The 461373-nt window shown below is 72.3% G+C and carries 384 protein-coding genes and 16 pseudogenes (1 of these 400 only partly in view); 229 read left to right on the top strand and 171 right to left on the bottom strand.

Annotation, left to right across the window (positions count from 1 at the left end; translation table 11 throughout):
• The first annotated feature begins 732 nt into the window (after nucleotides 1-732).
• The 24 genes from AC5K6T_RS15270 to AC5K6T_RS15385 all read left to right on the top strand — a co-directional run bounded on the left by AC5K6T_RS15270 (nucleotide 733) and on the right by AC5K6T_RS15385 (nucleotide 16964).
• On the top strand, nucleotides 733-1104 hold the full coding sequence (locus AC5K6T_RS15270) for a hypothetical protein (protein WP_493209388.1): 372 nt from the start codon (nucleotides 733-735) through the stop codon (nucleotides 1102-1104).
• Nucleotides 1105-1197: 93 nt separating this feature from the next.
• Nucleotides 1198-1578: a hypothetical protein gene (locus AC5K6T_RS15275; protein WP_493209390.1), complete on the top strand. Its 381-nt coding sequence runs from the start codon at nucleotides 1198-1200 to the stop codon at nucleotides 1576-1578.
• A 90-nt stretch (nucleotides 1579-1668) separates the two neighbouring features.
• A complete protein-coding gene (locus tag AC5K6T_RS15280) occupies nucleotides 1669-1929 on the top strand; it encodes a hypothetical protein (RefSeq protein ID WP_493209391.1) in 261 nt (86 codons plus the stop codon).
• A gap of 150 nt (nucleotides 1930-2079) precedes the next feature.
• Nucleotides 2080-3258 carry a DUF932 domain-containing protein gene (locus tag AC5K6T_RS15285; protein WP_493209393.1) on the top strand — a complete coding sequence of 393 codons (1179 nt, stop codon included), beginning with the start codon at nucleotides 2080-2082 and terminating at the stop codon, nucleotides 3256-3258.
• A 531-nt stretch (nucleotides 3259-3789) separates the two neighbouring features.
• Complete coding sequence (locus tag AC5K6T_RS15290) at nucleotides 3790-4476, top strand: hypothetical protein (RefSeq protein WP_493209395.1); 687 nt, start codon at nucleotides 3790-3792, stop codon at nucleotides 4474-4476.
• 174 nt (nucleotides 4477-4650) lie between these two features.
• Nucleotides 4651-5517: a hypothetical protein gene (locus AC5K6T_RS15295; protein WP_493209396.1), complete on the top strand. Its 867-nt coding sequence runs from the start codon at nucleotides 4651-4653 to the stop codon at nucleotides 5515-5517.
• A gap of 14 nt (nucleotides 5518-5531) precedes the next feature.
• Nucleotides 5532-5864, top strand: a complete 333-nt coding sequence (locus tag AC5K6T_RS15300) for a hypothetical protein (protein ID WP_493209398.1) — start codon at nucleotides 5532-5534, stop codon at nucleotides 5862-5864.
• Between the two features lie 134 nt (nucleotides 5865-5998).
• A complete protein-coding gene (locus tag AC5K6T_RS15305; protein WP_459754537.1) occupies nucleotides 5999-6241 on the top strand; it encodes a hypothetical protein in 243 nt (80 codons plus the stop codon).
• Nucleotides 6242-6292: 51 nt separating this feature from the next.
• A complete protein-coding gene (locus AC5K6T_RS15310; RefSeq protein ID WP_493209400.1) occupies nucleotides 6293-6586 on the top strand; it encodes a hypothetical protein in 294 nt (97 codons plus the stop codon).
• 208 nt (nucleotides 6587-6794) lie between these two features.
• A complete protein-coding gene (locus tag AC5K6T_RS15315; RefSeq protein WP_493209401.1) occupies nucleotides 6795-7406 on the top strand; it encodes a hypothetical protein in 612 nt (203 codons plus the stop codon).
• Between the two features lie 295 nt (nucleotides 7407-7701).
• Nucleotides 7702-8565, top strand: coding sequence for a DUF8829 domain-containing protein (locus AC5K6T_RS15320; RefSeq protein WP_493210784.1), 864 nt, complete (start codon nucleotides 7702-7704; stop codon nucleotides 8563-8565).
• 249 nt (nucleotides 8566-8814) lie between these two features.
• Nucleotides 8815-9159, top strand: coding sequence for a hypothetical protein (locus AC5K6T_RS15325; RefSeq protein WP_493209403.1), 345 nt, complete (start codon nucleotides 8815-8817; stop codon nucleotides 9157-9159).
• Between the two features lie 63 nt (nucleotides 9160-9222).
• Nucleotides 9223-9462, top strand: coding sequence for a hypothetical protein (locus AC5K6T_RS15330; RefSeq protein WP_493209404.1), 240 nt, complete (start codon nucleotides 9223-9225; stop codon nucleotides 9460-9462).
• A 138-nt stretch (nucleotides 9463-9600) separates the two neighbouring features.
• A complete protein-coding gene (locus tag AC5K6T_RS15335; protein ID WP_493209406.1) occupies nucleotides 9601-10218 on the top strand; it encodes a hypothetical protein in 618 nt (205 codons plus the stop codon).
• A gap of 171 nt (nucleotides 10219-10389) precedes the next feature.
• Entirely contained in the window at nucleotides 10390-10830 is a 441-nt protein-coding gene (locus AC5K6T_RS15340; protein WP_493209407.1) for a hypothetical protein, read from the top strand.
• Between the two features lie 50 nt (nucleotides 10831-10880).
• Nucleotides 10881-11375 carry a hypothetical protein gene (locus AC5K6T_RS15345; RefSeq protein ID WP_493209409.1) on the top strand — a complete coding sequence of 165 codons (495 nt, stop codon included), beginning with the start codon at nucleotides 10881-10883 and terminating at the stop codon, nucleotides 11373-11375.
• Between the two features lie 214 nt (nucleotides 11376-11589).
• A complete protein-coding gene (locus AC5K6T_RS15350; RefSeq protein ID WP_493209411.1) occupies nucleotides 11590-13092 on the top strand; it encodes a ParB/RepB/Spo0J family partition protein in 1503 nt (500 codons plus the stop codon).
• A 95-nt stretch (nucleotides 13093-13187) separates the two neighbouring features.
• Complete coding sequence (locus AC5K6T_RS15355; protein ID WP_493209413.1) at nucleotides 13188-13565, top strand: hypothetical protein; 378 nt, start codon at nucleotides 13188-13190, stop codon at nucleotides 13563-13565.
• Between the two features lie 131 nt (nucleotides 13566-13696).
• Nucleotides 13697-14071, top strand: a complete 375-nt coding sequence (locus AC5K6T_RS15360; protein ID WP_493209414.1) for a hypothetical protein — start codon at nucleotides 13697-13699, stop codon at nucleotides 14069-14071.
• A 106-nt stretch (nucleotides 14072-14177) separates the two neighbouring features.
• Nucleotides 14178-14597: a hypothetical protein gene (locus tag AC5K6T_RS15365; protein WP_493209416.1), complete on the top strand. Its 420-nt coding sequence runs from the start codon at nucleotides 14178-14180 to the stop codon at nucleotides 14595-14597.
• Between the two features lie 59 nt (nucleotides 14598-14656).
• On the top strand, nucleotides 14657-15271 hold the full coding sequence (locus AC5K6T_RS15370) for a cell envelope biogenesis protein OmpA (RefSeq protein WP_493209417.1): 615 nt from the start codon (nucleotides 14657-14659) through the stop codon (nucleotides 15269-15271).
• Between the two features lie 41 nt (nucleotides 15272-15312).
• A complete protein-coding gene (locus tag AC5K6T_RS15375) occupies nucleotides 15313-16110 on the top strand; it encodes a hypothetical protein (RefSeq protein WP_493209419.1) in 798 nt (265 codons plus the stop codon).
• A 42-nt stretch (nucleotides 16111-16152) separates the two neighbouring features.
• Nucleotides 16153-16677 (top strand): single-stranded DNA-binding protein, encoded by a 525-nt coding sequence (locus AC5K6T_RS15380; RefSeq protein ID WP_493209421.1) that lies wholly within the window; start codon nucleotides 16153-16155, stop codon nucleotides 16675-16677.
• A gap of 86 nt (nucleotides 16678-16763) precedes the next feature.
• Nucleotides 16764-16964: a hypothetical protein gene (locus AC5K6T_RS15385; protein WP_493209422.1), complete on the top strand. Its 201-nt coding sequence runs from the start codon at nucleotides 16764-16766 to the stop codon at nucleotides 16962-16964.
• 77 nt (nucleotides 16965-17041) lie between these two features.
• Here AC5K6T_RS15385 and AC5K6T_RS15390 read toward each other — a convergent pair whose 3' ends face one another.
• Nucleotides 17042-18286, bottom strand: a complete 1245-nt coding sequence (locus AC5K6T_RS15390; protein WP_493208129.1) for an IS110 family RNA-guided transposase — start codon at nucleotides 18284-18286, stop codon at nucleotides 17042-17044.
• A 110-nt stretch (nucleotides 18287-18396) separates the two neighbouring features.
• Here AC5K6T_RS15390 and AC5K6T_RS15395 point away from each other — a divergent pair, with 110 nt between their 5' ends.
• The 7 genes from AC5K6T_RS15395 to AC5K6T_RS15425 all read left to right on the top strand — a co-directional run bounded on the left by AC5K6T_RS15395 (nucleotide 18397) and on the right by AC5K6T_RS15425 (nucleotide 23274).
• Nucleotides 18397-19239 carry a DNA-processing protein DprA gene (locus AC5K6T_RS15395; RefSeq protein ID WP_493209424.1) on the top strand — a complete coding sequence of 281 codons (843 nt, stop codon included), beginning with the start codon at nucleotides 18397-18399 and terminating at the stop codon, nucleotides 19237-19239.
• Nucleotides 19240-19273: 34 nt separating this feature from the next.
• Complete coding sequence (locus AC5K6T_RS15400) at nucleotides 19274-19645, top strand: hypothetical protein (RefSeq protein ID WP_391601339.1); 372 nt, start codon at nucleotides 19274-19276, stop codon at nucleotides 19643-19645.
• A 9-nt stretch (nucleotides 19646-19654) separates the two neighbouring features.
• Nucleotides 19655-20875, top strand: coding sequence for a hypothetical protein (locus AC5K6T_RS15405; RefSeq protein WP_493209426.1), 1221 nt, complete (start codon nucleotides 19655-19657; stop codon nucleotides 20873-20875).
• Nucleotides 20876-21027: 152 nt separating this feature from the next.
• Nucleotides 21028-21591: an aldo-keto reductase family protein gene (locus tag AC5K6T_RS15410; RefSeq protein ID WP_493209427.1), complete on the top strand. Its 564-nt coding sequence runs from the start codon at nucleotides 21028-21030 to the stop codon at nucleotides 21589-21591.
• Nucleotides 21588-22109: a DUF6248 family natural product biosynthesis protein gene (locus AC5K6T_RS15415; protein WP_493209429.1), complete on the top strand. Its 522-nt coding sequence runs from the start codon at nucleotides 21588-21590 to the stop codon at nucleotides 22107-22109. Before AC5K6T_RS15410 ends, AC5K6T_RS15415 begins: the two co-directional genes overlap by 4 nt.
• Nucleotides 22106-23038, top strand: a complete 933-nt coding sequence (locus AC5K6T_RS15420) for a Mom family adenine methylcarbamoylation protein (protein ID WP_493209430.1) — start codon at nucleotides 22106-22108, stop codon at nucleotides 23036-23038. Before AC5K6T_RS15415 ends, AC5K6T_RS15420 begins: the two co-directional genes overlap by 4 nt.
• On the top strand, nucleotides 22963-23274 hold the full coding sequence (locus AC5K6T_RS15425) for a transposase family protein (RefSeq protein ID WP_493209432.1): 312 nt from the start codon (nucleotides 22963-22965) through the stop codon (nucleotides 23272-23274). Before AC5K6T_RS15420 ends, AC5K6T_RS15425 begins: the two co-directional genes overlap by 76 nt.
• Here the strand turns inward: AC5K6T_RS15425 and AC5K6T_RS15430 are convergent.
• The gene (locus AC5K6T_RS15430) at nucleotides 23213-25660 is read right to left on the bottom strand and encodes a hypothetical protein (protein WP_493209434.1); all 2448 of its coding nucleotides are present in this window, start codon (nucleotides 25658-25660) and stop codon (nucleotides 23213-23215) included. The genes AC5K6T_RS15425 and AC5K6T_RS15430 overlap by 62 nt on opposite strands.
• A 350-nt stretch (nucleotides 25661-26010) precedes the next feature.
• Nucleotides 26011-26250: a hypothetical protein gene (locus tag AC5K6T_RS15435; RefSeq protein WP_493209436.1), complete on the bottom strand. Its 240-nt coding sequence runs from the start codon at nucleotides 26248-26250 to the stop codon at nucleotides 26011-26013.
• 401 nt (nucleotides 26251-26651) lie between these two features.
• Here AC5K6T_RS15435 and AC5K6T_RS15440 point away from each other — a divergent pair, with 401 nt between their 5' ends.
• From AC5K6T_RS15440 to AC5K6T_RS15475, 8 genes are all read left to right on the top strand, one after another.
• On the top strand, nucleotides 26652-26936 hold the full coding sequence (locus tag AC5K6T_RS15440; RefSeq protein ID WP_493209438.1) for a hypothetical protein: 285 nt from the start codon (nucleotides 26652-26654) through the stop codon (nucleotides 26934-26936).
• Nucleotides 26937-26973: 37 nt separating this feature from the next.
• On the top strand, nucleotides 26974-27540 hold the full coding sequence (locus AC5K6T_RS15445; protein WP_493209440.1) for a hypothetical protein: 567 nt from the start codon (nucleotides 26974-26976) through the stop codon (nucleotides 27538-27540).
• Nucleotides 27537-28727 (top strand): radical SAM protein, encoded by a 1191-nt coding sequence (locus AC5K6T_RS15450; RefSeq protein ID WP_493209442.1) that lies wholly within the window; start codon nucleotides 27537-27539, stop codon nucleotides 28725-28727. The genes AC5K6T_RS15445 and AC5K6T_RS15450 overlap by 4 nt, the downstream gene beginning before the upstream one ends.
• 20 nt (nucleotides 28728-28747) lie before the next feature.
• Nucleotides 28748-29941: an aKG-HExxH-type peptide beta-hydroxylase gene (locus AC5K6T_RS15455; RefSeq protein ID WP_493209444.1), complete on the top strand. Its 1194-nt coding sequence runs from the start codon at nucleotides 28748-28750 to the stop codon at nucleotides 29939-29941.
• Complete coding sequence (locus AC5K6T_RS15460) at nucleotides 29941-31875, top strand: RiPP maturation radical SAM C-methyltransferase (RefSeq protein WP_493209446.1); 1935 nt, start codon at nucleotides 29941-29943, stop codon at nucleotides 31873-31875. The genes AC5K6T_RS15455 and AC5K6T_RS15460 overlap by 1 nt, the downstream gene beginning before the upstream one ends.
• Before the next feature lie 3 nt (nucleotides 31876-31878).
• Nucleotides 31879-32826, top strand: coding sequence for an aldo/keto reductase (locus AC5K6T_RS15465; protein ID WP_493209448.1), 948 nt, complete (start codon nucleotides 31879-31881; stop codon nucleotides 32824-32826).
• Nucleotides 32823-33662, top strand: a complete 840-nt coding sequence (locus tag AC5K6T_RS15470) for a methyltransferase domain-containing protein (RefSeq protein WP_493209449.1) — start codon at nucleotides 32823-32825, stop codon at nucleotides 33660-33662. Before AC5K6T_RS15465 ends, AC5K6T_RS15470 begins: the two co-directional genes overlap by 4 nt.
• Before the next feature lie 181 nt (nucleotides 33663-33843).
• Nucleotides 33844-34068 carry a hypothetical protein gene (locus tag AC5K6T_RS15475; protein WP_493209451.1) on the top strand — a complete coding sequence of 75 codons (225 nt, stop codon included), beginning with the start codon at nucleotides 33844-33846 and terminating at the stop codon, nucleotides 34066-34068.
• Between the two features lie 184 nt (nucleotides 34069-34252).
• On the opposite strand, the gene AC5K6T_RS15480 is transcribed toward AC5K6T_RS15475, so the two are convergent.
• The 3 genes from AC5K6T_RS15480 to AC5K6T_RS15490 form a co-directional block, all read right to left on the bottom strand.
• Nucleotides 34253-36793: a hypothetical protein gene (locus tag AC5K6T_RS15480; RefSeq protein ID WP_493209453.1), complete on the bottom strand. Its 2541-nt coding sequence runs from the start codon at nucleotides 36791-36793 to the stop codon at nucleotides 34253-34255.
• A gap of 372 nt (nucleotides 36794-37165) precedes the next feature.
• Nucleotides 37166-37693: a hypothetical protein gene (locus AC5K6T_RS15485; protein WP_493209455.1), complete on the bottom strand. Its 528-nt coding sequence runs from the start codon at nucleotides 37691-37693 to the stop codon at nucleotides 37166-37168.
• Nucleotides 37690-38226: a hypothetical protein gene (locus tag AC5K6T_RS15490; RefSeq protein ID WP_493209457.1), complete on the bottom strand. Its 537-nt coding sequence runs from the start codon at nucleotides 38224-38226 to the stop codon at nucleotides 37690-37692. Before AC5K6T_RS15490 ends, AC5K6T_RS15485 begins: the two co-directional genes overlap by 4 nt.
• 318 nt (nucleotides 38227-38544) lie before the next feature.
• Between AC5K6T_RS15490 and AC5K6T_RS15495 the strand changes: the two genes are divergently transcribed.
• Nucleotides 38545-39954: a deoxyguanosinetriphosphate triphosphohydrolase family protein gene (locus AC5K6T_RS15495; RefSeq protein WP_493210786.1), complete on the top strand. Its 1410-nt coding sequence runs from the start codon at nucleotides 38545-38547 to the stop codon at nucleotides 39952-39954.
• A gap of 25 nt (nucleotides 39955-39979) precedes the next feature.
• Here AC5K6T_RS15495 and AC5K6T_RS15500 read toward each other — a convergent pair whose 3' ends face one another.
• The 8 genes from AC5K6T_RS15500 to AC5K6T_RS15535 all read right to left on the bottom strand — a co-directional run bounded on the left by AC5K6T_RS15500 (nucleotide 39980) and on the right by AC5K6T_RS15535 (nucleotide 50193).
• Nucleotides 39980-41380 (bottom strand): site-specific integrase, encoded by a 1401-nt coding sequence (locus tag AC5K6T_RS15500; RefSeq protein ID WP_493209459.1) that lies wholly within the window; start codon nucleotides 41378-41380, stop codon nucleotides 39980-39982.
• A gap of 81 nt (nucleotides 41381-41461) precedes the next feature.
• Nucleotides 41462-42693, bottom strand: a protein-coding gene (locus AC5K6T_RS15505) for an IS3 family transposase (RefSeq protein ID WP_493209460.1) whose coding sequence is annotated in 2 segments (ribosomal slippage) — nucleotides 41462-42367 and nucleotides 42370-42693 — 1230 coding nt in all. Because the reading frame shifts where the segments join, the coding sequence is not laid out codon by codon here.
• Between the two features lie 12 nt (nucleotides 42694-42705).
• Nucleotides 42706-43731, bottom strand: coding sequence for a hypothetical protein (locus AC5K6T_RS15510; protein WP_493209461.1), 1026 nt, complete (start codon nucleotides 43729-43731; stop codon nucleotides 42706-42708).
• Nucleotides 43728-44075 carry a helix-turn-helix domain-containing protein gene (locus tag AC5K6T_RS15515; protein WP_493209463.1) on the bottom strand — a complete coding sequence of 116 codons (348 nt, stop codon included), beginning with the start codon at nucleotides 44073-44075 and terminating at the stop codon, nucleotides 43728-43730. Before AC5K6T_RS15515 ends, AC5K6T_RS15510 begins: the two co-directional genes overlap by 4 nt.
• A gap of 14 nt (nucleotides 44076-44089) precedes the next feature.
• Nucleotides 44090-45193, bottom strand: a complete 1104-nt coding sequence (locus tag AC5K6T_RS15520; protein ID WP_493209465.1) for a tyrosine-type recombinase/integrase — start codon at nucleotides 45191-45193, stop codon at nucleotides 44090-44092.
• Nucleotides 45194-45227: 34 nt separating this feature from the next.
• Complete coding sequence (locus AC5K6T_RS15525) at nucleotides 45228-46988, bottom strand: hypothetical protein (protein ID WP_493209467.1); 1761 nt, start codon at nucleotides 46986-46988, stop codon at nucleotides 45228-45230.
• Nucleotides 46985-48784: a hypothetical protein gene (locus AC5K6T_RS15530; protein ID WP_493209469.1), complete on the bottom strand. Its 1800-nt coding sequence runs from the start codon at nucleotides 48782-48784 to the stop codon at nucleotides 46985-46987. Before AC5K6T_RS15530 ends, AC5K6T_RS15525 begins: the two co-directional genes overlap by 4 nt.
• Nucleotides 48781-50193: a site-specific integrase gene (locus AC5K6T_RS15535; RefSeq protein WP_493209471.1), complete on the bottom strand. Its 1413-nt coding sequence runs from the start codon at nucleotides 50191-50193 to the stop codon at nucleotides 48781-48783. Before AC5K6T_RS15535 ends, AC5K6T_RS15530 begins: the two co-directional genes overlap by 4 nt.
• A gap of 244 nt (nucleotides 50194-50437) precedes the next feature.
• Here AC5K6T_RS15535 and AC5K6T_RS15540 point away from each other — a divergent pair, with 244 nt between their 5' ends.
• The 4 genes from AC5K6T_RS15540 to AC5K6T_RS15555 all read left to right on the top strand — a co-directional run bounded on the left by AC5K6T_RS15540 (nucleotide 50438) and on the right by AC5K6T_RS15555 (nucleotide 54029).
• Nucleotides 50438-51469 (top strand): adenine nucleotide alpha hydrolase family protein, encoded by a 1032-nt coding sequence (locus AC5K6T_RS15540; protein ID WP_493209473.1) that lies wholly within the window; start codon nucleotides 50438-50440, stop codon nucleotides 51467-51469.
• Nucleotides 51470-51496: 27 nt separating this feature from the next.
• Nucleotides 51497-51859, top strand: coding sequence for a hypothetical protein (locus tag AC5K6T_RS15545; protein WP_493209475.1), 363 nt, complete (start codon nucleotides 51497-51499; stop codon nucleotides 51857-51859).
• 125 nt (nucleotides 51860-51984) lie between these two features.
• Nucleotides 51985-52689 carry a hypothetical protein gene (locus AC5K6T_RS15550; protein WP_493209476.1) on the top strand — a complete coding sequence of 235 codons (705 nt, stop codon included), beginning with the start codon at nucleotides 51985-51987 and terminating at the stop codon, nucleotides 52687-52689.
• Between the two features lie 425 nt (nucleotides 52690-53114).
• A complete protein-coding gene (locus tag AC5K6T_RS15555) occupies nucleotides 53115-54029 on the top strand; it encodes a replication-relaxation family protein (protein WP_493209478.1) in 915 nt (304 codons plus the stop codon).
• A 20-nt stretch (nucleotides 54030-54049) separates the two neighbouring features.
• On the opposite strand, the gene AC5K6T_RS15560 is transcribed toward AC5K6T_RS15555, so the two are convergent.
• Complete coding sequence (locus AC5K6T_RS15560; protein WP_493209480.1) at nucleotides 54050-54823, bottom strand: GNAT family N-acetyltransferase; 774 nt, start codon at nucleotides 54821-54823, stop codon at nucleotides 54050-54052.
• 105 nt (nucleotides 54824-54928) lie between these two features.
• On the opposite strand from AC5K6T_RS15560, the gene AC5K6T_RS15565 reads away from it, so the two are divergent.
• Nucleotides 54929-56056 carry a hypothetical protein gene (locus tag AC5K6T_RS15565; RefSeq protein ID WP_493209482.1) on the top strand — a complete coding sequence of 376 codons (1128 nt, stop codon included), beginning with the start codon at nucleotides 54929-54931 and terminating at the stop codon, nucleotides 56054-56056.
• Between the two features lie 73 nt (nucleotides 56057-56129).
• Here the strand turns inward: AC5K6T_RS15565 and AC5K6T_RS15570 are convergent.
• The 3 genes from AC5K6T_RS15570 to AC5K6T_RS15580 form a co-directional block, all read right to left on the bottom strand.
• Nucleotides 56130-57361, bottom strand: a protein-coding gene (locus AC5K6T_RS15570) for an IS3 family transposase (RefSeq protein ID WP_493209460.1) whose coding sequence is annotated in 2 segments (ribosomal slippage) — nucleotides 56130-57035 and nucleotides 57038-57361 — 1230 coding nt in all. Because the reading frame shifts where the segments join, the coding sequence is not laid out codon by codon here.
• 138 nt (nucleotides 57362-57499) lie between these two features.
• Complete coding sequence (locus AC5K6T_RS15575; protein ID WP_493209483.1) at nucleotides 57500-59038, bottom strand: hypothetical protein; 1539 nt, start codon at nucleotides 59036-59038, stop codon at nucleotides 57500-57502.
• Nucleotides 59039-59063: 25 nt separating this feature from the next.
• A complete protein-coding gene (locus AC5K6T_RS15580; protein ID WP_493209485.1) occupies nucleotides 59064-60473 on the bottom strand; it encodes a hypothetical protein in 1410 nt (469 codons plus the stop codon).
• Nucleotides 60474-61178: 705 nt separating this feature from the next.
• Here AC5K6T_RS15580 and AC5K6T_RS15585 point away from each other — a divergent pair.
• From AC5K6T_RS15585 to AC5K6T_RS15695, 23 genes are all read left to right on the top strand, one after another.
• Nucleotides 61179-62111, top strand: a complete 933-nt coding sequence (locus AC5K6T_RS15585) for a conjugal transfer protein (protein WP_493209486.1) — start codon at nucleotides 61179-61181, stop codon at nucleotides 62109-62111.
• Nucleotides 62108-62449: a hypothetical protein gene (locus AC5K6T_RS15590; protein ID WP_493209487.1), complete on the top strand. Its 342-nt coding sequence runs from the start codon at nucleotides 62108-62110 to the stop codon at nucleotides 62447-62449. The genes AC5K6T_RS15585 and AC5K6T_RS15590 overlap by 4 nt, the downstream gene beginning before the upstream one ends.
• Nucleotides 62446-63027, top strand: a complete 582-nt coding sequence (locus AC5K6T_RS15595) for a hypothetical protein (RefSeq protein WP_493209489.1) — start codon at nucleotides 62446-62448, stop codon at nucleotides 63025-63027. Before AC5K6T_RS15590 ends, AC5K6T_RS15595 begins: the two co-directional genes overlap by 4 nt.
• Nucleotides 63024-65711 (top strand): ATP-binding protein, encoded by a 2688-nt coding sequence (locus tag AC5K6T_RS15600; RefSeq protein ID WP_493209491.1) that lies wholly within the window; start codon nucleotides 63024-63026, stop codon nucleotides 65709-65711. The genes AC5K6T_RS15595 and AC5K6T_RS15600 overlap by 4 nt, the downstream gene beginning before the upstream one ends.
• Entirely contained in the window at nucleotides 65708-66064 is a 357-nt protein-coding gene (locus tag AC5K6T_RS15605) for a hypothetical protein (RefSeq protein WP_493209492.1), read from the top strand. The genes AC5K6T_RS15600 and AC5K6T_RS15605 overlap by 4 nt, the downstream gene beginning before the upstream one ends.
• Nucleotide 66065: 1 nt before the next feature.
• Nucleotides 66066-68798 (top strand): hypothetical protein, encoded by a 2733-nt coding sequence (locus AC5K6T_RS15610; RefSeq protein ID WP_493209494.1) that lies wholly within the window; start codon nucleotides 66066-66068, stop codon nucleotides 68796-68798.
• 35 nt (nucleotides 68799-68833) lie between these two features.
• Entirely contained in the window at nucleotides 68834-69946 is a 1113-nt protein-coding gene (locus AC5K6T_RS15615) for a C40 family peptidase (protein WP_493209496.1), read from the top strand.
• Entirely contained in the window at nucleotides 69943-70587 is a 645-nt protein-coding gene (locus AC5K6T_RS15620; protein ID WP_493209498.1) for a hypothetical protein, read from the top strand. Before AC5K6T_RS15615 ends, AC5K6T_RS15620 begins: the two co-directional genes overlap by 4 nt.
• Nucleotides 70563-73190: an ATP/GTP-binding protein gene (locus AC5K6T_RS15625; RefSeq protein ID WP_493209500.1), complete on the top strand. Its 2628-nt coding sequence runs from the start codon at nucleotides 70563-70565 to the stop codon at nucleotides 73188-73190. Before AC5K6T_RS15620 ends, AC5K6T_RS15625 begins: the two co-directional genes overlap by 25 nt.
• Nucleotides 73191-73693: 503 nt before the next feature.
• A complete protein-coding gene (locus tag AC5K6T_RS15630; RefSeq protein WP_493209502.1) occupies nucleotides 73694-74269 on the top strand; it encodes a hypothetical protein in 576 nt (191 codons plus the stop codon).
• 8 nt (nucleotides 74270-74277) lie between these two features.
• Nucleotides 74278-74958, top strand: a complete 681-nt coding sequence (locus AC5K6T_RS15635; protein ID WP_493209503.1) for an OmpA family protein — start codon at nucleotides 74278-74280, stop codon at nucleotides 74956-74958.
• Nucleotides 74959-75204: 246 nt separating this feature from the next.
• Entirely contained in the window at nucleotides 75205-75804 is a 600-nt protein-coding gene (locus AC5K6T_RS15640; RefSeq protein ID WP_493209505.1) for a hypothetical protein, read from the top strand.
• Nucleotides 75750-76646, top strand: a complete 897-nt coding sequence (locus AC5K6T_RS15645) for an ATP/GTP-binding protein (protein WP_493209507.1) — start codon at nucleotides 75750-75752, stop codon at nucleotides 76644-76646. Before AC5K6T_RS15640 ends, AC5K6T_RS15645 begins: the two co-directional genes overlap by 55 nt.
• Before the next feature lie 87 nt (nucleotides 76647-76733).
• Complete coding sequence (locus AC5K6T_RS15650; RefSeq protein WP_493210787.1) at nucleotides 76734-77366, top strand: SAF domain-containing protein; 633 nt, start codon at nucleotides 76734-76736, stop codon at nucleotides 77364-77366.
• Entirely contained in the window at nucleotides 77366-78193 is an 828-nt protein-coding gene (locus AC5K6T_RS15655) for a CpaE/TadZ family protein (protein WP_493209509.1), read from the top strand. Before AC5K6T_RS15650 ends, AC5K6T_RS15655 begins: the two co-directional genes overlap by 1 nt.
• Entirely contained in the window at nucleotides 78183-79670 is a 1488-nt protein-coding gene (locus AC5K6T_RS15660; protein WP_493209511.1) for a TadA family conjugal transfer-associated ATPase, read from the top strand. The genes AC5K6T_RS15655 and AC5K6T_RS15660 overlap by 11 nt, the downstream gene beginning before the upstream one ends.
• Nucleotides 79667-80617, top strand: a complete 951-nt coding sequence (locus AC5K6T_RS15665; protein WP_493209513.1) for a type II secretion system F family protein — start codon at nucleotides 79667-79669, stop codon at nucleotides 80615-80617. The genes AC5K6T_RS15660 and AC5K6T_RS15665 overlap by 4 nt, the downstream gene beginning before the upstream one ends.
• Nucleotides 80614-81498 carry a type II secretion system F family protein gene (locus AC5K6T_RS15670; RefSeq protein WP_493209514.1) on the top strand — a complete coding sequence of 295 codons (885 nt, stop codon included), beginning with the start codon at nucleotides 80614-80616 and terminating at the stop codon, nucleotides 81496-81498. Before AC5K6T_RS15665 ends, AC5K6T_RS15670 begins: the two co-directional genes overlap by 4 nt.
• Before the next feature lie 41 nt (nucleotides 81499-81539).
• Nucleotides 81540-81860, top strand: coding sequence for a hypothetical protein (locus AC5K6T_RS15675; RefSeq protein ID WP_493210890.1), 321 nt, complete (start codon nucleotides 81540-81542; stop codon nucleotides 81858-81860).
• The gene (locus tag AC5K6T_RS15680; protein WP_493209516.1) at nucleotides 81857-82276 is read left to right on the top strand and encodes a TadE/TadG family type IV pilus assembly protein; all 420 of its coding nucleotides are present in this window, start codon (nucleotides 81857-81859) and stop codon (nucleotides 82274-82276) included. Before AC5K6T_RS15675 ends, AC5K6T_RS15680 begins: the two co-directional genes overlap by 4 nt.
• 14 nt (nucleotides 82277-82290) lie before the next feature.
• Entirely contained in the window at nucleotides 82291-82734 is a 444-nt protein-coding gene (locus AC5K6T_RS15685) for a TadE/TadG family type IV pilus assembly protein (protein ID WP_493209518.1), read from the top strand.
• Nucleotides 82734-83180, top strand: coding sequence for a TadE/TadG family type IV pilus assembly protein (locus AC5K6T_RS15690; protein WP_493209520.1), 447 nt, complete (start codon nucleotides 82734-82736; stop codon nucleotides 83178-83180). Before AC5K6T_RS15685 ends, AC5K6T_RS15690 begins: the two co-directional genes overlap by 1 nt.
• Nucleotides 83180-86128 carry a LysM peptidoglycan-binding domain-containing protein gene (locus AC5K6T_RS15695; protein WP_493209522.1) on the top strand — a complete coding sequence of 983 codons (2949 nt, stop codon included), beginning with the start codon at nucleotides 83180-83182 and terminating at the stop codon, nucleotides 86126-86128. The genes AC5K6T_RS15690 and AC5K6T_RS15695 overlap by 1 nt, the downstream gene beginning before the upstream one ends.
• Nucleotides 86129-86175: 47 nt before the next feature.
• On the opposite strand, the gene AC5K6T_RS15700 is transcribed toward AC5K6T_RS15695, so the two are convergent.
• Nucleotides 86176-87762, bottom strand: a complete 1587-nt coding sequence (locus AC5K6T_RS15700; RefSeq protein ID WP_493204868.1) for an IS1182 family transposase — start codon at nucleotides 87760-87762, stop codon at nucleotides 86176-86178.
• Nucleotides 87763-87855: 93 nt separating this feature from the next.
• Between AC5K6T_RS15700 and AC5K6T_RS15705 the strand changes: the two genes are divergently transcribed.
• Nucleotides 87856-88371, top strand: coding sequence for a bacterial transcriptional activator domain-containing protein (locus AC5K6T_RS15705; RefSeq protein ID WP_493209524.1), 516 nt, complete (start codon nucleotides 87856-87858; stop codon nucleotides 88369-88371).
• Between the two features lie 30 nt (nucleotides 88372-88401).
• Here AC5K6T_RS15705 and AC5K6T_RS15710 read toward each other — a convergent pair whose 3' ends face one another.
• Nucleotides 88402-88533: a hypothetical protein gene (locus AC5K6T_RS15710; RefSeq protein WP_493209525.1), complete on the bottom strand. Its 132-nt coding sequence runs from the start codon at nucleotides 88531-88533 to the stop codon at nucleotides 88402-88404.
• Between the two features lie 352 nt (nucleotides 88534-88885).
• Here AC5K6T_RS15710 and AC5K6T_RS15715 point away from each other — a divergent pair.
• A protein-coding gene (locus tag AC5K6T_RS15715; protein WP_493209527.1) for an IS5 family transposase occupies nucleotides 88886-89760 on the top strand; the annotation gives its coding sequence in 2 pieces (ribosomal slippage) (nucleotides 88886-89230 and nucleotides 89233-89760; 873 coding nt in all).
• 21 nt (nucleotides 89761-89781) lie between these two features.
• Here AC5K6T_RS15715 and AC5K6T_RS15720 read toward each other — a convergent pair.
• Nucleotides 89782-90735 carry an IS481 family transposase gene (locus tag AC5K6T_RS15720; RefSeq protein WP_386980216.1) on the bottom strand — a complete coding sequence of 318 codons (954 nt, stop codon included), beginning with the start codon at nucleotides 90733-90735 and terminating at the stop codon, nucleotides 89782-89784.
• 188 nt (nucleotides 90736-90923) lie between these two features.
• Between AC5K6T_RS15720 and AC5K6T_RS15725 the strand changes: the two genes are divergently transcribed.
• From AC5K6T_RS15725 to AC5K6T_RS15745, 5 genes and pseudogenes are all read left to right on the top strand, one after another.
• Nucleotides 90924-92510 (top strand): IS1182 family transposase, encoded by a 1587-nt coding sequence (locus AC5K6T_RS15725; protein ID WP_493204868.1) that lies wholly within the window; start codon nucleotides 90924-90926, stop codon nucleotides 92508-92510.
• A 323-nt stretch (nucleotides 92511-92833) separates the two neighbouring features.
• Complete coding sequence (locus tag AC5K6T_RS15730; RefSeq protein WP_493209529.1) at nucleotides 92834-93175, top strand: DciA family protein; 342 nt, start codon at nucleotides 92834-92836, stop codon at nucleotides 93173-93175.
• Nucleotides 93176-93250: 75 nt separating this feature from the next.
• Entirely contained in the window at nucleotides 93251-93982 is a 732-nt protein-coding gene (locus AC5K6T_RS15735) for a prepilin peptidase (protein ID WP_493209531.1), read from the top strand.
• A gap of 794 nt (nucleotides 93983-94776) precedes the next feature.
• A pseudogene (locus AC5K6T_RS15740) lies at nucleotides 94777-95823 on the top strand (ISKra4 family transposase); the annotation flags it as partial.
• Between the two features lie 112 nt (nucleotides 95824-95935).
• Nucleotides 95936-96067, top strand: a pseudogene (locus tag AC5K6T_RS15745) (CbrC family protein); the annotation flags it as partial.
• Between the two features lie 393 nt (nucleotides 96068-96460).
• On the opposite strand, the gene AC5K6T_RS15750 reads toward AC5K6T_RS15745, so the two are convergent.
• From AC5K6T_RS15750 to AC5K6T_RS15800, 11 genes are all read right to left on the bottom strand, one after another.
• Nucleotides 96461-96994, bottom strand: coding sequence for a hypothetical protein (locus AC5K6T_RS15750; protein ID WP_493209533.1), 534 nt, complete (start codon nucleotides 96992-96994; stop codon nucleotides 96461-96463).
• The gene (locus AC5K6T_RS15755; RefSeq protein ID WP_493209535.1) at nucleotides 96940-97179 is read right to left on the bottom strand and encodes a hypothetical protein; all 240 of its coding nucleotides are present in this window, start codon (nucleotides 97177-97179) and stop codon (nucleotides 96940-96942) included. Before AC5K6T_RS15755 ends, AC5K6T_RS15750 begins: the two co-directional genes overlap by 55 nt.
• 155 nt (nucleotides 97180-97334) lie before the next feature.
• A complete protein-coding gene (locus tag AC5K6T_RS15760) occupies nucleotides 97335-98483 on the bottom strand; it encodes a hypothetical protein (RefSeq protein ID WP_493209537.1) in 1149 nt (382 codons plus the stop codon).
• Nucleotides 98480-99316 carry a thiopeptide-type bacteriocin biosynthesis protein gene (locus AC5K6T_RS15765; protein ID WP_493209539.1) on the bottom strand — a complete coding sequence of 279 codons (837 nt, stop codon included), beginning with the start codon at nucleotides 99314-99316 and terminating at the stop codon, nucleotides 98480-98482. Before AC5K6T_RS15765 ends, AC5K6T_RS15760 begins: the two co-directional genes overlap by 4 nt.
• Nucleotides 99317-99338: 22 nt before the next feature.
• Nucleotides 99339-100574, bottom strand: a complete 1236-nt coding sequence (locus tag AC5K6T_RS15770; RefSeq protein WP_493209540.1) for a lanthionine synthetase C family protein — start codon at nucleotides 100572-100574, stop codon at nucleotides 99339-99341.
• Nucleotides 100571-103642: a lantibiotic dehydratase gene (locus tag AC5K6T_RS15775; protein ID WP_493209541.1), complete on the bottom strand. Its 3072-nt coding sequence runs from the start codon at nucleotides 103640-103642 to the stop codon at nucleotides 100571-100573. Before AC5K6T_RS15775 ends, AC5K6T_RS15770 begins: the two co-directional genes overlap by 4 nt.
• Nucleotides 103643-103716: 74 nt before the next feature.
• Nucleotides 103717-103908 (bottom strand): FxLD family lanthipeptide, encoded by a 192-nt coding sequence (locus tag AC5K6T_RS15780; protein ID WP_493209542.1) that lies wholly within the window; start codon nucleotides 103906-103908, stop codon nucleotides 103717-103719.
• 70 nt (nucleotides 103909-103978) lie between these two features.
• On the bottom strand, nucleotides 103979-105184 hold the full coding sequence (gene fxlM / locus AC5K6T_RS15785) for a methyltransferase, FxLD system (RefSeq protein ID WP_493209543.1): 1206 nt from the start codon (nucleotides 105182-105184) through the stop codon (nucleotides 103979-103981).
• A gap of 181 nt (nucleotides 105185-105365) precedes the next feature.
• Entirely contained in the window at nucleotides 105366-105626 is a 261-nt protein-coding gene (locus tag AC5K6T_RS15790; protein WP_493209544.1) for a hypothetical protein, read from the bottom strand.
• Entirely contained in the window at nucleotides 105623-105880 is a 258-nt protein-coding gene (locus AC5K6T_RS15795; protein ID WP_493209545.1) for a hypothetical protein, read from the bottom strand. The genes AC5K6T_RS15790 and AC5K6T_RS15795 overlap by 4 nt, the downstream gene beginning before the upstream one ends.
• Nucleotides 105877-106080, bottom strand: coding sequence for a hypothetical protein (locus AC5K6T_RS15800; RefSeq protein ID WP_376736393.1), 204 nt, complete (start codon nucleotides 106078-106080; stop codon nucleotides 105877-105879). The genes AC5K6T_RS15795 and AC5K6T_RS15800 overlap by 4 nt, the downstream gene beginning before the upstream one ends.
• A gap of 290 nt (nucleotides 106081-106370) precedes the next feature.
• Here AC5K6T_RS15800 and AC5K6T_RS15805 point away from each other — a divergent pair, with 290 nt between their 5' ends.
• Nucleotides 106371-107243, top strand: a complete 873-nt coding sequence (locus AC5K6T_RS15805; RefSeq protein WP_493209547.1) for a helix-turn-helix domain-containing protein — start codon at nucleotides 106371-106373, stop codon at nucleotides 107241-107243.
• Nucleotides 107240-107482 (top strand): DUF397 domain-containing protein, encoded by a 243-nt coding sequence (locus AC5K6T_RS15810; RefSeq protein ID WP_493209549.1) that lies wholly within the window; start codon nucleotides 107240-107242, stop codon nucleotides 107480-107482. Before AC5K6T_RS15805 ends, AC5K6T_RS15810 begins: the two co-directional genes overlap by 4 nt.
• 176 nt (nucleotides 107483-107658) lie before the next feature.
• Here AC5K6T_RS15810 and AC5K6T_RS15815 read toward each other — a convergent pair.
• Together AC5K6T_RS15815 and AC5K6T_RS15820 are read right to left on the bottom strand one after the other, a co-directional pair.
• Nucleotides 107659-108150 (bottom strand): annotated as a pseudogene (locus AC5K6T_RS15815) (transposase); the annotation flags it as partial.
• 174 nt (nucleotides 108151-108324) lie between these two features.
• Nucleotides 108325-111063 carry a TIM-barrel domain-containing protein gene (locus AC5K6T_RS15820; protein ID WP_493210789.1) on the bottom strand — a complete coding sequence of 913 codons (2739 nt, stop codon included), beginning with the start codon at nucleotides 111061-111063 and terminating at the stop codon, nucleotides 108325-108327.
• A gap of 420 nt (nucleotides 111064-111483) precedes the next feature.
• Between AC5K6T_RS15820 and AC5K6T_RS15825 the strand changes: the two genes are divergently transcribed.
• From AC5K6T_RS15825 to AC5K6T_RS15835, 3 genes are all read left to right on the top strand, one after another.
• Nucleotides 111484-112737 carry an extracellular solute-binding protein gene (locus tag AC5K6T_RS15825; RefSeq protein WP_493209551.1) on the top strand — a complete coding sequence of 418 codons (1254 nt, stop codon included), beginning with the start codon at nucleotides 111484-111486 and terminating at the stop codon, nucleotides 112735-112737.
• Between the two features lie 222 nt (nucleotides 112738-112959).
• On the top strand, nucleotides 112960-113775 hold the full coding sequence (locus AC5K6T_RS15830) for a carbohydrate ABC transporter permease (protein ID WP_493209553.1): 816 nt from the start codon (nucleotides 112960-112962) through the stop codon (nucleotides 113773-113775).
• Complete coding sequence (locus AC5K6T_RS15835) at nucleotides 113772-114617, top strand: carbohydrate ABC transporter permease (RefSeq protein WP_493209555.1); 846 nt, start codon at nucleotides 113772-113774, stop codon at nucleotides 114615-114617. The genes AC5K6T_RS15830 and AC5K6T_RS15835 overlap by 4 nt, the downstream gene beginning before the upstream one ends.
• A 155-nt stretch (nucleotides 114618-114772) precedes the next feature.
• Here the strand turns inward: AC5K6T_RS15835 and AC5K6T_RS15840 are convergent, their stop codons facing one another.
• Nucleotides 114773-115558 carry a DeoR/GlpR family DNA-binding transcription regulator gene (locus AC5K6T_RS15840; protein WP_493209557.1) on the bottom strand — a complete coding sequence of 262 codons (786 nt, stop codon included), beginning with the start codon at nucleotides 115556-115558 and terminating at the stop codon, nucleotides 114773-114775.
• A 170-nt stretch (nucleotides 115559-115728) separates the two neighbouring features.
• Here AC5K6T_RS15840 and AC5K6T_RS15845 point away from each other — a divergent pair, with 170 nt between their 5' ends.
• Genes AC5K6T_RS15845 through AC5K6T_RS15860 form a run of 4 tightly spaced genes read left to right on the top strand, consistent with a single transcriptional unit; the run spans nucleotide 115729 to nucleotide 119377 of the window.
• Nucleotides 115729-116622, top strand: a complete 894-nt coding sequence (locus AC5K6T_RS15845) for an SIS domain-containing protein (protein ID WP_493209559.1) — start codon at nucleotides 115729-115731, stop codon at nucleotides 116620-116622.
• Nucleotides 116619-117614, top strand: coding sequence for an ROK family protein (locus tag AC5K6T_RS15850; protein WP_493209561.1), 996 nt, complete (start codon nucleotides 116619-116621; stop codon nucleotides 117612-117614). Before AC5K6T_RS15845 ends, AC5K6T_RS15850 begins: the two co-directional genes overlap by 4 nt.
• Complete coding sequence (locus AC5K6T_RS15855; protein ID WP_493209563.1) at nucleotides 117611-118528, top strand: 1-phosphofructokinase family hexose kinase; 918 nt, start codon at nucleotides 117611-117613, stop codon at nucleotides 118526-118528. The genes AC5K6T_RS15850 and AC5K6T_RS15855 overlap by 4 nt, the downstream gene beginning before the upstream one ends.
• Nucleotides 118529-118537: 9 nt before the next feature.
• Nucleotides 118538-119377 carry a class II fructose-bisphosphate aldolase gene (locus AC5K6T_RS15860; RefSeq protein ID WP_493209564.1) on the top strand — a complete coding sequence of 280 codons (840 nt, stop codon included), beginning with the start codon at nucleotides 118538-118540 and terminating at the stop codon, nucleotides 119375-119377.
• A 781-nt stretch (nucleotides 119378-120158) separates the two neighbouring features.
• Here AC5K6T_RS15860 and AC5K6T_RS15865 read toward each other — a convergent pair.
• Nucleotides 120159-120668, bottom strand: a pseudogene (locus AC5K6T_RS15865) (transposase); the annotation flags it as partial.
• 134 nt (nucleotides 120669-120802) lie between these two features.
• Here AC5K6T_RS15865 and istA point away from each other — a divergent pair.
• Both istA and istB read left to right on the top strand, forming a co-directional pair.
• On the top strand, nucleotides 120803-122341 hold the full coding sequence (istA, locus tag AC5K6T_RS15870) for an IS21 family transposase (RefSeq protein ID WP_493209566.1): 1539 nt from the start codon (nucleotides 120803-120805) through the stop codon (nucleotides 122339-122341).
• Nucleotides 122341-123132: an IS21-like element helper ATPase IstB gene (istB, locus tag AC5K6T_RS15875; RefSeq protein WP_493209568.1), complete on the top strand. Its 792-nt coding sequence runs from the start codon at nucleotides 122341-122343 to the stop codon at nucleotides 123130-123132. The genes istA and istB overlap by 1 nt, the downstream gene beginning before the upstream one ends.
• 167 nt (nucleotides 123133-123299) lie before the next feature.
• Here the strand turns inward: istB and AC5K6T_RS15880 are convergent, their stop codons facing one another.
• On the bottom strand, nucleotides 123300-123677 hold the full coding sequence (locus AC5K6T_RS15880) for a hypothetical protein (RefSeq protein WP_493209570.1): 378 nt from the start codon (nucleotides 123675-123677) through the stop codon (nucleotides 123300-123302).
• Here AC5K6T_RS15880 and AC5K6T_RS15885 point away from each other — a divergent pair.
• Entirely contained in the window at nucleotides 123670-123840 is a 171-nt protein-coding gene (locus AC5K6T_RS15885) for a hypothetical protein (RefSeq protein WP_493209572.1), read from the top strand. The two genes, AC5K6T_RS15880 and AC5K6T_RS15885, sit on opposite strands and share 8 nt — an antisense overlap.
• A gap of 174 nt (nucleotides 123841-124014) precedes the next feature.
• Here the strand turns inward: AC5K6T_RS15885 and AC5K6T_RS15890 are convergent, their stop codons facing one another.
• The 3 genes from AC5K6T_RS15890 to AC5K6T_RS15900 form a co-directional block, all read right to left on the bottom strand.
• On the bottom strand, nucleotides 124015-124221 hold the full coding sequence (locus AC5K6T_RS15890; RefSeq protein WP_493209573.1) for a hypothetical protein: 207 nt from the start codon (nucleotides 124219-124221) through the stop codon (nucleotides 124015-124017).
• 140 nt (nucleotides 124222-124361) lie between these two features.
• Nucleotides 124362-124709, bottom strand: a complete 348-nt coding sequence (locus AC5K6T_RS15895) for a hypothetical protein (RefSeq protein WP_493209575.1) — start codon at nucleotides 124707-124709, stop codon at nucleotides 124362-124364.
• A complete protein-coding gene (locus AC5K6T_RS15900) occupies nucleotides 124697-124987 on the bottom strand; it encodes a transposase (protein WP_493209577.1) in 291 nt (96 codons plus the stop codon). Before AC5K6T_RS15900 ends, AC5K6T_RS15895 begins: the two co-directional genes overlap by 13 nt.
• A 137-nt stretch (nucleotides 124988-125124) precedes the next feature.
• Between AC5K6T_RS15900 and AC5K6T_RS15905 the strand changes: the two genes are divergently transcribed.
• Nucleotides 125125-127986 (top strand): ATP-binding protein, encoded by a 2862-nt coding sequence (locus tag AC5K6T_RS15905; protein ID WP_493210792.1) that lies wholly within the window; start codon nucleotides 125125-125127, stop codon nucleotides 127984-127986.
• Between the two features lie 50 nt (nucleotides 127987-128036).
• Here AC5K6T_RS15905 and AC5K6T_RS15910 read toward each other — a convergent pair.
• Nucleotides 128037-128417: pseudogene (locus AC5K6T_RS15910) on the bottom strand (transposase); the annotation flags it as partial.
• 70 nt (nucleotides 128418-128487) lie between these two features.
• On the opposite strand from AC5K6T_RS15910, the gene AC5K6T_RS15915 reads away from it, so the two are divergent.
• Nucleotides 128488-129725 (top strand): IS3 family transposase gene (locus tag AC5K6T_RS15915; RefSeq protein WP_493209579.1). Its coding sequence is split into 2 segments (ribosomal slippage): nucleotides 128488-128817 and nucleotides 128820-129725, totalling 1236 coding nucleotides; the frame shifts between segments, so codons are not numbered across the junction.
• Nucleotides 129726-129895: 170 nt separating this feature from the next.
• Here AC5K6T_RS15915 and AC5K6T_RS15920 read toward each other — a convergent pair.
• The 6 genes and pseudogenes from AC5K6T_RS15920 to AC5K6T_RS15945 form a co-directional block, all read right to left on the bottom strand.
• Entirely contained in the window at nucleotides 129896-131968 is a 2073-nt protein-coding gene (locus tag AC5K6T_RS15920) for an ISAzo13 family transposase (RefSeq protein WP_493209581.1), read from the bottom strand.
• Nucleotides 131892-132863: pseudogene (locus AC5K6T_RS15925) on the bottom strand (IS256 family transposase); the annotation flags it as partial. The gene AC5K6T_RS15920 and the pseudogene AC5K6T_RS15925, both read right to left, overlap by 77 nt.
• Before the next feature lie 486 nt (nucleotides 132864-133349).
• Complete coding sequence (locus tag AC5K6T_RS15930) at nucleotides 133350-135575, bottom strand: discoidin domain-containing protein (protein WP_493209583.1); 2226 nt, start codon at nucleotides 135573-135575, stop codon at nucleotides 133350-133352.
• 159 nt (nucleotides 135576-135734) lie between these two features.
• A complete protein-coding gene (locus AC5K6T_RS15935) occupies nucleotides 135735-136652 on the bottom strand; it encodes a carbohydrate ABC transporter permease (RefSeq protein WP_493209585.1) in 918 nt (305 codons plus the stop codon).
• Between the two features lie 28 nt (nucleotides 136653-136680).
• The gene (locus tag AC5K6T_RS15940) at nucleotides 136681-137565 is read right to left on the bottom strand and encodes a carbohydrate ABC transporter permease (RefSeq protein ID WP_493209587.1); all 885 of its coding nucleotides are present in this window, start codon (nucleotides 137563-137565) and stop codon (nucleotides 136681-136683) included.
• A 62-nt stretch (nucleotides 137566-137627) separates the two neighbouring features.
• Nucleotides 137628-138920, bottom strand: coding sequence for an ABC transporter substrate-binding protein (locus AC5K6T_RS15945; protein ID WP_493209589.1), 1293 nt, complete (start codon nucleotides 138918-138920; stop codon nucleotides 137628-137630).
• Between the two features lie 289 nt (nucleotides 138921-139209).
• Here AC5K6T_RS15945 and AC5K6T_RS15950 point away from each other — a divergent pair, with 289 nt between their 5' ends.
• Together AC5K6T_RS15950 and AC5K6T_RS15955 are read left to right on the top strand one after the other, a co-directional pair.
• Nucleotides 139210-140454 carry an ROK family transcriptional regulator gene (locus AC5K6T_RS15950; protein WP_493209591.1) on the top strand — a complete coding sequence of 415 codons (1245 nt, stop codon included), beginning with the start codon at nucleotides 139210-139212 and terminating at the stop codon, nucleotides 140452-140454.
• A 42-nt stretch (nucleotides 140455-140496) separates the two neighbouring features.
• Nucleotides 140497-142473, top strand: coding sequence for a DUF5107 domain-containing protein (locus AC5K6T_RS15955; RefSeq protein ID WP_493209593.1), 1977 nt, complete (start codon nucleotides 140497-140499; stop codon nucleotides 142471-142473).
• A gap of 364 nt (nucleotides 142474-142837) precedes the next feature.
• On the opposite strand, the gene AC5K6T_RS15960 is transcribed toward AC5K6T_RS15955, so the two are convergent.
• Nucleotides 142838-143200: a hypothetical protein gene (locus AC5K6T_RS15960; protein ID WP_493210892.1), complete on the bottom strand. Its 363-nt coding sequence runs from the start codon at nucleotides 143198-143200 to the stop codon at nucleotides 142838-142840.
• Between the two features lie 312 nt (nucleotides 143201-143512).
• Nucleotides 143513-144729 (bottom strand): annotated as a pseudogene (locus AC5K6T_RS15965) (IS256 family transposase).
• 134 nt (nucleotides 144730-144863) lie between these two features.
• On the opposite strand from AC5K6T_RS15965, the gene AC5K6T_RS15970 reads away from it, so the two are divergent.
• Nucleotides 144864-145628: an IS1380 family transposase gene (locus AC5K6T_RS15970; RefSeq protein ID WP_493209595.1), complete on the top strand. Its 765-nt coding sequence runs from the start codon at nucleotides 144864-144866 to the stop codon at nucleotides 145626-145628.
• 96 nt (nucleotides 145629-145724) lie between these two features.
• On the opposite strand, the pseudogene AC5K6T_RS15975 reads toward AC5K6T_RS15970, so the two are convergent.
• Nucleotides 145725-146624, bottom strand: a pseudogene (locus AC5K6T_RS15975) (IS1634 family transposase); the annotation flags it as partial.
• Between AC5K6T_RS15975 and AC5K6T_RS15980 the strand changes: the two are divergent.
• From AC5K6T_RS15980 to AC5K6T_RS15990, 3 genes and pseudogenes are all read left to right on the top strand, one after another.
• Nucleotides 146609-146965 carry a transposase gene (locus tag AC5K6T_RS15980; RefSeq protein ID WP_493209597.1) on the top strand — a complete coding sequence of 119 codons (357 nt, stop codon included), beginning with the start codon at nucleotides 146609-146611 and terminating at the stop codon, nucleotides 146963-146965. The pseudogene AC5K6T_RS15975 and the gene AC5K6T_RS15980 sit on opposite strands and share 16 nt — an antisense overlap.
• Before the next feature lie 189 nt (nucleotides 146966-147154).
• Complete coding sequence (locus tag AC5K6T_RS15985) at nucleotides 147155-149464, top strand: RICIN domain-containing protein (protein WP_493209599.1); 2310 nt, start codon at nucleotides 147155-147157, stop codon at nucleotides 149462-149464.
• Between the two features lie 237 nt (nucleotides 149465-149701).
• Nucleotides 149702-149908, top strand: a pseudogene (locus AC5K6T_RS15990) (helix-turn-helix domain-containing protein); the annotation flags it as partial.
• Nucleotides 149909-150297: 389 nt separating this feature from the next.
• Here the strand turns inward: AC5K6T_RS15990 and AC5K6T_RS15995 are convergent.
• A complete protein-coding gene (locus tag AC5K6T_RS15995) occupies nucleotides 150298-151107 on the bottom strand; it encodes a transposase family protein (RefSeq protein WP_493209601.1) in 810 nt (269 codons plus the stop codon).
• Nucleotides 151108-151299: 192 nt separating this feature from the next.
• On the opposite strand from AC5K6T_RS15995, the gene AC5K6T_RS16000 reads away from it, so the two are divergent.
• Nucleotides 151300-152292 carry an ISAs1 family transposase gene (locus AC5K6T_RS16000; RefSeq protein WP_493209603.1) on the top strand — a complete coding sequence of 331 codons (993 nt, stop codon included), beginning with the start codon at nucleotides 151300-151302 and terminating at the stop codon, nucleotides 152290-152292.
• Here the strand turns inward: AC5K6T_RS16000 and AC5K6T_RS16005 are convergent, their stop codons facing one another.
• Nucleotides 152293-152571, bottom strand: a complete 279-nt coding sequence (locus AC5K6T_RS16005; RefSeq protein ID WP_493209605.1) for a hypothetical protein — start codon at nucleotides 152569-152571, stop codon at nucleotides 152293-152295.
• Nucleotides 152572-152644: 73 nt separating this feature from the next.
• Between AC5K6T_RS16005 and AC5K6T_RS16010 the strand changes: the two genes are divergently transcribed.
• Nucleotides 152645-154231, top strand: a complete 1587-nt coding sequence (locus tag AC5K6T_RS16010) for an IS1182 family transposase (protein ID WP_493204868.1) — start codon at nucleotides 152645-152647, stop codon at nucleotides 154229-154231.
• A gap of 58 nt (nucleotides 154232-154289) precedes the next feature.
• Here the strand turns inward: AC5K6T_RS16010 and AC5K6T_RS16015 are convergent, their stop codons facing one another.
• Nucleotides 154290-154685 (bottom strand): hypothetical protein, encoded by a 396-nt coding sequence (locus tag AC5K6T_RS16015; RefSeq protein ID WP_493209607.1) that lies wholly within the window; start codon nucleotides 154683-154685, stop codon nucleotides 154290-154292.
• A 698-nt stretch (nucleotides 154686-155383) separates the two neighbouring features.
• Here AC5K6T_RS16015 and AC5K6T_RS16020 point away from each other — a divergent pair.
• Nucleotides 155384-155650, top strand: a pseudogene (locus tag AC5K6T_RS16020) (IS701 family transposase); the annotation flags it as partial.
• A gap of 55 nt (nucleotides 155651-155705) precedes the next feature.
• Here the strand turns inward: AC5K6T_RS16020 and AC5K6T_RS16025 are convergent.
• A complete protein-coding gene (locus AC5K6T_RS16025) occupies nucleotides 155706-156233 on the bottom strand; it encodes an ATP-binding protein (RefSeq protein WP_493209609.1) in 528 nt (175 codons plus the stop codon).
• A 245-nt stretch (nucleotides 156234-156478) separates the two neighbouring features.
• On the opposite strand from AC5K6T_RS16025, the gene AC5K6T_RS16030 reads away from it, so the two are divergent.
• On the top strand, nucleotides 156479-157246 hold the full coding sequence (locus AC5K6T_RS16030; protein ID WP_493209611.1) for a response regulator transcription factor: 768 nt from the start codon (nucleotides 156479-156481) through the stop codon (nucleotides 157244-157246).
• Nucleotides 157247-157254: 8 nt separating this feature from the next.
• Nucleotides 157255-158688 (top strand): sensor histidine kinase, encoded by a 1434-nt coding sequence (locus tag AC5K6T_RS16035; protein ID WP_493209613.1) that lies wholly within the window; start codon nucleotides 157255-157257, stop codon nucleotides 158686-158688.
• A 12-nt stretch (nucleotides 158689-158700) separates the two neighbouring features.
• Here the strand turns inward: AC5K6T_RS16035 and AC5K6T_RS16040 are convergent, their stop codons facing one another.
• Nucleotides 158701-159660, bottom strand: a complete 960-nt coding sequence (locus AC5K6T_RS16040; RefSeq protein WP_493209615.1) for a TAXI family TRAP transporter solute-binding subunit — start codon at nucleotides 159658-159660, stop codon at nucleotides 158701-158703.
• A 279-nt stretch (nucleotides 159661-159939) separates the two neighbouring features.
• Here AC5K6T_RS16040 and AC5K6T_RS16045 point away from each other — a divergent pair.
• Nucleotides 159940-160110: pseudogene (locus AC5K6T_RS16045) on the top strand (DUF6058 family natural product biosynthesis protein); the annotation flags it as partial.
• Between the two features lie 97 nt (nucleotides 160111-160207).
• Here AC5K6T_RS16045 and AC5K6T_RS16050 read toward each other — a convergent pair.
• From AC5K6T_RS16050 to AC5K6T_RS16075, 6 genes are all read right to left on the bottom strand, one after another.
• Nucleotides 160208-162202 (bottom strand): TRAP transporter permease, encoded by a 1995-nt coding sequence (locus AC5K6T_RS16050; RefSeq protein ID WP_493209617.1) that lies wholly within the window; start codon nucleotides 162200-162202, stop codon nucleotides 160208-160210.
• A 206-nt stretch (nucleotides 162203-162408) separates the two neighbouring features.
• Nucleotides 162409-163434: a TAXI family TRAP transporter solute-binding subunit gene (locus AC5K6T_RS16055; protein ID WP_493209619.1), complete on the bottom strand. Its 1026-nt coding sequence runs from the start codon at nucleotides 163432-163434 to the stop codon at nucleotides 162409-162411.
• A gap of 951 nt (nucleotides 163435-164385) precedes the next feature.
• On the bottom strand, nucleotides 164386-164766 hold the full coding sequence (locus AC5K6T_RS16060) for a hypothetical protein (RefSeq protein WP_493209621.1): 381 nt from the start codon (nucleotides 164764-164766) through the stop codon (nucleotides 164386-164388).
• Between the two features lie 14 nt (nucleotides 164767-164780).
• Nucleotides 164781-167315: an alpha/beta hydrolase family protein gene (locus AC5K6T_RS16065; RefSeq protein ID WP_493209623.1), complete on the bottom strand. Its 2535-nt coding sequence runs from the start codon at nucleotides 167313-167315 to the stop codon at nucleotides 164781-164783.
• A gap of 353 nt (nucleotides 167316-167668) precedes the next feature.
• The gene (locus tag AC5K6T_RS16070) at nucleotides 167669-169474 is read right to left on the bottom strand and encodes a S8 family serine peptidase (RefSeq protein WP_493209625.1); all 1806 of its coding nucleotides are present in this window, start codon (nucleotides 169472-169474) and stop codon (nucleotides 167669-167671) included.
• A gap of 493 nt (nucleotides 169475-169967) precedes the next feature.
• Nucleotides 169968-172361 carry a galactose oxidase family protein gene (locus AC5K6T_RS16075; RefSeq protein ID WP_493209627.1) on the bottom strand — a complete coding sequence of 798 codons (2394 nt, stop codon included), beginning with the start codon at nucleotides 172359-172361 and terminating at the stop codon, nucleotides 169968-169970.
• Nucleotides 172362-173124: 763 nt separating this feature from the next.
• Here AC5K6T_RS16075 and AC5K6T_RS16080 point away from each other — a divergent pair.
• The 3 genes from AC5K6T_RS16080 to AC5K6T_RS16090 all read left to right on the top strand — a co-directional run bounded on the left by AC5K6T_RS16080 (nucleotide 173125) and on the right by AC5K6T_RS16090 (nucleotide 176993).
• Nucleotides 173125-175140: a PA14 domain-containing protein gene (locus AC5K6T_RS16080; protein WP_493209629.1), complete on the top strand. Its 2016-nt coding sequence runs from the start codon at nucleotides 173125-173127 to the stop codon at nucleotides 175138-175140.
• Between the two features lie 585 nt (nucleotides 175141-175725).
• The gene (locus tag AC5K6T_RS16085) at nucleotides 175726-176433 is read left to right on the top strand and encodes a hypothetical protein (RefSeq protein WP_493209631.1); all 708 of its coding nucleotides are present in this window, start codon (nucleotides 175726-175728) and stop codon (nucleotides 176431-176433) included.
• Between the two features lie 104 nt (nucleotides 176434-176537).
• The gene (locus tag AC5K6T_RS16090; RefSeq protein WP_493209633.1) at nucleotides 176538-176993 is read left to right on the top strand and encodes a hypothetical protein; all 456 of its coding nucleotides are present in this window, start codon (nucleotides 176538-176540) and stop codon (nucleotides 176991-176993) included.
• 425 nt (nucleotides 176994-177418) lie between these two features.
• On the opposite strand, the gene AC5K6T_RS16095 is transcribed toward AC5K6T_RS16090, so the two are convergent.
• Complete coding sequence (locus AC5K6T_RS16095) at nucleotides 177419-178462, bottom strand: zinc-dependent alcohol dehydrogenase family protein (RefSeq protein WP_493209635.1); 1044 nt, start codon at nucleotides 178460-178462, stop codon at nucleotides 177419-177421.
• 108 nt (nucleotides 178463-178570) lie between these two features.
• Here AC5K6T_RS16095 and AC5K6T_RS16100 point away from each other — a divergent pair, with 108 nt between their 5' ends.
• The 6 genes from AC5K6T_RS16100 to AC5K6T_RS16125 all read left to right on the top strand — a co-directional run bounded on the left by AC5K6T_RS16100 (nucleotide 178571) and on the right by AC5K6T_RS16125 (nucleotide 184596).
• Nucleotides 178571-179542 (top strand): LysR family transcriptional regulator, encoded by a 972-nt coding sequence (locus AC5K6T_RS16100; RefSeq protein ID WP_493209637.1) that lies wholly within the window; start codon nucleotides 178571-178573, stop codon nucleotides 179540-179542.
• Between the two features lie 449 nt (nucleotides 179543-179991).
• A complete protein-coding gene (locus tag AC5K6T_RS16105; RefSeq protein WP_493209639.1) occupies nucleotides 179992-180645 on the top strand; it encodes a helix-turn-helix transcriptional regulator in 654 nt (217 codons plus the stop codon).
• Nucleotides 180642-181775, top strand: a complete 1134-nt coding sequence (locus AC5K6T_RS16110) for an aminotransferase class I/II-fold pyridoxal phosphate-dependent enzyme (protein ID WP_493209641.1) — start codon at nucleotides 180642-180644, stop codon at nucleotides 181773-181775. The genes AC5K6T_RS16105 and AC5K6T_RS16110 overlap by 4 nt, the downstream gene beginning before the upstream one ends.
• Nucleotides 181754-182713 (top strand): ornithine cyclodeaminase family protein, encoded by a 960-nt coding sequence (locus AC5K6T_RS16115; RefSeq protein WP_493209643.1) that lies wholly within the window; start codon nucleotides 181754-181756, stop codon nucleotides 182711-182713. Before AC5K6T_RS16110 ends, AC5K6T_RS16115 begins: the two co-directional genes overlap by 22 nt.
• A 363-nt stretch (nucleotides 182714-183076) precedes the next feature.
• Entirely contained in the window at nucleotides 183077-183820 is a 744-nt protein-coding gene (locus AC5K6T_RS16120) for a VWA domain-containing protein (protein ID WP_493209645.1), read from the top strand.
• A gap of 128 nt (nucleotides 183821-183948) precedes the next feature.
• A complete protein-coding gene (locus tag AC5K6T_RS16125) occupies nucleotides 183949-184596 on the top strand; it encodes a putative DNA-mimic protein (protein WP_493209647.1) in 648 nt (215 codons plus the stop codon).
• A gap of 407 nt (nucleotides 184597-185003) precedes the next feature.
• Here the strand turns inward: AC5K6T_RS16125 and AC5K6T_RS16130 are convergent, their stop codons facing one another.
• Both AC5K6T_RS16130 and AC5K6T_RS16135 read right to left on the bottom strand, forming a co-directional pair.
• Nucleotides 185004-185258 (bottom strand): hypothetical protein, encoded by a 255-nt coding sequence (locus tag AC5K6T_RS16130; protein ID WP_493209649.1) that lies wholly within the window; start codon nucleotides 185256-185258, stop codon nucleotides 185004-185006.
• Between the two features lie 66 nt (nucleotides 185259-185324).
• Nucleotides 185325-186200 carry a LysR family transcriptional regulator gene (locus AC5K6T_RS16135; protein ID WP_493209651.1) on the bottom strand — a complete coding sequence of 292 codons (876 nt, stop codon included), beginning with the start codon at nucleotides 186198-186200 and terminating at the stop codon, nucleotides 185325-185327.
• Between the two features lie 122 nt (nucleotides 186201-186322).
• Here AC5K6T_RS16135 and AC5K6T_RS16140 point away from each other — a divergent pair, with 122 nt between their 5' ends.
• The gene (locus AC5K6T_RS16140; protein WP_493209653.1) at nucleotides 186323-187321 is read left to right on the top strand and encodes an NADP-dependent oxidoreductase; all 999 of its coding nucleotides are present in this window, start codon (nucleotides 186323-186325) and stop codon (nucleotides 187319-187321) included.
• A gap of 279 nt (nucleotides 187322-187600) precedes the next feature.
• The gene (locus AC5K6T_RS16145) at nucleotides 187601-187969 is read left to right on the top strand and encodes a VOC family protein (RefSeq protein ID WP_493209655.1); all 369 of its coding nucleotides are present in this window, start codon (nucleotides 187601-187603) and stop codon (nucleotides 187967-187969) included.
• 145 nt (nucleotides 187970-188114) lie between these two features.
• Here AC5K6T_RS16145 and AC5K6T_RS16150 read toward each other — a convergent pair whose 3' ends face one another.
• Together AC5K6T_RS16150 and AC5K6T_RS16155 are read right to left on the bottom strand one after the other, a co-directional pair.
• Nucleotides 188115-189434 carry a cytochrome P450 gene (locus AC5K6T_RS16150; RefSeq protein WP_493209657.1) on the bottom strand — a complete coding sequence of 440 codons (1320 nt, stop codon included), beginning with the start codon at nucleotides 189432-189434 and terminating at the stop codon, nucleotides 188115-188117.
• A 657-nt stretch (nucleotides 189435-190091) separates the two neighbouring features.
• A complete protein-coding gene (locus AC5K6T_RS16155; RefSeq protein WP_493209659.1) occupies nucleotides 190092-191606 on the bottom strand; it encodes an MFS transporter in 1515 nt (504 codons plus the stop codon).
• Between the two features lie 212 nt (nucleotides 191607-191818).
• On the opposite strand from AC5K6T_RS16155, the gene AC5K6T_RS16160 reads away from it, so the two are divergent.
• The 4 genes from AC5K6T_RS16160 to AC5K6T_RS16175 all read left to right on the top strand — a co-directional run bounded on the left by AC5K6T_RS16160 (nucleotide 191819) and on the right by AC5K6T_RS16175 (nucleotide 195543).
• Nucleotides 191819-192244, top strand: coding sequence for a MarR family winged helix-turn-helix transcriptional regulator (locus AC5K6T_RS16160; protein WP_493209661.1), 426 nt, complete (start codon nucleotides 191819-191821; stop codon nucleotides 192242-192244).
• A gap of 29 nt (nucleotides 192245-192273) precedes the next feature.
• Nucleotides 192274-193113 (top strand): alpha/beta fold hydrolase, encoded by an 840-nt coding sequence (locus AC5K6T_RS16165; protein WP_493210794.1) that lies wholly within the window; start codon nucleotides 192274-192276, stop codon nucleotides 193111-193113.
• Nucleotides 193114-193225: 112 nt separating this feature from the next.
• Nucleotides 193226-194578, top strand: a complete 1353-nt coding sequence (locus tag AC5K6T_RS16170; protein ID WP_493209663.1) for an endonuclease domain-containing protein — start codon at nucleotides 193226-193228, stop codon at nucleotides 194576-194578.
• A 149-nt stretch (nucleotides 194579-194727) separates the two neighbouring features.
• Entirely contained in the window at nucleotides 194728-195543 is an 816-nt protein-coding gene (locus AC5K6T_RS16175) for a LamG domain-containing protein (RefSeq protein ID WP_493209665.1), read from the top strand.
• Between the two features lie 275 nt (nucleotides 195544-195818).
• On the opposite strand, the gene AC5K6T_RS16180 is transcribed toward AC5K6T_RS16175, so the two are convergent.
• The 3 genes from AC5K6T_RS16180 to AC5K6T_RS16190 all read right to left on the bottom strand — a co-directional run bounded on the left by AC5K6T_RS16180 (nucleotide 195819) and on the right by AC5K6T_RS16190 (nucleotide 199579).
• Nucleotides 195819-197654, bottom strand: coding sequence for a choline/carnitine O-acyltransferase (locus AC5K6T_RS16180; protein ID WP_493209667.1), 1836 nt, complete (start codon nucleotides 197652-197654; stop codon nucleotides 195819-195821).
• 137 nt (nucleotides 197655-197791) lie between these two features.
• Nucleotides 197792-198607 (bottom strand): class I SAM-dependent methyltransferase, encoded by an 816-nt coding sequence (locus AC5K6T_RS16185; protein ID WP_493209669.1) that lies wholly within the window; start codon nucleotides 198605-198607, stop codon nucleotides 197792-197794.
• A gap of 102 nt (nucleotides 198608-198709) precedes the next feature.
• Entirely contained in the window at nucleotides 198710-199579 is an 870-nt protein-coding gene (locus AC5K6T_RS16190) for a HalD/BesD family halogenase (protein ID WP_493209671.1), read from the bottom strand.
• A 540-nt stretch (nucleotides 199580-200119) separates the two neighbouring features.
• On the opposite strand from AC5K6T_RS16190, the gene AC5K6T_RS16195 reads away from it, so the two are divergent.
• Both AC5K6T_RS16195 and AC5K6T_RS16200 read left to right on the top strand, forming a co-directional pair.
• Nucleotides 200120-200320 carry a DUF1737 domain-containing protein gene (locus tag AC5K6T_RS16195; protein WP_493209673.1) on the top strand — a complete coding sequence of 67 codons (201 nt, stop codon included), beginning with the start codon at nucleotides 200120-200122 and terminating at the stop codon, nucleotides 200318-200320.
• 512 nt (nucleotides 200321-200832) lie between these two features.
• Nucleotides 200833-201339, top strand: a complete 507-nt coding sequence (locus AC5K6T_RS16200; protein WP_493210796.1) for a mycothiol transferase — start codon at nucleotides 200833-200835, stop codon at nucleotides 201337-201339.
• Nucleotides 201340-201686: 347 nt separating this feature from the next.
• Here AC5K6T_RS16200 and AC5K6T_RS16205 read toward each other — a convergent pair whose 3' ends face one another.
• On the bottom strand, nucleotides 201687-203204 hold the full coding sequence (locus AC5K6T_RS16205) for a helix-turn-helix domain-containing protein (RefSeq protein WP_493209675.1): 1518 nt from the start codon (nucleotides 203202-203204) through the stop codon (nucleotides 201687-201689).
• A 295-nt stretch (nucleotides 203205-203499) separates the two neighbouring features.
• Between AC5K6T_RS16205 and AC5K6T_RS16210 the strand changes: the two genes are divergently transcribed.
• A complete protein-coding gene (locus AC5K6T_RS16210) occupies nucleotides 203500-204141 on the top strand; it encodes a hypothetical protein (protein WP_493209677.1) in 642 nt (213 codons plus the stop codon).
• Nucleotides 204142-204431: 290 nt separating this feature from the next.
• On the opposite strand, the gene AC5K6T_RS16215 is transcribed toward AC5K6T_RS16210, so the two are convergent.
• The gene (locus AC5K6T_RS16215; RefSeq protein ID WP_493209679.1) at nucleotides 204432-205169 is read right to left on the bottom strand and encodes an alpha/beta fold hydrolase; all 738 of its coding nucleotides are present in this window, start codon (nucleotides 205167-205169) and stop codon (nucleotides 204432-204434) included.
• Between the two features lie 360 nt (nucleotides 205170-205529).
• On the opposite strand from AC5K6T_RS16215, the gene AC5K6T_RS16220 reads away from it, so the two are divergent.
• A complete protein-coding gene (locus tag AC5K6T_RS16220) occupies nucleotides 205530-206447 on the top strand; it encodes a Gfo/Idh/MocA family protein (protein WP_493210798.1) in 918 nt (305 codons plus the stop codon).
• A 93-nt stretch (nucleotides 206448-206540) separates the two neighbouring features.
• Nucleotides 206541-207434 carry an alpha/beta fold hydrolase gene (locus AC5K6T_RS16225; RefSeq protein ID WP_493209682.1) on the top strand — a complete coding sequence of 298 codons (894 nt, stop codon included), beginning with the start codon at nucleotides 206541-206543 and terminating at the stop codon, nucleotides 207432-207434.
• A gap of 232 nt (nucleotides 207435-207666) precedes the next feature.
• On the opposite strand, the gene AC5K6T_RS16230 is transcribed toward AC5K6T_RS16225, so the two are convergent.
• Complete coding sequence (locus AC5K6T_RS16230) at nucleotides 207667-208716, bottom strand: M4 family metallopeptidase (RefSeq protein WP_493209684.1); 1050 nt, start codon at nucleotides 208714-208716, stop codon at nucleotides 207667-207669.
• A 232-nt stretch (nucleotides 208717-208948) separates the two neighbouring features.
• Nucleotides 208949-209644 carry a YoaK family protein gene (locus AC5K6T_RS16235; protein ID WP_493209686.1) on the bottom strand — a complete coding sequence of 232 codons (696 nt, stop codon included), beginning with the start codon at nucleotides 209642-209644 and terminating at the stop codon, nucleotides 208949-208951.
• 272 nt (nucleotides 209645-209916) lie between these two features.
• On the opposite strand from AC5K6T_RS16235, the gene AC5K6T_RS16240 reads away from it, so the two are divergent.
• The 7 genes from AC5K6T_RS16240 (at nucleotide 209917) to AC5K6T_RS16270 (ending at nucleotide 215597) form a co-directional block, all read left to right on the top strand.
• Nucleotides 209917-210360 carry an RrF2 family transcriptional regulator gene (locus AC5K6T_RS16240; RefSeq protein WP_493209688.1) on the top strand — a complete coding sequence of 148 codons (444 nt, stop codon included), beginning with the start codon at nucleotides 209917-209919 and terminating at the stop codon, nucleotides 210358-210360.
• 82 nt (nucleotides 210361-210442) lie between these two features.
• Entirely contained in the window at nucleotides 210443-211648 is a 1206-nt protein-coding gene (locus AC5K6T_RS16245) for a globin domain-containing protein (RefSeq protein WP_493209690.1), read from the top strand.
• A gap of 418 nt (nucleotides 211649-212066) precedes the next feature.
• Nucleotides 212067-212459, top strand: a complete 393-nt coding sequence (locus AC5K6T_RS16250) for a carboxymuconolactone decarboxylase family protein (RefSeq protein WP_493209692.1) — start codon at nucleotides 212067-212069, stop codon at nucleotides 212457-212459.
• 2 nt (nucleotides 212460-212461) lie between these two features.
• The gene (locus AC5K6T_RS16255; RefSeq protein WP_493209694.1) at nucleotides 212462-212671 is read left to right on the top strand and encodes a hypothetical protein; all 210 of its coding nucleotides are present in this window, start codon (nucleotides 212462-212464) and stop codon (nucleotides 212669-212671) included.
• A 233-nt stretch (nucleotides 212672-212904) separates the two neighbouring features.
• Nucleotides 212905-213213, top strand: coding sequence for a hypothetical protein (locus AC5K6T_RS16260; protein WP_493209696.1), 309 nt, complete (start codon nucleotides 212905-212907; stop codon nucleotides 213211-213213).
• Nucleotides 213214-213526: 313 nt separating this feature from the next.
• Nucleotides 213527-214612 carry an NAD-dependent epimerase/dehydratase family protein gene (locus tag AC5K6T_RS16265; protein ID WP_493209698.1) on the top strand — a complete coding sequence of 362 codons (1086 nt, stop codon included), beginning with the start codon at nucleotides 213527-213529 and terminating at the stop codon, nucleotides 214610-214612.
• Nucleotides 214613-214616: 4 nt separating this feature from the next.
• Nucleotides 214617-215597 (top strand): AraC family transcriptional regulator, encoded by a 981-nt coding sequence (locus AC5K6T_RS16270; RefSeq protein WP_493209700.1) that lies wholly within the window; start codon nucleotides 214617-214619, stop codon nucleotides 215595-215597.
• Nucleotides 215598-215863: 266 nt separating this feature from the next.
• Here AC5K6T_RS16270 and AC5K6T_RS16275 read toward each other — a convergent pair whose 3' ends face one another.
• Nucleotides 215864-216526 (bottom strand): VHL beta domain-containing protein, encoded by a 663-nt coding sequence (locus AC5K6T_RS16275; protein ID WP_493209701.1) that lies wholly within the window; start codon nucleotides 216524-216526, stop codon nucleotides 215864-215866.
• 482 nt (nucleotides 216527-217008) lie between these two features.
• Nucleotides 217009-218436: an AfsR/SARP family transcriptional regulator gene (locus AC5K6T_RS16280; RefSeq protein ID WP_493209703.1), complete on the bottom strand. Its 1428-nt coding sequence runs from the start codon at nucleotides 218434-218436 to the stop codon at nucleotides 217009-217011.
• Between the two features lie 161 nt (nucleotides 218437-218597).
• Here AC5K6T_RS16280 and AC5K6T_RS16285 point away from each other — a divergent pair, with 161 nt between their 5' ends.
• The 4 genes from AC5K6T_RS16285 (at nucleotide 218598) to AC5K6T_RS16300 (ending at nucleotide 222476) form a co-directional block, all read left to right on the top strand.
• Nucleotides 218598-218795 (top strand): hypothetical protein, encoded by a 198-nt coding sequence (locus tag AC5K6T_RS16285; RefSeq protein ID WP_493209705.1) that lies wholly within the window; start codon nucleotides 218598-218600, stop codon nucleotides 218793-218795.
• A gap of 68 nt (nucleotides 218796-218863) precedes the next feature.
• Entirely contained in the window at nucleotides 218864-219712 is an 849-nt protein-coding gene (locus tag AC5K6T_RS16290) for a hypothetical protein (protein ID WP_493209707.1), read from the top strand.
• Between the two features lie 47 nt (nucleotides 219713-219759).
• Nucleotides 219760-220848: a cyclophane-forming radical SAM/SPASM peptide maturase GrrM/OscB gene (gene grrM / locus AC5K6T_RS16295; RefSeq protein WP_493209709.1), complete on the top strand. Its 1089-nt coding sequence runs from the start codon at nucleotides 219760-219762 to the stop codon at nucleotides 220846-220848.
• Entirely contained in the window at nucleotides 220845-222476 is a 1632-nt protein-coding gene (locus tag AC5K6T_RS16300; RefSeq protein ID WP_493209711.1) for a hypothetical protein, read from the top strand. The genes grrM and AC5K6T_RS16300 overlap by 4 nt, the downstream gene beginning before the upstream one ends.
• A 144-nt stretch (nucleotides 222477-222620) precedes the next feature.
• Here AC5K6T_RS16300 and AC5K6T_RS16305 read toward each other — a convergent pair whose 3' ends face one another.
• Nucleotides 222621-224168 carry a sigma-70 family RNA polymerase sigma factor gene (locus AC5K6T_RS16305; RefSeq protein ID WP_493209712.1) on the bottom strand — a complete coding sequence of 516 codons (1548 nt, stop codon included), beginning with the start codon at nucleotides 224166-224168 and terminating at the stop codon, nucleotides 222621-222623.
• A gap of 1049 nt (nucleotides 224169-225217) precedes the next feature.
• On the opposite strand from AC5K6T_RS16305, the gene AC5K6T_RS16310 reads away from it, so the two are divergent.
• On the top strand, nucleotides 225218-225583 hold the full coding sequence (locus tag AC5K6T_RS16310) for a CAP domain-containing protein (RefSeq protein WP_493209713.1): 366 nt from the start codon (nucleotides 225218-225220) through the stop codon (nucleotides 225581-225583).
• Between the two features lie 554 nt (nucleotides 225584-226137).
• Complete coding sequence (locus tag AC5K6T_RS16315; protein ID WP_493209715.1) at nucleotides 226138-226620, top strand: DUF397 domain-containing protein; 483 nt, start codon at nucleotides 226138-226140, stop codon at nucleotides 226618-226620.
• A 16-nt stretch (nucleotides 226621-226636) separates the two neighbouring features.
• Here the strand turns inward: AC5K6T_RS16315 and AC5K6T_RS16320 are convergent, their stop codons facing one another.
• Both AC5K6T_RS16320 and AC5K6T_RS16325 read right to left on the bottom strand, forming a co-directional pair.
• On the bottom strand, nucleotides 226637-227134 hold the full coding sequence (locus tag AC5K6T_RS16320) for a hypothetical protein (protein WP_493209717.1): 498 nt from the start codon (nucleotides 227132-227134) through the stop codon (nucleotides 226637-226639).
• A gap of 34 nt (nucleotides 227135-227168) precedes the next feature.
• Nucleotides 227169-228026: a helix-turn-helix domain-containing protein gene (locus tag AC5K6T_RS16325; protein ID WP_493209719.1), complete on the bottom strand. Its 858-nt coding sequence runs from the start codon at nucleotides 228024-228026 to the stop codon at nucleotides 227169-227171.
• Between the two features lie 417 nt (nucleotides 228027-228443).
• Here AC5K6T_RS16325 and AC5K6T_RS16330 point away from each other — a divergent pair, with 417 nt between their 5' ends.
• Nucleotides 228444-229088 carry a TetR/AcrR family transcriptional regulator gene (locus AC5K6T_RS16330; RefSeq protein WP_493209721.1) on the top strand — a complete coding sequence of 215 codons (645 nt, stop codon included), beginning with the start codon at nucleotides 228444-228446 and terminating at the stop codon, nucleotides 229086-229088.
• Entirely contained in the window at nucleotides 229085-230290 is a 1206-nt protein-coding gene (locus AC5K6T_RS16335) for an FAD-dependent oxidoreductase (protein ID WP_493209723.1), read from the top strand. Before AC5K6T_RS16330 ends, AC5K6T_RS16335 begins: the two co-directional genes overlap by 4 nt.
• Nucleotides 230291-230359: 69 nt before the next feature.
• Here AC5K6T_RS16335 and AC5K6T_RS16340 read toward each other — a convergent pair whose 3' ends face one another.
• The gene (locus tag AC5K6T_RS16340) at nucleotides 230360-230821 is read right to left on the bottom strand and encodes a nuclear transport factor 2 family protein (RefSeq protein WP_493209724.1); all 462 of its coding nucleotides are present in this window, start codon (nucleotides 230819-230821) and stop codon (nucleotides 230360-230362) included.
• Nucleotides 230822-230907: 86 nt separating this feature from the next.
• Here AC5K6T_RS16340 and AC5K6T_RS16345 point away from each other — a divergent pair, with 86 nt between their 5' ends.
• Nucleotides 230908-231474: a TetR/AcrR family transcriptional regulator gene (locus AC5K6T_RS16345; protein WP_493209726.1), complete on the top strand. Its 567-nt coding sequence runs from the start codon at nucleotides 230908-230910 to the stop codon at nucleotides 231472-231474.
• A gap of 147 nt (nucleotides 231475-231621) precedes the next feature.
• Here AC5K6T_RS16345 and AC5K6T_RS16350 read toward each other — a convergent pair whose 3' ends face one another.
• From AC5K6T_RS16350 to AC5K6T_RS16365, 4 genes are all read right to left on the bottom strand, one after another.
• Complete coding sequence (locus AC5K6T_RS16350) at nucleotides 231622-232287, bottom strand: esterase/lipase family protein (RefSeq protein WP_493209728.1); 666 nt, start codon at nucleotides 232285-232287, stop codon at nucleotides 231622-231624.
• Between the two features lie 363 nt (nucleotides 232288-232650).
• Nucleotides 232651-233793, bottom strand: coding sequence for a sensor histidine kinase (locus AC5K6T_RS16355; protein ID WP_493209729.1), 1143 nt, complete (start codon nucleotides 233791-233793; stop codon nucleotides 232651-232653).
• Between the two features lie 140 nt (nucleotides 233794-233933).
• The gene (locus tag AC5K6T_RS16360; RefSeq protein WP_493209731.1) at nucleotides 233934-234587 is read right to left on the bottom strand and encodes a response regulator; all 654 of its coding nucleotides are present in this window, start codon (nucleotides 234585-234587) and stop codon (nucleotides 233934-233936) included.
• Between the two features lie 227 nt (nucleotides 234588-234814).
• The gene (locus AC5K6T_RS16365; protein ID WP_493209733.1) at nucleotides 234815-236320 is read right to left on the bottom strand and encodes an MFS transporter; all 1506 of its coding nucleotides are present in this window, start codon (nucleotides 236318-236320) and stop codon (nucleotides 234815-234817) included.
• A gap of 665 nt (nucleotides 236321-236985) precedes the next feature.
• Here AC5K6T_RS16365 and AC5K6T_RS16370 point away from each other — a divergent pair.
• Nucleotides 236986-237729: a hypothetical protein gene (locus AC5K6T_RS16370; RefSeq protein WP_493209734.1), complete on the top strand. Its 744-nt coding sequence runs from the start codon at nucleotides 236986-236988 to the stop codon at nucleotides 237727-237729.
• On the opposite strand, the gene AC5K6T_RS16375 is transcribed toward AC5K6T_RS16370, so the two are convergent.
• The gene (locus AC5K6T_RS16375; RefSeq protein ID WP_493209736.1) at nucleotides 237708-238052 is read right to left on the bottom strand and encodes a MerR family transcriptional regulator; all 345 of its coding nucleotides are present in this window, start codon (nucleotides 238050-238052) and stop codon (nucleotides 237708-237710) included. The two genes, AC5K6T_RS16370 and AC5K6T_RS16375, sit on opposite strands and share 22 nt — an antisense overlap.
• A gap of 1000 nt (nucleotides 238053-239052) precedes the next feature.
• Entirely contained in the window at nucleotides 239053-239541 is a 489-nt protein-coding gene (locus AC5K6T_RS16380) for a GNAT family N-acetyltransferase (protein ID WP_493209737.1), read from the bottom strand.
• A gap of 922 nt (nucleotides 239542-240463) precedes the next feature.
• Here AC5K6T_RS16380 and AC5K6T_RS16385 point away from each other — a divergent pair.
• The 4 genes and pseudogenes from AC5K6T_RS16385 to AC5K6T_RS16400 all read left to right on the top strand — a co-directional run.
• Nucleotides 240464-240826: a hypothetical protein gene (locus AC5K6T_RS16385; protein ID WP_493209739.1), complete on the top strand. Its 363-nt coding sequence runs from the start codon at nucleotides 240464-240466 to the stop codon at nucleotides 240824-240826.
• A 159-nt stretch (nucleotides 240827-240985) separates the two neighbouring features.
• A complete protein-coding gene (locus AC5K6T_RS16390) occupies nucleotides 240986-241420 on the top strand; it encodes a DUF5994 family protein (protein WP_493209741.1) in 435 nt (144 codons plus the stop codon).
• Between the two features lie 595 nt (nucleotides 241421-242015).
• On the top strand, nucleotides 242016-242222 hold the full coding sequence (locus tag AC5K6T_RS16395) for a cold-shock protein (protein ID WP_067116135.1): 207 nt from the start codon (nucleotides 242016-242018) through the stop codon (nucleotides 242220-242222).
• A 242-nt stretch (nucleotides 242223-242464) separates the two neighbouring features.
• A pseudogene (locus tag AC5K6T_RS16400) lies at nucleotides 242465-243107 on the top strand (DEAD/DEAH box helicase); the annotation flags it as partial.
• Between the two features lie 271 nt (nucleotides 243108-243378).
• On the opposite strand, the gene AC5K6T_RS16405 reads toward AC5K6T_RS16400, so the two are convergent.
• Nucleotides 243379-243852 carry an SRPBCC family protein gene (locus AC5K6T_RS16405; RefSeq protein ID WP_493209743.1) on the bottom strand — a complete coding sequence of 158 codons (474 nt, stop codon included), beginning with the start codon at nucleotides 243850-243852 and terminating at the stop codon, nucleotides 243379-243381.
• Nucleotides 243849-244160 carry an ArsR/SmtB family transcription factor gene (locus tag AC5K6T_RS16410; protein ID WP_493209745.1) on the bottom strand — a complete coding sequence of 104 codons (312 nt, stop codon included), beginning with the start codon at nucleotides 244158-244160 and terminating at the stop codon, nucleotides 243849-243851. Before AC5K6T_RS16410 ends, AC5K6T_RS16405 begins: the two co-directional genes overlap by 4 nt.
• 103 nt (nucleotides 244161-244263) lie before the next feature.
• On the opposite strand from AC5K6T_RS16410, the gene AC5K6T_RS16415 reads away from it, so the two are divergent.
• Complete coding sequence (locus AC5K6T_RS16415) at nucleotides 244264-244692, top strand: SRPBCC family protein (RefSeq protein WP_493209747.1); 429 nt, start codon at nucleotides 244264-244266, stop codon at nucleotides 244690-244692.
• Between the two features lie 157 nt (nucleotides 244693-244849).
• On the opposite strand, the gene AC5K6T_RS16420 is transcribed toward AC5K6T_RS16415, so the two are convergent.
• The gene (locus AC5K6T_RS16420; RefSeq protein ID WP_493209749.1) at nucleotides 244850-245251 is read right to left on the bottom strand and encodes a hypothetical protein; all 402 of its coding nucleotides are present in this window, start codon (nucleotides 245249-245251) and stop codon (nucleotides 244850-244852) included.
• Nucleotides 245248-246393 (bottom strand): molybdopterin-dependent oxidoreductase, encoded by a 1146-nt coding sequence (locus tag AC5K6T_RS16425; RefSeq protein WP_493209751.1) that lies wholly within the window; start codon nucleotides 246391-246393, stop codon nucleotides 245248-245250. The genes AC5K6T_RS16420 and AC5K6T_RS16425 overlap by 4 nt, the downstream gene beginning before the upstream one ends.
• Before the next feature lie 209 nt (nucleotides 246394-246602).
• Between AC5K6T_RS16425 and AC5K6T_RS16430 the strand changes: the two genes are divergently transcribed.
• Nucleotides 246603-247439 (top strand): undecaprenyl-diphosphate phosphatase, encoded by an 837-nt coding sequence (locus tag AC5K6T_RS16430; RefSeq protein WP_493209753.1) that lies wholly within the window; start codon nucleotides 246603-246605, stop codon nucleotides 247437-247439.
• A gap of 698 nt (nucleotides 247440-248137) precedes the next feature.
• Nucleotides 248138-249211 carry a hypothetical protein gene (locus AC5K6T_RS16435; RefSeq protein ID WP_493209755.1) on the top strand — a complete coding sequence of 358 codons (1074 nt, stop codon included), beginning with the start codon at nucleotides 248138-248140 and terminating at the stop codon, nucleotides 249209-249211.
• A gap of 287 nt (nucleotides 249212-249498) precedes the next feature.
• On the opposite strand, the gene AC5K6T_RS16440 is transcribed toward AC5K6T_RS16435, so the two are convergent.
• Nucleotides 249499-251667 carry an MMPL family transporter gene (locus tag AC5K6T_RS16440; protein WP_493209757.1) on the bottom strand — a complete coding sequence of 723 codons (2169 nt, stop codon included), beginning with the start codon at nucleotides 251665-251667 and terminating at the stop codon, nucleotides 249499-249501.
• A gap of 449 nt (nucleotides 251668-252116) precedes the next feature.
• Here AC5K6T_RS16440 and AC5K6T_RS16445 point away from each other — a divergent pair, with 449 nt between their 5' ends.
• Nucleotides 252117-253250, top strand: coding sequence for a sensor histidine kinase (locus tag AC5K6T_RS16445; protein WP_493209759.1), 1134 nt, complete (start codon nucleotides 252117-252119; stop codon nucleotides 253248-253250).
• Entirely contained in the window at nucleotides 253247-253924 is a 678-nt protein-coding gene (locus tag AC5K6T_RS16450) for a response regulator transcription factor (RefSeq protein WP_493209761.1), read from the top strand. The genes AC5K6T_RS16445 and AC5K6T_RS16450 overlap by 4 nt, the downstream gene beginning before the upstream one ends.
• A gap of 231 nt (nucleotides 253925-254155) precedes the next feature.
• On the opposite strand, the gene AC5K6T_RS16455 is transcribed toward AC5K6T_RS16450, so the two are convergent.
• A complete protein-coding gene (locus AC5K6T_RS16455; RefSeq protein ID WP_493209763.1) occupies nucleotides 254156-254647 on the bottom strand; it encodes a Gmad2 immunoglobulin-like domain-containing protein in 492 nt (163 codons plus the stop codon).
• Nucleotides 254648-255052: 405 nt separating this feature from the next.
• Entirely contained in the window at nucleotides 255053-255784 is a 732-nt protein-coding gene (locus AC5K6T_RS16460; RefSeq protein ID WP_493209765.1) for an SDR family oxidoreductase, read from the bottom strand.
• Nucleotides 255785-255890: 106 nt separating this feature from the next.
• Here AC5K6T_RS16460 and AC5K6T_RS16465 point away from each other — a divergent pair, with 106 nt between their 5' ends.
• The 11 genes and pseudogenes from AC5K6T_RS16465 (at nucleotide 255891) to AC5K6T_RS16515 (ending at nucleotide 266873) form a co-directional block, all read left to right on the top strand.
• Nucleotides 255891-256367 (top strand): RrF2 family transcriptional regulator, encoded by a 477-nt coding sequence (locus AC5K6T_RS16465; protein ID WP_493209766.1) that lies wholly within the window; start codon nucleotides 255891-255893, stop codon nucleotides 256365-256367.
• A 480-nt stretch (nucleotides 256368-256847) separates the two neighbouring features.
• Entirely contained in the window at nucleotides 256848-258977 is a 2130-nt protein-coding gene (locus tag AC5K6T_RS16470) for a PP2C family protein-serine/threonine phosphatase (RefSeq protein ID WP_493209767.1), read from the top strand.
• A 103-nt stretch (nucleotides 258978-259080) separates the two neighbouring features.
• Complete coding sequence (locus AC5K6T_RS16475) at nucleotides 259081-259941, top strand: SDR family NAD(P)-dependent oxidoreductase (protein ID WP_493209769.1); 861 nt, start codon at nucleotides 259081-259083, stop codon at nucleotides 259939-259941.
• 12 nt (nucleotides 259942-259953) lie between these two features.
• A pseudogene (locus tag AC5K6T_RS16480) lies at nucleotides 259954-260852 on the top strand (DMT family transporter); the annotation flags it as partial.
• 337 nt (nucleotides 260853-261189) lie between these two features.
• A complete protein-coding gene (locus AC5K6T_RS16485) occupies nucleotides 261190-262143 on the top strand; it encodes an ABC transporter ATP-binding protein (protein WP_493209771.1) in 954 nt (317 codons plus the stop codon).
• Nucleotides 262140-262880 (top strand): ABC transporter permease, encoded by a 741-nt coding sequence (locus tag AC5K6T_RS16490; RefSeq protein ID WP_493209773.1) that lies wholly within the window; start codon nucleotides 262140-262142, stop codon nucleotides 262878-262880. The genes AC5K6T_RS16485 and AC5K6T_RS16490 overlap by 4 nt, the downstream gene beginning before the upstream one ends.
• 3 nt (nucleotides 262881-262883) lie before the next feature.
• Nucleotides 262884-264107: a sensor histidine kinase gene (locus AC5K6T_RS16495; RefSeq protein ID WP_493209775.1), complete on the top strand. Its 1224-nt coding sequence runs from the start codon at nucleotides 262884-262886 to the stop codon at nucleotides 264105-264107.
• Nucleotides 264104-264721, top strand: coding sequence for a response regulator transcription factor (locus AC5K6T_RS16500; RefSeq protein ID WP_493209777.1), 618 nt, complete (start codon nucleotides 264104-264106; stop codon nucleotides 264719-264721). The genes AC5K6T_RS16495 and AC5K6T_RS16500 overlap by 4 nt, the downstream gene beginning before the upstream one ends.
• A gap of 107 nt (nucleotides 264722-264828) precedes the next feature.
• Nucleotides 264829-265191, top strand: coding sequence for a DUF1304 domain-containing protein (locus AC5K6T_RS16505; RefSeq protein WP_493209778.1), 363 nt, complete (start codon nucleotides 264829-264831; stop codon nucleotides 265189-265191).
• Nucleotides 265188-265760, top strand: a complete 573-nt coding sequence (locus tag AC5K6T_RS16510) for a TetR/AcrR family transcriptional regulator (RefSeq protein ID WP_493209780.1) — start codon at nucleotides 265188-265190, stop codon at nucleotides 265758-265760. The genes AC5K6T_RS16505 and AC5K6T_RS16510 overlap by 4 nt, the downstream gene beginning before the upstream one ends.
• 261 nt (nucleotides 265761-266021) lie before the next feature.
• On the top strand, nucleotides 266022-266873 hold the full coding sequence (locus AC5K6T_RS16515) for an endo alpha-1,4 polygalactosaminidase (RefSeq protein WP_493209782.1): 852 nt from the start codon (nucleotides 266022-266024) through the stop codon (nucleotides 266871-266873).
• Between the two features lie 505 nt (nucleotides 266874-267378).
• Here AC5K6T_RS16515 and AC5K6T_RS16520 read toward each other — a convergent pair.
• The 6 genes from AC5K6T_RS16520 to AC5K6T_RS16545 form a co-directional block, all read right to left on the bottom strand.
• Nucleotides 267379-267975, bottom strand: a complete 597-nt coding sequence (locus AC5K6T_RS16520) for a copper resistance CopC family protein (protein ID WP_493209784.1) — start codon at nucleotides 267973-267975, stop codon at nucleotides 267379-267381.
• Nucleotides 267954-268658 carry a superoxide dismutase family protein gene (locus AC5K6T_RS16525; protein ID WP_493209786.1) on the bottom strand — a complete coding sequence of 235 codons (705 nt, stop codon included), beginning with the start codon at nucleotides 268656-268658 and terminating at the stop codon, nucleotides 267954-267956. Before AC5K6T_RS16525 ends, AC5K6T_RS16520 begins: the two co-directional genes overlap by 22 nt.
• A gap of 205 nt (nucleotides 268659-268863) precedes the next feature.
• Nucleotides 268864-269664, bottom strand: a complete 801-nt coding sequence (locus tag AC5K6T_RS16530; RefSeq protein WP_493209787.1) for a hypothetical protein — start codon at nucleotides 269662-269664, stop codon at nucleotides 268864-268866.
• Nucleotides 269665-269742: 78 nt separating this feature from the next.
• Nucleotides 269743-270162, bottom strand: coding sequence for an ACT domain-containing protein (locus AC5K6T_RS16535; RefSeq protein ID WP_493209788.1), 420 nt, complete (start codon nucleotides 270160-270162; stop codon nucleotides 269743-269745).
• A 222-nt stretch (nucleotides 270163-270384) separates the two neighbouring features.
• Nucleotides 270385-274050, bottom strand: coding sequence for a sodium/proline symporter PutP (putP, locus tag AC5K6T_RS16540; protein WP_493209790.1), 3666 nt, complete (start codon nucleotides 274048-274050; stop codon nucleotides 270385-270387).
• A gap of 424 nt (nucleotides 274051-274474) precedes the next feature.
• Nucleotides 274475-276721 carry a proprotein convertase P-domain-containing protein gene (locus AC5K6T_RS16545; protein ID WP_493209792.1) on the bottom strand — a complete coding sequence of 749 codons (2247 nt, stop codon included), beginning with the start codon at nucleotides 276719-276721 and terminating at the stop codon, nucleotides 274475-274477.
• A gap of 948 nt (nucleotides 276722-277669) precedes the next feature.
• On the opposite strand from AC5K6T_RS16545, the gene AC5K6T_RS16550 reads away from it, so the two are divergent.
• Nucleotides 277670-278092, top strand: coding sequence for a hypothetical protein (locus AC5K6T_RS16550; RefSeq protein WP_493209793.1), 423 nt, complete (start codon nucleotides 277670-277672; stop codon nucleotides 278090-278092).
• A gap of 489 nt (nucleotides 278093-278581) precedes the next feature.
• On the opposite strand, the gene AC5K6T_RS16555 is transcribed toward AC5K6T_RS16550, so the two are convergent.
• The gene (locus AC5K6T_RS16555) at nucleotides 278582-280771 is read right to left on the bottom strand and encodes a M4 family metallopeptidase (protein WP_493209795.1); all 2190 of its coding nucleotides are present in this window, start codon (nucleotides 280769-280771) and stop codon (nucleotides 278582-278584) included.
• 135 nt (nucleotides 280772-280906) lie between these two features.
• On the opposite strand from AC5K6T_RS16555, the gene AC5K6T_RS16560 reads away from it, so the two are divergent.
• Complete coding sequence (locus AC5K6T_RS16560) at nucleotides 280907-281878, top strand: LysR family transcriptional regulator (protein WP_493209797.1); 972 nt, start codon at nucleotides 280907-280909, stop codon at nucleotides 281876-281878.
• Between the two features lie 539 nt (nucleotides 281879-282417).
• A complete protein-coding gene (htpG, locus tag AC5K6T_RS16565) occupies nucleotides 282418-284331 on the top strand; it encodes a molecular chaperone HtpG (protein WP_493209799.1) in 1914 nt (637 codons plus the stop codon).
• A 280-nt stretch (nucleotides 284332-284611) separates the two neighbouring features.
• Here the strand turns inward: htpG and AC5K6T_RS16570 are convergent, their stop codons facing one another.
• The 3 genes from AC5K6T_RS16570 to AC5K6T_RS16580 all read right to left on the bottom strand — a co-directional run bounded on the left by AC5K6T_RS16570 (nucleotide 284612) and on the right by AC5K6T_RS16580 (nucleotide 287079).
• On the bottom strand, nucleotides 284612-285373 hold the full coding sequence (locus AC5K6T_RS16570; protein ID WP_493210800.1) for a class I SAM-dependent methyltransferase: 762 nt from the start codon (nucleotides 285371-285373) through the stop codon (nucleotides 284612-284614).
• A 507-nt stretch (nucleotides 285374-285880) separates the two neighbouring features.
• Entirely contained in the window at nucleotides 285881-286573 is a 693-nt protein-coding gene (locus AC5K6T_RS16575; protein ID WP_493209801.1) for a hypothetical protein, read from the bottom strand.
• Complete coding sequence (locus AC5K6T_RS16580) at nucleotides 286570-287079, bottom strand: MerR family transcriptional regulator (RefSeq protein WP_493209803.1); 510 nt, start codon at nucleotides 287077-287079, stop codon at nucleotides 286570-286572. Before AC5K6T_RS16580 ends, AC5K6T_RS16575 begins: the two co-directional genes overlap by 4 nt.
• Nucleotides 287080-287429: 350 nt before the next feature.
• On the opposite strand from AC5K6T_RS16580, the gene AC5K6T_RS16585 reads away from it, so the two are divergent.
• Entirely contained in the window at nucleotides 287430-288182 is a 753-nt protein-coding gene (locus AC5K6T_RS16585) for an alpha/beta hydrolase (RefSeq protein WP_493209804.1), read from the top strand.
• 256 nt (nucleotides 288183-288438) lie between these two features.
• Here AC5K6T_RS16585 and AC5K6T_RS16590 read toward each other — a convergent pair whose 3' ends face one another.
• Complete coding sequence (locus AC5K6T_RS16590) at nucleotides 288439-288888, bottom strand: SRPBCC family protein (RefSeq protein WP_493210802.1); 450 nt, start codon at nucleotides 288886-288888, stop codon at nucleotides 288439-288441.
• A 655-nt stretch (nucleotides 288889-289543) separates the two neighbouring features.
• Here AC5K6T_RS16590 and AC5K6T_RS16595 point away from each other — a divergent pair.
• Together AC5K6T_RS16595 and AC5K6T_RS16600 are read left to right on the top strand one after the other, a co-directional pair.
• On the top strand, nucleotides 289544-290230 hold the full coding sequence (locus tag AC5K6T_RS16595) for a hypothetical protein (protein WP_493209806.1): 687 nt from the start codon (nucleotides 289544-289546) through the stop codon (nucleotides 290228-290230).
• Nucleotides 290231-290344: 114 nt separating this feature from the next.
• Nucleotides 290345-291055: a class F sortase gene (locus AC5K6T_RS16600; RefSeq protein WP_493209808.1), complete on the top strand. Its 711-nt coding sequence runs from the start codon at nucleotides 290345-290347 to the stop codon at nucleotides 291053-291055.
• Between the two features lie 231 nt (nucleotides 291056-291286).
• Here the strand turns inward: AC5K6T_RS16600 and AC5K6T_RS16605 are convergent, their stop codons facing one another.
• Nucleotides 291287-294658, bottom strand: coding sequence for a phosphocholine-specific phospholipase C (locus tag AC5K6T_RS16605; RefSeq protein WP_493210803.1), 3372 nt, complete (start codon nucleotides 294656-294658; stop codon nucleotides 291287-291289).
• Here AC5K6T_RS16605 and AC5K6T_RS16610 point away from each other — a divergent pair.
• The 9 genes from AC5K6T_RS16610 (at nucleotide 294576) to AC5K6T_RS16650 (ending at nucleotide 301988) form a co-directional block, all read left to right on the top strand.
• Complete coding sequence (locus AC5K6T_RS16610; RefSeq protein WP_493209810.1) at nucleotides 294576-295823, top strand: cytochrome P450 family protein; 1248 nt, start codon at nucleotides 294576-294578, stop codon at nucleotides 295821-295823. The genes AC5K6T_RS16605 and AC5K6T_RS16610 overlap by 83 nt on opposite strands.
• A 446-nt stretch (nucleotides 295824-296269) precedes the next feature.
• Nucleotides 296270-296920, top strand: coding sequence for a DUF4360 domain-containing protein (locus AC5K6T_RS16615; RefSeq protein ID WP_493209811.1), 651 nt, complete (start codon nucleotides 296270-296272; stop codon nucleotides 296918-296920).
• Nucleotides 296921-297367: 447 nt separating this feature from the next.
• Nucleotides 297368-297940, top strand: a complete 573-nt coding sequence (locus AC5K6T_RS16620) for a dihydrofolate reductase family protein (protein ID WP_493209813.1) — start codon at nucleotides 297368-297370, stop codon at nucleotides 297938-297940.
• 51 nt (nucleotides 297941-297991) lie between these two features.
• On the top strand, nucleotides 297992-298204 hold the full coding sequence (locus AC5K6T_RS16625) for a DUF4287 domain-containing protein (RefSeq protein ID WP_493209815.1): 213 nt from the start codon (nucleotides 297992-297994) through the stop codon (nucleotides 298202-298204).
• 165 nt (nucleotides 298205-298369) lie between these two features.
• Nucleotides 298370-300139 (top strand): serine/threonine-protein kinase, encoded by a 1770-nt coding sequence (locus AC5K6T_RS16630; RefSeq protein ID WP_493209816.1) that lies wholly within the window; start codon nucleotides 298370-298372, stop codon nucleotides 300137-300139.
• Between the two features lie 379 nt (nucleotides 300140-300518).
• Nucleotides 300519-300971 carry a hypothetical protein gene (locus AC5K6T_RS16635; RefSeq protein WP_493209818.1) on the top strand — a complete coding sequence of 151 codons (453 nt, stop codon included), beginning with the start codon at nucleotides 300519-300521 and terminating at the stop codon, nucleotides 300969-300971.
• 104 nt (nucleotides 300972-301075) lie between these two features.
• Nucleotides 301076-301264 carry a hypothetical protein gene (locus AC5K6T_RS16640; RefSeq protein ID WP_493209820.1) on the top strand — a complete coding sequence of 63 codons (189 nt, stop codon included), beginning with the start codon at nucleotides 301076-301078 and terminating at the stop codon, nucleotides 301262-301264.
• A 134-nt stretch (nucleotides 301265-301398) separates the two neighbouring features.
• Nucleotides 301399-301773: a phage terminase small subunit gene (locus tag AC5K6T_RS16645; protein WP_493209822.1), complete on the top strand. Its 375-nt coding sequence runs from the start codon at nucleotides 301399-301401 to the stop codon at nucleotides 301771-301773.
• Nucleotides 301770-301988 (top strand): hypothetical protein, encoded by a 219-nt coding sequence (locus tag AC5K6T_RS16650; protein ID WP_493209823.1) that lies wholly within the window; start codon nucleotides 301770-301772, stop codon nucleotides 301986-301988. The genes AC5K6T_RS16645 and AC5K6T_RS16650 overlap by 4 nt, the downstream gene beginning before the upstream one ends.
• 299 nt (nucleotides 301989-302287) lie before the next feature.
• Here the strand turns inward: AC5K6T_RS16650 and AC5K6T_RS16655 are convergent, their stop codons facing one another.
• From AC5K6T_RS16655 to AC5K6T_RS16670, 4 genes are all read right to left on the bottom strand, one after another.
• Nucleotides 302288-302569, bottom strand: coding sequence for a DUF6907 domain-containing protein (locus tag AC5K6T_RS16655; RefSeq protein ID WP_493210805.1), 282 nt, complete (start codon nucleotides 302567-302569; stop codon nucleotides 302288-302290).
• A 333-nt stretch (nucleotides 302570-302902) separates the two neighbouring features.
• On the bottom strand, nucleotides 302903-303262 hold the full coding sequence (locus AC5K6T_RS16660) for a DUF6415 family natural product biosynthesis protein (RefSeq protein ID WP_493209825.1): 360 nt from the start codon (nucleotides 303260-303262) through the stop codon (nucleotides 302903-302905).
• Nucleotides 303259-303438, bottom strand: a complete 180-nt coding sequence (locus AC5K6T_RS16665) for a hypothetical protein (RefSeq protein ID WP_493210806.1) — start codon at nucleotides 303436-303438, stop codon at nucleotides 303259-303261. The genes AC5K6T_RS16660 and AC5K6T_RS16665 overlap by 4 nt, the downstream gene beginning before the upstream one ends.
• Before the next feature lie 62 nt (nucleotides 303439-303500).
• A complete protein-coding gene (locus tag AC5K6T_RS16670; protein ID WP_493209826.1) occupies nucleotides 303501-303872 on the bottom strand; it encodes a hypothetical protein in 372 nt (123 codons plus the stop codon).
• A 150-nt stretch (nucleotides 303873-304022) separates the two neighbouring features.
• Between AC5K6T_RS16670 and AC5K6T_RS16675 the strand changes: the two genes are divergently transcribed.
• Nucleotides 304023-304778: an XRE family transcriptional regulator gene (locus tag AC5K6T_RS16675; protein ID WP_493209828.1), complete on the top strand. Its 756-nt coding sequence runs from the start codon at nucleotides 304023-304025 to the stop codon at nucleotides 304776-304778.
• Between the two features lie 182 nt (nucleotides 304779-304960).
• Here AC5K6T_RS16675 and AC5K6T_RS16680 read toward each other — a convergent pair whose 3' ends face one another.
• Both AC5K6T_RS16680 and AC5K6T_RS16685 read right to left on the bottom strand, forming a co-directional pair.
• A complete protein-coding gene (locus tag AC5K6T_RS16680; protein ID WP_493209830.1) occupies nucleotides 304961-305098 on the bottom strand; it encodes a hypothetical protein in 138 nt (45 codons plus the stop codon).
• A 103-nt stretch (nucleotides 305099-305201) separates the two neighbouring features.
• On the bottom strand, nucleotides 305202-306392 hold the full coding sequence (locus AC5K6T_RS16685; protein ID WP_493209832.1) for an MAB_1171c family putative transporter: 1191 nt from the start codon (nucleotides 306390-306392) through the stop codon (nucleotides 305202-305204).
• Between the two features lie 588 nt (nucleotides 306393-306980).
• Here AC5K6T_RS16685 and AC5K6T_RS16690 point away from each other — a divergent pair.
• Entirely contained in the window at nucleotides 306981-308036 is a 1056-nt protein-coding gene (locus AC5K6T_RS16690; RefSeq protein WP_493209833.1) for a hypothetical protein, read from the top strand.
• Nucleotides 308037-308248: 212 nt separating this feature from the next.
• On the opposite strand, the gene AC5K6T_RS16695 is transcribed toward AC5K6T_RS16690, so the two are convergent.
• The 7 genes and pseudogenes from AC5K6T_RS16695 to AC5K6T_RS16725 form a co-directional block, all read right to left on the bottom strand.
• Nucleotides 308249-308929, bottom strand: a complete 681-nt coding sequence (locus AC5K6T_RS16695; RefSeq protein WP_493209835.1) for a hypothetical protein — start codon at nucleotides 308927-308929, stop codon at nucleotides 308249-308251.
• 195 nt (nucleotides 308930-309124) lie between these two features.
• Nucleotides 309125-310027: an LLM class flavin-dependent oxidoreductase gene (locus AC5K6T_RS16700; RefSeq protein ID WP_493209836.1), complete on the bottom strand. Its 903-nt coding sequence runs from the start codon at nucleotides 310025-310027 to the stop codon at nucleotides 309125-309127.
• 297 nt (nucleotides 310028-310324) lie between these two features.
• The gene (locus AC5K6T_RS16705) at nucleotides 310325-310567 is read right to left on the bottom strand and encodes an integrase core domain-containing protein (protein ID WP_493210808.1); all 243 of its coding nucleotides are present in this window, start codon (nucleotides 310565-310567) and stop codon (nucleotides 310325-310327) included.
• Between the two features lie 15 nt (nucleotides 310568-310582).
• Nucleotides 310583-311224: pseudogene (locus AC5K6T_RS16710) on the bottom strand (IS3 family transposase); the annotation flags it as partial.
• A 104-nt stretch (nucleotides 311225-311328) separates the two neighbouring features.
• Nucleotides 311329-311508 (bottom strand): transposase, encoded by a 180-nt coding sequence (locus AC5K6T_RS16715; RefSeq protein WP_493209837.1) that lies wholly within the window; start codon nucleotides 311506-311508, stop codon nucleotides 311329-311331.
• 80 nt (nucleotides 311509-311588) lie between these two features.
• Nucleotides 311589-311813: pseudogene (locus tag AC5K6T_RS16720) on the bottom strand (helix-turn-helix domain-containing protein); the annotation flags it as partial.
• Between the two features lie 5 nt (nucleotides 311814-311818).
• Nucleotides 311819-312427, bottom strand: a complete 609-nt coding sequence (locus AC5K6T_RS16725) for a TetR/AcrR family transcriptional regulator (protein ID WP_493209838.1) — start codon at nucleotides 312425-312427, stop codon at nucleotides 311819-311821.
• 99 nt (nucleotides 312428-312526) lie between these two features.
• On the opposite strand from AC5K6T_RS16725, the gene AC5K6T_RS16730 reads away from it, so the two are divergent.
• From AC5K6T_RS16730 to AC5K6T_RS16745, 4 genes are all read left to right on the top strand, one after another.
• Entirely contained in the window at nucleotides 312527-314164 is a 1638-nt protein-coding gene (locus tag AC5K6T_RS16730) for an FAD-dependent monooxygenase (RefSeq protein WP_493209839.1), read from the top strand.
• A gap of 5 nt (nucleotides 314165-314169) precedes the next feature.
• The gene (locus AC5K6T_RS16735) at nucleotides 314170-314853 is read left to right on the top strand and encodes an MBL fold metallo-hydrolase (protein ID WP_493209840.1); all 684 of its coding nucleotides are present in this window, start codon (nucleotides 314170-314172) and stop codon (nucleotides 314851-314853) included.
• Nucleotides 314854-315119: 266 nt separating this feature from the next.
• On the top strand, nucleotides 315120-315467 hold the full coding sequence (locus tag AC5K6T_RS16740; RefSeq protein WP_493209841.1) for a darcynin family protein: 348 nt from the start codon (nucleotides 315120-315122) through the stop codon (nucleotides 315465-315467).
• Nucleotides 315460-316047, top strand: coding sequence for a TetR/AcrR family transcriptional regulator (locus AC5K6T_RS16745; RefSeq protein WP_493209842.1), 588 nt, complete (start codon nucleotides 315460-315462; stop codon nucleotides 316045-316047). Before AC5K6T_RS16740 ends, AC5K6T_RS16745 begins: the two co-directional genes overlap by 8 nt.
• A 32-nt stretch (nucleotides 316048-316079) precedes the next feature.
• Here AC5K6T_RS16745 and AC5K6T_RS16750 read toward each other — a convergent pair whose 3' ends face one another.
• Nucleotides 316080-316445, bottom strand: coding sequence for an EamA family transporter (locus AC5K6T_RS16750; RefSeq protein WP_493209844.1), 366 nt, complete (start codon nucleotides 316443-316445; stop codon nucleotides 316080-316082).
• A gap of 735 nt (nucleotides 316446-317180) precedes the next feature.
• Entirely contained in the window at nucleotides 317181-317396 is a 216-nt protein-coding gene (locus AC5K6T_RS16755) for a heavy-metal-associated domain-containing protein (RefSeq protein ID WP_493209845.1), read from the bottom strand.
• 353 nt (nucleotides 317397-317749) lie between these two features.
• On the opposite strand from AC5K6T_RS16755, the gene AC5K6T_RS16760 reads away from it, so the two are divergent.
• The 3 genes from AC5K6T_RS16760 (at nucleotide 317750) to AC5K6T_RS16770 (ending at nucleotide 323493) form a co-directional block, all read left to right on the top strand.
• Nucleotides 317750-317938 (top strand): ANTAR domain-containing protein, encoded by a 189-nt coding sequence (locus AC5K6T_RS16760; protein ID WP_493209847.1) that lies wholly within the window; start codon nucleotides 317750-317752, stop codon nucleotides 317936-317938.
• A gap of 711 nt (nucleotides 317939-318649) precedes the next feature.
• Complete coding sequence (locus tag AC5K6T_RS16765) at nucleotides 318650-320536, top strand: HSP90 family protein (RefSeq protein WP_493209849.1); 1887 nt, start codon at nucleotides 318650-318652, stop codon at nucleotides 320534-320536.
• Between the two features lie 2 nt (nucleotides 320537-320538).
• Nucleotides 320539-323493, top strand: a complete 2955-nt coding sequence (locus AC5K6T_RS16770; RefSeq protein WP_493209850.1) for a hypothetical protein — start codon at nucleotides 320539-320541, stop codon at nucleotides 323491-323493.
• Between the two features lie 290 nt (nucleotides 323494-323783).
• Here AC5K6T_RS16770 and AC5K6T_RS16775 read toward each other — a convergent pair whose 3' ends face one another.
• Nucleotides 323784-324263: an SRPBCC family protein gene (locus tag AC5K6T_RS16775; protein WP_493209851.1), complete on the bottom strand. Its 480-nt coding sequence runs from the start codon at nucleotides 324261-324263 to the stop codon at nucleotides 323784-323786.
• Nucleotides 324264-324737: 474 nt separating this feature from the next.
• Here AC5K6T_RS16775 and AC5K6T_RS16780 point away from each other — a divergent pair, with 474 nt between their 5' ends.
• Both AC5K6T_RS16780 and AC5K6T_RS16785 read left to right on the top strand, forming a co-directional pair.
• Nucleotides 324738-325019 (top strand): hypothetical protein, encoded by a 282-nt coding sequence (locus tag AC5K6T_RS16780; RefSeq protein ID WP_493209852.1) that lies wholly within the window; start codon nucleotides 324738-324740, stop codon nucleotides 325017-325019.
• A complete protein-coding gene (locus tag AC5K6T_RS16785; RefSeq protein WP_493209853.1) occupies nucleotides 325007-325393 on the top strand; it encodes a hypothetical protein in 387 nt (128 codons plus the stop codon). The genes AC5K6T_RS16780 and AC5K6T_RS16785 overlap by 13 nt, the downstream gene beginning before the upstream one ends.
• A 261-nt stretch (nucleotides 325394-325654) precedes the next feature.
• Here AC5K6T_RS16785 and AC5K6T_RS16790 read toward each other — a convergent pair whose 3' ends face one another.
• Both AC5K6T_RS16790 and AC5K6T_RS16795 read right to left on the bottom strand, forming a co-directional pair.
• On the bottom strand, nucleotides 325655-326242 hold the full coding sequence (locus tag AC5K6T_RS16790) for a maltokinase N-terminal cap-like domain-containing protein (RefSeq protein ID WP_493209854.1): 588 nt from the start codon (nucleotides 326240-326242) through the stop codon (nucleotides 325655-325657).
• A 101-nt stretch (nucleotides 326243-326343) separates the two neighbouring features.
• A complete protein-coding gene (locus tag AC5K6T_RS16795) occupies nucleotides 326344-327186 on the bottom strand; it encodes an alpha/beta fold hydrolase (RefSeq protein ID WP_493209855.1) in 843 nt (280 codons plus the stop codon).
• A gap of 112 nt (nucleotides 327187-327298) precedes the next feature.
• On the opposite strand from AC5K6T_RS16795, the gene AC5K6T_RS16800 reads away from it, so the two are divergent.
• Entirely contained in the window at nucleotides 327299-327748 is a 450-nt protein-coding gene (locus AC5K6T_RS16800) for a MarR family winged helix-turn-helix transcriptional regulator (protein WP_493210810.1), read from the top strand.
• Nucleotides 327749-327906: 158 nt separating this feature from the next.
• On the opposite strand, the gene AC5K6T_RS16805 is transcribed toward AC5K6T_RS16800, so the two are convergent.
• The 3 genes from AC5K6T_RS16805 to AC5K6T_RS16815 form a co-directional block, all read right to left on the bottom strand.
• Nucleotides 327907-328623, bottom strand: a complete 717-nt coding sequence (locus AC5K6T_RS16805; protein WP_493209857.1) for an LmeA family phospholipid-binding protein — start codon at nucleotides 328621-328623, stop codon at nucleotides 327907-327909.
• On the bottom strand, nucleotides 328620-330935 hold the full coding sequence (locus AC5K6T_RS16810) for an MMPL family transporter (protein WP_493209858.1): 2316 nt from the start codon (nucleotides 330933-330935) through the stop codon (nucleotides 328620-328622). The genes AC5K6T_RS16805 and AC5K6T_RS16810 overlap by 4 nt, the downstream gene beginning before the upstream one ends.
• A 289-nt stretch (nucleotides 330936-331224) precedes the next feature.
• Nucleotides 331225-331791 (bottom strand): hypothetical protein, encoded by a 567-nt coding sequence (locus AC5K6T_RS16815; protein WP_493209860.1) that lies wholly within the window; start codon nucleotides 331789-331791, stop codon nucleotides 331225-331227.
• A 188-nt stretch (nucleotides 331792-331979) separates the two neighbouring features.
• Between AC5K6T_RS16815 and AC5K6T_RS16820 the strand changes: the two genes are divergently transcribed.
• From AC5K6T_RS16820 to AC5K6T_RS16830, 3 genes are all read left to right on the top strand, one after another.
• Complete coding sequence (locus AC5K6T_RS16820; RefSeq protein WP_493209861.1) at nucleotides 331980-332681, top strand: response regulator transcription factor; 702 nt, start codon at nucleotides 331980-331982, stop codon at nucleotides 332679-332681.
• Nucleotides 332678-334096: a sensor histidine kinase gene (locus AC5K6T_RS16825; RefSeq protein WP_493209862.1), complete on the top strand. Its 1419-nt coding sequence runs from the start codon at nucleotides 332678-332680 to the stop codon at nucleotides 334094-334096. Before AC5K6T_RS16820 ends, AC5K6T_RS16825 begins: the two co-directional genes overlap by 4 nt.
• A gap of 237 nt (nucleotides 334097-334333) precedes the next feature.
• Complete coding sequence (locus tag AC5K6T_RS16830) at nucleotides 334334-335239, top strand: poly-gamma-glutamate hydrolase family protein (RefSeq protein ID WP_493209863.1); 906 nt, start codon at nucleotides 334334-334336, stop codon at nucleotides 335237-335239.
• A gap of 170 nt (nucleotides 335240-335409) precedes the next feature.
• Here the strand turns inward: AC5K6T_RS16830 and AC5K6T_RS16835 are convergent, their stop codons facing one another.
• Nucleotides 335410-336999 carry an IS1182 family transposase gene (locus AC5K6T_RS16835; RefSeq protein WP_493204997.1) on the bottom strand — a complete coding sequence of 530 codons (1590 nt, stop codon included), beginning with the start codon at nucleotides 336997-336999 and terminating at the stop codon, nucleotides 335410-335412.
• A gap of 1555 nt (nucleotides 337000-338554) precedes the next feature.
• A pseudogene (locus AC5K6T_RS16840) lies at nucleotides 338555-339250 on the bottom strand (DUF2637 domain-containing protein); the annotation flags it as partial.
• A 221-nt stretch (nucleotides 339251-339471) separates the two neighbouring features.
• Here AC5K6T_RS16840 and AC5K6T_RS16845 point away from each other — a divergent pair.
• Both AC5K6T_RS16845 and AC5K6T_RS16850 read left to right on the top strand, forming a co-directional pair.
• Nucleotides 339472-340323, top strand: a complete 852-nt coding sequence (locus tag AC5K6T_RS16845; protein WP_493209865.1) for a hypothetical protein — start codon at nucleotides 339472-339474, stop codon at nucleotides 340321-340323.
• Between the two features lie 281 nt (nucleotides 340324-340604).
• The gene (locus AC5K6T_RS16850) at nucleotides 340605-341600 is read left to right on the top strand and encodes an Acg family FMN-binding oxidoreductase (protein WP_493209867.1); all 996 of its coding nucleotides are present in this window, start codon (nucleotides 340605-340607) and stop codon (nucleotides 341598-341600) included.
• A gap of 507 nt (nucleotides 341601-342107) precedes the next feature.
• On the opposite strand, the gene AC5K6T_RS16855 is transcribed toward AC5K6T_RS16850, so the two are convergent.
• The 4 genes from AC5K6T_RS16855 to AC5K6T_RS16870 all read right to left on the bottom strand — a co-directional run bounded on the left by AC5K6T_RS16855 (nucleotide 342108) and on the right by AC5K6T_RS16870 (nucleotide 345349).
• Nucleotides 342108-342611 carry a flavodoxin domain-containing protein gene (locus tag AC5K6T_RS16855; RefSeq protein ID WP_493209868.1) on the bottom strand — a complete coding sequence of 168 codons (504 nt, stop codon included), beginning with the start codon at nucleotides 342609-342611 and terminating at the stop codon, nucleotides 342108-342110.
• Nucleotides 342611-343084 (bottom strand): Hsp20/alpha crystallin family protein, encoded by a 474-nt coding sequence (locus AC5K6T_RS16860; RefSeq protein ID WP_493209870.1) that lies wholly within the window; start codon nucleotides 343082-343084, stop codon nucleotides 342611-342613. Before AC5K6T_RS16860 ends, AC5K6T_RS16855 begins: the two co-directional genes overlap by 1 nt.
• Nucleotides 343085-343369: 285 nt before the next feature.
• A complete protein-coding gene (locus tag AC5K6T_RS16865; protein ID WP_493209872.1) occupies nucleotides 343370-344272 on the bottom strand; it encodes a universal stress protein in 903 nt (300 codons plus the stop codon).
• A 141-nt stretch (nucleotides 344273-344413) separates the two neighbouring features.
• Entirely contained in the window at nucleotides 344414-345349 is a 936-nt protein-coding gene (locus AC5K6T_RS16870) for a universal stress protein (RefSeq protein WP_493209873.1), read from the bottom strand.
• 287 nt (nucleotides 345350-345636) lie between these two features.
• Here AC5K6T_RS16870 and AC5K6T_RS16875 point away from each other — a divergent pair, with 287 nt between their 5' ends.
• Nucleotides 345637-346311: a CBS domain-containing protein gene (locus tag AC5K6T_RS16875; RefSeq protein ID WP_493209874.1), complete on the top strand. Its 675-nt coding sequence runs from the start codon at nucleotides 345637-345639 to the stop codon at nucleotides 346309-346311.
• A 605-nt stretch (nucleotides 346312-346916) separates the two neighbouring features.
• Here AC5K6T_RS16875 and AC5K6T_RS16880 read toward each other — a convergent pair.
• Nucleotides 346917-347795: a universal stress protein gene (locus tag AC5K6T_RS16880; RefSeq protein WP_493209875.1), complete on the bottom strand. Its 879-nt coding sequence runs from the start codon at nucleotides 347793-347795 to the stop codon at nucleotides 346917-346919.
• A gap of 205 nt (nucleotides 347796-348000) precedes the next feature.
• Here AC5K6T_RS16880 and AC5K6T_RS16885 point away from each other — a divergent pair, with 205 nt between their 5' ends.
• Complete coding sequence (locus tag AC5K6T_RS16885; protein ID WP_493209877.1) at nucleotides 348001-350691, top strand: bifunctional acetate--CoA ligase family protein/GNAT family N-acetyltransferase; 2691 nt, start codon at nucleotides 348001-348003, stop codon at nucleotides 350689-350691.
• 397 nt (nucleotides 350692-351088) lie between these two features.
• On the top strand, nucleotides 351089-351769 hold the full coding sequence (locus AC5K6T_RS16890) for a CBS domain-containing protein (protein ID WP_493209879.1): 681 nt from the start codon (nucleotides 351089-351091) through the stop codon (nucleotides 351767-351769).
• Nucleotides 351770-352145: 376 nt separating this feature from the next.
• Here the strand turns inward: AC5K6T_RS16890 and AC5K6T_RS16895 are convergent, their stop codons facing one another.
• A complete protein-coding gene (locus AC5K6T_RS16895) occupies nucleotides 352146-353093 on the bottom strand; it encodes a LysR family transcriptional regulator (protein WP_493209881.1) in 948 nt (315 codons plus the stop codon).
• Nucleotides 353094-353274: 181 nt separating this feature from the next.
• Here AC5K6T_RS16895 and snpA point away from each other — a divergent pair, with 181 nt between their 5' ends.
• Nucleotides 353275-353964, top strand: coding sequence for a snapalysin (gene snpA, locus AC5K6T_RS16900; protein WP_493209882.1), 690 nt, complete (start codon nucleotides 353275-353277; stop codon nucleotides 353962-353964).
• Between the two features lie 238 nt (nucleotides 353965-354202).
• Here snpA and AC5K6T_RS16905 read toward each other — a convergent pair whose 3' ends face one another.
• A complete protein-coding gene (locus tag AC5K6T_RS16905) occupies nucleotides 354203-355486 on the bottom strand; it encodes an MFS transporter (protein WP_493209884.1) in 1284 nt (427 codons plus the stop codon).
• Nucleotides 355487-356189: 703 nt separating this feature from the next.
• On the opposite strand from AC5K6T_RS16905, the gene AC5K6T_RS16910 reads away from it, so the two are divergent.
• The 5 genes from AC5K6T_RS16910 (at nucleotide 356190) to AC5K6T_RS16930 (ending at nucleotide 364210) form a co-directional block, all read left to right on the top strand.
• Nucleotides 356190-358148: an outer membrane protein assembly factor BamB family protein gene (locus AC5K6T_RS16910; RefSeq protein WP_493209886.1), complete on the top strand. Its 1959-nt coding sequence runs from the start codon at nucleotides 356190-356192 to the stop codon at nucleotides 358146-358148.
• A 103-nt stretch (nucleotides 358149-358251) separates the two neighbouring features.
• Nucleotides 358252-360705 carry an outer membrane protein assembly factor BamB family protein gene (locus AC5K6T_RS16915; protein WP_493209887.1) on the top strand — a complete coding sequence of 818 codons (2454 nt, stop codon included), beginning with the start codon at nucleotides 358252-358254 and terminating at the stop codon, nucleotides 360703-360705.
• A 51-nt stretch (nucleotides 360706-360756) separates the two neighbouring features.
• Nucleotides 360757-361575: a VWA domain-containing protein gene (locus AC5K6T_RS16920; RefSeq protein ID WP_493209888.1), complete on the top strand. Its 819-nt coding sequence runs from the start codon at nucleotides 360757-360759 to the stop codon at nucleotides 361573-361575.
• Nucleotides 361572-362429, top strand: a complete 858-nt coding sequence (locus AC5K6T_RS16925; protein ID WP_493209890.1) for a hypothetical protein — start codon at nucleotides 361572-361574, stop codon at nucleotides 362427-362429. The genes AC5K6T_RS16920 and AC5K6T_RS16925 overlap by 4 nt, the downstream gene beginning before the upstream one ends.
• Nucleotides 362429-364210 carry a protein kinase domain-containing protein gene (locus AC5K6T_RS16930; RefSeq protein WP_493210812.1) on the top strand — a complete coding sequence of 594 codons (1782 nt, stop codon included), beginning with the start codon at nucleotides 362429-362431 and terminating at the stop codon, nucleotides 364208-364210. The genes AC5K6T_RS16925 and AC5K6T_RS16930 overlap by 1 nt, the downstream gene beginning before the upstream one ends.
• 85 nt (nucleotides 364211-364295) lie before the next feature.
• Here the strand turns inward: AC5K6T_RS16930 and AC5K6T_RS16935 are convergent, their stop codons facing one another.
• The 6 genes from AC5K6T_RS16935 to AC5K6T_RS16960 form a co-directional block, all read right to left on the bottom strand.
• On the bottom strand, nucleotides 364296-368708 hold the full coding sequence (locus AC5K6T_RS16935; RefSeq protein WP_493209892.1) for a hypothetical protein: 4413 nt from the start codon (nucleotides 368706-368708) through the stop codon (nucleotides 364296-364298).
• A complete protein-coding gene (locus AC5K6T_RS16940; protein ID WP_493209893.1) occupies nucleotides 368701-369813 on the bottom strand; it encodes an effector-associated domain EAD1-containing protein in 1113 nt (370 codons plus the stop codon). Before AC5K6T_RS16940 ends, AC5K6T_RS16935 begins: the two co-directional genes overlap by 8 nt.
• Before the next feature lie 4 nt (nucleotides 369814-369817).
• A complete protein-coding gene (locus AC5K6T_RS16945) occupies nucleotides 369818-370858 on the bottom strand; it encodes a trypsin-like peptidase domain-containing protein (RefSeq protein WP_493209895.1) in 1041 nt (346 codons plus the stop codon).
• A 171-nt stretch (nucleotides 370859-371029) separates the two neighbouring features.
• The gene (locus AC5K6T_RS16950; protein WP_493209897.1) at nucleotides 371030-372409 is read right to left on the bottom strand and encodes an alpha/beta hydrolase; all 1380 of its coding nucleotides are present in this window, start codon (nucleotides 372407-372409) and stop codon (nucleotides 371030-371032) included.
• A 225-nt stretch (nucleotides 372410-372634) separates the two neighbouring features.
• Nucleotides 372635-375460: a M4 family metallopeptidase gene (locus AC5K6T_RS16955; RefSeq protein ID WP_493209899.1), complete on the bottom strand. Its 2826-nt coding sequence runs from the start codon at nucleotides 375458-375460 to the stop codon at nucleotides 372635-372637.
• 420 nt (nucleotides 375461-375880) lie between these two features.
• Nucleotides 375881-377197: a M28 family metallopeptidase gene (locus AC5K6T_RS16960; RefSeq protein WP_493209901.1), complete on the bottom strand. Its 1317-nt coding sequence runs from the start codon at nucleotides 377195-377197 to the stop codon at nucleotides 375881-375883.
• Nucleotides 377198-377578: 381 nt separating this feature from the next.
• Here AC5K6T_RS16960 and AC5K6T_RS16965 point away from each other — a divergent pair, with 381 nt between their 5' ends.
• From AC5K6T_RS16965 to AC5K6T_RS16985, 5 genes are all read left to right on the top strand, one after another.
• Entirely contained in the window at nucleotides 377579-378580 is a 1002-nt protein-coding gene (locus AC5K6T_RS16965) for a DUF389 domain-containing protein (RefSeq protein WP_493209903.1), read from the top strand.
• Between the two features lie 312 nt (nucleotides 378581-378892).
• A complete protein-coding gene (locus AC5K6T_RS16970; RefSeq protein ID WP_493209905.1) occupies nucleotides 378893-379039 on the top strand; it encodes a hypothetical protein in 147 nt (48 codons plus the stop codon).
• The gene (locus AC5K6T_RS16975) at nucleotides 379036-379605 is read left to right on the top strand and encodes a PRC-barrel domain-containing protein (protein WP_493209906.1); all 570 of its coding nucleotides are present in this window, start codon (nucleotides 379036-379038) and stop codon (nucleotides 379603-379605) included. Before AC5K6T_RS16970 ends, AC5K6T_RS16975 begins: the two co-directional genes overlap by 4 nt.
• 3 nt (nucleotides 379606-379608) lie before the next feature.
• On the top strand, nucleotides 379609-380049 hold the full coding sequence (locus AC5K6T_RS16980; RefSeq protein ID WP_493209908.1) for a PRC-barrel domain-containing protein: 441 nt from the start codon (nucleotides 379609-379611) through the stop codon (nucleotides 380047-380049).
• Between the two features lie 301 nt (nucleotides 380050-380350).
• Nucleotides 380351-382324 carry an ATP-binding protein gene (locus tag AC5K6T_RS16985; RefSeq protein WP_493209909.1) on the top strand — a complete coding sequence of 658 codons (1974 nt, stop codon included), beginning with the start codon at nucleotides 380351-380353 and terminating at the stop codon, nucleotides 382322-382324.
• Between the two features lie 244 nt (nucleotides 382325-382568).
• Here the strand turns inward: AC5K6T_RS16985 and AC5K6T_RS16990 are convergent, their stop codons facing one another.
• Nucleotides 382569-382943: an STAS domain-containing protein gene (locus AC5K6T_RS16990; protein ID WP_493209910.1), complete on the bottom strand. Its 375-nt coding sequence runs from the start codon at nucleotides 382941-382943 to the stop codon at nucleotides 382569-382571.
• A 251-nt stretch (nucleotides 382944-383194) separates the two neighbouring features.
• Complete coding sequence (locus tag AC5K6T_RS16995) at nucleotides 383195-384070, bottom strand: SigB/SigF/SigG family RNA polymerase sigma factor (protein ID WP_493209912.1); 876 nt, start codon at nucleotides 384068-384070, stop codon at nucleotides 383195-383197.
• Nucleotides 384071-384516: 446 nt separating this feature from the next.
• Here AC5K6T_RS16995 and AC5K6T_RS17000 point away from each other — a divergent pair, with 446 nt between their 5' ends.
• Both AC5K6T_RS17000 and AC5K6T_RS17005 read left to right on the top strand, forming a co-directional pair.
• Nucleotides 384517-385458: a SigB/SigF/SigG family RNA polymerase sigma factor gene (locus tag AC5K6T_RS17000; RefSeq protein WP_493209914.1), complete on the top strand. Its 942-nt coding sequence runs from the start codon at nucleotides 384517-384519 to the stop codon at nucleotides 385456-385458.
• 339 nt (nucleotides 385459-385797) lie between these two features.
• Nucleotides 385798-386187 (top strand): ATP-binding protein, encoded by a 390-nt coding sequence (locus tag AC5K6T_RS17005; RefSeq protein ID WP_493209916.1) that lies wholly within the window; start codon nucleotides 385798-385800, stop codon nucleotides 386185-386187.
• A gap of 293 nt (nucleotides 386188-386480) precedes the next feature.
• Here the strand turns inward: AC5K6T_RS17005 and AC5K6T_RS17010 are convergent, their stop codons facing one another.
• From AC5K6T_RS17010 to AC5K6T_RS17025, 4 genes are all read right to left on the bottom strand, one after another.
• Nucleotides 386481-387428: a hypothetical protein gene (locus AC5K6T_RS17010; RefSeq protein ID WP_493209918.1), complete on the bottom strand. Its 948-nt coding sequence runs from the start codon at nucleotides 387426-387428 to the stop codon at nucleotides 386481-386483.
• 6 nt (nucleotides 387429-387434) lie between these two features.
• A complete protein-coding gene (locus AC5K6T_RS17015; protein ID WP_493209920.1) occupies nucleotides 387435-387839 on the bottom strand; it encodes a hypothetical protein in 405 nt (134 codons plus the stop codon).
• Nucleotides 387840-388285: 446 nt separating this feature from the next.
• Complete coding sequence (locus tag AC5K6T_RS17020; RefSeq protein ID WP_493209922.1) at nucleotides 388286-389116, bottom strand: hypothetical protein; 831 nt, start codon at nucleotides 389114-389116, stop codon at nucleotides 388286-388288.
• A gap of 221 nt (nucleotides 389117-389337) precedes the next feature.
• A complete protein-coding gene (locus AC5K6T_RS17025; protein ID WP_493209924.1) occupies nucleotides 389338-389550 on the bottom strand; it encodes a hypothetical protein in 213 nt (70 codons plus the stop codon).
• Nucleotides 389551-390436: 886 nt separating this feature from the next.
• Here AC5K6T_RS17025 and AC5K6T_RS17030 point away from each other — a divergent pair.
• From AC5K6T_RS17030 to AC5K6T_RS17060, 7 genes are all read left to right on the top strand, one after another.
• Nucleotides 390437-392107, top strand: coding sequence for an ATP-binding protein (locus tag AC5K6T_RS17030; protein WP_493209926.1), 1671 nt, complete (start codon nucleotides 390437-390439; stop codon nucleotides 392105-392107).
• Nucleotides 392104-392511 carry a roadblock/LC7 domain-containing protein gene (locus AC5K6T_RS17035; RefSeq protein WP_493209928.1) on the top strand — a complete coding sequence of 136 codons (408 nt, stop codon included), beginning with the start codon at nucleotides 392104-392106 and terminating at the stop codon, nucleotides 392509-392511. Before AC5K6T_RS17030 ends, AC5K6T_RS17035 begins: the two co-directional genes overlap by 4 nt.
• Nucleotides 392508-392855, top strand: coding sequence for a DUF742 domain-containing protein (locus tag AC5K6T_RS17040; protein ID WP_493209929.1), 348 nt, complete (start codon nucleotides 392508-392510; stop codon nucleotides 392853-392855). The genes AC5K6T_RS17035 and AC5K6T_RS17040 overlap by 4 nt, the downstream gene beginning before the upstream one ends.
• Nucleotides 392836-393462 (top strand): GTP-binding protein, encoded by a 627-nt coding sequence (locus AC5K6T_RS17045; RefSeq protein WP_493209931.1) that lies wholly within the window; start codon nucleotides 392836-392838, stop codon nucleotides 393460-393462. Before AC5K6T_RS17040 ends, AC5K6T_RS17045 begins: the two co-directional genes overlap by 20 nt.
• Complete coding sequence (locus tag AC5K6T_RS17050; RefSeq protein ID WP_493209933.1) at nucleotides 393459-394682, top strand: cytochrome P450; 1224 nt, start codon at nucleotides 393459-393461, stop codon at nucleotides 394680-394682. The genes AC5K6T_RS17045 and AC5K6T_RS17050 overlap by 4 nt, the downstream gene beginning before the upstream one ends.
• Nucleotides 394679-395905 (top strand): cytochrome P450 family protein, encoded by a 1227-nt coding sequence (locus AC5K6T_RS17055; protein ID WP_493209934.1) that lies wholly within the window; start codon nucleotides 394679-394681, stop codon nucleotides 395903-395905. Before AC5K6T_RS17050 ends, AC5K6T_RS17055 begins: the two co-directional genes overlap by 4 nt.
• Nucleotides 395906-396286: 381 nt before the next feature.
• On the top strand, nucleotides 396287-396937 hold the full coding sequence (locus AC5K6T_RS17060) for a LamG domain-containing protein (RefSeq protein ID WP_493209936.1): 651 nt from the start codon (nucleotides 396287-396289) through the stop codon (nucleotides 396935-396937).
• A gap of 12 nt (nucleotides 396938-396949) precedes the next feature.
• On the opposite strand, the gene AC5K6T_RS17065 is transcribed toward AC5K6T_RS17060, so the two are convergent.
• Nucleotides 396950-397702, bottom strand: a complete 753-nt coding sequence (locus AC5K6T_RS17065) for a TetR/AcrR family transcriptional regulator (RefSeq protein ID WP_493209938.1) — start codon at nucleotides 397700-397702, stop codon at nucleotides 396950-396952.
• Between the two features lie 132 nt (nucleotides 397703-397834).
• On the opposite strand from AC5K6T_RS17065, the gene AC5K6T_RS17070 reads away from it, so the two are divergent.
• The gene (locus tag AC5K6T_RS17070; protein ID WP_493209940.1) at nucleotides 397835-399067 is read left to right on the top strand and encodes a saccharopine dehydrogenase family protein; all 1233 of its coding nucleotides are present in this window, start codon (nucleotides 397835-397837) and stop codon (nucleotides 399065-399067) included.
• 410 nt (nucleotides 399068-399477) lie between these two features.
• Complete coding sequence (locus AC5K6T_RS17075) at nucleotides 399478-400668, top strand: GDSL-type esterase/lipase family protein (RefSeq protein ID WP_493209942.1); 1191 nt, start codon at nucleotides 399478-399480, stop codon at nucleotides 400666-400668.
• 81 nt (nucleotides 400669-400749) lie between these two features.
• Here the strand turns inward: AC5K6T_RS17075 and AC5K6T_RS17080 are convergent, their stop codons facing one another.
• Nucleotides 400750-401817, bottom strand: coding sequence for an alpha/beta hydrolase family protein (locus AC5K6T_RS17080; protein WP_493209944.1), 1068 nt, complete (start codon nucleotides 401815-401817; stop codon nucleotides 400750-400752).
• A 92-nt stretch (nucleotides 401818-401909) separates the two neighbouring features.
• On the opposite strand from AC5K6T_RS17080, the gene AC5K6T_RS17085 reads away from it, so the two are divergent.
• From AC5K6T_RS17085 to AC5K6T_RS17100, 4 genes are all read left to right on the top strand, one after another.
• The gene (locus AC5K6T_RS17085) at nucleotides 401910-402743 is read left to right on the top strand and encodes a GNAT family N-acetyltransferase (RefSeq protein ID WP_493209946.1); all 834 of its coding nucleotides are present in this window, start codon (nucleotides 401910-401912) and stop codon (nucleotides 402741-402743) included.
• The gene (locus tag AC5K6T_RS17090; protein WP_493209947.1) at nucleotides 402740-403666 is read left to right on the top strand and encodes a PaaX family transcriptional regulator C-terminal domain-containing protein; all 927 of its coding nucleotides are present in this window, start codon (nucleotides 402740-402742) and stop codon (nucleotides 403664-403666) included. The genes AC5K6T_RS17085 and AC5K6T_RS17090 overlap by 4 nt, the downstream gene beginning before the upstream one ends.
• Nucleotides 403667-403864: 198 nt before the next feature.
• Nucleotides 403865-406204, top strand: a complete 2340-nt coding sequence (locus AC5K6T_RS17095; RefSeq protein ID WP_493209949.1) for a SpoIIE family protein phosphatase — start codon at nucleotides 403865-403867, stop codon at nucleotides 406202-406204.
• 215 nt (nucleotides 406205-406419) lie between these two features.
• Nucleotides 406420-407898 carry a glutamate-cysteine ligase family protein gene (locus AC5K6T_RS17100; protein ID WP_493209951.1) on the top strand — a complete coding sequence of 493 codons (1479 nt, stop codon included), beginning with the start codon at nucleotides 406420-406422 and terminating at the stop codon, nucleotides 407896-407898.
• Between the two features lie 22 nt (nucleotides 407899-407920).
• On the opposite strand, the gene AC5K6T_RS17105 is transcribed toward AC5K6T_RS17100, so the two are convergent.
• From AC5K6T_RS17105 to AC5K6T_RS17125, 5 genes are all read right to left on the bottom strand, one after another.
• The gene (locus tag AC5K6T_RS17105) at nucleotides 407921-408361 is read right to left on the bottom strand and encodes an OsmC family protein (protein WP_493209953.1); all 441 of its coding nucleotides are present in this window, start codon (nucleotides 408359-408361) and stop codon (nucleotides 407921-407923) included.
• Between the two features lie 157 nt (nucleotides 408362-408518).
• Nucleotides 408519-409454, bottom strand: a complete 936-nt coding sequence (locus AC5K6T_RS17110; RefSeq protein ID WP_493209955.1) for a DUF6924 domain-containing protein — start codon at nucleotides 409452-409454, stop codon at nucleotides 408519-408521.
• Between the two features lie 452 nt (nucleotides 409455-409906).
• The gene (locus AC5K6T_RS17115) at nucleotides 409907-412078 is read right to left on the bottom strand and encodes a SpoIIE family protein phosphatase (protein ID WP_493209957.1); all 2172 of its coding nucleotides are present in this window, start codon (nucleotides 412076-412078) and stop codon (nucleotides 409907-409909) included.
• Nucleotides 412079-412346: 268 nt separating this feature from the next.
• Complete coding sequence (locus tag AC5K6T_RS17120; protein WP_493209959.1) at nucleotides 412347-413921, bottom strand: glycerol-3-phosphate dehydrogenase/oxidase; 1575 nt, start codon at nucleotides 413919-413921, stop codon at nucleotides 412347-412349.
• Complete coding sequence (locus AC5K6T_RS17125) at nucleotides 413918-414517, bottom strand: TetR/AcrR family transcriptional regulator (RefSeq protein ID WP_493209961.1); 600 nt, start codon at nucleotides 414515-414517, stop codon at nucleotides 413918-413920. The genes AC5K6T_RS17120 and AC5K6T_RS17125 overlap by 4 nt, the downstream gene beginning before the upstream one ends.
• 265 nt (nucleotides 414518-414782) lie before the next feature.
• Here AC5K6T_RS17125 and AC5K6T_RS17130 point away from each other — a divergent pair, with 265 nt between their 5' ends.
• From AC5K6T_RS17130 to AC5K6T_RS17145, 4 genes are all read left to right on the top strand, one after another.
• Nucleotides 414783-416378 (top strand): FAD-binding oxidoreductase, encoded by a 1596-nt coding sequence (locus tag AC5K6T_RS17130; protein WP_493209963.1) that lies wholly within the window; start codon nucleotides 414783-414785, stop codon nucleotides 416376-416378.
• Between the two features lie 113 nt (nucleotides 416379-416491).
• Complete coding sequence (locus AC5K6T_RS17135; RefSeq protein ID WP_493209964.1) at nucleotides 416492-417373, top strand: diacylglycerol/lipid kinase family protein; 882 nt, start codon at nucleotides 416492-416494, stop codon at nucleotides 417371-417373.
• Nucleotides 417374-417898: 525 nt separating this feature from the next.
• Nucleotides 417899-418507, top strand: coding sequence for a toxin (locus tag AC5K6T_RS17140; RefSeq protein ID WP_493209966.1), 609 nt, complete (start codon nucleotides 417899-417901; stop codon nucleotides 418505-418507).
• Between the two features lie 141 nt (nucleotides 418508-418648).
• On the top strand, nucleotides 418649-419923 hold the full coding sequence (locus AC5K6T_RS17145) for a T6SS phospholipase effector Tle1-like catalytic domain-containing protein (protein ID WP_493209968.1): 1275 nt from the start codon (nucleotides 418649-418651) through the stop codon (nucleotides 419921-419923).
• A gap of 117 nt (nucleotides 419924-420040) precedes the next feature.
• Here AC5K6T_RS17145 and AC5K6T_RS17150 read toward each other — a convergent pair whose 3' ends face one another.
• Both AC5K6T_RS17150 and AC5K6T_RS17155 read right to left on the bottom strand, forming a co-directional pair.
• Nucleotides 420041-420433, bottom strand: a complete 393-nt coding sequence (locus tag AC5K6T_RS17150) for a nuclear transport factor 2 family protein (protein WP_493210814.1) — start codon at nucleotides 420431-420433, stop codon at nucleotides 420041-420043.
• Nucleotides 420434-420814: 381 nt separating this feature from the next.
• Nucleotides 420815-423094, bottom strand: coding sequence for a glycosyl hydrolase family 18 protein (locus tag AC5K6T_RS17155; RefSeq protein WP_493209969.1), 2280 nt, complete (start codon nucleotides 423092-423094; stop codon nucleotides 420815-420817).
• A 321-nt stretch (nucleotides 423095-423415) separates the two neighbouring features.
• Between AC5K6T_RS17155 and AC5K6T_RS17160 the strand changes: the two genes are divergently transcribed.
• Complete coding sequence (locus AC5K6T_RS17160) at nucleotides 423416-424261, top strand: AfsR/SARP family transcriptional regulator (protein WP_493209971.1); 846 nt, start codon at nucleotides 423416-423418, stop codon at nucleotides 424259-424261.
• 37 nt (nucleotides 424262-424298) lie between these two features.
• Here AC5K6T_RS17160 and AC5K6T_RS17165 read toward each other — a convergent pair whose 3' ends face one another.
• The 9 genes from AC5K6T_RS17165 to AC5K6T_RS17205 form a co-directional block, all read right to left on the bottom strand.
• The gene (locus AC5K6T_RS17165; RefSeq protein ID WP_493210816.1) at nucleotides 424299-424937 is read right to left on the bottom strand and encodes a 4'-phosphopantetheinyl transferase family protein; all 639 of its coding nucleotides are present in this window, start codon (nucleotides 424935-424937) and stop codon (nucleotides 424299-424301) included.
• A gap of 128 nt (nucleotides 424938-425065) precedes the next feature.
• On the bottom strand, nucleotides 425066-426424 hold the full coding sequence (locus AC5K6T_RS17170; RefSeq protein ID WP_493209973.1) for a 3-deoxy-7-phosphoheptulonate synthase: 1359 nt from the start codon (nucleotides 426422-426424) through the stop codon (nucleotides 425066-425068).
• Nucleotides 426421-428307, bottom strand: coding sequence for an anthranilate synthase family protein (locus AC5K6T_RS17175; protein WP_493209975.1), 1887 nt, complete (start codon nucleotides 428305-428307; stop codon nucleotides 426421-426423). The genes AC5K6T_RS17170 and AC5K6T_RS17175 overlap by 4 nt, the downstream gene beginning before the upstream one ends.
• Nucleotides 428307-428972, bottom strand: a complete 666-nt coding sequence (locus AC5K6T_RS17180) for an isochorismatase family protein (protein ID WP_493209977.1) — start codon at nucleotides 428970-428972, stop codon at nucleotides 428307-428309. Before AC5K6T_RS17180 ends, AC5K6T_RS17175 begins: the two co-directional genes overlap by 1 nt.
• A gap of 316 nt (nucleotides 428973-429288) precedes the next feature.
• The gene (locus tag AC5K6T_RS17185; RefSeq protein ID WP_493209978.1) at nucleotides 429289-430047 is read right to left on the bottom strand and encodes a 2,3-dihydro-2,3-dihydroxybenzoate dehydrogenase; all 759 of its coding nucleotides are present in this window, start codon (nucleotides 430045-430047) and stop codon (nucleotides 429289-429291) included.
• The gene (locus tag AC5K6T_RS17190; protein ID WP_493209980.1) at nucleotides 430044-431528 is read right to left on the bottom strand and encodes an amidohydrolase family protein; all 1485 of its coding nucleotides are present in this window, start codon (nucleotides 431526-431528) and stop codon (nucleotides 430044-430046) included. The genes AC5K6T_RS17185 and AC5K6T_RS17190 overlap by 4 nt, the downstream gene beginning before the upstream one ends.
• The gene (locus tag AC5K6T_RS17195) at nucleotides 431525-431812 is read right to left on the bottom strand and encodes a phosphopantetheine-binding protein (protein ID WP_493209982.1); all 288 of its coding nucleotides are present in this window, start codon (nucleotides 431810-431812) and stop codon (nucleotides 431525-431527) included. Before AC5K6T_RS17195 ends, AC5K6T_RS17190 begins: the two co-directional genes overlap by 4 nt.
• Before the next feature lie 10 nt (nucleotides 431813-431822).
• Nucleotides 431823-433445, bottom strand: coding sequence for a (2,3-dihydroxybenzoyl)adenylate synthase (locus AC5K6T_RS17200; RefSeq protein ID WP_493209984.1), 1623 nt, complete (start codon nucleotides 433443-433445; stop codon nucleotides 431823-431825).
• Between the two features lie 9 nt (nucleotides 433446-433454).
• The gene (locus tag AC5K6T_RS17205) at nucleotides 433455-434492 is read right to left on the bottom strand and encodes a ketoacyl-ACP synthase III family protein (protein ID WP_493209986.1); all 1038 of its coding nucleotides are present in this window, start codon (nucleotides 434490-434492) and stop codon (nucleotides 433455-433457) included.
• A gap of 381 nt (nucleotides 434493-434873) precedes the next feature.
• Between AC5K6T_RS17205 and AC5K6T_RS17210 the strand changes: the two genes are divergently transcribed.
• Both AC5K6T_RS17210 and AC5K6T_RS17215 read left to right on the top strand, forming a co-directional pair.
• Nucleotides 434874-436184 (top strand): phenylacetate--CoA ligase family protein, encoded by a 1311-nt coding sequence (locus AC5K6T_RS17210; protein ID WP_493209988.1) that lies wholly within the window; start codon nucleotides 434874-434876, stop codon nucleotides 436182-436184.
• Between the two features lie 76 nt (nucleotides 436185-436260).
• Nucleotides 436261-441516, top strand: coding sequence for a type I polyketide synthase (locus AC5K6T_RS17215; RefSeq protein ID WP_493209990.1), 5256 nt, complete (start codon nucleotides 436261-436263; stop codon nucleotides 441514-441516).
• 287 nt (nucleotides 441517-441803) lie between these two features.
• Here the strand turns inward: AC5K6T_RS17215 and AC5K6T_RS17220 are convergent, their stop codons facing one another.
• On the bottom strand, nucleotides 441804-442541 hold the full coding sequence (locus tag AC5K6T_RS17220) for a TetR/AcrR family transcriptional regulator (RefSeq protein ID WP_493209992.1): 738 nt from the start codon (nucleotides 442539-442541) through the stop codon (nucleotides 441804-441806).
• Between the two features lie 345 nt (nucleotides 442542-442886).
• Here AC5K6T_RS17220 and AC5K6T_RS17225 point away from each other — a divergent pair, with 345 nt between their 5' ends.
• The 3 genes from AC5K6T_RS17225 to AC5K6T_RS17235 all read left to right on the top strand — a co-directional run bounded on the left by AC5K6T_RS17225 (nucleotide 442887) and on the right by AC5K6T_RS17235 (nucleotide 446484).
• Nucleotides 442887-444428: an MFS transporter gene (locus AC5K6T_RS17225; RefSeq protein ID WP_493209994.1), complete on the top strand. Its 1542-nt coding sequence runs from the start codon at nucleotides 442887-442889 to the stop codon at nucleotides 444426-444428.
• 288 nt (nucleotides 444429-444716) lie between these two features.
• A complete protein-coding gene (locus AC5K6T_RS17230) occupies nucleotides 444717-445397 on the top strand; it encodes a MerR family transcriptional regulator (RefSeq protein WP_493209996.1) in 681 nt (226 codons plus the stop codon).
• A gap of 190 nt (nucleotides 445398-445587) precedes the next feature.
• Nucleotides 445588-446484, top strand: a complete 897-nt coding sequence (locus AC5K6T_RS17235) for an AfsR/SARP family transcriptional regulator (protein ID WP_493209998.1) — start codon at nucleotides 445588-445590, stop codon at nucleotides 446482-446484.
• Between the two features lie 116 nt (nucleotides 446485-446600).
• Here the strand turns inward: AC5K6T_RS17235 and AC5K6T_RS17240 are convergent, their stop codons facing one another.
• From AC5K6T_RS17240 to AC5K6T_RS17265, 6 genes are all read right to left on the bottom strand, one after another.
• Nucleotides 446601-447905 (bottom strand): NAD(P)/FAD-dependent oxidoreductase, encoded by a 1305-nt coding sequence (locus AC5K6T_RS17240; RefSeq protein WP_493210000.1) that lies wholly within the window; start codon nucleotides 447903-447905, stop codon nucleotides 446601-446603.
• A gap of 311 nt (nucleotides 447906-448216) precedes the next feature.
• A complete protein-coding gene (locus tag AC5K6T_RS17245) occupies nucleotides 448217-450019 on the bottom strand; it encodes an acyl-CoA dehydrogenase family protein (protein WP_493210002.1) in 1803 nt (600 codons plus the stop codon).
• A gap of 10 nt (nucleotides 450020-450029) precedes the next feature.
• Entirely contained in the window at nucleotides 450030-451724 is a 1695-nt protein-coding gene (locus AC5K6T_RS17250) for an acyl-CoA dehydrogenase family protein (RefSeq protein ID WP_493210004.1), read from the bottom strand.
• Nucleotides 451721-453346, bottom strand: coding sequence for a PfaD family polyunsaturated fatty acid/polyketide biosynthesis protein (locus AC5K6T_RS17255; RefSeq protein WP_493210006.1), 1626 nt, complete (start codon nucleotides 453344-453346; stop codon nucleotides 451721-451723). Before AC5K6T_RS17255 ends, AC5K6T_RS17250 begins: the two co-directional genes overlap by 4 nt.
• 51 nt (nucleotides 453347-453397) lie before the next feature.
• Entirely contained in the window at nucleotides 453398-461011 is a 7614-nt protein-coding gene (locus AC5K6T_RS17260; RefSeq protein ID WP_493210008.1) for a beta-ketoacyl synthase N-terminal-like domain-containing protein, read from the bottom strand.
• Between the two features lie 98 nt (nucleotides 461012-461109).
• Nucleotides 461110-461373 carry the 3' end of an SDR family NAD(P)-dependent oxidoreductase gene (locus AC5K6T_RS17265; protein ID WP_493210009.1) on the bottom strand. Its footprint extends 6684 nt past the window's final position, so 264 of the gene's 6948 nt are visible here — the last part of the coding sequence; its start codon lies off the right edge, out of view — the gene reads right to left on this strand; the stop codon is at nucleotides 461110-461112.

A 461373-nucleotide genomic window follows, 5' to 3' on the forward strand; every position in this document is an offset into this window, starting at 1 on the left:
CGCGATTCGGCTACTGGATTCCGCTCCGCGGACTCCAAAAAGCGCGGCAACCGGGCGGTCGGTTGACGTTCAGTCACCAAAAGATGATGTCTCGTCAGATTTAGACGGGTCGGCAGGATTTCGATGGGAAAAACTGATAACTATTCAGCATTCGACTTGATTGCTGGTCGGAATTCCTGAACCATCCGGGCTGACATTCTGAAACCGACCGTTCCTCAATTGCCCTATTCCCTTTCCCAATAGAGCCGAGAATACCCCCGGGACAACGTTCCCAACAACCCATGCCCACAACCCACGCCGAGCACGGACGGCCCCGCCAGCACCTCCCCCGCGCCCCACATGTCCGGGCTCCCCGGACCCTCCCCCAGCCCAGCGCGGCGGCGGAGCCGACGCGCAGCCAACCCACAGGCCGCCCCTGATCCCCGAAGCAGCCGCCCAACGACCAGCCCGCCCCCACCTCACTCATCCTTCAACCGGCGCGGGAAAAGTGGCAGCAGAGGGGATGTCAGCAACCCGACCACGCGCCCGCAGGGCCGTTGACCTGGGATGGCGTAGAAGCCGGCCGCCAGGCCCCCGCAACCTCCAGCGCAACACCTGACGCAACATTAGGCGCAACCCTGTACGCAACACGGGGCGCAACAGGTCTTCCCCTCACAGCTCACATCCACTATTATTTGAAGTCCTGGGGGAGGCGACCCCCGGGAACCGCAGAAGTCCAACGAAGGGGAAGACGTGGAGATCCAGATCTCTGACGGAATCGTCCGCCGGGTGCGCGGCGGTAGGGACGCACCCATGACCGGTCTCGCAATTCAGGCCCGCACTATCGCGAACTTCCTGCCCCTGATCTGCCAGCGGGCAGGCGCGAACATCGTGCACAACTCCGACGCGAACTACACCGGCATTCGTTTCGACACCAAGGTTGGCCCTGTCGTGCTGGAAATGCCGACGGGTGACCGTCCCTACCGGCTGGTTCACCAGCTTCCCGAGCCGGACGAGATCGGGCGCACCGAAGTGGAGATGCGGCGTTTCCCGCAGATCTACAAGCCGCAGGGAATCGCGCACATCACGGCTGAATTCCTCCAGTCTCGCGGATTCCTGAAGTAATCCGCAGACAACTCCCCGGGGGAAGCAGTCGAAGGATTCCGCCGTTTCCCCCGGGGGTCCACACATCGTGATCGGAAAAAGGGGAGACTGATCATGAAGCTCGTATCGTGTGTGACCGGCGAGGAAATCAGGACGGGTCGCACCCTGCGCACGCAGACGGGTGCAGTCGCCGGGCAGGCGTGGAAATTCGAGCGGATAGCCGAGCGCGCCGACGGGATCCACCACGTGCATGTGTCGCGTCCCGGAGGGAAGTTGGGCCGGATTCACCGGGAATTCCACCCGAGCGTGTTCGGGTGCGAGATCACGGTAGAGATCACGTGGCGTAGGAGTGTCGGCCACGCGGCATACCGGACGTGGTCCAAGGTCGATGACTACCTGTTGGCCGGACTGTTCGCCCTTGTGCCGTTGGCATTCTTCGAGCACTATCACTGGTCGGAATTCATCGTCTCCATTCTCGGGATGGACGGCCGGTAGGCGAAAAGGCGGAGTGACCAAACAAGTACGTCGCTCCCGAATCAAGGGGGTCCGGGGCGCAGCAGCCCCGGGCCCCCGGCTGGAGGGATCATGGAAGAGACGCAGACTGTGAGCCGGACCGGTGAGCCGGTGACGCAGGCGGAGGAGGAGCAGGCCGGTTACACGCTGCGGGAGTTGGCGCGCGGTGTGAGCGACCCTGACGCCCTGGGGGTGTCTCAGGAGCAGTTGGACTCGGTCGTGCCGTTCTTCGTGTTGGGTTGGGCGATGGGGGTGCGCACGGGTCACACCGCCCCAGCTGTGGCGGGTGTCCCGGTCGACCGAGAGACCGTCACGCGCGCGTTCGCCGCCTGACGCCGTTGCCGGTGTTCCGCGCCATGGGGTAAACGTGCTGGTCAGGGGTGGGTTCACTCACCCATGAAACACACTATTATTGAACTTGTTCGGGGGGCGGTGGCCCCGCCCCCCGAACCGCAGAAGCCAACACGAAGGGGAGAAAACCGCATGACTCAGCAGTTCGCCGAGCGCGCCACGAACGTGGCCCCCACCGGTGCCCGCAACGCCGAACTCTCCGACCTGGTCCGCATCTTGGAGGACCAGAACCGGCGCAAGCTGGACGTGATCGCCCCCGCGTCCGCGCTGCGGTTCCGTGAGGGAAACGTGCACGTCGAGGGTGTGGAGTCCCTGATCACCGAGGACGGTGTCACGGACGTGGACGGCATCTACCGGCCCACCGCCGTGGCCGACGAGGGGATCGCAGACAAGCTCCGTATCCCGCTCGCCTACCTGCGCCGCATGCGCGCCGAGAACGTCCCGCTGCTGGACGAGAACGTGAACGCGTGGCTGCGCGAGGAGCCGCAGCGCCGTTTCATGCTCCGCGCGTTCCGGGGCGACAGTGGCCCCGGCATGCCGCCCGCCGAGGGCGTGGCCCGCGCGCTGCTCAGCGACTCCTACAAGCTGATGGACAACTTCGACATGCTGCTCGCCGCCCTGGACGGGGTGAAGCAGTCCGGCCACCCCACCCGCGTCACGGGGTGCGACCTGACGGACCGGCGCATGTACGTGCGCGTCGAGTCCGAGGAAGTAGCCGTGCAGGCCCGCGAGTTGCTGCGCGGCTACCGCTCCCCGTTCGACGGCCGCAGCGGCGACGAACTGCCGTTGATCTCTGCCGGTTTCGTCATCACCAACAGCGAAGTCGGTTCCGGGGCGTACACCATCACCCCGCGCGCGGTCATCCAGGTCTGCCGCAACGGTCTGACCCAGACCAAGGACGTCATGCGCGCCGTGCACCTCGGAGGCAAGCAGGACGAGGGCGTTGTGTCCTGGTCCGGCCAGACCCAGCGCAAGACGCTGGAGCTGATCACGTCCAAGACCGCCGACGCCGTGCGCACGTTCCTGTCACGGGAGTACGTCGAGGCCAAGGTGCACGAGATGGAAGCCGCCGCCGGGAAGACCCTGGACGAGCCGACCAAGACCATCGAGCACGTCACCAAGACGCTCAGCATCGGCACCGAGGCCAAGGACATGATCCTCTCGCACTTCGTGCGGGGCGGTCAGATGACGGCCGGGGGCGTGATGCAGGCCATCACGTCGACCGCGCAAACCCTCACCGACGCCGACCAGGCCGCCGCTCTGGAGGCACTCGCCGTGCCCGCCCTGACGGCCGCAGCCTCGCACGGCTGACAGACCCCCGTGCGGGCCGGGAACCTCCCCGAGCCCGGCCCGCACGGGCACCCACGCCAACCGGCCAGCAACAGAATCGGGTGCTGAATGTTCGACTACTCACCACCAGACAGCGATCCCAGACCCGACTATTCCGGCCGACCAGGCGACGACGACTGTGAATGCCCCTCATGCACGGGCGCAGTCTGGTCAAACAGGGAGCGCGAGAGAGGCAACCCCGCGCCGAGCGGGTCAGCAGGTGGAGAAGGCATGCGCACTCACCACGGTCTGACCCCCTGACCACCGGGCGGGCATCCCGACCCCCTCACGGGTGCCCGCCCGGCCCCACCGGCCCACAGCGGCAGCACCGCCCGAGCCCGGAGCGCTCACCCCCACATCAGGAGCGCGGAGCGCTCCCCGCCAGCCCCTGCCGCGTAGCGGCAGCGCGTCGCGTCTGCGGAGCAGCCCGCGCGCCAAAGACGACCCCTGCCGCGCCACAGGACGCGCACGCCGGCCCCGGTACTCACCGCCCCGTCCGCAAGGAGTAGCCGCATGCCCCCACGACAAGAGCTCACCCGCCCCGACGACGCCGCCACGGCGGCCGCCATGGGCCGCGCCATGAACGCGCTCACCGCCCTACTCGTCGCACTCGGCGAGGGCAGCCACCAGTTCAACATCGTGGCCGAGCGCACCAACGACACGATCGTCACCGCCGACCTGACTCTGTCCGTCGGGGCGTCGCCGCTGCGGGTGAAGCACACCGAGGAGGGCTACCTCCGGTTCTTCGCGCTGCTGACGTTCGCCCTGGAGTACAGCACCATCCGGCGCGCCGTCCTGGTGGCCACGACCGCTGACGAGCCGTTCCCGCGCGCCTGCGGCTGGACCCGTACGGGATGGACGGCTGCACCCCATGGACCGCCGCGAACTCCAGGAGGCGGTCATGCCCCACCCCGACGCCGTCGCGCCGCTGCACCTGGTCTACGACGCCCCGGAGCTGCCCGAGATCCCCGACACCGACGAGGAGAGCCCCCGGTGGCTGACGCCCCCGCCGTTACCGCCAACGGCTACTGCACCAATACCGCCCCGGTCCCGGGCACCATCCGCACCGTCAACGCCAAGAACACCGGACCGAAGTTCTTCCACCTGCACGGCCGCCGCTACGGCGAATGCCCGTGCGGAAAGGAAGTGTCCCTGACCGAGCGGGACAACCTGCGCCGCCACAAGCCGCCGCAGGAGTAACCCACAGACGCCGTCCGCCGCCCCCGTCCCCCCGGCGGCGGACGGCCCGCCCCGGCCAGAGCGCCACTGGCCGAAGACCTGCCGCCCCGCCGCCCGCGCCCTCCCCTTCGGCGAGCGCGGGGCGGCAGGCCCCCGCTCACCGAATCGAACCGAACCGCCGAGGAGCCGCAGCCCATGACCAGCGAGAGCCTGACCGTCGACACGCCCGCCGGCACCGTGCGCGCCACCGCCGGCCCCCGCCAGGACGACGCCGTCGTCTTAGAGCTGGGCGGGGCGATGCGCGGCAGCGTGCACGTCACCGGCACCCACCACCCCCACCACTGGGACCAGTTCACCGCCGTACGCGCCTGCCTCGGCCCCGTCAACGCCTACCAGACCACCGCCCCCGACGACGCCCTACCGCGGCTCACCCGCAGCCGCACCCGCTACCACGGCAGCCTGACCCTCTACCCCGACGACTACGCCGACCGCCCCCAGGTCAGCGTGTATCCGATGACGTCCGCCGACGGACACGAGCCGCCCGAGAAAACGGCAGCGACACTCACCGCCGTCCTGCGCGCCTGCGCCGCCCATGTCGCACAGCGCGACGACCTGCCCGTGATCCTGGACGTCTCCCGGCAGCGGGACACTGCCGCCCTGCTGCGCTTCCTCACCTGGTCGGCCGCCCACCACCAGGCCGAAGCCGCCCGCTTGGAGCGGGAGGCACGCGCAGCCCACCCCGCGCGGCGCGCCGCCGTGGCCGCCTGGTGGACCGTCGCCCGCTGGTTCCTCGCTTCTCCGCACCCGGTCCTGCTGCTGATGCTGGCCGACCTCCCCTACTCGGTACTCCCCAACTCGCTGGCCCGCACCGTCGCCGTGAAGCAGTGGTGGGCCCCGTACTGCCTCACCGCGGCCGCCCGAGAGCACGAGCACGCCCGCCGCGCCCAGGCCGAAGCCGACTCCCTGCGCGCCCAGCAGCGCTCACGGCGCCCGGCCCGGCACCCGCAACCGTCCGCGCACGCTGCCCCGCACGCGGCGCGCCTGGAACTGGAGATGTCGTGATGATGCGCTGGTTGATGACCCTTGGAGAGCGCACCCGCCCCGAGACGCCCACTTACGCCGAGTGCCCGGGCCCGAACGAGGCCCGCGCAGTCGCCCTGGTCGACGACTGCGGCCAGCTCTTCCCCGTCCTGCTGGCGTGGCGGCGGGCCCTCGGCCGCGAAGTGACCGGCTGGGCCGAGCAGGTCGAGGCGGACGACGTCGAGAACCTCCCCCAGGACGTGACCGACGGCTGGGGGCCCGGTCTGCGGCTGGACACGATGCCGGGCGGGTACGTGAAGGTCTCGGACTACCGCGACCACCAGCCGCCCGACGCGGTCACCGCCGGTCCCCGCATGCTCATGCGCTGATCTCGGCCTCAAAAGCCGCAGGTCAGGGGCGGGTTCACGCCATCCTAGATCACACTATTATAGATGTTGCGGGAGGGGGTTTTCTCCCCCACACCGCCCCCTCCCGCACCCAAGCACCAACCGAAAGGGCCGCGATGCCCGAGGAGTTCACGTTCCCCCGCAACACCGGTTCGTACGGCTACCAGGTCCTCGACCGCCAGGACCCGAGCACCAGTTACGGCGTCGTCTGGCACGACCCGGAAGTGTGCCAGTGGGTCGCCGAGTATCCGGGCAACCGCCCGGGCAGCGGCGGCGGGATCCCCGGATTCGCCAGCCGGAAATGGGCCGCGCGCTTCCTGTACCGCTACCGCAAGCCCCAGCCGTCCGGCCGCACCTGACCCGCCGCCCGCCCGCCTCCCACCGCCGCCAGTCACAGAAGGGACCGCGCATTGGCCACCTTCGGTCACATCACCCGCGAGCGCTGCGCCCAGCTGGGCCACGCCCTCACGGCCGCCGGCCTTTCCTGGAGGGACAACGGCCGCCAGGACAAGCCCGAGTTCCTGACCTACACCGCCACCGACGCGCACGGCCGCGAGTGGAGCATCAGCCCGGCCACCAGCAACCAGATCACCCCGTCCCGGCCCGCGAGTATCTGGCAGGCCCAGTGCACCGAGCCGATGCACCGGTCTCCGGTCCTGTCCGCCCGGGCGGTCGTCGACCACATCCGGGCGTTCCCCGCGTGACCGGCCCGCTGCGGCCGTGGCGCCCCGAAGACTTCGACGACTGGTGCGAGACGTGCGGCGCAGCACCGGGCCAGTTCTGTAAGCCGACGTGCGACACCGGCTACACCGCCGAGGACTTCCGCCGAGACGCCGAGCCCCGCGACCAGGACGCGCCCGCGCCGCCCGAGCCGGGCACCCACCACCCTCCCGAAGGAGTGAAGACGCCGCCATGCCGCAGGAGTTGAGCACCCAGGAGCAATTCGACGTATTCGCCGACGATGTGGCGCGGGAGCTGGGCACGCACTGCCGGACCGCCCCGCTGCCCGAGTACTCCCGCGGTCTGGCACGGCTCATCGTCGACGGCGACGGCCGCGCCGTACGCCTGTGCCAACCCGACGACGAGCAGCCCAGCAGGCTCAAGGTCTACGCGGCCCTCCCGGACGAGACCCAGGTGCAGACCCCGTCGATCGGGGTCACAGCGATCAGCGCCCGCCATGTGGCACGCGAGATCACCCGGCGGCTCTACCCGCTGCACACCGAGGCCGCCGAACTGGCCACCCAGATCGCCGCCCGACAGCAGGCGGAGGCCAGCGCCCGCGCCGCAGTCGCCGAAGCCGTGGCCGGCGCGCTCCCCGGCGCCCGCATCGAGGAGCAGTACCGGCGTACACGGATCATCTGGCAGCACGACGCCCGCCCGCCCGGCCGGCAGGGCCCCGTCCAAGTGGACAGCGTGTGCGTAATCGTCGGAGCCTCCGGGGAGTCGGTGACCGTCGAAGCATCCAGCCGCCCCGCCCGAGTGATCTCCATGCTGGCTGCGTTCGCCCAACCCACGCGGGAGTGAACAACCAGGTCAGGGGTGGGTTCCTAACTTCCATAAACACACTATTATTGAACATGCAAGGCGGGGTCCACCACCCCCGCAGGGACCGCCGCCCGCCAGCCGCACGCCCCCGACGACCGGCCAGCGCGAGCGGGCCGCTCCTGCCATCCGTCCCCGCAGAGGCGGTCCGCTAACTCACCCACGAGAAAGGCCGCACGTGACCTACACATCCCCGCCCTCCGAGTGCCGCCAGAACGAGCCCGACGCCGAACGATCACGCACGGGAGGAGATGCGGCACGTACCGACCGCCAGACGATGCGCCGCGTTCTGCGCCGCGAAATCTCGGGCACCATCGGGCTGCTCACCGACGAGCACGACTTCCGCGCCATGCGGCACTACCGCAGCTTCGCCTTCGACGACTACGCGACCTACCTGCCAGGGGTTGAGGACCTTCTCAAGGCCCGTGCCCCGCAGGGCATGCACACCATGCTCGCCCTCTTCGATCCCGAGGAGTACGCCGACTTCTGCGCCCACACCGGCCTCGACCCCGACAACCCGTCCAGCCGCACCCGCTTTACCGCCGAGGCTGCCACGACGGGCCCCACCATCCCGTACGACGGCGAGCCCCTGGCCGAGCTCGTCCCGGCCCTGATCGACGAAGCCGTCCGCAAGGCCACCTGGGAGTACGCCTCCACACTCCTGGCCCGCCTCGGCGCCTGCGCCGCCTGCGGAAAGGACGTCGGCCAAGAGGCCTTCGCCCGCGCCCGAGACTTCCTCGTCCGCATCCTCGACACGGCCGACCCTGGCCACCGCCACCTGGTGTGCAGCGTCTCGGCAACGCCGGAGACGCTGGTCTCCGTCCACGCGGACACGGACCCCGACGGTGCGACCCACCTCGACGACACCGAGGCCCTCGAATTCACCACGGTCCTCGCGCTCGGTCTCGCGGCCCTGCCCGGTGCACTCATCATGAGGACCCGCAGCCCAGGCGCCCCGGACCGCGTCTACGGCTGGCGGCTGCGAGCGGGAGACCTCGAACCCCTCACGGCCGGAGAAGTCTTCGACGCCTACTGCACCGACATCGACTCCGGCGACCCCATCTCCCCGGAATCGGACGTCGACTACTGCGCGCCGCCCGACCTCAGCCCGGACGGCCCGACGCCGGGACACCATCACTGAACGAGCCGGGCCGCCGCCGGCACCCGCCCGCCAGGGCGACGACCCCAGTTCTCAGGCGTACACCAGGGCGGCGCCCACATCCCTGGCGGCGCACACGCCGAGGCTCTGCCCTCGCGCACTCTCCTCGTTTGCGCAGGTCAGGGGTGGGTTCACATCCTCACACCTCACACTATTATTAGTAGTGAGGTTAAGGGGTCGTCACCTCCCCCCCGTGGCGGCCCCTTCCCCCTTCCAATCCCAGGAGTTGCCATGCTTCGAACGCTGCGCCGCGCCCTGCGATCGGCACGCCTCCGGATTCCGGCCCGCCGGTTCAGCGCCGGGATCGCGGCGCTGCCGCCCACCGCACGCGAAGCGCTCGGCACCGACGTCACCGCCGAGGAAGCCATCGCCTACAACCGCAGCCGCGTCGCCACCGCAACCGCCGTCGCCCTCTACCGCAGCGGATACACACTGCCCATACGCGATCTCGACCTGGACGACGCCGTGCACGCCCTGGACTTCCCCTACTCAGTTCCGAGCCAGGAGACCCGCGCCGCCATCCGTGCCGCGCTCGCCGTCCTGGACGCCGACTACACCGTCACCGTCACTCACTGACCAGCCGTCAGCCCTGACCTGCGGGCCGCCCCGTCCGGGTGGCCCGCGCCGGAAGGAGACCCGGTGTTCCTGGTCGTACCCGACCCCGCCCACGGACTGGTCGCCGCCCCCAGGTCCTCTGACGACCTCACGCCCGGCACCGAGGAGACCCTCACAGCCCAGGGATTCACCTGGAACAGCGAGATCGAGGCGTACACCCGCCCGACGGACAACAGCCCTGCGGCCGTGGAACTCACCGCCGGCGCCCTGCGCGAACTGGGCCACTACGTCTTCTCCTCCTACACGCCGCTGCCCACCGCCTGACCGGCACCCCCTCCCCGGCCGAGCAACTGCCCAGACCCCGCAGGCCCCTTGCACGGATGGAGTTCCGTCATACCCCGACGCCGCCCCAAGCCGCCCGTCCGGTACGCCGTCACCGGGCACGAAGGTGCCCACCAGGTCGTGGACCAGCTCCACGGGTACACGCTCAGCAGCCACACAACCCGCTCGGCCGCGGAGGACGCAGCGCGCGAACTGGCCTCCAACCCCACGGCCGCCATCGCGGCCGTGGAGGCACTCGACGCCGCCCAGAGCGGCCCGGCGGCCACCGAGCGACGCATCCTGCGCCGGTACGGGTACGCCTGGAGCCTGCGCCAGGACGAGATGCTCTCCCTCATGCGGGAGTTCAGCCACCGCCGCCTGGAGACGCTCGTCTCCAACGGCCACCTGTCCACGGTGTTCACTACGGCCGGCCAGCCGTACTACACCACGCCCGAGCGCTTCGATGAGCTGTCACCGCGCTGGGTGCGCGACGGGGACGAGTCCTTCCCGGCCGCCGAGCCCGCCCGTCTCGAGCGCCCCCGCCCAGCCCTTGAGCTGCTGCCGCAGCGCAAGCGCTGGGAACTGTGCGAGCTGCACGGGATCGCCCTTGGGCGCTGCCTGCTGTGCGGGCCGCGCGAGGACTTCGAGTGCCGGTGGGGCGAGTGCACCGCCAACCGCGTAACGGCGTACGGCGAGCGGTGCGTGCGGCTCGGCCCCCGGCGCAGCTTCCCGCTGCCGCCGCACCGGGACCGCGAATAGCGACAAAGCAGCAGGTCAGGGGCGGGTTCACACCTGCCGCAAACACACTATTATTGATGTTGTTGGAGCCTCGATGGCGCGCACGGCCGCCCCAGCCGCACGCGAGGAAGGACACCGCCGACGAAGCCCCTCGATCTGGCCCAACTGCTGGCCGCGCCGACCGATCCTCCGGTGCACGACGCGCTTCGCCGTCTTGCACCCAGATCCCTGGACGCGCTGATCATCGAAGCCCTCTCCGCTACCGAGGAGGCGTGGCGGCAGGTCGCCGTCGACCGAGTCCTGGAGTTCGTAGCGGAGCAGCCCGGCGACGGCCGCCCGGTGGTCGCCGCGTACTTCACGACGACGGAGCGCCGGACCGCGGACGGCATGCACGTCGGATGGAGCCCGTTCATCGCGGCGCTCGCGAGCACCGAGGACGTTCCGGATCTCAGGCACACCCGCACCACGGCGGTGGCCGTGCCGGTGGGCGAGGCGGCGCTGGCCGAGGAGGTGTTCGCCGACCCGGAGTTGACCGATGCACTCAACCGGCTCGCGGCACTGGACCCGCCCGGGCACGAGGACGTCCTGCGCATCCACCTGCCAACCCGCCAGGTCACCCGCGAGAAACCCTGACTGTCGATCCGTGCGGGCGCTGCGGCGCCCGCGCGAAGGAGGTCCGCGCCATGCCGGTTCCGATCCTCTGCCACATCTGCCACGGGGGCCGCTACGAGCCCCGGGATCCGGGGTCCTACGCCTGCCGGTCCTGCGGCAACCGCGCCGCCGAGTCGACGTTCCCCGTACAGAGCGACGAACGGCTCGTTGTGCTCGCGGGCGTGCTCCAGGTCCTCCCCGTGCCGGACAGCCACCAGGTGATCACACCCGCCCGTCGCTGCCACGCCCCGCACCTGGGCGCGAGCCTGGTCCTCGCCCTGCGGCTCAACCGGACCCACCCGGTGTACCGGCGTGCTAAGGACGTCCAGGCCGCCGAAGACTTGCTGGCCGCCCTGGACGCCGACGAGCAGGGTTCTTGGGTGCCGTCCCCCGCGCAACTGGGCGTCCTCACCCGGGCTATGGACGTCCGCGATGCACTGCTGCCCTCGGCATCCCGGCAGCACCCGGACTTGGACGCCGAGATCCGGGCCGCCCACCTCCACAGCCAGCGCCCGTCCACTGCCTGAACCCGGCCGCCGGCCACCCCCGTACAACCCACACCACCCGAGCACCGAACGGACGCCGCTCGCAAGGCAGTTCGGAGGCGCAGGTAGCACACCGGACCGGCATTTCCGCTGGTCAGAGGGTATCTAGCCCTCACCAAGAATCACACTATTATTTTTAATGCAAGGAAGTTGGTTCCCGCCAATTCACCGATGAGGCAAGGAGAAGGAGAGCCGCATGGCCACCGCCGTCTCGACTCCGACCGACAAGAGCGACGAACACGAGGAGGCCGCGCCGCAGGTCGTCAAGCTCGACCCGGCACTGCTGGTGCGCGACGAGTGCAACGCGCGCGAGCACGACACCGAGCCGGACGAGAAGCTCATCGCGTCCGTCAAGGAACTCGGCGTCGAGGAGCCCATCAGTGTCCGGCCCCGGCCTGACGGGACCTACGGCGTCTTCAAGGGCTGGCGGCGCGCCCAGGCGGCGCAGGCCGCGAACGCCGCCGCCGAGCAGGACGGCCGCCCCGTACGCCTAGTCATGGCATACGTGCGGGAGGACCTGGTCGGTCGCGACGGCTGGACTCGGTTTCTGTCCCTGGTCGAGAACGACCACCGCGAGGGTATGAGCGAGCGCGACACCCTTCGGGCCCAGGAACTCGCCCTGATCGACATGACCGACGTCGACCGGCGCACGGCCGCCAAGGCCCTCGGTGTGGGCCGCAACGCAGCCAAGCAGGCGAAGGCGGCGCAGAAGCTCAACGACGCCACGCTGCGCCGTACAGCGGCGGCAGGCATGGACCTGGAGCAGACCGCCCAGCTCGCCGAGGTCGCGGGCGTGCGGGGCGCGGAGGACCGGCTCATGCGGGCGCTCTCGCGCGACCACGCCGAGGGCAAGGGCGGGCGCGGCCACTGGGATCAGGAGATGGCCCTGCTGCGCGCCGAGCAGGCCGACGCCGAGACCCGTGCCAGGGCCGAGGAGGAGCTGAGGGCGGCGAACATCCCCCTGCTGGGCAGGGTGCCGTCTTACGAGAAGGACTCGTCCCGGCCCCTGACCGAGCTCACCAGCGGGCTGGGCAACCCGCTCACCGAGGACAACCACAAGAACTGCCCCGGCCACAGCGCTCGCCTCGACGACGAGCACCGGCCCGTGTGGCACTGCGCCGACCCGGCCGCGTACGGCCACAAGGTCCGGGCCCAGCCGAAGAAGCCCAAGACCGAGGAGGACGAGCACAAGGCCGAGGAGCGGGCCCGGATCGTGGCGTGCAACCGGGCCTGGAAGGCCGCCGCCGGACCGAGGCAGGAGTTCGTCAAGCGGCTGGTGCGCGGCAAGACCCTGCCCGACGAGGCCCGGCTGTTCGCCCAGCAGATCCTGATGGACCTGCCCCGCTTCTACGGCAAGTGGGCCGACAAGCAGCGCACCCAGACCGTGGCGCTGCTGCTCGGAGCCCAGGACCCCGAGAACGACTCGGCCTCCGAGACCGCCGCCAGCTTCCCCAAGAACCGTCTGGCCAACGTGCTGTTCGCCCAGGTCGCCGCCGCGTTCGAGGACGCCATCCGCGAGCCCAAGCAGTTCGACACCGCCCGGATGACGCACGTCTACCTCTGGGAGTCCCCCGACCGGCTCCAGGCCGCCTACCTGCTGCTCCTGGAATCCCTCGGACAGGCCGACGACGGCAGCTACCAGCTGTCCGAGGTCGAGCAGCAGGCCGTCGCCAGCCACCGGCCCAAGGCTGCGGCCTGACCCACGCGGATCCGGCGGCTGCCGACATCCGGTGCCCGCCCCGGAACGCCAGACCGACCCCTCGGCCCCATCACGAACCAGGAAAGAGGCGCCCCATGCCCACCCTTGCCAAAATCCGCACCTTCGTCAGCGGACTGTCCGACGTCGGAGCCGTGGTCGCTCTCCAGGAGGCGGCGGCCACGCGTCTGATCGAACTGGACGCCGCCAAGCGCCCGGTCATCCTCCCGGGCCGCATCGGCCGGATCAACACCACGATCACTCCTGCCTGCCTGCGCCGCCTGACCGGCACCGTCGGACAACCCAACAAGACCCGCAGCCGTTTCGACTTCCTGCTGGACGAGGACTCCACCGACCAGCTGCGCCGCGACCCGCACAACACCCGCTTCACCGTCCCCGACGGCGAGAAGCGCTATCGCATCCCGAAGGTCCCGGCCTCCTGCATCGAACTCACCGACATCCCGGCCGACTCCTAGACCGCCCGGACTGGGGCTGAGCCCGCATACCCGCCCCACCGCGCCGCCTCGAATGGCTCCTCCACCCCACGGCCGGGCACACCCCGTGCCCGGCCGGTTGTCCACCCCTCCACGCAGAGAGGCGAACCAGCATGCCCATCACCATCGACGACGTCCGGGACTTCATCCGGCAGTTGCCCGACGCGGCAGCCGTCGCCCAGGTACAGGAGGCCGCCGCACAGCGGCTCCGCGCCATCGACAAGGCCGCGTTCGCTCACATCCAGTCCGGGCGCCGGGCACGCATCACCCCCGCCCTGCGCTCGAAGCTGCTGCGCGGCCTGACGGGCACCGTGCAGGAACGCAACCGCACCGGCAGTCGTGCGGGCTTCCTGCTCGACGAGGAGTCGACCCGGCAGCTGCGCGCCCACCCCCGCAACAGCCACTACCGCATCCCGGAGAACGTCCGGCACTTCCGGATCCCCAGCAACGGTGTCCCGATCTCCTGCCTGGAGCTGGTCGAGGACTGACCCGCGTGCCTGCGTCGCACCGCCGCGTGCGGCGCAGGCGGATCCGGACCCGCGCGAGGCGGGACAGCCCGTCCGGCTGTCCCGCGAAAGTGACGTGCCACCCACCATGTCCGCCTCCGCACAGGCCTTTGAGGAGAGACCCCACCAGCCGGTGCTGGTCATCAGCGACCGCCTCGACGACGACCCGATCGGACTGCTGCCGTGCCCGGTCCCTGTGAAGCACTTGCCCTCACCTCTGTTCACCTCCGAGGAGTACCAGAGCGCTCCGCTCGTGCTCCTGGACGACCGCAGCTACACGAACTTCACGCTCCGACACATGCCCCACCGGCCGGGCCTGATTGTGGCGGCCGCCGACCCGGACGACGGGACGGCGTATCCCCGGGCCGCGGCCATCGGCGCCGAAGCCGTCCTGCGGGCCGGGCAGGACCTGGCCTGGCTGCACCTGCGCCTGCACGCCGCCACCGACTGCCGCTACGCCCACTGGGAAGCGCTCCTGACCGGCCCGCCCCCTCCGGAGGACAGCTGATGCCCGGCCGTCGTCACTCCCAGCCGACCCACATTCCCGCGATCCGAAGGACGTCACCAATGCACCCGATTCCTCAACGCTGTGCGCGCCGGCCGCTGGCGGGCGGGCTGGTGGTGCCGTGGGTGTCTCTGATCCACGGCGGCCACGCGGCATTCGGCAGTCTCGACGCCGAGCGGGCCCGTACCGCGTTCCTGCACCGCCTGTGCCAGATCTGCGGCCAGCACCTGGACGAGCGGTGCTTCCTGATCGTGCGCCCGGCCGACGTGCCCCAGGGCTGCTCCCCGGAACCGGCGCTGCACCCGGAGTGCCTGCCGTACGCCGCCGCGCACTGTCCCATGCTCAACGGCACGGCCACGCACTACCGGCAGCGTCCCGTCCTGGCCAGCCATCCGGCCGGGAGGCCCTGCACCGATCCGTCCTGCCTGTGCCCGGCCCTCTCGCCCGACGAGGGCCACGCCGCCCGCAGCGGCAGCCCGGCCGACCGGTACGAGGCATGGATGATCCACACCCGGAACTACCGTCTGGTCTTCCCGCCGGACCGGCCCGATGTTCCCTTCGGCATCAGCCTCGACGTGCCTGTCCTGCGCAGGCGCGTCCTGCGCACCGCCCAGCTCACGGCCGAGCAGGAACGCCTGATGGGGCTGGTGCGCAGCCTCGTGGACGGCCACCCGTGACCCCCACTCGCCGCACCATCCCTTCGTTGAAGGAGGTTTCCGTGATCACGCCTGACCCGGCCACGCCCGAGGGTGTAGCAGTCATCGACCTGTACGAGCAGATGAACGCGCTTCAGGAGCGCACCGACGAGTGGCCCGGTGCCGACACCGTCGACATCCTCGGCAAGTGGCTCGCCCGCTTCGACTTCACCGGCCCGGTGCCCCGCACACGGCTCGTCGCGGGCAGCGTCTGGGTGCTGCGTCGCCAGGACCGTCACGCGGACGAGGTGACGCTGTGGAACGACGAGGACTCCGCGCTGGCCGCCCTGGCCGGGCACGTCCGCAAGCGCTGGGACAACCTGCTCGGGGACGACGGCATCCCGGAGCACCCGCCCCTGAACGACCGTGAGGCCGTCGACATGTACTACGGGGCGGACCAAGAACGTGGAGAGGAGCACTACTCGCTGTACGCCGAGGACATCGGCCGGCTGGTGCGGATCCTGCCTGCTCCGGGCGGCTTCCGCTTCCCGGACGAGGAGGTCTGCGCCAAGGTCAACAGTGCAGCCGTCTTCCATCCGATGGTCGGCCCCGACGACGAAGGCCTGCCCTGCATCGAGATCGCCGGAGTCCTGGTCTTCGCCTACCTGGACGCCGACATGCAGGCCGTGCGGGTATCGGTTCACCAAGACACCACCGACGAGTTGCTCGTCCAGCCCGGGCAGACGGTGCCTTTGCAGGTGGAGATCGGGGACTCCACGGTGTTCAGCGGAGGCGCCACACTGGCGCCAGCGGCATCCGGAGGGTGGCGGCAGTGGCTGCGACGGCTGAGCCGCTGGATGCAGAGGACGAGGGGGGATTGACTCAACCAGAATACACTATTATTTGAGATAGGAGGTGTTCGCATGGCCCCGTCGATCACGCACGTGTCCGGCACCGTCACCAACGACGTCGAATGCCGCTTCACCGAATCCGGCATCGCCGTCTGCCGCTTCCGCCTCACCGAGACCCCGAGCCAGTGGGACGCCGCCACACAGAAGTGGCGGGACGGGACCCCGATCCCCTACGTGTGCACCGCCTGGCGGGACCTCGCCCGCAACGCCGCCGAATCCCTCACCAGCGGAGTCACCGTCCTGGTCAAGGGCCGCATCACCGAGATCAAGGACAACTCCATCTACCTGAGCGTCGACGACATCGGCATCAGCCTGCGCCAGCGCATCGCCTACACCGAAGCCAGCCTGCCCAGCCCGGCCGCCGCCGCTCCCGTCACCCCTCCCCCGACGCCTCAGCCCGCCGCTCCGAGCGCGCACTGTCCCCCCACCAGGCAGCCCGGCAATCCTCCGGCCTGGTGGGAAAAGCAGAGGTCCTCCGGCTGGTCCAGCACCGCCGCCTCCGGCGCCGACGGCTCTCCCCTGCACGTCGGCCGCTGACGCTCTGCCCCTTCTTCCCCTTCACCGCCCACCCCGGCGCGGTACCGGTTCGCCTGCCGGTGCCGCGCCATGCCCGAGAGGCCGCCATGCCCGAGCCCGCCCTGCCCGAACGTGCCGCCCGCGCCGCGCTGGCCGCCCACTTCGCCCCGGACCAGGTCGCCGCCGACCTCGCCAACTACTCCCCTGCCGAGGTCTGGCAGCGGCGCGTGCGCCGCGACAACAGCGGGCACCTGGCCCAGTACAAGCCGCGCGAAGAACTCGACAACGCAACTCTGACGCGTAAATAGGTGGAGGTCAGGGTGGCGTGAGGCAGATCTGAGTGCCCGGTGGCCGTGGTGGTCGCCGGGTGTCCGGGCCCTGGGCGTCAGGCTGCGTCCTCGATCGGGTTGAGGGTGACGGTGTAGCCGAGCTGGTTGAGCGCGGTGATCGCGCGGCGGGTGGCGCGTTCGGGGTCACGTTGGGCGAAGTAGGTGCCGCCGAGCTCGCGGTAGGGGACGTTGTCGGTGAGCATGTGCCAGATCGCGGTAATGATCGAGTGCTCGACGGCGACCAGGGCCTTCATCGGGCCGCGGCGGGCGGTCAGCCGCTTGTAGCGGGCCTGGAGGTAGGTGTCCTTGGTCCTCACCGCGCCGAAGGCGGCCAGGCCGAGGGCTCCTTTGAGGTACGGGTTGCCGGGGCGGACCTTGGTGTTCTTGGTGCGGCCGGCGGACTCGTGGTGGCCGGGGCAGACCCCGGCCCAGGACGCGAGGTGCCTGGCGGAGGTGAACCGGGCCATGTCGCCGCCGGTCTCCGCGATGATCACTTCGGCGACGGCCTGGTTGATGCCGGGGATGGTGTCGAGCAGGTCGAGGGCGGGACGAAAGGGGGCCATCGCCTCCTCGATCCGCTCATCGAGCTGTCCGATGGCGTCGGTGAGCTGGTCGTAGTGGTCCAGGTGCAGCCGGGTGAGGAAGGCGTGGTGGTCGCGGAAGCGGCCGGTCAGGGCCTCGGTGAGTTCGGGGATCTTGTTGCGGAGCTTGCGTTTGGCCAGGTCTGCCAGCGTCTGCGGGTCGCGTTCCCCGCCGATGAGGGCCTCCAGCATGGCCCGGCCGGAGACGCCCATGATGTCGGAGGCGACCGCGGCGAGTTTGATGCCGGTGTCCTCCAGCAGCTTCTCCAGCCGCTGGACGATCTGCCCGCGTTCGCGGGTCATCTGGGTGCGGGCCCGGGTCAGGTCCCGCAGTTCGCGCACCGGTGCGGGTGGCACGAACGAGGGGCGGACCAGGCCGTGTGCGCCGAGCTGAGCCAGCCAGGCGGCGTCGGAAACGTCCGTCTTGCGGCCGGGCAGGTTCTTGACCTGCCGGGCGTTGACCAGGATCACGTTCAGGTCCTCGGCCAGCAGGTAGTAGAACGGCTTCCAGTAGTCCGAGGTCGCTTCGATCACGACGAGGGTGACCTCGGCAGCGACCAGATGATCCCGCAGGGCGAGCACGGCGTTCGTGGTCGAGCCCCAGGTCGTGGTCTCGTTGGTGAAAGAGCCTCGCCGTTTCGTACTCGGGCTGCGGACACACGCCTTGGCGTCCTTCTTGCTGATGTCCACACCGGCGCAGCGTTCGTGCAGCACGTCCACGGCCCCGCTCCCTCCCTCACCGAACGGCCAAGCGGTACGCCGTTCCGGGAGGGCCAGGGTGGAACAGGAATTCTGACGCCCGTGCTTCGCAGCAACACTCCACGGTTCCCGTGGACGGCCCTCAGCGCCACGCTGACCTGCGAGCTCACCGGCATCACAGAGCAATCGGCTTCGGCCGGAACGAACCCCACCAGCGTCCCGGACCGGCATCAACCCCCGTCAGGGCAGACAGGAAGCACCTCGGCGCACGCCACGACATTTACCACGCCCCCGGCGCGCACCGAAGGTGCGCTGGATCGCTGACCTGCCCGTTCGTCATCCCTTCGGACGAGGTCTGGCCCATCGCCCTGGAGGACCTCGGGCCCCACTGCCCGCTGGGCATGTGGGTCCGCGGCAGCGACCAGATGCCCCAGCTGACCGCCCGCTCCGTCGCCGTGACCGGCAACCGGAGCGCCACCGAGCAGGCCATCGCCCACACGCACACCTTCGCCGCGGCGGTCGCCGAGGCCGGCCACACGGTCACCGCCACACTCGCCTACGGCGTCGACTCCGCCGCCCACCGGGCAGCCGCTCAGGCGGGCCGGTCGACGCTGGCCGTCCTGCCGCGTGGCCTCGACCGCGCCCACCCCCACGACCACGCCCAGCTGCTGAGTTCCATCCCCGCCGGCGGCGGCGCAGTGGTCAGCCCCTACCGGCCCGGCACCGCAGTCAGCGGCGCGACGCTCCACGCCAGCGCCCGCCTGCTGGCCGCACTCGCCCGCGCGGTGATCCTCATCGAGGCCCTCGACCACGCCGAGGCGACCCGCACCGCCGAGTCCGCCCTCGCCCTCAAACGGCCCCTGCTCGCCGCGCCCCCTGACGGCGACGTCCACTCCAGCGGCAGCGCCCGCCTGCTCGCCGAGCAGCGCGCCGTCCTGGTCGCGGACCCCGCAGCCGCGCTCGCCCTGCTCTGAGACCCCAACCGCCCTCCCGTGAGAGGACCGTGCCGTGCCTGAGCACGTCGACTTCTTCGAGGCCGTCGTCACCGCCTACCCCGACGACGCCGACCACGCCCCACTGCTCGCCGACCCCGTTCACGCGCGCGTGGCCCGCGCTGGCGACGTCGTCGAGGGCGACCTGATCCTGGCCGCTGTCTCCCTGCGCGGCGCCGACTACTTCAACGACCAGTACACCGCCCACCCCGAGCCCTACGACCCGGCCTGCCAGTGCGGCGTGTGCTGCCACCTCACCCACGAACCCGGCCCCGTCGTCGTGCTGTCCAACGGCCATCCCTGGCCGACCTGCGACCCGTGGCTCGCCGACGCCCTGGTCCTCATCATCCCCGCCCAGCCCCTGCCCGACCGGATCGCGAAGGAGTGACGCACCGCCATGCCTAGCACTGCGTTCACACCGTCGCTGCCCGGCCTCGCTACCGACGACGAGCTGGACACCGTCATCAACTGGGGGCTCGGCGCGGACTCCACCGCCTACCTCGCGCGCATGCTCACCGACCCCGCCGCGCACGGCATCGACCTGGCGCGCACCGCTGTCCTCTACATGGCCACCGGCAGCGAGTGGCCCGAAACCCGGCTGCTGTGCGAGGAGTTCATGCTTCCGCTGCTGCGCTCCCGCGGCGTGCGGTTCGTGCAGCTGGCGCGGGCCGGGCACCTGAAGGCCGACGGGATCACGATCCTGGACGACTCCCGCCATCCCGAGCGGCTGTTCGCCCGGGGCCTGTGGACGCTGTGGGACGAGCTGGAGTCCGTGGGGACCGTCCCGCAGCAGGCCGGCGTCCGCAAGTGCAGCCTGCGTGCAAAAGGCGAGGTCGGCGACCGGTGGATCACTCAGGTCTTCGGCGGCCGCCCGTTCAGGCAGATCATGGGCTTCAACGCCGACGAGGAAGGCCGCCGCTTCGGCGACCAGGCCGCCTCGAAGGTCCCCGGACGCACGGGCGTGTTCCCGCTCATCGACTGGGGCTGGGACCGGCAGCAGTGCGAGGCCTACCTCCTGGACCGGTTCGGCGTGCACTGGCCGAAGTCGTACTGCACCTTCTGCTGCTTCCCCACCTCCATGGGCGCGCTGCCCGCCCACCTGGAACGCATGCGCTCCCATCCGGACATCGCCGGTGAGGTGCTGCGCCTGGAGTACACGGCGATGAGCCTCAACCCCAACGCGAAGCTCTACGGCCGCAAGACCCTCCTGGAGATGTTTGACCCCTCGCGGCCGCGGGACCGGGCGTGCCTGGAGGCATTCGAGCGGGAGCTCGACACGCCGTGGGCGCTGTACCACGTGCGCCGGTTGTTCCTGCTGTCCGACTCCGGAAAGCGGCGGCCGGTGATGCGCTCCACCGAGCGCGTCGACCTCGGCCGCCCCCAGCAGCTCGCCCGGCGACTGATCTCCGTCTCCGAGCGACACCACGTCGACGTCGAGCACGACCCCATCTACGGGCGCGCCCGCTCCTGGGTGCGCCGCCGCGCGAAGGCGTGGCCGATGGCGGAGGAACTCTTCGCCACCGCCCCCGCCCGCGTGATCAACAAGCAGGACGAGGCCTTCGAGGAGGAGTGGGACGCCCTGCTCTCCGGTGCCGCCGCCCAACTCCCGCTCGCCTGAACCGCCCCGACCACCGCCCTCCGGAAGGACCATCATGCGCGCACCCATGTCCTTATCCCCTGCCCGCGCCTCGCTCCCGTGCCGTGCTGTACCTGGCCACGCCGTCCGGAGCTGACGTACGAGCCGCCATGCAGGCCGGCCTCCTGGGCTGCATGACGACCCCGGCGCAGGGCAACGTGATCCCGCCCGGTGCCCTGTACGCCTGTGACAACGGCAAGTTCGGCAAGGGCTGGCCCGGCGCCGAGGGCTGGTTCGCCTGGCTGAAGGCGACCGTCGACCGCTACGGCCGAGACCGCTGCCTGTGGGCCGTCGCCCCCGACGTCCCCATGGACGCCGCGGCGACCTTGGCCGAGTCGCTGCCGTGGCTGGAGCGGATCCGCGCACTGGGTGTTCCGGTCGCTTTCGCTGCCCAGGACGGCAGCGAGCGCGGCCTCATCCCCTGGGACTTGATCGACGTGCTGTTCCTCGCGGGCTCCACCCAGTGGAAGACCTCACCGGCCGCGCACCGCCTGGCCCTGAGGGCGCAGGAGCGAGGCATGGCCGTCCACATGGGCCGCGTCAACTCCCGCCGGCGGCTGCGTATCGCGCAGGCCTTCGGGTCCACCAGCTGCGACGGCACCTATCTCGCCTTCGGGCCCGACACCAACCTTCCCCGCCTTCTCGCCTGGATGAACGAACTCCACGCCACCCCCACTCTGTTCGGAGACGAGACATGACGACCTGGCTGCGCCTCATCGGCGCATCGATCATGGGCATCCTCGCCCCCGTCCCCTCCAGCGTGACCTCCCCGATGACCGAGGCGGAGGGCGCCTGGGTCCGCGCGAACGCCTGGACCAGGGGACTGCGCAAGATCGAGGACGCCTACCCCCATGGCTTCCACCGCTGGTGCTCCTGCGAGCGGGGCATCTGCCACCCCTGCGGCTCCGGTCGCCACGCCCAGTGCGTCAGCGCCAGCGGCCCCCGCCTCGACGACTACGCCGGCACCATCACCGACCGCGGCGGCTTCGTCGTCGCCGTGATCCACCACGGGCCCGGCCAGCAGCCCTGCCGGTGGTTATGCCCCTGCCCCCACCCTGCCGACGGCACGGACCCCGTGGACACTCCGGCCGCCCCGGAGAAGAGGCCGGTGCGGCAGCGACGCGGTTCCTCCGTCTCCGACGATCAGCTCACCTTGCTTCCCGGCCTGGATGCGGACCTGTCCGAGAAGACCGCAGCAGACGGGGAGGGACAGTGAACCTCCCGGTTCAAGAGACGCTGCCGTTCGAGGACTTGGCCGAGGCACAGTCAGCGTCGCCCTGGTGCCAGCGGTGGCGGGCGGGAAAGCACTCCTGGCGCCACGTCCGGGATGGCGGCTTCGATGCCCGGAACTACCGCGTGGACGTCATCCCCGAGGAAGAGCCGGCCAAGACGTTTGTGCTCGCGCACCACTACTCCCGGTCGTGGCCGCCGGTGAAGGTGCAGTTCGGCCTGTACGACGTCTCCGGCAGCAGGCGTCGGCTGTGCGGCGCTGCCGTGTTCGGGGTTCCGGTCAGCACAGCTGTCCTTACCAAGCCCCTGCCGGGGCTGGAGCCTTACAAGGAGTCGCTGGTGTGCTCGCGCTTCGTCCTGCTCGATGAGTGCCCCGGTAACTCGGAGTCGTGGTTCCTCGCCCGCTGTTTCGATGCCCTGCTCGCGGACGGGGTACGCGGCGTTGTCTCGTTCGCCGACCCCGTCCCGCGCCGCACCGCCTCCGGCCGACTGGTGATGCCCGGGCACGTGGGAACGATCTACGCGGCGACGAACGCTGTGTACGCCGGCCGGGCAACCGCCCGGACGGTGAAGCTTCTGCCGGACGGCACCGTCTTCCACGACCGGGCAGCGCAGAAGATCCGCCGCGCCGAGCAGGGCCACGAATACGCCGCTGCTCAACTCCTTGCGCTCGGAGCTCCGCGACCGCGGCCCGGCTGCGACCCGGCTCTGTGGCTGCGTGAGGCCCTGGCCGCGGTTGGCGCCCGCAACGTCCGGCACCGCGGTGTGCACCGCTTCTGCGGACGGTTTGCGCGTGTTGCCGCTTGGGCGACGACGGTACCAGGGCGACGGGCTCCCGGATGCAGTTCGTGGCCGCTCCGAATGGAACACCCCTGCGGTTCTCGCGGGCGTTGCCCGGCCGCACGCACGACCTGACCGCAGCCCGCGCACACGGTGTGATCCAAGCCTGTCTGTCCCGTCAGCTTCTCGTCCTGGCCGACCGCGCCTACCAATGTGCCGGCGCTACTGAGAAGCGCCGTGAAAAGAGAAGAATGGAATGCCTGGAAGACTATCGGTGTCGTAGTCCTGACTCTCTGCGCAGGCGGCTGCCTACTTGCCGCCCGCGAGCTGCTGCTCCAGCTTGCGGACCCGTTTCACCACGCCGGTCTTGACCCGGCGGCTCTCCAGGGTTCGGGCGAGATCGCTCACCAGCTGCGTGGCGGGTTCACCCTTGCCGTGCTGGTCGAGCGACCGGGCGATGTGCTCGACATTGCGGGTCAGACGGATGTGGCCGAACGTCTCGGCGGCGGCGTTCAGGTCTCCGTACGCCTGCTCGGCGTGCTGCCAACCCGCCTCGGGGTCGGCCGACGTCAGCTCCAGGCGCGGTCCCCTGCCGTCACCGCCCTGCATGACTTTGCCGGGCACGGTCTCCGTGAGCGCCAGGCAGGCGGCGGCGTGCTTGGCGACGGCCTCGTCGGGAATTCGGTCCACGACCTCGCGCAGCACATCGTTGGCTCCGTGCAGCACCCGGCTTCCGCCCAGCGCCAGCACGCGTCCCACGGTGTCCGTGCAGATGTCGTCCGCCAGCCGCTCCTGCTCACGGCTGGCCGGGCGTTCCACCCGGAGCATGAGCGGCGCGGCCATGACCTGTCCGGCCGTGGCGCTGGCGACGGAGGACGCTGCGCCGCCGGCGGCGGTGCGCAGCGCGGCGTACACGCGGTACGTGCCGGGTTCGGCGATCTGCCAGCCGCCGAGTCCGGAGCTGAGCACGATCTGCCCGTAGAGTGCCTCGCCGGGCTGCAGCACGATGGGTTCGGGGCGCATGCAGTACTTCAGGTACGGCCGGTGCATCCGTGCCTCGGTCTCCCCCTCACGCTGGATGACGATGCCGAGGTCGTCGCCCCTCAGCTTGTTGCGGTCGACCATCACCGGGTCGGTGGAGGTGTTGGCCAGCTTCAGCTCCCCGATGACCGGTTCGAGCATGCCGTAGCGGTACGTGCCCTCGTGGTCGGGATTGCGGCTGACGCGGAGCGAGAGCGTCAGAGGACTGGGGGCGGAGTACTGGCGGACCTGCTCGAAGGCGTGGTGGTCAAACCAGGGGATGTTGCCCATCTGCACGAACCGCTCGGGTGCATGCCGCAGGAAACGCAGTTCGCTCTCCGAGAAGAAGTACCGGAAGTCGCGGAAGAAGGCCTGCTCCCCACCGTTGACCAGCAACGGGTAGTTCATGAAGCTCCGGGACTCCGGCTCGTCGACCAGCGGGATCCACGGCGTCTCCTCCGACTTGGCCCAGGCGTGTGCGAGATTGAAGCAGTGCCCGATCTCGTGCACGGCCGTCCAGAAGCGCATCCGGCGGGCGAACGCCTCCGGCGCGGGGTCGTTCGGCGGGCGTCTGGAGATGAACGAGTCGGAGAAGATCGCGCAGCCCTGCCGCTGGGCGGTGCCGATGCTGTCGAACATAATGCCGCCGAGGCCGTAGGAAGAGAAATCTTCGCCTGGCTCGTGCAGGCCCGCGAACAACGTCCACACCTGCCACTGGGCGACGCCCTGCCCACCAGGCCCCGGCCTCCACTCGGACCAGTGCTGCTGCATCGCGTCGTGCATCTCGATGTCGGACCACTTGTCGTCGACGGAGGCCGAGCGCGGGATCACGTTGCCGCCACCAGTGCGAGTGACCTTGATCCCCTGCCGGGTGAAGGCATCCTCCACCGTGAGGGTGATGTTCGGGAGGTCGGCGGGCCTCACTGGGTGGTCGTGCAGCGCGTACGCGTCCGTCTGCTCGGCCCCCTCGACGCGGTCGAACTCGATCCCGACCTCGCGGAACGCCGACCGCGCAAAGGTGTAGCCGAGGACCAGGTCGGCCGCGCCCGGGCGGCGGAAGGTCACCCGCGCGGCGAGCTGCTGCAGCGGCGGGCTGCCGGTGAGCTGCACGCGGATCGAGGTGGCGGGGCGCAGGGAGCCGTTGCCGTCGCGGTAGCTGATCGGGCCGGTGTACGAGCCGTCCGGCTCCTTGGTCACCTTGGCGAACCAGGTGAACCCGCCGGTGACGAGCCGCCAGATACGCCCCGAGACAGTCATCGTGGGGGCCGACCCGTCTACGTCCACGCGGAGTTCCTCGAACAGGCCGAGGGCGGCGCCCGGCGGGATCGTCTCCGCCGGCGGCTGAACGGTCTGGGGCTGCTCAACCGCGATCGCGTTCTCTTCGGGAAGGGCCCCCGTCGGCATCGCTGCACCGGTCGGACCCACCTCCGTCGCGACCATGCCGGGCATCGTCGGTACGTTCGGCAGGACCTGCGCTCCGTCGTAGTCGGGGGCGGGGAGGACGGGCAGGTCGGTGCGGACGTAGACGCCGCTGCGCTGTACCAGGAGGGCTGCGGCCAGCGCTCCTGGCTGAGCGCCGGCCGCTGTGTCCCAGCGGTCCTGGACGCCTTCGGTGTACACGCGCGAGCCGTACCCGGCTCGTTCCCGGCCGTCACCGGCACGGCGGGATATCTCGTCAACGACGGCGCGGACGAGCTCGTCGAGCCCACTCTGCAGGCGGTGCTTCTCTGTGGTCATGCCGGCCTCTCCTCAGCCCGGGCTCCGTCGCCCCGGCGTGGTGGTGCAGCGGAAGGGGTGGGTGCCCGGCCGCTTCGGACGCCTGGCGCGCGGTCTGCGGGCGTCTGGCCTGCCGAGATGCCTGCCGCATCAGGGCAGGGCGCTGCAACGGTCGGGATGCCTGAGCGCGATGCGGAGGGATGCCGAACCGGCCCGGAGCCTGCGCCCCGTCCGGTCGCGCCTCCGAGCGCACACCCCCCTGTCGTTGGAAGGCCGGACCCTTCAAATGGAAATCCGACCACTCAGGGGGCGCAATTCGAACGCGTCCGATCGAGTCGTCCGTGGAGCGCCTCGCCCAGCAGACGTGCCAGTCACACGTAGCCGGGGAGGTCTCCGCTCGCGCGGACGGTGAGGCCGTCGTCGGCGTGGAGGTCGACCAGCACCGCCTTGGTGGCGGTGGTGTCGATCTCCACGCTCTCGCGTGGCCCTCCCTGGATCGAGACCTCCGCCGTGACCCCGCCGTCCCGGCCCGGAACCTCGAGGGAGCGGGCCAGGCCGATCTGCCGTCGGGTGGGCACCGAGGGGTCGTCCAGGACGACGGTTCCGTCCACAGTCACCACGCGACGTGCTCGCCCTGGAACTCCTCCTGCAGTGCGATCCGAAGCACGCTCATGGCATCCGCCTCACTTCGTCGCCCCTACAGGCTTCTGACGCCCCGACGATACGGCGGGCGGGAGCTGCAATCCGAAAGAGCGGTGATCAACTCTGGCCACGTTACGCCAACCAGGCAACGCCCGAACCAGTGAATCTGAACCGTCGCCCAACCGCCCTGACCAGCTACTACTTAGCTTCTCCCGCACAGCAGGGGAGCCTCAGTTCCGTCAAATGCCGCCCGACCTTTATGCCCAATATATAAAGTTTGCCACTGTTAGTTCCAATCTAAGGTGCATTGACTAGGTTCTAGCTAGCCTGATCGTCGCAGCTTAGGGGCTCGCCACAACAACGAGGAGGCATGATGTCGGACGTACCTGAAGATCGCACCAGCCGGATCAGCAGCCGCGAGGACAAACTGGAGATTCGTGCGGAGAGGCTGGGTGAATGGACCAACGCCGAGCAGCTGTACCCATCGGCGGCGAAGGCTCAGCAGATCCAAAGTGCCCTCAAGAAGACGCTCATCGAGCAGCTCGAGGCCGAAGCGGCGAGACTCGGTGACAGGAGCAGTGCTGCGATCCACGGCAAGACCGGGATCAGCACTCTGGAGGACCAGATCAGAGTCAACCCGCCAACGTCGGACTGACGGGGCGTGTGTCGACTGTCGAAGGATTTCTCTGCGGATGGCTGCTTCGTCAACCAACACGATAATTGGGGTAGAGCGCTTCCTCGCAGCTTGGGCGGTGCCGTCCAAGCATTCGTTGCGCCTCCCGCTCCGCGAGGGCGCGGCTGGCCAGCGTAACCTGTCGGGCGGTGCGAGGGATGCCGCGGTTGTCTTCCCTCGCGGTCATCCGCAGTTCGTCGACGCGCTGGAGGACGGAGTCCGCGCGCTCGTCGTGCTGCTCATCAATGAACTGGACTGCGTCACGTTCTCGAGCTGCGAGGGTCATGCCGCAGAGGACGGCCAAACTCTGCTGTGGGGCCGCAGCGTCGACATTCTGCCGCGCGACGCCGCTGAGGGTGCGCGACTGCGCGCGGCACTTCGGGGCTGCATCGATGCTGTCCCGCAGGTGCTGGAAGCGCCGGTGCGCTTGCAGCTCGTCGAGAACGAGGTTGAGACCGAGCTCGGCACGCTGCCGGCGATGACGCTCGACTTCACGCCGGAGACGACCGACGCTGCCACCTACTTCGCTGGAGTCGCGCCTCTGTACGCAGCCCTGCTGGCCGAGGTCAAGGTCGTGAACCCATGATCCAGGTGATCGTCAAAGTCGCGTCACGCTGCAACCTCAACTGCTCGTACTGCTATGTGTATAATAAGGGTGACACGTCTTGGCGGCAGCGCCCACCTCAGATGTCGGACGCAATCTTTACGGCGACCCTCGACCGCGCCCACGAGTACGCTGAGGCGATTGGCGACCGCGCGGTCAGTCTGGTCTTCCACGGCGGCGAGCCGACGCTCGTCGGCCCCGACCGCTTCCGCGCCTGGTGCGTCGAGGCACGCGAGCGGCTTGGCGGTGCAGGCCTCAAGGTTGGCCTGACGCTGCAGACCAACGGTACGTTGATCGACGATCGCTGGATTGAGGCCTGCCGGTCCGGCCGGGTCGGTGTCGGCGTGAGCCTAGACGGGCCGCGGGAGATCAACGATCGTGCGCGTGTCGACCACAGTGGCCGGGGCTCTCATACGCGGGTCGAGCGCGCGCTGCGCCTGCTCAGCGCTGGCGGCGTCGAGCATGGCCTGCTTTGCGTGATCCCGCTCGGCACTGATCCGCTGAGTGTCCATCAGCATTTCCTGGAGCTTGGCGCGCCAGCAGTGACCTACCTCTGGCCCGACATCACCCACGATCAAATCGCGCCTATCCTTGCCAAGTTCGGTCCTACACCGTGCGCCGACTTCATGATCCCGATCTTCGATGTCTGGCACAACGACCTGGCGACGGTCGACGTCCGCGACCTGCGGAATATCAGCAGTGTCCTCCTCGGCGGTCGCAGCCGGATCGAGACCATCGGAAATGTCGCGCCGCACTACTTCTTCGTCGAGACTGACGGCGCGATTGAGGGGCTGGATGCGCTCCGCGTCTGCGAGGACGGTCTCAGCGCCACGCATCTCAACGTCCTCACAGCCGGCTTCGCTGACGTCCGGGCCACTGGCGGGCTCCACGCGCGCTCGATCTTGGACGGTCATCCTCTTCCGACGGGGTGCCACGGGTGTCGAGAGGCATCGACCTGCGCCGGGGGCTACCTGCCCCACCGGTTCTCAGTGCAACGACGTTTCGACAACCCGAGCGCCTGGTGCGCTGACCTGTTGAAGCTGCTAGGACACGTGCGCATGCGGCTGGCGGTCAGCCCGGAGGAGACGCTCGCCTACCGCCGCCACTACGACCTCCTGCGGCGGCGCTCGATCGCTACGGTCACTGCGCCCCAACCCGCCACCCACTGATAAGGAAGCAAGGACGCCTCATGCTCGATGTCCTCCCCGTGGAGACACTTGCGACCCCTGACGCCGACGACGGCGCGTTCTTCGAGCAGGTCGTGACGCTGTTTGCGGCGCAGGCGATGACGCTGCCCGCCGCAGCCGCAGCGATGGAGGCCGTGCAGGCGGGCGGCCAGGATCCTGCGCTCCTTGCCCTCGTCCGTGCGCACGCTTCCGCGCCGGATTTCGCGACGGCCTGGGATCCGGCGTTCGGCGCGTTTCACGCGAGAATCGCTGCCGGCGCGGTCACGCCGGAACGGCTGGCCGCCGTCGCCCTCCGGCTGCACGAGCGCGGCACGACTGGCGCTTGGTCGGCGACGGTCAGCGAGAAGGCCGCGCTGCGCTTCGACCGATGGCCGATCCCGCCGGGCCGCGCACTCGCAGTGCGCGCGATGGATGAACGCGTCGAAATCGTGGTCGACGGTCTCCGCGCGCATTTCGCGCGTACGGCCGGGGGGCAATGGGTTCGCGAAGAGGGAGACGCGGTCGCGTGGCCGCCGCTTATCGAGGCCCGCCTCGATCGCCTACCAGGCTCCGCTTATCGCGCCATCGTCCTGCGTCGCCACCAACTCTGGGGCCCTGAGGTCGCTGACATCGCCCACGACGTCGACGACTTCGAGTACGACCGTGCCGGCGAGCGCGTCACACGTGCCCTTGAGCTCCTTGCGAACCATGCGCCGCAATACGCCCACTCGGTCACCCATGTGCTGCGCTTCGTTGCGCCGTGGCGGGTCCGCTCTGACTACCGCCCGACCGGCAGCAGCAGCACAAACGTTGCGCCGGGCCTGGTTGGCGTTGGCAACCACGATCACGCGACGTCGCTCGCCGAGAGCCTCGTCCACGAGGCGTCACACCACTACTACTACGTTGCCACCCGGCTCGGGCCCGTTACCGACGGAAGTGACATCGGGCTCTACCCCAACCCGTTCTTCGGCCGCGACCGCCCGCTCGACCGTATCCTGCTTGCCTACCATGCGTTCGTCCACGTCTTCGCGTTCACCCGCGCCGCACTGGACAGCGGCTGCGACGACCTGACGTACCTCGAATGGCGCCTGCCGCACCTCACGCGAGGGCTACGCGTGCTGGAAAAAAGCCTGGCAAGCAGCCCCGCGCTGACGCCGCTCGGGCAGTCACTCTTCTCGGCACTCGAGCGCCTAAGCCGAGCGACGGCGGAGGCGTGATGGCGACCCTGGCCACCGCGCCCGAAACGCCCTACGTCCCGGGCATCGCGCCGCAGTCCGACTTCCGCACGGCGCTCGTGACGATGCCATTCGGCAGCGCGAAGGCGCCGTCGATCCAGCTCGGCCTGCTGTCGGCGATCTGCGAGAAAGCTGGCTTCTCCGTCGACACACGCTATCCGAACCTTGAACTCGCGGCCGAACTCGGCGTTAGCCTCTACGAGCGCCTCTGCGAACACCGCGGCCACATGACCGGTGACTGGCTCTTCGCGCCTGCGGCGTTTGGAGCCGAGACCGCCGGCCCCACAGCGCGCTTCTTCGAGCGCTTCCCATCCGAGCGCGCCTGGGCTGAGGACCTCAGCGAAGATGCGGGCTTTCTCCCCGAACTACGGTCCCGGATTCTGCCAGCTTACGTCGATCGGATCGCTGCCGCGGACGACTGGGGAAAGTACGCAGTCGTCGGCTTCTCAAGCACATTCCAGCAGAACGTGGCGTCCCTCGCACTCGCACGGCGGATCAAGACTCGTTGGCCGCGAACACTGATCGTATTCGGCGGCGCCAACGTGGACGGCGAAATGGGCGCCGAACTGCTGCGCGCGTTTGAGTGGGTCGACATCGTCGTCTCCGGCGAAGGTGACGCGGCCCTGCCAGCGCTGTTGGCGGCGATCGAGGCCGGCGTGGACCCGGCGGGAATTGCGGGGATCCTCAAACGTGGGCCCGGTGGCGCGGTGAGCGGAGCGCAGGCCCCGCCGACCAGCGCGCTCGATGACCTCCCGACACCCGACTACCATGCGTATTTTCGGCAGGCCCGGGAACTGGGCCTCTACGACGAACTTGCACCGCGTGTCCGCATCCCGATCGAGAGCTCGCGCGGATGTTGGTGGGGCGCCAAGCACCACTGCACGTTCTGTGGTCTCAACGGGCTCGGCATGGGCTACCGTGCCAAGAAGCCCGAGCGGGTTCTGCGCGAGCTCGGCGATCTCTCTGCCGCGCACGGCACTACGGGCTTCGACGGCGTCGACAACATCCTGAGCCTCGGCTACATCGACACGCTCTTCACTAAGATTGCCGACTCCAAGCTCGACTTCCGGTTCTTTTACGAGGTCAAGGCAAACATGGGGCGCGACAAGATTCGCAAGCTCGCACACGGCGGTGTCGAGACCGTGCAGCCCGGGATCGAGAGTATGAGCACGCACGTGCTCCAGCTGATGCGCAAGGGCAGCACGATGCTGCAGAACGTCCTCTGCTTGAAGTGGTGCTCGTACTACGGAATCGGGGTCGCGTGGAACCTGCTGCATGGGTTCCCTGGTGAACTAGAGGAAGACTACGTCGCCCAGTTGAAGGTTCTTCGGGCTATCAGACACTTGCAGCCACCGAATGGCTTCGACCGGATCTGGCTGGAGCGCTTCTCGCCGTACTACACGGAGGCGGAGGCGTTCGGCGTGCGCAGCGTGCGGCCCAGCGCGAGCTACGCCGAGGTTTACCCTGACCATGTGGCGTTGGATCGGCTTGCGTACTTCTTCGACTACGAAATGCCGGATGCGCTGGGCGAGGCGGCCCGGGGCACCACACACGCACAGGTCCTAGACGAGACCGCGCGCTGGGTCGCGCACTGGCAGGAGCTATGGGCGCAGCCGGTGAGGCCGTCGCTCACATTTCGGCGGATCCCGCGCGGCGTACTGGTCGACCGCGACGACGGCACTGGTTCATGCCGCACGGTAGCCCTGAGCGGTGCGCCGGCCGAGATGCTGCTCTGCTGCAGCGACCGCCCCCAGGCCGTGCGGGCCGTCACGGCACACCTGCTCGCAACGACCGGCGAGGCATTCCCGCCGGACGACGTCCGCGAGACGCTGGAGTCATTCTGCGACGCCGGGCTGATGGTGGGCGAGGCCGATCGCTTCCTGTCGCTACCACTCCCAGAGAACCGGCACTGGTAGGCAATGGATTACCGCAGGCTGGGGCAAACAGACCTCGTAGTCTCCGCGCTCGCCTTCGGCGCCTTCGGCATCGGCGGCGGCGTGCCGGGAGACAGCTACGGGCCGACCGACGACGCCGACTCCGCGCGGGCGATCCTGGCAGCGCTGGATCAGGGCTGCTCCTTCTTCGACACCGCCGACTACTACGGCATGGGTCACAGCGAGGCCCTGATCGGCCGCACGCTGGCGGCGACATCGGGGGGCCAGGATGCGCTGATCGCGACCAAGGGCGGTTCGCGACTAGACCGACCTGTGGCGGACTTCTCTCGCGCATACCTGCTCGGCGCGGTGGAAGAAAGCCTGCGGCGGTTGCGACGCGACCACATCGACTTGTACTTGTTGCACAACCCTTCGTTGGAGGTAATCCAGGCAGGCGAAGTGTTCGAAACACTGGAGGAGTTGCGGACGAGTGGGAAGATCCGCCATGGCGGTGTGTCGGTTCACACCACCCAGGAAGGACTGGCCGCGCTCGCGCAGCCGGGGTGCGCAGCCGTCCAAATGGTGTTCAGCCTCGTCTCAGGGTTGTGGCCCGACCTGGCCGCCGACGGGCTGATCGACGAGATCGCCACGTCGGGCGTTGGCCTGATCGCCCGCGAGCCGCTAGCCAACGGCTTCCTCGCGAGACCCCATCGAGAGGACGAAACCTACGGCCCAGGCGACATCCGCAGCTCCTTCTCGACCGGGCAGCGGCGGCTGCGGATCCGGCTGGCGGCGTCGCTACGGCCGCCGGAGCCCGCCGCCCCTGGCGGACCGACGTCCGCACAGCTCGCACTGCGCTACGTCCTAGACGAGCCGCGCGTCTCCACGGCGATTGTAGGACTCAAGACGGCCGCGCAAGTCAGAGAATGCTTCGGCGCATTGGAGCTCGGCTCGTACTGGGAGCATCGCGGCGCGATCAGGAGCGACAGATGACGAGCGCGACGTATACGGCCGGCGGCTGGCCGTTCTGGGCACCGCTCGGCGATGAAGAGATCGCCGACGCGCTCGCGCTCGCTGGCCTGCGGCCCGGCGAGCGCTTTCTCGACCTCGGCTGCGGCGATGGCCGCGTAATGGCGGCAGCGCTCGATGCAGGCGCTCACGTGTCGGGCTACGAGATCGACGGCGCCTTGGCCACGCGGGCGCGCGATCGGCTCGCAAGCGCCGGTGGTCGGGCCCGCGTGATCGAGCGGAGCTTCTTCGACGCGCCGCTGGATGCCGATGTCGTCTTCGCATACCTCTCGCCAGCGATGCTCCAGCGTCTGCGCCCGCAGCTCGAGCTCCTGCCCGCGGCCTGCCGTATCGTCACGGCTTGGTTCGACGTACCAGGCTGGGCACCGCCCACAGCCCGTCGGCGTAACGTCCGGTGCTACGCGGCGACGTCGGTCGCCTCCGCACCTGCCCCGGCTCCCTTTTCCGCTGGCTGGTCATCGCCCGGACTGCTCTGCGTACTTCCGACCACGGCCAAGATCCTCGTTACCACGAGCCTCGCTCACCCCCGCGGCCCGGTCGCTATCACAGTCGATGACGCTCTCACCGATCTCGTTGCGATCACAACTGGTGCCGACACCGTCGCCGGTAACCTTAAGACGATTGCTCTCGATCTCGTACTCGCACCCCGCCCCGTTGGTACGGTAGTAAAGGGCGCACTCCACGCTCCCGCTGCAGGCACCTGCGAACTCTTCTGCTTCGCCTCAACCACGTCCCCGCCCGGCTCCTGGCCCATCGATGCAGCACGCTGCGCCCAGCTGGGGGCACAGTTCCGCGGTTGATACTGGCGTTGGGGTGAGGCCAAGGAGACCGTGCCCGTTCCTGTCGAAGCACCCCTATCTATCGCCGGGCGTGGAGCGGCGCTGCACGCTGCTCCGGTGTTCCTTCCCGGGCCAGATGGAACTCGGACGTGGAACACATCCCTCTGGAGCACCCGCGTGCCGGTTCCTGTCTTCCGAGGATTTGGATTGCACGAACTCGCGCACTTCCGAGCGCACGGCGCAGAAGATCCGTCGCCAAGAGCAGGGCCACCAGTACGCCGAAGCCCAGCTCATCGCGCTCGGAGCGCCGGTGCCGCGGGCCGGGTGCAACCCGGCCGTCTGGCTTCGGGAGGCGCTGGTCGCGGTCGGCGCCCGCAACGTACGGCACCGCGGCGCGCACCGCTTCTGCGGACGGTTCCCGCGTTGATGGCGCTTGGCCGACGAAGCCAGCAGAGCGAGGAGCTCGTCGCCGATGAATGCCGTCCAAGACGTTCTGCCGCTCGCCGACTTGGCCGAGGTCCCGACCGCCTCCCTGGTGCGCACAAGGCGTGGCCGAGTGGCCTGGTATGCGGTGGCTGAGCGAGGCGATGACAGCGGTACCAGCCTCACTGTCACCACGGTTCTGCGATCCGACCACCCGGCTCGATCCCGAACCTGCTCAGTCGTTCACCCTCTTCGAAGCGCCCCCCACGCTTGAGCAGGTCTGCAGCCGCGATCAAAGACCTCCTGTCGGCGGCCTCAGCTCCTCGCATATATGTAGTGAGAGCCGCGTCAATACGGCCCACCTCAACGAGCTCAGAGGCCGCTACGCGGAAAGCATCGGCAAACCCAGAATCCGCCAAGCCGCAGGCCCAACCGACGAGCCGATCGGCGCGTTCCGCCCAGTGTTGCCATTCGTGCTGGTTAGTTACTAGCTCTTGTGCATGCTGATTGCCCCCCTCAGCTAGGCCATGCAACCAGGTCAAGGCTTCCTCGGCGCGGCGTTCCGCAGCCATACGCCTTGCTGCTATCCGAAGGCAGCCGAAGTTTCCAGCTTCTGCCGCGCGTTGGTAGAAATTTGTCGATTCATAGGTGCGGCCTGCACAGTTCAAAGCTTCTGCGGTCTCTAGGAGGTCTTGGCCATCCTCACGCGCATGCCTCACAGTTCGGCCAATCTGGATGATTCTCTCATTTGCTATCTGGAGGGCATCAGAGTCGCCCGTTTTAACCGCCTGGTCGTAAAGCATGTAGGCTTCCTGTACTTGGCCACCCCACTTCATGTCATCCGCTTCTTGGCGCAGGCGCTGACTCTCGTCTGAAGTACTCACCCGTTGGTAGAAAGCGAGGGCCTCCGCGACGCCCTCTCCACTTTCCTCGGCTTTCCCTCTGTAGAACTTAATCAGCTTCTCGTCGACTTGAGGTGCCTGTCTGAGCCTGTCCGCCGCCTCTGCGGCGTCGACGTTGCCGACCTTGGCCAATTCTTCCAGCCAGGTTATTGCTTCCTCCGTCTGTCCTGCCCCTACGAGCCGGTGTTCCGCCATCGACATCGCGTAAATAGACTGATTTCTATCGCTGGACCTCTCGGCTACTCGCTTATAGAAGGCCACAGCTTCCTCAATCCGGCCGACCCTGTCCAGCAAATCCGCAGTAATCAGCATTGCTTCCGGATTGCCGGCCGCTGCTGCCCGGGCTGCTAGTTGGTAGGCATACCGATACAGGCCGCGCCTCTCAGCCTCGTGCGCGAGTTGTGGTGTATCGCGGACCGGGGCATGGACTGTGAGCGCATCCCAAAGTTCAACCGGAACGCGAGCCGTGAGGCGGGCCGCCCGACCGTGTTCCTCTAGGTAGTCGGCGAGGCGGTAGTGCGGTTGCGTCGGAGTGGGGTGGCGAGGTCGGGGGCGGATACGGGTGATGGGTCCGCGGATTCCGTGGCAGGGCGAGGATGTATAGGTGAGGGCCTCATCCAGCCACTCCTCACCTAGGTTGTCCCACTCGGTGTCGGTGAGATAGCCGGACGCTGCTTGAGTAAGCAGCACTCGGGAGAGGGCGAGGCTGTGGCCGAGGCGGCGTGCATCCATGGCGGCATCGATCAGTGCCTTTGCCGCAGTGGGGGCGTTCTGATAGCGCTCCAGGAGGGCTGGGGCGCCGGCGAGGTACTGGGTGATACGGCCACCCTCTCCACGGGCGAGGGCTTCAGCCAGTCTCGGGTCGGTGAGGGCCTTGACCCGTAGCTCGTCGAGGGCTGTGCCTGTAAACGACTCGGCGACAGGAATGTCGGTACCGCTGAGCAGGGCGCGGGCCTGCGCATGGGGGTCGTTTTGGCCCGGGGTGGGAGGCGTGGTGAGAGTGGCCCAATATTCAGGCCACACGGCGCCGAGGACGAGGACAGGTCCACGGTCTGGATTGCGCAACAACTCGCGAAGACCAGCGGCGGCGCGGGCTCCGATCTTGGACCCTGGGGTGAGGAGATAGTGCTGTGTTTCGTTGAGCCATACGACAGTGCAGGGTCTGATGGAGCCAAGCGCATCGACAACGGCGTCGGGGCGGTCCGGTTCGAGGGGGTGCCACAGTCGCCACTGGTCCGGCAATGTCTGGACGGCTTCCCAGCAAGCACGGGTCTTGCCTGTTGAGGATCCGCCGACGAGAACAGCGAGTCTGCTGTGACCGGCTACCGCCTGTTCGACAACCCCGCGCAGCTGGACATCGTGTTCGCGCTCAACGTAAGCGGGGAGCGTCGGGAGATTCATTTCCGTAACGGATTGTAGTGGCGCGATTGCTTGGTGTACCTCCAGTGCGAACGGATCGGTCACCTCGGAGATCTTCCGTCCCAACGGCTCTTGCGTTGGCGCCGAACCTCTCTTCGTAGAAGGCCGCCCACCGCGATCAGGGTGTGTCTCCTTCCAAGCTCGCTTACGCAGGTCCAGCCACCACTGCAGCGGCGGAATACTGTGTCCCTTCTGCTCCGCCTTGGCACGCAGGTACTCCAGCAGGAAGCGAACAGGGGGTCCCTCGTTGGGTGTGCTCGTACCAGTGAGCCAATCGCCGATTGACGAGTTAGTCAGCTTCACCGGTGGTTTCTGCTGTTCACCCTGGCGGATGAGCAACGCGTACGTCGGTTCCCCTGCCTGTTGGTAGAGCGTTTTCAGATGTACAGCAAATGCGGTGGCGATCATCTGCCCTCCGCCCTGTTCTCTCCGGACCGGAGCCGAACCGGACCGCTTGCAAACATGCGCTGACCAGCACGTATTCCTTATTCCAGCATGCGGGAGACCACCGGAAACCGCACGGAGCGGTGTCTTCGGGACCACGACGCCCGGCGAGGAGGCGTGACGGTTCCGTAGGAGGCACTGAGATGACACACAAGAACCACTGGCCCGGCAGTGAACGCATGGCGATGGCACGCGCTGCTCTGGGTGGCATCCTGTCTGGCGTCGCTCGCGCTGTCGTGGCCTGGTTGCTGGACCAGCTCATCCAGTAAAGGGTTCGACCAACGGCGAGCGGCGGCGCCGGCCGGCGCCGCCGCTCGCCGTTGGTGGACACGAAATTTAGGGGCGCGGCTGACGCCGACCGGCGAGATCTGGAACGCCCGCGCGTGCAGCCAGCTGTTGTTCCAGAGCCGCGTTGGTCTCCTTGAGCCGGTGGTTCTCGATCTCCAGCACCTGGACGATCCGGGCCAGGAGCTGGGCCTGAGAGCGCAGCTCGTCGCGTTCGGCGCGGACGCGCACCAGATCCTCCTGCTGCTTGCGGCCTCGGGCTTGCGCGGCCTCGGAGACCGGCTCGGGGCTGCTACCGCGGGCCTTGATCAGGGCGTAGAACAGGTCTTTGAGGCCGGTGTGCTTGTGGGTGAGCTTGTTGCGCCGCAGCCCGGCCTCGACGGCGAGGGACACGATGGTCAGTTTGCCGTCGGAGTGCAGCGGGGCGCCGATCAGCAGGCGGACCATGGCGTCGGTGATGGCCTTCACCTCCGCGACGTCCTCGGAGCCGCAGTCGGCGTGCGCCTGGGCGAGGGCCTGGCCGACGAGCTGGGCCAGGGCCGCGCCGGCGCGCGAGCCGGGCTCGTTAGGGGCGCTCATCGTGGTTCCTCGGGGTCGTCTGCGCCTGGCTGTTGGGCGTGGTGGCGGTGGATGATGTCGGTGAGGTGGGCTCGTCGCTGCTGTTCGCGGGCCGCGATGGGGTAGGGGTCGAAGCTGGCTTCTGCGGCGGCGTCGATCCGCGCGACCTCGGCCCGCAGCATGGTGATCTGGCTGTCGGTGCGGCTGATGTTCGCGCACGCCGGATGGCAGCGGGAGTGGTCCGGTGTGCTCCGGCCGCCGTCGCGTGCCCGGTCGCGGTCCGGGGTGCACAGGGCGGTGAACGCGTCGTGGTTGCAGGTCAGGAAGGCTTTGGGGTCCTCGTAGACCTGTAGGCGGGGGTTGGCGACCAACGCGCGCAGCTCGCGCTTGCCGAGGTAGGTCCCGGCGTAGCGGTCGGAGAACTCGGCGGCCGCGGCGCGGTACCGGTCGGCGGCCGGGCCACTGACCATCTCGCCGGCGGCGATGCGCTCGCCGGCCTCGGTGAGAGTCTCGGCCAGGGCCAGGCCCTTCTCCTGGTCCAGGACGTCGAGCATGTCGGCCTTGGAGCGGCCTAATGGTGGAGTCGGGTATTGGAACTGCCTGAATGCCTCCCCCGATCTCGAGTTCAAGGCGCACGGCAGTGCGGGAGGGCCGCCGCATACAGGTGAGCCCCAGCCAGGCCGGGCGGTGTGATCGTCTGGACCGACGGTTGCCCCCTCGTCGAACATCAATCGCCCGACCGGCGGCTCCACCGGCCGTGCACGCGCTGTACGGAGTCACATAGCCACCAGCGTCACTCGACGCGCATCGTCAACACAGCGAGCGTAGCGTGGCAGAGAGGTATATTTCGATCAAACGACACGGTGATCGGCATGACGCCTTCCTTTCACGAAACACGTTTGACTGAGGCGCGAAGTGGCAGGACAGGGGGGCCTGACCCGGCGAATCGAACGCCATTTGAACGCGATCGCGATCGAATAATGTATTCGGCACCTTTTCGACGGTTGGCGGGCGTGACGCAAGTTGCCGCCGTGCGGGAGAAGCATCTCCTGCATAATCGGTTGACTCACAGCTTGAAAGTGGGACAAATAGGTCGCCGGATGGCACAGAAGCTCGTCAAGCGGAATAAAGGTGCTTGGGATGCCGGCCTTGGCCAGGAGAACGTCGAAGATTTCCCTGACATAGTTGAGTGTGCGGGACTAGCGCACGACATCGGGCACCCACCTTTCGGGCACACGGCCGAAAAGGCTCTCGGCGAGAAGATGCGAGAGTTCGAGGGCTTCGAGGGTAACGCCCAATCTTTTCGGGTAGTCGCAAAGCTGGCGGTTCTCGATGGAGTTGAGTGGGGAGGACTCGACCTCACGCGAGCAACTTTGAACGCAATCCTCAAGTACCCAAGAGATCTCGACCAAGCAAAACATGAAATCAGGATTGACGGGAGACCTGTAGCCTGGACGGACCGCAGATTTGGAGCGAAGTGGGGTTTTTATTGGAGCGAGAGGGAGCATTTTAATCATGCCCGTGAGCTCCCAGGCGGCACCTATCAAGCCGAAGTCGATAGACAGAAGAGGAGTGCGGCAGCCAGCCTCATGGACTGGGCGGATGACGTATCGTACGCAGTTCACGATCTCTACGATTACTTCAGCAGTGGCTTGACCCCCCTTCATGAGCTTCGCGGCAGCCCAGATAACGCCGAGTTCTTTCAATATATAGAGAACGGCGTCGGGGCCAGGTACTCAGAATTCAATATGGATGAGTTTAAGCGCGCCTATTCTGACCTTCTGCCATATATGCCCACGCGCAAGTGGACAGGGTCATATCGAGACCGGCACGATCTAGATCACATGATGCACGTGGTGATCACGGACTTCAATAATGCCGTGCATCCGCTCGGAACGTCGGAGATTGAAGTAGACGTCGGATCGCAGTACCGAGCCGAGGTACTAAAGCAGTTGACCCACTTCTATGTCATCGACCGCCCCGGCCTGCGCTTGATACAAGAGGGTCAAAAGGAAGTGATTCGGCAGCTCTTCGACGCCTTGATGTTGATTCTCGCAGGCGGCGACTCTGCTGTACCACCTTTGCTTCGGGATATCTATGGCAACATGAAGACCCACGAAGCACGCGAGGGCTATCACAGGAGAAACGACGAGGAGCGTCAGGCTCGGGCGGTATGTGATTACATATTCCTCTTGACCGAGGATCAAGCACTCAATTTGCTTGAATGCCTAAAGGGTGTCGCCGTTTCTCAGGGCTCAATATTCGGCGCTTGGTTTGGGTAGTGAATGCCGTCCGACAAGTCTGGTTTCAAGGCATGCCTCGCTGGCTGACCTCGGCGGCATAGGCGGCCCAGTCGCCACCTGATGCTTGCTGCCACTGGACGGCGACTTTGATGTGGATCCCGAGCACCCGGGCGAGGATCGCGGCCGGGACTTCGGTGGCGAGAGTGAACAGCGCGGTGGAGCGATCCTGTTTCGGTCGGATCCCGATCTTATGGAGACGGATGCCAATCTGGCTGTCGGTGAGAGGGCGCCCTGGATGCCCTCCCGGGAACAGCCAGGGAACGTCCTGCGGAGTGCCGATCTTGGCCTTGCCGCCGCGGGTTGCGACGAGTTCGCGGACCAAGCTGGCCAACGGCGCGGGCAGGACGACCGGGGAAGTGCCGAACGTGATGGAGACGGTGTCGCCGTCGAAGTGGACGTCGTCGACGGTAAGTTGGCTGATGGTGGCGATCTTCTGTGCGTAGAGGATCAGTAGAAGTCCCGCGACGCGGTCCGGGGTCGGCAGCGAGTCGTCGTTGAGGAGGCGTCGAGCGTCGGCCCAGCGTTTCTCGCTGTCGATGGTGCTGAGCGGACCGGTCCAACGGACGGTGCCGTAGGTCAGACCGTGGGCATGGCGGTGCTGTACCGACCAGCGGACGAAATGGCCTGTCTCGTCGCGGTAGCTGACCGTGGAGTCGGCCATCCAGCGTTCCAGGTCCGTCTGGGTGCAAGTCCCCAGCGTGAGCTCTTCACCGGTGAGCCAGTCGAGGAAGTTGTTCGCCGCAGTGACGTGGCAGCGCACGTTCAGGTCCTGGAGCCGGTTGGCGTGCTCTTCGCCGAGGCGGCGGCGGAATCGGCGCAGGTGGTGCCAGACCGCGTAGCCGTGCAGGATCCGGCGCTCGGCGAGGTCGCTGCGGGCCTGGACCGTCGCAGTGATCCATTTCTCCAGGGCGATGAGGCGCTCGTCGCGGGGCGGCAGGGCGCCGGTCGCGACCAGGACACTGCGCAGGTGGGCTAGCACCTTGCCCGGGGGCAGTTCGTCGAGGACCTCGTGTGTGACGGGCCGCTCGTCGCGTCCTATGCGTTCCAGGAGGTCACGGGCCTGGGAGCGGGAGACCCAGGCGAAGGCGACGTCCGGGCGCTGGGAACTCGTCAACGCCTCGTGGAACGGTGCGAGTTCGGGCCGGATGGCCCCGGCGGCGTCACCGAGGAGGTCGCGTACTCGCTGATCGAGGACGCATCGCTGGCAGGGACGGGTGCTGAGCTGCCAGGTAACCGTGCAGACCGGGCAGCGTCCCCAGAAGTCCGGATCGGGGTTGGTGCACTTCGCGCACAGCGGCGCCTCCCAGGTGCCGCTGCGGGCCTGGGCGACGGTGCCGCAGCTGCTGCAGGCCACCCATCGCTGCTGGCAGCGGTCGCACCAGGGATGGCCGGTGGCCCGGGACATGTCGCAGAGCGCCGTCCGCCCACAGATGCCGCACTCCGCGGTGGGGCCTTGACCCCGAAGGGTGGACACCTGTTCGTGTCGTTATGCGGCAAGCGTCAGGGTAGCTGACTGCTGTTCGTAGGCGATCGGTGCCTGCTGTCCGTTCGCCGAGTGCCGTCGCCGGGTGTTGTAGCGGGTGGTCCAGCGGAAGACCGCCAGGCGGCAGGCGCGGGCGCCGTCGAAGCGGCGGGCACCGCGCAGCGTCTCGCGTTTGAGGGTCGCGTTGAACGATTCGGCGAGTGCGTTGTCTGCGCTGGTGCCGACCGCGCCCATGGACTGCTTCACCTCCAACTCGGCACATACGGCCGCGAATTGGCGGGAGGTGTACTGGGCTCCGTGATCGCTGTGGAAGACGGCGCCGGCCAGGCTGCCCCGCGTCCGGGCGGCGGCCCGGAGCGCGTCGGTGACCAGCGAGGTGCGCATGTGGTCGGCGACCGACCAGCCCACCAGCCGCCGTGAGAAGCAGTCGATCACGGTCGCCAGATACAGGAACTCGCCGTCGCCCACCGGCAGGTACGTGATGTCGCCGACGTACTTCGTGTTGGGTGCGCTCGCGGTGAAGTCGCGCCCCAGCAGGTCGGGCATCGCTGCGGCGGACGGTTCGGGCACGGTGGTGACCTGGCGCTTGCGCAGCCGCAGCCCGGCGATGCCGTACTTGCGCATGACCCGTCCGACGCGCTTGTGGTTCACGCGCTCGCCGTCCTCGCGCAGATCGGCGGTGATACGGGGCCGGCCGTAGGTGCCGTCCCATTCGGCGTGCACGGCCCTGATCCGCTCGGCGAGAGCGACGTCGGCCTGTTCACGCGCGGCGCGGGCCGCGCGGCCGGCCCGCCACTTGTAGAAGCTGGAGCGGGCGATCTCCAGCACCTGACACAACCGCTTCACGCCCCAGGCGCGGTGATGGTCCTCGACGAACTGGCAGCGGCTGGTCACCAGGTCATCTCTTGTGCGAAAAACTTCGTCGCCTTGCGGAGAATGTCCCGTTCGGTGGCGAGTTTCTGCATCTCCTTGCGGGCTGCCGCCAGCTCCCGGCGCAGGGCCTCGTTCTCGGCCTGAAGCTCCTCGGCCGTCGGCGGGGAATCCACCGTACTCTTCTCCGTGCTCGTCGTGCTGCCCCCGCCGCGGCGGGCCCGTTCGGCCCGCACCCAGTTACGCAGCGTCTCGCGGCTGATCCCCAGATCTTTGCCGATGCCCTCGAAGGTGTGGCTCGGGTCCGACAGGTACAGCGCGACAGCGTCCGCCTTGAACTCGGGCGAGTAGACCTTCATCACCATAAGAGATGCCTCCTACCCGGCCCCTGGCGGGGCCGGGCTCAGAGGTGTCCACCACTCGGGGACAGGTCCCGTGATCCTAGGCCGGCAGTTCTGGCAACGCGGGCCATCAGGCAGCCGGTTCGCGACGGGCTTGCGGCGGCCGCAGCCGACGCACTCCTCCAGGTTCGCGGGCTGCCTGATCATGCAGTTCGGACACAGCGGTTGGCCCTCGGCATCGCGGGTAGCGGGCTCACGCACGGCGCCGCAGCCGAAGCAGGGGACGGCCGCATGGTGGGCGAAGCAGGCTCGGCAGATCCTCTTGCCCTCCAGCAGTTTGGACAGCGCCTTCACTCCGTGGCAGTTCGGGCAGGCAGGCCGGACCACCTTGGTCGCCCCGGCCTCGACGAGCTCATTGATGAACCGCAGGGCAGCAGGAGTGGGGGCTTCGTAACCAACCCCGGTCAGCAGATCGGGGCGGGCGACGACGGCCCAGGCCAGGCGCCGCTGCCCGGCGGGCCGGATGGTGGCTCGTCCGAGTGCGGCCAGGACCGCGTCGCTGTTGAGGGCTGGATCGAAGTTCGTGATGAGCTCGGTGAGTTCCCGGAGCGGATCGCCGTCGGTGTCAGGGCAGTTCGCGCAGCGGGGCTCGCCGTTGCGGTCCCGGCTGGTGACGCGTCGTTCTTCGTGGCAGCCCGCGCAGACGGCCGGCTTGTCGAAGCAGGGTGAGCATCCCCACCGCCCTCCGGTGCTGCTGCCGACGTACCGGCATGCGCGTCCGCACTCGCCGCAGAGGGGCAGTGCGACGTTCTGGGCCCCGGCGTCGCAGAGAGCCATGAGCAGTTTGGCGACGCAGTAGGGCGCCGGTGGTCGTCCGGTCCTCAGCAACGATGGGTCGTCGTGCAGAGCCTGGGCGAGACTGCGGCGGCCTGCTCGTGTGCGTACGACCGTGAGGACGATGTCGCGGATGCGCTCAGCGGGCAGATGCTTTTCGACGTTGCAGACCAGACGCACGACCAGGCCGACCGGATCCGCAAGGACCTCGTCGGCGAGACCGGTCACCGGTCGACACCGGTGATCCGGGCCCGCCGGGGCCGCAAGTCGCCGACTCCCTCGGAGACCGAAGTCCCACCTGTGGCGGCCTTCTTCGGCTTCGTTGCGGAGCCGGCCACGGCGATGGGCTCGATGAGGTCGTCCATGGTGCAGTCGAGGATGTCGAGCAGGGCCATGAGGATCTTCAGGCTGAGGCGTTCGGGCCTCTCGACGACGAGCCGGTAGACCTGGCTCGACGACAGTGTGATGCCGCGTTCCTTCAGCGGCGGGATGAGGTCGGTGGTGGAGAACATCCCGCGATCCGCCATGACCTTGCGCAGGTGCCAGTGGTAGTCGAGCTTGGCGGCCATCATCGGGTCCTTCCTCGTCAGACGCCGGCGAACGCCGGGGCCAGGGCCTTGCTCAGGGCAGTGTTCATGAAGTCGTCGCTGACGTGCGTGTAGATGGCCGTGGAGCTGTCGCACTCGTGACCGACCTGCTGCTGGATGAAGCGCCGGTCCACCCCGTCCTCGGTCAGATGCGTGACGTAAGAATGACGAATTGAGTGCGGAACTAGTTCTTTGGGGAGCTTTAGGGCGTCTCGGTATGCCTCGAACCGATCGTTGATCGAGCTCGGCTGCAGGCGTCCCCCGCGTTCGGTGATCCACAGAGCGGGGTGATCGGGGAAGCCGAAGCGCGGCCGGACGTTCTCGACGTAGTCCTCGACCGCCTCGACGGACCAGTCCATCACCGACAGCACGTTCCTGCGTCGTGGCGGCTGGCCCTTTTTTGCTTTGCCGTACCGGACGTTGAGCGTGCCGTACCGGCCGAACTGGCGAGCCTTCGGGTTCCGTCCAAAGTCGACCACGTCGAGCTTCGACGTCTCGGTCCGGCGAAGGCCCCAGCCGTAGATGACCTTGAAGAGGGTGGCGTCGCGGTAGGCGGCGAGGGCGCCCTTTCGCTTGGACTTCACGGCACGTGCGACCTGGTCATCGGCGTAGTCGAGGAACCGCTGCAGTTCTTCGCGGGTGAACGGCCTCGCTTCCGGATTGCCTTCGTAGCCCTGCAGGTGGGGCAGGGTGTTCCACTCGTGCGCGATCGCCACCGGGTGAACGCCGAAGGCTTCTTCACAGGCAGGTCCCCAGCCGTAGCGGCCGTCGATCAGGAACTCGGTGAACAGCCGGATGTCACCCTGGTAGCTGCGGATCGTGGACGGCGCGAGATGTTTCTCGCCCGTCAGCGAGGCGGACCACTCGTCCATGTGGGCCGGCGTCCACTGCCACGGGTAGTCGTTCGCGAACTCGAGGAACCGGCGGACCAGCCGTTCCCTTGGGTCGATCGTCTCGTCCTTCAAGCCGCGCGACTTCTGCTGAGCCCTCCAGCCCCGCAGCATCGCGTCGAACATCGCGTCCTCCGGACGCAGCTGAACCACCCCGGACACGAGCTCCAAACGAGCCGCCCCGGCCAGGGCCACCTTGTGCTGATGCACCACTCCAGACCCTCCCTTCTGGAGGGCAGATCATGCATCAAACGGGATCGTCTCGGCAACATGCCTGCTCAGGACGCCAGTTCGTAGTAACGTCGGAGGCCATGAAGCCGTCGCCGTGAGCTGGCGACCTGCAACTTCTCGCCCATCTGATGCAATTCCCGAGGGTTGACGTACGACTCCGACATGGCGGTGGCTGCGTGGCCATACTGCACCGCGAGTGCGATCCGCCCGCCGGGCTGCCGGTAGATGAACCAGGCGATGGTGCGGCGGAAACGGCGCAGCGCGACGGCGCCGTCGGGTCATCCGGGATCAGCTCGTGAGGGCGGCCGTGGTCGGCGGCGAGCTGGTTGGCCCAGGTGGTGAAGGCGCGGATGCGCTCCACCGCGGCGTCCGAGGACAGGCCGGTGCGGTCCATGATCGTGCGCTTCGCGCCGCGGAAGAGGGTGCGGGTGAACAACTGCTCGCCCCCTTCGAGCTGTTCGGCGACGGCGATGGCCCGAGCGACGGGCTCCAGCACGATCCACGGATCCGCGCGCACCTCCCCTTCGGGGATCGCGTTGCCGTCCTCGTCCAGGACGCCCTTGAAGTGCTGGCCGCGCACCTCGTAGCGCACGGTCCCGTCGTCTCGTTCGGTACGGGTGCAGCAGCCGCGGCGCAGGGCCAGGACCTCTTCGGGGCGCATCCCGGAAAGGTACGAGCAGCAGATCAGCACGGCGGTGGACAGGTGCAGCACCAGGGTGTCAACGTCGTCGAAGCCGAGCGTCGGCGTCCAGGGGGCGTGGCCGATCCGGCCGGAGACCGGCACGTCGAGCACCGGGCCGGGGCCGAAGTCCTCCGCAGTGAGCTCGTCGCGCAAGGACTGGCGGGCGGCGGCGATCTGGCCGGTGCTGACGCCGAGGGTGGCGGCCAGGAAGGTGTTGGCCATCGGTGGCAGCGGGCCCTCGTACTTGGCGGACACGGCGGTGGCGCCCGGGGCGCGGCTGGCGGGCAGCCTCTGCCCGGCCGCGAGCAGGCCGCGCAGATACGCCCGGGCTCGCTCGATGCCGCCGGGGACAGCCCGGGTGGGAAGAGAGTCGAGCAGTCGGCGGTGCTCGCGGGCGGCGGCCAGGATGTCCTCGGAGAGGTCCAGGACGGTTCGCAGTGCCCACACCAGCAGCGGGGCCATGACGGCCGGGTGCACAATCGGGATGTTGTTCTCGCCGTCCGGGGCATCGTCGTTGGTGCCGAGGAAGTCGGTCATGACCGCGGCCGGGTCCTCCCAGGGCGGCATGACCAGCCGGTCGCGCTCGGGCAGGTAGGGGGCGTACGCCCACAGCCGCGAAATGACCCACAGGGTCTTGGCGTCGGTGCGCCAGCGGCGGCCGCTGGGGCGCAGCTGCTCGGCGTACTCCTGAAGGTCGTCGGCCGTGACCTGGGCGAGCTCCGTGATGTCGCGGTCGGTGAGCCAGGAGGCGAAGCGGATCCAGACCAGGAAGTAGTGGCGCAGGCTGGCCGGTTGGGTCACCGACCGCGAAGCCCGCTGCTGGAGCAGGACGGCCGGTGTCGGCATGTTCAGCTCGGCGAAGGCCGCGCGCATCAGCGCCGACCGAAGTGCGGCGGGGCACCGGCTCCAGTCGATGACCAGGGAGCGATGCGGCTCCTTGCGGCTCATCAGCGCCAGCCGCCAGGCCAGGTCGCCGAAGCGCGGCAGCTGCGCCGGGTCGAAGCCGGGCCGCAGGCGGGCGAAGGGCAGGACGAACGCATCGGGCGCCGGGTCGATCACTCTCGGGTCGGCCGAGTCGGCGGACGGGGTGGTCACGGGTCAAGCCTCCGTTCCAGCATCGCGTGGATCAGCTCGCGATCGGACTCGACGATGGCGGCGACGAGGCGGGGTCTGCTGTCGGTGCTGGTGTAGGTGGTCAGGAAGTCGCCGATCCGGGCGTGGTGGGTAGCCCAGTCCGCGGCCCACACCGCGGGGGACACCGCTGAGCGCAGCGACTCCAGCGCCTGGTGGAGGTAGGCGATGCGGGGCAGGTCGCGGCCGGTGGCCACCGCGTTGCGGCAGGCGAAGCACAGCAAGAACGACACCGCGCACGGCGTCCCGGCCGCGCTGTGGTCGGAGTTGAGGAAGTCCGCGCACGAGGCGACTGGGGTGCGCAGTCGGCCGGCCACGATCCTGCGGGCCACCTCGATGTCGACTTCGGCCTCCTTGGCCACGAGTTCGGCAGCTTCCTCGGTGTCGCCGTCGGCCTGGTCGACCAGCCGCATGGCCACCGTCTGCCGGGCGGAGGCGAGGGCCTGCGCGAGCCCGAGTTCGACCGCGCCGCGCGAGGCTTCGCGGACCTCTTCGTCCAGGAGCTGGTAGTCCCGCTCGTGGGTGCTCTGGGTGTTGTTGCGCGCCCGGCCGTGGTGTGCCTGGGCGCTGTGCCGCAGCGCCTGGGCGTGGATGCGCTGCGGGAGGGCCACGCTGTCGGCGCGGGCTTGCTGCTGCCAGCGCCGGATCGCCCCGTCCAGAGCGTTGCCGGTGGCGTAGTCGCGCAGGTTCTCGCCGCCGCCCAAACCGCGATGGCCGACCAGCAGCTTGGCCGTGGGGCGGCCGAGCAGATCCAGGGTCGCCCTCGCCTGCGCAGTCAGCTCCAGGACGTGGCGCAGGGCACGGCCGCTGGAGCCCTCGCCGATGTCGACGAGGGTGTTGCTGGCATGCCGGCGCCGGCCGCGCCTGGCCTTGTCCGTATCGACCTGGTGCACCGCCGGGTCATCGCGGTCTGCGTTCGGCCACCAGGACGGCACGTCCATCTTCTTGAGGACCGAGAGGTTCCACGCCTCGTGCACGATCAGCAGCACGGCCGCCGCCCCGATCTCGTCCGGCGTCGGGAACAGCCGGGCAAGCGAGGCGGCGTTGCCCTCGAAGCCGAGTGCGCGCTCCGCGTATGCCGTCACGGAGTGGTCGTTGCTGCTGCAGTAGCGCGGCAGGTCGCCGGTGCGAGCCAGCACGTCCAGCACCTCGCCGACCGCCCAGTCGCCGTCCCCCAGCTCGATCGCCCCTGCGCGCCAGCGCTCCAGCACCGCGGTGTTCGCCGCGATCCGCAGCCGGGCGGCACGCACCGTCGCGGCGGCCGCGGTCCGGATCGTCTTCAGCTCCTCGCGGGTGTGGGCCTCCTTGCGGCGCCGGCCACGGCGGGCTGGCGGGCGCCGCCTCGGCGTCTCCATGAACACCCGCGTCGCCTCCGGCACCCCGGGCGCCCGACGGACGACGGCGGCCAGGACCCGGCGGACGTGGATGTCGCCGGTCCACTTCTTCCACCACTCCACCGTGATCTGCCCGGTCGCGGTGACGGGCGGCTCGGCCGCCGCGGCCTCCTTGAAGAACAGCCGCAGCGTCCGGGCGTTGGTCCGGTAGGTGTCCTCGCTGCCCCATCCCCGCCCCTGCGCCGCCAGCGCGGCCACCAGGACCCGGCGGAAGTCCACCGGCCCAGGGCTGTCCCGGAAGTCCCACACGCCCAGCGGCTTCCCGGCGCCGCTGACCGGGCGCAGCACCAGCCCGTTCGCATCCAGCACCGGCGCCTTGCGGAAGCCGCTCGGCGGCAGCGCCGCCCGACGGCCCCGGCCGCTCACGCCGCGTCCAGGATCAGACCGGTGCGCTCCGCCAGCTCTGCGATCTTCTCCGCGTTGACCGGGTTGTCGTCGTCGTTGAGCAGCGACTCCAACTGCAGACCGCGCACCGGCTCCAGGTACACGTCCCGGGTCACCTGCTCGCTGCGGTGCCCGAGCATGTCCTTGACCATCAGCCAGACCTGCCCGTACACCTCCTCGTAGTGCAGGCGCTGAGCCGGCGTCAGCCCGAGCCGGCGGTCCAGCGCGTTGTGCAGCGAGATCAGCATCCGCAGGGCCATGGAGTGCCGAAGCATCTTCGGGGTCGCGAAGACCTCGAGGCCCGCGGCGGCGCAGCGATCGCTCGCCCGCTCGAAGACCTTCGTCCAGCTCGCGTACTCCATCGGCAGACCGCTCTCCGTCAACCACAGCATCGCCGGCTCCAGGCCGTCCTCGCCGTCGACGAACAGCCGCATCCGCTCGGCGGCCGTCAGCCGCCCCAGCGCGCGCTCGCCCGACCCGCCGTCCCGGCTCGTCCACCGCAGCCGCCCCGCCCGGGTGACCTCGCGGACGATCCGCAGGCCCGGCAGCCGGTCGTAGACGCCACGCGCCCGGGCGCGGGCCACCGCCAGCGCGCGCGTGCTCATCCGGTAGCCCTCGACGCGCTGGAGCGCTGGGTGGCCAACGTAGAAGGTGTAGCCGGCCCGTTTGGCCACGGCCTGGCCGACCTTGCCCGCGTAGTAGTTCCGCTGCCCCAGCACCGGGAGTTCGCAGGTCAGCAGGGTGCCGCCCTCACGGCGCCGCAGACCGCTGGAGTACAGCAGGTCGGCGAACGCCGTGTCCCGGCCGGAGCACCGGCCGCGCCACGCCTCGTCCTCCAGACCGCTCGGCAGCATCCCGCCGAGCCCGACGTTGCGCCACAACCGAAAGGCCCGGGGCGACAGCCACTTCACGTCCGAGGTCTTCACATCCGACGGCGCCGGCAGCGTCACCGGGTTCGCCGGCACGAAGCCATGCCCGGCCGCGATGTCGTACAGCAGCTTCAGCGCGGCCAGTTCCTTCGCCCAGGTCCCGCCGCCGACCGGCGTGGGGTTCTCCGCTCCCCGCCGGCGCCACGCCTCCCAGTCCTCGACGTCCTCCACCGACGCCCCGTCCCAGTTCAGCCCGCGCTGCCACAGGAAGGTGAAGAACAACCGGTAGATCGGCGCGTAGGTGAACTGTGTGCCTTGCGCCTTCGCGGAGAAAGCGGAGCGCCGGAAGCACTCGCTCAGCCGTGGGTCGACACGACCCTCCGGCGAGACGAGGATCGGCTGCTGCTCGCGCAGCCCGAGCGCGCGCTCGCGTGCCTCCAGGTCTCCCCACCCTGCCACCGGCCAGTCAGCAGCGGGCGCTCCGCCATCACCGACCCAGAACAGCCGCCACTCGTAAGCCACTTCGCTCCCTCAGCCGCAACACGACGTGAGGCAACACAGCGTATGTCCACAGAACACAGGTACGTGTTCCGGCTTGGCCGGACCCGCCGTGAGCGGGAGGAGATCGAGCTCGGTCTCCCCGTGCTGCGGCCCTACCCGAAACGTCCCGACGCCGAGCCTGCAGCGGCGTGAGGTGCTCAGGCACCGCCGTCCGCGATCGGCCGCCAGTCCTGGCGCCCCCCGTTCTCGTCTCCTTGGAGCTGCCATGCCTTCGCGTACCGTCCACCGCCCGCCTCGCGTGCCCGACTTGACCTCCTACGACCTGCTCGCTCCCCAGCTGTCCGGCGGCAAGGACAGCGCGGTCATGATGTGCGTGTTCATGGAAGCCGCCCGGGCCGCCGGCGTGGACGACCGGGTGATCTCCTACCACTCCAGCCTCGGAGTGCTGGAGTGGCCGCCGGTGGTCTTTGGCGGCATCCGTTATCCCGGGGTGTCCGAGCTCGCCGCGCTGCAGAGCGCTGCCTTCGGGGTGCCGGCCGACCGGCACCTGGAGGTCACCCGCACGATGCCGGGCCCGGACGGCACCCGGATGCCGCGCAGCCTCCTGACCGAGATCGCGGCCTACGGCCGCTTCCCGCGCATGGGCAGCCCGTACTGCCGCAAGAGCGCCAAGGACAGCGTGGTCTCCAGCGCCTGGACACCGATCGTCAACCGTTTGAAGCGCGAGCTCGGCCGCCCGGTGCGGATCCTGAAGGTCATGGGTCTGCGCAGCGACGAGGGGCCCGACCGCAAGAAGCGGGCGGCGTTCCGTACGGTGCAGGCCAACAGTGCGCGCGTCGTCGACGAGTGGCTGCCCGTCAAGGACTGGTCGACCGACGCGGTCAAGGAGTGGCACACCGACGCGCCGGTGCCGTACTGCTGGACGTACGATTCGGCGCCCGGTGCGGGCGACTGGGGCGGAACCTCCCGCTGCTCGTGCTCGCTGCGCGTCTTCGCCTCCCGCCACGACGTGCTGCTCTCCATCGGCCGGCGGCCGCGGCTGGCCGACCTGTACGCCGAGGTCGAACAGGTCCGAGGCGACAGCTTCCGCGCTGACTGGCGCATCACCGATCTGATCCGGCACGCCGCGGCCTGCGGAGCGCCCGACCCCGGCGTGGTCTGCTCCGACGACGGCCCGGAGTTCACCGCCCTCGAGGAGCAGGTCCGAGCGGCCTTGGAGGAGGAGCCCCGCAAGAAGCCCGACCTGGCCCGGCGGACACGACGATCTCCGTGCGATGGCTGTGCCGCTCCGCTCTGAAGATTTCCCACACGTCTCTGATCTTTCTTGAAGGGCATACTGCTGATGATGACGACGACCACCCAGCGCCTCCTCGACCTTGCCGCGGCCGCACCGGCCAGCCACGACGAGGACCTGGTGCTGCTCCTGCGCGAAGCGAGTGAGCTGTACCAGCAGGGTTTTGCAGACCTGCGCGACACGGTGGCGGCCCGCTTCGCCGGGCTGTCCGGCGGGGATCTGGTGACGGCCGCGACCGCGGCCGGCATGCCGTGCGATGCGTCCCAGGATCGCGACGAGTTGGTCCTGCTGCTCGCCCTGGCCGAGTGGGAGATGACTCCGGCGGCCCTGGCCTACTCGGAGATGGCCCAGGACGCGGCTCACCGCGGTGTGTGCCTGATCCCGGAGGAATGACTTCTTCCTCGCGCCGGCCGGGAAAACCTGGGCAGCGTACTAGACCCCCGCCCCAAATTCCTGCCATTATGTGAGTTGTGAGCCGGGCAGGCCGGCTCACCTCCGACAGGACGGACGGTTCTGCCATGACCTCGCGCCGTGAGCCTCGCCTGGCCGACGCTGCCGAGATCGCGGCTGAAAAGGGCCTGACGCCCGCGCGGATCAGCGGCCTCTACAACGACCGCGCCGAGAACGGCTTCCCCGAAATCGCCGACATGCGCGGCCGCGCCCGCCTGTGGGACCACGCGAAGGTCACCGAGTGGTTCGCGAACCGCCCGCCGGCACGCCTGCGCGAGCATACACCGCCCGCCCGTGACCCGCAGGACCTGCTGAACGCCGCCGAGGCCTCGAGGTTCCTGGGCTACAAGAACCCCAACCAGGTCACCACCTTCGTCCGCGACCACCCCGGGTACTTCCCCGACCCGGACGTCGTCGAAGAGCTGGGCACCGCCGAAAACCCCTACCGCCGACAGCTGTGGCGCGTGCAGACCCTGCTGGACTGGATGGCCACCCGGCCGGGCCGCGGCAAGCACGCCGGCGCGAAGCGCACTGCCCCCGCACTGCCCGACGTCCCTGTCGACGGCGACCCCGACGAGCTCCTCGGCGCGACTCAGGCCGCGGCACTGCTGGGGTTCAAAAGCGTCAACTCCTTCTCCAGCAGCCTGTCCCAGGGCAATCTGCCCCTGCTGGAAACCCCCGACGCTCTCACGGAGAAGGGCGGGCGCCGACGGTGGACGCGTCGGCGCATCCTCGAGCAGGCCGCCCAACCCCGGGGCAGAAACCGGCGGTGAGCGCCCTTTCGCCCACCGCCCCATAGACGCGGCATCCGGTTACGGGTCGTTGGTCCCTTGCGGGCCGGGTGTCGCACGATGGCCGGCATTGCGTGGCTCGCCACCACGCCCCGCAGCAGCCCTCGGCTGCTGCGGACCGGCCATCGCCGAACTTCTCATGGGGGCCGCCCTCTTCCTGGTTCACCCCCAGCCCCTTGCCGTAAAGCTGGCGAACTCCCCGGCAGGAGCAAGCTGCTCTGGCGCGCGGGCCCGCCCCGTGGTCGGGGCCATGGACGTCAGGAAAGACGCAGAGCGCGAGGCTGTTTCGACTTCGTGACCATGGTCGGGGCTTCCTGGTCGGGGGTCTGGTCGGGGCCTGCGGGTTTCCTCAGCAGCAACCGAAGGTCTCCGCCGGAGACCGCCACGGCCGCGGAAGGAAACGTCTCATGAGCAGCGCCGCACGGAGCACTCCGGCGACGAAACCGGCCCCCAGCCCCGCTGAGCCCTTGGCCCACCAAGTGCTGGCGGGGCTCGCCCAGCACCGCATCGCCAGCACCAGCCAGTTGCGCCGGATGCTGCGCCCGGACGGCACGCGACAGCTGATGTCCCGTGTTCTGAACAGGCTGCGCTCCGACGGCTTCGTCGACTGCACGGTGCTGCCGGACGCGAACCGGACCCGTACCAACGCCTGGTACCTCACGCAGGAAGGCGCCCGGCTGACCCGGGACCTGCCCGTCCTGCGGGGGCGGCCGCCCTACCCCATCACCTCGACCACAGCAGCGTCGCTGAAAACCCCGCACACGCTCGCCGTCGTTCGCGCTCACCTTGCTTTCGCCGCAGACGCCCGCCGGCTCGGGCACGAGCACGGCCCCTGGGACTGGACCCCTGAGGTGTCCCACTCCATCGGCGAGGGCGAGCGGATCGTGGCCGACGCGGTGATGTACTACACGGTCGTCGAGAGCGAACACCGGCGAAAGCTGCGTGCGTTCGTGGAAGTCGATCGCAGCACCATGAGCAGTGAGCGGCTGGCCGTGAAGCTGATCGAATACGCCCGCCTGTTCCAGTACGAGGCCCAGCCCGTCGGCCGGCGGAGGCAGGCCACCGCAGGTCCCGCCTGGCTGCGCTGGTATCCGGTTTTTCCCCGGGTGCTCTTCGTGCTCACCGGTGCCTCCCGGGCCAGGATGGAGAATCGGATGAGCGATCTGCAGGCAATGGTCGCTCAGCACCCGCTCGTGGCGGGTCTCGCTCGGGAGGTCCGGCTGGGAGCCGCCGTGCTGGAAGACCTGGAGCAGCACGGTCCCTCCCAGGACGTGTGGATGCCTCTGGTCGGCGGTAATCCTCGCCCGTGGACGGACCTGTGAGGTGAACGGCCGGCGGCCGCTCAGCGGGGAGGCCGCCAGCGGGTGAACACGCATTGGTCGGGGCCGGCGTGGATGCCGAAGGGCAGGTCGATCCGGTCGAGAAGGAATCCCTCGCCGGGGGCGTGCACGGTGTATCCGCAGCCCTTATAGAAGGCGCCCAGGTCCCGCTCGGTCTCGAAGGACCCGTACAGCAGGAAGTAGTCGAGCTGGTCGTAAACCTGCCAGGCCCGCTTCAGCAGGAAGCTGGCGAGGCCCTGGCCGCGGGCCTGCTCGGCTACCGCCAGGCCGTGTACTTTGGCGATGGCCACGCTCAGGGTCACAGCCTGCACGTTGCTGTACCCGTGCTCCAGAGCCCGCTCGATGATGGTTCCGGGGGCGGTGACGGACAGAGCGCCGATCGGCCGGTCCTGCTCGTCGACCGCCACGAGAGTCAGGCTGACACTGGCCATCGAGTCGGCCATCGAGTGCCCGATGGTCCGGCGCGCGAAGTCCTCGAAGAACGTCTTGGTGGTGCCGTCCAGACCGTCCAGGAGGGCGGCACCTGCCGTGCCCTGCTCGATGGAGGACCGCAGAGCCGGAATGAGCCGGGCTCCAGCCGTGTCGAGCAGCGCGTCGACGGTGTCCGTGTCCGCTGCCGTGGCGAGCCGTACGCGGGTGCCGGCGGGGCCGGGCCAGCCCTTCCGTAGCCGGTCGGCGGACAGCCGTACTGGTCTGCTGCTGCCCTTCTTCGCGGTGCGCTTGGCCATGGACAGCCCCCTGGGGTCGGCATGAACTGGGACGACGCTGAGCGCCATGAGGGATGCTGTCCACCGCGAAGGCCGTTCAAGGACCGTTTCCCGGCCGAATGCTCATGCTCTGTGGGCCAGTTGGAGCCTGCCTGGGTGGGTGATGATGACGCGGTGAGTCTGGATCTGAGCAACTACGAGCTCCGCTGGCCGACGTCGCTGTTCGTGTCCGAAGGCGAGCGCGTCCTTCGGTCGTCGAACACCTCGTGGGAGGAGCAGGCGGTATGGCTGCTGACGGAGGCCCTGGTCGGCACCACAGCGGCGGCCGACTTCGAGGACCTGCCCGAGCGCCCCGCACCCTCGGACGATCCGTGGGCCAGCACCACCCCCGGCTGGGGGCAGCGGGGCGGGATGGGCAAGCGGGAGTGGCTGAAGGAGCTCGTCAGCCGCGCAGCCGAACTGCGGTATGCGGCCGAGCCGCGACCGTACTGGCCACAGCGGCAGGGCCGCGGCCTGTCGCACGACGGCAGCACAGCACGCGACACCCGCCGTGACTTCACCCGGATCATTAGCGACTTCGCCGACAACGGCTACCTGGCGGAGTTCTTCGGCGAGGAATGCGTCGACGACCCCACCGAGCTGCCGGACGCCTCACGAGTGATCGAGCGGCGACTGGGCATCCCGGACCTGTGGCCTCTGACCCCGGAAACATGGGACGAGGACACCTTCTTCGGTCTGATCGAGGTCTTCCACGACCTAGTCAGCCGGCCCCGCACCCGCCGTTTCCACTCCTGGAACAACTGCGGGTGGCACCACTCGGAGTTCCACAACGGGCCCGCCCGCATCCTGTACCGGGGCAAGGTCAACGAGCTATTGCGCGAGGCCGGCATCGAGTACGAGCTGGCTGCCGAAGGCGAGGACCTCGGGCGCCTGGTCGCCGTAACCGACGACGCCCGCAGCGCGCTGGTACACCAGGCGCTCAACGACAGCGCCCCGGACATCACGACCCGGGTCCGCCACGCGATCGCCCTGTTCCGCGGCCGGGACACGACGGTGGAGAGCAAGCGGTCGGCGATCGTCACCCTCGCGGGCATCCTCGAGGAACGCCGCGCCCTGCTCAAGGACAAGCTCGGCAAGGACGAGGGGGCACTGTTCGAGATCGCCAACCGATACGACCTGCGCCACCGCAAGGCAGACCAGCGCGGCGACTACGACGAAGCGTTCCTGGACTGGATCTTCTGGTGGTACCTCGGAACGGTGGAGCTCACCAACCGGCTCATTGCGTCCCGGATCGCTGACTGACCCTCGCGCACCAGTACCCGAACCCATGGTCGAAGGGGCCTTGACCCCGAAGGGTGGACACCTGTTCGTGTCGTTATGCGGCAAGCGTCAGGGTAGCTGACTGCTGTTCGTAGGCGATCGGTGCCTGCTGTCCGTTCGCCGAGTGCCTTCGCCGGGTGTTGTAGCGGGTGGTCCAGCGGAAGACCGCCAGGCGGCAGGCGCGGGCGCCGTCGAAGCGGCGGGCACCGCGCAGCGTCTCGCGTTTGAGGGTCGCGTTGAACGATTCGGCGAGTGCGTTGTCTGCGCTGGTGCCGACCGCGCCCATGGACTGCTTCACCTCCAACTCGGCACATACGGCCGCGAATTGGCGGGAGGTGTACTGGGCTCCGTGATCGCTGTGGAAGACGGCGCCGGCCAGGCTGCCCCGCGTCCGGGCGGCGGCCCGGAGCGCGTCGGTGACCAGCGAGGTGCGCATGTGGTCGGCGACCGACCAGCCCACCAGCCGCCGTGAGAAGCAGTCGATCACGGTCGCCAGATACAGGAACTCGCCGTCGCCCACCGGCAGGTACGTGATGTCGCCGACGTACTTCGTGTTGGGTGCGCTCGCGGTGAAGTCGCGCCCCAGCAGGTCGGGCATCGCTGCGGCGGACGGTTCGGGCACGGTGGTGACCTGGCGCTTGCGCAGCCGCAGCCCGGCGATGCCGTACTTGCGCATGACCCGTCCGACGCGCTTGTGGTTCACGCGCTCGCCGTCCTCGCGCAGATCGGCGGTGATACGGGGCCGGCCGTAGGTGCCGTCCCATTCGGCGTGCACGGCCCTGATCCGCTCGGCGAGAGCGACGTCGGCCTGTTCACGCGCGGCGCGGGCCGCGCGGCCGGCCCGCCACTTGTAGAAGCTGGAGCGGGCGATCTCCAGCACCTGACACAACCGCTTCACGCCCCAGGCGCGGTGATGGTCCTCGACGAACTGGCAGCGGCTGGTCACCAGGTCATCTCTTGTGCGAAAAACTTCGTCGCCTTGCGGAGAATGTCCCGTTCGGTGGCGAGTTTCTGCATCTCCTTGCGGGCTGCCGCCAGCTCCCGGCGCAGGGCCTCGTTCTCGGCCTGAAGCTCCTCGGCCGTCGGCGGGGAATCCACCGTACTCTTCTCCGTGCTCGTCGTGCTGCCCCCGCCGCGGCGGGCCCGTTCGGCCCGCACCCAGTTACGCAGCGTCTCGCGGCTGATCCCCAGATCTTTGCCGATGCCCTCGAAGGTGTGGCTCGGGTCCGACAGGTACAGCGCGACAGCGTCCGCCTTGAACTCGGGCGAGTAGACCTTCATCACCATAAGAGATGCCTCCTACCCGGCCCCTGGCGGGGCCGGGCTCAGAGGTGTCCACCACTCGGGGACAGGTCCCAAGCCCTTCAGGACCGGGTCAAGCTCGGCGGCGGCGCCGCACAGCGAGCACAGTCGCCGACGCGAGCGTTAAGTGTGGATCCGCCTGCCGTCCCAGGACGCCGGTCCTGGGACGGCAGGCGTTCGTCTGAACCGTCGTGGTCGCTTGATCAGCGTTCTGCTCCCACGTTGCTGGCAGACGCTCTGGCACAGCGGCGGCAGGAGTCCGTCGCCCGGCCAGAAGGGTTGCTCGGCCGCCAGGCCGGTGAGGAACATGCCGACCTCGGTCAGGACCTTGGTGCGGTCGTCCGGTCCGTAAACGGTGAACTCCCCTGCTGCAGCGTCGAAGGCGCGCACCTGGCTCTCGGGGCCGGTGCAGATCAGGGCCCGGGCGACTTCGGGGAGCCCGAGGCTGAGGGCATCGCACATCTGTGTCTGCACCAGGTTCACCAGGTCGACGGTGACGCTCTCCCAGTCGCCGACCGTCGGCCAGTCGGCGCCGCCGTTCAGTTCGTGGGTAAGGGTGGCCAGCGGGATGATCTCGCCCGGCCGCCGTCCTTGGGTGAGGAGGGCGTGGATCCGAGTGCCGTCGGGCTGGAGTAGCTGCGGATGGAGCAGGGTGTCGGCGGCAACGAGGGTGGTGTTGATCTCCTGGGTACCGGGGCCGGGGTAGTAGGGCTCGTGTGCGAAGAGCAGGTAGACCGCTGAGGTGCGGGCAGCGGTGTTGGGTCCGGGCATGACGAGTGCTCCCTCCGGTGAGGTGCCGGGCGTGTGCTGAGGTGCTGGCAATGTCGTCGACCGGGCGCCAGGCGGCCGCCCCGGTTTGCGGGCCTGGTCCGCGTGGTCCGGCCGGGCCTGGGCGGGTGCGTGCTTGAGGATTTGGGCGACCTGGTCGGCGAGCTGGAGCATCAGCCGTTCGCAGGTGATGAGTGCGCATGATGCCGAGCGTGTGTCTTGCGTCTGCAGCATGTCGGCGGCGTCCCACAGCAGGTGCTGGCCGATCTCGGCCGACCGGCGCAGTTCGTAGCGGTCGCTGCCGGCGGCGGCCTGGATGAGGCAGGTGTGCAGGGCGGCGAGGCGCTGGACGTAGCGGCAGGCGCTGGCACCTTCGACGCTGCGGACGTGTTCGCGGGCCCGGGCGTCCAGCGTGGCCGGCAGGTGTTCGGCGAGCAGCGGAGCGAGCAAGATCGCTGGCAGGGCGACGTCGGCGGGGATGCCATCGGCCATGGCGAACAGGCCGGCGACCAGGCTGAAGAACGCGACCGCGACGGTGCCGAAGCGCAGCGAGGCGCGGATGCCGGGGGCCAGGCCGATGCGCCGGGCGGGGCGCCTGGTCAGCCAGCGCAGGGCCATGCGCTGCTTGGGTGTGGCCGATGGGGTGAGGACTCCGATCTGGTGGGGGAGTTCAGGCCGTGAACCGTCGCCTGGGACCGTCCAGGCGAGCCAGCCCCACCGGGTGCGCTCGTAGACGAGCACGGGTTCGCACTCGGCTGTGCAGGTGTGGTCGCGGACGTGGCCGGTTCGCAGGGCGCGTGCGTGTTCCGCCTCCCACCGGCCCGGGGCAGCCGCGAAGGGGTGCAGGTGCTGCGCGAACCCGGGTGGCGATGGTGGCGGGCGGGTGTCGGTCACGGGCTGCTTCCTTCCGGTTGGTCGGTCAGGCGGAGGCGCACGTTGTGCAGCGGCCGTCGCCGTCGGGGTGGGCTCGCTTGCGAGTCGGGCCGGGGCAGGTGCGGCACAGTGGCCAGCCGAGGCAGGTGGGGCAGAGGTCTTCGCCGGGGGCGGTGGCGGGCACGCCGCAGCCGGCGCACTCGACGAGGGCCCGGTAGGTGAGGGCTTGGGTCACGGAGCGGGCGGCGGCCGCTGTCGATGACCTGGTTGCCTCCACGAACGGTTCGTCCAGCGGGGCCGCGGCGGGGCGGGCGGCGCTGGTGGGCGGCGGGTAGGCCTGGGCGGCGCGGAGCCGGGCGGCGATGATCGCGCCGATGGAGGTGCGCACCGGGTTCGGCAGCGGCCGGTCGGTGATGACGTGGCGCAGCTGCTCGGGACTCCAGCCGGCCTCCAGCATCACGGTCGCCACGCGGCCTTGATCAGTCAGTGCCGGCCCGGTCAGCAGCAGTTCGGGACGGCTCGCCCCGATGTCCAGCAGCAGCCGGATCCCCGCGTGCATCTCGTCCGCCGGAGGCGGTGGCTTCGGCGACGTTGTCGCGTGCGAGGGGGCCGTCCGTGCGTTCGTGCGCGCCGCGTCGCCGCGATCGCACGGACGGAGGGGGTTGGTCTTCTGCTTGTTGGTCTTCTTAACGATGGTGTTCTTAGTGCCGGGATCAGCCAACACTGGCTCAGCCAATCCTGGATAACCCGACTCTGGTTGTGAGCTGGGGTTTTGCAGGGCGGGCAGGTCGGTGATGAAGTACAGGGCCTGCCCGAGCGTGCCGTCGGGGTTGCGGTCCCGGTCGCGCAGCAGGAATCCGTGGTGCTCCAGTTCCTCCAGGCCGGTGGTCACCGCGTCGACGCGTTCGCGGCCGTGTCGCGCCAGGTTGGCGACGGTGATCTGCCAGCCGTCCCGGTGGGTGCTGATGTAGCCGAACAGTCCCTTCGCCTTGAAGGAGATCCGGCTGTCCCTAAACAGCGCGTTGGCGATCTGCGTGAACTGGTCTCCAGCCATCACCCCGCGGCGGATGCCCGCGCCGAAGTCGGTGTCGCTGCTGGCTTCCCGGAAGGTGGATGCTGGGTCGATCGGGGGAACGTCCGGAGCGGCGGGACGGTCGGTGATGCTGTAGACGATCTCTCCGAGGGTGCCGTTGGGGCGGCGCACGCGATCGCGGACCAGGTAACCGAACTTCTCCAGCTCGTTCAGTCCTGCCCGCACCGCGTCTCGCCCGTCGGGGCCCAGGGCGACGAGGGCGGCGATGGTCACCAGCCATCCGTTGCGGTGGGTGCTGATGTAGCCGAAGAGGCCCTTCGCTCGGTACGAGATGCGGCTGTCGCGGAACAACCCGTTGGCGATCTGCGTGAACTGATCGGCCGCCATCACGCCGCGGCGGACCCCGGATCCGAAGCCGCTCATCGCGCCGTCCGGTATGCAGGCCGCGTGCGGTGGCCACGGCAGCGCACCGTGCCCGCCGGGGTGGGGCGGCCGGTGGGCGCGAAGGCGGAGGCGTACGTGCGTTCCATGCCGTCAGCTCATCCGCCGGCCCCGACCAGGCTGACGGCCATGAGCCCCGACCATCGGTCACGATCCGGCAACGCAGCCTTCTAGCTGCCGTGGTCGGGGTCGTGGTCGGGCCGACCACGCCGTGCCAGCACGGTGCGCAGTCGTTGCGCAGCCCCGATTGCGCAGCCTTCGTGGGCGTTGCGCAATCGGCCTGCGCAACCGATCGAGGGTCGTGCGCAGTCGGGTTGTGTGCCGCGGGTGCGCAGTACGGCCCGCGGATCCCGATGTCCTGTTGCGCAGGGTCGGGTGTGCCGATGCGCAGGCTGCCCCCGCGGGTCTGGTGGTGTCCTTCTGCGCGCTCGCGTACGGCGCCGGCCGGGGTGCGGCAGACGGGTGCCAGCGCATCCGTCGGCGGGGTGCCGGCGGATGACGCGGTGAGCGCCCACAGACCCAGGTCGGCTCCATGGTCGGGTCTGTGGTCGGGCCGACCATGACCCCGACCACGGGCTTCGTGTCCCCATCGTGACCGTGGTCGGGGTCTCGTGGTTGGTGGTCGGGTCGGGGTCGGCGGGTTTTCTCAAGGTCAGCAATCACACGTTCTGACCTGGGAGTTTGACCATGTCTCCTGGCAAGCAGGCCTCACAGAGCGAGGCTGCTGCTCCGATGGCGGGTGGCGCCCGGCTGGAGGCGATGCGGCGCCGCGTCCGGCTCTCGCGCTTGGCCGTCTGGACGGTCATCGCGGCCGGCCCCGTCGCCCTGGCCGTCGCCGTCGCCTCCACCCCGACCACGGTCGAGGCGGCTACTCCGGCCAAGCCCACCGCCGTGCGCACCGCGGCGGCCGCCGTCAACCCGGCCGGCTATGCGCAGTTGTTCGTCAGCGCGTGGCTGCGCAGCAGCGCCGATGACGCGACGACTGCGCAGGCGCGGCTTGCGCAGTCGATGGCGCCGGACGTCGAGCTGCCCAACCCGGCAGCGGGTGCGCAGTCGTCGCCTGCGTCCGTGACCGCGGTGCGCAGTGCGCAGCGCGCGGAAGGCGCGTGGTCGGTGACGGTGGCTGCGCAGTACGCCAACGGAACGGTGCGCTACTACACGGTGCCGGTGGCCGCCGAGGCCTCGGGCGCCTCGTTCACGGTGACCGGCGCGCCCGGCGTGGTGGCCGGCCCGGGCCGGGCCGAGGTGCCGAGGTCGCCGTACGGCGTGAGTGTCCCGGAGAGTGAGCTGTCCTCAGCCGTAGGGGAGTTCCTCGCCGCCTACCTGACCGGTGCCGGCGAGGTCGACCGCTACCTCGCGCCCGGTGTGCAGATGTCGGCCGTCTCCCCCGCTCCGTACACGGCGGTGTCCGTCGAGCAGGTGTCCGCGGTCGAGGAAGACGCGGCCGCCGAGAAGGTGCCGGCCGACGGCACGGCGGTGCGGGTCCTCGTCCGGGTGGAAGGCCGGGACGCCGGTGGTCGGTGGCCGCTGGCGTACGAGCTCACGCTCAAGGCCCGCTCCGGCCGGTGGGAAGTCGCCGCGCTTCAGTCCGGGACCGCTCAGGGCGGGGGTGTCCGGTGAACACGATGCACAGCCTGGTGCTCGCCGGGCAGCTCAACGACCTCGGCGACTCGTGGATCAACATGTTCAAGGAGTGGGCGACCAAGGGTCTGCAGGCCGGTCTCGTCTGCCTCGTCGTCGTCATCATGATCCAGAAGTTCAGTCTCAAGGCGGGGATCGGCGCCCTGCTGCTGATGATCATCGCGCTTGGGCTGTACAACTCCCGCGAGAGTCTCGCGAACATGTTCGAGGACGAGGTGAAGAACCCGGCCAAGGGCGCACCCGTCGTCCCCGGCGTCGTTCGGTCCGAACTCCCGTCCTCTCGTGACCACTCGCGGGGCGTCGGGGGCTGGCTGTGACCGCGGCAGCGGCGCGGGTGGGCCGCTTCTACACCGCCGCCCGACGCCACCCATGGGTGCTGGGCAAGGTCGCCGACTGGAAGATCCCGCTCGGCCCCTACACGCCCGCGCAGATCGCGGTCGCCGTCGGCGGCGGTTTCCTCCTGATCAAGACCATCAGCTGGTGGTCGTGGATGGGCCCGGTCCCCATCGTCGCGTGGCTGCTGGCGATCTGGGCGGTACGTCGGCCGAAGATCCGGGGCCGTGCGCCGATGCAGGCCGCGTTGGGCTGGGTGCTGCTCGGCTGGCAGCCGAAGGGCGGGCGGATCGGTGGGCGGGCGGCCCGTGACCGCGCTGCCCGCCCGCTGCTCGGCGGCTTCACGATCGAGGGCGCGCCCGCGCTGGACCCGGCGGTGAAGGCCAGACCATCCTCTGCGACTCGGCAGAGTGCTGCCTCTCAGGCGGCGCTTGCGCGGCCGACCGCCGGTCGCTCGTCCGCGCGCCGCCCCACGGAGCCGGTTGCTCCTGTCATGCCCGCGGGGCCGGTCTCTGGTGTGCAGCAGCTGCTCACGCTCGCCCAGCAGGGGGGTGCGCGGTGAGGGTTCCAATCCGTCACATCGCCGGGCACCTCGTGTGGTCGACGCACGGCAGCGTGTGGGCCGTCTACCGCCTGCACCCTGGCCCGGACGCGCAGGGCCAGCGTGAGGAGACCGTCCAGGGCACGTACGTGCCCGCCGCCGTCCGCGACGAACAGCTCGCCAAAATCACGCACTTGGTGCGGTCGCTGTCCGGGGCACCGCGGCTGTTCGGGCTGTGCGCGCAGGTCGATCCGGGTGAGATCGCCCTCAAGATGATCGAGGGCATTGAGCCGGCCGAGCCGGCACCCGGTGCGGGCCGGCACCCGTGGGTGGAGAACGTCGAGGCCACCCTGGAGCTGCTGGACGACCAGGAGATGCACCGCCGCACCCTGTGGCTGGCCGTGCCCCTGCAGACCGAGACCGGCGGCCTGCAGGTCTCCACGCAACTCGGCGCGGCGTGGGCCGAGATCGCGCCGATGCTGGGCACGCGCCCGGCACCGGTGGCCCGGCGTGAGGTGACCGCCTACCGCGAGCAGGCCTCCCGGGTGGAGGCCGCGCTCGCCGGCGGCATCGCCTTCCGCCCCGCCCGTCCGGCGGAGATCGTGTGGATGATCCAGCACGCGCTCCACCGCGGTCTTGCCGAGCCCCTGCTTGCCGAGGCCGAGACCAGCGAGTTGTACGGCGGGCAGATCCGGGACGGCGTGCTGCGCTCCCCCGGCTACGCCGACCTGGGCCAGGTCCGCCTGCAGGAGGGAGGCATCGACCCCGAGCTCGACGACGTCGACGAGCTGAAGACCGCGGGCCGGATCACCCGGTCGGGCCGCAAGGCCTGGTGGCGGGTGAACACCGGCTCGCCGCTGGGGCGGCGCTGGCTGCAGGTCGAGTCCGACACCGGGGTGGGTTATCAGGCGCAGTTGGCGCTGGCCGAGTGCCCGCCCGCGGTCAGCCAGGACGCCGCGGACCTGTTCGCCCAGCTGGAGCTGCTCGACTTTCCCGTCGACTACACGGTCGACCTCACGCTGGTGCCCGCGGAGAAGGCCCGCGATCAGGTGCGGCGCAAGAAGAACGAACTGATCGACCAGGCCGACCAGTACGACGCCCGCCCGACCGGCATGCCGGCCTCGCTGACCGAGGCCGCCCGCGACTTGGGCGAGCTGGATGCCCGCCTGTCGCGCACGTCGGTCGAGGTTGAGGTGCAGTCGGTGACCGTGCTGACGGTGTGGGGGCCGACGGCGGCCGTCTGCGACGCCCGGGCCCGCGCCCTGGCCGCACTGCTCGGCGGAGCCGACTACCGCGCCGTGCGCCCGGCCGGCCTGCAGGAAGCCCTGTTCACCCTCGGCTTGCCCGGCACCGTACGGCCCGGCATGGTGCGGGAGTTCACCCAGCACCAGATCAGTGAGGACTGGGCGCTTTCCGGGGCCTTCACCACCGCTCAGGTCGGCGACCCCAACGGGATGTTCCTCGGCATCGACCTGGACTCCGGTACCACCCGCCCCGTCATGATCAACGTGGCGGACGCGCCCAAGGTCGACGCGTCCGCGTCGATGGGGATCGTCGGGGATCTCGGCGCGGGCAAGAGCGTGCTGCAGAAGCTGATCGCAGAGGCGGTGTGGGCGCGCGGCGGCTGCGCAATCTGCATCGACCGCACTCCGGTCCGTGAGTGGGCCACCTTCGCCCGCACCGCGGCCAAGGGCCGGGCCCAGATCATCGACGCCGCCCAGGCCGAGGTCTCCATCGACCCGCTGCGCATGTTCAACGGGCCCGAAGGACGGCACTACGCCCTGTCCTACCTCACCCTGCAGCTCGGCATCGGACCGATGAGCACCAACGGCGAGGTCCTCCACCACGCCGTCGAGCAGGCAGCCGCCGGCCCGGAGCCGTCCATGCACCGCGTCCTTGAGGTCCTCGAGGAGATGGCCACGCACGAGGTGGGCAAGCGGAAGGACTCGGCCTCCACCCTCGCCGGACTCATCCGCGTCGTCGCCAGCAACTCCCTGGCCCGGATGGTCTTCGACCCGACGCTGCCGCCGGTACGGCTGGACGCCTCCAGCACCACCGACATGATCGTGATCACCACGACCGGGCTGAAACTGCCTCCCAAGGCAGCGTTCGACAAGCCGGAGGTCCTGCACCAGCAGCCGCTGGAGGCGCTGATCGGCCGCGCGGTGCTCTACCTGATCGCCGCGATCGCCCGCCAGACGGCGTTCGAGGACCCCGAGCGGTTCACCCAGGTGGTCCTGGACGAGTTGTACTGGCTGACCTCCTCCGCCGAGGGCACCGCCCTGGTCCACGAGATCCTCCACGACGGCCGCAAGCACGGCGCCGGGCTCCTGGCGGGCTCGCACGACGCCGAGGAACTCGGCCCGGACCGGGGCCTCATGGCCTACCGCGCGCTCGCCCGCACCACCGACCGCGAACGCGCCCGCCGCGGCCTGGAGTTCGTCGGGCTCGATCCCAACGACGACGCACTGGTGCGGCTGGTGACCACCGGCCTTTCCCCGGTCGGCCAGAAGGGGCGAGAGGGCGAGTTCCTGCTGACCTGCCCGCGTCAGAACACCGGCCGCATCAAGGTCTCCATCCCCCGCATCCCGCGTATCACCACCTCCATCACCACCACGCCCGGACGCCGCACGAGCGCTGCCCCGCCTTCCGTAACCGGTGCTGGTGAGGCCGTGGATGCCCGTCCGAAGGAGTACGTCCGATGACCACGTCTTCCTGGAACCGCGCCCGGCGCTTCGCCGCGGCCGCGAGCGTCCTCATCGTTCTCGCCGTCGTCGCGGGCGCGGTCATCCTCGCCCTTGGGGTGGGCGTGCCAGACGGTTGGTGGCCGAACACCGGACAGGCCTTCGCCACCAGCACCCGCATCGCGCACCACGATCCCTGCGCCTTGATCGTCGGCCCGGCCAAGGCCTACTGCGAACGGGGCGCCACCACCACCGCGTCCGCTGAGAGGCGGGACGTGGCTGGTGCAGCGTGGAGACTGGGCACCGCCGGTGCCGGTATAGCTGCCCTGGCGGTGTGGCGGCTGCGGTCCGTCGCTGGGCAAAGGCGGCACTGACGTGCTCCGTCCAGACCGCGCGACCCTGCGTTCCGCCGGCTTCGTCGTGCTGCTCACCGGCGTGTTCCTCATGGTGAACAGCCAGGTCGTGTACGCGGCCAGCGGCAACAGCGAGACCGGAGACCTGCTCGCCCCGCTGAACATCACCTCCTCCGAGGGTGTGCCGATCGACGGGTACGACCTGAACGCTTCCGGCGGGTCCATCGTCGCCTTCAAGACGCAGGCCCTGGCCTTCGCCCTGTCCGGCCTGTTCACCCTGATCCGGCTGCTGGTCGGCTTGGCCGGGTGGGCGATCGAGGTGGCCTTCCGCTTTCCGCTGCTGAAGATCCTCGCCCGCCCGGCGCAAAAGGTCGCCGACACGTACGACACCGTGGTGGTCGACACCCTGGGGTTGAAGGGTCTGCTGCTGGCGTGGGCGTTTGTCTTCGCCGGGTTCATGATCGTGCGCGGGCGGGTCGGCCGCGGTCTGGGCGAAATCTTCCTCACCCTGCTCATCGGGGCGATCGCCGCATCGGCCCTCATCCGCCCCGACACCCTGCTCGGCACGGACGGTCCTTTGGGGCAGTCCCAGCAGGTGGCCGCCGAGGTCGCCCAGGACAGCGTCAACTCCTACGACTGGGGCGGCAAGCTGGCCAGCTACGACCCGTGCGCCGGCATGGCCGGCAACGCCGAGGTCAAGTGCGAGCAGCGGGAGGGCGAAGGGCCGGTCTCCTCAACCGAGGTGGCCCGCCCCATCCAGGACTCGATCACGAACGCCTTGATCGTGAAGCCGTACATGCTCCTTCAGTACGGGCGCATCCTCGATCCGGCCAAAGACTCCGACCGCAAGGCCTACGCCGTCCACCTGAAGTGGATCACCGGCGGGTACATGCCGCGCTCAGGCCCCTCGGACAAGGCGAAGGACGCCTGCAGCAAGATCATCGGACCGGCCAAGAAGTACTGCGAGCGCGATGTCGACGGCGGCACGCCGAGCGGCAGCACCGATCTTCCAGAGTTCACGCCCGGTGGCGAGCTCCTCGACGCATCCAACGCGATCGTCACCGACGAGGACCAGGCGTTTGCCGCGTTCCTCTCGGACATGAAGAAGGCTGGCCCGGTCGGCAAGTCGTGCGCCGCCTACGCCGAGAAGCCCACCTGGTGGCGCCTCGGCGGCGCCTTCCTGCTGCTGATCGCCGCCCTGTTCATCTGCGGCATGCTGCTGTCCAGCGCGATCGTGCTGCTCGGAACCCAGGGCATCTGCGCGGCCGCCGCGGCCGCCGGCGGCGTCACCTTCATCGCCGCCATGCTGCCGGGACCGCCGCGGCAGAGCGTGTGGAAGTGGCTGTCCCTGTGGGGCATCGCGGTCCTGGCCGTGGTCGGCATCTGCGCGTTCATCCCGTTCTTCGGCATCGCCGTCGACGCAACCATCACCAAAGGCCCCCAGTTGATGGTGGAGCGGATCCTGCTCATCGACGTCCTCGCCATCGCCGGCGCCGCCGGGCACCGCCGCCTGCTGACCGGCATCACCTCCTTCGGCCGACGCATGGCGATGCGCATGCGCTACGCCAAGGTCGGCGGCACCCACATGCCGGGCGACACGTCCGAGCTCGGCGCCGCGCTCGCCATGAACTCCCCTGCGGCGATGGGCGGATACGGCGGGGGCTTGCGCGCTTTCACCGGCGGGGGCGGCGGCAGGTTCGGGATGCTCGGCACCCGGCAGCGGCTGATGGGCGCGCTCACCTCGTTCTTCGACGGCGCTGGCATGCCGGTGGACACCGGGGGGATCCTCGCCGATGCCACCGCCGAAGCCGGGCGCGGCCTGGCCCCGCTGACCGCGGCCGCCGCCGTGGGCGGGCTGGGCACACGGCTCGGCGCCAAGGGCGCGCACTGGCTGCTGATCGGCCGCCGTCCGGACAAGGATCAGCTGGCCAAGTGGCGCAAACCCACCGCCGACGGCGACCCTGGCGCGGGCGCGGGTGGGCCGTCGAGCGGTGGGGACGGTGGTTCAGGCGGCGGCGCAGGTCCGCGTCGGCCCTCAGGCCCGCCCGACCGGTACCGCAACGAGCTGGGGCAGGTCGTCGACCGCAACACCGGCCAGGTGCTGCACGACCAGAACAGCGACCGCACGCTGCTGTCGACGCGGGCCCATAACCGGCTGGTCCGTTTCCGCGGGTACCGCATCCTCAACCGGGGCGGCCGGGCCGCGTACGGGGCGACGGTCGGTCTGCCGGCCAATGTGCGCCGGGCCCGGTCGGGTGGCTCGCGTTACTCCCAGGACGCCCGCCAGCAGGTGCGGGTGTGGGGCAACACCGTCCGCGAGGACGGCAGGGCCTGGGCAGATACGGGGCGTCAGGTGGCCCGTGTCCTGCGGGAGAACAGCGACAGCGGCGGACCTGGTCCGTTCGCCAGCCGCCGCCTGCCGACCACAGCCACTCCGGTGCCGTCCCCCCGCCCGGCGAGGCCTGGGCGTCCTGCACCTTCAGGCCGTACGGCCCCTGCCCCCGCGCGGCCCGCACCGTCGGCGGGCGGCCCTGCGGCACCTCCGTCTCCGCTCCCGCGCCGGGACGGGCCTGCTCCGCGGCCTCGGCCCGATCACGGTGGGCCCGTTCTTCCCGGGGGCGGGAGCGCCCGCATCCGGACCCGTGACGAAGCCCGGGCCCGGATGCAGGAGCTGATGCGGCGGACCGCGCCCGAGGCCGAACGCCTGCGCCAGGAGCGGGCCCAGCGGCGGAACGAGGACGGTGACGACGAGTGAAGCCGCCGGGACGCCGCGTCCGGCGGTGGGGATGCATGGTGGCGCTGCTGATGTTCGCCGCCGTGTGCTGTGCCGCGCCGGTGGGGAACGCGATCAGCGCGTACGTCGCGCTGAGGACGGGTGCACAGGACGACGGCGGGATCGCCGAAGGGGGCAGCGCCGCCGACATCCCTCCCCGGATGCTGACCGCCTACAAGAACGCCGTCCAGCAGGTCGGGAAGTACTCGCCGAAGTGCCAGGGCATGCGCTGGCCGATCCTCGCCGGGACCGCCAAGGTCGAGTCCAATCACGCCACCGGACGGAACATCGCCGACAACGGCGACATCCGCCCGAAGATCTACGGGGTGCTACTCAACGGCTCCGGCCAGGGTGGCAACACCACCGTCTTCTCCGACACGGACGGCGGCAAGTGGGACGGCACCGCGAACGGGGAGCGCGCCGTCGGCCCCTTTCAGTTCCTGCCCTCCACCTGGGAGGGAATCGGCAAGGACGCCAACGGCGACAAGATCGCCGACCCGCACAACGCTGACGACGCCGCCCTCGGCGCCGCGATCTACCTGTGCGGAGGTGGCCGTGACCTGACGAAGCGGTCGCAGTTGAAAGCCGCGATCCTGCAGTACAACCACTCGAGCGAGTACGTCGCCAACGTTCTGGGGTGGATCGATCAGTACACGGCGGCCGCCAAGGACCCGGACCTGAAGAACGTCACAGGGAAGGTCCGCACCGTCATCGAGGCCGCTCTGTCCCAGCGGGGTGTCCCGTACTCGTGGGGCGGCGGCAACGCGAGCGGCAAGTCCTACGGGTTCTGCTGCTCGCCCAGTGGCAAGAGCGGCGCGAGCACCAAGGGCTTCGACTGCTCAGGGCTGACCACCTACGCGTACGCCAAGGTCGGCATCCGCCTGCCGCGCACCGCGGCCGCCCAGGCCGGTGTCGGCCAGCGGATCCCGGCCAGCCTCGGCACGGGAGCGCTCAAGCCCGGTGACCTCGTCTTCTACGCCACCGCTCCCGGACGCGATTCCACGATCTACCACGTCGGGATCTACCTGGGCAGCGGACAGATGGTCAACGCCCCGCGCCCGGGCACCGTGGTGCGCCTGGACGCCGTCAACGCGATGTCCGGCTATGCGGGGGGTGCACGGCCGCTGTGACCACCACCTCGCGCTCACCGCGCCTTCTGCTGCTGAGTACCGTCCTGCTCGCCGTCGCAGGGGTCACTCTGCTGGGTGTGCCGCACGGTAAGGAGCCGTCGGCTCCGGGGACGGCTTCGGCCGCGCATGCGCCCACGGATGCGTCATCAGCGGTTGCTCCGCCTCCCGCCGGCAAACCGATCCCCGGCGCGGCTGCCTCCCCGACGCCCGCCCCGTCGACGCCGTCGGCCCTGGCGTCCGCTCTGCCTCCGCACGGCGAGGGAGCGGCGGGCGACCGGGCCATCCAGCGGAACCTGGAGGCAGCCTGGCCCGCTGACCTTCCCGCCGACGACGAGCGGGAGTTGCTCACCGCCGGTCGCGCGCTGCTGCGTGCGGACGCCACCGGAGTGGGCCGCGCGAAGTGGCCTTCCGTCTTCGGCGACTCGGGCCAGGCGGTGGTCCCGGCGTTCGCCACCGCTCGCTTCCGCATCCAGGCCGCGATCGCCCGCCGCGACGGCAGCCCGAACAGGGCGGTGGTCCATCTGGTGTGGGCCGGCATGGACCGCGGCGGCACCTTCACCGACCTGCGCATCACCGACTGGTTCTTCACCCGCACTATCAAGAAGGGAGCAGCGACGTGGACTCCGCAGCCCCATACCTGAGAGACCGGGCCGATGACACGGCCGCTGGTCAGGTACTCGGCCTGGTCTCCGGCCTGGTCGACGCCGCCGACTGGCTCTACGACCACTGGTACCTGCTGGCCCTGGTCATTGCCTTGGCCTGGGGGGTCGGCGAGATCGTGGTGCGTCGGCTGGCGGCGCGCGCCTCGGCCGAGCGGATGGCCCTGGAGCTGGTGTCCAGCCGGCACTTCGCCCCCAGCCTGGAGGAGATCTTCCGCCGCGGCGTCCAGCTCGCCCGCGCTTCCACGGCCATGCCCTGGTGGGCGCCCCGCCGGGCGAAGGCCGTGCAGATCCGGCTGCGCGCCGACGGCTCCAGCCCGCTGCGCTACCGCATCGAGGGCCCGGCCGGCGGTCAGAGGCTTTTGTCCATCACCCCGTTCGGACCGGACGTCACGGTCAACCGGGCCCGGCCGATCGCCGATGAGCCGCGGACGCACACCGTGCGCGCGGAGTTCATCCTGCGCGGCAAGCCCACTGCCCCGCTGCGCGAAGTACCCCTCACCCCGGACCCGCTGCAGCCGCTCATCGACGCCGTAGCCGACCTACGCGCCGAGCTCGGTGACCTCGCCGAGATCCGGCTCGACATCCAGCGCGCCCCCAAATGGGCACTGCGGGCGCGCCGGATTCAGTTGATGGGCGCCGCCCGCCGCGCTGAGCGCCGGGAGGCCCAGCGGGCCGCCCGCTGGCTGCGGCAGGATGCTGGCGGCATCGAGGACTCCCTCACCTGGCAGCTGCAGCAGTTGCTCAGCGACAAGCCCGCTGCGGGCGCCGGACGGCGGCTGGTCATGCCGCCGGTGCCCCGCCGGGTCGAGCCGGCCGAGGCGCTGGGTAAGCTCGCCGACGACGACCACCTCGTTCGGGTGCAGCTGCTGGTGATGTGCGCCTCGAACACCGAGGGCCGAGCCCAGGCCCGGCTCGCCCAAGTCCAGGCCGCGCTTGACGTGTTCGGTGGCCGCTCGAGGTGGGCCATGCGCGGATGGCGGCTGGGACCGTGGCGGATCGGCGCCGACCACTGGCCCACCAAGCGGGGTTTCGAGCGCCGGTGGAACCTGGGTCACTGCCAGCCGCCCCGCGCCAACTGGGTGAGGTTGGAAGAGCTGACGGGCCTGCTCAAGCCGCCGACCATGCACTGCCGCCTGCCGGTGCTCGCCGGGGACCTGCCGACGTTCAAGTTCGGCGATCCGGAGCTGCTGCTGCAGGGCATCTACCGGGGCCCGGACGGCCGCGAGCGGCTGGTGGCCACCTACGCCGAGGAGACCCTGTTCGAGGTCGGGGTGGGCAAGGCCGGCGGCGGCAAGACCGAGCGGGCTTTGGCGCAGGCGATCGGCTGGGCGCATGCCGGGGGCGGGTTGCTGTTCGTCGACCCTCACCGTGACTCCTGGCCCCGGGCCACCACGTTCCTCGCGCATGAAGCCCTGATGCGGCGGGTCGCGCTCGTCGACCTCAACGGCCTGGGCGCCAACCCGCGGTTGAGTTCGTGGAATCCGCTTGGCATGCACCACGGGCAGGCGGCGCACGAGGTCGTCGAGGCGATCACCGACGCCTACGCCTCCGCACTGGCCTGGGACGATGCGACCGCACCCCGGGCGATCACCATCCTCACCGCCGCGCTGGCCGTCCTGGTCGCCGTCAACGAAGCCGCCTGTCAGGCTGGCCGCCCCGAGGACCAGGCCACGATCTTCCACGTGCGGGCCCTGCTGACGGATGCCGCGTTCCGCAAGGCAGCACTCGCTACGGTCGCCGATCGTCTGGACGAGGAGACCCGGTCCTGGTGGCAGGTGGTCTTCCCGACCTTGCCGCCGGACGCGTTCGCCGTGGTCCTCAACCCGATCGCCCGGCTGGCCGCCAACCCCATCACGCGTGCCTTCCTCGGCCAGCCGGTCGGCGTCTACAACATCCGTGCCGCGATGGACTCGCGGATGGTCGTGTGGGTGTGCCCGGGCGGCAACGGGCCCACAGACCGGCTGGTGACCGCGCTACTGGCGCGTGATCTGCTGCGGGCCGTGCGCTCCCGGCGTGACACCCCGGAAGCCAGGCGTGTGCCGTTCCGCCCGTACTTCGACGAGCTGATCACGCTGACTGGCGCGGCGCCGGAGACCATCGCTGCCATGTTCGAGGACTTCCGGAAGTACAGGTGCCAAGTTCACGGCATGACCCAGCTGCTGGCACGCCTGCCTTCGCCGGTACGGCTGTCCCTGGTGCAGAACGCGTCCACGCTGGCCACCACCGCCGGGTCGAAGTCCGCGATCGCACCGATCACCGCCGAGTGGGGCGATGACCCGAGCCCGGACCGAGTGGCCACCATGGAGCGGTTCGAGCACTACGTGTCCATGAACGTGCACGGTCGCCGGGTGGGGCCGGTGCGGCTGCGTGGGCCCCATCTCGACGCGGTCTTCGCCGCTCAGGCCCGCCCGCGGCAGGTTCCCGCGCTGGAGCAGGCCGCCCTCGCGAACGCCGGAGCGCTCCCCCTGGATCGGCTCATCGACCGCGCCGCCGAGCAGATCGGCCGCGTCGGCGCCTTCCTCGCGGAGCACTCCCCCGCCACCGCCACCCCAGTACCTCTGACGAAGGAGGAGTACGAGTGATCGTCGCCCAGCCGCGCGACCGCAGCTCCCGCCCCTCGGAGGGTGCGGACAAATGTCGCAGCCTTGCAACTGCGCTGGAAACCCCTTGAGATTCGCTCACGCGAACATCTACTTTACCTCTGCACAAGGGGGACTCACCGTGCCCCCCCCTTGCTGTGCACGGACGTTAGGGGACGTCACATGTCTCAGGCTCTTGGTGAAGTTCGCAGGATGGAACCGGTCGTCGGGGGAGAGTGGCCCATCCGGACGCAGGCCGTCACGTATGTCGGGAGCGCCTGCGTGGTCCAGGGGAGCAGCGACTTCGACGTTGCCGACCTGGGCATGGTGCGCAGCCGCTTCCCCGACCGGCACGTCACCCTCGACGGCGACGTGATCACGGTGTGACCGCCGGCCCGGCAGCAGGAATGAGAGGCGCCCAGCCCTCTCCCGTCCGGTGCCCGTCACTGGGCCCGGTCCCGGCCGCACGCTTGTCGGCTCGGGATCCCTCACCGAAAGGAGACTTCATGACCAGTCGGGGCATCACAGCGGTGGGCAGACGCCTCACAGTACTGACGATCGCCGTCGGCCTGACGCTGGGCGTCGCCGCATGCTCCGCCGGCGGCCGGGAACAGGGCCGTCCGTCGGCGGCCGCATCGCAAGGAGGCAGAGGCTCCGAGCCGCGTGAGCAGTTGCAGGAGGACCAGCCGCTCTCCGAACTCCAGGGCCAGGGCGGCCTTTCCCTCAGGATCACGTCGGCCGAGCGGGACCCGTCCGGGTACGTCACCGTCCGCGGGGATCTGAAGAACGACGGGCCCACCGTGGCCGTGGTTCCTGCCGAGTTACGCGGCAGCGAGTTGAAGGTGCTCAGCACAGGTCCGTCGCTGGGCGGAGCGACTCTCGTCGACTTCGCGCAAAAGAAGCGCTACTACGTGCTGCGCGACACGGAGGGCCGCCCCCTCACCACGACCGGCCTTTCCACGCTGAAGGGCGGCGAGAGCGCGCACGTCTTCATGCAGTTCCCCTCGCCCGAGTCGAGCACCGTCGGATTCCAACTGCCGCTGTTCGACACCGCAAACATCAAGATCCAGCGAGTGCGGTGAGCGTGCGTATGACCATCATCCGATCACGGATCGCCGCCCCGCTCTTCGCTCTCGTCGTCGCGGCAAGCGTTCTGGCAGGCGGGTCGGTCTGGGATGCGGCCGCTGTTCCCGCTCCTCGCTCGGCCGCATCAGGCGCGCATGCGCTGCTCGCTGTCGACCCGGGCAGCCCCGGCCTGGCACTGCGCGCCGGCGCGACGCTCGCCCCTCCCAAGGTGCTCGGTCTGGGTTCGGAACCTGTCGGCATTGGCCAGGTGGTCGAGGACCAGGAAGGAGCTGAACGCCGCGAGGACACAGGGACACAGGTGACCGTCGATCTGCAGGCGAAGGTGCTCTTCGCCAAGGACAGTGCGCGGCTGAGTAATTCAGCGCGCTCCCGCATCGCTTCCGTAGCCCGGGAGATCGAGCCGCAGCCGCGAACGGAGGTCCGGGTGTACGGGTTCACCGACGATCTCGGATCCTCCGCCCACGGTGACTCCCTCTCCCGGCAGCGTGCCGTTGCCGTCCAGGGCGTGCTGGCTGAGGAGTTGAGCGGTGCGGCGGTCACCTTCGACACGCGCGGGTTCGGCGAGAGGCATCCGATTGCCTCCAACATCACCGAGGCCGGCCGCGAGAAGAACCGCCGTGTCGAGATCTCGTTCTCGCGCACAGCGGACCCACAAAGTTCGTTCGGCCCGGCGGACGCGTCCTGACGGTGTGCGGGCACGACGAGTGAAGACACAGAACCACAAATCGACATCCGGTTCCGGAAGTAACCGGAAACGTCCCGAGTTGTACGAGTGAACTCAAATATCAAGCTGGGAAGTTGACTGGCATATGCGTAACCTTGCGATCACGCAAACGCATTACCGCAGCTGGACTAGGCCGCGGTTCTGGGCCGCCGCATGTCGGAGGCCAGGGGCGGCGGTCTACCGCACCGCGTCGTACGGGGAGACAACGTGACAGTTACACAACGACGCTCATCGGGGCTGAATGGCGCCACGGTTCGCACCCGGAAGCACGCAACCGCGCTGATCCTCGCCGGCAGTCTGCTGGCACTGGCCGGATGTAGCGACAGCGACTCGGACACGTCGTCCAAGCCGAGCCCCACCCCGACGGCTGTCTCGGCGTCCCCCAGTTCCACCGCCGACGCCGAGGACGCCGCTGTCATCGCGGCGTACACCAGCTCCTGGGACGCGCAGACCGCGGCCTATGCCAAGGCCTCCTCCGCGGGCACCGACCTGAAGAAGAACACCACCTTCAAAGCCCTGGCCGACATCGAGAAAGACCTCTCGGCCATGCGGAAGGCAGGCCAGGTGACCACCGGCAAGCCGGTGATCCATCCCAAGGTCGTCAAGGTGACCGACGCCAAGATCCCCACGGCCACGGTCGCGGACTGCGTCGACACCACGAACTGGACGCTGATCGACAAGGCCTCGAAGAAGAAGGTCCCGCTGCCCACGACGCGGCTCACCAAATACGTCAGCACCGCAACGCTTGAAAAGTGGGGGAAGACGTGGATGGTCACGAAGTTGACCGCTCAAGATCAGTCCTGCTGACCCGACGACTCGCCGCACTCACTGGCGCCCTCGTCCTGGCCTCGGCAGGTGTCGCACACGCCGACGATGATCCCGTCGATGCTGGCAAGTGTCAGGTCATCAAGTTCTGTGTCGGCGTCGGCGTCGGTGACGAGACGGACGGAAGCGGCGGCCAGGCGGGCGGCTCCACAGGCGGCAGCAGCGACAGCGACAGCAAACTGAAGTGCGGCTACACCAAGATTGAGCCGAAGCCACCGGCCGAACACCCGGCCTGGAAGGGCAAGGACCCAGCGAAGTACGACATGTATTTCATGTCCTGCTCGGATGGAGGGCTGAACAACCCGGACGGATTCATCGTCGTGCCGGAGGGGCAGCCTCCCGTGCCGCAGGTGGACCCGCAGGAGTTGGCTCAGCGCGCGGTGGACTCCATGACGCTGCTCGGCCCTGACATCGCCAGTCCCCGCGCGGCCGGGAAGTACACCGTGGGTGTTCCGATGTGGATGTGGGTCAACCAGAGCGCCACGACCTACGGACCGAACACCGCGTCGGCTTCGGCGGGCGGGATCACCGTCACCGCGACCGCGAAGGTGTCGAAGATCGTGTGGACGATGGGCGATGGCACCTCGGTGACGTGCAACGGCCCCGGCACGCCCTACACCTCGTCCCAGGGCATGGCCCAGTCTCCGGACTGCGGGCATGTGTACTCCAAGACCTCGGCCGGTGCCCAGAACGGCAAGTTTCCGGTGACTGCGACCTCGACGTGGACGATCAACTGGCAGGGCGGCGGACAGGCCGGCCAGCTCACCGAGGTTCGGCAGACCGACGTGCAGGTGGCAGTCGGCGAAGTACAAGTCGTCAGGTAAAGCCGCCGGAAGGACTGAACGGTGAGCAAGACCCAAGTAGAGACAGCCCCGAACGGAGTTCCCCAGCAGGGACGCGTAGCTGGACCGGTGAGGCCGCCCCGGGTTTCGGCTCGCAGGCGACGACCAGGTGTCATCGCTCTCTCGCTGGCGCTGATCGCCGCCGGGGGCGCAGGAGTTGCCGTCCTGCTGCTGCAAGTCGGCAACCGCACAGAAGTAGTGACCGTGGTCCGCGACGTCCAGGTCGGTCAGGTTCTCACCGAGGACGACCTCGGCAAGGCGTCCATTGCCCTGGACCCGGCCGTCAAGGCGGTGCGCGCCGACGACCTGAAGTCGGTGGTGGGCAAGCGGGCCGCCGTTGAGCTCATGCCCGGCTCCCTACTTGCCCCCTCGCAGGTGACGAAGGACTCGCTGGTGAAGGCCGGCGAGCAGCTGGTGCCGATCGGCTTGGAGCCCAAGCAGATCCCGGCCACCGCTCTCGTACCGGGCCAGAAGGTTGAGCTGGTGCACGTCCCGGCTCAGGGAACGACGGATACCGGCAAGACGTCCGACGCCGCGCCGCAGACTATCGACGGCCGGGTCGTGAAGGCGTCCAGCGCCGCCCCGGGTACGGGAATCGTGGTCGTCGACGTGGCCACCTCTGCCACCGACGGCCCGACGGCCGCGGCATGGGAGGCGGCCGGCACCCTGCGCCTGGTCCTCGCTGCCCCGGACGGTAACTGATGGCCGTGATCGCGCTCGCAGGCTGCAGCGGAGCGCCCGGCGTGACCACGAGCGCTCTCGCCCTGCTGCTGTCCTGGCCGCTGGAGGCGGGGCGGCGGATGATCCTGGCCGAGTGCGACCCGGACGGCGGGGCCGTGCTGCACGGCCTGCTGCAGGGAACGCTCGGCGACCGGTACGGGCTGCGCAACCTCTCGGTCGCCGCCCGCAAAGGCGAGTTCAGCGACGCCTTCTGGCGGCAGCTGATCGACCTGAGCAGCGAGGACGGCAAGCAGGAATCCCCGCGCGACCGGCTGCTATTGCCCGGCATCACCGACCCCTCACAGTCAGCGAGCCTCGGCCAGGTCTGGAAGATCCTCGCACAGATGTTCCGCGGCATCGAAGCCGAGAGCGGCCACGACGTGCTCATCGACCTCGGCCGCCGCGGGGCGTACGGACCCTCCGGGGTCCTGGCCGAGCAGGCCGACGCCACGTTCGTGGTGGTCCGCAACACCCTGCGCTGCCTGCAGGCAGCAGAGGGCCGGGTACGCGCACTCGAAGAGCGCGTCGGCGACGTCAGCGTGCTCATGATCAACGAAGGCCCGTACCCCGCTGGCGAGGTGCAGCGCGTACTGCAGGTACCGGTGATCGCCACCCTGCCGTATGCGCCGAAGGACGCCCGTGTGCTGTCCGACGGGGTCGAGCAGCCGCGCCACTTCACCAGGTCGCCGCTGATGAAGGCCGCCCGAACGGGCAGCACGCTGCTGGTGCAGCGGGCTGCCATGCGCCGGGCCCGCCTCGATCCCCGCGGCCTGCACGCGGCAGGCGGGGAGGTGACCAATGCGCGCTAAGCCCCTGCACCCCGACCCTACGGTGGCGCCGCTGCCCCAGCAGTGGGTGCACGAGAGCAACGGTGCGCCAGCACCGGCCGGTGCTGCCTCGAGTACCCAGGTGCTCGGTACGGCGGCTCCCCAAGTCACCGTCGACTACCGGGTGGCCCGGGACATTGCGTCCCAGGTCGCCAAGCAGCGCGAGGAACTACTCAAGACCAAGCCCGACATGGACCGGGCCAGCGAAGAACAGCGCTGCCTGAACTGGATCGCCGAAGCCGTCGCCCTGTGGTCGGATGCCCAGGCGATGACGCCGCAGGAAGACGAGGCGCTGCGCCGCGCCGTATACGACCTGCTCTTTCGAGCCGGCCGGCTCCAGCCGTACCTGGACGATGACCGGGTCGAGGACATCATCATCCAGGGCCCGCACGAGGTGTGGCTCGACTATGGAGACGGCGAGCGCCGCCGGGTTGGCCCAATCGCGGACTCCGAAGAGGAATTGCTGGAGCTGCTGAGGGAGTTGGCCCGGGGATCCGGGCGCAGCGAGCGGACCATCTCCACCGCGAACCCCACCCTCGCCCTGTCCCTGCAGGACGGCTCCCGCCTGCAGGCCATCACCGGGCTAGGGCCGATGACGTATGCGGTCATCCGCCGACACCGGGTCTCCCACGCCGACCTCGACGACCTGGTCCGGCTGGGCACCATCGACCCGATCCTGCGCGAGTTCCTCGGCGCCACCGTGCGCGCCGAGAAGAACATCATGATCGCGGGCAAGCAGAAGGCCGGGAAGACCACACTGATGCGGGCGATGCTCAAGGAGTTCGACCCGGAATGCCGGTTCGCGACCATCCAGACCGAGGATGAGCTGTTCGCCCACGCCAACGGCTACCACAAACAGGTCGTGTCCCTGGTGGGCCGCGAGTCCAACGGGGAGAAGGACGTCACTGGGCGCGGCGCCGGTGAGGTTACGCTCCTGGATCTGATGCATCCCGCGCTGCGGATGTCGTTGGAGCGGATCGTGGTCGGCGAGGTCCGCGGCCCCGAAGTCGTCGCCATGATGCAGGCGTTGACCAACGGCTCCGGCGGCAACCTGTGCACCATTCACGCGCGGCGGCCGGACATCATCTTCGATCGGATTGCCGAGCTGTACGCGCTCGCCCAGGAGAACCTCTCCGAGCAGCTCGCCTACCGGCAGACCGCCAACGGCCTGGACTTCATCGTGTACGTCGACATGACGGACGAGACGCAGATCGGCGGCCGCCGTCACCGCTACGTCTCCCACGTCCTGGAACTGACCGGGATCGGCGAGAACGGCCGACCCGCCACCAATGAAGTCTTCGCCCCCGGCCGCGAGTGGGGAGAGCTGCGGGCGGTGCCGAAGATGGACCCGGGCTGCATCGACGACCTGCGCCGCGTCGGCTTCGACTCCTCGCTGCTGCAACAGCCCTACGGGGCCTGGCCGGCGCCGCTGCCGCTGAAGGTGGGGGTGAGCCGATGACCCTGTTGTTTGGGCTGCTGAGCGGCATGGCCGTCGTCGGCGGGCTGATCGGTGTCGTGGCCGGTGTCGTGGGCACCACGGCGCCGCGGCGAGCCCCGCTGCTTCAGCGCTGGCGGGTCCTGCGCGGCGGGAAGAACCAGAGCGAGGACGCCCGGATGCGGCGGCGGACCCTGATGGTCGCGGCCGTCGTGGTCTTCGTAGCCGTGTGGCTGATATCCGGGAACTTCGTCGGTGGTGCACTGCTGGGCGCGGCCGTCATCGGCGTGCCCTGGCTGATCACCCCGGCGCAGATGGCGCAGGAGCGCATCGGCCAGCTGGAGGCACTCAGCGAGTGGACGCAACGGCTGGCCGGCCTGCTCCGGCTGGGCATGGGCCTGGAACAGGCGATGATCACCAGCCGTCAAGGGGCGCCGGACGAACTCGCCCCGCAGATCATCAACCTCTCCGACAGGCTGCGCCTGGGCTGGCGGCCGGAAGGAGCGCTGCGCGCGTTCGCCGACGAACTGGACGATGTCACCTCGGACAAGGTGACCGCCGCGCTCATCCTGTCAGTCAACGACCGCGGCCCGGGCCTAGCTCAGGCCTTGGAGGACCTGTCGGGCACCGTCCGCGAGGAGGTTGCCCGCAAGCGTGCCATCGAGGCCGACCGGGCCAAGCCGCGCACCACCGTGCGGTGGATGACCATCATCACCGTCGGCGTCGTGGTGGCCGGGTTCTTCGTGCCCAGCTATACGAAGCCGTACTCCACGCTGCTAGGGCAGCTCGTACTCGCCTTTCTGACGGCCGGATTCGTTGGAGTGCTTGCCCTGATGCGGCAGTTGGGCTCCTTCCGCCGCATCCCTCGCTTCCTGGTCACCGACCCGACAAGCACCGTCCGGCTGCCCGCGCCCGCGCCGGAGCCGGAAAAGCCGGTCGCCACCCGCGAGCCGGAAGGAGCCGCGTCGTGAACCTGATCCCCGTCGTTGTGACCGGCGGCACGGTCGGCGCCGGCGTCGCACTGCTGATCCGGGAACTGCTGCAGCCGCAACCCGCGCTGGGGCCGGCCCTGAAGCGCAGCGCCCCTGCCACGTTGACGATGCCCGAGCCGGAGCTGGATCGCGAGGAGATATGGGGCCGGTGGCTGCTGGCCCGCCTCGAGCGGCTTCCCGGCGTGAAGGTGCCCACCACAAACCTGGCCCTCCTCGGGCAGGGGCCGGGCCAGTTCATGCTCAAAAAGGTCGCTCTGGCCGCGCTGGGCCTGCTCTGCCCGGTAATCGCAACGATTCCGTGGATCATCGCGGGCGTCGGCCTGCCGTTCTACGCGCCCGCCGGTGTCGGACTCCTCGTCGCAGTCCTGCTGTTCATCACCCCGGACCTCGCGGTGCGGGACCAGGCCAAGCGGGCTCGGGAGGAGTTCGCGCACGCCCTGTCCGCCTACCTCGACCTGGTCGCGCTCAAGCGTGCCGCCGACGCTGGCCCCGCCGAGGCCTTGGAGAAGGCCGCCGAGGTCGGCGAGGGCTGGCCCTTCCTGTATCTGCAGGGCGCACTGCGCCGGGCACGGCTGGAGAAGATCCCGCCCTATCAAGCGCTCACGGAACTCGCCCACGAGTACGACCTGCCCGTCCTGGACGACGTCGCCGACATCATGCGCGGCAGCGCCACGGACGGCGCTGCCGTGTACAAAGCGCTGCGGGCCCGCACCGCGGCGCTGAACGCGGAACTGCTGGCTGATCAGGCCGCCAAGGCGAACGCGGCCAGCGAGAAGATGACCGCGCCGGGAGCACTCTTGGCCGTCTTGGTGATGCTGCTGATGGCTTTCCCCGCGGTAATCCGCATGCTGACCGTCTGAAACCACTCCGACTCGTTCAACGCTTAAGAGAGGTAAGGAACATGAAGCACACCGCAGCCCGCACCCGCCGTGCTGTGCTCCGCGCGACCACGCACCCGCACACCGGCCCGTACACCACGTCCCGGGGACCAGGGCGTGGCGGCCGTGGAGCGCGTGCCTGGGCGCGCGCCAACGGCGCGGTCCTCCGTCTGACCGCACGCGTGCAGGAAGGCCTTCAGGAGGCCGCCCGCCGACCGGACCGCGGCGACATCTCCACCACGACCGTCATCATCTGGGTGGCCGCCGTAACCGGTGCCGTCCTGATCGCCGGGACTATCGCCGTCGTAATCGCCAAGTACAACGGCAAGCTCAACGGGCTGTGATCGAGCGGCTGAAGGACTGGTGGCAGGGGCGAAGATGGCGCGACGACCGCGGTGACACCAGCATCCAGATGGCGATCATCTTCCCGTTCGTGCTGCTCGCCACGGTCGCTGTCATCCAGGCATCCATGTGGTACTACGCGCGGCAGCTCGCCCTGACCGCCGCCCGCGAAGGCGCCACCGCCGCCCGTGCCTACCAGTCAAGTCCGGCCGACGGCGCGGCCCAGGCGCGAGACGTGCTGGGGCGCACTGCGGGTGACAGCCTGAGCGGCTACAGCGTTTCCGCCAGCAGCGACGGGCAGCGTGTGCGGGTCCAGGTATCCGGCACGGCCCTGTCGATGATCCCGGGTCTGTCGGGCCTGCGGGTCAAGCAGTCGGCGTCCGGCCCGGTGGAGCGCTGGACTGTTCCCGGGGAGTGAATCACGTGCGAGACATGGCCCGCCTGGCTCACAGGCTTCGCAGCGATGAGGGCAGTGCCGCGATCGAGGCGGCCATCATCCTCCCGTCGCTGATCATGTTCCTGTGCCTGGCGATCGCCGGCGGCCGGATCGTCACCTCCGGCGCGAAGATCGACTCTGCGGCTGAGGACGCGGCCCGGGAGGCATCCATTCACCGCACGGCGGCGGCCGCCCAAGGGGCCGCACAGTCAGCAGCCGCGGAGTCCCTCAACGACCAGGGCATCGAGTGCGCGTCGACATCCGTCCGCGTCAACACCGGCGGCCTGAGTGTGCCGGTAGGGCAGGTCGGCACGGTCACCGTGACCGTGACCTGCACGGTCAGTCTGTCGGATCTGCTGCTGCCGGGCGTGCCGGGAGTCAGGACGCTCACGTCGACGGCTACCTCGGTAGTGGACCAGTACAGACAGCGAGGTGACTGATGATCTTGCACCGGAGACGGCAGGCCCACGGTGACGACAAGGGCGGCGTCACCGTGTTCGTCGCCGTGTGCATGTTCGCGCTGATCGGCATCATCGGCGTCGCCGTGGACGGCGGCAGCAAGATGCGCGCCACCGAGCGCGCCGACTACATCGCCGGCGAGGCCGCCCGGGCCGGCGGGCAGGCCATCGACCCCGCCGACGCCATCAGCGGCACCGCGATCACCGTCGATCCCCAAGCTGCGGCCGCCGCAGCGCAGGCCTACCTGAGCTCCGCCGACGCCACCGGCACGGTCAGCGTGTCCGGCGACGGCAAGACCCTCAACGTCACTGTCACCGGCTCCTACGACACGAGGTTCCTGTCGGTGGTCGGGATCGGCTCTCTGTCGGTGACCGGCCATGGCAAAGCCACCCTCCTGCATGGCGTCACCGCTCCCAAAGGAAACTGATGCGCACCACCACCCGCTCCCCCGCCGCGGCAGTGGGCCGCACCCTGGCCCGGGTCTTCAAGGCCGTGATGAGCCTGCTCGTCCTGGCGGCCGCGATCGCCGGACTGCCGCTGCTGCTGGCTTGGGCCACCCCGATCATCTGGACTGCCACCCACGACGACCTCACCCGCCTGCTGGACCGGCAGGACACCGGCAGCGTGTTTCTGCTGGTGCTCGTCGCGGTGGGCTGGATCGGGTGGGCGCAGTTCAGCTTCTGCGCGGTTCGCGAGCTGATCGCACAACTGAGGGGCCGCACCTGGCACGCCCCGCGAGGGATGGGTGCCTCGCAGCGCGCCGCGGGCCTCCTGATCGGCAGCATCCTGGTGCTGCTGCCCACGAGCTCGGCTCTTGCCTCCGATGCCCAGGCCGCGACGGCCCCCACGGCGGGACTTCTGCCGGGTCAGGCGGTCCATGCTCCGCAGGAGGCCGCCCAAGCCGACCAGGCCTCACCCTCATCCTCCGCGAGCACGCCGTCGTCGCGTACGTACACGGTGCGCGAGACGCGGCCGGCGGAGAGCTTGTGGGGCATCGCCGAACACGAGCTGGGGGACGGTGAACGGTGGCGGGAGATCGCCGATCTGAACGAGGGACGGACCATGGCCGACGGCACGGTCTTCCGCGCGAACAGCCTGCTTCAGCCCGGCTGGCAGCTTCAGATGCCCGAGACTGCTACGCCTGCGGGAGGCGTCCGTACCCGGCTGGGTGACAGCGCTCCGCCGACTGACGAGAAGGGCGGGCACGTCGTCACGGTCCACTCCGGCGACTACCTGTCGAAGATCGCAGAGAAGGAGCTCGGCGACGGCGACGACTGGCCGCAGCTGTTCGAGGCCAGTCGGGGCAAGCAGCAGCCGCACGGACTGCCCGAGATCACCGACCCCGACGTCATCTACGCGGGGCAGCAGGTCACCGTGCCCGGTACCCAGTCCGATCAGCCGCCCCAAGGCCACGGTGAGCAGTCCGGCAGCCGAGAGACGACTCCCCCGGCCACCCACAACCCCGACGACACGCAGAAGCCGGGCGGCAACACGGGGGATGCGCCAGCGCCCGCACCCAGCCAGACCCAGGCGCCTGCGCCGCAGTCGTCGGCGCCCAGCGCGCCGTCCGGTCGTCCGGCCGAGCAGCCCGGGCAGGATCAGTCCCCACCGTCCGAGGCGGCGTCCGCGACGCCCGAGCCCAGCGCCAGCGCCTCGGCTTCTGCTGCCACGCCGTCGGCGTCGGCCGAGCCGTCCCGCTCCGCTGCCTCCCACCCCGCGTCCGAGGCCCCGGCGACGGCTCCGGCCAGCAGCCCGCTGAACCTGCGTATCGTGCTCGGCGCCGGCGCACTGCTCGCCGCTGCAATCACCGGGGCGCTCGCCCTGCGCCGGACGCTGCAGCGCCGACGCCGCAAGCCGGGCGAGAGGATCGCCATCGCAGCTGAGACCTCCCCGGCAGAGGCGCAGTTGGCGGCGGCCGCCGAGCCCGGCGGTGCTGCCCGCCTGGACGTGGCCCTGCGGACCCTGGCCCACCACGTCGCCCAGCAGCAGCAGGAGGCCGACGCAGTCCTGCCGCCGCTGCGGGCCGCCCGGATCGGGACCCGCGCGGTTCAGGTGCTGCCCGAGGACGTCGCACAGGAACCCGTGGCACCCTTCACTGCCGTGCGGGGCGGCTGGTGGGTCCTGCCCCCTGAGGCCGCCCTCCTGGACGCGGAGGCCGCCCGCGACGTGCCGGCACCGTATCCGGGGCTGGTCACGATCGGCAGCACCAAGGCGGGCGACCTGCTGCTGCTCAACCTCGCGCAGCTGCCCGCGCTGCTGCTGGACGGCAACCCGGTCCACATCACCGAGGTGTGCACCTCGATCGCCCTGGAGCTCGGGATGAGTCCGTGGGCGGCCGACGTCGAGGTCGTCACCGTGGGGTTCGGTGAGGACCTGCCGCAGCTGCTGCCCACCGCGCGGATCGCCCACATGCGTCAGGCCACGCACGCGCTGCGTGATCTGAGCGAACGCCTGCTGGAAGCACACCAGATGCCCGAGACGCAGCATCAGCCGTATCTGCTGCTGTGCCCGTCCTCCTTGGACGAGGACACGGCCTGGCAGCTCGCCGACGTGATCTCTCGGGCGGGGGCGGTACCCGTCACGCTTATCGCCCCTGCGAGTACGGCAGCTGCTCGTTTCCCCGAGGCAGAGTTCCTCAACGCCTCCCTCAGCGACCCGCAGACCCTCGACTACGCCGGCACCGACATCACGGTGCAGCGCCTAGAGCACGCCGCCTACCTTCAGATCACCACCGCGTTGAAGGTGTCCGGGCAGCCGTCCCACCCGGCCGAGGGGCCCTGGCAAGACGTCCCTGACGAGCCCGACAGCGCGCAGCAGCCCGAGCACGCGCCGCCGACGGAGTCCGCGCCCGCAACCACTGCGGCCTCGATCCCGTCACCGGCGGCGGCAACGGACATGAGCAGCGAGGTCTTCCCGGCCCTGCTCGCCGCCAGCACCGATCGGTCCGGGCTCCCGCTCCTCTCCCCCACCGCATCGTCGACCCAGCTCGACGACGAAACCGGACCGGGCGCCGAAGCAGCGGTGTCTCCAGCCCCGGCGTCCCCGGCCGCTGCGGACTCCACCGACGCGGCAAACGCGGCGGAGGCTGACGCCCCAAGGGCCGCCCTCGAGGAGCCCGCGGTGCCGGAGGGAGAAGAGTGCGAGGCGCAGGACCTGCACGCCCCGGAGATCCGAGTGCTGGGGCCGGTCGAGGTGACGGGCGTGCACAGCACCGGTCACGGCCCCAGGATGGCGCAGCTGGCCGCTTTGTTGTACTTCCGGCCCGGCCGGAGCGCGGACGTGCTGTGTGCCGACATGGAGCCCGTCAGCCCGTGGTCGACGAGCACCCTCAACGCGCGGATGCAGGGCCTGCGCAGCTCCCTAGAAGGCTGCTGAAAATCTTGTTGGGGGCTGTCCGGCCTGAGGCCGGATGGCCCCTTTCCCTATGCGGTGGCGGGGGTGAGGTGCCAGGTAGTGCTGGTCCGGGTGAGTCCGAGGTTGATCAGTCGGCGGAGGTTGAGGGCGGCGGCGCGGTGGTGGAGCCAGATGTTGTTGGCGATCACGCCGCGGTGGGGGACTCTGCGGTTGCCTTTGCCGACGAGCCAGGCGATGGCGCGTTCGACGGGGGGCCGCCATCGGCGGTATTCGTCCTGCCAGGCGGGGTCGGTGGCGGCCTGGTGGCGGGCGGCGGCCAGCAGTTCGTGCTGGGGGTGGACGTTCACGGTGCGTCCGGTCTTGGAGGTGGTGCAGCGTTCCCGCAGGGGGCAGTCGGCGCAGAGGCGTTTGAACTGGGCGGTGCGGGCGCCGTCTGCTTTGACCTGCCCGAGGTTGGCGGTGTGTCCGGCCGGGCAGGTCGCGGTGCCGGCGGCCAGGTCGAGGCGGAAGTCGTCGATGGTGAAGCCGCCGGGGACGGCCGTCCGGATCGGCGGCGGTTTGATCACCAGGGTGTGGCCCTGGCCTTGAAGGCGCTCGCGCAGTTCGCCGGTGCCGTAGGCGGAATCGCCGAGCACGGTTAACTCCGTGCCCTCTTCTTCGTCGGCCAGCAGGTCGGCGGCGATGGCGGCCTCGTGGTTGCCGGGCCCGTAGCCGCCGGTCAGGGCGACGGCGGTGAACAGTGCGGTCTCCGGCTCGAAGGAGACATGTCCTTTGAAGCCGTCCTGGTGGCGGGTGCGGTTCTTGTGGATGTGCCGGGCGTCGGGGTCGACGGTGGACACCGTCCGGTCGGGTGCTGTGCGCTTGGCGATGCGCCAGCGGCCGTCGCGGCCGTCGGAGTCCTTGGCGGGTTCCACGTCCTGTCCGGCGACCAGGGCCAGCAGGCCGACGGCGTCCGCCGCCTTCTCGCCCAGGTTCTGCTCGGGCAGGTGTCCGAGCAGGTTGAGGGCGTCGGTGACCAGCGCGTCGACCAGCGCGGCGCGGGCCGTCTCGTCGTCCCAGGCGATCCTCGGTTTGCCCGGGTTGGTGTAGTCGTGGGCCGTGCACCACCGGCCGGCCGTCTCCTGGCCGCCGGGAACCTCTCGGATCACCCGCCGGATCGCGGAAATGATCTGGGTGACGGTGTCCTGGGTGGCCACCGCGTCATCGAGGACGGTGGAGTCCAGCGCCCGCCGCTGCTTGCCCTTGAGCACCCCGGTCGCGGCCACGACCTCCTTGACCTTGGTGAAGATCCGCGTCGGATCGGCCGAGTTGCGCAGGCGGCGCCGGAAGTACGTCAACAACGACGGATCGAACGCGGTGTCGTGCAGGCCGAGCCCGCAAGCGGCCTTCCACCGCAGGTCACACCGCAATTCCTGAACGACCTCGAAGTCCGACAGCCCGTGCAGGCTCTGCAGCACCACGGTCGCGGCCAGGACCTGTGGCGGCAGACTCGGACGGCCGTTGGACGAGGGATACATGTCCGCGAACATCTCCGCCGGGAACAGCACCTCGCGGTGCTCGGCCAGGAACGCGAACACACTCCCCGCCGGGATCAGCTCCCGGCACGTCTCCCACACATCCGGCCCGACCGGCTCCCCGGCCCATTCCCCCTGCATGCCTACAAGACTGGCCCCGACTCCACGGAGCCGGGGCCAGAACACCAGATTTTCAGCAGCCTTCTAGGCAGCGACTCGTCCGGCAACCTCTACGTGCCGCGCCGCAAGGCAGGCGAGGATCCGTACCGGCTCGCTCCCAGTGTGCGCTGCGACTGGATCCGTTTCCTCCAGCTCGTCGAACGCGCGCTGCCGCTTGGCCCGTCCGGCCTGACCGACTTGGAGAAGGCACTGGCTCTGGTGCGGGGCAAGCCGTTCGGCGGCCGGCCGCTGCCCTGGGCTGAGCCCTACGCTCAGGAAATGATCACGCGGATCATCGACGTCGCGCACACCGTGGTCACCTACCGCATCCCCGCAGGCCCCCACCACGACCTCAGCGCCGCCCGCCAGGCCGTCGCGACCGGCCTCGACGTCGACCCTACGGCGGAGCTCCTCTATAGGGATTGGATGCGTCTTGAGGCTGCTCGCGGGAACCGCTCCGGACTGCACACCGCGATCACCCGCGTGCAACAGGTCAACCGGAATTTGGACTGCGCGTTGGAGACGGAGACTTCTCAACTCATCAACGAGCTCCTCAACGGCTCGGGCACGGCGGTACGCAAGGCCTTGTAGCCGCGGGTGCGCAAGGGCCGCGCGGTGCGGCTACTGGCTGGGGGCAACGTCCCGGGCCGCGTAGGCGAGCAGTTCGCTCAGGGCCGCCTCGTCGGACGCGGGCGGCCGGCTGCGCCACTCCCCCAGTGATTCCCGTACGGTCTGCGCAACCGCCCACGCCACGCAGCTCCGGTTGATCAGCGCCCGCATTCGTCGCTGCGGTGAATCAGGCGGCTGGAACCGACGCCGTACGCACCATCTGGGTCCCGCCCGTCGGCGCGCCCGAGCCCCGTACGACGCAGGCCGCCCCCGCCCTCGCCGCCACGCCTCCGGGCGCGCCGGAGGTTCCGGTGAAGATCCGGGAGGTGGCTTCCGAAGGATTCCGCCAGGCGCTGCCGCACATCAAGCGGCCCGGCCCGAGCAACGCGTCGACACGGCAATCGCGCAGGCAGTTGAAAGGCAGAACCGCGCGCTGCGCGAGCTCAGCGCTAGGGTGCGTTTCAGAAGTGGATCTTGATGTGTCAAGATCCACTTCATGGGGAGGCACGATCTGACGAATGTGCAGTGGGCGAAGCTGGCGCCGCTGCTGCCGGTGGGGAAGAAGCCTGGACGGCCGCCGGTGCACACCAGGCGGCAGTTGATAGACGGCATACGCTGGCGTACCCGCGCTGGTGCTCCCTGGCGGGACGTGCCCGAGCGGTACGGCCCGTGGCAGACGGTGTACGGCTTGTTCCGGCGCTGGCAGCGGGACGGCACGTGGCACCGCATCTTCGAGCAGTTGCAGGTCCGGACAGACGCCGAGGGACTGATCACCTGGGACGTCTCGGTGGACTCGACCATCGCCCGCGCCCACCAGCATGCGGCTGGTCCCCGCAAACAGGGGATCTGCAGATCGAGCCGCCCGGTGGCGTGTTCACCGAGCCCGACGACCATGGGCTCGGACGTTCCCGGGGCGGGCTGACCACCAAGCTCCATCTGACGGTCGAGCAGGCCCAGAAGCCGATGTCACTGGTGATCACGGCCGGGCAGCGCGGTGACTCCCCGCAGTTCCAGGTGGTCCTGGGCCGTATCCGGGTGCCCAGGCTCGGCCCGGGCCGCCTGCGTACCCGGCCGGACAAGGTTCGTGCCGACAAGGCGTACGGCTCCCGCGCGAACCGTGCTTACCTGCGCAAGCGCGTTGTCCGCTGCACGATCCCGGAGAAGCGCGACCAGATCGCCAACCGCAAGAAGCGCGGTTCCCGCGGCGGCCGGCCGCCGAAGTTCGACGCCGCGGATTACAAGGAGCGCCACGCGGTTGAGTGCGGGATCAATCGCCTCAAGCGTCACCGTGCGGTGGCAACGAGGTACGACAAGCTCGCCGTTCGCTACGAAGCGACTGTGCTGGTCGCGGCCATCAACGAGTGGCTGTGACCAGCACTTTCGAAACGCACCCTAGGTGTATTGCCCTGTGAGGTTGGGGACGCGGCTGGCGGGTGGTTTGCCCTTCAGCGCGGTGTGTCCGCGGTGGTGATTGTAGGTGTGCAGCCACTGGGGGAAGGCGTCGCGTCGTTCCTGTTCTGAGCGGTAGGGGCGGGCGTAGGCCCATTCGTCGAGCAGGGTGCGGTTGAGGCGTTCGACCTTGCCGTTGGTCTGGGGCCGGTAGGGCCGGGTTCGTTTGTGGGTGATCCCGGCCGCTGCCAGCGTGTCGCGCCAGGCGTGGGACTTGTAGCAGGAGCCGTTGTCGGTCAGGACGCGCTCGACGGTGATCCCGACGCCGGTGAAGTAGGCGTGGGCCCGGGTCCAGAAGGCGGTGGCGGTTTCTTTCTTCTCGTCGGTGAGGATCTCGCTGTAGGCGAGGCGGGAGTGGTCGTCGACGGCGGTGTGGATGTAGCTGTAGCCGGCGTTCCGGCGGTTCTTGCGGCCGGCCTGGCGGCCCAGGGTCTTGTGGCCGCCGCCGTCGGGGATGTTGCCGAGCTTCTTGATGTCCACGTGCACCAGTTCGCCGGGACGTTCGCGTTCGTAGCGGCGTATGTTCCGGCCGGTGGCCCGGTCCAGGTGCGTGAGGCGGGCCAGGCCGTAGCGGGTCAGGACCCGGTGGACGGTGGAGGGCACCAGGTCCAGCAGGTGCGCGATGCGGGCCGGTCCCCACCGGCGCAGGAGCCGGATCTTGATGATCCGGCGTTCGGTGCGGGTCGGCGTCCGCCGGGGGCTGTGGTGCGGGCGGGAGGAGTGGTCGGCCATTCCGGCCTCGCCCAGGGCCCGGTAGCGGGCGGCCCACCGCTGGGCGGTGGTGGGCGAGACCTGGAACCGCTCGGCGGCCCGCCGCAGCGGCCAGCCGTCCTCGACCACACAGCGGGCCAGGCGCAGGCGTCCGGTCTCGGTCAGGGGTGCATTACGGTGGGGCACGAGGGCCTTTCTGGTCGGTGTAGACGTCGCAATCCACACCGAACCCGGAAGGCCCTCACCCGTTCAAGCAGTCCCAGCCGAGACCTCCATCACCCGTCCACAACCTCCCGGGGCGATACACCTAGAAGGCTGCTGAAAATCTGGTGTTCTGGCCCCGGCTCGGTGGAGTCGGGGCCAGTCTTGTAGGCATGCAGGGGGAATGGGCCGGGGAGCCGGTCGGGCCGGATGTGTGGGAGACGTGCCGGGAGCTGATCCCGGCGGGGAGTGTGTTCGCGTTCCTGGCCGAGCACCGCGAGGTGCTGTTCCCGGCGGAGATGTTCGCGGACATGTATCCCTCGTCCAACGGCCGTCCGAGTCTGCCGCCACAGGTCCTGGCCGCGACCGTGGTGCTGCAGAGCCTGCACGGGCTGTCGGACTTCGAGGTCGTTCAGGAATTGCGGTGTGACCTGCGGTGGAAGGCCGCTTGCGGGCTCGGCCTGCACGACACCGCGTTCGATCCGTCGTTGTTGACGTACTTCCGGCGCCGCCTGCGCAACTCGGCCGATCCGACGCGGATCTTCACCAAGGTCAAGGAGGTCGTGGCCGCGACCGGGGTGCTCAAGGGCAAGCAGCGGCGGGCGCTGGACTCCACCGTCCTCGATGACGCGGTGGCCACCCAGGACACCGTCACCCAGATCATTTCCGCGATCCGGCGGGTGATCCGAGAGGTTCCCGGCGGCCAGGAGACGGCCGGCCGGTGGTGCACGGCCCACGACTACACCAACCCGGGCAAACCGAGGATCGCCTGGGACGACGAGACGGCCCGCGCCGCGCTGGTCGACGCGCTGGTCACCGACGCCCTCAACCTGCTCGGACACCTGCCCGAGCAGAACCTGGGCGAGAAGGCGGCGGACGCCGTCGGCCTGCTGGCCCTGGTCGCCGGACAGGACGTGGAACCCGCCAAGGACTCCGACGGCCGCGACGGCCGCTGGCGCATCGCCAAGCGCACAGCACCCGACCGGACGGTGTCCACCGTCGACCCCGACGCCCGGCACATCCACAAGAACCGCACCCGCCACCAGGACGGCTTCAAAGGACATGTCTCCTTCGAGCCGGAGACCGCACTGTTCACCGCCGTCGCCCTGACCGGCGGCTACGGGCCCGGCAACCACGAGGCCGCCATCGCCGCCGACCTGCTGGCCGACGAAGAAGAGGGCACGGAGTTAACCGTGCTCGGCGATTCCGCCTACGGCACCGGCGAACTGCGCGAGCGCCTTCAAGGCCAGGGCCACACCCTGGTGATCAAACCGCCGCCGATCCGGACGGCCGTCCCCGGCGGCTTCACCATCGACGACTTCCGCCTCGACCTGGCCGCCGGCACCGCGACCTGCCCGGCCGGACACACCGCCAACCTCGGGCAGGTCAAAGCAGACGGCGCCCGCACCGCCCAGTTCAAACGCCTCTGCGCCGACTGCCCCCTGCGGGAACGCTGCACCACCTCCAAGACCGGACGCACCGTGAACGTCCACCCCCAGCACGAACTGCTGGCCGCCGCCCGCCACCAGGCCGCCACCGACCCCGCCTGGCAGGACGAATACCGCCGATGGCGGCCCCCCGTCGAACGCGCCATCGCCTGGCTCGTCGGCAAAGGCAACCGCAGAGTCCCCCACCGCGGCGTGATCGCCAACAACATCTGGCTCCACCACCGCGCCGCCGCCCTCAACCTCCGCCGACTGATCAACCTCGGACTCACCCGGACCAGCACTACCTGGCACCTCACCCCCGCCACCGCATAGGGAAAGGGGCCATCCGGCCTCAGGCCGGACAGCCCCCAACAAGATTTTCAGCAGCCTTCTAGGGCGTTCCCGGAGACGGCTGCCGCGGACGACCAGCCGGCCCCCATCGAGGCCGCCCGCGTCCAGCACCACCGCGAGGCCGAAGCCGCCTATGCCCTGGCGCTGCGCGGGGCACGAAGGGATCGAGCCGAGCGGGAACGCGCTGCAGCAGAGACACCGAAGAGCACGGCGGTCCGGCGTACGGCGTGAACGAGTCCCGACTCCATAGGGTTTCTGCGGCTCCGCATATCGGCAGCCACCGTGATCGACGGGAGGTCAGGCGGATGGACTTGGAACGCCCGGACGGGTTCGACCGGACCGCTGCATGGTGGAACCCCGTCGTGGGAGACGACGTGGCCCGTCATGTGCAGCCCGTCGGCACCTCCTCCGACGGCCGACTGTACGTGATGTGCTCCAACCTGCCCTGGGCCACCAACATGCGACTGCTCGCACCGACTATCGCCGGACGCCTGAACGCGGTGCACCCCGGACGCGTCCTGGCCCAGGAGCTCGACAGGGCTCGCGTCCTCGAAGGCAGCGCTCTCTTCCTCAGCACGCCCGGTGTCCGCGAGGAGTTCGCCAGCCGGTGCGGCCCGCATCCCCGCGCGGCCGCGTCCGCGGCGTAGGGCGGGCAACAACGCAGTGGATGCCTTGGTGGTGCCGTCCTGACCCGGCACTGGCGAGTCCCTAAGCTCCGTCCGGTGGAGAGGTTACTGATCATCACAGCTGCCGCCTTGTGGGGCTACGGGGCGGGCGTACTCATATCCCGCCCGGCGTACCGGTTCTCCGTGCCGCCCGAGGAGCCCTGGCGATCGGCGTGCCCGGCGGGCCATCCCCTCACCGGAATCGGCAACGGCTGGCTGGGGCGTGCTCGCTGCGCCGCCGGGCATGCCTACGGGCCGAGCACGTTCTCCGTCGCGTCCGTCACGGCCGTGATCTGCGCGCTGCTGGCGGCCGTCACCGGGGGCCGTCCCGAGCTGGCGGTTTGGTTGCTGCTCGCCCCGGCCGGCGTGCTGCTCGCCACCGTCGACTTCGCGGCGCACCGGCTGCCGGACGTGCTCACCCTGCCGCTCGCTGCGGCCGCGCTCGCCCTATTGGGCGTCGCGGCGGTGCTGCCTGGCGCCGACGGCAACTGGACGTCCGCGCTGCTCGGCTCCCTCGTCTTGGGAACCTGCTACTTCATGCTCTACCTCCTCAGCAAGGGTTTCGGGTTCGGTGACGTGAAACTCGCCGTCGTCCTGGGCGTTGTCCTGGGCTGGTACGGCTGGGCGATCGTCTTGGTAGGGACAGTCGCTGGGTACCTGTTCGGTGCGCTGTACGGGATCGGTCTGATGCTTGCGGGCCGGGCCGACCGTACGAGCAGGATCCCGTTCGGCCCGTTCCTGCTCGCCGGGACGCTGGCCGGTGTGCTCCTGGGCTCCCACGCCTCCTGATCCCCGCACTCCTGGAGCCAAGGGGCCGCTGGATCGGGTGCTTTGTGCACGGCCCCCCGGCGCCGTAGCCGGGCCATGCCCAACAACGGCGCCACGCGGATGCGGCGCCAGACGCGTTGACAGGGGGCGGCAGGGTGCGCAGGCGTTCGCGGAGATCGGCCACGTACTCGGCAGGGCGGGCGGCGAGCAGGCCCTCCAGTCGCTGCAGCGGGATGCGGGCGGTGGCGCGTAGGCGGCTCGGCGGTACCCGGTCGAGTATGTCCAGGGCGCGCTGAGCGGCGTCGGACGGCTGGTCGGAGGCCTCGGCGCGGGCGAGGACGAGGGTGGCGGCGGCCCATCTGAGGGTGCCCGTAGTGCAGACGGCCGCGGAGGCCTCGGCGCGGGCACGGGCCTGGTCGGTGCGGCCCAACATGAGATGGGCCTCGGCCTGGTGCAGGGCGAGTTGGGTGCGGTTCCTTTGAAGGGATGTGCTGAGCTGGGAGAACGCTGATCGGGGCTGTGTTCGGGGCTTCTCGTCTCTACCTTGGTGGTGGAGAAGGGGAGCGGATGGGCTCGCTGTTCGAGGAGTTGGAAGCCCGCGAGACGGCCGCTCGGGTTCGGGTGGAGGAGCTGGAAGCCGAGGTCGCTGAGCTGTCCGGGAGGCTGGAGGTGGCCCGGGAGGGGCTGGACCGTCTGCGCATCGCGCGGGAGTGGGTCGCCGAGGTGCTCGCGGAGATGGATCCGCAGGTGTCCGTAGCGGCGGTCGGCGCCGGACAGCCGCCTGCGGGTGAGCGGGCGGCATCGGCGTATGCGGGGGCCGAGCGGCCGGTCGTCGGGGTGCTGACCGTGCCGAAGACCTGGTGGTCGCGGCCGCGGTCGACGCCGGCGCCTTCTACCGGAGCAGGATCCCGTTTCCGTGCAGCCGCGCGACGCCGCTGGTGGTCCAGGTGGACGGCAAGGGCGTGGTCATGCGGCCCGAGGCCCTGCGGGAGGCCACCCGCCGGGCCGCCGCGATGGCCTGCGGCCGCAGGCCATCGCGGCCGGATCGCGCCGGGCGAGAAGCCGAACCGGAAACGGATGGCGACCGTGGCCTGTGTCTTCGGCACCCGCCCGGCCCCCAGGCGCCCCCACGACGTGATCCACCCACCCGGCGGCCGGAGCGGCGAACGCCTCGCCCGCCAGGGGCCGAGGGCGGAGAACAAGTGGTGCACTGCCTCCCTGGTCCGTCCGCCCGAGCAGGTCATCGCCGACGCATTCGACCAGGCCCAGGCCCGCGACCCGAAGCATCTGCGGCCGTGGGTGGTCCTGGTCGACGGCGCCCGTCACCAGCTTGACCTGATCACGTCCGAGGCCGGCCGACGCGGCGTCACGCTGCACGTGCTGCTGGACTTCGTGCACGTCGCCGAGTCCGCCTGGGCCGCCGCCCACGCCTTCCACAAGCCCGGCACCAACCGGGCCGAAGCCTGGGCGGCCGGCCGCCTGACAGCGGTCCTCGCAGGACACGCCGCCCGCACCGCCGACCAGATGACCGCCCAAGCTGACCGGGAACACCTGTCGGCCACCCGGCGCGAGGCCGTCGACGCCTGCCACCGCTGCCTGACCGGCCACCTCGATCAGCTCCGTTACGACAACGGGTGGCCGATCGCCACCGGCGCGGTCCAAGGCGCTGGCCGGCATCTGATCGCTGACCGCCTCGGGATCACCGGCGCCCGCCGGAACCTTCAGGGAGCCAAAGCCGTCCTACGGTTCCGTACCCTCGTCGCCAACGGCGACCTCGACTCCTGCTGGCGCTTCCACACGCTCGCGAGCACGAGCGCCTCTACCCCGCCCCCGGCCAGCAGGACGTCAACCTCACCGCTTGATCACGAGTGGGCTTGCGGACAGACTGCAACCCATGAGGTTCACAGGCATGCCCGTCGGCACACATACCATCGGCGCCGAGGCGGACCTCTCCATGCCCCGGCAGGCTCACCAGTGATTACCGGCCTGCCCCGCTTCCGCTACCACCCCGACCCCGTCGCAAGCGGGTCCTTCCGTGAGAGCGCCGAGACCTGCGCCTGCTGCAATCGCAGCACGGGATGGATCTACACCGCCACCTTCTACACGGCCCAGGAAGTCAGCGGAGGTTCTGCCCCTGGTGCATCGCCAACGGCAGTGCCGCTGAATGATTCGAAGGTGAATTCAACGACGCATACGGGCTCGACGGCGTCAGCGAGGAGGCCCTGGCGCAGGTCACCCGCCGCACCCCCGGCTTCCACGCCTGGCAGGATCCGCACTGGCTTGTCCACTGCAACGACGCGGCCCTTCATCGGCGAGGCCGGATACACCGAGCCGGCAGCCCACCCCGAAGCACTCGACCAGCTTCGACTCGACCTCCGAATGGGCGGCTCGCACGACGCGTCCCAGCTCGAGAGCTTCCTGACCAACCTCGGCCAGGGGGCAAGCGCCATGCTCTTCCGCTGCACGGTCTGCGGCACCCCCCTCGCCTACGCCGACACTTCATAACCACGGCCCAGCCCGGCACGCCCCTATCCCTTCAAAGGAACCACACCCATATTCAAAGAGCGCCATCAGCCAGGGGTAGCAGGCGGCCCCGCGGGCCCCGGCCCCGAGCCAGGCGATGACCTTGCCTGCCAGCATCGCGCCGACGCCGAGCCCACGCCACGGGCGGTTCAGCTGTGCGGAGTTGAGCAGGAGCATGCCGGAGCCGAACGGCTCGGCGTACTCGTCCAGGTCGTCGCGAAAGTGTCCGGTGGATGGGGCGAGGATCGACTCGGCGATCACGCCGACGTCACCGTCGTGGCCGTCGAGGACGCCGAACAGGTCACGGGTGGCATTGGGATCGGCGCGGTAGAACTCGAAGCCGCCGACGTGCTCGACGCTCGTATCGCCCTCCAGGGCATAGAGGTCGGCGGTCACATGCCAGATCTCCGGCTCGTCCTCGCCGGTGTCCCACCAGCTCGGCTCGCGGGTGCAGGTCAGGCGGATCGCGCTGACGGGGCCGGGCAGTGCCCGCGGCTCGGGCGCCGCCACGCGCGGGCCACCGCGGCGTGAAGAGCCCCACGTCCTGCGTCGGTGACCTCGACGAGATCGCCGTGGCTGCCGTCCGCGGGCACCACCACGCGCACCAGTTCCCGCTTCCACAACTGCGCCGAGACGCCGTACCAGGCGATCTGCCGCTCGGTCCACGCCTCGTGACCGGGGTGGTTCTCGTCCATGCCGGGCTCGGCGGGGGTCCAGGGCGGGGAAGCAGTCGGACATCGCCACCGGCTTGGGCGAGTCGGCGATCATCTGAAGCAGGTCACGTCCATCGGTACCCAAAGCCATGCGCTCCACGCTACGGCAGCTCGCGGACAGTTCCCGCGCGATGCCTTCAGCCTCCGTGGTTTCCGGTAGGAGGTGTGGTCGGTGAGGTGACCGCGTCGCGTGCGAGGCTGTGGCGCAGCCAGTCCTCCCCCGCCTGCACTGCGCGCATCAGGTCGCTGTGCAGGGGTTCCGGTAGAGTCCCGGCGCCGAGTCCTGCGGTGCGGACCAGACGGGCCAGGGCCTGGCGCTGGGCGGTCGTCATCGCACGTCGAAGCTGCGGGTGGGTGAGCACGTCCCGAGCCACGTAGCCGTCGGCGTGGGCCAGGGCCAGAACGTCCGCCTGGAGCAGGGGGATCCGCTCGTCTGCGTGGGCTGCGGCCAGGGTCAGCGCGGTGATCCCGGCCCGGGTCCGGAAGACGGTCGTGCCGAGGGCGGGCTGCTGCTGCAGGGCGAGCACGGTGGTGAGCATGGCGTCGATGTGCGTCGCCGGTACGGCACCGGCCTCTCGGCACGCGACGCTCAGCAGGTGCTGGACGGCTTCCTCCCAGGGCTCGGCAGGCCGGCTGTTCTCGATCAGTGCCCTCGCCTCGCCGTGCTGCCGGTCTTGGGCGAGGGCGAGGATGGTGATCTGGCGGCCGTCGAGGAGCCGGGCGCCGACGCCGCGGTGGGCGGCTGCGGCGTCGGCGGCTTCCCGCCAGCGGCCGGCCTGGGCGAGGGCGCGAGTGCCGTCGGCGAGGAGCGCCGCCCACACCAGGGTGCCGACGATCTCGTGGCCATCGGCGGAGCTGGTGAGCGTGTGCAGGTTCACGGCGCGTGAGGCGATCTCGGTGGAGGTGCGGGCGCGGGCGGCGTGGAAGAGGGCGTCGAGCATGGCGTGGGCGCTGGTGCCATCGCCTTCGCGGATGAGTTGCCGGGCCAAGTTGAGGAGCGGCTGGAGGGCGAGTTTCACCGCCCAGGTGGGCAGCGGCCGCGCCTGGTCGAACACCGCGTACTGGGACCAGCACAGGGTGCGGGCGAGGTCGGGGAGGGCGCAGTCGGAGGCGATGAGGGCGGCCTTGTTGCAGATCTCGGCCGCACGGACGGCCTGCTGGTGAATGTCGCCGATGGCGAGCTGCGCGGCCAGGTCCGTCAGCTGGCCGATCCGAGCGTTCAGTGGGAGGGCGGGCGGGCGGGGCCGCACAATGAGCGGGAACCAGGCCAGGAGCCGGTCGTTCATGCCGGGGCTCCTTGCGCGCTTGGGTCCTCACTGGTCGGGTCGGGGCCGAAGACGACGGCTTTGGCGCCTGCGGCGAGGGTGGCCTGGGTCGCGTGCGGAAGCCCGAACCGGTTGAAGGCGAAGATGACGTGGTGCGCCAGGACCGCGCGCGGCCCGCGGCGCAGCCGGCCGTCGGCGGCGAGGGCAGCCAGTTCGCGGCCCGCGGTGGTGAAGGCATGCGGCCAGCCGACAGGGACGGTAAGCGGGGCACCGTCGCGGGTGAGCTGGACGATGTCCGCGGTCATCAGATGGCGCAGACCGCCTTGCAGGGTCTTCAGGCGGGCGTCGGGCTGTGGCCGGGGAGGGTCGCGGTGGTCGGCCACGCGTGCCCAGACATCGCCCTGCTCGTACCAGTCGAGCCCGGCGGCGCGGAGCAGCGCGGTGCACAGCAGGATCGACAGCTCGCGGCGGCGCGGCCGGCCTGGGTGGCGGGTGAGGTGGTCGATCAGGTGGCGGCTGTCGAGGTGGAAGAGCCGGTGGGCGCAGGTCATGGCCTCTGGTCCGCCGAAGGCGTGGGTTTCCGGCTCGTAGATCACCGGGGTGACGGCGGTGATGGCCCGGGCGTGCTGGAGGGGGCCGAGGGCGTCAAGGAGGTGGCTCTCGGCCGCGGGCCGGTCGCCGGGTGGCTGGTAGCGGATACGCCAGTGGGGGGCTTTGCGGAGGAAGGACCACGGGCCGATGAGGCGGGCGGTCTCGGCGGTGGCAAGGAGCGGGACGAGGTGGGTGAGGGCGGTGTGCTCGGCGCTGTCCCAGTCGGGGAAGGCGATGTTGATCTGCCGCCAGGAGGTGTCCATGTCCGTTCGGCTCCGCTTTCGTCTATGCCAGGAGGAGGAAGGTGTCCCAGCCCGATTCCGGGGGCATGTTGGTGCCGAGGGTGTGCAGGGCGAGCGCGCTGCCGGCGATGCCGTCCAGCAGTTCCGGGTCGCGCTGCGTGAGGTGGGTGATCTGGTCGGTGAGCCGGCCGGTCAGGCGGGGCAGTTCGACCGAGAGGGCACCGGTGGTGGCGTCGGTGGCCATGCGCCAGGCGGCCTGGAGCAGCCCTGCGGTTCCGTGGCAGAGCCCGGTCTCGGGGAGCATGTTCAGCTGGGCCGGGTCCTGGAGGGTGGTGAGCATGGCGTGCTCGGCGGTCTGCTGGCGGGCGCGGTCGCCGAGGGCCATGCCGGCGAGTTGCTGGGCGCGGGCGGTGCCGGCGATGCCGTAGCACCACGAGGGCCTCGGCCGCAGCGCCGGATCGACCTGGTGGCGCCGGGCCTGGTCGAGGGTGATGAAGCCGGGCCACCAGGGTCCGGTGGTGTCGTGCTGGAGCCACCGGTCCGTCCAGGCGCAGATCCGTTCCACCGCCTCGCGGGTGCCGGGGACGGCCGGGCCGTCAAGAAGGGTCAGGGAGAGCAGGGCGAGGACGGAGCCGATGCCGTGGGCCATGCCGAAGTTCCCGTGGCCCCCGGGGTAGTCGGGGCTGACGTCGCCGTCGGGTGCCACACCGGTCCACCACGCCGGGAGCCCGTGCTCCTGGGGGCGGGGTTCGGTCAGGCGTACCAGGTAGGCGAGGACGTCGGCGGTGATCGGGTGGTCTGGGTGACGTGTGAGGTGGTAGGCGCCCAGCCCGGCCAGGCCGCGGATCACGTCGAACTCCTTCATCGCCGGGGCCTGCCCGCTCTCGATGCGGGCGTGGGCCTGGGCCAGGCGTCGGCGGGTGACGGTGATCGTGGCGTCGTCCAGCTTCCTCAGAGCGCGCTGGTACCGGTTGGAGTCTCCTGCGGCGGCGTTCATGGCGAACGCCAGGGCCGGGGCTCCCATGTAGAGGCTGGCGTTCGCGGCGGCGGTCAGGTCACCGGCGGCGGCCGAGGCCAGCCAGGTGTGCACGGTGTCCCAGTCGCCGCGGCCGCAGTGGGCGCGTTCGATGTGGAGCAGGGCGATGCCCGCGGCGCCGCCGGCCAGGGACTGCGGCCACGCCCGTCCTCCCGGCGGTGCCGCGTCCCAGGCGGTGCGCGGGTCGGACAGCTCCGCGGCCAGCGTGTCGGCCAGGGCCAGCGCCTGCGGTATCGGCTTCACGATGCTCTCCTGGTTGCGCGGGCGGTCCAGCTGAGGGCCGCGGCGCGGGCCAGGTGCACGCAGCGGCGTTCGGCTTCCATGTCGAGGCCGGCCATGCGGGTGTGGTGCAGGTGCAGCAGCTCCGGCAGCACGACGGCCGCCGTGCCCCCTCCCGTGTTCGCGAGAGCGCGGCGGTAGGCGGCCAGCGCGTCGCGCCGCCTCGTCCACCGGGCGATGACCTCCTCGCCCCCGGGCTGGCGGGCCAGGGCGGTGCGGTCGTGGGGGTTGGCCAGGGTGATCGCCTGGTCGTACAGGCCGCGGTCGGGTGCGGTGCCGGTGGTCTGGGCGCAGTCGATGAGCCACCGCATGGCCTCGCCCGCCTCGCCGATCAGACCGATGGCCACATCGAGCATGCTGGCTGCGGTCAGGGCCCGCTGGTCGGGCCCGTCCTTGGCCGCGCAGGCGGCCCGTTGCGCGGCGGCGGTCATCGAGTCCGCCGCGAAGTACGCCTCGGCGGCCTCCCACGCCTCTTTGCCTCCGAAGCGGGCGGTCTCGGGGAAGTCGGTGTCCCACTGCACCCGGGCCAGGAGCCCGGCTTCGCGGAGCCGCCCCGTCCAGGCGCCGATCGCGGCGGCGGCGTCGGCGGCCTGGCCGTCGGGGACGGTCAGGCGCAGCCGCAGGTGATCGTCGGGGTCGCGGTAGGGCAGGAACCACCACCGCGCCTCGTCGCCCAGCCGGTGGAGCAGGCGGGGCAGATGGCGGGTGAGGAGGCTGGTGTGGCGGTCGGGGTGTGCGTAGAGCTTGATGAGGAACCGCCCGTCGCAGCCGGGCAGGCGGCCCGGCTCGCGCTCCGCCACCGGGTTGGTGTGCAGCCAGTGCGGCGCCGTTGCGGGGCTGTTGGTGGTGGTGAGGGGGATGACGGCTTCGTGGGGGCGGCCGTTGATCCAGCCTGCGTCGGCGGCACTCTCGGCACGCAGGACCGCCGTGCCGTCGCGCCGCATCTGCGTATGCAGCAGGGCCCGGTGGGAGGGTTCGGCCAGGTCCAGGCGGAGGCGCTGGTCGCCGTCGCCCAGGTAGACGGTGCTCGGCACCGCGGCCAGCTCGCGCCATGCGGACAGGGACCGCTCCCACTGCCGCCAGTCGGCTGCGGGGTCGGCGAGGTCGGCGCCGGTGAGCTGCCAGCGGGCCGGGGACAGGATCGTGCGCCCGTAGCGCAGCGCGGGCAGGAACGGCAGCCGGGCGGCTGCTCCCCAGTCGAAGGTGGTGCACGGGATGCTGAGCGCGTTGGGGGCCTCGGTGAGGAACCGCACCAGCGGATGGGTGCGGCGGGTCGGCTCCACCGCGTTCATGGTCACGAACTCCAGTGGCTGGCGCCGCGAGGTGGATATCAGGTGCAGGCGGTGGGCGTCCGCGGTGACCGCGACGTCCTCCACGGGCACCAGATCCATGCCGCCGTCGTCGTGGCACTCGCCGAGACAGACGGCGGCGGGCATCACCTGCACAGTGCGGGCCACGTTCCCGGTGCCCGCATACAGCGGCGGCGCACAGACCTGGACCCTCAGCACGTTCTCGGTCGCGGTGGACGCCGCCGCGTATGCCGCGGCCATCCGCTCCCGGTCTGAGGTGTCGAGCAGGCTCAGGAATCTGCCGGTCGTCGTCCCGGCGGACCGCGACACCCCCACGACCGCCAGCGTGAAATCCCCTGCGTCCAGGGCCCGTACGCTGCGGGCCCCGATGCGTACGGTCAGTTCCGTCGTCGGCTGGATGCGTATCTCCGGGCCGGTATTCTCGGCGAGGTCGGTGACCATGGCGTCGTCCAGCACGATCACGTGGTGGCGACGCAGGGCCGCGTTCTGCGCGAGCGTCAGGAGCTTGATGTCCCGCTCGCTCAAGGCGGCGGGGGCCGGGGCGGGTGGGCCGCCGAGGAAGCCAGCCGGGTAGCCCAGGCCCGTGTCGCTGTCCACCGCCTCAAGGAGCGGCACCACGGCGCGCGGGCCGTAGCGTTCCAGGAAGCGGCCGTGCCAGGCCACCCAGCCGTGGGAGAGCGCGGGGCGGCCCGATAGCCGGACGAGCGCGGTGGCCGCCCGCGCGGCCTCGGCCGTGACCGCGGCGGGGATCGTGACGTCGGCGTCGAGGCACAGGTCAACCGACAGCACTGGCCCGGCCACCGGGCTGAGGTCGTGCATCACCGCGGTGATGTCGGCGCGTTCGGCCTGGGCGGTCGACGGGTCGGTGGTGGTGTTGTGCCGTGCCAGTTCGCGGGTGATCTCGCGCAGTTTCCCCGCCGGCTCGGCCGCCGCGGCGGTGCCCTCGGAGGCGAGGACGGTCAGCACATGGGCGAGCGGGTCCGCCGTCGTCATCGGCGGGCGGAGGTTCGTGACCAGAAGACGCTGGTCGATCAGGCCCGCCAGGAGCCGGCTGACGGTGGGTGCGGGAACGTGGGGGAAGTCGGCGGCCAGTTGGGCAGCGAGATCCGCGGTGCGGATGGGGTCGCGGGCTGCGTCCAGCGCGGCCTTGACGGGTGTGGTGAGGCGGACCTGCACCCGCTCGGGGGCACCACCTCCGCTGCCCGCGGGGCGGTGTTCCAGCACCACATGCCCGTCCCGCTCCACCGCGAGCGGATGAGCCTGGACCGTTAAGAGGGGCTGGAGTACCCGGTTGGTTTCCAGGCGTTCGATCACCGTCGCCAGCCAGGTGGCATCCGGCCGGGCGACGGCCCTGTGGCCGGTGCCGATGCGGGCTGCCGACGCGCCGTCGATGCGGGCCGGCGCTACACCGGCGAAGAGGCCGAAGGGAGTGGCCCGGCTTGAGGCGCGCAATACATAGCGCATGAGGGCGACCACCGCTTTGCGGACGGCCGGCTCGGGCAGCTGCCGCCCCTGACAGCATTGCTGGACGCGGTGTGCCAGCACCGGGCTGGCCTGCCCCAGCGCGGCGGCGAAGCCGGGGACCTCCAAGGTCTCCTCCAGCCACGTCCGCCACGACGCCGGGCCGTCGCCGTCGCCGGTCAGGTCGGGCCAGCACCGGATGCGGCGATCCGGTGGCCAGGCCGCCGCACGCAGCATGGCCGCATCAATGGGCTCGTACACCAGCCACCCCCTATCGCCGCGTGGTGTCCGGCCGCGAGCGGCCGGACACCACAGATCTTCAGAAGCCGGACGGCCTACGGGCAGGTCGTCGAGCAGGCGGACTGGCAGGTCTGGCCGCAGCCGTCATCGGTCATCTGGATGAGCCGGTCGGCCTCGGGGCCGGACTCGACGATGGAGACATCCAGGTCCCAGCCGTCGACGTTCTCCTCCAGGCCCCCTGCTGCCGCGGGGGCCGTAGGCGCTGCTTCCTCGGACTGCACGGACACAACAACCTCCATGAGAGTCGGGTGGTGCACACAGCCCCATCCCCGGGCGGTCTGCCAGGGGGTGGGGAGCCTATGACCAGGAGACTTCGACGGCCCCGAGCCGCTTCGCCACGACCTTCGCGGACGGCTCAGCCGCTCCCTCGGGCATCGGCACGTAGCGGATGCGGGCGGCACCGCGGCGCCGGTGATCGGCCGCCCACCGACGCAGCAGTTCCGCGTACCGGGCGGCGACCGTCTCAGCGTCGGGCCCGTGGGCGAACACCCCGCTCTCGAAGCCGCCGGTCTCCTCGTTGGGCCGCTTGGTCCGGTACGCGAAGCTGCCGCCGGCCACCAGAGCCGGGACACCGCGCGTCACCGACGGCGCGAGTACGCCCTGGTCGACCAGGTCCTTGCTGCCGTGCAGCATCACCATCTCAGGTGTGCTGGTCGCCAGGAACAGCTCCAGCTCATCGGGCATGTCGAAGGCGGCACCGGACCAGACCTCCAGCCGCGGCGCGTGCACAGCGTCGGCCAGGGCCTTCGTGTCGAACTCCTGGCGCTGGTCGTCGAGCTGAAGAGCAACCCCGTCCGTGACCGGCAGGAGCCGCTCGGTGTAGGCGCCGCTGCCCTGCATCGGCACGAAGCCGCACAGCCGGTAGCTGTCGCTGACGAGGTCCTTGCCGTCGTGGTCGAACGCGAACGACCGGGTGATCCCCCGCATGCGCAGGGGGACGACGATCCTGCCCCGCTCGGCCATCTGTTCCCGCCATGCCGACGGGATGTCCCATGCTCCTGCGGTGACGATGATCCGGTCGAACGGCGCGTGCTCGGGCACGCCGCCCTCGGCGTCGGCCAGCACCACCTGGACCTGGCCGTAGCCGGCCGCGTCCAGGCAGGCGCGGGCGCGCTTGACGATCTCCGCGTCGATGTCGGCGGTGACCACCGTGCCCGCCTCTCCGACGAGCTCGGCGATCAGGGCGGCGTTGTAGCCGCCGGAGCCCACTTCGAGCACGCGCATCCCCGGCTCGATCTCGGCCTGCTCCAGCATCACCGCCTGGATGTGCGTGGCCGACAGCGAGCTCAGCGCGTGGCCCTGCTTGTCGCGCTTGATCACCAGTGCTTTGTCGGCGGCATACGCCGCCTCCAGGGGCTCTCCCGTCGCGAACAGGTGCCGGGGGACCGTCGCGACAGCCTTAGCGACCGCCTCGGACTGGAACACGCCCATCTCGTGCAGCTCGCTCACCATGGCCGCGCGGAGCGAGGCCGCCGTGTCATCGGTTTCTCGGACCGTAGTCATGACATCACCCTAGACATCTGTGATCGCGTTACGGGGACGGTTGGAAGAGCCACATCCCGACTCGTATAGGGCAGCAGATCCACGGAAGTTGACGGTGCTGTCGGGCGGGTCTGGTGGTGCCGTCCCGTCCCGCCCGGGCCACTGCTCTCCGGGCGGGACGGGACGGTAGTGCAGCCCGCGTCTAGCACGCGGGCTTCGCCGCCCTCGGGGGTGAGGCGGCATGAGCCGGTCCGCTGTCCTTCTTCGCGGTGACCGGACCGGCGTCCGGGGTCTCCTGGGCGGACGGGGCGACGAGGGCGACGGCCGCACTCGCTGAGTGCGGGCTCTGGCCGGCGACGATGACGCCCAGACCGAGCAGGTTCGCCGTGAGCAGGACGATCCCGGCGAACACGCCGTCCCCGTCCGGCTTCGGCCACTTGGGCAGGCGGTGGCGGGCGCTCACTCCTCCACCGCCGCTGCGTCAGCCGGCGTGAGCAGCTCGGTCTCGCTGATGAGGGACTGGCGCTCGGTGCCGTTCTCCAGCCGCGTCCACACCAGGGCGCGGTCCGCGTCCACCCCGGCGTAGCCGCTGCCGAGCTGGACCACAGTGCCCTCGAACTCCTCCGGCTCCTCCCGGCCCCGCCGCTCGGGCGGCACGTAGGAGGTGCCGCGTACGCGGTCGCCGATCCGGAAGGGTGCCGTCTCCTGCCCGCTCACGCCGCGTCGCCTCCCTGCGCGGCCGGGGCGCCGACGCGCTCCAGGTCCAGGTAGATCTCGAAGTCCTCGGCGCTCCACCCGGCCGGCAGGCCGTGGGCCGCGCGGAAGGCGGCGGCCTCAGCGGCTATCGGGGCCGTGGGCTTCCTGCCCGCCGGGCACGGGCGCGTCGCCGGTTCGATGGAGCTGGAGCGCAAGGACATGCCGCCTCCGAGGGGGTCAGCCGCAGCGGGATGGGGTGGCCTGTCCCGTCAAAGGCGCGGGGCAGGCAGGACTCCTTCGTGCCCGCCGGTTGTCCAACTTCCCGAATCCGAGGGCCCATTCACCGTGGCCGCAGGCATAGTGGGTCCGCAAGTGAAACCGCACCGAAAACGTCACTGCGGGGAAAGTGGCACATGCCAGGGCAAGCGCATCGCTGTTTCGGCGGGCGCGTGCCGTGTCACACTCCGCACATCGCAACGGCAGCGGACACATACGCCGGGGAGGCAAGCGGGTGCCAGCACGAGCCAGACCAACAGCACGGCGCATCGAACTTGGCTACGAACTCAGAGAGCTCCGCAAGCGGGCCGACCTCACCCTGGAAGAGGCCGTCCACGGACTGCCCCTGTCGGACACCAAGCTCTACCGCGTCGAGACCGGGCTGCAGGACCTGCGCAACGCAGGCGACCTGCGCAAACTCCTCGGCCGCTACGGCGTGAGTGAGGAAGAGGACATCGAGCGGCTGCTGGCGATCCAGCGCGCGGCCTCCAGCCGCGAGTGGTGGACCCAGTTCAAAGGCTCGATGCCCTCGGGCATGCCCCGCTTCATCGGCATCGAGTCCGCCGCCGTCGAAATACAGGCCTTCCACCCCGTCGTGGTCCTCGGGCTACTGCAGACCGAGCGCTACGCGCGGGCCCTGTACGAGATCGCCAAACAGGTCGAGGACACCACCAACGAGTTCATCGACCACGGCGTCACCCTGCGGATGAGGCGCAAGGACTACCTCACCCGCGACGAAGAACCCGGCAGGCTGTGGGCGATCCTGTACGAGCCGGCCCTGCGCTACCTCGTCGGCGGCCCCGACGTGATGCGCGAGCAGTACGACGAGATCACCAGGCTGGCCGCGCTCGACAACGTGACCGTCCAGGTCCTCCCCCACACCGTGCGCGGGTACGTCGGCGTGAACGACTTCAGCATCCTTCACCTCGGCGACACGCTGCCGACCACGGTCCAGGTGGACAACGCGTGGGGCGCCTCGTCGGTCTCCGACACCCCGCGCGAAGTCGCGAAGTTCTCACGGAAGTTCAACGCCCTGGTGGCGTCGTCCCTCCCACCCGAGGACACCCCGAAGTTCCTGCACCAACTATCGCGAGAGATCACGGAATGACCACACACACCCGCACGCTCACAGCACCCGACCTGGACGGTGTGGCCACCTGGTTCAAGTCCTCCTACAGCAGCGGATCCGGCAACAACTGCGTGGAGGTCACCGACCTGACCCACACCGCTCACCGCGCGGTCGCCGTCCGCGACTCGAAGAACCCCAGCGGCCCCGTCCTGCTGATCGAGCCCGAGCGCTTCGCCGCCCTCATCGACGGCGTACGCCACGGCCGCTTCACCGCCTGAACAGTCCGCCCTTGTCCGAGCGGGCCGGTCCGAGCGAGTCGAGTGCGGCCTGCTCGGCCCTGGCACCACACCTACCCCTGCCGCATCTCCAGCAACCCCCGCGGGCTTCTGGCCAGCGCCGACTGTCAGACCCCAGCCTCAAGATGGGACCTGTCCCCGAGTGGTGGACACCTCTGAGCCCGGCCCCGGTCGGGCAGGACCGCGAGGCGTTTGCTGGTCTCGGCATCCGTGGTGATCGTGGTGTAGCGGTGGCGGCGGCGCAAAGCGAAATCGTCCACGCCGATCACCCGCGGGACCGCCTGCCGCGGCAGCGGCAAGCGTCGCAGATGACGCAGCATGGTGCTGCGCGAGACGGGCATGGCCAGCAGACAGGCGGGGCGGGCGGCCGCCCGGCCGCATAACTCCCGTGCCACCTGCGATATCTGCCGGGCGAACCGCACCGTGCGGCGCTGATGACGCTCCAGCAGTCCGGGAATCAGCGCTCGGAATGACCGGCGGTGGTAGCCGTGCACCTTCGCCGTCGGTATCCCGCAGACCGGACACGGCACTGCCATATCCCGCGTGCGAGCCGCGACCACGACCGCGTCACCGCCGTCCGTCACATCCTCGAGGACCAGCGCGGACAGCCCGGAAAGCACTGTCCCCATAAGGTAGTTGAAATCCATCACGAGATCACGATCAAGGGCGGCTACCCGACGTCACCACCGACTACGGGCAAGAGCCGTTCGTTTGACAGAACCGCTGCTGGAGCCGTCGATTGAGTGCGCCTCCGGCCGTGGGGTGCTCGGCCGGAGGCGCAGGTCAGGGACTTGTTGGGAGTGAGCTCCACGAGTCCCGTCAGGTCAGCCGGTGGAGGGCGGTGTCGCCGTTCCCGTCGCTGATATCTCGGCCGCGCTGGTCCACGAGCCCCGGTTGCCTGCCTCTGTCAGGGCCTTCAGCCGCAGGTATCGGCCGGTCTTCGCAGTGAAGCCGACCGTCTTCTCCGTCGCTGTGTCGCCGAAGGTGCCCGTGGCGACCGGGCTGCCCCAGTCGGCGGTCGTATCCGACACGTACACCTCGTACGCTCCGATACGGCCGTTCACGCCGCCGTCCTGGCGGGGCAGGTAGGACAGGCTGTCGACGTCGTACCGCGCCCCGAGGTCGATCTGGATCTCGTGGGGCAGCGCGTCGCTTCCGCCGGACCACTTGGTGTGCCACAGCGTGGCCGGGTTGCCGTCGATGGCGTTGTCGTCGGCGCCGTTCTCACCTGTGGTCTCCTCGCTGTCGGAGTACACCACGCTCCAGTTCGCCTTGGAGATCGGTGAGCTGGCGCTGGACACCTCGGTGGCCGGGAGCAGCTTCAGCCCGGACGCGGTGACGGCGAACGCGCCGGACTTGCCACCCGCCTTGATCCGCAGGGTGCCGGAGCGGTCGGCCGGGTCGAAGAACCAGCCGGTGGCGGCGGAGTCGTACGCGGACTTCGACGTGAGCCTGGTCAGCGCGGCACCGTCCACCGTCACAGCGGTGGGGGCGTCGGCCGCGTGGACCGTGAACTCGTAGCCTCGTGAGGCGGGCTTGCCCTCGTACGAGCCGGTGCTCGCGCCCACGTCGATACGGACGTCCCCGGTGCCGGACTGCGGCGCGGACACGTCCACCTTCTGCTTCGCGTACGCGCCGTTCTTGTAGGCCCGTGTGATGCCGTCGTCCTCGTACAGGGTGAAGGAGGACGAGCCGCGCGGGTACACGTCGTAGGTGAGGGTGTCGACCGGCTTCTCGCCCTTGTAGTTCATCTGCGGCCACATCGGCACGATGCCGCCGCCCTTGACGAACAGCGGGAGCGTGTCGAGCGGTGCGGAGTAGCCGTCCAGCCAGCCCGGGCCCTGGTACGTCTTGCCGGTCCAGTAGTCCGTCCACGTTCCGGCCGGCAGGTAGATGCCGTTCCGTGTGGACGTGTCGGACACGACGGGCGCGACCAGGAACGAGTCACCGGACATGAACTGGCCACTCGTCTGGTTGCCGCGTGCGACCGGGTCGTCCGGGTACTCCAGGACCATGGCCCGGACCATCGGCGTACCGGTCTCGGTGGCGACCCGGCTCATCGAGTACTGGTAGGGCATCAGCCGCATCTTCAGCTTGAGGTACTGGCGGTTGATGGAGAGGTACGGGTCGTTGAACCGCCAGGGCTGCTTGTCGTGGTAGCCGGTGGACGGGTTGGTGGCGCCCCAGCCGGACATGGTCATGAAGGCCGGGGTGAACGCCTTCCACTGGAGGTCGCGGACGTAGGTCTTGGGGCTGCCGTTGTAGATGCCGTCGACGTCGCCGGCGGCGTAGTTGAACCCGGACAGGCCGGCGCCCGTGATCGCCGGGACGTGCCAGCGCATGTCGTTCCAGGTGCCGTGCGTGTCGCCGGTCCAGACGACGGCGTTGCGCTGGGTGCCGGCCCAGCCGTTGACCGTCCAGACGAAGCGGCGGGCGTCGGAGTTGTTCTCGATGCCGTCCACAGCCTGCTGGACGGCGTTGAAGGCGTACTTGTAGCCGGGGCCGACCCAGGCCACGTCGGTCTTGACGCCGCGGCTGCCGTCGACGCCGACCTCCCGGTTGATGTTCGCCAGGCCGGTCGAGGTCCACAGGCCGGTCTGGAAACCCTTGGCCTTCAGTCCGTCGACGGTCGCCTTCAGGTCGGTGTAGCCGCAGCCGTAGCCGTCGTTGGGCAGGAACCAGCCCGACGGCATGTCGGCGGTGCGGGCGTCGTCCGCGTACCCGAGGACGTCCTTGGTGGTCTGGTGGCGGGCACGGTTCCGGTCACCCTGGTAGCTGACGCTGGAGGCGTTCCAGCAGTCGGCATTGCCGAGCTCGAAGCCCCACATGGGCGCCAGGAACGGCTTGCCGCTGACGTCGGTGTAGGCGTCCAGCACGCCCTTGAGGGAGTCGCCGACGAAGTACCAGGCGTCGAAACGGCTCTCGTTGTGCGTGAACGTGCCGGGCGCGCCGAAGGAGTAGGTGCCGGGGGCCCAGGTGTTGCGCATCACGCCGTAGCCGTTGGTGGACATGTAGAAGGGCGCAGGACTGGCGTTGGTGTTTTCCTGCCACTCGCCTTCGGCGGCGACCGGCACGGTCTTGCCCCGCAGCGCCCACTCCCCGAGGCGCAGGCCGGTACCGTAGAACTGCTCGTCGGGGCCCTGGGTGAGGTACTGGCTGGTCTGGGTGCCGGTCCAGGACATGGGCTGGGACTCGGCCCAGACGAGTGTGGAGTTGTCGGCACGGTAGACGGAGAACCGCAGTGGCGACTTGTTCACCCGGATGTTCAGCGCAGGGGTCGTGATCCGGTAGTGCGAGCCGGCGTCGGTGACGCTCGTCGTCACGGCGCCGAAGTCGGTGTCGATCGCGAGGGTGCTGCCCGCCGGGTCGCTGGTGAAGCCGCCGTTGGGCGACAGCCAGATCCGGAAGATGTCCTCTCGGGCGATCACCACCCGGGCCTTCGCCGCCGTCGATGTGCTGATCGTGAAGGTGTTCCCCGACTTGGTGACCCCGGTGGCGTTCCCCGGGCCCGCGGCGGCTGCCGGGGAGGCGGGGCCGGCGACGGAGAAGAGAGCCGCCACCATGGCGGCCACCAGGCCCAGGATGGCCGAGCGTCCGCGTTCGGGCCGGCTCCTTCTTGCTGAGCCGCCCCCTATCCAGGGAAGTCGGGGTCTGTCTGGACTTCGTCGCATCACAGCCGCCTTTCCGGCTATGCGGGCGTCGCGCCGCGTCTGGGCGACGCCCGCTGCCACTACATGCCGATGTGTTCACGACATAACAACAGCCCCTCCTGGTGGCGTCAAGTGATCGGTACTCCCCACCTATAATCAATATTGCGCAACCGTGCGCATGGGGCTGGTGGACAGACCGCCAGGTTACGACTCCATAACTCAGCAGGACCGACAGGTGACAATCGCCCCTACCTCTGTCCAAGGTTGAGCGAAACGCGCAGACCTGATCACCTTCGCGCGTCATTGCTCGCGTACCAAAAGGAGGTAGCTACCATGAAGCGACGTTCCCTCGCCCTGTCCGCCGCCGGAGTCATCGGCGCGCTCGTCCTCTCGGCCTGCGGGGGCGGCGGATCCGGTGCCTCCGGCGCGGACGGGATCACCACGATCAAGTTCGTCGCGGCGGACTACGGCTCCAACGGCGACAACCCCAGCCAGGCGTACTGGCAGGACGTGATCACGGCGTTCGAGACGAAGAACCCCAAGATCAAGGTCAACCTTCAGGTCATCAACTGGAACGACCTGGACACCCAGGTCAAGACGATGGTCCAGAACGGTGACCAGCCGGACATCCTCCAGACTGGCGGCTACGCCGACTTCGCCAAGAACGGCCTGCTCTACGCTGCCTCGGAGGTGTTGTCGGTCACCACGGAGGCGGACTTCATCCCCGCCATGGCCGACGCGGGACGACAGGGCGGCACCCAGTACGGCATACCGTTCGTCTCCAGCGCCCGGATGTTCCTGATCAACAACGAGCTGTTCCGCAAGGCCGGTCTCGACCCGACGAAGCCGCCGAAGACCTGGGGCGAGGTCACCACTGCCGCGACCGCCCTCAAGAAGGCGGGCGTCGACGTGCCGCTCGGTGTCCCCCTCGGCAAGGAGGAGGCCCAGGCCGAGGCGTTCATCTGGATGCTGGGCAACAACGGCGGCTACCAGGACTCCGGCGGCTACGCCATCAACTCCGAGGCCAACGTGGAGACGTTCACCCAGCTCAAGAGCTGGGTGAAGGCGGGCCTCACTGAGAAGAGCCCCGCCGTCGTCAACCGCACCGACCTCACCAAGGCCTTCGCCTCCGGCAAGGTCGGCATGCTCAACGGCTTCCCCGGCCAGCTCTCCGAGCTCAAGGGCATGGACGTCACCTGGACCTCCATGCCCGGCAAGGACGCGCAGAGCCCCAGCACCCTAGGCGTCGCCGACTGGGTGATGGCCTTCAAGAAGGGCAGCCACAAGAAGGAAGTCAAGGCGTTCCTGGACTTCGCCTACCAGAAGGAGCACACGGTCCGGTTCGCCAAGACGTATAAGCTGCTTCCGGTCACCCAGTCCGCGCTCGAGGAACTCCAGAACGATCCCGCGCAGCAGGACCTCAAGCCGTTTCTCGACATCCTGCCGACAGCCACCTTCTACCCGCTCAGCGACCCGACCTGGCCGGGCGTCTCCGCTCAGATCAAGACCCAGATCGGCAGCGCCGTCACCGAGCCGCAGAAGAGCCTTGACGCACTCCAGCGGGCAGCACTGCAGGCAGGACAGTAGCCAGAGCGGCCGGTGGCCGTACGCCTGAAACGAGAGTTTACCGTGTCCACCAGCAGCACCACCCCAACCCCTAGCGCCGCCCGGCACGCCCTCCAGGCGAGCCGGGCGGGCGAGGGAACTGTCCGGTCGGCCCGTCCCAACCGGCCGACCGGGTCCCGCCCCCGTCCCCTTATCCGGCGTCTCGGCGCCCTGCCATGGATCGGCCCGGCCGTCGTCCTCATTGTGGCCGTCGTAGTCTGGCCGATCGTCGAGATGGTCCGCACCTCGCTGCGGCGCATCGACACCTCCGGCGCCGACCAGGGGCCTGCCGGACTCGACAAGTACCGCAAGCTGTTCGCGGACCCGCGCCTGCCCGAGGTCCTGACCTGGACGGCCGTCTGGACGGTCGTCGTGGTCGCGCTCACCATGCTGGTCTCGCTCGCCCTGGCACAGCTCTTCAACCAGCGATTTCCCGGCCGCCGGATCACTCGCTGGGCGCTGATCGCCCCCTGGGCGGCCTCCGTCCTGATGACCGCGATCGGCTTCCGCTGGATGCTCGACCAGGTCGCCGGGGTCCTCAACCGGCTGCTCCTCGACTTGGGCGTCGTCGACTCGGCCCAGGCGTGGACCGGTGACGCCGCCCACGCCAAGCCCTGGCTGGTGTTCGTCGCCGTCTTCGTGTCGCTCCCCTTCACCACGTACACCCTCCTCGCAGGGCTCCAGACGATGCCCGCCGAGGTGTACGAGGCGGCCCGCGTCGACGGGGCGTCACGCGTGCAGACGTACGTCAGGGTCACCCTGCCCCTGCTGCGGCCGGCGTTCCTGGTGGCCCTGGTGATCAACCTGATCAACGTCTTCAACTCGTTCCCCATCATCTGGGGCATGACCCAGGGCGGGCCGAACGCGGACACCGCCACGACCACCGTGTTCACGTACATGCTGCGCAGCTACGACGTGGCCGAGTCGGCGGCCATGTCGGTGGTCAACTTCGCCGCCGTCATCGCCATGGTGCTGGTCTTCCTGAAGGTCAGCGGATGGAAGGAGGAGGCGAACCGATGACTACCGCCACGACCCGGATACGGCCCAGGCCGCGCATCAGAACCGTCCTGCTCACCGTCACGGCGTGGGCGCTGGCCGCGCTCTTCCTCCTGCCGTACGTCGAGATGGTGATCACCGCTGGGCGCCCAGCCGACGAACTGCGAGACAACGGCTATCTGCCGTCCCGTTTCGACTGGTCCGCCTTCACCGAGGTGTGGACCGACACCACGCTCGGCCAGAACCTGTCCAACACCCTGCTGATCGCGGGCGGGTCAACACTCCTGGTGCTGCTGGTCGCGCTGCCCGCCGCGTACTACACGGCCCGGGTACGCTTCCGGGGCCGGGGCGCCTTCCTGCTGCTCGTGCTCGTCACCCAGATGTTCCAGCCGACGGCCCTGCAGGTGGGCCTGTACCGAGAGTTCCACGCGCTCGGGCTGCTCGACACGGTCACCGTGCTGATGGTCGCCAACGCGGCGTTCAACCTCGCCTTCGCGGTCTGGATCATCAGCGCGTACATCGGCTCGATCCCGGTCGAGCTGGAGGAGGCGGCGATGATGGACGGCGCGAGCCGCTCCGGGGCGCTGCTGCGCGTGACGCTGCCGCTGGCGATGCCGGGCATCGTCACCGCTGTGATCTTCACCTTCATCGCGGCGTGGAACGAGTTCATCATGGGCCTGACGCTGACCACGTCGCCGGAGCGGCAGCCTCTGACGGTGGGCATCAACAACATGATCGGCGCGTACAGCGTGCAGTGGAACTATGTGTTCGCGGCATCGGTGATCGCTATCGTGCCGGTGGTGATCCTGTTCGCGGCTATCGAGCGGCGTGTGGTGTCAGGGCTGACGGCGGGTTCCGTGAAGTGACGCCCTGCAGGCCTTCGACGCCCCTGGGCGGCTGTAGGCCGTGTCCGGCGGATCAGGCCGGGCCGCCGCGGGGTCCGGCCTGCACGCACCAGAATCTGCTCACCAGTGGGCGGAAGCATGCGGCTCGGACGCCGGGATAGGCCGCCGGACACTCCCTAGACGCAGCGGACGTCGACGCCCTGGCCTGAGAGCTGTTCGACCAGGTCGTCGGGAGCATCGTGGTCGGTCACCAGGACGTGGATCTTCGGGACCGTGCAAACCCGGGCGAAGGCCCGCTGCCCGAGCTTGGTGGAGTCCGCTACCACGATGACCCGGCCTGCGCGCTCGGCCATGGCGCGGTTCGCGCTGGCCTCGCCCTCGTCGTGGGCGGCGGCGCCGAAGCGAGCGTCGACGGCATTGACGCCGAGGATGGCGAAGTCGAGCGAGAGCTCCTGAAGAACGGCGGTGGCGATCGGGCCGGTCAGCTCATACGAGTGGGGGCGCGCGACCCCGCCCGTCACCACGGTCTTCACATGCGGTCGCACGGCCAGCTCGTTGGCGATGTTCACGGCGTTGGTGACGATTGTCAGGGCCGTGCTCCCAACGTGCTCCGCGAGATCGGCGCGGGTAGCGAGCTCACGCGCCACCTCCGAGGTGGTCGTCCCGCCGTTGAGCCCGACGACCGCGCCGGGCGGGACGAGCGCCGCGGCGGCGCGGGCGATGCGCTGCTTCTCGTCGGCCTTGCGGGCCGTCTTGTATCGGAGGGGCAGGTCGTACGAGACGCCGCTGAGCACCGCGCCGCCGCGGGTGCGGGTGAGCAGCTGCTGGCGGGCCAGCTCCTCCAGGTCCCGGCGAACCGTCGCGGGGGAGACTCCGAGCAGTTCGGCGGCCTCGCCCACCTCGATGCGACCCCGCTCGCCCAGTGCGTCGAGCAGCCGCGTCCACCGCTCGTGGGTACTCATCACCGTTCTCCTCGCCTCGTGACCTTCGGGAGCCGAGCGTAACCCGCCCGGGTTCCGCCATGACCATTCACGCGCAGCATTGCTCAAAGATGAGCGTATACCTTATAAATATGTCAACTTCATGCATACGAGCTGGATGTACGCCAGCCGTGAACCGCCTGGGAGGCACTGTGAGCCATGTCGACACGGAAATCACCAGCCAGCCCGCGTGCTGGCGCCGGGCGCTGGACGCGCACGGGTCGCGGCTCCAGGCGTTGCCCCGGGACGGAGAGCGGGTGGCCGTCATCGGCTGCGGCACCTCGCTGTACATCGCCCAGGCATACGCGGCGCTGCGCGAGTCCGCCGGGCGCGGCGAGACCGACGCCTTCGCGGCCTCAGAGTTCCCGGCGGCCCGCCGGTACGACCGGGTGCTCGCCATCAGCCGGTCCGGCACCACGACGGAGGTGCTCACCGCGCTGAAGCGTGCCGCAGGCACACCGACCGTGGCCGTCACCGGCGACCTCGGCACACCCGTCAAGGACGCCGCCGACACGGTCGTGGACCTGTCGTTCGCGGACGAGCGCTCGGTCGTGCAGACCAGGTTCGCCACCACCGCGCTCGTCCTGCTGCGCGCCGGCCTCGGCCTCGTACCGCCGGATCTGCTGTGTCAGGCCGAGTACACCTTGGGCACCCGGCTCCCCGAGGAGTTCCTTGCCGCCCGGCAGTTCACGTTTCTCGGCAGCGGCTGGACCGTCGGCGTGGCCCACGAGGCGGCCCTCAAGCTGCGCGAGGCGGCCGGTGCGTGGACCGAGTCGTACCCCGCCATGGAGTACCGGCACGGCCCGATCAGCGTCACCGGGCCCGGAAGCATCGTCTGGTTCTTCGGGGACCCCCCCGCCGGGCTGCTCGAGCAGGTCCGCGCGACCGGCGCGTACGCCACGGTCTCCCCGGGCGACCCGCTCGCCGACCTGATCCGCGCCCAGCGCCTCGCCATCGCTCTCGCCGGGCGCCGCGGCCTGGACCCCGACCAGCCCCGCCACCTCACCCGCTCCATCGTCCTGGCCGACCACCTGGTCGAGTCATGACAGCCGGCGCCGTTGGCACGGTCGGTGCTGCTGAGACGGCAAGTGCCGTCGGCACGGTCATCGCCCTCGACGTCGGAGGCACCTACATCAAGGGCGGCACCCTCTCCGACGGCGGCACCGGCGGCATCCTCGACCACACCGAGCACTGGTACACCCGCGTCGAACGCGGCCCGGATGCCGTCCTGGAGACGGTGCTCGCCTGCGCTGCCGAACTGGCTGAGCGCTGCCCCACAGCCGCGGCGGCCGGAATCGCCGTCCCCGGCATCGTCGACGAGGCGTCGGGACTCTCCGTACACGCCGCCAACCTCGGCTGGCGCGGCGTCCCCATCCAGGACTGGCTGGCCGAACACCTCGGCCTGCCCATCGCCTTCGGCCACGACGTCCGTGCCGGTGGCCTCGCGGAGGCCCGGGTGGGCGCGGGACAGGGCTGCGCCGACTTCCTCTTCGTCCCGGTCGGCACCGGGATCGCCGCCGCCGTGTTCAGCAGCGGCCGGGCCCTGACCGGAGCCTACGGACACGCCGGCGAACTCGGCCACGTGGTCGTACAGCCCGGGGGAGACCCCTGCGCGTGCGGGCGCCGAGGCTGCCTGGAGACCGTCGCGTCGGCCGCCGCCATCACCCGCCGCTACTCCCGCGCCACCGGCTGGCACGGCGTCACTGCCCGGGACGTCCAGCGGCGTGCCGAGGCGGGCGACCCGGCGGCCACGGCCGTCTGGACCGAGGCGGTCGACGCGCTGGCGGACGGCCTGGCCGTCGCCGTCACGCTGCACGACCCCGAGCGGGTCGTCATCGGCGGCGGCCTCGCCCAGGCAAGCGAGTCCTGTCTCGCGCCCCTGCGGGAGGCCCTCGCGGAACGCCTCACGTTCCAGGCCGTGCCCGAGGTCGTCGCGGCCCGGCTGGGCGACCGGGCGGGCTGCGTGGGCGCGGCGCTCCTGGCCCGGGACCTCCTCGGCGCGAGGCAGCCGGAGCGTACGGCGGTGGACGCCCCGTGATCCTCACCGTCACCCTGAACGCCGCCCTCGACATCACTCACCACGTCGACCGGCTCCGCCCCTACACCGCGCACCGCGTCCGCGAGGCGACCGCCCGGGCAGGCGGCAAGGGCGTCAACGTCTCACGGGTTCTGCACACGCTCGGGCACCCCACCCTCGTCACGGGTCTGGCCGGGGGGCGCACCGGCGAGACCCTGCGCCGGGAGCTGGCCAGGGCGGGGGTGCCCGAGCGGCTGTCCCCGATCAGCGGCGACAGCCGTCGCACGGTGGCCGTGGCCGACGCTCACATCGGCGACACGACCACCTTGCTCGAACCGGGCCCGGCCGTCCTGCCCGCTGAGTGGCAGCGGTTCCTGGACACGTACGAAGAACTCCTCCGCCAGTCCACTGTGGCGGTCCTCTCCGGCAGCCTGCCGCCCGGCCTGCCCGACGACGCGTACGGGACCCTGGTCCGCGTCGCCCACGCCCACCATGTCCCCGCCGTCCTCGACACCAGCGGCCCCGCCCTCCACGCGGCGCTCCCGGCAGGACCGGACCTGGTCAAGCCGAACGCCGACGAACTGGCCGAGACCACCGGCCGGTCCGACCCCTACTCGGGGGCGCGCGCTCTGCGCACCGCGGGGGCGGACGCGGTCGTCGCCTCCCTGGGTCCGGACGGCTTGCTCGCCGTCACCCCGCAGGGCACCTGGCGGGCCCGGCCCAGCGAGCGGCTGCGCGGCAACCCGACCGGCGCCGGAGACGCCGCGGTCGCCGCACTGTCCCTCGGCCTGGCCTGCGCGGATCCCTGGCCTCGACGGCTCGCCGAGGCGGTGGCCCTGTCGGCCGCCGCCGTCGCCTCACCGCTGGCCGGATCCTTCGACCCCGCTGTACACCACCGCCTCCGCACCAGGGTGGACGTCCACCCCCTCTCCTAAGGAAGAACCATGCCCCTTGTCGGAACCGGCGAGATCATCACCCACGCCGCACGCGCGGGACACGGCGTGGGCGCCTTCAACGTCATCCAGCTCGAACACGCCGAAGCCGTAGTGGCCGGGGCGGAAGCCGCAGGTGCCCCGGTGATCCTCCAGATCAGTGAGAACGCCACCCGCTACCACGGTGGCCTGGCGGCCGTGGGCGCGGCCACCCTGGCCGTCGCCCGCGCCGCCCGGGTTCCGGTGGGGGTCCACCTGGACCACGCCACGTCGTCGGACCTGATCCACGAGGCGGTGGCCCTGGGCTTCACCTCGGTGATGTACGACGCCTCGACCCTCCCGTATGAGAAGAACGTCCGTACCACTGCCGAGATCACCGCCCGCTGCCACGGCGTGGGCATCTGGGTGGAGGCCGAACTCGGCGAGGTCGGCGGCAAGGACGACGTCCACGCCCCTGGCTCCCGCACCGATCCGGACGAGGCCGCCGCGTTCGTCGCCGCGACCGGGGTGGACGCCCTGGCCGTGGCCGTCGGCACCTCCCACGCCATGCTGACCCGCACGGCATCGCTCGACCTCCCCCTGATCGCCACCCTGCGCCTCACCGTCCCCGTGCCGCTGGTCCTGCACGGCTCCTCGGGCGTGCCCGACCACGACCTGGCGGCGGCGGTCGACCAAGGCATGACCAAGGTCAACATCGCCACCCATCTGAACCAGGTCTTCACTGCGGCCGCCCGCGCGGCCCTCGACGCGGACCGGGCCCTCGCGGACACCCGCCGCTATCTGGGCCCCGCCCGCGACGCGATGACCCACGAGGTCACCCGCCTGCTAGCCATACTCAAAGCTCGGACATGAAGGCGTGCCCAGGCCCCAGGCCCCTTGCCGCTGCCCCGTCGGCCCCCGAGTTGTGGCCTTCGCGGTCCAGCGATCGAGCCGTTGGCCTCCCCGGCATGACTGATGCCCCCTGTCGAACGGATGACCTGGGGGTGGTGTCACCGGGCCTGGGGGTGCCGTCGGAGACGCTGATGAGAGGTCCGACCACCGCCTGGCCGGGCGAAATGCCCGGCCGTTCGTGGGTGTCAGCGAGGGCGTCCAGCTCGCTCCGGCGAGCGGTGATCCACTGCCGCTCCTGCATTCCGCAGCCCCCGCGATCTCGTAGCGTGCCGACCTGCTGACGGATCGTAGGCCGGGGTCGGTCGCGTACGCAGCCGAACCGGGCATCCCACCGGAACCGGAACCGCCCGATGATCTACACCATGGTCATCGGCCCCCGACCAGCGCGTGTACCCGAGCCGTCACTCACACCAGATCCGTGACCTGCTAATTCACGATGCACACTGCTCAGTGCAGGTGGGGCAGGTCAGTGGCACGGACCTGGGCGATCCACTCGGTGAGCTTGGCGTCGTTGCCCTCGGCCGGGGGGGAGGAGTTGGGCGAACTCTCCCGTGAGGCGGGCGAGTTCGCCCAGTTCTGGGCAGGAGGAGGTGGGTTCCCGCAGGAAGGCCGCGTCCTTGTCGGGGAGGTTCTCGGGGCGGGACAGGAGGAGGCGGGTAAAGCGCTGCGGGGTGGTGACCGGCCGTTCGCCCTCGATGCGGCCCGGCGTGACGTACTTGTAGAGGAGGTTGAGACTGCCGGTGCAGCCCTGCTCCCGGATCTCGCGGGTGTAACGGTGGCGGCGCACGACGAGGAACGCGTGCCCGGCCTCGTCCCGGCCTGCGGGGGCGTCGTCGGCCAGGATGTCGATCAGGGTCCAGTCGTAGTGGCGGTCGCCCTTGGTGCCGTTGCCCGTGCGGCGTCGCATCCAGGCCCTGGCCGGCACCTTCGCCGCCAGTTCAGTGGCGCTGAAGCGGCCCGCGGCAGTGCTCGCTCGGTGGTCGGCCCTGACCGCCAGGGCGTAGTCGAAGCCCAGTGTGCGGGCGGTGTGGCGCAGTTTCAGGCTGCCGTAGACCTCGTCGCCGGTGAACCAGCGGGCGGGAAGGCCGAGCCTGCGGGCGCGGTGCAGCATGGCGGCGGCCAGCTGGGGCTTGGTGGCGAAGGTGACCTCGTCGGGCACGTGCCGCAGCAGCCTGCGTTCCTCGTCTTCGGCCCAGGCGGCGGGCAGGTAGAGCTCGCGGTCGATCAGGGCGTGACCGCGCGGCGAGGCGTAGGTGTGACGGCGGTCGTGGCAAGCTCCCCGTAGGCGGTCATATACCGCGCATTTTGTGGCCAAGGGTTTCCCCGCGTACGGCCAGATATCTCCTCGCTCGCCCCGAGTAGTCCCGCTCGGCGACGCTTGAGCGGGTGAAGAACAGCAGGGAGATCATGGAGATCCTTGAGGCGTATGACCTCACAGGCAGTTGCCGCGCGGCGGCCGAGCTGGCCGGGTGCGACCACCACACGGTGGCCCGTTATGTGAAGATGCGGGCGGCTGGACAGCATCCTGACCAGCGGCGTCACCGGGCGAGGGCGATCGACGACTATCTGCCGAAGATCGAGGAACTGGTGGTCCGCTCGCAGGGCAGGATCCGCGCGGACGTGGTCCACAAGAGGATCGCCGCGATGGGCTTCACCGGCGGGGAACGCACCACCCGCCGCACGGTCGCCGAGGCAAAAGCCCAGTTCAGAGCGGGTCGGCGCCGTGTCTACCGGCCATGGGTGACCGACCCGGGGCTCTGGTTGCAGTACGACTTCGGTGACGGCCCTGTCATCGGCGGCCGCAAAACCACGCTGTGGTGCGCGTGGCTGGCCTGGTCCCGCTTCCGCGTCATCATACCGATCTGGGACAAGACACTGCCCACGATCACCGCGTGTCTGGACGCGATGTTCCGCCGGATCGGCGGGGTCCCGGCCTACGTCCTGACCGACAACGAGAAGACCGTCACCGTCAACCACGTCGCCGGGATCGCCGTCCGGAACCCGGAGATCGTCGAGGTCGCCCGGCACTACGGCACGACCATCCGTACTTGTCTGCCGGCGGACCCGGAGACCAAGGGCGGTTCGGAGTCGACAGTGAAGATCGCGAAGGCCGATCTCGTCCCGAAGGACGTGAACCTGCGCGAGCAGTACCAGACGTTCGGCGAGCTGGAGGCCGCCTGCCGGGCGTTCAGTGAAGAGGTCAACTCCCGTATTCACAAAGCGACCCGGCGAAAGCCCGTCGAGCGGCTCGCGGAGGAGCGCGAGCGTTTGCACCCGCTGCCGCACCGGCCGTTCACCGCCTCGTTCGGCACCACCCGGCGGGTCACCTGGGAGTCCACGATCTCCGTCGAGGCGGTCCGCTACTCGGTCCCGCACGAGCTGATCGACACCCGGGTCTGGGCCCGTTTCCACGGCGACGAGCTGATCGTCACGGCCGTCGACGAGTACGGCTCGGCCCGCGAGGTCGCCCGGCACCACCGGGGCCAGCCTGGTTCTCCGGTCCTGGACGATGCCCACTATCCGCCGCGTGAGGACAAGGAGGCCGACCGCACTCCGAAGGCCACCAGTGCGGAGGAGGCCGCGTTCCTCCAGCTCGGTCCCGGCGCCGCGTCCTGGCTGGTGGAGGCCGGTGCGGCCGGGGTCCGCCGGATCAAGGCGAAGATGGCCGAGGCCGTCGCGCTCTCCAAGCTCTACTCGGTCGCGGAGGTCGACCGCGCGCTCGGCACCGCCGCGGTCACCGCCCGCTTCGCGGACAAGGACCTGCTGTCGATCCTCGACTACCAGGCCGTCCACGAGCACACCGAGCCCATCCGCCGCAGCGAGGACCACCCCCTTCAGCCGGGCACCTCCGCCTGGTCCACCTTCGGCACCCCCGCCGCGACCGCTTCGTACCTTCCCGAGTACGACGAAAGCGAGCAGCTCTGATGGCCGCCCCTCTCCGCACCGTTCCCGGCACCAACGGCGACCCCCTCGCCGAGGCCATCGAACTGACCCGCAGGCTCAAACTCCCGCACATCCGGCGGTCGTTGACCGACATCATCCCCACGGCCAAGGCCCAACGCTGGGACCCCGCCGAGGTCGTCCGCGTCCTGCTGGCCGAGGAAGCCGCCGGACGCGACCGCGCCAACCTACACACCCGCCGCAAGCGGGCCGGCTTCCCCACCGGCAAGACCTTCGGTGACTGGGACGAGGGCAAGTCCTCCATACCCAGGGCCACCCAGGACGCCCTCAAGACCCTCGAATGGGTCGGCCGACGCGAGAATCTTCGTATCTGCGGGCCCTCGGGCACGGGCAAAAGCCACTTCACCGAGGCCCTCGGACAGACCGCGGTCGAGGCCGGCCTGGCCGTCGCCTGGTTCACCATCGAGGACCTCGGAGCCCTCGTCCGCAGCCACCGGGCGGACGACTCCATCGTCCGGGCCCTCGCGAAGATCATCCGATCGGACCTGATCATCGTCGACGACATCGGGCTCCTGCCCGTCTCCCCGGACGCGGCCGAGGGCTTCTACCGCCTGGTCGACGCCGCCTACGAACGGCGCTCGATCGCGGTCAGCAGCAACCTCCACCCGTCCGGATTCGACGAGATCATGCCCAAGACCCTGGCCACCGCCACCGTCGACCGGCTCCTCCACCACGCCCACGTCACCGTCACTCAGGGTGACTCGTTCAGGCTCACCGAGGCCACCACCGGCAAGGGAGTGAAGCCCTTCAGCTGACCCACACCACCGATGGCGGGGAGATTATCTGGCCGCCACCGGGGACACCCCATCGGCCGCCAGCGGGGCAGAACACTGGCCGCCCGCGGGGAGCACTACGAGGCCGTTGACAAGGTGAGATGGACGGCGACCTGACCGTCTGGCCGACCCAGACGTCTCAAGCGGGGTCAGACCGAGCCAGCATCGACCCCACCCGCTTGTCGAGAGAGGCGCGGAGACGGCATCTCCACCACCTCGCAATGGGCGTCCTGAATATGGAGCACCATGGCGCGGGCCTCAATGTCGTCGAGAGCGAACACGAATGGTCCGGGTATCAGCACCACGTCGATGAGGCCCTGACCGACGTACTCGTTCAGGCGGTCGAGCTCGGGTAGCGGCTGGCGGGAGGTCCTGCCGTTGTCGAAGAAAACGGTCGGCTGGGGCAGCCCCAGATCCCGGGCGTACCGCAGCAGGGCGCTTCGGTGGGTCTCCATCGCCCATCTGTCGTAGGGGTAGCAGCGCAGGTAGACCGCTGTGCGAAACTTCTCTCCGGCATTCATGACCATCACCCATCACCTGGATATTCCCGAATTTGCAACAGAAGCCACGTCAGGGCATTCCGCATCTTTCATGCCCTTCCAGTTAAAAGCAGACGACGAGTCGAGCGCAGGGAGAAATGGCCCGCTTTCTGTTGCAACTCGTACCGATGATGACGGTTTCAATGCGTAGTGAGTGCCCAAACGATAGGTAGTGAGTAACGGCTGCGCTACAGTAAGGGCTGTCCCGTAACTGCTGGTCATGGGTTAGACAGTCTTGGCGTGCCTGGTGTGATCACGGCGCCGGAGCCCTCCTGGATAGCCCCGTTCACCGGGCTGTCAATACCCTCGAACCGTGGAGTCTTTCCTATGCGACCAGCCCCACGGTGAGGCCGGCTTGGTACTCGTTCTTGTAGTCGATCGGGCTCTTGAACCCGCACACGCTGTGTAGTCGGCGGGTGTTGTAGAAGTCGGTGACCAGGTGGCGGCCTTGATCCGGACCTCGGGTGCGGATGCGGAAGGCGTACCGATGGACGTACTCGACCTTCAGGACGCTGTTGAACGCCTCGCTCACGGTGTTCTCAAAACACGAGCCGACCCGGCCTATGGACCGCGTCACGTCCAGTCAGCGGCAGGCCCGGGCGGACTTCCGGGACGTGTCCTCGCTCCCGCGGTCGCTGTGGAAGATCACGCCGCGGGTGACCGCTGCCATGTTCAGCGCGGCCACGACCAGTCCGCGTCGTGGTGGGCGCCCATCGCGTAGCCGAGCAGGCGCCGGGAGAACAGGTCAATGACCGTGGCGAGGTAGCTTGCCCTCCTCGGTGACGATCTCCGCCATGTCGCCCGCCCACCGGACTCGCTGAAGATCTCCTTGGTCTCGTCGGCGAGCCGCTGTCGCCGCTGTTCACGCCCGGTCGGCGGGCGGTCGCGCCACCTGCAGCAGCGCGACTCGCTCACGCCCAGAGCGCGGCACGAGACGGTGTGCGGGATGCCGTGCCAGGTCCTGTTGTCGCTGATCGCCCCGACCACCGCGGCCGGGTCCGCCGCAGCTACTTCACCCACAGGACCATGCAACGTTTGAGGACATCGCGATCCATCCCCAGCTCCTTGTTCTCCTTCTTCAGCGCCGCGTTCTCCGCCGTCGGCCGGGCGATCAGCGCGTCCTTGTCCTCCGGCATGGCCTTCCCGGCCCGCTTTGCCCGCGAGACCCAGCTCGCCAGAGCCGTCTCGTTGATTCCCAGGTCCTGCGCGACCTCGGGGACCGGCTTCCCGGTCTCCGTCACGATCCGTACCGCCCTCTCACGAAGCTGCGCCGTGAACTTCCGACGCTTCTCCGCCATGACAACCAACGTCACCCGCTGTCACGGACTCCACGCTACGAGGGGAACCTCAACGTGCGCCGTGGACCCCTTCGCACCGCAACGTCGGGAGACGACCCCCCGCCTATCATGAAAGCCAGAGCATCCGCGGGCTGGTGATGACAGTGTCAGGTCGTCGAGGTACAGGATTCGGATTCGTGGGGCGTGGAAGCGAGCTCCACACGCTGCTGGACACGGTGCGCACAGGGCCTGCGGTGGTCTTCATCGAAGGTGAACCAGGCATCGGCAAGTCGCGTCTGGTCGGCGAGGCAGCCCTCCGCTTGCAGAGGGACAAAGTCTTGGTACTGCGTGGCTCGTGCCTTCCTCTCCGTGAGCCCTTGCCTTTCGAACCGGTCATCGAGGCGCTTCGCGACGGGGCCACCCGTATTTCTCCTGATATGCAGCTGAGCCCGGCAGCGACGATACTCGTCCGGTACCTCCCCGAACTCGTCGAGCGGTTGCCGGGCCCGGTGACCGACGAAACGGTCGGCCCCGTGGTTGGTGGTGTGCAGCATCGGATGATGCGCGCGGTGCATGAGGTGGTGACCGCGATCGGCCCGCTGGTGCTGGTGGTCGAGGACGTCCACTGGGCGGACGAGGCGACCCGTGAACTCCTGCTGCTGCTGGCGAGCAATCCGCCTCAGGAAATGCGCCTGGTGATCACCTACCGCGGACAGGACCTGTCCGCGGGTACCGGGGTGCTGGGGCCACCTTACCGACGCCCGGTAGGCGTGTGGGGTGCGGACATCACACTCAGGCCCCTGAGCGAGTCACAGGTGCGCGAACTGGCCGTGTCGGCGCTCGGCCGGAGCGCGGGATCTACTCTGGGGCAGCAGCTGTTCGACCGCAGCGGCGGTCTGCCACTGGCCGTCGAGGAGGACCTGCTTGCCCTGTGTGACCACCTCGAGCGCCCGAACGCCGACGCGATGACAGCTCTTGAGGACGTTGGCGTACCACGGTCGGTGCAGGAGTCGGTCAATGGACGGGTCAGGGGATTGGATACGGAGGCGATGGCGGTCGTGCGTGCAGCGGCGGTGCTGGCAGTCCCCGCCAGCGAGGAGCTGCTCGCCGCGCTGGCCCGGCTGGATGAGGACGAGACTGAAGCAGGACTCACCGCAGCGCTGGAGGCTTCACTTCTCGAGGAGACCTCGACGGGACAGTACGGCTTTCGCCACATGCTGGCTCGCCAGGCCGTCTACGAAGGAATTCTGGGGCCGGCGCGCCGTCGACTGCACCGACGCGCAGCGGAACTGCTGACAGCGCGGGAACCGCCGGCACTGGTACAGATCGCTTACCACACCCGACAGCAGGGCGATGTACGGGCGTGGATACCACAGGCGCAGGCAGCCGCCGAGCACGCCGCCGAGATTGGAGACGACGGCATCACCACGGAGCTACTGCAGCAACTCCTGGCAGAACCCGCGCTTCCGCCAGACCTGCGCAGCCACTTCGCCTTGGTCCTCGCCCGCATCGCCGCAGGCAGAATCGACTCCTCAGCGGCTGTGAGCGCTCTGCGCCGGATCGTGACCGACCCGGGTCTGCCCACCGCAACTCGCGGTGAGGTCCGCCTCGGTCTGGCAAGCGCGCTGGCAAGCCACACAATGGGTCCTGAGGTTGAACGTGAGATGGAGCGGGCGGTTGATGAGCTGGCCGACCGGCCGGAGCTCGCCGCTGTCGCCATGGCGCGTCGCGGCATGGGTACCAGTGCCACCCCAATCGCTCAGGAGGCCGCGTGGATGGACCGCGCTCTGAACGCCGTTGCCCGCACCAGTGATCTGGTGGTACAGGCGACAGTGCTCGCCAGCCGGATCACCCTTGCGGAGACTCTCGGTGATCCTTCGGCCCGGGAACTCCTCATCCAGCTATCTCAGATGGACGGCGACCGGGCAGTGCAGCAGCAGATTGCCCGAGGACTGCATAATGCGGCCGACCAGGCCTTTTGGCACGGCGACGACATGCGGGCCCGTAGCCTGCTGGATGAGGCAGAAGCTGTAGCGTGCCGGACGCACTCCCAACAGTTGGAACATTCGTGCCGGGTCATCCGGATGAAATTGGACTTCGCCAGCGGCAACTGGAGTGGCTTGGACCAGCGCCTGGATACCTTCGCCCTGCGGGCAAAGTCGGACGAAAGTTACTTCAGTGTGGAATCGTTGCTGGTCCGTGCTCTGCTGGAGATTGCCCGCGGGCAGTGGGGCCAGGCCCGCGAACGCCTCGACGCTCTCGCAGAGTTCACAAACCAAGCCTATCCTCCGTGGGAAATGGTGCGGGCTGCTGCAATTGGCAGGCTAGACCTCGCAGAAGGCCGTACCAAAAGCGCATGGAATGCGCTGCAACCCGCCCTGAGCCTCCTGCGTCACAAGGGCGTATGGGGATGGACGACGGACCTTATCCCCACAGCGGTACAGGCCGCTCTCGCATGCGATATCCCCGACGAGGCCCACCGGCTCATCGAGCAGGTAACCCGCGGGATAGAAGGCGTCGAGGCACCGGGAGTCGCGGTGGAACTCCAGTGGGCCCGCGGCCTCCTCCTTGCCTCGGCGGACCCACATACCGCACTCGAATACCTGGAACAGGCACGGACAAGGCTCCAGGCCCTCGGCCGCGTCCACCGCGCCGCCCTCATCACCGAACATGTCGGCAGCACGATGTCTACCGACGATCCCCACAACCCCGGCCGGGCGGCCCGCTACTTCCACGTAGCCACCGACACGTACCGAAGACTCGGCGCAACCGCCGACGAAGCACGCTGCTCACAGATCCTCCGCGAGATCGGCCAGCAGCGCCCCGTCCCTCGAGGACGCCACAGCTACGGTGACGAACTCTCACCCCGTGAACAACAGGTCGCCAGCCTCCTCGCCGCCGGGGCCACCAACCAGAGCATCGCCCGCGCACTTTCCCTGTCCGTACGCACCGTCGAGCACCACGTTGCGAAGACCCTTAAGAAGCTTCACGCCACCAGAAGCAGCATCCGCGCATCCTGAGCTGCCCCGAGGGGTCTGTCAAATGAACGGTGTAGCCAGGGTGGTTGGGGTTACTGACGGGCTGCGGAGAGTCGGCCGTCGAAGGTGATGTCGAAGGCGTTCAGGGCGGTCTTCCAGCGCATGGTCCAGCGGGCCTGGCCCTTGCCGGTGGGGTCCAGCGACATGATGGCCATGTAGACGCACTTCAAGGCCGCGGTCTCGTTCGGGAAGTGGCCGCGGGCCTTGACCGCCCGCCGGATCCTGGCGTTCACGGACTCGATCGCATTGGTGGTGCAGACGATGCGGCGGATCTCGGTGTCGAAGCGGAGGAACGGCGTGAACTCCTCCCAGGCGTTCTCCCAGAGCCGCACGATCGCCGGGTACTTCTTGCCCCAGGCATCGGCGAACTCTGCGAACCGCTCGAGCGCGGCCTCTTCGGTCGCCGCGGTGTAGGGACCTGTCCCCGAGTGGTGGACACCTCTGAGCCCGGCCCCGGCAGGGGCCGGGTAGGAGGCATCTTTTATGGTGATGAAGGTCTACTCGCCCGAGTTCAAGGCGGACGCCGTCGCGCTGTACCTGTCGGACCCGGGCCACACCTTCGAGGGCATCGGCAAGGACCTGGGGATCAGCCGGGAGACGCTGCGTAACTGGGTACGGACCGAACGGGCCCGCCACGGCGGGGGCAGTACGACGAGCACGAGCACGGAGAAGAACACGGTGGATTCCCCGCCGACGGCCGAAGAGCTTCAGGCCGAGAACGAGGCCCTGCGCCGTGAGCTGGCGACGGTGCGCAAGGAGAACCAGAAACTGGCCACCGAGCGTGACATCCTGCGCAAGGCCACGAAGTTTTTCGCACAAGAGATGACCTGGTGACCAGCCGCTTCCAGTTCGTCGAGGACCACCACCACGCCTGGGGCGTGAAGCGGTTGTGTCAGGTGCTGGAGGTCGCCCGCTCCAGCTTCTACAAATGGCGGGCCGGACGCGCAGCCCGTGCCGCCCGCGAGCGGGCCGATGCTGCTCTCGCCGAGCGGATCAGGGCCGTGCACACCGAGTGGGACGGCACCTACGGCCGCCCCCGTATCACCGCCGAACTGCGCGACGAAGGCGAGCTGGTGAACCACAAGCGCGTCGGACGGGTCATGCGCAAGTACGGCATCGCCGGCCTGCGACTGCGCAGACGCCAGGTCACCACCGTGCCCGAACCGTCCGCCACCCCGGTGCCGGACCTGTTCCGGCGCGACTTCACCGCGAGCGCCCCGAACCTGAAGTACGTCGGGGACATCACCTACCTGCCGGTGGGCGACGGCGAGTTCCTGTATCTGGCGACAGTGATCGACTGCTTCTCGCGCCGCCTGGTGGGCTGGGCGATCGCCGACCACATGCGCACCTCACTGGTCGCCGACGCACTCCGGGCAGCCGCCCGGGTCCGCGGCAGCCTGGCCGGATCCGTCTTCCATAGCGATCACGGAGCCCAGTACACCTCCCGCCAATTCGCCGATGCCTGCGCCGAGTTGGGGGTACGGCAGTCCATGGGCGCGGTTGGCACGAGCGCGGACAACGCACTCGCCGAGAGCTTCAACGCCGCCCTCAAACGCGAGACGCTCCGCGGCGCCCGCCGCTTCGACGGGACGCACGCCTGCCGCCTGACGGTCTTCCGCTGGGCCACCCGATACAACACCCGCCGACGGCACTCCGCGAACGGCCAGCAGGCACCGATCGCCTACGAACAGCAGTCAGCTACCCTGACACTCGCCGCATAACAACACGAACAGGTGTCCACTCCTCGGGGACAAGGCCCGTAGACGGGCTTGAGGAGCTTGGCGATCTTGTCCCAGTCCTGGCGGGCGGCATAGCGGAAGGAGTTCCGCAGCAGGTGAAGCCGTCAAGAAACAACACGGTGGTTCTCGCTGGCTGCATGAGGCGGTTGGGGTCATTCCGGGGCGGCTGATCCGAGGAGTTCCTCGGCGGTGGTGAAGCGTCGTCCGGCGGTGGGGACTGTGACCTGGTGGGCGTCGAGGATCGGCTCGACGTCGCGGATCGCGTTCCAGAGTGTGCTGCCCCTGACGGTGAACAGTTCGGCGAGGACGTTGAGGCTGCAGATGCGGCGCCGGTAGAGGATCGTGGCGAGGATCCGGTCGCCGTCGGTGATCTTCTGGCGGAAGACACCGGCCCGGGTGCCCAGCTGTCGTGTGCCACCGCGCTGGCGGTGGCGGCGCTGTTCGATCGCTGCGGCGTAGGGGACGATCAGCTCTTCGAGCAGGGTGTGCAGGGCCTGGTGACTCATGCCGGTCAGGGTCGGGTCCGTCAGTGCCTGACGGGCGGGGGTGGCGGGGGCGTGCTCGGTGGGGCCGGTGCCGGTCACCCAGGTGCGGAGGTCCTCGGCGCGGGTGAAGTAGCGGACGACGGCCGGCGTGATGGTGATCTTGTGTTCGTCCAGCAGTCTCCGGGTTGCCTTGATGGCCTGGCCGATGGTGACCGGGTTGATTCCGAGCAGGTCGCACAGCACCTTCTGCGGACAGACCTGCCGCAGGTAGAGAACCGTGAGCAGGACTTCGTCCGCGTCCGACAGCAGTGATCGGCTGCGTCCGGTGGTGGCGACGCGTCGGCCGCCGCGCAGTACGTAGCGGTGCTGCTCGGCCCGCGCTTGCTGGTCCGGGGCCAGCCGGTCACGCAGGGCGTCGAGTTGATCGGCGGGCATGCCGGTCAGGCGGGGGTCGGCGAGCATGCGCAAAGTCTGCGTGCGGGCCGCGGCGCGTTCGTCGCCGCGCGGTGCGGGGGCGGTGCTGCCGGTCGGGGCGATGCTGTAGTTCCACTGGCCGTGGTCGCTGTGTGCGGTGATCGGCAGGGCCTGGAACTGGTCCTTGCTGACCGCGATGCCGGTGGGGTAGGAGCCCTGGTCCAGGGCGGCCTCGACCCGCAGCCCGGTCCGGGTCGTGGTCGCGGTGATCGTATTGAGGACGACCTCGTGGCTGGTCAGCGGCCTGCCGCGCCAGTTCATGGTGATGTGCGAGAACAACCGGTGCTCGATCTTGTTCCACTTCGATGTGCCTGGCGGGAAGTGGCAGACCGTGATGGTCAGGCCGGCCTCGGCGGCGAACGCGGCCAGCTGGGCCTTCCACAACCGGTAGCGGTAGCTGTTGGAGCCGCCGGCGTCAGCGGTGATCAGCAGCCGGGACGCCTCGGGATAGTCGTACTGTCCGCGCGCCTGCCACCAGCGGCGGATCGAGGCGGCCGCGAACGCGGCCGTGTTGTGGTCGGTGCCGACGTTCACCCAGCCGGTGTTCGCGGTCATGTCGTAGATCCCGTACGGGATCACGGACTCCACGTGCGGGCCGGCGAAGAAGCTGTGGTCCTCGACCTCGACGGGCTTTCCGGCAGGCCGCCACTCCTGCCCGGCCATCGGCAGCTGCCCGATCTGTTCCTTCTTCTTCGCGTCCACGCTGATCACCGGCTCGCCAGCGGCCTGGTGCTCTTTGACCTGCTCGTTGATATAGCGGAACTGCGCATCCCGGTCCGGATGCTGATCGCCCTCCAGCGTCTTCGCGGTGCCCTGCAGGCTGAAGCCCTGCTGCTTCAGCAGCCGGCCGACCGTGGGCGCGCTGACCCGATGCCCCTGCCGGGACAACTCGGCGGCCAGGTTCCGCAGCGACTTCGTCGTCCAGCGCAACGGCGACATCGGATCACCGCGCTCGTCCGGCTCGACCAACGCCATCAGCGCGGGACGCAGTAGCGGGTCCACGACCTCGGCCGGCATCCGTCCCCCTCCGGGCTGCCGGACCTGCCCCTCGGGTAGTGGCTCCTCTCCGGCTTCGAGTTCGAACACGCCCCTGCGGACGGTCGTCTCGCTGACCTGGGCCGTCTGCGCGACCAGCCGTACCCCTCCATGACCGAGCAGTCGGGCCTCTGTCGCCAGCGCCAGCCGTCGCTGACGTTCGTTCAGATGCGGAAGCAGGACCTCGAACCGGCGGGCCAATTGCCCGCGAATCTCGTCGGATATTCGCATACCACACCAACGATCCCGGACACATGAAGCAACGCGTTGTTTCTTGACGGCTTCGGTGGACCACACAGGTCTGGACCGTGGTGCGGGGCCAGACGGTCTCGACGGCGTCGGGCAGGCCCTTGAGACCGTCGCAGACGAGCATGAGGACGTCGTTGACGCCGCGGTTCTTGATCTCGGTGAGGATGTGCATCCAGTGCTTGGCGCCCTCGCCTCCGTCGCCGGCCCACAGGCCGAGGATGTCGCGGCGGCCCTCGACGGTCACGGCCAGGGCCACGTAGATGGGCCGGTTCGCCACCGCGCCGTCGCGGATCTTCACGTGGATCGCGTCGATGAAGATCACCGGATAGACGGCGTCGAGGGGACGGTTCTGCCATTCGGCCATGCCGTCCATGACCTTGTCGGTGATGGTGGAGATCGTCTGGCGGGAGACTTCGGCGCCATAGACCTCGGCCAGGTGGGCCTGGACCTCACCGGTCGTCAGGCCCTTCGCGGACAGTGAGATGACCATCTCGTCGACGCCGGACAGACGCTTCTGCCGCTTCTTGACGATCTTCGGCTCGAACGAGCCTTCACGGTCGCGGGGCACGGCTGTCTCCACCGGGCCGACGTCCGTGAGCACGGTCTTGGCCCGGGTCCCGTTGCGGCTGTTGCCGCCGTTCTTCCCGGCCGGATCGTGCTTGTCATAGCCGAGATGGTCGGTGATCTCGCCTTCGAGGGCGGATTCCAGAAGCCGCTTCGTCAGCTGCTGCAGCAGCCCGCCCTCACCCGTCAGCTGCAGGCCCTCGGCCTGGGCGCGGCCCACCAGCTCGTCGATGAGCTGGTCGTCCACCGCCTTCGCCGACTGCGGCTCAGCCGCCTCGACGGACTCGGCCTCGGTCACGTTCTCACTGGTCATCGATGCATCTTCCTTGATCAGGAGTTACACCGAACGTTTTACAGTCCCGCCCCGAGATTCGTGGAGTTCGCGATCGTGATCAAGCGATCTGCGGGGCTTCCTCCAGGCTCGCCCAGTACGCCTGCTCGTCCTCGTCAGGTGGGACGTAGCCCAGGGCGGAGTAGAGTCGTTCACCGTTGTACCGCGCAACCCACTGGAGAACGGCCCGCTCGACCTCGTCGAAGTCCCGTCACGGGCCCTGCTGCTCGATCAGTTCGGCCTTGAACGTCCCGTTCAGGGCCTCGGCCATCGCGCTATCGTACGAGTCTGCGACCGAGCCGACCGATACCGAGGCTCCGACTTCTGTCAGTCGCTCTGTACGCAAGGAGAGATTTGAGGTGGCAGGATGCGGTTGCCGTCGATTGAGTGCGCCTCCGGCCGTGGGGTGCTCGGCCGGAGGCGCAGGTCAGGGACTTGTTGGGAGTGAGCTCCACGAGTCCCGTCGGGTCAGCCGGTGGAGGGCGGTGTCGCCGTTCCCGTCGCTGATATCTCGGCCGCGCTGGTCCACGAGCCCCGGTTGCCTGCCTCTGTCAGGGCCTTCAGCCGCAGGTATCGGCCGGTCTTCGCAGTGAAGCCGACCGTCTTCTCCGTCGCTGTGTCGCCGAAGGTGCCCGTGGCGACCGGGCTGCCCCAGTCGGCGGTCGTATCCGACACGTACACCTCGTACGCTCCGATACGGCCGTTCACGCCGCCGTCCTGGCGGGGCAGGTAGGACAGGCTGTCGACGTCGTACCGCGCCCCGAGGTCGATCTGGATCTCGTGGGGCAGCGCGTCGCTTCCGCCGGACCACTTGGTGTGCCACAGCGTGGCCGGGTTGCCGTCGATGGCGTTGTCGTCGGCGCCGTTCTCACCTGTGGTCTCCTCGCTGTCGGAGTACACCACGCTCCAGTTCGCCTTGGAGATCGGTGAGCTGGCGCTGGTGCTGGCGCTGATGAAGGTCACCGTCTGGGCGGCGGTCGGACGGGTGTCACCGGTCGCACCGGAGTTGTTCCAGTTGCGCTGCGGCGAGGTGACCGCGTTGGAGGTAAGGCTGATCGACAGGCCGCTGTAGCGGTTGACCAGTCGGTAGGAACCGGAGGGGGTGTTGGTGCCGCTGTTCATGACGCGCTGGATGTGCCACTGCTTGCCGACCGACGGGCTGGAGCCGGCGGTGCCGAGGGTCAGTGCGGCGTTCCAGGCGCGGCCCGCGTCCGTGGTGTCGTTGACGCCGAGGGCCTGGCCGGAGGCGGCGTTGGTGATGGTGAAGAAGCCGTTGCCGGTAGGGGTGAACCTCCAGTGCTGCGAGGCGGATGTGGAGGAGGCCGTGGTGACGACTACCCCGGTGCCGGACTGGAGCAGGTAGCTTCCGTTGTCGGCCTTGATCTGGTAGGTGGTGGTGCTGTTGATGGGCGCCGCGGGCAGGTCGCTGGCGGCGGCGTTGATGGTGACGTTGGAGTACATCGCATAGGACGAGGAGGTGCAGTTGAAGCTGCAGTAGATCCGGAAGTCGCGACCCAGGAGCATGGAACTGGTCTTGCTGACGGAGTCAACGAAGAACCGGTACCAGGAGGCTCCGGTGGGCGCGCTGACGGTACCGATCTCGGTCCACTTCTGGGTGGTGAGGTCCTTGGTTCCGTACACGTGCAGGGGGCCGGCTGCGTTGACTTCGTTACCGGGCGTGCCGATGTACAGGTCGAGGTACGCGTTGTAGGCGATGTTCATGTACGGCAGCGGCGTAGCGGTGGGCAGTCGGCCGGCGGCACGTTGCTGGGAGACGGTGCCGGTGTTGGCGGGGTTGTAGACGTCGTTGATGTAGCCCGCGCTGGTGCCGTCGGAGGGAATGAGGGAGGCTTCCCGGCCACCGAGACCCGGCTCCGACCACGAACCGGCGTACCACTTCTGCCAGGAAGAAGGCGCCATCTTACCGGAGATCGGGGCGCGGGCGACGTGGCCGAAGTCGGCGCGGCCGCCACCGGACTTGTTGAGGACCTGCGTCATGTAGTAGACGTAGAAGTAGCCCGACGCGTAGTCCACGAAGAGACGTGGGTCGCCGTCACCGAAGTAGTAGGTCTGGTTCGGGAAGGATGCGGTGTCGCCGCGCTGGGTGCTGAACGGCGAGGTGATGACCTGGGCCTGGATGGTCCACGTGTTTCCCTGGTCGCTGGAGGTGGCGTAGTCGATCGAGTCGTAGTGCATGCCGTCGCCAAAGGGCTGCGGCGTGAACTCGTTGTGGACCAGGCCATACCAAGCGCCGGAGTCCGGGTCAACCCATACGCCCATGAGGTCGCAGTAGTTGCGCTGCGAGTAGCTCGTACGGTTGGGCGCGTAGGTGGACTTCAGTCCGGTAGGGCTGTTGTTGCAGCGGGTGGTGGTGTTGGCGTTGTCGGCGGCGTTGGTGATGCCCGCGGTGCTGTATGAGTCGAAGTTGCTGCCGGTGTAAAAGCTCCACTTGCGGCTGTCGTTGGGGCCGTAGAGCGCGTGCGCCTGTTGGAAGTAGAACTTGCCGTCCTTGTCGATGAACGGGCTCGCGGGCGAGTCGTCGGGGTTCGACCAGGAGCCGCCGGCGCTCGTCGTGATGGTGTATGACCCTGCCGCAGTTGCGGCGGGAGCGACGCTCGCTTCCGTCACGAAGAGTGCGAGCGGCAGCAGCATCGCGAGAGCAGCTCGCGTGCGAAGTGCCTTGATCGGTCTCACAGCGATCCTTTCTTTTCGGTGACTCCGTGCGAGAAGGGGAATGCACACCGCAGGTGCGGTCGGGGATGCGCTTCTCGCAGGGGATGTGGCTGGGAAGGTGTCCCAGCCTCTCGAGGGCCGACCCTCGATGTCTTGGGGCAGCGGCCGGAGCCGCCCGGATCACTTGCTGACGCCAGCCGTCATGCCTGCGATCAGCCGCTGGCCCAGCACGACGAACAGAACGAGCACCGGAACCATGATGATCACGACTCCGGCGAACATGCCGCCCCAGTCGGTGCCCGAGAACTGCTGCTGGTTGATGAAGGACAGCAGGGCGACGGGGAGGGTGCGGTTGGCGGTGTCGGTCAGCAGGACTAGGGCGAAGAGGGTCTCGTTCCAGGCTCCGAGGACCTGGAGGATGAGAGCGGTGATGATCCCGTTGCGGGCCATGGGCAGGACGACCTGGAAGAAGGTGCGCAGCGGGCCGGCTCCGTCCATGCACGCGGCTTCCTCCACCTCAAGGGGAAGGGTGCGGAAGTAGCCGGTCAGCAGGAAGACGGTGAACGGCATGGCGAGGCCGACGTAGACGAAGAGCAGGCCTTGCATGCTGTCCAGGAGCTGCAGGTGAGTGGCGGCCTGCGCTTTGGCGAGCGTCACGTACACCGGGATGATGATGAGCTGGGCGGGGACGCCGAGACCGAGGGCGAACAGCAGGGTCAGGGGGCCGCCGACCTTGCGCTTGGTGCGGGAGAGGGCATGAGCGGCCGGTGCTGCGATGGCGACGGAGATGATCGCGGAGCCGACGGCGGCGAGAACCGAGTTGAGCACGGCGGCACCGAATCCGCCGGTCTTCCAGGCCTCGGAGTAGTTCCCCCACCGGGGGTGGGTGGGCAGGCCGACGGGGTTGACAAAGATTTCTCTGGTGCCGCGCAGAGAGGTGATCACCATCCACAGCAGCAGCAGGATGTTGCCCGCACACAGGGCGCGGATGGCTGCGACGCCGAGACTGGCGGGGCGTAGCCGCCTCAGGAGGTGATGCGCCAGGCGGGAGGCCGTCTGTTGCTGTCCGGTTACGGAGGCCCGGGTTGTCGCGGTCATGGTGGGTCCTTTTGCGGCCGGCGTTGTTTCAGGCGAGCTCGACGGCGTCGCGGCGCATCATCCGGTGCAGGACGACGGCGGCGACGGTGACGAGAACGAGGCTGACCAGGGCGGCTGCGGAGGCTACACCGAAGTCGCGGGTGGTCTTGGCGGAGAAGGCGCTCTCGTACACGTAAAGGGCGGTGGTGTAGGTGTCGTTGGGAGGTGCCCCGCTGACGCTGCCGCCGAAGACGAGGACCAGCTCGAACACCTTGATGGTGGAGATGGTCCACAGGATCGCGCAAACGGTGATGACGTCCCAGGACAGGGGGATGGTGACGTTCCAGAAGCTCCGCCAGGGTCCGGCGCCGTCCAGTTCGGCGGCCTCGTAGTAGGTGGGGGGAATCTGGTCGACGCCCGACATCAGCACGGTGGTGTAGAAGCCGGTACCGGCCCACACCGTGACCGCGATGATCATCTTCATCAGGTTCTGCTCCCCCAGCCATTTCGGCGGGTGGCTGATGCCGACGACGTCGAGCAGGGCATTGACGATGCCGTCGGGGCGGAAGAGTAGTCCGGTCATGACTCCGAAGACGAGCGGGTTGACCAGAACAGGGAAGAACAGCACATTCTTGACGAACTTGCGGTCGGTCATCTCGCGCAGGACTGCGGTGATGGCGAAGCTGATCACGAAGACCAGCCCGCCTCCGACCAGGAGGATCAGGGCGGTGTTCTTCAGAGAGGTCAGGAAGATCGGGTCGTGGAAGAGGTTGGTGTAGTTCTTGAAGCCGCGTGGCTCGATGGTGCTGATGCCGTCCCAGCGTTGGAAGCTGAGCCACGCGCTGAAGATGATGGGGGCGATGAAGAACAGGGTGAACATCAGCAGAGCGGGGGTGAGGAACGGCCAGAAGGTGCGCCGTTGGGTGCGTTCCATCGGGCTGCCCGTCGGACGGCGGTTACGCCGCCCGACGGATCGAACTGCAGAGGACATGGGGATCAGCCCTTGGCCTTCCAGTAGTCCGCGCTGGCCTTGGCGCCCTGGGTGGCGAAGTCCTTTGCACTGATCTTGCCGAGCCAGAGCTTGCTGAACGTGGTGGAAAGGACCTTGTTCTGCCAGTCGGTGTCCGCGTTCTCACCCGGCAGTCGCAGGCTGGTGTCGTTCAGCTGTGCGGCGACGTCCTGCAGTTCCGCCGGCGGGGCGACGTCCGTGCGAGGGGTGACGTTCTTGGCGATGGTGGAGATGCCACTGAGCTGGTCCTTGTTGAGGAAGAACGCGATGAACTTCTCGGCCGCCTTGGCGTTCTCGGAGCCCTTGGGGATCGAGAAGCCGATGGGCAGGATGTCGGTGGCGTTCCTGGTCGCATCCCCTGTGGTGGGGAAGGTGATGGACTTGAACTCGTAGCCTGCGGGCTTGAGCTTTTGCACCTCGCTGGGCAGCCAGCTTCCCATGAGGAAGAAGACCGACTTGCCGTTGACCCAGCGCCCCTGCTGCTCGGGGTACTTCGTGGCGTCGTACCCCTTGATCAGGTAGCCGTTTCTGACCAGGTCTTCGGCCTGCTGGGCGGCCTTGAGGACGACGGGATCCTTGAAGGCGGCACCTGTCTTGTCCGACGAGAGTGCCTCCAGGGAGCCGCCGTTCCGGTTGAGCAGGTAGTCGAACCAGTACTGGGTGGCCCATCCCTGGTCGGCGTCGGTGCCGATGCAGGCCTTGCCCTTGGCCTTGGCGGCCTTGCAGATGGCGAGGAACTCGTCCCACGTCTTCGGCGGGGCGGTGACCAGCGGGTCCTTGCCGTTGTAGAAGAGGGAGATCGTGATCGCCTCGTACGGCACCATCCACGGGGTACCGTCCTTGCCCCGGGGAAGCACGTCGAGGTACTTCTGCGGGATGACGTCGCTGATTTTCTTGCCGCCGCCGGCACCCATGGACATCACCGGCGAGAGGTCCTCGGCCTTGCCGTTCGCCGCGAGGACCGGCAGCAGCCTGTCGTAGCTCTGGTCGACCAGGTCGGGGGCCTTCCCGGACAGCATCGCGGGACCGAGCTTGTCGAGGACTTCGCGGCCCTGCCACTGCACGTCGACCTTGATGCCGGTCTTCTTGGTGAAGGCAGCGATGGACTTCTTCAACGCCTGCGCCTGAGGTTCGGTCTGGGTCCACATCGACCAGTAGGTGAGGTGCTTGGAGCCCGCGTCACCGTCGGGCCCGTCGGAAGTCGTCGAACAGCCGGTAGCTGCCAGAGCGGTGATCAGAGCCAGGGCAGCGCTCGCTCTGAGCGGCTTCGCGTATGGCATGGGGGCATCCTTCGAGGTGGTGCGGCCTGAGGGTCAAGAGTGCGTCGACGAAGAGGCGAGGCGCCCGCGAGGCGCGGGGATGAAGGGCCTATGTGGAGTCTGAGGTCCTTGCCGGTTCGGTTTAGTTCGTCTAAAGTTCGAACTAAGTAGCACGTGCCTCAGTGTCGAAGCACGACGCTGATAAGTCAAGGGCTGCGAAAGATGGCGTCAGCGCTTCTTGTGGCCCCGCACCACTCCATGATCTCGGGGCCGCAATCCGCGGCCGCTAAGGAAGCACGGGAAGGAAACTATGCCGCCCACCAGGCCCGCCAAACCGACTGTCAGCATCGATGCAAGCCGGGTGGCTGTCGTCAGGCGGTCCAACCTGGGCGCGATCCTCAAACTCCTCAGGGATCACGGCCCCCGCTCCCGCAGCCAGCTCGCCACGGAAACGGGTCTGCCCAAAGCGACCATCTCTACGCTCGTCGCCGAACTACTCGAGCGCAACCTGGTTAAGAAGGGCGAACTGACCCGCAACCAAGGACTGGGACGCCCCGGCCTGGCCCTCGCCCTGGACGGCCGCGGCGTGTGCGGGCTGGGTATCGAGATCGGCACCACCTGCGTGCGAGGGCTGGCCCTGGATCCACTGGGATCGGTGGTCTTCGAGGCCCAGCAGCCCCTCGACGCCGCGCGTCTCGGAATAGAGGAAGTCTTCGACATCACCGGAGACCTCGCCCAGCAAGCACTAGCCGAAATCAGCTCCCGCGGTATCCAGCCGCTCCGGCTGTGTCTGGTCACTCCAGGCACCGTGGATCCAGACAGAGGCGATGTGGTCTTCGCCGCCAACGTCGCCTGGCACAGCGTCCCCGCCCTCGCCATGCTGCGTCAGCGCATCGGCAGGCAGAGCGTCGACCTGCGCATCGAAAACGATGCCCACGCCGCCTCGCTGGCAGAACTCACCGCCAGCGCAGCAGGGACGGCGAATCTTCTGCTGCTGACCGGCGAGAGCGGTGTCGCCGCCGGCGTTCTCATCGACGGCAAACTCACCCGCCTCAACGGTGAAGTCGGCCACGCCCCGCTCGGACCCGTCGACAGGGTCTGCGCATGTGGGCGCCTGGGCTGCTGGGAGACCGTGGTGGGGGTCAACGCTCTCCTCAGCCGGGTCGCCGACGCTGACGACCCTGTCCGCGATCACACGGTGAGCTTGGAGGAGCGCCTGGCAGAGGTGCGCAGGCGCGCCGTCGCCGGTGACGCCCGAACCCTGGACGGGGTTCGCTACGTCAGTGACCATCTGTGCCACGGACTGAGTGTCCTGACGGACATCGTCGGCCCTCACGTGATCGTCCTGGGCGGCTACTTCGCGTTCCTCAGCGACTACTTCGTCCCTGCTGCCCAGACTGCCCTGGATGCCCGGGTGATGACGCCGACCATGGCATCGACCCGTGTTGTGGGCTCCAGCCTCGGTTTCGCCGCCGCGGCGCGAGGTGCGGCCGAGATCGCCCTGGAAGCACTGTTCGATGACCCCACCCTGGTGACGTCACCCAGTGGTGCCTGACGGATCCGCACACCAGCCCGCCTCCACGTTCAAGGACGCCGTATGAGTGAACTGCGCATCACCGATGTCACGATGCCCACCGCCTCCCTCGGCCCGGTCAATCCGCTTCCTCCGCTGTTCTCTTCCCTGGACACCCACAATGTGGCCGATCCCGGGGGCGCGGACCCGGAGATGCGCCGCAACATCGCCTACGGCCGGGTGCGCCACGTGCTGCCCTACCTGATGCAGGACGGCTACTCCCGTGAACTGACCCCGCAACCCCACCGGGCAGCGGTTCTGGAGAACAAATATTTGCGCGCCACGTTCTTGCTGAACGTCGGCGGACGCCTGTGGTCTCTCGTACACAAGCCGACCGGCCAGGATCTGGTGTACGCCAACACCGCCTTCCAGCCTGCGAACCTGGCACTGCGGGATGCGTGGGTGGCCGGGGGCGTGGAGTGGAACTTCGGAACGATCGGCCACAGCACCACGACCAGTTCTCCCGTGCATGCCGTGGAGGCCCGCCGTCCAGACGGCACGGTGGTACTGCGCATGTACGAGTTCGAGCGGATCCGGCGGGCTGTGTTCCAGATCGACGCCTGGCTTCCGCAGGACTCTGAGGTCCTGTTCATCCACGTGAAGATCGTCAATCCGAACAGTGAGGACATACCGGTCTACTGGTGGTCCAACATCGCCGTACCTCAGCGCCTCGACACGAGGGTTCTGGCTCCCGCGGACGCAGCCTGGCAGTTCACCTACGACCGGTCGATCCGCGGGGTGCCGATCCCCCAGCATGACGGTGTCGACCGCACGTACCCCAGCCGCGCAGATGCTGCGGCCGACTACTTCTTCGATCTCAACCTGAACCGGCGGCCCTGGATCGCCGCACTCAACGGCGACGGTGCCGGTCTGGCGCAGGCATCGACGCGGCAGCTGCGAGGGCGCAAGCTCTTCGTGTGGGGACAGCACCGCGGCGGCAGACGCTGGCAGGAGTGGCTTTCCCCGTCCGGGGCGTCCTATCTCGAGATCCAGGCCGGTCTGGCCCGGACCCAGTTGGAGCACCTGCCTCTGCCGGCAGGCACCACTTGGTCCTGGCTGGAGGCCTACGGACGGGTCACCGCGGATCCGGTGGCCGTTCACGGCGACGACTGGGACGCCGCCAGGACTGCAGCCGAGTCCGCCGTCGACCAGCTGGTGAGCGCCGACCGCATGGCGGCCGAGGCGAAACATGCCCGTGACTGGGCTGATGCGGCTCCGACAGTCGTGCTGCACATCGGAACCGGCTGGGGTGCCTTGGAACGGCATCTGCGGTCCCACACCGGCGGCTCCCCCCTCGAGCTGCCGGCCACTCCGTTCCTCGACAGTTCCCTGGGCGCCGAACAGGAGTCGTGGCTCGCGCTGCTGTACCAGGGACGGCTACCTGCCTCGGACACGGCACCCGAGTCGTACCAGACGGACCCCGCCTGGGTGCCCTTGCTGAAGGAATCTGGCGGCTACCTGGCCGACCTGCACCTGGGAGTGCTCAACGCCGCCAACGGCAACCTGGACGAAGCCTCAGTGGCCTGGACACAATCCGTTCTGATGCGGCCCACCCCGTGGGCCTGGCGCAACATAGGGATGCTCGCCGCGCACGACGCAGAGTGGCAACTCGCGGCCACCTGCTATCGGCACGCCTACACCCTGTCCCCACGGACACTGCCCCTGCTGCACGAACTCGTCGAAGTACTGCTGAAAGCGGGCCAAGCCCGTGCCGCGCTGGGATACATCGACGCGTGGTGCGCGGAGAACGAGAGTGACGGCCGTCTGCGGCTGCTGGAGGCCCGAGCCGCGTTGGAGGACGGTCTCCTCGACCGGTGCCGCGCCCTGCTCGAGGACGGCATCGAGGTGCCGAACCTACGTGAAGACGACACCTCTCTCAGCGACCTGTGGAATCACTGTCAGCGCGCCCTGGCGACGTCCGGCCAAGCCGACGGCGAGGCTCTGCCCGTGCCCGAGCACTATGACTTCGTGATGAAGCCCGAGAGCGGGTCTGTCCAGTGAACGGCTCTGTCTCGCATTCGGCGGTGACAGTGCGTCATCGTTGATGTGCCTGGTCCGAGCTCAGAGGAGAGCAGTCGCAGACGCGTCGTCGAGCGGACCGTGCACGGTGTCGACGGTTCGCGTCACCCATGTTGGCCTGGGGGTGTTACTGCCAGCCACGGCAGCTACTTACCGCTACCACCGAGAGCGAGACAGGGCCAAACGTGGGTGCATCCACAACGCTGTGCGTACCGCAGAGATCATGAAGCGTCACGACCCCGCGATGTCTACGAGTTCAACCTGAGCCTGGATCCACCGCGCGATAAGCGGTCTGTGGACGGAGAAAAAGGAAGAGGTGCCTGATGACCTGGGATGATGGGAGTTCCTACGCCCTCATCAGTCCCACGAAGCAAGGCACCTCGTAAGTGAAAGTCTCCCACAGCCCGGCGACGCTGTTCGCCGCCTTCGACGACCCCGACCTGATCGCGCACGCCGGGCTCATCCCGACGATCCGGCTGGCCGAGCGGTGCGGTCTGCCCCGGTTGGTGGCCGAGAAGGTGAAGCTGACCGGCGCGAAGAACGGTGCCGGTACGGCAGCCGACGCAAAGGCCCTGTCGATCGTCGGCGGCATGATCGCGGGGGCGGACAGCATCGACGACCTGGACGTGCTGCGCCACGGCGGCCTGCCGCGCCTGTTCGGCGGGGTTCGCGCGCCGTCCACGCTCGGGTCGTTCCTGCGCGCGTTCACCTGGGGTCACGTACGCCAACTGGAGTCCGCGACACGGGCGTTCACCTGCAATCTCGCGGCACACACCGGCTTGGTCCCCACGACGGACGAGGTGGTGTTCGTGGACATCGACTCCAAGGTCAAGCAGGTCTACGGGCCGACCAGGCAGGGTGCCTCTTCCGGCTACACCAAACAGCGCGGCCTGCACTTCCAGATCGTCACCGTCAAGACAGGCACCTGCGCGCCGGTGATCGTGGCAACGAGGCTGCGCAAGGGCTCGGCAGGCTCCGGCAAGGAGCAATTGTCAAGAGTTGTGGTTCGGGTGACGCGTGATCAGGCAGCGGCGATCTCTGCGCGCTCGACCAGGACGCCGTTTTCGAACGTGGCGCCCGCGCAGACCAGGGCGACGAGGTCGGCTGCGGTGACCGCGCGCCAGCGGGCCTGGGCGGACTCGACCAGCTCGAACACCATCGCGAGGGCCGCGGCCGGGCTGCCCTGCCCGCGGGTGACCTTGGTGCGGAGCTTGACGGTGGAGAAGGTCAACTGGATCGGGTTGGTGGTCCGCAGGTGGATCCAGTGCTCGGCCGGGAAGTCGTAGAACGCCAGCAGTTCCTCCCGGTCGTCGGTGATCTTCACGACGGCCTTGGGGAACTTGGCGCCGTAGGTGCGCGCGAACGCCTCGATCACCTTCTCGGCGTGCGTTCGGTCCTCGGCGTTGTAGATCTCCTGCATCGCCTTCGTCGCGCCCGGCTGTGCGACTTCGGCAGGTGCTGGTGAACATCCGGGCCTTGTCGACCCAGCACCTCTGGTGGCGGGCGGCCGGGAACACCTCGGCCAGCGCTTCCACCAGACCCATCGCGCCGTCGCCGACGACCAGTTCGGGATCACGCATGCCCAGCGGCGGCAGTAGCACCAGCAGTTCGGCCCACGACTCGGTGGACTCGCGCAGCCCCTCGGCCAGCGCGATCAGTTCCTCGGTGATCAGGCGCACGCCCATCAGCACCAGGAACAGCAGGAGTGCGCCTGCCGGCGACCTTGAGGTACACCCATCACCCACACGTACACGTCGTGGGACTGAGCGAGGTCGCGCTGCTGGAAGGCGGCGTGGTCGTCGCTCCACTGCTTCGTAGCCGGGTCACGGTCGCCGGCGACAGCCCAGGCCGACTGCCGAGGAACTGCTCCAGCGCGGCGAATTCCCCAAGGAACAGTCCATGCAGGTCGAGCAGCGGCAGCACCTCGCTGACCTTGGGCGACTTGCGGCACCACGGCGGCAGGATCTTCGAGGAACCGTCCGCTCGCCGGTGGCCGCATCCACCCGCTTGTCGTTCACGCGCGGGCCGGTGACCTCGACGGGACCGGCCACGGTGGTGACAGTGCGGGCCGGTGGCGGCCGTTGCGCACCACCAGGCGACGCCCCGCCTGGTGCGTCTCGGCGACCAAGCTCGGCTATGTACTGGTTGAGCTACGGCTTCCCGCGCGGCGAGCATCCGCCGGGCGCCCTCACGGACGATCTCGTCGATCAGGGAGCCGAGCTGGTCGACCATCGGCATTGACTACGCTCGGCGCGGGGCTTGCCTTCCCGACCCGCGCTGCGAACGCGGGCCTACTCGGTGACCATCAAAGGATCATTCGGGAAGGTACGCCCTCCGCGTTCCTCCCGGGGTCGATCCACAGGTCTTGAGCATTGCTCTCCGGCAAGGGCGCCGCGTCACTGCTGCGTGAGGCGCTGGCCACCGTGCGGGCGATGGGCATCACCGCGCAGGTCATCGTCCGCGCCGACTCCGCGTACTTCTCCCACAAGGCCGTCGACGTCTGCCGCAAGGCCGGCGCACGGTTCTCACTCGCGGTCGCGGTCAGGAAGAAGATCCGCCAGGCCATCGCCGCCATTCCCGAGGACGCCTGGACACCGATCCAGTACGCCGCCGCCGTCTGGGACGCCGAAGAAGAACGCTGGATCTCCGACGCCGAGATCGCCGAGGTCCCCTTCACCGCGTTCACCAGCAAGAAGAAGGCGTTCCACACCACCGCCCGGCTGATCGTGCGCCGCGTGAAGCGCCTGAACCCGAAGAGCGTGCCCGAGGGGCAGGCCGAGTTGTTCGGCGTCTGGCGCCACCACGTCATCTTCACCGGCAGCCCGTTCGTCCTGGCCCAGGCCGAACCCATGCACCGTGAACATGCCCAGGTCGAGCAGGTCTTCGCCGACCTGGAAGACTCCGCGCTCGCCCACCTGCCGTCGGGGAAGTTCACCGCGAACGCCGCCTGGCTCACTCTCGCGGCCACCGCCTACAACCTCACCCGGGCCGCCGGCTACCTCGCCTCCGTCTTCCACGCCCGGGCACGGACCGGCACCATCCGCCGTCACTTGGTCCACGTCCCCGCCCGGATCGCCACCGGAGCCCGCCGCCTCACCCTCCACCTGCCCCAACTCTGGCCCGGGTTCCGCAGTTGATGTAGTGGGATAGTCCGTGAATTCGGGGGTTGACGTGCGGAAACGCGCCCTCGGCTGGTGTGACGGCGTGTATCTAGGGCTGGTGGTTCGTACTGGTCAGCGGCTCGCGGGGGTGAGCTGGTAGATCCGTGGCGGTGGGTCGAGCTTGAGGGCGTGGAGCAGGTCGCGTTGTGGTTTGGTGATCTCGGTGCGCTGCTGGAAGGTGCCGGCGGGGCCGGTGAAGGTGCCGAGCTTGATGCGGTCGAGTTCGTGGCGCAGGTTCGGCCAGGTCTGCCCGGTGTGGGTTTCGGCGATGCGGGCCAGGAGCAGGGCGAGCCAGCAGAGCAGAACGTGAGCGCGGATGCGTTCTTCCTTGCGGTGGAACACCGGCCGCAGGTCGATGACCTGCTTCATGTCCCGCCAGCCGCGTTCGACTTCGAGGAGCTGCTTGTAGCCGAGCGCGATGTCCTCGGTGGTCATCTTGGGGTCGGAGGTGCGCAGCAGGTACTTGCCGTCCAGGTTCTCCTCGGCCTTGATCTTCGCGGCGTCGATGCGCAGCAGCCCGCCGGGCGTGACGCGCAGGTAGCGGTTGAGTCCGGGCTTGGTGGAGATCACCCCGCGCAACTCGGCCCGCCTGGTCGGCGTGAGCTTGTCGGTGTTGTCGATCAGCTCGGTGAGGTGGGCGACGAGGCGGTCTCTGACCTTCGCGTCGCGGTCGGCGGCCTCGGGGTTGAAGCAGATGACGAACCGTTCGTCCTCACGGATGCGGACCTCCTTGACCCTCAGGTTGGCGCGGACGTCCTGGTAGCGGCCCTGGCGGGCCGGCGCCTCGGTGGCCTCGGCCGACCCGGAGCGCAGCTTCTCGCCGATGATGTAGTGATGGTCGCCCGTGCGCAGGTGGTGGCGGTTGCGTTCGGAGGCGAAGCCGCGGTCGGCGACCCACACGATCCTGGAGAGGATCCAGTTACGCATGTCGTCCTTGACCTGCCGGATCAGCGCCGATGTGCCGCTTCCTGGACCGGCTTGCCGGCCACTTCGACCACAAGGTCCACCTCGTGGTCGACGGGCACTCCGCCCACCGCTCCAAGAGGGTCCGCGACTGCCTCGCCGCCCACCCCTACGACGTCGAACTGCACTTCCTGCCGCCGTACTCGCCAGAGCTGAACCCTGACGAGCTGGTCAACGCCGACCTCAAGCACAGCCTGCCCCGGCAGCACCGAGCCCGTGACCAGGCCGAACTCGCCGCCGAAACCCGCCGCTTCTTCCGCAGACGCCAGCGCCAGCCACACATCGTCCGCGGCTACTTCGGCGGCCCACACGTCCGCTACGTCCTGGACGAGAACCCCATGAGTTTCTGATCAATAGTAACAGGCTGAGCACTGATGCAGGTAATTCTACGCTGTGCCGCCGGTCCTGCAGGTCTCACACTGTTTGCCAGTGTCTGTGAGCAACTCAAGCTGCCGGCATGCCGACTTGGGCCGGTTCCGTTGTAGCGAGAGCTGACTCACATACGCAGCCCGCAACGAGAAGAGAACGGATCACCACCCATGGTTTTCAGAGGAAAGATCGGCCGCGCGGTGGCGGCGCTTGCGGTTGGGAGCGTCATCGCGATCGTGCCGCCTGCCCTGCCGGAAGGCACTACGGCCTCGGCGGCCCCCTGCCCGAAGTCTGGCTGCGGATGGTCGGCGACACAATGGCAAAATTGGCGACAGAATAACCCGAAGGCGGCGAAATTCTTCGACGTGCTGGACTGGATGGTTACCATCGCCAGTTTCAGCCCGGCGGGTCCGGTTCCGGCGAGGACTTTCGGTAGGGCGTTCGGCCATGTGGGCACCGCGCGACCGATCAATGGGATGGAGCTGCCGGTTCGATGGCTTCCTGAGCTGGAGACCGTCGCGGAACGGGCGCTCGGGGAGGTCAATGAAGCCTTCGACATTCTGGACGAAGCCGCCGCCGGTCCAGGCCTGACCGGGGAGCAGGTTCAGCCCGAGCTGGATATAGCGCGAGCAGACGCAGAGGCCCTGGCCCAGGACCTGCTATCGGTGTACGACGGCACCGCGACGGCCGACATGATCGAAGCCGACCTCGCCAGGAAGATCCAGTCGGCGGCCGCCGATTTGCTTCGGGAAGCCGTGGCCATCAGCGATGCCTCCGCAGAGGGGGCGGTGCCCACGTACGACCAGATCGGATCATTCGACGGCGACTCCTCGGCCATGAGCGCGGACAACAAGGACCTCTGGAACGCGAACTGGCGCGAGGAGGTGGTCACCGAGGTCAAATCGGAGAGCGGGCAGCTCGGCAAGAAGAACAAGGCCATTGCGAGGCTCCTCGAACCCAACGGGAGGATCGGCAAGGTCCCCGGGGCCGCTGACACCTACACGAAGCTGGTCGGTGACTTCGCGGACTCGCTGGCAGACCCCACCAAGCCCGCCGCCGATGCCACGGTGAAGTTCGACAATCTCCAGAAGGAGTTCGCGGAGCCAAATAAGCAGGGCGTGGAGATGACGTACCTGCCCAAGGGCAACCTCGACAATGTGCGGGAGGCGATCGCGGCCAAGCGGATGTTCGAGGCGGGGATCACCGATTTCAAGCCGGGTGAGCCGGTCAGCGGACTGACGCCGGACTACGTGGCCACGGACGGGACCTTCCTCGGAGACGCCGTCCGCATGTCCGGGCAGAGGACTGCGGATGCCTTCAAGAGCGGTATCAGGGCAAAGATCGGCGAGAAGGTGGCGGTCTACGCCGAGAGGACCGGCAAACCAGTCCGGGTGGTGATCGACGCATCCGGCAACCCAGCCCTTGCCGGCAGCAGCCTCACTGACTTCCAAAGCCTCGTCTCCGCCGGCGTGCAATCGGCACCCTCGACCACCACGGCCAAACTCAAGGACGTCGTGGTCCTCGGGCCCGGCGGCATGCTCGCGCAGACCGATCCCACGGGAAGAATACTGACCTCCGCGCAGGCTGTACGGGCGAAGCGTTCACACGACCACATGAACCCGTCGCTCCCGACGGCATGGCTCATCGACCAGCACAGCGGCAAGTGCCTGGGAGCCAGCAGCGCCCAGCCATTCGCGCCCTGGACACTGCAGCCGTGCGACCGGACGTCGGCGAAGCAGATGATCACGCTCACCACGAGAGGGCAGCTGAGAGTCTTCCGCGGAGACGACGCACTGTGCGCGGCGCCGAACGGTACCCACCTGAGCGCGCCCGTGTGGAGCCGCTCCTGCACCCTGCCGCCGTCGCAGGCGGGGCTGACATGGAGAGTCGACACGGCCGGGCACATCACGAACACCCAGACCGGTCTGGTGCTGGACGTGTACGAAAACCGCACCGACGACGGCGCCCCGGTGACCGTCTACAAGTCCTCGAACAAGAGCCGGGATTCGAATCAGAACTTCGACTTCATCACCCGGACCACCGACCAGCCAATGCCGCTGGTGAACCCGAGCACCGGAAAATGCCTGACGGCCCCAGACACCGGCGGCTGGGACGAACGGATCGTCATGAAGACCTGCGACGGGTCCGCCGGACAGCGGTTCACATACAATTCAGAAAACAGGCATATCGAGGTCAACGGCGGCCGTGGCCTGCAGTGCCTGAATGCTAGCTGGACTGCCGCCACTATTTTCAGCCGGGCTTCGGCTCATGTAACGCTTCGAGACTGCAGCCGCTACGCTGATAAGTGGAACTTCAATGCCGACGGCACCATGAGTAGCTGGTACATTCTCCAATCTCGGACCGTGTGCATGGACATCACCGGCGATAGCCGTCGGGAGGGAGCGGAAGTCGGGTTGTACGACTGCCACGCCAACTATCACAACCAGCGTTTCACCCAGTTCAGTCTCACTTCCCTGTGAATTCGCCGAGGGGAGGTGCCCAGGACCCCGGCAGGGCGGTTGCAAAGTCGCGGTGATGTCGTGAGTGTGCAGGTCACGGCGGTGTGACGATGCTGGGAGCGCGCGCGACCGGACGCAACGAAGCTCCGTTGTGGAGGTGACCTTGCCAAGTCGCCTGCGCCCAACGGAGCTTCGATGTGCCGCCTGAGGTTGAAAGGGTGGGGTGACAGCGGGCGTTGGCGGTGCTACATCCTCGTTATGAGGTACGCGGACGGCGGCGGTCTGACCGCTGCAGGGCGGGCGAAGCGTGAAGCTGTGCGCTTCGAGGCCGCGGAGATGTTCGAGCAGGGGGTGCGGCCGCCGGAGGTGGCCCGCCGGATAGGGGTGTCGCGGAAGTCGGCGTACGCCTGGCACGCCGCCTGGCGCCAGGGCGGCAGAGCGGCTCTGGTGTCCAAGGGGGCCGGTGAACCGCCCCGGGTTCGGTAGAGATCTCAGATTGTGGTGATGACCTGGGGTTTCTTGAGTTCGGTGTAGTAGTTGGCTTCGTATTCGACGGGCGGGATGTGCCCTATCTCACCGTGGAGTCGGTAAGGTCAGCCCGGGGCGCGGTACTGGCCTTTCGACCAGCCCGTTTCCCCGGACCGCCTTCCGAACCCGCCGTGCGCCTCGTCAACGCAACGGGCTCTCCACAAGCCACATTTCGGGCCGTGTCCGGGTCCTCATACTGTCGCCAGCGGCCAGGGTGAGGGAATTCTTGATCCCCGGTAGCGGTACCGCGTAGTGCGTACCTTTGCCGGGTCAAATAGCTCCCGCTCCTGCCCTCTGGGCCACCATTGAGGTTTTCTCAGCGGTGATCACTTCCAGATTCCGTTGAGGACGAGGGCGGCGCGGGCGATGTCGCCGATCCGGCTGGGGCTGAGCGTGACACGTTGCAAGGTGCGCCATCGCTGCTTGAGCTCGGCGGCGGTCCGCTCGCCCAGGGCCCGGACATGCCGCAGCCACATGTTGAGCATGCGGGTATCGGTGTGAAGCGCCTGTTCGGACTTGCCTCTTGGGCGGCGGACCGGGATGCGAATGCCGATGCCCGCGCCGATGTAGCCCTTGTCCGCCAGGGTCGGCAGGCCCTCGGCCGCCGCCTTGTACAGGGCGGGCAGGGCGTGAATACGGGCGGCGGCGATGTCCGGGGTGGAGCCCGGCTCGACGTCGGAGGCCCACAGCGGGGTGCCGTCCGGGGCCGACAGGAACTGGATGTTGCCGCCGAACGCCTTGTGCTTCTGGCTGAACCACAGGTCATTCCCGTTGTCCCGGACGCCGGCGAGGCGGTCCGATTCGATCAGCGTGCCGTCCAGGACCCCGTGCGTCATGCCCTCGCGCCGGCAGCGGGCGAGGACTTCGTGCAGGTCGGGGGCCTGGTAGGCGAGGACGTTGATGCCCTCGTGCAGGTAGCGGTAGCCGGTGGCCTGCGAGACCCCTGCATCGCGGGCCAGGCAGTGCACGCAGCCGCGCTCACGGAACCAGCGCAGCACCAGCACCGCCTGCCGGAACGGTCCGAGCGCACGCGAGCCCTTCGGCGTGCCGATCTGCCGCCGGTGGGCGGCCAGCAGCCGGGCGAGGAACTCGACGACGTGGCGCGGGACGTCGAGCGTGGCAACATAGGTGACCAACGTGAAGCCTCTGGTTCAACGGACGATCTTGTGAGCAGGGCTTGGGCGAGTTCCGGGGTCGGGCGGTTGGTCGGGCGTGACCGGTTGGGGTGCATAGCGGAGCAGGCACGGGCTTCGTGATCATTGGGGTGTCGAAGCTCAACGATCATGAGGTGGCCCGTGCCTGCCGCTGCATCTTCTCTCATCCCGCCGGTGCTGGTGAAGCTGGGTCCGCTGGATGCCAGTCAAGTCGCTGACCTGCGTCCCTTTCTGGAGCGGGTGTCCGACCCGCGGGCGAGGCGGGGCCGCTGGTACCCGCTGACCGCGATCCTCCTCGTCTGTGCCTGCGCGGCCGTCTCCGGAATGAGGAGTGTGGATGAGATCGCCGAGTGGGCGGCACGGGCCTCGGACACCGTGCTGACGGCCGTCGGAGTCCGCCGGCACCCGCTCAGATGGCGCCGTGCCCCCTCGCGGACCACGATCGGCCGCGTGCTCGCGGCCGTCGACGGTGACGCCTTGGACCAAGCGGTCGGCGCCTACCTCACCGCCCGGAACACCGCGGGAACAGTCTCGGGGAAACGACAGGTGATCGCCGTCGACGGCAAGTCACTGCGAGGATCAGCCCGCCTGTCCGCCGGCCGCAGACACCTGCTCTCCGCCGTCACTCACCACCGGGCCCTGACCCTCGCCCAGGCCCAGGTCGGAACCAAGACGAACGAGACCGCGCACTTCCGGCCCCTGCTCGAACCGCTGGACCTGACCGGCACCGTCGTCACCTTCGACGCCCTGCACTCGGTCAAGGCGAACGTCACCTGGCTGGTCGAGACGAAGAACGCCCACTACATTGCCATGATCAAGCGGAATCAGCCGACCGCCCACCGGCAGCTCACCGCCCTGCCCCGGCCGGACATCGCCGTCCAGCACACCGCTTCCTCTGCCGGACACGGCCGCCGGGAGTCCCGCTCGATCAAGACCTGCGGCATCGCCGACGAACTCGGCGGGATCGCCTTCCCCCACGGCCGCCTCGCCCTCCGCGTCCACCGACGCCGCAAACAGACCGGCGAGCGCGAGAGCCGCGAGACCATCTACGCCGTCACCAGCCTCGACGCCCACCAGACCACCCCGGCCGAACTCGCCGCCGCCGTCCGCGGCCACTGGGCCGTCGAGACCCTGCACCACGTGAGAGACGTGACTCAGGGAACTTGATCAAGCCCTGGTGAAGTAGCCGGCGTCCGGTTTCAGGACCAGGGTCTGCGACCCGTCCTGCGCGGTGTCGACCTTTGTGGCGACCCTGGCCTGATGCTTCGACTCGCCGGACTTACGGTCCGTGGAGGAGTCCCACATCATCGGCGCGGGCGCCTCGGCGACCAGCTTCCCGGCCATGTCCTTCAGCAGCAGGTGGCCGGAGTCGGCCACCGACAGCAGAAGCCCCTTCAGCCGCATGGATATGCGGTACTCCAGCGGGCCCTCGGGCGCCTTGTCCATCGCCCCCAAGAAGGCTGCTGAAAATCTGGTGTTCTGGCCCCGGCTCGGTGGAGTCGGGGCCAGTCTTGTAGGCATGCAGGGGGAATGGGCCGGGGAGCCGGTCGGGCCGGATGTGTGGGAGACGTGCCGGGAGCTGATCCCGGCGGGGAGTGTGTTCGCGTTCCTGGCCGAGCACCGCGAGGTGCTGTTCCCGGCGGAGATGTTCGCGGACATGTATCCCTCGTCCAACGGCCGTCCGAGTCTGCCGCCACAGGTCCTGGCCGCGACCGTGGTGCTGCAGAGCCTGCACGGGCTGTCGGACTTCGAGGTCGTTCAGGAATTGCGGTGTGACCTGCGGTGGAAGGCCGCTTGCGGGCTCGGCCTGCACGACACCGCGTTCGATCCGTCGTTGTTGACGTACTTCCGGCGCCGCCTGCGCAACTCGGCCGATCCGACGCGGATCTTCACCAAGGTCAAGGAGGTCGTGGCCGCGACCGGGGTGCTCAAGGGCAAGCAGCGGCGGGCGCTGGACTCCACCGTCCTCGATGACGCGGTGGCCACCCAGGACACCGTCACCCAGATCATTTCCGCGATCCGGCGGGTGATCCGAGAGGTTCCCGGCGGCCAGGAGACGGCCGGCCGGTGGTGCACGGCCCACGACTACACCAACCCGGGCAAACCGAGGATCGCCTGGGACGACGAGACGGCCCGCGCCGCGCTGGTCGACGCGCTGGTCACCGACGCCCTCAACCTGCTCGGACACCTGCCCGAGCAGAACCTGGGCGAGAAGGCGGCGGACGCCGTCGGCCTGCTGGCCCTGGTCGCCGGACAGGACGTGGAACCCGCCAAGGACTCCGACGGCCGCGACGGCCGCTGGCGCATCGCCAAGCGCACAGCACCCGACCGGACGGTGTCCACCGTCGACCCCGACGCCCGGCACATCCACAAGAACCGCACCCGCCACCAGGACGGCTTCAAAGGACATGTCTCCTTCGAGCCGGAGACCGCACTGTTCACCGCCGTCGCCCTGACCGGCGGCTACGGGCCCGGCAACCACGAGGCCGCCATCGCCGCCGACCTGCTGGCCGACGAAGAAGAGGGCACGGAGTTAACCGTGCTCGGCGATTCCGCCTACGGCACCGGCGAACTGCGCGAGCGCCTTCAAGGCCAGGGCCACACCCTGGTGATCAAACCGCCGCCGATCCGGACGGCCGTCCCCGGCGGCTTCACCATCGACGACTTCCGCCTCGACCTGGCCGCCGGCACCGCGACCTGCCCGGCCGGACACACCGCCAACCTCGGGCAGGTCAAAGCAGACGGCGCCCGCACCGCCCAGTTCAAACGCCTCTGCGCCGACTGCCCCCTGCGGGAACGCTGCACCACCTCCAAGACCGGACGCACCGTGAACGTCCACCCCCAGCACGAACTGCTGGCCGCCGCCCGCCACCAGGCCGCCACCGACCCCGCCTGGCAGGACGAATACCGCCGATGGCGGCCCCCCGTCGAACGCGCCATCGCCTGGCTCGTCGGCAAAGGCAACCGCAGAGTCCCCCACCGCGGCGTGATCGCCAACAACATCTGGCTCCACCACCGCGCCGCCGCCCTCAACCTCCGCCGACTGATCAACCTCGGACTCACCCGGACCAGCACTACCTGGCACCTCACCCCCGCCACCGCATAGGGAAAGGGGCCATCCGGCCTCAGGCCGGACAGCCCCCAACAAGATTTTCAGCAGCCTTCTAGATGACTGACGCGAGCGCCGTGTCCCCACCGTCGGAGACCGAGATGTCCGCGACCGCCACCTCAGGCTCCAGGGCGCTGCCCTCGTCGGCGAGCGTGGTGTCGATGTTGCGCCAGACCCCGTCGGCCTTCTGCCGGATCGGCGCCGCGTACGTCGACGTCTGTACCTGCCCGTTCGGCAGCGCGTATGTCGTCGCACTGGCCGAACGCTCCGACAGCACCTCGATCTTGCGGCCCTGCAACCGGGCCATCAGCAACGCCGCTGCCGTCGAATCAGCCGACAACGCAGCCAGCTTGGCAGACCTGTCGGCAACCGGCGCCTGCGTGGTGACGCGGTCCGCGGCGGCGAAGACCTGCGACACCAGTGCCGTCTCGGCCGCCAGCACGACAGCCACAGCCAGCGCGGTACGTCTCGGCGACCTGCGCGCGGCTCTCGCCCTTCCCCGTTGTCTCAGTCTCAACACGACTCCTGTGATCACGCCATGACACCTGATGTGCCATGGCGTGATCGTCAAGGGAGGAATTCGTGAAGATCACTCACGGCCCGCTCGCTCCGGCCGGAGCCCGGGGAAGCTTTACGCCGCCTTGTTCATCGACCTCTTGACGTGCGTGTGCACGGGTCACCTGGCCATCGGGGCGGCGGCAGTGTCTGGACGGTGGCCGCTTCTGGGCGGACGGACGTATGAGGGTGTCTTCTGGCAAAGGGTCAGTGGCTGTCGGCGTCGGGCCCTTCATCGAGCCGTCGAGCGCGTCGATATGGAAACGTGACCTCGAAGCCGGTGCTGCGTGAAGGGTGAAGAGGTCCTTGAGGCAGGGCGATCAAAGGAGTTGGTCGATCGCGCGTCGGCGCAGGTCAGTTGAGTCCGAGGAGGGCCGGCGGTCGCCTGTAGGGGCGGAGGGCTGTGGTTCGGAGTCCGACGGCGTTGTTCCCGGGTTCGGCATGATCCGCCGGGGCCGGCGGGTGTCGGTGAACACCGTCGCGAGGCTGACGGCGGAACTCGGGCCGGCCGCACGGAACGTCCGCCGACGCCGGTCACCGACCAGGCCGGACAAGCGGCCCGCGGCCCCGGACCTGGTACCCCTCGCCGCGGTACTCTTCGCGCGGCCGGAGCCGCGGGAGGTGTTCGCGGATCTGGTCGAGGGCCTGTTGCCGGACCTGGGCCGCGAGAACGGCTGGACCATGGCCGAGCGGGCCGGGCATGCCGCCCCGCACCGGATCCAGAAGTTCCTCGGTGAGGCGTACCGGAACGCGGGTGCGCTGCTGGTCGAGGTGCAGGACTACGGCGCTGGTCAGCTGGGTGACGCGCAGGCCACGCCGGTGCTGGACGACGCCCAGGTCGTCGAGAAGGGGACGCGGTCGGGCGTCGACGGGCGTTCCGTGCTTCGCCGAGGGCTGTGCTACCCGGTCGTGGAGATCACCGGGCTGAACTTTCGAGGTCACGGGGCGACGCGGGCGCCACCTCGAACCACGTGACCTTGCCGGTGGCGGTTCCGGCGCTGCCCCAGCTTGCCGCCAGTGCTGCGATGAGAGTCAGGCCCCGGCCGCATTCGGCGTGCGGCTGGAGCCCGCGCCGGGTGGGCAGCCGGTCGGCGGTGTCGGTGACCTCCACCCTCAGTCGGGCCCCTGTCCAACGCACCGACACCGAGCACGGTCCGGTGGTGTGGAGCACCGCGTTGGCGATGGCTTCGCCCGTCAGCAGTTCAAGATCGTGCAGTGTCTCGTCCGTGAGCGGGAGTTCCCAGGTGCGAATGGTCGAGAGGAGCAGCCGGCGGGCTATGGGTACGGCGGCCGGGTCTCTTGCGGGGACGCTGAGGGCGTGGAAGAGCGGCTGTGCGTGGTTGTCGGTCGTATGCGTGTGCCGCGCCTGCGAGTCTGTGTCGTCGGCCTCGGGTTCGTGGGCTGTTCGCCGTCGCGGCTCGGACGGCACCGTGGTCATGCTCATCTCTTGCCATCTCCCGGGGCTGGGGGCTTCGCTCTACCCTGACCGTGACAGTCGTCATGCGCCGGCAACAGGGGATGCCTGTGCTCTTAACATAGGTTTAGGGTCGAGTGGCAGAGATCACTTCTACGCTCGACTCGACGGCTCGGACCCCTGCCCTGGGGCATCACGCCCTGGGTATTCACGCCCTGGGTATGTACGCCCTGGCGGGACTTGAGGATCCGGCGTGCGAGGCACCGGGAGGCTCTGTGCGCATACTGCTTGTCGAGGACGACAACCGGGTCGCCGAGGCTCTGACCGGCTCACTGCGGCGCAACGGGTACGAGGTGTGGCGCGCGGCCAGCGCCGCCGAGGCGCTGGCCGCGCCCGCCGTCGACCTGGTCCTGCTGGACCTGGGCCTGCCGGACCGGGACGGCATCGAGGTGTGCCGGGAGCTGCGTGGCCGCGGCTCGGTCCCCGTCATCGCGGTGACCGCCAGAGGGGGCGAGCCCGACCGGGTGCGGGGGCTGCGCAGCGGAGCCGACGACTACGTGGTCAAGCCGTTCAGCGCCGCCGAGCTGCTGGCCCGTATCGAGGCGGTGCTCCGGCGCAGCATGCCCCGGCGGGCCGGGGAGGACCGGCTCGTCACCATCGACGGCCTCGAGATCGACCTGCCGCGGCGCACGGTCGCCCTGGACGGGCAGCCGGTGCCGCTGACCCGCAAGGAGTTCGACCTGCTGGCCGTACTGGTGCGCGCCGACGGCGCCGCCGTGCCCCGGGACCGCATCATCGTCGAGGTGTGGCACACGACGTACGACGGCATGTCGCGCACCCTCGACGTGCACATGGCCAACCTGCGGTCCAAGCTGGGGCGGGCGGGAAGCGTGGTGCGGACGGTGCGAGGCGTCGGCTACCGGCTCACCACCGCCGACGAAGCATCCCCGGAGGCTGCGTCGGACACCACGCCGGAGGTTGCGCCGTCCTCACCCCCGGGCCGCCCGCCCTCCGCCTCGCCGCCCGCGGCGGCCGAGGCCTGAGACAGCCGATGCGCCGCCGACTTCTCGTCATCGTCTTCGCCCTGGTCACGGGGCTCATCCTGGCGCTCAGCGTCCCTCTCGTCCGGGCCACCGCGGAGCACACGGTCCAGACGTCGTTCATCGGACGCGTCCAGGACGGCACCTGGTTCGCCGACATGGCCGCCACCACCCTCGAATCGGGACGGACCGACCGCCTTGAGGCGGCCGCCGACCGGTATACCGCCCTGTACGACTCCCGGGTCGTCGTCGTCGACGCGGACCGGGAGATCGTCGTCGCACCGCGCCCTCTCGACCTGGAGGAGCCGCGGGTCCAGGCTGCGCTGCTGCGTGCCCTGGCCGACCGGCCCGCCCGGCAGCCCGGCCTGATGTGGCCGTGGGACGAACGCCCCTTCGTGCTGGCTGAGCCGGTCAAGCGCGACGGCCATGTGCTGGGCGCCGTGCTCATCGTCTCGCCCACGGACCAGGCCCGCTCGCAGGTGGCCGACCACCTGACCCTCGTCACGCTGGGCGGCCTCGCCGCACTGGCCGCCGTGGTGATCGCGGTGGCCACGCCGGTGGTGCGGTGGGTGCTCCGCCCGGTTCACGAGCTGGACCGGGCCACGCACGAGGTGGCCCTCGGGCGGCTGAAGACCAAGGTCTCGGAGCGGACCGGCGCTCCGGAGCTGCGGCGGCTCGCCAACAGCTTCAACGTGATGGCGGACAGCATGCACGCCTCGCAGGAACAACAGCGCGCGTTCGTGGCACAGGCCTCCCACCAGCTGCGCAATCCGCTGACCGCGCTCCGGCTGCGCGTGGAGAACCTCGAGGACTACGTGAACGACCCACGTGGCCTGCACGAACTGCACATCGCCGCCGAGGAGGCCGACCGGTTCGGTGAGATCCTCGACGGGCTGCTGCGGATGGCCAGGGCGGAGGCGTCCGAGGCGGAGCGCGTTCCCGTGGACGTCACGGCCGTGGTCGCCCACCGGGTCGACGCCTGGCGCACGGCCTACGAGGCGGAGGGCGTACCCCTCACCACGCAGGTTCCGCAGGGGATGAGCGCGCTGTCGCTGCCCGACAGTCTCGACCACGCCCTGGACACCCTGCTCGACAACGCCCTCAAGTTCGGCAACGGCACCCCTGTGAGCGTCTCGGTCACCCGCGCCCCGGGCGGGGACAGCGACAACGACGAAGGCACAGGACAGGGCGGCGCGGTGGTGGACGTGACGGTGCGCGACGGGGGCACCGGACTGACCGCTGAGGAACTGGCCCGGGCAGGCGGGCGGTTCTGGCGCAGCACCCGTCACCAGAACGTCCGGGGCACGGGTCTGGGACTCGCCCTCACGCGCCTGATGGTCGAGGCGGGCGGCGGCGAACTGCGCCTCGCCGCAGCCGAGCCGCACGGCCTCGCGGCGACCGTACGGCTGCCCGCCGCTCCCCCGCCCCCGGGCACGACGGCCTGACCACGGTATGTGTCAGTGCTGGGACTCCCGGTACCACCGCTCCGCGCCCGGGTGCAGCTCCAGCGGGTAGGTGGCGATCGCCGTACGGCGATCGAGTCGACGGGCCTCTGGATGGTGGCGGATGAGGTCCTGCTGTCCCTCGAACAGCACCCGGGTCAGCCAGTACGCTTCCGCATCCGGCATGTCCGGCCGCACCACCAGGAAGTTCGGTACGCTCACCGTGCTCACGGCGCTCTGCTCGCCGTAGACGACGGCCGGCACAGTGGTCTCCGTGTACAGGTCACCGTAGGACCGGGTCAGGGGGCCGACCACGTCGCCGAGATCCACCAGGCGGATCGGTGTGGTCCGGCGCAGCTCCGTGATCGCCGCCGTGGGCAGGCCTCCGCTCCAGAAGAACGCATCGATCCGTCCCTCGGCCAGCGCGGACGCCGAAGCACGCACGTCGAGCCGCTCTCCCACGACGTCGCCGTCCGGAGAGAACCCGGCCACGTCCAGGATCCGCTCGGCGATGACCGCGGTGCCCGACCCCTCGGACCCCAGGGAGACCCGCCGCCCGCGCAGATCCGCCACGCTGCGCACCGGGCTGTCGGCGGGGACCACGAGCTGCACGTAGTTCTCGTAGAGCGCGGCCAGCGCCACCACCGGTACCGGCCCGGCGAACGGTGCGCGCCCGGCGACGGCGTCCGCGGCGGAGTCGGCGAGCGTGAAGGCCACCCGCGCCTCCCCCGCGCCCACCCGGCGCAGATTGTCGACGCTGCCCCCCGTGTACTGGACCGGGGCGGTCGCCTCGGGCAGGCTCCGCTCGATGAGCTCGGCGTATCCGCCTCCGTACACCGCGTAGACGCCACCGCGATTGCCGGTGGCCACGCTGATCTCCCCGGTCGGCCGAGGCGGCGCGTCGCTTCCGGAACATCCGGTGAGCAGCATCGCCATCAGAGCGACGGCGGCAGCGAGCGGACGAGCCACCGGCATGGAGGCCTCCCTGGACACGACGAACCCGGCTGACCGCGGGGCCGCCCCCACGGCCCACGCGATTCAGCCTAATCCCCGGGTGGCGGGGGGCCTGCCGTCGACTGCGTGCGGATGGCACCGGTGTGGCGGTCGTCGGGGTCTCGGATTCCGCGAGAGTGCCCTCGCGACGCCGTGACGCGAACGACTGTTCGATGCGTGGCCACCGGCCGGCCGGTAGCGTGCCGGGTCCCGTGCGGGAGATGCCCGCGCCGGTGTGCAAGCACGTGCCAGCACCACCTGGCGACCGCGAGCGAGCCGCGTGCCGGCTCACCGCCCTGGTGCGGGCTGCACGCTCTGGTCGACGAACTCGGCACGCTGGAGACGACGTTCACGGACTACGACCGTCTTCGGTTCGGTGGACCCACGTCCCGGGACTCCTGCACCGACGCCATGCGCGCCCGCTTCCCGCGCGGTGACCCGGATCCGACGGACCCTGTCGGCAGTGTGCGGGCGCCGGGCACGTGCAGACAGCGGGCAGGAGCCCTGCGCACGCGCCTCGCATCGCCGGTCAGGCCACCGAGGCGGCCTGGGCCTCGGGGTCAGACGGTTCGGGCGGCCGGGGGCCCTTCAACTGGGTCGCCACCACTGCCAGCGTCAGTGCCGCCCCGATGACGTCGGCCACCAGGTAGGGGCTGAGCAGCAGGCCGGTGGCCGCGACCGCCGCCAGCCGTTCGAGGGGGGTGGTCCTGCGCAGCCAGAAGCCCTCGATGGCCACGGCGAAGGCCAGCAGGCCGATGAGGCCGGTCACCACCGCGAGTACGACCTCGGGGACCGGTCCGTTGAGCAGGAGTGGTGAGTAGGCCATCAGCAGCGGGATCAGGTAGAGCCCCTTGGAGAACTTCCACGCCGCCACACTGGTCCGCATCGGGGAGGAGCCGGCGATTCCCGCTGCCGCGAAGCCGGAGAGTGCCACCGGTGGTGTCACGTTGGAGTCCTGGCTGTACCAGTAGACGATCATGTGGGCGACGATCAGCGGCACGCCCAGGTCGAGCAGCGCGGGACCGGCGAGCACGATCAGCACGATGTATGCGGCGGTGACGGGCAGCCCCATCCCGAGGACCAGCGAGGCGATCGCGATCAGCAGCAGGGTCGGCAGCAGGTAGCCGCCGCCCCAGCTCAGCATCATGCTGGAGAACTTCAGCCCCAGACCGGTCAGCCCCACCACCCCGACCACGACGCCCGCGGCCGCGGTGGCCACCGAGACGGAGAGCGTGTTGCGGGCGGCCAGGGTGAAGATCTCCCCGAACTCCTTCAGGCTCAGCCGGCTGCCGGCGCGGAGCATGGCCACCGCGGCCAGCGCGGCGGTGGCGTACAGACCGGCGAGCAGCGGCGTGACGTGCACCATGAGCAGGGTGACCAGCAGGACGAAGGGAGGCAGGAAGTGGAAGCCGCCGGCCATCACCTCGCGCAGCCGGGGGAGGTCTTCGGCGGGCAGCCCCCTGATCCCGTGCCGCCGGGCCAGGATGTCGACGAACAGGAAGATGACCGCGAAGTACATCAGCGCGGGGATGATCGCCACCTTGACGATCTCGACGTAGGGCACGCCGATCAGCTCGGCCATGACGAAGGCACCGGCGCCCATGATCGGGGGGAGCAGCTGTCCTCCCGTGGAGGCGGCCGCCTCCACTCCGCCGGCCTCGTGCGGCCGGTAGCCGACCTTCTTCATCATCGGGATGGTGAAGGCGCCCGTGGTGACCGTGTTGGCGATCGCGCTGCCGGACACCGAGCCCATGAGGGCACTCGCCACGACCGCTCCCTTGGCGGGGCCGCCGCGGTACTTTCCGGTGAGTACGTAGGCGATGTTGATGAAGAAGCTGCCGCCGCCGGTCTTCTCCAGCACCGCCCCGAAGAAGATGAACATGAACACGAAGGACGCGGCGACGCCCAGGGCAAGGCCGTATATGCCCTCCTGGAACAGATAGCTGTGGGAGACGATGCGCTGGACGGTGTACCCGCGATGGGACAGCAGACCGGGCAGCAGCGGCCCGACCCAGGCGTACACCAGGAAACAGGTCACCAGTGCGGCCATGAAGGTGCCGATCGCACGTCGGCACGCTTCCAGCAGCAGCACAACCGCCACGGCGCCCATGACCAGGTCGGTGGTGGAGGGTAGTCCGGTGCGGGCGACGATCCCGTCGTAGTCCAGAACGGGATACAGGCTCACGGTCACCGAGGCGAGCACGAGGAGAGCGTCGACGACGGCCATCGGCAGCCGTCGCGCCCACCGGCCCTTGCCCGCCGGCCGGGTGACGAAGACCAGCACCAGCACGAACATCAGGTGCAGAACGCGTTGCAGGTAGGAGTTGAGGCTCAGACTGACGGCGGTGTAGATCTGGAAGCAGCCGAGCGCGAGCGTGAGGGCGAGCACGCCGTGGCCGACGGCGGTCGCGGCCCGGCCGTTGCCCCATCGGGCTGCGGCGAGCCGGTGCCACAGCGGCCGGTCGTCGGCCGCTTCGGAGGCAGGCGCACTGTCGGGGGTGCCCGGGGCGATGGTCTGTCTCATAGCGCTTCGGGGCGCCCAGGGCTGACATGTCAGGGGGCGCCCTGCCCCTTTCTGGATCGCTGGGACGAGAGGGATGCCGGGGCCGGTACCGGGCAGGGGGTGGTCCGGCCGGCCCCGGCTTCAGGGGGACGGCAGAGGCACGCCGGGCCGAAGCCGGGGCTGCTGCGGGGGCCGACAACGACGCTGTCCCCGCAGGGATCTGACCGTCAGGGGCGGAGCCTGTCGGGGATCTGCACGCCCTTCTCCTCCGCGTAGCGGATGACACCGGGGTGCAGCGGGACCGGACTCTTGGCCAGGTTCTCCAGGACGAGGTACTCGGCGCCGGCCTCATAGACCTTGTTGAGACTGGCCACGTTCTCGTAGAGCGTGCGGGCCAGCTGGTAGCCGCGCTCCTCGGACATGTCGGTGGGGACCGCGACGACGTTCCACAGGGCGAGGGTCGGCACGTCCTCCTTGACCGTGCTGTAGGTGCCGCCCTTGATCGTGTGCTTGTTGTAGAAGGGGTACTTCTCGGTGACCGCAGCCGCCTCGTCCTCGCACATCGGGATCAGGTGCAGTGCGTCGGTGGCTTCGAGCTCGCGCAGCGATCCGTGGCCCTCCCCGACCACCCAGGACCCGGCGTCGATCTGCCCTTCCCGCAGGGCACGCGCGGTTTCGGCGTAGGCGTAGCGCTGACGTTCGATGTCCTTGTCGGGTGACATGTCCAGTGCCTCGAAGACCAGGTTGGTGGCCAGTTCGTTGCCGCTGCCGGGCGCGCCCACGGAGAAGCGTTTGCCCTTGATGTCGCGGAAGCAGTCGAGGCCGAGGTCGTCGTGGCGTGACTGGAGGGACACGGCGTGGTACACGTTCGGATAGAGCACCATCAGGGTCCGGGTCTTGACCGGTTTGCCGGAGAACTCACCCTGGCCGTGGTGGGCCTGATGGACCACGTCGCTCTGGGCGATGGCCATGTCGCTCTCGCCTCCGGCGATCAGCCGGAGATTCTGCACCGACCCCCCAGTGGTCTCGGCGCTGGCTTCGACTCCCTCGGCTTTGCGGTTGATCACCTCCGCCATCGCCCCGCCCATCGGGTAGTAGATGCCGGCGGTCGTGCCGGTGGCGATGGATATCCTCGCCGCGTCGCCGCCGTCGCTCCTGCCGGACTCGGCGGGCTGGCTGCAGGCGGCGGTCAGCAGCGTGATGCTCAGGCCCAAGGCGAGGCCGAAGCCGTATCTGCGGCGCTGTCGTCCCATGAAGCGCTCCTCGGTGTGGTGGGTTGTCCGTGACTCGGCTCACGAGCGAACGGTGGCTGGGACGGTACTGGTGCCAGGCTGGCCGACGAGCGTTCCGCGGTTCTTATTGAGCAACCCTTAAGGTTCGCACTCGCGACCGGTCCGCAGGCCGCTCCACGGCGTGCCGCGGCGCCTCCACGCCCGCGCGGGCAGAGCGGCCCCCGGCGGCCGGCCCTTCGCGGTCAGCCGATCGTTCGAGAGCTGCCCCGCCATCGGCTCCGCCGATTCGCGTCTGCCGTCCGGCATCAGCCCGCGCTGGTAGGTACGGCGACCTGGGCGACGAACCGCGCGGTGCAGTCGTCGAGCACATCCGCGCCCGGTCCGGCGGACACCGCAAGGCCCTCACTCACGTTCGGCAGGATGCCCAGTGGGGGGCGGAAGGTGCATACGGGCCGACGTCGACGCGGCCTGTCCGCCGAGAACCGGGCCACTGGCCGTGCCGTCGTCGGCGATCGTGAGCCGTACGAGTGCGGATGCGTGCACCCATCCGCCGACCGTGGCCCCACCACCGGGCCGGGTCCGCGCGAGCCGGTCAGCCGGCACGGTGCGCACGCCGCACGTGGCGATCGGGACTGCCGCACAGCCGGGTGTCGCGGGCCCGGCGTGACGGGTCGCCCGCGAGAGCCAGCTGTGCAGCGTCCCGGGACGGATGCCCACTCCAGCGACCGTCGCCGAGTCGTGGCAGAGGGTGGTGCCGTCATCGCGCATCGCCGTCCGCGCCTCTGCTGAGCCGAAACTCTTCGGGTTTCTTCACGCGACGCTGCGACCTGTGCCGATGCCGCAACGGGCCCCGCAGAGCAAGAGTTTCGGATCAATACTGATCACCGACTGCCTCTCTGGCCAGTCGACAAACGCTGCTCCCGTGGGGCATCCCGCATTGAGCCTCGCGTACGGCAAGGCCCCTGGGCCGGCTCAGCCAGGCCTTTCGAAGCGGAACCGGGTCGAGCGCACGGTCTCGGGCCGGCCACCCCAGCAGAGGTCGATGGGGGCTCCCGGTTCCAGGCGTTCGGGGTCGAAAGCGAGGAAGCGGTAGTGGGTGGAGTCCACCTCGGCGACCTCGGTCACGAGCGTGGTGCCGACCTGCAGGGCCGGGCCGAGTGCACGCGCCGGGATGGGAGCGCTGGTCTCCACCAGGAACTCCACCACGTCCCCGCCCTCGGGCAGCGCCGAGCGGAAGTTGCTCAACTGAGGCGGCTCGTAGCGGATGGACCGGGTGTCGATCGACAGCACATCTGGGAGTTCATGGCGTTCTCGCGGGGCTGGGGGTTCGAGCTCGCCAGGGTCGTTCGTCATCTGATGATGCTCCTTCAGAGCGGCTTGACCAGCTGGAGGTCGTCGAAGGCCAGGGGACGGAGTCCTCGGCGGTCGTACTCGATGAGGACCGCCTGGATCCGATCGAGCCGGATGTCCGGATGCGCGGCCCGGAAGCACTCAGGGCGGAACCGCAGGGTCTTGAGCATGGTCTTGATCACGTCGGGGCGGTCGAACGGGCGGGGCACACCGCCCACGGAGTCGGAATCGACCCATGCCGTGAGGCCTTCGACGTCCTCCAGCCCCAGCCGGAACCCCGCGGCGTCCGGCGGCAGTTGCCTCCCGGCGACTTCAGCAGCGCGCAGCCAGAGTTCGGCACTGCTGAAGTCCAAGGAGCGTACGGACGAGCGGAAGATCCCGCCGGTCTCCTTCGGTTCCATGACCATGCCGACACTCAGCCCGAAGAAGGACTGGTTGAAGGCAGTGGGCACTTGGTCGAACGGATACTCGTCGGCGACCATGCCTGCGGACTGCGCGGTCGGCAGCCCGAGTGAGTTGGTGCCGATGCCGTTGCGGTCCTCGTGGTCATCGATGGTGGGGGAACCCTCGTATGCGAAGGACTGGTGGACGAGGGAGGTGAGGACACCGGTCGGCCGTTGCTGCCCGTCGAGGAAGACGTGTGTGCCGTGGCCGAGCAGCCGGGAGCGGAAGAAGGCCGTCCCGTAGACGTCCAGGACGCGCTCGTGCTCGCCCCGGGAGACCACGGCCGTCACCCCGTCGTCGAGGAGCCATTGGCGGTTGAAGAAGTTGTGGTTGGTGCTGTGCACGTACTGTTGGGACTTGTACGGGCTCGGCTTGGCCCTGTCGTAGAACTGCGCCCCGTTGTTGTGGATCACATCGCCGTCCGAGGCGGGAAGGATCGTCATGAAGGCGTGGTTGTCCGGCTCGATGGTGGGCATGCCGGCCCAGTAGCGGAAGTTGGTCGGCGCCAGCGCGAGCACAGCCTGGACGGTGACCCCGATCGCGGGGAGAACAGTCGGGAGGGTGACCACCGCATCCCCGCCGCGAGAGTGGCCCATCAGACCCAGGCGGGCGAAGTCGATCCGCTCGAAGAAGCGGGACCCCGTATCCGCGTCGAGGGTCTGGAAGTGGCGGATGGAGTCGATGATCAGGTCCACCCGGGCCTCGATGTTGCCGACCCCGGACGATCCGCCGTTGAGCGCGTTGCAGTCGACCGAGACGGCGATGATCCCCATCCGGGCGAGGCTGTCCTGGAAGTAGTCGTAGCCGAGGTAGCTGGGATCCGCCGGGTCGTGGTTGCCATGGGCGAGCACCACGATCGGCACGCGTCCCGTCCCGGCCAGACGTGCGTTGAACGGCTGTCCCGGACCGTCGTCGTCCGCCGGGTACCGGACGCTTCCGTGGACGGGCCCGTCGGAGTACTCGTCGGAACCGACCGGGAACAGGTCCAGCGCCGACGGATCATGGGTGAACGGCGGATCCACGCAGGCTACCGTCACCTGGAGCCCGAGGTGGGCGGGGCAGGCCGGCGGCAGCGACTGGGTGACCACGATGGTGTCCCCGACCGCGACCGGCCGGCTGAGCTGGACACGGGGAGCGCTGCCGAGTCCGACCTGGACACCATTGCGGTAGACCTTGATCTGGGCGCCTGGGACGGAGTTCGTGACGGAGACGCTCAGGTCCCCGCCCTGGAGCGGGCCGACGCCGGGGGCCGGCAGCGCTGAGCACGGCTGGATCGTGACGTCCCCGGGCGGACTCGGTGGTCCGGTGTCACAGAGTCGCTGAGTCGCAGTGACCGTCTCTCCGGCCGTGAACGGTGTGCTGAACGGGACGAGCAGGGCGCCGCCCCAGCATCGGTAGGTGCCGGCCGGCGCACCGTTGCGGGTGAGCGAGACCCGGGCGCCATTGGCGATGCCGTTGATACGTAGTTGCTCGCTGCCCTCGTAGCCCGGGTCGATCGCCGGGGTCGGCAGAGGGGTCGGGCCGGGCTGGACGAGATGATCGACCGAGGGCGGACTCTTGTCGCCGCAGAGGTCGAAATGCGCGCGGACGTGCCGGCCCGGACCGTACGGCGGATCAATGTTCACGCCCTGCTGAGGCGCGGCGCAGCCGTCGACGCGCCCGGCCTCGGTCCCGTCCGCGGTGATCCAGACACTTCCGCCCCCGAGCAGATTGGCCACACCGGTACGAACCCCGCACTCCAGCGGCGGAGCGGGGTTGATCTGCGGCCGAGGAGGCCCGGCTGGGAAGTCCTTCGTATGGTCGAGGACGGTCGACGGCCGGCTCCAGTCGCTCTCCAGGCCGCCCAGGCGCTGTCGGGCACGCGCGGTCTGCCCCGCCACCAACGGTGCAGGAAGCGGGAGCGTCGCCCCGACCGGCTCGGGGAAGCCCACCTGCTGGGTGACCACGACCGTCCCCTCGACCTCGATGTCGATCTCCGCATGAGGGAGGAAGCCGAACACCGTCGTGGCGATGGCGCACTGGTACAGGTCGACCAGGCGCGGTGGCGAGAGCAGCTCGCGGTCGTCCTCCAGCTTCAGCTCTCTGATGTCCACCACCTGTTGCCCCATGGCACTCCCCACCACTTCTCACGTTGGGTAATCAATGGTTACCTTACGTGACAGGTTCGTGGGTGGCCGGTAGCGGAGCGCCGCGGCCGCCGGACCGCAGCGCTCCCCTCAACACCTGGCGAGTCCGTGCCTGCTCCTGCGTCTCCCACGGGGCCTGCGCGCGGACCGCGATGCCACGCGGTTCCACCCGGGTCGGCCGCGGCAGATGTACGACCGGCTGCATACGCGGGCACGAGTACGTGAAACGGGCGAAGGCCATCGGGGCGCAGTCGCACTGCTCCCCGATGGCCCTCCGCACTACTGCGACGGCTCGACGACGTGCTGCGGCGCTGGGTGCCGCGCCGTGCGTGCCTTCAGAAGGTGAGGTTCCAGGAGTCGATCCGGCCGGTGTCGGCACGGGCGTTGTCGTTGACCCGGAGCTTCCAGGTGCCGTCGGCGACCTCGGAGGAGGCGTTGACGGTGTAGACCTGGCTGATGTTGTCGGCGCTGCCGCCCGAGCGGTTGTGGAGCGTGTAGACGGTGCCGTCCGGGGCGATCAGGTCGACCTTCAGGTCTCCGATGTAGGTGTGCACGATGTTCACACCGACCTTGAGGTTGGCCGGGGCGTTGCCGGTCACGCCACTGACGGTGATCGGGCTCTCCACGGTCGTGTTGTCAGCGATGGCGAAGTCTGCGGTGTTCTCGAAGTACTTGCCGGGCGGAGGGGTGCCGCCGACGGCCTTGAGGGCGTCGACCTGTCCCTCGCCGAAGAAGCCGTTCCTGGCCGTGGTGCCCTTGCAGCGGCTGTCCGACGGGCAGGCGACGTCGTTGGCCTGGGTGGCCAGCTTGTCGCGCAGCTGCGCCGGGGTGATGCCGGGGTTGGTGCTGGCTAGCAGCGCCGCCACGCCGGCGACGTGGGGGGAGGCCATCGAGGTGCCGCTCTTGGAGCCGTACTTGCCGCCCGGCAGGGTGCTGTAGATGCCGGTGCCGTCGCCGCCCGGGGCCGTGACGTCGATGACGTTCAGGCCGTAGTTGGAGTAGGAGGCCTTCGCGGTGGTGCCCATGGCCGAGACTGTGACGACGCCCGGGAGCTCGGTCGGGATGTCCAGGCAGGCGTTGGTGATGGTGCGGGTGACCGGTGTCGAGTCGTTCGGGCTCTCGGTGTCGGTGGTCTTGTCGGCCAGGTCGATGTTGGCGTTGCCGGCCGCGGCGACCTGGAGCGAGCCCTTGCTCTCCGCGTACTCCTGGGCGCGCCTGACGCCCTCGATGATCGCGGCCTGGTCGGCGTTGTCCGGGCAGTTGAACTGCCACGGGTCGGTGTAGTAACTGTTGTTGGTGACCTTGAAGCCGTGGTCGCCGGCCCACATGAATCCGCAGACGGTGTTCTCGGCGAAGAACAGCGAGCTGCCGGGCTCGGCGATACGCACCGAGGAGATCCTGACACCCGGGGCTACGCCGATGACGCCCTTTCCGTTCTTGGCGGCCGCGACCGTACCGGCCACGTGCGTGCCGTGGGTGCCGACGTCGCGCCAGGCGCCCGTACGGGTGTCCGGCTTGCCGTACGCGCAGGAGACGGAGTCCGCGGCGTCGAAGTTCGGCGCGAGGTCCTGGTGCTGGTCGTCCACACCGGTGTCCAGGATGCCGACCTTGACGGAGGCGGAGCCCGTGGTGACGGCCCAGGCCTGGTCGGCCTTGATCTGGGTCATGTCGGCGCGGACCGGCTCGCCCGAAGGGGTGTTGGACTGCGCGGGGTTGGCGGGCAGCGCCGGGTTGTAGGCGTCCGCCGGCACGTCGGAGGTGCGGGTGGCGCCGACCTGCTGGACCCCGCTCACGCCGCGCATGGTGGTGGCGAAGGAGGCGGACGCGGAGTGGGCGGTGATGACACCGATCGCGTCGTAGTACTGGAAGACCGTTCCGCCGTTGGCGGTGACCGCGTTGCGGACCGCCGCGGTGTCACCGGGTGCGGTGATCACGAAGTAGGCGCGGGTGCCGGCAACCCAGGTCCCGCTCGGGGAAGCGGGGGCCGCGGCCCGGGACATCGCCGCGGGGGCGGCGGGGCCGGAGGGGGAGACCGGGGCGGTGTCGGCGAGCGCGGCGGGGGCGCCGAGGGCGAGCGCCGCGCCGAGCGCGGCGGCCAGCGTGAGGGAACGCCGAGGCCGGCTGGATCTGTGGGGTATCAATGCGTCCTCCGAAGACCCGGTGGTCAGGCCGGGTCGTGCGAAACGATTACTGGACGCAAGATGTCATGTACGCGGTCGGTTGCGGAAGGGTCTTTTGCAGCAATGGAGTTCGTCGACCGGTGGCCGAATACCGACCATGGGTGCGGGTGCGGACCATGCGGCGGGCCTGCCGGGCAGGGGCCGTAGAGCGGTGCGCCGTCCCGCCTCCGGGGTACCGGCGACACCCCGGCCACCGGACCCGGTCGACCGCGACTCACCCCTTCCCGCCCCGGCCGAGGCTGATCCTTCGGGGTGGACACCCTGACAGTCGCGTACGGCGTTCCGCGCTGTACCCATCGAGGCCCGGGCATGGTCCGAGCACCACGTGCCCAGGCAGCGCGTGGTCGGTGCGGTGAACAGGGCTGTCCGGGACGGCTGCGACGCGTTCCGTCCCTGAAGCGGCGTCCGGCCCCGGCCTGCCTGCCCGCCGGGGCCGGACGCCGTGGTCGTGCCGTCAGGAGACGGTGATGAACCGGGCGATGCTCGGCACCCCCTGGTCGTCCAGGGCGAAGAGCAGGTAGGTGCCTGGCAGGACCACGCCCTTGTCGGCCGGGATGGAGACCCGGTACGTGCCGGTCCCAGCGGGTGTGGATTCCAGGGGGACCCGCCGCTGGTCGTTGTCCGTGGAGTGGGTCGCGGCGCCGGCGCGCATCAGGACGAAGGAGGCCACCGGCCCCTCGGCGCTGACGGTGAGCGAGGTGCCGGCGGCGGCGCGGGGCGGCACGCCGCCGGTGATGACGGGACGCGGCTTGGGCGAGCCGTCTGCGTCGAGCAGGTACGGCGGTGTGAACACGGCGCCGTCGGCGTGGTTGGTGGCGCAGTCGCCGCACAGCCCGCCGCCGCCGGAGAAGATCCGTCCGTCGGGGAGCAGGTTCGCCACGCTGTGGTAGTTGCGCGGGACGGCCATGGTGGCGAGCGGGGTGAACCTCCCGGTCGCCGGGTCCCACAGTTCGGGGGTCAGCACGGACGTGGCGTCGCTGAACGGCACGGGGTAGGTCTGCCCGCCGAACACGGCGACCGTGCCGTCGGGCAGGACGACGCTGTTGCCGAAGGCGCGGGCGTGGCCCATGTCGCCGGTGCGCGCGGCCAGGACCCGGTCGCCGTCGATGCTGACGGTGTACGCGCGCCGGGTGGCGGGCGTCTTCTCGTACGCGGGCGAGCCGCCCAGGGTGAGCAGCTTGCCGATGTCGTACGCGACGGCGTTGCCGGTCATGGCGTCCTGGCTGTCGGCGCGGGTGCCGGCGGAGGTGATGGTCCCGTTCCCGCCGGTCGTGATCCAGTTCATCTGCCGGCTCGGGCCCAGCTGGAGTACCTTGCCGCCCGAGACGGCGTGCAGCCACATGTGGTTGTCGGCGCGGTAGGCGCCGGCCGGGTCGGCCGTCATCGCCGGGGTGGCGGGGACGCCGGGGAGCCTGCGCCAGGTGCGGGTGTCCGGGGACCAGACCTCGCCGGCCTTGTCTCCCGTGGATCCGCTCCAGGACCCGCCGAGGACGAAGGCCTCGCCGGTGGAGAGCAGGGTCATGGCCTGGTAGCCGCGGGCGATGTTCATGCTGGTGGTCGCGGACCAGGCATCGGCGGCCGGGTCGTAGATGCTCGCCTTCTCCGCGTTGCTGCCGCCGGTGACCAGGACCCGGCCGTCGGCGAGCATCGCTATCCCCGGGCAGAACATGTCGTGGCCGGTGTTGTCGACGCGGCGCTGGGTGACCTTGCCCGTCTTCAGGTCCAGGATCGCGGTCTGGGTGTATCCGTTGCTGCCGCCGAAGCGGTCGACCGCGTACGCCGACCAGGCCAGGAGCTTGTCGCCGGGCAGGACGGCGGTGGCCACCGGCACCAGGGGGAAGCCGGTGATCCGGCCCCAGGAGCCGTGGACGGCCGGGTCGGCCGGCCCGCTCAGGCGTATCTCGGCGGCGGAGGCCCACGGCCCGCGGTTGCCGGCCTCGCCGGTCACGTTCAGGCGTACGTAGCGGGCGTTCTCGGTGCGGGTGAAGGTGGCGGTCTTGACGGTGTCGTCGTCGCGCCAGGTGCCCGCGGAGACCGGCGCACCGAAGGTGGCGCCGTCGGTGCTGGTGGTGACGGTGTACGCGCCTGCACGCCCGTTGGGGCCGTTGTTGCGGGGCTGGTAGACCAGGGCGGAGACGGGTGTCGTGCGGTGCATGTCGATGGTGATGCTGTGCGGTGGCGGGGCCGGGGTCCCGGACCACTTGCTGTGCCAGATGGTGTCGGCGCTGCCGTCGAGGACGTTGGCCGCGCGGCCGTCCTCCGCGGTGGTCTCCTCGTCGCTCGCCGTGGCCGTCCATCCGGTCCGGGGCAGATCGACGGTGGCGGCCGGGGTTCCGGGGTCGCCGAGCAGGTCGAGCTCCGCGGCGGAGGTCCACGGGCCGCGGTTGCCGGCCTCGGTGACCGCGGTGAGCCGGACGAACCGGGCGCCCTGCGGGGCGAATCCGAGAGTCTTGGCGCCCGCGTCGTCCGCGAGGGTGCCGGTGGCGACCGGACTGCCCCAGTTCCTGCCGTCGATGCTCAGGCTGATGCGGTACTCGCCGACACGCCCGTTGGCCCCGTCGGTGCGGGGCCGGTAGACGAGCGCCGAGACCACCGCCGTGCGGTGCATGTCGACGGTGATGGTGTGCGGCAGCGCAGTGGGGGTGCCCGTCCACCTGCTGTGCCAGATGGTCGCCGTGCTGCCGTCGAGGACGTTGGCCGCGCGGCCGTCCTCCCCGGTGGTCTCCTCGTCGCTCGCCGTGGCCGTCCATCCGGTCCGGTCGAGGACGGGGGCCGTCGGCTCCATGGCGTTCGCCGGAGCCACGCCGTGGTGCGGCGACAGCTTCGCCGTCTGCCGATCGAACGGCACGGGCGCCGGCCGGGACGTCGTGCCATGACCGCCCGGCCCCGTGTCCGCCATACCGAGCCAGGGAGTGACCCCGACGAGCAGCGAGCCGAGGGCGAAGGCGATGAGCAGGTGGGAACGGCGTAATGCTCGGACAAGGGCGCGGACGCGTCTGGGCTGCAATCGGACCTCCTGGGACGAGCCGTGAACCGCTGCGGGCCCCTAGAACCTAAGTCAGCGCGCACCAACTCGACTGTCGAACAAAAGAGTTGGCTCGAACCTGAGCCGCTGCACGCGGAGTCCTCTCCTGCCGCGGCCCTGACCCCCGCATGACGCGCCACCTCCGAGTGGTGTCACCCACACCGGCACGTGCACTGTCCCCGCTGGGCCACGGAGGCCTGGGGCACATCACCTCGACGCGTCTGCGGCACGGAAGACCCCGTGATCGCAGGGAAGTCGCCATGCCTGCCGTCGCTCACGCGACCCTGACCGCTGACGGCCACTCGTCGTCACCGCCCCCCTACGGGCCGGCCGGAGCCGTTCGGCTGACGGACTCGGCCCTCACGAACACCGGGGCGGTCCTCCGGGGCATCGCGGAGACGGCAAGAGCGGTGCACCGGGCGGGCCTTGGGAATCCTGTGACAGCACGGAACGCGGAGGTTCTGCGGAATCCCCGTACAACCAACGGGCCTCTCCGGGAGTCGTGATCACGAAGGGTTCACGGGATCCACGGATCCCTTGACACACGGACCCCGGTCATCGCCGTACCGCTCCGAGAGGGGAATCCATGTACCGGCCCAGACGTGCCACAGCAGCTGCCGCCGTAGTACTCGCCACCGCCGGTGGTCTGCTGACGGTCGGAGCCGCGCCCGCCTCCGCCGCCGACTGCACCGCTCCGGCGTTCGAGCAGCAGTTCTTCGACAACACCACCTTCTCCGGCCCCCCGCAGAAGACCGCATGCGACGACGTGATCGCCGAGAACTGGGGCGCGGGGGCTCCAGCGTCCGGCCTGCCGTCGAACCGGTTCGGGGTCCGCTGGTCGGTGACCCGCGACTTCGGCTCCGGCGGCCCCTTCACGCTGACCGCCTCCGGCCGGGACGGCATACGTGTCTACCTCGACGGCGTGCTCGAGATCGACCTGTGGCGGAACACCTGGAAGACGGTCTCCCGGACCGTCGACGTCACCATCCCCTCCGGGCGGCACAGTCTCCGCGTCGACTACGTCAACTGGTCCGGCCTCGCGGCTGTCCGGTTCGACTACACCCCGCGCACCTCACCGGCAGCCGACCAGGTCGCGCCGCTCGCCCCCGCTGGTGTCACCGCGTCCTACGACGAGACCGCCGGCCGTGCCTCGCTGACCTGGGCGCGGAACGAGGAGATGGACCTCGCCGGATACCGCGTCTACCGGCGGGCCGCGGAGGGAGGTGGCTTCCTTCCGGTGAGCGGCGCGAGCCTGCTGACGGAAACGGCCTTCACCCAGGACCTGCCGGCCACGGGAGCCGCGTACGCCTACCAGGTGCGGGCCGTCGACCTGGCCGGCAACGAGTCGGTGGGCGGCGCCGAGCCGACCGTCACCACCGCCGACCGCACCGCCCCGGTCCTCCAGGCGCCGACCGCGACCCACGACAACTGGCTGGGCGTCTCGCTGGCCTGGACCGCCGACGAGGAGGGTCTGACGTACGACATCCACCGGGCGTCCTCCCCCGACGGCGAGTTCACCGCGCTGGGCACGGTCCACACCCCCGGCTACCGGGACGAGACGGCGCCCTACGGCGAGACCTCCTACTACCGCGTCACCGCGACCGACGCGGCCGGGAACCGGACCACCTCCCCGGTGGTGGAGTTCACCCGGCCGCTCGCGGTGCCGGCCATGGAGGGCACCCGGATCGCGGACGACGGCAGCGGCATCGACGTCTCCTGGACCTCCCCCGCGACCGGCCCCACCGCGTTCCGGGTCTACCGCTGGGAGCGCTTCGACGAGAACGCCGTCCCCGAGCCCGTCACCTGCGAGACGTACCGCACCGGCGACCCGGCAGACGCCCGGCCGCAGTACGCGTGCACCGACACCACCGCCGTGACCGGCGTGACCTACTGGTACAGGGTCCACACCGTCGACGCCCGGGGCCGGGAGTCCGAGCCGTCGCAGCCGAGCAGCATCACCCTCACCGACCGCGTCGCACCGCCCGCCGTCACCGGCCTCGGCTACACGAACACCGAGTACGGCACGGTCCTGCACTGGGACGAGAGCCCCGCCGCCGACCTCGCCCGCTACGCGGTCTACCGCGCCTCCGCCGACGACCCCTTCACCCTGGAACGGATCGCGGAGGTCGCTCCCGGCACCACCTCCTACGCCGACGTCCAGCCGGCCGACGACGAGTCCTGGGTCTACTACGTCGACGCGGTGGACACCTCCGGCAACTCCGTCTACGCGACAGGCTCTCCGTCGGACGTCGCCCACGTCGAGACCAACGAGTACTACCTCGCCCCCGAGTACAACCTCCCGTTCACCTACGACTGGGCCCTGTCCGCCTCCGTGGACGAGCCCGCGCGAGCAAGGTTGTCGTGGACCTGTACCACCGGCGACTGCCCGGCCACCGGCTTCCACGTCTACCGCTGGGACCGCGCCACGGCGGAATGGGTGCGGCTGACCCAGCAACCGCTGTCCGACGGCACCAGGACCTACACCGACCCCGCCACCCCACGAGGCACGACCAGCCACTACACGATCACCGCGGTCGCCGCGGACGGCACGGAGATCGCCGCCCGCCACGTCTCCGTCGCGACCGCTCCGAGCGAAGCCTGACACCAGGGACACCCACCACCGCCGGCCGTGTTGGGCATGACGGCGCCCTCCGTCGTGCCCGCCACGGCCGGCGGCCCACACACCCCGGCTCCACCACCGCCCGGCGGCCCATGAACACCAGCACGGCATCTCCCGGTCCGGATCCTGACGGAGCACACCCAATCGATGCCGACAGCTCCCGGCGGACCGCTCGTCCCCGCTTGTCCAGACGTCGCCGGCCGGGCTGTGGTCCGTCGTGACGGGCCGGAGCTGATCAGGCCTGGGCCGAAGCGGTGATACGGCGTGGGGATGTCCGGGCTTTGTTTGTAAGGCAGCAGCTCACCGACACCGAACAACGTCACCGGGCAAGACCTCTCCCAGCAGCGGACGACGGGACTGCACGGAGGGAGCCGGGTCATGCGGCAGACGGCGCGGGGCGGAGTATGGGCGGTGGGTGCGGCGGCCGCCATGTCGCTGCTCCTGGGGTGTGGGCCACCCGCCGGCGAGGCTGCGGCCCCCCGGCCGGCGACGGGCTCTCGGGGCGTTCGAGCGGCGGGGCCGCAACAGGTCCTCGATGTCGCCGAGCAGCTGCTGGAACGGGACTGCATGCAGCGGCGCGGCTTCAGCTTCTGGGTGGTCCCACCAGCTGCGCCCACGGCGCGTCGCCTCTTCCCCTACGTGGTCGACGACGTCGGCTGGGCCAGGGCCCACGGTTACGGCGCAGACCGGTACGCGGCGCTCCGGCGGGCGGACGAAGCCAACCCCAACAAGCGCTACCTGCTGTCGCTCCGGCCGGGCCGGGCCGCCGCCCTGGTCGCCGCGCTGAACGGGCCGAGCCCCAGCGGACTCGTCGTCGACCTGCCCAACGGCGCCCGGGTCAGCCACAGCGACCAGGGCTGCACGGCGGAGGCCGAACGCCGCCTCTACGGCGACCTGCCGGCCTGGTTCCGCGCGACCCGGACCACCGCGTTCCTGGCCGGCGAGCGCATGGCGGCGGTCCAGCAGGATCCGCGCTACCGGACAGCCCGGGACGACTGGGCGCAGTGCATGGAAGCCGCCGGGTTTCCGTACGCAGATCCCCGGGACAGCCGCGCCGCCGCCCTCGAACAGGGCGTCAGCCGCCAGCGGGAGATCCGGCTGGCGGTGGCAGAGGCCACCTGCGCGGTGTCCACAGGACTGTCCCGGGTCGCCACGGACCTCGACCACTCTCACGACGCCCGGCTCCGGCAGCGCTACCCGGGCGTCTACGACGACCTCGACCGGCTGAAGGCGGCGGCGTTGCCCCGGGCCCGCGCCCTGGTGGCTCGCGGCTGATCGCAGCCCACCCCTCATGCCTCCGCGGCGGCCCCCGCCGCGGGACGGCCGACCAGGCCGCCGAAACACGGACGGCGCCAGCCGTCCCGGACAGGGAGAACACCATGTCAGTCAAGCAGTTCATCGCCATCGGAGCCGTCTCCGGTCTGGCTCTCGTCCTCCTCCCCGCGACCGCGTCAGGCGCGTCCGCCCCACCTGCGCATGACTCCGCTCCCCGCAGCGCGGCTGCGCCCGACGGCCTGCTGCACGCCTGGACCGACCCCTTCGGCGGCGGCACCCCCTGCTTCTGGTCGGGGAACGCCGACAACTGGGGCCCGTGCCGGAACGCGGCTTCCGACATCTGGAACAACGGTTACGCCGTCAGGCTCGACTCCGTCGACCTCTACTGGGGCCTCGGCGCCACCGGAGCGCACGCCTGCATCAGCCGGGGCGACTCCTGGAACAACCTGACGACGGGCCGGTGGAAGTTCACCTACGGAGCAGGCCTCGGCGGCTTCGGCCAGTCGGTCAACGACAACATCTCCTCGCACCGCTGGGCCGACCACTGCAGTCAGGGCTGACCAGCTCTCCGTCCGGCGGGTCCGGCGGTGCGCCCCGGACCCGCCGGACGGCGACGCGCTCGCACTCCTGCGTACACCGCCTGCTGCGGCTGTTGCTTCCCACCCGGCCACTGCCTGCTCTGGAACCGCGGGTCCCGGTCTGCGGATGTCCGACATCAAGGGGAGGTCTTCGAACGGACGGAAGCACCCCGCCGGCGGCCGCGACCGCCGGCGGGGTGCCCTGGTCCATCTCGCCCGGCCCACCGACCCGGCGCACCCCGCGACCGCCGGCTTCGTCCGCATGGCCCGCCACCAGCCGACCCGTTCGCAGGAACTGCGAGTCCGTTTCCGGCGTCGGCCGCGGACGGGCCGACCGGGCCGGAACGCCACGTGGCGGCCGGTGGGCCGGACACGCGTGACACGCGTGACACGCATCGGCATCGGCATCAGAAGGTGATGCGGACCTTCAGCGCCTCACGGTCGTGCATGGCGCGGTAGCCGTCCGGGACCCCGTCGAGGCCGACGGTGCGGTCGAAGACCAGGCCCGGGTCGATCGCACCGGAGAGCACGTCCGGCAGCAGCTCGGGGATGTACGCGCGGGCCGGGGCGACGCCGCCGGCCAGCGTCACGTTGCGGTTGAACAACTGGGCGATGTCCACGCCGGCGGAGCCGCCGTGGGGCACGCCGACGTAGCCGACCGCACCGCCGTCCCGGGCGACGGAGATCGCGGTGCGCAGGGATTCCTCGGTGCCGACGGCCTCCAGGACGGCGTGCGCGCCCTGGCCGCCGGTGAGCTCCTCGACCGCCTCGACCGCGGCCTCGCCGCGCTCGGCGACGACGTCGGTGGCGCCGAAGCGGCGGGCGATCGCGGTGCGCTGCTCGTGCCGCCCCAGCGCGATGATCCGGCCGGCGCCGAGCCGATGGGCCGCGAGCACTCCGCACAGCCCGACCGCGCCGTCACCGACCACGGCGACCGTGGCGCCGGGGCGGACCCGGGCGGCGACGGCGGCGTGGTGGCCGGTGCTCATCACGTCGGAGAGGGCGAGCAGGCCGGGCAGCAGCTTCTCCTCGCCGGCCGCCTCCTTCGGCAGCTTGACCAGCGTACCGTCGGCGAACGGCACACGGACGGCCTCGCCCTGGCCGCCGTCGGAGCCGACCTCGCCCCAGAAGCCGCCCTCGGGGCAGGAGGGGTGCAGGCCCTCGCGGCAGTAGTCGCAGGTGCCGTCGGACCAGACGAACGGGGCCACCACGAAGTCGCCGCGAGTGAAACCGGTCACCTCGGAGCCGACCTCCTCGACGATGCCCAGGAACTCGTGGCCGATCCGCTGCCCGGCCACCCGGGAGGCCACACCGCGGTAGGCCCACAGGTCGCTGCCGCAGATACAGGCGTTGACCACCCGCACCACGGCGTCGGCCGGCCGCCGGACCACCGGGTCGGGCACCTCCTCGATCCGGATGTCGTCGGGGCCGTGGATCACGGTAGCGCGCACGGAACTCTCCTGGCACTGCTCGGGTACTGGGCTGGCGCAGTCAGAGTGGCCGTACACATGTTCCCGTGTCCAGCTACATTCTCTACAGCACCTGTTTAAGATGAACTGATGCTCGATGTCCGGCGGCTCACCCTCCTCCGCGACCTGGCCGCCCACGGCACCGTGACCGCGGTGGCCGGGCTCCACGGCGTCACCCCCTCTGCCGTCTCGCAGCAGCTGAGACTGCTGGAGGACGAGACCGGAACCCGTCTGCTGGAACGCACCGGCCGCTCGGTCCACCTCACCTCCGCCGGGCAGCAACTGGCCGACGACACCGAGCACGTGCTCACCGCGCTCGAACAAGCCCAGGACCGGCTCCACGCCGGCCTCGGCGAGCCGGCCGGCCCCCTCCATGTCGCATGCTTCCCCAGCGCGCTGGCGCCGGTGGCCGCCCCCCTCGGCGAAGCCCTGGAAAGCGCCCACGGGAACCTGCGGCTGCACCTCACCGAGGCCGAACCGGAAGCCGCCGTGAGGCTGCTGCTGCAGCGTCGCGCCGGCCTCGCGCTGCTCTACCGCTACACCAACCTCGCCACACCCCCGTACCCCGGAGTCGAGACGCGCACCCTGTGGACCGATCCGCTCGTCGCCATCCTGCGGAACGACCATCCGGCAGCCCGCCCCGGGCACGTCCCGCTCGACCTCCGGGAGCTCGCAGACACCCGGTGGATCACCGCCCCGCCGCAAACAGCCTGCGGGGACGCGGTCCTCCAAGCCTGCCGGTCGGCCGGCTTCACACCGCAGGTCCGCCACACCTGCACCGACTTCTCCGCCATGATCGCCCTCGCCGCGAGCGGCGGCCACACGGTCCTCATCCCACAGCTGGCCGCAGCCCACCTCCCGCCGGTGCTGGCGGCACGACCGGTGACGGACGGCACCCTCGCCCGCACGATCGAGACCGCCGTCCGGCACGGCACAGCGCACGAACCCGCGATCGCCGCCGGCCTCACCGCACTCCGTGCTCTCAGCAACAGCACGGCGGGCACAACAGAAGGCGCGGCCCCCCAGGAGAGTGTCGGGAAGCGACCGCCCGCCGGCACGTGACCGCCTGCGTGAACGTCCGCCGCCGTGCGGCCCCGTCTGCGGGCCGCAGCGCAACACCCCTGGGCCCGGGCCGTGCACGCCGATCACGCCACCGCACCACTCACCGGGCCGGCACACCGCCTCTCGCGCAGGGCGGTGCCGGACCCGGTGACGGTGTGCCCCGCCGGCTCACCCGTCCGGACGGCGACACACCGGCCGCCGCGATCGGTGCGTCCGTGTCCGCACGGACGGCCCCCACCCGTGAACCGGGCGCACCCCGGCCGATCACGGTGGACGGTGACAACCGCCGGTGGCTCACGTATGCGGACCAGATCGCTTCCCTCAGGCTTCACGCACGGTCCCGGCGGCCCCGTCGACCCGCCTTCTGATTCTGATCTCGCTCATGCAGGGCATCGTCCACGCGCACGAGGGCTGGACGTTTCGTCCAAGATGGATTTACAGTCCGAGGCGTGGAGGCTGCCGATGAGAGCACAGATCACCGGGTCCGGATGTGGGCGCCCGTGGGCCGGGCCGTCGCGCTGCTGCTCGGCCCGTATGCCGAGGTGGTGCTGCACGACCCGGACACCGACCGGATCCTGGCGATCTGGAACCCCATGGGCTCCCGAGGCCCGGGGGATCCTTCGCTGCTGGGCGAGCTGGACGGGCTGGACCCGTCGGCGCGAGACGTGTTCGGCCCGTACGAGAAGCTGCTCGCGGACGGCCGACGGCTGTCCTCGGTCAGCGCGGTGCTGCGCGAGCCGGACGGGAAGGCCGCCGCCGTGCTGTGCGTGAACCTCGACCGCACGCCGCTGGAACAGGCCGCTGCCGTGCTGTCCACGTTCGGCGCCCCGACGGCGCCCCGGCCGGAGCCGCTGTTCGAGCAGGACTGGAACGAGCGCGTCCAGCACATCGTCGCCGCGTACGTGCACGAGCGCGGCCGTCCCGTCGAGCGGCTGACCCGCACCGACCGCCTGGCCGTCCTCGCCCGGCTGGACGAGGCCAAGGTCTTCGCCGTGCGCCGCGCCACCCCCGTCGTCGCCGCCGCCCTGCGCGTCTCCCGATCCACCCTCTACGGCCTGCTGTCCGAACTCAGAGCTCCCAGCACGAAGGACCACGCGCCATGACCCGACTGCCCGACTTCCGCCTGGAAACCTACTTCTCCCGGTGGGAGTTCACCGCACGCCACCATCTGACCGCCTCCGATGTGCAGACCGTGACACTCGGCGAGCTGCTCGCCCTGGCCGATGACCAGGACCGCGCCGCGTTCGAGAATCTGTCGCTCGGCTACACCGAGAGCTACGGCGACCCGGCCCTGCGCGAGACGGTCGCCGGGATGTACGAACGGGCGGACGCGGCCGACGTGATCTGCTTCGCCGGCGCCGAGGAGGCCCTCTACCTGGCGATGAACGTCCTGCTGGGCGCGGGCGACCACGCGGTGGTGGTGACCCCGAACTACCAGGCGGCCGAGACCGTGCCGCTCGCGCTGTGCGAGGTCACCGGCGTCGCCCTGGACCCCGACCGGGACTGGGACCTGGATCTCGATGCGGTGAAGGCGGCCATCCGGCCGAACACCCGGGTCGTCTCGGTGAACTTCCCGAACAACCCCACCGGCAAGGTCATCGGCACGGCCGACTTCACCGCGCTCGCGCGGCTGTGCGACGAGCGCGGCATCCGCCTGTTCAGCGACGAGGTGTACCGCGGCCTGGAACGGGACCCGGCCCGCACCCTGCCGCAGGCCGCCGACCTGTCCGAGCGCGCCCTGTCGCTGAACGTCACCTCCAAGTCGCTCGGCCTGCCGGGCCTCAGGATCGGCTGGATCACCTGCCGCGACCGGGAGCTGCTGTCCCGGCTGGAGCGGGCCAAGCACTACACCACGATCTGCAACTCCGCCCCCAGCGAGGTCCTGGCCCGCATCGCGCTGAAGGCCCGCGCCACGATCCTGGACCGCAACCGGGCACTCATCGCCCGCAACCTGCCGCTCTTCGGCGCCTTCTTCGCCGAATTCGCCGACCTCTTCGAGTGGCGGGTCCCGGACGGCGGCTGCGTCGCCTACCCCCGCTACCTCGGCCCGGACGGAGTGGAGGAGTTCTGCACCCGGCTGGTCGAGGAGGCCGGCGTCCTGCTGCTGCCCGCCAGCATCTTCCGCTCCGAGCTCACCCACACCCCCGCCGACCGCTTCCGCATCGGCGTGGGCCGTGCCGACCCCGAGGAGGGCCTGGCCGCCTTCGCCCGGTGGCTGCGAGCGAACCGATGACCCCGCGCGTCTTCGACACCGCCGCGATCAAGCGCGCCACCACACCGGAGCTCGCCCTCACCGCCGTCCGTGACGCGCTGATCGCCCACGCCCACGGCCGAACCACCGTGCCGCCACCGCTGCACCTGCAGTTCCCCGACGCCGACGGCGACTGCCACGTCAAGGCCGGCCGGGTCACCGACGCACCCGACTTCACCGTCAAGATCGCCACCGGCTTCTACCGCAACCCCGCCGCTGGTCTGCCCACCAACCACGGCCTGGTCTGCGTCGTCAGCGCCCGCACCGGCCGGATCCGCGCGATCCTCGACGACCAGGGGCTGCTCACCGCCTGGCGCACCGCCGCCGCCGGCGCCCTGGCGACCCACGCCATGGCCCGACCCGACGCCGCCACCCTGGCCGTGTTCGGCACCGGAGAGCAGGCCCGCCTCCAGGCCGAATGGCTGGCCCGGCTCCGCCCGATCGACACGGTACTCGTCCACGGCCGCAGCCGGGACAGGACCAGGTCACTGTGCGAGGCCTTCGTCGCTCTCGGGCTTCACGCCCAGCCCGCCTCGGCCGACGAGGCGGCCGCAGCCGACATGGTCGTCACCACCACACCGGCCACCACTCCGGTCCTGCAGGCCGGTCACATCAGCGCGGGCGCGCACGTCACCGGCATCGGCACGGACATGCCCCACAAGAACGAGCTGCCGCCGGCACTCTTCGCCCACGCAGCGCTGATCGCCACCGACGACCACCAGCAGTGCCTGGACCACGGCGACTTCGGCCACGCCGTACGCGCCGGGGCCACCCCCCGCACCGCCGACACACCCGTCGGCCTCCTGCTCGAAAAGCCTGTCGATCGCCCGGACAGCGCGATCACAGTCGCCGACCTCACCGGAGTCGGCGCACTCGACGCGGCACTCGCCTCGGCCGTGCTGCGCGAGCTGGCCCCGTAGGCGCACGCGACCGCTGGTCCGGCGAGGCTCGGCGCCCTGCCCGGCTGGTCTGCGGTCTGCGACCGGCCGGCCACGAGGTCACCGGCTGGGCACCGCCCTGCCGCATCGCCGGCATGCGCGGCAGCGGTTCCCTGCCGACCGGCCTCAGCGGCACGGAGCCGGAGGCCGGCGGACAGAGGGCGTCTTTCGCGCCGACCAGGACGCCCATGGCCGCGAGCAGCCGCACGGCGGTGCCGGTGCGGCGGGAGACCGGTGGCGAAGTCTGCGAGCAGTCCCCTGCCCGTCGGCTTCTCCCCCGCGGGCGGAGGATGCGAAGCGGGCAAATCCTGCATGGAGCGCGCTTCTTGAGAGCATCCTGTGGAGGTGACCGAGACGTACCGCAGTGAGCGCAGTTCCGCCATCAGCCTGTCCAAGGTTCAGGAGCGGGCCCCGGACCTGGTCAGTCTCTACAAGACGGCAGGGACCAGCCTCCGCAATCACGGGCTGGAAGGAGTACGGGCAGCCGTCTATCTCGTACTGGACCGCTCACGCTCCATGCGGCCCTACTACGCCGACGGCACCCTGCAGCACCTCGCGGACCAGGTGCTGACGCTGTCGGCCCACCTCGACGACGACGGGACCGTCCCGGTGGTCTTCTTCTCCACCGACGTCGACGGCTCCGCCGACCTCCAGCTCGGCAGACACCGGGGCCGCATCGACGAGCTCCACCGGAACCTGGGTCACATGGGACGCACGAACTACCACTGGGCGATGGACGAAGTCGTCGACCACTACCTCGACTCCGCGAGTGACGCCCCGGCCCTGGTGATCTTCCAGACCGACGGAGGCCCCACCAGCAGGCCCGCCGCGGAACGCTACCTGTGCAAGGCGGCTCGCCTGCCGCTGTTCTGGCAGTTCATCGGGTTCGGCGACCCCGCCGACAACGAGTTCGCGTTCCTGCGCAGACTCGACACCCTCGCCGTCCCAGACCGCCGCGTCGTCGACAACGCCGGTTTCTTCCACGCCGGACGCACACCTCTCACCACCAGCGACGACCTCCTGTTCGACCGGCTGCTGCAGGAATTCCCGACCTGGCTCACCGACGCCCGCAGCGCAGGCATCGTGTAGCCACTGGTGTCTTCTCCATGACGACCACCAGCGTGGAGCGGGCCCGGCGCTCGCCGTCCCAGGGCACTCCGACGCACCCCCGAGCGGTGCGTCCGCCGCTGTCGGATGTCGCACCTACGCTGTGGCCCATGGGACTCTCGATATCAGTGGGACTTCTCCACCACCAGGCTCGCAATGATGCCGCGGGGCTCGACCGTCACCGCCATGCCTTCGCCCGCCTCTCCCACGCGCTCACGGCGGAGGGAATCAGCTGGCACGAGCCGGAGACCACCGCTCCGCCTCGGGCCCATACCTTCTCCGGTGGCTTCCCCTACGGGTACCTGACCCGGTTGCGTCGCATCCTGGTGCTCATGAAACTCGGAGGACCCGTCGCGCCAGCTCCGGCGGCCGGCAGCCGCCAGTACGAACTCGACCGCGAGAAGATCCGAGACGAGATGTCGATGCTCGCCTCTCATCTGGTCTGCCACTCCGACACTGCCGGCTACTACGTGCCGGTCGACTTCGACGATCCCCTGTTCCTCCCCGACGACTCGAAGGTCGAGGGGGCCGGGATGGTCGGCTCCAGTCGGCGACTGCTGGCCGAGCTTTCCAGCATCGCGCCGTCGATCGGTATCAGCCCCGACGACGAGCTTGTCCTCTCCGGTACGGAGAGTGCGGGACGGGCCGTGCTTGGTGCAGCTGACGGACCGTTCGAGGTGGAGCGTCTCGCCTGGTACCAGCTCCACCGGGCATGCCTGGCGAGCATCGCCGGCGGCCACGCCGTCGTGTTCCACTGATCCACCTCCCCGTCCCTTGTCCGTAGCCGCCGGTCAGGCAACTCCTCCCGCTGGGCGGGCACTTGGTAGCCGAGTCGGTCGAGATGGCGCCTCAGGCGTCGGGGCTGTCCGGCCCGGCCGGTGCGTTCGACGAGGTACTGGCCGCCGAGGTCGGCGTACTCGGCTCGTGGGTGAACCTGTGCCGGATGCGAGACCAGGATGGAGTGGCCCAGCGCGACCAGGGCGCGCGTTTCTGGCCGCGGCGGGCGACGACGCGTAGGCGGCGGGCTGCACGGCAGGTGTCCTTCGCGGGGAGACCATCTGGCCGCTTGTGGGGCGGTCACGCTTCCACCGGCGGAGACGCCCTCAAGGCCGCCAGCGGGGTGAACTACGAGGCCGTTGACGGAAGTACCGTCCTCCGAACGCGGCTACTGCCAGAACACGCTGGCCCGCACCTTGATGTCGGACTTCCACTGGATGGAGCCCACAATCTCCAGGATGCCGTCGTTGTGCGGAACGACGTTGGCGACGCCCATCGTCGCCCGCCCCCGGAACGGGACGTTGCGCCCGTCGACTTCGCAGAGCGACACGAACGCCCGGCTGTACGACTTGAGATGGGGGCCGCAGACGAGCCGCCTGGCGAAGAGGCCGTGAGCAGGGAAGAAGAACGTCGTGTAATCCACGATCCGCTGCTGGGGGTTGCGCGCTGCCTGGTGCGGTTCAGTCCCGGGCGGGCCGGCTGGTCCCGGTCAGGCTGCCGGGGTGGTCAGGACGGCCTGGGCTGCCGGCCGGAGACTCCTGATCAGCGGATTCGGGTCGCCCTTGCGGCTGACCAGGACCACCTGGCTGGGGGGTGCGCCCTCGATCGGGACGGTGACCAGACCGGGGCGCAGTGAGCTGCGCCGATCGCCGGCCGGCAGCACGGCGATCGCCCGGCCGCTCGCGACGAGTTCGAGCTTGTCCTGGTAGCTCTCGACGGGCGGCACGCCGGCCCCGAGGATCCGGTAGGAGGTCCAGTCCGCGGTCTCGAACGCGCACGGCGCCGTCTCCTCGCCGGCCAGTTCTTCCGCGGTCACCGATGCCCGGTCGGCCAGGGGATGGCCGCGCGGGACCACGAGCATCCGGGGCTCCTCGTACAGCGGGGTGACGAGCACGTCGTCGGCGGAGAGGGGCAGCGGGGCCCGGGTGATCAGGGCGTCGACGCGCTTGTCGGACAGCGCCCCGACGTCGCGGCAGCTCAGGTGCCGGGTGGTGATCTCGGCGTCCGGGTGACGGCTGCGCAGTTCCCGTACGGCGTCAGTGATCACCAGGTCTTCGACGTAGCCGACGGCGATGCGTGCGGTCCCGGCTTGTTCACGCACGGCCAGCTCGGCCCGGCGGGCGGCCTGCAGCAGGGCCTGCGCCCGGGGGAGGAACCTCCGGCCGGCCGGGGTCAGCCGGGCGCCCCGGGGGGTGCGGTCCAGCAGCCGTGCGCCGAGATGCTTCTCGAGGCGTTGGATCTGGCGGCTCAGCGCCGGCTGGGCCACGCGCAGGTCGGCGGCGGCCCGGCCGAAGTGCTGATGCGCCGCCACCACGGTGAAGTAGCGCACCAGCCGCAGTTCCAGGTCCTGTCCGGCATCGTTCACTCCCCCAGCGTACGCGTCATGCCGTTTCGGAATGACCGGGTTGCCGAACCGGTCTTGGACGGACGTGCCGTCCTGGGCCTTGACTGAAGGAGCAATGTTTCCCCGGGAAAGTGACAGGTGCGATGAAGGCGATTCAGTTCCACGAGGCGGGCGGGCCGGAGGTATTGCGGTATGACGAGGTGCCGGTTCCCGAGGTCGGCCCGGGCGAGGTGCTCGTCCGGGTGCACGCGGCCGGCGTCAATCCGCCGGACTGGTACCTGCGCGAGGGGATGAAGGTGATGCCGGCCGAGATGAGGCCGGTGCTGGACTTCCCTCTGATTCCCGGAACGGACATGTCGGGCGTGGTCGAGGCGGTCGCTCCGGACGTGCGGGGCTTCGCCGTCGGTGACGAGGTCTTCGGCATGCTGCGGTTCCCCGGATTCGACGGCCGGACGTACGCCGAGTACGTGGCCGCGCCGGCTTCGGACCTGGCTCACAAGCCGGCCGGCATCGACCACGTGCAGGCGGCCGGGGCGCCGATGGCCGTGCTGACGGCCTGGCAGTACCTGGTTGATCTCGGCCACGACGTGCCGTCTCCCTTCACCGGCCGGGTGCACCAGCCGGTGCCGATCACGCCCGGGATGACCGTGCTGGTCAACGGGGCCGCCGGTGGAGTGGGCCACTTCGCGGTGCAGTTGGCGAAGTGGAAGGGGGCACGCGTCATCGCGGTGGCCTCGGGCCGGCACGAGCAGTTCCTGCGCAAGCTCGGCGCCGACGAGTTCATCGACTACACCAGGACGCGGGCCGCGGACGTGGTCAGCGGTGCCGACCTGGTGATCGACACCGTCGGCGGCCCGGACAGCTCACGCTTCCTGACCGTGCTCAAGCGCGGCGGCACCATGCTTCCGGTGTTCTTCGCCGAGTACGACCCGGAAGAGACGGCGAGTCTGGGCATCACGGTCTCCAACATCCAGGTGCGTTCCAACGGCCCCCAGCTCGCCGGGATCGGGCACCTGCTCGGCCAGGGCATGCTCCAGGTCGGGGTGGACAGCATCTACCCGCTGCCCGAGGCCCGCAGCGCCCACACACGAGCCGCGCAGGGCCACATCCAGGGCAAGATCGTGCTGACGGTGACCTCGTGATCACGGCCCGACGGTGGACGGCGGATCGCCGCACGCGCCCTGACACCGGACACCGCGTTCCAGGACCGGGCCAGGCAGTGAGTCCTTCCAACCTGTTTCCGAGTCGGGGAAATCGGGCTGACTTGTCCGAAGGGGTGGTCCGGCCCCGTTTCCGGCTGCCTGCACCTGGTCGCGGACGGCGGTCCGGAGTGTGGATCGTCTGACAGGGCGGTCCTGCCGATGAGTCCGCCGTCCTCGAACGGTCTGCCCAGTGACAGGACCGTTCTCGACAGGAGTGCCATGTCCACCATCCAGCCGGTGATCCTCACTGCCGACCAGGACCTTCTGCTCGGCTTCTACACGAAACTGTTCGGCGCGGAGGAGATCTTCCGGGTACCGGCCGAAGGCCCGGCCTTCTACCTCGGCCTGCGCATCGGCGACACCGACCTCGGGCTGGTGGCCAGGACGGACCCGGGGACCGCGGCAGCACCGCGGATCCTGCTCAGCATCGGTGTCGACGACGTCGACGAGACACTCGGCCGAGTGGAGGCGCTGGGCGGCTCGGTCCGCAGCGGCCCCCACGACATGCCGTGGGGACAGCGCGTCGCCCACGTCCAGGACCCCGACGGCAACCCGGTGAACCTCACCCAGCCGATCCCGGCCCGGTGAGCCTTTGCCGGGCCGCGGGCCGCGGGCCGCGGCGCAGGATCCAGGTGGAGGCCGCCTGGCGGGCAGCCGGGCGTCGAGTACGCCCGGCCGGGGCGATGGCCGGCAAGCCGGGTGCGCGCAGGGCCCGAGGCTCTCCGGTGGCACGTCAGGAAACCCGAGAATCCCTCACGAGCACTCGCAGCGGTGCACGGAAGGACAACAGGCCCAGCATCGGCGACCGCGTCTGTTCGTGTGCCGGCTGCGCGAACGGCAGGGCGCGGGCGGCTGACCGGACCGCGACAGCCGCCTCCGTTCGGGCCAGTGACGCGCCCGGACAGCGGTGGCGGCCTGCACCGAAGGCGAGATGGTGACGGGTGTTCTGCCGGTGCGGGCACATCCGCTCCGGTTCCGGGAAGACGTCCGGATCTGATCCGCTGCCCATGAGCATCAGGAGCAGCTGGGCGCCGGCCGGCAGGCTCACGCCTGCCAGTTCCACCGGCCGTGCCGTGACCCGGCGCCAGGTGGTCACCGGAGGCTCGCGGCGCAGCACCTCCTCCACCCATGCCTCGGCCAGGTCCTCCTCGTGTGCGAGGCGCGGCCACAGCCCGGGTTCGGAGAGGGAACGCCGGAGCACGGTGGCGATGAGCTGCCCGGTGGTGGACTGGCCCGCGATGAGGACGAAGAAGCAGACAGCGCCCGCTGTCCCGGGATCCAGTGGCTCCCCGCCGGGCAGGCGGTGCCGGGTGAGTGCTCCGATGAACGAGCCGGGGGCTGCCCGGCCGGTGCGCACGGTCGTGTTCAGCCACTGGTAGAACGCGCCGACCAGTTCGGCCAGGTGCAACTGCCTGTGCAGTGGAGGCCTGCCCCAGAACAGTTCCAGTGAGGCGTCGCTCCAGCCGGTCAGCGTTGCCGCGTCGACGTCCCCGATCTCCAGCAGTTCCATCAGAACCCGGCAGGGAAGGGCCTGGGCGAAGGACGTGAACAGGTCGCATGCGCCGTCGGTGTCGATCTGCGCCCGGACCGCGCCGAGCAGTTCGTCGGCCGTGCGCTCGATCACGGGGACGGCTGCCGTCACCCGCGAGGCGTTGAAGAAGCGGCTGACCACGCGACGCAGCCCGGCGTGGCTGGCGCTGCCGTTGTTGGCGAGGGCGGGTGGGAGCTGGAAGCCGGCCCGGGCCAGAACCCGCAGTACGGGTACGGGCAGCGCGGTGACCGCGTTCTGGGCGTTGTCCGGGCGGAAGTCGGCCGTGTCGAGCAGTACCCGGCGTATGTCCGGGTGGCGGCTGACCAGCCACAGCCCCGTGCGGGAGTCGTAGTGCACGGGCGCTTGCCCACGCAGCTGGTCCAGCCAGGGGTACGGGTCACCGATGAAGTCGTCCGCGAACAGGTCCAGCCGGCCGAGGAGGTCCCGGGCCAGGGGCGGTACGGGTGCGGCGGCCGGGGCGGGCGGGACGAGGGTGGGCTCTTTCGGCGGCTGAGTGCTCACGGCGGAAGTTAACACGTGGCGTCCTGGCCGGGTTGGGCATGTGCCCGGCGTCACGGAGACGTGCAGGGGTACAGCGAGTGCGGGTGCCGTGGTGTCCGTGGCACCGCCGGGCCGGGCGGCTCTCGGCAGAGCACCTGGGCCGCGGGGCCGTCCGTCCCGAGAGCCACCACCGCCCGGTCGGCGGCCGGCAGCAGTAGGCCCCGGTGAAGGCGGCCGCGGAGACCCGCTCGTGCGGCGTGGCCGCGCCCGGCAGCCCGGCGAGCCGCGCCTGCAGCGGTGTGCGCTGCCCGGGGCGCCCGCGTGCGAGGTGCACAGGCCCGCTCGACGTGACGGCGTACGCGGGCGTCCCGGACGTCCCGGACGCCAACGTACGGTGCGGCGGCGTACCCGTCGTACCGCAGTCGGACCGTGGACCAGGCGCCGGCCGCGCTCGCGGTCGACGCTGTGCAGGACCTCCTGCTCGAAGGCGTCGCCGTACGCGGCGGTGGCCACCGGCACGCCGTCGTGGAGCGCTGCGTGCCCGGGTGCGCCCGGCCGGCCGGCGGCGCCCTCGCTCACAAGCCGAGCAGGACACCGGCGGTCAGCTGCGACGCGGGCGTGGCCACCCGGAGCCGGGTCCGGGCACCGCGGGCACCGCGACGGCGGCATCAGCGGGCGTCAGCCCTCGGACAGCGCGCGCTCGGCGTTCGCTTCCGGCATGCTCCGGGTGTCCGTGCCGGAGGCGAGGAGGGTGTTCTCCGCCTTCGTGCGACGTGTCGCCAGTCCGACCAGGGCGACGACCACCACCAGGAGGAACGCTCCGCCGGCGAGCGCGAAGCTCAGCGTGAACTGGGACTCCTCGGGCAGCGGGGGCACGCCGGCCGGCAGGTGCTGGATGGTCTTCGAGGCGAGCAGGGAGGTGACGACCGCGCTGGCGACGGCGCTGCCGACGGACCGGGAGATGGAGTTGATGCCGTTGGCGATGCCGGTCTGGTGATGCGGGACGCCGGCCACGATGAGGGCGGGCATCGCCGCGTAGCCGAAGCTGATGGCGACCCCGACGACCATGCCCGCGATGATGACACCAGGGGTGCTGTCGTGCTTCATGGTCAGCCAGGCGAAGCCGACGACGCCGAAGGCGGCGCCCGTGACGAGCGTGAGCCGTGCCCCGATCCGGCTCACCAGCATCCCGCCGAACTGGGCTGCGACGAGCGAGACGAGCGTGGTGGGCAGCAGGTACACGACGGAGGCGCGCAGCACGGACGCCCCGAAGCCGTATCCGGTGAGTTCATCCGGCATCTGCACCAGGTACGACACCCCGACGAACTGGGCGAACATCGCGAAGCCGACCAGGAGTCCGGCGAGGTTGGTGAAGAGCACCGTCCGGTGGACGAACATCCTCAGGTCCACCATGGGCTCGCGGACCCGGCTCTCGATGACGACCCACAGCACCGCGGTCAGGACGGAGCCCGCGAACAGCCCGAGCGTGCGGCCGGAGGTCCAGCCCCATGCGTGCCCCTGCGAGATGGGCAGCAGAAGGAGGACCAGCATCGCGGCGAGGGAGGCGGCGCCGGGCCAGTCGGTGCGCCCGCCGGTCTTGTGCCGCGAGGCGGGCACGACGAGCACGACCGCCACCAGGGCGAGGACCGCGAGTCCGAAGGCCAGCCAGAAGACGCGGTGGTAGTCGGGGTGCGCGCCCTGCGTCAGCAGGCCCGCTCCGACCAGCGCCAGGCCGCTGCCGAACGCCAGCGTGCCGCTGACCAGGGCCATCGCGGTGTGCAGCCGGGCCGGCGGGATCTCCTCGCGGAGCACCGACAGCGCGAGCGGGAAGATCGCGGTGGCGGCACCCTGCATCACGCGCGCCACGATCAGCCAGAGCAGCGAGTCGGTTGTCGCGGCCAGCACGGACCCCGCGGCCATCAGTACCAGAACACCCACCAGCGTGGGCTTCTTGCCGTGCTGGTCGCCGAAGCGGCCGAGCAGCGGGGTGAACACGGCGGCGGACAGGAGGGTGGAGGTGGCGACCCAGCTGACCCCGGAGGAGGAGGTGCCCAGATCGCGCTGGATGATGCCGAGGATGGGCACCACGAGTGTCTGCATCATCGAAACGATCATGGCCGCGAGGCCCAGGACCAGGACGATCCCGAATCCGCCGGAGCGCCGCGCGGGCGCCGGAGAGTGTGCGGAGGTCATAGAGGTGTTTCCCCAGTGGTAGGGCGGTGCCGGCATACGGAGCGCCGCATACTTGAAAGCCTCTGTACTTGAACACATCAAGCAATGGCGCAGGGCGACACTAGACATAGATGGTTGAGCCCGTCAAGCTTTACCCGGGTCCGCCATCGGGCGACACATGGCAGCGGACATCAATCGTTGAAGCAGTCAAGCTTTCGCGGTACTCTCGCCCTGTGCAGGCCAACCCCACCCCCCCGACCAAGCGGCAGCTCCTGGAACTGCTCGCCCGCTCGCTCAGCGCGCACTACGCCGACTTCTCCACCGCCGCCGCCGGTGCGGGCCTGACGTCCATGCAGGCCAAGACCCTCACGGTGCTGCGCCGCGCGCCCACCTCGATGCGCTCCCTGGCGGACACCCTGACGTGCGACGCCTCCAATGTGACCGGCATCATCGACCGGCTGGAGAAGCGCGAACTGGTGCGCCGCGAGGTCAGCCCCACCGACCGCAGGGTGAAGAACATCGTCCTCACCGAAGCCGGCGAGAACGCGATCGACCTGATCCGCGAACGGATGGAACAGGTGCAGGCCGGCCTGGACAGACTGTCCGACGAGGAGCGGACCGAGCTCTTCCGACTGCTGACGGCCGTCTTCCCACCATGACGGCGAGGAGGAGCCGTCCCGTGCCCACGATGACCGAGGCCCGAGTGGTGGTCGGCCCCCACACCTTCGACACCCTGGCCGCCGGTCCCCCCGACGGCGCACTCGTGCTGCTGCTGCACGGCTTCCCCGAGTTCGCGGACTGCTGGGCCGAGGAGATCCGCGCTCTCGCCGAAGCCGGCTTCCGGGCCGTCGCCGTGGACCAGCGCGGCTACTCCCCCGGCGCCCGCCCCGAGGCCGTCGAGGACTACGCCGTCGGCCATCTGATCGGGGACGTACTCGGCGTCGCCGACGCTCTCCGCGCCGAGCGGTTCCATCTGGTCGGGCACGACTGGGGCGGCATGGTCGCGTGGGCGCTGGCCTCCGCCCACCCGGACCGGCTGCACACGCTCTCCGTACTCTCCACTCCGCACCCCCACGCCCTCTACCGCGCCCTGAACAGCGGCGGCGACCAGCAGGAACGCTCCGGATATGTCCAGCACTTCCGCCTCCCGGGCCACGTCGCCGAGCAGAGCCTGCTCGCGCACGACGCCGCCGGGCTCCGGGCGGTGTACCGGGGCGCGCTGTCCGGCCGGCAGATCGAGTCCAACGTCCGCAGACTCGCCGAGGGTGCGCTCACCGGCGGGCTCAACTGGTACCGGGCACTCGGCGAGGACCTGCAGGTACTCGCCGGCGAGATCACCGTGCCCACCCTCCACCTGTGGGGCACCGCGGACCGGGCGTCCGGCCGCGAGGCAGCCGAGCTCACCGCGGAGTACGTCAAGGCGCCCTACCGCTTCGTCGCTCTGGAGGGTGCCCCGCACTGGCTGCCGGAGGCCGGCGCGGACCAGGTCAACCCGCTCCTTCTCGCGCACCTCGCGGACACTCGCTGACCCCGTCCCACCCCTCCGACGGGCCGGCCAGGGCCGTCAGCGGAGCGCATTTCTCCGGTCCGGCCGGCACAACGCCGAGAGCTCCGGGTCCCCCGGTCGATAGCCTGTCGGTATGTCGGAGCGCGCCATCCCAGGCCCTACGGACGGGCTGATCGGCCTGAGCACCGCGGATGCCCTGTGGGCCCGTCTGACGGCCCGCAGCGCCCTACCGACGGTTCCCGCGGCGTTCACCCTCGCACCCGCCCGTGCACCCGCGGGCTACGTTCTGCTCGGCTGCCGGGTGGTGGCGACGGTGGAGTCGGGCGACGGCCGGTGGAGCGTTCCGCAGCCGGAGGTCCGGCGAGCGGCAGCGGAACTGAACGCGGTGGAGATGGACCCCCGGGACCTGGTCCGCATCGGACCGTTCGGCGGCGCACCGGGGCAGGAGCCCGGTGCGGACGCGCCTCTTCGATGGCGCCATCGCATCAGGTGCGCGTTGCGCGAGCGGGACTCCCCCGAGCGGGATCACCGAGACGGTCACCGCCGGCCGAGCCATCTGGCCGGGATCGACTGGCAGCGGATCCTCGTGGCGCAGACCCGTGACCCCTCGGTGCGGACATGGTGGCTGCCGCGCGCCGTGGTCAGACTGCTGGACGCGGCCGAACACGCGGAAGCACGGTGGCTCAGGGCGGCGCGGCCCCGGCGGGAAGGCGCAGACCCCGGTGAGCCCCCCGCCCGCCACGGCCCGTCCCCCGCGCCCGACGGCCGGAGGACGACGGCTCCCTCCCGCCCGGCCGCACCCCTGCGCCCGTACAACGGGGAACTGCGGGGCCGCCTGTACTCGGCACTCAGCGGGAAGCCCGGCATGTCGCGCAAGGTGGCCGGGTGGACGTGCGCCGTCTGCCGCACCGCGCCCGCCTCCGTGCTCGACCACTGCCACGAGCACGGCTACGTCCGCGCCCCCGTCTGCCAGTCCTGCAACACGCAGGAACGGCCGGATCACCTCTACCGCAACGACGTCCGGGTGGCCCACCACTACACGCGGCTCTTCCACACCCACACCGCCGACTGGCTGCGGCACTGGCACCGCTGCCCGGGCTGCCGCGCCCGCACCACGCTCCCCCTGCCCCACCTCGCCGCCTGGACCGCCCACATAGCCTGCCGGTCCCTTCGCCCGACCCACCGCGAACCCCGAGGCTCCCGGGCGCGCAGGCCCTGCGGTGTCCTGCGCGTGTCCTGGACCGGCAGTCACGCCACCCCGCGCTCCTGCCTGCTCACCGTCAGCGTCGACTCCTGCCCCACCGGCGAACACCGTGTCCTGGCCCGGGTCCCCTACCGCGAGGCCGTGGAACGGTTCGGCACCTGGCTGGCCGAGACCGCGCCTGCGGTGGCCGCCGCGGCCGGCCCCGACCGCCTGGACGGCCTGCCCACCGAGTCCCGACCCGTCATCGCGGACACCACCGGTGAAGGCCTGGCACTGTTCTGAGTCTCGCCTCGCGGCCTGGTCATCCCGGCCGGGGGGGGGGGGACGGTCGAGGGGCGCGGGATCGGGGAGACGCCGCGGAGGGCTGCCCACCGCCCGGGACGACGCCGGCGTCGCGCTGCAGGAGGCCGTCATCAGGCAGGATGGGTGCCATGATGGCTCATGTCGCCCGTCTTCCCGAACCTCCGGCCCGCAAGCCCGATTTCGAGGACGACTTCACCGCCCCTCGGCTCAGGGAGGATCGCTGGGTCGACCACTATCTGCCGCACTGGACGACACCCGAGCGGTCCCGTGCACGCTACGACCTCGACGGCGCCGCGCTGCGGCTGCGCATCGACGCCGACCAACCGGACTGGCGCACGGAAGACGCCCCGCTTCGCGTGTCCAACCTGCAGACCGGGCTCTTCTCCGGCCCGGCGGGCTCCCGGCTAGGCACACACCGGCACCGTCCGGACGGGCTCGTCGTCCGGACGGAGACACCGCAACGTCTGCTCTGGGCGCCCGCCGCCGGCCGGGTGGAGGTGACGGTGAGCGCGAGCGTGGACGAGGGGTGCATGCTCGCGGCGTGGCTTGTGGGGACGGAGCATCTGTCCGAGAAGGACAGCGGCGAGATCTGCATCTTCGAGATCGACTCCGACGCCGTCGGTGAAGGGACGAGTCACGCCCGATGCGGGGTGAAAGCGCATACGGACGACCGGTTGACGACGGACATGTCGGAAGTCGCCCTTCCCCTCGACACGTCGCGGCCGCACACCTGGACGGCCGTGTGGGGACCGGCGGGCACCGTCATCGGCTGTGACGGCGTCGTCGTGAAGCGGATGTCCCAGTCCCCCGGCTACCCGCTCTTCTTGATGATCGACCTCTTCGAGACCGGCCCTCGCTCGGAGACCGAGACCTCCTACCCGAAGACCGCTCATCTCCACCGCGTGCGCGGGTGGGACGCCGCGGGGACCACCGGATCCCCCTGAGGAGCGGCGAGGGTGCCGGGCTCCGGCACGGCCCGGCCGAGGACGGCGCATCCCCCGCCGTCCCACCGCTCCGGGCCGGCGTCACGCGCGGTGACGGCCCCGCGTTCACAGAACGTGGCGGCGGCCGTCCCCCGCACCCCTCCCGCGCGCCATGACGTGACGGCGGGGCCGGAGTCCCGGCCCCGCGCCGCACCGTGCGCCCCGCGCCTTCCGGGCCGGGCTCCGGGGCTCCGGGGCTCCGGGGCTCCGGGGCTCCGGGGCGTACGGTCGACCGGTCACGCTGCCGTGTCCTCCGGTGTCCCGGTGGACAGCAGGTCCTGGAGTTCACCCACCGCTTCCCGGAGCCTCTCCGCGAACAGCGACATCTCTGCGGCCACCGGGCGCGGGGTGCTCAGATAGAGGTTGAAGCGGTCGGGAAGCAGCACGTAGGCGACACCGATGCACTTGCTGCTGGTCGAGCCGAAGCCGAAGAACTGGATGTTGGTGGAGGGTGCGGAGCTGGTGCTCAGATGGTCGTCGCGCATCTTCACCCAGCCCGGGGTCTCGTACAGGGCGGGCGGCTCGTCCACGCCGAGTTCCGCACCGCGCCGCTGCTGGATCAGCAGCAGCTCCCACAGGTGCTGTTCGGGGGCCTGCCCCGCCTGGCACTGCCTGGCGCGCTCGACGTGCTGTGCGGCGGCGGCCCGGAACGCCGCCCTGCGGGTCGGCGCGTCGGCCGCGGGGTCCTCCATGGCGGCGACGAACCGCAGCACTTCGGGAGTGACGACGCGCATGGCCTCGGTGCGTCCGCGCCGGTACTGCCGTGTGGCGATCGACTCGTACGTGGCGCCCACCTGTCCTTTGGCCCGCCGGTGGGCGAGTTGATAGGCCATCTGCACGAACGCGTCCGGGGAGATGCGCAGTTGCTTGGCCCGGTCCCCGCCGAAGTCCTCGAACGACAGGACGGAGGTGGCGGTGTCGGCGGCGTAGGCCGCGAAGGCCTCCGCGGCGGCGCCGGCATCGGCACGCAGGGCGTCGTCGAGGACCGGTTCCACCCGTTCGACCGCCGGCACGCCCTGGGACAGGGCACCGGACTGACGTGACTGCTCCTCCGCCGGTGCGCCCAGCAGCGCGTCGACGAAGCTCAGGACAGTGGTCCCGTCCAGACCGCAGTGTTCCACGTTGATGCCGGCCGTGCCGTCCTCGAAGACGATCAGGGAGACGGCCTTGTCGAACCACCGGTTGCCGCTGTCGCCGTGGAGCAGCTGGTCACACGCGTCCTGGGTGGTTCCGGGCGCGAAGTCCTCCAGGCAGAGGCAGAACAGCGCCGTCTCGATGTCGTCGAGCGCCGCCGCGTTCCCGGGATGACAGGCGAGCAGGTCGTCCCGGCTGGCGGCCCACTCGGCCCGGGCCTTGGTGGTGAGGTGCCCGGCACAGGTGTCGGTCCGGGCCCGGACGGCACCGGCCTTCATCACCGCGTGCAGCCCGTTCGCCAGGTCGTCCAGGGTGTGCGGGCGGCCGTCCGGGCCCATCACGTCCATCCGGAACATGTTGCCGCGGAAGAACACCACGATGTGGCGGGCCGGCGACGGCCCCGGCCAGGTCTCGGAGTAGGGCGCTCGGACGGTGTCCTGCACGCGTCCCGGAATCCTCGTCGTGGAGAAGAGGAACTTGTTCTGCTCCATCGACAGCGGCTGCCCCCGCTGGACGACCGGCGCGATCCTCTCCTCGTCCAGTCGCAGCTTGTAGTTGACGGCGGAGGCGATGAGCCCGGCCGCCCGCTCCACCTGCGGCAGGCCGGAGTCCTTGAAGAGGAAGAAGAAGTTCGCGTTGAGCGCGATACGGTCCCGGCGCCCCAGGTACCGGGAGGGCCAGAAGGTGTCGAGCCAGCTGTGCACCCCCTCGCCGGCGTCGTACTGCTCCAGCGCCGCGTGGAGTGCGCGACCGGGACCGTCGGGTCGCAGGAACGCGGTCACCTCGGCCTCGGTCGCCTCCCGTTCCTCCGCCGTCAGCAAGGGCGCGCACCAGGCGATGAACCGCTCGCAGGTCTCCTCCAGCCCCGGCAGCGGCACCCGTGGCAGACGGTCCTCGTTGCCGAAGGTGGTGGTGGCTGGTTCCTGACTGCCATGCATGTGAAGCCTCTATCCGAGCCGTTGTGTGGGGTTGGGGGGTGGTGGGGTTGGTGGGTTGGGGGACGTACGCAGGGTGCGGCGGCGCACGGCGGGACGGGTGGATGCCTGGTCGGGCGGCCCGTCGCCGTGCCCCGCAGCTACGCGGCTTCGCGCGGCCTGGAGATGTGCAGCTGCGCATAGAGCCAGCCTTCGGACTCCAGGCCCCGCGGATCGACTCCGGCGGACGACAGCGTGCCGAGGACGAGGGACTGCTCCTCGGGGGAGGCGAACCGCCGTTGCGGGAACACTCCTTCGACGCGGACGGTTTCGTACCCCGCGGCGGCCAGGCTCTCCTCGACCCGGTCGAACGGGAACATCCGCAGGACGAAGTGCGCCATCCAGGGCCTGCGCCCGCCCTGCGCGTCGACGATGCGTGAGATCGTCTTCTCGGTGACGTATCCGAGGCAGCCCGTCGAGATGACCAGATCCGTCCCGGCGACCTGCTCACGCTGCCGGTCCGTGAGATCGCCGTCTTCGAGGTCGGCTTGCACCGCGTCATCGAGGAACCCGGCTGAGAGCGCGTAGGAGAGCGCCTCCCGTGAGGTGTCGAGGCCGGTGAACCGGGTGTTCCGCAGGCGCGACCGGGAACGGACCAGTTCCCGGTCCCGAGTGAGCAGTGCGCCGCGGCTCTGCGTGCCGACGTCGCCGTCGCAGTAGCGCTCGTACAGCTCGTCCATGGACATGTCGCATCGCAGCAGGGCCGCGTTGATGCCGTAGGAGCACCCGACGTCCAGGATCCGGGGCGTCCTGACGTGCTGCGACTCGCGGTATTCGTCGATCACTTTCACGAAGTAGGGTTTGGCGAGTTGGGGGATGCCGTAGTGGAGTCGGCGCAGCGTTGCGAAGTAGGCCCGCGGGTCGGGCTGGGTGTAGATGTGATCGAGCAGGACCTTACCGCTCGTGTCGAACTGCACGGGACGTACTCCTCTGTCGGTTGCAGAGCGGGTGACTGCGTGCGGGCGCGTCAGCTCCGGCCGTTCGGCGGCCAGGACCCCCAGGGGCCTGTTGTGAACGTGCTAGTCCAGCAGTCCGTCGACCCGGACGGCGCGTCCCTCGGCGGCCCGGTGCTCGGGGAGTACACGGCCGAAGAGCTGCCGGGTCCGCGCCACGCTGCCGACGACTCCGGCCCGTTCGCTGTATGCGAAGATCGCCGAGTGACGCGCGGTCTCGCCCCGGACGGCTGTGACACGGTGGAGCGAGTAGCGGCCCTTGAAGAGCTGGAGGTCGCCGGGCCTGAGGGCAAGGCGGCGCACCAGGTGCTCGCCGTCACCGAGCAGCACGTCCCGGACGTCGTCGAAGTTCTCCGCCCGCGCGGACCTGATCCCGGGACAGTACTCGAAGACCCCGCCGGCCTGCGGCTCCTGCGTGAGCATGCTGACGGTGAACTCGTTGGTGTCGAAGTGCCAGGGATGCTCCATTCCCGGGGTGACAACATTGAGGCACAGACCGGACAACGGGTCCGCAAGCTCATGAAGACGCGGCAGCTCGAAACAGTCGGCGACGAAACTCTGGAACAATTCGCTGGTGTAGAGCTGATGGATGATGAAGTCACGCGGAATCCGGTCCCGGGCGACGAATGCGTTGCCGCGTTGTATGGGGATCCTGCCCGGGTGGTCCTGTGGAAGCGAGGGGTCCACGGCTATGTTGTAGGCGTTGACCGTCTCGACCTCATAGTGCGCACGGGGGGCGGCTTCCGCGCCTTCCCGCCTCAGTGCCTCGACCTGGGAGGGGCGGACGAACCGCGGCAGCACGCTGCAGCCCAGGGTCGCCAGTTCGCGCCGGACACGGGACACCACCGCGTCCCGGGCGCGGCTGTCCGGCTCCAGCAGGGGGTAGCGATCCGTGTCGACAACCTGCTCGACAGACCGCGCCATCGGTGTACCCATGAGGATCCTTTCCGCACACAAGCTCGGCACCGGTGCGCCGGGACATCCCTGTCAGTTCGGTTGCTCCTGTCGCCGCCCGCCCACCAAGGGCGAGCGGCGTGATCAGCACATGGCGAGCGTCGCCGCCGCTCGTGTGCGGACCGGCCACAGCCTTCCCCCTCCTCACCTCGCGAACCCCAGAGGGGGTTTAACACATGGTCTTGCCTCAATTCATCGCTGCTACGCCGTCTGTGACCGGTGACACTGACGACATGTCATGGAGCCCACAAAGCCGTGCGCCTGACGGGAACTCATGAGGAAGTCCCTGCGGAATTGCGGCACACCGCCCGAGTGTCCCCTCCGGTTGCGCCGGGCGCAGCCGCTGCGCGGGGCGTCGCGGGAACCGGTGGGCGGCATGGCCTCCGTCGGCGGGGTCCGAGCACGCCCCGACGTCTCGGCCGCGTGACGAGCGAGCTGAGGACCTGGTCCTGGGGAGCGGCCGGCCGGTGGCATGGGCGACCCGTCGGCTCGGCGAGCGGACAGGTCTGAGATCCTTCGTCCATGAGCACACCACCTCACGGGTTGCCGGTCTACCGAGTGCTGACCGGGCCGGACGACGCCTCGTTCTGCCGGCGGGTGAGCGAAGCGCTGGATCTCGGCTACGAGCTGCACGGTGGCCCCGCCGTCACCTTCAACGGTGAGAGCGTCGTCGTCGCCCAGGCGCTGGTGTGGCCGGCACGGGCATCTGGTCCGGGTGCGTAGCACCACACACGATCAGCCGTTGCGCAGGAGGGTCCCGACCGGGCTCGGCCGGGATCGTCCGACGAGTGCCTGAGCGCGTCGGGCCCGGTCGCGTCCTGCCCCGTCCGGGTCAGGACCGGCATCGTACGGCCGAAGTCCCGCCCAGAACCTGGTAGGTGACCCCGACGGCCTGGGACGACCGACGGCTTCGAGCCGGGACATCGCTCAGCGCGCCGGCGCACACGCTCCGCTGCGGGTGGCCCTTGCCGCGTACGGCGTCCCGTACCGGCCGTCGGCACGCCCGCGGTGACTGCACGTCGGCTGCGGAGCCAGGCCCGCCGACAACCTTCGGGGTCCCCCGTTTCCTGGTCTGCGGATCACATGGGACGTGGTCGATCAGCCGTCGGCAGACGCGCATGCGATATTCGGTGGCGGACCGGGTCGCTGCGCACCACGATGCGATCGTGGATTCAGATGAGCGCAACAGCGATGCGGTGGTGACTCGGTGGACCCCTTCCACCATCTACCCCGACATGTGGGCCGACCCGGATGACGACCCGCGCAAGACCGGAGTCGCGTCGGTCGACGAACGCGGCGCGCTGCTGGAGAGTCTGCGCTGCTTCCGTCTCACCATCGAGATGAAGTGTGCGGGCCTGGATGCCGAGCAGATGGCCCGGCGCTCCGTACCACCGTCCACGATGTCCATGCTCGGGCTGGTGCGGCACATGGCCGAGGGCGAACGGCACGTCCGCCGGATGGCCGGCGAGGACTCGCCCAGGATCTACCGGACCGCCGAGGATCGTGACGGCGACTGGAACGGCGCGGTCGCCGACCCGGCGGTGGTGGAGGATGCCTGGCGGCAGTGGCGGGCCGAGAGCGAGGTGACCGACCGTTTCATCGCCGGCTTCGCCGGCCTTGGCGCGCTGACCGGGGAGGCGGCGCTGCGCGAGATCCTGGTGGGGCAGATCGCCGAGTACGCGCGGCACTGCGGCCACGCCGACCTCCTGCGCGAGCGGATCGACGGCCGAGTAGGCCAGTGATCACACCGGAATGACAACGGCCGCTCGGGCCCGCGCTCGGCGCCAGGAACATCCCGTAGTAGGCCGCTTTTCGGCCCGGTACGAGCTGCTCCGCGAGGCCGGGGGCCCGGTTGAAGGGTCCGTGCCCGGCCGGACAGTGGTCCCGGCCCGGCGCGGGGATCTCCACGTCGACACCGGGCAGGAGCGCGAGGAGGGTGCGGAGGACACGGCGCAGACGGGTGTCGGTCCGGGTGCTGCGCCGCGCCTCGGGCGGGATGCCGGCGCCTCGGGAGGCGGAATCCGCCCGCAGAGGAGCGGCGTCCGGTGCGTACTCCGGGCGAAGCGTCCCGGTCCCGGGACCGGCCGGGTCAGAAGGACGTCCAGCCGTCACGCTCGATCGCGTAGTAGTACTCCTTCTCCGCGCCCGTCCCGCTCGTGCGGAAGGGGCGGCCGCCGTCGTCGATGCGCAGCGTCCCGCTCCGGTCGCCGCTCGTCCACTCCGCCTCCAGGTACCAGTCGCAGTCGCACCGGACGGCGGTCGCCTCGACGCGGAGCACCAGGGGATCGTCCCGCGTGACCCGGAACGGCAGATGGGGGGCGGGCAGGGTGCGCGGCTCGCCGGTGTCGTCGTCCACGGTGCCGCCGCTCTCCGGACGGGCCAGAGGCCGGGGGACGTCCAGGTCCACGGCGTAGCGGGCGGGGGTCACCTTCCCTCCGCAGCCCGGGCTCATCGCGTACACCCGCCAGTCCAGGGCCGGGCGCCGGTCCACCACGCGGACGGAGAGCCGCTGCACCACGGCTGACCCGTTCGCGGGGGCGCTGACCGTCGCCTGCACGGTGGTGCGACCGCCGTCCACGGCGCCGAGGGAGTCCGCCCACGCGGCCGCGTCCTGCTGCACGGGCGGTGACGGGACGATGCCCGGCTCGCGGTCCACCAGATAGCGGTGGTCGCAGCCGCTGTTCCAGATGTCGGCGTCCGCGCTCATGGCGGGTCCGGCGGGTCCGGCGGGACCGGTGGCGGCGAGCGGCGGCGAGGTGACCGGGCCGGGCCGGTCCACGGACCAGCCGTCCGTGTCCGACGCGACGTTCGCCGCGATGACCGCCCCGACCGTCAACGCGGCCGCCGTGCCCGCGGTCAGGATCCGGCGCCGACGGCCCTGACGGGGAGCGCGGGTGGACGCCCCCGAGGCCGACCGCCCGTCTCCCGCGGGGCCGGGCCGCGGGGCGGCGGGGCGCCTGGTGACGAGCGCCGCGCCGCGCGGGGCCTCCGGTCCCCCCGGCCCTGCGGCGGACGGCCCGGGCGGGACGTCGCGGCCGTTCGCCCCGGCGCGCGGGGCGGCCTTCGGTCCGGTCGGCCGGGCGGTCTCCCGCCCGGTGTCCCGGTCCTGCGGCCCGGCTTCCCGGCCGTTCTGCGGCGCGGCTTCCGGGAGACGGGGCCCGGCGGCCGCAGCTCGTGGGCCCGGCGCTTCGGCGCGTGGCCCGGCGGCCGGGGCACGCGGTGCGGACGACGCGGACTCCGCAGCGCCGTCGGCGGATCCAGGCGCGGTCCCGTCGGCGGATCCAGGCGCGGTCCCGTCGGCGGATCCAGGCGCGGTCCCGTCCGCGGCCGGCGGACGCGGTGCCGCGGCCCTGGCACGGGCCTCGTCCGCCAGCACCCACCGGCGGTGCAGCTCGATCAGCTCTTCTCGGGACGCCCCCGCCAGCCGGGCCAGCCGCTCCACCACCGCGTAGTCGGAGGGGACCGTCTCCCCCAGGCAGTAGCGGTGCAGCGTCGACCGGCCGATGTGCAGCCGCCCGGCGAGCACGCCGTAGCTGTGGCCCGTACGGTCCTTCAGGTCCCGCAGACTCTCCGCGAACCGTCCGGCCTCGTCCGGCTGTCCCGTCATGCCCCAGGTCTCCGTTCCGCCGTCCCGCATCCCGCCGTCCCGTCCCGGATCCCGTCCCGGGCGGTCGGCGTTTTCCCAGGCCAGCGTACGCGTATGCGTCCCGCCGTCCCATCCCGAGCCCGGTGGCTTGCCGTGGGGCGCGGAGATCTTGAAGTCTGGTGACACCTGCTCACCGGGCCACCGAGGCGGTGCTCGTCGGACACCCGACGAGCCGCCGTGGCACCTCGAGCAGATCCCGCTCCTGCGACAACCGTGAAACCAACCGCGAAACCAACCGTGAAACGGGGACACCTCGATGACGAACCGGAAGAAGAACCTTCGAAAGGGCGCCGTGCTCGCCGCCACCGCCGCGGCAGCCGCCCTGCTCACGCCCCTCGCCGGCACCGCCACGGCCCAGGCCGAGGCCAGGGCGGCGTCCGGCGCGCCCGGCTTCCTGTCGGCCTCCGACATGCCCGACGGCTGGGGCACCGAGTGGCAGGCCGGCGCCGTCACCAAGGGCAGGCCGGAGACGCCGATGGTCTGCACCGACGCCGTCCTGCCGGCCAGGGGGAACATCTGGCACCGCCTGTACTGGACCGACCTCGACACGGGCGGCGAGCAGGTCTCGGTCACGCTGCGCACCGAGGCCGCGGCCCGCAAGCTCGTCGCCGCCGCGGAGAAGGCCGCCGCGAACTGCGCCGCGGACGACCTGCGCGACACCCCGGGCGGTTCCGCCGCCTGGGACGACTACGGCAAGGTCTCGGTCGAGGAGGGCGCGCACGTGTACGGCGTCCACACCGAGCAGCCGTGGGGCGCCAACGACGCGCACCTGGTCGGCATCGGCCGCGACGGACGGACCGTCACCTTCGTCGAGTGGGGTCAGATGGGAACTCTGAAGGATCTGCCGGTGGAGGACTTCAAGAAGACGATGATCAAGGCGGTCGACGGGCTCCGCTGAGCCGGAGCGACCGACTGCCGGGTGATGACGGCTTCCGGCGGAAAGACCCGCACCGGCTCCTTCCGGCTTCCGGCTTCCGGCTTCCGGCTTCCGGCTTCCGGCTTCCGGCTTCCGGCTTCCGGCGGAGGGTCGTGCCGTCGCGCCCCGGGCGCCTCGTCAGGAGTTTTCGGGCGAGGCGCCCGCACCCGTACCCCGCTCCGCCCGGAAGGGGACCGGTCGGCACCGTATTCACCCGCGGCGGTCTCCGGTGATGCCACCGCCCTCGCGAGGCCTCCGCCGGGGCGAACTCCTCAGACGGCGTTCTCCCGCAGGAAGGCCTCCAGCCGTTCGGCGAAGCCCGGTGCCGCGGCGACGAAGTGGCCGGCCCCGGCATGCACACTGCGCTCGCCGGCCAGCAGGTCCGCGAGCGCATCGCAGATCCGCTCCAGTGCGGCCGCGTGCCCCCCGGAGGCGACCAGCACCGGAACACCGGCGTCACGGATCGCGTCGAGCCGCGGGCGGGCCTCGCTCGTCCGCCGGGCTCCATGCGCCCGGCGGACCCCGGCGACGACGCCGTCGGGGAGCGGGCCGTCGCCGACCGGCGCGCCGCAGAGCCGGAGGAACTCACGCAGTTCGAGCGGGTCCGTGTCCATCCCGTGGGTGAGGACCGCGTCCCCGATACGTTCGAGGCGTGCCACAGCGGGGTCGTTGGGGACGAGGTGGTTCAGCGGCGGTTCGACGAGGGTCAGCGAGCGCACGCTGCCCGGCGTGGCAGCGGCCGCGATCAGCGTCCCGAGGACACCGTAGGAATGGGCGACGACGTGCGGCCGGCCGGCCAGCAGCGGTGCCAGGTCCAGGGCGTCGACCTCGAAGTCCTGACGCCGTCGCGGCGGCGGGCTCGGAGAGTAGCCGCGGCGATGGACGTACCCCAGTGTCCACCGGCCGGCCAGCGGAGCCAGAGCGCCCCACGTCGTACGCGGGCCGGCTCCCCCGTGCACCAGCAGGACCTCCGGCCCGCAGCCGTCTCGCACCACCACGATCTCTCCCACGGCACGAGCTTAGGGGCGCACGGCCGGGCCCGTGCCTTCGCGGCGGCATCGGCCTACGGCTCCTCGCCGAACCAACTGCCGCGGGCCGGAAGGGGTCAGCGGCGGCACGCGGTGTGGGTGGCGCCGACGGCGGTGAGTGCCGGTCCGACCGCGCGCACCCGGCAGCCCGGACCCCGGTCCCGTGCCCCGCCACGGCCCTGCGCACCGGGCGGCCTGTCACCACAGGCCCCGGGCCGGGACCGGGGCCGGGACCGGGACCGGGCCGGGGCCTTGTACCATTCCGGGCAAGTGGTCTAGACCGACCTGGTGTGGAAGGGGCGCGAGCCGATCATGAAGGACAAGGCTTTCGAGGAGCGCGGGCTGCCGGTCGCGGTGATCGGGCTGGGAAGCATCGCGAACAAGGCGTACCTGCCCGTCCTGACCGCCCTGCCCGGAGTGGACCTGCACCTGATGTCACGCAGTCCGGCGACGGTGGACCGCGTCGCGGACGCCTACCGGGTGGCGCGGCGCTTCACCGATCTGGAAGCGCTGCTCGATGCCGGGATACGCGCCGCGTTCGTGCACACACCCACCGAGCAGCACTATCCGGTCGTGTCCCGGCTCCTCGAAGCCGGAGTCGACGTCCTGGTCGACAAACCGCTCTCGTACGACCTCCGGGAAAGCACCCGTCTGGTCCGGTTGGCCCGCGAGCGGGGCCGCTCCCTCATGGTCGGCTTCAACCGGCGCCACGCGCCCGCCTACCGGGCAGCGCTTGACCATCCCCGCGAGCTGGTGGTCATCCAGAAGGACCGCCGCAACGGCCCGGGCGACGTGCGCACCATCGTGCTGGACGACTTCATCCACCTGATCGACACCCTGCGCATGCTCGCCCCCGCCGACGTCGCCTTCGACGCGCACGGCCGCGTGGAGGCGGGGCTGCTCCACCACGTGGTGGTGCGGGCGACCGCGCCGGGCTTCACCGGCCTGGCCGTCATGAACCGCGTCAGCGGCTCGGCGGGCGAGGTGCTGCAGACCGCCGGGGCCGGCCGGCGCCGGGACGTGGCCGACCTCACCGAGGTGACCGTCCACGACGGCGCTCCGCTCCTGCAGCGCCCGGACGCCTGGGAACCGGTCGGCCGACGGCGTGGCTTCGAGGCCATGTGCACCACGTTCCTGGACGCCGTCCGCACCGGCAAAACCCTCGACGCCACCGACGCTCTGGTCAGCCACGAATGGTGTGAACGGATCATCGACAGGCTGGGGCCGGGGCGCAACGAGCCCCGGGCGGTCACGCCGTAGGGCGGCGGTCACGGCCGTCGCGCATCCGCTCTTGCGAGTGAACGGACCGCAAGGCGCCTCCCCCGCCTGCCCCGTCACCGGTATGCAGAGGGCATGTCTTGCATCGCCGGTACCGAAACGGCAGAACACGAACTGACCTGGCACGGCTTCCGGTTCATCGCGCGCACCGCCACCCGAGGCGCTGCGGCCACCGAACCCCTGATCATCCTCGGCGGCTCCTCGCAGGACCGGTTCTCCTGGCTGCGCTACGAGCAGCTGCTCCTGTCGCACACCGCCTTGCTGACTCTGGAACTGCCCGGCTACGGGGATGCCGATCCCCTGCCGGTCGAGCACGGGATGGACTTCCTCGCCGACGCCGTCCGCCACGCCGCCGACTCCCTGTCGCCCGGACGCGTCAACCTCTTCGGCGCCTGCTTCGGGGCCGCCATCGCCCTGCGCTTCGCGCAGCGGCATCCGGAACGCACCGCACGCCTGATGCTCGGAGGCACCGCGGTGGAGATCTCGGCCGAGTACACCGCGGCGGCCACGCGATGGCGCCGCATGGCTGAGGAGGGGCTCCTCGAAGCTCTGGCCCAGGACATGGTCGAGCAGTTCATGGCTCCGCCCGGCCGCGGATTCGTGCGGCGACGTGCCGCGGTCGCCCGCCTGATGCGCCAGAGGTTCGCCGGCCTCACCGAGCGCGAACTGGCCATGGACCTCGTCCACCACGAGCGTCTGCTGTCGCACCCGTGGAGCCTGGCCCACCTCCCCGTCACCGCTCCGGTGCTGGTGTTCACCGGGGAGCACGACACCATCACGCCGCCCGGGGCAGGCCGCCGCGTCGCCCAGGGTCTCGGGGCCCGGTTCACCACCATCAAGGAGTCCGACCACCTGGTACAGGTCGAGCGTGACGGCGACCTGGCGGATCTGATGGCGAACTTCTTCACCGACCAGCCGCTCGACGGACTCCCCTACCTCAACCCCGTCGAACACTTCGCGCCCCGGTGATGCGGCATGCCGCATCCGTGCCGCGGAGAGCGCCCCGGCCGATGACCGGCCGGACGGCGGCCACGCCCGGTCCGCAACCGGGAGTCCACGGCCCTGTGCCGGGGCGCTCTCCCGCACAGGGCCGCAATCGGGCGGAGCGGACGGCGTGCGACGAAGGTCGCGCCCCCCGGTCGGTGACCGCCGTCCGGCGGCGGCCCGGAGGCGGCGGGCCGACCGCCACCAGGCCCCTGTGTCAGACGAGGCCGGGGAGCTCCCGGGCCTGGAACGCGGCGCGGACCGCGTCCGCGGCGCTCCTGCCGTACATCGTCTCCGCCGTCGCGACCGTCGTGTTCGCGGCGGCCGCGAAGCTGGTGTCGGGGGCGAAGCCGAACTGCGCGTCGACGATGATCCGGTCGGCGATGCGCGGACCGAGGGCGGTACGGATGTCGTACAGCGCGCGGGACCAGATCTCACCGTCCGCGTGGACCTCGCCGACCCGGTCCGCGTACGTCTTGCCGGAGTCGATCCGGCGCAGACAGTGCGGGGCGTCGCTGTAGGTGACGGAGTCCCAGTCGGCGACGCAGGCGACGTCGGCCTTCAGCGGCCAGCCGTACCGTGCGGCGGCGTGCTCGCCGACGGCGACGGCCAGGTAGTCGCCGAACGCCTCGCCGATGGAACCGGCCTCCGGAGAGCTGCCGAAGCCGGGCACCTGGGCCTGGTGCACGGCATGGCCGTACTCGTGCACGACGACCTCGGCGTCCTCGGCATCGTCCACGCCGCCCTTGCCGAAGCGGATCTCTCCCTTCTTGTCGGTGAAGAAGGAGTTGTCGGCGCCCCACTGGTTGATGCGGACCGGCTGCACCCTGTCGTTCGCTCCGGGCAGTTCGTCGCCGAAGCCGAGGCCTTGCAGGTACTCCTGCGCCTCGTTGATCCAGAAGTACGCCATGACCTGCTCGAACTGGTCGTCGTGCCGGTCGTACGAGGCGGCGTCGGCGAGCCGCGCGGAGGCACCGGTGCTGGAGCGGACCGAGGCCCACCGGCCGGAGAGCCCGCCGCTGCCGTCCAGATTGCGCAGCACGACGGTCGCGTAGGCGGTGGCGGGGACCGCGGCCGCGGCGTCCTTGTCGTCGGTGAGGGTCTGGTCGCCCGAGGACTGGACGGGGTTGACCATGAACACCCGGGCCTGCGGGCCGGGTACGACGGGGGCGGCCCCCGTGGCGGAGGCCGAGCCGGCCGTGGCGATCAGAGCCATGGTGGCGGCGGTGGCCCCGGCGAGCAGACCGCGGGATGTGCGGCGAGCCATGTGCATCCTCCCCTAGCGGATGGTGTGGTGGCGGAGAAGTGGTGCGGGCGCGATCTTCGCGCACCGCCCCGGCCTTTGACCAGGTTCATGGCAAGCAACAGATTCGGGGCCGTCGGCCTGGCGCTCGGCGCGGGTGTCCTCACACGACGGGGCAGCCTGCCCGCTCGGGGGGCGCGTTCGCGGACCCCGGCCGCTCCGTCGGATGCCCGCGCCGCCCGGGGATCCCGTTCCGTCAGGTTCCCTTACCGCGCGGGGATCCGGTTCTGCCGGGGACGATCACGAGGAGCGATGCCCAGGACACGGCGAAGAGCCCCGCCGCCACGAGCGACGACCGCGTTCCCATGGCGGCGGTGACCAGCGCGCCGGTCGCGGCACCCACACCGAAGAACAGGATGACCGACGCGTACAGGACCGCGAGACGCAGGTCGGACCGGCTCCGGGTGCGGCGTGCGGTCAGCACCGCGCCGGTGACTCTGGTCAGGTTCCCGGTCATGGCGACCGTGAGGAAGGCGGCCGGCCTGACCGCCTGGAAGAAGACGACCTGCAGCGCGACGACGAATCCGACGGACGTGGTGACGGCGACCTGCGGGATGTCCCCGGGCGTGAGCCCGATCACGGTCAGCACCGCGGTCTCGAGGGCGAGGGCGTACAACAGCGGCCAGGGGGCGATCCGGCGGCCCGCCGCCGCGGAGGCACGGAGCAACTCCGCTGCGACGACGCCTGCGACGAACGCCATCATGGGCCACAGATGCGCCAGGGATCCGTGGGCTCCGGGCTGCGCCACGTCGACACCGAACAGGACCAGATTCCCCGTCTGCGCTCCCGCGAAGACACCACCGTGCGCCATGTACAGATAGGCGTCCACATAGCCGTTGGCCACGATGATCAGGGAGCTGAGCGTGACAGGGACCGTGACGTCTTGACTCATCCGGGCTTTCCAGGGCGGCGGCTGGACAACGAGAGCCGATCGTTCACGCCCGTTTGATGCGAAAAGACCAGCACACGGACGATATAGGGCGCGAGGCCGGTGCGCGAAGGGGCCTCGCGGATCGACGGACGGCTGGTTCCGAGGCCTTCCCCCCCTCCTCCCGTCCAGGGCCGTTCGGTCCCCTGTCGCCGACCGGGGCTGTGAGGTTCTCCACCTCCGTTCCCTCCCGTTCAAATGAGAATCCCAGATGCGTATTTGGTAGCGTCACAGACATGCGGCTGACGAAGTTCACCGACCTGGCGCTGCGCGCCGTGATGCGGCTGGCGGTCTGCGAGGAGGGCGAGTCCCCCACCACCCGGGACGTGGCCGAGGCGGTCGACGTGCCCTACGCCCACATGGCGAAGGCGGTCAGCCGACTGCGGCAACTGCAAGTGGTCGAGGCGCGCCGCGGACGGGGCGGAGGGCTGGAGCTCACCCCGTTCGGGCGGCGGGCCTCGATCGGCTGGCTGGTACGGGAGTTGGAGGGTGAGGGGGATGTCGTGGCGTGCGAGGGCGATCCGCCCTGCCCGCTGCGCGGCGCCTGCCGGCTGCGCGGGGCCCTGCGCGCGGCCCAGCAGGCGTTCTACGCCACCCTTGACCCGCTGACGGTCGACGACCTCACGGGTCCGCCGACCGGCCCGGTCCTCGTCGGCCTGACGGGACGCCGCCGGGACTGAGCGTTCCGTTCCAGTACGCCGCACCGCGCGGGGCCGACTCGCTCAAAAATACGCAGATCACATACCAATTAAGGGAGTCCTCATGCTGTCCGAACAGTCCGCACCGGTCGTCCGCGCGACCCTCCCCCTCGTCGGCTCGGCCATCGGAGAGATCACCGGCCGCTTCTACTCGCGGCTCTTCACCGCTCACCCCGAACTGCTGCGCGACCTGTTCAACCGCGGCAACCAGGCCAACGGTGAGCAGCGGCAGGCCCTGGCGGGGTCCATCGCGGCGTTCGCGACCGCGCTGCTGGAGCACCCGGACACCCGGCCGGACGCGATGCTGTCCCGCATCGCGCACAAGCACGCCGCCCTCGGCGTCACCTCCGAGCAGTACAAGACCGTGCACGAGCACCTCTTCGCGGCGATCGTCGAGGTGCTCGGCGACGCCGTCACCCCCGAGGTGGCCGCCGCGTGGGACGAGGTCTACTGGCTGATGGCGAACGCCCTGATCGCCATCGAGGCGCGCCTGTACCGGGACGCGGGCGTACCCGAAGGCGCGACCTGGCGGCCGATGGTGGTCGCGGAGCGGCACGAGGAGACACCCGACACCGTCTCGCTGGTCCTGCGCCGCCCCGACGGCACCCCCGCCGGCGGCTTCCGGCCCGGCCAGTACGTGAGCGTACGGGTCGGCCTCCCGGACGGCGCACAGCAGATCCGCCAGTACAGTCTCTCCGCCGCTCCCGGTGCCGCGCACTGGCGCATCACCGTCAAGCGCGTGCGCGGTGGCGCCGGCCCGGACGGCGAGGTCTCGGCCTGGCTGCACGCTCATGCCCGGCCCGGCCAGGAGCTCAGCGTCTCGGCGCCTTTCGGCGACCTCGTCCTGCCGGCGGGCGACACCCCGCTGCTGCTGGCCTCCGCAGGGATCGGCACGACGCCCATGCTCTCCATGCTCGACCACCTGGCCGCCACCGGCTCCACCCGCCCGGTCACCGTTCTGCACGCCGACCGCACACCCGCCGACCACGCCCACCGCGCCCAGCAGCACGCGCTCGTCGGCGCACTGCCGGATGCCTCACTGCACCTGTTCTACGAAGACAGGGGCACGGGCGAACTGCCCGCCGGGGCCCGGCTCGGACAGGCCGGCCTGGACGACGTGCCGCTCCCGGACGGCGTGGTCGCCTACCTCTGCGGGCCGCTGCCCTTCATGCGCGCCGTACGCGGCGACCTGCTGCGCCGGGGCGTACCCGCCGCCGACATCCACTACGAGGTCTTCGGGCCCGACCTGTGGCTGGGCGAAGCGGCCTGAGACCGGGCCCCGGGGCGCGAGCAGACGCTGCACCCGCGCCCCCGGAGAAGGACCGACGCGACTCCCCGCTGCCGCCGGACCGCACGAACAAGGCCCGGCGGCCCTGAGAAGCCCCATGCGCTCCCGCCGTACCCCGGCCGGCGGCGCGCGACCCGGGCGGGGCGCTGCCGGCCCCGATGCCACCGGGGCCGGCCGGGCCGCGGAGCCGGCCGTACCCCGGCCGGGGCGCCGTGACCGCGACCGCCCGCTGCGGGGACGGGGCCCGGCCCACCGGGCCGGCCGGGGACAGGCTCCGTGGCGGACCGGCCGTCCAGGGGGCCACCGGCTCGGCGGCACGGGGCAGGAGTCGCAGCGGCCCGCGACGGGTTCTAGCGTAGAAGCGGGGGCCTGATGGGCGAGGCCGAGAGGAGTGATCGCCATGGCGGGGCGCACGCGAAGCGAAGTCGAGGCGGAGATCAAGGAAACCCTGGGGCTCGTACCCCACTTCTTCTCCCGCATCCCCGATGATCTGCTGGATCTCGAGTGGGAAGTCTTCAAGAAGCTCGAGCTCGGCGAGACGCTGATCCCGAACAAGTACAAGGAACTGATCGGGATCGCTCTGCACTCCGAGACGAAGTGCCGGTACTGCACGCTCTTCCACACCGAGGCCGCGAAACTCTTCGGGGCCACCGACGAGGAGATCCAGGAGGCCGTCCACTACGCGAAGAACAGCCTCGGCTGGAGCGCGTACCTCAACGGCATCCGCGAGGACTACGACGACTTCGAGAAGGAACTCGGACAGATCAAGGACTACCTCGCGTCGAAGGGCTGACCGTGCACCTGGAGTGGGCGCGGCCCGGCGTCCTGCGCGTGACGGCTCACACCTTCGAGTTCGCAGCGCTGGTGGCCGCTGCCCGCCTCGTGGCCGAGTCCCCTTCCCACGACATCCCGGAGGAGTCCCTGGAGCAGCTCAGACATGTCCTTGGCGACTACGACGCCCAGACACGCCACCTGCACGGCACGTCGGCCGCAGACGGGGCCTGACGCCACGGACGGGCCCGGGAGGGAATCCCGCACGCGTCCCCGCGCGGTGGGGTCCTTCGCGGCCTCGCGGCAGGCACGGGCCGGGTACGACGAGGAGCCCCTCCGGCGGCCGCTGGTCAGGAACGACCACTCCGGTCGGTCCCGGCTGGTGCAGGTGCGCGATGCGGCTGCCGTCCCCGTCCGCCTGGTGTCGAAGGGTCGCAACAGGACGACACGGTCCGTTTCCACCGGAGGTGACCGTCATGTATGTCGTCGCCCAGCACAAGATCGTGAACCCGGAGACCGCCCTCGCGCGGGGCCAGGACCTGATCAACGGTGTCGGAGCACCCGACGGCACCCGGGTTCTGCAGTTCTACCCGCACACCGGAGGGTCCGCCGTGACGTGCCTGTGGGAGTCCGGGTCCGTCGAGGACGTCCAGCGCTTCGTCGACACGACCCTCGGTGACTCCAGCGTCAACACCTGCTACGAGGTCGACGCCGAGCACGCCTTCGCCGACCGCCCTCTGGGCCTGAGCCCGTCCCCGGCCCCCGTGGCCCACTGAGCAACTCCCCCCCGGGCTCCTGCCTGCGACCTGCGAGTTCACCGGACGCGGCGGACGCGGCGGCGCGGATCACGCCGCACGGTGTCGCCGTCGTCGGGAACGGCGTGCTCACCGGGACGCAGCGGGAGGCACGCGTCGACGACGAGGCCGACAGGTCGCGCGGCGCGCCGGGGTACCGCCCCGGGCGTGTGCCCGGGCGCAGGCGTCGACGACCCGCCGTCCTGCCGGTCGGGGAGCGCGGCGGTCCGTCGCGCCTCGCCCGGTTGGCGTGATCCGACAAGAGATACCGGGCGGGGCGCCGTAGGGTCGCGGCATGCATGAAGAACCGGACCTCACCGGCATCCCCGTGGACACCTCCGCTCCCGTCCTGGTCACCGGCGCGACGGGCTACGTCGCCGGGTGGCTGGTCAAGGGGCTCCTGGACGCGGGGGTGACCGTGCACGCCGCGGTGCGCGACCCCGGTGACAGCGCGAAGATCCAGCACCTCGTCGACTTCGCGGAGAAGTCCCCGGGCGGCATCCGCTTCTTCGCCGCCGACCTGCTCTCCGCGGGCTCGTACGCGGAGGCGATGGCCGGGTGCGGCATCGTGTTCCACACCGCGTCGCCGTTCACGACCCAGGTGAAGGACCCCCGGCGGGAGCTGATCGACCCCGCGGTCCAGGGCACCCGCACCGTCCTGGAGACCGCGAACGCCACCCCCTCCGTACGACGGGTCGTCCTCACCTCCTCCTGCGCCGCGATCTACACCGACGCCACCGACTGCGCCGCGGCTCCCGGGGGGCGGCTGACCGAGGACGTGTGGAACACCACCGCCTCGGTGGACTACCAGCCCTACAGCTACTCCAAGCTGCTGGCCGAGCGCGCCGCCTGGGACATCGCCGGAGCACAGGACCGTTGGCGCCTGGTCGTGGTCAACCCGTCCCTGGTCGTCGGGCCCGCGGTCAACGCCCGGCCCACCTCCGAGAGCTTCTCGATCGTCCGGCAGCTGGGCGACGGCACCATGCGCCGGGGCGCCCCCCGGGCCGGGCTCGGGGTGGTCGACGTCCGCGACCTGGCCCGCGCGCACATCGCCGCCGCGTACCTGCCCGACGCCCAGGGCCGCCACATCGTCTCCGGCCACGACACCGACCTGGTCGAAATGGCGCACTCGCTCCTCCCCCGCTTCGGGGACCGCTTCCCCCTGCCCCGCCGCGCCCTGCCCAAGCCGCTGGTGTGGCTGGTGGCGCCCAGTGCCGGCCTGTCGCGCACCTTCGTCCGCCGCAACGTCGGCGTCGCATGGCACGCGGACAACGGCAAGAGCCGCCGTGCACTCGGCATGCACTACCGGCCGCTGCGGGAGTCGATGGAGGACATGTTCGAGCAGCTCGTCGAGCGCGGCATGGTCGTCGCCCGCGCCTAGCCCCGTGTCCGCCTACTCTCTCGCACCCGAGTGGGGGCGTGTCCTGCGCAGGCTCGGTCTGGACCCGGCCCTCGTGCTGCGGCGCGCGGGCCTGCCCACCGAGCTGCTGGACCGTCCGCGGGCCCGGATGGACGCCGAGGGCTTCTTCGCGCTGTGGGAGGCGGCGGGCGCTCTGTATCCCGGACCCGATCTGGCCGTCGCCGCCGCCTCCGCGGTGTCGGCCGAACAGTTCGACACACCGCTCTTCGCCGGACTGTCCAGCCGCGACCTGGCGGAGGCCGCCGCACGCATCGCCGTCTACAAGCGGCTGATCTACCCCGTGACCCTGGACGTGCGCACCGGCGCGGGACTGAGGATAGCGGTGCGTCCACGCGATCCGTTCCCGCCGCCCGCCGTGCTGGAGCGGTTCGAGCTGCTCTTCTGGGTGTCGTTCGCCCGGCTGGCGACCGGCGCCCGGGTGGGCCCCGTACGCATCACGGTGCCCGACCCGCCCGCCGACCAGAGAGCGGTGGCCGAGTTCCTGGACGGTGTCGTCTTCACCCGCGGCCGACGCGCCGAAGTCGTGTTCTCCCCGTACGACATGCGCAGGCCGTTCGCGGCCGGGGTGCACGCCGGGATGTGGGAGGCCGTCGAACCGGAGCTGCGCAGGCGCCTGTCGGACCTGGAGCGGTCGGCGACCTGGGCGCAACGCACGCACGCCGCACTCCTCACCGGTCTGCCCGCCGGACGGCGCACCCTCGCCGACGTGGCGGTCGAGCTGGCCACCAGCCCGCGCACCCTGCAGCGCCGCCTCGAAGCGGAGGACACGTCGTTCCAGGAGGTCCTGGCGCGGACCAGGGAACGGATGGCGCGCGCCTACCTGCGGCGCCCCGACCTGTCCTCCACCGAGATCGCGTTCCTGATCGGGTACGGGGAACTGACCTCCTTCCACCGCGCCCTGCGCCAGTGGACGGGCGAGACTCCGCGCGCCCTACGCTCGGCGTGAGCGGCCGCGGCCCGCGGAGCTTCACGGTCACCGGTGATCGGCTTCCGGGGTGGTGCGGCTGTGCCCGGCGGACAGCCCCTGCCGCCCCCGGCGGCGTGCAGTGCCCGCTCCGCGCCGCGGATGATCTCCACCGGCCGGAGGCTGTCCGGTTCGTCGGGTACGAGGCCCGCGACTCCGCCCCGCCAGGAGCAGCGTCTTCGGCCAGAACTCCGGCGATCCGCTCCGGGAGGAGGGAGCGGATCGCCGGGCCCGACGCCGCGCTTCCGTCAGCCGAGCACGGCCCGGGCCGGCGAGGCCGACGGCAGGAAGGCCTCCCGGACCTCACCCGAATCCGTCGCGCAGACCCAGGGGTGCGTGACGAACGTCTGCTGGACGTAGGACGCGCCCGGTTCGAGTGTCGCGTAGAAGACCCACTCCCTCTCGTAGTCGATCCAGTACACGTGCAGGCGGACGTCCGAGCCGTTGACGAACTCGACGAAGGTGCTGTCCGCGTCGTCCACCGAGCGCAGGCTCTTCACCCGGGAGGGCGGCACAGCCGTCAACTCGGGCCACCCAGCGCTCTCCTGGACCTCGCCCGGCTGGGTGGCCGGTGCGGTGGTGCGCGCGGCCGTCTCACCGGTGCTCCTGCTCGGGGCGGGAGAGGAGCGGGTGCTGGACGCCTGCCGCCCGGAGGGCACGTTTGAGACCAGCTGCGCGTCTCCCGGAGGCGGCGCGACCCGCGAGGCGGTGGGCGACGGCTGTCGCGGCGGCCCGGCCGGGTCGTCCTCCTCGAAGTCGAACGTGGGAGTGACGGGCGGGGGAACGGGCTGCCCCGTGCCGTGCGGGGCCGCGACAGGACCGCCGTCACCCCTCGACGAGAGGCCGATCACCAGCAGCATCACACTCACCGCGAACACCACGAACGCCAGGGAGGAAGCGACAGCGCGCACCGCACTCGGCAGGGTGGCCCAGCGACCCGGCAACGGCCCTCCGGGTTGCGGCGCCGAAACACCGGAACCGCAGCCGCGGCAGAAGTGACGGTGACAGTCCTCCGGACCGCCGTCCCCCGGCGACCCGAGCCCTCCGCACCGCACGCATGTCATGTACCCCATCGCTCCAGCCCTCGCGAAACCTGCAAGATCAGCCAACATGAGGCACACCGCTCACCCCGGTCAAGAGTTCCGGTGGGCACGGTTACGTCGACGGGTGAAGCCGTATGTGATCTGCCGCCAGTTACGCACGAACAGAAACTCCCCGCGCTTGCCGGACGCGCCGCTTCCGGGTGGGGTACACGCGTTTTCCCCGTGTTCTCGGCCGTTTCGGACCGGCCGATTCTCCGTTGGTGGAGTTGACGTCGTCGTGCACCCTGCGCCGCAACGGACGATGACCGGCCGGGTCCGCGGCGCACCAGCTCACCTGCCTCAGGCCCCGGTCAGCGCTTCGGCGGTGCCGGCGCGGTCGGTGCCGCCTTCGCCCGCCGCAGCCGCTGCCGCGTCCCGGGACGCGCAGACGCCTCCCCCCGACCGGCAAGGGGATCGCCGAGGACACGACCGTCCCGCTGCTCGCTGAGAAATCTCGCGACGACCGTCGGCCCGATCCCGGCGACGGCTTCGGGCTTCACCACGAGCCGCAGTTCGGGGCAGACCGTGCCGATGCGGGACCGGGCCAGGAACGAGCGCACGACGGACACCAGCGACTCCCGCGGCCCCAGTCCCTCGACGCGCGCAAGCCCCGCACCGACGAGCCCGATGGCCACGGGACGGCGTCGCCCGTGCCGGGCGGTGTGCTCCCAGAGGCGTTCCAGACCATGTGCCAGCTCAGGCGCGGAGGACCGGGCGGACAGGTCGTTCCCCATGCGGCTGTAGGCGACGCCGAGGACCTGGCGGTCGCCCGCCCACAGGGTGACAACGGTACCGAGGGGATAGCGGGTGAGTTTGCCGAGCCGCTTGCTCGACCTCGCCTCCACGGCCACCGGCCGGACATGCCGCAGCTCCCGCCGCAACTGGCCGTCGAGCCGTCGGCGGTCCCCGGCGAAGACGGTGTGCAGCAACTGGCCCTGGAGGCTGTCGCGGTGGATCACCCGGTCGTCGGTGACGGTATCGAAGGTGTCGGTGAACCCGATCACCAGATCGGCGTCGGACTGGTCGAGAAGGTCACCGGAGACCAGCACCACCGAAGTCCGCAGGCCGGGGTAATCGTGCCGGGCCAGCACCGCACCCGCCGCGCGCACCCGGCCGCGCAGCTCCTGCACCGTCCGGTCCAGCGCACGGTCCCCGGGGTGCCACTCGGCCAGCCGCTCCGCCACCGCGAGGGCCGCCGCGCTGTCCCCGACCGCGACATGGGCGCGTACGAGTTCGCGCTGCGCCGCCTCGTGCAGGGTGCGCAGGCGCGCGATCGGTCCGGCGGCGAACGCGTAGTCCTCCGCGTCCTGGAGGGGCCGGCCGCGCCACATCTCCAGGGCGTGCGACAGGTCGGCCACGGCCGTGGCGGGTGGCAGTCGCCAGGCCTCGCGCACCAACTCCTGGAACCGCCACAGGTCCAGCTGGTCGGCCCGCAGGGCCAGCCGGTAGGACGTCACCCTCCCCGGTTCGGTGACGATCGTCCCGCTGCCGTCAGCGCTGCCGTGGCAGAAGAGCCGTCGCAGCTCCAGGACCCGCTTCTGTACGGCCACCCGGTCCCCGCGTCGCAGCGGAGGCCTCGCCCCCCAGACGTCCCACGCCACCTGGTCCACCGGAACCGGCTGCCCCCCGGCCACGGCGAGCCGGGCCAGGACCGCCGCGGCCAGAGGAGTCGGGGTGACGACGTCGCCGCCGCGGCGCACCCGCGCCCTGCCGAACAGCGTCAGTCGCAGATCGTCCACGTCGCCTCCGCGGTCGCCCGTCAAACCTCTGCGCCGCGCCAGTCTAACGATGCGCCGGGAGACGGCGGTAGCGCATCGGAAGCAGTCCGGTGCTTTCGGCGGAAGCAGCCCGGCTCGTTGACTCGGAGACCGAACCGGCAAGCCGAGAAGGAGAGTTGAAGATGTCCACGACCGAACGCAGCACCGAGCTGGCCGCCCGGATGGCGGCCCTCGCCGACACGGCGGAGGTCCCCCTGTCGGTGTCTGTGGCCACCGGCGAGGTCAGGAGCGTGACGGACCGCGTCGAGAGCCTGCGGGCCACCCACCCGGCCGCCGGCCGCGGCTCCTGCAACCCCGGGTACTCCTCCTGGGGCGACTGACCTCCCACCGCCCGTGCCCCGGGGCCGTGACCGTGACGGCCCCGGGGCCTCTCAGAGCCGGAGCATTCATGCTGACCACCGGTATCACCCTCTCCGTCCGCTGCAACGCCTTCCACCCGTCGGACGTCATGATCAGTTCGGGTACGCGCCGGCTGTCCCGGGTCCCCGGGGCCGCGGCGGACCCGACGGCCGTCGTCCCACGGGACGACTGGCGCCGCCTCGACCCGTCCGAGCTGGAGCTGCTCGTGCCCGCGCCGGCCACTCCGCTGAACCGGATGCTGACCGTGCTCGCTCTGGACGCCGAATCGCTGGAGACCTGCCGTGACGAACTGCTGCCGGTGCTCGCGGCCGCCGGCGCCAAGGACGCCGGCGAGCGAGCGGCGCGCCGCGGTGCGGTCCTCGGCCGCGTCCGCGAACGGGTCCTGGACGCGGTCGGACACCACGTCGGTGCACGCAGTGCCCGCCAGGGGGCCAGCGACAGCGTGGTCCACCGCGCCGGTCTGGTCTCGACCGCGTACAACTACGAGCGGCGCACCTTCATGGGGCTGCACCTGGACAACCACGAGGACTTCCCGCTCACCGAGCGGCACCGCTCCCTGCTTCTCACGGTGACCAACCTGGGCTTCACCGACCGCTACGTCCATTTCGTCAACCTCCGCGCGACGGAGCTGATGCGGATGCTCGCCGCGGCCGGCCGTACGGTTCCGGACACCGGCCACGCCCTCAAGAACGCCTTCTTCACGGCGTTCCCCGCCCACCCGGTGCTGCGGGTGCGGCTCAGGCCCGGCCAGGCCTACCTCGTCAACACCCAGGACGTGCTGCACGACGGCGCCACCAACTCCGTGGGACTGCCGGACGTGTCGTTCCTGACGGCGAACCGGCTGGTCCCCGCAGCGCTGGTGGGGGAGGCTCCGTGACCTCCCCGCGGCAGCCGGCCTCATCCGGCCCGGGCCCGATCCGGCAGGTGGTGCTGCAGTCCACCGGCTTCTGCAACATCGACTGCGCGTACTGCTACCTGCCCGACCGGCTCACGAGAACCGTGATGCCGCTGGAGACGGTGCGCGCCACGGCCCGCGCGCTCGCCGACAGCGGACTGCTCGCACCCAGGGTGGAGGTCCGCTGGCACGCGGGCGAGCCGCTCACGGTACCCAGGTCGTTCTACGCGGAGGCCCACACACTGCTGCGGGAAGCGCTGCGGGGCCGCACCCGGCTGTCGTTCTCGCTCCAGACCAACGCCACCCTGCTCGACGGCGCATGGGCGGACTTCCTGCGGCGCGAGGAGGTGCGCGTGGGGGTCAGCCTCGACGGCCCCGCGCCGGTACACGACGCGCACCGGCGCACCCGCGGCGGAACGGGCACCCTGACCCGCGCCCTCAGGGGTGTGTCCCATCTGGCGGCGGTGGGGCTTCGCTACGACGTCATCTCCGTCATCACTCCGGCCACGCTCGCCCGTCCCGGCGACTACCTGGACTTCATGGCGGAACTTGCGCCCCGCTCACTGGGACTCAATCCCGAGGAGACCGAAGGGGGCCATGAATCCGCCCTGCACCGCGTCGACGGCTTCGCGCGGGAGTACCGCGGCTTCCTGCACCGCGTCGCCCGGTGGTCGGAGCACACGGGGATCGAGGTGCGCGAACTCACGGCCATGCGACGGCACATCCTGCACCACGCCCTGCCCGTGCGGAACACGCAGAACGAGCCGCTGTCCATCGTCACCGTGGGAGCCGACGGCCGCGTGTCGTCGTTCTCCCCGGAGCTGTTCGGCTGGAGGAGCGCACGGTACGGGGACTTCGTCGCGGGCCGGGTGACCGACCCGGGGTTCCGCTTCGACCGCTGGCCGGAGACCTTCCGGCTGCTGGCGTCGGACGTCGAGCGGGGCCGGGCCGCCTGTGAACGCAGTTGTGGCTACTACGCGGTGTGCGGCGGGGGCGCTCCGGCGAACAAGTGGGCCGAGCAGGCGGACATGGCCGCCACCCGCACGGCGTTCTGCCGGCTCGGCGTGATGGCCGTCGCCGACGTCGTGCTGGACGGCCTCGAAGCGGCGGGCCGGTGAGCGCCCCGCCGTCCCGGGCGCGCGTCACCGTCCGCGGCGACTGCCCGCCGGCCACCGAGGCCGCCGTCCGCCACGCGTTCACGGACGGACCGGCCGACGCCTCCTGCGCCGCCGCCCTCCTGGGCCTCGTCGACCTGCCGGGGCACTTCACCGCCACCGCCGTGTTCCCCGACCGGGACGTGATCGTGACCTCCCGGTCGGGGGCCGTGGCCCACTACTACGACACCGCGACGAGCCGGGTCCACGGGGCGAGCGTCACGGACGTGCTCGGCCGCGCGGGCCGCGCGCTGCGCTGGAACGCCGCGGCCCTGGCCGACCACCTGGTGCACGGCCATCCGCTGGGTGACGCCACGCTCGACCGGGACGTCCGCCGGGTTCCGGCGGGAGCCGTACTGACCCTGGCCCGGCCACGCCCCGTCCTGTCGGCCGTGCCGCCGCCGCCCCGTGAGCCCGAGCCGGCGCGGACGGCCGCGCGTACCGCCCTCGCCGCACTGCGTGGTGCGGTACGGGACGCGACGCGGACGTCGTGCGCGCTGTCGATGTCCGGCGGTCTCGACGCCCGGCTGCTGCTCGCCGCTCTGCTGGCCGAAGGGATCGAGCCGCGTCTGCTGATATCCGGCGTCGTGGGATCGTTCGACCGTACCGTCGCCCTGGCGATCGCCCGGGACTTCGGCCTGCCCCACGAGGTGCACACCGTGTCCGGGCCCGCTCTCGTGGCCGGCGCCGACCGCGTCACGAGGCCGACGGACGGACTGCTGCCGGTCAGCAACTGGGCGGGGATGGCACACGTCGCCGAAGCGATCCGCGCCGAGCCGGTGCTCTTCGGGTACCACGGCGAGCTGGCCAGGGCCTACCACCTGTCCGCGGTGGGCAGGCACGCGTGGCCCCAGGCCGCGCGACCGGCTGCGGAGGCCCCCGCTCACCTGCTGGAACGTGCGGGAGGGGACCCGTTCCTGCCGGGCGAACGGCACCGGATCGCGGACGAGCTCCGGGAGGCTCTGCGGCCGGAGCTGATGACGGAGCGGATCCGGGCGGCACTGCCGTCCGAGCCCCTGCGCGGTTCCCTGCTGGGGGCGTCGGAGGCGTTCTTCCGTACCCAGTACGGGCACCGCAAGATCGCCACCAACCTGGCGGCCATCGGCACCTTCACTCACTGGCGGGCGCCCCTGCTCGCCCCCGGCTGGAGCGACGCCGTACAAGCCCTGCCGCGCAGCTGGAAGCTGGGCGACCGCTGGCACCGCTGGGCCATCGGTCTGCTGTGCCCGGCACTGCTGCGCTATCCGGAGGAGCGCTACGGCCCCGTGACCTCGCGCCGCCCTCCACTGCGCTACTGGTCGCGCGGGCCCGCTCCGCCGGACACGCCGTTCTATGCCGACCAGGCGCCGCTGAGCACCCCGGGCGGACTGCTGGACGGCCTGGCCGCCGCCGACGCCTCGGCACTGGCCCCGCTGCTGGATCCCGCCCTGGTGGGCGAGCTCGCGCGGGCGCAGACCGGCGGGGCGGCGCGCCCTCACCTCTGCTTCGCCCTGGGTGCCCTCGCCGAGTGGGCCCGGACGGCGGGCAACCGCCCTACGGGCACGGGGCCCGCAGCGGCCGGGTCCCTCCGCGACGGTCCTGCGGGCTCCTGAAGAAGCCCGCCCCCGACGGCTGCGCGTCGTGTGTCTTCGCCAGTGTCTCGGGGCGAAGAAGGCCGACGAGACCGACGAGCGGCTGCACCACGTCGTCGCGTGGCGTGAGACGCCCTTCTTGCCGAAGGAACGGGTCCGGACCGGTCAGGCGGGCCTTGCGACCGTCTGGACCCACACGGTTCCGTCGGGGCCCTTGGCCACGCCCACCCCCATGTCCTGGTACCGGCAGTCGAGCATGTTGTCCTGGTGGATCGCGCCGTCCATCCAGTCGGCCACGACAACGGCCGGGTCGGAGGTGCCCCTGTCGAGGTTCTCGCCCCATCGGCTCCAGTCGTACCCCGCGGCGCTGATCCGGCTGTCAGCCTGCTCGCCGGCCAGGTTCTCGTGGTCGAAGTAGCCGTGCGCCACCATGTCCTCCGCATGCCTCCGGGCCGCTTCGCTCAGTCTCGGATCGATCCTCAGCGGAGCGCAGCCGACGCGCGCCCGCTGGACGTTCACGAGTTCGGTGAGCCGCTGTTCCGTGCTCACCGCCGCAGTGGCGGACCTGGTCGGGCCGGGTTCCGCGGGCCGCGTCGGGCTGGGTGCGGGCGGGGACGGAGGCGAAGGCACGGTTCGCGAGGGCGACACGGCCGCGGACGAGGAGACGGGAGGGGCCGTGCTGCGGTCGGGCGCCGGCTCGGGGCTGGGCCACACCAGGGCGAGCAGCAGCACTCCGGCCGCCGCTCCGGCACCCGCCGCCCCGGCGACGGGCCACCCGCCTCCGCTCGAACCGGCCGAAGCGTCCGCCGGCTGCCCCGCACCGGCTCGGCCGTCCGCCCCGGTCGCGGTGCCGGGGTCGCGAGCGCCGGACACGGCACCGCCGTGGCCGTCCGGGCCTGCCTGACCGGCTCCTGCGTGCGGGCCGAACCACGAGGGCGGAACGGTCGGGTAGCCGTGCAGGGGGACGACCATCACCATGCCCGCGAGCAGCCCCTGCGCCGGGACGAGGTCCTGCCGGTGGCCCGAGCAGCGGTGACATGTCCGGATGTGCCGGGCGATCCTCTTGCGCCACACCGACGACGGGACTCCGTCCCAGGCCGCGATGGTCGCACCCAGTCCGTCGCAGCGGGGATCGGCCGCAAGGGCCCGTGTGATGACCCGGCTGACCTCCAGTTGCTCCTTCATCCGCTGGACGCGCACGGCGGCATGCTGCTCCGTCATCTCCAGGGCCGCGGCCAGTTCGGCCCTGGACAGCACACCAGCGGCCTCCTGCCACCAGAGGGCCAGCACGTCGCGGTGGCTCGCGTCGAGCCAGCGGGTCGCCTCGGCGACTTCACGGCGCTGCCCGGACAGACCGAGCCGGAGGATGGTCACGTCCACGAAGTCACCGGCCAGATCCTCCCGCTCGGGGACGCGTTCGAGGGCGGTCGGCGCCCCGCGCTGCCGGTGCCAGCGGTGCCGTATCTGGTTCATGGCGATGGCGACCACCCAGGAGCGCAGCTGTGACGGCTCCCGCAGTCCGCCGAGGCCGTCGAGCACCCGGAACATCGTCTCCTGCACGACGTCGTCCACGTCCGCGTGGCCGTCCAGGGCGCGCCCCACGACGTTGTAGACGAGCGGCAGGTACTCCGCCACGACCTGTTCCCGCGCGCGCCGGTCCCCGGCGCGCGCCGCCGTCACCACCTCGGCCCCGGGCAAGTTGTCCCCGTGCATCGTCTCCTCGCCTCTCTGCCCGCCCTCATGCCGTCGGCCGGGACGCGCCGCCTTCGCGGGCGTGAGTGCCCGTTCCGGCGTTCCGCGGCGTGAGGCAGGGACCGTACCGCACGTCTGTTCCGGACCCGGTCGTGCCCTCCGGACCGTGCGGCCTGCTCGGGGGAGGGCTCCGGGAGACGCCGCATGTCCGGCTGCGGCGGACGGCTTGCGCCGGCCCCGTCCGGTGCGCCGACCGGTCCCGCGGCGCTGCGCAGTGGGCACACGGCTCCGCAATCCCCCGGCCCCTCGCGGCTCTTGTGCCGTGCGACGGCACCCGCACCGGCTGCCCGGATCCTCTGCCGCAGGAATCGTTATGCGCGGCACGGCGGCCGCTCTCCTGTGTGCCGGAACGCCCGGCGAAGGACCGAGAGAGCGGAGCGACCATGCGCCGACGTGATTCTCGCCACGTTCGAGGAGAGGGAGACACCCAGCCCCTTTCCCCACAGGAGGAGGACATCACGGCACAGACAGCCGTTCCCCGTGCGACGGCCGGCCGGGCACCGGACCGAAGGGCTCGAAGGGGCGGGGGAGGCCGTCGGCGTGCACGTGCTCACACGCGCGTCCGCGGCAGGCGAGGGAACGGCGCCCGGCGCGGTCTTCTCGCCGTCGTCGCGGCAACCGCCTGCGTACTCACCGTGGGTGCCGGCTACGCGCTGAGCACCCTCGGAAACGGCGAGGACCGGCAGGCCTCGGCGCAGAGCGCCTCCGCGACCCCCAAGGCCGCGGAAGCGGTTGGCGGATCCGAGGCGGCCGCCTCGCGTCGTCCCACACGATCCGCATCCCCCACTCCATCGCTCCCGGCATCGGCGCCCGCCTCGCCGTCCGCGCCACCGACGACGGCCGGAGCAGGGGACCGCTCCACGCGGCCCGGATCGCACCGGGCCACGGCTGGTCCGGCGAGCCCGTCGCGCGCGGGGAACCGCACCGCCACCACGCGTCCTGCGCCCACCACCAGCGCACCTGGCCCCGACGGTCCGGCCACCGGCACCGCGGCCGCTCTCGCCCGGACGGTGACCGACCTCGTCAACCAGGAGCGCGCCGAGGCGGGTTGTGCACCGCTGCGTGTCGATCGCCGCCTCCAGACGGCCGCGCAGGCGCACGCCGACGACATGGCTGCCCGCGGCTACTACGAGCACACCAACCCGGAGGGGAAGAACGCCGGCGACCGGATGGCAGCGGCGGGCTACGACTGGCGCAAGTGGGGCGAGAACATCCACAAGGGGCCGAAGGACGCAAGTACCGCCATGCGGGACTGGATGAACAGCTCCGGCCATCGCGGCAACATACTCGACTGCGGATTCGAGGACGTGGGCGTCGGTGTGAACCTCAGCGCCAGCGGGCCCTGGTGGGTGCAGAACTTCGGCGTCGGCGGGTGATCCCGCGCCGCCGCAGCGCGGTCCGTTCGCCGACGGGTCCGGCGAACGGGGCGGCCTCGGCCGCAACCGAGGTTCCGCACGAGGAACTCGCCTTGTCCGTGGCGCCGTCCCGGTGAGGCCCGGCCGTCCGCGCCTCCACCCGCAGAACGATTCTCCTACTGCCGTACGAACGGCCGCCCGGCGGCGGGCGGTTCTCTCCGCACGATACGGAGGGAGAGTGAGACGGGCCCCGGCTCGCGCCACGGGACTCCGGTGACGGTGGCGAGTTGCGCACAGCGCTTGGCCACCGGAGTTCCGACACCGGCAGTCCGCAGGTGCCGGATGGCCGCCCGACCCGCCTGGCCTCGGGCCTCTTAGTCGAAAACGGGGGTTTTCGGACCTCTTCCGCCCGTGCCACGCTGGAGACTCACGCGGAAGCGGAAGGTGTTCACGTGGGGCGCTGTCCGGACGGGGACATGTGGTCCGCACCTGTGCGGGCGGGGGCAGGCGTGCTCTAGGGTACAGCTGTGGTGTTCCGCCCACGCGTCCGGCAGTCTCGGGGGAGGACGTCAACTGTGGGTGGATTCGAGTGGCGAAAGAGCACGTACAGCGAGAGGGTCGGTGGCTGCGTCGAGGTGGCGTACGACGCGATACAGGTGTCGGTGCGCGACACCAAAGGACGCTTCGCCGTGCTCGACTTCTCCGAGCACCCCTGGTGCGCCTTCGTCGCGTCACTCAGAACCCAGGCCCGGCAGTCCGTCGACGCGTCCCGTCAGCCTGAGCACGCAGAGGTGAGGACAGTGAGCCTTCCCGGATCCGGCGGCCCCGCACGAGCGCCCGTCGCGTCGGGACACGGTCCGAAAGGATGGCATCCCCGCCGGATCGGCATTCTGGCCTACTGCCTTGCCTCCGGTGCCGTCGCCACCGCGGCCGGCGCCGGAGCCTCGGCCCTCGTCGAGGACTCGACGGCCAAGCGTGTCGCCTGGTTCGCGGTCATGTTCGCGGTCTCCGCCGCGTCCGGCGCCTGGCGGGCGACAGTTTCGCGGAGGACCGCCTGATCCTGGCTCAGGGGGTTCATCGCGTACCGCAGTCCGAGTCCGTCCTGGGCTCCCCGCCGACCCGGGCACGGCGTCGACGCACGAACGACATCACGCCGGCGGACACGGCCACCGTCGCGCCCGTGGTCAGGACGTTCGCCACGTAGCTCCCCGCCGTCACGGCCCAGGACGGGACGGATATCTCGAGTCCGTCGCCGGCCCGCATCACCAGATGGAGGCCGCCGCCCAGCGCGATGAGACAGACGGTGACAACCAGGCAGCTCGTGGCCCCGCATTTGACGATCACCCACATCCGTTGACGCTGCTGGTGCCCCATCTGTCCCAGTCGCTCTATCTCCCGCTCGTGCCGTCTCGTGCTCAGCTGCTCGAATCGCTGAGCCACTTCGGGGTCGGCGGCGGCCGCCAAGTCGTGGGAAAGGGCGGCAACTTCCGCATTCTCCGTCCCAGCCTCGTCGGAGGGCGGCGCTCGCAGGGCATCCAGGATGGATTGCCACACCTGTCGCCAGTCCGCCATCAGGCATCTCCTTGCCCCTAAGCGCCGCAGCACCTCAGCCCGCGGCGAAGCGCTCCAGTGCGGTGTCGATCACTGCCACCGCCTCCTCGCCCTGCGCCGACCGGCCGACGATGTCCTCGAAGCACTCCCGGTAGCGGGCGATGTGCTCGAGTTCGTCACTGCTTGCCGTCAGCCCGACCGACGCCTCCTGGTACAGCAGGTCGTTGTCGGCACCCTTGAAGCTCAACAGCGTGAAACTGCTCTGCGTGCTGTAGTGGGCGCCCGCCGTGAGCGGCAGGACCGTCAGGTCGACCCTGGGGTTGGCCGCGACCTCCTTCAGATGACGCAGCTGGTTGCGCATCACGGCCGGCGTCCCGATCTGGCGCACCAGGGTCGCCTCGTCCACGTTCAGCCGGATCAGCGGCCCCTTGTCGGTCTCGAAGTTCCTCTCATAGCGCTTCATGCGCAGGTCGGCGCTACGCCGGGCGAGCTCCTCGGTGGTCTCCGCCGTGAGCAGGGCCATGGCGTAGTCGTAGGTGTGGACCAGGCCGGAGATCACCACCGGGCTGTAGACCAGGATCTCCGAGGCCACCCCCTCGTAGCTCAGCAGCTGGGCGAACTGAGGCTTGATCAGGTCGCTGAACTCCGCCCACCAGCTGCTGCCCTTGCTGTTGCGGGCGGCGTACTCCAGCTCCGTCACCCTGGCCGCGTCCTCGATCCGGTAGACCTGGAGCATCGCACGCAGGTCGGTCACCGAGAGGCTGACCGTGGCGGCCTCGATGCGGATGATCTTCGACAGGGACCATTCCAGCGCGTCAGCCACCTCACGCTGGGTCAGTCCGGCCTCCACGCGGGCTTCACGCAGGGCTTCCCGCAGAATGCGCCGATTGAGCGCAGGGTCGTTCGTAGCCACGTCAGATGCTCCTCCATTGAGGCAATCGCCGCTTTCTCGCCACCCCCCTCTGCCGAAACGCCCTCGGCGAGGCGAGCATGACGAAACGTCATGCGCAGTATGACACATGGCGTTTCGCACATACATGACTGCGACACCGGACGGTGGAGGCGTCTCGCCCACCGCTCTCCGAGCCTCTCTGGTCGGGAGCATCGCAACGCCCATGTCGAGCAACCATCGTCGCAGAGACCACCGCACAGGGACACCGGCCATCGGCAACAGGGCCCGGACCAACGGTCCTCGCCACACCGAAGCACCCGGTCGGCCGCGCAGCAGGGCAGGCATCCACGCCGCACCCAGGCCGTCCGCCGTCGGTACCGCCCGCCGCCGGCACATGCCGCTTGCCTTCGGGCTGAACAATCGTTTAAGGTTCTGAACATGCGTTCAGCAATGACACGTGGTGACGACCGGACCAGTCGGGCCGTACTGCGGGACGAGGCGCTGCGGCTCTTCGCGGAGTCGGGGCCCGACGCGGTGTCCGTGCGACAGATCGCCCACGCCGCGGGGGTGTCGCCGGGGCTCGTGCTGCACCACTTCGGCTCGAAGGAGGGACTGCGCCAGGAGGTCGACCGGCATGTACTGGCCGTCTTCGAGTCGGTCCTCGCCGAGTTGGCCGGGCCGGCCCCCGAAGCGGACGGGCCGGCGGCGGGCGAGGCCCGCTCGCTCGGTGAGGCGGTGCTGCGGCATCTGCCCGAGGACTCACCGGTCCCCGGCTACCTGGGGCGGATGCTGCTGTCGGACTCGGAGGCCGGCCGGATGCTGTTCCGCCGCCTCCACGACCTCAGCCTGCGCACCCTGGAGCAGATGGAGCAGGCGGGACTGGCCGCGCGCGGCCACGATCCGCAGGTCCGCGCCGCGTTCCTGCTCGTCAACGATCTCGCGCTGCTGCTGCTGCGTCCGCGGCTGACCGAGGTCCTCGGGACCGATCCGCTCTCCGCGGCCGGTCTCGCACGCTGGGCGCCGGAGGTACTGGCCATCTACGGCGGAGGACTGTCCGCCGGGGAAGCAGGTGATACGGCATGAAGGCGCTGATCTGCGGGGCGGGCATCGCGGGGCTCACCCTCGCGCACCGGCTGGACGCCCTCGGCTGGGAGGTGGTGGTGCTGGAGAAGGCCCCCGGGCCCCGGACCCAGGGCTACATGGTGGACTTCTTCGGGCCGGGCTACGACGCCGTCGAGGCCATGGGCCTCCTCCCCCGCCTGGAGGAACTGGCCTACCGGATCGACGAGGCGACCTTCGTCGACGAGCACGGCCACCGCCGTGCGGGCCTGGACTACACCCAGTTCTCGCGGGCCCTCGGCGGGCGGCTGATGAGCATCATGCGGCCGGACCTGGAGCAGGTGCTGCGAGAGACGCTCCCGCCCCGCGTGGACCTCCGGTTCGGTACCGGGCCCACGGGCGTCGAGAACGGCCCCGACGGAGTGCGGGTGACGCTCGCCGACGGCCTCGTCGAACACGCCGACCTGCTGGCCGGCGCCGACGGCGTGCACTCCACCGTGCGCCGCCTCCTCCTCGGCGACGAGAGCGGCTTCCTCAAGTACCGGGGATTCCACACGGCCGCCTACGTCTTCGACGACCCGGAGACCTTCGAACAGGTGCAGGGCCGCCTGTGCCTGACGGACACCGTCGACCGCCAGATGGGCCTGTACGGTCTGCGCGACGGGAGAGTCGCCGCCTTCGGCGTCCACCGGGCCGGCAGCGGCCAACTCCCCCCGGACGCCCGTGAGGCGGTCCGCCACGCCTACGCGGGCCTCGGCTGGCTGGTCCCGCGTGCCCTGGCCAAGTGCCCGCCCTCCGACGAGGTGTACTACGACCAGGTCGCGCAGATCGTGACGGACCGCTGGAGCCGGGGCCGCACCGTGCTGGTCGGCGACGCCGCCTACGCCGTGTCGCTGCTCGCCGGCCAGGGCGCCTCGCTCGGGGTCTCGGGGGCGTACGTACTGGCCGAGGAACTCGCCGGGGCAGCCTCCGTGGAAGCGGGACTCGCCGCCTACGAGGAACGCTGGCGCCCCGTGGCCGAGGACAAGCAGGAGGCCGGCCGCGCGGCCGCCGAGTGGTTCCTGCCCGCGTCCGCCACACGTCTGCGCGTCCGCCGCACGGCCATGCGCCTGTCCGGACTGCCCGGCATCGGACGGCTCATGGCCCGCTCCCTGTCCGGCAAGCCCGCCGTCCTGGCCCACGAGACCTCCGCCGCCGGCCGGACCGGCGCCGGCGGCAGGGCCTGACCGGCTTCACACGCAGGCCGCGTGTCCGCCCGGCCCACACACACCGTGGCGGGGGACGCGGCCGGGGGGCTACCGCAGCGGGATGTCGATCCCGTACTCGCCCCTGGGGCGGGGGCCGTGGATGCGCCTGTCGGTTCCGGCGATGGCGACGTCGTTGATGCTCGCCTCACGGCTCCGCATGAGGCCGTGCTCGTCGAACTCCCACAGTTCGTTGCCGTAGCTGCGCCAGCACCGGCCTGCCGCGTCGCGCCACTCGTACTGGAACCGGACGGCGATCCGGTTCTCGTGGAACGCCCACAGGCTCTTGCGCAGCGCGTAGTCGAGTTCGCGCTCCCACTTCCGGGTCAGGAAGGCGACGATCTCCTCGCGGCCGCTGACGAAGGTGTCCCGGTTCCGCCACCGCGAGTCCGGCGTGTAGGCCAGCGCCACGCGCTGGGCATCGCGGGTGTTCCACGCGTCCTCAGCCGCCTGCACCTTCTGCAGGGCCGTCTCCCGCGTGAACGGCGGACAGGGCGGACGGACATCGGGCATCACGGTCTCCTCACGTCGAGAACGGTCGTTCTCTATCGGTGGGGCTAAGATAGAGAACGACCGTTCTCGACGTCAAGGAGCCCCGGATGCCGTCCGCGATCACCGAGGAACAGACCCGCCTGGACCGCGCAGCCCTGCTCGACGCGGCGGAGAGGCTGTTCTACGAGCGGGGAATCCAGGCAGTCGGCATGGACGGGATCCGCGCCGCGTCCGGTCTGCCCCTCAAGCGGATCTACCGGCTCTTCGCCACCAAGGAAGACCTCGTCGTCGCGATGCTCCAACGTCGCGACCAGCGGTGGCGGGGCAGCCTGGCCGCCCGCGTGGAGCAGTTCGCGGATCCTCGCGAGCGGGTCCTCGCGGTCTTCGACTGGCTCGCCGAGTGGTTCGCAGAGCCCGGTTTCCGCGGCTGCGCCTGGGTCAACGCCCACGGCGAACTCGGCTCGTCGTCCCCGGCCGTCCTCGCCGAGGTCCGGTCACACAAGCAGGCGTTCCACGACCAGATCACCGAGTGGGCGCACGCCGCCGGGGCGCCGGCGGCCGAACCCGTCCTCCTGCTCGCCGAGGGGGCCATCGTGACCGCCGGCATCACCGGCGACCCCGCCCCGGCCCGTCACGCACGCGCGGCCGTCGCCACGCTGCTCGGGACGCCCTGACGGTCCCCGGCGCGCGCGTCGGGGGTTCCACGGCGGCGACGTGGGCGCCGCGGCCTCGGTCACGCCCCCTCCGGGGGTACGGCGGCCGGGCCGCAAGCGGGCAGGAGCCTCCTGCGCAGAGGGCCTGCCCGCAGGCGGACCGGACCGTCAGGCGATGAAGTCCCGGACCTTGGCGTAGTTGCCGGAGTCGTCGTTCATGGCGTTGTGCGTCTTGCATCCCACGGACGTGTTGACCGCCCCGGCCAGTTTCGCCGACTCGTCCGGATTGATCATGGCGTCGCACGTCGACCAGAGAGTGGCGTAGCCGACGCCGCCGGGTGTCTCGTCGCCGGAGTTGAGCGTCTTGAGGAAGGAGCTGCCCGCGACCATCTCCTTGCACGAGGTGTAGAAGGCGCAGAACAGTGCGAGATCGGTGCCGTGGTTGACGCCTGCCACGGACACGAAGTCGTCCACGGTGGAGGTGCCTCCGCCGTACTTCAGGTACCAGCGGGAACCGAGGGTGCCCATCGAGTGGGCAACGATGTCGACCTTCGTGGCGCCGGTCGCGGCGAGCACCTGCTGCACCTTGGTCGCGAGCTGGCCCGCGGTCGTCTTGTTGGACTGCTTCCAGTTGTAGGACCAGGTGAACAGTTCCGAGTCCGAGTAGCCGTCGGCCTTGAACTTGGCGACCCAGGTGTTCCACGTGCTCGCCGAACTGCTCAGGCCGTGTACGAAGATGACGGGGTTGCGGCTTGCGGCGTGCGCCTGCGGCACGGTGACCAGCGGCGCCACGACCAGGGCGGCGAGAGCGGCGGTGCGGACAGAGCGTCTCATGGGGACCTCTCCGGAACTCGGCCAGGCGAGAGCATGGGGAGCTCTGGCTCTGGCTGAACAGTGGGGGAGCGCACCGGCCGGTGACGCACGTGAATGTGGCACGGCCTGTTTTGTTACCGCTAGGTAGCAACAAGTTTCAATCAGGTAACGTGCAACCGCGGGTGACTGTGCGTCAGGGATGGGCCGCCCTGGCGGCGAGCGGTTCGGCGGCACCTGTCACGTTTCATCGGGACATGGCCGCGCAGCGGCGCATGCCGTCCTCGCCCGGCAGCGCAAGTGCCCGGCGAGCGACGCCGGTTCACAGCTCTCGCACACGCGGGTCCGGCGGGCCGGCGTGTCCCGGCCGGCCGGGACACGGTGCCGTCAGTCGCCTCCGGACGGGCCGGCCGGCTGGAACGGCAGTTCCACGGTCGCCGTGGTCCCGGCCGGGATCCGCGGTTGCAGCAGGAGGCGTCCTCCCGCCGTCTCGACCCTGACCCGCAGGGAGGCGAGGCCGATGTGGGCGCCGCGCACGCTCTCGTCCAGGGCCCGCGGCGGCAGTCCGCGCCCGTCGTCGGCCACCAGCAGGTGCAGGAGTCCGTCCCGGACCTCCAGACGTACCTCGACGTTCAGCGCCTCCGCGTGCTTGACGACGTTGCCGAGGAGTTCCCGCGCCGCGGCGAAGGCGAGGGGCTCGACGGGGGAGGGCGGTACGGGCCGGCAGTGGATCCGGACGTCGAAGCCGCCGCGCTGCGCCGCGCTGTCGGCAAGGCTCCGCACCGCTTCCGACAGGCCCCGCTGTTCGAGGACCGCCGGGTGCAGTTCCCCGACGACCGAGCGCATCCTGCGCGCGGCCTCCCCGAGCGCCCGGTCGGCGCGGTCCAGCGCTGCCCCGTGGCCGGGCTCACGGGCCTCGTCCACATCCTGGCGTGCGGCGAGCACGTCCTGCAGGGCTTCGTCGTGCAGTGCCTCCGCGAGGTTGCGGCGCTCACGTTCCTCGGCGTCAACGGCCTGCCCCAGCAGTGCGCGGCTCCGTTCCAGGAGCACCCCCACGCTCCTCACCCGGTCCTGCTGGATCCGGGTGAGTGCGGTGCAGACGCCTCCGAGCAGCAGCAGGCTGAGCAGGAGCAGGAGTGTGCGCCCCCATCCGTCGCCCGTGCCGGCGCCCTGCACGGCGAGGAGGTAGGCGATGGCGGAGGCACCGGTCATCGAGGCCGTCACCCGTGGCGACGTCTGAAAGGCGGCGAGCACGGGGATGAGGAAGAAGGCGTCGTCGACCAGGGGCCGGATGCCGGACGGGGTGTCGAACCCCTGCGCCGTCGCCAGCAGCGCCCCGAGGACGACCAGGTCGAGCAGCAGCAGACGCCAGGAGCGCGACGGCGAACGGCCGCCACGCCAGGCCGCCCACGCCAGGAACAGCGCCCACAACGCGTAGCCCGCGACCAGCGCTCTGCAGGCGTTCTCGTTCTCGAGCGGGGGGAACAGGACGAGTTGCACGACCAGCAGAGCCAGGATGAGCAGGCGCACCAGAGTCTGGGACCGTGTCGCGTCGAGGTCGTGCGCATCCGCGACGGAGCGGGCGGTGGGGGCGCCGCGTCCGGGCGTCCGACGGGATCGTGCGCCTTCCGGGATCAACCGGTCCGCGTGGTCCGCCGGAGGGTCCCGGGTCATTCCAGAAGCCCGCGGCGCATCGCCTCGGCCACCGCGGCGGCCCGGTCGCCGACGTCGAGTTTCTCGTAGAGCCGCTGGGTGTGGGTCTTGACGGTGCTGGGGGCGAGGAACAGTTCCTCGGCGATCCGGGGGACGCTCTTGCCCTCGGCGAAGCCTCGCAGCACCTGCAGCTCGCGCTCGCTGAGCTGCACCTGGTCCTCTCCGGCGGCGGCGCGGAGCCGGACCTGGTTCATCAGGCCGCTGGTGAGGTCCGGTGGAAGCGCCGTCCCGCCCCGGGAGACCCGCAGCACGGCGTCGACGATCTCGCGTCGTGTGGCGTCCTTGGCGAGATAGCCGGCGGCACCCTCCCCGACGGCGCGGAACACCACGGAGTCCTCCGTGTGCGCGGAAAGGATGATCACCCGCACCGGCAGACCGTCCCTGGCCACGGCATGGAGCACGGCGAGACCGTCCAGCTTCGGCAGCGCGTAGTCCACGAGCGCCACATCGGGCTCGTCGGCGCGGAGGTGCTCCAGGGTCTGCGCCCCGTCCCCCGCTTCGGCCACGACCTCGACCAGCCCGCTCTCCCCCAGCGCGCGGACGACGCCCTCGCGGTATATCGGGTGGTCGTCGGCAACGACGACGCGTACGCGGGTCTCGTGTGTGCGCATGCGGCCCACCGTTCTGTCCGCCTGTGGGCCCGCCGGGGATCGCGGTGCCCGAGCCCATTGTCCTGCGGCCCGCGGGCCGTGGTCCACACGAGCGGGGTCCGTCGTGTCCGGGCATCCGCACCGGCCGCGGCGCTCCGACGGCAGGTCCGGCCGATCGCCCGCCGGGCGGGAGAGACGGCTCGACCGCCGGACGGAGGGACGCTCGACCGCCGGACGGGAGGGACGGTCTACGGCGCTCGGCTCTCCTGGGCGGTTCCCTGCGGGGTTCGCCCGCGGCGGGCGAACGCGGCGAGAAAGAGCAGCGCGGTTGCCAGGACGATCAGACCGAGCACCGTGAACGTCGCCCGGTAGCCCTCGTGCAGGGCCCGGACCTCGGAGGCGAGAGGGTCGGCCCCGGCGGTCGTGGATGCGGCCAGACCGGTCAGCAGGGCGAGGCCGAACACGCCTCCGGTCATTCTGGCGGTGGTCACCAGTCCGCTGGCCGGTCCCGAGTCCTGGTGCGGTATCCCGGCCGTGGCCGCGTGGGTGAGCTGCACGAACGAGATGCCCAGCCCGGCGCCGATCAGGAGTGACGGTGCCAGGGCCTCCTGCACGAAGGTCCCCTCCCCCGGCACTCGCCCGAGCCACAGCAGTCCCGCGGTCAGCGCGGCCAGGCCCAGGCCCAGGGCCGTGCGCGGACCCGTGCGCCGCGCCAGCCGGGGCGCCAGCGTGCAGCCGAGGACGCCGGCCACCGAGAGGGGCACCTGGCACAGCGCGGCGGTCCTGGGGCCGTCACCGAGGATCTGCTGCTGGTACAGGGAGAGGAAGAAGAACATCCCCGTGACCACCATGCCCAGGACGGCCATGCCGATGTTGGCGAGACCCGTGAGTCCCGTGGTGAACACACGGAGCGGCAGCAGCGGCCGGTCGCTGCGCCTCTCCCCGGCGGCGAACGCCGCGAGCAGCGCGGCTCCGGTCCCCAGGGACACCGGTACCTCGGGGTGCGTCCACCCGGAGCGCCCGGCCTCGGTCATCCCGTAGGCGACAAGGAGCAGCCCGACCGGCATCAGGGCGGCGGCCTTCATCTCCCGGCGGGACGGGCTGCGGACCTTCTCGGCGTCGGCCGGAACACCCCGCAGACACACCAGGGCGAGGAGCAGAGCCAGGGACGCCGTGACGTGGAAGATCCCCCGCCAGCCCACGGCTTCGGTGGCCAGCCCACCCGCCAGCACTCCTGTCCCGCCGCCGAGTGCGGCCGCCGCTCCCACGGTCCCCAGGGCCCGGCTCCGGAGCGGCCCGGGGAAGAGGGTCAGGACCAGGCAGAGCACCGCGGGCTCCACCAGCGCGACCCCGGCTCCCTGCAGTGCCCGCGCCGTGACGAGCGTACCGGTGCCCTCGGCCAGACCGGCCATGACGGACGCGCCGCCCAGCACGGCCAGCCCGGTCAGGAGAAGCCTGCGCCGACCGGTCATGCCCATGGCCGCTCCGGCCGGCAGGAGCAGCGCGGCGACGGCCAGCACATACGCGGAGACCACCCAGGACAGGTCCACGGGCGACAGGTGCATGGCCTCGCCGATGGCCGGCAGAACGATGTTGATGTTCGCCGCGCTGAACGTCACCAGGAACTGCGCGGCGGTCAGCAGGGCGAGCACCGTCCGCAGCGAGGCCGGCCCGGGCCGCAGCGCCGGTCCTCGCCCGGACCGGAGGGCGGCTGAGGCCATGGCCGCGGGGAGCGACCGGTCGGGCCGGTTCATGCCGTGTCTCCTCAGATCGTCCAAAACGGGTTGCGGACCTCCCGCGTCCTGCACCCCCAGGAGGGACGGTCGGCCCTCCGGCGCCCCGTCCCGGCCGGGCACACGGCCCGGAACTGCCCGGAGCTGCCCGGAACTGCCAGGAACGCCTGGTTCTTGGTACGGCCGCCGGACGCCGGGCCCGGCGACTGCAGCCGGCGCGCCTCCCCGGGGCTCTCGGACGGCTGCCGCTCCAGGCTCGCGCGTGCGGCCGGTCTCCCGCACCGCCCCATCGGCCGGTTCGCCGGTGGAACGGCCGTCCGCCGACCGGAGGACTCCGGACCCGTGAGAGCAGCGTGTGCCCGGCGACGGAGCCCGGTGGCGCCCCGAGCGCCTCCGGCGTGTCCCGGCCCCGGCCCGCCTGTCGCGCCGTCTGCCTGCCGGGGCCATCCGGGTTCCGGTGCTCGGCAGCCGGCGGCCCCGTCCCCCGGCCGAGGGACGGGCACGTCCACCCGCGCACCCCCCGGTCGGTGGCAGCGGGGCAGCGGCGTGGTGGGCCACCGTGGAGTCGGCATCCGGTGCCGTGGCAGGCGGCGTTCGCCCCGTCACGGCGCCCGGCAGGCATTCTCGCCGCGCCGCCCGAGAGTCCGAGTACGTCCACCTGTGAGGTGTGCAGGCCGATGAAGCCCATGTCCACTGCGATGCTGCGGGCCGTGGCCGCCGGGCTCGCCGTGCTGGTGACCGGTTTCGGTGCCCTGTTCGTCTTCCATCTGGTGATGTGGAGGGACCCGTCGCTGCCGACGATGTTCACGGACCTCTGCGAGACCTGGGGCGACGGTCTGGCTCTGCCGGTCATGACGGGGGCGCTGGTCCTCGCCCTCGCCCGCCTCCCCGCGGCCGCCCGGGAGGGCCCGCACGCGGTCGCGGCGGCGGTCGCGGGCGGCACGGTCGGAGCCCTGACCCAGCTGGTCCGGCTGCGGGACGGTGCCCACGAACTCACGTGGGCGCATCCGCAGCCACACCACTTCAACGCGGCCGGCGTGTACCACGCGGTGTTCCTGACGGTGATGTGCGCGGCGACGGCCGCGCTGTGGACGCTCGCGCTGAGGCGGGCGCTCCGGGCACGCCCCGGCGACCAGGGCTGCCGCACGGCTGTCCGGTCACTCGGTGTCGGCCTGGCCGCCGGTCTCGCCTTCGTCGCGCTGCTGGTGATCGACGACTGGAAGTTCCTCCCGAGCAGCAGCGGAGCCACGGTCCTGGCCGCGACGGCGGCCGCCGCCGTGCTGGTGGTGGGCCTGTTCGTCGCGGTCATGGTCCGGGTCCGCAGCCGCACGCGCGCCCCGGCGGACCGGGCCGCCGCGAAGGCGGGGCCTTCCTCCGAGGCCGGTCGCCCCGGGGCCGGGCGTTCTGATCAGATTGACGTCTTCGGCTGAGGCCTGCCGCCCTCGGCGCGCAGTTGCTCGTTGATGCGCTGCGCCTCTTCGAGCTGGTCTTCGAGGATGACGATGCGGCAGGCGGCCTCTATGGCGGTGCCCTGGTCGACGAGTTCGCGGGCACGGGCGGCGATGCGCAGCTGGTACCGGGAGTAGCGGCGATGACCGCCGCCGGAGCGCAGCGGGGTGATCAGGCGGTGTTCCCCGAGGGCACGGAGGAAGGCAGGGGTGGTGCCGAGCATCTCGGCGGCCCGGCCCATGGTGTAGGCGGGGTAGTCGTCATCGTCGAGAGGACCGACGGGACGGGAACCGGCAGGCGGCATAGACCTCTTCTTTCGGGGACGCGTCGGGGGGCCCGGGTGCCAGTACGGCACCCGGGCCCCGAGCCTTCAACACCATCTACCGGCGCGCTGCGCCGGCCTTGTTCTTCCGCAGGTGCCGCCTGGGAGGGCGGGGTTGCGGGGATCGTGAATGCGTGACCGGGGACCACCTTCCAATCCGGGGCCTTGCGTTACCCGGGCGGACTGCTTCCTCGCCCGGGTGATCCTGATGGCGTCCTGCTCCTTACCTTTCGATTACGCGGATACCGCGGGTGCTGCTCACAGCCCCGCTGGGGGCCGTGTCCTTCTGGTCCACCTGCACGGCAGTTCGTGTCTGCCGTGCCCGCTTCGACTTCTGGGTACGGGGACAACGTTAACCCTGCGACGAGGGAATGTCTACTGTTGCCATGACAGTTTTTCTCCATGGAGTGCGTGACTGCTTCTGCCGCAGGCACATCGGGAAGAGTGCCCACACGCATGGCGGTCCCCGCCTCCCGTACCGCGGTCCCCGGTGAGACGGGCCCGGTGCTCGGCGGCGCCCGACGGCGTCCCGAGCCGCGCACGAACCACCTTCGGCGTGTCCTGCGGCCGACGCCGGCGACGGGCTCGGACATCCGGCAGGATCCGCGTCGTGGCGCGCCTGCCGGCCGTTTCTCGATCGAGGTGAGTCCCCGTGGGACGGCCTCATGGTCTCCGGACCGTGCCGGCCACCCGGTGCGGTCCGCTCGCCAGAGTGCCGGCGGCCGGGGATCGGTGTCCCGGACCGTGCTCTCCGCCTCTCCGCCTCTCCGCCGACCAGGCGCAGCTGCACGGACGGGGCCGGGCACGTACGTGACAGGTGACCGGCCCGCTGATCACCGGTCGGGTCGGGCCCACGGTCGTCGGCCCCGGGTGAGTCAGCGGCCGCCGGCGCGGGCGATCCCCTCGCCGGGGCACGGGCGACGGCGCCCACACGGAGCGCGCCCGCAGGCGCAGCCGGTGGCCGGCGAACCGGCGCACCGCGTCATTCCGGAGGAATGCGGAACTCGAACTCGGGCCGGTCCCACAGGACCGCGGGCGGGTTCGCCAGGGCGGTCCCGGTCCGTACGGCACCGACCCGGTGGTAGAAGTCCTCGGCGGGAAGGTGCGCCACGACCGTGACGCGGTCGAGCCCGGCGGCACGGGCCTCGGACTGCATGTGCGCCACGAGCAGGCGTCCGATACCCCGTCCTTGCGCCGCGTCGGCGACGAACAGCAGGTCGAGCTCCGGCGGAGCGAGGACGAGCGAGTAGAACCCGAGGACCCGGCCGCCGTGCTCGTCGGCGCCGACCGCCACGTAGGCGCGGTGGGTCTCGATGTAGTCGGGGCCGACCCGGTAGCCTGCCACGGCGGCCGCGTACTTGCCCCGGTAGGCGCCTGAGCCACGCACGAGCCGGGTGAGCCGTTCGGCATCCCGGGCGACGGCCCTCCGTATGGTGACCGGCTGACTGACCGGGGAAGTGCGTGAACCCATCGGGAGAGTATTCCGCACCGGTGCGCGCCTTCGTGCAGCGGGTCGGCTGCTCGGGCCTGGGAGCGGGCGCTCCTGCGGGCGGTCCTCGACCTGGCCGCGCGACAACGGCCGGATGCGTTCACCCTCGCGGGGCGAGGATGCCCGCTCCCGCATCGGCCGGCCCGGCCTGCGCGACCTGCCCGGTGCCGGCCGGGGCGCGGGGAGGCACGAGGCCGTCAGGAGGAGCAGGTGCGCGCTCCTGGGGCGAACCCTGCCCCGGGCGCGGACCAGGGCCGGCCCGGCGTCGCCGGTCGCCAAGGGCGGCACCGGTCCCGGAGCCGGTGCGCGGCATGTCCTCGGCGCCTCCACTGTGCCCCCGCCGGGCCCGCCACGGTGGCGCGGCGGGCCCGGCAACTGCGACAGCCCGTTCCGGGAGAGAACACCGGTCTTCCGCGAGGGGACGGTCGCGGCACACGCGCTCCCTTGCCCGGCATACCCTTCAAAGAGGGGTGGCCGTGGTGGCGCGGCGCAGCCCGCACCGTCGACGGGCGTCGGACAGCGGACTCGGTCGCGGCTGCACCCTCACCCTCCAGGAGGTCCGCATGGAGCACCAGCCCTTTCCCTCCGAAGGCCACGCCGAGGTCCGCATCGCGGCCGCGCCGCCGGAGGCCGCCCGGCGCGTCGCCGCAGGGCTCCGACGCCGCTCCGCCTGGACCGACCAGCACAGCCGGCCCGCGGGCCGGGCCGGAGGGACACCGCTCCACATCAGCCTCGACACGGCTGAAGTGGCGGCGCCCGCACAGTCCTGGCTCACGGCCGGCGCCTCGACAGAGCAGACCCGGACACAGACACACGCCGACGAGGCGCGACCCGGATCCGAGCGGCCCGAGGATCCGCCGTCGCCTCCGTCCCCGCGCGGCCGTCAAACCGGAGAACGACAGTCATGACGAAACTCCGCGAACGCAAGAGCAACCGGAAGGCGGTCCTGCGGTCCCTCTACGGGGCCGTCGAGCGCAACCGCCCCGACGTCAGTGGATCGGCGCTGCGCGCCGAGCTGGCCCTGCCCGACGAGGACCTCTCCGCCGCCTGCGCCTATCTGACCGACGAGGGCCTCATCAGCGTGGACTGGACATCACACCACACCCCCGCCACCGTCTCGCTGACTCACCAGGGCATCCGTCTGATGGAGGAACTGGAGGAGGAGCAGGAAGAGGAGGAGCAGGAGGAACAGGAGGACCGGGTGAAGCCGGACGAGGCACACCGGACGACCGACCCGCCCTCTTCTTCTCGTCCAGAGGTAACCTGACCGCACCGAGAGCTTTTCGCGCAGCGCGACCGGCGGTGCCGTTCCCGGCGAGTGACGAAACGGGCAGTCGTCCGACGGCTCCCGGGACGGGACCGCACGATGGAACCCGACGGAACACCGGCCGAAGGCACGACCTCGGCCGACGCGCACACGTACCTCATGCCCACGCCTCGCCTGGCCCTGACCCCGGACGTCAGCCACGGCCCGCTGGACGGGGCCTGGTGGCCGCACTGCGATGCGCTGGAGCTCGAACTTCCCTCGCTGGTGGACTCGTTGGAGCCCGACCCGGACACGACGGTACGGGTCACGGTGGACCCCGCCGAATGGCCCGGCGCCCCGCGCACCGTCATGGCCCCCGGCCGGGTGATCGCCGTGGAGCCGGCCGGTCCCGGAGGCGGGACGCACGCCATCTCCCTGGACTGCGGCTCCGTGGGACGCTGGGTGCTCCTGGTCGTCCCGCCGGACGAGCCGGCCGGAACGGCCGCCCGGCTGCTGGCCGCTGCGGCCGACCCCGAGAACCCGCTGACCGCCGCGCGCATGCTGGCCCTGGCCGAGACCGATCGCCTCGGGAGCACGGCAGGAGAGACGGACTGAGGCACCCCGGTCCCGGGGGCCCCACGGCCGGCCCTGCCATCCCGCCGTGCACCCCTCCCCCTGCGAGCCGTCGACCACACAAGGCGCAGCGCCGCTACTCTTCGCCCCTGCCCTCCCCCGCGGGCCGTCGATGGAGTCGGACCGATCGCTCCCTCTGCGTTCGGAAGGCGGCCACCGCCGGTGCTCCCGCCGTTCGGTCGCGCATCGCCGCCCGCGCCCGTGAGCCTGTCGGCCAGGGCACCCCCGCCGGGGACGTGTGCCGCATCGTCTCCATCGCGGACGGACTCGATGACGCTCTGCGCCTGAACCGGGAAATACGCCGGAATCCGGACGAGCACCGCGCAGATATCTGGTCCCGCCACTACAGAAATACACCCCCGGCGCAGAGAACCCTTACCGGACGCTCCCGAAACCGCGCGACCGTCTCCATCCGGCCTGTGTTAACGTGAGACCAGTTGCAGTTTTGGTTGCCAGAGACTTTTCTTTGCAGAGGCTATTTGCAGAGCTTTCCGGATCCTTCCGGAGGGGTGATCATCGCGGCGACTCGGCTCCGCAGGGTGCGGAGTCCGGCACTACCCCCAAAGGGAGATTCAATATGGCATCTGGCACCGTGAAGTGGTTCAACGCGGAAAAGGGCTTCGGCTTCATCGAGCAGGATGGCGGCGGCGCTGACGTGTTCGCCCACTACTCGAACATCATCAGCAACGGAGGCTTCCGCGAGCTTCAGGAAGGCCAGAAGGTCAGCTTCGACGTCACGCAGGGCCAGAAGGGCCCGCAGGCCGAGAACATCGTTCCCGCCTGACGCGGACGCGAATCGTCGCGAGCCAGTGGCTCGCACATCATGTGGCTGGGGCCCGTGCTCTTGGGGTACGGGCCCCAGCTCATTGTTTATCCCGTTTTCCGGATTTTCCGGACCGTCGGCCGTCCCCGCTCCAGCGCCACGAGAACCGGTTCTTTTTTTCTCGGCTCATTCCTGCGAATCCTCGTGCGGTCATCGCCGCTGGACGGAATTCCTCGATACGCCGCGCCGAGGAAGGTTCTTCCGTGAACCGCACCCCGCGTCACACCGGCACCGCCTCCGGCAGCCGCCCCCGTACGCGGGCGACGGGCCGTCAGGGTTCCCGTCCGGGTACCGGACGACAGACCGGCCAGGGCGCGCGCTCCGCCCCGCGCCGACAGGAGTTCGCCCTGCCGGTCACCCTCACCGAGCCGCTGCCGGCGGTCGAGACGTTCACCGAACTGGACATACCCGCAAGCCTGTCGGCCGCGCTCGGCGCCGAGGGCGTGACCGTGCCCTTCCCCATCCAGGCGGCCACACTGCCGAACACGCCGGCCGGCCGGCCCGTTCCGGGCCGAGGCCGGACGGGCTCGGGCAAGACGCTCGCCTTCGGCCTGCCGGTACCGGCCCGTCTGGACGGACAGCGGGCCCGGCCCCGGCAGCCGCTCGCCCTCGTCCTCGTCCCCACCCGGGAACTGGCCAGCAGGTCACCGACGCGCTCCCCCCTACGCCCGTGCCCTACGGCTGCGGCTGGCCGCCGTGGTGGGCGGCAGGTCGACAGGCCGCCGGGCGCGTGCGCTGCGCGACGGCGCCGAGGCCGTCGCGGCGACGCCCGGCCGCCTCAAGGACCTCATCGGGCGGCGGGCCTGCCGGCTGGACCAGGTCGCCGTCACCGTGCTGGACGAGGCCTCGTCGTCACCCTCGTACTGCCGCACCAGCGGCCAGCGGTGGACCGTCCGACGGGTGACGCCGGAATCGCTCCGCGCACCGTGCGGATCCGCCCCGGCGAGGCCGAGCCGCACCGCATCACCGGCGCCCGGACCCCCTCCGGGGTGCCCGTCGTGCTCGCCTCACCGGTCGAAGGACGGCCCGAGGGCGGAGGATCCGCCGGCCGGCAGCGCAGGAACCGGGCCGCCGGCCGTGGGAGGAGCGGCCGGGCCGCCACCCGGGGCAGAACAGGCTAGGGCGTCGAGGCGTCCGGGCCGGGGTCGCCGCCCTCGGCGCGCACGGCCAGGCGGGTCATGTAGTGGCGCCAGCCCTCCTCGTGCGCCGCGCGGGCCTCGGGGGACGGCAGGCCGCTGTGGACCAGGCGGAGCAGGGTGCCGTCGTCGGTCGGTTCGAGGGTGATCTGCACCGTGCTGGAGCCGGGCGGAACGGGCATGGAGCCGCCCTCCCAGCCCCAGGTGAAGACGAGCCGACGGGGCGGGTCGACGACGAGGAAGCGGCCGGAGGCGACGTGATCCGCGGTGACGCGGGTGCGGTAGGCGCCTCCCGGCTCGAACGAGAACGTACCGTCTGCGCCCATCCAGGACAGCCACTTCTCGCGGTCGGTGAAGAACGCGAACACGGTCTCGGGGCGGGCGGCGATCCGGCGCTCGAGGGTGACGGCGTCCGCGGCGGGCGAGGGGGGCGGAAGGAGCGGGGAAGGCGTCATGAGGGATTCCCCTTCCGGTCGGCCTCTTCGGCGAGCCGGGCCAGCGTGTCGAGCTTGGTGCCCCACATGGCCCGGAGGTAGTCGGCGAGCGGGCCGAGGGCCTCACGGTCAGCCTGGTAGAACCTCTTCGTCCCGTCCTTGCGCAGCGTGACGAGACCGGTGTCCCGCAGCACCTTGAGGTGCTGGGAGACGGCGCCGAAGGTGACGTCGAAGTGAGCGGCGATGTCACCCGCGGACAGCTCGTCCTCCCAGACCAGCCGGAGTATCTCGCGCCGTCTCGGTTCGGCGACCACCTGCACCGCGTCCATGTCCCGAATTTTAGTCCAGGCTGCAGCTTGCCGTTCCGGGAGGCCTTATTTTAGTCTGGACTAAATCAAGGGCCGCGAGGCCGGACATCATCAGGAGCACGACATGACCGCGATCACCTGCCAGATCGACATCGCCGCCGACCGGACCCGCGTCCTGGAGGCCCTGGACACCCACGACGGCCTCACCGGCTGGTGGACCGACGACGTGAACCGCAAGGACGACGTCCTGTACCTCAACTTCCCCGCCGTCCCCGAGCCCTTCCGGCTCCGCCGCGACCGGGCCGACGAGACCCGCGTCGCCTGGGTGAGCGTCGGCGCCTTCCCGCCGCACTGGGCCGGCACCACCATCACCTGGGATCTGACCGGCACGCCCGAGGGCACCGGGGTGGCGTTCTCCCACTCCGGCTTCCCGGAGGGCGACCCGGAGATCTCCATGATCACCGAGACCTGGAGCACGCTGATGACGCGGCTGAAGGAGTACGCCGAGACCGGCAGGGCGAACCCCTTCTTCACCGTCCGAGAGCCCCGATGAAGGCCGACGTCCTGACCGAGGCCGTGATCGCCGCCCCGAGCGACCGGGCCGCCGGGCGTCGCGCGCCCCGGACGGCCGTGGCCGGCAGGAGGGGAGCAGTACGACATCACCCGGCAGGCCACGGATCCCGCGCCGCCCACGCCGGGGATCCCGGCCGCTACGCCGGTGGGCGGCGGCTGCGGGAGAGTGCGCGTACGGCCACCGCCAGTGCCGTCACCACGGCCACGGCCGCCAGCGCGAACAGCCAGTTGCGCACGTAGTCCAGAGGCAGCACCGAGGCGTTGGCCCGCGGTCCCGGGCGCAGCAGCACGGGCAGTGCCACCACCGTCAACGCGCCCGCCACCAGCAACGCCCCGCGCACCGCGCCGCGCGCACCGCCGCGCACCGCCACCAGGCCGGCCACCAGCACGAACGGCGCGATCACCGCGTCGTGCAGCACCACCGCGCCACCCAGCCAGAGCAGTACGCCGCTCAGGTCGCGGACGTCGGCCAGCAAGGACACACCGACGCCCATGAGAGCCACACCGGCCGCCGCCGCGAACAGACGCGCCGCCTTCATGCCGGCACCTCCAGCCGGCCCACCCACTTGGTCTGCAGCACGCCGGGACGGTTGGGGGCGATGAGCCGCGCCGGGTAGCCGTGGTCCGGGGCGAGTTCCTCCCCGTTCAGGCGCAGGGCCAGCAAGGTCAGCGGGTCACGGGCATGCTGGTGCCCCATCTCCGACACCCGGTAGCCACCGCGCAGTTGCAACGACACCACCCTCACCTGCGCCTGCGGAGGCGCTCCCGCCCGATCCAGCAGGTCGACGATCCGCACCCCGGTCCACCGCGCCGACCTGCTCCAGCCCTCCACGCAGGCGATCGGCAGCTCCACCTCGTGCTGGGGCAGGGCGCGCAACTCCTCCAGCGTCAGGGTGTAGGGCCGCGGGCCCGCCACCACCAGGCGGTACTCCTCGTCGGCGATCCGGCCGACTCCGGCCGCCGCCGCGGTGCGGTTGACGGGCAGCGCCTGCGGGCCGTGGTCCGGATGCCGCGGCGCGAAGAGGATCAGGTTCTTCAAAGGGGTGAAGGACTGCCCCGCCGTGGTGAGGGTGACGGCGCCCACGGCCGCGCCGAGCGCGGTCAGCAGTGACCGCCGGTCGGGGCCGTCCTGCGCCGGCAGGGCGAGAGTCCCGGCCGACCGCCGGGACCAGTGCGCGCGGATCTCCGGCGCCTTGACCGCGACATGGAGAACGAGGGCCCCGGCCACCAGCCATCCCACCGCGTAGTGCACCGGCACGAAGGAGAACGGCCACGGGTACCACTGCGCCGTGTTCAGCAGACCGGTCGCCAGCTCGAAGACCGCCCCGGCGACCAGCACGGCGATCGACGCCCGTTCCAGCGTATGCCGCACCGACCGCAGCGGCGGCCACGCGAACAGGCGCGGATACACCGTCCACAACTTGGCCAGCAGGAGCGGAATCGCCGCGATCCCGGAGGCGACGTGCAGGCCCTGGGTGACCCGGTAGCCCGCTACCGGCCGGCTCGGGACGCCGCCGGCCGCCCAGCCCGGCGGATGCTGCATGAAGTGGCTGATCAGCCCCGTGGCGAAGCACATGGCGAACGCCACACCCAGCCATCGGCCGATGGAGGTCGCCGTACGGGCGTCGTGCAGCTTTCCGGTGAACACCGGCAGAGGGACACGCGTTTTCATACCCCCCATCCCACTCCGCGCCAGGCCGCACCGGAATACTTGAACCCCTTACGGAACGGGGACGGCCCAGGACATCGCCGGGCCGGTGCGGGCCGGGGCGGACGAGACGGACGCGGGCCTTGCCGCCGGCAGCCGTGCGGGCCGGGCTGCCCGGGGCGCTCCCTGTTCTCCTGCGGCGCCGGACGACCGGCGCCGCCGTCGAACGAAGGTGAAGGCACGTGAGCGCGATCAGCGTCGGGCAGGCCGTGGTCCTGGGCGTCGTGGAGGGGGTGACGGAGTTCCTGCCGGTCTCCTCCACCGGCCACCTCAAGATCACCGAAGGGCTGATGGGGATTCCCGTCGACGACGGGTCCGTCGTCGCGTTCACCGCCGTCATCCAGGTCGGCGCCATCGCCGCGGTGCTCCTGTACTTCTTCAAGGACATCGTGCGGATCGTCTCCGCGTGGGGGCGCGGGCTGGCCGACCGCGAGGAGCGCTACCACCACGACTACAAGTTCGCCTGGTGGGTGATCTGGGCGACCATCCCGATCGTGGTCGTCGGGCTCGCGGCGAAGCCGCTCATCGAGGGGCCGCTGGCCTCCCTGTGGGTGGTGGCCGGTTCGCTGGTCATCGGCAGCGGCCTGATGTGGGCGGCCGACCGGACGGGCCGCCACAAGCGCGGCGAGGACGACACCTCCCTCAAGGACGCCCTGCTCGTCGGCTCCTCCCAGATCCTTGCCCTGCTCTTCCCCGGTTTCTCCCGCTCCGGCGCCACGATGGCCACCGGCCTCATGCTCGGTCTGGAGCGCCTCGCCGCCACCCGTCTGTCCTTCTTCCTCGGCATCCCCGCCCTGACCGGAGCCGGCCTGTACGAACTGAAGGACGCCCTCGGTACAGGCGTCGGCGCGCTCCCGCTGGCCGTCGGCACCGCGGTCTCCTTCGCCGTCGCCTACGCCTCGATCGCCTGGCTGCTGAGGTTCGTCGCGAAGCACTCCTTCAACGCCTTCGTGGCGTACCGGATCGCGGTCGGTGTGCTCCTGTTCGGGCTGCTGGGTACCGGCGTGCTGCACGCCTGACCTTCCGGGCCCGTCCGGGAGCGGGCCGCCGGTGTCACCGCAGCCCGCGGCAGCCCTCGGAATCGACTTCGGTGAGGGTGACGCGCTCCGCAACGCCGCACGTCCCCGCCCGCCGCGCTCTCGGCCGGCTGGGGCTGGTCGCATGAGCACGTCCGAGTGCACCGCGACCACTCCCGGTTCGCTGGCCCCTCCCTGACAGTCCGCGTGCCGGTCCCTCGCACCCCATCCGACGGGGGCGGCGGCACGACGTTGCCGAGCGCCTCGCGCCCGAACCGGGCCGGACGCCCGGGTTCGGCGCGGTCGAAGGTGACCTGACCTGCCTGATCGGTGACGTCGGCGCACCCTGTCAGCGTCGCTCCGGCACATGCGCCCGGGTGGGATCGCGTGCTGTCCGATGAGGGGCCCGCCCGGGCAGTTCGGCCGGATCACTCGCGCCGGGTCCGCCGGTGTCAAGGATGTCCACGTGTCTCACCGCATCAGCGGGGACGGCGGATCGCGGGACGGGCGGCGCCGGCGGCGACCCGCCGCGGCCGGCCCGCCCGCCACGGCCCGGCTGCTGATCCGGTGACGTTCGCGGCCGGTCCTCCGAAACGCCGACGCGCTGCCGGTGCGCCCGCCGGCCCATGCCGTACGTTGCGTCCGGACCGGACCAGGTCGGCAGGCGGCTCCTGCCTGCGCAACGGGAGGACGAAGTAGTGATGCCACGTCGGTTCCTGACACGCCGTCTACTGCCCGCGGTCGCGGGACTCAACCTGCTCGCGCTGTCGGCCTGCGGCGTCGAGAGCGCCCCGGGCACCTCCCGGGCCCCGGTGTCCGAGCAGGTACCCGCCACGGGGCACAGCGAGATCAGGGCGCCTCGCGAGTTCAGCGGCATCGCCTGGCTCGCGACGCGGCGCAGACCGGGGGGAGACCAGGAGCCGCAGCAGGTCTTCCTGGTCTGCCACGACACCCGGGACAACGATGCCGAGCGGGATCTGCCGCGCCTGTCGATCGTGCGGACCCCGGTCGACCCCGACGGGATCGTCGTCAGGGAACTCGACGTCGACTTCCCCAGCATTCCCAACGACCTCGAGAGCATCGCCCGGGTGCCCGGGCGCCACGAGGCGCTGCTGGTGGAGAGCAACGCCGACGGCGACGATCCCGACCCCACCATCTATCTGGCCAGGTGGGACCGGCACCTGCACGTCAGGATCGCCGGCTCCGTGCCGTGGCCCAGGACGCCCCGGCCGCTCGTCAACGTCGAGGCCACCGCCGTCGCCACCGTGGACGGGCACGACTACTTCGTGTACGCCGAGCGGGCGGAGGGCAGCGACACCACCCTCGTCCACATGACCCGTCTGTCCGTCAGCCGCGGCGGCCGGATCACGTTCGGCAGGAAGTGGGTGTCGGTCCCGTTCACCGCGACCCAGCCGCCCGGGGCCCGTCCCGCCTCCGGCATGGACATCGACGACGAGGGCAACGTGTACATCTCGTCCGCCTACGACCCGGGGGACCTCGGCCCGTTCGACAGCGCCGTCTACCGCGCCGCCAGGATCCGCCCGGGCGGCCCCATCGGCGCGGAGCTGGTCCCGGCGCGGCCGCAGCTGCTGGCCCGCAGCTCGGGGCTCAAGGTGGAGGGCGTCGGCCTGGTCGCCGGCTCCTTCCCGATCTTCATCAGTGACGACGACGAGGACTACGGCGGTCTGCTGCGGCAGCTGCGGGTGACGGCGCCCGAGGACCGCCCGGCCGGCCGGCCCGGGCCGGCGCCGGGCACGGACGCCGTGCGCGGATAGCCGCACCACCGGCGTCGCGGCCCGCCCGGCGGAGCCGGAGCGGGCCCCGGCGCGGTGCGGCGGAGACGACCGGCTCCGCCGCACCGCTGTGGTCCGCCGCCGTCGCCGGAGGGACCGCCCGCACACGGCCGGGAACGAGGGGTGGGCAGCAGCGGGGGGACGGCCGGACGACGGCCGTCCCGTGGCCGTCCCGGGCCGGGCGTCGTGCCGGCGCGTCCGCCGCCGGGAGCCGGCCGGCAGACGGGGCCGCACCCCGGTCGCGGCGACCGGCGCGAGCGGGCTCCCGGTCAGCCGCTTCCGTGCGTGCTGCCGACCAGCGGACTCCCGTCCCGGGCGCCGGGCTCGCCGTCCTCGGCGGCGACGCGGGGCAGCCTGCGGTCCAGGGGGCGCGGCAGCCACCAGGAGGCGCGGCCCAGCAGGGCCATGGCCGCGGGCACCAGCACCATGCGGACGAGGGTGGCGTCGAGCACGATCGCGGTGGCCAGGCCCAGCCCCATCATCTTGACCAGCGGCGACGGATTGGCCACGAAGCTCAGGAACACCACGGCCATGATCAGGGCCGCTGAGGTGATCACCCGGCCCGTGGCGGCCATACCGCGGGCCACCGACTCCCGGGTGTCACCGGTGGCCTCGTACTCCTCGCGGACGCGGGACAGCAGGAACACCTCGTAGTCCATGGACAGGCCGAAGAGGATCGCGAAGAAGATCGTCGGCATGGGCGAGGCTATGGGGAAGGTGCTCTCCAGGTTGAACAGGAAGCCGCACCAGCCCCACTGGAACACGGCCACGACGACCCCGTACGCCCCGCCGATGGACAGCAGGTTGACCACCGCCGCCTTCAGCGGCAGGACGACGGAGCGGAACACCGTCATCAGCAGCAGGAACGAGGCGGCCAGGATCGCGGCGATGAAGACCGGCAGAGTGTCGGCGAGTTGGGCGGTGAGGTCGTCGGTCATGGCCGTCAGACCGGAGACCGAGACGTTGTCGGGCACGGTGTCGCGGACGCGGTCGAGGGTCCGGGAGGTCTCGGCGTCGGCGGGGGCGGTGGTCGGCAGCGAGGGCAGTACCACGGTGTCCCCGGCCGGCGACGTCAGGGGCTCGCCCACCGAGGCGATGCCGGGGTCGGCCGCGATCCGCCGGGACAGCGCCGGGATGTCCCCCGCCCCGGCACCCGGCCGGGTGAGGTCGGCGACGATCAGCAACGGGGCGTTGAAGCCGGGGCCGAACCCCTCGGCGAGCAGGTCGTAGGCGCGGCGGTGGGTGGTGGTCGGGGCGTCGTCGCCCGCGTCGGGGAAGCCGGTCTCCATGCGCAGGGCCGGGGCGGCGAGGGCGAGCAGGACGGCCGACGCGGCGAGCAGCCAGCGCCACGGCCGGCCCGACACCCGGTGGGCGAAGCGCCACCAGGCGGTCTCCTCGGCCCGCTTCACCGGGCGTCCGCGCCGCCGCAGACGCCCGGTTCTGTGCACCCGCTCGCCGAGCAGTGTCAGCAGTGCGGGCAGGAGGGTCAGGGCGGTCGCCAGAGCCAGCACGACGACCAGAGCGGTACTCAGACCGATGGTGGTCAGGAAGCTGAGGCCGGTCAGAGCCAGCGCGCCCATCGCCACGACGACGGTGCCGCCGGCGAAGAGCACGGCGGCACCGCAGGACGCCATGGCGTCGGACAGCGCGTCGGCGTTGTCCCGGCCGGCGGCGCGGTTCTCGCGGTGCCGGGCCACGATGAACAGGGCGTAGTCGATCCCCACGCCCAGACCGATCATGGCGCCGATGGTGGGGGCGGCGGCGGACACGTCCAGCACGCCCGCCAGCAGGGCGATGCCGGCCAGGCCCGCGGCGACGGCCACCAGGGCCAGCACCACCGGCACCAGGGCGGCCACCAGCGTGCCGAACGCGAGAACCAGGATGACCAGTGCGGCCAGCAGACCCGCCACCTCCGCTCCCGAGGTCTCCGTCTCCGCGTTGATGAAGACGGCGTCGCCTCCCAGTTCGGCGACGACGCCGTCCGCGCGGGCGGGTGCGACGGCCTCGGCCAGGGCTTCGATCTGCGCCGGGTCCACGTCCGTCGCGGGCACGTCGAAGGAGATCCGGGCGAAGCCGATGCGCCCGTCGGAGGAGACCGTGCCCGCGGTGAAGGGGCTTTCCGCGGCGGCGACATGCTCGGCCGCGGCGATCCGGGCGACCGCCGCGTCCACCGCGGCGCGGTGCGGCTGGAGCCGCTGCCCCTCGGGGACGGCGAAGACCGCCATGGCCGTACCGCCGGAGGCCTCGGGGAAGCGTTCCTCGAGCAGGGTCATGGCCCGCTCGCTCTGGCTGCCGGGCGCGGCCAGGTCGTCGGCGAAGGATCCGCCGGCGACAGCCGCCAGCGGCAGGAGCAGCAGGAGGGCGACGGCCCAGGCGGCGACGGTGGCCCGGGGGCGGCGCGCGCTCGCGTCGCCGACCCGGCGGGTGAATCGGTTCATGGCTGTGTGGGCTCCCGTGAGAGGGGTCGCCGGCCGTCCGCACGGTGCCGTGCGGACGGCCGGGGCGTGAGCACCTCCATCGTGGGTGCCGGGCGCCTCGCCGTCCCCCGCCGCCGGACGGGTTCGCGCTCCGGCCCGCGGCGGGACCCGCACCGGCCCCGTCTCCGCCTCACGGGGGAGGCGTTCCTCCGCCCACAGGCGGGTGACCGCGCACGTGGCCCGGTCCTACGATGAGCTGCCCGGCGCGCGCCGAGGAACGCGGAGGAACGCGGAGGAACGCGGAGGAACGCGGAGGAACGCGGAGGAACGCGGAGGAACGCGGAGGAACGGGGAAGGCCTTGGACGGAGCGACGACGAACCCCGCGAGCCGCGCCGCGGAACCGGCGGCCCCCGCCGTGCCGAGGGGGTTCCGCGGGCCCTTCACCCGGTGGCCGCGGACGGCCGACGGCGTGCTCGCGGCCGTGTTGCTCCTGCTCGCCACGTTCGTGCAGGACGAGCCGGGCGACGCGGTCGGCCTGCGGGCGCTGACCGATGTGCCCGTGGTGGTCGTGCCGTTGTTCGCGGTGTCCGCGGGTGCGCTCTACTGGCGCCGCCGGAGGCCGCTCGCCGTGGCGGTGGCGGTGCTCGTCTCCTGGGCGCCCACGCTGGGAAGCGACTTCGCCACCGCGGGCGGATGCATGCTGGTGGCTCTCTACAGCACGGGACGGTACGCGCCGGAGACACCGAGGGGATGCCGGGGTGCCTCGGCGGTGGTCGCCGCGGCGGCGGCCGCGGTGGTGCTCGACGGTCTGCTGCGGCCGGCCCCCTGGGGGGACATCGGTTTCGGGGTCGTGTTCATGGCCGGCGCCTGGTACGTCGGGCGGCGGCTGCGGCTGCGGGGTGAGCGCCACGCGCGGCTTCGCCGGGAGCAGGCGGCCGAGGCCCGGCGGATCGTCGCCGAGGAGCGCACCCACATCGCGCGGGAGCTGCACGACGTGGTGGCGCACCGGGTGAGCATGATGACGGTTCAGGCGGGTGCGGCCCGGGTGGTGGCAGCCACCGACCCCGAGGGCGCACGCGAGGCGATGGCGGCGGTCGAGGAGGCCGGGCGGCAGGCGCTGGACGAGTTGCGGCACCTGCTGGGGGTGCTGAGGCCGGACACCGGCCGCGACGGGCTCGGCCCCCAGCCCCGCCTGACTGACCTCGACCGGCTGGTGCAGCAGGTCCGTGAGGCGGGCCTGGAGGTCGACGTCGGTTACGAGTGCGGGCCGGGGCTGCCCTCTCATGTGGAGCTGTCGGTGTACCGGATCGTGCAGGAGGCACTGACCAACGTGCTCAAGCACAGCGGTCCCGGGACCCGAGCCGAGGTGCGGGTGCGCGGCGAACCGGGCGGCCGCGACATCACGGTGGAGGTCTGCGACGGCGGACGGGGCCCGGCGGCGCGCTCCGGTCCGGCCTTCGCCCACGCGGGAAGGGCGGGACACGGCATCGTGGGCATGCGCGAGCGTGCGCTGCTGCTGGGCGGCACCCTGGACGCGGGACCGCGGCCCGGGGGCGGGTACCGGGTGGCGGCCCGGCTGCCGGTGGGAGGGGCTTCGGGGTGAGTGTCCGTGTGGTGGTCGCCGACGACCAGGCGCTGGTGCGCCGCGGCTTCGCGATGATTCTCCGGGTATGCCCGGACATCGAGGTGGTGTCGGAGGCCGGGACCGGGATCGAGGCGATCGAGGCTGCCCGGCTGCACCGCCCCGATGTGGTGCTGATGGACATCCGCATGCCGGAGATGGACGGGCTGGAGGCGACGTCCCGGATCCTGGAACTGGCCGACTGGGACGTGCGGGTCCTCATCCTCACCACGTTCGACCCGGACGAGTACGTGTACCGGGCGCTGCATGCCGGTGCCAGCGCGTTCATCCTGAAGGACATCCCTCCCGAGCAGCTCGGCGACGCCGTGCGCACCGTGGCGGAGGGCGGGGCGCTGCTCGCGCCGTCCATCACCCGGCGCCTCATCGGCCGGTTCGCGGGCGGCCGCACGGTCAATCCCGCGGTGGCCGGACGGCTGGGGCGGCTCACCGACCGGGAGCGCGAGACGGTGGTGGCCGTCGCCCGGGGCGCCAGCAACGCGGAGATCGCCGACCGGCTGCGCATCGGTCCGGCCACCGTCAAGTCGCATGTGTCGAGCGTCCTGTCCAAGCTGGGCCTGCGGGACCGCGCCCAGGTGGTGATCTTCGCCTACGAGAGCGGACTCGTGGAGGCGGGCGGACACGACGTGGGGCACTGACGCGGGCGGCGGAGCCCGTACGGCGTGGGCGCGGCGGAGCCCGTACGACGCGGGCACTGACCCGTCCGGCGTGAGCATGGCGGAGCCGGGCCGTCGGCCGACGGCGGCCCGGCGGCGGGGAGCCCGGCCGGTGGCGCGAGGCCGGCGGCCGGCGGGCCCGGTCCGCTCAGGCGGCCGCGGCGGGGCGCCGTGGCGCGGGTGGCCCGGCGGCGGGTGCGCGGCCCGGCGGGCTCACGTGCCGACGGGAATCCGCAGCACCTGCCCGGGGAAGATCATGTCGGGATCCTCGATCCTGGTGGGGTTGGCGCGCACGATGCGGGAGTAGAGCGCGGGACTGCCGTAGTGGGCCTCGGCGATGGCCGACAGGGTCTCTCCGCGCCGCACCGTGTGCTCGCGGTAGCCGACGTATCCGCGGACGATGCGCGGGGCGTACACCACCGGCACGCTGACCTTGTGGATCTCGCTGCCGTCCGCGGCGCTGATCTCGAAGACCTCCACGAACAGCCGGTCCAGCCGGAAGCTCGCGCCCAGGACGTCCACCCGGAGCTGGAACTGACCGTGCTCGCCGGTTCCGCCGCCGACCTGGAAGTGCCCGGTCACCTCGTCGTGTCCGTCGCCGACGCGGTAGCTCAGGCCGGCCTCGAAGCCGGTTCCGACGCCCCCGATCAGTACGGGGCTGCCGACCAGGTCGAACTCCCGGGGCTGGTCGATGCGGTTGGTCATCACACCTCCACGGCGCGCGGCTGCACGGTGCACGTCCAGGTCGTCCCGTCCACCGTTGACGGGTGGCGGTGCGGTGTCAAGGCGGAGTTCGGCCCTGTGTGCGGCTTCTGCCGGGGCGCGGGCCGGGGCGGCGGGACGCCGGCCGGCCACCCTCCGGCCCCCGGCCGGCCTTCGCGTCCCGGTCCGTCGCCGAGGCCGAGAGGCGGGCTGCCGCTCGTGGTCGCCCTCAGCCCGCTCCCGGCGCCGGCCGGGTGGTCCGAGACCTGCCGGCGAGCGGTGCCGCCCGTGCTCCGCAGCGGGCACCGCCCGGCCCGGTGCCCCGTCGCCGCCCGGGGTTCGGACCGGCACACCGCCCCCGGCGCGGTCCGGCGGTGCACCCGTCGCAGGCGGCCGGCCCGGCGGCGGTCAGCCGGCCAGCCAGGCCCGGTAGCGGGTGGGGGCCAGGCGGGCGTCGGGGCCCGGGGTGAGCACGTCGCCCCGGACGGCGGCGAACAGTCCGGCCCGGTCGTCCACGACGACGGGCCGCTCGTCGCCGCGGGCGGCCAGGGTGATCCGGCCGATCTCGTCCAGGGTGAAGACGTCCGGCCCCGCCACGTCGAGGATCCCGTCGAGCGGCGTACCGGTGGCCACGTCGGCGAGCGCGTCGACCACGTCCGCGGCGGCGACGGGGCGCAGCGGGGTCGCGGGCAGTCGTACGGCGGTGTCGTCCGACGTCCACGACATGACCGGTTCCATGAACTCGAAGAACTGCGTGGCGCGCACGATCGAGTACGGCGTCGGGCCGCCGCGCAGCAGCTCCTCCTGGAGCAGCTTGGCGCGGTAGTAGTCCAGTTCCGGCACCTGGTCCACACCGACGATGGAGAGCACGACCTGGTGGCGCACCCCGGCGCGCTCGCCGGCGGCGAGCAGGTTGCCCTCCGTGGTGCGGAAGAACTCGATCGACCTCTCGTCGGAGGTGGGCGAGTTGGTCACGTTGACGACCGTGCGGGCGTCGGTGAGGGCCTTGTCCAGACCGGCACCCGTGAGCAGGTCGACGCCCGACGACAGTGACGCCGCGGTGACGTCGTGGCCCTGGGCGGTGAGGCTGGCGGCGAGCCGGGAGCCGATGAGGCCCGTGCCGATGACGGTGATCTTCATGGTGTGCCTTCCGGTGCGAGCCGAGCGCTTTCCGGCAGCTAACTCGGATATCTCTTGTCCGAGATCATACTCAGATACTCTGTGTCTGAGTAAAGGAGGCGGCGGCATGAAGCTGTCCGGGGGCGTGGAATGGGCGCTGCACTGCTGCGTGGTGCTCACCGCGGCGAGCGAGCCGGTGCCCGCGGCCCGGCTGGCCGCGCTGCACGACGTGTCGCCGAGCTACCTCGCCAAGCAGATGCAGGCGCTGTCGCGTGCGGGGCTGGTGCATTCGGTCCAGGGCAAGACCGGCGGGTACGTCCTCACCCGGAAGGCCGAGGACGTCTCCCTGCTGGACGTGGTGCAGGCCGTCGACGGGGCGAGTCCGGCCTTCGTGTGCACGGAGATCCGCCAGCGCGGCCCCCTGGGGGCGCCGCCCGAGCAGTGCACGAAGGCGTGCGCCATCGCCCGGGCGATGGATGCCGCTGACGCGGCGTGGCGGGCCTCGCTGGCCGCTGTCACGATCGCCGATCTCACCGCGTCGGTCGAGCGGGACACGGGGCCCGAGACCCTGCCGAGGGTCGGTGCCTGGCTGAACCGGCCATGAGCCGAGGTGCACCGGGGTGCACCGGGGTGCACCGGGGTGCACCGGGGTGCACGGAGAGGGGCCGGGTGCACCGAGAGGCAGCCGACCGTGGGCTGCGGGCCGTGGGCTGCGGGCTGGGCGCGGGCTGCGTGCTGCGGGCTGGGCGAAGACGCCGGCTCACGCGGGAGCGGCGCGTGGGACGGCTCACGCGGGACGCGGGAGTCCGGGCCGCCCCACGAGGCCGACGGCGGCCCGCTGCGGCCCGGGCGTGCCGACCGGGCGTGCCGACCGGGCGTGCCGACCGGGCGTGCCGACCGGGCGTGCGGGTTTCGGCGTAGCATCGGCACATGGGTGACGGGTGTCGCCGGTGTCCGGGCATCACCCCGGCGGTCCTGCCCGGCCGGGCTCCGGGTCGTGGATCGCACCCGTCTGCCCGGACCGCGCCGGCTCCGGGTGCCCCCGGCCGTACCCGCCGCACCTCGTCGCCGTGGGGGATGTGCGGTGTCCGGCCCCGATGAGAGGCCCGACAGCGGCCGGCTGCTGGACGAGGCACTCGCGGACAGTGTCCGCCGCTGCGGGGCCTCGGCGGGCGGGATCTATCTGCTCGACGAGCCGGCCCAGGCGCAGGACCTGGTGGTGCTGTGCGGCGTTCCGGTGGAGGCGGCATGGCCCTGGCGGCGGGTTCCGCTGAGCACCGCGGTCCCGGTCAGCGACGCCGTTCGCGAGGACCGCCTGGTGTGGGTGGGATCCCAGGCCGCCATGGCCAGCTCCTACCCGCAGGCCGCGGCGAGCCTGCCCTACCGGTTCGCCCTGGCGGCCGCCCCCCTGCAGGGCAGACGCCGGTGCTGGGGCGCGCTGCTGCTGCTGTGGCCCGCCAGCCATCCCGCCCACGCCACCGTGCGCGAGCGGAGCCACATCAGCTCCGCCGCCCGCCGCATCGCCCGCGTGATCGAGGAGGCTCCGCAGCCGCCTCCCGTCCGGGGCCGGCCACGTCTCACGTCGACCGCCGCGGTCACCCACCCGCACAGCGGTCAGTCGCCGCAGGCCGCCGCCGACTACGTCGAACGCCTGCCCGAGGGCGCCCTGGGCATGGACCTTCACGGCAGGATCGTCTTCGTGACCGCGGCGGCGGAGTCCCTGCTCGGCCTCGACGCCGGCCGGCTGCTGGGCACCCGGCCCTGGCAGTCCCTGCCCTGGCTCGACGACATGGTGGCCGAGGACCACTACCGCACCGCCGTCATCAGCCGCGACCCGGTCACCTTCACCGCGCTGCGTCCGCCGGACACCTGGCTGACCTTCCGGCTCTACCCCGACGCGAGCGGCATCAGCGCACGCATCGTGCGGGCCGGCGCGGCCGACTCCGCCCAGCCCCTTCCGGTCCGCGTGCCCGGGCCCGGCACACCGGTGCGCGTCGCCCACACCGGAAGGCTGTACCAGCTGGTGCACCTGGCGGCGGCGCTGACCGAGACGGTCGGCGTCCGCGATGTCGTGGACCTCGTCGCCGACCAGGTGCTTCCCGCGTTCGGTGCCGACGGCCTGGTCCTGTCCGCCGCCGACGCGGGACGCCTGAAGATCACCGGCTATCACGGCTACGACCGGCGGACGATGGACCGGCTCGACGGCCTGCCGCTGGACACCGACCTCACGCCCGCCGGCCAGGTCCTCGCCGACGGCGTCCCGTCGTTCTTCGCCAGCGTCGCCGAGATCGCCGCCCGCTACCCCGAGGCGCCGCAGATGAGCGACAAGCAGGCGTGGGCCTTCCTGCCGCTGATCGTCTCCGGCCGTCCCGTCGGCTGCTGCATCCTCTCCTACAACCGGCCGCACTCCTTCAGCGCGGACGAACGGGCCGTGCTGACGTCACTGGCCGGGCTGATCGCCCAGGCCCTGGACCGCGCACGCCTCTACGACGCCACCCGCGACCTCGCCCACGGGCTGCAGCAGGCACTCCTGCCGCACAGCCTCCCGGCTCTGGCGGGCCTCCAGACCGCCGCCCGGTACCTGCCGGCCAGCCTGGGCATGGACATCGGAGGCGACTTCTACGACGTCATCCGCCTCGACGCGGGCACGGCCGTGGCCGTCATCGGCGACGTCCAGGGCCACAACGTGGCGGCCGCCGCCCTCATGGGCCAGGTCCGCACCGCCCTGCACACCGCCGCCGGCGCCCCGCCCGACCAGGTCCTCGCCCGCACCAACCAGGTGCTGGCCGACCTGGAAGCGGACCTGCTCGTCTCCTGCCTGTACGCGCACCTCGACCTGACCCACCGGGAAGCCGTCCTGGCCAGCGCGGGCCACCCCCCGCCGCTCCTGCACCGCCCCCGCCTGGAGCCCGGTGTCCTGGAGGTCGCCCCCGGCCCCCTGCTCGGCATCGCCCCGGGCCTCAGCTACCCCCTCACCGTCCTGCCGCTTCCCCCGGGAACCACCCTGGCCTTCTACACCGACGGGCTGATCGAGGCCCCGGGGACCGACCCGGAGCAGACGGTCGCCGCCCTCGCCCGCGATCTCGGACGGCACAGCGGCGACAGCCTCGACCACGTCATCGACACCTTCCTCCGGCACGCCCGGCCCGGCGCCCACTACACCGACGACATCGCCCTGCTCCTGCTGCGCACCACCGCACCGCCCGACGCGTGAGGGGCGCCCCGCCCGTCGGACCGGCCTTCCCCGGGGCCCGTCGCATGCGGCGCGCCGCTTCCGGCAGAGGGCGGCGCGGCCGGCGCTCCCGCCCGCAGCCCCGGTGCGGCGGGACGCCTGCCGCCGCCCTCGGTGCCGACTCGGCGCCGCGCGGGCGTCGGGCCACGACGTACGCGTCGTGGACCTGCAGGTGACGGACATGCGCCGACTGGCCCGTGAGTTCACCCGCTTCCGCCCCGACGCGCTCGGCGTGTCCCTCGACTACCTGGCCAACATCCCCGAGGCCATCGACCTGGCCCGGACGGTCAGACGCGCCGACCCGCGCTGCTTCGTCCTCTTCGGGGGCCACAGCGTGTCCTTCGTCGCTGCTCGTTCCGCGGACCTCGCCCGGCCCGGGAGCGAACAGCGTCCGACCCGGTTCACGCTCGCCCGCCTGAGCCACCTGGACCTGCTCGTGGCCTGCGCCGGCGTCGGCTGGGCCGGGGAGTCCCGGACGATGCCCCCGGCCGCCCCGGGGGAGGTCGTCGAGGTGAACGTCCTGGCCACACTCCGGCTGGTGCGGCAGGTGGTGCCGCACAGGGTGGAGGCGGGCCCCGGCCGGGTGCTGATCGTCGGATCCCCGGCCGGGGAGGTCGGCGTGCGGGAGGAGGCCGTGTACTCGGCGGCCAAGGCGAGGCTGGGCGCCTTCGCCGACGCGCTCCGGTACGAGCTGCACGGCACCGGTGTGGGGGTCGGCCTCGTCCTGCCGGGCGTCGTGGACACGCCCTTCTTCGAACGGCGCGGCATGCCCTACCGGCGGTCCTGGCCCCGGCCGATACGCCCCGAACGGGTGGCGGACTCCGTGTGGGCCGCAGTGTCCGGGGAACGCGACGAGGTCTACGTGCCGCGCTGGCTGCGCCTGCCCGTCCGGCTGCGGGGCCTCGCCCCGGCCCTGTACCGGCGGCTTGCCACCGCCTTCGGCTGAGCAACCCGCGACGTGGCCGCCGTCGTCCTGGCCCTTCTGGCGGCGCTGTCCAACGCCTCCGCCTCGGTACTGCAGCGACGCGCGGCGGCCGACGAGCCCGATGAGGGCAACGGCCTGGCCCGGTCCGCGCGCCGGCTCGGCCGGCTGCTGCGACGGCCTTCTGGCCGGCCGGCGCCGGGCTGCTGGCGGTGTCCACCGTGCTGCAGGCGGCGGCACTGGGTGTGGGCGGCCTGTCGCTCGTCCAGCCGCCGCTCGCCGCGGAGCTGCCGTTCACCCTCGTCGTCGGCGGCGTGGTCTTCCGCCGCCGCCCGGACCTGACGACCTGGCTGGCGTTCGCCGCGCTGGCGGTGGGTCTGGCGGCGTTCCTGCTCGCGGCGGCACCTGCCGCAGGCCGGCCGACCGCCGCCGACGGCCACTGGCCGGGGGCCGCGGCGGCCGTGTCGGGGACCGTGGTCGTGCTGGTGACCGCCGCCCGTACGGTCCGGGGCGCGCCGCGGGCGGCACTGCTCGGGCTGGCGTCGGCGGTGACGTTCGCCGCCACCGCCGCGCTCCTCAAGGAGGTGGCGGGCAGGCCGGGCGACGGCGCGGCCGGGCTGCTGACAACGTGGTGGCCCTACCTCACCGTCGGTACCGGACTCGTCGCCTTCCTGCTGCTGCAGGGCGCGCTCGCGGCCGGTTCCCTCGCCGCGTCACAGCCCGCCCTGACGCTCGGGGACGCGCTGGTGAGCGTGGCACTGGGGAGCGCGCTGTCCGGGGAGCAGATCACCCTCGGCGCACAGGTGGTCCCGGAGGTGATCGGCGTCGCGCTCATGGCCGCCGGGGCCGTCGGGCTGGCCCGGGCTCCTTCGGTGGCAGGACACCGGGACGTCCGGCCGGGCGCAGACCGGCCGGGGGTGCGAGGCTCACGCCGCGACCGCGGGACCGGGACGGGGCACCCGCTGACGCGTCGACGGCCCCCGTCGGGTGGATCGCGGCTGCCTCCCCGGCGAGCGCCTCCGGCCGGGAGCGCAGCCGCCTGCGGCCGCGGCACGCGCACCGTACGGCGCCCCGGGACACGGTCCTGGCGAAAGGCCGCCACCACGCCCGCGCCACACTCCACCGCGCGCTCACCGGGCGGCGGTTCCGGCGGATCGACGGGGCTGACCGGCCTCACCGCTTCTCGTCAGGTCCGAGGCATGACATCCGTCATGCCGCACCCACGACGGGCGACACTGCCGTGCGGCCGCTGGTGCGGGCGAGGGTGGAGCCATGACGAGCACTGCCGCGGAACGCACCGCACCACCCGACACCGACACCGACACCGATATCGTGGTGAGCTTCGAGAACGTGACCAGGAGCTACGGACCGGTCCGCGCGGTCGACGGTCTGACGCTCACGCTCCGCCGGGGAGAGACGGTCGCGCTCCTCGGCCCGAACGGCGCCGGCAAGTCCTCCGCCCTGGACCTGCTGCTGGGCCTGCGTCCGCCGGACAGCGGCACGGTCCGGCTGTTCGGCACCACCCCGCGTGAAGCCGTCACCGGCGGCCTGGTCGGCGCCATGCTCCAGAGCGGCGGCCTGATGGAGGACGTGACGGTACGCGAACTCGTCTCCCTCGGCTGCGCCCTGCACCCCCGCCGCCACCCGGTGGACGAGGTGCTGGACCGCGCCGGCGTCTTCGAGATCGCCGACCGCAGGGTCGACAAGCTGTCCGGCGGCCAGCAGCAGCGGGTCCGCTTCGCCCTCGCCACCGTCGGCCGCTGCGACCTGATCGTCCTCGACGAGCCCACCACCGGCATGGACGTGACGTCCCGTCACGCCTTCTGGGCGACCATGCGGAACCAGGCCGCGCAGGGCCGAACCGTGCTCTTCGCCACCCACTACCTGGAGGAGGCCGACGCCGTCGCCGACCGTGTCCTGGTCCTCGACAAGGGCCGTCTCCTCGCCGACGGGACCCCCGCCGAGATCAAGGCCAGGGCAGGCGCCCGCAGGATCTCCTTCGATCTGGACCCCGGCTCGGCGCCGGCCGACGACCGGACACTGCGCGGGCTGCCCCACCTCGACGGCTACGAACGGCACGGCGCGACGGTCCGTCTCCGGTCGGCCGACGCCGACGCCACCGTCCACGCCGTCTACGCCCTCGGGCTCTACCCGCGCAACCTGGAGGTCGCCGGTCTCGGCCTGGAGCAGGCCTTCATCGCCCTCACCGAGGAGAACTCCGCGTGAACACCCTGATCCGGCTCGAAGTCGTCCGCTCCCTGCGCAACAAGAAGTACCTCTTCTTCACCGTCCTCTATCCCTGCGCCCTGTTCCTGATGCTCGGCGGCACGCTCGACGGAACGGCCGGCGTGATGGGCACCGAACTGACCATGCCCGCCTACTACATGGTCGCCATGGCGTCCTTCGGGGCCCTCACGGCGGTGCTCATGGGCAACGGCGAGCGCATCGCCAGGGAGCGCGAGCAGGGCTGGGTCCGTCAGCTGCGGCTCACTCCCCTGCCCGGCCGCGGCTACGTACTCGCCAAGACCGCAGGCGCCGGCGTGCTCTCCCTGCCCGCGATCCTGGTGGTCTTCGCCGTGGCGGCCGGCGTGAAGAACGTACGCCTCGACGCCTGGCAGTGGCTTGCGCTGACCGCGGCCGTGTGGGCCGGAAGCCTCGTCTTCGCCGCGCTCGGTGTCGCCATCGGCTACCTCGCCACCGGCGACACGGCCCGCCCCGTGACGATGCTGGTCTACTTCGCCCTGTCGATCCTCGGCGGCCTGTGGATGCCCACCGCGAACTTCCCGCAGTGGCTCCGGACCGTCGCGGACCGGCTGCCCACCCACGCCTACGCCGGACTCGGCCAGGCCATCGAGCTGGGCCGTGCGCCGCGGGCCGAGGACATTGCGCTGCTGGCGGCGTACTTCGTACTGTTCACCGGTGCCGCCGCCTGGCTGTACCGCAAGGACTCACTGAAGGCATGACCCGTGGCACTCACGCAGGAAGACCGGGCCCGCGCCGCGGACGGCAGCTTCCCCGGCATCGGCAGACGGCCCGAGACCCGCAGGCAGAAGCTGGTGAAGGCACTCTGGATCAGCGTCTGGCTCTTCTACCTGAGCGCGCCGGTGGCCGACCTCGTCAGCGGCGGCCACCCCCTCGGCACGCGCGTGCTGGGCGCTCTGGGGCTCCTCACCTTCGTGGTCTGGTATCTGCTGCTGGTGTTCCGTACGGCCCGGCAGGTACCGGTGCTCCGGGTCGCGCTGTCCGTCGCGGTGCTCGCCGCGCAGGCCACGGTCCTCTCGCTGACGCTGGGGCGCGAGTGGCTCGTGCTGTTCGTGTACGTGGCGATCTCCTCCGGCGCCGCACTGCCCGCGGAGTACTCCCGCTGGACCGTCCCGGGCTCCACCGCGCTGCTGACCGCCGTCGCCTTCGCCGTGCCCGGCGGGGAGGCCTACCTCGCGGGCCTGCTCATCCCGGCTCTGATGGGCGGCTTCGCCATGGTCGGTGTCCGCGCCATGATCCGCACCACGATCGAACTGCGCGAGGCCCGGGCCACGGTGGCGCAGCTGGCAGCCAACGAGGAACGGCTGCGGCTCGCCCGCGACCTGCACGATCTCCTCGGCCACTCCCTCTCCCTGATCACTCTCAAGAGCGAGCTGGCGGGCCGGATGCTCCCGGCGGACCCGCAGGCCGCCGCCCGGCAGGTCGCCGACATCGAGCAGGTCAGCCGGCAGGCCCTGGTCGACGTACGGGAAGCGGTGAGCGGCTACCGGCGGCCCACCCTGCCCGGCGAGCTGGCCGGCGCCCGTACGGCTCTGGCGGCCGCCGGGATGATCGGCGACCTCCCCTCCGACGTGGCCGGGGCGCTTGCCGAGCCCCTCTCGGAGGAGGCCGAGTCGGCGCTGGCCTGGTCCCTGCGGGAGGGCGTCACGAACGTGGTCCGGCACAGCGGGGCCCGGCGGTGCACCGTCACCCTCGGCGAACGGCAGACCCTCTCGGGCCGTTTCGCGGAACTGACCGTCGTGGACGACGGGACCGGCGGGACGGCGGCCGCCTCCGTGGCCGTGGACGGCCCGGCGGTGCCCGGGAACGGTCTGACCGGGCTGGCCGAACGGCTTCAGGCGGCCGGCGGGAGCCTGTCGGCCGGCCCGGCCCGGGACCGCGGCGGCTTCCGGCTGGTCGCCAGGGTCGCCCTAGGATCACGGGCATGACCTCAGAGCCCATCCGCATCCTCCTGGCGGAGGACCAGTCCATGGTCCGTGAGGCCCTGGCCGCGCTACTCGGCCTGGAACCGGACATCGAGGTCGTGGCGCAGGTCAGCCGTGGCGACGAGGTGGTGGCGGCGGCCCGCGAGCACGACGTGGACGTCGCGCTCCTCGACATCGAGATGCCCGGCATGACGGGCATCGAGGCGGCCGCGGCTCTGCGGTCCGCCCGGCCCGAGGTCCGCATGGTCGTCCTGACCACGTTCGGCCGGCCCGGCTACCTGCGGGGCGCGATGGAGGCCGGCGCCTCGGCGTTCCTGGTCAAGGACGCCCCCGCCGCTCAGCTGGCGGCGGCGGTGCGCAAGGTCCTCGACGGGCAGCGCGTCATCGATCCCGCCCTGGCCGCGGCGGCCCTCGCCGACGGGGCGAATCCCCTGACGGACCGCGAGCGAGAGGTCCTGCGGGCCGCGGAGTCCGGCGCCACGAACGCCGAACTGGCGGCCCGGCTCCACCTCTCCCCGGGAACGGTCCGCAACTACCTCTCCACGGCCATCCAGAAGCTCGCCGCCCGCAACCGCGCCGAAGCCGTGCGCACCGCCCGGGAGAAGGGCTGGCTCTGAGCCCGTTCGCGGGGCGGTGACCGTTTGCGAGTTCCTGGACAGGCGTCTATATTTTCTGGACACCCGTCCAGAAAGTCTGGGTGGGCACTGCCGGAAGGGGGCGGGGCATGACGGTGGTGGCGAACCTCCTGGTGGCACTCGTCGCAGCGCTGCACGCGTACATCCTGGTGCTGGAGATGTTCCTCTGGGAGCGCGCGCCGGGGCGCAGACTGTCGGGCTTCGATGCGGCGACGTCCAGACTCACCGCGCCGCTCGCCGCCAACCAGGGCCTCTACAACGGCTTCCTCGCGGCCGGTCTGCTGTGGGGACTGGTCGCCGACGACCCGACCGGGTTCCGGGTCCAGGTGTTCTTCCTCTGCTGCGTGGTCGTGGCGGGCCTCTACGGCGCGGCCACCGCGAACCGCCGGATCCTTCTCGCCCAGGCTCTGCCCGGGGCGCTGGCGCTCGCCGCGGTACTGGCGGCCGGATGAACGACGTACGGAGCGAACGGACCCGCGGAAGGCTGCGGTCGGCGCTGCTCGCCGAATGCGCCGAGCGGCCGCTGGCAGAGGTGAGCGTGGCGGCCGTGGCCCGGCGGGCCGGGGTCGGCCGGGCCACCTTCTACCTGCACTACGAGGATCTCCAGGCACTCGCCGTGGACGCCTGCGCGGAGATCGTGCGGGACGCCGTCGACGCCCTGCACGCCTGGCGCGGCGCCCCCGACCCGGCGAGCCCTCCCCCCGCTCTCGGCTCCTTCCTGCGGGAGGTGGACCGGCACGCACCGGTCTACCGGTCGCTGCTGCTGCCCGGCGGGACCGGTCCGCTGGGCAGCCTTCTCCACCGTGAGCTGCGCGAACGCAGCAGCGCGGAACGGCAACTGGCCGGTGCCCCGCACCCCGGCCTGGTCGGCACCGCGGTGGCCGCCACCTTCACCGCCCTGCTCGCGGACTGGCTGCACGGCCTGCTGCATGCCGCTCCCGACGAACTGGCCTCCCACGCCTGGCGTCTGCTGATCTCCCTGCACCGCACCCCGTTCGATGCGGAGTCCTCCGAGCGGTAGCTCTCCCGCCGGTTCCGCCCGGTGCGACCCGGTGCGCCGCCCGCCCGGCGGGTCTCCCGCGCGGTCCGCACCGGGGCCCGCCGCGCCGGGCCGCCTCGCCGGGGCGGCCGCCGAGGAGACCGCGGGCGGGGCCGGCCGGCAGCGGGGACGGTGCCGGCCGGGTCCTCGCCCCGTTCGTCCGCGGTCCGACCGGTCGGCGGCGGGACCGCGATCGCCATCCGCTACGGTCGACTACCGTTCGGTTCCTGCACAGGAGATGGTGTGTCAAAGCCCCCCGCTGTACCGTCCCGCCGCCGCACCGGCGCGGTCCTCCTGGCCGCGGCATGCGCCACCGCGCTGCTCGCGGCCGGCCTGGCCCTGTCCGACGTCCTCGGCGGCCGCGAGGACGAGGCGGAGGTGACGCGCCCCACGGCGAACATGACGTTCGACTATCAGATCGGCGGCCCGTACGCCCCCGCGAAGGGGGTGGCGGCCGTCTCCCGCGACCGGTCGGCGGAGCCCGTCGAGGGGCTGTACAACGTCTGCTACGTGAACGCCTTCCAGGCCCAGCCCGACGCACAGGACTGGTGGGAGGAGAACCATCCCGGCCTGGTGCTGCACGACAAGGACCAGCGCGCGGTCATGGACGAGGACTGGGGCGAGGCACTGCTGGACACGTCCTCGGAGGACAAGCGCGGACAACTCGGCGAGATCGTCGGCGACTGGATCGACGGCTGCGCCGAGAGCGGCTTCCAGGCGGTCGAGGCGGACAACCTCGACTCCCACGAGCGGTCCGGCGGCCGCCTCACCAGGGCGCACAACGCAGCGTTCGCCCGGCTGCTGGCCGACCGGGCACACGCCGCCGGGCTGGCCTTCGGTCAGAAGAACACCGCCGGGATGCTCGCCGGGCACGAGAAGACCGGCTTCGACTTCGCCGTCGTGGAGGAGTGCGGGCAGTACGACGAGTGCGACGCGTTCGCCGAGGCCTACGCCGACCGCGTCTTCGTCATCGAGTACACCGAGGAGGGCTTCGACAAGGCCTGCTCGGACTGGGGGACCTCGCTGTCCGTCGTCCTGCGCGACCTGGACGTCGCCCCCCGGGGCACCGAGGACCACGTCTTCCGCACCTGTTGAAGCCGGGCCGGCGGGCGTCGGTGAGGCCGGTGCCCCGCCGGGCGGGCGACGATACCCGTCCGGGGCCGCGACGACCGGCCCGGCGCCATCGCCCTGCGACCGGCACCGGCCGCCCGCCCGCCCGAGGACGCGGCGCCCGGACCGGTATCGCGGCCTCGGCCGCCGTGGCCCCGTCGGTGCCCGTCCGCCGGCCGGCCCTCGGACGGATGCCCTCGCCTGGGACAGGCCGCTCCCGTCGCATCCGGCGCCCGGCGCGCCGAGTACGCGGTCGTGGAACGGGCCGGCACCCGGCCGCCCCGACCGCTGCCCTGACGTGCCGGCACCGTCCGGTCGGGAGGGGTGCGGGCCCGGCCCGGCTGTGCGCCGGACCGGGCCCGCTTGCCGTTTCACATGCTGTCGGATCGCTTCGGGCGTCCCCTCTCGATAGGTGCGCCGCGTGTCGACGGGCACTCGTCGTGTGCACTCGGGCCGTGCGCGGGCCGCACCGGACACCGCGTGCACCGGGTCAGGTACCGGCTCTTCTCCTTCCTCTCGGCCGAGGCCGCCGCATCCTGCGCACGCCGAGGGCTCCCACGGCGGCGGCCGCGACGACGACCGCGAGAGCGGCCGGCGCCGTGGTGCGGTCCATGCCGAGGACCGTGCCGTCCGTGTCCTCGCCCTCGCCCGGCGCCGCCAGGTCCAGCGTCCGGCAGGCGGACGGCGCGGTGACGGCCTGTGCGCCGTCGGCGACCTGGAACTGGAACGCGTTGGTCTGGGTGTCGCCGTCGGCGGCGACGACGCTGTAGGTGAGCGTGGTGACCCCTGCCCCGAGCGGGCTGACCGCGGCGCAGGCGACTGAGCCGCCGTCGGCCATGACGGGCGCACCGACCGGCACCGAGGCGCCGTCGGGGCCGGTGACGCTGATCGTCGGTGTGGTGCCGGCCATCAGCTGGGTGAAGGTGAGCGCGACGACGCTGGTGCCCGTGCCGACCGTGGAGCCGGGTGCCGGGGTGGCCTTCTGCAGAGCGGTGTGGGCGTACGCGGGCCCGCCGCCGCTCAGCAGCAGCGCACTCAGACAGACGGTCAGGGCGGCCGGCGCCCTCAGAAGTCGAAGTCCGCGCATGCTATCCGGTTGTCCATCGCTTCCATGGGGTGGACGACGAGGGCGACGGCGCCCTTGCCGGTCTTCTCGGCGTTGTTCACCGTCGTCATGCCCATCCCGGACTTGTCGGCGTCGAACTTCAGGTGCACCTCGTTGGGCGGCATCGCCGGGCCGCCCTCGGTGAACTGGAAGTGGGGACCGCCGTTGTCGTCGGAGCAGTGCTGGGCGTGCAGGTGGGCCATGTAGTGCCCGCCCGGCTTCAGGCCCGTCAGGGACACCGTCACCGTGGTGCCCTGGGGGCCCTGGGCGAGCCAGGCGGTGCCCTTGACGTCGTCCATGCCCGGCGGGCGGGTGTCCAGCAGTGCGAGGGTGCCCTCCACCACCTCGGCTCCGGGGATCTTGTCGGCGGGGGTGGCCTTCGGGTCTCCCATGGCCATGTCGGACATTCCGTCCGTCCTGTCGGCGGACGAGGCGGAGGGGGAGGCGGAGGACTTGGCGTCCGCCGCCTTTTCGGACGGGTCGTCGGAGGAGTCACCGCCGCAGCCGGACAGCAGGAGGGCCGTCGCCGCCGTGGCGGCGCAGACCGCCGCCAGGCGGGTCCGCGGACGGCTGCGGCCCGGCGCCGGATGCTGCGCGGACAGCGCCGGCCGGGTCGCCGGTGCGGTGCGGGGCTCGGACGCGGGGACGGACGTGTGGTGGTTCATGGCAGAGGGAACTCCCGATCGTGGAAGGGCCGGACCCGTCGGCCGTGCCGTACGGCGTGCGCACGGCGCCGGGCTCGGGGTCGCCGAGCCGCCGGACGGCCAAGGTGCGGGCCAAAGGTGTGGAGAGGACGGGCCGACACCGCCGGAGGCGCGTCGGCGTGGCGCCTGCTCCCCGGCCCGCGCCGGCGCCGCCGTCGGTCCGGTGTCAGAACCGTGGGGCGGTGGACGGATCGGGAGACAGGCGTCTCGGACTCCGGCCGGCCCCGGGCGGACCCCTGCGCACGACGACATGTCTCAGGTCCTGCCCGGTCGGCCGCCAGTGCGCCCCGTCCCGGGAGACCGCCCGCCACGGCGGGGCGCCATGCGCGGGCCGGGCGTCGAAGAGTGCCCGGAGGATCCGCCGCAGCGGAATGAAGAGGACGGCTGCCAGGGCCCGGCCGGTCCGGTGCGCGGCCGCCTCACCGCGCCACAGCCACAGTCCGCACACGACGGCGGCCAGCACATGTGCCAGCACCATCCCGGCGGAGCCGCCGTGCACCGCGTCCGGCAGGAAGTGCCGGACGGCGGCGCCCGCCACGGACCCGGTGCCGCCTGACGCGTGGGCGTGGACGTGCGGGTGGACGTGCGGGGGGACGTGCGCGTGGACGTCGTGAAGCGTCCCGCCCGTGGGCCAGGGCGCCGCCGCCCGGTTCGCCTGCCGGGAGGCGAGGCTGAACAGCAGGTGCAGCAGCAACTGCGCGGCGACCGTGGTCCCGACCACGGTCAGGGCCGCGCGCTCCCGCCCGGTCAGCCACCACCCGCCCGGCCCGGCCCCCGCGAGGGCCGACGCGACCGCCCACCACGGCAGGGCCTCGCCCGCCATCAGGGTGTGCCCCAGCGTCGTCGTCGCCACGCAGACGGCCGCGAAGAGCGCGGCCCGCGCCAGGCGTACGACGTCGACGGCGGGGCCGGCCGCGACGTGCGCCCGGTCCGCTCTGCCGTCGTGGCGACGCCTCCGGGGGGACACGCAACAACTCCTCACTGATCAACTGGCTTCTCGTCTCTTACGGACGCCCGGGCCCGGTTGTTCACCGGCGGGACGATCTCATCCCTCGGGCTTCCGGCCGCCTCGGTGGGCGTGCGCCAGGGCCTCCAGCACACCCACCGCCCGGTGGGCGTGCTCGTACGGTACGAACAGGTGATCGTGATGGAACCCGGCGACGACGTTGCAGCTGAGGCCGGCGTCGGCGAGTTCCCGCGAGACCTCGGCGGTCAGGCCGACCGCTTCGAGCGCGGAGTGGACGCGCAGGGTGATCCAGCCCGCCACGTAGTCGTAGGCCAGCCCCGCCGCGTCCGCCTCGTCGAGCGGCACGACCAGGGTCAGTCCCTCGTCCTCGGCGACCGTGACCACGGGAGCGACGCCTGCGGGCACCCGGTCCCCGGTCGTGGTGAACACATAGCGTCCCGGCCTCAGTTCAGGACGCATCCCGCTCAGCAGTCTCCGCAGATCACTCTCGCCGGCCACGCCGTCAGCCTATCCGCGAGCGGGCGACGGCGGTGGGCCGGGCACCGTACGAGGTGTCCCGGTTCGAGGGAACCTCCAGCAGTCCTTCAGCCGGCGTCGCCCGGCCGAGGCCGGGGAAGGCCGCGGCCGGCGCCGGCTTCGGCTCTCCGCGCGGGCACCGGCACGGGTTCGCAGGCACGGGTCGGGGGTTGAGGGTTGCGGGTTGGGGCTGCGGGTTGCGGGTCAGCCGCCCGGTGGTCCTTCCCGGCCCGCGGGCCGGCCTGCCGGGTCGGCCGGGTCGGCCGGCACGTCGGTTCCGGCCAGGGCGTCGGAGCCGTCGGGGACGGCCGGGACGGCCTGCTCGGTCCAGATGATCTTCCCGGTGGAGGTGTAGCGGGTGCCCCACCGCCGGGCGATCTGGGCCACGATCAGCAGGCCGCGTCCGCCTTCGTCGGTGGTCCGCGCGTGACGCAGACGCGGTGAGGTGCTGCTGGCGTCGGAGACCTCGCAGATCAGGCCGCGGTCCAGGATCAGGCGCAGGCAGACCGCCCCGGTGGCGTGCCGGATCGCGTTGGTGACCAGTTCGCTGACGATGAGCTCCGTGGTGAAACCGAGCTCGGCGATGCCCCAGTCCTCCAGCTGGCGGGTGGCGAGGGTGCGGGCGTGCGCGACCGCGGCCGGGTCCCGGGGCAGGTCCCAGGAGACGACCCGGTCCGGCGCCAGTGCGCGGGTCCGGGCGAGGAGCAGGGCGGCGTCGTCGGGCGGAGGCGCCGCCAGCAGGGCCTCCAGTGCCCTCCGGCCGGTCTCCGCCAGGTCCGGGTCCGGTGTCGTGAGGACGCCGCTCAGCCGGGAGAGCCCGATGTCGATGTCCCGGTCGAAGGACTCGATCAGGCCGTCGGTGTAGAGCGCGATGAGGCTCCCCTCGGGCAGGTCCACCTCGACCGACTGGAAGGGGAGGTACCCGAGGCCGAGCGGCGGCCCGGCCGGCAGGTCCAGGATGTCGGCGCCGCCGTCGGGGCCCGTGATGACCGGCGGCAGATGGCCGGCCCGGGCCAGCGAGCAGCGCCGGCTGACGGGGTCGTAGACGGCGTACAGGCAGGTGGCTCCCATGAACGCGGTGTCCGCGGCCTCGCCCTCGGCCTCGGCGGCGTCGGGGTCGTGCGCACCCATGAGGCCGATGACCAGGTCGTCCAGGTGGGCGAGCAGCTCGTCGGGGGGCAGGTCGAGGCTGGCCAGGGTGCGGACGGCGGTGCGCAGCCGGCCCATGGTCGCCGCCGCGTTGAGGCCGTGCCCGACGACGTCGCCCACCACGAGGGCGACCCGTGCTCCGGACAGCGGGATCACGTCGAACCAGTCGCCGCCCACACCGGCCGGGGCGTCCGCGGGCAGGTACCAGGAGGCGACCTCCAGCGCGGACCCTCCGGTCACGTCCTGCGGCAGCAGGTAGCGCTGCATGGAGCGGGCCGCGGTCCGCTCCCGGGTGAAGCGCCGGGCGTTGTCCACGCACACGGCCGCGCGGGAGACCAGTTCCTCGGCGAGGCGGATGTCGCCCTCCTCGAAGGGGCCGAGCCGCCGGGAGCGGGCGAAGGTCGCCGCGCCCAGGGTGACGCCGCGCGCGCGGATCGGAACCACCATGACCGACTGGAAGCCGTAGTCGCGCAGGGCGGCGCCCAGCGATTCGTCCTCGGAGGCCCAGGGGCCTGCGATGTGGTCCAGGGTGTGTTCCACCAGGGTGCGGCCCTCCAGGAGGGAGCGGGTCACGGGCGAGGAGGGGGCGCGGCGGACCGTTTCGCCGACGGCCAGTGTCGCCTCCGGGCAGCCCTCTCGCACCGACTGCTGCCCGGAGCGGCGTATGACGGGCGCGATGCCGACCGGTCCCGGTGCCGGTTCCTCGCCGCGCATGACGGAGTCCAGCAGGTCGACGGCGACGAAGTCGGCGACGGACGGCACGGCGTCGTCGGCCAGCTCCTGGGCCGTCCGCGTCACGTCCAGTGTGGTGCCGATCCGGGTGGCGGCGTCGTTGAGCATGGCCAGGCGCTCCTGGGCGCGCCAGCGTTCGGTGATGTCGATGACCATGTACCAGACGCCCACGATCCGGCCGTGGCGGTCCTTCATGCCGAAGAAGGAGGCCGAGACGGCACGGCCGAAGTCCACGGCCTGGTCGCCGGTGCCGTGGAACTCGACGTCCATGACCGGTTCACCGGTCGCGAGGACCTCGCGCATCCGTTCCTCGAACGCCGCGGCCTCCGCCCTGGGCAGCACCTCTGCCATCCGTCGTCCCAGCCGCCGTTCGAGCGGCGTCAGACGGTTCAGGGACTCGTTGACCCAGACGTAGCGCAGATCGGTGTCGAGGACGGCGATGCCGACCGGGGCGTGGGTGAGGAACGGGGTGAGCATCAGCTGGCTGACCCCGCCCCCGGGCATCCGCCAGAAGGCTGTTCGGGGCGGTCGGCCCACGAGCCCGCCGAAGAGCAGTGCGGCGCAGGTGGCGACCAGGACGCCGGGGATCATCTCGTAGATGTCCGACTCGAAGGGCCCGAGCAGGGGGTTGATCTTCTTCCACAGCAGCACGGTGGCCGCGCCCGAGACGATCCCGGCCATGGCCCCGGCCCAGGTCATGCGCGGCCAGTACAGCGACAGCACGACGACCGGGCCGAAGGCGGCGCCGAAGCCGGCCCAGGCATAGGCGACGATGCTCAGCAGCCCGTCGGCTCTGAGGGCGATCACGAAGGCGACCAGGATCACCAGGACGACGGCGGCACGGCCGAACCACACCAGGGCCCGGTCCGTCGCCCGCCGGTTGAGGAAGGCGCGGTAGAAGTCCTCCGTGAGGGCGACGGACGACACCAGGAGCTGGCTGTCGGCGGTGGACATGATCGCGGCCAGCACGGCGATCAGCATGATCCCGGCGACCCAGGGGTTGAGGAGGGCCTGGCTGAGGATGATGTACACGGTCTGCGGGTCGCCGAGGGGCGCGCCGCTCCGCGCGATCCCCACCAGCCCGACGAGGGTGGCTCCGGCGAGCACGACGACGACCCAGCCCGTTCCGATGCGGCGGGCCGCGGGGATCGCCCGCGTGCTGCGGATGCCCATGAAGCGGGCCAGGATGTGCGGCTGGCCGAAGTAGCCGAGCCCCCAGGCGAGCAGCGAGAGGATCGCCACGGCGCCGAGCGAGCCGTCGGGCGACCACTGCCCGTCGGCGTAGTCGACCTTGGTACCCACGTTCAGCAGGCCGGGCTCCTTGCTGTTCAGGGAGTCGCGCAGGGCCCCGAAGCCGCCGAGCGCGCCGAGGCCGACCGCAGGCACCACGAGCAGGGCGAGGAACATCAGGGTGCCCTGCATGACGTGGGTCAGGCTCACGGCGAGGAAGCCGCCCAGGCAGGAGTAGACGACGATGACGAGGGCCGTGAGGGTCACGCCGAGCCCGAACCTGATATCGAACGTACTCTCGAACAGGAGTCCGCCGGCCACCAGCCCGCTGGCGACGTAGACCGTGAAGAACACCAGCGTGACCGCCGCCGAGACCATGCGCAGCGACCGCGTGCGGTCCTCGAAGCGTTCCTCCAGGTAGGCGGACAAGCTCACCGCGTTCCCGGCGCGCTCGGTGTAGGTGCGCAGCCTCGGCGCCACGATCAGCCAGTTCAGATAGGTCCCGAGCGCCAGGCCGACCACGATCCAGCCGGCGCCGATCCCGGCCGCGTAGACGGCGCCGGGCAGGGCGAGGAACAACCACCCCGACATGTCGCTGGCGCCCGCGGACAGCGCCGCGACGGGGGCGTTGAGCCTGCGGCCGCCCAGTGCGAAGTCGGCGAAGGTGTGAGTGCGACGGTAGGCCCACACGCCTGTTGCGATCATGACGGCCACGAAGACGAGGAACGTGGCCACGATCGGCGCACTCAGATCGAACATAATCCCCTCACCTGCGAGGTTGCCGGGCACGGGGGACCTTCGCGCCTGACGGTGACCGCTCGTGGCCGTTCCGCCCGGCGGCCAGGGTTCTTATGCAAATGTACCGATTCCAAGCATCATGGGCCGATAAAGGAGCCGAGGACGGGCCGGATCCGGCTGCGGGCGCACCGGCCGGGAAGGCCCGGGGCGCGGTCCGGGCTCGGAGAAGTCCTCCGCCCCGCGCCTTCCGGCCCGGGACGGAACCCTCCTCGGTCAGGACGGGGACGGCTCTTCCACGGTACGGCCTCCCCGGAGTCCGGTCCTTCGCGGACGCGGAGGGTCACGCACCGGCCCCGGACCGTGTCCACCGGTGTCACCGGTGCTCCGTGACGGCCCCGGTGGGCGCGAGCCCGGCGTCAAGACCGCCCGGTCGCGGCTCCCGGTCTCAGCAGGGAATGGGGGAGCCGCCTGGGGTGAAGCACGTCCCGGAGCCGGAGTCGTCTTCGGTGAGGGACTGGGGGGCGAACGGCTCGTCGAAGGTGAGGTGCCAGGTGTCGATCTTGCCGGTGTCCCCGTCTCCGAAGTCGTTGACGCGCAGTGTCCATGTACCGTTCGCCGGCTCGGACGAGGCGTCCACGACGTAGGTCTTGTTCACGTCATCGCCGGCGTCACTGTTGTCGAAGTCCTCCAGCAGGTAGGCCTTGCCGGACGGGCCGACGAGGCTGATGGCGAGGTCTCCGCGGTAGGTGTGCTTGATGTCCACGCCGACGGCGAGGCTGGAGGGGGCGTTGCCGCTGATGCCGGAGACGGTGATGCGGCTGTCGTTCGACCGGTTGTCGAGGATCGGTACGTCGTCGGGGTTCTCGAAGTACCCTCCGCCGGACGTCGCGGTCGAGGAGGCCGGGAAGGTGAGGTTCCAGGCGTCGATCTTGCCGGTGTCTCCGCTGCCGGTGTCGCGTACACGGAGCGTCCATGTGCCGTTCGCCCTCTCGGACGAGGCGTCCAGCGTGTACGACCTGAACACGTGGTCGCTGCTGTCGTCATCCGGGATGTCCTCCAGCAGATACTCCCTGCCGGACGGGCCGACGAGACTGATGATGAGGTCTCCCCGGAAGGTGTGCTCGATGTCCACACCGACCCCGAGGTTGGCCGGGGCGTTGCCGCTGATGCCGGAGACGGTGATGGAACTCTCCACCGTGGCGTGATCACTGATCGGCACGTCGGTGGTGCTCCGTTTGGAAATGTGGTGGCAGGGGTCGAGTTCGGGGTTGGGCGGCATCGGACAGGAACCGGAGTCGGGGTCGGAGTCGGGGTCGAGAGGATCTTGAGTACCCGACCCGCCTGTCTCGGCATCCTCCGTTCCGGTCGCGGGACCGATGCGCGAGAGATATCCGTACTTGTACGGCGATACCGAGCGAACGGCCCACGTTTGCTCGGGTTTCGAGGAGTCACATTCGTTGATGATCAACTTTTCGTTGCTGTCCACCTCCAAGCATTTTCCTGACTGCACGCCAACGATGGTCGAATCGCCTGTGAGGTGGAACTGCTGGTTGGCGCCGCCGCCGCTTTCGCAGGAATATCCGATGACTGGCGTTCCGTTGGTAGTTCCACCTCTGTAGACATCCAGGCAGTAATTGTCCCGGTCGAACGTCGAGACCACTTCAAGAAATCTTTGACCACTGAACTGGAAGTCCTCCACACCGTTGTCGTCACAGACCCCCTGAACGTCAACGCTCTGGTCGTATCGGACATTCAGACACTTTCGACGATCCTTGCCATACTGAACTTTATACTCCGAAGAGGCGGCTCTGAGTGTGAATTCAACCGGGAGATGGTCGGAGCCTCCGCCATCAAGGCGGCGTCCGGTCCAGCCTTGCATGTTCTGCCGGTCGTTGGAGACCATGTAGTCGAGTTCCCCGCCGCCGTCCTGGGTCCCCTCCCCGCTGGCGTAGATCTGCGAGCCTGGGGGCACGGTGATGTTGTCGGGCCGACGGTTGAAATCGCCGAGGACGGCCCACAGCCCGGGTGAGCTTGCACTCTGAATTTCGACGAGCATGTTCTGGGCATCGTTGCTGCGGTTGTCGCCGTTGGAACTGGCATGGAAGCTCCAGAACCAGCTGCCGTCATTGAGCCGGATACCGAGTGCGGGCCGCATACCCCAGTCTCTGTTGTTGGCCTGACGTGCGGCTACGGCGGCGGGGGTTCCGGGATCTTCATGGGTGACGAAGGCGACGTTGTTGCGGTTTCCCGTGGGATCGGTGTTCAGCCAGGTGATGTAGACGTCTCGGCCGCGGGTTGTGCTACCGAGGCGCCACCTTCGCACTTCGTAGTCGTATGTGGTGCGACGTCCGCCGATATTGGCGATGCTGCCGCTACGCACGACGGTGCCGGGAAGGCTGCCGCGGGGGCCGGCCTCCTGGAGGGCGACCACATCATGGGGAAGGTAGTTCTCGCCGCCTCCCGAGAGCCGGCGGACGGTGCTGGTCCATTTACTTTCTCCCCTGTCGGTAAAGGCCCCCAGCATGTTCCAGGTGACCGGTGTGTGATGCCCGGGAGCTGCGTGGCTGGGGGCTGCGGCGGCCACGACGAGGGAGGCGGCGATCAGTGCGGCGGTGATGAGGTGGGTGAGCAGTGTCCGCAGGCTCGGGCGGGCCGGGGGCGCTCCGGGGGGTGTCTGGGGCGTGAGGAACATGGTGACCTCTGAAGTGGGGGGCAGGCGTCGGCTGGGCCCGCGGCGGGCGCGTGGTGGGCTGGGGCGTGTTGCGGCGGACACGCCGGGTGGGGTGCTCTGGCCGGGAGTGCGGTCTCGCGGTCGGCGGACCGCGACGCCCGGGCTGCCATGTCGGCAGCGCGGGGTTGTGGTGCCCGTCGATGAGCCCCAAGGCCACGGGTCCGGCCGCCACGCCGACAGCGCGACGCTCCCGGCCTCGAACCTCGGTGTGAACGAAGGGCGGGAGGCCTGAGACTCCCTCGCCGCACGGAAGGCGGCTCACCAGAGCCGCCCGGCGTCGGGTGACGCGGTTCCGGGTTCACCGGTCCGGCGGCTGCCTGATCGGCGTATCGCCCGTCCGTGGTGTGAGGGAACCGGGGCGGCCGAGCCGTTGCCGTACGTACTGGGTGTCGTGCAGGCGCCGACGTTCTCGAAGAGCGCCGGAGTCGCCGCGGTGCTCTTCGGCGCAGCCCCGGCCCGCCGGGGGGCGGGCTCGGCGGTCCGGTGCATCCGCACGGCACGCCGATGCGACTCCAGCGGGTGCTTCTTCGGGGCAGACCTCGTCAGGGTTCCTGTCACATGCCATATCTGACCTGCTGTCACCTCTCTCCGCATCCCAGGTGACTTCAGGCCGGCCCGGGCGGCACCAGGAGGGCCGTGGGTTGCGACGGAAGGAGCCCGGTCCCGGTCTCCGGCTCCCGAGGGGAGCACCTGCATGACGGCCGGGCACCGGAGGCCGATGGGGCAGCTCCCCGTCCGGGTCTGTCGGGTGGCGTTCGGTTCCGGCTGCAACAAGCATCGGGAGCACAGGGAGTGCTCCCTCGTGACGAGTGTGGCTTGGACCACAGAGAGAGTGGGGTTGACATGAGGTCTGCTCGGGTTCTGGGCAGGAGCCTTGCCGCCGCCGCCGGCGTGGCGGTTCTCGGAGGCATGGTTCCGGGAGGCGCCCCCGCGGCCACGGCGTTCGCAGCCGATGCCTGCGGGCAGTCCTTCCACGACTACAAGGGCACGTTCACCGGGACGACACTCGTGGACGGCGGCCCCCAACAACTCGACTACACACTGGAGTTTCCGAAGCACGACACCTACGTCATGAGACTGGCCGTGCTCGGCTCAAGCGGTACCCATCAGGTCCAGGGCCCCATGAAGATCGTGTCCACGCAGTCGGTCGGCAGGCTGATGCTGACGGTTCCGGTCTACCAGGCCAAAGGCCCCACCGAGTACATGGAGGTCACGGCGAGGGACACGCAGTGCGAGCCCGGCCTGCTCGGAACCACGCCCCCCGAAGTGACAGCCTTCTCCCTCAACCTGCCGATGGGCGGCCAGGAAGTCATCATGACCCGAACCTCCTGACCGAAGACGCACGGAGCCGAAGAGACCAGCGCCGGACGGTCGGTCACCACGACCGTCCGCCGCTGGTCTCTTCGGCCGGTGCGACGCAGCCCGGGCCGGCCCTCCCTCTCCACCGTGCAGGTCGGCGACGGCTGAGTCCCGCGGGGCGGATGACGCTCCCGAGGGCTGCTTCACGTCGACGTAGTCCGCCGCGGAGGCGACCGCCCGGGTGGTGGACGTGCCTGCGAAGGAGCAGCGGAAGACCGGCACGCGATGGGTGCGGGCACCGGGGTTCAGGCCGCCGCCGAGGGCACCTGCTCGTCCCGTCCCCCGGCCGGGGACCGGGCACGGCCGGGGGCCGGACCGCCGGTGGTCCTCGGCGGTCCGGCCCCGGGGCCGGGCGCGGCTCCCCTCGTCCGCGCCCGGCTGTCCGCCCCCGCCGCAGGGAGTCGGGACCCTGCTCCGGGACGATCGGCCCCCTGGCCGGGGGCGGCGGGGTCAGGCCCTCGGTCAGGGGGCGCTCAGGCCCAGCGTGTAGGCACCGGAGCCGCTGTAGGCGTGGACGAGGTAGCGGTAGTAGCCCGCGCTGCCGTAGTAGGTGATGTCCTCCTCGGAGGTGGCGTCACCGTCGACCGCGACGGACACCCAGCCGGCTCCGTTCCACTTCTGGAGGTAGAGGTCGAAGTCGGTGCCGGCCGGGCCGCGCAGGCAGCCCACGTGGGTGCCGGAGGCGGCCGAGTAGTAGTACGAGCCGTTCGGCTGGGCAGCCGTCTGGCCGCGGCCCAGCGTGCCCTGGTAGGTGTGGTCGGTGTTCTCGCAGACGGTGGGTGTGGAGGTGCCCACGGTCAGCTGGTAGGTGACGGTGTGGGTGGTGGAGCCCGTACCGGTCACGGTGATCGGGTACGTGCCGTGGGCGGCGCCGGAGGCGACCTGCACCGTCATCGTGGCGGAGTCGCCGGAGGTGACGGAGGACGGGCTGAAGGAGACGGTGACCCCGCCGGGGGCGCCACCGGCGGAGAGCCGGACCGTCTGGGCGCTGCCACCGGTGGTGCTGGTGTTCACGGTGGAGGTGGCCGAGGAACCGGGCTGGGCCGAACCCGAGGACGGGTTCAGGGTGAGGGTGAAGTCCGGCGTGGTGGAGCCGCCGCAGTCGGTCTCGCCGGACTGGGCGGGCACGCCGATCGCGTCCCAGGCCGACCGCACCGCGTTGCACTCGGTGCTGCCGTAGGTGTTCTTGGCGCTGGTCAGCGTCGCCTTGCGGGCGGCGCGGTGGTTCCAGGCGGAGGTCTTCATCAGCAGGGCGCCCATGAAGATCTTGCCGGCCTTCTGGATGCCGATGCCCGTGACGGAGGACGGCCCGCCGGAGCATATCGGGCTGCCGGGCTTGCCGCCGCCCGGGGCGGAACCCTCGGCGAGCAGGTAGAACCAGTGGTTCTGCGGGCCCGCCGCGGCGTGCACCTCGGTGTTCGAGGTCAACTGGGTGTAGCAGTTGGGGTCGTTGTTGTGGAGGGACGGGTTGTACATGTAGCGGATCGGCCGGTTGTCGCCGAGGAAGTTCACCTTCTCGCCGACGGTGTAGTCGGGGGTGTCGCCGGGGTTGTTCGCGAAGTGCTCGGTGAGTGCGCCGAAGATGTCCCCGGTGGACTCGTTCATGCCGCCGTTCTCGTTGGACGAGCCGGTGCCGCCCGGGGTCCGGTCGAAGATCTCGTGGCCGTACTCGTGGGCCACCACGTCGATCGCGGTGAGCTGGTTGGTGCCGTTCTGGTTGCGCCCGTACGTGGTCTTGGTGCCGTCGTAGTAGGCGTTGACCTCGGAGAGCCCGGCGCGGGCCGGGACCATGCCGCCCTGGCCGTTGATGCCGTTGTAGCCGAACCACGACCGGAGCATGTCGGACTCGCGCTGGGCGGCGTACATGATGTCGACGCAGGCGGTCACGAGGTCGTTGGCGCCGCCGTTGCCCCACGGGGAGGAGCCGGTGTAGGTGCTGCCGTTCTGACCGCCGCACCGGAAGCCGGAGCGGTTGGGGTCGGTCATCGAGGTGGCGGCGGTGTCGATGGAGACGGTGCCGTTGTGGTAGCCGCGGCCCTCGGCGTGCCGGACCTTCTCCTCGGCCCGGGCGACGCGGCCGGTGCGGGCGTCGACGAAGGTGTCCAGGGAACTGGGCGCGTTCTTCCCGGTACGGCCGACGACGAGGGTGCGCCAGGCCAGTACCGGCTTGCCCGCCTTGAGGAGCACGGACAGCTCCGGGGCGCTCGCGCTCTCCACGGAGGCGAGTTGGCGGCGGGCGGTGGCCAGTGCGGACCGCGCGGAGATCCTTGCCTTGGTGGAGAGTTCGAGGACCGGGGCGGGGGCGCCGGTGACCTCGCGGACGTCTCCGGTGGAGTCGCTGAGGACGACGGCGTCGCCGCCGGCCACCGGGACGCCCTTGTACCGGCGCTCGTAGGCGGAGAAGTACAGGCCGTTCGCCCAGGGGGTGACGGAGGTGCGGACGAGTTCCTCGTCAGTGCCGTGCCGGAGTTCGTCGAGGCCGCTGGCGGCGGCGCCGTCGGCGGCGGCGAGCGCCAGGGATCTGCCGTGGCCGGGCGGCGGTACGGGCCGGTCGTCGTGCGGAGCCGCCGTGGCGGGGCCGGCGAGGGCGGTCACGAGACTCGCCGAGATCGCCAGGGCTGCCACCGCAGCGGTGCGTCGGGTGGGGTGCAACGTCTGCTCCGATCAGGATGGGGAGGCGGATCGTTGCGGCCGAGTATGGGCGTGGACATGGCTAGTTCGGGACATGCCGTCTTGCATAGGACGCGCGTTATGGTGCGGCCGGGCGCGGGTGCGTACTCTGCCGCAATGAACCTGGAGTTGAGGCACCTCGAAGCGGTCTGCCGGATCGCCGAGGCCGGCAGCCTGAGCCGGGCCGCGGGCCGGCTCGGGGTCTCCCAGCCCGCGCTCTCGGCCCAGTTGCGCCGCATCGAGAGGGTCGCGGGCGGTGCCCTGTTCGTGCGTGGCCGGCGCGGCGTGGAGCCCACCCCGCTGGGCGAGTTCGTCCTCGCCAAGGCCCGTCTGGTGCTCGGCGAGATGGACGCTCTGGCCGCCGGAACGCGCGCCATCGCCCCGCACCCGACACTGCGGCTGGGCTGCATCCTGCTCGTCCTCGTCGACCAGCTCCTCGGCGAACTGGAAGAGGCGATGGACGGCCGCGAGATCACCGTGACGGTCGAGCACTCCGCGACCACCCTGACCCGGCAGCTCGGGGCCGGCCGCTACGACGCCGTCCTGTACGGCGAGGTCAACGACTACGAGGTGCCGCTGCCCCAGCACACCACGGCCCGCACCCTGGTCCCCAAGGAGCCCTTCTGCGTACGGCTCGCCACCGCGCATCCGCTGGCGGACCGTCAGCGGATCGCACTGGCCGAACTCGCGGGCGAGTCCTGGATGATGCTGGTGGAGGACGACGACGGCGGGCCCGAGGCCCTGGTGGCGGCCTGCGCGAGAGCCGGCTTCGCCCCCGTGCTGCGGCACCGGGTGACGGACCGCAAGATGCAGTACGCGCTGATCGCGGCCGGCCGCGCCATCTCACTCAGCCAGCCGACCGCCCCGGCCGCCGAAGGCACGGTGCTGCGCCCGCTGGTGGGCGACCCGGTCACCGGCCGGATCAGGATCGCCTGGAACCGCGCCGCTGTCTCCGCCCGGCAGGCCGGTCTGCTCTACCGGGCGGCGGGCCGCGCCTATCTGGCCAATGTCGCCAACAACCCCTTCCATCGCGACTGGTGGAACGCCCGGCCCGAACTCCACCCGGAGCTTGAGGAGTCGGAGGTCTGAGCCGGGCGGCCCGCACGAGGGGCCGGCCTCTCGCACGGGCGCGGTGACTGCGGTGACTGCGGTGACTGCGGTGACTGCGGTGAGGGACGGTCCGCCGGGAGCCGGGGCACCCTCCCGGTCACCGCGCCGGGCGCGGAGGGCCGCTCGCAACGCGGGGACGCGAGACAACGGGCGGCTCGCCGGTCCGCGCCGCGCGCCCGTACGGGGCTGACCGCACCGTCGATACCGAGGGCAGGATCGCCCGCCCGCGCCGCGCGCCCGTACGGGGCTGCCGCCGAGACCGCCGCCGTGCCGGCCGGTGTCGCGTGCGCCGGCGAAGGCGGGCAGGACGGGTGATCTCCTGTGAAAGACTGCCGTGGGAGACCATGTCGCGGGATCCGAGGCCGTGGCCGCGACCGGCTCCCGGGTACGTCGGCCGACAGGCCGCACCGGCCGCAGCCGGTGAAACGACGCGGGGCCGCCCCGAGCCTGCCGGTGCCGGCGGAGGGGCCGGACCCCACACCCGTCCGCACATCGTTCCCCGTTCGAAGGAGAGACCCGTGGCCGGCAGTGTCGAAACGCTGGAGTTCCAGGCGGAGTCCCGCCAGTTGCTGCACCTGGTGATCCACTCGATCTACTCCGACAAGGACATCTTCCTGCGGGAGCTGATCTCGAACGCCTCCGACGCGCTGGACAAGCTGCGGCTGGAGTCGCTGACCGACTCCGCTCCCGACGCCGACGTCTCCGACCTGCACATCGCTCTGGAGGCCGACCCGGACGCCCGCACCCTGACGATCCGCGACAACGGGATCGGGATGAGCCGGGACGACGTCGTCGAGCTCATCGGCACGATCGCCAAGTCCGGCACCGCCGGCCTGCTGGACAAGCTGCGGGAGGCCAAGGACGCCGAGGCCGCCCAGAGCCTCATCGGGCAGTTCGGCGTCGGCTTCTACTCGGCGTTCATGGTCGCCGACAAGGTCACCCTGCGCACCCGGAGGGCGGGCAGCGACTCGGGGACCTGGTGGGAGTCCGACGGCGAGGGCACCTACCGCATCCAGGACGTGGACGACCTGCCCGTGGGCACTTCGGTCGAGCTGCATCTCAAGCCCTCCGACGGTGAGGACGGGCTGGCCGACTACCTCTCCGGGGCGAAGATCCGTCAGATCGTCAAGCGGTACTCGGACTTCATCCGCTGGCCGATCCGGATGGCCTCCGAGCGGACCGGTGCCGACGGCACCGACGCATCGGCGGTCGACACCCTCAACTCGATGAAGGCGTTGTGGGCGCGTCCGCGCAGCGAGGTGACCGAGACCGAGTACCACGAGTTCTACCAGCAGATCAGCCACGACTGGCTCGCCCCGGCCGAGACCATCCACATGCGCGCCGAGGGCACCTTCGAGTACGAGGCGCTGCTGTTCATCCCCTCGCAGGCGCCGTTCGACCTGTTCTCCCGCGAGGCCAGGCCGGGGGTGCAGCTGTACGTCAAGCGCGTGTTCATCATGGCGGAGTGCGACGCGCTGATGCCGAACTACCTGCGCTTCGTCAAGGGAGTCGTGGACGCCCACGACCTGTCGCTGAACATCTCGCGCGAGATCCTGCAGCACGACCGCCAGATCCGCGGAGTACGCCGCCGCCTGGTCAAGAAGGTGCTGGGCGCGCTCAAGGACGTGCAGAGGCGGGACGGCGAGCGGTACGCGAACCTCTGGGACCAGTTCGGCCGGGCCCTCAAGGAAGGTCTGGTCGAGGATCGCGACAGCACTGAGGCGCTCCTCGAACTCGTGCTGGCCGCCTCCACGCACGACGCGGCGAAGCCGACCACCCTGCGCGAGTACGTCGAGCGCATGAAGGACGGCCAGGAGGCGATCTACTACCTCACCGGCGAGACCAGGGCGACGGTGGAGAACTCCCCGCACATGGAGGCCTTCACGGCCAAGGGCTACGAGGTGCTGATCCTCACCGACCCGGTCGACGAGGTCTGGGTCGACCAGGTGGAGGGCTTCTCCGGACACCGCCTGCAGTCGATCGCCAAGGGCCAGGTCGACCTCGGCGGTCCCTCCGACGGCGACGAGGCCGCGGCCGAGAAGGCCCGGCACGAGCAGGAGTACGCCGCTCTGCTGCCCTGGCTGACGACCGCCCTGTCCGAACAGGTCAAGGAGGTCAGGCTGTCGTCGCGGCTGACCACGTCGGCGGCCTGCGTGGTCGGTGACGCGCACGACGTGACGCCGACGCTGGAGAAGATGTACCGGGCGATGGGGCAGCAGTTGCCCCCGGTCAGGCGGATCCTGGAACTGAACCCCGCGCATCCCCTCATCACGGCGCTGCGCTCCGCGCACCAGGAGAACCCCGACAGTCCGGAGCTCACCGACCTCGCCGAACTGGTCCACGGCAGCGCGCTGCTCGCGGAGGGCGGTGAACTGCCCGACCCCGCACGGTTCACCCGGCTGCTCACCGACCGGCTGGCCCGAGCCCTCTGAGCAGGGGGCGGCCGTAGCCCACCCCTGGCGGCGGGCTCCGGGCAGCCGCTCGCACGCCCGGTGCCGGGCCGGTTCGGCACGAGCCGGCCCGGTCCCGTTCCGCCCCGTCGCGGTACCGGTGGCACACGGGGGCGGGCAGAACGGACCGGACCAGGCCGTCCCCGGCGTCGCCCGGGGCGACCGGTGGCCGCTGAGCGCCACACGCTCGGCGGCCACAGCGCCGGGCGACCGCGCCCGGTGGAGCGCGCGGGCGTGTCCTCGGCGCGGACGCGTCCTGTGTTCAGGCCGCGGCACGGAAGACGTGGGCCGTCATCGGGGCGGTGACCGGTCCCGGGCCCAGCCGGGCCGTCATCTCCTCGATGACGGCGGCCCGGACGGCCGGTGCGTCGCCGCGCTCCTCGACGGCCGCGCGCACCGGTGTCCCGGTGAGGTACCCGAGGGCGAGGTCGGCGGTCGACGCGGCCCGGCCCCGTAGCGTCAGCTCCTGAGCGTCCTCGACGGTGAACCCGGCGTCCTCCAGGTCGGCGGCCACGACGGCGGGGTCGGCACAGCCGTGCGGTACCGTCGCGAGGAACCGCGGTGGGTCGGCCGGAAGGACCCGCTCCAGCCCGGCCTGCAGCGCGGCTTCGAAGGCGTGCGTCTCCAGCGTGCCCCACGTGTTGAACAGGAACCGGCCGTCCCGGGCCAGCACCCGGCGGACCTCGGTGAAGGCCTCGACGCGGTCGGGGAAGAACATCACACCGAACTGGCAGACCACCAGGTCGAAGCATCCGTCCGGGAAGGGCAGCCGCTGCGCGTCGGCCCGCCGCCACACCGCGCCCGGGGCCCGCCTCGACCCGAACGCGACCATGGCCTCGTTGAGGTCGGTGGCGGTCACCTCGGCCGAAGGCACCGATGCGAGCAGACGGGACGTCAACACGCCGGTTCCCGCGGCGAGTTCCAGCAGCCGCCCGGGGCGGAGCGCCGCCGCCCGGTCGCTCAGGTCCTCGGCGAAGGGCCGGAAGACCACCGGCACGAGGTACTGCTCGTAGGCCGCCGGCATGGACTCGGACCAGCGCCGGTCGGCATTGTTTCCCGTCACTCTCAGGACGGTAGCGCGGCGCCGGGACGTCCCTCCCCCGCCGCGCCGCCCGTGGAACCGCACAGGACGCCCGCGGGTGTTCCGGTGCCGTGCCGCCGGAGGTGGCGTGGAGGCGGCGGTACGCGCCCGCAGCACGGTGGTCCTGGCCGGGCAGCCGCGCGGTGGGGGGAGAGCAGGCCACGCCGCTCGGGAGCGGTGTGCGGCACCCGCCGGCGTTGCCCCTCTCGCTGCCGGACCGGGGACGAGGCGGCGCCGGAGCCGTTCGGGCCGATCGACGGTCGGGCCGACGCACCGCCCTGGCGGTACGAGGCAGATTCCGCGGCGTACCTCCGCCCGGTCCGCGACGCCGGTGCCCCGGCGGTGGGGCGCTCCACCGCGGCCTGAGGTCCGGCGCCCGCTGCGCGGCGGCCGCCGCGCGGGTCGGCCGTCCGTGGTGCCCGACCGGCCGGGCGGACACCACGGACGGGCTCAGGCCGCCGCGGCCAGCGCGGCGTCGGCCGTACGGGGCTCGCGCAGGCGGGCGCGGAAGGCGATCAGCAGCAGGACGGTGAGGGCGAGGATCGGCAGCGCTTCCAGCGGCCCCAGCGCGGGGGCCGCGACCCCGGCGGCGTTCACGACGACGAACGCCGCCGCGACCCCGGCCATGGCCCGGTACATCCGCGTCCCGTGAGGCAGCGCCAGCCCGAGGAAGCCCACGGCGGTCATCGCCGCGGCGGTCTTCAGGGCCGCGATCGCGTACAGCGCCGTCATCGGCAGTGCGGCACCCGTCAGTTCACCGAGGTCCGACTGGGCCGCGTAGCCGGCGAGCATCGCGTTCTCGACGGCGTCCAGAGCTCCGGCGGTGAAGATCGCGCCGAGGCTGATCCCGCCCAGCAGCCGCGACCGGCTCAGCTGTACGGCACCGACGAACATGGCGACGTAGCCGATGACGAAGAGGGAGTCGAACGACATCCACAGCAGCACGGCGCCGGGCTCGGTGGCGAGGGGTCGGACGAAGTCGGCCGCCGCGAGCGGCAGGTCGGTGGGTTGCAGATGGACACCCGGGTGGGTCAGTGCCAAGACCTGGAACGCCACGGCGCAGACGAGGGTCACCACCGCGCCCACGAGTCCGGCCCGGTCGTGGGAACGGCTGTCGACGCGGTAGGCGGTCGTGGTGTTCATCGGTGGCGCCCTTCGGGGTCGATGGCGGAGCAGGAGGGCGAGGCACCGGGGTGGGCTCCGGCGGCGGACTCCTCGCCGGGGGCGTCCCGGCCGGGCTCGTCGAGAAGTGCGGTGATGTCGTCGCCATGGGTCCGGATCCGGGTGACGGCGACCTGCAGCCGGTCCCGCAGGGCCGTCATCTGCTCGATCTGCGTGTCGACCTCGCTGATGCGCTGCGCCAGCACGCGTTCGGCCGCTCCGACGGGGCAGTCGTCGGTGTGGTCGCAGGCGTCGAGCAGCTCCTTGATCTCCTCCAGGCGGAGCCCGAGGCACTGCCCGACCCGGATGAAGGTGAGCCGATCCCGGGTCTCCGCGGGGTAGCGGCGGTGGTCTCCACGGGTCCGCTGCGGTGGCGGCAGCAGGCCCCGGCGTTCGTAGTAGCGAAGTGTGTCGACCGAGAGGCCGGCGGACCGGGCCAGGGCCCCGCTGGTCAGCCACGGAGACTCGATCACTGCTGAAGTGGACATGAGAGGAGGCTAGAACCCGGAGCCGACTCCGGGTTCAAGCCCGCCTCGCGTGATGTACGTCACACCGTGCGGACGGGTCTGCGCGCACCGGCCGCGGCTCCGCGGCGGTCTTGCCCGGACCGCCTGCGCAGCCGCCCGAACCCCGGGGACAACGCCCGGCCTACCGCACCCGGGCAGCCGGCGGCCGGACCCGACCCGGTCGGCCGTACCGCAGCCGGACGGCCTGCCGGCGGCCCGTCGCGGACTGCGGGTCCGGGCGGCGTCCCGGGCCGGCTGACCCGGTGCCAGTCCGTCCGGACCGCGTTGGTAGCGTGACGTGGTTCGTGATGTGACCGGTCGGGGGGATCGCGGTGGCCGCAGAGGTTGTCGTCCGTACGGGACTCGAGTACGGGTCCGACGGCCAACTGATGGACGTCTACCGGCCTGAGGCCGCGCCGGGGCCGCTGCCCGCGGTGCTGCTCTGGCACGGCCGGGGACCCGACGAACGGGACGTCCTCGCACCCCTCGCCCGTGCCGCGGCGCGGTGGGGCACGGTGGTCCTGGTGCCCGACTGGCGCCCCGACGCCCCGGACGGCGGGCGGACGCACCTGCGGGAGTCGGCCGCGTTCACGCGGCGCAACGTGGCCGACTTCGGCGGTGATCCCGAGCGGATCGCGCTCGCGGGCTGGTCACTGGGCGGCCTGGCCGCGGTGGGGGTCGCCACGCGTCCCGCGGCGTTCGGCGACTGGCGGCCACGGGCCGTGGTCGGGATCGCCGGCGCGTACGGATCGCCCGCGCCGACCACCGGCACCGCCCCGGTCGACGACCTCCGCCGGGGCGGGGGGCTCCTGCCGCCCGTGCCGGTGTGGCTGGTGCACGGCACCGCCGATCCGGTGGTGGACGTCGAGCGCTCCCGGGAACTGCACACGGCCCTCAAGGAGCAGGGCCGGCCGGTGTCCTTCGACGAGGTCGCCGCCGACCACGCCGGCGTCGTCATGACCGAGTTCAGTCCGGAGAGGCAACGCTGCCTGCCCAGCGCCGCCCCTGACGCCGTCGAGGCGGGCTCTCGGAGCGCCCGGGCACTGGCTCTCGCCGCAGGTGCCGTCGAGCCGCTCCGGCACTGACCGGGACGGCCGCCCACCCCGAGCCGCCGACGCCTTCCCCTCCGGCGACCGGGCCGGACGCGGCGGGGGCCTCAACGGCCCGGTCCGGAGGTTCCGGGGCGGGCCGGCCGCAGAGCCGGGCTCCGCAGTCCGTGCCGGGGGCCCGGAGCGCGCGCTCGGTGCCGGGCCCGCTCACCCGTGCCGCGGGTCCTGACGGGGCAGGCCCACGACGGAAGGCCCTGACGCACCGGCGGCGAAGGGGACCGGCCGGGGCCGGTCAGGACGCCTCGACCGCTGCCTTGATCCGTCCGGCGAACGCCGGCGCGTCCCTGCGGGCCGCGGCGAGGGCGAGCGGGGCCAGCACCTTGCCCACGCCGTGCCCCTGGAGATCGTTGTGGATCCGCAGCCGGGTACGCCGCCCTCCGTCGAGCGGGTCCAGGTCGTAGCCGCCCTCGGCGGCGGTGACGAGGTTCTTCGACTGCTCCTGCCAGCGGATACGGCGCGGCGGGTCGAAGGCGCTGATGCGGAACTCCCGGTCGGTGGTCATCCCGGCGTCCTTGACCCTGCTGCGGTAGACGGTGCCCACGTCGGTCGGCCCGTCGGTGGCCGGGGCGATCGACTGGACGCGGGGACTGAACTTGGGGTCGTTGGTGCCGTCGGCGAGGAAGGCGAACACCTCCTCGACCGGTCGGTCGATCTCCACCGTCGCCTCGAACCGGCCCATGATCAGCTCCTCGCTCGCGCCCGCGCTCCGCCTGCCCCTCCAGAGTCGCAGCACCGCCGCCACCGGGCCACCGCACGGCCCGCCCCGTGCCCTGTCGCGGTCCCGATCGAGGCGCACCCGGTCACCGGGACCGTGCGGTCGCCGGGCAGGACCCCCGTGGACCGGGGGTGCTCCCTGCCGCGTGCCTCGTGGAGCCGGGTCACCGCGGAGCGGGCATCCGGCCCGCCCGGCGCGGCGGGCCGGGCGGGCGGACCGCTCTCTCCCCGGCTCACCACGTGGTGCGCGGCCGCGCTCCACCGCATCGCCGTACGGCAGGGGGAACGGGCTCCCTCGCCTTCTCACGGCCTGTCAGCGGCCGGTCCCGGCCGGGCGGGGACGGCGGCGGGGCGCGCCGGAGGGCCGTCACCCGTTCCGCCGCAGTGCTCGCGCATCGCTCGGGCCGTCGCAGGGTACGGGCGGCGTCCCAGATCAGGGGGGCCTTCCGCGGCCGCGGCCACGGCTCGGGGTCCGCGTCCAGCGGCCGTGTGGGGGTCACTCGTCTGATCAGCACGAGTGGCAGGGGCTCCGTTCCTGGCTGAGGGTCGGCCATGTCGGCGGGCGAGCCCCTCTTGTCCTGATGCGGTGTCAGGCAGCTCGGCCCCGACGGAAGGAATGTCAGATGCGTTCTGCTCGCATTCTCCTGGTCACCGGGGCGGCCTCGGCCGCTCTCGCACTCGGCGCGACCGGTGCCTACGCCGACTCGGACAGCTGGGACCACGAGGACTCCTCCTACAGCAAGGAGCGGGACAAGGATCACCACGGCAAGGACCACTACGGCAAGGACAAGGACCGGCGCGACGACCACGGCAAGGACCACTACCGCAAGCCCCACGGCGGCATGCACACCGGCGGCGGCGCCCTCACCGCGCTCACCGTGAACACCGACGGCGGTCACGACGGCTGGGACAAGGACCGGCGCGACGACCACGACAAGGACCACTACGGCAAGGACAAGGACCGGCGCGACGACCACGGCAAGGACCACTACGGCAAGCCCCACGGCGGCATGCACACCGGCGGCGGCGCCCTCACCGCGCTCACCGTGAACACCGACGGCGGTCACGACGGCTGGGACAAGGACCACCACGACAAGGACGGCTGGGAGAAGGACGGCTGGAAGAAGGACGGCTGGGAGAAGGACAAGGACTGGCGCGACAAGCACGAGAAGCCCCACGGCGGCATGCACACCGGTGGCGGCGCGCTGGCCGGGCCGTCCGTCACCGCGGGCGGGCTGGCCGTACTGGGCGTCGCCGGCGCCGGGATGTACGCGATGCGCCGCCGCAAGGCCGCGCCGAACGCGGGCTGAGGTGTGCCGGACGCGATAGGTGCCGCGGCCGCCACGCTCGTGCAACGTGGCGGCCCGGCTCTTTCCGCACTCCCCGTCCGCTCCGCTGCTCCGCCCAGGTGAGGTGCTCTTCCGATGACAGCTGGCCCTTCTTCGCCCGACAACGACGGCCGGGCCGCCGGTTCCGCGGCCGGCGCCCCGCGCTCGCGCTCGCGCAGCACCCTCCTGATGGGCTGTGCGGCCGCGCTGGTGCTCGCCGTGAGTCTGTTCGGCGGTCATGACACGTCGTCCGGGTCCGATGCCCGGTCATCCGGTTCCGCTCCGGCGTCCGCGCAGCCGTCCCGGTCCGCCGAACCGCCCACCCGGACCGCCGGGCAGCCGAGCGTACGGGCTCTGCCGCGCTCGAAGCCGGTGCGTCTGCGGATCCCGAAGATCCTTGTGGACGCGCCGTTCACGGATCTCTCGATCGGTTCTTCCGGGCAACTCGACCCCCCGCCCGCGGACGACGTCAACCTGGTCGGCTGGTTCGCCAAGGGGGCCTCGCCGGGCGAGGCCGGCACGTCGATCGTCGCGGGCCACGTCGACACCAAGACGGCCCCGGCCGTGTTCGTGGGGCTGGGCGAGCTCAAGAAGGGCGATGTGTTCCACATCGACCGGGCCGACGGACGCACGGCGACCTTCGTGGTCGACAGCGCCGAGACCTTCAGCAAGGACGACTTCCCCAGTGAACGGGTGTACGCCGACACGCCTCAGCCCCAGGTACGCCTGATCACCTGCGCCGGTGACTACGACCGCTCGGCCAGGGACTACACGGACAACCTGGTCGTCTTCGCCCACCTCAAGTGACGACGCCGCCTCCGGCACACGGCCGGCCGGTCCTCCTCTCCCGAGGACCGGCCGGCCGCTCGCACGACGTGGCGGCGAACGCTGCCGCCCGGCCCCTCGGACGCGCCGGCCGGGCGGCGGGATGCCGACGCCGGTGACCGGGCAGACGGGCAGTCGGCGGGCAGCAGCACGACCGCGACGAGCCGCGGGGCCGCCTGGGTCCCGGCGTTCGGCCCCGCGGCGTCCGGGCGGTCAGGCGTCCGTGATCCGGGCCGTGCCCAGGCGGATGTTGTCGATGGCCCAGTACCAGTTGTTGCCGGCGTTGTGGACCCGGAAGTTCACCCTCACCGAGGCGGCGCCGGACGGCACCGGCACCGCGCAGGTGACCAGACGGTTCTGCTGGTCCCTGCCCTGGTTGGTGTTCCCCGAGACCGCGCTGGAGTAGTGCAGGACGCGGGAGGTCTCGCCGGTGTCGAACTCGACGGTGACCTCGGCCTCCTGGGGGCTCTCCTGACGGTAGTGCGAGTCGAAGCCCAGATGGAGGGTCGAGGTCTGTGCCGGTACGGCGACCGCGGGCGTGCTGAGCGTCGAGTCGAAGCGGCCGCGGGCGGCCGGCCCGCCGGTGTCGTCCCAGTCGTCCGGGTCGGCGACGGCGACGATGCCGAGGCCACGGTCGAACCTCGTCCGGTCCTGGCCACCGGGGAACCAGAACTGCTGGGAGAGGAACGTCCAGCCCTGCAGTTCCCGGGTGCCCTGCGGCATGTCCGCCGCGTTGGTCACGCTCCAGCCCTCCGGGGCGGTTCGCGTCCAGCCGCGCAGGCCGGGCCGGCTGAGGTCGGCGGCCGGCGCCAGCGCCGGGGCGAGGGACTCGAAGTCCTCGGCGAGCAGGAACCCGGTCATGACCGGTCCGACCCGGGCGTCCAGGGACGCGGTCCGCTCCTCGGTGGTAGCGCCGGACCGCGCGGTGACGGCCGCCCGGAGGGTGGCGGCGGTCCGGGCGGCCGCGGCCGGGGCGACGACGTCCCAGCTGAGGTCCACGGAGGAACGGGGCGGGACGGAGTCGGGTGCGCCGGCGGCCGGGACGGCGCGCCAGCCGTCCGGGACGGTGAGGGTGGCCGCCAGGCCGGTGAGCGGGGCGCCCGACGCGTTGGTGACGGTCGCGCCGACGGTGAGCGGCCGGTCCGGGGACAGCACGCAGCCGTCGGTCCCCGGCGAGGCGGCCGGGGCGGTCAGCGTCATGCTCATCGCGGGGGCGACCGCGGCCCGCACCCGGGCGTCGGCGATACGCAGCAGGCCTCTGCCGTCCGCGCGCGCGGCGACCACCAGGCTGCCGGCGGTGGCGTCCGCGGGCGGAGTGACGGTGAAGCGCACGTCGGCGGAGGCGCCGGCGGCCAGACTCCGCGGCACGGAACCGGACCGCTCGGCCCTCCAGCCGGACGGCGCGACCAGGCTCACGGACAGATCGTGCTGCGGGCCGGACTCCCGGTTCGTCACGCGGACGACGACCTCGGCCGGACTGCCCTGCACGAACGGGGTGTCCAGGGGCGGCAGCGGCTCGGGCAGGGTGATCGCCGCCGCGAGCGCCGGCGCCGTGCCGCCGGCCGGGTCGGTGACGCCCCGCTTGCCGTCGGAGAGGCGGCCGGTCATACGGCGCAGGAAGCCCGGGTCGCTCTCGTCGACCACCACGATGTCGTACCAGCCGTGCCGGGACAGCCGGACCGGTACGGTCCGCTTGCGTCCCGGCGCGAGCCTGACGGTCACGACGCGGCCGCCCCGGCGCGGATGCACCGACTCGCCGACGAGCAGGGTCCGGGTCCGGGAGGTCGGATTGCTGCACTCGATCCGGACCACGCCCGCAGCGGCCCGCTCCACCAGGTGCGCCTCGGGGCCCACGCCCGAGCCCCGCAGCTCCCACAGCGACCAGCCCGGCCCGTGCACCTGGAGGTCGTAGCCCTCCGCGCCGTACGCGACCGTGCCGGTGGTGGTGCGCCGCCCGGCGAGCGTCCAGGTCTGCGGTGCCCCGCCGTCACCCGGGTACGCCGTCACCGCCGCAGCCCGCACGCCGGCGTTGCCCAGCCTCAGCCGGACCCGGCCGTCGGACACGGCGGCGCGCAGTGACAGGCGGTAGGGCGAGGGGCGCGTGGCCCGGACGCCCGCCTCCTGCGCGGGCGGCTCCGGCTCCGCGGGCGGCACCGGGTTCCAGCGGCCGACCGGTGCCGGCACCGGTCCCGGCTGCTCCACCTCGGGCTGCCGGTGCGCGCGGTCGAAGTCGAAGGCTGAGGTCAGGTCGCCGAAGACGCTGCGCCGCCAGGCGCTGATGTTGGGCTCGTGCACTCCGGTCCACTTCTCCAGGAACCGGATCACGGAGGTGTGGTCGAAGGCCTCGGAGCAGACGAAGCCGCCGACCGTCCACGGCGAGACGACCGTCATCGGCACGCGCGGTCCGGGGCCGACCGGGCGGCCGCCGGCCCAGTCGTCGTTGTCGCCGCTGTCCGGCCGGGGCGCGGTCGGCGAGGGCACGTGGTCGAAGTATCCGTCGTTCTCGTCGAAGTTGATGAACAGCGCGGTCTTCGCCCAGGTCTTCGGATCGCTCGCGATCGCGTCGAGCAGGTCGTGGACGAGGCCGGCGCTGCCGACGGGGGTGGAGGAGCTGGGGTGTTCGGAGAGGGCCGCCGTGGGCACCACCCAACTGACCCTGGGCAGGGTGCCGTTGCGGATGTCGGCCCTGATGCGGGGCAGCAGGCTGCCGGGCTCGGAGCGGTGGGAGCCGCGCAGGAAGAGCCATCGCTCGGCCTCGGTCAGCCGGTCCACACCCTTCTGGAACCGGGCCAGCGCGTCCTCGCGGTCGGCGGCGCTCCTGCTCCAGAGGCTGTCGTAGAACTGCTCGGTGGTGGAGTACGGCAGACCGGCCTCGGCGAGGATCCTGCGGCCGATCCGCTTCCACGGCCGGAAGTACTCCACCGCGTTGTCGGTGAAGTTGTCCCACTCCTGGTAGATCTGCCACGAGACTCCGGCCGCCTCCAGGCGCTCCGGATAGGTGGTCCAGTCGTATCCGGCGTGGCTGTAGGAGTACGCGGCGTTGGTGAGGGCTCGGCTCACACCGTCCGGCTCGAAGCCGGTGGTGCCGGTCCACAGGTAGTTGCGGTTGGGGTTGGTCGAGCCGAAGACGGAGCAGAAGTAGGCGTCGCAGATGGTGAAGCGGTCCGCCAGCTCGTACTGCAGCGGGATGTCCCGGCGGTCGTAGAAGGCCATCGTGCTCTGCCCCTTGGCCGCCACCCAGTCGTCCCACCAGCCGTCGGCCCGGGCCTGGACGCCGTCGGTGAAGCCGTGCGGGAGCGAACCCAGGTACTGGATGTCGCTCTCGGGCCGGCCGGACGCCACCGCCGCCCTGCGGGCGGAGAAGGGCAGCACGGCGCCGCCGCCGGACCGGGGCTGCTCGAAGACGCTCGCGCCGCCGGGCAGCCGCAGCGCCGTACGGTCGCCGAAGCCGCGTACGCCCTTGAGGGTGCCGAAGTAGTTGTCGAAGGAACGGTTCTCCTGCATGAGGACGATCACGTGCTCGATCGCGCGCATGCCGCCGCGCGGCATCGGCGCGGCCATCGCCTGGAGCAGTGAAGGGGGCAGAACGGAGAGCGTGGTGCCGCCGGCGAGCGTGCCGAGGACCCTGCGGCGGGAGGCGGGGCCGGTGCACCGGATCACCGGGCCGGACGGGCTGCCCGTGTGGATCGTCACCCGCTACGCCGACGTACGGCAGCTGCTCGCCGATCCACGGCTGTCCCTGGACAAGGCGCACCGGCTTCCGGGCAACTACCGGGGCTTCTCACTGCCGCCGGCGCTCGACCGCAACCTGCTGAACATGGATCCGCCCGATCACACCCGCATCAGGCGACTGGTGACGAAGGCGTTCACGCCCGGCCGCGTCGAGGGCATGCGAGCAGGTGTCGAGCTCCTGGCGGACCGGCTGCTGGACGCTGTGCACGACCGCGGACACGCCGATCTCATCTCCGGCTTCGCCGCACCGCTGCCGATCACCGTCATCTGCGACCTGCTCGGGGTGCCGCAGGACTCACGCCGGGACTTCCGGGCCTGGACCGACGCACTGGTGGCTCCCGACCCCTCGGACCCCACCGCGACACGGCACGCCGTGGCCGCGATGCTGGCCTACTTCCCCCAGCTGATCGCCGACAAGCGTCGCGCGCCGGGCAACGACCTGCTCTCCGAGCTGATCGACGTCCGCGACGACGGCGACCGGCTCACGGAGGACGAGCTCACGTCCCTCGCCTTCCTGCTCCTGATCGCCGGCTACGAGAACTCGGTGCAGCTCATCGGCACGGCTCTGCTCGCGCTGCTGGACCACCCGGACCAGCTGGCCGCGCTGCGCGCCGACCCGGCCCGGATCGAGGCCGCGGTGGAGGAGTTCGCCCGCTTCGACGGCCCTGCGCTGCTCGCGATCCGCCGGTTCCCGGTCGAGGACGTCGAGATCGGCGGAGTGCCGGTCCCGGCCGGCGAGACGGTCATGCTGTCGCTGGCCTCCGCCAACCGCGATCCCGACCGGTTCCGCGATCCCGACCGGCTCGACCTGGGCAGGCAGGACGGCGGGCATCTCGCGCTCGGTCACGGCATCCACTACTGCGTGGGCGCTCCGCTCGCACGGATGGAGACGCAGATCGCCGTGAGCACGGTGCTGCGCCGGTTCCCCGCCCTGGAACTGGCCGTGCCCCGGGACGAGTTGCGGTGGCGGCCGTCCATGCGGGCGCGCGGGCTGGTCGCGCTGCCCGTGCGGTTCTGACGGAGTGAGGCACCGGCCGGTCTCACCGTGAAGCGAGCCTGTCCCGACCCGCTGCCGCGCGTCGCGCGCCGGGTGCTCCGGCCGGGCACCGCGTTCCTGACGACTCGTTGGACGGGCCGGCGTTCGGCGTTCACATCGGTCTCCACCACGCGTGACGGCCGCCGCGTCCTTGTGCACGACACGGCGGTCCAGGCTCGTTCTGCCTGCTCGGCGCTGAGCGCCGCCGGGGCGCTCGTGGCGCGAAACCCGCCTTCCGCAGGATGCGGTGGTGATGTGAACGGGACGGGGTGAATGGCCAAAGTTCCCCCTGGGCTCGCCTCAGGGGGCTCAATACGATGCGAGCGCCCCGGTTCTTCACAGCAGGTTCATTGAATTTCCACGGAAACGCGCCGAGTGGAGCCGGAGCCGTATTCACCCCCCACCGATCCCAGCGAAGGGGAGAGACCATGACAGGTGGACTGCTTCTGGGCGGTGCTGCCGCGGCTCTCATCGCCGCCGCACTACCCGCGCACAACCCGTCTTCGGGCTTCACCGACCCGCCCCCGGACAAGATCGTCATCGATATCGCCACCGTGAACGGCTCGGGCTGCCCCGCGGGCACGGCCGCCGTCGCCGTCTCCGCCGACAACACCGCCTTCACCGTGACGTACAGCGACTACCTGGCGCAGGCGGGCGGCAACTCCAACCCCACGGCGTTCCGCAAGAACTGCCAGCTGAACCTCGTCGTCCACGTCCCGCAGGGCTTCACCTACGCCATCGCCAGCGCGGACTACCGCGGCTTCGCCCTGCTCCAGCCCGGCGCCAGCGCCGTCCAGCGGGCCTCGTACTACTTCCAGGGGTCGCCGCAGACGGCCTACGCCAACCACCCCTTCTCCGGGGCCTACAACGACAACTGGCAGGCCACGGACGTCACCGACTGGGCCCAGCTGGTCTGGGCGCCGTGCGGGGTCCAGCGCAACTTCAACATCAACACGGAGATCCGCGTCGACGCCGGCACGACCTCGGCGGACAAGGTCAGCTTCATGACGATGGACTCCACCGACGGCGACATCAGCACCGTCTACCAGATGGCGTGGAAGGAGTGTCCCGGCACATGAGCGAAGGGCCGCCCGCCGGGCGGGCGGCCCCGGCCCGTCCCACCCGGCCGCGGTACGACACCCGCCGCGGCCGCAACCGTCCGCGGTGACGGGCCCGCAGAGCGAGAAACCCGCGCCCTTCGTCGAGGTGGTTCACGACGGAGGGCGCGGGACTGCCTTTGAGGTGCCCGCGCAGGCGTCCGGGCGGCCGGCCGGTCAGACCGGCCGACGGGACGGGAGGGATCAGCCCTGACGGTCGGGGGAAGGGCCCGGAGAGGGCCGGCGGCCGGGGTGGAGTGGTGAGGGCGCTGCCGGCCGCGGCGGGTCCGCACGCGTTCCGGCGCAGACCGATGAGTTTCTCCGCGACCGTCAGTCGTAGATCACGGTCGGACCCCGCGACGGCGCGTACGCTCCCAGCAGGTCCGGCCGAACCCGCCGACCCTGCACGAGACATCGAGGATCCCCACCATGCGCACCCTGATCAGCACCGCGTTCATCTCGCTCGACGGCGTCGTGGACTCCCCCGGCGGCGAGCCCGGCTACCGCAACGCCGGCTGGACCTTCAAGGACATCGAGTTCCTCCCCGAGGCGTTCGAGATCAAGGGCCGTGAGCAGCAGGAGGCCACCGCGATGCTGCTGGGCCGCGTCAGCTATCAGGCGTTCAGCCCGGTGTGGCCGGACATGGCGGACTTCGCCGGCTACAAGGAGATGCCCAAGTACGTCGTCTCCACCACGCTCGGCGAGGACGACCTGGTGTCGAACTGGGGCGAGACCTCGATCCTGCGCTCGCTGAAGGAGGTCGCCGACCTCAAGAACACCGAGGGGGGTCCGATCATCGTCCACGGCAGCGCGTCGCTGAACCGGGCCCTGTCCGACGCGGGCCTCATCGACCGCTACCACCTGCTGGTCTTCCCCGTCCTTCTCGGCGCCGGGAAGCGGCTGTTCAGCGCCGCGGACAAGGACAGCCAGAGGCTGAAGCTCGTCGAGCACGAGGCGTACGCCAACGGCCTGCAGAAGAACGTCTTCGACGTCGTCCGCTGACCCGCGCCCCCGACCGACCGAACGCACCTGAGGAACAGGACGGAACCCGGCATGACCCCTGCGGCAAAAGGCCCTGCGAGCTACTTCCCCTCCATCGAGAGGACGTACGGCCGGCCGATCGCGGAGTGGAAGGACCTCATCCGCGCCTCGCCCCTGACCCGGCACATGGAACTCGTCGCCTGGCTCAAGACCGAACACGGCCTGGGCCACGGCCACGCCAACGCCCTCGTCGCCCACACCCTCGCCGAGGACAGCGGCAGCTGACCAGGGCGGAACGCCCCGCCTCGGCGACAGCGGCTGAAGGGGGCCTGGCAGGTCCCGCGCCGCCCCGGAGCAAACCGCCCCATACTGGCGCAGAGCCCACCGCTTCCAGACGCCGGACGGACCTGCCCCAGCGGGCTGTCACCGTCATCTCGTAGGCTCCGGGCCATGAACGACGGGGAAACCGGCAGACGGGTCGTGGACGGCCGCTTCCAGCTCGACGCGCGGCTCGGTGGCGGCGGCATGGGCACGGTGTGGCGGGCGCGCGATCTGGTCCTGGACCGCGCGGTGGCACTCAAGGAGGTGCGGCCCCCCGATCCGGGGCTGGCCGCGTACGACCCGCAGGGCGCGGCCATGCTGCGAGCCCGGGTCCTGCGCGAGGCACGGGCGCTCGCCCGGGTCGACCACCCCAACGTGGTGACCATCCACCACGTGGTGGACGGCGAGGAGCACACCTACCCGTGGCTCGTCATGGAGCTGGTGACCGGCGGATCGCTCCAGGACCGCCTGGAGAAGGGACCGTTGGCGCCCGGCGAGGCCGCCCGGCTCGGACGCGAGGTGCTGGCCGCACTGCGCGCCGCGCACGACGTCGGTATCCAGCACCGCGACGTGAAGCCGGCCAACGTCCTGCTGAGGCCGACCGGGCAGCCCGTCCTCACCGACTTCGGCATCGCGGCCATCAGGGAGTCGACGGCCCTGACCGCGACCGGGTCCCTGATCGGCACGCCCGACTACATGGCACCGGAGCGGATCGCCGGCGACGAGGGCGGTCCGGGCGCCGATCTGTGGTCACTGGCGATGATGCTGTACGTGGCCGTCGAGGGGCACCATCCGCTGCGCAGGGGCACCACCCTCGCGACGCTCGCGGCGCTGCTGAGCGAGGAACTGCCGCCGCCCCGGCGGTCCGGACCACTGACCGGCTTCCTCAACGCGATGCTGGTCAAGGACCCGGCCGCACGGCCGGACCCGGACACCGCCGACCGCATGCTCGCGGCGGCGGCCGAGGGCAGGGACACGGCTCCGAGCGCCCCCGGGGCACCGGGCGGCGCGGCGCCCGCCACCACCTCGTACCGGCTGGCCGCCCCTCCCCCGGGGCCGGCCGCCCCCGACCGGCCGGCCGCACCGGAGGGCTTCGGGCCCCCGGAGGGCTTCGGCCCCCCGGCGGGATTCGGCCCCCCGGCCGCGGCACCCGGCGCCCTCCCGGGTCCGGCCGGTCAGCCCACTCCGTACCCGCTCGGCACCACACAGGCCGCTTCGCCGCAGCCGGGCGGCCGGTCCAGGCGCCGGCTCGCCGTCGCTTCGTCCGTCGCGGGGGTCGCGCTGACCGGGGTCCTGGTGTGGACGCTCCTGCCGGATGGCGGGACCGAGGGGGACGGACCGGCCCTCGGCACACCGGGTTCCTCGGCGACCGGCACGGCGGACCGGACTCCCTCGCAGCCCGCCGCGTCCCGGTCGGCGTCGGCGCCGGCGGCGCAGGCCGACGCGAAGACCGACCTGCTGACGCCGGACGGCATCCGCACCGCGGTGCAGGAGCTCAAGGCCGCGGCCGGCACGGACCGCGCGTGCGACTTCATCGTGTACCCGCAGTACGTGTCGGCGGAGATCATGGTGAAGGGCAGCGACGTCAAGTACGACAGCTACACCTACCGCCCCGGCCAGGGCGCCCAGAAGGGCAGCGGCGGCAGCATCATCGGCGGCGACCGCCCCTTCAGCCTCGACGACTTCGACTGGGACGTCGTACCCGCCCTGCTGGAACGGGCGGACAAGGACCTGAACGTGAAGGAGCCGACCCTGCGCTATGTCCTGGTCCGGGCGGCCGACGACACGTTCGACACCCCGCTGGGCCTGTCGGTCTACGTCGTCGACGACTACGTCTCGGGTTTCCTGGAGGCCGACCTGAAGGGGAAGGTGACCCGGGTGGAGCCGGCCGAGAACTGAGCACGCCGCCTCTCCTGCCCCGGGCGTCCGCGGCGGGCCGCGCGGGCCGTGCCGGTGGCCTTCGCGGACCGGAGGGTCCCGGGCCCCCGGAACCATCAATTCCGGCTCGCACACTCTTTGAGTAATCGGCCCCCGACCAGTGGTGACGCACTGATCAGGGGCCTTGATCCCCAGCTCAGCGAGAGTGAGTGAGGAACCATGGCCCACGCTACCGATCGCCCCACGTGCGGCAGGAGCAGTCTGACCATTGCCGTCGGTCCGATCGAGTCCACCCCGTGGACGGCACTCCACCCCGAGGACTTCCCCGCCGCCTTGGCCGAAGCGTTCGCCGGAGTCGAGTTGGGCACCTACGACCGACGCAACACGCCCGCTGCGCGCGGTGCCCAAGGGGCAGGAGACGACCGCACGCACCGATGCCCGCATGATCCTCGACGCGTCCGACGAACCCGACACCGCCATCGCGAGACTCGCGCTGCGCCAGGACGCCGTGGGCGCCCTGGTCGTCACCCAGTGGGGCGCCGACTACCTGCACTCGCGCGGCATGGACGACCGGATCATCGCGGACACCCGCACGGCCATCGTCGCCCAATCCCTCGAGGGCGCAGCCGACCAGACCGGCGACCCCGCACGCGCCACCGCTGCCCGGGGCGCGCAGGCGGCACAGTCCGCTATCGGGCTCAACGACGCCGCCGCATCCGCTGCACGGGGACTGTTCGACAGCATGCGCACCTACTACGCCGTACCCCGCGAGGAGCACCCGGTCCCGCGCGACCCTCGCCGCCCCGCCGCGCCCCAGGTGCTCGGGGAGGACATCCCCTCGGTGCAGTTCTGACCCGTGCCCCGCCGCCGCACGCGTGCCGCACGGCAAGACACGGCGCAGCACGGCACGGCGCCGAAGCAGGAAGGCAACACACGCTCACGGACACAGTGACCGCCGTGGTCTGCGAAGGCGTCCAGTTCGGCTACGAGGGGCGCACCTACACAGAGGGCGACACGATCGAGCTCCCGACCGGACACGTCCGCACGTGGCTCGCACGCGGTCTGGTCGTGCTGCCCGAGAACCACGGCCACCCCGATCAGGACCACCGCGCTCCTGTCGAGCCGTACCGCCCCGACCAGCGATGACGGACCGTCCCCCCTCCCCGGTTACAGGGGGTGGGGACTGACCTCCAACCGGGGTGGGGGAACAGAGCGCGGGGGAGGGCGCTGGGGGATCGGTCGACCAATCAACCTCAACGGACACGACGGAGAGTGAGCGAATGCCCCAGCAACGGGACCCGACGAAGCCGGTCAGCCGCGCGCACCGGGGCGTCAGCCGCGCCGCCACCGTGGTTCTCCTGCCCGCCGCAGGATGCGCGCACCCTGTGCCGGACCTGCCGCCGGGGCGGGAGTGGTCGGACGCCGAGCAAGGGCGGTGGGCTGAGCTGTGGGGATCGCCGCAGGCGACGCAGTGGGACGACTCCGCGCGCGGCACAGTCGCCGTCCTGGTCGTCTACGAGTCCGCCACCCTGAAGGGCGAGGCATCCGCGTGGATGGCACAGGAGGCGCGTCACGCAGCTGAGGCACTCGGGCTCACCCCGCGCGCCATGGTCGCGCTCGGGTCGCGGATCGTCGACGACGCGCAGCCGCGGTGACCACGCCCCGGCGTGCCGCGCGGGCCGCCGCCACCCGCGCCCAGGAACGGCCGCCGTTCGACTGGCGAGCCCCCGAGTACGGGATCAAGCAGTGGCCACCGGGTCCGGGCAACCCAGTCACGGTGTCCGCGATCATGGCCGCGCGGCGACGGGCCCGGCAGGAACGGGAGCAGTGGGAGCGCAAGCACCGGCCGCCGCACGGCCCCCTCGGGTGAGCCGGGAAGCCCGGACGGGCGCCGCCGGCCGGACGGGGATCGAGGGCCGGCCTAGCGGCAGGCACCCCCCGGCCTCCCGCCGCGCCCTCTCGCACAGGGGACGCGTGGCCGGACACGACACGGCCCCCGGAACATCGCTCCGGGGGCCGCCGTACTCCTCAGATCACCGTATGCCGTCCGTCTCGCGTCTCGCCCGGACAGGCGCCGCGTGTTCCTCGCGGGCCCCTTGGAGCCGCCCGGCCAGTCCGTGAAGCGTGACGGAGTACGCGCGGACCCGGTCCGCGAGAGCCCGCAGCCCTTCAGGCGTGAGGTGCGCTTCGGTCATGCCGAGGCGTGGGCCACATCAAGGCCATGGGTGTGCGCAGCTCGGTTCCTCCGAAGGGGTACTGCGTGATCTCACACATGAGAACGTCCTCGGTGCCGTCGCGGCCGAGATCGAGATGCAGGGCTGTCTCTGCGGCACGGTGGGCGAAGTCTGCGGCGAACGTGCCGTGCCTTGCGTCCTCGGCGTGATCGCTCTCGCACCACTCGGGGCACGTCACGGTGAGCAGGGAGCCCGGGGAGTCGAGTAGCCGGACCATGTGAGTTCGGGGCGCGCCTGACGCCGACTTGTTGAGTGCAGTCACCGGATCGTCTCTACCTCTCCCCCGACACGGGGGGCGTTGGCGGGAACAACGGATGTGGGGGGAGAGCCGTTCGCCCCCTGCCACGGGGTGCGGCAGGGGGCGAACAGCGGACCACGGGGCCCGTAAGGGCCGGGAGGCCGCCCGCCCCGCCCCTCGGGGGAAGGGGCGGGGCGGGCGGCCGGACGGGGGAAGCGCGGCGCGGTCTACGAGCCGCCTGCCGCGATTCCCCGGACAAGGGCCGCACCGACAACGGCCAGCACGAGCAGGTACCCGACGGTCAGGCGACGCTCACGGTTCACAGCGACCGCCCTTGGGGTCCGGTAGGTGAGCGAGCAGGCGGACGACCGACCGGGCGAGCCGCTGCGCGTGTGCCGCCCGCCGGGGCAGCGGCCCGTCCGCCACGTCGTTCAGGCGTTGGCGCGCTTCGGCCACTCCCGCCAAGGCTCCCGCCGTGGCCGCATCCGCCACGGGTCGCCCGTACGCTGCCCGCTCCACTTCCGGGATGAGCAGCATGAGGTGACCCCGGTACAACAGGACCAAGTCGTTCAGCTCACCCTCGGTCGGCAACTCGGCATCGTCCGCCAGGATGACGGCCGTTGTCGCGCGCATCGTCTCTACGTCGAGCGGCATGGACGCGTTCGCGCTCACAGGCGCTCACCCCTTGACCGGGCGTTGGCCGCCGCCGTGCCGTCTCTCAGCGCTTCGGACACGGGGACCGGTCGCAGTCGCTCCGGCCGTACGTCCCACTCCCGGCCACCGCCGATGGGGCGCAGTTGCACGTACGGGCCCACGAACCCCATCACCCTGCCCACCCTGCCGCTCATGCTGTCCTCGACGATGTCTCCGAGACGTACCGGGGCCGACTCGGGCTGTTCGCTCCGCGCGCTCACCGGGCCATCCCTTCAGCCCCGATCAGGTGCTGATCAAGGTCAACACCGAAGTCAGCGGCGAGCACCAGGGCGACACGACGCCGACGCTGCCGCGCCTGCTCACGCTCCCGCTCGGCGAGAACGACGTACGGCCGGACCAACACTGCCTCTTCGCCGCACAGCGGCTCATCAAAGCCGAACGGAGACCTCTGCACCGGAGGCCACGGCGCAGCTACACGGCACCCCTCTGTCTTCCGCGCGGGGGCCGCAACGGCCGCGCACGAATCCGCCCGCCGCCTGCCGGTACCGGGCACGAACACGCCCCGTACCCACCGCACGAACGTGTGGATAATGCTCACTGTCATCAACCTCCGGTGGTTGGTGGCCACGCCCCCGGACGGTTGCGCCCGTCGCGGGGGTCCTTGCATCTCCTGATCGTGGCCCCTTGAAAGGGACGTCTGTCCGCATGCGCGGGGACAGTTGGGCCGTACGCGATAGGGTCTAAAGAAGGCCCAAAGGTCCCTGTCGAGGAGGTTGACTTGAACGTCAGACTTCGTTCCGCGATGACTGAAGCGGGGCTCTCCGCTCGACAGCTGGCATACCGAGTGGGGGTATCGCCCAAACAAGTGGAACGATGGGTTTCGAACGAGGCGTTAACGCCTCACGCCAGAAACCGCGAAGACGCCGCCCGCGCGCTGGGAGTGGACGAGGAAATGATCTGGCCGACGGTGGTTAGGGACCGCATCAAGACCGGAGCGGACCGCGAGATCCTTCACAGCTACCCGTACCGGTCCGCTGCGCCGTCGACACTGTGGGCTGATCTCGCGGTGGGGGCTACGCGCGAGATCTACCTAGCTGGTTTCACCAACTACTTCCTCTTCACGTCCGTCCCGGCATTCTCCGAGACCCTGCACCGCAAGATCGAGTCAGGGGTCCGGGTGCGCTTCCTGATCGGTGACCCCGAGGGCGAAGTGACCCGGCAGCGCGAGACCATCGAAGACACGGCTTTGACCGTGTCCACTCGGATTCGCATCACCTTGGAGCACCTAGACCGCCTCGGGCCGCTCGAGGGGCTGGAGGCGCGGTTCTCCACGCCCGAGGACGCGGTGAACCACGTGAGCCTGAGCGTCTTTCGATTCGACGACGTCGCCCTTGTGACGCCCCATCTCGCGCGCATGGTCGGCCACGACTCACCTCTGTTGCACCTCCGCCGCCACAGCGAAGGCGGGATGTTCGACCGCTTCCGTGACCATGCAGAGGAGTTGTGGAGCCGGGCTGTTCCGATCCCGTCTTGACGCGCGGAACTCACGGCCCTCGCTTCCCACGGTGGGGCGTCGTGCTCCCTACCTAACCTGACTAGCCATCAGTAGCGCACGGGGCTGCGAACCTCGCCGGTTCCGTGGGCCACCAGTGGCCAAACACCAGCCGCGAGCGTGACGCCACGGCCGACATGTCCAGCGAGCGCACTGCCGACCGCTCACGCGTCGTACTGCGTCGCCTGCTCGGCTATGCCGACGTACCGGAAGCCCGCGCACTCAACGAACACGGCCCCCTGCTCACGCCGTAGCTGAGAGCCGTCGAGCACGCCCCGCCAGCGCGCAAGCGAGTAGCGCAAAGCCCCTCAAGAAGGTCGCTGACCTGCACGAATGAGGCCCTGCCCCAATGGGGGCATCTACAGGAATTGACAACAGCGATGCCATGGGCCGGCCGGCGCCCCTTCATGCGCGCGAGGCGACGCTCCGTGTGCCGGCCCGGCGGCGGACGCCGTCGACGAGGCGGGGGCGGAGCAGGGCCGCCGAGACGGCGGTGAGGTGGTCGGTGACGTCGCGGCCGATCTGGGCGGGCTGTCCGCTCGGGTCGCGGGGCGCGCCGGCGGCGTACGCGGACATGGCGCTGCGCAGGGCGATCACGCCGGCGACCCCGCGGGCGGTGGACTCGCCGTGCTCGGCGGCGGCCGCCCGGTAGGCGCGTTCGTAGAGGCCGTGGTCCAAGAAGGGTGCCAGACGGAGCAGGCCGTCGTGGATCTGCTGCTGGCGTTCCATCAGCCGCAGGTCCACGGGCGTGAACCGGCTCACGCGGGCTCTGGCGGAGGAGGGGGCCACCTGGCCGATCAGGTTCCTCAGCGGCTTCAGGATCCAGTAGGTGCCCTGCTCACGGGGCCACGTCTGCAGGAAGGGGCCCAGGACGGGCAGGATGAAGCCGGTGGCGACCAGGGTCGCGCCGAGGATGGCGAACAACGGGGCGGCCTCGGTGCTCAGGAAGTCCCAGTCGGTGCCCGCCCAGCGGGCGCAGACGGCGGTGAGCTTGCTGAGCGCGAAGCCGAATCCGAAGGCGAACCCGGCCTGGAGGAAGATGAGGCCGGTCTTCAGCCAGCGGGGGCGCACCTGGCGGATCCAGGACCAGATCATCCAGGCGGACGCGAGTGTGGCCGTCAGGTAGGCCAGGAGGTAGAGCACGATGTGCTCACGCATCCAGGGTGTGTTGGCGTAGTACGTGTCCAGGTCGTAGGGCCGTTCCACGGGGGTGGCGGCCAGCAGGAAGGTGACCCACAGGGCGGCCACTGCGGCGAGGTAGATCACCCAGACCAGCTGGATGCGGCGCCGGCGGCCCGGCGTGGGCTCCTCGCGCCAGGTGATGATCATGGTGAGGCAGGCGCCGCAGAACAGCGTGAGCAGCGAGTACGACCACGGCGCCGCGACGTTCGGTATGCCGGTCATGGCGTTGATCCTGCGGATGCCCGCGGGCGCCACGCTGAGGAACACGGCCGAGGCGAAGAAGAGCACCAGCCAGGTCGCCCGCGCGTTGGGGTCCCTCCTGAACCGTGTGATAGCAGGGGTCTTGAGGGCGAGTCCCAGCAGGAGGAGGGCTGTGGGCACGGCGTAGGGCAGGGGAAGGTCCAACGGGCTCACCGGGCCGTCCGCACACCGGGGCCGACGGGAGGCGGGAGCGCGCCGCGACCGGTGCGCCAGCCGGGGCGGGCCGTGGCCGGGCGCCCGCCGGGGCGGGGCGTGGCCGGGCAGCCGCCGGGGCCGCCTCCCGGTGATCGCCGCCGCCCGGCCCAACAGGCCCTTTCACACTCTGTGTTCACCCGGGAACTATCCCCCGGATGCCCGGCGAACTCCGAATGCGGGTGCCGGCCGACCGCAGCGATTGCGCCATCGGGTCCCGCACGTGCCGTTCGGCGGCCTCACCGCGCCGGCCGGACCGTGCCTGGGCGTGGGGACCCGTCCCGCACCCTGCACGCGGTCCGCCCGGCCTCCCGGGCCGGCCCGGCCCCGGGCGGTGCGGGCGGGCGCACGCCCTCACGCGGTGAAGGTCCCCGTGAGGGCGTGCGTGTCCCGCGGGACGGTGCCTACCAGCGGACGGGCAGGCGTTCGGGGATGCGCGGTGCGCCGGGTGTGCGGACCCGCTGCCGTACGGTTGGCTGCCGACGGGCACCATGGTGGTGCACGTGCACGTGCACGTGTGCGGGGACGGGGACAGGGACGGGGGCCGATGTGAGCGGAGTGCTGTACGGCGAGCAGTCGTGGAATCCACTGGCGCGGACGGTGGAGCTGACCTGGGACGGTCTGCGCAGGGGCGGACGGATCACACCGCTGGCGGAGCTGAACCTGGGCGCCATGGCCGAGGCGTACCAGCGCGGCAGATGGCTGGGCGGCGGCGGTGCCGAACGCCCGCTGGACCGGCTGCCGCAGGGGCCGGGTGCCGTCCCGGTCACCCGTGTCACGGGCACCTGCAAGCCGGTGAAGGTCCGCCAGGCCGCCGAGTTCGCCCGCGGGCTGGGCGAGTTGGCGGTGCACGCGTGCGGAGGCCCGGAGCAGGTGGCCGCGTTGGGCGCCCGGGCCCGGGCCGAGGGGGTCCCGCTGTGGATCGCACGCCGGTTCGCTCCGGGCCCCGCCGGGCCGGTGGCCGTGGCGGTGGACCGCAGGCTGGTGCGGGTCGACGTGTGGGGGCCACAGGCTCCCGTCGTGCGCGTGCGGGCGCCCTACGGCTTCGACGGAGCGCCCTCCGATCCGTCCCGCGGTCTGCGGATGAGCGTGGGCGACAGGCCGGCGCAGCTCAGCCTGACCAGGCGGCTGCGCAAGTCCCGGAGCAGTGTGGAGATCGGGCTGCCGGACCGGCGCTGGGTCCTGCGCCGACACGACGCGGTGAACTCGCGGCTGCTGCGCGACGAGAGCCCCGTCGCTCTGCTGACCCGTCCCCCGCGCAGACCGCCGGTCGACCCGGACTCGGTCCTGCTGCCGCTCGCCTTCGTGCACTACGAGAGCGCCGACCCGCTGGACGCCGTCATGGCCCAGGTGTGCGCGGTCGCCTTCGGCCTCGGGGACACCACGGGCACGGCCCGCTTCCGTGCGCAGCGCGGCCGCTCGCCGGGAGCCGAGTCGATCGTGCCCGACGAGCACTGGGACCGGCCCTGGTACAGCAACCTGGGCAGCAGCCGCGAGGACAACGAGTCCGACGGGGCCGACGGCTGGGGCTCGGACGGCGGCGACGGCGGCGACGGTGGTGGAGGAGGAGGCGACGGGGGCGGCGACGGAGGCGGGGGCGACTGACGTGCCGGGCCGCGTACGGCCGGTGACGGCGGGCGCGGCCGCGGGACGCGTCGGCGACGCACGGTGCCGCCTCCGGGGAGGCGGCAGCGCCGCGGCTGCGGCGCCTCACCGGTCGCAGCCCGCGGCGGACCGGGCACGGTCGCCCCGCTCCGGGGCGCGCGGCCGCCCGACCGACCGGGCCGCTCAGACGCCCGGGCCGACCGCGCCATCGCTCACCAGGCGAGCACCGGTCGCACGCTGAGATCCTCGCAGACGAGTTCCGTCCCGGGGCCGTACACCAGCTCCGCGAGGGAGGGGTGGCGTTGTGCGGTCGCCAGCGACAGCCACGCCAGCAGGCACCCGTACCCTCCGCACACCGACTCCCCGCCGTCTCCGCCGTGGACGGCGGTGGCGTCGGTGCTCACCTCCATGCCGTAGGTGTCGTGGGCGATGCGAAGGCCGAAGGCGCTGAGCTCGTTGTGCGGGCCGGCCGGGTCCCCGTAGGGGATGCGGTCGAGGGGACAGGTGTTGCCCCACCGGAACAGGGTGTCCGCACCCGCTCCGCACGCGTGCTCCCACTCGTCGGCGCTCGGCATCCTCAGACCGCGCGCCGCGAGCACGGCCGGCATGTCGGCGGGGGCCTCGGTGAGCGTCTCGGCCTCCACCGCCATCAGTACGGTGTCCAGTGCGACTGTACGGCGGGGGCTGAGCACCTGGGCGAGATGCGCCTTCAGGTCAGGCCCGCAGCCGTACCCTTCCTCGGCGCTCCCGGCGTAGTCCGCGGCCTGTCCGGGTGTCGGCTCCCAGGCGTCGAGGTCGAACCCGACGGACACGGTGCCACCCGGTACGAGGGCGAACTCCGTGCCGTGGCGCTCGATGCGGACGCGGTGCAGCGTCGCACCGAGGTGTTCCACGGGCTCGACGGAGACGACACGGCCGTCGACCTCGCCTCCGCAGCTGAGACCACATGATTCTCCGGTTGCGTCACAGCAGCACCTCGCTCTCCCGTCGTGCCCCCACCCAACGTCTACCGCGACGCAGAAGTACCGGCTGATAGTGCGACGATACGCCCGTGCTGCGTCCGTACCGCTGGATCGAGCAGCAGCGGCTCAGCGGAGCTGTGCGGCGGCCTCTGTGGCGATGCGCTCGAAGACGGACTGGTCGGCAGCGAAGTCGGAGCCCGCGATCGGCCAGTGGATCACGATCTCGGTGAAGCCGAGCTCCTGGTGGCGGCCGGCGAAGTCGACGAAGGCGTTCACAGACTCCAGCGGTCGGCCCCGGTCCGGGGTGAAGCCGGTCAGCAGGATCTTGTCCAGCTCGGCCACATCCCGCCCGGACTCGGCGCACGCCTTGCCGAGCTTCTCGACCTGGGCGCGCAGGGCCGCCACCGACTGCTCCGGGGTCCCCTCCTCGTACAGCTTCGGGTCGCCGGTCGTCACCCACGCCTGCCCGTACCGCGCGGCCAGCTTCAGCCCGCGCGGCCCGGTCGCCGCCACCGCGAATGGCAGCCGCGGCCGCTGGACACAGCCTGGGATGTTGCGCGCCTCCTCCGCCGTGTAGAAGTCGCCCTTCTGCGAGACCGCGCCCTCGGTGAGCAGCCGGTCGAGCAGCGGCACGAACTCGCCGAAACGGTCCGCCCGCTCCTTCGGCGACCACGCCTCTTGTCCGAGCGCGGTGGCGTCGAACCCGTTGCCGCCGGCCCCGATGCCGAGCGTGATCCGCCCGCCGGAGATGTCGTCGAGCGAGATCAGCTCCTTGGCGAGCGTCACTGGATGCCTGAAATTGGGCGACGTGACGAGCGTGCCCAGGCGTAGCCGGTCCGTCGCAGTGGCGGCGGCGGTGAGGGTGGGCAGGGCGCCGAACCAGGGGCCGTCGCGGAAGGTACGCCAGGACAGGTGGTCGTAGGTGTACGCGGCGTGGAAGCCGAGCTCCTCGGCGCGCTGCCACTTCGCGCGGCCTGTCTCGTGCCAGCGGTCGACGGGAAGGATCACGGTGCTCAGACGCAGACTCATGCCATCGAGCCTACGTCGGACCCAGGGGTGTTTCCGTGTGGCTCCGGAGTGTGACGTCCTCACGCTGCGGCGATCCGGTCTGGTGCGAGGCGGGCAGCACCCGACGGAGCCGTCTCAGTTCGGCGACCAGGCCCGCCGATCACTCTGGTGCCGGCTCATTGCGCAGCGGTGACCGACCATCCATGGCAGGAGAAGGACAGGCCTCCGTCCCGGTACGCCGCCAGGGCCTGCGTGGAGGTCGGGAACGCGGGGGTGGGCAGGCCGTGACGTTTCCCCGTGATCTCGGACACGTGATTGTTATGCCGCGAGGGCGTGCTGATGCCGCTGCCTGGTCTCGGCCGGAGTGAGGTAGCCGAAGGTCTTGTGCTTGCGCAGGCGGCGGCGGTTGTAGAAGGTCTCGATGAAGGTGAAGACCTCCGCGCGGGCGGTGGCGCGGTCGGGCCAGGTGCGAGTGCCTGTCTCTTCTTTGAGCAGGGCCCAGAGGCTCTCCGCGGCGGCGTTGTCGAAGCGTGATCCGGTGCGCCCGCAGCTCTGCCGCAGCCCGAACTTCCCTGTTCATTCCAGGAATTGGGTCGACGTGTATTCGCTGCCGCGATCGCTGTGGATCACGCAACCGGGTTCCAGTCCGCCTCGGCCGTGGGCCATGTCGAGGACGTCGACGACGAGGTCGGCGCGGTGGTGGTCGGCCATGGCATAGCCGACGATCTCGCGGGTGGCCAGGTCCAGCCAACAGGCGAGGTAGAGCCAGCCCTCGGCGGTGGGCAGGTAGGTGATGTCACCGACCGGCTTGGTGCCGGGGCGCTCGGCATGGAAGCCGCGGCCGATCAGGTCCGGGGCCGGCTTCGCCTTCATATCAGGCCGGGTCAGCGAGCGGTGCTTGCGCCGGGTGACACCGCGGATGTCGCGTTCACGCATCACACGGGCGACGCGTTTGCGGTTCACCCACCGGCCCAGGCGGCGCAGTTCGGCGTGGATGCGCGGGACACCGCAGGTGCGGCGGGAGGCGATGTGCAGCACGGTGATCTCGTGGGCGAGTGCGTCGTCGGCGGCCTGGCGCTTGCGGCGGGCGGTCTCGCCCTCGCGCCAGGCGTAGTAGGAGGAGCGGGCCACATGCAGCACCCGGCACAGCAGCGTGATCGGATAGTTCGCCGTCTCCGCATGGATCAACCGGTACAGCTCGCTCACCGGTCGTTCTCCTTCACGAAGAAGGCAGTCGCTTTTTCAGGATCTCGATCGTCTGCTGCTGTTCGCGGACCTCCTTGCGCAGCCGCTTGAGCTCCTCACGCTCGGCACTGGTCAGCTCACCGGACTCGCCGGTTGCCCCGGTCGGCCTTGGCCTTGTGGTACCAGCCGCGCAGGGACTCGGAACTGATGCCGAGTTCCCGGGCGACGGCGGTGACCGTCTTGCCCGAGGAATCGACGAGCGCGATCGCGTCCCGCTTGAACTCCTCGGTGTACCGCTTCGTGTACTTGCTTCCCACCTGGTGCTACTTCCTCTTGAACCTCAAGATCCCGGTCTCCAGGTGTCCACGATCAAGGGGAGGCTTCAATGATGCGGGTAGGCCGCCGACTTGGACACCCCGGACAACGGTGCCGGTCGGCGCAGGGGCAGGTTGGTCCGCCGGTACGCGGCGACCAGGAGCACGTGGCCCTCCAGCGGCAGGCTCCAGGGCCGGCCCGTGCGCGCCGGATCCGCACCCTTATGCCGGAGCGCGGTGATCGGCTCGCCGAACCGGAGCCGTCGGAGGGCATTCCGACAGGAGACTCGGCGGGGGCCGGCCGACAACCGGTTCAGTCGGCGCGGCCGCTGGAGAGCTGTCCGGAGACGACGGCGGCCGCCGCTTCACCGTAGACGTCGGCGGACAGCTCCGGCTGCCAGGCGGTCTGCAGAATGAACCCCTGGAGCAGGGACAGCAGGACACCGGCTGCCGCCGAGGGGTGAACCGCAGCAGCCACCTCGCCCTCCGCCTGCCCCTGCGCGATGCGCTCGCGCAGGGCGTCACGCACCCCTCGCAGGCCATGCTGCATCGCGGCGGACAGCGTGGGGTTGCGCAGCGCTTCGCCCCACGCCTGGACCGCCAGCCGGAACCGGGCATCGGCGTGATCGAGTCCGGCGAGCGTCCGCGGGAGTTCGGCGAAGAGCGCGGGCAGCGTCTGACAGGTCCGCAGCGCATCCCGTACGGCCGTCTCCACCATGGCGGTCGCGTCGAGCGAGATCGCGGCGATGATCTCGTCCTTGGTGCGGAAGTACCGGTAGACCGCACCGGGGGACATGCCCGCCTCGTCGATGACGTCCTGGATGGTCGTGCGGTGGAAGCCGTCGCGGGCGAAACAGGCGGAGGCCGCCGCGAGGATGTGGTCGCGGCGGGCGGCGCGGTATGCGGCACTGACTCTGGGCACCTCTTCACGTTAAAGCGAGCACTCGCTCTTGACAACATCCCGCCTGGCGGCCAGCCTCAATAAAAAAGAGCGAACGCTCCCCTTTTTTTAGGAGGTGTGATGCAGCACACCCAGGTACTGATCGTCGGGGCAGGCCCGACCGGACTCGCCCTCGCCGCCCAGCTGAACCGCTTCGGGGTGACGGCGCGCATCATCGACAAGCACGCCGGAGTGCTGGAGGCGACCAAGGCGGCAGCTCTGCACGCCCGGGCCCTGGAACACCTGCGGACCCTGGGGGTGGCCGACCGTGTCCTGGCCGAGGGGCAGCGGGTCGACATCCTGCAGCTGCGTACGGTCCACCGCGACCGGGTCGCGGTCGACTTCCGCACCCTGCGCGACACGGCCTACCCGCACATGACGGACATTCCGCAGGCCCGCACCGAACACATCCTCATCGACCACCTCGCCGACGCGGGCATCGTGGCCGAGCGCAGCACCGCCTGCACGCGGGTCGAGCAGACCGACGACGCGGTGACCGTCACGGTCACCACTCCCGAGGGCCGGACCGAGACCATCGAGGCGGACTGGCTGGTCGGCTGCGACGGCGCTCACAGCACGGTCCGCGAGCAGCTCGGGATCGCCTTCGCCGGTGACGCGTACGCCGACGACTGGGTGCTGTGCGACGCGGTCGTCGACTGGCCGCTGCCCCGCAACGAAATGACCTTCTCCGCCGACACGGACGGCATCTGCGGGGTGTTCCCGCTGCCCGGCGAGAAGCGCTACCGGCTCGCCTACACCCAGAACCGTGCCGCCGACGGCACCCTGGTCGAACCCAGCCTGGCCGACGCGCAGCAGGCGCTCCGCCGGACCGCCGTCACCGGCACCGTCCGGTCGGTCGACGAGTTCTGGACCTTCCGCCTCGCCCACAAGCAGGCCGTCCGCTACGGCAGCGGCCGGGTGTTCCTGGCCGGGGACGCCGCCCACGTCCACACACCCTTCGGCGGACAGGGCCTGAACCTCGGCATCGGGGACGCCATGAACCTGGGCTGGAAGCTCGCCTCGGTGGTCACCGGCCGGTCCTCCCGCTCCCTGCTGGACACCTACCAGCCCGAGCGGCACCGGATCGCCCGGGACGTGGTGGCGTTCACCCATCGCGGCGCGACGGCCATGCTGCTGCGCGACGATCCACGCCGCCACCTGCGCGACGCGGCGATGACCCTGCTGCAGCACACCCCTGTGGCGCAGCACGGCCTCGCCCGCCGGTTCTCCCAACTCGGCCACAGCTACCGCCGCACACCCCACGCCCCCGGCCGTGGAAGCTCCCTGGCCGCCGGTGACCGGCTCCCGGATCCACTGCTCTTCGACGGGCTCACCGACCGCTCGGTGCGTCTGCACGACGTGCTGGCGTCCGACGCGTGCACCCTGCTGCTCACCACCACGGCGGACACCGACCCGGTGGACGCGTCGCTCACCGAGCTGTGGCGGCGCTGGCGGGGTGCGCTCGCCGGGGTGGTCCTGACCACCCGGTGGAGGCCGGCCGTCCTCAGGGGCGCGGCCGACGCCGTCCCCGCACTGCTTGACCGGGGCCACCAGGCCGCCCGGCTGTACGGGCGCGGACCGGTGGCCTACCTCGTCCGCCCGGACCAGCACCTGGCCTACGTCGGCCCCCCGGACGCCGCCCGCATCGAGGACTGCCTCGGCTCGATCCACACGGCACCCGCCCGCCCGTCGTCGGGCGCCGCGGCCGGAACGGTGTGAACGCCATGAACGACATGAACGATATGAACGCCATCGTCAGCATCCACCTGAGGCAGTCCACCGCTCACGCCGTCCTTTCCGAGCACGGCACCGTGCTCGTGGATGCCGGACCGGCCGGCGCCACGCGCACGCTGCTGCGCCGCCTCGGCAGGGCCGGCGTCGACCCCGACGGGATATCACTGGTCGTCCTGACCCACTGCCACCCCGATCACGCCGGCGGTGTCGCCGAGTTGCGCCGCGAGCTCAGGACACCGGTCGCGGTGCATGCGGCCGAAGTGGACTGGGCCACCACCGGAACCAGCCGGCTGTACGAACCCCAGCGGATGTTCGGCCGGATACTGCGCCGCACGCTGAACCCCGCGTTCCCCGCGTTCATCCCGGATCTCGTCCTCGAGGACGGTGTCACGCTGGACGCGTACGGCCCGCCGCTGACCGTGCTGCACACCCCCGGCCACACGCCGGGGTCCGTCACCCTGCTCCACCGCCCCGACGGCAGCGCCCTCCTCGGCGACCTCCTGGCCGGCGGAATGCTGCGGCGCGACCGCCCGGGCATGCCCTTCCTCGCCCAGGACCCCGCGCAGGTGGCCGCGAGCGTACGCACCGTACTGGAACACGGCCCGAACCGGCTCCTGTTCGGGCACGGACGCCCCGCCTCAGCCGCGGCGGCCCGAAAGCTGGCGCGAGGGTGACGGCGGGCTGAGACGAGCCGCCCGCGGGGCGGTGGTCCGCACCGGCTCGCGGTGCGGACCACCGCGGGCGGGGCCGCGGCGCGTGGTCGGCCTGCCACAGCCGGGGCTGCGGCGCAGTTGCGCCGCAGCCCGTCCGGGGCTGAACGCGCCGCCGCCCCGGCCGGGCACGGCCGCTCCGGCCAGGGCGCATTACATTACAGAACAGTCGTGTAATGTAATCCTCGTCGGTTCGGGTGGCCCCACCCCCGCACACAAGAGGGAGCGCCGTGACGTACGTGGTGATGAACATGCTTCAGTTCCAGCCCGCCTGGCTCAGGCTGGAGCGGGCCGAGCGGGCCCGCACCTGGGACACGGTCAGGGCTCTCGCCGCCCGCGCCGAGGGCGTCCGTCTGCGCTGGTTCGACGCGGAGGCGTTCTGCGCCGACTACAGCGACATCCTGCTCGTCGAGACCGAGGACCTCGCCGCCTACTACATGTTCTGGGAGGCGGTCCGGGACACCGAGCTGTTCTCCGTGCCGTACGTCGTGGTGAAGCAGGTCGCCATGGGGATCGAGGACGGATTCGCCGCCTACGACAGGGCAGTCGCGGCGCAGGGTCCGGTGCCGAGTGAGTGAGCACACGCCCGCGCCGGGCCGACCACGCAGCGACGAAGCCTCGGCGCGCATCCTGCGGGCCACCGTCGAACTGCTGGCCCTGGGCGGGGCGGCCGGGGTGTCGGTCGACGCGGTGGCCACCCGGGCGGGCGTGTCCCGGCCCACGGTCTACCGGCGGTGGAAGGACCGTACGGAGCTCGTCGCGGCCGCAGTCCGGCACGCCTTCGCGCAGGCCAACCCCGAAGCCCCGCACACCGGCGATGTGCTGGCCGACCTCACCACCGTGCTCTCCAACACCGTGCGCCTGCTCACCGGGACCGAACTCGGCCGCGTCATCGCCGGGCTGGTCAGCGAACTGCCGCGCTCTCCCGGCCTCGCCGCCGCTCTGCACGAGGTGGAGCGGGAGCGGCGCGAGGTCCTGCGCCGGGTTCTGCGCCGGGCCGAGGCGGAGGACCGGCTGCGGCCGGCCGATGTGGAGCTGGCCGTCGATCTCCTTCTCGGCCCCGTCTACCTCCGGCTGCTCATCACCGGCGACCCCGTCTCCGCCGATCTCGCCCGCGAGCTCGCCGAGTTGGTGGTCGTCCCGCCGCGACCCGGGTGAGCGGCGGTCCCCCGGGGCGCTCCGGCCGGCGGTCAGGTGCGGTGCTCCGTGGAGACGATCAGACAGACCCCGGCGACCACCACCGCGCCGCCCAGGGCGATGGGCCAGGTGACCGCCTCGCCGAGGACCAGCGCGCCCGGGACGACCGCCACCACCGGATTGACGTAGGCGTAGGTCGCGGTGAGCGAGAGCGGAGCACGGTGCAGCAGCCAGACATAGGCGGTGAAGGCGACCAGGGAGCCGCAGACGATCAGATGGACCAGGGCGATCCAGGAGCGGGCCGAGAAACCGACGGGGTCCAGGCCGTGCTGCTCACCCCGGGTCAGGCCGAGCAGGGCGCAGCCGAGGCCGCCGGCCACCATCTCGTGGGCGCTGGCGACGAACGGGTTCGCCGGCATCGGCAGCCGGGAGGAGGAGAACGAACCGACCGACCGACCAGAGGACGGTGGCGACCATCACGGTCAGTACGCCGCTGATCCGCACCGCGCCGCTGAGCCCCCGGCAGCCTGAACACGGCGAGACCGGCGAGTCCGAGGAGGACCCCGGCGAACGCCCCACGGCCCGGCCGGTCGCCCACGGCAGTGCGCAGTACCACCACCCAGGCCGGGACGACCGCGATGACCCGAAAGCCCGCTGTTTCCCATCCGGCGCAGATCCGGCTTCCGGACGTGCCGCCTACGCGATTTCCAGCGGCGACCCGACAGTTCACTCCCGGAGAAACACGGGCGTATTCCGTGGGCCCCGGCTCTCCGGTGAGGGGCCGCGGCAGCCCGTGCGGGGCGGGCGTGAACGCGGCGTACGCAGGGAGCGGCTCCGCGCCGAGGTTCCGCGTCCGCCGTTCCGGCTCCGCGGGCTGTGGACCTTCAGGTTCCGGGCCTGCGTGTTCTGTGTCCGCGGCTCCCCGGTTCGAGCGCCACGGGTTCGAGCGCCACGGGTTCGAGCGCCACGGGTTCGAGCGCCACGGGTTCGCGGGCCACGGGTTCGCGGGCCACGGGTTCGCGGGCCACGGGTTCGCCGGCACCCGGTGCGTCGTGGCCGGCTGCCGCGGACGGAGGACCGGGGCGGCAGGCGCGGCGTGCCGCGCGGCCGCCACCGCAGGGCCGGGGACAGGACGGCGGCGGCCGGCCGGTCCGTCAGGCGGCGGACGGTGCGGCGACCGTGTACCCCGCCTCCACGATGGCCGCGCGCAGTCGCGCGTCGTCCAGGCCGGTGCCTCCCACGGAGACCGTCCCCGCCGTGACGTCGATGTCCACCTCGTCGACCCCGGGGACCTGGGAGACCTCTTCCGTGACGCTCGCGGCGCAGTGGGCGCAGCTCATGCCGCTGACGAAGTACTGCTTCCGTGCCATGGCGCAACTCCAGTGTCGTGGGGTGTCCGTACCCCTGTTGATACGGGCGCACCGGCGGGTGTGCTCATCCGGTGCCGTCCACCACTGAGTCGTCGCGCGCCGGGCGGAGTTCCCGGCTGTGGCCGGCGTCACCCGCCCGGGGCACTCTCCGGTCTGCCTCGCCGTGGCCGGTCCGGGCTGTCGCGGTCCGGGCTGTCGCGGTCCGGTCGCCGGCGGGTCGGGGCGGCTGCGCGGAGCGCGGGTGTTCGCGTGCCATGGACGCCAGTTGCTGACCGAAGCTGGCCCAGTCCACGCGGATCTCCCTCACACGACCAGGAATCCCCTCGTGACCACACTCTCGATTCTCACCCATCGTGCCGGGAGGGCGCCGAGGAAGCGCGTCGGCCCGTCAGGCCATCGGTGAGGCCGTGGGCATCGTCATGGGCAGCCACCACCTCACCGAGGAACAGGCCTTCGACGTGCTGCGCCGCTGCTCGCAGGAGAACAACGTCGAGTTGCGCGAGGTCGCCCGCATGGTGCGCGAACGGGGCAGCCTGGCCTGAGGCGGCGCCCGGGTGGGGCGGCCCTCGGGACGCGGAGCGCCCCGGCGGGTGTGCGGGCTGCGGGGCGGCGGCCCTACCCGGCGTCGGCACCGCCGGCCACGGGTGTCGCGCGGGCTCCGCGGGGCCTTCCCGCCGACGTCTCCGGACGGGGTGCGCGGGGCGGTGGCGGGGTGCGGCCGGCACGGCGGTGGCGGGGTCCGGGCCTGCGGCCTTGTCGTGAAAACCCGGTGGAGCCGCTGTCGGTGGGTCCGCTTATGCTGCACCGGACGATCACGCGGGACCACGGGGAGGGCGCGTCATGTCCGGCAGGCTGTCCGGCAGGACCGGGAAGAGATCCGAGGGTGGTGCGGGCCGTCCGTACCAGCCGTCCGTTCCGCCCGAGGGCAGACACGCCGGGTTCCCGCCGCGGGCGCCCGGTGCCCCGCGGACGCCGGCGCCGGCGGGAGATCCGGGGGGCGTCACGGCGTGGCCCTGCCCCGTCGGCCCGGGCCACGGCCCTGGCGGCGCGTACACCGGGCGGCTGCGGACCTGCCCGGCCGAGCCCGAGAAGCCGTCCGCGCGGGCCCGCCGCCACGGCTGACGCCCGTACTCCGCACCCGGCCCGCGCCGCCCCAGCCGCCGCCGCACCCGGCCGCGCCGGCCCAGCCCCCGCCGCACCCGCCGCACCCGCCGCACCCGCCGCACCCGCCCCCTTTCACCACGGACTGCCCGATGACACTGCCTGATGCCTCCACGAACCCCGCCGGCGCCGAGCACACCTTCCAGGTGGACCTGCGCGGCCTCGTCGACCTGCTGTCCCACCACCTCTACTCCAGTCCCCGTGTCTATCTGCGGGAACTCATGCAGAACGCGGTGGACGCCCTCACCGCCCACCACGCCCTGCGTCCGGCCGGCTCCGGCAGCGCCCTCGGGATCCGCCTGTACGCCGACGGGTCGGTGGTCCGTGTGGAGGACGACGGCGTCGGTCTCACCGAGGGGGACGTGCACGCCTTCCTCGCCACCATCGGCCGCAGCAGCAAGCGCGCCACGGAGGTCCCGTCGGACGAGCCGGTCCGGGGCTGGGGAAGCATCACCGGGCAACGCGGCGACTTCATCGGCCGGTTCGGCATCGGCCTGCTCTCCTGCTTCCTGGTCGCCGACGAGATCCACGTCCTCAGCCGCTCCGCCCGTACCCCCGACGCGCCGGCGGTGGAGTGGCGGGGACGCGGCGACGGCAGCTACACCGTGCGCACCCTGCCCGCGTCCGCCCGCCCCCGGCCCGGCACCACGGTCACCCTGACACCGCGCGCCGACGCGGAGGAGTGGACCCGTCCGGCCCAGGTGCACGCGCTGGCCCGGCACTTCGGGTCCCTGCTGCGCCACCCGGTGACGTTCGACGGCGGCTCCGGCAGCGGCCCGGCCGCGTCCGTGAACCCCGAGCCGGCGCCGTGGAACCGTCCCCATCCCACACCGGGCGCACGTGCCCGCGCACTGGCCGCGTACGGTGCGGAGGTCTTCGGGTTCACGCCGCTGGACACCATCGAACTGGACCTGCCGGCCGTCGGCTTGAAGGGCATCGCGTGCGTGCTGCCGGAAGCGGTGCCGGCCGGGCGCCGCCACGGGCATCGGGTGCACGTCAAGGGCATGCTGCTGTCGGAGCAGGCGGAGGAGATCCTGCCGGACTGGGCGTTCTTCGTGCGCTGCGTGGTGGACGCGGAGAACCTGCGTCCGACGGCGTCCCGCGAGTCGCTGTACGAGGACGACACCCTCGCCGCGGTCCGCGAGGCCCTCGCCGAGCGGCTGCGTGCCTGGATCGCGCGGGCCGCCGCCAGCGACCCCGAGCTGCTCGCCCGCTTCCTCCAGGCACACCACCTGGCGGTGAAGTCGCTGGCGGTGCACGACGACGAGATCCTGCGGATGCTGCTGCCCTGGCTGCCGTTCGAGACCACCGACGGGCACACCACCCTGGACGAGTTCGCGCGCAGCCACCGCACCGTGCTGGTGACGTCGAGCGTGGAGGAGTTCCGGCAGGTCGCGGCGATCGCCTCGTCAGCGGGGCTGGGCGTCGTCAACGGCGGCTACACCTACGACCGGGAACTCGTGCACCGGCTGCCGGAGATCAGGCCCGAGGCGGTGGTCGCCGACCTCGACCCGGCGACCCTGACCGCGCATCTCGACCCCGTCGAGAGGGAGACGGAGCTGGCCGCCGCGGCCTACCTGGCCCGCGCCCGTGACGCCCTCGCCGTGTTCGACTGCGATGTCGCGTTGCGCACCTTCCAGCCCGCCTCCGCGCCCGCCCTCCTCGTCGACAGCCGGGAGGCGCGGCACGAGCGGACCCGCTCCCAGCTGGCCCGCGAGCAGGAGGGCGGCCTGTGGGGCGACATCCTGGGCGCGCTGCACCAAGAGGCGCCCCGCGCGCAGCTGATCCTCAACCAGCTCAACCCGCTGGTCCGCACCGCGGTCGCCATCGACGAGCCCGAACTGGCCCGCACCAGCGCCGAGGCGCTGTACGGGCAGGCCGTGCTGCTCTCCCGGCGGCCCCTCAGGCCCGCCGAGTCGAGCCTCATCAACCGCTCCTTCCTCGACCTCCTCGCCCACGCCCTCCGCAAGGACAGCTGACCATGCAGACCGCACCCCAGACCATCGACGAGCTGTACCAGGCGCTGCAGGAGAACTTCCGGCGTCCCTACGGCCGCGCCCGCACCGTCACCGCCGAGGAACTGGTCGAGGCCGCCGAGCGGTTCGACGAGCCGGTGCCGCTGATCCACTCCCTGCTGGAGCTGCACGCGGCGTACACCTACGGCGCCGAGCCGCGGAAGTCGCCCGTGGCCTTCGCCCGCCTGCTCACCCTGTTCGACGAGCGGCCCGAGGTCTTCGACGAGCGGCTGCGGCACTCGCTGTTCTGGCGGTTCAAGTGGGTGGCCAACGCCCTGCTCGCGGTGCCCGAGATGCCGTTGGCCGCCCTGCGCCAGTGGCTGACGGAGATGCGCGACCGGTACGAGAGGGCCGGCCTCGGCCTCCAGCCGTACTACGGGCTGGCCTACCAGCTCGCCCGGCACGTCGGTGAGGACACCGATCGCGCCTACGCGTCGTGGACGGAACTCCCCCGCACCCCGCTCAGCGACTGCGAGGCCTGCGAGATCTGCGAGCGCGCCCGCCACCGCCTCATGGCCGGGGACGACGAGCAGGCACTCGGCCTGTGGGAGCCCGTGCTGGCCGGCCAGGCGTCCTGTCAGGAGGAGCCGGCCCGCTCCATGTCCTACGCGCTGCTGCCGCTGGTGCGCACCGGTCACGGTGACCGGGCCCGCGAGCTTCACCTGGCGGGCTACCGGGCCTGCCGCCGCAACCCGTCGATGGCCGCCGAGGTCGGCCGGCACCTGGAGTTCTGCGCGCTGACCGGGAACGAGGCGCGCGGCCTGGAGCTGCTGGCGGAGAACCGCGGCCTGTTCGACGAGGTGGACTCGCCCCTGGAGCAGTGCGACTTCCTCACCGGTGTGGAGGTCCTGCTGCGGCGTGTGGAGTCCCTCGGCCACGGCGGCCTGCCCGCCGCGGGCTACGCCGGCCGCAACTGGACGGTGGCCGGGCTGCGCGGCGAGGTGCGGAAGCGTGCCGCCGGCCTCGCGACCCGCTTCGACGCCCGCAACGGCACCACCGCCCACACCGACCGCCGCGCGGCCCGCCTGGAGCGCGCCCCGCTGCTGGGCGCGCTGGACCTGACGCTGCGCGCCCGCACCCTGGACGAGATGGCCCCGGCGCCCGCGCCGGCCGCGCGGCCCGAGCCGGAGACCGGGGCCGAACTCCCCGAGGGGCTGACCGAACTGATCCTGCGGGCCCGGGCGCTGGACGAGCAGGGGCACCCGGACGCCGCGGCCTGCTGGGCGCGGCTGCGTGTGCTCGCCGCCGCCCGGGACTACGCCCACCCCGGGGACGAGGCCGTGGGTCCGCTGGTGCGGCTGCGCGCGGACCTGCTGGCGGCACAGGCGGCCGAGGCGGCCGACCGGAGTGAGCACGCGGACGCCGCCGCCCGCAACGAGGAGGCCGCCGCGCTGTACGACGAGGCCGCCGAGCCGGGTCACGCGGCGGTCTGCCGTGCCCAGGCGCTGCTGGCCCACGCCGAGGACGCGGCGCAGGCGCCCGCACGCGGCGACGGCGCGGCGCAGGCGGCCGGGCCGGCCGACGCCTACACCCGCGCCCACGCCGCGATCGTGCGCCTGCACGGGGAGACGTCCGGCCTGGCCCCGTATCTGGAGGCCCGGCTGCTGCGGCTGCGGGCCACCGCGCTGGGCCTGCGCCTGCAGGCGTCCGGTGACCCCGCGGACGCCGGGCCGGTACTGGCCGAGCTGGACCTGCTGCAGGAGTTCGCCGGACGGCACGCCCTCGCCGCGCAGCTGTCGGGCGCCCGGGGACTGCGGGCCGGCGCCCACGCCCTCTTTGGTGACCTGCCCGCCGCGCTCGCCGAGACCGGCGCGCATCTCGCCCGGCTGCGGGAGGAGGGCCCCGCCTGGCATCTGCCGCGCACACTGGGCCTGCGCGGCCGGATCCAGCTCGCCCTGGGCGACGCACCGGCCGCCTGCGAGACGCTGGCGGAGGGCCTGCGGCTCGCCGCCGACTGGCCGGCCGGCACGGTCGACACCGGCCGCCTGCACGCCGACCTGGCCGAGGCGTCCATGCATCTGGGCCGGCCCGAGGAGGCGCTGCGGCACCTGACGCGCTCCGCCGAGGCGGACCTGCGCGGGGGCAGCCGCACGGACGCGTTCTGCTCCTACAGCAACGCGGCCCAGCTCAGCCTGGAACTGGGGCGCGTCGAGGACTGCATCGCGCTGCTCGACTCGCTGCTGGCCGAGCCGGACGTGACCGCGGGCACGCTGGACGACCGGCTCGTCGCCCAGCTGCGGCTGACCCGCGCCCGCGCCCTGCACGCCGGGGAGGACCTCAAGGCTGCGACGGCGGAGTTCGCCGCGCTGGCGGCGGAGTCGGCGGGCTGGGACGACGACCCGGGCAGTCATGCCATGATCGCCGCGGAGACGGCGGTGCTGCTGGGCGAGGGCGGGGAGTTCGACCGTGCCCGGGAGGCCGTGGACCAGGCGCTCGCCGCACATGCCCGCGCTCCCCGGTTCGAGCACCTCAGCAACGGCCTGCGGGAACTGGCCCGGCTCCAGGCCGAGCAGCAGGGCCCCGCCGGGCTGTCCGGTGCCCTGGCCTACCTCGACGACGCAGGCCGGATCGCCGACGAGGCCCGTGCCGCCGGGTACCAGGCCCACGGCCGCTCCCTGGACAGCGCGCTGGCGTACGAGCACGGCCGGGTCAACGCCCATGCGGGCGCCTACGACGACGCCCTGGAGGCCCTTCGGAAGGCCCTGGCGCTGCTCGGCGAGCCGGGCGTGGGCGACGGCCGTGCCGCGGAGTGGGCCGAGTGCGTCCGCCTCGCGGCTGTCATGGAGGGCATCTACCTGGAGCGAACAGCACCCGCTCTGGCCCGCCTGGACGCGGCGGTCGCCCACCTGGAGGGCGCCGGCCACGCCGAGGAGACCGAGGCTCTCAAGGCCCTGGCGGCGCGCCTGCGCGACCTGAGCTGAGCGGGCGGGGCCCCGGCCGGTGGTGTCTGCGCCGGCCGGGTCCTCCTGAGCCGGAGGGCGCTGTCCGCCGGGGCCTCCGCGGGCCGGGGTCCCGCCCCGGCGGCGGACCTCCGCCGGCCGACGGTCCTCCGCGCGCCGGGATCCGCCCGTCGGAGGCATCCGCGGGTCGGTACGGCCGGTCCGGGCTGCCGCCCGCCGGGATCCGTGCGTCCGGAGCTCCGCCGGCCGAGATCCCTGCCGGTCGGGGGTTCGGGCCCCGGCCGAACGCCCCGGTGACGGGCGGAGAGCGGTCAGGAGCCGGCCGCGGCCTGCCGGTGGCGGTGTTCGGCGGCGGCCCTGATGTGCTCGTTGCGGATACGGATGAGCCGGGGCATGTACCGCCCGAGGACCACCGCTTCGGCGACGGCGCCCAGCGGGCCGAGCGGCGCGGCGAACTCGATCACGTCGCGCATCAGGGTGCCGCCGTGCCCGTCGGGTGAGAAGTGGTGGGCGTGGTGCCAGCGCCCGAACGGTCCGGCGACCTGTTCGTCGACGAAGTGGCCCGGCCGGTCGAAGGCGCTGATGCGGGAGGTCATGCGCCAGGGGACACCGAAGTGGCGGGCCCGCCAGGTGACCGTGTCCCCGAGCCCCATGCGGCCGGACGCGACACCGCCGACGATCCGCTCACCGGATCCGGCCATCGACGCGGTGTGGACGTCCACGTCCAGGGACAGGTCGAAGACCAGCTCCACGGGCGCGGCGATGTGCGTCACCGTCTCGAAGCGCTTCACCCGCCGACTCTATGCCCGCGGCACGCGCCCACCGGGAGCGGGGGGGACCGAACCGGCCCGTCCCGGGACCCCAACGACCGGGTGCGCGGCCCGATCTCACCCACCCTGTGCGCCGGGTTCAACCGCTCGACCCTGCTGGTGAACCCCGACCCCAGCCGGACACCTCGGCGTCCGGCCGTCCACGGCCGTCGGGGCGGCGGTCATGACGCCGCGCGCGTCCCTGACCGCCTCGGCCCCTGTCCGGCTCGGACTCGTCCTCGGCACGGCTCTCCCTGCGGGCACGGGCACCGGGTACCCAGGGTCCGGCCGCTCATCCAGGGGACCCGCCCCCCGGGGAGGGCGCGGCCGCACCGGGAGAGGTCCGGGACGGGCGCGGTCCTGGAGCGGACCGGGAACCGGGGGAGGCCGCCGCGCTGTCTACACCAGCATGATCGGCCGTACCCGGCCGTACCGCTGCCACAGGGGGGTTTACCGATGAAGCGCATACCCATGGGGGTCCGGATCGTCGGCGTGCTGGCCGTCGGGGTGTTGCTCGCCGGCTGCTCGCAGGAGTACCAGGACAAGCGGGGCAAGGGCGACGCCCCGGTGAAGGGAGGCCACGGCGAGGACAGCGCGGCCGAGGTGTTCAACATGCCCGACGGGTTCGGCAATCTCGCCACCAAGTGCGTGGGGCACGGCTTCCGCGCATACGTCACGACCAACGCGACCGGCCCTTCGAACGTGCAGATCGTGGAGGACGAGGCGTGCGCGAGCTGAGCGGGCGGACACGGACGCGGGCGGTCCGGCGCGCTGAGCGCACCCCGGCGCGCCCGCGGATGCGGCGGACCACCCGGACGGGGTTCGCGGCGGGCGCCCTGGTGTGCGCCGTGCTCCTCACCGGCTGCTCCCAGGAGTACTACGACGAGCGCGGCAAGGCCGACTCCCCGGTGAAGTCCCGGGCGGGCGAGGACAGCGCGGCCGAGGTGTACAACTTCCCCGACGGGTTCGGGAACCTGGCCACCAAGTGCGTGGCCGACGGCAAACGGGCCTACGCCACGACCCGGTTCTTCGGCACCACGCACGGCGACGAGACCGTCACCGTCCCGGCGAACGCCGTGATCGTCGACGACCCGGGGTGCACGGCACCCTAGGGCGTGTTTCGAGAGTCCCGCCTGCCTGGCGGCGTCTGGCACGCACGCTCGCCGCGTTGTCGGGCTCGCCCCGATACATCCAGTATCGGGGCGACCCTCCGCCTTGCGATCGCACGCACCAGACGCCGCCAGACCTGCCCTTCGGGCAGACGACGCTACTTTCGAAACACGCCCTAGAGGCGACCGGATGGACGCGGTCCGCGCCCCCGGCGCGCGGCAACGCCCCCGGCCCGCGGGCCGGGGGCGGCTCCGGCGGCCGTCTCAGTCGTGCGTCAGGGTGGCGAACACACCGCGTGCGGCGGTCCCGTCGGGCCACGTCCATCCGGCGACCAGGCTCACCGGCGCCTGGGCGGCGGGCTCCCCCGGGCGCAGCACGCGGTGCAGTCGGGCGCCCGCGGCGGCTCCCCCGACCGCGGGGGCGGTCCCGTGCACGGTGACGGTCGGGTCCGTGGTGTCGGTGCGGCTCTGGTGCTGGGGTGCGGCCTCACCCCGCAGGAGCGCGTTCAGCCGGGCCGTCACCACCGGGTCGTGGGCACCGTCGTAGATCCAGCGGGTGCCCAGCACGCCGTGCTCGGAGGTACCGATCAGCGCCTCCCCGGGGACGCCCTCCAGGGGCGCGCCGCGGTAACCCATCGGCACCAGGTAGGCGGCCGGCCGCGGCCCGCCGGCGTCCACCACGACCATGATCTCGACACCGACCTCACCCTCCGGGTCGTCCAGACGGAAGCCGCCCGCGTTGACGAGGTCCGCCGTCGGCCCGCTCTGCGCGTACCAGCTCTGCTTCGGCAGCCACTCGGCGAGCAGTTCCAGCTTCCCGGGCGTCATGGTGGTGCGGTGGATGACGGCCATGTGTGTTCCCCCTCGTACGCAGGTGCGCGACGCGATCAACCTACCCGACCGGTGTGCCTCCCGGCCGGAGCGGGGCGGGACGGGCGGCCGGCCCGGGAGCGTCAGAGGCGGACGGCCCGCTCGGCCTCAAGGCCCTGGACGAAGTCGGCGACGATGCGGGTGTACTCCTGCGGGCGGTCGAGGTTCGGGAAGTGTGCCGCGCCGTCGATCCGGGCGGTGCGGCCCTGCGGTGCGGCGCGGGCGATGCTGTCGGCCCTCTGCTGCAGCTCGGGGATGTCCTGGGCGCCGTTGAGGGCGAGGACGGGGACCGCGAGCCGGCCGGCCCGGGCCTCGAGGTCACGGACCGGGACATGATGGTCGGGCTCGCCGAGGGTGTGCTTGCCGACGGTCCGCCGGCGCATCTCGCGCAGCCGGGCGTAGACCTCCGGCCGGACGGCTTGCCTGGGGCGCAGGGGGCCGTGCACCCAGTCGTCGCTGAGGTCCTGCCAGGTGTCGATGTCCCCGGTCAGCAGCGCCTGCGTCTGCGCGGCCTGCGCCCGCCTGGCCCAGGGCTCGGTGAACTCCCGCTCGTCCGCGCCGCCGCCGGAGATGACCAGGGCGCGGACCAGGCCCGGGTGCTCCAGCGCGGTGCCGACGGCGATCCCCGCACCCATGGAGACGCCGACGAGGACGGCCGGGCCCGCGTCCAGGTGGCGGAGGAGCGCCGCGAGGTCGTCGGCCTGGCGGAAGGGCCGGTGTGCGTTGGCGGAGTGTCCGTGGCCGCGCGCGTCGGGGGCGACGACCCGGAACCTCTCGGCGAGCGCCGGTATCTGCTCGTCCCACATGGTGTGGTCGACGAACCCGGCGTGGAGGAGGACGACCGGGGTGCCGGTGCCGCCGGTGTCGCGGTAGGCCAGCTCGCCGTCCGCAGAGGCGAACCAGTGAAGGCCGGAAGCATCATTCATGACAACCAGGTTGTCACATCAGTCCTCACATGACAACTAGATTGTCATTTATCATCGAGAGGTGAACGATGCGACGCGCCCGCTGCCGCCCGACGAGGCCGGACCGCGGCTGATGGAGGTCTTCGCGCTGGTCGGCCCGCTCTACCGGCGGGTCCAACGGAAGATCGAGTACGACACCGCCGGTCAGGGCCTGTCCGTCGGTGTGCGCGCGGTGCTCGACCTGCTCCGCGAGCACGGCCCGATGACGGTCCCCCAGATGGGCCGGGCCCAGTCCATCAGCCGTCAGTTCGTCCAGCGCATGGTCAACGACGCGATCGACGGCGGACTGGTGGAGGCGGTGCCCAATCCCGCCCACGCGCGCTCCTCCCTCATCCGCCTGACCGGCACCGGCCGCGCGGCCATCACATCGGTCGTCGCCCGGGAGCACGCCCTGCTGCTGGAGGCGGCGGACGACCTCACGGTGGCCGACGTCGACGCCTGCGTCCGCGTCCTGAGCCGGATGCTCGCCCTCTTCGACGACGTGGACCCCGACCGCCGCGCACCGGAACCCGGCGCCCGCTGAGCCCCGTTCGCCGGGGATCCGGCGGAGCTGCACCCCCTGCCGGCCAGGGCTTCGTGCCCCGCCGGCCGGACGACCCGCGTGCGTGCCCGGCGCCGCGAGACCGGGCGGCCGGGTGCGGGGGGGGGCAGCGGACCGCCCGGCGTCGTCCCGGTGGCGTCTCAGCCGGTGTCCTGACGGGCCGGCAGCCGGGTACGGCCGCCGGTCAGGGTGACGTCGAGGGCGGTGGAGGTGACATCGACGCCGGTGGCCCGGAGCCCCAGGGGGTAGGCGGGGCCCGAGCGGCCGGCCAGCTCGCTGCGGATCCGGTCGACGACCCGGGCGGGCGCGGGGCTGCCGAGGAACTCGGCCTGCTCCAGCCGCCATGTCAGGCGCCCGTCCTGGACGGTGGGCCGGAGCGTGGCGTGGCCGAGTCCCCGCGCTCCCAGGGTGAGAGTGACGGTGTCGGCGGCGGCGTCCAGGGTGACGCCGGAGACCGGGAGCGAGCCGCCTTCGCCCGCGGCCAGGCCCGCCAGGGAGCGGGCGGGCACGGCCACCTCGACCTCGGTTCGGGCCACGGTGGCGGAGGTGCCGCCGGTCAGCCTGATGTCGTCGAGGCGGGCCCGGACCGCCACGTCGGGGAGCCGGCCGAGGGTCGCGCCGTCGCTGGTGACCGTGACGGCGTCGAGGTGCCGGTCGTAGAGGTCGAGCAGCGCGGGACCCCCCTCGACCCGGACATCGCTGTCCCCGTCCAGCATCCGGCCCACCGCGGCGCTGAGACGGCTGCGCAGCAGGCCCTGGGCCGCGAACTCGGCGACCGCCGCCGCGAGCAGCAGCAGGACGAGCAGCACGACGGTGGTGGAGGCGGCGCGGTGGCGCCGCGGCAGCAGGCGGATCATGCGCGGTCCCGGGAGGGCGCCGGCCCGGCCGCCGGCACCCGGGGAGCGGCGACGGCCCGCACCGCCGCCCCGGCCCCCTGTGCGCCCTCGGGGTCGAGGTGCGGCAGGAGCCGGTCCAGCCACCGCGGCAGCCACCAGTTGGCGCGGCCCAGGAGGTACATCGTGGCGGGCACCAGCACCAGCCGGACCACGGTGGCGTCGATGACGACACTGATGCCCAGCCCCAGCGCCAGCATCTTCACGACCACGTCGGTGGAGAGCAGGAACGCGAGGAACACGCTGGTCATGATGAGCGCGGCGCAGGTGATGACGCGCGCGGTGCCGGCCAGTCCGGTGGCGACGCTGGCGTGGTCGTCGCCGGTGTGCAGCCAGGACTCGCGGACGCGGGAGAGGAGGAAGACCTCGTAGTCCATGGAGAGGCCGAACACGATCGCGAACATCATCATCGGTACGTACGACTCGACGGGCACGGGTTCGGACACGCCCAGCAGCGACCCGCCCCAACCCCACTGGAACACGGCGACCACGACGCCGTAGGACGCGGCGATGGACAGCAGGTTCAGCAGGGCGGCCTTCAGGGCGACGAGCGGACTGCGGAAGACGGTGAGCAGCAGCAGGAAGGCCGCGCCGACGACCACCGCGACGATGACGGGCAGCCGGTCCGCGATCACGTCGCGGAAGGTGAGCTGGGTGGCGGTGACGCCGGTCACATGGCCTTCCGCTCCGGAGCCGGCGAGGGCGTCGGGCAGCGTCTCGTCCGTCAGCCGGTGCAGCAGCGCGGCGGTCGCCTCGTCCTGGGGTCCGGTCTCGGGCGTGACGGTTGCCGTCAGCAGGGCCCCGTCCTCGGTGGCGACCGGCACGGATGCCGCGGCGACGCCGGGGGTCGCGGTCAGGGCGGCGTGCAGGGACGCCGAGAGGTCCTGGATCTCGGCGGGGGCGGCGGTGTGTGCCCCATCCAGCTCCGTGACGACGGTGAACTGACCGTTCGTGCCGGGCCCGAAGTTCTCGGAGAGCAGATCGTAGGCGCGCCGGTCGGTGTGGTCGGCCGGTCCGGCACCGGCGTCGACGTGGCCCAGGCGCATCGAGGCGGCGGGCAGCGCGAGCACGCCCAGGACCAGGACGCCGACCGCGAGGAACGTCCACGGGCGCCGGCCGACGGACGCGGCCCAGCGGTGCCAGGTGTCGGTGGCCCCGGTGGCGCCGTCCGGTTCGTCGGACGGCGGCCTGACCCGCCAGCGGTCGATCCGGCGGCCCGCGACCCCGAGCAGCGCCGGGGCGACGGTGAGCGCGGCGACGGCGGCCACGACGACGGTCACTCCCGCGGCGAGGCCGAGGGTTCCGATGAAGGCGACGCCCGAGGCGTAGAGGCCGGCCAGGGCGAGGGCCACGGTCGCGGCCGCGACGAGCACCGCCCGGCCGCTGGTGGACACGGCCCGTCCGGCGGCCTCGGCCGGGTCGTCGAGGTCGCGCAGCAGCCGTCGGTGCCGGGTGATCAGGAAGAGGGCGTAGTCGATGCCCACGCCCAGACCCATCATGGTGGCCAGCGTGGGCGCGGCCGTGCCGAAGGCGACCGCGCCGGACAGCAGACCGAGCAGGGCGAGGCCGGTGACGAGGGCGATCACCGCCGTCAGCAGGGGGAGCCCGGCGGCCACCAGACTGCCGAATCCGGCCAGCAGGACGACGACGGCGGTGCCGATGCCGATCCCCTCCGACAGCAGGTGCCCGGCCTTCGGGCGCGCCGCCTGCCCGAGCGGACCCCCGTACTCCACCTGGACGCCGTCGGCACGCAGACCGGCCACGGCTCCGTCGACCCGGTCGAGGGAGGCGCTGTCGAACCGGGCCGGGTTCTCCTCGAAACGGACGGTGACGATGCCGGTGGTGCCGTCGGCGGAGACCGCGCCGGGCGTGGTCAGCGGGTCGGCCACCGAGACGACCCCGGACAGGGCGGTGAGGGCGGCGACGGACGCGTCGACCGCGTCCCGGTGTGCGTCGAGCGTCCCGTCGCTGCCGGAGTTCAGCACGATCTGGGCGGGGGTGCCGCGGACCTGCCGTGAGCCGTGCTCGTCCAGCAGGTCGATGCCCTGCTGCACCGAGGTGCCGGGCAGCGCGAAGTCGTCCTCGTAGCTCCCGCCCCAGGCGCGGTCGGCGGCGACGGCCGCCAGCAGGACCAGCAGCCAGGCACCCAGCACCCGCCAGGGGTGACGGGCGCAGTGGCGGCCGAGCCGGTGCAGCCGGCCGACGGACGGGGACGGGGCCGCCGCAGGGGACGGGGACGCGGACGGCGTCCCGCTGGTCTGGGAGGAATCGGGCATGGGGTCGTTTCCTGGTCGGTCGGGTGGGGGTCGGGATCGGGGTCGGGATCGGGGTCGGGGTCAGGGGCGATGCGGCACGGTCCGGGTACGGGCCGCGCCGGGCGGGAGTACCGCCGACGCGTGCCGCGAGCCCGGGCGCAACGGCGATGTGCCGCGGCCGCCGACGCAAGGGCCAGCCGTCGCCTACACCGCGGGCTGCGGGCTGCGGGCTGCGGGCTGCGGGCTGCGGGCTGCGGCGCAACGAAAGGGGCTGCGGGCAGGGATCGATCCCGCGCCGCGGCCGCCCCGCTCAGTCCCTCCGGTGGTGCTCCGCCCGGTGCTCGGCCCGGTGCTCGGCCCAGCGCTCCGCCCGGGGCCCGTATCCGCCGTCCAGGGCCTTGTCCCGGATGGCGTCGCGGGCCTCGCGCAGCGCGTCGCCGTCGAGGCCGCGCAGTTCCTTCAGGTCCTCGCGCAGTTCCTCGGGCAGCGACAGGAACCGGTGGCGGGCTTCGACGGCCCGCTGCCGCACGCGTGGCCCGTAGGCTCCGGACAGCGCGTCGCGCCGGATGCGTTCGGCGGCCTCCCGGCGCTGTTCGGGCTCCATGGCACGCAGCTCTCGCAGGTCCTCGCGCAGCTCGGCGGGCAGTCGGCCGGGCAGCGGGCGCGGACCGGAGTCGGTGAGGGCGAACGGATCCGCCTCGGCGCCGGTGAGCACGAGCGTCTCGGACTCCGCCGCGCCGGGTGCGGATGCGCCGGGTGCGGCACCCGTGGAGCCCGCGGACGGGGCCCACACCAGCGCGGTCACCGCGGCCGCGGCGACGACGGCCAGGCCGGTGGCCCGGGTACAGCGGGATACGGCGGTGCGGGTGCTGTTCACATGGTCCTCCCGTGGCTCGGTGTCGGGCTCAGCCTGTCGGCGCCGTACGAGGGGAACGTTCGGCGAATGTTCGGGCGGTGTAAGGATCGGGACGGGGTGGGCCCGGTCGTGCCGCGGCTGGTTAGCATCGGGGGGATTCCGCCGGTGCCTCGGACGGCCCCGCGTCCCGGGCACGAGGAGAGAGGCACATGCCGGAGAACAGCACCACCGGCCCCAGGGGGCTGGTCCTGGTCGTCGAGGACGAGCGGCACATCGCGGAGCTGCAGCGGCGCTATCTGGCCCGGGAGGGCTTCGGCGTCCATGTGGAGAGCGACGGCGCCGAGGCGCTGGCGGCGGTCCGCCGGCTGCGTCCCGTGGCCGTCGTGCTGGACATCGCCCTGCCCGGCATGGACGGCGTCGAGGTGTGCCGCCGGCTGCGGGAGGAGGGCGACTGGACCCCCGTGGTGTTCGTGACGGCGCGCGACGAGGTGACCGACCGGATCCTGGGGCTGGAGCTGGGCGCCGACGACTACCTCACCAAGCCGTTCTCCCCGCAGGAACTCGTCGCCCGGGTGAAGAGCCTGCTGCGACGCGCCCAGGGTCCGCAGCGCGACCCGGTGCGCAGGCTGGGAAGGCTCGCCCTGGACACCGGCCGGCGCACCCTGCACGTGGACGACCGGCCGGTGGACCTCACGACGACCGAGTTCAACCTGCTCTCCTATCTGATGGCCCACCCGGGCCAGGTGTTCTCCCGCGAGCAGTTGCTGGCGCAGGTGTGGGGCTACGCGGGGTACCGCGACACCCGGGTGATGGACGTGTACGTGTCCCAGTTGCGCGCCAAGCTCGGCGACGCGAGCCCGATCCGCACCGTCCGCGGGGTCGGCTACGGCGTCACCGGCCCCGGCAGGTGAGCGGCGCGCGGCGGCCCGGTTCCCTGGCCCGGAACCTGGTCCTGCTCACCACCGCCGTGGCGGCCGTGGCGGTCGTCCTGACCGGGCTGTTCGCCTGGTCGATGATCCGCAGGAACGCGGAGGCGCAGGAGCGGCGGCAGCTCGCCCGGCAGGCGGAGGTGCTCGCCCGGACCCCTCCGCTGGCGTCGGTGCTGCTGGAACGGGAGGAGCGGATCGCCGGTCCCAGCGGTACGGCACTGGCTCTGGTGCGGCCCTCGGGCGGAGTGGACGGGCCCGCCGCGGCGGTCGTGGACGAGTCGGCCCGACGGGCACTGCTGTCGGGGTCGGAGGTGTCCGCGACCGGCACCCTGGACGGCCGCGCGGTGCTGGTCGAGGGGGTGCCGACGGGCAACGGCGGCGGACTGGTGCTGGCGCAGCCGGTGAGTTCCGTGGACGAGGCCGCGGAGCGGATGCGGGGCGGGCTGGTGGTCCCCCTGGTGCTGGGGCTGAGCGGGTCGGCGCTGGCGGGCGCCCTGCTGGCCCGCCGTCTGGCCCGGCCGCTGGCCTCGGCTGCCGCGACCGCCCACCGGCTGTCGGAGGGCGAGCGCGGCCTGCGCGTGCCCACGGAGGGCCCCGCCGAGGTGGCCGGACTGGCCGCCGCGCTCAACGCGCTGGACACGGCACTGGCGCACAGCGAGAACCGCCAGCGTGACTTCCTGATGTCCGTCTCGCACGAGATCCGCACTCCGTTGACCATTGCCCGCGGATACGCGGAGGCCCTGGCGGACGAGGTGATCACCGGGGACGAGGTGCCGGAGGCGGGCCGCGTCCTGGACACGGAGATCCAGCGGCTGGACCGGTTCGTCGGGGACCTGCTGGCGCTGGCCCGCCTGGAGGCCGACGACTTCCGCCTGGACCTCGCCGAGGTCGATCTGGACTCTCTGGTCGCCAAGGCGGCGGTCGCCTGGTCCGCGCGCGGTGTCCGGCACGACGTCGTCGTACGCGCCGAACACCCCGGCCGTCCGCTGCCGGTCGTCACCGACGGGTTCCGGGTACGGCAGCTCGTCGACGGGCTCGCCGAGAACGCGCTGCGGGTCACGCCGGCCGGCCGGCCGCTCGTCCTGGCCGTGTGCGCGGACGGTCCGGGGGCGCTGCTCCAGGTCCGCGACGGCGGGCCCGGCCTGAGCGACGACGACGCGGCCGTGGCCTTCGAACGCGGCGCGCTCAGCGACCGCTACCGGGGTGTGCGCACCGTCGGCAGCGGGCTCGGCCTGGCCATCGCGCACCGGCTGGCCACACTGCTCGGCGGCACGATCACCGCGCGCGGGCGTGCCCCGGAGGGCGGCGCCTGCTTCACCGTCCGCCTGCCGCCCCACCCGGACCCGGACCCGGCCGCTCCCGGAGCACGGCCCGACCGGCCCGGCGCGCCGCCCTGACGGCGCCGGACGGCGTTCGGACGGCCGGGGGGGCCGGGAGGCCGGGGGGGCCGGGAGGCCGGGGGGCCACGCCGCCTGCCGATTGCCGCCGCCCGCCGTCCGCCGTCCGCCGTCCGCCGTCCGCGACGACGATGTCACTGCGGCGTCCCTCCTCACCTCTGCCTCACCGGGCCGGACGGCAGTACTCTCGGGTACCCCGCCGGAGAGGGCCTCCGGACCGCCGTGCAAGATCACTTCATGACCGACACCAGCAGACGCACCCTGCTCGCCTCCGTCGCCGCCGCAGCGGCCGGACTGCCCACCCTCAACGCAGTGATGGGCAGCGGTGCCACTCCTGCCGCGGCCGCCGACCAGTACACCTCCAACACCGACCTGTACACCCGTACCGCGGACCGGGAGGGCATCGACTGGACCCGCCGCTTCCGTGTCGGCGCGCCTGCGCAGCCGTCGGACAACGCGCGCGGCACCACCGCCCCCGTACGGAGCACGGCGGTGCTGGCGCCGCACGGCGGCGGCATCGAGGCGGGCACCAGCGAGCTGTGCCTGGCCATCGCGGGCTACACGCCCTTCGCGGCGGACACCGACCCGGCCGACGCGGCACTGCCGGGCGTGCCTCAGCGGGACTACTGGATGTTCGAGGCGCTCGCCAACTCCTCGGCGCAGCACGTCACGTCGACCCACTGCGACGACCCGGCGGCGCTCGCCGTGTGCGCCGGGAACCTGTACGCCGTCTCACTGCACGGCTTCAGCGACACCACCACGAAGAAGATCATCATCGGCGGCCGGGACGAGCGACTGCGCCGCCTGCTGCAGGCGGCGTTCACACAGTACGGTCTCACCTCTCCCGCGAGCAGGGCCGACCGGAACGTGACCGTGGTCCTCGCGGGCTCCTCCGACCCCGTCAACGGGGACGACCCGGCCAACATCGTCAACCGCACGCGCAGCGGAGCGGGCGCGCAGCTGGAGGTGTCGACGGCGTTGCGCAAGGCGATGTTCGGCGACTTCTCCGGTGCGGCCGGGCGCAGGTCGACCGCGGGCGTGCCCGGCAACGACAGCCCCGACGCGGACCACTTCTGGAACGCTTTCGTCGGCGCCGTCCGCGAGGCCGTCGACCGTCACGAGCGCGGCCTCAGCGCACTCTAGGTAGCTGGTGTTAAGCGGGGCTTCCTGGGCGTGCGGTGTCGTCACTGGGGCGTCAGGGGCGTGTCGCCGGGGCGGTGCTCCGGGCGGCCCGTGGCCTGGTCTTGAGGCTGTTGAGGGTTTGGTGCGTCCGGGTGCGGTCGTTCGTGTGTGCCCTGGGCCTTGCTGGCCGGTCAGCCGGTGGCGATGGCCCAGTTTCCAGCGGCTGTGGACATGATTCCGAGCACGCCGAGCCGCGCGATGTTGGCGGCGGCGGCCAGCAGGGAGAAGTCGGCGGCGACCTTGGCCCGCCCCCGCACCCGGGCCCGGCGTCCGCCGTGTCGCCGCCGCATGAGGTGGGCGATCTTGCGTTCGACCTTGGGCCGGGTGGCCCGGTAGGTAGCCAGCCAGGCCGGGTCGGCGCTGCGTGCCCGGCCGCGTGCCAGGTGTTCCTCGTGCGGGCCGATGGTGATGACGCGTCCGTCCCTGGCGGTCGTGCACTGGGCCGCGAGCGGGCAGGCGGCGCAGGCGGCCTTGAAGCAGGCCGCCCCACGGCCGTCGGACTTCGGGCGGATGGGGACGGTCACCTGGTTCGGGCAGGTGACCTGCCCCGCCCCCAGGTCGACGGTGAAGGCGTCCTTGGAGAACCGTCCGCCGGGCGCGTTGGCGGCCTGCACTTTGACCATCACCTCGACGCCGGCCCCGTCCAGCTCGGCCAGCAGCGGTCCGGTCCCGTAGGCGGCGTCGCCGTAGACCTCGGCCCGCTCACCCGCGGCCCCTTCGTTCGGGGCGGGCGCGTTCAGGACGTCGGCCAGCAGCTCGGCGGCGGGCTCGGCGTCGCCGGCGTTGCCCGCAGTGACTGCGGTTGCGGTGATGACCTCGCTGTCGGGGTCTTCGGCCACGTGCCCCTTGTAGCCGTCGAAGGACCGGTTGACGGTTTTGTGCCCGTGCCGGGCCTCGGGATCGACCGTGGAGATGACCCGGTCCGTGGCCACCTTCCGGGCAATCCGGAACACTCCGTCACCGTCCTGGTCCAGGTCCTGGCCGAGCACGGTGGCCAGCAGGCGCGCGGCCTGGTCCGCCTCCGGCTCCAGCACCCGGCCCTCCAGCACGGCCAAGAGCGCGTACCCGTCCCGGGCCCGCGAATCGATCAGCGCCTCCCGCTCACCGGCGTCCGTCCAGTCGATGACCGGCTTGGCCGTGTCGGTGTAGGCATCGCCGCTGGTCAGTTGCGCCCGCAGCTCGGCCCGCAGCCCGTGATCGGCCGCCCGCAGCAGGCCGCGGACGGCCGAGCGGATCAGCGTGATGGTGTCCTGCGTGGCCACGGCGTCATAGACCGGAGCCGAGTCCAGCACCCGCCGACGACCCACCAGCCCGGCCTGGGCGGCCACGTCCACCGTCCGCTCGAAGATCCGGTCCGGGCGGGCGGACGCGGCCAGCCGCGCGCGCATGTCCACCAAGACGGTGTGCACGAACCCGGGATGATCGAAGTCCAGCCCGCCGGCGGCGTACTTCCAGCGGACATCGAATGCGAACCGCTCGACCGCTTCACGGTCGGACAAGCCTTCCAGGCGCTGCAGGACCATCACGACCGCCACGATCACCGGCGGCACCGACCTGCGGCCGTCCTCGGCGAACAGATCGGCGAACATCTCATCGGGGAACAACGCCCGGCACTCGCGGTGCAGCACCGCGTAGATCGAGTTCGGCGCCAGCCGACCCTCGCAGAAACCCGCCGTGGAGGAGAGCAACCCCGGCTGCATCGGGGTCCGGCCCACTGCCATCGCTCAACCTCTCCCCACACCCAGCGACCAACACCAAGCAGCCTGGCACACGTTGAAGAACCGACGCGAGCTCACACGATTAACACCAGTCACCTAGGGCGTGTTTCGAAAATAGCGTCGTCTGCCCGAAGGGCAGGCCTGGCGGCGTCTGGTGCGTGCGATCGCAAGGCGGAGGGTCGCCCCGATACTGGATGTATCGGGGCGAGCCCGACAACGCGGCGAGCGTGCGTGCCAGACGCCGCCAGGCAGGCGGGACTCTCGAAACACGCCCTAGTGCCGGAGCCTCGGAGGCCGCCGCCCCGGCTCAGGGCCGGGCCCGTGTGCCCGACCGGGTGAGCGCCTGCCAGCGGCGCTCGAAGTCCGGGGCCTCCTGGCTGACGTGGTCGGCGGTGACGGGCCGGTTGTACCGGCCGGTGAGGCCCCGGGCCTCGCACGCGCGGGCCACGTCGTCGGGAGAGGGTGCCGCCGTGCGTGCCCGTTCCTCGGACCAGACCGAGTACAGGCGCCAGCGCGGGAAGTGGCGGCGCAGACCGCTCGCGCCGACCGGCCTTCCGCCCCGTCCGAGGACGCCCTGCTCGGCCAGGTACGCCGACAGCTGCTCGTCGGTGGGCTCGGCGCCGTGCTCGTCCTGGTAGGCCGCCCAGGCGAGGTAGTAGCGGTCGTGGACGCTCGGCGTCGACCGGCCGTCGCCGTCGGCCGGGCCCGCCTCGTCGGGACCGCCCGGCCGCTGCGGGTCCTGGTGTCGCTGTGCCGGGTCGGCCGGCCCGGGGGCGTGCGGCTGCGGACGGGTCCGCACCCCGTCGTCCTCGTTCGGGTTCCGGGACTCGGGGCCGGACGCGGACTCGGGCTGGGGCTGGGGCTCGGGACCGGGCTCGCCGTCCGGGACGTCCTCGGCACCGGCCTGCTCGCGGCGGCGGATGCGGGTGACGTAGTCGGCGAGTTCGCCGCCGGTGACCGGCTCGCCGCTCTCACCGGTGACACCGTCGCGGGCGTGCACGAACGCGGCGAGGTCGTCGGCGTCCGGGTACGTGCCGAACTGATCCGCGTAGCTGCGCCAGGCGCTGTGGAAGTAGTCGAACCACTCGTCGCCCGGCGGCTCGGCGACCGGTTCCTCGGCGGGACTCCCGGCCGCCGGTGCGTAGCGGGCCTTCAGTGCCTGCAGCACCGGCTGCACCTGTGCCTCCCCGAGCGGCGCCCCGGCCGCCGTGGACAGGCCCATCGTGTCGCGCAGCCAGAACGCCCACTGGGCTGCGGTCGGTTCGGTGCGGAACTGCTCCAGGAACGCCGTGTACGCGTCGGCGAAGCGTTCGACGGCCTCGCCGTTCGGCTCCGGTACGCGCGGCGCGCCGGCGGGCGCCTCCTCCAGCGGTCGCGGCGCCTCCTCCGTCGTTCGCGGCGCCCGCTCCGGCCCGGCGGCCGGCCCCGGAGCACGCCGTACGACGGTGCCGGCGCGGTCGGCCGCGGCGGCGGTGCCGGGCAGCGTCCCGACGAGGCCGGCCGGGGCGGACTCGGCCCGCCGCTCCGGCTCGGTGACGGCGTCGGTACGGCGCCCGCCGGCCGGGTCGATGCCCGCGGCGGCGAGGCCGGCGGGGGCGGTCTCGGCGAGCGGGACGCCGTAGCGGGCCAGCCTGAGCGGCATCAGGGACTCCACCGGTGCCTTGCGGCGCCAGCCGCGGCCGAAGCGGGAGCGCAGCCGGGCCTGGTAGACCAGGCGTTCCTGTTCCAGCTTGATGACCTGGTCGTAGGAGCGCAGCTCCCACAGCTTCATGCGCCGCCACAGCAGGAAGGTCGGCACCGGGGAGAGCAGCCAGCGGGTCAGCCGCACGCCCTCCATGTGCTTGTCGGCGGTGATGTCGGCGATCCGGCCGATCGCGTGCCGGGCGGCCTCCACGGCGACCACGAACAGCACCGGGATCACCGCGTGCATGCCGGTGCCCAGCGGGTCGGGCCAGGCGGCGGCGCCGTTGAAGGCGATCGTCGCGGCCGTCAGCAGCCACGCCGTCTGCCGCAGCAGCGGGAAGGGGATGCGGATCCAGGTCAGCAGCAGGTCCAGCGCGAGCAGCACGCAGATGCCCGCGTCGATGCCGATCGGGAAGACGTAGGAGAAGTCCCCGAAGCCCTTCTTCACGGCCAGTTCCCGCACGGCCGCGTAGGACCCCGCGAAACCGATGCCGGCGATGATCACGGCACCGAGGACGACCACACCGATGAGAACGCGGTGCATCCGTGTCAGCTGCAGTGGCGCGGCCACCCGTGCTCCCCTCCCCCGGCACCCGGGCTGCACCGCAGCCACCAGACGCACCCACCACACCCTGCGGGCGGCGCGGCGGACGCCCCACCCTGTCACACCGCCCCCGCACCACACCCGTCAGCCCCGGCACCGCAACCGCCGGTGCTCCCGGCGCTACGCCACATGCACGTGTCGGTGGTGCCGTTCGCCTCGGACGCACCGCCACGCCCTACGCTGACCGCGTGGGTCACAGTGAGCAGCGGACCGCGGGCTTCGGGCCGTTCGTCACACGGGTGGCCTGGCGGCCGGGCGAGGGCGGCGTCGCCGTCTGGGAGTCGCGCCCGGCACGCAAGCGCGGCACGGTCACCGTCAGAGCCGCCGAGGACGCGGAACAGGTCGCGCGGAGCGCGGACGCCGAGGCGCTGAGCCGGCTGCGTTCCCTCAACGCGACGGCGGCGGTGGCCTTCACGGCCGGCGGCGCGCTGTTCGCCCTCGGCGCGGCGCTCGACCTCGGCGACGACGGCGCCACCACCAGCGCCTCCGTGTACTTCACCGGCGGCCTGTTCTTCACCGCGGGCGCCTACGTCTCACTGCTGCAGACGATCAACGCGCCGCGGCTGGACAGCGCCAGGGACCTGCTGGCGACCCACCGGTGGCGCTGGTGGAGCTACGAGCCGATGCAGATCGACTGGCTCAGTACGTTCGTGCTGTTCACCGGGACCCTGGTGTTCGGTCTGAACCTGTTGGACTCCTTCCTCCAGGGCCTCTCGCCGCAGCAGGCCGACCGGCTGGTCTGGGTACCGGACGTGATGGGAAGCGTGCTCTTCCTGATCTCGGGCCACCTGGCCCTGGAGGAGGTGTGCCACGGCCGTCCGGGGATCCGGGTGCGCGACCTGGGCTGGTGGATCGTGGCGGTCGACCAGGCCGGATCCGTGATGTTCATGATCGCCGCGCTGGCCGGCTTCACCGTCCCCGGCACGGGGGACGTGCTGGATGCGCCGGTCGCGAACTGGGGCACGTTCGGCGGCGCCCTGTGCTTCGCCGCGGGGGGCGTGCTGCAGATGTTCGAGCGGCCCCGGGCGGGCCCCGGCTGAACCACTCGGTGTACACGCCCGACCGCCGGCCGAACGGCCCTCGGCAGGGACCCGTTCGACCCTGTCCACGGCCGCCGGGCACGGGGACCCTGGACAGACACAGACACAGACACAGGAACAAGTCGCAGACGCGCCGGGGCAAGCGGGGCAGCGCCGACCGCAGCAAGGGGTGAGCAGGCGCGGACCTCTCGCCCCGGCGGCGGGCGCCGCCCCGTCCCGGACGGCATCCGGCGACCGGACCGCCCGGGTCCCGGTCCTCTCACCCAGGCAGGACGCTTCCCATGGCTCTCCACCACCCCGACACCGACCTCGTGACCGCGCTGGTCGAGGACGCGGTGACCGCTCCCTCCATGCACAACGCCCAGCCGTGGCGCTTCCTCCACCGGGTCGACGGCGACACGGTGGAGGTCTACGGCGACCGCGCCCGGACCATGCCACGGGCCGACCCCCGCCACCGCGCCCTGCACCTGGGGGTGGCCGCCGCGCTGTTCAACCTGCGCGTCGGCGCGGCCTGGCGGGGCTGGAGCGCCGCGGTGCGCCCCCTGCCGGACCCCGAGGACCCGTGGTTCCTCGCGGAGGTCACCCTGCGCCGGGCCAAGGACCCCGGAGTGTCGGACGATCTCGCGCTCCTGCGTCCCGCGCTGCGGCGGCGGCACACCAGCCGTCACCCGTTCTCCGAGGAACGCATCCCCGCGCCCGTGCTGGAAGCCCTCCGGTCCGCGGCGCTGCTGGAGGGCGCCCGGCTGCTCGTCCCGGGCCCCTGGCACACCGACACCCTGCGCGGACTGGTGCACGACGCCGAGCTGGCCGAGGCGCTGGACGCCGGCCTGCGCGCCGAGATCGCGGCCTGGACGCGTTTCGGCGACGGCGAGGGGAACGTCCCCGCCGACGGCATCCCCTCCTACGCCCTCGGCCCCCGCCAGCAGGGGGTGACCGCCCCGGTGCGGGACTTCGACGTCTCCCGGCGGCAGCCGGACCGGGCGGCCGCCCGCTTCGAGGAACGGCCGCAGATCGCGATCCTGGGCACCGAGGACGACACGCCCGCGGACTGGCTGCGGGCGGGCCAGGCCCTGCAGCGGGTACTGCTCCAGGCCACCCTGGACGGCCTCGCGACCTCGCCGATCTCCCAGCCTCTGGAATGGCCCGAGCTGCGGGAGACGGCCCGCGACCCGCTCTCCGCCATGGGCTACGTGCACATGCTCATCCGCCTGGGCTACGGCCCCGCGGGCGAGCCCACCCCCCGCCGGCCGGTGGCAGAGGTACTGCAACTCACCTGACCCACCTGACCCACCTGACTCGCCTTACTCGCCTGACTCGCCCGGCGCCGCGCCCCGGCCGAGCCCCCTCGGGCGCAGGGCCCCGTGCCCGCACGCTGGACGTCGGCGCAACGCTGGACGTCGGCGCACCGCGCGCCCGGCCCGTCCGGTCTCGCGCCCGGCGGCCCCGTCTCGCCTCGTCGGGGGCGCGCGGGGGCCGCGTACGGGCCCGGCCGCTGCGGCGCACCATCCACGTCTCGTCGAGGGCGCGCGGGGGCCGCGCGGGTGCGACCGCGTGGACATGCGTGGGCCGTGCGCGCGTGGGCCGTGCATGGGAGCGGTGGAGGGCATGGGAGCGGTGGAGGCCGGCCCACGTGCAGGGCGGACCGCGTCCGAGGGCGACGAGGCACGACGCACGCCTCCTGCGGGCACCCGCAGGAGGCGTGGAAACGTGCGCGTCACCGGCCCGTCGTCGAGCCCGAGTCAGCCCGAGTCAGCCCGGACCGGCCCGCCGGAGCTGCTCCGGCCTCAGCGGGCCGAGGTGAGCTCGGCGCCGATGTGATGGGCCCATCTCTGGATGCGTTCGGGGTTGCGGAAGTCGCCGCCCTTTCCCCGCCGGACGATGACGCGGGCGACCGGGCCGGGAGTCGCGGCGGTGATGCTGCCGCCGAAGGTCGCGTGCTCCCGCGCGTGCAGACGCCGCATCTGCCGGGCGACCGCCGGCACCGGCGGAATGTCCTTCTGCTCGGCGGAACTGTCCACCGGCCCGCTGCTGAACAGCCACACCGGCCGCTCCCGCAGCTGCTCGGCGTTGCGCCGGGCGCATCGGCGCGCCTTGCCGTTCCAGTGACCGGCGTACAGGGCGCCGCCGAGAACGACCGCGTCGTAGGCGCGGACGTCGCGGACGCTGTCGGCGGGCAGGACGACCGTGTCGAGGCCGTCCTGGCGCAGCGTCCTGCCGATCTCGTCGGCGATGCCGGCGGTCGCGCCGTGCCGGCTGCCGTACGCGACGAGAACCCGTTTGGCCGTCATCACTCCTCCTCCCCGCCTTCCCCCTTGCGCGCGGCCCGGGTGACCGGGACGGTCCGCGCACCGGGCTCGGGCGGCTGCGGCATCGGAACGTGCACGGTGAGCACGCCGTCGGTGTACTCGGCCCGTACGTCCTCGGCCGTGATCGGCTGCGGAAGCCGCACCGTGCGGGTGAAGGACCCGTAGCGGAACTCCGAGTGGTCCTTGGTCCCGGTGCTCTCCTCGTGTTCGGCGCCGACGGTGAGCGTGTCTCCGTCGACGGTGAGCGTGATGTCCTTCTCGGGGTCCATACCGGGCAGTTCCGCCTTCAGCACGTACTCACCGTCTTCCCTCGTCACCTCGATCGGGATGACATGACGTCCGGAGGCGGGCCTCCACGCCGAGATCCGGGAGAGGTCCCCGAAGCGCGGGAAGTCGGGGAACCAGTCCGTCAGGTCCGGGAAGGCGCTCCGCCGGTGTTCCAGGTGACCTGCCATGACCCTGCGCTCCTTGTCTGATCGTCGGTGCCTTCACGTTCACCATGGCGCCCGTCCCCTGGATGCGCCGAGTGCCGGGCGGGGCCGACGGAACGGCCGGACGGTCCCCGTGCGGAGGGCCGGTCGGACCATGTCTGCCGAGTCGGCGTCCGTCGGTGTCCACCGGCGTGCCTCGGCATCCGCCGGCGACCGTCGGCATCCGTCGGCGTCCGTCGGCATCCGTCGGCGTCCGTCGGTGGTGTCGCGGTGCCGCAGGTCCGGTGGGCCCGTCGCCGCCGAGGGGGGTCAGGACGCCCGGTCCGGCTCGGCGAAGCCGGGCGGGACGATCTCCACCGGGCACTGCGCGTGGTGCAGCACGGTGTGGGCCACCCGGCCCAGGGACCGGCCGAGACCCAGGGTGCGGTGATGGCTCCCCAGCACGAGGAGGTCGGTGTGCGCGCTCGCCTCGACCAGCAGGCCGGGGGTGCTGGTGGCGGGCTCCACATGGTGGTGCACGGTCAGGTCCGGGAAGGCCCGGCGTACGGTGCCGGCGAGTTCCCCCACCTCGCGTACGCGCGTGCGGGTGAGGTCGTCCAGGTCGTCGTGCAGGGCCGCGACGGTGCCGATGTGGGTGAGCACGTTCCACACGGACAGCAGCCGCAGCGAGGACTTCCGGGCCTCGGCCTCGGCGGCGGCGACCAGCAGCCATCCCAGGTCGGAGGCGCCGCGCACGGCCGCGGTCACGGTCCCGGTCTCCGGGCGGTCGGTCCCACCGCGGACCACGGTGACGGGAACCTCGGCGCGGGCCGCGACCCCGAGACCGACCGAGCCCAGCATCAGGGCGCTGAACCCGCCCAGGCCCCGCTGTCCGACCACGATCGTGCCGCGGCGCCCGCCGGCGGCCAGCAGGCCGGCCACCGGCTCGTGCCGGCTGAGCTCCCGGGTGACGGCCAGACCGGGACATCGGTCCTGCACCATGGTGGCCGTGGCGCGCAGCAGGCCGCGGCCGGTCTCACGAACCGCCTGGACCGTCTCCGCGGACGTGTACGCGGCCCGCCGGTCGGTGTCGGCGGCGTGCACCAGATGCAGCGGGCGGCCTCGCCGGTCGGCCTCGTCGGCGGCCCACAGCACGGCCGAGCGGGCGGTCGGGGAAGCGTCGACACCGACGACCACGGTGCCGAGTTCGGGACGGGCGATGCCGCTGGCCATGACTCCTCCTGGAAAGGACCGTGCTCCGGGGCCGGACGGAGCGTCCGCCGGGAACACCGATCACCCTGGCATCGGCGCGTGGCGGCGGTCAGGGGCCGTCCGGCCCTGTGCCGTGCCCAGGGGACCCGACGTCCGGGGCCGTCATGTGTCCGTGCCCGCGGGGGCGGCGTGGGCTCCGGGGCCGTAGGGGACGATCGCGACCGGGCAGGCGGCGTGGTGCAGAGCCCGGTGGGCGACCGGGCCCAGTTCCAGGCCGACCGGGCGGGCGCGCCGCCGGGCACCGACGACGAGCAGGTCGGCCGCCGCCGAACGGTCCACGAGTACCTTGCGGGCCGGGCCCTCGACCACGGAGCGCCGCACCCGGACGCCCGGCTGGTCGTGCGCGGCGGCCTCGACGGCCCGGTCCAGCCGTTCGGCGGCACGCTGCCGGTGGGCGGCGACGGGGTCGCCGGTCATCAGCGGGTGCTGCATCGGCCGGTGGGCCGGGTGGTGCCAGGCGACGACCACGTCCAGCTCGGCGCCGCGGGCGGCCGCCTCGCGGAAGGCGAACCGTACGGCCGGGCCGTCGTCGTCCCGGTCGCCCACACCGAGCAGCACGCGCGCGTGACGGGACTCCAGGGCGGTGCGGTCGCCGCGGACCACGATCACCGGACCGCGCGAGCGGGCGGCCACCACGAGACCGACGGAGCCCAGCAGCAGGTCCGCGAGCTCCCCGCGTCCCCGGGAGCCGACGACCACGGTCCGCCCTGCGTCGCCTTCCCTCAGCAGGGCACCGGACGCGTCCTGCGCCACGACCTCCGTCGAGACGGCGAGCCCGGGTGCCCGGCGTGTCGCGCGCCGTCCCGCCGTGCGGACGGTGTGCTCGGCGGTCTCGGCCCTCTCCGTGAGGACCTGCTCCGCGGGCCGGTGCAGGGCCCGGGCGGGCCCGCCCGCCTCGTACTCCTCCCACAGGGCCGCGTGGACGACACGCAGGGGGATGCCGTGCCGGACCGCTTCGTCGGCCGCCCAGTCCGTCGCCGTGCCGCTGCCGTCGGAACCGTCGGTCCCCACCACCAGTGGTGCCTGCACGGACCCCACCGCCTTCCCGGTGCGAACGGGCTGCTCCCCCCACGTTCCCACCCGGCCCGTGCGTCGGACAGGGCCGGTCGGTCCCGCACGTGGCCGGGGCGGCCCCGGCCGCGCGGGCCCGTTCCCGCGGCCCGACGGACGTGCCCGAAGGGGGCGAACAGTCCCCGATGGGGACCGTTCGGCACTGCCCCGTCGCGGGGGCCGCGCAGCACCGTGGAGTCTCCGGGGCGGCCGCGTCGAGGGGGCCCGGGCGTCCCGCTCCCGGTGGACACCTCCACGCACGGAAGGAGCGGGTGATGCGACACAGAAGAGTCGGCGAGCTGATGACCCAGGAGGTGGTCGGCGTTCCGCGCGAGGCGCCGTTCAAGGAGATCGTCAGGGTGCTCGCGGAGCACGCGGTGACGGCGGTGCCGGTGCTGGACGTGGAGGACCGGGTGCTGGGCGTCGTGTCGGAGGGCGATCTGCTGCGCAAGACCGCCGACCACGACGCCGGCCCCGACGACTTCCCGGCCGGGCTTCGGGCGTGGGAGCGCGCGAAGGCGGAAGGCACCCGGGCCGAGGAGGTGATGTCGGCGCCCGCGGTGTGCGTACGGCCCGACTGGACCGTGGTGCAGGCCGCACGGCTGATGGAGGTGCACGACGTCAAGCGGCTGATCGTGGTCGACGAGGAGGACCGGCTGCTGGGCGTCGTCAGCCGCCGGGACCTGCTGCGGGTCTTCCTGCGCGACGACGAGGCCATCCGGCGGGAGATCGTGGAGGGCGTCCTGCGGGACACCCTGAACATCGGCCCGGACGCCGTCACGGTCACGGTGCGGGACGGGCGGGTGGAGCTCGGCGGGCGCCTGCCCGCCCGGGGCATGATCCCGGCCGTGGAGCGCATGTGCGCGACGGTCGACGGTGTGGTCTCGGTCGCCACCCGCATCGCCTTCGACGAGGACGACGTCCGACGCGCGGCCCGCGCGCACTCCTGAGCGCGCGGGCGGACGGGCCGGGCGCACCGGCGGGCCCGCCCCGTGTTCCTGCCGCGGATCCGGTACGGCACGCGGCAGGCACACGGGGCGGGCCCGTGACGGCGGCGGGATGGTCCCCCGTCGCCGCGTCCCGGTCATCAGACGCCGGGGCGCGGTGTGCGGGATGCGGCCCGTCGGGTGTGCGGGATCCGGCCCCGTCGACGGCAGCAGGCCGGCCACCGGAGCCGCGGCCCGTCGCCCGCTGCGCCGTCCCTGCGGGTCCCCCCCTGCGGGTCCCCGTGGCGCCGCAGGGGCCTTGCGGCCCGCGGACGTGTCGCCGCGGAGCGGGGTCGGCCGCGCCGCCCGGCGGACCGACGGATCCCGCCGGGCGGCGCGGGGACCCGCAGGGACGGCGCAGGCACCCCGGCAGGCGGCGGGTCCGGTCCCGACGGGCGGCGGGTCCGGTCCGGGAGACGCGGCGAGCGGGCCGGGCTCCGGCCCGGTGCCGCTGCCGGGCCCGCGCCCGGACGGCTGCCGGCGGAGACGGACCGGGCCCGCGCACCACCGGCGCGCGGGCCCGCTTCCCGTGCCCGGTGACCCGGGCACTCCCGGCCGCGGCCGGCCGGTCAGTAGTGCGGTACGACGGCCACGGGACAGCCGACGTGGTGGACGGCTGCGTGGGTGACGGGCCCGGTGCGGGGCCCGGCGAGGTGTTCCGTGACGCGGCGTCCGACGACCAGCAGGCTGGCTCCGGTCGACGCCCGCACGAGGGCGTTCGCGGGCCGGTCCGCCACGACGGTCTCCATGACCTGGACGTCGGGGTACTTGTCGCGCCACACCCGCAGCACCGCCGACAGGAAGCCCAGCCACTCGTCGGCGTGGGCGTACTCCGGCAGCAGGCCGGCCTCGCCCGGCCCGGGGGACAGCGGCCCCGGCGTCTGCCAGGCGTACACCACCCGCAGCCGGGCCTGCCGCAGCCGGGCCGCCTCGAAGGCGAACTCCAGCACCTCGTCGCAGGGTTCACGGACGTCGACGGCGAGGACGACGTCCCGGTAGCCGGTGGTCGTGGACGGGGCGCCGTCCTCGCCCGGCAGGTGTTCGTCCGCCGCGTCCTCACCGGCCCGTACGAGGACGACCGGTCGCGTCGCCCGGGCAGCCGTGCCGAGCGCGACCGAACCGACCAGGAATCCGGTGAAGCCGCTCAGGCCTCGCGAACCGAGCACGGTCACCTCGGCGTCGGCGGCCTCCTTCAGCAGGGCCGGCACCGCGGGTCCGCGGACCTCCTCGGCGGACACCACGGCCGTGGGCGCGGCGGCACGCGCCCGGTGCAGGGCGTGCCGGGCGGGGTCCGCGGGCCGGCCGGCCGCGCCGTGCCGGGGACGGCTGTCCCCGGCGTGCACCAGGCGCAACGGCCGCTGCCGGCGTGCCGCTTCGCGGGCCGCCCACTCGGCGGCGGCCAGACTCTCCTCGGATCCGTCCACTCCTGCGACGACGGGTGGCAACATGGCGGGCACCTCCAGCTTCCGGTCCGGTTCAGCGTCCCGCCCGCTCCGGGGCGCCGGCAGGGGCCGCCAGGTCCCGTGCACGGCCCGACCGGCCCACCCCGTGCGACCGCGAGGGCCACTCGGCCCGCCCGGGTGCCCGGACAGCCCCTGGCCGGGCACCTGCGCCCGGGCCAGCCTGCGTTCCAGGCCCCGGAAGGAGTGCACGATGACCGACATCCAGCAAGCGCCCGTCCACGCCCTGCTGGCGGACGGCACCACGGTCCGGATCCGGCGGGCGGATTCCGGGGACCGCGACGCGCTGCTGCGGCTGTACCAGGAGATGTCACCGGAGAACCTGCGGATGCGCTTCTTCGCGGTGAGCGAGCTCTCCGCGCGGCAGGCGGCCGGCCGCACGGCAGGCTGCGCCGCGAGGGAGGACTGCTGTGCGCTGGTGGCGGAGCACGACGGCCGCCTGGTGGGCCTGGCCGAGTACGAGCGGGCGCCGGACTCGGCTCCGGCCGAGGTGGCGCTGGCGGTCGCCGACGACTGGCACCGCCGCGGGGTGGCCACGCTGCTGCTGGAGCATCTCGCGGACGCGGCGCGCACCGCGGGCGTGACCGCGTTCACCGCGGACGCCCTGGCCGAGAACACCGAGGTGCTGAAGGTCTTTCACGACCTGGGCCTGCGGGTGACCCGCCGCTTCGACGGCCCCGAGGTGCACTGCACGGTCGAACTCACCGAGGACGAGCCGTATCTGACCGCGGTGGAGACCCGGGGCCGGCTCGCCGACCTCGTCAGTCTGCGCCCGCTGCTGCGTCCGCGGTCGGTCGCCGTGGTCGGGGCCGGCCGCCGGCCGGGCTCGGTCGGCCGGGCGATCCTGCGGAACATCTGCGCAGGCCCGTACACCGGGCGGGTGTTCGCCGTGCACCCGGAGGCGGCCGTCGTCTGCGGGGTGCACGCCCACCCGTCGCTGGACGCGCTGCCGCAGGTGCCGGAGCTGGTGGTCGTCGCCGTGCCGGCGGCGGCCGTGCCCGGAGTCGCCGAGGAGTGCGGACGGCTGGGTGTGGGGGCGCTGCTGGTGGTCACCGCCGGTCTGGATCCCGACCGGTCCGGCCTGCTGCTCGGCGCGTGCCGCCGCTACGGCATGCGCCTGGTGGGGCCCAACTGCCTGGGTCTGGCCGACACCGAGGAGGGCGTGGGGCTGAACGCCACCTTCGCGGCCGGGCGGCCCGGTGCGGGCACGGCGGGGGTCGCCGTGCAGTCCGGCGGGGTCGGCATCGCCCTGCTGGACGGGCTGGCCCGGCTCGGCATCGGGGTGTCGTCGTTCGTCTCGCTCGGCGACAAGTACGACGTCAGCGGCAACGACCTGCTGCAGTGGTGGGAGGGCGACGGGCGCACCGACCTCGCGCTGCTGCACCTGGAGTCCTTCGGCAACCCGCGGGCGTTCTCCCGTACCGCGCGCCGGGTGGCCCGCAGGATGCCGGTGCTGACCGTGGACGCGGGCCGTTCGGAGGCGGGCCGGCGCGCCGCCGCCTCGCACACGGCGGCCGCGGCCACTCCGACCATGACGCGGCAGGCGCTGTTCGCCCAGGCCGGGATCACCGCGACCCGCGGCATCGGTGAACTGCTGGACGCCGCGGCCCTGATGCGGTCCGGGCCGCTGCCCTCGGGCACCAGGGTCGCGGTCGTCGCGAACGCGGGCGGGGCCGGTGTGCTGGCCGCCGACGCCTGTGTGGAGGCGGGTCTGGTGGTGCCGCGGCTCGGTCAGGAGCTGGTGGACGAGCTGCTCGCGCTGCTGCCGCCGGGCGCGAGCGCCGGCAACCCGGTGGACACCACCGCCGCGGTCGGCGAGGAGGCGCTGCGCGGCTGTGTGGAGCGCCTGGCCGGGCACGGCGGAGTGGACGCCGTACTGGTGGTGCTGGTGCCGACAGCCGTCGCCGCCGCGACCGGCGAGGACCCGGTGAGGGCCGTGACCGGGGCGTCCGGCGGGCTGTCGCGGCCGGTCGTGGCGGTGCTGCCCGCGCAGGGGGACCGGGTACGGCTGCTGCCCGCGCGGGACGGTGCCCGGCTGCCCGCCTACTGCGACGCCCAGGACGCCGCCCGTGCCCTCGCCCACGCCGCCGACCGGGCGGCCTGGCTCGGCCGTCCGCCGGGCGGCGTGCCGGTCCTGGAGGACATCGACACGGCGCGGGCGCGCACGGTCGTCGCCGAGTTCCTCGCCCGCAACCCCGAGGGCGGTCGGCCCGACCCGCAGACCACCGCTGCGCTGGCCGGCTGCTACGGCATCCCGCTGAGCCCCTGGGCGTGGGCCCGCGACGAGGACGAGGCGGTGGCCGCCGCGCAGCGGCTCGCCGGGCCGGACGGGCGCGTGGTGATGAAGGCGCACTGGCCGGGGATCGTGCACAAGAGCGAGCACCACGCCGTCCATCTCGACCTGCAGAACACCTCCCAGGTGCGGGCCGCCCACCGGGACCTGGTCACCCGGTTCGGCGACACCCTCACCGGGGTGGTGATCCAGCCCCTCGCCGAACGCGGCACGGAACTCTTCGCGGGGCTGGTGCAGGACGAGGTGTTCGGACCGCTGATCGTCTTCGGCCTCGGCGGCACCGCCACCGAGCTGCTCGCCGACCACGCCGGGCGGCTCGCCCCGCTCACCGACCGCGACGTCCACGAGCTGATCACCGCGCCGCGCTGCTCGCCGCTGCTGTTCGGCTACGCGGGCGGCCCGGCTGCGGACGTGGCGGCACTGGAACAGCTGCTGCACCGTCTGTCCCGGATGGCCTGCGACCTGCCCCAGCTGGCGGAGGCCGACCTCAACCCGGTGCTGTCCGGGCCGCACGGCGTCACCACGCTCGACCTGCGGATGCGGCTGGTGCCGCGGCAGCCCCAGGACCCGTACCTGCGCCGGCTGCGCTGACCCGCGGCTCCCGTGCCGTCCGCCGTTCCCCCCGCCCGTGCCGTCCGCCGTTCCTCCGCCGCCGTCCGCCGCCTCCCCCGCCGCCATCCCCCGCCGCCGTCCGCCGCCGCCCCTGCCGCCGTCCGCCCGCCTGCCGGTCCCGCGCCGGAGCCCCGGCGCGTTCCCCGGGCTCCGGCGCCGCCTGGGCCGAACGTCCCCCCGGGCGGGCCCGGGCGGCCCGTGGCCGCCGGGCGCCCCGGCGCCCAGGGTGGAAGGAGCAGGCGGACCTGCCCCTGCGGCGCTCCCGAAGGAGGACCGACGGCAGCACCGGCGTCCGGCACACGTCCCGCGCCCCGCACGTCCCGGATCCGACCGCCGCGCCGCGTCCCGCGGTGCGGCGCGCACCGAGGAGGAGACCATGTACGCCACCCCGCGCATCGTCAGCGACGTCATGACGCACACCGTCGTGGCGGTGGGCCGCGACGCCCCGTTCAAGGACGTCGTCAAGCTGATGGAGCAGTGGAAGGTCAGCGCCCTGCCGGTGCTGGAGGGCGAGGGACGGGTCGTGGGCGTCGTCTCCGAGGCCGATCTGCTGCCCAAGGAGGAGTTCCGCGACAGCGACCCCGACCGGTTCACACGGCAGCGCCGCCTGACGGACCTGGCGAAGGCGGGGGCGGTCGCGGCCGGGGAGCTGATGAGCACGCCGGCCGTCACCGTGCACCCCGACGCGACGCTCGCCCAGGCCGCGCGCATCATGGCGCAGCGCAAGGTGAAGCGCCTCCCGGTGGTCAGCGCCGAAGGGATGCTGGAGGGGCTGGTCAGCCGCTCCGACCTGCTGAAGGTGTTCCTGCGCTCGGACGAGGAGATCGCCGACGAGGTGCGCCGGGAGGTCGTCTCGCACGTGTTCCCGGCCCCGCCGGAGCCGATCCAGGTGGAGGTGGCCGACGGCGTCGTCACCCTGACCGGCCGGATCCACGACACCGCCATGGTGCCGGTGGCGGCGCGTCTGGTGCGGGCCGTGGAGGGCGTCGTCGACGTCGAGTGTGACCTGGTCGGTGCCGGAGTCACCGAGCGGGCGCCGGACGGCGGTCTGCGCTGAACGCCCCGGGCGGGCGGGGACGTCCCGCACATACCGAGGTGCCGACCGCCGCCCCGGCCGGGCCGCCGCGCCGCCCGGCGCCCAGGTGCCCGGGCGGGCGACGGCGTCTCCGCCCCCACCGCCACCGCCCCCACCGCCACCCCCACCGCCCCTGCCCCGGTACCGCTGCCGTCCCGGGGTTCCGGCCTCTCCGCCGCAGTGCACGCCGCGGCCGCCGTCGCCCACGTCGCCGTACGGCTGACCGCGGTGCGGCGGCGCAAGGCGTCCTCCGGGCCGTTCGGGACGCCGGCCACCGCCTCCTGCCGGCCGGGGACGCCGTCGCACAGCGCACAGCGCGCACGACACCGCCGGGCGGTACGGGCTCCGGCGGCCTGCGCTACGTCCGCCCGGGGGCGTCGCGGGTGCGCTCCAGCCACTCCACGTAGGCGGGCGCCTCCCGGGCCACGGACCAGTAGGCGTCCTCCAAGTACGGGTAGAACTCCTCCAGTTCGGCCTCCGTACGAGCGGCCAGCAGCAGCCGCACACCGAGTGGATCGCCTGCCAGCGGGCGGATCGCGAGGTCCGGGCGGGGATGCGCGGTGGGCTGGCTGACCGTGACCACCTCGCCGATCGCGGCCAGTGAGTACGCGGTCAGGTAGTCACCGTGCAGGAGCTCCGGACGCAGCCCGGCGGCCCGCAGGACCCGGCACACGCCGTCCCACTCGCCGTCGACCGTGGAGTCGACCATCCAGCGGTCCTCGGCCAGGTCTGCGAGCCGCACCTGCTGCCGGGACGCCGCTGGGTGGTCCGCGGCCAGCGTCACGAACTGCGGCTCCCGCTCCAGCAGTACGCGCACCCGCAGGCCCTGCGGAATCCGCAGCGGGCTGCCCTCGACCTCGTGCACGAAGGCCATGTCGAGCCGCCCCGCGGCGACCATCGCCAGCAGGGAGTTCGCTGACACGTTCACCTGCAGCGTCGGCTCGATCCGCCGGGTCCCCGCCCGCAGCCGGCGCAGCCAGCCCGGGATGGCCCGGCTCGCGGTGGCGCCGATCCGCAGGTGGAATCCTCCGGCGGCGCGGGCGGCCTCGACCCGGGCCTCCGTGACGATGTCCGCGAACTCCGCGACCAGCGGCCTCGCCCGGCTGAGCACGACCAGGCCCAGCGGGGTCGGCCGGCAGCCGGACCGGGCACGCTGGAACAGCTGGCCGCCGAGGGCGTTCTCGATACGCCGCAACTGCGTGCTGAGCGAGGGCTGCGCCATGCCGAGGTTCCGAGCCGCCTTGCGCAGACTTCCCGTGTCGGCGATGGCACACAGGACGCGAAGGTGCCTGACCTCAAGCTCCATGAGCGGAGCGTAGGGGGCTCCGGGGCAGCACACCAGATGTTCAAGGTCCAACAAAGGCGGACGAGTCGGCCGGCGATAGCACGGCGCCATCCCCCGATGCCATCTTCGGCCGCGCGGCAGGCCTGTCCGACACTCGCAGCCAACCGATCGTTCCACCCCACAGAACGACAAGGAGCCCCCCATGCCGCGCTCTTCCCAGAGTACCGGTGCGCAGAGGTCCCCGAGACTTCTGGCCCTGGCGCTCGGCCTCGGTCTGGCGTCCGCCGCACTCGGCACGGCCACCCCGGCAAGTGCCCAGACTCCCGCCGTCGAGGCCTCCCGCGCCGCTGTCGCCGGCTACACCGCCTCGGCCGGGGAGGCCGCCGACAAGGCGTTCTTCGAGGCCGTGGTGAAGTCGGTCGCCGAGCGCAAGGCCGCTCAGTCCGGCGCGCAGTCCGTGACCGTGTACTACAACGCCACCCGCGCGCCGAGCTTCCGGACCCAGATAGCGAGCTCCACCTCCATATGGAACAGCTCGGTGTCGAACGTCAAGCTCCAGGCGACCTCGGGCGCAGCCGACTTCGCCTACTACGAGGGCAACGACTCCCGCGGGTCGTACGCCTCCACCGACGGTCACGGTCGCGGGTACATCTTCCTGGACTACGCGCAGAACCGGCGGTACGACTCGATCCGGGTCACCGCCCACGAGACCGGCCACGTGCTCGGGCTGCCGGACCACTACAGCGGCCCGTGCAGCGAACTGATGTCGGGCGGCGGGCCCGGCCCGTCCTGCACCAACCGGTACCCGAACTACACCGAGCGCGCCCGCGTCAACCAGCTGTGGGCCTACGGTCTGGCCCAGGCGGTCGCGAAGGTGGCCGCAACCCGCTGAGCCGCAGCGGCGGTTCGGGGCGTCCCGGCCCGACGCCCGCGGCCGGCGACGCAGCCGGGACGGGACGGTCCCCACAGCCGGCCGGGTCCCGGTGGCACGGGCCGCGGCGCCGCGCCGCGGCCCGTGCCGTCGTGGGCGCCGTCGCGTTCCCGCCCGTGCTCCGCACCGCAGTCCGTGCCGCCGTCCGGGAGCCGGGCGGCGGTACGCGCGTGCCTCCGGGCCGGCCGGGCCCGCGGGCTCAGGCGGCGGACGCCAGATGGCCGCGCATGCCGAACCGGGCGCAGAGCGCGGCCACCGCACCGACCACGCCGCACAGCAGCCAGGTGCCGTCGCCGAACGCGCCCCACGCCAGCACGCCGAGGGTGGGGCCCAGAGCCATGCCCAGTCCGAACGTGGCCTGGTGGGCGGCGATGTAACGGGCCTTCACCGGGGCCGGGTAGGTGGAGGGGTGGGCGAACATGGTCGGGCCGCTGATCATCACACCGAACACGATCACGGCCGTACTGAGGATGATCAGGGCGGCGGCGTCCATGAAGTAGCCGGCCGTGCCCAGCGCCATCAGGGCGGTGCCGGCCGCACCGGCGAGGTAGGGGCGCCAGCGCCTGACGTAGGTGGTGAGCTTCAGCTCGCACAGGATCAGGATCACCGAGGCCGAGGTGAGGACCGCACTGTACAGACCGGCGGGCTGGCCGTTGTCGGTGATCTTCAGAGGCAGCGCGACCATGCTCTGCACGTAGATCAGCGAGCCGAACAGCACCGAGGCCAGGAAGAGCAGGTACTTGGTGTCGCCGAGCAGGACGGCGTAGGCGGAACGCTTCGGGACGGCGGGCTCGGCAGGCGGCCCGGCGGGCCCGGCGGGCCCGGCGGGCTGGGAGTCGTCCGACGCGGCCGTCCGGGGACCTTCGGCGGGCAGGTTCGGCAGCAGGGCGAACGAGACCACCGCGTAGAGAAGCGCGGTGAACGCGTCGAGCCAGAACAGCAGGTTCCAGTTCACCAGGATCAGGCCGGCCGCGATCAGCGGGCTGACGGCCGCACCCACGTTCATCGCGATGCGCATCATCGAGAAGGCCATCACCCGGTGCTCGGCCGGCATCAGCTCGCTCAGCATCAGCGCCGCGGCCGGCCGGTAGGCCTGCGTGGCCAGGCCCGCCGCGATGACCGCGACCAGCAGCAGCGGGAAGTGCCCGGGTCTGCTCAACCACGGGATGAGGGTGAGGATCAGCGCCGACGTCGTCATCGCCGTACCGATGGTGGCGCGCGGGCCGACGCGGTGGATCATCTCGCCGCCGAGCAGGGTGCCGAGCACCGCGCCCACGCTGTACGCGGTGAGCGCGAAACCGGCGTGACCGAGGGTCATCCCGCGTGCCGTCAGGTACAGCACAAGGAAGGTCTGTACGAAGGCACCCATCTGGTTGACGAGTACGCCGCCCAGCAGGTACCGCACCGAGACCGGCGTCGCGCGCAGCACGGCGAAGACACCCGTGGCGCTCTCTGTTTTCCGTTCTGCCTGCGTCACACTCACTGCTGTCGTCCTCGATTCGTGGTCTCCCGGACCGGCGGTGCGTCCGGTGGGCTGCCGATGACACAGCGCGGAGCGCCGTTCCGGGCACCCCGCGCTGTCGTACGTGCCATTGCAGTCAAACCGGCGATTGATTGACACCTTTGGGCCCGATCGGCAATCAATCAGGTCAACGGCCGGGCGGGGGGTCCGGCGGCCGCCGGGGACCGCGCCGACCGGGCCCGCCGGCCGGCCGGGGGCGTCGTCCTCGGGCCGGGCGTACCGCAACGGCGGTGTGCCGTCGCCGCCCGCGACACCGTGCAGGGGCCGCCGTCGGCGTTCTGCGCGCTGACGACCGGGCAGGAGCCGGGCGGGAGCCGGCCCGCGCGCCGGGGGCAAGGGCCTCGCGCCGGGGCCGGGGCCTCGCGCCGGGGCCTCGCGCCGGGGCCGGGGGCCGGGGCAGGGCGGGGCGGGCGGAGCCGGACCGGGGGCGGCCTGAACGAAAGCGTTCGATCGCATTTCACATTGAAGAATCGTTAATTCGATCATCCCGCTTTCGCGTTCTCCGGCGCTCCTTGCAAACTCCAACAGATACGCCTGTATTGAAGTACTCTCACTGGCCCTGAAGGGGGTTTCGTCGCCTCAGGTGTTGTCACACACCACTCGTGCCGGCGGCGCCGCACCGTCGAAAGCCTTGTCCTTTTCAGCAGGGGGGAGTGAAGGGGACATGTCGAGCCTGCGCGTCGGCGACCCGTCGCGACTCGGGGAGTTCACCATGCTGGCCAGGCTGGGGGCCGGAGGCATGGCCACCGTCTACCTGGCGAGCACCACCCGGCCGGGCAGCCGGGGGCCGGTACTGGCCGTCGTGAAGGTCCTGCACCGCGACATGTGGTCGGACGAGTACCTGCTGCGCCTGTTCCGCCGGGAGATCGAGGCACTCCGCGAGATGGGGGCGGAAGGCACCCTGCGGCTCATCGACTGCGACCCGGACGGCAGACCACCCTGGTTCGCCACCGAGTACGTGGCCAGCATGGACCTGCGCAAGCTGGTCGCCCAGCACGGTGCGCTCGGCCCCGAGCGGGTGCTGCGTCTGGCCGCCGAACTGGCCCCCACGCTGGTCGTCCTGCAGACGCGCCGCATCGTGCACCGGGACCTCAAGCCGTCCAACATCCTGGTCCTCGACGAGGCGGACGGCTCCCTGCGGCTCATCGACTTCGGCGTCGCCCGCCGGCTCGACCGGACCCGCACCTGGCCGACCATGCGGGTGGGCACCGAGGCGTTCATGGCGCCGGAGCAGATCCACGGCGAGGCGGGCCACCCCAGCGACATCTTCGCCCTCGGTATGACGCTCGCCTACGCCGCCACCGGCACCGAACTCCACCGCAGCGACCTCAGCGAGGCCATGGCGGGCCGCCCGCCGAGGTTCCCCGCCGACACCTTCGACAGCCTGGACCGTTCCCTGCGCGACCTCGTACTGGAGTGCACCCGGCCGGACCCCGCGGACCGGATCACCGCGCAGGAACTCCTGGGCAGGCTGGCCGACCGGGGGGTGCGTCCGCGCAGGGCCCGGAGGCGGGACGCGGTCAGCTGGCTGACCGACACCGCCCGCACCGGAGTGCTCAAGCACGCGCAGCACGCCAGGGCGTTCGTGCCCGGGCAGGGAAACGGGCACGCCGTGCGGACCCGCCCGTTCACCTCCACCGACGCACCGTACGTCAGGTGGACCCACCGGCTCGGCGGGCGGGCCCATTTCACGTCCCCGGTCGACGCCACCGTGGGCATCGCCGTCTGCTCCCTGGACGGCACCGTCCTGCTGCTGGACGCGGTCGACGGCCACGTCCTGTGGAAGCGCGACCTCGCGGCACGCATCGAGCACACCCCCGCTTCGGACCGCGGCACGCTCTACGTCTCCTGCTCCGACCGCACCCTGCTGGCGCTGGACACCGCAGACGGCTCCACCCGGTGGCAGTACCCCGCAGGCGACAGCTGCCTGTTCGCGCCGGCCGTGCGGGACGGCCGGGTGCTCGTGGGGGCACGGGACGGGGCCGTGCACTGCCTCGACGCCCGTACCGGCGGGCCGCACTGGGTCGACGGCGGCGGCGACGGCCCGGTCTTCGACCCGCCCACCGTGACGGCGGACCGCGTCCATGTGTCGGGCTGGCAGGGCAGGCTCCGGTCCCTGATGCTCCACGACGGCTCCGACACGATCCGGCTGCCGCAGCTGCAGGACGTCGTGGGCGCGCCCGCCGAACACGCCGGGACGCTGTACCTGGCCAGCCGCACCGGCACCCTGTGCGCGGTCGACGCCCGCACCGGGAGGGAGCGGTGGCGGACCGTCGGCCGGGCCGCCGCCTCCACCGGGCCCGCCGTCGCCCAGGGCATGCTCTGCGTGGGTACCGCCGGCGGCACCGTGTGGGCGCACGAGGCCCACACCGGGGTCCCTCGGTGGCACTTCACCACGGGCGGCCGTCTCCGCTGCGTCCCCGTGCACGACAACGGCACCGTGTACGTCGGCTCCGACGCCGCACTGACCGCGATCGACGCCCTGAGCGGGGGTGTGCGGTGGACGCACCCGGTCGGGGCGGCCCTGCACGCACCGCCGCTCATCACGCGCGGGGCCGCGTACGTCGGCACGTGGAACTGCACCGTGCAGGCCCTCAGCCTCCCGGCACCCGCCGCTCCATGAACGGCCCGTCGAGGAGCGACCGGGGAAGACGCCCAGGGGCGCCGGGGGCGTCCGGAGCGCTGAGCCGGCCAGGACGTTCGACAGCCGCACGGAGGTGCCGGACATGAGAACGCTCGGGGAGTTCCGTCTCCTTCACCCGCTGGGCAGCGGAGTGCTGGGCCGCACGCACCTCGCGGCCGGCCGGGACGGCACGTACCACGCGGTGAAGGAGCTGCACGCCGGCTGGGGGCCGCCCGCGGTGACGGGACGGCTGGTGGAGAGGTTCCTGCTCGGCCACGAGGAGGCCCGCACCGGGCAGGACGAGGCCTGGGCCCGCCATGTCCCGCCCAGCGCCGGCGGATACGACGTCGAGGCCGGACGGGCCTGGGTGGCCACCCCCTGGCTGGGCGACACCGAGAACGAGGAGGGACGCGGGACGGGAACCGTCTCCCTGGCCGCCGCCGTGGCCACCCGGCCGCTGCGGGCCGAGGCGGCGCTCCATCTGGTCTGGCAGCTCGCCGGGCTGGCCAGGCGCCTGCACCGGCGGGGGCTCTCGCTGGCCGGTCTCACACCGTCCAACCTGTTCCTGACGCCTCACGGAGCGGTCGTCGTGGACGTGCACCTGGCCCTCGTGCTGCGCGAGCTCCTGCACCCGTCCGGCGATCCGTCGGGCCCCGTCCCCCGTCCCTTTTTCCTGTGGGCCGACGCGAGCTGGCTGGCTCCGGAACTCCGCCGGTACGGCGGGGTGATCCGGGAGTCCAGCAGCATCCACGCCGTCGGTGCCGTCGCCGCGTACGCCTGCACCGGCCTGGCCCCGCTGCCGGCCACCGATCTCATCGACGCCCTGACCCAGCGCAGGGCCGCCCGCCGGGACGCCGAGGCCGCCCTGGCCCGCTGGGCGGCCCACCACGGCAACGCGGGCGACAGGCTCCGCAGGGCGGTCGGGCGTGCACTGCGCAGGCGGCCCTGGACCCGCCCCGGAGCCGGGCGGCTGAAGCGGATCACCGTACCGCCGCTGTGGGCCAACCACCGGCTGCCTCTCTACCGCGACGCCTGGGGCGAGTACGTGCAGGCGGTCCTGCGGGAGAACGGTGCGGCCCGGCAGCGCTCCCGCGTCGGCTCCGGTCCCGGCAGCCGCGCACTGCCCTCGGCCGCCCCGCCCGTGCCGGGCCGGGACACGCCCCGGCCCGACCGGGCGCCGGGGCTCCCGGCGGACGCGGTGCCTGCCGGGCAGCCACCGCTCCCGTCGCCGTCACCGGCATCCACTCCCCCGCCCGCACCGGCGCCGGCCTCCGCACGCACACCGGCGCCGACACCCGCACCGGCGCCCGCTCCGGCGCCGACGGCCGCAGTGCCCTGCGACCGGGACGCGACAGCGGACGCGCCGGACGGAACGTCCGCGGCCGCCACCGCCGGTCCGCCCGCGGCCGCGGCGGGATCCGGCCCGGGCTCCGCCGCTGTTCCCCTTCGGACGCCCGTTGCCGTCTCCGCCGGGGCTTCCACGGACGACCCTCGGGCGCTGCCGGCCGGCGGCACACGCACACCCCCGCCGTTCCCCGCGGCGCGAGGCGGCGGGCCCGGCGACCGCACCGGCACCGGCGCGGCCCCGCAGCCTCGCTGGCGGCGGGACTTCGGCGGCCCGCTGCTGTGCCCGCCCCTGTTCAGCGACGGCCGGCTGGTGGTGACGTACGGGAACAAGGCGTACCTGTACGACGCGGGCACCGGCGAACACCACCGCACCCTCGCCCTGCCCGGCACCGCCGAGTCGACGCCCGTCCCGTGGGACGGCCGGCTGTGGTGGGCCCTGCGGGACGGCCTGCTGCACGGCGACGACCTGATCGGCACCGCCGGCCCGGAGACCCCTCTGACGCTCGACGGCGACCCCGGCCGGCACTCCCCCGTCGTGGTCGACGACCTGCTGGTGGCAGGAACCACGCATGGTCTGTTCCGGTTCCGGCGCCCCCGGCCGCCGGACGCCGCCACCGGGCAGCGCGTCCTCCCGCTCGACGAACCCGTGGTGTCCCCCCTCGCGTCCGACGGCGTCCGCGTCTGGGTCCCCACCGAACGCAGCGGCCTGCTCGCGGTGCAGCCCGCCACCGGTGAGCACCGCGGCCCGCACCAGGTGTGGGACGCCTCCGGCTGCGCCGCGACCGTCACCGAGGACGGCGCGTACACCGGTGACGCGGCCGGCACCGTCCACGAACTCGGCTCCGCGGGCACCGAGCACCGCCGCTGGGACGCCTCACCCCATCCGATCACCGCAGCTCCCGTCGTCCACGGCGACCTGCTGCTGGTCACCGACCGCGCCGGCACGGTCGCGGCCCAGTCGCTGACGCACTGGACACAGCAGTGGCGCACTCCCACCGACGGGGACGGGCGCAGCCCGGTGACGGTGTTCGACGGCGTGGTCCACGTCTGCGGCGAGCGAAGCGTACGGCGACTGGACGCGCGGACCGGACAGGAGCTCAGACCGCTGACTCCGGACGGCGCGAGCCCTCTGTACGTGACCGCCACCCCGGGCGGGCTCCACGTCGGCTTCCTCGACGGACGCCTGGTCACCTGGAGCAGGCCCGGCTGAGCCGGTCTCCGAGCAGCAGCCCACCCATCTGAGCAGAAGGGAACCACCGCCGTGTACGACGCAGAGATCAGCCGGGCCAATCCGGCCTGCATCGTGTTCCTGATCGACCAGTCCGCTTCCATGCGCGCTGCCATGCCGAGCACCACCCAGTCCAAGCAGATGGCCGTGGCCGACGCCATCAACGGCATGCTCCGGGAGCTGATCATCCGATGCGGCCGGGGCATCGACGAGATCTGGGACTTCTTCCACGTCTGCGTCATCGGCTACGGCGCCTCGGTCGGCCCCGTGCTCGGCGGACCGCTCAGCGGCCAGGACGTGGTGTCCGCCAGCGCCCTCGCCCAGGGCAGGATCCGCACCGAGCGGCTGACCCGCACCGAGATCCTCCCCGACGGCACACAGACCACACATGTGGCGGAGCTGCCGATCTGGCTGGAGGCCGCGGCGTCCGGCAGGACGCCGATGTGCGCGGCCCTGGACCACGCCGCCAAGGTCCTGAACCGCTGGGTGGCCGAACATCCCGGCAGCTTCCCTCCCATCGTCCTGAACCTCACCGACGGCGAGTCGACGGACGGCGACCCGGCCGGCCCCGCCCAGCAGCTCCGCTCCATCGGCACCGACGACGGCAGCACCCTGCTGTTCAACCTGCACATCTCGTCGGACATCGCGACGCCGACGTACTATCCGAGCACCGCCGCGGGACTGCCCCCGATGGGCGCCAAACTGTTCTCCGTCTCGGACGTCCTGCCCCCCGACATGCGGGAGACGGCCAAGGACCTCGGCCTGAAGGTGGAGGCGGGGGCGCGCGGATTCGTCTTCAACGCCAGCATGCAGTCCGTCATGCTCTTCCTGAACGTCGGCACACCCGCGTGATCACCAGCCGGAGTCTGCTGCAGGCACCCAAGTCGGACCTGGGAGCGACCCGGATCGAGGACGCGGCCCGCATCGTGCTGCCCGCGCCGGCGGCCAGGGGGGAGGCCCGGCTGGTCGTGGCCGACGGCAGCAGCGGCTCGGCAGGCAGCGGCTGGTGGGCCGGTCAGCTGGCGTGCGAGTTGTGCGCGGCGCCGGGCCGGGCGTTCTGCAGCGGCCGGGCGTTCACGGACGTCGCCGTGGACGCGGGCCTGCGCTGGCCCGGCCACCGGCGGGCCCTGCTCGCCCGGGCCTCCTCGGCCGGCCACCGGACGTGGCTCGCACACCACCGCATCAACAGCTCTCCCGCCTCGACCCTTCTGGGCCTGCGGCTGCTGCCCGAGCCGGCCGGGCACGACACGCCCGGCGGCCTGGAGCACCCGGCGCAGGAGGCCCGAGGGGACCGACAGGACCGACAGGACCGGCAGGACCGGCAGGACCGGCAGACACAGGGCGCGTGGCAGGCGGTCTCGGTCGGCGACTCGTGCATGTTCCAGGTCCGCTCCGACCGGGTGGTGGAGTCGGTGGCCGTCAGGACCCGTGTGCCGCAGGTGATCCGGGCGGGCAGCGCGCGCGACTCCCCCAAACCACGGCTCGTGGCGGGCCGTTGGTACGCGGACGACGTGTTCTACCTGATGACCGACGCCCTCGCCCGCTGGTGGCTCCGCCACGCGGACGGCGGGGGCCGGCCCTGGGCCGTGCTGGACTCCGTGTGCGGCACACAGCTCGACTTCATCGCCTGGGTGCAGGCGCAGCGGGCCGGTCGTTCGCTGGAGGACGACGACATCACCCTGCTCAGAGCGGAGTGCGGGACGTGATGATGCCTTCCGGGCAGCGGCCCACACTGTCGGACTACCGGTCCGCGGTGGCCCGGCTGGAGCAGTACAGCCAGGAGCCGCGCCTGAAGCGGTGCCGGCCCCGGCTGGGGGCCGACGGCCAGCCCGGTGTGGACGGCGGCAGTTTCGGGGCGGTGTACCGGGTCGAGGACCCGCAGGACGACCGGGTCTGGGCCCTGAAGTGCTTTGTGCGCGACGAGCCGCACCGCGAGCACCGGTACCGTGCGATCGCCGACTGCCTCCGCGACGCCCGCGGTTCGTGGCGGTCCGAGGTGCACTACCTGCGGAACGGGCTGTGGGTGCAGGGGCGGTGGTGGCCCGTGGTGCTGATGGAGTGGGTGTCCGGTCAGCGGCTCACCGACTGGATCGAGGCCCTCCTGGAACACCGCCGGCCGGAGGCTCGTCGTGAACTGCGGCGGCTGGCACACCGGTTCGCCAGTGCCGTCTACCAGATGCACCGTTCCGGGATCAGCCACGGGGACCTGCAGAGCGGCAACGTCCTGGTGACCGGCGAGACGGCGGTGCGGTTCGTCGACTACGACGCGATGACCGTGCCCGGCTGGTCGCTGCCGCCCCGGCGCGAGGACGGCCACCCCGACTTCCGGCTGCCGCGCGAGGGGGAACGCGGCCCGGACGGGGCGACCGAGGTGCACCACACGGCGGGCGTCCTCGGCACCGGCGGCACCGTGTTCACCTCCCGCGCGTCGGCGGGGAGCCCGTTCCAGGAGCCGGACGCCCTGGTGGCGATGCACCGGGACCGCTTCCCCTCGCACGTCATCCACACCGCCCTGCTGATGCTCAGCCACGACCTGTCCCTGTGGGCGGCCCTGCACCGGCCGGGCGCCGATCACCTTCTGCTGTCCCGCAGGGACTTCCGCGATCCGGCGCAGTCCGGGAACTGGCAGGTGCTGCTGAGGCACCGGACCGACGGCGTACGCGAGCGGGCGCAGCAGCTGCGCGCGCTGCTCGACTGCCCCGCCGACCTTCAGCCGGACCTCGAACCTCAGCCGGAGGTCGCTGCACCGGAGGGTGTGCGGAACATGGCGTGGCTGCCCGTGGCCGGGCCGCGCACCGAGCCGCGGCCGTTCCTGGGCGTCGGCGTCTTCCCGGCGTCCGACGAGCGGCGCGGTCCCGCCCCGGCCGAGGAACCCCGGCCCGCGGCGTCCGCGGGACCTCCGTCCGCCGGACCGGCGGTCCCGGGCGCGGTGGTCGTTCCGGACCCGGCTCCGGCGGATGCGGCTCCGGCGGATGCGTCGCCGACGTGTTCTCCGACGTCTGCGCCGAGGCAGCCGCCGGAGCTGTCGCCGCCCCCCGGGAGGGTCGTCGGGCCGGAGCCGGGGCCGCCGATCGGGCCGGTCCCGGGCCCGGTGGCCGTTCCGGACCCGGCTCCGCCGGTCAGGCCCTCGCCGGCGCCGGAGCCGATGCCCGGGCGGGCCGAACCGCCGCGGGCCGCGCGGCCCTCCGTGCCCGAGCCGCGGCCCGCGTCCGCTCCCGGCGCCCCGGCACCCGCCACCGCACCGCCCCCCGGCACCGCCCCCGGGCCCGCCGCGCCGGCGTCCGGTCGGTTGGCCGGGCCCGCTCCCGTCACCCATGAGCCCGGTGGCCACACCGCGGACCTCTTCGCCGCCCTGCCGCCGCCGGAGCCGGGGAGCCCGCCCGACGGTCCGCGACCGGTCCGGCTCGTCGTGCAGAGCCTGGTGGCGGTCGTGCTGCTGGGTGTCCTGCTCACCCTGATCGTCGTCCTCCTCGTCGTCGTCCGGTGACGGCTCCCGCGCAGCGGCGGCCGACGGCACCCCGCCGGGCGGCGTGCGGACGGCCGGGGCCCGGCCGGCCGGCGCGGTGGGCGGCTCAGGAGTCGCTCCCTTCGTCGACCACGACCACCAGGGCGGTGGCGGACAAGCCGCCGGCCTGCGCGAGGACCGTGTACAGCCCCGGCCGGTCCACCTTCGCCCGCGCCGTCGACGTACCGGGAACCCCTGCGACGGGCTCCGGGAGGAGCCGTGCCGCCACCTCACCGGTCTCCGCCCGCAGCAGCCGGCAGGCGACGGCCGTGTGGTGCGCGCCGGTGACCGTCAGGGACCACTCCCGTCCGGGAGCGACCTCCGACGGCGCGCTGATCCCGAAGGACGGCGCCGGACCGGTGTCCTGGTCCGGTGCCATCCGCCCCGGCAGACGGTCCCTGACGGCGATGGACCCGCGGATCTCCGCGCCCGGCGGGTTCGGGCCGCCGGACGCGGAGGTGAGGATCTCCCGGACCAGGTTGACCACGGTCGTGCTGGAGGGGAGCGAGCCGTGCCGGCCCACGACGGGGAGGTACCGCGCGTGCGGAGGCGGCATCGCGGACCAGGTCGGCACCAGCCCGTCGCCGTCCTCGTCGACCGTCACCGGATGCCCCGCGCCGTCCCGGACGGGGGTGCCGTCGGGGCCCAGTCGCGGCACGTTCCGGAACACCTCGGCGGCGCCGCCGGCCACGGCCACGCTCTGCACGGTGGGCTGCGACGTGCCGACCACGGCGTGCAGGCGGGGCTGCCGTGCGGTGGCCGTACGGCGGCGCGCGGCGAGCGCGGCCTCCGCGAACTCGGCGACGCCGCCGACGGCCGCCACGTCGTCCGGTGTGAGCCGGCGCAGTCCGCCGTCGGCGGTGACCACGCACGGCGCGTCCGGCAGCAGGTCGTAGACGCCCGGCATGGTCCGCACCACGGCGTGCGCGGCGTGCGAGCCGGGGTCCTTCCGGTGTCCGGGCCGCGGGCCGAACAGGCTCAAGGACTGCGGCACGCCCTGGAAGGGGGTGCCGATCGCGACGACGTCCCGGGTCTCGCGGGCCAGCTCCGGGGACTGTGCCAGCGCGCTCTGGGCGACCAGCCCGCCCGTGGAGTGGGCGACGATCACCAGCTTCGGCTCGTCGGCGGGTTCCCGGTAGGCGGAGGCCAGGCGCGCCGGGTGGTACGTCCACCTCCTCAGATGCCGCGCGGCCGCCTCGGCCAGGACACGGGCGTTGCTCTCCGCCGACAGCCGCCAGTCGTACGGGAACTGCAGGACCGCCTCGTCGTGCAGGGTCGCCTCGCCGACGCAGTCGACGAGTGCGCTGTACGGTGACAGGCCGCCCACCAGGGGAACCCAGGCGGGAAGCGACAGGAGTCGGCCGGGGCGCAGCCCCGGCTCTCCCCGGAGCTGGGCCTCGGTCACGGCCAGGCGGTCGACTCCGCGGAAGCGCAGCCCTCTGCCCAGCAGCATGTTGAGGCCGCTCATCCACACGGTCTCGCCGGTCTCCTCGTCCACGAGGGTGCTGCCGGCGAACCCGGGCACGACGACGACGGCGTCGCCCGTGTAGGGGCGGTCCACCTCGTGGCGGAAGGAATGGACCAGGGTCCGGCGCCACGCGTCGAACGCTGCGGGGCGCTCGCCCAGGTAGTCGCCCACGGCGATGCCCCGGCTGACGCTGCTCACGTTCACCGACCCGGGGAAGACCTCGCCGCCGTCGCCGTCGCCCCGCACGGCCGGCCGGGCCGGTCCGACGGGCTCGGCGGACTCGCCGGGCCCGTCGGGGCCGGCCGGCCCCGACGGGCCCCGTGCCTCGTCGGCCGGCACCGGGCGGGGGGTGTTCACGACCTCCCCGGTCAGCGTCCCGAGCAGGGCGTCGTCGGGGCCCTCGGAACCGCCGACACCCAGCGAGGTGGCGGTGTACGAGACCAGCTCCGGCATCTCGTCGCCGATCTCGGCGGCGAGTTCACGGATCAGCAGGGGGTGCCGCCGGCAGGAGCGGGCGTCGAGGCCGTCCACCCGCCGCACGGTGTCCCGGCGCAGTTCGCGCGCCTCCTCCGTGTCCTCGGTGCCGCATCGCCGGTGGATCCGCAGCCGCGCCGCGGACACGGACAGCAGCCGGATCGCCATGCCGTGGCGGCTCCCCACGCGGCGTGCCTGCGCCAGCAGATCCACGGCGTCGCCGAAGCGGCCGAGGTCCTCGCAGGCGCGCGCCCCCAGCAGGGCCAGTTCCACGAACGTGCCGGGGTCCCCGGACTCCGCGGCCAGTTCCAGGGCGCGCTCGACGCGTGCGTAGGCGTCCGCGGGACGGCGCAGGGCGAGTCCCGCCCGCATGCGGAGCAGCACCAGTGCGAGGTTCCGCGCCACCAGGTGCGGCCGCTCGGACAGCACGCGCACCGCCTCGGCGGGCTGGTCGGCCGCCAGCTGGGATCTGCCCAGGCGCAGGGCCTGCCGCTCCCAGGTCTCGTCGTCGGCCTGGCCGCGCAGCGCGGCCGTGGCCGAGTTGCCGAGCTTCTCCGTGAGGTAGACCTGGGCGCACGCGGGCAGTTCGTCCATCGCGCTCTCCAGGCGTGATCCGGCCGCGTCGGTCCAGCGTCCGTCCAGGGTCCGGGTCGGCTGGCCCAGGGCGAGACGGTGGTACAGCTCCTCCGTCCGGCTCTCGACCGGGTCGTCCTCGGCGTCGAGCAGCGCGTAGTAGCGCACGGCTCTGCGGTGGATGCGGTCCACGACCTCGGGCCGGTCACGGCGGACCAGCTCCAGCATCACCCGGCGCACGTCCGCCCGGTGCACCACGGCGTCCCGTCCCGGCATCGGTTCCACCAGCGTGGCCTCGGCGCGCAGTTCGTCGAAGAGCCGCCGGGCCCGGGCCTCGTCGACATGGCCGAGTCCGCACGGCTCGGCCAGCACTTCGCGGATGACGTCGGGGGTGAGGGTGCGGACGACGAGGCCGGGGCTGGCGATGGCGCGCAGGTCCGGATCGTCGAGGTGGTCCAGGATCCGCAGGTAGAGGACTCCCTGCACCCTCTCGGCGTTGAGGGCGAGCCGGAGCTCGTTGCGCAGCCGGGGATCGTCGAGGACGTGGATCCCCCTCCGCCGTACGGCCGCGGCGGCGATCTTCAGTTCGAGCGGACTGGTTCCGACGGTGCTCATGATGTCGGCCAGCTCCCGGCGGCGTTCGGCACCCGGAGCGGCCGCGGTGTCGCCGGCCTCGTCGGTCAGTTCGCGCTGCAGGAAGGACAGGGCGGTGTCGTGGTCGAGTCCGTCCAGTCGCAGGCTCTCGAAGGCGGCGGACTCCACCGGTGCCCGGCCGGCCGCGAGGACCCGCAGCCCCGGGTGCGCCTGGTGCAGGCGGGTGAGGAGGTCCAGCAGGCGTTCCACGGCGACGGGGCCGGTGCGCTGCACCTGCTCGAAGGCGTCCAGGGCGAGCAGCCACGGCCGGGTGGTGCCTCCGGTGACGGATGTGACGAGTGCCGCGAACGCGTCGATGAGCGTCAGTTCGTCGCGCCGGTGGGCGGCCCGGGGGCCCAGACGTCCCTCCTCGGAGCGGGTGAGCCGGTCGGCGGTGAGCGTGTGGGACAGCTCCCGTTCCAGGTCCGCGGTGCGGGCGGCGAGGCGGGGGTGGAGCAGGCCGAGCTGGCGTACCGCCTCGGCCACGAGGGTCAGGGGGCGTTCCGCGACGAGGTCGTGCCGGTCGAAGGTGAGATACAGGCAGGGCATGGCGGCGGGCGGCGGGGCCGGCTGCGGCGTCCCCTGGCGGAGGGCGTCCTCGTGTGTGGCGCCCGACCGGGTGGGGCCGTCGGTGCGGTCCAGCACGAAGCGGGCGACGAGGGTGGACTTGCCGACGCCGCCGGGTCCGTGCACGAACACCCGGGCTGCACCGCTGCGCCGCGGTGCGGGCGGGCCGCCGTACGGCCCGTCGTCGAGGCGGGCGCTGAGCCAGGACAGCTCCCGGGTGCGCCCGGCGAACCGGGGGCCCGCGAGGGCGTGCAGGGGTTGCAGCAGGCGGGCGCGGCCCAGCGCCCGCTCGATCTCCTCGCGGTGCGGCAGGGCGACGCCGTCCCGGGCGAGTGCGTCCCGGGCCCGCGGGGCGTCCCGGAACCAGCCGACCACGCTCAGCGCGGTGTACAGCTCGTCGAAGCTCTGCTCGCCGAGCGGCGCCAGGTCGCGCCGCAGGAGCCGTACGGCCCAGGCGCACGCCGGGTCCTCGGTGCCGCCGGGTGCGGACTCGGCGGCCGCGAGCAGCCGGTCCCGGGTGCGGAGGCCGTCGAGCGTCCGGGCCCGGGGCGCGGGGGCCAGGGACCAGCGCCGGCCGTGCGAGGTGGTGGTGCGGGTGCACTCCTCCAGCAGGAAGTCCTGCAGAGCGGCAGCGCGGGTGCCGTCGTCGTCCGCGCGGGCGAGGCCGGCGGCGGCGAAGGAGGACAGCAGGGCGGTCCGCTCCCGCAGGCCGCGGCGGTCGTCCTCGGTGGGCGGCCCGTCGGGGCCGGCCGGCGGGCTAGGCACGTCGGGCACCTCCACAGTCGTACTGCTCGCGGGCCCAGGACGCGGCGGCGCGCTGGAGTCCGTCCGTCATCGGCAGCTCCTCGTCGACGGCGACCGGCGGGCAGCCGCCGAGGCTGCTGAGTTCGCCCGCGAGGTGGTCGGCCTGGTCGGGGTCGAGGGGCCGGCCCGCCTCCTTGGCGACGGCGAGGACGTAGTCGTGCAGGTCCTTGCCGACGAGGGGGCCGAACTCCTCGTGGGAGACGTAGGAGTGGAGATCGTCGGGCAGCCAGCCGTCGTAGGCGAGCAGCACGAGACGGAGCCGGTCCGCCATCTCCTCCTCGACGACGGCGGCGACCAGCCGGGTCAGGGCCCTCAGCGCCGGTTCGGTGAAGCGCACGGCCTGCGAGTCGTCGATCACCAGCCAGTGGCCGGGCTCCGCTCCGCCGGCACCCGCCCGCCGCTCGCTCAGCACGTTCCCGATCTGGTTGACCAGGCTGCGGGCCTGGCTGTCCTCGGAGGTGTTGGGGTCGAGGGTGAGGTTCCAGCCGAACAGTTCCCGCAGGGTGTGCCCGATGTCCGCGACGCGCACCGGGGAGCAGTAGTCGCTCATGCGGATCCGGCGGCGGTCGAGGCCGTGGCTGTCCAGCACGTGGGCGATGAGGTACCAGCTGTGCGTCCTGCCGGAGCGGCGCCCGCCCTGCACGGCCAGCACGCGGTTGCCGTCGCCGTTGACCATGCTGTGCAGGGTGGCGCGGAAGCCGAGCCGGTCGATGAACGCCCGCCGGCGGTTGTTGACCAGGTACGCGGAGCAGGGGTCGGCCTCCTGGGCGGCGGTCCGCTCGGAGAGCAGGTACCCGAAGACGGGGTAGGCCCTGGTGTCGGGGTCCTCCGCGGCCCGCTCGACCAGGGCCCGCAGCAGGCCGGCGGGCGCGGCGGTCTCAAGGGCCTCCGGCCACACGTCCGCCATGCCGCCGTCCCAGTTGATGTCGGCCTCCCGGATGCCGGCGGAGAGGATGAGCCGGCGTGCGCGGTGCTTGGCGCCGTAGACGACGATCAGGTCTCTGAGGAGGGTCCTGGCGCGTTCGTCGTCGAGGTTGAACGTGCGTTCGTCGATCAGCGCGGCCATCGGCTCACACCAGCCGCTTGCGGGTGAGTCCGTCGACGACACGCTCGGTCCGCAGTCCCTCGTTGCGGTACTCGGCCGGTCCGTCGTCCCCGCCGATCCTGCACCAGTTGCGGTGCAGGGCGACCAGTCCCCAGTGCTCGTCGAAGACCGGGGAACCGGACGAGCCCTGCTCCGTGTCGGTCCAGTACTGGACGACGGAGTCGTCGACGTGCCGGACGACGTTGTGGCGCGCGGCGAGCTTCTTCACGCCGCCGTGCGGGTGCTGGATGATGTAGACCCTGTCGTCCACGGCCACCGGCACGTGGTCCGGGAGGGGCACGCACACGGCGTCCCCGGGGAGTTCCGCGGCCGTGCGGACGACCGCCCAGTCCGGCCCGGGCTCGCCGACGGCGGACGCCGGGTCGCAGGGCACCACGTCGTGTTCGCGGATCCGGCCACCGAGGTCCGCCTCGTAACCGAACCAGGCCTCCACGGCCCGGGGCGGCGCACCCGAGCGGTCGTACAGCACATGGTGATTGGTCAGCAGCAGGTCGTCCGCGATGCGGAACGCGGTGCCGTGGTACCGGGCGCCGTCGGCGGCGGTGACGCGCAGCCGGCAGACCGCGCCGGCCAGTTCGGTGCCCCGGCGCAGGAACACCACGTCCTGGAGGGTGCTGGTGCGGAAGATCTGCCGTTCCCGTTCGTCGGGGTCCGTGAAGTACCGGAACTCGGGGGCGTCCCCCGACGGGCGGGGCGCCTCGACCAGCGGGTGTGCGTCGAGGAGTTCGCGCACCCGGTCGGCGACCGCCCGGTCGGGCCCGGAGGTGACGGCGCCCAGCAGGGCCCGCAGCCGCTTCTGGTTGCTCGCCGCCGTGAGGAGGTCGAACCAGACGCTCATCGCGGGCCTGTCGAGGTCGACCCAGCCGGTGTCCACGCCGGCCTCTCTGGCCAGTTGCTCGGTCCGCCCGGAGCGGCTGTAGACGCCTGCGAGCAGGTCGCGCAGCTCGCGAGCGCCGGGCGCGCTCCAGTCGAACGGTACTCGGTCCACGAAGTGGGTCATCGTCATTCGCTCTGTGTCGGTCGGCGGTGAGAGGGCGGGTGGCGAGAAGGCGGGTGGTGAGAAGGCGGGTGGTGAGAGGGCGAGTGGTGAGAGGGCGAGTGGTGAGAGGGCCGGTGGTGAGAGCGCGGGGCGTGGGCCGGTGCCGGCGGTTGCGGCGGGCGGGCCGGGCGGTCGGGGTCAGGACTGCGGCAGGAAGGACCAGTGGTCGCCGTCCGGGTGGGGTGTCCGGGCGAGCCCGAAGCGCTGACCGGGCCGGTGCCCGTGCCGGAACAGCCCGTGCAGATCGGCGAGTACGGTGGCGTGGTTGCCCACGTAGGAGTGGCCGAGGAGGTCGGTCCCCAGCGCCGTGACGTCGATGGTGTCCAGGCCGGGCGCCACGATCACCGAGTCACCGGCCTGCCCGGCCCGGGGGAAGTCCGACAGCCTGCGGGCCGCGGCCAGGGCGCGGTCCCGGTCCGAGACGTACAGCGTGCAGGTGCGGGCCTGCCGTACGGCGGCCGGGAGCAGTTCGCGGAACACGTCGGCGTCGACGTCGGGGGCGGCGAACACGATGTGGCCCAGCCGCCCGCCGTCCGGCGGCGGCGCGGTGGTGCCGAGGCCCGACAGGCCGTCGGTGAGCACCCGGTTGCCCATGCTGTGGGCGATGATGTGGACCTGCCGCACGCCGGTCCGGGTGAGCAGCGTGCGCAGGAAGGTCCGGAAGTACGGGACCGCGCGCCGGGCGGCGTCCCCGTCCGCCGGGTAGTCCAGCACGCCGCCCTTCGAGGCCCAGCTGTAGAGCAGGACCGGGCCGGTGAAGTTGAGGTCGTAGGCGATCTGGGCGGCGCTTCTGGCGGCGTCGGCGAAGGTGACGTGGTAGCCGTGCACGAACACCAGCGCCTCGCGGTCCGTGCCGTGGTCCAGCTGGGTGCGCACCCGCCCGGCGAAGGTGTCCTCGTCGGTGGGCTCGGTGGCGGCGAGCAGCACGTCGCGGGCGGGGTCGGGCCGGAACCGCAGTCGCCACCAGCGGGGTTTGCCCGCGGTGCCGACCGTCCGGTCGTCCGGCACGCCCACCGTGGCCTGCCCGTAGGAGAGTCGACCGCGCCGCGAACCGTAGACGTCCGGGCTGCCGTCGTCGGGGGCGCGGTCGGTGCCGTACAGGACGGGCACCAGCAGCGAGCGCCGCACGGGAGTCCAGTAGTCCGGTGCGGCCGCGGGTCCGAACCGCTCCTGGCCACGGGCCAGCCGGTCGAACTCCGCGTCCAGCCAGGCTCCCAGGGGCGGCCGGGCCTGTAACGCGGCCTCCACGGAGCGTGCCGCGTCCTGGAGCGCGTCGAAGGTCTCGGGGGTCACCGCGGGCCGCTCCGCCGCGGCGGCCTCGCAGGCCCGGTCGAAGGCCCGTAACCCGGCCAGTACGGCGTCCTCGAGGTCCGCGAGATCCTCAAGGCCCGCCCGATTCCAGGGACTGCCGGACCTCCTGGGATCCCCGCCGTCCCCGGGATCCGGCGCGCCGGCACGGTCGACCACTGCCGGCCAGATCGCCGCCACCGCCGGTACCAGCGGCCCCCACTGCTCCACAGCCCCTCCCCCGAAGAGCGCCCGGCGCCTCACTCCCGGACCCGCGCCACTCACGACGCAGCATACGGGGTACGCCCCTGTGGGCAGGGGCGGTTCGCACCGCATGAGACCGTGCGCCGGACGCGCGCCCCCTCGGGCAGCGGGCGGCGCACCGGCCGCGGGTGGCGCGGGTGGCCCGGTCGGGGTGGGCGCTCCGACCGGGCCGTGGTACCGCGGGGCGCGGGGTCAGGCGCAGGTGCCCGCGGGCCGGGAGCGGGTCACCACGCTGCTGACGCCGGTGGTGGCGTCGAGCCACAGCACCCGGGTGCCGGCCCCGGCGACGGGCGTCAGCTGCTCTCCCCGGTTGCAGGAGACCCGCCGCCGGAGCGCCTCACCGCCCGGACGGGCCGGCGAGAACTGCCAGAGCTTGGTCAGGGACTCGTTGCGCAGCACCGTGTCCGGGGGCCTGGCCGCCACGGTCACCGCCTCGGGCGAGGCGGTCAGCGCCACGATGCCGAGGGCCTGCGGGCCGGTCTCGGGGCTGAGGTCGGTGATGTCCGAGCCGTCGAGGCGGGCGCTGCGCAGGGCCGTGGTACCGCTGGTCCAGTCCTCGTCGACCAGCCAGTGGACGCGGTCGCCGCCGATGGCGGTCGGGCCGAGAGCGGTTCCGGGCACGGCCCGCTGCACGACGGTGTCGGCACCGGTGGCCAGGTCCAGGACGCGGGTGCTGTACTCGTACCCGTCCGGGGCCCGCCGGGTCTCCTGGTAGGCGATCCGGCCGCCGGCGAGCGACGGGAAGCTCGTCCGGTGGTGGCGGCCCCCGCCGAGGCGCACCGGCTCGCCCGGGTTGCTCATCCGCAGGTGGACCACGTTGTGCAGACCGGCGCCGTCGCTGTGCTCGAAGACGACGACGTCGCCCTCCACCGCCAGGCCGGAGCCCGCGCTGCGGCCGGACCACAGGGTCCTGACCGGTCCTCCGGACAGTGGCCTGGCCAGGATGTCCACGGACTCCTCGCCGTACGCCTGCCACACCACGGTCCGGCCGTCGGTGGCCGGGTTGACGTGGTAGCGGCCGTCGTTGGGGCTGACCAGCCTGAGACGGCCCCTGCCGTCGGTGCGCCCCGCCCACACCGAGTAGGGTTCGGCGCCGGCCTCGTCGGACCGGGACGCCACCCACCAGGAGCGGCCGGCGCCGAGGGCGGAGTCGGTGGTGTTGACCCGTTCGAGCAGCACGTCGCTGTCGATGCCGAGGGCGCGTTCCCAGCGGGGCACGATGCCGTGCGCGTCGAAGGCGCGCCGGACGTCGCGGAGGTCCTGGCCGCGGATCCCCAGGGCCTTGGCGGCCGCGATCACCGCGGCGCGGCCCTGGGTGAAGCCGTCGAGCGGGGTCAGGTACTCGGTGAGCGCCTTGTAGACGACGGCGTCGGCACGCGTGGGTCCGAGATCCTCCCGCACGTCCCACAGGGCCCCGGAGAAGATGGTGGAGTTCAGGTGCACGCCGCCGTTGTCGGTGCCGAAGCCGACACCGAGGAACGATCCGGCCGTGGTCCGGCCGTCGTTCTGGTCGCGGAACGCGCACGTGCGGGGCGCCTTGGTACGGCACAGCGTCTCGCCCAGGAGCCCGGCGTCGGGGTCGTCCATGGGGGTGCCGTACACGTGTGTCTCGATGGCGTTGCCGAAGTAGTCGGCGATGGCCTCGTTCATGGCGCCCGACTGGCCCGCGTACACCAGGTCGGCGGAGTGGGAGATCACCCCGTGGGTCAGTTCGTGGCCGACGACGTCGAGCGCGGCGGACAGGGGGCGGTGCTCCTCGTCGCCCGTCCCGTAGGCGATCTTCTCTCCGTCCCAGAAGGCGTTGACGTAGGGCTGTCCGAACCAGGTGATGCCGACGAGGGAGTTCACGCTCATCCCGTGCCCGTCCAGGCTGTCGCGGCCGAAGGTGTCGCGGTAGTAGTCGTAGACCTGTCCGGCGGCCCAGTGGGCGTCCACCGCGCCCGAGTCGGTGGCCTCCGCCCCGAACTCGGGGGCCGGCGAGGCGAACTCCCGTATGCCGTCGGGCCACTTGCCGATCACATCGGACGCCCAGGTGCCGCGGGCGTCCCAGGTGGCCAGGGCGCGGCCGGAGCGGCCGGGCCGGGAGCCGTCGCGCAGCACGTAGGCGCCGCGGGCGTCGTCGAGAGTGATGTGCAGGGCGGCGGTTCGTCCGTTCAGGCGGGTCCCGGAGCCCTCGGCCCGCCCTCCGGGCTGCACGTCCTCGACGGCGCGGGCGGCGACGCCCGCGGCGGGCGCGGCAGGCGCGGCGGGCGCGACGGGCGCGACGGGCGCGGCGGGCGCGGCGGGCGCGGCGGGCGCGGCGAAGGTTCTGATGCCGCTGTACTGGAGCACCGGGTAGCCGGCCCGGGCGTCGATGTACACCTCGCGCAGCACCGGCTCCGCCGAGGCCGGATCCTGGCCGCGCACGGTGACGTGCCGGGTCAGGACCCCGCGGCCGGCGGGCAGCACGACCAGGCCCCGGGAGATGCCGTCGAGTTCGGGGGCGTCCGGGCCGCCGCCGGCCGCCGCGGTGAACCGCTGCCCGTCGAGGGCGGAGCGCACGGCGTCGACGGCCCGTTCGACGGCGAGCGCCTCGCCGACGTCCGCGGTGGTGCCGGTGCGCAGGCCGGTGAAGTACTTCCCCGAGGTGCCGGTGACGACCCTGGTGCCGCCCTGTCGCTCCATGCGGACCACGTACTGTCCGCCGAGCACCGGTACGCCGTGGTGTTCCTGCCGCAGCCGGACCGTCTCATGGCCGTCCCCGGTGACGGTGGTGACCGGCTCCAGGTCTCGCTGCGGGGCGGGGATCCGGTAGCGGTCCCGCTGCCCGGCCAGGTAGGCGGTCGCCGCGTCCGCGGCGGTCCGTGCGGCCGGGGCGCGCTCCCTGATGCCGTCGACGAGGGCCGGGGTGCCGGTGCGCTGCCCGGGGATCACCTCCCCGGCGCCCGGTGCGGGCCCCGGCCCCGGCGTGCTCGCGACGGCGGCCGGTGCCGGGACGAGGAGTGCGGCGACGCCGAGGAGCGCCGCCGCACCGGACATGCCGCTTCGCCGGACCCTGCCGGCCGTTCCTGCTCGCGCTGTGCGTAACCCTGCCGAACTCCTGGAACTCGTGCCGGGCAGACGCATGTTCCCCCCATCTCCACACCAGTGGAATGCGGTTCCCTCCGGCCGCCCTGCGCAGCCGGGCAGGGACATGAAACCGGCGGTGCGGCGGGGCATCAATGAGGCCCGGGCCGCCGCGGGCGACTTCCGGCCCCCCGTCCGGGGCCGTCCGGGACGGCCGTCTCCCGGCCCCCGGCTTGGCGCGGCGGGCCCCTGGGGGCGCGGCGGCCGTCCGGGCCGCCCCGCGGCCCGCGTACCCCCGAGACCTGAAATCGTCCGTGCGTACGAGGGTGCCGGCGGGCAGGGGACGGGCGGGTCACCGCGGGCGGACGCCGGGTCGGCGCCCCGCCCGGCGGGTCACGGGAAGGTCAGCTTGAAGCTGTTGATGTAGCCGGTGTCGTACCGGGCGCGGTCCTGCACGCGCAGCTGCCAGGTGCCGTTCGCGACCTCGGAGGAGGCGTTGACGGTGTAGGTGGCCCGGACGTTGTCGGCGCTGTCGTAGGGCGAGTAGGGCTTGAGGTTGTAGACGCTGCCGTCGGGGGCGACCAGGTCGACGACCAGGTCACCGCGCCAGGTGTGGATGATGTCCACGCCCACCGCCAGGTCGGCGGGGGCGTTGCCGGGGATGCCGGTGACGGTGACGGAGGAGGTCACGGCGGGGCCGTTGTCCGGGATGGCCACGTCGGTGGTGTTCTCGAACACGGTCCCGGTCGGCGGCGTGGTCGTGCCGGACGACAGGGTCCAGATCGCGTGCGCGATGGCGTCGCTGTTGCGGTCCAGCGCCGTGTCGTTGATGTTCGAGGTCGTGTCGCACGAGGAGTGGTAGCAGCGGTCGAAGGCGGTCGTGGTACCGCCCCACTTCTGCACCTGCGCCGAGGTCTTCGTGCGGCTGGCGCCGGTGAACAGCCCGCCGACGGGTACACCGGCGTTCTTGAAGGAGGCGTGGTCGGACCGGCCGTCGCCCTCCGTCTCGATCTCGGTGGGGACGCCGAGGCCGGCGAAGTAGTCCTTGAAGGTCTTCTCGATCGCCGGGTCGTCGTCGTAGACGAAGTAGCCCGGGTTCGGGGAGCCGATCATGTCGAAGTTCAGGTAGCCGCTGATCTTCGCGCGTTCGCTGGAGGACAGGTTGTTCACGTAGTACTTCGATCCGACGAGGCCCAGCTCCTCGGCGCCCCACCAGCCGAACCGGAGGTGTTTGTCGGGCTGGTAGCCGGCCCGGGAGACGGCGAGGGCGGTCTCCAGGATCGCCGCGGAGCCGGAGCCGTTGTCGTTGATGCCCGGGCCGGACGTCACCGAGTCGAGGTGCGAGCCCGCCATGACGACCTGGTTCGGGTCGCCGCCGGGCCAGTCGGCTATCAGGTTGTATCCGGTGCTGCCGCTGTAGGAGAACTGCTGGACGGTCGTGGTGTAGCCGGCCGCGTCCAGCTTCGCCTTCACGAAGTCGACGGACGCCTTGTAGCCGGTGCGGCCGTGGGCGCGGTTGCCGCCGTTGGCGCTCGCGATGGACTGGAGGTCGGACAGGTGCTGCCTGACGTTGGCCACCGGGATGTCGGGGGCGGCCACAGCGGCCTGCTCGGCGGTGGTGGCGGCGGTGGCGGGGACGGCTCCGGCGAGCAGCCCGGCAAGGGCGACGCCGGCGACCGCGAGGGCACGCTTACGAACGGAGAGGTTCATGTGTGGGGGCTCCGTGATTCCGAACTGGGGATGGGTTGCGGAACGTGCGAGACGCCCCGCGGCGGATGGGGTGCGGGGCGCTGGAGCTGTGTGGTGCCGATGCCTGTGTCTGTGTGTGCCTGTGCCTGTGTGTGCCTGTGTCTGGTGCGGCCGTGCGAGCTGAATGTTCGGTGAATCTTTGACTTGCCGTCAAGACCGCCAACCGGGCGGAGGCGTCCGCTGAGCGGACACCGGGCGGACGCCGCCCGTTCGGCCAGCGTGAGCGAGACGGACGACCCGTCAGCGCCCATGTGATCTGCATCACAGGTATCCGTGCGGGCCGTTCGGCGACACCCCGTGTCCCTGACGGACGAAAGGGACTCGGGTTCCGATACTGGACGTATGCCCGGTCACCTCCGCGACAGGGTCCTGCCGGACCGTCAGCGCCGCTCCATGGAGAACCTCCAGGACGATCTCGACCTGTCGTCAGGGGACAGCCGGTCGAAGCAGTCGGCCTTCTGGACGATGCTGACCCTGTCCTCCGTGATCGCCGCGGGCGGGATCCTGACGGACTCGACCGCCACCGTCATCGGCGCCATGATCATCGCGCCGCTCTCCACGCCGATCATGGGCATCGCCCTCGGCGCCGTACAGCGCCGGCACACCAGCGCGCTGACGTTCGTCACGCTGGGGTGCCTGCTGGTCGTGCTCGTCGGCGCCGTGGCCTCACTGGCCGTGCCGCAGTCCTACGACCTGCTGTCCAACAGCCAGATCTCCAGCCGCACCTCCCCCGGACTGATGGACCTGATCTCCGCGCTGGCCACGGGCTTCGCGGGGGCCGTCGCCCTGGCCCGCAAGGACGTGGCCGCCGTGCTGCCGGGCGTGGCCATCGCGATCTCCCTCGTACCGCCCCTGGTCGTCACGGGTGTGTGCGCCGGCCAGGCCGCCTGGTGGCTGGCGCTCGGCTCGGGGGTGCTGTTCCTGTCCAACCTGCTCGCCCTGGTCTTCGCCGGCATGGTCGTCTTCGCGGCGCTCGGGTACTCCGCCGAACCGGAGCGGCAGGCCGGGCGGGCCCGGCGCCGCGCCTACGTCATGCTCGGGCTGCTCTTCACGGCCGTGCTGCTCCCGCTGGCCGTCAACACCGTCACCACCGCGCTGCTCAACGCCTGGACCTCCCGGACCAAGGACGCGGCCGAGCGGTGGCTCGCGGACGACCCCGGCGCCACGGTGACCAAGGTGGAGGCGCAGTCGCGGACGTTCTACGTCCATGTCCGCAGCCCGGGCGACCTCCCGCCGATCGAGGACCTGCTGCACGACCTGGAGGGCGAGATCCCCGACGGCATCCCCGTCGTGGTCGACGCCACGCGCGGCCGGGAGATCGCCGCCGGGAAGGTCGGCGACTGACCCGGGCACCCCGCGCCCGGGGGCCGGCCGACGGCGGGAGCCGCGTGCCGCCGCGGCGGCGGGCCCTCGGCGCGGACCGATGTTTGTGCCGCCCCTGACGGGTCACCCCGAAGGACGAGGGTGTGCGGGCCGACCGTGTGCCGGGCGGGCACGGGACGGACGCCCGTTCGGACGCCCGTCACCCGGCCGTCGGCCGTCGGCGTGCGCCGCCGGCTGCCGGCACGGGCATCGCCACCCGCACACCCGGGCCCGTGTCCGCGCCCGCGGACACGGGGTGAAGCGAACGCACAGGCAGAGCAGAGGGGTGTCGAGATGGAGTGGTGGACCTGGCTCATCATCGCCCTCGCCATCCTCCTCGCGATCGCCGTCGGCGCCCTGGCACTCCAGGCCCGGCGCCGGTCCGGCGGCGTCATCGCGCAGGGGCGACGGCCTCCAGGCGGAGGAGTGCACAAGCCATGACGGAGTACATGCGCACCAGCGGCATCGTCGGCCGGCCGGTCGTGACCCTGTCCGGCGACGATCTCGGACAGGTCAAGGACGTCGTCTTCGACGCCTCCACGGGCAGTGTCCGGTGCTTCACGCTGGCCGGCCGCGGGCTGCTCGCGGGGCCGCTGCACCGCGCGCTGCTGTGGAGCAACGTCCACGCCCTCGGGCCGGACGCGGTCATGGTCCGCGACGAGGAGGCGCTGGAGGAGGACGACACCGCCGCCGGCCCCGGAGAGGACGAGAGCGGCGGGGTGAACATCCTGGGTGTCGCGATGACGACCCGGGGCGGCACTCAGGTGGGCACGGTGACCGATGCGGTCGTGGCGACGGGCAGGAGGCCCTCCGTGGCGGGCTACGAGGTGGAGAACGCCGAGAAGCAGCGCGTACTGCTGCCGGTGACGGGCTCCCTCACCGTCTCCGGCGAGCGGGTCCTCGTCCCCGACGCCGTGGCCCAGCACAGCGCGGGCGACCTGGACGGCTTCGGCACCGCGGCCGAGGGCCTGCGCCGACGCCTGCAGCAGGACCCGCAGGAGGACTGAGCGATGCTGTTCTCGAAGACCCGGGGCAGGGCCGTGATGGATCTCGCGACGGCCGACACGGTCGGTACGGTCTCCGCGTGCACGGTCGCGCCCTCGCCCGCGCGGATCGCCGGTCTGCGCCTGAAGACCCCCGGCCGCGGCCACCACACCCTGGTGTGGGAGGACGTCCGCTCGTTCGGGCCCGACGCCGTCGCCGTCGAGGAGGCCGGCCGTGTCCGCGACGAGAAGGAGATCGCCCCCGACGAACACGCCCACGCCACGCACGATCCCGTCGGCAAACCGGTGCTGACCGAGACGGGTGTCGAGCAGGGGACCGTGACCGACGTCGACTTCGACGAGGAGTCCGGGCACATCGCCCACCTGGTCGCCGGCGAGCGCCAGATCCCCGGGGACGACCTGCTGGGCGTCGGCACCTACGCGGTGGTCGTGTCCTCGGAGCCGTGAGCACGCCCGGACCGGCGGAGAGCGCGGCCCCGGCGGCGGTCCGACGGGAACGCTCCGGCGGGATCCGTACGGCGGGGCGCGCACGGCTCGCGGTGCGCGTCGGCCGCGCAACGGCCGCGCGGCAGCGGCGCGTCACCCCTCCGGCCGGCCCCGCACCGCTCCCGGGCGCCCCGGCCGCCTCGGTGGCTTCCCTCTCGCCCCGCCCGCCGCGGCCAACATGGCGGAGAAGGGACCCCGGCGGCCGGGATGGGCGCACAATGCTGCTGTGCAGAGCTGGTGTCAGCCCGGGAGCGGTCCCTGTGTGGGACGAACCGACGAGGTCACGGAGCTCGTCGGGACAGTGCAGCGCCATCGTCTGGTGACGCTGGTCGGGGTCGGCGGCGTGGGCAAGTCGCGCCTCGCGGAACAGGTGGCGGAGCACCTGCCGGCCCGCGCCTTCGACGCCGTGTACGGGGCCCCGCTGTGGTCGTTGAGCGGCCCGGCCCTGCTGCCCGCCGTGGTCGCCGACGCCTGCGGACTGTCCGACCACTCCCCCCGGGAGCCGCTCGACGCGCTCGGCGGCTGGATCGGCGACCGCAGCGTGCTGCTGGTCCTCGACTCGTGCGAGCACCTGGTCGACCACTGCGCCGCCCTGGTGGCGGAACTCCAGGCCCGGTGCGGGAAGCTGACCGTCCTCGCCACCAGCCGGCAGCGGCTCGGGCTGGCCGGGGAACGGGTGCACCAGGTGGCGCCGCTCGCTCCGGACGCGGAGGCCATGGAGCTGTTCACGTCCGCGGCGGCCGACGTCGGCGTCCACTGGGACGATCCCGGGGACCTGGTGGCCGCCGTCGAGGTGTGCCGCCGGCTGGAGGGCATTCCGCTGGCCCTGCGGCTGGCGGCGGCTCAGCTGCCGCAGCGCCCGGTGCGGGTGCTCGCGGCGACGCTCCGCACCCGGCTGTCCCTCACCGCACCCGCCGACACGGCCGCCCGTCCACTGCGCCACCACGGCCTGGGTACCACGATCGGGTGGAGCCACGAACTGTGCGAGCCCGCCGAACGGCTGCTGTGGGCGCGCCTGTCCGTCTTCCGGTGCGACGCGACACCGGAGGCGGTCCTGCGGGTGTGCGCGCACGGGCCGCTGCCCTCCCGGGCGCTCGCCGGAGCGCTCGCCGGGCTGGAGCGCAAGAGCCTGGTGTCCGTGGCCCGGGGCCGGGTCCGCATGCTGGACACCGTCCGCGAGTACGGGGCGATGTGGCTGGCCGAGCTCGGCGAGAGCGACGCCGTCGCCGACCGGCACGCCGGGTACTTCGCCGACGTCGCGGCGACGGCGGACCGGAACTGGTGGGGGCCGCGGCAGGCCGACGCCTACACCGCGCTGACCGCCTGCCACGAGGACCTGTGCGCGGCGATGGAGCGCCTGCTGCTCACCCGTCCGGCCGAGGCGGTGCTGATGGCGGGCCGGGTCGGCTTCTTCTGGGCCTGCTGCGGCCGGCTGCACGAGGCCGGCCACTACCTGGAGGAGTTCACCGGGCTGGTCGCGGCACCGTCCGAGGCCGCGGCGAAGGCACTGTGGGCGCTGGGCGTCGTACGGACGCTGCAGGGCGACCACGAGGCGGCGGCGGCGCTGGGCCGCTCGGCGCGGGCCGCCGCCGTGACCGCCGGGTCCTCCGTGCTGACGGCGGACGCCGGATACCTCCAGGGGCTGGTGCTGCTCCTGCAGGGCCGGCCGCTCGCCGCGCTCGACGCCGCCGACCGGGAGCTGTCCGGCGGTGTGGGCAGCCAGGCCGTGCGGGCGCGGTGCCTGCTGGTGCGGGTGTTCGGGCTGACCGGGTCGGGGCAGCTGGAGCAGGCGCGGGCGGAGGCGGAGGCGCTGCGGGAACGGGCCGTCCGGGACGGGGAATGGTGGACCCGCTCGTACACCGACCACCAGCTCGCCGTGATCGCGCTCTACCAGGACCGGCCCGACGACGCGCTCGGGCACGCCGAGGAGATGATCCGGGGCAAGCAGCGCATCGGCGACGTGCTCGGGCTCGCGCTCGGCCTGGACGTCATGGCGGCCGCACTGGCCGCGCGAGGGGCGGGACGGCTCTCGGCCAGGGCGTACGGCGCCGGGCAGGCGCTGTGGGAGACGGTGGGGCAACCGCAGCGCGGAACACCCGAACTGGCCTCCCTGCGCGACCGGTCCGAACGCTCGGCGCGGCAGCTCGCCGGGGACGCCGTGTACGACGAGGAGTTCACCCGGTCCCGGCTCACGGATCCGCAGGCGACGCTGGCGGCCCTCCTCGGCGAGCGGTGACGCCCGCCGGAGGCACCTCGCCCGCACGCCCCGGCCACCGCCGGTCACCCGGACCGCGGCACCGGCCGCTCCCGCGCCGTCACGGCCCGCCGGGACCCGCCGGCCCGGGGGCCGGGGGTCCGGGGGCCGGGGGTCCGGGGGCCGGGGGTCCGGGGGCCGGGGGTCCGGGGGGCCGGGGGTCCGGGGGCCGGGGGTCCGGGGGGCCGGGGCCGTGCGGCGCGGGGCCCGCGGGCGGCCCGGGCGGTCAGCGGCCCGCGGCGGCGAGCGCCTCGTCGGCATCGGCGACCAGCGGCACCGTCAGGCTCACCCCGGTCAGGTCGAGCACGCGCCGCACGGCGGGCCTCGCCCCGATGACGTACACGCCGCCGGACCGGCGGACCTCCTGGTACACGCGCAGGATGATGTTCATGCCGGAGGAGTCCATGAACGGTACGCCGGAGAGGTCGAACAGGACGTGGCGGCGGCCGTGATGGAGCTGGTTGGCGAGATGGTGCTGCAGCTCGGTCGCGGTCGCCGCGTCCAGGTCCCCCTCGACCGTGAGCAGTACGGCGTCCTCGCGGGGCAGGTCGACCTTCACGGACAGCGGATGGTGGACAGCGGGATGGTGGACAGCGGACACAGGCCCTCCCACAGGCACTGGGTTCGGGGCGGCGGCCGGCCCCGGTGGACGGATGTGCTGTGTCGCGGCGCCCGTGCGCCGCGACGTCGGCTCGGTTCCCGCACCCCGGCCGGGCCGGCCGCCTCTGCCCACGGGGTGTGTGGCACCACTGGGGGTTCGGCGGACGGCTCACGTCCGGATGCACCGCGCGCGTCGCGCTCCGCGCCCCTGAGGGCGCCGGGCGGGCGGCCGGTGCGGGCGCACGGCAGGTCTCAGACGGCGCCGGGCTCCAGCAGTCCCGAACGCAGACGCCTGATGATGCGGCCGATGAGCCGCGAGACATGCATCTGCGAGACCCCGATACGGGTGGCGATCTCCGCCTGGGTGAGTTCCTGGACGAAGCGCAGGTGGATGATCCGGCGGTCCCGCTCGCCGAGTTCGGCGATCAGCGGGGCCAGCGAGCTGAAGTCCTCGACGCGTTCCAGGGACGGATCCTCCTCGCCGAGCCGGTCCGCGAGCACGGTCTCCGCGCCGCCCTGCGCGGTGGTCAGCGCCGCGTCCAGGGACGACGTCCGGTAGCAGTTGGCCGCCTTGCGCGCTTCGACGACGTCCTGCTCCGGCAGGGACATCAGCTCGGACAGTTCGCGGGTGGTGGGAGTACGGCCGAGCCGGCAGTGCAGCTCGTCCGTGGCCTTCGCCAGCTCGACGCGGGCCTCCTGCAGGCGGCGTGGCACATGCACGGCCCAGCTGGTGTCGCGGAAGAAGCGTTTGATCTCGCCGACGATGTACGGCACGGCGAAGGTGGTGAACTCCACCTCGCGGGCCAGGTCGTAGCGGTCGATGGCCTTGATCAGACCGATCGTCCCGACCTGGACGACGTCCTCGCGCGAGTCGCCCCGCGCCTTGAAGCGGGACGCGGCGTAGCGCACCAGCGACAGGTTCATCTCGATCAGAGTGTTGCGCACGTACTGGTACTCGTGCGTCCCCTCCTCAAGGACGTCCAGCCGCTCGAAGAAGCGCCGCGACAGTTCCCGCGCGTCCTTCGGCTTCACCGCGGCGGGGTCCTCCACGAACGGAAGCCCCGCGCCGTCCGCCACCGTCGTCGCCTCCGCCGTGGCCGTTGCCTGTGCCGCCGTCACGGCTGCCATGCCGCCCTCCCAGTTCCGGAACCGTTTGACATCCCCCCGACTGCCCTGCTTCCCGGGAATCACTCCTGCGGGATGCGGGAACCCGCTCCGGCCGCCGCCTGTGGCCTGAACTCGCCCCCGGTGCGGGCCCGTTGCCGTGGCCGGGCGGGACCTGGCCGGAGCAGCGCCGCCGGCGGCAGCCGTCAGGGCCGGCGCCAGGGCCGCTGCCGGATCAGGCCGTTTGCGCCCCCTGGCACGGGGCAGGCGGAGTTGCATGCTGCACACCCGAGGCGCCTGAGCGGCGGCCCGGCCTCGCCTGCCGGGCGCGCCGGCCCGCCCCGCACCGGTTGCCGGGGCGTCACCCGGACTCCGCCCCGCCTCGCATTCCTTCACATCAGCATCCCGTCGCCACCGCACCATCCTCACCTTCGCGTCCCCCGCACCTCTGCGTTCAGGAGCTTGCGCGCATGCCGACAACCCCGACGACGCCGATAGAGCCCACGACGCCCACGACGCCGACGACGTCCGCACCCGACACCGGTTCCTGCGTCCGCACGCCGCGGCCGCGCCGGCACCCGCACGACGACGCGCCCGACACCGGGGCCGTCTTCGCCCGGCTGGGCGCCCTGTCCGACGGGCCCGAACGGGATGCCGTCCGTGAGGCCCTGGCCCAGGCCTGGCTGCCGATGGCGCACCGCATCGCCGGCCGGTTCCGCGACCGGGGCGAGTCCCTGGAGGATCTGCGCCAGGTCGCCGCGCTGGGGCTGGTGAAGGCCATCGACCGGTACGAGCCCGGCCGGGGCGCCTTCGAGAGCTACGCGGTGCCCACCATCACCGGGGAGGTCAAGCGCCACTTCCGGGACCGCATGTGGGCGCTGCGGGTCCCCCGCCGCGTCCAGGAACTCCGCAACAAGGTGCGGCTGGCCCGCCGCGAGCTGCTCCAGACGTCCGGCGGCGCCGAGCCCTCCGCCGCCGAGATCGCCGCCCGCGCCGGCCTCACCGAGGACGAGGTCGCCACCGGCGCCCGGGCACTGGACAGCTACCGCACGCTGTCCCTGGACGCCGACGCGCAGGGCGACGACGAGAGCTTCCGTCTGGCCGACACCCTCGGGGTCCGGGAGGAGGCGTACGACGTCGTCGTCGACCGCGAAGCGGCCAGGGCCGGGCTGGCCCGCCTGCCCGAACGCGAGCGCGCCATCCTGTACATGCGGTTCTTCGAGGACATGACGCAGAGCCGTATCGCGGACCGGCTGGGCATCTCGCAGATGCACGTCTCCCGCCTCATCCACCGCAGTTGCGCGCGCGTCCGGGAGGAGGCGCTGGACCGGGGCGGCGCGGGGCAGGGCGGCCGCGGGGGCAGCGCCTCCGGCGGGCGCGGCAGGGGCGCCCGGCGGGCGGCGGCCGGGTGAGATCCGCGCCACTGCACGGCCGGTCTCATGGTCGCGCACCCGGCCGCTGGGCGAGACTCGCAACGACCACGACACGAGCGGAGGAGGCGGCCAAGTGGCGCAGCCGAGGGTGCCGACGACCACGACAGCACTCAGACCCGGCGGCTTCCGTACCCCCTCGGACGGCGCTGCGACCGTGTCCGGGCAACGATGAGGCCCGCCGGGCGGCACGACCTCACCTCCCCCGGGGTCCCGCCCGACCTCGCACCCCGGGTCGCGGCCGGGGCGGCATCCGGCCCCGCGCGGGACACCGGACCCGGCATCCCGTCCGACGACGGCGCGGCTCACCGGACGGCCGCCGTGACCGGCTCCGTGGCCGGTGCCGCGGCCGCCCGGGACCAGGTGCGGTCCCTGGTGCGGTCGCACTGGCGGGGGCCCGAGGGCGAGGCGAGCGAGACGGCGGTCGTCGACCTTCTCCTCGTGGTCTCGGAACTCGTCAGCAACGCCATCCGGCACGGTGGCGGTCTCGCCCGGTTCGAGGCCGCGCTCGTCGCCGACGGGGTGCGGCTGGAGGTGCACGACCACAGCGACACCGTCCCCGCGGCCGCGTTCGGCCCCGGCAGGCTGCCTCTCCCGCACGAGGGCGGCGGCTACGGCTGGCCGCTGATCATCCGGCTGACCCGGGAGATCCGCGTACGGCGCCGGCCCGGGGGCGGCAAGACCATCGACGTCCTGGTCCCGCTGTACTGACCGGTCCCGCTGTACTGACTCGTCCCGCTGTACTGACCGGTCCCGCCGCGGTACTGACCTGCTCCCGCCCGCGGGGCCGGGCGGCTCTCCGACGGCACGGCGCCTCTCGGCGGCCGCGGGGCCCGCCGGGTCCGACCAGGTGGGCGGCAGGCCGCTGAGCTGACGTTCCCCCTTCTCCGTGCTCCCCGGCCGCGGGACGCCCGCAAGCCGGGGGGGGCGCCCCGGGCTACCGGTCCGCGCACCGTCCGTGCACGCCGGGTCCCGAGGGTGGGCGGGGTGCGGCCGGGCGGCGGTCAGGGGCTGTGGTCGAAGAGCAGGTCCGGTGCGTCGCTGCCCCGGTGGACGTAGGCGGTCAGCCGCCGTCCCGCCGCCGGCTCGGCCGCGGCGTTCGGCGGCAGGGGGAGCGCCAGCGACCGGTAGAGCTCGCGCCGGTGCAGGTCGAAGGCGACCTGGAGCAGGACACCGTACTCACGGCAGGTCCGGGGCAGCAGCCTGCCCCAGGCGGCGGCCGTCCCGGGCAGGGCCAGCAGGGCCCAGGGCGTCCAGTACACGGCGGGCAGGGCGAGCAGGCACCAGATGCCCGCGGCCACCGCCTGGTCCAGCCGGTACCGGGCGGCCCGCAGTTCCTCGCGCAGCACGTCGGGGAGCACGGTCCACAGGTGCGGCCAGAGCAGGACGGCGTCCAGGCCGTACTTGTGCCAGGGCTCTGCCTCGGCGGCGCGGAGGATGTTGCCGACACGGGTCGGCATCATGAGTCCGGGCTGCCGCGGACTGAACCGCAGGGCCACCTCCAGCCGGGCGTGGTCCAGCCGTTCCGACGCGGTGAGCGGGGGCGGAGGAGGGGTGGCCGTGGGGTCGCCGACGAGGCGTCGGTGCAGTTCCTGCCACCGCGTCCGGCGTATGTCGCGGCGCTCCTGGTGCCGGCGCCGCAGCCGGTCGGCGAGCGGCGCGAGGGCGCCGGGCCAGTAGCCCTCCAGGGCCCGCAGGACGGGCAGCGTCGCCCGCGCCACGAACAGCGCCGATCCGGCGAGGCCGGCCAGGCAGATCAGCAGCAGCGCGATCTGCTGGCCGGCGCGCAGATCACCGACCCTGTTCAGCTCCGCGGACAGCGCGGCCCCCGGGTGCGGCCGTCCCAGGGACCACGCCGTCAGCATCGCCAGCCAGTACACCGACGCGGCCAGGCCGGCGGCCAGCAGGCGTTCGGCGAGCTTCCCGGCGGCGGCGCCCCAGAAGGCGGTCACGGCGCCTCAGCCCTCGGCACGGCTGAGCAGCCGGGAGCAGCCGCGGCAGCGCGGTGTCTCCTCGCCCAGGTAGCTGCGCCACCAGGTGCCCGGGCTGGGGCAGTTCGCGGTCCGGCACTCGAACCGGACGGCGTCGGCGATGCCGGCGGGGTCACCGGCGAGCGGCTCGAAGCCGGTGCCGCCGGGGGCGCCGCGCTCGTTGCCCCCGTCGAGGTGCCGGGTGACCCAGTCACGGACCCGGGGGTCGGCGGACAGCGCCCGGACGAGCGCGTTCCGCCTCGGCGCTCCGGGCGCAGCGGCCAGAGCCCGCCCGATCCCCGCGGACGCGGCGGGCGCGTCGGCACCCAGCAGCGCGGGCAGCAGGGGCAGGACCTCCCGCGCGACCCGCTCCATGGCGTCGTCGTCCCGCATCTGCCACCCATCCGCACGGCCGGGTCATGGAACGTCATCGTCTCATGAACCAGGGCTGTGCGTACGGGAGTCGGCGGCCCGCGGCACGACGCCCCGCGCCGGCCGGGAGGTCCTCGCCGCCGGGTGCCCGAGGGCGACGGTGGCGTCCGCGTCGGGCACGGCCGCCATCACCTCCTCGTCGTGGTGGTGCGGGGGAGCGGCGGTCGCGGCCGGCCGGGCCGACGGGGGACCTGGCTGCGTCCACCGTGCCGGTCCACCGTGCCGGTCCGGCGTGCTTCGCCGCGGGCCGGTACCGGTCGGCGCGGACGCCGCGGTCGAGCGGCCGGCCGGAGTGGTGCTGCCCGGCCGGCACCCGCGTTCGCCGGTGTGCGGGCCCGGCAGGACGCCCGCCCGCGCCCCGCGGCGGGCGGCCGCGCAGAGCACGCCCGGTGCGGGTCGGGACCGGATCACGCGGGAGACTGCTCCGCTTCGCCGAACCGGGCGAGGGCCAGGGCGCCGGTGATGGACAGCGCGAAGCCGGCCACCGCCAGCCAGGCGAGACCGTGCCGGGTGCTGTCGCCCAGAAAGATGACGCCGTAGGCGGCGGGAAAGAGGGTCTCGCCCATGACCATGGCGGCGGTCGCGGCGGTGACCGAGCCCGCCTGAAGGGCCTCCACCAGCAGGAGGTAGCCGGAGAGCCCGGACAGGACCACGGCGTACGCGGCGGGATCGGCGAGGATCCCGGGCACGGCCAGGTCCGGCAGCAGCCGGGCGGCGATCGCCACCAGGCCGAAACTCAGTCCCGCCAGGGCGCCCAGTACGGCAGCCCGGTGAGGGATGCCGCCGGAGCCGCTGCTCACCACCCGGCCCACCACGACGAGCGCGACCGAGCCCGCGAGCACCGCCATCCGCATCGTCAGGTCGCCGTCCCCGCCCTCCTCCCGTCCCGCGGCCAGCGCCATCAGCGCGAGGCCGCAGCACACCGCGCCCACCGCCGCCCACTCGGGCCGGTGCAGCCGCACGTGCAGCACGAGCGCGGCGCCCACCGCCGTCACCGCCAGGGACCCCGCGACCGCCGCCTCCACCAGGAACAGCGGCACCGAGTGCAGGGCGAGCAGTTCACAGCCGAACCCGAGGGTGTCGAGGACGATCCCGACCAGGAACGGCCACTGCCAGGTGGCCCGCACGGCCGCGCCGGGTCCTCCTGCGGCGACGGCCCGGGCGCCGAGGGCCTGGAAGACCGTCGCCGTTCCCATCAGGGCGGACGCGCAGAGCGCGAGGAGCAGGCCGAGTGCCATGCCCGCACGCTAGCGGTCCCCGCCCGCGGCGGACGGGAGGCACACGCCGGGCGGCGGGGGCACGGCCGTCCCCGGCGTCGGACGCGTCCGAGGCGTCGGCCGTGCCGGGACGTCCTTCCCGTGCTTCCCGTGCTCCCCGCGCCTCCCGCGCCTCCCGCGCCTCCCGCGCCTCCCGCGCCTCCCGCGCCTCCCGGAGGGTGTCGGGGACGGTGTCCCGGACGTCATACCCAGACTTCCGGCCCCCCGCCCCGCCAGTCGATCAGCGCCGAGCGGGCGACGTCCATCTCGTCCCAGTCCTGCAGCCCGGCCTCCTGCAGGAAGGCGGCGATGTCGAGCACGCCGTAGGCGATGCCCACGAACCGGTCTCCGACCCGTACGCGCCGGCCGCCGTCCTCACCGGGCGCGTACACGACGACGGGATGCTCTGTGGTCATGGTGGCCAGCCTGCCGCCGCGACGCGCGGACTGCCCGGTGGGTGGGCCGACCGCGTGGCCCGCCGGGCGCGCGGGACGGGTCGCTCCCGGCCTCCCGGCGCCGCGACCGATCCGCGGTCCCGGCGGGAACGGATGACGCACCGCCTTCGAGCGCCGTCCGGCCGGAGGCGCCCCCTGCGCCCGGGAGCCGGCCGAGTCCTCGGCGACCGCGGCCCGCCCGGGGCCCGCCGTCGCGAACCGCGCCCCCGCCCGCCCTGCGCGCCCCGGTACCGCGGCGCATCGGCAGGGTGCGGCAGGACCGCCCCGCCGGGCCCGACCCGGCCCGGACTGCACGGTCCGGGCTGCAACGGTCCGGGCTGCAACGGTCCTGGCTGCACGGCCGGCCGCTGCCGCGGTGGGCGCTCGCCGCGTGCCGCGCGGCCGTCGCCGCGCTCGGCGGTACGGCCGTGTGGCGGCACCGGCAGGCGGAGGACGCCGGGGCCGAGGCCTGGCGGGCCACCCGGACCGCCGACGCGCTCGGCGCTCGGCCACGGCGAGGACGGCGGGACCGGAAGTACTGCCACGGCCGCGCGGCGCCGCGCGGTCCGGGGTGCGGTGGACGGCCGAACCGGCCCTTCTCGTCCGGCAGTTCACACACACGAGGCGGGTGTCCGAGCGCTTCGTGACCGGCGGCCTCCGGTTCCCGGCACCTTTGGACATGAACTCTCGTATAGTGACTGTCAATTGATCAGCTCCGACAACCGCCCGGACAACACCGTGCATTCTGTGCCCTCTTCCACCCTGCCTTCCCGGGCTCTCGCGCCCTCTCCTGCTCTCCCGTAGTTCGCCCGTGCCTTCCCGGACCACATCGAGGCCGCATCGCTGCGGCTGCCCGAGGACCTGACTGATGACCGCGCACGCCAGTTCCGGCGACCGACCCGCCCTACGACCCCTGCTCCTGACCGCGTCGGCGGCCGCGGCCGTGTCGGCCCTCCTGGTCGCCTGGACGGTGTCCGCCGCACCGCAGTCCGCGCGCACCCCGCTCGCCTGGGGCGGAGGCATCGGCGCCGCCCTGCTGTGCGCGGCCGTCACGGTCGCCGCGCACGGACTGCGGGCCGCCCGGACCGCCCGGACCCGGGCCGACGTGCTCGGCGCCGAGGCGGCCCGGCTGGCCGCGGAGCGCGAGGCGCTCGGCGTGCAGTGGCGTCGCCGGCAGGAGCACCAGGCGCAGCAGGCGGAGCACCAGCGGGCCTTGCTGGCAGGCGAGTTCGACCGGGAGCGGGAGCGGCTCCGGCAGGAGGGGCGGGCCGAGCGCGAGCGGCTGGAGCAGGACGTGCGGCGGCTCGCCGCCGAGGCCGACCGGGCCGCCGCCGACCGGGCCGCGGCGATCTCCGCGACCGCGAACGCCGCCGCCCGGATGCAGGCGCTCGCCACCGGCACCCTGGCGGACCTGCGCGCGATGGAGGAGCGGCACAGCGACGAGGACGTGCTGGCCGACCTGCTGCACCTGGACCACCGCACCGCACAGGCCGGCCGTCTCGCCGACTCCGTCGCGGTCCTCACCGGCGCGCGCTCCGGGCGCCGTTGGGCCCGCCCCATCCCCATGGAGTCCGTGCTGCGCGGCGCGATGGGCCGGATCAGCGGCTACCAGCGGGTGCGGCTGCACGCTGTGAGCGGGGCGGCGGTCGTCGGCCACGCCGCGGAGGGCGTCATGCACGCGCTGGCCGAACTCATGGACAACGCGGCCACCTTCTCGCCGCCCAGTGCCGAAGTGCACGTCTACGTCGAGGAGGTGCCGACCGGCGTCATCGTCTCCGTCGAGGACAGCGGGCTGGTCATGAGCGAGGTGCAGCTGCGCCGGGCGGAGCGGGCAGTCGCCGGGGAGACGTCCGAACTCGGCGGCCTCACCGGCACCCGGCTGGGTCTGGCCGTCGTCGGCCGGCTCGCCCGCAAGCACGGTCTGAAGGTCTCCTTCCGGCCCTCCGCCCGCGGCGGCACCGGCGTGCTCGTCCTCCTCCCGCAGAGCATCCTCGCCCAGGCTCCGGCGGCGGCCGCCGTACGGCCCGCCCCGGACACCCGGCCGCCCGCCGCCGGCCCCGCGGAGTCCGGGCGGGCCGGGCAGAACCCGCCGGCGGCGCCGCGGACCGCGCACGGCCGGGCCGGGCAGGACCCGGCCGGACCAGCCAAACCGGCCGGACCGGCCGAGCCCTCGCCGGGCCGGCTGCCCAAGCGCCGCCGCGGCCACACCCTGGCCGCCGCCGAGCGCTCCCGCGCCCGCGACGACGGCCCCCGCCCCGCCTCCGCCGGCGACCTCCGGGCCGGGGCGGCCCGCTTCGGAGACTTCCGCCGCGCGGTGCGTCCGGCGGGCTCCGCCACCGAGACCACCGGCAGCCATCCGCGGCCGGCCCCGCCCGACGGACCCGGCGCCGGCCCCCGGCCGGATGCGGCGTCCGACGACCGCGACAACCACCACCGCTCCCCCGCACCGGCCGACGGCCCCGACGCGCGCACCCGGCCCGGCGCGCCGTCCCCCGACGGACCGGCCCGTTCCTACCCGGAAGGCGACCCCACCTCATGACCGGCACGACCACCGTCGACGAGAAGCTCACCTGGCTCATCCAAGGGCTCCTCGAGCGCACCCCGGGCACGCGGCACGCCCTCGTGCTCTCCCGCGACGGGCTCAAGCTCTGCCGCACCAGCGAGCTGACGGTCGACCAGGCGGACCAGCTCGCGGCGATCGCGGCCGGGATCCAGTCGCTGTCGCACGGCGCGTCGGTCGAGTTCGGCGACGGCAGTGGCGGGGTGCGCACGTCGATGACGGAGTTCTACGGCGGCACGCTGTTCATCGTCGAGGCCGGTGCGGGCGCCCATCTCGCCGTGGTCACCGCCGAGGACGCCGAACCGGGCCTGGTGGGCCACAACATGAGCGAACTGGTGGAACAGCTGGGCGAGTACCTGACGGCCCCGCCGCGCACCTCATGAGGCGACCCGGCAGGGACGACGCTCCCGACCGCCTCTACACCCTCACCGGGGGCCGCAGCAGCTCCGGTCCGGACAGCCCCTTCGACCTGGTCACCCTGGTGGTCGCGGAGAGCGAACCGGCCCCGGGGATGCCGTCCGAGCACGCGGCGATCCTGCGGATGGCGCAGGCGCCGACGGCCGTGGTGGAGATCGCCGCGGAGCTGGGGCTGCCGGTCAGCATCACCAGGATCCTGCTGTCCGACCTGTTCGCCGCGGGCCGCGTCAGCGCCCGCCACCCGCGTGTGTCCCCTCTTCCCGATCCCGAACTCCTGGAGCAGGTGCTCGTTGGACTCCGCAGCCTCTGACGCGCGCACCCCGCTGGGTGCCTCCGCCGACAACGGACTGAAGATCGTCGTGGTGGGCGGGTTCGGCGTCGGCAAGACGACCATGGTCCGCTCCGTCAGCGAGATCCGTCCCCTCAACACCGAGGAGACGATGACCCAGGCCGGCGCGGCGGTCGACGACCTGACGGGCGTGGGCGGCAAGACGGCGACGACGGTCGCCTTCGACTTCGGCCGCATCACCCTCGACGCCCGCAACGTGCTGTACCTGTTCGGTGCGCCGGGGCAGGAGCGGTTCTGGTTCCTGTGGGACCGCCTGTTCACCGGCACGCTGGGCGCCGTCGTCCTCCTCGACGCCCGGCGCATCGAGGACTCCTGGTACGCCATCGACCGGCTGGAGGCGCACGGCACCCCGTTCATCGTCGCCTGCAACGACTTCGGCGGGCCCCGGCACTCCGAGCCGGAGGTCCGCGAGGCGCTCGACCTCGCGCCCGCGGTGCCGGTCGTCACCTGCGACGCCCGCTCCCGGGAGTCCAGCAAGCAGGTGCTGATCGCCCTGGTCCAGCACATCCGGGAGGGGCTCGCCGACCGGGCCGCCCGTACCGCCTCGTCCCTGCAGGAGACCGTGTGACCCCCGAAGCCGTCCCGCTCAGCGGCCCCCGGTTCCAGACCGAGCCGGCCCAGCTGTACCGGGAGATCCGCCGCGACCACGGACCCGTCGCACCCGTCCTGCTGGACGGCGGCGTACCGGCCTGGCTGGTGCTGGGCTACCGCGAACTGCACCAGGTCACCGGGGACCCGGGCCTGTACAGCCGGGACTCGGCCCGGTGGAACCAGTGGGACGCCATCCCCGACGACTGGCCGCTGCTGCCGATGATCGGCCGGGACCAGCCGTCCGTCCTCTACACCGTCGGCGAACGGCACCACCAGCGGGCCGGAATGATCGGCAAGGCGCTGGAGCAGGTGCGGCCGTCGCTGCTGCGGCGTCTGTCCGAGCAGTTCGCCGACGAGTTGATCGACGCCGTGTGCGCCGTCGGCTCGGCCGACCTCGTCGGACAGTACGCGATGCTGCTCCCGGTGCGCGTGCTGGCCCGGCTGTACGGCTTCTCCGACGACGAGAGCGCCGGCCTCGTCACCGCCCTCAACGACATGATCGACGGCCGTGAGCGGGCGCTGGACGGACAGCGGCACCTCGCCGCGTCCATGGCCGCCCTGGTCGCCGAGCGCTCCGCGGCACCCGGCGACGACGTGGTCTCCCGCATGCTGGCCGACCCCGGCGGCTTCAGCCAGGAGGAGATCATCCAGGACCTGATGGTCATGACGGCCGCCGGCCACCAGCCGACGGCCGACTGGATCGGCAACTCGCTGCGTCTGATGCTCACCGACGACCGGTTCGCGGCGTCCCTGTTCGGCGGCCGGCACAGCGTGGCCGAGGCGATGAACGAGGTGCTGTGGGAGGACACCCCCACCCAGAACGTCGCCGGGCGCTGGGCCACCCGCGACGCCCGGCTCGGCGGACGCCACATCCGGGCCGGCGATCTCGTCCTGCTCGGCCTGCAGGCCGCCAACTCCGACCCCCAGGTGCGCACCGACGCCTCCGCGCTGACCGGCGGCAACAGCGCGCACTTCGCGTTCGGTCACGGCGAGCACCGATGCCCGTTCCCGGCGCAGGAGATCGCCGAGGTGATCGCCCGGACGGCGATCGAGGTCGTGCTGGACCGCCTCCCCGACGTCGACCTGGCGGTCCCGGCCGACGCGCTGACCCGCCGGCCCTCGCCCTGGCTGCGCGGCCTGACCCGACTGCCCGTGCGGTTCACACCCACCCCTGCCCTGGGAGGCAACCGACCATGACGACCGGCACCGCGGACGCGCGGATCCCCCTGGACCCCTTCGTCGGTGACCTGGACGGCGAGAGCGCGAAGCTGCGGGCCGCCGGGCCCCTGGCCGCGGTCGAGCTGCCCGGCGGTGTCCCGGTGTGGGCGGTCACCCGCCACGCCGAGGCGAAGGCCCTGCTGACGGATCCCCGGCTGGTCAAGGACATCAACCGGTGGACCGCCTGGCAGCGCGGGGAGATCCCGCCGGACTGGCCGCTGATCGGCCTGGCCAACCCGGGCCGCTCGATGCTGACCGTGGACGGCGCCGACCACCGCCGGCTGCGCACCCTCGTCGCGCAGGCCCTCACCCCCCGCCGGGTGGAGGAGATGCGCGCCCGCATCACCGAACTCACCGAGGGCCTGCTGGACGCCCTGCCGGAGGACGGCGGCGTCGTCGACCTCAAGGCGGCCTTCGCCTACCCGCTGCCCATGTACGTGGTGGCGGACCTGATGGGCATGGACGAGGGCCGGCTGCCCCGGCTGCAGGTGCTCTTCGAGAAGTTCTTCTCCACACAGACACCGCCCGGGGAGGTCGTCGCCACCCTGACCGAACTCGCCGCCATCATGGCCGAGACCGTCGCGGCGAAGCGGGAGGCGCCGGGCGACGACCTGACCAGTGCCCTCGTCCAGGCCTCCGAGGGCGGCGACCGCCTCACCGACGAGGAGATCGTCTCCACGCTCCAGCTGATGATCGCCGCCGGGCACGAGACCACGATCTCCCTGATCGTGAACGCCGTCGTGAACCTCTCCACGCACCCCGACCAGCGGGCGCTGGTGCTGTCCGGCGAGGTGCCCTGGCCCGCGGTGGTCGAGGAGACACTGCGCTGGTCCACCCCGACCTCGCACGTGCTGATCCGGTTCGCGACCGAGGACGTCCCGGTGGGCGACGGGGTGATCCCCGCGGGGGACGCGCTGATCGTGTCGTACGGCGCGATAGGCCGCGACGAGCTGGCCCACGGGCCGTCGGCCGGAGACTTCGACGTCACCCGCGAGGCCGGCACCCGGCACATCTCGTTCGGGCACGGCCCGCACGTGTGCCCGGGCGCGGCGCTGTCCCGGCTGGAGGCCGGCGTGGCCCTGCCCGCGCTGTACGCCCGGTTCCCGGACCTGGACCTCGCGGTACCCGCCGCCGAGCTGCGCAACAAGCCGGTGGTCACCCAGAACGACCTGTACGAGCTGCCGGTGCGGCTCACGCCCTGACGGGCCCGGCACCGGGCGGCCGCCGCACCGCCCCCCCCCGATGGTCCGCCGTCGCCCGTGGGGCGGACGGTCCGTACCCCGCCCGGGGCCGGGAGGCCGGTACGGCCGGGCGGTCCGCTCCGGCGCGGCCGTCCCGGCCTCCCGCGGGAGCGGACGGCGCGGGGCCGCGAACGGGCTCCGGCGCCCCGGGCCGGACGGCCACGAGCGGGGCCTCCGGTGCCTGCGACGCCGGGCCGCGGAACCGTCCGGCCTCCCCTCTCACCCGATTTCTCACCCGATCGGGTGAAAGTGCGCTCCGTGCCGGCCGGGGCCGCATGCCGGGCCCGGACGGGGGGATGACAGAGCCAGGCGGTTCCGGCGCGCGGCAGAAGGGGCCAGTAGGTGAGCGAGGTCGTCTTCGACGCCGATTTCACTTCCACCACCCAGTGGGTCGCGGGGCACTCCTGGGCCTATCCGGACGGCGGCCCCGTCAATCCCGGGGACGACAAGCTCGATCACCTCACCGCGGACCCCGGCCACAGCCGCACCGGCACGTTCCGGGCCACGCGGCGTGCGGACGGGCTGTGGGACACCGGACTGCTCACCACCGAGGGCAGCGCCGACGCGTTCACCCTGCGGGCCGGGGACCGGCTCTACGCGCGGGTGCGGCTGCCGGCCGGGCTGGGCGCCTGGCCCGCCATCTGGACGTGGCGGGACGGGGGCAACGAGGTCGACGTGTTCGAGTACCACCCCGACAACCCCGATCTGCTGGAGTTCACCAACCATGTGCGCCGCAGCGGACGCTACGTCCGCGACGGCGCGGTCCGTCCCGGAGCCGTCATCGACCTGAGTGTCACCTTCGGCCGGTTCACCGTGATCTGGTGGCTGAACGGCAGGCCGGTGTTCGCGGACGGCCGCGGCGTGGGGTCCCGCTGGCGGGCCTACCTCATCGTCAACCTGTCGGTCTGCGCGGGCCGCTACCATCCGCGGCCCGAGCCCGGCGCGACCGAGCTGTCGTACCGGGTGGAGAGCCTCGTCGTCCGGCGCCCCTGAGGCGGGCCCCCGTCAGGGAGCCGTCCCGGTGGCCGGGCCCTGCGTGCGTGGCGCCGGGCCGGCGCCGAGTGCGGCGATGTGCGCGGCGGTGTGGTCCAGCAGCATGTCGAGTGCGGCGGGGTACGCGCTGTGCGGCATGCGGTCGGTGAGCAGCCGGGCGGTGGCCGCGATGTGCGGGTGCGTCTCGGCGGGCAGTCGGGCGTACGTGGTCGCCCACACGTCCTCGTCGCCGGTGCGCGCCTCCTCGGTCAGCGCCAGCGCGCCCGCGTCGAGGGCGGCGAAGGCCAGGCTCTGGTCGATGAAGGTGTGGTAGACGCGGACCACGGCGTCGTCCGGCAGGCCCGTACCGCGCAGGATGCCGAGGATCGTCTCGTCCACGGCGATCTCGCGGGGCCGGCCGGTGACCCGGCTCGCGGTGAGCACGGCCGCCTGCGGGTGCGCCAGGTAGGAGGCGTGGATGGCCCGTCCGAGGCCGCGCAGGTCCGTGCGCCAGTCTCCGGTCGCCGTCCAGCCGCGGAGGGCGCGGCCCATCAGCTCGTCGCCGATCGCCCGGGTCAGGTCGTCCATTCCGGCGAAGTAGCGGTAGAGGGTGCTCGGGTCGGCGCCCAGCGCGAGGCCGAGGCGCCGCGCGGTCAGTCCGGTGCCGCCGTGCTCGCGCAGCAGTCGCAGCGCGGTGGCCACGATGAGCTCCTCGGACAGCACGACGCCCTGCCGGGTCGGCCGTCTCCTGCGGCGTGCCCCCTCCGGCACCACCTTCTTCGGCATCCGGGCCTCCTCACCGCCGCCGCGGCCCGCGGCGACTCTTATGCCAACGTGGTTGACCTTATCGTCCGGCGTCCCGTTCCATCGAGGTCACCCGGAGGCACCGGCCTCCCCGGAACAGAAGAGGTGTCCGATATGCGCGTACTTCTCGTCGGCGCGGGCGGGGTCGGGACGGCCGTCACCCGGATCGCGGCCCGCAGGGACTTCCTGACCCGCATGGTGGTGGCCGACTACGACCTGTCCCGAGCGGAGGCCGCCGTGGCCGCGCTGGAGGAGCGCAAGGAGGGCGGCGGCCGCTTCGTGGCCGGGCGCCTGGACGCCTCGGACCGGGCGGCGGTGCGCCGGATGCTCGCCGAGCACGACTGCGACGTCCTGGTCAACGCCACCGACCCGAGGTTCGTGATGCCGCTGTTCGAGGCGGCGCTGGAGAGCGGGGCCCACTACCTCGACATGGCGATGTCGCTGTCCGTGCCGCACGCCTCGCGCCCGTACGAGGAGTGCGGCGTCAAGCTCGGTGACGAGCAGTTCGCGCTGGCGGACCGCTGGGCCGGGTCGGGGCGCCTGGCCCTGGTGGGGATGGGCGTGGAGCCCGGTCTGTCGGACGTGTTCGCCCGGTACGCCGCGGACGAGCTGTTCGACGAGATCGAGGAGATCGGCATCCGCGACGGCGCGAACCTGACCGTCTCCGGCCACGACTTCGCGCCCTCGTTCAGCATCTGGACGACGATCGAGGAGTGCCTCAACCCGCCGGTGGTCTACGACCGGGACCGCGGCTGGTCCACCACGGCGCCGTTCAGCGAGCCCGAGGTCTTCGACTTCCCGGAGGGCATCGGGCCGGTGGAGTGCGTGAACGTCGAGCACGAGGAGGTGCTGCTGATCCCGCGCTGGGTGGACGCGCGCCGGGTGACGTTTAAGTACGGTCTCGGCGACGACTTCATCGCCAAGCTGAAGACCCTGCACGAGCTGGGCCTGGACTCCACGGCCAGGGTCACGGTGCCCGGCGAGGACGGGCCGGTCCGCGTCTCGCCGCGGGACGTCGTGGCCGCCTGCCTGCCCGACCCGGCGACGCTGGGCGACCGGATGACCGGCAAGACCTGCGCGGGCACCTGGGTGAAGGGCACCCGCGGCGGCCGCGCGCGCGAGGTGTACCTGTACCACGTGGTCGACAACGAGTGGTCGATGCGCGAGTACGGCTCCCAGGCCGTGGTGTGGCAGACCGCCGTCAACCCCGTGGTGGCCCTCGAACTCCTCGCCGCCGGCGTGTGGAGCGGCACCGGCGTCCTCGGCCCCGAGGCCCTCCCGCCGCGCCCGTTCCTGGACCTGCTCACGGAGTACGGCTCGCCCTGGGGCCTGCGCGAGGAGGGCTGACCGTACCGCAGCACCCCGTGCCGCCCGTGCCGCCGCGCCCCGTACCGCGACGGCACGGGCGGCACGGGCGGCACGGGCGGCGCCCCGCGGGAAGCCCGTTGCGGGGGCCCCGGCATCCGGGGCAGGGTCGTGCGGACCGGTCGCAGGCGGGAGGCCCCGGCAGGGTCCGGCGCACCGGCGGTGCCATGGGGTTTCCGGCTCATTTCCGCTCCGTCCAGTAGCGGAAAACAGAATGGTCACGTGACCAGAAACCATCGTTCGCTACCTAGCGGTAACAAGTGGCGGCGTGCCACATTCCTGCCTGCCACCGGCCGGCGGCCCGCCCTTCACCCGTACGCCACTTTGCCGGGAGTGCGGTCCGACGTCTGTCCGGATACCGCTCCCTGCCTGGCCGAACGACGGAGTTCGCCGTGTCCCCCACCACCCGCACCGCTCCCGCCGCCACCGGCAGACGCGTCTCCCGCCGCGCGCTGACCGCCCTCACCGCCGCCGCCCTGGCCGGCACCGCCCTCACCGCCGCCGGACCCGCCGCAGCGGGTCCGGCGAGCGGCCCCACCGCGATCGTCTCCCTCGGCGACAGCTACATCTCCGGCGAGGCCGGCCGCTGGCGCGGCAACAGCCTCACCAACGGCGGCGGCCGCGACGGCACCGACCGGGCCTGGACCGGCAGCGCCTACGACCCCACCCGCGTGTACGGGGCGACCGCCGCCAACGGCTGCCACCGCTCCGACTCCGCCGAGGTAAGCAGCGCCGCCGGCACCGGGGTCCAGTCGCTGGTGAACCTCGCCTGCTCGGGCGCCACCACGGCCGACGTCGTACGGGCCGTCTCCGGCGGACGCCCGTACAAGGGCGAGGCGCCGCAGGCCGACCGGCTCGCGGCCGTCGCCACCGCCTACGACGTCAAGGCCGTCGTCCTCTCCATCGGCGGCAACGACCTCGGCTTCGCCTCGATCATCGAGAAGTGCGCCAAGGACTACATCATCTGGTACTCGTACTGCCACGACGACCAGCAGCCGGTCGTCGACGCGAAGATGGACGGCGCGATGGCCGGAGTGGGCCGGAGCATCGACGAGATCCGCACGGTGATGGCGGCGGCCGGCTACCAGGCCGGGGCGTACCGGATCATCCTCCAGTCCTATCCCTCGCCCATCCCGCGCGGCGCCGAGAACCGCTACCGCGAGAGCGGCTGGTCCCGGGTCACCACCGGGGGCTGCCCCTTCTGGGACAAGGACGCCGACTGGGCCCGCGACCAGCTCGTCCCCCAGATCGCGGGCCGGCTGCGCCAGGTCGCCGCCGCCAAGGGCGTGGAGTTCCTCGACCTGCAGGACATGCTCCAGGGGCGCGAGGTGTGCGCGTCCGCCAGCACGCTCGTCAGCGCGAGCCGGCCGCCGTCCGACACCGGCAGCGAGTGGGCGCGCTGGATCGACGCCACCGGGACCCAGGGCCTCGTCCAGGAGTCCATGCACCCCAACCACTACGGACAGCTCGGCCTGGGCCGCTGCCTCACCCTGGCCTACACCGCACCCGCGGGCGGCCACCACAGCTGCCGCAACACGCCCGGGGCGGGCACGGCCGGGATGTACCTCACGTCCCTCAGGTGACCCGGTCGGGCCGGGCCCGGCGCGGCCCGGCCCGCCCCGCCCCGGAGCCCCGCCGCCGTGACGGCGGGGCTCCGGGGCGGGTCACCGCGGCCCCCCGGCGGGGCCGAACTCCCCGACGTACCGGGCCTGGTCGGCCAGGAACCCGTCCGTGTACAGCCGCCGGGGCGCGAAGACCGCGGTGAGGGTCAGGCGCCACGCGGAGCGCTCCACGTCGTACCCGACGAGCGAGTGCGTGGCGTGCGGGTACCGCGCCACGCGCAGCGATCCGGCCGGGAGCAGGGCGCGGTAGGCGGACTCGGTCTCCGCCACGTTCACGTTCAGGTCGTGCCCGGCGAGCACCAGCAGGACCGGGGTGCCCCGCATGGCCCGCAGATCGGCGGTGGCGTCCGCACGGAAGTTGCGGGCGGCGAACGCCCACCGCCCGGCGGTCATGGGGTCCCGGTCCCCGGTCGCGGCACGGTACTCCGCGTAGGACGCGCCGCGCTCCAGCAGGTCCAGGCCGGTCCGCCGACGGCGCAGCGCCTCCTCGCGCTCCGGTGCTCCCGCGCCCCGGGCCCGCAGTTCGGCCAGCAGGTTGTAGCGGCCCTGGCGAAGCCAGTTGACGGCCGGGGAGACCGCGATGACGAACCGCAGCCGGGGGTCTTGTGCCGCGGCCTTGGGCAGCACCCAGCCGGCCTGGCTCGCCCCCCACAGTCCGATCCGGTCGCCGTCGATGTCCGGCAGGGTGCGCGCCCACCGCACGGCAGCCAGGGTCTCCCCCGCCCGGTCGCTCATGCTCTGTTCCAGCCAGTCGCCCTGCGAGCCGCCGACCCCGGGCTTGCTGAAGGACAGCGAGGCGTAGCCGGCGCGGGCGAAGGACTCCCACAGCGGCCGGTAGTACGTGTCGTGCGTGGCGTCGACGGGTCCGTCCCCGTGCACGAAGACCACCAGCCCGAACGGGCCCCGTCCGTGTGCGGGCCGGGCGAGCACTCCGCGCAGCAGTGCGCCGTCGTGGCGCAGCGTCACGCTCTCCTCCCGCAGCGCGTAGGTGTTCTGCCACACCGCCACCCCGCCGGCCGCACAGACCAGCACCAGCACGGCCGCCAGCACACCGGCCGTCCACCGCCATCGGCGCCTCCTCGGCACCAGGCGCTTCACGAGCATGTCCATCCCCCACAAACGTACGAACCGATAACGCTCGTTTCGATAATGAACGTAGTAGGGTCGATAGTGCAAGGGACGTCGACGGAGGAGGGACCGCGGTGGACGCGAGCAGGGACGCGAACAGGGGCCCGGGCGAGGAAGCGGACCGGGGTGCGGGCACAGGCGGGGCCGCGGCCCCGGCGGACGCCGTACCGGTGATCCGCAGAGGTGTCCCGCGCGGCGGCGAGGCGCAGGTGGCGGCGCTGTACTGGGAGGCCTTCGGACGCAAGCTCGCCCCGGCGCTCGACCCGCCCGACACCGGGCGCGCGTTCCTCGCCGCCCATCTCCAGCACGACCGGGCCGTCACCGCCGTCGCCGGCGGCCGTGTCGTCGGCGTGGCCGGCTACCAGCTCGGCGGCCGCGCCCTGACCGGCGGGAGCGTGCGGGACGTGCTGGACACCTACGGGATGCTCCGCGGTCTGCCGAGGCTGGCGGTGCTCGCCCTGTTCGAGCGCACGCCCGCCGAGGGCGAGCTCGTCATGGACGGCATCGCCGTCGCGGAGGCGCACCGCGGGTCCGGTATCGGCAGCCGCCTGCTGCGGGAGATCGCGGCCGTCGCCGCCGAGAGCGGCTGCCGTCGGGTGCGGCTGGACGTCATCGACGTCAACCCGCGCGCCCGCGCCCTGTACGAGCGGCACGGGTTCGTCGCCGGGCGCACCGAGCGGACGCCGTACCTGCGCCGCCTGATGGGGTTCGGTGCCGTGACCACCATGGACCGGCCGGTCGGCCCGGCCGACCTGCGCCGTCCGGAAGAGGCCGCCGGCCCGGGGCCGTGGGCCCGGGCGGGCGGCCCGGAACCGGACGAGGGCGAGGCTCTGCGGGAGGACGCGGACGCCCTGCCGGACGACGCGGGGCCGCTGCCGGACGCGGCGCGGCGGGGAGAGGCGCGATGAGCCGCCCCGGCCCCGCCGGCGAGCGCACGGAGCGGCCCGGCATCCCGACACGGCTGCTGGTGCACGCCCTGGTCCGCGAGGACGGCACCGTCGACGCGGGCCAGCTCTACACCGTCGCCGGCCTGCTCGGCATGACCGACCAGCAGGTCCGGCTCTGCGTCAGACGGCTGGTCGCCGACGGCCGGTTCACCCAGGAGGGCCGCGGCCGCCGGGCCACCCTGCGGGCGGTGGCCGACGTGACCGGCGGGCCGGTCCCCGACGCCGCCTTCGTACGGCACGCCTACCGGCAGGACGCCGGGCTCGCCCCCTGGGACGGCACCTGGCACCTCTTCGCCTTCGCCGTCCCCGAGGCGCGCCGCGCCGCCCGCGACGCCCTGCGCGAGGCGCTCCTGCACCTGGGCGCCGCCCCCGTGCAGAGCGGCCTGTACGTGACCGCCAACCCGGTCGCCCCACTCGTCGAGGCCCACGCGGCCCGGCTCGGGGTGCTTCACTCCCTCAGCCGCCTGACCACCACCGACCTGCGCGTCGGCAGCGCCTCCGGGCCACGGGAGCTGGCCGCGGCGCTGTGGCCGCTGCCGGACATCGCCGCACGGCACGAGCAGCTGGCCGGCTTCGCCGAGCGGCTGCTCGCCCGGCTCGGCGACGGCCCCGCTCCCCCGGACGCCGAGCGGCTCACCGCTGCCGTCGAGCTGGCCGCCCTGTTCACCACGGCGATGGAGCCCGACCCGCTGCTGCCGCCGGAGCTGCTCCCCTCCCCCTGGCCCGGCAGCCGCGCCCGCCGCCTCGCGGCGGACTGCTGGCGGGTCCTCGCCGCACCGGGCCGCACCGGCGGCCCCGGCCCGGCCGGCTCGTCCGGGTCCTCCCCCGGCCTGCGTCTGTTCGCGCTGTACGGCGACGCCCTGCCGCCCGGGACCGGCGGCTGACCGCCGGCCCCTTCGGCTGCGCACCGCCGCCGGAAGCTCCCGCGGGCGCGGTGACGGCCCGTGGAAGGCGTCGGCTGTCGACCCTGGTCGAGCAGGTTCGGCCGTCAAGCGACCAGTAACGCGCATGTGCGGGTGGCGGGCGGGGCGATGCGCTGTGATGGTGAGGTTCACCGTGGACTGCGGCGGGTGGGGGCCGGCATGGACGACAGGGGCGGCACAGCGCCGACGCACGCCGCGGCGGCGCCTCCCGCCTGCTGCCGCACGCAGCCTGCGGTGGGCGGGGCCGAGAAGGGCGAGGAACGGTTCCGCGGGCTGCTGGAGGCGGCGCCCGACGCCATGGTCATCGTCGACGACGAAGGCCGCATCCGCCTGGTCAACGCCCAGACCGAGACCCTCTTCGGCTACGGACGCGCCGAACTCCTCGGCCAGAGCGTCGACCTGCTCATACCCGAACGCTTCCGCCCCCAGCACGCCCACCACCGCGCCGCCTACGCCGCCACCCGCCAGGTCCGCCCCATGGGCGCCGGACTCGAACTCCACGGACTGCGCAAGGACGGCACCGAGTTCCCCGTGGAGATCAGCCTCAGCCCCCTGGAGACCACCGACGGACTCCTCGTCTCCGCCGCCGTACGCGACGTCAGCGACCGCAAAGCAGCCGAACAGCGCTTCCGCGGGCTGCTGGAGGCGGCGCCCGACGCCATGGTCATCGTCGACGACGAAGGCCGCATCCGCCTGGTCAACGCCCAGACCGAGACCCTCTTCGGCTACGGACGCGCCGAACTCCTCGGCCAGAGCGTCGACCTGCTCATACCCGAACGCTTCCGCCCCCAGCACGCCCACCACCGCGCCGCCTACGCCGCCACCCGCCAGGTCCGCCCCATGGGCGCCGGACTCGAACTCCACGGACTGCGCAAGGACGGCACCGAGTTCCCCGTGGAGATCAGCCTCAGCCCCCTGGAGACCACCGACGGACTCCTCGTCTCCGCCGCCGTACGCGACGTCAGCGACCGCAAGGCAGCCGAACAGCACATCAACCACCTCGCCGCGCTCGTGGAGTCCTCCCAGGACGCGATCCTCGCCAAGACCCTCGACGGCCGGATCACCTACTGGAACGCGGCCGCCCAGCGGATGTACGGCTACAGCTCCGAGGAGGTGATGGGCCGCCATGTGTCGGTCCTCGCCCTGCCCGACCACGGGCACGAGATCGACGCGCTGCTGGAACGCCTCGCCAACGGGGAGAAGATCGAGCACTTCGAGACCCTCCGGGTGACCCGCGACGGCCGGCTGCTGGACGTGGACGTCACCCTCTGGCCGACCCGGGCGGCGGACGGCGCGGTGGAGGGGGCGTGCGCGATCGTCCGCGACATCGGCGACCGCAAGCGCGCGGAGGCCGAACTCCAGGCGCTGTACGAGCAGCAGCGGCACATCGCCCTCACCCTCCAGCGCAGCCTGATGGGCACCCCGCCGGCCATTCCGGGCCTGGCCACCGCCAGCCGGTATCTGCCCGCCACGCAGGGCGCCGGGGTCGGCGGCGACTGGTTCGACCTGATCCCGCTCGGAGCCGGCCGGGTCGGCATCCTCATCGGGGACGTGATGGGGCGCGGCCTGGACGCCGCCGCCGTGATGGGGCAGCTGCGGGCCGCCGCGCACGCGCTGGCCAAGACGGGCATGGAGCCACGTCAGCTGATGCAGTCCCTGGACGCGATCGTCGCCGACCTCGACCTGCCCGACCAGCTGGTCACCTGCTGCTATCTGGTGCTCGCCCCCGACACCGGCGAGGCCACCCTCTGCTCCGCCGGCCATCTGCCGGCCCTGCTCGCCGCCCGGGACGGCGGGGTGCGCACCCTCCCTGCGCCGGTCAGCGCGCCGCTCGGCGTCGGCGGCATCCTGCACCAGCAGGCCAGCACCGCCGTCCCGCCCGGAGCCGCGCTCGTGCTCTACACCGACGGGCTGATCGAGACCCCGGGCAGCGACATCGAGCACCGCCTGGACTCGCTCGTCAGCGCTCTCGACGACTCCTGCGCCACCACCGACAGCCTGGAGGCCATCGCCGACCACGTGCTCACCGAACTGCTGCCGGACGCCGAGGGGCACAACGACGACGTCACCCTGCTGCTGGCCCGGCTGCCCTGCGCCCCGCTGGCCACCGCCGCCAGCGCCCTGCCTGCGGTGCCGGCCGCCGTCGGGGAGGCCCGCTCCTTCCTGACCAAGACCCTCACCGACTGGGACTGCGCCCCGGTCGTCGACGACGCCCGCCTGCTGGTGTCCGAGATCCTCACCAACGCCGTCCGGCACGCCCAGGGCCCGCTCGGTCTGCATCTGCGCCGCAGCGCCACCGAGCTCACCGTGGAGATCACCGACCGCAGCCCGCGACTGCCCGAGCCGCGCCCGGCGTCCCTGGACGACGAGTCCGGCCGCGGGCTGCTCCTCGTCGACGCGCTCGCCGACAGCTGGGGTGTGCGGCCCACCGACGACGGCAAGACCACCTGGTTCACCCTGCGGACCGGCGAGGAGACGGCCGCGGAGCAGGCCCGCTGAGACCGGGCGCCGTACGGCGGCGGGCAGCGGACGTCCCGCGCCCCGGGCGGGCGGCGCACCCGGGCGGGCGGAGGCGCCGGGCGGGCGGCGGCGCGTCCGGGGCGGGCCCGTCCCGGCGCGGCGGACCGGGCCGCGGGCGGCTCCGCGTGGTCGGCGGAACACTGTGGTGCGACCCTGGAGGAGGAGGGTCCGCGCAGGACGACCCTGGAGGGCCGATGGGACGAGACGTCCCGGCGATGGTCTTCACCCGCGAGGACCGCCGCCGGTACCGCACGAAGATGCAGGCGTGCCTCGACGCCTTCGCGCAGATGCTGCGGGAGGAGCGGTTCGAGACGGAGCGGCCCCGGGTCGGACTGGAGATCGAGCTGAACCTGGTCGACGACGCGGCCGAGCCGGCGATGCGCAACACCGACGTCCTCCAGCGCATCGCGGATCCCGCGTGGTCCACCGAACTGGGCCGGTTCAACCTGGAGATCAACATTCCGCCGCGCACCCTGACGGCCGGCGGCCCCGACGCGTGGGAGTCCGAGATCCGCGCCGCCCTCGACCACGCGGACGAGCGCGCCGGCTCGCTCGGCATCCACCTGATGATGATCGGTCTGCTGCCCACGCTGCGCCAGAAGGACGTCAGCGGGGCGGCGCTGTCCGACAACCCCCGCTACCACCTCCTCAACGACCAGATCTTCGCGGCCCGCGGCGAGGACGTGCTGATCGAGGTGAGCGGCGTCGACCGGCTGCGCACCTACGCCGACACCATCACCCCCGAGGCGGCCTGCACCAGCACGCAGTTCCATCTCCAGGTCTCCCCCCAGGAGTTCGCCGACTACTGGAACGCGGCGCAGGCCGTCGCGGGTGTCCAGGTCGCGCTGGCCGCCAACGCGCCGTTCCTGTTCGGCAGGGAGCTGTGGCACGAGACGCGGATCCCGCTGTTCGAGCAGGCCACCGACACCCGCCCGCAGGAGATCAAGGTGCAGGGCGTCCGGCCGCGGGTGTGGTTCGGCGAGCGGTGGATCACCAGTGTCTTCGACCTGTTCGAGGAGAACGTGCGCTACTTCCCGGCTCTGCTGCCGCTCACCGACGAGGAGGATCCGCTGGAGACGCTGGGCCGGGGCGACATCCCGGAGCTGTCCGAACTCACCCTGCACAACGGCACCATCTACCGCTGGAACCGGCCCGTCTACGCGGTCTCCCAGGGCCGGCCGCACGTCCGCATCGAGAACCGGGTGCTGCCCGCCGGGCCCACGGTGGCCGACACCCTCGCCAACGGAGCCTTCTACTACGGGCTGACGCGGGCGCTGGTGGAGGAGGACCGCCCGGTGTGGTCGCGGATGTCGTTCGCCGTCGCCGAGGAGAACCTGCACGCGGCCGCCCGGCACGGCATGGAGGCGAGCCTGTACTGGCCCGGCACCGGTGAGGTCCCGGTGCCCGAACTCGTCCTGCGCCGGCTGCTGCCGCTGGCGCACCGCGGCCTGGAGCTCTCCGGCATGGACCAGCCCTGGCGGGAGCCGCTGCTCGGCATCATCGAGCAGCGGTGCATGACGGCCCGCAACGGAGCCGGCTGGCAGAAGGAGATGCTCCACCGCATCGAGGACCACGACCACTGCGGCCGCCACGAGGCGCTGCGCCGCATGACGCAGCTGTACATCGACTACATGCACCTCAACGCGCCGGTGCACACCTGGCCGGTCGACTGACCGGCCGGGCTCGGCGGACCCGTCAGGCGTCCTCGACCCTCGTGCCGACGGGCGTGCCGGCCTCGACGGTCCGGCTGACGGTGCACAGCCGGTCGTGCGAGGTCCGGACCGCCCGGGGCAGGATCGTCCGGGCGCGCTCGGCGCCCTCGCCGTCCGGGAACGACACCGAGAAGGAGATCTCCAGGCCGGTGAGGCGGTTGCCGTGCTCGTCGGCGACCTTGTGGCCGGTCACCGTGATGTGGAAGCGGTCCGGCTCGGCATGCCGGCTCGTGGCGACGTCCACGTCGACCGCCGTGCATCCACCGAGCGCGGCGAGCAGCAGCTCGACCGGCGTGAACGCGCCGTCCCCGGCGGAGTCCGGGGCGCTGCCGAAGGCGACGGTGCCGCCGCGTGCGTTCGTCGCCAGGAAGCGGCCGGTGCTGAGGCGCTCCACGGTCACGGAGCGCAGGGAGTTGTCGGTCATGCTGAGACGTTAGTGCCGCGGCCGGCCGTTCCGCGCCCGGAACCGGTCGGTCGCCGGGCGCCACGTCAGGGCCGGCCGTACGCGGTCCTCCCCGTCCGGCCCGCTACGGGTCCGGCGCGCCGGCGTCTTCGGGGAGGACCGGGCGGCCGGGCACCGGTCACCGGGCCCGCCGGGGCTCCGGGTCCGCCACCGCGACGAACTCGTGGAAGTCCGTGGTGCCGAGTTCCAGGCCGCACGCCAGGGAGCCGGCGCGGTGGCAGGGCAGGAGCGTCGACCGGCCCGGGGTGTCCCACAGGTCGACGGCGGTCAGCGGCCGGCCGGGCTCGGTGAAGGTCCGGGTGTCGGCGAGCAGCACCAGGATGGTGCGTTCGCCGGTCGTGACCAGCGCGGGAACCTGGGCGGGCAGCAGGTCCTCGAAGGCCGGGTCGTCGACCACCACCGCCGTCAGCGGGTACTGCTCCACGTCGATCTCGCCCCAGTCGGGCTGCACGCCGACCCAGCCGTCCTCGTCGGCACCGCCGAGTTCCTCCAGCAGCGCGCGCCAGCCCGTGTCGTCGTCGAAGCCGGTGCGGACCAGCAGCGACACCGCGCTCGGCGGCAGGGCGGGGAACGAGCGTCGCAGCGGCACCGTCGGGGCGGCGAAGGCGGGACGGCCGCACCGCCCCTGGTAGATGCCGCGGGTGTCCATGTCGCGTACCAGGTCGTCGAAGGTGAGGGTGCCGTCCAGCACCGCGCCCAGCAGCTCGCCCAGCCGGTCCGGCGGGACGCGCACGCCGCGCCCCGGTATCTCCGCCGCGTCCACCAGCAGGGGGCCGCCGCCGCGGGCGACGGAGAGGTCCGCGAGCACCACCACGGGCGGCCCGCCGCCGCCCGCGAGCGCCGGTACGTCACCGCCGTGCAGTTCGTCCCAGCCGGGGTCCTGCGCCACCCGGAGCAGCACCGCGGCGTCGTCGAGGACCAGGACGTCGCCCTCGCGCCGGCCTGGGACCCCGTCGAGCAGCCCGCCCCACAGCGCCCGGCCGTTCTCCTCGTAGCACGTGGACACCAGCAGCACCTCACCCGGAGCGGGCTGGGGGAACTCGGGAATGGACATGATCCTCCTTCGTGGACCTGCGCGGGGACCGGCGGAGCGCACCCCGTCGTACACACCGGGAGCGCCGCGTCCGGCCCCGTACGGCGGCATCGGTGCGCCCGGTCGCGGCACCGGTGCCGCGGCAGGCTGCGTCCGCCCGCCGCGACGTCCGGCACGCACTCCCCGGACGCCGCTCGGTGACGGGCGGAGCGTGCCCGCCGCGGCAGCGGTGACACAGTGTGGACGCGTCGGGGTGCCGTCTGATGCTCCTGGACCGCTCCCGGCCCGGCACGCGGCTAGGGCGTGTTTCGAAAGTAGCGTCGTCTGCCCGAAGGGCAGGCCTGGCGGCGTCTGGTGCGTGCGATCGCAAGGCGGAGGGTCGCCCCGATACTGGATGTATCGGGGCGAGCCCGACAACGCGGCGAGCGTGCGTGCCAGACGCCGCCAGGCAGGCGGGACTCTCGAAACACGCCCTAGGAGCGCGGGATGTCCTGCTCCGCCCAGATGATCTTTCCGTCGGTGGTGTGGCGGGTGCCCCAGCGGCGGGACAGCTGCGCCACGAGGAACAGTCCGCGGCCGCCCTCGTCGAGGGTCCGGGCGTGCAGCAGCCGCGGGGTGGCGGTGCTGGCGTCGGCGACCTCGCAGGTGAGGTGGGTGTCGCGGATCAGCCGGAGGCGGATCGGGCCGGCCGCGTGCCGGATGGCGTTGGTGACCAGCTCGCTCACCAGGAGTTCCGTGGTGAAGGCCAGGCCGTCCAGGGCCCAGGACTCCAGGCAGCGACGGGTCAGGACGCGGGCGCCGGAGACCGCGGCCGGTTCGCTGGGCAGGTCCCAGGAGGCCACCCGGTCGGTGCCGAGACCGTGGGTGCGGGCGATGAGCAGGGCCACGTCGTCGTCGCGGCCGCCCGCGGGCAGTTCGTCGAGCACCGCGGCGCACATGTGCTCCAGCGGCCGCTCGGGGCTGGCCAGGGCGCTGCTCAGCCGGTCGAGCCCCACTTCCGGGTCCTGACCGCGGACCTCGAACAGGCCGTCGGTGTAGAGGGCGAGCACGCTCCCCTCCGGCAGCGGGACCTCCGCCGACTCGAACGGCAGGCCGCCCAGCCCCAGCGGCGGGCCCGGCGGGAGGTCGGGGAAGACGACGCCGTGGCCGGGGGTGACGAGGGCGGGCGGCGGATGCCCGGCACGCGCCATGACGCAGGTGCGGGCGACCGGGTCGTAGACGGCGTACAGGCAGGTCGCGCCGAGTTCCGAGGGGGCGGGTCCGTGGTCCTCGGCGGGTTCGTCGGCGATCAGCCCGAGCATCAGGTCGTCGAGGTGGGCGAGGATGTCCTCCGGTGCCAGGTCCAGGTCGGCGAGGGTGCGCACGGCGGTGCGCAGCCGTCCCATCGAGGCGGCGGCCTGGATGCCGTGTCCGACCACGTCGCCGATGACCAGGGCGACGCGCGCCCCCGAGAGCGGGATGACGTCGAACCAGTCGCCGCCCACGCCGCCGCCCGAGGGCAGATAGCGGCTGGCCACCTCGACCGTCGGCCGGGCGGCGAGCCTGCGGGGCAGCAGGAACCGCTGCAGCGCCAGGGCGGTGTTGCGTTCGCGGGTGTACTGGCGGGCGTTCTCCACGCCGAGTGCGGCCCGTCCGACGATCTCGTCGGCGATGAGCAGGTCCTCCTCGTCGAACGCCTCGCGGTCGGCGCGGCGCACCAGCACGGTCATGCCCACCACGGTCGCGCGGGTCCGGACCGGGATCAGCATCACCGAGCAGCGGCCGAGGTCCGGTCCGGCCGGGCGCAGCAGGGCGTCGGCGGGCATCCAGTCGGTCAGGGACCCGTCGGGGACGGACTCCCGGCGGGGGTGTCCGCCGGTCAGGCAGCGGGCGCCCGGGGAGCCGGGCCGGAACTGCACCAGGCGGCCGACCGCCGCCGTCGGCCCCGTTCCGCCGGCGTCCGTGTGCCGCAGCGCGACCCGGCGCAGGGGCTGCCCGCCGGACAGGGCCGCGGTCTGCGGGGCTTCGCCCTGGAGCACGGAGTCCAGGAGGTCCACGCTGATGAGGTCGGCCAGTTCCGGGACGCACACCTCGGACAGGCCGTCGGCGAGGCGGTACACGTCCAGGGTGCGGGCCGTGAGTGCTCCGGCCCTGCTCAGCAGGGCCAGCCGGGCGCGGGCCCGCCAGCGGTCGGTGACGTCGAGGACCATGTAGCAGACTCCCCGCACCGCGCCCGACGGGCTCTCCAGCCGGAAGAAGGAGGTGGAGTAGACGTGCTCCCGGTCGGGGTCGGCGGGGGTGCGGCCGTGGTACTCCACGTCCACGGCGGACGTGCCCGTGCGCAGGACCTCCCGCATGACCGCCTCGATGGCGTGCGCGTCGAGCTGGGGCAGCACGTCGCTCAGCCGCTTGCCCAGCCGCAGCTCGCGGCGCACACCGCTGAGCCGCTCCAGGGCGTCGTTGATCCAGACGTAGCGCAGGCTCGTGTCCAGGACGGCCATTCCGATCGGGGAGCGCGCCAGGAACTGGCCGACGAGGGAGTGGCTGACCTCCCACTCCTCGATGCCGTCGGCGCGGCCCGCGAACGGGTCGGACGACCGGGCGGAGCCTTCGTGCGCCGATCCCCCGTCCTCGCTCTGGCCGTGGCCCTGGCGGATGTGGTCCATCGCTCCCTCGCCGTGGCCTCGTCGCTGCCGTGGCCTCGTCGCTGATGAGGCTCCCTTCTCCAGCATGGCACCGGGGCCGGGGGTTCGCGCCGAGGGGCGACGGCCGGTGCGTGAGAGCGCTCCGCGGGCCGCTGCCGGGCGCCCGGGACGGGCGCGCCGGGGTTGCCCGGCCGCGGCGCGGCAACCCCGCGGCACCGGCGGCGGGGGACGGGGGCAGGCGGGGCAGGCGGGGCAGACGGGGCAGACGGGGGGAGACGGGGGCAGGCGGTCAGGCGGAGCGCGTCAGGGCGTCGCGGGCGGCCTGTTCGGCGGCGCTGCGGTCGGCCGGGACGAGGCCGATGCGGGTGCGGCGGTCGAGGAGGTCGGCCTCGTCGAGCGCGCCTTCGTGGCGGACCGCCCACAGCAGGTCGGCGCCGGTGACGGGGTGTCCGGGCACGACCGGCCGGGCCAGCGAGGGGTCCGCGAGGCCCAGCGCGTGGACGGCCGGGGCCTCGCTGCCGTAGCGGCGCACCAGGTGCGCGGGGGCGTCGAGGCGGGCCAGGGCGTCGGGGGCGGCGGCGCCGACCAGGGGGACGGCGGCGGTGCGGCAGGGGCCGGCGAGGAGGCGGCGGGCGGTGACCGCGGCGTCGACGGCGTCCTCGGCCATCCGGCGGTAGGTGGTGAGTTTGCCGCCGACGACGGTGACGACGCCGTCGGGCGAGGTGAGGACGGCGTGCTTGCGGGAGATGTCGGCGGTGCGGCCGCCGGTGCCGGAGGTGTCGAGCAGGGGGCGCAGCCCGGCGAACGCACCGACCAGGTCGTCCCGGTGGACGGTGACGTCGAGTGCGGAGCCGAGCACGTCGAGGAGGAAGCCGATGTCGGTCTCGGGGACCTCGGGCACGTCGGGGATGTCGCCGTCGACCGGCTCGTCGGTGAGGCCGACGTAGACCCTGCCGTCGTCCTGGGGCAGGACGAGGACGAAGCGGTTGGTCTCGCCGGGAACCGGGATGTGCAGGCCTGCGGAGAGGCGGCCGAGGGCTTCGGAGCGCAGCACGAGGTGGGTGCCCCGGGAGGGCCGCAGCCGGACGTCGGGGACGAGTCCGCCGGCCCAGACGCCGGCCGCGTTGACCACGGCGCGGGCGCGGATCCGCAGGGTCTCGCCGGTGGTCTCGTCGCGGACCAGCGCCCCGTCGCCGGTGAGCTGCAGGGCGCGGGCGCGGGTCAGGACGCGGGCGCCGTGGGCGGCGGCGGTGCGGGCGAGCGCGGTCACCAGGCGGGCGTCGTCGGTGAGCCGGCCGTCCCAGGAGAGCAGTCCGCCGCGCAGTCCGGCGGGCCTGAGGGCGGGGGCGAGGTGGCGGGTCTCGACGGCGGAGAGGGTGCGTGGCGCGGGCAGGGTGGCGCGGGCGGTGCGGGCGGCGGCGCGCAGCGCGTCCCCGGCGAGGAAGCCGGCGCGGGCGAGGGCGGCCTGGCCGCGGCCCACGAGCGGGGTGAGGGGCAGCACGAAGGGGTGGGCGCGGACCAGGTGGGGAGCTGTGCGCTCCATGAGGACGCCGCGCTCGACGGCGCTCTCGTGGGCGACGTCGAGCTGGCCGGCCGCGAGGTAGCGCAGTCCGCCGTGGATGAGCTTGGAGCTCCAGCGGGACGTACCGAAGGCGAGGTCGTGGGCGTCGATCGCGGCGACGGTGAGTCCGCGGGTGGCCGCGTCGAGGGCGGCGCCGGCGCCGGTCGCGCCCAGTCCCACGACGAGCACGTCGACCTCGGCGCCCTGGGCGCCCTCGGCGAGTTCGGCCAGTTCGCGGCGGCGGCGTTCGGCGGTGAGCGAGGATCCGGGCAGGGCGGCGGCGCTCGTGGGGCGGCGGTTCATGGCGTGAGGGTCCTCTCCAGCAGCGTGCGCAGTTCGTCGAGGAAGGCGCCTTCGGTCAGTTCGGGGTCGTCCGTGTCGGTCATGGTGCGCAGCGAGAGCGTGAAGGACTGGACGACGAGCAGCAGGGAGCGGGCCTGGAGGTCGGTGCGGGCCCGTCGTACGGAGCCGTCCTGGTGGCCCTGGTCGAGGGCGGCGGCGAGGAGGCCGAGGAGGGCCTCCTGGCTGGCGCCGCGCCGGTCGAGGATGTAGGGCAGCAGCAGTTCGGGGTCGACGTCGAGGATCTTGTGGAAGAGCGGGTGGGCGCGGAACGCGGCGGCGCCCCCGACGAGGCCGTCGACGACGCGGGCGCGGACGGGACGGGGGTCGTCGGCGGGCGGCATCGCCGCGGCGGCCACCGCGATCCACTCACGGGTCATCAGGTCGCCCACCAGGCTGCGCACATCGGGCCAGCGCCGGTACAGCGTCATCCGGGACACGCCCGCACGCCGGGCGACGTCGGTCAGGGTGGTGCGCCGTACGCCGACGGCGAGCACGCAGTCGCGCGCGGCGTCGAGCACGGGATCCGCATCCGAGGCGTTGTGACGAATGGGCGTCATGTGTCACAGTGTAATGCAGAGCGGCGAGGCGGACACCGGCGCCGGCCGCGCACCGACCGCGTCCGGGCCGCGGGTGCGCCCCGGTCGCGCCGCGACCCCGGCACGACCGAGTCCCCTGCGGACTCCCTCAGACCCCTGACCGAAACCCCGGCCGGACTCCGGCCGAATCCCGACCGGAACCCCGGCCGGAACCCCGACCGGAACGCCGACCGAGGCCACGCCCGAGCCCTGCCCGAGCCGTGACCGAGCCGTGAGGACCTACCAAGTGGACATGCTGTGGAGTGGCTGGGGCGACCCGGCCGAGGCGGCCCCGCTGCCCGACACCGTGACCGGCCTGCTGCGCGACCTGCTCGGTGTGACACCCCGCGGGAGCGGCCCGGTGGACCTCGGCGCCGTGGAGGTGCCCCCGTCCGCGCTCGGTGACACGGCCCGCGCCGCGCTGCTCGCCGCCGTCTCCGCACCGGACGCGCTGCGGGACGACGCCGAGAGCCGCATCCGCCACACCCGCGGCAAGTCCACGCCCGACCTGCTGCGCATCCGCGCCGGCGAGGTCGACGACATCCCGGCGGCCGTGGTGCTGCCCGGCAGCCACGACGAGGTGCTGGCCGTGCTGCGCGCCTGCGCCGCGCACGGCCTGTGTGCCGTGCCCTTCGGCGGCGGCACCTCCGTCGTCGGCGGCCTCAGCCCCGAGACGGAGCGCCCGTTCGTCGCGCTGGACCTGCGCCGCCTCGACCAGCTCCTCGCCGTCGACGAGGTGTCCCGCACCGCGACCCTCCAGCCCGGCCTGCGCGGACCGCGGTGCGAGGCGCTGCTGAACGAGCGGGGCTACACGCTCGGCCACTTCCCCCAGTCCTTCGAGTGGGCGTCCGTCGGCGGCTTCGCCGCGGCCCGCTCCAGCGGACAGGCCTCGGCCGGCTACGGCCGCTTCGACGAGATGGTGCTCGCCCTCACCCTCGCCACCCCCGAAGGCACCCTCGACACCGGCCGGGCCCCCCGCTCGGCGGCCGGACCCGATCTGCGCCAGCTGGTCCTCGGCTCCGAGGGCGCCCTCGGCGTGATCACGGCGGTCACCGTCCGGATCCGCCCGCTGCCGCGCCGACGGGTCTACGAGGGCTGGCGCTTCGCCTCCTTCGAGGAGGGCGCCGCCGCGCTGCGCCGCCTGGCCCAGGACGGCCCCCGGCCCACCGTGCTGCGGCTGTCCGACGAGACCGAGACGTTCGTCGGGCTCGCCCAGCCCGACGCCATCGGCTCCGCCGACGCTCCGCCGCCCGCCGGCTGCATGGCCGTCGCCGGCTACGAGGGCACCGAGGAGGACACGGCCGCCCGCCGCGCCGCCGCCCGCGAGATCCTGCTCGCCTGCGGCGGCGAGTACGCCGGCGAGGAGCCCGGCGACCGGTGGGAGCACGGCCGCTACCGCGCCCCGTACCTGCGCGACGCGCTGCTCGACGCGGGGGCGTTCGCCGAGACGCTGGAGACCGCCGGGTTCTGGTCCGCGCTGCCGGGCCTGTACACGGCGGTGCGGGAGGCCCTCACCACGACGCTGACCGCGGCGGGCACCCCGGCGCTGGTCATGTGCCACATCTCGCACACCTACGAGAACGGCGCCTCGCTGTACTTCACCGTCGTCTGTGCGCAGGGCGAGGACGCCGTCGCCCACTGGGAGCCCGCGAAGCGGGCCGCGAACGACGCGATCCTCGCGGCGGGCGGCACCATCAGCCACCACCACGGCGTGGGCACCGACCACCGCGACTGGTACGCCCGGGAGATCGGCCCGGTCGGGGTCCGGATGCTCCAGGCCGTCAAGGCGGAGGTCGACCCCTCCGGGGTGCTCAGCCCCGGGGTGCTCGTCCCCGTACGCTGACCCCCGCCACCCCGCTCCCGCAGCGCCGCGCCGCCCGCGCCGCTGCTTCCCGCGCCGCCCGGCGCTCCGCCGCCCCGCCGACTCCTCGACCCAGCTGCCCGGAGGCCCGACCCATGCGACAGTTCACCGCCGTCGTCAACCCCGCCGCCGGGGGCTCCAGCGGGGCGGCGGGCCTGCTCCCCGTGGCCCGGCTGCTGCGCGAGGCGTCGGCCCGGATCGAGACCGTGTACAGCAGGAACCTGGAGCACGCCCGGGAACTCGCCCGCGCGGCCGGCGCCCGCGGGCACACCGTGCTCGCCGTCGGCGGCGACGGAATGGCCGGCTGCGTCGGCGGCGCCCTCAGCGGCACCGACGCGGTGTTCGGCCTCGTGCCGGCCGGCCGCGGCAACGACTTCGCCCGGGCGCTCGGCCTGCCCGGCGACGCCGCCGGGATCGCCCGGGTGCTGCTGGAGGGCGCGCCGCGCGCCGTCGACACCATCGAGGTGGAGTCCGCGCTGCACGACCGCGTGCACGTCCTCGGCAGCGTGTACGCGGGCGTCGACGCGGTGGCCAACCGGCATGCCAACACCTCCCGGCTGCTGCGCGGCGCGGCCTCGTACTACGTGGGAGGCGCACGGGCGGTGCTCGGCTGGCGGCCCGCCGCGTACCGCATCACCGTCGACGGAGTGCCGCACGAGCGCCGCGGCTACACCGTGGTCGCCGCGAACTCGGGCTATTACGGCTTCGGCAGGAACATCGCGCCCGAGGCCCGCCTCGACGACGGGCTGCTGGACGTCGTGGTCATCGGCCACGCCCCCAAGCGGCTGTTCTTCGCCATGATGAACGAGCTGAAGAGCGGCGCGCACGTGGACCGCCCGCAGGTGGAGATCCTGCGCGGCCGGGAGATCCGGATCGAGGCCGACCGCTTCGTCCCGTACGGCGCGGACGGCGAGGTCGACGCGGTGCTCCCGGTGACGGTGCGCATCCGGCCGGGGGCGCTGAACGTCCTGGCCTGATCCGGCCGCGAGTCCGCTCGCGCACCGCGGGCGGACTTCGGCGGCCGTTCGCTCGGCGCCCGCCCCGCGGAGGAGTCCCGTTCGGCCGTCACCGCGACCGTCGTCCCGTCCGCACCGGACCGTGCTCCGCGGCAGCCCCCGGGAGTCTCCCGCCCCGGGGGCGCTTCGGTGTGCCCGAATACCGCCCTCCGGTGATCGTTGTTGGCCAGGAAAGGTATCCCGGGCGGCCGGGTCACTGGCCGTAAGCTGACAACCCCATGATGCGTACGGTCCGACCCACCCGGCCCAGAGCGCACCGGGACGCCGACGACGCGCCCCGGTGCGCCGTCAGGTGACCCCGGACCGCGCCCTGTTGCCCGGTGTCCCACCGGCGGAACAGCCCGAGACCGAACCCGTACCAGCCCCGGCCGCACGCACGGCGCGAGGGGGTCGGCCCCGCGACGGCACGGCCGGTGCCGCCGCGGGCCCGGACGGCCGCCCGAAGGCGCCGTCCGGTCCGTGCCCCGCCGAAGGAGGACACCTGCCGTGAGCAGCAGAGCGATGAGGGCACTCCTGGCCGACCTGGGCCGGGAGGCGGCCCGCGTGCTCACGAGACCCGCCGCTCCGCGGGTCGTGATGGAGGAGTTCTGCCGCGCCATGAGCGTGCGCCGCGGCCGGCCCGTCCAACTGGTGCTCCGGGCCTTCCCCGAGGACGTCCCCGTCTCCGGACTGCGCCTGGACTGCGGCGACCGGTCCGTCATCGTCGTGGAGGAACGGGCCGTACCGGAGGCTCAGCTGGTCATCCTGGGACACGAGTTGTGGCACGAGGAACAGGGCGACTGCCCGCGCACGCTCGCCGGGCTGCCCGGCGCCGCGCGCGGTTCCGCCCCGGAGCCGGCCGGGGCCCTCCACCGGGTGGCGGCCGAGATACTCGCCGCCCGGCAGGTCCCCCACGAGACGCTGTCGGCGGTGGCGGCGCGGACCGCCTGCGGCGACGACCACGAGCGGGACGCGGAGACCTTCGGCCTGGTCTTCGCACGCGAGGTCCGCACCTGGGTCACCGGCCGCTATGCGCGGGGGCCGGTCAGCGCCGCCACCGTGGAGGGCCGCATCGACCTGTCCCTCAGCAGTCACAGCGGACCGCTCCTTAGGTGAGCCGCCGGCCGCGCCCCTGCCCGGGACGGGCCGGAGCGGGGCGGCGGGGCGGGACCGGCCGCATGGCGGGGCCTCCGGCACGGTGCGAGCATGGAACTGGTGCTGTGCGCCGCTCCGCCCTCGGCACGAGGAGGGAACGTCATGGCCAAGCGCCTCGTGGTGTGCTGCGACGGCACGTGGAACGTCCCCGACCAGCCCAGCAGGACCAACGTCGCCAAGACCGCCCTGGCCGTGCTGCCGGTGTCCGCCGCCGGCCGGGAGCAGCGCGTCTACTACCACAGCGGGGTGGGGGCCGGACGGGGCGAGCGGCTGCGCGGCGGGGCGTTCGGCGTCGGCCTGTCGCGCAACGTCGTCGACGCCTACCGCTTCCTGGTCGAGGCGTACGAGCCCGGCGACGAACTGTTCCTCTTCGGGTTCAGCCGGGGCGCGTTCACCGCCCGCAGCCTGTCCGGCCTGGTGCGCAACTGCGGCATCCTGCGCCCGGACCACGCCCACCGCCTGAAGCAGGCGTGGGCGCTGTACCGGGACCGCGTCGAGCGGCCCGGCGGAGCGGCCTGCACACTGTTCCGCCGCACCTACGCGTGGGAGACGCGGATCCGCTTCATCGGGGTGTGGGACACCGTGGGCGCTCTCGGCATCCCCGTGCCGAGCGCGGCGCCCCTGCGGGCGGCGACGACCCGGTTCAACCGCCGCTGGGCCTTCCACGACACCGAGTTGAGCAACTGGGTCGACGGGGCCTTCCACGCGCTGGCCGTCGACGAGCAGCGCGCGCCGTTCCGGCCGACGCTCTGGCACCAGCGGCCTGGAGCCGGCGAGCGGGGCCAGGAGCTGCGTCAGGTGTGGTTCACCGGAGTGCACTGCGATGTCGGCGGCGGCTATCCGGAGACCGGGCTGTCCGATGTCGCACTGCTGTGGATGGCCGACCAGGCCCGCCGCTACGGGCTGGAGTTCGACGCGGACGTGCTCGGCGAGGACGGGCCCGAGACCATGCGGCCCGAGGAGAACACCGCGTTCCGGGTACAGCCGGACGGCATGGCCGATCCGCATCGCTCGCGCGAGAGGCTCTACCGCCTGACGAGGCCGCTGCACCGGCCGATCGGATGTGCCGCCGACGCCCGGGGCGTGCTGGACGGCAACGAGTTCGTGTCGGTGCCCGCCAAGGAGCGCTACGACCAGGACCTGGGGTACCGGCCGCGGGAGCTGCAGCGCTATCTGGAGGGCGGGCAGGTCCGGCTGGAGCCCGTCCTGCTGCCGGGCCTGGCGGCGGGCCTGCCGCCGATGCCCCCGGCCGCGTACGGCCCCGCGGGGAGTGACACCCCGTCGGGCGCCTCCCCGGCCGGCCCGGCCGCGACGGCCACGCCCCGCGGCGGCCCGGAGGACGGCCCGGCGGAGGGCCGGGCGGAGGGCCGGCGGTGACGAGCGGGTCTGCGGACCGGCGCCCTCCTCACGGGGACGACCGGCCCGTTCGCCGTGGTGCGGCGCCGGGCGGCCCGCGGTGCGGCGAGACCGCGGGGGCCGGGCCGCCGGGTGCGGTCACGCGCCCGCGGCCTCGGCGGCGATCCGTTCGAACTGGGCGCCCATCGCATCCGACAGCGCCTTCGCGGCGGACAGCGGACGGACCATGACCGTGAGGTCGTCGATCCTGCCCTCCTCGTCGAGGTGGAGGATGTCGCAGCCCTGGATCCGGCGGCCCGCCACCGTGGCGGTGAAGACCAGCACATGGTCGCGGCCGCCGGGGTCGGCGATCTCCCGGACGTAGGTGAAGTCCTCGAAGACGCGCAGCACCCCGCGGAGGATCGCGGCCGTGATCGCCTTGCCCGGGTACGGCTTGAAGGCCACGGGGCTGGTGAAGACGACGTCGTCGGCGAGCAGGGCCTCGACGGCGTCGGTGTCGCGGGCCTCCACGGCGGCGCGGAAGGGGTGCATGGTCCCTCGCTTCATATACTCAACAAATTGACCAGATGGTCGGAGCGTAGGCCCCCTCCCCCGGCTCCGTCCAGGCCCCCGGGCGGCACGGGGGATGCGCGGCGGGCGGGCGCGGCACGGCGGACCCACGGCCGGGGCCCACGGACGGCGGTGTCCGTGGGCCCCGGCCGTGCGGTACCGGGGTCGTGCGGTACCGGGGGCATGCGGTACCACGTTCACGCGCCACGCAGGCCCTGCGCCACGCAGGCCCCGCGGCAGGGAAGCCGTGCGGCACGCAGGCCGCTCGGATCAACGCCGTGCGGCACGCAGGCCGCTCGGATCAACGCCGTGCGGCACGCAGGCCGCTCGGATCAACGCCGTGCGGCACGCAGGCCGCTCGGATCAGCGCAGGCCCGTGTCCAGAGCGGTCATCAGCGTGCCGCTGTCGCCGGACATCTCCCAGATCATGCCGCCGAGCAGGCCCTTGCTCCTGATCCAGGCCGCCTTGCGGCCGATGGTCCAGGCGTCGTCGAAGCTCCACCACTGGCCGTTGTCGCCGGTGTACCCGTAGGCGGAGACGGACTGCTCGTCGTGGTAGACCGTCAGCCCCGGCACCGAGGACATCAGGTTGTCGTAGCCGCGCGTGCCCGCCTCCTCGGGGAACTGGCCGGGCGCGGCGCCGTTCGCCTTCTGCCACTCGCCGCGCACGCCGCCGTCCTCGACCTGCTGCCAGCCGCGCCCGTAGAAGGCGAGGCCGACGGTCAGCCGGCGCGGGTCGACGCCGGCGTCCAGGTAGGTCTGGACGGCACGCTCCACGTTGAACCCGGTCGCGTAGGGGTCCTGCGCGTCGCGGTAGAGGTTGATGTGGTGTCCGGTGCGGTTCGGCTCCCAGGAGTTGTCGCTGCCCGCGCCGTGGAAGTCGTAGCCCTGCACGTTGGCGAAGTCCATGTAGTCGAACACGCTGGGCGTGCCGTCCCGGGTGGTGATGTCCCAGCCCGCCTCGATCTTGGCCGGGTCGGCCGGGGTGAAGGAGGTGAGCAGGTACTTCTTGCCGGTGGTGGCGGTCAGGGCGTCGAGCTGGCGGCGGAACTCCGCGAAGAGCAGGGTGTTGTTGTCCCGGTCCGCCGCCGACCAGTGGTTGCCCGGATGCCCCTCGGAGCCGGGCCACTCCCAGTCGAGGTCGATGCCGTCGAAGACGCCCGCCGCCGCTCCCGTGCCGCCTCGGCCGTTGACCGCAGGCAGGTTGCCCTTGAGGTACATGTCGACGCAGGACGACACGAACTTCTTGCGGGAGGCGTCGGTCAGGGCCACGTCGTGGAAGTACTTGGAGTACGTCCAGCCGCCGATCGAGATCAGCGTCCTCAGATGCGGGTACTTGGCCTTGAGCTTCTTCAGCTGGTTGAAGTTGCCGGCGAGCGGCTGGTCCCAGGTGTCGCCCTTGCCGTCGACCGACTCGGCGGCGCCCACGGAGCGCTCGTAGTCCGCCCACGAGTCGCCGGCACCGTCACCCTGGTTCGGGTCCTGCGGGTTCGGGGTGGTGGCTTTGGTGACGCCGTTCATGCAGGTGAGCTGGGTGGGGTGGATGTTGCTGAAGGCGTAGTTGAGGTGGGTGAGCTTGGCGGCGGCGCCGAGCGTGTCGAGCTTCTTGACCGTGTAGCCGCGGCCGTAGATGCCCCACTGGGTGAAGTAGCCGACCTTGGCGTACGCGGCCGGTTCGCCGCCGCCCGTGGTGCGTACGGTGAGGCCGGGGCTGGGCGGTCCGACCTGGCCGGCGGTGTCGCGGGCCCGGACGGTGAAGGTGTAGTCGGTGTCCGCGGTCAGACCGGTGACGGTGGCCGTGGTGCCGGTCACGGTGGTCGCGAGCACCGAGCCGCGCCAGACGTCGTAGTTCTTGACCCCGTGGTCGTCCGTCGCCGCGGTCCAGCTCAGCGTGACGCTGGTGTCGCCGATCCCGTCGGCGCGCGGGGTGCCGGGCGCGGTCGGGGGCTGGTCGGTACCGCCGCCGGCGGCGGTGCGGACGCGGGTGGCCGGGCTCTCCGGGCCGGTCTGGCCGGCGGTGTCGCGGGCCCGGACGGTGTAGGTGTACTCGGTGTCGGGGGTCAGGCCGGTGTCGGTGTAGGCGGTGTCGCCGACCGTGGCGACGAGGGTGCCGCCGCGGAGCACGTCGTAGTTCTTCACGCCCTTGTCGTCGGTGGCGGCGGCCCAGGTCAGCGCGATGGAGGTGGCGGTGACGCCCGCTGACTGCGGGGCGCCGGGCGCGCTGGGCGGGGTGTCGGCCGGGGAGCCGTCGCAGGGGCCGCCGTCGAGCCTGCAGCCGACGGGGGCGCCGGTGCCGGAGGCGACGAAGCCGAAGGTGGTGGAGGCACCCGGAGCGAGCGTGCCGTTGTACTCGCGGTTCTTGGCCGTGTAGTGGCTGCCCGAACTGGAGATCAGCGAGTCCCAGTACGCGCCCAGGGCGGTGCCCGCGGGCAGGTCCCACTCGACCGTCCAGGCGGTCATGGTCGTGGTGCCGTTGTTCTTGATCGTGAACTGGCCGGTGTAGCCGGTCTCCCAGGCGGAGGTCTTGGTGAACGTCGCGGTCGGGGCGGCGGCGTGGGCCGGGCCGGCCAGCGCGACCAGGAGCCCGAGCGGGAGCAGCAGGGCGGTCAGCACAGCGGTGAGCGTTCGTCTCGCACGGTTCATGGCGCCTCTTCTCATGGGGTGACCGGTCGTCGCCGAGCGGTGGGCAGAGGTGCGCGCGCCCGCGGCCGCGGGCGGTCGTCGGGCGTGCTGTGCGGTCGGACGGAGGGCGGTCGCGGGCCGGGCCCGGCAGGTTCGCCGGACGGATTCCCGTGAAAGGCCTGGACCAAGTGGTGCCACAGGCGGGGCGCGGGGTCCAGGGGTGCGCCGGGCCCTTCCATCCCGCGTCCACCGGTTGTCCATTCCGTGTCCGTCCGGCCCGGTGTCACGGCGTGCGCCGCGCGGCATGATTGGTCCAGACCAAAGCCCGGGAAGGAGCCGTCCATGTGTCCGCCCGACAGCCCCGTCCAGTACGAACTCCTCGGCCTGGCCCGTGTGTCGCTCGCCGGACGGCGCCTCGCCCCCGGCCCGCCCATGCAGACCGCGCTGCTCGCCGCGCTGCTGCTGCGGCCCGGCTGCTGGGTGGACCGCACCGACCTGATCCGGTCGCTGTGGGGCGACGCGGCGCCGTCCGGCGCGCACGGACTCGTGGCGACCTACGCCGCCCGGCTGCGCAAGGTCCTGGAGCCCGACCGGCCCCGCCGGGCCGCACCCCGGCTGCTGCTCTCGCGAGGCGCCGCCTACGGTCTCCAGGCGGCGCCGGGCGATGCGGACCTGTGGCGGTTCCGCCGGAGCCTGGCCGAGGCCCGGCACAGCCGCGACACCCACCCGGCCGCCGCCCGCACCGCCTACCGGCGGGCCCTGGCCGAATGGCACGGCCACGTCCCGCTGCTGGCCGTACCCGGCCCACTGGCCCTGCTCGAACGCCGCCGGCTGACCGGGATGCGGCTGACGGCCGAACTCGAACTGGCCGAACTCGACGTCCGCTCGGGCGCGACGGGAGAAGCGGCCGAGGCCCTGGAGGCACTGGGCGGCGACCACCCCCACCACGAGCGGCTGCACGGCCTGCTGATGCTCGCCCTGTACCGCGAGGGCCGTACCGCCGAGGCGCTCGCGGCGTACCAGCGCGTCCGCCGCGCGCTCCGCCGCGACCTGGGCGTGGAGCCCAGCGCCGTTCTGGTCGCCCTCCAGTCGCGCATCCTGCGCGCCGACCCGGCCCTGGGCACGGAGGCACCCTGGCCCGGCCCGGCGGCCCACCCCGCGGACCCGGGCGGGACGGCCGGACGGTAGGCCGCGGGACGGGGTCCGGCCGGCCCCCGCGGCGCGGCTACCGGCGGGGCTCCGCCGGGTGGGCGATCGCCGTCACCAGCAGCCCGTCGCCGGCCGCCCAGCGGCCCCGGAACCCGGCCACGGGCCCTGCGACCAGCAGGCGCGCCTCGAAGGTGCCGCCGGGGTGCAGGGTGACGTGGGCGTCCTCGAAGCCCAGCCAGCGGCCGGCCAGCGGGTACCACGCCTTGTACACCGACTCCTTGGCGCTGAACAGCAGGCTGTCCCAGTGCGGGCCGCCCGGCCGGGTGAGCTGGGCCCGCTCGGCGGGCAGGGCGATGCGGTCCACCACACCCTCGGGCAGCGGCCGGTCCTCCTCGGCGTCGATCCCGACCGACAGGAAGTGCGTCTGCCAGGCGACGGCCGCGGCACGGTAGCCGTGGCAGTGGGTGAGGCTGCCGGCCACCCCCGCGGGCCACAGCGGCTCACGCCTGGGCCCGCGCAGCACCGGCACGGGTGGAACGCCCAGCCCCGCCAGGGCCTGGTGGGCGCAGCCGCGGCCGGTGGTGAACTCCGCCCGCCGCTTGGGCAGCGCCCGCGCGATCAGGGCCCGCTCCTCGGGGAAGAGTCCGGACTCGGGCAGCTCCGCGCCGCGGACCTCCGCCGTGGCCGTCCTGGCCGGCAGGATGCCGGCGAGCAGGCGGAGACCGGTGCCGGCGGGAGCCGCCGGGGCGACCGCGGCGGCCGGCCCGCCGGCCGGGGTGGCCGGCGGGAGCGTGGCGGGCGGTGCGGCGGCGGCCGGCGCGGCTCCGGCCAGGACGTCGGTGATCACGGCATGCTCCCGGCGGGGTCCGCGGCGGTGAGCCGCTCGGCGAGGCGGAAGGCGAGTTCCAGGGACTGTTCACGGCTGAGCCGGGGGTCGCACAGGCTCCGGTAGCGGGTGCCGAGGTCGTCGAAGCCGATGCCGCCGTCCCCGCCGACGCACTCGGTGACGTCGTCACCGGTGAGTTCGAGGTGCACCCCGCCCGGGTGGGCGCCCGCGCAGCCGAGCACCTCGAAGAAGCCCGTCACCTCGTCGAGCACGTCGGTGAAGCGGCGGGTCTTGTGCCCGGAGGGGGCGGTGACGGTGTTGCCGTGCATCGGGTCGCAGACCCAGGCGACGGTGCGGCCCTCCTTCAGGACCCGCTCGACCAGCGCCGGCAGCGCCTCGCGGACGCGTCCGGCCCCCATGCGGGACACCAGGGTGAGGCGTCCGGGCTCGTCGTCCGGGGAGAGCCGGTCGACCAGCCGCAGCAGTTCGTCGCCGGTGACACCGGGGCCGATCTTCACGCCCAGCGGGTTGCCGACCCCGGCGCAGTACTCCACGTGCGCCTCGTCGGGGTGCCGGGTGCGCTCGCCGATCCACAGCAGGTGGCCGGAGGTGGCGTACGGGCGGCCGGTGGCGGGATCCACCCGGGTCAGGGCCGACTCGTAGTCGAGCAGCAGCGCCTCGTGCGACATGAACAGCTCGCCGGGGGTGTGCCAGCCGCCGGAGCCGGTGAAGCCGCCCGCCCGGACGATGCGGTCGGCCAGCGGCCGCCAGCGGCCGGGGCCTGACCCGGCGTACGCCACGACGCCCTCCAGGGCGCGCAGGTCGCCGGCCCGCTCGCCGTTGCCGAAGGCCCGCACCAGGTTCAGGGTGGCGGCGGAGGCGTGGTAGGCGCGGACCAGGCGGTGCGGGTCGGGGGTGCGGTCGGCGGCCGTGAAGGCGTGGCCGTTGACCGCGTCGCCCCGGTACACCGGGAGCTCGACGCCGTCGCGGACCTCGGTCGGCTTCGAGCGCGGCTTGGCGTACTGGCCGGCCATGCGGGCGACGGTGACCGCGGGGCGGGACAGGGCGTAGCCGAGGACGGTGGCGAGCTGCTGCAGCAGTCCGGCGGTCCGCGCGAGGGAGACGGCGTTGACGGCGTCCAGGGATTCGGCGCAGTCCCCGCCCTGGACGAGGAAGGCCTCGCCGCGGGCCACCTCCGCCAGGCGGGCCCGCAGCCGGTCGCACTCGTGGGGGACGACCAGCGGGAGGGCGGCTTCGAGGGTGCCCACGGCCGCGTCGAGTGCGGCGCGGTCCGGCCAGGGCGGCTGCTGGCGGGCGGGCAGCGCGCGCCAGGTCCGCACCGGCTGCGCGTCGGGAAGGTCGGCCACAGTGGTCACGCGAACAGCTCCGCTTCGTGCGGCACCGGTGCCAGTGCGCCGGTGACCAGGGTGTCGAGGATCTCGGTGCCGTGACGGGTCATCACGGACTCGGGATGGAACTGCACGGACGCGAATCCGGGGCCGCGCAGAGCGTGCACCTCTCCGGTGGCGGGGTCGTGGGCGACCTCCACGGTGCCGGGGCACAGCGGGCCGGCCACGAGGGCACTGTCGCTGTGCGCGGCGAAGGTGTTGTAGAAGTACGCGGGCGTGGGCGTGCCGAAGAGGTCGACGGTGCGTCGCACGCCCTGGTTCGGGAACGGCAGGGGGCGCAGCGGAAGGCCGAGGAGGCCGGCCAGCACCTGGTGGCTCAGGCACACCGAGACGAAGGGGATGCGCAGGTCGAGCAGGCTGCCGGTGACCGCCCGCAGATGGGCGATCTTGGGGTGGCCGCCTTCCCGGGGGTCTCCGGGGCCCGGCCCGAGCAGGACCAGGTCGTAGCCGCTGATGCGGTAGCGCTCGTCGAAGCGGCGGACGTCGACCTCGTGCCCGAGGCTGCGCAGTTGCAGCGCGCACATCGAGGTGAAGGTGTCCTCGGCGTCGACGATGAGGAGTTTCAGACCGGACGCGGGGCGGGCCGGTGCGGCACCGAGCCAGAACGGTGCCAGCGGGGCGTTGCGCCGCTCCAGAGCCGCCCGGACGCGGGGAAGCGTGCCCAGGCGGGTGGCCGGCCGCTCGGCGGGGCCGGGGGTGCGGTGCAGTGCGCCGAGCAGTGCGGCGGCCTTCGCCGCGGTCTCGGCGGCCTCCCTGGCGGGGTCGGAGTCGCGGACGAGGGTCGCGCCGACACCGAGGTCCATGCGGCCGCAGGCGTCGACGTCCGCGGTGCGGATCATGATGGCCGAGTCCATGCGCCGGCGGCCGGCCGTGTCGCGGCCGATGAGGGCGGCCACCCCGGAGTAGTAGCCGCGGCCGGCGGGTTCGGTGCGGGCGATGACGCGGCAGGCGCTCTGCACCGGGCTGCCGGTGACGGTGGGGGCGAGCAGCGTCTCGCGCAGGATGTCGCGGACGTCGCGGGTGGTGCTGCCGACGATGTGGTACTCGGTGTGGGCGAGGTGGGCCATCTCCTTGAGGTCCGGTCCGACCACGTGCACGCCGTCGCACACCCGGCTCATCATCTTCAGTTCCTCGTCGAGGACCATGTACAGCTCGTTGGTCTCCTTGGCGTCGGCGAGGAAGGACAGCACCGACTCCTCGGTCGGGCCGCCGGCGGGGTAGCGGTGGGTGCCGCTGATGGGGTTCATCGCGGCGACGCCGGCGTCGAGGCTGACGTGCCGTTCGGGGCTGGCGCCGATGAGGGTGCGGGTGCCGGTGTGGATCAGGAAGGTCCAGTAGGCGCCGGGTTCACCGCGCAGCAGCCGGCCCCACAGGGCGAGCGCGGAGCGCACGGACCAGTCGTGGATCTCGGTGACATAGCTGCGCCTGAGAACGAAGTTGGCGCCGGAGCCGCGGCCGATCTCGTCGGTGAGGACCCGGCGCACCAGGTCGCCGTACTCGTCGTCACCGGGGTGGAAGGTGCCCTCGGTCGTGCTGACGGGCCAGGCCAGGACGCGGTCGAGGACGTCGTCGACGGGCAGCAGCGCCTGGGTGCGCACCCGCATGGCGAGCAGCGGTTCCTTGTCGTCGTGGTGGTCGTAGCCGCGCTCGCCGACCACGCGGTACGGCAGGACGGCGAGCACCTCGTGGGTGCCGGGGTCGCCGAAGTCGGGGACGGGGAGTTCGTGGGTGCCGGCCACCTCGGTGAAGTCGCCGGTCAGCAGGTCGGCGTGGCCGGGGGTGCCGTGGTCGGGGCGGTGCAGCAGGGCGAACGGAGAGCCGCTGGCGACCAGTTCCTCCAGCTGGTCCATCACGCCCCTCCGGCGCCGGCGAAGGCCGCCGCGGTCAGCGACCGCAGGACGGTGGAGGTGGGCACGGCCATCGCGCAGCGGGTCGCGGCGTACTCCAGGGCCATGTGGTGGTGGTCGGGGCCGAAGTCGGCGACCGCGTCGGCGACGACGAACGGCTGGACGTCGTGGGCGAACGCGTCGCAGGCGGTGAGCAGGATCCCGACGTGCGCGTAGACCCCGCAGATCACCAGCTGGTCGCGGCCCCGTCCGTGCAGCAGGTCCAGCAGACCGGTGCGGTGGAAGGCGCTGGCCCGCCACTTGGTCAGCACGGTGTCGGTGTCCTGGGGGGCGATCGGGTCCGGAATGCCGCGGTCGGCCGGGTCGGCGGACATGCCGGCACCCCAGAAGTCCTTGAGCAGGCCGCGCTGTTCGGCGCTCATGCCGCCGGGCTGGGCGGTGTAGACGACGGGGACGCCGAGCGCCCGGCAGCGTTCGCGCAGGGCGGTGACGTTGTCCATCAGGTCGGTGCGGGGGCGGGCGTGTTCGGCGAACGGGGCGAGGAAGTAGTGCTGCATGTCGTGCACCAGCAGCACGGCCCTCTCCGGGTCGACCGACCAGGAGACGGTGTTCGCCGGGAGCTCGGCCGGGGACGGCATCGGATACGGGTCGATCGGCGCGATCGCCACGTGGGGTCCTTTCCGGTTCGGGGACGGGCGGCGGAGGCGGGAGGGGCCGCTCCCGGGCCCGGTCGGGTCAGGGTCCGGCAGGTCCGGGGGCGGCCCCGGTCGGTGTCCCGGGCGGGGTCCCGGGCGGGGTCCCGGGCGGGGTCGGGCCGGTCGTGGTGGGGCGGCCGGGACCGGGGCGGTCCCGGCCGGGCTTTTCCGGGACCGGGGCCGGCTGCCGTCGGGAGCGGAACGGGGGCGGTCCGGTCCGGGGCACCGGGGCGGTCCGGCCGGGGTCCGGGGCCGTGCCCGGTGGCGGGGCCCCGGGCAGGCGCGCCGGTCAGACTCCGAGGGCTGCTCCTCCGTCGACGGTCAGTTCGTGCATGGTGATGTGGGCGGCGCGCTCGGAGAGCAGGAACAGGACGGCGTCGGCGATGTGGCCGGGCTCGGCGATCCGGCCGAGGGGGATGCCCACCCGGTACTGCTCCAGCACCCCGTCCACCGAGGCGCGTTCGGCCGCGTCGCCCTGGAGGGCGGTCAGCATGGCGGTGCGGGTGGAGCCGGGGGCGACCACGTTGCAGCGGATGCCGTGCCGGGCCAGCTCCAGGCCGAGGCACTTGGTGAACATGGCGGAGGCCGCCTTGGAGGCGGCGTAGGCGGCCATGGACATGCGCGGGGTGGCCGCCGCGTTGGAGGCGACGGTGACGACGGCGCCGCGGCCGCGGGGCACCATCAGCCGGGCCGCGGCCCGGCTGGTGTGGAACACGCCGGTGGTGTTGACGGCGAAGGTGGTGTTCCAGTCCTCGTCGCTGAGTTCCCCGGCCGGGCCGGCGCGCAGCACGCCGGCCGCGTTCACCAGGGCCTCGACGGCGCCGAGTTCGGCCTCCGCCTTGGCGAGGGCGGCGTCCACCTGGGCGCTGTCGGTGACGTCGGCGGGCAGCGGCAGCACCGCGCGGCCGTCGCGCTCCAGGGACTCGGCGAGTGCGCCGAGCTGCTCGGCGTCGCGGTCGATCAGGGCGACCGGCCGGCCGGTCGCGGCGAGCGCGCGGGCGGTCTCGGCGCCGATGCCGCCGGCCGCGCCGGTGACGACGGCGGTCATCGGGACACCTGCCCGAGGACGCGTCCGACGACCTCGCCGGGCACCCGCAGCACCCGGGTGGTGAAGCCGCGCAGGGCGTCGAGGTAGCGCTCGCGCAGTCCGCTCTCGTCGGCCTCGACGCCTCTGCCTCCGGAGACCAGGGTGCGGCCGCCGACGATCACGGTGTCGACGTCGGCGGAGCCGCCGAGCCAGAGGAAGCTCTCCAGCGGGCGGGGGTTGAGCAGGTAGCGGTAGTCGTCGGTGGGGACCAGCACCAGGTCGGCCTGCTTGCCGGGCTCCAGGCTGCCCACCTCGTCGTCCCAGCGCAGCCCCTTGGCACCGAGGCGGGTGGCCATGGCGAGGGCGTCGGTGGGCCGTACCTCGGTCTGGTCGGCGCTCATCTCGTTGTACATCTGCCAGGCGGCGCGCATCGCCTCGGGCATGCCCGCGTTGGGCAGGGAGGAGCCGTCGGTGGACAGCGACACGTCCAGTCCGGCGCGGCGCAGGGCCGGCACGACGCCGGTCTCGGTGACCGAGGACTCCCCCGACGGGCCGTACTTGGCGGGCGAGTGGCTGACGTGGGCGCGGGCGGCGAGCATCAGCTTCTGCTCGTCGTCGTCGAGGAACGCGGCGTGCGCGGCGGTCAGCCGGTCGTCGACCAGGCCGAGTTCGGCGAGGCGGCGCAGTCCGGTGGCACCGTAGTGGGCGGTCAGCGCGTCGGCCTCGTGGCGCAGGGCGCCGACGTGGGTGGCGAACGGCAGGTCGTGCCGGGCGACCAGCTCGGCCATGCCGGTGCCGAGTTCGTCGGTCATGTTGGTGACGTAGGCGATGCTCGGGCGGCAGCGCAGCCGGCCGGTGGTGTCCGCGGCGACCCTGCCGATCAGCTCCTCCACGCCCGCGAGGACGGTGTCGGTGTCGCGGGTGCGGGTGAACCCGGTGCCGTCGGGCGGGCAGACGGCGTCGCTCGCCCAGGTGCTGGCGGAGAAGCGGATGCCGAGCCGGCGGGCGGCGGCGGTCATCGAGGCGGGCCGGTTGAGGGAGCCCATGTCGCCGAGGGTGGTGACGCCGCCGCGCAGCTGCGTCCACATCGAGTACTCGGCGACGGCCTGCGCCTCGTCGGGGGTGAGGGCGGCTATCAGGCCGTCGAACCGGTCGAAGGTGGCGGAGATCTCGTGCATCCGGCCGCCGCCGCCGAGGAAGGCGACCTGGTCCTCGCGGTCGGAGGCTTCCCGCAGCGCGCCGCGCAGCGGGAAGCCCATCGCGAACATCTCGTGCCAGTGGTCGTTGACCAGGCCCGGCAGCACCATCATGCGGCCGGCGTCGAGGGTGCGCAGTTCGGCGCGCTGCTCGGGGGCGAGGGCGGCGGCGGCCTGCTCGACCTCGGCGGCGGGGCCCACCGCGGCGATCCGGTCGCCGGTGACGAGGACGGCGCCGCGGGGGTGGACGCTCTCGTCGGCGTCGGCGGTGTAGACGGTGCCGCCGGTGATCAGCAGGGTGCTCATCGGGTCTCCCGGGCGGCCGGTGCGCCGGCCGGTCCGGCGGGCTCGCCCTCCGGGCCGGCGAGGACGGCGAAGTGGGCGAGCCAGCCCTTGAGGGTGGGGGCGCCGATCAGTGCCTCGAAGTCGACCGGGAGGCCCTGCTTGCGCCAACGGCTGACCAGGCGCATCACCTCCAGGGAGGAGATGCCCAGCACGACGAGGCTGGTGTCGGGGTCGATGGCGCGGGGCTCGATGCCCAGCACGGGTGCGAGGATCGCGCGCAGCTCGTGTTCGGTGGGCGTCGTCATGGGGTCCACGTCAGCCTTTCTCTCCGGCCGCGGCCAGGGCGGCCAGCGCCTTCTTGTCGACCTTGCCGAGCGGGGTCAGGGGCAGTTCGGGCAGGTAGCGCACGGTGTCGGGCAGCTTGTACTCGGCGACGCCCTGGGCGTGCACGGCCCGCTTGATGTCGGCGAGCGGGATCTCGCCCGCCTCGGCGACCAGGAAGGCGCAGATGCGCTCGCCGAGGAACGCGTCGGGTACGCCGATGACGGCGGCGCCGGCGATGCCGGGCTGGCGCAGCAGCAGTTCCTCGGCCTCCCCGGCGTTGATCTTGTCGCCGCCGCGGATGATGACCTCCTTGATGCGGCCTTCGATGACGAGGTCGCCGTCGGCGGTGAGCCGGGCCAGGTCGCCGGTGCGGTAGTAGCCGTCGGCGGTGAAGGCGCGCCGGTTGTGCTCGGGGGCCCGGTAGTAGCCGCGCAGGGTGTAGGGGCCGCGGGTGATCAGCTCGCCGACGGTGCCCGGCGGCACCGGGTGGCCGTCGTCGTCGACGACGAGGAGTTCGTCGCCCTCGGAGACCGGCTTGCCCTGGGTGGTGAGCACGGACTCGTCGGGGTCGTCGGCGCGGCTGAAGGTGAGCAGGCCCTCGGCCATGCCGAACACCTGCTGGAGGCGGGCCCCGAGGGTGGGCCGGATCCGCTCGGTGAACTCGCGCAGCATGCGCGCCCCGCCGACCTGCACCAGGCGCAGGCTGGAGAGGTCGGCGCCGGACCAGGAGGCCTCGTCGAGCCAGAGCGCCATGATGGAGGGCACCATCGCGGTGACGGTGGCGCCGTGGCGTTCGATCAGCGGGAAGCAGTCCGACGGGTTGGGGGTGTCGGCGAGGACGGCGGTGCCGCCCGCGTGCAGGACGCCGACGACGCCGGGGCAGCCGAACGCGAAGTTGAACTCGACGGGGAGGACGGCGAGGTACACGTCGTCCTCGGTCAGCTCGCACACCTCGGCGGCGCGGCGGGACATGTGGACGTAGTCGTCGTGGGTCCGCGGGATCAGCTTCGGCAGGGCGGTGGTGCCGCCGGAGAGCAGGAAGAACGCCACGTCCGCGGGGTCGGGCTCGGGCAGCGGCACGGGCTGCTCGGGAGCGGCCGCCTCGACCTCGGCGACCGACACGAACCCGTCGGCGGGCTCGCCGAGGACGAACAGGGACTTCAGGGTGCCGGTCGCGGCCTGCACCCGGCGGGCCTGCTCGCGGTGGTCGTGGCCGCGGTGCACCGCGGGCATCACGTAGCCCACGGCGCCGCTGAGCTCCACCAGGTGGGTGATCTCGGTGACGCGGTGCGCGGGCAGCGAGAACACCGGCTTGGCGCCGAGGCGCAGCAGGGCGTGCACGATGGCGACGAACTCGGGGACGTTGGGCAGCTGGACGACGATCCGGTCGCCGGCGTTCACGCCGTGCGCGGCGAACCCGGCGGCCAGCCGGTCGGCCCAGCGGTCGAGGCCGGCGTAGGAGACGCGGCGGTCACCGTGCACCAGTGCGGTGCGCTCGCCGTACCGGGCGGCGAGGTCGCGCAGCACCGTGCCCAGGGTCTCGCCGGTCCAGATGCCCTGCTCGCGGTAGCGGCGGGCGGTGGCCTCGGGCCAGGGGGTGCATCCGTCGAGCATCGCGGACTCCTACTCGGCTTCCGGGGCGGACCCGGTGATACGGACGACGGCGGCTCCGGCCTCCATGCCGGTGCTGGCGCCGATCAGCAGCACGTGGTCGCCGGGGCCCACCTGGCCGGTGCGCCAGATGTGCTCCAGGCCGAGGAAGAGGTCGGCGGCGCCGGTGTGGCCGACGGTGTTGACGTACTCCCAGACCGTCTTCTCCTCCGGCACGTCCAGCGGCAGCAGGAACATGGCCTCCAGGGCGGGCCGGCCGAAGCCGACGTGGCACACCTTGGCGATCTGGTCGAAGGTCACCCCGGCCTCCTTCAGGGTGCGCTCGGTGATCTCGGCGACGCGGTCGCCGAAGTTCTTGATGGGCGGGGCCTGGCCCTCGGCCCACTGCTCGCGGACCTTCTCGGCGCGCTCGGCGAAGTTCAGGCCGCGGCCGCGGGTGACACCGGGCGGGAAGAGGTCCTCGCCGGCGCGGTGCAGGATCTCCATGGAGGAGTCGGAGAGCGAGCCGACGGCGAGCAGCTCGGCGAACCCGGAGCGGCGCGAGAGCACCACGGCGGAGCCGGCGTCGGCGAGCACGAACAGGCCCGAGGCGCGCCAGCGTTCCACGCCCGGGGTGGAGTAGTTGTCGCCGGTGGTGATCAGCGCGGCGTCGTGGGTGGGGTTGGCGATCAGCCGGTTGGCGGCCGACTCGACGGACGCCAGCATGCCCAGGCAGCCCTGCTTGACCTCCACGGCGGGGACCGGCCGGTCGACGGTGTGGCGGAGGATGTAGTGCACGGCGGACCAGCCGTCGGGGCCCTGGTGGTGGGTGTAGCTGTGCAGCAGTACGCCGATGTCGTCCGGGCCGTGCCCGGACCCGGCCAGCGCCGTCCGGGCGGCCTCGATCGCCATCTGCGGCGCGGGGGTCGACTCGCTGACCGCGGCCGAGCGCATGCCCGAGGCCTCGCGGGCCGCCTCGTCGTACAGGCCGTCGGCGACCGCCTGTTCGGCCGGGAACAGGGGCGGCAGATGACTGCCGATCCCGGCGAGGTACAGGTGCGCAGTCCTCATCGCGCCGACTCCTTCTTGGCTCGGGTTCCTGGCTCGGATTCCTGGCTCGGGTTCCCGGCACGGGCTCCCGGCACGGGCTCCCGGCTCGGGCTCTTGGCTCGGGCTCTCGGCTCGATCCGTGTGGCAGCGGCGGGTGCTGCCCGAGCGCCAGCACAACACCGCGCGCACCCCCCGCTCATGAGTGGCCGGTACTCATCCGTCGGAGCTCCGCCGCGAGCGGGGACGTGGGTGGCCCTCGGCCGCGGTCCGCGCGGGGCGGGCGCGGCCGGCCGAATGAGTAGCCACCACTCGCGATCCGTGCGCCGCCGGGGTGCTGTGCTGACCGGGATCCCGCCGGGCCGCGTTGCCGCCGGCGGCCAGGCATCCACGAGGGGAGCAGTCATGTCCAGGTCGCGTCCGGAGCCGGGCGACTGGTCGAGTCCCGCCGAACTCGCGCAACTGCAGCGGGACCGGCTGCCACGGGTGCTCGCCCAGGCGCTGCGCTCGCCGTTCTACTCAGCCCGCTACGAGGGCCGGGAGGCACCGCGCACCGCGGACGACTTCGCCGGCATCCCGCTCACCACCAAGCAGGACCTGCGCGACCAGTACCCGTTCGGGATGCTGGCCGTGCCCCGCGAGGAGCTTGCCACCTACCACGAGTCCAGCGGCACGGCGGGCGAGCCGACCGCCTCCTACTACACCGAGGGCGACTGGGCCGACCTCGCCGAGCGGTACGCCCGCAAGTGGGTGGGGATGGGCCCGTCCGACACGTTCCTGGTGCGGACGCCCTACGGGCTGGTCATCACCGGTCATCTGGCGCAGGCCGCCGGGCGGCTGCGCGGGGCGACCGTGGTGCCGGGCGACGCCCGCTCGCTGGCCACCCCGCTGTCCCGGATGGTGCGCGTGCTCGGTTCCCTGGACGTCTCGCTGGTGTGGTGCAACCCGACCGAGATCGCGATGCTGGCGGCTGCCGCGAAGGCCGCCGGACTGCGTCCGGAGCGCGACTTCCCGTCCCTGCGCGCCTTCTTCACCGCCGCCGAGCCGCTCACCGAGGTGCGCCGGCGGCGGCTGAGCGAGGTGTGGGGCGGCATCCCGCTGGTGGAGGAGTACGGCTCCACGGAGACCGGCACCATCGCCGGGCAGTGCCCCGAGGGGGTGCTGCACCTGTGGGCGGACCGCGCCGTCTTCGAGGTCCACGACCCGGCCACCGGCGCCCTGTCCGCCACCGGACGCGGCCAGATGGTGGTCACACCGCTGTACCGGGACGCGATGCCGCTGCTGCGGTACCACCTCGCCGACGAGGTCGAGGTGTCCGACGCGCCCTGCGGCTGCGGCTGGCAGCTGCCCACGGTGCGGGTGCTGGGCCGCGCGGGCACCGCCCTGCCGGTGGGGTCGGGGACGGTGACGCAGGCGCAGCTGGAGGAGCTGGTGTTCGCCCTGCCGGCCGCGTACGAGGTGCTGTTCTGGCGGGCGCGGGCCGGGCGGGACGCGCTCACCGTGGAGTTCGAGGCGCCGGACGCGGTGCGGGAGCGGGCCGCCAAGGAGCTGGGCGCGGCCGTCGACCGCGAGCTGGGCGTCCCGCACCGGGTCACCGGACTGCCGCCGGGCACGCTGGTGCCCGCCTCCGCCCTCACCGCCCGGCGCGACATCCTCAAGGCCCGCTATCTCTTCGCCGAGGGCGAGGACTGGGACCGGGCGGTCATGTACGCCTGAGCGCCGCCCCGCACCCCGTCCAGCCCGTCCCCGCGTCGCCGACAGCGGCCGACGCCGACCCGTGAGCGGTGAATCCATGAACGACCTGTCCCCTCAGCCGCCGAGCCCCGCGGAACCCGTCGCGGTGGTCGGCATCGGCTGCCGCCTGCCCGGCGGGGCCGACTCCCCCGACGCCCTGTGGCGGCTCCTGCTCGACGCGGTGAACGTGTCGGGCCCGGTCCCCGAGGAGCGCTGGGCGCCGCACCGCGCCCAGTCCCGGGAGAACGCCGCGGTGCTCTCCCGGATCATCGACCACGGTGCCTTCCTGGACGACATCGCCGGGTTCGACGCCTCCTTCTTCGGCATCTCGGCGACCGAGGCCCGCCAGCTGGACCCGCAGCAGCGGATGGCGCTGGAGGTGGCCTGGGAGGCACTGGAGCACGCCGGCATCCCCGCCGCCGGCCTCGCCGGCACCGACACCGGCGTGTTCCTCGGGGTGGGCACCGACGACTACGGGCGCCGCCTGCTGGAGGACCTGCCCGGCGTCGAGGCGTGGACCGGCATCGGCTCCTCGCTGTGCGGCGTGCCCAACCGCGTCTCCTACACCTTCGACCTGCGCGGCCCGTCCGTGGCGGTCGACACCGCCTGCTCGTCGTCGCTGGTGGCCGTGCACCAGGCGTGCGCCGCGCTGCGCGCCGGGGAGACCCCGGTGGCGCTGGCCGGCGGCGTGATGCTGATGGCCGGCCCCGGCCTGACCACCGTGCTGGACCACGCGGGCGCCATCTCCCCCGACGGCCGCTCCAAGGCGTTCGACGCGGCGGCGAACGGCTACGGACGCGGCGAGGGCTGCGCGGTGGTCGTGCTGAAGACGCTGAGCGACGCCCGCCGCGACGGCGACCGGGTCGTCGCGGTGATCCGCGGCAGCGCGGTGCACCAGGACGGCCGCACCGACGGCATCATGGCGCCCAGCGCCGCCGCTCAGGCGCATCTGCTGCGCAAGGCGTACGCCGCGGCCGGCGTCGACCCGGCCGAGGTGGACTACGTCGAGGCGCACGGCACCGGCACCCGGGTCGGCGACCCCGTCGAGGCCTCGGCGCTCGCCGAGGTGGTCGGTGCCGGGCGGGCGGCCGGACGGCCCTGTCTGATCGGCTCGGTGAAGACCAACATCGGGCACTGCGAGGCGGCGGCCGGCATCGCCGGGCTGGTCAAGACCGCGCTCGCCCTGCAGCACGGGCTGATACCGCCGACCGTGACGGTTCAGGGCCCCCGGCCGGACATCCCGTGGCAGGCGTCCGGACTGAGCGTGGTCACCGAGCCGACGCCGTGGCCGCGGACCGATCGGCCGCGGCGGGCGGGGGTGGCGAGCTACGGCTACGGCGGCACCATCGCGCACGTGGTGCTGGAGCAGGCGCCCGACGTGCGGGAGCTGCCGGACACGCGGGAGCCGGCCGGCCCGCGGCCGACGGCGCACGGACCGGCTCTGCCGGACGGACAGGCAATGCCGGACGGACCGGCCCTGCCGGACGCCGAGCCCGGCACCGTCCGGGGCGGGGAGCCTCCGGCCGGGTCCGGTCCGGCCGTCCGGCCGACCCTGTTCCCGCTGTCCTCCGCGACCGGCCCCGGCCTGGCCGCGCAGGCCGGCCGGCTGCGGTCCGCCCTCGGCGGCCACGCCCTCGCCGACACCGGCCACACCCTCGCCCACCGCCGCGCCCACCTCGGCGCGCGGGCCGCCGTGCTGGCCGCGACCGCGGAGGAACTCGACACCGCGCTCGGCGCGCTGGAGGCCGGCGAGGCGCACGAGCGGGTCGTCACCGGTGAGTGCGTGGGCGGGCCGTCCCGGCCGGTGTGGGTGTTCTCCGGGCACGGCGCGCAGTGGTCCGGAATGGGCCGTGAACTGCTGGCCGAGGAGCCGGTGTTCGCCGAGGCGGTGGACCGGCTCGGACCGGTCTTCGCCGAGGAGCTGGGCGTCACCCCGCGCGAGGTGCTCACCGGCGGTGACCTCGGCCCGGTGGACATCGTCCAGTCGATGCTGTTCGCCGTGCAGATCGGCCTCACCGCCGTGTGGCGCCGCTACGGCGTCGAACCGGCCGCGGTCATCGGCCACTCCGTCGGGGAGATCGCCGCGGCGGTCGCGGCCGGCTCGCTGACCGAGGAGGACGGGGCGCGGCTGGTGTGCCGGCGCTCGGCGCTGCTGCGCAAGGTCGCCGGGCAGGGCGCCATGATCATGGTGGACCGGTCGTTCGAGGAGGTCCGGGACCGGATCGGGACCACGGACGCGCTGTGCGCGGCGATCGCCGCCGCACCCTCGTCGACGGTGGTGGCCGGTGACGTCCCCGCGGTCGACGCGGCCGCCGGGCAGTGGGCCGCGCTGGGCTGGACCGTCCGCCGGATCGACTCCGACGTCGCCTTCCACAGCCCGCAGATGGATCTGATCAGCGGTGAGCTGGCCGCCGCCGTGGCCGAGCTGGAGCCGCGCGAGCCGCGGGTGCCGCTGTATCTGACGGCCGTGGAGGACCCGCGGTCCGGGGTGCGGCAGGACGCCCGCTACTGGGCCGGCAACCTCCGCAACGCCGTACGGTTCCGGCAGGCCGTCCAGGCGGCGGCCGAGGACGGGCACCGCCTGTTCCTGGAGATCTCCGCACACCCGGTGGTCAGCCACTCCGTCACCGAGACGCTCGGCGGCCGGGGCGACGCGCTGGTGCTGCCCACCCTGCGCCGCAACAGGCCGCAGCGGCCGGCACTGCTGGCCTCGCTGGCCCGGCTGCACTGCCACGGCGTACCGGTGGACTGGACGGTGCTGCAGCCCGACGGCGCGCTCACCGACCTGCCCACCACCGCGTGGCGGCACGAACGGCACTGGGTGGAGGGCCGGTTCACCAGCCCGTCGCCGCAGGACACGCTGCTCGGGGACGAGGCCGCGGTGCACGGCTCGCACCTGCGCGTCTGGCAGACCACGCTCGACCTGCGCACCCGCCCGTACCCGCGGCGGCACCCGGTGCTGGGCACCGAGATCGTCCCGGCGGCGGTCCTGCTGAACACCTTCCTCACCGCGGGCCGCACCGACACCCTCACGGACGTGCACCTGCGGCAGCCGGTGGTGGTGCCGCAGGAGGACACCCGCCAGGTGCAGATCGTGCTCGACGGGAGCGGGCTGCGGCTGGTCTCCCGCGCGCTCGACGCCCCCGACACCGCCTGGGTGACCCATACGACGGCGGCCCTCGGGGAGCGGTCCGGGCCCGTGGCACCGCTCGCCGGGCCCCCCGCCTGCGACGTGCTCGACCCCGACCACGTCGTGGACCGGCTCGCCCGGCTCGGCGTGGCCGGCATGGGCTACCCGTGGACGATCGAGGAACTGTACGGCGGCGAGGGCACACTGACCGCGTCGGTGAGCGCGGACCGGGACACCACCTGGGCCGCCGTGCTCGACGCCGCGCTCTCCATGGCCTCGGTGATCTTCCCCGGTCCGGCCGTGCTGCGGATGCCCGCCTTCGTCGGCCGGGTCACCCGCACCGGCCGCGCGCCCCGGCGCGCCGTCGTCGACGTCCGCCTGGACACCGAGCAGCCGTCCACCGTGCACGTCGACGTGCGCGGCGAGGCCGACGGCGCCGACGGCGAGGAGTCCGTGGTGACGCTGCGCGGCCTGCGCTACGGCGAACTCGACGGCGACCTGTCCGACGACCGGCGCACCGGCGCGGAGCGCTTCGAACCGGCCTGGCGGCCGTTCCCGGTGGACGTCACGGCCGCGTCGGACCGGCCCGGCGGCACCCTGCTCGTGGTCGGCCCCACGGAGCTGGCCTGCGCGCTGGTGCCGGAGGCCGCCGCGCGGGGCGTGACGGTGAGCGTCTCGCGCCGTCGGCTGGAGGAGGCCGACCAGGTGCTCTACGCCCCCGACGACACCGAACCGGCGGACGCGGCGGCTCAGTTCGTGCGCCTGATGGCCGAGGTGGCCGCGCTGCCCGGCCGCAAGCCCGTGGTGTGGTGCCTGACCCGCGGCGTTCGGGAGTGCGTGGACGCCGACGCGCTCGCCGGGTCCCCGTTGTGGGGCCTGGGCCGGGTCGCGGCCGGCGAGCACCCCGACTTCTGGGGCGGGGTCGTCGACCTGCCCGCCGAGCCCTGGTCCCGGCAGCCGGTGCAGACGCTGTTCGCGCTGCTGCGCCTGCGGCCCGCCGAGCCGGTGCTGAGCGTCGTCGGCGAGGAGGTGCACACGGTGCGGCTGGTGCCCGCCGCGCCCGTCCCGGACGGCGCCCGCTTCGCCTGCCGCGCCGACGGCACGTACCTGATCACCGGTGGCCTCGGCGTGCTCGGCCTGGAGCTGGCCGGCCATCTGGCGGCGCGCGGCGCGCGGCGGATCGTCCTGCTGGGGCGCACCCCGGTCCCGCCGCGGGCGCGCCGGGCCGCGGGCGACCCGCGCACCGACGCCCTCGGGCGGCTGGAGGCCGCGGGCGTCACCGTCCGGACCGTGGCCGCCGACATCACGGACGCCGCCGCGACGCGGGCCGCGCTGGACGCCCTCGACCTGCCGCCGGTCCGGGGCGTGGTGCACGCCGCGGGCACCGTGCACAGTGCGCTGCTGCACCGGTTGGAGGAGGACGCGCTGCGGGACGTGATGCGGCCGAAGGTGGACGGGGCCCTCGTGCTGCACGAGCTGTTCCCGCCGGGGGCGACGGACTTCTTCGTGCTGTTCTCCTCGGCGGGCCCGCTGCTGGGGCTGCCCGGACAGGGCGCGTACGCCGCCGCCAACTCCTTTCTCGACGCCCTGGCCGCGCACCGCCGGGCCCGGGGGGCGCGGGAGACGGTGGCGATGGCGTGGACGAGCTGGCGGGGTATGGGTATGGCCACCGCGGCAGAGGCCACGGACCTGGAACTGGCCGCGCGGGGCACCTGCGACATCGCCCCGGACCACGCGCTGCGCGCCTTCGACCAGACGGCCGCCGGCGGGTCGAGCGCGCTGGTGGCGGTGCTGGGGCTGCTGCGCGGGCACACCGGGCCGCGGCCGGCGCTGCTCGCCGAACTCGCCCGCGACGAGGCCTCGCAGCCTGCCGAGGTGCCCGACTGGATGGCTCTGGAGGGCGAGGAGCTGTCGGCGTACCTGCTGGACGAGGTGCGACGGCGGGTGGCCGGGGTGCTCGGCACACAGCCGGACGCGGTGTCCCTGCACCGGCCACTGACCGAGGCGGGCGTGGACTCGCTGCTCGCCGCCGCGATCCGGGTGGCGCTGGAGCGCGACCTGGGTGTGGCGCTGCCGGCCACGCTGCTGTGGAACCACCCCACGGTCGGTGCCATCGCCGGCCACCTCGGGGACCTGCTCACCGCGGCCGGTGCCGGCGATCAGGAGCAGGACATGGCGCGCTGAGGGGCGCGCCGTACGACCGCCGCCGTCCTCGCCGCGACGACCGGGTGCGGCCGGTCCCGGCGAGGACGGCGGCCGGAGCCCGGGCTCCGGCCGTCCCGTGTCCTCGGCGGGGCGGACCGCCCGGCCCGGCCGGCCGCGGCGGGCCGGGCCGGGGAGCCCCGGGGGAGGGCCGTGGAGCGGGAGCCGCACGGGAGGGGCCGGACCGCGGCGTTCGGCCCCTGTGGCGTGCTCGGGCGCTCCGGGGCAGGCGTCGCCGGCCCGGCCGTCGGGGCCGCGCGCCTGCGTGCTCAGCCCTCGTCCGGGGCCCGGTCCGGCGCGCCGCGGCCGGCGGCGCCCGTCAGCATCGCCTCCGCACCGTCCAGGGAGCGTTCCACGGTGAACCGGAAGAACCGCAGGTCCTCCTGGGCGAGTTCGGCGGGGTCGCCGACCCGGGTGAGCGCGTCCGCGGCGGCTGCGGCCAGGCCCGGCCGGGACGGGTCGTCGGCGAAGGCCGCCATCGCACGGTGCATGTCGGTGCGAGCGGTGGGGAAGTCGGCGCGGTCGTCCTCCACGGCGACCAGCATGAAGGCGCTGTTGAGCAGGTAGCGGTAGATCTGGGTGGACTGCTCGCCGAACCCGGCGGCGAGCAGCACGTTGATGCCGGTGTCGATGGTCGACAGCGCGGCGGGGACGTTGGGCCCGACGACGACCATCCGGCGGGCGACCCCGGGGTAGCGCCGCAGCACGTCCCGCCCCTCGATCATCAGCGCGCTGAACCACTCGCGCCAGGGAAGGCCGCGGTCGGGCACCGGGATACCGGAGATGACACGGTCGACGACGCCCATCACCACCGCCTCACGGTCGCCGACGTGGTGGGCGACGACGCCGGGCCAGACGTCGAGCCGGGTGGAGATCTGCCGGATCGACCAGCCGTCGAGCCCGTGTTCGGCGGTCAGCTCGGTGGCGGCGTCGATGATCTTTTCCGCGGTGATCGGCGGCAGTCCGGCCGAGGCGCGGGACCTGCGGCGGGACGCTGTCTGCGACATGGCGAGTACCTCACGCTGTGGATCACCCGGCGGGACCGGGTGTGTGGCGGCTCTGAGCGATCCGGGGGATCAGGGGGTCCCAGGGCTTCCAGGGGTCTTCCGTCCCCAGCGGCTCCCGGAGAGCACCCGGAGGGCTCCTCGAAGCCCCCGGGAAGGGGTCCCACCCTAACCTATTAGCCAGCGTCTAAGAGCGTCCTGTAGGCTATTAGCCACTGTCTAACCGAGGTGGGGGCAGGGCTTCCGCGCCGTGCCGTCCGCCCACCCCGGCATCCCGCCGCCGTGCGGAGACCGCGGCCCCGCGCGCCTCCCGCCGCGCTCCGCCCCACCCCGCCCCGAGAGGCCCTCATGCGTAAATGGATGCCGCTGCTGGCCGTGTGCCTGGGCACCTTCATGCTCCTGGTCGACGTCACCATCGTCAGCGTGGCGCTGCCCTCGATGACCGACTCGCTCGACACCTCGTTCTCCGCCCTGCAGTGGGTGGTGGACGTCTACGTCCTCGTCCTGGCGGCCCTGCTGATGGCCCTCGGCTCCCTGTCGGACATCCGCGGCGCCCGCCGGGTCTACCTGGCCGGGCTCGCCGTGTTCGCCGCCGCGTCGCTCGCCTGCGGCCTGGCCGGCAGCAGCGAGTCGCTGATCGCGGCCCGCGCGGTGCAGGGCCTCGGCGCCTCGGCCATGTTCGCCACCAACACCGCACTCCTGGCCGCCAACTACGAAGGCCGCGACCGCGGTGTGGCGTTCGGCCTGTGGGGCGCGGTGAACGGCGCCGCGGCGGCCGCCGGCCCGATCCTCGGCGGCCTGCTCACCGAACACCTCAGCTGGCGCTGGATCTTCCTGGTCAACCTGCCCGTGGCCGCGGCCGCCCTGTTCATCGGCGTCCGCTTCCTCACTGGCGGGGCCACCCGCCCGCACAGCCGCCTCGACGTGCCGGGCACCCTGGCCTTCACCCTGGCCGCGACGCTGCTCGTCTACGGCCTGATCCGGGCCGGGGAGGACGGCTGGGCCGCGGGCGGCACACTGCTGCTGTTCGGCGGCACGGCCGTCGCCGTGGTGCTGTTCGTGCTCGTGGAGCGCGGCACCCGGGACCCGATGCTGGACCTCGGACTGATGCGCTCGCCGTCGTTCGGCGGCCTGATGGCGGGCGCCGTGGTGTTCAGCGCGGCCGCCTTCGCCAACCTGGTGTTCGTGTCCGTGTGGGCCCAGTCCGTACTCGGCTTCGGCCCGGTGAAGGCGGGTCTGATCCTGACACCGCTCAGCGCCATGTCGTTCGTCGCGGCGGGCCTCGCCGGCCGCTTCCTGTCCGACGTGCCGCCGCACCTGCCGATCGGCGGCGGCCTGCTGCTGATCGGCGCCGGCACGCTGCTGGAGATGCTCATCACCGGCTCCTCCGGCTGGATCGCCCTGCTGCCCGGCTTCGTCGTCACCGGCGTCGGCGTCGGCATCGCCTCCCCCATCCTCGCCTCGGCCGCACTCGCCTCGGCCCCGGCCGACCGGGCGGGCATGGCGGGCGGCGCGGCCAACACCTTCCGCCAGCTGGGCTTCGCTGTCGGCATCCCGGCCGTGGCGGCGGTCATCTCCGCCACGGTCACCACCCGGCTGAAGGACAGCGGCCTGTTCCCCGACGCCGGCGGGGCCGCCGAACTCGTCACCGCGGGCCAGTCCTCGACCGCGGTCCAGGACGTCGCCGAGAACGCGAAGGACGCCGCCGGCACGGTCGTGGAGAACGCCTACGCCGCGGGCCTCGACCAGGCCTTCCTGGCCAGCGGCGTGGCCGCCCTGCTGGCCGGCCTGCTGGTGCTGCTGGTCGTCCGCCCGGCTCCGCAACTCCCCGGCCGGCCGGGAGCAACACCCCGCGCGAGGGACACCGGCCAAGCGGTGAAGCCGGTCTGACGCCGTCCCACCCGAGGGGCCGCCCGGAGCCGGGCGGCCCCTTCGCCGTGCCCGGCCGGCGCCCGGCCGGCCCCGCGCCGGGGCCCCGCACGAAGAAGCCCCCGACCCGGAGGCGGGGGCTTCTCCGGGCCGGGGTGCTCAAGAGGCGGCAGACTCCGGGCGGAGCCGTGCCGACCGCCCTCCGGCAGGCGGGCGCGGGACGCGATAACATCGCTCCCCGACTGGCGAGTTGCACTATCCAGTTTAGACAGTGGCACTACCCAATAGCCAGGGAAGAGCGGAAATCCCGTGCGGATCAAGGAACTGAGCCGGGTCAGCGGAGTCCCCGTAGCGACCATCAAGTACTACCTCCGTGAAGGCCTGCTGCCGCCCGGCCGGCCCACCGCGGCGACCCAGGCGGAGTACGACGAGCAGCATGTGCGGCGCCTGCGGCTGGTGCGCGCGCTGACCGGGGTGCGGGGGCTGTCGGTCAGCGCGGCCAGGACGGTCGTGGACGCCGTGGCCGAGGGCGGCACCGACATCCACACCCTCCTCGGGCTGGTCTCGGGCATGTGGCCGCTGGGCTCCGCCTCCCGCCCGGCCGGGGAAGGGACCGACGAGCCGGACGGACAGCCGGACGGACAGCCGGCCTGCGGTTCGCAGGCCGGCGCGCTGCTCGCCGAGCTGGGCTGGTCGGTCACCGAGCACAACCCCGCCCGGCAGGTCATCGACCAGACCCTCCAGACCCTGCGCTTGCTGGGCATGGAGCACGACTGGCGGTTCCTGCTGCCCTACGCCCGGCTCACCCAGGGCATCGCCGCGCTCGACCTCGACCAGCTGCGCGCCCCTCTCGACCCGCTGGAGAAGGCCGAGCGGGCCGTGCTGCTGACCTTCCTCCTCGAACCGGCACTCCTCGCGCTGCGCCGACTCGCCCAGGAGGCGGAGTCCCACCAGCGCTACGGCGGCCCGGAACAGGCCGGCGACTGCTGACCGGCCTGAGTGGGTGCTACTCAACTCCCCTGTCCACCGGCCCGGTTCGGCGAAACGACGCACTCTCCGGACCGGCCGGGATTAAGTAGTCGCACTCATGCGGTGCCTGACCCCCGCATGGTCTTCTCGAGGACGAAAGCGGTCGGCGTGCCCAGCCGCCGCGCCTCTGTCCCCGGGAAGGCGAAAAACGATGCAGTTCCGGATTCTGGGCTCACCCGAGCTGTACGACGGTGTCCGCCGCATACGCACCCCGCTCAGCGCTCCCAAACAGCGGCGGCTTCTCTGCGCGCTCCTCTCCCGGCCCGACGAGGCGATACCGAGACAGGAACTCGTCCGCGAACTCTGGGGGGCCAAGGCCCCCGTGAGATCGTCCAACACCCTCAACGCGCACGCCTCCCAGCTGCGCCGGGTGCTGGCCGAGGCGGAGCCCGAGCGCACGCACACCACCCGTCTGCTCGCCCGCGACGCCGGATACCTCCTCCTCGTCCGCACCGGCGAGACCGACGCCGGGCTGTTCCGGCAGGGCGTGGCGCAGGCGCGCGGAACGGCCGTGACGGACCCCGGCGGCGCCCACGCACTGCTGCGGGACGCGCTGGCGCGGTGGCGGGGCGCGGCACTGGAGGGGGCCGTCCACGGGCCGCTGACGGCCCGGCTGGCGGCGCTGCTGGAGGAGGAGCGCGAGCAGGCCCTCCAGTTGCTCTTCGACTGCGCGCTGCGCGCCGGCCGGCACCGTGAGATCCTGCCCGAGCTGGAGGAGGCGACCGCGGCGCACCCGCTGCACGAGCCGTTCCTCGACCAGCTGATGCTGGCCCTGTGCCGCTGCGGCCGGGAGGCCGAGGCCATCGCGGTCTACCGGCGGGCCCGCCGCCGGCTGCCGGGCGGCGCCGACCGCACCCCGCTGCTGACCGCCCGCCTGGAGCAGATCGGCACCCGCTCCACCGTTCTGCTCGCCCCGGCGGCCCCGGCGGCCGCGCGCTCCCGTGCCGCGCACCCGTACCCCGCGGATGCGGCGGAGCCGCCGCCCGTGCGCTCGGTCGCCGGCTATCTCCAGGAACTCTTCAACGGGCAGGCCCTGACCGCTCTGTGAGCGGTCCCGCCGTCTTCGGCGCACCGGAAGCACACCCGGAACACATCAAGGACATATCAAGGGCACACCAGCGCGCCCCCGCCGGAGCGGGGGCGCGCCGCCTTCTGCGGAACCGCTCAGATTTCGGCGATGAGCCGCTGCGCCACGTCCATTCCGGAGGAGTAGCCGGCCTCGTGGGAACCGATCTGGTCGACGCCGTGGCGCTTGGCGTGGAAGTACGCGCCGCACAGCTTGACCCGGGTTCCGTTGTTCACGTCGTAGATGTCCTGCTGCATTTCGCGCACCGGCGTGTCGATGACGGGGTGGGTGTAGGGGAATTCGGCGATGACGGTGTCCGCGGCGACCTCGCGCGGGTAGTCGAGGGTGACGAAGTAGTCCTTCTCGGCGGTGAATCCGTGGAGCTTGTTCATGTAGTAGGCGACGTACGTGCGGTCCGCGCCGCCGACGGCGACCTTGCCGTAGTTCCACGCCTCCCAGCGCTCGCGGTCGGACGGCATCACGGAGGGGTCGGTGTGCAGGATGACCCGGGAGCCGTTGTAGCGGACCCTCGACAGCACGGCGCGCTGCCGATCGGTCGGGTTCTCCAGCATGGCGAGAGCCTCGTCGGCGTGGGCGCCGACCACGACGTAGTCGAACTGCTCGCTGCCCCTCGCGGTGGTGACCGTCACCGAGTCCTCGCCCTGGTGGATGCGGGTGACGGGCTCGCCGGTGCGGACCTCGCCGCCCATGGCGGCCAGCGCCTTGCGGACGTAGGTGACGGAACCGCCGCCCACGGTGCGCCAGTCGACCTGCTGACCGCCGAGGCCGCCCTCGTCGTGGCCCATGAAGAAGGCGATGGCGGTGCTGGCCGGCATCTGCCAGATCAGCTCGGCCGGGATGGACCAGACGGCGGAGCACAGCAGGATCACGTACGAGGTGCGGAAGGCCTGGCTGTAGCCGCCGCGGTCGAGGTACTCCCCCAGCGGGATGTCGGCCTTCTTGCGTACGAAGTCGCGCCGGCCCTCGGTGTGGAAGCGGCGGGCCTCACGCCAGATGGTCAGGAACTCGCCGGAGTAGCGGGACGCGACCTCCTCCTCGGACAGGCCGAGCTCCCTGGTGCCGTACTCCAGGCCGGAGTCGAGGTCGAAGAAGTTGAACGCGCCCTTGTGCTCGACCTGCTCCACGCCCAGCTCGTCGAAGAACTCGCACAGGTTGGTGTAGGCGGGGCGGTTGAAGACGACGAACGCCGTGTCGATGCCGAGGAGTTTGCCGTTCTCCTCGACCTCCACCGTGTTGGCGTGGCCGCCGATGCGGTCCTCACGGTCGAACAGGGTGATCGAGGCGTGGCCACGCAGGTGGTAGGCCGCGGAGACACCGGAGACACCGGCCCCGACGACGGCGATACGAGGGATGGCGGGCTGGGGCATGGTCTTGTCCTTCACGGTCGGGTCCTGTGTCTCAGGAAGTCTCAGGAAGTCGCAGGCACTCGCGGGCACTCGCGGGAGTCGCGGGAGTCGCGGGAGTCGCGGGCCCTCGCGGGAGTGGTGCGGACCGGACGACTCCCGCGAGCCGTACGGCAGGTCGTCCGGCGCGGAGAGCGGGGGGGGAGGCGTGGACGCCTGAACGCCCCCTGGACGTGGGGTGGTACGACGTCGGCCGGGCGCGGCGCGGGCGTGGCCGGCCGCGCGGTTCCCCACGTCCCTTCGGGGCGCCGCCGAACCGCGGCGGGCCCCGCCCGGCCTGCCCGGCGCGGTCAGAGGCGGGCGGCGGCCTCGTCGGTGTCCCGCTTGGCCAGCGGGATCTGCCAGTACGAGAACAGCCGGTTCTCCTCGTGCAGCCGGCGCAGCACGGCCGTCACCTCGTCGACCACGGCCTGGTCGGTGACCGTCTCCTGCGGGTGCAGGTGCCGGTTGATCCGTTCCAGCTGGAGCAGCAGCAGCGCCCCGCTCGGCAGCGGGTCCGTCAGGGCGCCGTGCGAGTGGACGTGGGTGAGCACGCAGGCGGCCGCGGCGTGCAGCAGGCAGTACTCCTTGGCCAGGTCGAACAGCTCGGGAGACTGCGCGAAGTCCTTGCCGAGGGCGGTCCTCAGGGCGGCGGCCCGCTCGCGCAGCGGCCCGGCCCGGTCCAGGAGGGCGGCTGCCAGGTCCGCCGCGCGGTGCAGCCGTCCGGCCTCCGGCCCATCGCTGCGGCCGGCCTCGTCGGCCAGCTCCCGCAGGCGGCGCAGCCCGTCCGGCGCGGCGAGGACGGCGTCGTCCAGGCCGCGGCAGAACAGCTCCTGCCGCTCGGGGTGGTAGACGGGCAGGTCCCGGTCCAGGCCGAACAGGACGGCGGCGCGTTCGGCGGCGGCCGCACGGGCTTCCGACGCCGGCTCGGCCGCCCGGTCCAGCAGGCCGGGCAGCTGGTGGGCGAGGTTGCGCAGGTTGACCACGGTGTTGCCGTCGGCGATGTCCGTGATGAGGATGTCGCGGACCATCTTCTGGTGCATGCCGTAGTGCGGGTGGCCGCGCAGGAAGGTGCGGGCGCCGAGCACCACGGTCAGCTGGCCGAGCGTGCGCTGCAGCAGGGTCGGCACCAGGTACTTGGCGACCGACGACCAGACGCTGATCTGCTCCGGGGCGGCCTGCAGGGCGCGCGCGGCGCCGAGCACCACCGCGTCGGCGAGCATCAGGTCCGCGAACGCCTCGGCCACCTGGCGGCGGGTGTAGGGGACGTCGGCGACGGCCCGGTCGAACAGCACCCGGCGCTCGGCGAAGTCCAGGGCCAGCCGCAGGCTGGTGTCGACGGCCGACAGCGCCAGGTGCAGCAGGACCACCCGGGCGGTCTGGCTGGTCTTGAGGGCGATCTCCAGTCCCTGGCCCTCACGTCCGATCATGGCCGTGTCGGGCACGAAGGCGCGGTTCATGCGGACCCCGCTGAGGTCCAGGGCGCGCACCCCGTACAGGTCCTCGAAGGGCAGGTCGTCGACGGTGCCGGCGGCGGCGGCCGTCTTGTCGAGGAGGAACAGCGAGTAGGCGGCCGGGCCGGGCCGCCGCCCGGTGCGGGCGAAGACGACCATCCGGTCCGCGACGGTGGCGTTGCCGATGGGCCACTTCTCACCGGTCAGCAGCCAGCCGCCGTCGGTCCGCTCGGCGGTCACCTCGTTGGCGACGAGGTCGCTGCCGTGCTCGCGCTCGGACAGGCCCCAGGAGACCGAGCTGCCGCGCTTCATGTCGGCGATCATCGTCCGCTTCTGCTCCTCGGTGCCGAGGATCCAGGCGGGCATGAAGCCGAGGCTGTTGAGGGCGAGGCCGACCGCGGTGGACGGGTCGCGGCGGGCCACCACCCGCATCAGGCACATCCCGGTCTCCACGTTGCCCGCCAGGCCGCCCTGCTCGGCGGGCAGGCAGTGCACGTGCACGCCCCAGCGGCGCAGCAGGGCGACGAACTGGTAGGGGTACTCGCCGCGCACGTCGTGGTCGAGGATCTGCGCGAAGGGCATACGGCTGTGCACGTCGTGCGGGTCGCCGAGGTACTCCTCCAGCCGCGCGGCCAGTTCGGTCACGTCGGACTTGGGCATCGGAAGGCTCCTATCGGGTGGTGGCCAGCCGTACGGGCATAGCGGTGAACAGCCGTCCGCTCTCCCTGAGCGCGAGCGCGGCGTCCAGCGCGGGCAGCAGCAGGGCACCGCGGCGGCGCGGGTCCACGCCGTCCGCGCGGGCGAGGAGGTAGGCGAGGGCGGCGCCCAGCCAGCCGGTGGAGCCGGGCTCGGTGCCGTACAGGGAGTGCTCGCGGCTCGCGTGCCACAGGTGCACGCAGGCCGCGGCCGCGTGCAGCCAGGCGTAGCGTTCGGCGGCGTCGACGAGGGCGTTGGGGTCGGCGGGGTCGGCGTCGCGCAGCTGTGCGGCCCGGACCAGGTCGCCCAGGCCCGCCACCGCCTCGGTCAGCTCCCCGGCGAGGCCGGCGGCCGGGGTCACGGCGAGCTCGGCCGCGGCCTCGGGCAGGCCCGCGAGGACGGGCGCCGAGCCGCGCGCGAACAGGTCGAGCCGGGCCGGTTCGTACGGCGGGAGTCCGGCGTCCAGCCGGAACACGGTGTCCAGCGGCGCGGGGTCCGGCTCGTCGCCCCCGGCGCCGGTCAGCGCCGGCAGCTGGCCCGCGTAGGAGAGCAGGTTGGACAGGGTGCTGGCGTCGATGACGCGGACGACGGCCGAGTCGCGCTGGAGCTTCTGGAACAGTCCGCCGCCGTGCCGGCCCTCGCGCAGCACCGACCGGGTGGCGAGGACCGTGCCGCAGCGCCGGATCAGCTCGTCGCAGGCCTCGGCGACCACGTGCTTGGCGGCCGGCGCCCACACGCTGAACGACTCCGGCACCACGTGCACGCCCCGCGCGGCGCTCAGCGCGACCGCGTCGGCGGCCAGCAGGGCCGCGGCCGCCACCGCCAGCTCGCGCCGGGGGTGGGGCGACGCGGCGAGCACGGTGCGACCCACCCGGCGCTCGACGGCGAAGCCGAGGCTCTGGCGCAGGGCGGTGTCGGCGATGCCGAGGCTGCCCGCCATGCTCATCAGCCGGACCGCCTGCTGCGCCTTGACGGCCGCTTCCAGGCCCTCGCCGCGCCGGCCGACCAGGGCGGTCCCGGGCACGGGCGTGTCGTGGAAGCGGAGGGTGGCCAGGTCGATGCCGCGCATGCCGCCGGTCCGCGGTGCCGGCACCCGCTCCAGCGTGCCCTCGGGCGCCTGGCCGGTCTCCAGCAGGACCGCGGAGAAGGCGGCCGGGCCGCGCTCGCCGGTGCGGGCGACGACGTAGATTGCCTCGGCGCGCAGTCCGAGGCCGACCATCCACTTCTCGCCGGTCAGCGTGGCGTCGTCGGTGAGGCGGACCTCGTTGGTGAGCAGGTCGCTGCCGTGCGCGGCCTCGGTGAGTGCGAAGGCGACGGCGCCGCCGCCGCGCAGGATCCCGGCGGCCCGGCGCTGCTGGGCCTCGCTGCCGTGCAGCTGCAGGCAGGTCGCGGCGATGATGCTGAACATCGTGCCGGGCATGATGTTGACGTCGCGGCGGGCGGCCGCCCGCACCAGGGCGAGGCTGCGGTCGAAGGACTCGAAGGTGCCGCCCCACGCCACGGGCAGGTAGTTGAGGTGGAAGCCGCAGCGGACGAGTTCCGCGCACAGCTCCTCCGGGAAGGCGTCGCGCTCGTCGCGGGCGACGGCGGCCGCGAAGCCGTACGGGTTGGTGTCGTCGGCGGGGTCGCCGAGTCGTTCCTCCAGCTGCTCGGGGGTCAGCGCGTTCACCGCAGGCCCACCGAGGAACCGTGCGCCGGGCTCTCCAGCGGGACCGGCCGGTAGTCGGCGGCGGAGGCGGGGATGTGCACGCCGGCCGTGCGCAGCGCCGCGAGGCGGGTGTGGAAGGCGGCGCCGCGCATCAGGTGATGCGCCACCTCGGCGACCCGGCGGTTGCCGGGGGTCTTCAGATAGCTGCCGGTCACCCAGTCGTTGAAGCTGCCCATGGCCGGTCCGCACCAGACCTGGTAGTCCATGACGCGGCTCTCGTCGCCGGTGACGGCCCAGCGGGAGGACATGCCGAGGTACCAGCGGAACACCAGCGCCATGCGCCGCTTGGGGCTGCCCGCGGCGCGCTGGAGCTGCTCGGGATCGCGGCGGGTGAAGTACATGACGCACTCCTGCCACACGTCCTCCAGCGAGCGCCGGAAGATCTGCTGCTCCAGCCTGGCGCGGTCGGCCTCGGGGATGGCCTCCAGGCCGTCGTAGGCCTGGTACAGCTCGTAGAGGCGCTTGGCGCGCATCGGGAAGAGCGTGCCCTTCTTCAGGACCTGCAGTTCCACGCCCATCTCGAACATGTCGGCGGCCGGGGCCATCTCGCAGTCGGCGATGCCGGCCACGGCGAGCAGTTCCTTGGACCTCGCGGACGCCCCGGACTCCACGCAGGACTGGTTGACGGAGCCGGTGACCACGTAGGCGGCGCCCATGGAGAACGCGGCCGCCACGGCGACCGGGGTGCCCAGGCCCCCGCCCGCGCCGACCCGGACGGGGACGGCGTAGCGGAACTCGCGCTGCACGGTGTCCCGCAGCCGCAGGATGGTGGGCAGCAGGGCGGGCAGCGGCCGGCGGTCGGTGTGGCCGCCGGAGTCGGCCTCCACGGTGATGTCGTCGGCCAGCGGCACGTGGTGGGCGAGCGCGGCCTGCTCGGCGGTGACCAGGCCCTGTTCCAGCAGGGTGCCGACGACCGCGGCCGGGGCGGGACGCATGAACCGCTCGGCGACCTCGGCGCGGGAGACCTTGGCGATGACGCGGTGGTCGGCGACGGGCCGGCCGTCCGGCCCGGGGCGCAGCCCGGCGACGCGGTAGCGCACGATGTGCGGGGTGAGGTCCATGAAGGCGGAGGCCTCCACGCAGCGCACGCCGTGCCGCAGGAACAGTTCGACGGCCTCCCGTTCCAGCCGGTCCTCGCTCGGCGAGTGGATCAGGTTGACGGCGTAGGGCAGTCCGGGGATCTCGGTCGAGAAGCGGGCCAGGGCGCGCTCGATGTGCTCGGGCAGCAGTCCGGCCGCCCCGAAGGAGGCGAGGAAGCCCTCCTTGGCGAGTGCGACGACCATGTCGGCGGAGGCGATGCCGCCGGCCATGGCGCCCGCCATGTAGGCCTGTCCGACGCCGTGGGCGGTGCGGAAGGCGGCGGAGCCGAGGCGGTGGGCGGGCAGTGCCTCGGCGGCGGCCAGCAGCGGCAGGCCGTCGCCCTCGGCGGCGGCGAAGCCGCCGGAGGCGGCGCCGATGCCGCCGGGGGTGACGGTGATGAAGCACGGCTCGTCCAGGTCGGCGAGGGCGTGGTAGATCCCGGCCGGGTCCGTGCTCGGGTACCGCTCTCCGTACCAGCGGAGAGGGGTGTCGCGAATGTCCATGGGAAAACGAAGCTCCTTGGCTGAGCGGCGGGGCGGGTGGGCCGTCAGGCGTCAGGCGGTGCGGACCTCGATGGCCAGGTCGGTCAGTTCGTAGATGCGCAGGCCCGGCTTCCACAGGTCGGCGTCGGCGACCAGGACGAGCCGGCCGTCCTCCTTGCGGACGTCCTTGACGTGCACGTCGAAGAACAGCTCCTTGTCGTGGCGGAGGATCTGGCCGCGGTACTTCCAGGAGGTCTCCACGTCGGTCGCCATGGCGAAGCGCGGGTTCTCCATGCCGTCGGCGAGGTGCTGCTCCAGCACGAACAGGCGCATCGCCTGCAGGACGGCCTCGACGCCGAGGGAGCCGGGCATCACCGGGTCGCGGTGGAAGTGGCAGTCGAAGTACCACTCGTCGGGGCGTACGGCGCGGTAGCCGTGCAGGTAGCCGCGGCCGTGCCGGCCGCCGTCGGTGACCAGGTCGACGTGGTCGACGAGGGCGAACTTGTCGCCGGGCAGGTGCAGCCGGCCGCCCTCGGGGTCGGCGAACGCGGGTGCGCCGGGGGGCAGTTCGATCCGGCGCACCCGGTCAGCCGCGGGCTTGGCCGTCTCGATCCAGGGGGCGACGTAGGTGCCGTTGTCGAGGCCGACCTGGTTGGCGAGGGCCGCGTCGCTGAAGTAGCCGAAGAGGGACTCGCCGGTGTAGAACACCTCGCCGTCGGCGGACAGCTCGTAGGAGAAGTTCTGCAGTACGGCGCCGTGCACGGCGCTGGTCATCAGGAGCTTCGAGTGGTGGCGGACGGTCTTGCCGCGCAGGTCGACGTCCTTGACGAGGGTGGCGCGGCCGTCGAGGTTGCGGATGCGGTACTGCTCGTCGGTGTTCTTCAGGGTGGCGCCGAGGTAGTAGCCGAGGAAGATCGCGGCCTGGAGCGAGGACTCCATGTAGACGCAGTTCGGCATGTGCGGGGAGGAGTTCTGCTCGTAGTACCAGGCGTCGGCCGGCGAGTCGTACTCGGTGACCATCTCGGAGCCGGGCGAGAGGTCGCCACGGGTGCCCTTCAGGGACATCACACGGTCGACGAACTGGAAGTCGCCGTTGGGGATGTACGGGGCGCGGGAGGTGCGGTAGACCTCGAACTCGGGGCCCATCGCGATGTCGAGCAGGCCCTTGGCGGCGTGCGCCAGGTGCATCTCGTTGATCATCGCCGCCTCGCCGTCGCGGTTGCGGCGGCCGAGGAACTGCGGGATGCCGCCGGTCTCCGGGCGGTAGGGCGTGCCGTCCTTCTCGCGGACCTGCAGGCCGAGGTTCTTCATCCGTACGACCGGCTTGTCTCCGAGGTGGATCAGGACGTCCGCGATGACCGTGGCGCGCGGCAGCAGGGTGAGCTCGGTGACCTCGACCTCGTAGCGGACCTCGGAGTGGGCCTGGGTGATCTGGCCGCGGACCTGGACCTCGATGGGGGTGTCGGTGACGCAGGTGAAGCGGGCGTCGGGGAGGGTGAGGTGCATGCCCTGGTGCATGAGGTAGACCTGCAGCAGCTGCACCGCGCCCTCGGCGACGAGGGAGCCGGCGAGGACGTGGTCGTCGGGGAAGTGGCAGGTGAAGTACCAGGCGTCGGGCTGGAGGTGCTTGACCGCGCTGATCCTTCCGAGACCGCGGAAGCCGCCCTTGCGGTCGATGTCGACCTCGTCGATCATGCGCATCCGGGCGTCCGGCAGCCGCAGGGCCGGGTTGATGCCGGGGTCCTGGGCGTGGTCCGGGCCGAACACGTCGCCGGGGCGGCCCTGGGCGAGCACGTCCAGGTCCTCGGCGGTGAGGTGGTTCTTGTCGGTGTACGCCAGGGGCTTGAAGTAGCCGCGGGGCAGGGCCGCGCGGGCCGCCTTCTCCTTCTCGGTCATCACCACGCCGAGCGGGGTGTCGAGTTCGGCCTGGGTGAAGAACCCGGCGCAGGCGTCGCGGAGTTCGAGGATCAGCTCGCCGTCGGCGTAGCACTGGTAGCTGAAGAAGAAGAGGGTGGTCTCGCCCTGGTGGACGAACCGGTCGATGGAGATCTCGTAGCGCAGGGTCTGCCCGACGCGGGGCAGGAAGCCGCGGAAGACCAGGGTGCTGTCGAGCAGCCGGTAGACGCGCTCGCCCTTGTTGCGGAAGTCGATGCCGAGGTAGCTGACCAGCAGCAGGTCGCACTGGCCGGCCTCGACGGTGACGGCCGGGGGCACGTAGCCGTCGACCGCGTACCAGGCGTCCTCGGGGACGTCGTACTCGGTGACGATCCTCGCGGGCTTGAACTCGCCGGTCGTGCCCTGGATGTCGGTGACCCGGGTGACGAAGTGGTACGGCGGCGCGGGCAGACGTACGCGCTTGGCGTAGCCGTCGATGACGCCGAACTCGGGGCCGAACACCTTGGCGACGTTGCCGACGGCGAACTCCAGCAGGTCCGCCTCGTCCCAGACGACGCCTTCCTTGATCTCGCGGTCCGTGTGGGCTGCGCGGTCCTGCCGGATCTCACCGGCGCGGGCCCCGCCTCCCCCCTGCACCTCGGCCCCGGGCGCGGCGGGTGCCGGGGTGGCGGGTGCCGGGGTGGCGGGTGCCGGGGTGGCGGGAGCCGGGGTGGCGGGAGCGGGTGCGGCCGGGAGGGCGGGGCGCCCGGCCGCCGGGGCCGGTGCGAGGGCGGCGGGCCGGGGGCCGGCCGGCAGCGGGCCCGGCGGCCGGCCCTCCAGCAGGGACTCGACCCGGTCCAGGGTGGCGGACTGCAGGATGTGCTGGGTCTCCATCACCACCGCGTGGGTGTCCAGCATCTGCCGGCGTATCTCGTGCACCAGGTCGGCGGCGGGCGTCGGGGAGCCGTCGCCGGTCCGGTGCGCGGCGGGGGCCGGGGCCTGCGGCCGGGCGCCGGCCGGCTCCGTGGCGGCGGTGGTGCGGGCTCCGTCGCCGGGGGCGGTCTCGCGCGGGGGCGCGGACCAGGGCAGGACCGGGATCGGTGTGCCGTCGAAGGCGATGGCCTCGGTGTCGTCGAGGGTCGGGTCGGCGTGCATGAGTGCGGAGTCCTCCGGCGGTGCGGACGGGGCGGGGGCGGTCGGGGCCGCGTGGGCGGCGACGTGGTGCCGGCCGGGGGCGGCCCCCGTGGCGACACCCGGTCGGGGTTCCGCCGGGGTGCGGGGGGCGGGGGCCGCCGGACGGGGTACGGCGGCCGCAGCGGGCCCGGCACCGGTGGCGGCCGCGGCCGTCCGCGGGCCGGGAGCCGCCGTCGGGGCCGGGGTGTCCGGTGCCGCGCCGGAGGTCCCGTGGGTGCCCCGGGCCGCCGCGGACGCGGGGGGCGCCGCGGCGGCCGGGGCGGCCGGGGCGGACTCGGCGGCGGCCGGGGCGAACGCGCCGGCGGCGCCGGCCCGTGCGGCGGCCGGGGCGGACCGGTCCGACGTCCGGGCCAGTTCACGGGCCACCCGTGCCGGCGCCGGGTCGGCGCCGCCCACCCGGAAGCGGGTGGGCGGGGCCGCGGCGGGCCCGGCGGCGGACAGCAGGGCGTCCCAGTTCAGGTCGAGGCCGTGGGCGGTGAGCCGGGCCGCGAGCTGGGCGACGGAGCGTGTCGCGGGCACACCGCGGCGGTCGAGGGGGGCGGCGACGTGCGGGGCGTCGCCGAGGGTCTCGCGCACCCAGCGCGCGCAGGTGGCGCTGGGGCCGGCCTCCAGGAAGTAGCGGAAGCCGCGGTCGTAGGCGGTGCGGACGAGGCGGGGGAAGTCGATCGGCGAGCACAGGGTGGTCGCGATCCGCCGGGAGGTCTCCGCCCGGTCCACGGCCCGCAGCGGCCCGTAGTCGTAGGCGCTGAAGAGCTCCAGGCCGCCGAGGGAGCCGGTGGGGTAGTCGTTCAGCCCGGCCAGCGCCTCGAAGTCGGCCTCGACCACGGGGCAGTGCATGACGGCACCGACCGGGGAACGTGCGGCGGGGCAGCCGAGTTCCTCGATGAGCGCCCGGCACTGGGCGGGGTCGCCGGCGATGACGAGTTCGCCGGGGGTGTTGATGTGGGTGAGGAACACCCGGTCGCGGTTCTTCAGCGCGGCGCGCACCGTCTCCGCGTCGGTGAGCAGGACGTGGCTCGACCACACCCGCTCGTCGGGGACGTCGTCGCCGAGGCCCCACGCCTCGCGCACCGTGCGCCTGGCCCCGACGAGGCGGTCCTTGAACACCGGGGTCGTGCTGATCAGGGCGTCGTCCCGGCTGTCGGGCAGCCAGCCGCGGGTGGCGAAGAGCATGCTGGACTCGCCGAGGCTGTACCCGAAGCCGCCGTGCGCGGGGACGCCGAGGACGTCGCGCAGGAGGTCGGTGTAGAGGATGGAGAAACTGGTGCCGGTGGCGAGCATGAACGGGATGTCGTCGCCGAGCGAGGCTTCCAGGCGCATCAGTTCGCGCCGGCCGAGGGCGGCCTGGGCGCGCGGGTAGAGGGCCGCGGCGCGCAGGTGCAGCTCGGGCTCGTCGGCCATGTCCTCGAAGGCGTCGAGCAGTCGGGGGAAGGCGCGGAACAGGTCCTGTCCCAGACCGGGGTAGGAGTTGAAGGCGCCCGGGTAGACCAGGGCCACCTTCCCCTCGGCGCCGAGCGGGCGTGCGGTGAAGCAGCTGCCGGCGGGCGTGGCCCACTCGCCGCCCTCGGCATGTGCGGCGGGCAGCCCGCGTGCGGCGAGGTCGAGCTGGGCGGCGAGTTCGTCGCGGTCCCGGCCGACGAGTACGGCGCGCAGGGCGCGGCCGGGCAGGTGCCGGGCGGCGTCGCGGGCGAGGGCGCAGGGGTCGGCGCCGTCGGCGAGCAGCCCCCGGTGGTGGGCGACGGCGGCGAGCAGTGCGTCGAAGGAGTCGGCGGACAGCGGCAGGACGACCGGGCCGCCGGAGCGGCGCCAGTCGTGCGGGACCAGCGCGCCGCGCGGGGTGCGGGCGGAGAGCACCAGGTGGCCGTGGGCGCCGGCGGCGCCGATGAAGCCGACGGCGGCGTAGCGGCGTGCGTCGCGGGCGGCGCGCAGCCAGGGCCGGGAGGTGTCCGGCACGTACAGGCCCGACGCCTCGAACTCGGCGGCCAGTCCGGCGGCCGGGCGGGTCCAGCCGCGGGTGCCGGGCACATAGCCGTGGTGCAGGGCGAGGGTGGTCCGGATCAGGCCGGCCATGGTGGCGGCGCAGCCGGCGTCTCCGATCTGGGCCTTGGCGCTGCCGAGGGCCACCTGGTGGGCGCCGGCCGGGTGCAGCCGGGCGAGCCCGGCGATCTCGGCGCGGTCCTGGGCGTCGGTGCCGCCCGCGTGTGCCTCGACGTAGCCGATGTCGCGGGGCTCGATGCCGGCCGCGGCGCAGGCCTCGCTCGCGGCGGCCGCGTAGGTGTCGGCGTCCGCCTCGGGCACGGTGCCGTCGACCGGGGCGGCGTGCCTGACGGCCAGGGACTCCAGCCGGGCGTACACCGGGCGGTCGGTGCTGCCGGGCCGGGTGACGACGACGGCTCCGGCGCCCTCGCCGACGCGGCGGCCGCGGCCGCCCTCGGCGAAGGTGAGTCCGGCCTCGGCGACCGTGTCGGGCCGCAGCAGCAGGTTCTCGGCGGAGCCGGCGAGGTCGACGGCTCCGACCAGGACGGCCTCGATGCCGGGGTCGAGCAGCAGCAGGCGGGCGACCTGGAGTGCCTCGGCGGTGCCGGAGCCGTCCGAGGAGACGGTGAAGGAAGGTCCGCCCAGGTTCCACAGCGAGGAGATGCGGCTGGCCATCACGTTGCCGATGTAGCTGAGCACCTCGTTGGCGACGATCGGGTCGACGACGGCGTCCCGGCCGACGGCGGTCAGCCGGGCCAGCTCCGCCTCGTCGACGGCGACGCCCGCGCGCTCGAACTCCCTGCGGATGAAGGTGCCCAGGCCGTAGCGGGTGATCCGCAGGTGGGTGGTGGGCTCGGTCTCCATGGCGACGACGACGGCGATACGGCGGGCGGGGGGCGCGCTCCGGCCGGGTTCGACGGCGCGGCTGTAGCCGGCGTCGTGCAGGGCCTCGTCGGCGACCTTGATGGCGAGGGCGTGCTGGAGGTTGTAGGTGCGCAGGTCGGCGGGCGGGATCTTGAGGTCCATCGGGTCGATGCCGAGTCCGTCGACGAACGCGCCGTGCGGGAGGGACTCGGGAGTGACACCGGCACCGTGGTCGAGGGAGCCGCCGCGGGTCTGGTCCAGGCCGCGCCAGCGGCGCTCGGGCAGCGGACCCATCGTGTCGGCGCCGGCGTGCACGGCCCGCTCGAAGGCGTCGAGGGAGTCGAAGCCGCCGAAGTGGGCGCCGAGTCCGACGATGTCGAGCGCGGGCACCGGGGTGGCGGGCCGGGCGGCGGGGGCGGTGCCGTCCGGCTGGGAGAGCACGACGTGGGCGTTGGTGCCGCCGAAGCCGAACGCGGAGACCCCGGCCCGGCGCGGGCCGTCCGTCTCGGGCCAGTCGCGTCCCTCCCGCACCAGCGCGTCGGGGCCGACCCGGCCGTCCCTGGAGCTGATGGGCTGCCCGACGCCGATGGTGGGCGGGATGTGGCCCTGGCTCATGGCGAGGACGACCTTGAGCATGCTGCTGAGTCCGGCGACGGTGAGCAGGTGCCCGATGTTGCCCTTGACGGAGCCGAGCAGCGGGACGCGGCCCGCCGCGCCGAAGAAGTCGGCCACGGACTGTGCCTCGGTGGCGTCTCCGATGGGGGTGCCGGTGGCGTGGCACTCCAGGTAGTCCACGGTCGTGGGGTCGACGCCGGCCTGCGCGTAGGCGAGTTCGTAGGACTGGAGCTGGCCGTGGCCCTGCGGGACGAGGAGGTGGCGGCCGCTGCCGTCGTTGGTCAGGCCGATGCCGTCGACGACGGCGTGCACGCGGTCGCCGTCGCGGAGCGCGTCCTCGAGCCGCTTCACGGCGAACATGCCGGCGCCCTGGCCGGTGAGGATGCCGCCGGAGCGGCCGTCGAAGGGCTGGCTGAAGCCGTCGCGCGGGTAGGCCTGGAGGTCGCCGAACGAGAGGTGGATCAGCGTGGGGTCGGGTGCGCAGACGCCGCCGGCCAGGACCAGGTCGGCCTGTCCGGCGGCGAGGTGGTCGCAGGCCAGCTTGAGCGCGTAGAGGGCGGAGGAGCAGGCGGCGTCCAGGGCGTAGCGGGGGCCGCCGAGTCCGAGGGCCGCGGCGGCGAGGGTGGCGGGCGCGCCGCTGACCGTGAGGTCCTCGGCGTTGAGCCGGCCGGGGTCGATGCGGTCCTCGGCACGTGCCAGTGCGCCGAGCGGAGGGTGGCCGGCCCGGCGCAGGCCCTCCAGGACCGCCTCCTGCACGAGGGGGACGCTGACCCGGGCCGAGGCCGGGGTGGGGAAGGAGTAGTTGCCGAGGACGAGGCCGGTGCGGGAGAGCACGTCGGGCCGTTCGGCGTGGCCGCTGTCGCGCAGCGCCTCGCGGGCCACGTGCAGCGTCCAGTGGAAGATCCGGTCGAGTCCGGCGAGGTGGCCGGCGTCCAGGCGGTAGCCGGTGGGGTCGAAGGCGAAGTCGGTGACGAACCCGCCCCGGGTGCAGTAGATCTCGTGCTGGGGATCGATGTCCCGGGCCTCGGGGCCGGGGCCGAAGACCTCCGTCCCGCCCTCCCTGCGGCTGTCCTCGCCGGAGCGGAGGTTGCGCCAGAACTCGGCCGGCGACTCCGCTCCCGGGAACAGGCAGGCGAGGCCAATGATGGCGTACTTGCTCATGAGAGCTCTCGGGTCCCTTCTGGGGGTGGCCGGGCCCGGACGGCCCCGGGGGTACCGTCCGGGCCCGGCCCGACGCGTGCGTCGGATACGAGGCGGGGTCAGCCGTTGAGGAACTTGTCCGCGAGCTGCGGGGCGGAGACGACCTGGACGCCGTCGAAGCGGGTCAGCACGGTGCCGTCGGGGGCGCAGGCCGTGACCGTGAGCGCCGAAGTGCTGGAACCGCCGCCCTCGGCGGGCTCGACGACGACCAGGAACGGGGCGCCGTCGGGCAGCGGCCGGTGCAGGTCGGCGCGGGCCACGGACAGGGGCAGTCCGGCGGTGCCGCGGAACAGCCGCACCCACACCAGGCCTGCCTGCAGCAG

Source organism: Streptomyces sp. B8-7, assembly GCF_058833805.1.

Coding starts and splice junctions, on each gene's coding strand:
- AC5K6T_RS15275 (WP_493209390.1), top strand. CDS start 1,198: ATGAAGCTCGTATCGTGTGTGACCGGCGAGGAAATCAGGACGGGTCGC.
- AC5K6T_RS15280 (WP_493209391.1), top strand. CDS start 1,669: ATGGAAGAGACGCAGACTGTGAGCCGGACCGGTGAGCCGGTGACGCAG.
- AC5K6T_RS15285 (WP_493209393.1), top strand. CDS start 2,080: ATGACTCAGCAGTTCGCCGAGCGCGCCACGAACGTGGCCCCCACCGGT.
- AC5K6T_RS15290 (WP_493209395.1), top strand. CDS start 3,790: ATGCCCCCACGACAAGAGCTCACCCGCCCCGACGACGCCGCCACGGCG.
- AC5K6T_RS15295 (WP_493209396.1), top strand. CDS start 4,651: ATGACCAGCGAGAGCCTGACCGTCGACACGCCCGCCGGCACCGTGCGC.
- AC5K6T_RS15300 (WP_493209398.1), top strand. CDS start 5,532: ATGACCCTTGGAGAGCGCACCCGCCCCGAGACGCCCACTTACGCCGAG.
- AC5K6T_RS15305 (WP_459754537.1), top strand. CDS start 5,999: ATGCCCGAGGAGTTCACGTTCCCCCGCAACACCGGTTCGTACGGCTAC.
- AC5K6T_RS15315 (WP_493209401.1), top strand. CDS start 6,795: ATGCCGCAGGAGTTGAGCACCCAGGAGCAATTCGACGTATTCGCCGAC.
- AC5K6T_RS15320 (WP_493210784.1), top strand. CDS start 7,702: ATGCGCCGCGTTCTGCGCCGCGAAATCTCGGGCACCATCGGGCTGCTC.
- AC5K6T_RS15325 (WP_493209403.1), top strand. CDS start 8,815: ATGCTTCGAACGCTGCGCCGCGCCCTGCGATCGGCACGCCTCCGGATT.
- AC5K6T_RS15345 (WP_493209409.1), top strand. CDS start 10,881: ATGCCGGTTCCGATCCTCTGCCACATCTGCCACGGGGGCCGCTACGAG.
- AC5K6T_RS15350 (WP_493209411.1), top strand. CDS start 11,590: ATGGCCACCGCCGTCTCGACTCCGACCGACAAGAGCGACGAACACGAG.
- AC5K6T_RS15355 (WP_493209413.1), top strand. CDS start 13,188: ATGCCCACCCTTGCCAAAATCCGCACCTTCGTCAGCGGACTGTCCGAC.
- AC5K6T_RS15360 (WP_493209414.1), top strand. CDS start 13,697: ATGCCCATCACCATCGACGACGTCCGGGACTTCATCCGGCAGTTGCCC.
- AC5K6T_RS15365 (WP_493209416.1), top strand. CDS start 14,178: ATGTCCGCCTCCGCACAGGCCTTTGAGGAGAGACCCCACCAGCCGGTG.
- AC5K6T_RS15370 (WP_493209417.1), top strand. CDS start 14,657: ATGCACCCGATTCCTCAACGCTGTGCGCGCCGGCCGCTGGCGGGCGGG.
- AC5K6T_RS15380 (WP_493209421.1), top strand. CDS start 16,153: ATGGCCCCGTCGATCACGCACGTGTCCGGCACCGTCACCAACGACGTC.
- AC5K6T_RS15385 (WP_493209422.1), top strand. CDS start 16,764: ATGCCCGAGCCCGCCCTGCCCGAACGTGCCGCCCGCGCCGCGCTGGCC.
- AC5K6T_RS15405 (WP_493209426.1), top strand. CDS start 19,655: ATGCCTAGCACTGCGTTCACACCGTCGCTGCCCGGCCTCGCTACCGAC.
- AC5K6T_RS15410 (WP_493209427.1), top strand. CDS start 21,028: ATGACGACCCCGGCGCAGGGCAACGTGATCCCGCCCGGTGCCCTGTAC.
- AC5K6T_RS15415 (WP_493209429.1), top strand. CDS start 21,588: ATGACGACCTGGCTGCGCCTCATCGGCGCATCGATCATGGGCATCCTC.
- AC5K6T_RS15425 (WP_493209432.1), top strand. CDS start 22,963: ATGCAGTTCGTGGCCGCTCCGAATGGAACACCCCTGCGGTTCTCGCGG.
- AC5K6T_RS15430 (WP_493209434.1), bottom strand. CDS start 25,660: ATGACCACAGAGAAGCACCGCCTGCAGAGTGGGCTCGACGAGCTCGTC.
- AC5K6T_RS15440 (WP_493209438.1), top strand. CDS start 26,652: ATGATGTCGGACGTACCTGAAGATCGCACCAGCCGGATCAGCAGCCGC.
- AC5K6T_RS15445 (WP_493209440.1), top strand. CDS start 26,974: ATGGCTGCTTCGTCAACCAACACGATAATTGGGGTAGAGCGCTTCCTC.
- AC5K6T_RS15450 (WP_493209442.1), top strand. CDS start 27,537: ATGATCCAGGTGATCGTCAAAGTCGCGTCACGCTGCAACCTCAACTGC.
- AC5K6T_RS15455 (WP_493209444.1), top strand. CDS start 28,748: ATGCTCGATGTCCTCCCCGTGGAGACACTTGCGACCCCTGACGCCGAC.
- AC5K6T_RS15460 (WP_493209446.1), top strand. CDS start 29,941: ATGGCGACCCTGGCCACCGCGCCCGAAACGCCCTACGTCCCGGGCATC.
- AC5K6T_RS15465 (WP_493209448.1), top strand. CDS start 31,879: ATGGATTACCGCAGGCTGGGGCAAACAGACCTCGTAGTCTCCGCGCTC.
- AC5K6T_RS15470 (WP_493209449.1), top strand. CDS start 32,823: ATGACGAGCGCGACGTATACGGCCGGCGGCTGGCCGTTCTGGGCACCG.
- AC5K6T_RS15480 (WP_493209453.1), bottom strand. CDS start 36,793: ATGATCGCCACCGCATTTGCTGTACATCTGAAAACGCTCTACCAACAG.
- AC5K6T_RS15485 (WP_493209455.1), bottom strand. CDS start 37,693: ATGAGCGCCCCTAACGAGCCCGGCTCGCGCGCCGGCGCGGCCCTGGCC.
- AC5K6T_RS15490 (WP_493209457.1), bottom strand. CDS start 38,226: ATGCTCGACGTCCTGGACCAGGAGAAGGGCCTGGCCCTGGCCGAGACT.
- AC5K6T_RS15495 (WP_493210786.1), top strand. CDS start 38,545: ATGACGCCTTCCTTTCACGAAACACGTTTGACTGAGGCGCGAAGTGGC.
- AC5K6T_RS15500 (WP_493209459.1), bottom strand. CDS start 41,380: ATGTCCCGGGCCACCGGCCATCCCTGGTGCGACCGCTGCCAGCAGCGA.
- AC5K6T_RS15515 (WP_493209463.1), bottom strand. CDS start 44,075: ATGATGGCCGCCAAGCTCGACTACCACTGGCACCTGCGCAAGGTCATG.
- AC5K6T_RS15540 (WP_493209473.1), top strand. CDS start 50,438: ATGCCTTCGCGTACCGTCCACCGCCCGCCTCGCGTGCCCGACTTGACC.
- AC5K6T_RS15550 (WP_493209476.1), top strand. CDS start 51,985: ATGACCTCGCGCCGTGAGCCTCGCCTGGCCGACGCTGCCGAGATCGCG.
- AC5K6T_RS15555 (WP_493209478.1), top strand. CDS start 53,115: ATGAGCAGCGCCGCACGGAGCACTCCGGCGACGAAACCGGCCCCCAGC.
- AC5K6T_RS15560 (WP_493209480.1), bottom strand. CDS start 54,823: ATGGCGCTCAGCGTCGTCCCAGTTCATGCCGACCCCAGGGGGCTGTCC.
- AC5K6T_RS15580 (WP_493209485.1), bottom strand. CDS start 60,473: ATGAGCGGCTTCGGATCCGGGGTCCGCCGCGGCGTGATGGCGGCCGAT.
- AC5K6T_RS15585 (WP_493209486.1), top strand. CDS start 61,179: ATGTCTCCTGGCAAGCAGGCCTCACAGAGCGAGGCTGCTGCTCCGATG.
- AC5K6T_RS15605 (WP_493209492.1), top strand. CDS start 65,708: ATGACCACGTCTTCCTGGAACCGCGCCCGGCGCTTCGCCGCGGCCGCG.
- AC5K6T_RS15615 (WP_493209496.1), top strand. CDS start 68,834: ATGGTGGCGCTGCTGATGTTCGCCGCCGTGTGCTGTGCCGCGCCGGTG.
- AC5K6T_RS15630 (WP_493209502.1), top strand. CDS start 73,694: ATGACCAGTCGGGGCATCACAGCGGTGGGCAGACGCCTCACAGTACTG.
- AC5K6T_RS15635 (WP_493209503.1), top strand. CDS start 74,278: ATGACCATCATCCGATCACGGATCGCCGCCCCGCTCTTCGCTCTCGTC.
- AC5K6T_RS15655 (WP_493209509.1), top strand. CDS start 77,366: ATGGCCGTGATCGCGCTCGCAGGCTGCAGCGGAGCGCCCGGCGTGACC.
- AC5K6T_RS15660 (WP_493209511.1), top strand. CDS start 78,183: ATGCGCGCTAAGCCCCTGCACCCCGACCCTACGGTGGCGCCGCTGCCC.
- AC5K6T_RS15665 (WP_493209513.1), top strand. CDS start 79,667: ATGACCCTGTTGTTTGGGCTGCTGAGCGGCATGGCCGTCGTCGGCGGG.
- AC5K6T_RS15675 (WP_493210890.1), top strand. CDS start 81,540: ATGAAGCACACCGCAGCCCGCACCCGCCGTGCTGTGCTCCGCGCGACC.
- AC5K6T_RS15685 (WP_493209518.1), top strand. CDS start 82,291: ATGGCCCGCCTGGCTCACAGGCTTCGCAGCGATGAGGGCAGTGCCGCG.
- AC5K6T_RS15690 (WP_493209520.1), top strand. CDS start 82,734: ATGATCTTGCACCGGAGACGGCAGGCCCACGGTGACGACAAGGGCGGC.
- AC5K6T_RS15695 (WP_493209522.1), top strand. CDS start 83,180: ATGCGCACCACCACCCGCTCCCCCGCCGCGGCAGTGGGCCGCACCCTG.
- AC5K6T_RS15700 (WP_493204868.1), bottom strand. CDS start 87,762: ATGCAGGGGGAATGGGCCGGGGAGCCGGTCGGGCCGGATGTGTGGGAG.
- AC5K6T_RS15725 (WP_493204868.1), top strand. CDS start 90,924: ATGCAGGGGGAATGGGCCGGGGAGCCGGTCGGGCCGGATGTGTGGGAG.
- AC5K6T_RS15730 (WP_493209529.1), top strand. CDS start 92,834: ATGGACTTGGAACGCCCGGACGGGTTCGACCGGACCGCTGCATGGTGG.
- AC5K6T_RS15755 (WP_493209535.1), bottom strand. CDS start 97,179: ATGGACGAGAACCACCCCGGTCACGAGGCGTGGACCGAGCGGCAGATC.
- AC5K6T_RS15760 (WP_493209537.1), bottom strand. CDS start 98,483: ATGAACGACCGGCTCCTGGCCTGGTTCCCGCTCATTGTGCGGCCCCGC.
- AC5K6T_RS15765 (WP_493209539.1), bottom strand. CDS start 99,316: ATGGACACCTCCTGGCGGCAGATCAACATCGCCTTCCCCGACTGGGAC.
- fxlM (WP_493209543.1), bottom strand. CDS start 105,184: ATGACTACGGTCCGAGAAACCGATGACACGGCGGCCTCGCTCCGCGCG.
- AC5K6T_RS15800 (WP_376736393.1), bottom strand. CDS start 106,080: ATGTCCTTGCGCTCCAGCTCCATCGAACCGGCGACGCGCCCGTGCCCG.
- AC5K6T_RS15810 (WP_493209549.1), top strand. CDS start 107,240: ATGACCACACACACCCGCACGCTCACAGCACCCGACCTGGACGGTGTG.
- AC5K6T_RS15820 (WP_493210789.1), bottom strand. CDS start 111,063: ATGGTGGCGGCTCTCTTCTCCGTCGCCGGCCCCGCCTCCCCGGCAGCC.
- AC5K6T_RS15825 (WP_493209551.1), top strand. CDS start 111,484: ATGAAGCGACGTTCCCTCGCCCTGTCCGCCGCCGGAGTCATCGGCGCG.
- AC5K6T_RS15835 (WP_493209555.1), top strand. CDS start 113,772: ATGACTACCGCCACGACCCGGATACGGCCCAGGCCGCGCATCAGAACC.
- AC5K6T_RS15840 (WP_493209557.1), bottom strand. CDS start 115,558: ATGAGTACCCACGAGCGGTGGACGCGGCTGCTCGACGCACTGGGCGAG.
- AC5K6T_RS15850 (WP_493209561.1), top strand. CDS start 116,619: ATGACAGCCGGCGCCGTTGGCACGGTCGGTGCTGCTGAGACGGCAAGT.
- AC5K6T_RS15860 (WP_493209564.1), top strand. CDS start 118,538: ATGCCCCTTGTCGGAACCGGCGAGATCATCACCCACGCCGCACGCGCG.
- istB (WP_493209568.1), top strand. CDS start 122,341: ATGGCCGCCCCTCTCCGCACCGTTCCCGGCACCAACGGCGACCCCCTC.
- AC5K6T_RS15885 (WP_493209572.1), top strand. CDS start 123,670: ATGACCATCACCCATCACCTGGATATTCCCGAATTTGCAACAGAAGCC.
- AC5K6T_RS15880 (WP_493209570.1), bottom strand. CDS start 123,677: ATGGTCATGAATGCCGGAGAGAAGTTTCGCACAGCGGTCTACCTGCGC.
- AC5K6T_RS15900 (WP_493209577.1), bottom strand. CDS start 124,987: ATGGCGGAGAAGCGTCGGAAGTTCACGGCGCAGCTTCGTGAGAGGGCG.
- AC5K6T_RS15905 (WP_493210792.1), top strand. CDS start 125,125: ATGACAGTGTCAGGTCGTCGAGGTACAGGATTCGGATTCGTGGGGCGT.
- AC5K6T_RS15920 (WP_493209581.1), bottom strand. CDS start 131,968: ATGCGAATATCCGACGAGATTCGCGGGCAATTGGCCCGCCGGTTCGAG.
- AC5K6T_RS15935 (WP_493209585.1), bottom strand. CDS start 136,652: ATGACCGCGACAACCCGGGCCTCCGTAACCGGACAGCAACAGACGGCC.
- AC5K6T_RS15940 (WP_493209587.1), bottom strand. CDS start 137,565: ATGGAACGCACCCAACGGCGCACCTTCTGGCCGTTCCTCACCCCCGCT.
- AC5K6T_RS15945 (WP_493209589.1), bottom strand. CDS start 138,920: ATGCCATACGCGAAGCCGCTCAGAGCGAGCGCTGCCCTGGCTCTGATC.
- AC5K6T_RS15950 (WP_493209591.1), top strand. CDS start 139,210: ATGCCGCCCACCAGGCCCGCCAAACCGACTGTCAGCATCGATGCAAGC.
- AC5K6T_RS15955 (WP_493209593.1), top strand. CDS start 140,497: ATGAGTGAACTGCGCATCACCGATGTCACGATGCCCACCGCCTCCCTC.
- AC5K6T_RS15980 (WP_493209597.1), top strand. CDS start 146,609: ATGTGCCGCTTCCTGGACCGGCTTGCCGGCCACTTCGACCACAAGGTC.
- AC5K6T_RS15985 (WP_493209599.1), top strand. CDS start 147,155: ATGGTTTTCAGAGGAAAGATCGGCCGCGCGGTGGCGGCGCTTGCGGTT.
- AC5K6T_RS16005 (WP_493209605.1), bottom strand. CDS start 152,571: ATGGACAAGGCGCCCGAGGGCCCGCTGGAGTACCGCATATCCATGCGG.
- AC5K6T_RS16010 (WP_493204868.1), top strand. CDS start 152,645: ATGCAGGGGGAATGGGCCGGGGAGCCGGTCGGGCCGGATGTGTGGGAG.
- AC5K6T_RS16025 (WP_493209609.1), bottom strand. CDS start 156,233: ATGAGCATGACCACGGTGCCGTCCGAGCCGCGACGGCGAACAGCCCAC.
- AC5K6T_RS16035 (WP_493209613.1), top strand. CDS start 157,255: ATGCGCCGCCGACTTCTCGTCATCGTCTTCGCCCTGGTCACGGGGCTC.
- AC5K6T_RS16040 (WP_493209615.1), bottom strand. CDS start 159,660: ATGCCGGTGGCTCGTCCGCTCGCTGCCGCCGTCGCTCTGATGGCGATG.
- AC5K6T_RS16050 (WP_493209617.1), bottom strand. CDS start 162,202: ATGAGACAGACCATCGCCCCGGGCACCCCCGACAGTGCGCCTGCCTCC.
- AC5K6T_RS16055 (WP_493209619.1), bottom strand. CDS start 163,434: ATGGGACGACAGCGCCGCAGATACGGCTTCGGCCTCGCCTTGGGCCTG.
- AC5K6T_RS16060 (WP_493209621.1), bottom strand. CDS start 164,766: ATGACGAACGACCCTGGCGAGCTCGAACCCCCAGCCCCGCGAGAACGC.
- AC5K6T_RS16065 (WP_493209623.1), bottom strand. CDS start 167,315: ATGGGGCAACAGGTGGTGGACATCAGAGAGCTGAAGCTGGAGGACGAC.
- AC5K6T_RS16080 (WP_493209629.1), top strand. CDS start 173,125: ATGTACCGGCCCAGACGTGCCACAGCAGCTGCCGCCGTAGTACTCGCC.
- AC5K6T_RS16085 (WP_493209631.1), top strand. CDS start 175,726: ATGCAGCGGCGCGGCTTCAGCTTCTGGGTGGTCCCACCAGCTGCGCCC.
- AC5K6T_RS16090 (WP_493209633.1), top strand. CDS start 176,538: ATGTCAGTCAAGCAGTTCATCGCCATCGGAGCCGTCTCCGGTCTGGCT.
- AC5K6T_RS16100 (WP_493209637.1), top strand. CDS start 178,571: ATGCTCGATGTCCGGCGGCTCACCCTCCTCCGCGACCTGGCCGCCCAC.
- AC5K6T_RS16110 (WP_493209641.1), top strand. CDS start 180,642: ATGACCCGACTGCCCGACTTCCGCCTGGAAACCTACTTCTCCCGGTGG.
- AC5K6T_RS16125 (WP_493209647.1), top strand. CDS start 183,949: ATGGGACTCTCGATATCAGTGGGACTTCTCCACCACCAGGCTCGCAAT.
- AC5K6T_RS16140 (WP_493209653.1), top strand. CDS start 186,323: ATGAAGGCGATTCAGTTCCACGAGGCGGGCGGGCCGGAGGTATTGCGG.
- AC5K6T_RS16145 (WP_493209655.1), top strand. CDS start 187,601: ATGTCCACCATCCAGCCGGTGATCCTCACTGCCGACCAGGACCTTCTG.
- AC5K6T_RS16155 (WP_493209659.1), bottom strand. CDS start 191,606: ATGACCTCCGCACACTCTCCGGCGCCCGCGCGGCGCTCCGGCGGATTC.
- AC5K6T_RS16165 (WP_493210794.1), top strand. CDS start 192,274: ATGACCGAGGCCCGAGTGGTGGTCGGCCCCCACACCTTCGACACCCTG.
- AC5K6T_RS16170 (WP_493209663.1), top strand. CDS start 193,226: ATGTCGGAGCGCGCCATCCCAGGCCCTACGGACGGGCTGATCGGCCTG.
- AC5K6T_RS16175 (WP_493209665.1), top strand. CDS start 194,728: ATGATGGCTCATGTCGCCCGTCTTCCCGAACCTCCGGCCCGCAAGCCC.
- AC5K6T_RS16180 (WP_493209667.1), bottom strand. CDS start 197,654: ATGCATGGCAGTCAGGAACCAGCCACCACCACCTTCGGCAACGAGGAC.
- AC5K6T_RS16190 (WP_493209671.1), bottom strand. CDS start 199,579: ATGGGTACACCGATGGCGCGGTCTGTCGAGCAGGTTGTCGACACGGAT.
- AC5K6T_RS16195 (WP_493209673.1), top strand. CDS start 200,120: ATGAGCACACCACCTCACGGGTTGCCGGTCTACCGAGTGCTGACCGGG.
- AC5K6T_RS16200 (WP_493210796.1), top strand. CDS start 200,833: ATGTGGGCCGACCCGGATGACGACCCGCGCAAGACCGGAGTCGCGTCG.
- AC5K6T_RS16205 (WP_493209675.1), bottom strand. CDS start 203,204: ATGACGGGACAGCCGGACGAGGCCGGACGGTTCGCGGAGAGTCTGCGG.
- AC5K6T_RS16210 (WP_493209677.1), top strand. CDS start 203,500: ATGACGAACCGGAAGAAGAACCTTCGAAAGGGCGCCGTGCTCGCCGCC.
- AC5K6T_RS16225 (WP_493209682.1), top strand. CDS start 206,541: ATGTCTTGCATCGCCGGTACCGAAACGGCAGAACACGAACTGACCTGG.
- AC5K6T_RS16230 (WP_493209684.1), bottom strand. CDS start 208,716: ATGGCTCGCCGCACATCCCGCGGTCTGCTCGCCGGGGCCACCGCCGCC.
- AC5K6T_RS16235 (WP_493209686.1), bottom strand. CDS start 209,644: ATGAGTCAAGACGTCACGGTCCCTGTCACGCTCAGCTCCCTGATCATC.
- AC5K6T_RS16240 (WP_493209688.1), top strand. CDS start 209,917: ATGCGGCTGACGAAGTTCACCGACCTGGCGCTGCGCGCCGTGATGCGG.
- AC5K6T_RS16245 (WP_493209690.1), top strand. CDS start 210,443: ATGCTGTCCGAACAGTCCGCACCGGTCGTCCGCGCGACCCTCCCCCTC.
- AC5K6T_RS16250 (WP_493209692.1), top strand. CDS start 212,067: ATGGCGGGGCGCACGCGAAGCGAAGTCGAGGCGGAGATCAAGGAAACC.
- AC5K6T_RS16265 (WP_493209698.1), top strand. CDS start 213,527: ATGCATGAAGAACCGGACCTCACCGGCATCCCCGTGGACACCTCCGCT.
- AC5K6T_RS16285 (WP_493209705.1), top strand. CDS start 218,598: ATGTCCACGACCGAACGCAGCACCGAGCTGGCCGCCCGGATGGCGGCC.
- AC5K6T_RS16290 (WP_493209707.1), top strand. CDS start 218,864: ATGCTGACCACCGGTATCACCCTCTCCGTCCGCTGCAACGCCTTCCAC.
- AC5K6T_RS16305 (WP_493209712.1), bottom strand. CDS start 224,168: ATGCACGGGGACAACTTGCCCGGGGCCGAGGTGGTGACGGCGGCGCGC.
- AC5K6T_RS16320 (WP_493209717.1), bottom strand. CDS start 227,134: ATGGCGGACTGGCGACAGGTGTGGCAATCCATCCTGGATGCCCTGCGA.
- AC5K6T_RS16330 (WP_493209721.1), top strand. CDS start 228,444: ATGCGTTCAGCAATGACACGTGGTGACGACCGGACCAGTCGGGCCGTA.
- AC5K6T_RS16335 (WP_493209723.1), top strand. CDS start 229,085: ATGAAGGCGCTGATCTGCGGGGCGGGCATCGCGGGGCTCACCCTCGCG.
- AC5K6T_RS16340 (WP_493209724.1), bottom strand. CDS start 230,821: ATGCCCGATGTCCGTCCGCCCTGTCCGCCGTTCACGCGGGAGACGGCC.
- AC5K6T_RS16345 (WP_493209726.1), top strand. CDS start 230,908: ATGCCGTCCGCGATCACCGAGGAACAGACCCGCCTGGACCGCGCAGCC.
- AC5K6T_RS16350 (WP_493209728.1), bottom strand. CDS start 232,287: ATGAGACGCTCTGTCCGCACCGCCGCTCTCGCCGCCCTGGTCGTGGCG.
- AC5K6T_RS16360 (WP_493209731.1), bottom strand. CDS start 234,587: ATGCGCACACACGAGACCCGCGTACGCGTCGTCGTTGCCGACGACCAC.
- AC5K6T_RS16365 (WP_493209733.1), bottom strand. CDS start 236,320: ATGAACCGGCCCGACCGGTCGCTCCCCGCGGCCATGGCCTCAGCCGCC.
- AC5K6T_RS16370 (WP_493209734.1), top strand. CDS start 236,986: ATGTCCACTGCGATGCTGCGGGCCGTGGCCGCCGGGCTCGCCGTGCTG.
- AC5K6T_RS16375 (WP_493209736.1), bottom strand. CDS start 238,052: ATGCCGCCTGCCGGTTCCCGTCCCGTCGGTCCTCTCGACGATGACGAC.
- AC5K6T_RS16380 (WP_493209737.1), bottom strand. CDS start 239,541: ATGGGTTCACGCACTTCCCCGGTCAGTCAGCCGGTCACCATACGGAGG.
- AC5K6T_RS16385 (WP_493209739.1), top strand. CDS start 240,464: ATGACGAAACTCCGCGAACGCAAGAGCAACCGGAAGGCGGTCCTGCGG.
- AC5K6T_RS16390 (WP_493209741.1), top strand. CDS start 240,986: ATGCCCACGCCTCGCCTGGCCCTGACCCCGGACGTCAGCCACGGCCCG.
- AC5K6T_RS16395 (WP_067116135.1), top strand. CDS start 242,016: ATGGCATCTGGCACCGTGAAGTGGTTCAACGCGGAAAAGGGCTTCGGC.
- AC5K6T_RS16405 (WP_493209743.1), bottom strand. CDS start 243,852: ATGACGCCTTCCCCGCTCCTTCCGCCCCCCTCGCCCGCCGCGGACGCC.
- AC5K6T_RS16410 (WP_493209745.1), bottom strand. CDS start 244,160: ATGGACGCGGTGCAGGTGGTCGCCGAACCGAGACGGCGCGAGATACTC.
- AC5K6T_RS16415 (WP_493209747.1), top strand. CDS start 244,264: ATGACCGCGATCACCTGCCAGATCGACATCGCCGCCGACCGGACCCGC.
- AC5K6T_RS16420 (WP_493209749.1), bottom strand. CDS start 245,251: ATGAAGGCGGCGCGTCTGTTCGCGGCGGCGGCCGGTGTGGCTCTCATG.
- AC5K6T_RS16425 (WP_493209751.1), bottom strand. CDS start 246,393: ATGGGGGGTATGAAAACGCGTGTCCCTCTGCCGGTGTTCACCGGAAAG.
- AC5K6T_RS16435 (WP_493209755.1), top strand. CDS start 248,138: ATGCCACGTCGGTTCCTGACACGCCGTCTACTGCCCGCGGTCGCGGGA.
- AC5K6T_RS16440 (WP_493209757.1), bottom strand. CDS start 251,667: ATGAACCGATTCACCCGCCGGGTCGGCGACGCGAGCGCGCGCCGCCCC.
- AC5K6T_RS16455 (WP_493209763.1), bottom strand. CDS start 254,647: ATGACCAACCGCATCGACCAGCCCCGGGAGTTCGACCTGGTCGGCAGC.
- AC5K6T_RS16460 (WP_493209765.1), bottom strand. CDS start 255,784: ATGAAGATCACCGTCATCGGCACGGGCCTCATCGGCTCCCGGCTCGCC.
- AC5K6T_RS16465 (WP_493209766.1), top strand. CDS start 255,891: ATGAAGCTGTCCGGGGGCGTGGAATGGGCGCTGCACTGCTGCGTGGTG.
- AC5K6T_RS16485 (WP_493209771.1), top strand. CDS start 261,190: ATGACGAGCACTGCCGCGGAACGCACCGCACCACCCGACACCGACACC.
- AC5K6T_RS16500 (WP_493209777.1), top strand. CDS start 264,104: ATGACCTCAGAGCCCATCCGCATCCTCCTGGCGGAGGACCAGTCCATG.
- AC5K6T_RS16505 (WP_493209778.1), top strand. CDS start 264,829: ATGACGGTGGTGGCGAACCTCCTGGTGGCACTCGTCGCAGCGCTGCAC.
- AC5K6T_RS16510 (WP_493209780.1), top strand. CDS start 265,188: ATGAACGACGTACGGAGCGAACGGACCCGCGGAAGGCTGCGGTCGGCG.
- AC5K6T_RS16520 (WP_493209784.1), bottom strand. CDS start 267,975: ATGCGCGGACTTCGACTTCTGAGGGCGCCGGCCGCCCTGACCGTCTGT.
- AC5K6T_RS16525 (WP_493209786.1), bottom strand. CDS start 268,658: ATGAACCACCACACGTCCGTCCCCGCGTCCGAGCCCCGCACCGCACCG.
- putP (WP_493209790.1), bottom strand. CDS start 274,050: ATGTTCGATCTGAGTGCGCCGATCGTGGCCACGTTCCTCGTCTTCGTG.
- AC5K6T_RS16545 (WP_493209792.1), bottom strand. CDS start 276,721: ATGTTCCTCACGCCCCAGACACCCCCCGGAGCGCCCCCGGCCCGCCCG.
- AC5K6T_RS16550 (WP_493209793.1), top strand. CDS start 277,670: ATGGTTCCGGGAGGCGCCCCCGCGGCCACGGCGTTCGCAGCCGATGCC.
- AC5K6T_RS16560 (WP_493209797.1), top strand. CDS start 280,907: ATGAACCTGGAGTTGAGGCACCTCGAAGCGGTCTGCCGGATCGCCGAG.
- AC5K6T_RS16570 (WP_493210800.1), bottom strand. CDS start 285,373: ATGCCGGCGGCCTACGAGCAGTACCTCGTGCCGGTGGTCTTCCGGCCC.
- AC5K6T_RS16575 (WP_493209801.1), bottom strand. CDS start 286,573: ATGAACACCACGACCGCCTACCGCGTCGACAGCCGTTCCCACGACCGG.
- AC5K6T_RS16580 (WP_493209803.1), bottom strand. CDS start 287,079: ATGTCCACTTCAGCAGTGATCGAGTCTCCGTGGCTGACCAGCGGGGCC.
- AC5K6T_RS16595 (WP_493209806.1), top strand. CDS start 289,544: ATGCGTTCTGCTCGCATTCTCCTGGTCACCGGGGCGGCCTCGGCCGCT.
- AC5K6T_RS16600 (WP_493209808.1), top strand. CDS start 290,345: ATGACAGCTGGCCCTTCTTCGCCCGACAACGACGGCCGGGCCGCCGGT.
- AC5K6T_RS16610 (WP_493209810.1), top strand. CDS start 294,576: ATGAGGACGATCACGTGCTCGATCGCGCGCATGCCGCCGCGCGGCATC.
- AC5K6T_RS16615 (WP_493209811.1), top strand. CDS start 296,270: ATGACAGGTGGACTGCTTCTGGGCGGTGCTGCCGCGGCTCTCATCGCC.
- AC5K6T_RS16620 (WP_493209813.1), top strand. CDS start 297,368: ATGCGCACCCTGATCAGCACCGCGTTCATCTCGCTCGACGGCGTCGTG.
- AC5K6T_RS16625 (WP_493209815.1), top strand. CDS start 297,992: ATGACCCCTGCGGCAAAAGGCCCTGCGAGCTACTTCCCCTCCATCGAG.
- AC5K6T_RS16630 (WP_493209816.1), top strand. CDS start 298,370: ATGAACGACGGGGAAACCGGCAGACGGGTCGTGGACGGCCGCTTCCAG.
- AC5K6T_RS16645 (WP_493209822.1), top strand. CDS start 301,399: ATGCCCCAGCAACGGGACCCGACGAAGCCGGTCAGCCGCGCGCACCGG.
- AC5K6T_RS16655 (WP_493210805.1), bottom strand. CDS start 302,569: ATGGTCCGGCTACTCGACTCCCCGGGCTCCCTGCTCACCGTGACGTGC.
- AC5K6T_RS16665 (WP_493210806.1), bottom strand. CDS start 303,438: ATGAGCGGCAGGGTGGGCAGGGTGATGGGGTTCGTGGGCCCGTACGTG.
- AC5K6T_RS16700 (WP_493209836.1), bottom strand. CDS start 310,027: ATGAGTCTGCGTCTGAGCACCGTGATCCTTCCCGTCGACCGCTGGCAC.
- AC5K6T_RS16730 (WP_493209839.1), top strand. CDS start 312,527: ATGCAGCACACCCAGGTACTGATCGTCGGGGCAGGCCCGACCGGACTC.
- AC5K6T_RS16735 (WP_493209840.1), top strand. CDS start 314,170: ATGAACGACATGAACGATATGAACGCCATCGTCAGCATCCACCTGAGG.
- AC5K6T_RS16750 (WP_493209844.1), bottom strand. CDS start 316,445: ATGCCGGCGAACCCGTTCGTCGCCAGCGCCCACGAGATGGTGGCCGGC.
- AC5K6T_RS16755 (WP_493209845.1), bottom strand. CDS start 317,396: ATGGCACGGAAGCAGTACTTCGTCAGCGGCATGAGCTGCGCCCACTGC.
- AC5K6T_RS16765 (WP_493209849.1), top strand. CDS start 318,650: ATGACACTGCCTGATGCCTCCACGAACCCCGCCGGCGCCGAGCACACC.
- AC5K6T_RS16770 (WP_493209850.1), top strand. CDS start 320,539: ATGCAGACCGCACCCCAGACCATCGACGAGCTGTACCAGGCGCTGCAG.
- AC5K6T_RS16780 (WP_493209852.1), top strand. CDS start 324,738: ATGAAGCGCATACCCATGGGGGTCCGGATCGTCGGCGTGCTGGCCGTC.
- AC5K6T_RS16790 (WP_493209854.1), bottom strand. CDS start 326,242: ATGGCCGTCATCCACCGCACCACCATGACGCCCGGGAAGCTGGAACTG.
- AC5K6T_RS16795 (WP_493209855.1), bottom strand. CDS start 327,186: ATGAATGATGCTTCCGGCCTTCACTGGTTCGCCTCTGCGGACGGCGAG.
- AC5K6T_RS16800 (WP_493210810.1), top strand. CDS start 327,299: ATGGAGGTCTTCGCGCTGGTCGGCCCGCTCTACCGGCGGGTCCAACGG.
- AC5K6T_RS16805 (WP_493209857.1), bottom strand. CDS start 328,623: ATGATCCGCCTGCTGCCGCGGCGCCACCGCGCCGCCTCCACCACCGTC.
- AC5K6T_RS16810 (WP_493209858.1), bottom strand. CDS start 330,935: ATGCCCGATTCCTCCCAGACCAGCGGGACGCCGTCCGCGTCCCCGTCC.
- AC5K6T_RS16820 (WP_493209861.1), top strand. CDS start 331,980: ATGCCGGAGAACAGCACCACCGGCCCCAGGGGGCTGGTCCTGGTCGTC.
- AC5K6T_RS16830 (WP_493209863.1), top strand. CDS start 334,334: ATGACCGACACCAGCAGACGCACCCTGCTCGCCTCCGTCGCCGCCGCA.
- AC5K6T_RS16835 (WP_493204997.1), bottom strand. CDS start 336,999: ATGGCAGTGGGCCGGACCCCGATGCAGCCGGGGTTGCTCTCCTCCACG.
- AC5K6T_RS16850 (WP_493209867.1), top strand. CDS start 340,605: ATGGCTCTCCACCACCCCGACACCGACCTCGTGACCGCGCTGGTCGAG.
- AC5K6T_RS16855 (WP_493209868.1), bottom strand. CDS start 342,611: ATGACGGCCAAACGGGTTCTCGTCGCGTACGGCAGCCGGCACGGCGCG.
- AC5K6T_RS16860 (WP_493209870.1), bottom strand. CDS start 343,084: ATGGCAGGTCACCTGGAACACCGGCGGAGCGCCTTCCCGGACCTGACG.
- AC5K6T_RS16865 (WP_493209872.1), bottom strand. CDS start 344,272: ATGGCCAGCGGCATCGCCCGTCCCGAACTCGGCACCGTGGTCGTCGGT.
- AC5K6T_RS16875 (WP_493209874.1), top strand. CDS start 345,637: ATGCGACACAGAAGAGTCGGCGAGCTGATGACCCAGGAGGTGGTCGGC.
- AC5K6T_RS16880 (WP_493209875.1), bottom strand. CDS start 347,795: ATGTTGCCACCCGTCGTCGCAGGAGTGGACGGATCCGAGGAGAGTCTG.
- AC5K6T_RS16885 (WP_493209877.1), top strand. CDS start 348,001: ATGACCGACATCCAGCAAGCGCCCGTCCACGCCCTGCTGGCGGACGGC.
- AC5K6T_RS16890 (WP_493209879.1), top strand. CDS start 351,089: ATGTACGCCACCCCGCGCATCGTCAGCGACGTCATGACGCACACCGTC.
- AC5K6T_RS16895 (WP_493209881.1), bottom strand. CDS start 353,093: ATGGAGCTTGAGGTCAGGCACCTTCGCGTCCTGTGTGCCATCGCCGAC.
- snpA (WP_493209882.1), top strand. CDS start 353,275: ATGCCGCGCTCTTCCCAGAGTACCGGTGCGCAGAGGTCCCCGAGACTT.
- AC5K6T_RS16910 (WP_493209886.1), top strand. CDS start 356,190: ATGTCGAGCCTGCGCGTCGGCGACCCGTCGCGACTCGGGGAGTTCACC.
- AC5K6T_RS16915 (WP_493209887.1), top strand. CDS start 358,252: ATGAGAACGCTCGGGGAGTTCCGTCTCCTTCACCCGCTGGGCAGCGGA.
- AC5K6T_RS16930 (WP_493210812.1), top strand. CDS start 362,429: ATGATGCCTTCCGGGCAGCGGCCCACACTGTCGGACTACCGGTCCGCG.
- AC5K6T_RS16940 (WP_493209893.1), bottom strand. CDS start 369,813: ATGGCCGCGCTGATCGACGAACGCACGTTCAACCTCGACGACGAACGC.
- AC5K6T_RS16945 (WP_493209895.1), bottom strand. CDS start 370,858: ATGACGATGACCCACTTCGTGGACCGAGTACCGTTCGACTGGAGCGCG.
- AC5K6T_RS16955 (WP_493209899.1), bottom strand. CDS start 375,460: ATGTCCGGTGCGGCGGCGCTCCTCGGCGTCGCCGCACTCCTCGTCCCG.
- AC5K6T_RS16960 (WP_493209901.1), bottom strand. CDS start 377,197: ATGAACCTCTCCGTTCGTAAGCGTGCCCTCGCGGTCGCCGGCGTCGCC.
- AC5K6T_RS16965 (WP_493209903.1), top strand. CDS start 377,579: ATGCCCGGTCACCTCCGCGACAGGGTCCTGCCGGACCGTCAGCGCCGC.
- AC5K6T_RS16970 (WP_493209905.1), top strand. CDS start 378,893: ATGGAGTGGTGGACCTGGCTCATCATCGCCCTCGCCATCCTCCTCGCG.
- AC5K6T_RS16975 (WP_493209906.1), top strand. CDS start 379,036: ATGACGGAGTACATGCGCACCAGCGGCATCGTCGGCCGGCCGGTCGTG.
- AC5K6T_RS16980 (WP_493209908.1), top strand. CDS start 379,609: ATGCTGTTCTCGAAGACCCGGGGCAGGGCCGTGATGGATCTCGCGACG.
- AC5K6T_RS16995 (WP_493209912.1), bottom strand. CDS start 384,070: ATGGCAGCCGTGACGGCGGCACAGGCAACGGCCACGGCGGAGGCGACG.
- AC5K6T_RS17000 (WP_493209914.1), top strand. CDS start 384,517: ATGCCGACAACCCCGACGACGCCGATAGAGCCCACGACGCCCACGACG.
- AC5K6T_RS17015 (WP_493209920.1), bottom strand. CDS start 387,839: ATGCGGGACGACGACGCCATGGAGCGGGTCGCGCGGGAGGTCCTGCCC.
- AC5K6T_RS17020 (WP_493209922.1), bottom strand. CDS start 389,116: ATGGCACTCGGCCTGCTCCTCGCGCTCTGCGCGTCCGCCCTGATGGGA.
- AC5K6T_RS17025 (WP_493209924.1), bottom strand. CDS start 389,550: ATGACCACAGAGCATCCCGTCGTCGTGTACGCGCCCGGTGAGGACGGC.
- AC5K6T_RS17030 (WP_493209926.1), top strand. CDS start 390,437: ATGACCGCGCACGCCAGTTCCGGCGACCGACCCGCCCTACGACCCCTG.
- AC5K6T_RS17035 (WP_493209928.1), top strand. CDS start 392,104: ATGACCGGCACGACCACCGTCGACGAGAAGCTCACCTGGCTCATCCAA.
- AC5K6T_RS17040 (WP_493209929.1), top strand. CDS start 392,508: ATGAGGCGACCCGGCAGGGACGACGCTCCCGACCGCCTCTACACCCTC.
- AC5K6T_RS17055 (WP_493209934.1), top strand. CDS start 394,679: ATGACGACCGGCACCGCGGACGCGCGGATCCCCCTGGACCCCTTCGTC.
- AC5K6T_RS17065 (WP_493209938.1), bottom strand. CDS start 397,702: ATGCCGAAGAAGGTGGTGCCGGAGGGGGCACGCCGCAGGAGACGGCCG.
- AC5K6T_RS17070 (WP_493209940.1), top strand. CDS start 397,835: ATGCGCGTACTTCTCGTCGGCGCGGGCGGGGTCGGGACGGCCGTCACC.
- AC5K6T_RS17080 (WP_493209944.1), bottom strand. CDS start 401,817: ATGGACATGCTCGTGAAGCGCCTGGTGCCGAGGAGGCGCCGATGGCGG.
- AC5K6T_RS17090 (WP_493209947.1), top strand. CDS start 402,740: ATGAGCCGCCCCGGCCCCGCCGGCGAGCGCACGGAGCGGCCCGGCATC.
- AC5K6T_RS17095 (WP_493209949.1), top strand. CDS start 403,865: ATGGACGACAGGGGCGGCACAGCGCCGACGCACGCCGCGGCGGCGCCT.
- AC5K6T_RS17100 (WP_493209951.1), top strand. CDS start 406,420: ATGGGACGAGACGTCCCGGCGATGGTCTTCACCCGCGAGGACCGCCGC.
- AC5K6T_RS17105 (WP_493209953.1), bottom strand. CDS start 408,361: ATGACCGACAACTCCCTGCGCTCCGTGACCGTGGAGCGCCTCAGCACC.
- AC5K6T_RS17110 (WP_493209955.1), bottom strand. CDS start 409,454: ATGTCCATTCCCGAGTTCCCCCAGCCCGCTCCGGGTGAGGTGCTGCTG.
- AC5K6T_RS17115 (WP_493209957.1), bottom strand. CDS start 412,078: ATGGACCACATCCGCCAGGGCCACGGCCAGAGCGAGGACGGGGGATCG.
- AC5K6T_RS17120 (WP_493209959.1), bottom strand. CDS start 413,921: ATGAACCGCCGCCCCACGAGCGCCGCCGCCCTGCCCGGATCCTCGCTC.
- AC5K6T_RS17125 (WP_493209961.1), bottom strand. CDS start 414,517: ATGACGCCCATTCGTCACAACGCCTCGGATGCGGATCCCGTGCTCGAC.
- AC5K6T_RS17135 (WP_493209964.1), top strand. CDS start 416,492: ATGCGACAGTTCACCGCCGTCGTCAACCCCGCCGCCGGGGGCTCCAGC.
- AC5K6T_RS17145 (WP_493209968.1), top strand. CDS start 418,649: ATGGCCAAGCGCCTCGTGGTGTGCTGCGACGGCACGTGGAACGTCCCC.
- AC5K6T_RS17150 (WP_493210814.1), bottom strand. CDS start 420,433: ATGCACCCCTTCCGCGCCGCCGTGGAGGCCCGCGACACCGACGCCGTC.
- AC5K6T_RS17155 (WP_493209969.1), bottom strand. CDS start 423,094: ATGAACCGTGCGAGACGAACGCTCACCGCTGTGCTGACCGCCCTGCTG.
- AC5K6T_RS17160 (WP_493209971.1), top strand. CDS start 423,416: ATGTGTCCGCCCGACAGCCCCGTCCAGTACGAACTCCTCGGCCTGGCC.
- AC5K6T_RS17175 (WP_493209975.1), bottom strand. CDS start 428,307: ATGGACCAGCTGGAGGAACTGGTCGCCAGCGGCTCTCCGTTCGCCCTG.
- AC5K6T_RS17185 (WP_493209978.1), bottom strand. CDS start 430,047: ATGACCGCCGTCGTCACCGGCGCGGCCGGCGGCATCGGCGCCGAGACC.
- AC5K6T_RS17190 (WP_493209980.1), bottom strand. CDS start 431,528: ATGAGCACCCTGCTGATCACCGGCGGCACCGTCTACACCGCCGACGCC.
- AC5K6T_RS17195 (WP_493209982.1), bottom strand. CDS start 431,812: ATGACGACGCCCACCGAACACGAGCTGCGCGCGATCCTCGCACCCGTG.
- AC5K6T_RS17200 (WP_493209984.1), bottom strand. CDS start 433,445: ATGCTCGACGGATGCACCCCCTGGCCCGAGGCCACCGCCCGCCGCTAC.
- AC5K6T_RS17205 (WP_493209986.1), bottom strand. CDS start 434,492: ATGAGGACTGCGCACCTGTACCTCGCCGGGATCGGCAGTCATCTGCCG.
- AC5K6T_RS17210 (WP_493209988.1), top strand. CDS start 434,874: ATGTCCAGGTCGCGTCCGGAGCCGGGCGACTGGTCGAGTCCCGCCGAA.
- AC5K6T_RS17215 (WP_493209990.1), top strand. CDS start 436,261: ATGAACGACCTGTCCCCTCAGCCGCCGAGCCCCGCGGAACCCGTCGCG.
- AC5K6T_RS17220 (WP_493209992.1), bottom strand. CDS start 442,541: ATGTCGCAGACAGCGTCCCGCCGCAGGTCCCGCGCCTCGGCCGGACTG.
- AC5K6T_RS17225 (WP_493209994.1), top strand. CDS start 442,887: ATGCGTAAATGGATGCCGCTGCTGGCCGTGTGCCTGGGCACCTTCATG.
- AC5K6T_RS17235 (WP_493209998.1), top strand. CDS start 445,588: ATGCAGTTCCGGATTCTGGGCTCACCCGAGCTGTACGACGGTGTCCGC.
- AC5K6T_RS17245 (WP_493210002.1), bottom strand. CDS start 450,019: ATGCCCAAGTCCGACGTGACCGAACTGGCCGCGCGGCTGGAGGAGTAC.
- AC5K6T_RS17255 (WP_493210006.1), bottom strand. CDS start 453,346: ATGGACATTCGCGACACCCCTCTCCGCTGGTACGGAGAGCGGTACCCG.
- AC5K6T_RS17260 (WP_493210008.1), bottom strand. CDS start 461,011: ATGAGCAAGTACGCCATCATTGGCCTCGCCTGCCTGTTCCCGGGAGCG.